This window comes from Streptomyces sp. NBC_00358 (assembly GCF_036099295.1).
GTDB lineage: Bacteria > Actinomycetota > Actinomycetes > Streptomycetales > Streptomycetaceae > Streptomyces.
The window spans coordinates 8,848,112-9,299,130 of the sequence record NZ_CP107976.1; the positions used below are offsets into that span (position 1 = coordinate 8,848,112).

A 451,019-nucleotide genomic window follows, 5' to 3' on the forward strand; every position below is an offset into this window, starting at 1 on the left:
CCCCGAGGCCACCCTCGTCGCCATCGGCACCGACCCGGCCGACGAGACCCCGCTCGACCTCTTCGCCCTCGCCGACGAGACCCGCGCCCGGGGTTTCTTCCTCCAGCCCCAGCTCAGCCTCGACGGCCTCCCGGCCAACCTGCATCTGACCCTCACCGGAGTCAGCGAACACGGCGTCGAGGAACTGCTCACCGTCCTGCGCGACTGCGTCGGCATCGTCCGTCCGCTCGGGCCCCCGACACCCCCGGCGGACATCGTCGACCTGCTCCAGCAGGTGGATCTGACCGAACTCGACAACGCGTCCTTCGCGGCGCTGCTCCCCGCCGCCGGTGTCGACCTGACCGGCGAGAACGCGGCCCGGATGGCCCCGGTCAACCGCCTCCTGGACGCCCTCCCGGCGGCGACCCGCGAGGTCATCGTCACCCGCTTCCTGTCCGCGCTCTACAGCCCGTACCTGGGCGGCTGAGGAGGGCCGAAGGCGGCGAGGGGCGGGCGTCCCGCCGGGTCGCGAGGGCAGGTTCGGATCGTGTGCCGTCCGGCATCCGGGCCTGCCGGGCTCACCGGGCGACGCGCTGTTTCCGGCCGCCGCGGCGGAAGCGCACTCCGGCGTAGGCGAGGTCGGCGACCAGGACGAGGCAGCCGATGATCAGCAGGTAGAACAGCCCATGGGCGGCGAATCCGATGATGCCCAGGACGAGGGCCACAAGGATCAGGAACAGGAACAGGCTCATGGGCTCTCCCGGCGGCGTTCGGCGATCAGCGACGGGCGAGACGGCGCTCGCCCTTGACGCCCGGTGTGTACTCGATTTCGTAGTGCGCGAAGACCTCCGGCTCGTCCGTCGCGGGCAGCACGCCGTCCGTGTCGATGGACGGGGCCTTCTTCACCAGGTTCTTGTCGTGAGCGACCTTCAGATAGCCCGGTCCGACGGTCGCGTGGTCCAGGGGTACGAACACCAGGCGACGGCGCGTGGGCAGGCCCACGGTCACGGTGGCGAAGGAAGGGCTGTCGGTGGCCGTGTCGACGTAGACGGATTCCAGGGTGCCGATCTTGTGCCCACCGGGGTCCAGCACGTCATGACCACGCCATTCACGGATGTCGCCTGCCTCGAACATCATGTACCTCCACAGGGGGAGGTACCCCCGATCGCGGGTCTGATGCCCTGGTGGTTCCGGTGTTGTGCCCAGGACGGGCGAGCGGCACACGTGTTCGTCACGCCGTGCCTGGCGCCGTGGCTGGTACGAGCCGCTGGGCCCCGCGGAACACGGACGAGCCGTCACACCGCGCCGCGTACTCCCCTGAGGTCGCGGCCGGTGACCATATCGGAGTCGATCCGCACGAAAACCGCGTTCCGCGAGGGTATCCAAGAGCTCGGACCGACCTGCGACAGCCGTTCGTGCTCGGCGGGATCGGTCATGACCCCGGCGCGTCCGGTCACGACCACACTCCAGCCGGACCGGGTCTCCGCGTCGAACTCGTCCGCCTCGAAGGCGACCACGACTCCGTCGATCGCGCGGACGAGGTCCGAGTCCGAGGAGGTGCAGAGAAGGACGGAGTTGTCCGTGTCCAGGCAGAAATTGACGGGAAGGACCGCGGGCAGTGCCTGCCGGGTGTACACCACGCGGCCGACCGGGACCTTGGCCAGGAGGCGCAGGCACTCCCGCCGGTCGAGTTCGTGAAGGGCGTCGTCCTGGGACATCCATCCATCGTCCCCGCGCGGGCCAGGGCCGTGTAGGGCCGGTCGGCCCTACACGAGGGCCGACCGGCCGGGACCCACCGGCGTGACGGCGCGAGGAACGGGGCCCGTTTCGCCCGCCCGTTCCGCCCGCTCCACCGGAAGCCGTTCCGGCGCCCGTCAGCCGGGCCCACGGACCATGAAGACATCCACCGGGTCCTCGGTCTCGACCGTGAACCCGTGCCGCTCGTAGAGCCGTCGGGCAGGGCTCCCCCGCAGTACGTTCAACCGGACCGGGACGCCGAGACGGTCACACCGCTCCAACAGTTCGCCCAGCACGCCCGAGCCGATCCCGCACCCCTGCAGACGGGGCGCCAGGTAGAAGTGCTCGAACCAGCGCACGTCGTTCTCCGGGCGCAGGGCCACGCAGCCCGCGAACGCGCCACCGACCTCGATCACCCAGGTGTGGGCCGGGTCGAATCCGTCCCGCAGCCGCTGCCGTACGCGGTGCGCGTCGTACCGCCCGAGCCGTTCCAGATCCGCCCGCATCACCACGGCACGCAACTCGGCCACCTCTTCCACATCGCGAAGCGACGCCGGCCGAAGTTCCCAATCCACCATGATCATCACGCTACCGCGCACGCCTGAAGGGTCCGACGCGGGGGCAGGGGACCTGGACGGGACCTGCGGGTGTCCCTCGCCCCTGGCAACGTGGGGGCGATGCCCCCGAGCCCCGCTCGCACCCCCCTTGCCTCACGTCACCCCCGTCCCGCCTCACCCCCTGTCGCACTCCACCACCTGCCCCACGCCGGAGTCACCGCGTACGCGATCCGAAGGAGAGCCGGTCATGACCACATTCCCCACCTCGCGAGCAGTCCGGACAACCCCGGAGGGCCTTCTCTGGGAGCCAAGTGATCGCTGGGTACGCGGCCGCAAGGGCGAGGTCACCGTTGTGGACAGCCGACACCCCGTCCTCGTATGGGAGCCCGAGGTGCCGGTGCCGCTGTACGCCTTCCCGCGCGAGGAGGTCCGCGAGGACCTGCTCCGCCCCGCGAGGAATCCCCTGACCGGCACGCACACCGGATCGCGGATCTTCTACGATCTCGATCTCGACGGTGAGCTGCTGGAGAACGCGGCCTGGACGTTCGCCGCCGCCGACCTGGCCGGTCACATCGCCTTCGAGTGGTTCCGGCGCGCGGGACGAGGCCTGGAGCACTGGTACGAGGAGGAGGAAGAGATCTTCATCCACCCGCGCGACCCGCACAAACGGGTGGACGCCCTGCCGAGCAGCCGCCATGTCCGGGTCGAGATCGACGGCACACTCGTCGCCGACACCCGCCGTCCGGTCCTGCTCTTCGAAACAGGACTGCCGACACGGTTCTACGTCCCGCGCGAGGACGTCCGTCTGGAACTGTTCGTCCCGACCGACCACCACACCGGCTGCCCCTACAAGGGCACGGCCGAGTACTGGTCGTGGCGGGGCACGGCCGGCGTTCCGCGGAACATCGTCTGGAGCTACCCGCAGCCGTTGCCCGCGGTGGGCGCGATCAGGGATCTCCTGGCCTTCTACAACGAGGCGGTCGACATCACCGTGGACGGTGAGAGCCTGGCGCGTCCGGTCACGCCCTTCACCAGAACGCTGTCGCAGCAGCCGCCATCGAGCTGACGGCCCTGCTTCGGCCATGAGCAGGCCGATGCCGGTGACCACTGCGTGCCGCGATGGAGTACCTGCGCGGTGAGCCGGGCCGGGGGCGGGATAATCCGGGCGTGATCCTCACCGCGCGACAGCTCGCTCTGGCCACCCTGGACCGTCAGTTCCTGCTGGAGCGCCGACGTGTCGATGTGGCGGAGGCGGTTCGTCGGCTCTGCGCGCTGCAGGCGCAGGCGCCGGCCTCGCCGTACCTGGCTCTGTGGAACCGCGTCCAGGACTTCGTGCCCGGGGATCTCGACGCCGCGTTCACGGATCGCCGGATCGTGAAGGCGACCCTCATGAGGATCACGCTGCACGCCGTCCACGCCGAGGACCACGCACCCTTCTACGCCGCCATGGTGAGGAGCCTGCGGGCGTCCCGCCTGTACGACCGCCGCTACACCTCGACGGAGCTGACCGACGCCGACGCCGACGGGTTGCTTCCAGGACTCGCCGAGATCCTGGCGCGACCCCACACGGGCGCCGAGGTGGAAGCAGACCTCGCCGGGCGGCTCGGTGAGCACGCGCGCCGGCTGTGGTGGGCGCTGCGGACCTACGCGCCGGTCCAGCACGTGCCGGCCGGAGGCCCTTGGTCGTTCACCCAGCCGAACACCTACATCGCCTCCCCGGCCACCTCCGGATCCGCGCCACAGGACGCGGAGGCGGCCGGGGTGCGGCGCCTGCTGCTCAGCTACCTGAGGGCGTTCGGACCCGCGTCGGCCCAGGATTTCGCCCGGTTCACCCTGCTGGGGCGCGCGGTCGTCACCCAGGCGCTGCGGGAGCTCGGAGACCAGGTGGTCCGGGTACAAGGTCCGGACCGCGCCGCCCTGTTCGACCTGGAGGGCGCCACCGTACCCGGCGAGGACGCCCACGCGCCCCCGAGGCTGCTCCCGATGTGGGACAGCACCTTGCTCGCCCACGCGCTCCCCGGCCGGGTCATGCCGAGGGAATACCGGCCGCTGGTCGTGCGGCGCAACGGCGACATCCTGCCCACCCTGCTGGTCGACGGACAGGTCGCCGGAGTGTGGCGCGCGGTCGAGGGCGGCCTTGAACTGACCGCCTTCCACGAACTCGGAAAGACAGCGTGGCAAGGCCTGACCGCCGAGGCGGAGAAACTGACGGCACTGCTCGCCGACCGGGATCCACTCGTCTACCGGCGCTACTGGCACTGGTGGGACAAGGGGATTCCCGGTGCCGAGAGCAGAATGGTCAGGGACTGACAGCCAGGCGGGGCCGCCGAGTCGACCTGGTGACAAGGAGGGGTGCGGACAGTCCTCCGCCGGACGCCCCGGCGCGAGGGGCGACCGATACCGGGTGCCGTTGATCCCGACGGACTGTGGTCGCGGGGCCCCTCGCCGGTACGGTGGGAATCCCCCTGAGGGAGGTTCAGGTTCGTGTCTCCTGACAGCATGTGGAGCATCGGCGAGCTCGCCGAGCGTGCTGGTGTCACCGTCAAGACGGTCCGGTTCTATTCGGATCGCGGTCTGCTGCCCGAAGGCGTCCGAAGCACCGGCGGCCACCGCCGGTACGGCCCCGAGGCACTTGACCGGCTCCACCTGATCCGCTCCCTGCGTACCCTCGACCTGCCGGTTCCCGAAGTCGGCCGTGTCCTCGACGAGGAGGACACGCTGGAGGACGTCGTCGCGCGGCAGTTGCGGCAGGTCGGCTCACGCCTGGCCGCCCTGCGCTGGCAGGAGGCGGCCCTCCGACTACTGCGGGACTGTCCCCCCGAGGAACGCGCGGAGCGGCTGCGGCTGATCGGGGCCGTGTCCGTCCCGCCCAGCACGGCGGCGCTCGCGCGCTTCTGGCGGCGCTGGCTGCCGCCACGCCTTCCGGCCCGGCTTGTCTCCTCCATCGTCGAACACGCGGTTCCGCAACTCCCCGAAGGCCCGACGCCGGTCCAGGTACTTGCCTTCACCCGGTTGCACGCCTTCGTCACCGCCCCCTGCCCCGGCCCCGACAACGGCCGGCCCGCGGCACACCGGCCGGACGGAGGCCGCCCGGCCGTGCTCTACGACGGTCTCACCGAGGCGTACGCGCTTGCCTCGCCGCTGCTGCGGGCGGAGCGGCCACCGCACGGCGGTGAGGCACTCGACTGCTTCGTCTCCGCCTACGCCCGCTCGCGCGGCGCACGTGACACACCCGCCTTCCGCCGTGCGCTCAGCGGGGTGCTGGCCGCGGACCCGCGCATCGACCACTACTGGAAACTCACCGGGGAGATCATCGGCCCGTCGGAACCCACCCCCGGGACCATCCACGACTGGCTCTGCGCGGCACTGGACGATCAACTCGCCCGCCAGGCGGGCTGATTCGGTTCTGCCTCCCACCGCGTACCCCGGTGGGAGGCAGACCCTTCTCAATGCTTCGTGTCAGGACCGGGCGAGGACGCAGAACTCGTGGCCCTCGGGGTCGGCCAGACACGTCCACGGGACGTCGCCCTGGCCGACGTCGAGGTCGGTCGCGCCGAGGGCCCGCAGCCGGGCCACCTCCGCCGCCTTGTCGTCACCGGGGTCCGGGACCAGGTCGAGATGGACGCGGTCCGGCACGGTCTTCACGCCGGGCGTGCGGAGGAACTCGAGATACGGGCCGACCCCCTTGGCGGAGCGCCACACCGCGTGATCGTCGGTCACCTCGTGCAGGGTCCAGCCGATCGCCTCACCCCAGAACCGTGCCATGGCCCGCGGATCCACGCAGTCGACCACCACCGCGGCGATCGGCCCCGTGTCCCGGTAGACGTCCCGGGGCTCCAGCACACAGAACTCGTTGCCCTCCGGGTCGGCGAGGACCGTCCACGGCACATCTCCCTGGCCCACATGGGCGGGCGTCGCGCCGAGAGCCGTCAGGCGCGCGACCAACTCCGCCTGATGCGCAGCGGAGGTGGTGGCGAGATCGAGGTGCACACGGTTCTTCGTCGTCGACTTGGGTTCCGGGACGGCGATGACATCGACGCAGAGTCCGACCGGGTCCAGCCAGTCGAAGCCGGCGGGTTTGACGGCGGTCGCGCCCGCTTCCTCGCCGGCGAGATGCCAGCCGAGCGCGCCCGCCCAGAACCGGCCGACCGCCGCGTCGTCAAGGGCCTTCATGTTCACCAGAACGGGTCGCAGTGTCATGCCGACGACCCTACGCACGCCGCGACGGCCGCGACGACACCCGCGGGTGTCGTCGCCGAGCAGAGATCGACTCGAACGGTCCGCGAGGCTGTGGACCTGTCCGGGGCGGACATCGGACCCGCACGCCGCGCCCCGGTCACACCCACAGCCTCGTGCGGGCCTCTCCGTTCACCGTTCAGAACGCCCACCGCGTATGGGAGTAGACCCCGTCGTCGCGACCGAAGCCGTACGCCGTCGCCGGGGCCACCGCGAACACCATCACGTCTCCCTTGCGGAAGGCGTCCCCGATCCCGTGGAAGGTGCCTTCCGGGGAGGTGATGTGCGGACCGTATTTCGTTTCGTACGCCGCGATCACCGCTTCCAGGACCGCAGGATCGGCAACCGGCTCCGCCTTGCCCTCGATCACCAGGTCGAGCCCCTCGGTGAGCGAGTTCCCGCCGGTGGTCAGCGCGCAGTGTGCGTCCTGGGCGAGGTTCTTCGCCTTCTGCTCGCCCCTGCCGGTGGAGAAGTACAGCACTCCGTCGTGCCAGGCGGCGATCACAGGGGTGACGTGCAGCCGGCCGTCGGGCCGGACCGTCGACACCCAGAAGATCTCTGCGGCCTCCATCTGCCGCTGGGCCTCGGCCCACTCGGTGGCCGTGACCTCCGCGGCACCCGGGCGGGGCTGGAACGCGGAGCTGTATCGGGCATCCAGCTCGGTGACGGGCTGCCTTGCGGGTTCCTGCGCGGGCATGACGAACTCCCTTCCTCCACCTGACAACGACCTGTCGCTGTTCCAGGATGTCCGTCCGGTCAGGAAGCCACGGTGGCGTTCAGCCCGTAGTCCAGCTCCGAGCCGTCGACCAGAACGGCCTCGACCGTGCGCGTACGGGGGTCGATGTCGGCCACGATCCCGTCCCCGGCGTAGCGGGGATAACCGGTCTCACCCGTCTCGCCGGTCGCCTCCACGACCGCCGATCGCACGGCTGAGTCCTGCACGGACGCGGCGTCCCTGTTCTCAAGGTATTCGGGGACCAGCAAGACGGTGAAACGCTGGGACTCGGTAGTCATGCTCCGGTATTTAAGTGCCTCTCCGGCCGCCCGTCGCGCAGGCGCACGGTGGGTCTCGCGCACCGGGTCCGTCGGCCGGAAGCCCGAGGAGCGTCCCGAGGGAATCGCCGACGAACCCGGGGCACCGTCCGGTTTCCTTGCCGCGGCTGCGCGGCCGCGCAGTCCTTGTGGCGCCGCCCGGCGCCGAGGCCCCGGAGCAGTACGCCGAGCGGTACATCGAGCCGTCGGCCGAGCGGGCGACGGCGGTGGGACGTGCCGTGCCGAGGGGGAAGGCATCGATCGTGCCGCCGATCCGGGCGGTGCCGCAGGGCACGACGGCGTCCCGCCTCCGGACGGGCGCCCGACACACCCGCGGTACCGCTCCAGGCCTGAGTGACGGCAACCGTATCCGCAGGACGGTTCGGCGACCTGCCGACCGACCAGAACAGATGGGCCGACCGTGAAGTGCAGGAAGACGGAATCACGAACGAGCAAGGCTTCACCCGCTGGTGGCCGCGCCGGCGGCCACGCAGGGGGTTGGGCCGGGCGGCTGGCCGCGGTCATGGGGGTCCTCGTGCTCTGCGCACTGCCCGCCGGTCCGGCGGGCGCGGCACAAGGGAACGGTGACTCACTCACCGGAGCGCCGCTGTTCGTGTCCGACTACGGCAACGACCGGGTGCTGAGACTGCCGGCGGACGGGGGCGGTCAGACGACGGTCCCCCTGGTCGGTGTGGTGCGCCCGACCGGTATGGCGTGGGACGCCGCCCGCGATCTGTACCTCTCCGACACGGGAAACAACAGGGTGGTGAGGCTGCAGGCGAAGGGTGGGGAGCAGTCGACCGTTCCCACCGTGGGCCTGTCGCGCCCGCTGGGCCTCGCCGTCGGCACCGGAGGCAGCCTCTACATCGCCGACAGTTTCAACGACCGTGTCGTGAAGATCCCCTCCGACGGCAGCGACCAGACGACCGTCCCCACCACCGGGCTGCTCCATCCCTGGGGCCTGGCGCTGGGCAGGGGCGGGGACCTGTACATCTCCGACTTCGTCAACGACAGGGTGGTGAGGATCGCCGCGAAGGGCGGCGCTCAGAGCACCGTCCCCACCGTCGGCCTGTCCCAGCCGACCGGGCTGGCGCTGAACGCCGCAGGGGACCTGTACATCTCGGACAGCGGTAACAACCGCGTGGTGAAGGTGTCCGCGGGCAGTGGCAGGCAGAGCACAGTGCCCACCACCGGTCTGAGCGATCCGCTGGGCCTCGCCCTGGACGGCCGCGGCAGCCTCTATGTGGCCGATGGGTTCAACAACCGGGTGGTACGAGTCCGGGAGGCCGGCGGAGGGCAGACCACGCTTCCCGTCTCCGGCCTCAACACCCCGACCGGTCTCGCGTTCCCGCCGGTCGACAAGCGGCCCAGGTGACACCGGACATCACGCTCGGGACGAGGGAGCGGCGCCCTTCCGCGTCGCGCGGTCCGGGCGCGCCGCGTGGGCGGAGGGACTGGCGGGGGGCCGGGCGGCGCGTGGCCGCCCGGTTCACGGTCCCTTCGGCAGGGGGCCGCCCGCAGGCTGGAGTGCCGTGGTGTCGGCGTAGGGCTCGGGGACGGATCCGCCGCGCAGTTCCGGTGTCCTCGCGCCGACGCAGACGACCGCGAACAGGCAGAGAAGCCCGCCGCTGACCAGCGCGGTCACCCCCGAGGTCCAGCCGGCGACGAGGCCGCCGCGCAGGTTGCCGAGGTTGGGGCCGGCGTGGCCGACGATCTGCTCGGCCGCCGTCACCCGGCCCAGCAGGGCGTCCGGCGTGTGGGTCTGCACGATCGTGCTGCGCGAGATCACCGAGACGGCGTCGGCGGCCCCGGCGAGGACCAGGAGCCCGAACCCGGTCCACGGGTCGCGCGCCAGGCCGAAGGCCGCGAGTGCCAGCCCCCAGATGCCCGCACCGCAGAGCATCAACGGCCCGGGGCGCCCGAGCCTTGTGACCGGGCCGGACAGCGCCGACGCGGTGATGCCACCGACGGCGAGCGCGGACAGGAAGAGGCCGAGGGTGCGCGGACTGCCGCCGAATCGCTCGGCGTTGACCAGCGGGAAGAGACTGATCGGCATCGAGAGCACGGTGGCGGCGAGGTCGGTGATCAGGGCTCCGCGGACCGTCCGGTGTCCGGCCAGGAAGCGGACGCCGTCCAGCACCCCGTGCAGCCCGGCCCGGGACGGTTCCCCCTCGGGCGGCAGAGCGGGCAGGCCGAACGCTCCGTAGAAGGAGAGCCCGAAGGACAGCGCGTCGACGAGGTAGCAGGGGCCTATGCCGACCCAGCCGAGCAGGATGCCGCCGAGCGCCGGACCCACGAGCATCATCGCCTGGCCGGTGGCCTGCTGGAGCGCCAGCCCGGCCGCCACCTGGTCCTTCGGCAGCAGCCTCGGCACGAACACGCCCGCCGCCGGACCGCCGACCGCCGAGCAGCAGGACTGCGCGGCGACCAGGCCGAGTACACCCAGCACCGGAACGTGCCCCGTGAACCCCTGGACCGCGAGCAGCAGGGAGACGACCGCCTGGCCGACGGTGGCGAGCAGGTAGATCCGCCGACGGTCGCCGCGGTCCGCCCATGAACCGGCGAACAGCCCGAACACGGTCATCGGCAATGCCTGCGCCAGGCCCACGGCGCCCGTCCAGACAGTGCTGTGTGTCATGTCCCAGACCTGGTACATGACGGTGACCATGGTCATGAAGCTGCCGAGCGTCGACACGGTCCGGCCGAACAGCAGCCGACGGAAGGCGGGGGACGTACGAAGGGGCCGGACATCGATCAGAGTTCGGGCGAGACTCATGAGGGTCGGCGGGAGGCGCGGGGATCGTTCACGTCGCGCAGGGTAACCGGTGCGCTCTGGCCAGGGCGAATCGTTTTGGGCCCACCGTTGCCGCCCCCGTCGCGCGCGTGGCACGATCGGTGTCGGTGCCGGTGCAGAGGGCCTCCCACGAACGACGGACTCGACGTCATCCGCGCGAGCGGAATCCGGTCGAAGTCCGCCCCGGCAGGCGCACGTACGACGATCAACGCATCCGCCGGCGGGCCTGCCTCACCTCGCGGTCGACGGCCCAGACGTCGGCGACCGGCCCGAGGTGCCCGAGCTTGTCGGGGTTGATCACCGAGCGGATCGCCCGGATCCGCCCGTCGAGCACGTCCAGGGCCAGGGTGTGCAGGATCCTGCCGTCCGGGGCACGGAAGACCGCGCCGGGCTGGCCGTTGACCTCGTGCTGCTCGAACGTCACCTCGACGCGGGCCATGGCCGGGAAGACGGAGGCGAGGAGCCGGGCCACGTTGTCCGCGCCGACGACGTCCCGGGCCAGTCGCGGGGCCTTGCCGCCGCCGTCGCCGACCAGTTGCACGTCGGCGGCCAGCAGATTCCGCAGCGCGCCCACATCACCGTCCCGCAACGCGTCGAAGAACCGTGCCGCCAGCTCCTGCCGCTCCTGACGGTCAGCTTCGAACCGCGGTCGTCCGGCCTCCATGTGCCGCCGTGCCCGTACCAGCAACTGCCGGCACGCCGCCTCCGAGCGCCCCACCGCAGTGGCGATGTCGTCGAACCCGAACGCGAACACCTCCCGCAGCACGAACACCGACCGCTCCAGCGGGCTGAGCCGTTCCAGCAGGAGCAGAGCCGCCATCGACACCGAGTCGGCCAGCTCCGCCGAGCGCTCCGGATCCTCGTAGGGATCACTCAGCAACGGCTCGGGCAGCCACGGGCCCACGTATTCCTCCCGTCGTACGCGAGCGGAGCGCAGCACGTCGATCGAGACCCGCGTCACCGTGGCGGACAGGAAGGCCTTGGCCGAGGTGGGCGGGGTCGTCGAGCGGTCGAGGCGCAGCCAGGTCTCCTGGACGGCGTCCTCGGCCTCGCTCACGCTGCCCAGGATCCGGTAGGCGATCGAGAACAGCAGCGGTCGCAGCTCCTCGAACTCCTCGACCTTGGTCACGGTGAATCCTCATCTCTTCCCTCGACCCGTTTCCCGTACTGACCCGTGTCCTGCACCGAGCGTCGACGCCCCACACCCACGCCCCACGCCCCACACCCACGCCCCACACCCACGCCCCACGGCCGGGGCCCGTGTCCTGGGCCCGCGGCCGGACCCGGCATCAGTCGCCCACGCCGTTCAGTGGAACTGTCCGGGCTCGTAGGCGCCGGCCGGCTGCCGGGTGATGATGTTCAGCCGGTTCACCGAGTTCATGAAGGAAACCAGGAACACCAGAGCGGTGAGCTGCCCCTCGTCGTAGTGCTTGACGGCGGACGCCCACACCTCGTCGCTGACGCCCTTGCCCGCGTCCGCGACCCGGGTCCCCTCCTCCGCCAGTTCCAGCGCTGCGCGCTCCGCCTCGGTGAAGACCGTGGCCTCCCGCCAGGCCGCGACCAGGTTCAGCCGCACGGAGCTCTCGCCCGCGGCGGCGGCTTCCTTGGTGTGCATGTCGATGCAGGCGGCGCATCCGTTGATCTGGCTCACGCGCAGCGCCACCAGTTCCTGGGTCGCGGCCGGCAGGGGTGAGTCCTTGAGCGTCCTGCCCGCCGACATGAAGTACTTGAGGGCTTTGCCGGCGGTCGGGTCGGCGAAGTAGTCCAGTCGCGAAACCATCGGGGGCTCCCTGTTCTCGTCAGTGGTCACACCCCTTGAGACGAGACAGCCCGGCGTCCTGTGACATGGACGGGATCCGCGATCCGCGTCCGCCCGTCGTCGCCCCGCCTCACCCGACCGGGCGCATGCCGTTCACGGACCTTCGAGGCCGGCCACGGCCGCGCCGGTATCCGGGTGATGCCCGGCGACACCGCCTTGGCCGGAAGCGAGGCAAGTCCCGATCAAGCAGGGGCAGTTGTCTCACCGCCGACGGCGACGGCGTTGTCAGTGCCCGGTCACATAATGACGCCCATGCGGATGACGGAGGAATCACTCAGGCGCGCCTGGCACCAGTTGGCCGCGGGCACCTACCTGCTCGACGACGCCACGTTTCCACCGACCGGCACATCGCGTGAGCAGTACACGCGGCGCCTGGGGGATCCCGGGGAGCTGTTCCTCGTTCTGGACGAGGACGGCACCGTACGCGGCTACGACAGCCCCCACCGGGAGATCTTCGCCACCCGGGATCTCGACCAGGTGCTGTACTACGCGGCCGAGGCAGCGGTCCGGAGCCTGGCCGAGCACATCGCCGCGCATTCCCCCGGCCAAGGACCGGTCGCCAACCTCGTCACCGGACAGGCCGAGATGCTCGACCGCATCGACCCCGCGTGGGGACGTCGGTTCCGCAGCGGCGGCGTGGACGGTGACCGGTCGGCCCAGCCGTGCGGACGCGACCCGTTGGAAGGCCTCGCCTGGATCGCCGGTACCTGGCAGGACCAGGACCCTTACACCGAGCTCAACTTCTTCCGAGGTGAGGGGATCGACGCCGAACGGATAGCCCTGCTCCATGGAGCCGACCCCGGACACCTCGCCGCCGGGACACGGTTGCGTGACCTTCGCGGCATGGACAACCCGGGCCAGGACGACTGGGAGAGCGTCTGCTTCGGGCGAACGGGCGACTGGGCGTTCTTGATGTACCACGAGACACCACCTGGCATCCGCGCCGACAGCGCGGCTCTCGCCCGGCTCGGGGTCACGGAGACGGTACGACTGAGCGCCTGTGCCGCGAAGGCCATCTACACCCTCGACTACACGCGCGACGGCCGCCGTGTCGACGACGACTGGGGGATACTGGAACTGATCTGGTACGACCGTGGTCGCGCCCCCTACTACCGGGGCGGGGAGCTCGACTTCCTCAACCGGGCCATACGCCGCGCCGAGCTGGAACACCCCGATGTGACCAGCGAGTTCGCGCTGTACTTCCACGCACTGGACGACGCACTCGGCCTTCGGCTGCCCCAACGGGACATCCTGGAGGGAACGGTGCGGGCCGCGCAGTGGGCCGGCAGCGGACCAGGCCGGGGCTGAGGCGAGGTCGGGCGTCGAACGAGGGCGCCGGCACTCCCCGCACCCCCGCGCTCCCGGTCCACCCGCGTCGAGTCCGTGCCCGGGTGGCCGCTCGGGCCGTGCGACCGGCGACGGCCGGATGGTGCCCGGCGGTCGGTGCCGCTGGATACCCTGCCCGGATGTCACCGCTGTCCCTCGCCCCGCTCCGTTTCTCCCCGGAAGAGATCGCCGGGGTCGTGGGCCTGTACGCGAGCAACCCGGAGTACTGCCGTGCCGCGGGTGAGTACGGTCCCGAGCGCATTCCGGCCGACCGGGTCGAGGCCGATCTGCGGGAGGAGGCGGAGACGGCGGGATGCGAGGTACTGCTGGCCCGCGACGCGCTGGACCGGATCGTCGGCCTGCTGTGCCTGCTCGCCCCTCATCCGGTCGACGGATACCCGTGGATCGGACTGCTGCTGGTGCACGGGAGTCTCCACGGGCAGGGGAACGGCAGACTGCTCGCCGAGCAGGCGGAGGCACGGTTCCGTCGTGAGGGAAGGGACGGCATCCGGCTGGCCGTCCTGGAGAACAACCCCGCCGCCTTGGCGTTCTGGAGTTCCCTGGGCTGGCGGGAGATCGACCGCCGCACCGACCGCCAGTACGGCCGCCCGTGCGTCGTCATGCACAAACAACTGACCTGAGGGCCGTCCCCTGTCCGTACTCGTCGACCTCAAGGACGCCGCCCTCCGGAGCCCCGCGGGGTCCGACGAGACGCGGGCAGGGACGCGACGACCGCCGCGAAGGCCGGCCTCGGCCTCGTCCTGGACGGCATCGTCCTGCATTCGGGCGGCGAGAGCTGCCGCAACCCCCGAGCCGCCGACTCCCTTACGCGGAGGGCCAGTTGTCCGCGTCTCCCGTCAGGGGCGCAGGCCTGCCTGCCTGAGCGTCAGCCTGGAGAGGTCGGCGATGACCTCCTGGTCTCCGCGGCGCCAGGCATCGGCCAGGCCACCCGGCGGGACGGTGATCGTGGCGAGACGGCGCTGCGGCCCGGTCAGAGCACGCAGGGCGAGCAGATCGTTCCCGCCCGGAGCGTCGAGGAGACGCCGGGTGGTGGAGCTGCGCCGGATCCAGAGCAGGCGCGGCGGAAGCCACAACAGGAGCACGAAGGACACGGACAGGACGATCAGGGCGACAGCGGCCAGTGCGGCCAGGTGGCCCACCATGCCCTCCAGCGACTTGCCCGCGTCGGAGAGACCGGTGGCGGCATCGGCGGCGGACAGGAGCGGCTTCTTCAGGGAGCCCCCGACGAACGGCACCTTCGAAGCCGCGTCACCGGCGTCACCGAGGCCGCCGGCGAGACTGTCGCCCGCGCTCTGGGCCTTCCGCCCCGGCTCGGCCAGCAGCATGATCGCATCGTGGACGGCCAGGGCGAACTTCACCGCGGCCGCGATCAGGACCACCGCGATCAGGTCGGCGAGCATCTGACGGCTCCGACGCGCTGGGGTCTGGGCGTAAAGGCGCATGAGCGGGCTCCTGTTCCGGCGATGCCGTAGACCGGACCGGACCGGCCACGTGAGGTGCGGCGCTCGTAGTGCCGAGGCTCGGCCGGTCGCGTACGTACGTGGGAGTCGAGAAAGGGGGCTCGGACTGCGGAGGTCCACGGCCCGTGAGATCAGTCGAAGTGGTCGGGCGGTGTCGTGCCGGATACCGGTCGATTGTCACGGGCGGGGTCGGAACGCTCTCCGGGTCATGGTGACATTCCGTCAGAGCGACTACCCGCCTTTCGCGAAGTTGTGCATGCCGTGGGTCGCGGGGGAGTGCCCCCGGCCGTGGCGGGGCGCCCTCCGGTCCGGGCGGCCCGCATTCGGCGTACGACCTGATCGCCCAGACCTCGGAACGCGAGGAGATGCTCGCCGAACTCCGGGCGGCCGGTGGGGAGAAGCCGGCGGAACTCGACGCGGGCGATCCCAGGCTGGTGCCCTGGGGATACGCCGAAGGCGGGGGACACCACCTCTACTGGCTGGTCCGGCCCGGTGTCGAGCCCGAGGAGTGGACCGTCGTCCTCAACGAGGGACGCGGCCCTCTCAGGGAACGGCCAACTCGCCTGACCGGCCAGGTTGTTCGCCGCGACGGGCGCCTCGCACGGCCGGTGCCCCACGAGTGACCGGGCCGGTCAGAGACAGCTGAACAAGTCGTCGAGCGGGGCGGGCACATGGTCGGGTGCCAGGGCCTCGACCAGGACACGCCCGTACTGGATCTTGCGCCCCGACTTCGTCCCGAGGAAGCGCCGCAACTGCTGCTGCGCCGTACGGCCCCGCTGCGCGGGCTGCCGCAGGAAGGTCCGCAGGGCACGCAGGTCGCCCTCCGCCCGGACGAGCTCCTCCACCCGGGTCACGCCCAGCGCGCGGATGAGCTCGTCCTCCAGGTCCGCCGCGCAGACGAAGAACTCCCGCCCGGCGGCACCGGCCCGCTCCAGGCCGCGTGCGTAGTAGCCTCGCTCGGCCTCGTCGCACAGTCCCGTGAGGCGCAGCCCCAGTCCCGGTGGCCCGAGGAGAGACGCGAACCGCGCGACACTCATCGCACCGCCCATCGCCAGGACACACACCCCTTCGGCCTCCAGATCCCGGCCGCGGCTGTCGGCCAGCGCGTTGACCGCCGCCACATCGCTCGGCCCTTCGAGCAGGACCGCCACCCGGACGGACAGCCGCGCGGCCAGTTCACGCGCCCGGTCGGCGGAACCACCGGCCGCCCACGCGGTGACCGCCACCCGGAATGCCCCCATGTCCGCCACGGGACGAGTCTGAGCCTCCGCGGGCCGACGGGCTAGCCAATTTCCTCCTCAGCACCGACCGCGGCCTCGTCCGGCCCGGTTCGCCGTGCTGCCGGCCCCTTGTCGGGGAACCGGTTCGGTCTGGGCGCGCGGCCCGCGCGGTCCCGGTCGCTGCGATCACTGATGAGGGCTGCCGGGCGACGGCGGCCCGAGCAAGGAAGTCCACTTCGCCTGCTCAGCGAGCTTGAGTATGCTCGCGGAGTTATCCGTCAGGGAGCGGCGGAATGGTAGCGGGTGTGGGGGGTTCATTCAATGATGACGTCGCAGCCCGGGGCTGCCGGCGTGGCTTCGCCCGAGCTGGACCGCGCGGCGGCCTGGGGGACGGAACAGCCGTCGGTGCTCCTGGTCGAGGACGACCCGGGCGACGCGCTCCTCGTCGAGGAGATGGTCGCCGACAGCGCGCTCGGTATGCGCCTGCGCTGGGTGCGGTCGATGGCGGAGGCGTGCGACGTGCTCGCGTCCGAGGCCCCGGACTGCGTGCTGCTCGACCTGCATCTCCCGGACGCGCAGGGCCTGGAGGCGGTGTCGCGGGTGCGCGAGCACGCCGAACACGTCGCCGTGGTGGTGCTCACCGGTCTCGCGGAGGAGGGGACCGGTCTGGCGGCCGTGGCGGCGGGCGCGCAGGACTACCTGGTCAAGGGCCGGGTCGAACCGGAGCTGTTCGGACGGGCGGTGCGCTACGCGATCCAGCGCAAGCAGGCCGAGCGGGACGCGGTGGCACTCCAGGCGAGTCAGATGCTGGCGCAGGAGAACGCCCGCCTGGAACGGGGGCTGCTGCCGCGCCCGCTGCTGCGCGGGGACGGCGTGGAGGTCGTGACCCGCTACCGCCCCGGTCGCGCGCACGCGCTGCTGGGCGGCGACTTCTACGACATCGTCCAGAGCGCCGACGGCACCGTGCACGCGATGATCGGTGATGTCTCCGGGCACGGTCCGGACGAAGCCGCTCTCGGGGTCGCACTGCGCATAGCCTGGCGCACCCTGGTCCTCAGCGGTGTCACCGGTGCCGACCAGGTGGGCCGGCTCGAGGAGATCCTCATGGTCGAGCGGGCCACGGTGGGCGTCTTCGCCACCCTGGTCATCCTCACCGTCAGCCCCGGTCAACGCAGTGTTCGGATGGTGCGGGCAGGTCACCACGGTGTGCTGCTGCGTGAGAGCGACGGGGTCGAGTGGGTGGAGGTCAGAGGCGGCCCGGCGTTGGGGATCATTCCCGGAGGGGCGGACTGGCCCGTGGAGGAACTGGCGTTCCCGGAGGGTGCGGCGATGGTGCTGTTCACCGACGGCCTCTTCGAGGGGCGCGTCGGGCGCGGCACGGAGCGCCTCGGCGAGGAGGGCCTGCTCGCCGTGGCCCGCGAACTGGCCGATCTGGCACCGGCCGCGTTCGTCGACGGACTGATCCATCGGGCCGAGACGCTGGCCGAGGGGCAGGGCGGCCTGCCCGACGATGTCGCCGTGCTCTACCTGCGCTGGAGCTGATGGGTGTGAAGAGCGTGCGTGACGACAACGATTTCGAGGACGGGACAGGGAACATGACCGGCGAGCGGTGGGCCGGACGCCGGCTGACGGTGCAGGGCTGGATCAGGCTGGTGGTGGCGCTCATGGCGCTGCTGGTGGTGGTGGGCTCCGTGATCGGCGCGGGGCTGCTCCAGCGGACGGCCTCGGTCACCGACCATCTGCTCATGGACGTCGAACCCGCGCAGACGGAGGCGTACCGGCTGCAGGCGGCCCTGGTGAACCAGGAGACGGGAATCCGCGGCTACGCCATCGCCGCCGACCGGCAGTTCCTGGACCCCTACGCGCAGGGCAAGCAGGACGAGGCGCATGCCGCGGCCCGGATGCGCGCTCTCATCGGCGACCGTCCCGGACTCCTCGCAAACCTGGAGACGGTGGAGAAGCGGGCGGCCGAGTGGCGGCGCACCTACGCCGAACCCCTCGTGGCCGGTGTGACACCGGGCAAGCCGCGCACCATCGACCAGGCGACCGCCGAACGCGGCAAGAAGGCCTTCGACCGGATCCGCGGTGCCGCGGCCGCACAGACCGCCGGACTGGCGGCCGCCGTCAAGGACGGTCAGGACCAGCTGGCCTCGTCGCGCAAGGTCCGCGACGCGGTGCTCGTCGCCATGGTCGTGGTGTTCCTGCTGACCGGCGTGGTCCTGACGATCCTGATCCGGGTGCTGGTGGCACGTCCGCTGGAGGAACTGCGGATCGCCACCCGCCGGGTCGCCCAGGGCGACTTCGACCATGTCATCCTCGGCGGCGGACCCGCCGACGTCACCGCGGTGGCCACGGACGTGGAGAACATGCGGCAGCGGATAGTCGCGGAGCTGGCCTCCTCCCGGGAACAGCAGGCGGTCCTGACCCGACAGGCCGCCGACCTGGACGCGCAGGCCGTGGAGTTGCGCCGCTCCAACGCCGAACTCGAACAGTTCGCCTACGTGGCCTCCCACGATCTGCAGGAACCGCTGCGCAAGGTGGCCTCGTTCTGCCAGCTCCTGGAGAAGCGCTACGGCGACCAGTTGGACGACCGCGCGCGGCAGTACATCGACTTCGCCGTCGACGGCGCCAAGCGCATGCAGATCCTCATCAACGACCTGCTCACCTTCTCCCGGGTGGGCCGCGTCAACGACTCCCGCCTTCCGGTCGACATGGCCCAGGCGCTCGACAAGGCGCTGGCCAACCTGGACAGCGCTGTCACCGACAGCGGCGCCCGCGTCGACCGGCCCGACGAGCTGCCCCGGATCGTCGGGGACCCCACGCTCATGACGATGCTCTGGCAGAACCTGGTCGGCAACGCCGTCAAGTTCCGCCACCCCGACCGCCCACCGCACATCCGGATCACGTGCGAGCGGGACCCGAAGAACCCCGACGCGTGGCGCCTGTGCGTCACGGACAACGGCATCGGTATCCCGGCCGAGTTCGAGGACAAGGTCTTCGTCATCTTCCAGAGGCTGCACAGCCGCGATGCCTACGGTGGTACCGGCATCGGCCTCGCTCTCTGCAAGAAGATCGTCGAGTACCACGGTGGCCACATCTGGATCGACACGTCCTACACCGACGGCACACGCTTCTGCTTCACTCTCCCGTCCATCGACGAGGCGGACACCCGTCACGCCGCCTCCGAAGACAAGGCTCTGACATGACAGCTCCTGCCGGCACTCCGATCAATGTCCTCCTCGTCGAGGACGACCCGGGCGACGAGCTGATGACCCGGGAGGCGTTCGAGGACAACAAGATCGGCAACACCCTGCACGTGGTCCGGGACGGTGAGGAGGCGCTCGACTTCCTCTACCGGCGCGGTGCCCACACCGACGCGCCGCAGCCCGATCTGATCCTCCTCGACCTCAACCTGCCCAAGTACGACGGCCGGCAGGTCCTGGAGAAGATCAAGTCGGACCCCGCCCTGTCGCACATCCCGGTCGTCGTGCTGACCACCTCCGCGGCGGAGGAGGACATCCTGCGCAGCTACAAACTGCACGCCAACGCCTATGTCACCAAGCCGGTCGATCTGGACCAGTTCATCGCGGCCGTCCGCCAGATCGACGACTTCTTCGTCCAGGTGGTGCGCCTGCCCCGGCAGAACAGCTGACCCCCTGGAACACCTCGCAGCCCGAGGCGCGGTCGTCGGGGCCCCTGCCTTCCGACGGTCCCGCCCGGAACGCGCGGAGGCGCCGGACGGGGAGCCGCTCGTCCGGTGTGTCCGTCATTCGTTGGGCGCCGCGGCGCTGATGGCGGACAGGACGGAGCCGGGTTCGTTCTCGACGGCGATGTCGCCGAGGGCCACGATGCCGACCGGGCATGTCCCTTCGAGACCGCGCGCCCTGCCGCCTTCGGCATCTCCGGTCCCCGTTCCGCGGGTTCACCGGGCGGCGGGCGCTTCAGAGGGCGCATGCCCGCAGCGGGCGGTGGCAGTCGGCCCAGCGGGCTCCCGGCTTCCGTGGTCATCCCGATGGGCGACGCGGCCGAACCCCGGGCGCGTCCGGCAGGAGGGCCCCGGAGCGGACGATCAGGAACTGGCGGTCTCCGGCTGCCAGGTGGCCTGCACCAATGCCCGCTCGACGCCCGTCAGATAGACGGCCGCCGCGAGCCACGACCGCGCGTACCGGTCCGGGTCCGCCTCGACGGTGCGGCCGAAGACATCGCGGGTGCGCCGGTCCGCCTCCGCGGTGAGGCCGGCCGTCAAGTCCGCGGCGGTAGGGAATCCGCCGCGGCGCAGGGCCGCCCCACCCCCGCTCCGGTCGCCGTCGCGGGCGGGTTCGGCGACGGCTCTGCGGCCCCCCGACACGGCGACCTCGATCAACCGCCTCAGCCGCCACAGCGGAGCCTCCGAAAGTGGGTCCGGGGGCACGTCGCTCAGGCCGTCCGGGGTGGACACAGCGGGGAGGGCGTCCGGCGCCGGGAGGTGAGCGCCCTCCAGACGGTCGTAACCCAGGTCGGCGCGGCCCCGCCAGTGCGCGGGCAGGCGCAGCGTCGCCTCGGTGTCCGGCAGCGGGGCGACGGCGAGGGGGCGGAGCGTGGCGGCGCGGTCGGGATCCAGACGCCCGATCACGCGGAGCCGCAGCCCCGGACGGGACGCGAGCCGACGGAGGTTGGCGGTGTGGGCGAGCCCGGGATGGCCGTCGGCCGGGGCCAGCCGGATCAACAGGCCGTCCCCGTCCGGCTGTCCGGGCGACAGCTCGCGGGCGATCAGGTGATCGCCGACCGCTGCGACGACCATCAGATCGCAGCCCACGAGCTCGCGCGCCACCTGCTCGGCCCGCTCCGGATCGGCGCCCGGTGGGACGGCGAACCGTTCGGCGACAGCCTCGGCCAGCGGGCGGGCGAACAGCGCGGCGAGCGCGCCCGATGTCCACGATTCGCCGGGGAGCGGGGTCGCCCGTACCCCCTTGCCGGAACCGAGACGACCGTCGGAGGAAACCGTCGCGCCGGAGATCAGCAGCCCGCCTCGGGCGAGTTGGGCGTGATCGAGGCTTCCCGAGCCGAGCGCGACGGTGGCCGTGCCGGCGCCCTGGGCGCGGGCCGGGCCGCCGGGCTTGACGTCGGCGACCGAGAACCAGCGTCCGTCGTCGGAGACGAGATGGGTGACGACACCGCCGTAGCCGGTGGCCGCGATCACCGGTTCCCGGCACACCCCGTGGACGCGCAGGCTCCCGCCCGGCCGGTACGAGCGGCGGGCGGTGCCGATCAGGGCCGGCTCCGGATCCGCGGCGGCCAACAGGGCCGCGGTGAGCAGGAGTTCCCGTAGCTGCGCGATGAGGTCGGCCAGCCGGTGGCCGTCGTGCCGGGCCCGCGCGCCACGCAGCCCGCGTACGACCCGCAGCGCGGCGGCCTCGGCGCGGTGCAGCCCGGCGAGCCGGGCCGTGTGCGCGGCCCTCAGCAACTCGGCCTGGGGGACGGCGCCCGCGGCGGGGACCCCGGCGGCGAGCACGGCCGCCGCGGCCACCCACAACTCGGCCGCGGCGGCCAGTTGGGCACCGGTGAGTGCAACGGCCTTCTCGGGCTCCGCGACGGGGTCGTCGGCGAGTCGGGCATCGTGCCTGGAGCTGGAGCTGGAGCTGGAGCTGGAGCTGGAGCTGGAGCTGGAGCTGGAGCTGGAGCTGGAGCTGGAGCTGGAGCCGGTGTCCGTGTCGGAGCCCGGGCCCGGGCCGGAAGCAGTGCCCAGGTCCCCGGACGTCACGGCGTCGGAGGACTCCCGCGGCGCGCTCCCGCCCGAGGAACCCGCTGCGGAGTCGGTGTCCGCCTCGGTGTCCGTGTCCCCGTCGGCGAGCGGGCAGGCGCCGAGGACGGCGGCCCGGTGCAGACAGCGGGGCGCGAGCAGACAACTGCACACCACTTGGCCCGCGTCCGTCACGGAGCCGGAGGGGCCAGGTGTGAGAGCGACCTCGGCATCCTCACCGCACCGCACGTGCCGGACGGTGCCGTCGGCGACGACCGGGACGGCCGCGTACGACTCGATCGCGGCGTCCAGCTTCCTGCGCAGCCGGGCGGTCAGGCCCTCCACCGCGGCGGCGAGCACCTCGGGCGCCACCGGGGGCAGTTCGGCGTTCATCGGCTCTCTCCGCGGAGACGGTCGCCCACCCAGCGGGCGAGGGCGAGGGGACTGAGGGCGGCGACGGGCATGCCGGCCGCGACGAGTTGCCGGGCGACGGGCACCGAGTAGCGCGGGGTGCCGGTGTCGTCCAGGGCGGCGCATCCCATCAGGTGCACCCCGGAACCCGCCAGGGCCCGTACCTCGCCGAGGAGACCGCCCAGCGGGTAGCCCTCCTCGAAGTCGCTCACCACCACCACGAGGGTCCTGCTGGGCACGGTGACCAGGGAACGGGCGTGGGCGAGCCCGGCCGCGATGTGCGTACCGCCGCCCACCCGTACTTCCAGCAGCAGCGAGAGCGGGTCCGCGACCCGGTCCGTCAGGTCGATCACGTCCGTCGAGAACGCGAGGAAGTGCGTGGACAGGGTGGGGACGCCGCCCAGGACGGCCGCTGTCAGGGCCGACCAGATGACGGAGGCCTCCATCGACCCGGACACGTCGACCACCAGGATGAGCCGCCAGTCCGCCTCCTTGCGCGAGCGCGTGCTGAACACCGGCCGTTCCGGCACGACCACGGTTCGCCCGTCGGCCGTGCGGCGCGCGTGGGCGAGGTTGGCCCGCAGAGTGCGCGGCAGGTCGAGTCGGCCGCCGGGCCGCCTGGTGGGGCGCGGCGTCGCGAGACCGGTGAGGGCCGGCCGCATCCGGGTGGCGAGTTCCTTCGCCAGTTCGTCGACCAGACGGCGTACGAGGGGGCGCAGTGCGGCCAGTTGCCGCTCGGGCATCCCGCCGGCGAGGGACAGCACGGAGGCCAGCAGATCGACCGAAGGGCGGACCGCGGCGGGGTCGAGTTCGGCCAGTACGTCCACGCGCCCCTGGTCGGCGGCGCGGGCCAGGACCTCCTCACGGACCTCCGCGCCGAACAGCGATTCCAGTTCCGCGGCCCATTCGCGGGCCGTCGGGAAGGACGCCTCCCGGCCACCGCCCCGGCCGTGGGCGCCGCCTTCCCTGCCGAGATCGAAAGAACCCTCACCACGGCCGGTGCCGTACAACTCGTCGAGCGCGTGCGCGTAGCGGCGGGCGCCGCGCGGGAGCTTCTCCGTCTCCCGGCCGAGGAGCAGCCGCCATCGGTCGGTGGGGGTGATCCGGAGAGCGGCCGAAGAGGCCGAGGCGCGCGGTGCCTCGACGGATCGCGCGCCGGATCGCGGTGCGGCGGCGGGCACGGACCCGGAGTGCTCGGGACGGCCGTGGCCCGTGCTGATCCCGGAGTCCCCGGGCGTCGGAACGCTGGTCCCGCCCGGCAGCCGCAGCGCGCGGAGGGCCGCGAGCCCCGCGGCGTCCGCGGCCGTCCACAGCGCGAGAAGACGCGGCGAGGCGTCGAGCGACAGGTCGAGGCGGTCGCCGAGCCGCTCGGTCACGGTGTGCAGGAGCCGGTCGCGGCCGGCCGGGCTGAGCGTGTCGAAACCCCCGCGCAGCGCGGGCAGTCGGTCGAGGAAGCCCTGGTCGGTGAGCGTGTCGACGCGGTCGAGGAGCGGGTCGAGCGCCGTCGGCGCGGACTGGAGCAACGCGGCGGCGCCGCCGAGCAGCCCGCCGAGCCGTCGACCCAGCGCATGCCGTGCCTCCGGGTCGGTGGCCGTGTCGATCCAGCCCGCCGTACGGGCACCGAGGGTGTCGGCGTCGTCGAGGTCGAGCAGCACCCGGGCGGCCAGCGCGGCCCCCTGCACGAGCGGGGAGCCGGTGCGGGCGAGGGTGTCCAGGGCGTCGTCCAACCGCAGCCCGAGGCGGTGTTCACCGGCCCGCGAGGCCAGTTCGATGAGTGCGGCGGTGTCCTCGGGGCGATCGCTGCCCGCCAGCCCGGGCAGCGCCCGGACCGCCGACTCCAGCACCTCGGTGGCCAGTTCGGCGGCCGTCTGCCGGCTGTCCGCCGTGGTGCCGGGCAGGTGGCCGCGGCACAGCGTCTCCAACAGGTCCAGTGCGGCGAGGAGTTCGGGAAGCGTGGCTGCGGCGGGGAGCACGGTGGCGGCGTCGGCCAGGCGCTCGGTCACCAGCGCCGGCAGACCGCAGCGCGCCGCCGCACCGAGCGCCGTGAGGACCTGGCCGCAGGTGGGCCCGCCGTCCGCCGACTCCCGGCGGAAGGTCTCCCGCAGGGTGCCCTCGGCGGCCAGGGCCGCGGTGACACCCCGTATCCCGGCCAGGTCCAGGCGTACGGGGACGGCCGGCGTCCACGCCACTCGCCAGCGGGTGGTCAGGGCGGCCGCGTCGCCCGTACCGGCCACCGCCCCGGCCTCGCCGTAGCCCGCACCGCACACGGCGAGGCGCTGCAGCAGGATTTCGCGGCGTCCGTCGAGAGCGGAACGGAGCGGGTCGAGGCGTACCTCGCGCGCCGTGGGGTCGTCCGGGCCGGGCAGCCGCAGTGCCGCGACCTCCGCCTCCACGCACGGGCCGAGCCCTGAGCGGGGTGTGCCCGGGGCGATCCGGCCCCGTTCGGTGCCGACCAGGACCACTTCGAGCGCCCGCGCGAGGGCCCGGCCGCGGCCGAGCGGTTCGCCCTGGCCCATGACGGTCGTCAGCGCCTCGATGACCTCGCCGCGGCCCGGCGCCGCGAGCCCCCGCACCCGAGCGAGGTCGCACGCCATCCGCAGGGTCTCGGCCGCCTCGCCCGTTCCGGCCGTGTGCCCGGCCGAGCGGAGCTCCCGGCACACGTCGGTCACCGTTCGGGCGGCCGCCGCCCGTACCCGCTCGGGATCGCCTCCGGCCTGGAACACCGCCTGTTGCCAGCGCGGGTCCCGGATACCCGCCGGATAGCCGGAACGGGAGTCCAGCAGATCGAATGCGTACGGGACGAGGGAGGTGACGAGACCCGGGTGCTCCCGGGCGGCGCCGTGACCGGCGGTCGGCGGCACCGCTTCGGCGGCACCTGGACCCGGATCCGCGTCGAGCGACCGCGCCGTCGCCGTCACGGCGGCCGCGGTCAGTGCCGGGGCGTGGAACGCGCCGACCACGGCCGCGACCCGGCGCCCGCCGGCCGAGGCGCGGGCGATCGTCTCGCGCATACGGGCCTCACGCGCGAGGTCCACCGCCGGTGCCCCGCCCGCGGCCTCGGCGTCGCTGCGCAGTGCCCAGCCGACACCGAGGGCGGCGCGGCGGATCGCGTCGGGGGCCGATCCGGGGGCGAGGACCTCCACGCAGCGGTCCCACAGATCGTCGTCGTCGCGTCCGGTCCCGGAGGCGGCGAGCGCGTTCCCGAAGGTGACCGACGCGGCCGGGGGCGCGACGTCGGCGACCGTGGTCCGTGCGTCCGCCGTCGGCAGGGGCCCGTCCGCGGTCCACCGCGGATCGGACATCGGCAGATCGCAGCACACGACCTCCGCTCCCCGGTCCCGTGCCCAGCGGACGGCGGCCAGTTCCGGGGAGAAGTCGGCGAACGGGTAGAAGCCGAGCCGCCCGTTCTCACCGGCCCCGGCGAGGGCCACCGGCGCGACGGTCCCCGGCGCGGCCAGATGGGTCAGCCAGGGCTGGAAGTCGGCGGGCAGCTCGACGCAGACGACCTCCGCTCCGTACGCGTCGAGCAGGGCGGGCACCGCGGCGGCGAGCGCGGGGCTGTGGTGCCGTACGCCCAGCAGGTACGGCGCGGACGAGTCGGCGAGGGCGGTGACGGCCGCCCGTGGATCCTGGGTGTGCGTCACCGGAGGTTCTCCCGCAGGTCCCAGAGCCGGCGCCACAGCGCCGACCCGTCCTCGGCGCGGCGGCGCACCGGACCGTCCCAGTAGCCGAGGAGACGGGCGTGATCGGCGGGGTCGTCCTTGCGGACGACGCCCAGTAGGTGACCGGGGACCAGGTCGAGCGAGTCGGTACCCGGAAGGTAGGCGGCGGCCACTCCGAGGGAGACGGCGACCTGCACCGCCTCGGCCGTCGACATCACGGTGCCGGGCCGTTCCACGTCCCAGCCCTCTGCGGACCGCCCGGCCCGCAGATCACGGAAGACGGTGACCAGCACATCCAGCACCGCGTCGTCGACGCCGAAGCCGGCGCCCGCCCGCTCGACGGCCGCGACGGCCTGCCGCCGTACGAGCGCGGTCTCGGCGTCGACGTCCGCGATCGGGTGCACGGTCTCGAAGTTGAAGCGGCGTTTGAGCGCGGCGGACATCTCCGAGACACCGCGGTCGCGCAGGTTGGCGGTGGCGATGACGGTGAATCCGGGGGCGGCCGCGACCTGGGCGTCGTCCGTGCCGGCCAGTTCGGGCACGCTCATCCGCCGGTCGGACAGGATCGACACCAGGGCGTCCTGCACTTCGGGCAGACAGCGGGTGATCTCCTCGACGCGGGCCACCCGCCCGGCGCGCATGGCGGCGAGGACGGGCGAGTCGACCAGTGCCTTCGGCGTGGGGCCCTGGGCGAGCAGCAGGGCGTAGTTCCACCCGTAGCGCATGGCGTCCTCGGTGGTGCCCGCGGTGCCCTGCACGGTCAGCGCGCTGGTGCCGCACACCGCGGCGGACAGCAGCTCCGAGAGCATCGACTTGGCCGTGCCCGGCTCACCGACCAGCAGCAGCCCGCGCTCTCCGGCGAGGGTGACCACGCACCGCTCCACCAGGGCGCGTTCGCCGACGAACTTGGGGGCGATCACCAGCCGGTCCGGCAGTGTGCCGTGCCGCTCGGGGAGTTTGAGCGGCACGCCGTCGCTGCCGCAGACGAAGGTGATCGCGGAGCGGGGCGTCAGGTGCCAGCCGGGCGGGCGGGGGCCGTTGTCGTGGGCGGCGAGGAAGGCGAGTTCGGTGGCGTGGCGCTCTTCGGCGGGCAGCGTCTGCCGGGCGGGAAGTGCCGTCGCCGTGTCGGTCGCGGGCATGCGTGTCCTAGTTCGGTAGGTCGGTGTGCCGTCGTGGCAGGGGATGCCGGGGCGCCGACCGGTAGGGGCCGGCGCCCGGGAGGTGGGACGGTGCTGGGAGGCCGGCCGGTGGCCGCGCTCCGGAGGTACGTCAGCGGCGGCGTCCCCGCCGCACCTTGAGCTCCTCGAACCGGGGCCCGCCGCCCTCCTGGACCTGCTGCCAGGCCCGGCGGTACAGGTCCGCGGCCGGCTCGGTCGGCACGATCACGGCCAGCAGCGCCTCCTCGCCGCTCAGCAGACCGTCGAACAGCAGCCGTTTCCACTGCTCCAGCGGGACGCGCGGAGCTCTCGGCTCCACCCAGCCACCGGGCAGGAACAACGAACGCCCGGCCCTGGTGCGGTTGGCCTCCACCACCAGCTCCGTGGCGGCCAGTTCGGCACGGGCCGCCTTGAGGCGGGCCGGCTTCCACCCCGTCCAACGGGCCGTCATCCGGTCGGTCGGATCGGGCATGGCGAGCAGCATCAGATAGAGCGTCGCCGCGTCCTCGCCGATGCCGTACTCCTTGGCGGCCTCGGTCACCAGCTCCGGTACCGAGCGGCCCGGGTCCTGCGGCCACCAGGTGCCGTCCGTGCCCCGCTCGCCCGCACGAGGATCGCCCGGGTCGCCGAGCAGGGCCGCGAAGCGGGCGGAGCGGGCCAGCCGCAGTGCCACCTCGACCTGGTAGGGGCGTTGCCCGTCGACACGCAGTGCGGGCAGGTACGGGTCCTGGCCCGCCTCGTCGAGCAGGGCGACGCGGATGGCGGGGGAGGGCTGGTCGTCGTGCGTGGCGAGGACCACGGCACCGTAGCGCTCGAAGCCCTTGCCGACCTCGGTCGGTGCGCCCGCGGTCTTCCGGAAGGCGGGGAGGCCGATGTACTGCCCGAGGTCGAGCATCAGCCCGGGGTGGGCCAGCCGGTCCCGCACGGCGCCGAGCGCGTCCGGCAGCGCGGCGCGGACCGGATCTCCGGCGGGCAGCCGATGGGCGAGCCAGGCGGCGAGGCCGATGGCGCCGACCAGCGTCGGTCCGTCGAATCCGGCCGACTCCCTGTCGAGGGGCTTGACCCGGTCGCCGTCGACCGCCCACTCCAGGTCACGGGTGAGCCTGGGCTCACCGGCCGGGTCCAGCAGCGCGGGCAGCGCCTCGCGTACGTTCCACCGGCCGTGCTTGAACGCGCGTACGGCGTCGCTGAGCAGCTCCTCGGGAACGGCCGCACGCCGTCCCATCCTGCGGTTCCAGACCCCGGCCGCGGCGGCCCAGTCCGGTCCCTCGGTCCACAGACGGGCGGGCTCGGAGGGCAGCAGCGCGGCGACGACCTCGGCACGGATCGCCGGATCGACGTCGCCCAGCTCGTCCTTGGCGACCGCGGCCGGGGCGGCCTTCACCCCGATGGCATCCCGTGCCTGCGGGGTCAGGAACGTCCGCTCATAGGCGTCGACGCGCGGCAGGCCGGCCACGATCAGCCGGGCCATGGTCTCGGTGACCCCCGTCAGACGTGCGAACTCCTCGGCGGCGCGCGGGAACCAGGGTGCCGGTCCGCGCGCGGCCAGCTCGGTGAGGAACGCGCCGAGGCGGCCCGCGTGCCCGTCCTCACCCAGCGGGGCCGAAGCCCGGAGCGTGTAGGGCCGCGGCGTCTCGAAACGCCCGGCCGGATCGTGGAAGTACCCGGTGAACACACAGCCGTCGTCATCCTGCGAGGTACGCCCCAGAAGCGCCACGAAGGAACCACCGCCCAGAGGCAGCAATCCGTTCCACGCGCCCTCGCGCCACGCGCCCGACGGGGTGCGCAGCGGCCCGGCCTCCACGTGCAGGTCCACCTTGCGCCAGTGCGCGGACTCGGCGCCCGGCACCAGGCCCAGGGCGTCGAACTCGGCGAGCAGTGCGTGCAGCGCCTCACGGTGGTCCTCGGAGGTGGTGCCGGCGGCCGCCCGGAAGGCCAGGGCGGTGACGCGGTCGAGCAGGGTCTCCAGGCCGGGCTGTCCGACGGGAAGCCGGCGTCCGTCGAGATGGAGGCGCGCGGCCGGTCCCGCCGGCACGGTGGGGTCGGCGGGTCGGGCCGCCCGCTTCATCTCGCGCAGGTTACGGAACACGGTGTCGGTCTCCGTGTCGCGGTTCCACCAGGAGCGGGTGGTACCGCCGAGGCCGTTCACCGCGTCGAGGAGCACGGTGTCCGGTGGCCCGGCCGGGCCCTCGTCCCGCAGATCCCCGTCGAGGGCCTGGGTGAGCCTGGCGGCCGCCGCGTCCAGGACGGTCTGCTGACCGGCCGCGTGGCGTACGACTCCGGCGATCCCCGCGACCAGCGCGGCGTGCGTGACCGGGAGCAGGGAACGGATGGCGCCGGGCAGCACCTCCTTGTCCTCGTGGGCCGCGGCGACCAGCAGGGCGGCCGTCGTGTCGCGGTCGATGTGCCGCAGCGACTCGGAGCCCCTCGGATCGCGGGCCGTCAGGCACTCCCAGTACTGCACCGGCGGCAGCAGCAGCGAGCCCTCGCCGAAGGCACCGGGCGCACGGTCGGTCTTGGCCACCGAGGTGACGACGCCGTCCGTGTCCACGATGGCGAGCTGCCAGCTTGTGCGGACGACGGCCCGCGCCTCGTCGGCTCCGGGGAAGACGACGAGCGTGGCGGGACGGCCCGCGTCCGCGGGCACGGTGACGGTGTGTCCGGACACATCCTGGGCGCGCTGGGAGCCGTCGGGCAGCCGCACCACGCGCAGACCGACCCGCCCGTCCACGGGCGCGCAGGCCGGCGCGGCCCCGGTGCTCGGCGAGGGATGCAGTCGGCCCTCCTCGAAACGGCTGCCCGCAGGGGCGTCACGCAGCGCGTCCGCGAGGAAGGCGGGCCTGCTCATACGCCCCCGCTCACCCGTCACCGGGTCGAACTCGTACCAGCCGTGCGCCTGATGGTCCTCGCCCTCCGCATGCCACACCCAGTACGAGACTCCGTCGCACAGCAGGTGCCGCTCCGGGGGCACGGTGGTGTCCCCGGCATGCAGGACACCGCCGCCGGTGGTCCGGCCGCCGCCCGGCAGGGACAGCGTGACCGGCATGTCGCCCCGGTACCAGTCCATCTTGGTGCCCCGGGTCCTCCGGGCGCCTTCCATGGACCGGGTGCTGTCGGCGCGGGTGTGCCAGTAGCCGCGCAGGCCCTCGGTACGGTCGTTCCAGTAGACGAGGAGCTCTCCGTCCACATGGTGGAAGCCGGGGTCGCCCCAACTGCTGTTCGCCGGGATCCGCAGGTCGTGGGTGAGGAGCGTGCCCTCGGCGTTGATCACCCGGACCTGGGCGGCGCCGGCGACGATGAGGTCGGGCCAGGCGTCGGCGACGATCACATCCTCGATGTCGGCCTTGGGAACCAAGGTGGCCACCGCGTCCTCCCAGGCGGGCCAGCCGAGTTCGTCGAACAGCCCGGCCCGCAGCGTGCGCGCCAGTACCGGCGCGAGGTCGGTTCCAGCGGCCTCACGCACCGCGTCCTCGGCCAGCGCGAGCGCCTCGGCGGGCAGCCACTTCAGCCGGGAGAGCGCTTCGGGCAGTTGGGGCAGACCGACCGCGGTGAACCGCCGTACGACGGTACGCACCCAGTCCGCCAACAGCGGGCTGCCGCCCGGCGAAGCCGCCAGGAGCCGGATCGCCCGCAGCGAGTGGTCGTCGTTGCCGAACCGGTCCGCGCCCCGCTGGAAGGCCGCGTGGAAGCGGGTGTCGGCGGCCAGCGACAGCAGGTCACGGTGCCCCTCGCCGGGGGACCACTGGGTCAGCGGCAGAGCCTTGTTCTGCTGCGGGGTGGCCACCGGAACATCCAGGGACAGCAGCAGGTCGATCAGGTCGACGTCGTAAATGACATTCAACTCACCACCGGAATGGCCGAGTTCGGCACGCAGCCGGTCCGCCGTCCGTTCCACCAACGGGTACAGCTCGGCCATGCGAGTGCCGGCGTGCACCGAGCGGGCCCGCTCCCGGTAGGCCAGGAAGCGCGCCAGCCAGCCCGCCGCACCGTCATGCGGCCGCTGCTCCTCGGGCAGCGAGGCATCCCACAGTCCGGCCGTCGCACCCGAGGCCTCCAGCAGCCCCAGCCACATCGCCGGCATCTCGGAGTCGTGGCCCGCGGGGATCAGATCGAGCAGGCTGCCCCGCACGCGCGGCTCGCGCTCGGCCAGCGCCACCAGCGCCATACGGTGGCCCTTCCACCAGCCCGCCGCCGCGCGCAGAGTCGCCGGCAGGCCGAGCAGCTCGGCCAGGTACTCCTGCTCGACGAGGTTCGCGTCCCGGCCGGCGGCCCGGGCCAGCTTCCGCAGGTCGTTCGCCATCTGCGCCGACGGCGGCAGCCCACCCGCCGTGCGGCGCAGGCACAACCGGGTGAACCGCCGCAGTGCCTCCTCGGCAGGCACGCGCGCCGCGAGTTCCCTGGCGTAGGCCGACAGCACCTTCACCGGCAGCGCCCCCGCCAGCGCGAACTCCAGGAACACGGCGTCCAGCCGCTCCTCCTGGACCGCCAGCCCGTGCTCCGCCTCGGCCCTGCGGGCGCGGGTGAACAACTGGGCCGCGTACGTGGCGTTCTCCTCCGCCAGGAACACGCGCCCGGCCTGCTCGTAGAACGTCGGCAGGAAGTGCGGCACCGAGGCCGCCAGCCGCTCGCCGAGTTCCACGAAGGCGTCCATGGCCGCCTTCGGACGGGACTTGGCCTGCCGGGCCGCCCGCTCCAGGTCCGGCACGACGCCCAGCGCGTGATGTCCGTCCTTCGGGTGGTGCACCAGCACCCACTCCGGAAAGCCCAGCGACTGACGCAGTCCGATCCCGACCACGGCGGGCTCGGTGTCCTGCTCCAGGCCGAGGAATCCGGCGGCCAGGTCCTCCGCAGCCCCCAGCTCGCCTGCGACCAGCCGCACCACCACCCGGTCTTCCAGGCCCGGGTGACGGTACGTCCGTGCCGTCAGCGGCACCCCGCGCTCCCCGGCGTCCTCCGTGTCGGGCGGCAGCACCGCGCCCGCCGTCAGCAGTTCCCCGTACGACACCTGCGTCCCCCCGCTCATGCGTTCTTGCCCTCCTCGATGACGCGGCCGGCATACAGTGCCGCGGCCATCCGCATCCCCTCCGACCAGGCGACCGGACCCACCTCGCGCAGCGGCAGGGCACGGCCGTCCTGGTCCTGCCAGGTGAGAGCGCCCGTCTCGACCCCGCCCTCCCAGTACGGCTCGCCGATCCACACGCAGGCCTCGACGGTCCGTCCGCCGTCCCGCACCCGGGCGGTGGCGTAACCACCGGACACGCGGTAGCCGAGCGAACTCGCGCGTGCGGCGAGCGCGAAGCGGGAGCGGAAGGAGCCCCCGCTGAACTCCCGTATCTCGGTCGACTTGGCGTCGAGGGCCTCCGGCCGGCGCCACAGCGCCCGGTGGATCTGCTCGACGCGCTGGACCATGCCCAGTTCAGCCGCGAACTCCCGCAGGTCGTCGAGGTCCGGCAGCAGGACGGGGTGCGGCAGCGTGACCGTACGCGGGGCCATCCGGACGGTCTCGCCGTCCAGGTTCACCAGCCGCAGCTCACCGGCGTCGGTGGCGCCGCGCAGGAAACCCACCTCGTCAGGGTCGTCGCCGACCACGGCCAGATCGCGCAGCGCGGACTGCCAGGCCTCGTCGGGCCAGACCCGGGCCAGCAGTCCGGTGGGCACGGGCAGCGACGACACCATCCACGCGTCGACCTGCGCGACACAGGCCGCGGCGTGCCGGTCCAGCCACTCGGCGAACCGTCGCAGCCGGTCCACCTCCGGGTGGTCCCTGAGCCCACGGGGGAGCGACTTCAACTGCCGTCCCGCCGCCCGGCCCGAGGTGGCACGCGCCGCCACCCGCCCCTCCACAAGGGCGACTTCATACCCGTCACCCGCCGACAGCCACCCCACGAGCCACAGCCTTCCGCGTCGAGAACACAGCATTGAGAGCACAGTTCAGCCAGGTCAGTACGTCCCGGGCCGAGTGCGACTATGCGTTGAACGCTAGCGGCGGCCACTGACAATCGGTCCCGGCGCCCCCACAGGCCCCGAACCGGGCACCGGAGCCTCGGCCATCAGCGGGGGAGCACGCCCGCCGCGCGGGTGCCGGTCAGCGGCCCGGTTCGACCGGGCTGCCGTCCCTTGACGCAGCCGAGGCCGACGGGCCGAGTCCGCCGATATCCTGCGTGACGTGATCAACTCCTTTGCGAGTCCTGACGATGCCGAGGTCGCCATAGCCGCCGCGTGCGCGGGCGCGGACGTGGTGCGCGGCCTGTACGGCCAACGGCTCACCCGCGTCGACAAGGGCGGCGGCGACTTCGCCACCGCCGCCGACGTGGAGGCCGAGAACGCGATCCTCGGGGTGCTGCGGGCCGCCCGGCCCGATGACGCCGTGCTCGGCGAGGAGAGCGGGCCGCAGGGCGTCGTCGGTGCCGCGCGGCAGTGGTTGGTCGATCCGTTGTGCGGCACGCTGAACTACGCCGCAGGCACCATGCTGGTGGCGGTCAACGTGGCGCTGCGCGGTGGTGCCGCGGCGGTGGCCGACCCCTTCACCGGCGAGGTCTTCTTCACCGAGGGCGAGAACGCCTGGCTCCGGCACGACGGCGCCGACGCCCGGCTGGAACCCACGTCCGCCACCCGGCTCGTGGACGTCAATCTGGACCCCCCGTTCCCCGGCGCGCCCGGCTTCCGCGCTGTCGGCCTGCTGGCCCGGCCCGACTTCGTGGAACGGTTCCGGCCCCGGGTCGTGTCCACGACGCTGGCCCTGGCCTGGGTCGCCTCCGGCAGGCGTGCCGCGTACGTGACGGACGGCGGCGACCTGTCCGGGAGTGTGCACTTCGCCGCCGGGATCGCCTTGTGCGAGGCCGCCGGCTGCGTGGTCACAGGGATCGACGGCGCCCCGGTCGGGCAGACGGCTCGCGGACTCGTGGCCGCCGCCGACGCCGAGACCCACGCGCTGCTGATGTCGATGATCAGAAGCGGAAACGGGCACCACTGACACCGACGGCGGTGACAAGCAGCGGGCGACGGCTTCGACGACTTGGGGTGACCGGGATGCTGACGGGGATCGTGATCGACGCGCTGGATGTCACGCGCATGGAGCGCTTCTGGTCCGAGGCGACCCGGGGCCTGACGGGCGGCCTGCGGTTGCGGTTCGTGCCTACCGCGAAGCCGAAGGCCGCCCTCAAGAACCGGCTCCATCTCGACCTGGCGGGGGGACAGGACTGGGAGACCGAGGTGGCGCGCCTGCTCGCACTCGGCGCGACGCCTGCCGACATCGGCCAGGGTGACGTTCCTTGGGACGTGCTGGCCGATCCGGAGGGCAACGAATTCTGCGTGCTGCGCCCCGGACACCCCGGCGTGCTCGCCGACTCCGGCCTGGTCGCGATCTGTCTCGACGTAGCCGAGGAGGACCGCCGTGAACAACTGGCCCTCTGGCAGTCCGAGGCCGACTGGCACCTGGTCGAGTCCCACGACTGGGGCGTCCGGCTGCGCCACGGGCCCACCAGCACGGTCTCGCTCGTGATGGGCCCGCCCGCTGCGTCGAAGCCGGCACGGAACAGACTGCGGCTGGAAGTCACCCGTCTTGCCGGGGAACCGGGCGAGTTCCTCGACGCGGGCGGCAACGAGTTCCACGTCACTCGCTGACCCCCGCTTCCACGGCCTGATCCGCCGCCGGCGGGCGTGACACCGGACGGCGTACGCCACCCACGACCAGCCCGGTCGCGCTCGTTGCGCGGCTGTGGGCCGTGGGCTGTGGGCTGTCGGCTGCGCGGCCGACGCCCTTGAAGGCGAAGCTGAGCACCGACGCCCGTTACGTCCCGGCCGGCGTCAGATGCCGCGAGCGTCCGCGAGGATGCAGGCCTGCTCCATCATGCGAGTGGGTTCGCGGCCGGTGCCCCAGGCGTCGTTGAAGGAGGGCACCGACTCCACGTGGGGGCCGAACCGTCTGCGGATCGCCTCCAGCAGCACCTCCAGGGCCTGGGACTCCAGATGCCGATCGCCGCTGGATTCCATGCGGATGGCGCCTTGGGAACAGAGGCTCCCGTCCTCGTCGACGAGCGCTCCCGCGCACCACCCGTCCTCCCGCAGCCGCAGGTGGGCACGGTGCAGGAGTGAGGCCACGGGCGTGGAGTACGGGCTGGGGGCCGGCGGCGGCGCGGTGGGCGTCAGGGGGGCTGCGATGTCGGACCAGTCGACGGGGGTGGTCCCGATGTGCGCGGTGTTGACCTCGTAGGCGACCGCCGCCAGCGCGAGCCGGGCGTCCATGTCCTCCTTGACGGCGGCCATACGGGCCTCCAGATCCGGTGCGGGACGCCCCACCGGCCTCGTACCGACGGGTGGGACGCCGCCGGGGGACGCGACGGGAGCTTGTCCGACGGCGGTGCGCGTGGAGGGCTGCATGGTTGATGGATTCCTCGCGCACGGGTGTGCCCAGCGCCGCCAAACGGGCGGTACTGGAAGGATTGCCTGGACGGTTCGCCCGGCACCGACACGGACACCGGCAGTGACACCGGCACCAGCACCGGGATGAGCTGTCGGGCCCCGGAACTCGGCTCTGGCGCGCCCGCTACCGCGCGAGGATGCTTCCGTGTGCGAGGGCGTGGACGCGCCGAACGGTCCCGCGCAAGAGAGCGGGCCTACGGTGACCGCGTTCGCGCCGCTGTGGCCGGCGACTGGTGAGGGGACGTCACATGAGGATCATCGTCACGGGTGCGTCAGGGTTCCTCGGACGCCTGCTCGTCGGGCGCCTGTTGCGGACACGGACGTTCGGCGGTGCGCCGATCACCCGACTGGTGCTCGCCGACCGGGTCCTGGACCCCGCACTCCAGTTCGCGGGCGACCCGCTCGTGGAGGTGGTCCACGGCGATCTGACCGACCGCCTCGCTGACCTGTTCGACCGGCCGGTCGATGCGGTGTTCCATCTCGCGGCCGCGGTGTCGGCCGCGTGCGAGGCGGACTTCGATCTCGGGATGAGCGCCAATGTGGACACCACGCGTGCGTTGCTGGAGGCGGCTCGGGCCCGTTCACGGGCCGGCGGACCGGTGCCGCGGGTGCTGTTCGCCAGCAGCCTGGCCGTGTACGGCTCCGACCCGGCGCTGCCCCCGCCGCCCGTCATCAGCGAGACGACGGTGCCTCTGCCCCAGTCGAGTTACGGAACGCAGAAGCTCGTCTGTGAGCAACTGATCGCGGACTACACCCGCCGCGGCTTCGTCGACGGACGCGTCGCCCGCCTGATGACCGTCGTGGTGCGGCCCGGCGCACCGAACGCGGCCGCCTCGGGATTCCTTTCCGGCATCATCCGCGAACCGCTCGCCCGACTCCCCGCAGCCTGCCCCGTGGACCCCCGACTGCAGGTGGCCGTGGCCTCGCCGCGACGCACCATCGAGGGGATCCTGCGGGTCGCCCAGGCCGAGCGCGGTACCGGACCGGGACGCCTGGAGGGCCGACTGCCCGTCAACCTGCCGGCGCTCACGGTCCGCGTCGCCGAGATGCTCGCCACGCTGCGGCAGGTGGCGGGCGCGGCCACCGCCGCTCTGGTGACCCTCGCACCCGACCCCGCGATCGAGGCCGTCGTCGGCTCGTGGCCGGCAGTCTTCGACAATCGCCGCGCCGCCGCGCTCGGTCTGGAGCCTGATGGGAGTTTTCTGTCCGTGGTCCAGGACTACCTCACCGATCACCCTGCCGCGGTGACCGTCGATCTGCCTCGCGGCGCAGGGTGACACCGCCCTGGTGACTGCGTGGGCGCATGCTGTGGTGCGCGTGGACTCTGGACACCCGGACATGGCCGTGCTGTCATGTCCGCGGCACCATTTCCAACGTTGTAGAAGGCCGCAGGACGTCCCGCGCCCGGGGCGGAGGCCGCACAACGGTATGTGGATGAGCCGGCGTTGCCCGACAGCGGGAGACAACGTTGTCGGGCGGCACGTCGACCCCTTTCGGAAGGCAGGTCACCTGCGATGTCATTGAGCAGACGGAGAGTCCTCGGGATCGGCTCCAGCGCGCTGGGGGCCGTGGCGCTCGGAGCATCCCTCGCGGGAACGGCGGCCGCGGCGGCCCGCTCGCGAGCCGAGACGCAGTCGCCCGACAGCTTTCAGAAGCTGCCGCCCGGAAGCGTGGTCGCCCGTGGCTGGCTCGCCGGCCAACTCCGGTTGCAGCTCAACGGTTTGTGCGGCACGTACGAAGGCGTCTCGCACTTCCTCGACTTCTCCACCACCGGCTGGGTGCATCCCGAGCGCGACGCCTGGGAGGAGGTGCCGTACTGGCTGCGCGGCTACATACCGCTGGCGATCGCCACGGGGGACGCGCACGCCCTGACGCGAGCGCGCGAGTGGGTGGACGGGGTGCTCGCCACCCAGCAGAGCGACGGGTTCTTCGGGCCGCGCGCCTTACGCACGGCGCTCAACGGCGGACCCGACTTCTGGCCGTTCCTGCCTCTCCTCCAGGCTCTGCGAACACATGAGGAGTACACCCACGATCAGCGGGTCGTGCCGTTCCTGATCCGTTTCCTCACCTACATGAACGCCCAGGGGCCGGGCGCCTTCAACAGCAGCTGGGTTTCCTACCGTTGGGGCGACGGTCTCGACATCGTCGTGTGGCTCTACCGTCGTACGGGCGAGGCGTTCCTGCTCGATCTCGCCACCAAGATGCACACCTACGGCGCCGACTGGACGGGCGCCACCCCGAGCCGGCACAACGTGAACATCGCCCAGGGCTTCCGGGAGCCGGCCCAGTACGCCCAACTCACCGGCTCGGCCGACCTCACCCAGGCCACGTACCGCGCCTATGACTCCGTGATGAACACCTACGGGCGGTTCCCCGGCGGCGGGTTGGCGGGCGACGAGAACTACCGGCCCGGTTTCGGAGACCCGCGGCAGGGCTTCGAGACCTGCGGCATCGTCGAATTCATGGCCAGCCACGAGCTGTTGACGCGGATCACCGGGGACCCGGTCTGGGCCGACCGCTGCGAGGACCTGGCCTTCAACATGCTCCCGGCCTCCCTGGACCCGGACGGCAGGTCCGTTCACTACATCACCAGCGCCAACAGCATCGACCTCGACAACCGTCCCAAGACGCAAGGGCAGTTCCAGAACGGCTTCGCCATGCAGGCCTTCCAGGCCGGCATCGACCAGTACCGGTGCTGTCCCCACAACTACGGTATGGGCTGGCCGTACTTCACCGAGGAACTCTGGCTCACCGGCGCCGACGGCGGTCTCGTCGCAGCCCTCTACGCTCCGAGCACGGTCCGGGCCACGGTGGCGGGCGGAACGACGGTCACCGTGACCGAGGAGACGGGCTATCCCTTCGAGGACACGGTCACCCTCACCGTCTCGACGCCGCAGCCCGTGCGCTTCCCCCTGCAACTGCGTGTGCCCGGCTGGTGCCAGGGTCCCCGACTGCAGGTCGACGGCAGCGCGGTCGCCGTCTCGGACGGTCCGTCCTGGGCGCGGGTGGACCGCACCTGGCGCGACGGCGATGTCGTGCGTCTGCAGTTGCCTCAGCAGGCCCGGCTGCGGCCCTGGCCCGGCCAGCGCGGCGCGGTCAGCGTCGAACGCGGCCCACTCGCCTACTCGTTGAAGATCGGTGAACGGTACGACCGTTTCGCGGGAGACGGGATCTTCCCCGCCTACGAGGTTCACGCGACCACCGGTTGGAACTACGGCCTGGTCCCGGAGACCCCGCTGACCCCTGCACGGGCCGGTACCGTCGTCCCGGACCAGCCCTTCACGCCCGGCACCACGCCGCTGTACATCTCGGCACAGGCCCGGAAGATCCAGGAGTGGATCGCGGACGACGAACACGTCGTCGCACCGTTGCAGGACAGCCCCGCCCGCAGCGACGCACCGGTGGAGACGGTCACCCTCATCCCGATGGGTGCCGCGCGACTGCGCGTCACGTCGTTCCCCACGGCGGCACCGGACGGCCGGTCCTGGACGCCGGAGCCGCCCTTCCGCAGACTCGCCAACAAGAACAGCGGCAAGGTCCTCGCCGTCGACGGGATGTCGACCGAGAACAGCGCGCGCGTCGTGCAGTACGACAACACCGGGACGGGCGACCACGCCTGGCAGCTCGTCGACAAGGGCAACGGCTGGAATCTGATCCGCAACGGAAACAGCGGCAAGGTGCTTGGGGTCGACCACATGTCCATGGACAACAGCGCGATCGTCGTGCAGTTCGAGGACAACGGTACGGACGATCACTTGTGGACCCTCGTCGACAACGGCGACGGCTGGTACCGCGTCCGCAACAAGAACAGCGGAAAAGTCCTCGGCGTGGACCGCATGTCCACCCAGAACAGCGCGCAGGTCGTGCAGTTCGACGACAACGGTACGGCCGACCACCTGTGGCGGTTCCTGTGAGTGCCTGAGGTTCAGTCGAAGAGGGCCACGAGCCCGTTCACCCAGATCGCGAGGAACGCGACGACCGCCACGACGCGTCCAGCCCCGGCCAGGAATCCCGCGAAGGCACCTCTCTTGCCTTCCGGTTCCCGGCCGGTCGGCGCCGAGTCCCAGTCGACGGGATGTCCCAGGGCATCGGAGCAGGCTGCTCGTACGGCTGCGAGTTGTTCTCCGGCGAAGGCCGTCCCGGCGAGCGACTCAGGACCACGCCAGGCAAGCGCGCGCATGCGCTGATGCGCGGTGCGGAACCGCGACTCGAAGGCCGCGGTCTCCGCCGCGTCCCGGTCCGCTTCGAGGTACATCCAGCGGCCCGCCTCCGCGGGCTCTCCGTACAGCCGGTACGTCTCGGCCAGGCGGCGCCGAAGGTTCAGGTCGTTCGGGAAGGACGACACCAGCCCGCGCAGGCGCTGGCGCGCGACGGGGACCCGGCCTGCGGCCAGGTCCGCGTCGATTCGGGCAAGGGTGTCTCTGAGCGGCATAGGCGCATGATCGGTCATGGAGGGGACCGCCGTCGACCCGGTTTCGGTGCTCGGGCTCGCTCGCTTGCTCGCTCCGGTGAACCTGGTGAAGTCCCGGTGGACTGCCGGGAGTCTGCCATGATCGTGACCGTGGGGACAGACATAGCACCTGCCGACGTGACCGACTTCCATCAGGTCCTGACGGACCACAGCCGCTACTGGGGCGAACGAGACCTTCGCTCTCTGCATCTTCTGGCGCTGGTCCGGGAGTTCGGCTCCACCTGCCTCGTGGCCCGCGCCGAGGACGGAATCCGCGGGTACGTCTTCGGGTTCGTCACGCCGGACAGCACCGGCTACGTGCATCTGATCGCCACGCGGGACGACACCCGTGGCACCGGTCTCGGGCGCCGCCTGTACACGGCGTTCGCCGAGGCGGCGGAACGCCATGGTGCACGGCGGCTGAAGGCCATCACGTCCATCGCGAACACCGGCTCGATCGCCTTCCACCGCAGCCTCGGCTTCGACGTGAGGATCGTCGACGACTACGACGGCCCTGGCCGCGCCATGGCCGTCTTCCATCGGGATCTGCCCCTGGGGCGCTCGTCGCGCTGACCGACCGGCGCGACCGAACGCCGTCGACCCTCGGGAGGGTGGACGGCGTACGGCCACGAGCGGCATGGCCGATTCCTAGCGCCCCGTCCGCCGAGCGCTCCCGTCGTGCGGGTCCGCGCGGCGGGAGCGCAGGCGGGAGATGAGCGGTCCGCCGTAGGCGGCGGCCAGCGGAGCGAGGAACCACAGGACGTAGGCGTAGGAGAACACCCAGGCGAGACCGAGGCTCAGGACGAACCAGAGGCCCACCGCCCACGACGCGTTGGCATGTCTACGGGCTTCCGCGACGTCGCCGATGACGAGGCCGGAGTCGGCCGAGACCTCTTTGAGAGCGACCTCGCAGAAGACGATTCCCGCCATCGTGCCGGCGAAGAGGGTCTGCGCCATCGGATTGGTGATCGCGGAGCCGATGACGGCTGTCGGGAACGGCAGGAACGCGACCAGCAGCAGGAAGGGCGCATGCCAGAACACGAAGGTCTTCGACAGTACGCGGATGCGGTCCAACAGCTGATGGTGACGGCGCCACACCGACCAGAGGAGGACGAACGCCAACGCGAACGCCAGATAGGAGGTCCGTTGGTCCACCAGGAAGCGGCCCAGCGAGCCCGCCGACTCCAGCTCCTCCTTGTCCGGGCGCTCCAGTTCCACGGCCAGCAGTGTCATCGCGATCGCGAAGATCGCGTCCGTGAAGAACGCCAGTCTCTCGGGCGAGAGCCCGGGTTCCGGCCGCACGTCCTCGCTCATCCGAACTCCCAAACGCCAAGATCGTGGACCCGATCCTAAGGAGTGCCGACCCGCGAATTCCCGAGCACGCCGGAGGCTGCCCGAATGGCAGGGTGGGACCTCCCGTGCCGTGGACGACGCATACGCCGATCGGGTCTCCGTCGAGCCGGAGAAGAGCTTGCGTTCAGTAGTACGATTTCGTAATATACGAAATCGTGAAGCCGGAATTCGTAGCACCCGAACGGTCGGCACTGCTCACCTTGCAGCGTGCGACCCATACCACGTTGCACCTGATCGCCACCGAACTCGTCGACCTGGACCTCACCGCGTCCGAGATCAACGCCCTGGCCAACCTGGCCGACGGCGAGGGGCGCACCGTGTCCCGGCTGGGCGCGGCCGTCGGCGCGCGTCCCACGACGCTGACGAGCGTGCTGGATCGCCTGGAGCGGCGCGGGCACATCACCCGCGGCACGCTCGCCGGTGACCGCCGCTCGGTCCTCGTCGAACTCACCGAATCCGGGCAGGCGACGGCGGCGCTGATCAAGCAGACACTCGACGGCCTCGAAAGGCGCGCGCTGGAAGGCCTGCCCGGGGAGGCACTCGCCGGCTTCTACGCCGTCCTGGACGCGCTGACAGGGGAGGGGCGATGACGTCGCCCGACAACGGCCCGAACCGGGAACCCTCCGTGTTCACGGAGTTGATGGGAGAGGTGATGGCGGGCGCCGAGCGTTTCGGACACCGCCGGCACATCCACCTCACCTGGCTGGCCGTCCGGCGCTACGGAACGGCCGCCGCGGTCGACCTGGTGAGCGACGGCATCCAGCGCACCGCCCGCTACGCGGGTGCTCCGCAGAAGTACAACACCACGGTCAGCCGCGCCTGGGTCGAGTTGGTGGGCCACCATGCGCGGGAGTCGGACACGGTTGACTTCGACTCCTTCGCGAACGAGCATCCCGTCCTCCTGGACAAGAGGCTGCTGACGCGTTTCTACCGGCCCGCGACCCTGGCGGGCGCGGCGGCCAGGACCGGTTGGGTCGAACCCGATCTCGCGCCCTTCCCCTGGCGGCAGGACGCTGTCAAAGGTTGACGAAGCCGCTCTGAATCTCGAATTGCCCATACTGCGAGAGGAATTGAGAATGTCCGGCACCATGTCCGAAGAGGTGTTCGGCGGCCGCGTGCTGGAGTGGCGCAGGGAGGAGGGCTGGGGAGTTCTCGCCTGCGACGCCCTGCCGGACAGGGTGTGGGCACACTTCTCGGCCATCCAAGCCGAGGGCTTCCGCGAGTTGCGCGGCGGTGAGTCCGTCACCTTCACGGCAGAACAGGCCGAACAGGACGGGTTCCATTGGCGTGCGGTGTCCGTCTGGTTCGAGGGCGGAGCACGGTAACCGCGGAACAGGGACGACCGGCGGGAATCCACCCACCGGTCGTAGCCTCAACTCTCCTTGCAGGCCCTGGCTTTGAACTCCGCCATGGAGACGGTGACGGTGGATTCGTCACCGTTGTTCCGCACACGCGTATAGCGGACGGTTCCCGGGGTGAGCCGGTCCCGGTCGGCCAGGGTGAAGGAGACGCTGCTCGACGACCAGGAGTTGTCCTTGGTCCAGCCGTAGAGACTGTAGGAGGTCTCGGCGGTGAGAGGCTTGAGGGCTCGCTTCGCGGTCCAGCCGGTGGAGGGGCGATCGATGGTCCACGTGGCGAGACCGGCCGTGACAGGTCGGTCGGCGGTCCATGACCCGACCGTCACTGTCTTGTCGGAGTCGGCGCTGTCCACGTAGAGAGTCGCGCCGTCGATCCGATGCCCGCAGACCATCATGACTCCGAGCGGATGGCCGTCGTTGGTCACGGAAATCCCGGCGACGGCATCGACGGGGACCGTGCACCCCGTGGTCGCTGCCAGAGCAGCACCGACCGCGGCGATGCCGACGAATCGCCGGAGTACCGGCCCTGAAACGGTCGACCGCACAGCACACCCCCTGCCAGGGGGATCGTTCCTCCTACCCCTGGTACGTAGAACAGTAGGGGCGACCACTTCGGGCTGGGACAGCGGCGCCCGAACTGTTGCGCCGCCGTTGTGGTCCTGTAGCCGCTTGGGCCGGCCCGGCCCGACGGACCGCATCACCCAGGCACGGACGCAAGGCGATCACCACTCCACGGGATCTGGCGCACGGGCGCCACCCGCCCATGCCACCGGCGTGCACCAGGCGGACGCGGACCGGGCGGCACTAAGGTCGGGCCTCAACGGGGTTGGCGTTCGTGGAGGCGGACAGCCATGCTCACCGTCACGTCGTCTCCGGCCGAGAGGCCGGCCGGTCCGCGCACGGCGGCCTTGAGCGGCAGCAGGTAGCTGCCGTCCTTGGGGAACACCGACGTCAGGAAGACCGTTTCGCCGATCCGGGCCTCGACCGGGATCACCCCCCAGCCGTAGGTGGCCATCGCGGCCACCTCGCGGATGTCGGCGCACTCCTCGTCCGGCACAGGCACGAAGTAGTACGGAGCCGGTCCGCGCCATTCGATCACCCGGCCGGTGAACGCGAACTCCATCAGGTCGGCTTCCTTCCCACAGGACGGCCAAGATACGCGACCGACCCGGCGTCGGTCTCAGGCCTTTTCATCGCTCCACGATGCAGCCAGCCGTACGGTGCCACCGGTGCGGTCCCTGACACCGCGTGTGTTCGTCGTCCTCACCGGCTTCGAGGGCACGGTAGCCGAGGCGCACCGTGCTCATGCATGATCAGATTGATGGAGTCGGAGATGGCGCGGGAGGTCGGGTGAGCGTCACCGGTCTGTGGGTCGTCGGGACGCTGCCTGACGAGAAGCTACGGGACCTGCTGCGCGCCGCGGTTCGGAACTCGCCACCAGCGGCGGTTTCGGTTCACGGAGGCGTGGCGGCGGAGCTGGTCTGGTGGCGGGGCAAGGCGCACGAGTCCATGTTCACGGCGTCGACGGCCTCTCCTGGCAGTTGGATTGCTGGTGACGACGCGGCCCGGCTGAGCGCGTTCTTCGATGCCTGCCGTGACGAATCCGCGCAGGTGGAGTCTCTGCACGACGCCGTCATGGACCAGTTTCCGCCCGAGGGCGACGGCTTGTTCGCGGCCGTGGCCCGCAAGGCCAGTCCCTTCGCGGCCTTGGCCTATGCGCTCGGGCCCGACGCGGTGCTCCAACTGCCGGGCTGGTTCGGGGACTTCCTGCTGGATGCAGAACAACTCCGATCCCGGCTGCCCGAGGCCGAGGAAGCGCTTGCCCTGACCGGAACCCGGCGGCGGGACGCGGTCGAACGGATCCACGCATGGATGACCGGCTTGGGCGACGACCCGAACCATGACGCCGACGAACTCCTCGACGGCCCGCTGCGTGTTTTGCGCCACGCCGCCCGCACAGGCCAGGGCGCGGCCGGCCACGTCCGCTGGTACTGACCCTCGGAACATCGGCCGGTGCTCCGACGCGTGAGCGGTGTGTCTGCTGATGACGCGCAGGTACGGCGAGCGCCGCAGGCGCCCGACGCCTACGATCATTCCGCACGGCGCCCCCGCTCACCGGGTTGGCATGCCCCCGTGCGGGCTGTCGACCACCAGGGGCAGTGAGCCTTCTGCGAGGTAGAAGTGGTCGGGGTAGTAGTCGATGTGGAGGTGACCGCCGTCCTCTGCGGCTGCCATGTCCCGCAGATTCGCCGCGAGTTGTGCTCGGTCGGCAGAGTCCCCGCTGATCACGAGGATCTGCCGCTCCGCGTCCCGGCGGATGAGGACGCCGGGGCCGGAAGTCTCCTTGACCTCGATACCGGCCAGGGTGTGGCCGTCCGGGGACGAGAGGGAGTCGAGCAGCCCCTCCCCTCGGGCCACCGCATCTGCCAACGACGTCAGTTCTTCCGCCGATGCGGAGAGAATCACTTCGCTGTACCGGGCGTCGGACTCAAGTCTCATGGGAGTCACGCCTCCAACGTCGGACTTCGGCGATGATCGCAGATGAGGATCATCGGTCATGGCTTCGGGTCGGCGAAGACGGTCCGTCGAAGCCGGAAACGCCTCCATGACCGGGTTCGTCGGGGGCGATCCAGGCGAGGGCGGATTCCAGGAGGTCGTGGAGTTCTTGCCCGGTGTGGAGATCTCGGTGTTCCGGGCGGGTGTCACCGGAGTCGAGCTCCGCGTAGTCGAGTTCGGCCTCCCCGCCGCTCCAGACAGTGATCAGCACGACCCGGGTTCCGGCCTCGACGGTGAGCCAGGCGCTGTTCTTCGTGCGGCCGTCCTCCGGGGAGTGCCCCAGTTCGGCGGTGATCCCACGGGACCGGAGATCCGCCTCGTGCGTGGAGAGCCAACTGGTCAGCGTGGCCGGGAGGTTCGCCGGCCGCGGGTCGGCCCTGGCCGTGGGGTGCGACATCTGGAAGGCGAGGCGTTCGTCGGCCTGGTCTCCGATGCGAGTGAGAACGCTGTCCAGGTCGAGGAACTCCTCCCAGACCGGCCTCCCGCTCGTCACCGCCAGTCCGGAGACGACCAGATCCTCCAATTCGGGGACCCGCTTGTTCTTCCAGACCTTGTCGGCCAGGCTGACCAGAAGGTCTTCCATCTTGGCCTCCCCGGTGGCCCAGGCAGCGTGTGTCGCCGCGAAGCGTGCCCTCGCGGGATCGACGCCTCGGCTCATGAGCAGCTCACGGCCTGCTTCCTCGTGCTGTGCGCCGGGAGCGGACAACTCGGCCGGGTGCAGGGCCTTTCCGATGTCGTGCGTGGCGGCTCCGAAGAGAACGGCCTCCGGGTCGATTCCCAGCCCGAGGCCGCGTCCAGCGATCCATTCGAGGAGTTGCCCCGCGACGTCGTGAACTGCCCTTAGATGGGCGACCAACCGGGGTGGAGCGTCGACCTCGTGAAGCAGTTCCGCGGCTTCGATCGGCAATGGACGAAGCGGGGGCCGCCCGGTGTCCTGGAGGGCGATGGACAGTACGCGCGAGGTCCTCACCGCGACAGGGTAGCCCTGGTCCGCCGGGCTGGTCCCTTGGGCCGGTCTTTGGTTGGGTGGTTGTGTGGGTGAGACCGTCGTATGGGCCGACCGGGGTGTCGTGGATGGCGGTGCGGTCGTGCGAGGGTTTCATCTGCGCCGGGCGACCGGCACGGTGCCGGGGGTGCTCTGGCTGCCGCGTTCTCCCGTTGCCTCACCTCCTCCTCTCGTTCTGCTGGGGCATGGAGGCAGCGGGCACAAGAGAAGCGAACGGATCAGCCGTCTGGGCCGCTGGTTCGCCTCCCGAGCCGGTGTCGCCGCGCTCGCGATCGACGGGCCCCACCACGGAGAACGAGTCCCCGGCCCGTTGTCGGCCCCGGAGTACCAGGCCCGTATGGCCGAGGACGGGATCGATGTGGTCCTCGACCGGATGGCGGACGACTGGCGGGCGGCCGTGGACACCCTCGGCGTCCTGGGCCTGGTGGACCCGGGCAGCCTCGCCCATCTCGGGATGTCCATGGGCGCTCGCTTCGGCATCCCGTCGGCGGCCACCCTGGGCGACCGGCTGCGCTGTGTGGTGCTCGGCAAGTTCGGCCTCCGGCAGGCACCGGCTCTGCACCCGGGCCTGCAGGCGCCGGAACGCATGGCGGCGGACGCCCGACGGATCACGGCCCCCGCCCTGTTCCACGTCCAGTGGCACGACGAGCTCTTCCCGAGGGACGGCCAACTGGCCCTCTTCGATGTCCTGGGCTCACAGGACAAGCAACTGATGGGCCACTCCGGCCCGCACGCCGAAACGAACCCTGGTGCCGTGGTCCTCTGGCGGGACTTCGTGGTCCGACATCTGGGAGCGCGGGGCGGTGGGTGAGCGCCGGCGGTCAGCGCGGGGGTGCTGCCGACCGGTGTCAGGGGTGTGCGGGTGTCATGCGGAGGCTTCCCAGACGAAGCCGTCCGGGTCGGTGAACGCCGTGGTGGAGCCCGTGACGGCGAGCCGGTGCGATCCACTGCCGTCGTTCGGGACGCCGAGGTCCTTGGCCAGGCCGGGGCGCTTGTAGAGCGCGAGTTTGACCTGGTTCGGCTCGGCCGCGGCGAACTCCGCGTACTTGCCGCCGAAGCTCTTGGCGACGGTCAGGCCCTGCTCGACGTAGAACCGCTTGCTCGCCTTCACGTCCTCGACGCCGATCAGGAGCACCGTTTCGTCGATGGTCCCGGTGGCCGGGCCGGTGTCCTTCTTCGCCGAGGTGGCGACCTTCCAGATCGTTCCGTCCGGGGCCTGTACGACGCCGCCGTAGCCCCACAGGGACTTCGACACGGGCTTCAGTGACGTGGCGCCGGCCGCGAGGGCGGTCTCGATGAGGCTGTTCACATCGGCGGGCTGGGACACGGTGAGCGCCACGGTGAAGCCGCGGAAGCCTGTCGTGGGCGCCTCGGAGGCGCGCAGGCGCACCTGGGAGACGAGCTTGAAAGCGGCGTCGTAGAAGTTCTGGGCGGCTGCGGGGTCGTCCACCTCAAGGGTGACGGATGCGATGGAAGTCATGCGGATCACGCTAGCCGCCGCCCGGTGACGTTGGCTTCTTAGATCCTGCTCGATCCAGCTCGGTCCTGCTCGATCCGGTTGCCGGGGGAGAGCCGACCGGCCGGTGGAGCGGCGGTCGCTCCGCCCGGTCCGGGCTCAGCGGCCGGTGATCGCCTGGCTGGCGATGAGCTGTCGGTACGGGGTACAGCGTGCGAGCAGCGTGGGGTGGTTGCCGGTGTCGGCGATGGTGCCCTGGCTGAGCATGATCACGTGCTGGGCGTGCTGGACGGTGGTGAGGCGGTGCGCGACGACGATGACGGCGCGGGTTCTCGCGAGGTTCTCGATGATGGTGCGGAAGCGTTGTTCGTTGAGGCCGTCGAGCTGGCTGGTGGGTTCGTCGAGGAGCACGATGTCGGCGTCCGAGAGCAGGGCGCGGGCGAGTGCCATACGTTGCCGCTGTCCGCCGGAGAGGTCCGTTTCGCGGCCCAGACGGGTGTCGAGGCCCTGGGGCAGGCGGGTGATGTCCTCGGTGAGTCCTACGGCGTCGAGGGCGGTGGCGAGCTCGGTGTCGGAGGCGGGGGTGGTGCGGCCGAGCTGGAGGTTTTCGCGGGCGGTCGCCTCCAGGAGGGTGAAGGCCTGGTCGACGTAGGTGATGCGGGCGCGCAGGGCGTTCAGGGGCCAGTGCCGGGTGTCGTGACCCAGGACCGTGATGGTGCCGGAGGAGGGCCGGATGAACCGGTCGATGAGCGCGAGGGTGGTGGTCTTGCCCGCGCCCGAGGGACCCACCACGGCGGTGAGCCCGGTGCGGGCGGTGGTGAAGGAGATCCCGTGCAGGGCGGGGTGGCCGGCTCCGGCGTGTGTGTAGGAGACGGAGTCGAAGGTGACGGCCGGTGCGTCGGGCAGCGGGGTGGGGGTGGCCCGGTCGGCGTCGGCCGGGTCGTTCTCGGGCGGGAGGCGCAGCAGGTCGTTGCAGCGGTCGCGGGCGGCGAGTCCGGACTGCAGCCGGCCGAGGCCGGTGGCCAGCGTGTTGACGGAGGGGATGGCCTGGAGGAGATAGAGGAGGAACGCGGCGAACGCCGCCGCTCTGATGTCGCCCGCGGCGAGGCGGGCGCCCCCGGTGAGGATCACGGCGATCATCGCGAGTTGGTTGCCGAGGGTGAGCGCGGCGGGGATCAGGGTGCCCAGGCGGGCGCCTTCGAGGGAGATGGAGCGCAGCCGCTCGGCGTCCGCGGCCAGGGCACGGGTGGCGAGCGGCTCTGCCCGGTTGGCCTTGATCGTGGTGAGGGCCTCCAGGCTCGCGGTGAAGCGCTGCGCGATGTGTCCGACGGCGTCCTGCTGGCCGGTCACGTTGGCCCGCATACGGCGCAGGACCAGCATCACCATGAGGGTCAGGCCGGTCAGGGACAGCAGCGTGACCAGCGTGAGGACCCAGTCGATCCACACCATCACCGCCAGCGTCGCCGCGATGGTCACGACGGCGAGGGGCAACTGGGTTGCCACGTCCACGACTTGCCGTAGCAGCAGGGCGTCGGAGGTGATGCGGGCGGCGAGTTCCCCGGTGCCCTGGCTCCGGACGACGGGCAGCGGCAGCCGCAGGGCGTGTTCCATCAAGGTGATGCGCAGCCTGTAGGCCATGCGTTCGCCGATACGCGCGAGCAGGAAACCGGAGTAGGCCTGGGCGAGGGCGCCGGCTGTGGCGGCCGCGCACATCAGGGTGATGTGGACGGCGAGTGGATGGTGGTCGGAGAAGTCGGTGATGACGTCCCGTAGAAGGAGGGGAAGGGCGAGGACGGCGGCGGTGGCGGCCAGGGCGAGCAGCAGAGCGATGGAGAGCGGGCCGGGTTCGGTCGTCAGTTCACGGCGCAGCCGCAGTGGGCTGGTCGTACGAGGGACGGAGGGAGGAGGCTCGTCGGCCACGGGGGAACCTCTCTGGATCGGCGGGCGAGGCGGCGTTCGCATGAGGGCGCCCGCCTGGGGGGTGAGGCGGCCGTTGAGGGCCTGGGGGTACAGGGCAGGCACAGGGCAGCCGCAGGGCGAAGTCACAGGCGCGGAGACGGACTTGGCGCGAGTGCGCTGCGGACGGGGGGAGTCCACTGTTGGCGCCGCGATCGCTGTGGGCACTTCGGACACCGCGATATCGCGGGACTGCGGGGCTGTGTGACGGCCGGACGGGCGGCCGGGGCCATCGGCGACCGGCCGGACCGCTGGTGTCGGTCCGGCCGGCGCTGCTGCGTGCCCCTACGGGGCCGTGCTGGTTAGACGCAGAGGACCGTGCTCACCGTGCTGGTGCCGCAGTTGAGCACGCTCAGCGAGCTGGTGCTGGCGAGGGTGTCGTCGATCGGGGTGGCCTCGGTCTCGGGCAGGTCCATCGTCTGCAGGTCGAGGATCATCATGGCTGTTCTCCTTTGTCACTGACGGGTGGATCACCCGGCCGGCGGCCGGGGGTCTGGGGTGCGCAACCTGCCTGAAGCTGTTGCGACTTGGGGTGACGTGTTCAGCGGAGGCCGGTCGTGTCGGGCGTTGCCCGGCGATGGCCGACCGTGTGTTCAGCGGTGGTCGGCGGGGTGGGGTCCGGTGGGGTCGGGCCGGTTCCGCTGGTCCCGGGGAGGAAGGGGGTGCCCGCCAGGGCGGTGCCCAGGGCCAGGAGCACGCCGGCCGACCCCGTGGCCAGGTCTGCGGACAGGCGCAGGAGTTGGTCTCCGGGGAAGGCCAGGTGGCCCCGGTAGGAGATCTGGTGGAGGGCGAGAAGCCTGCGGTGGCGGTCGATCGCGGTCTGGCGCCGGTCCGCCGCGTCGACATCGGACACGCCGGCCGGGCCGTCCGGGCCGTCCGGAGGGAGTGACCGGTGGGCGAGGGCGAGATAACCGAGCAGCCCGGCGCGGCCGTTGAACAGGCCCGGCTGGATGATGAATTCGGGTTCGGCCGCCCGGCGGATCGGTGTCCGGTACCGGGCTGTCGGGCTGTCCGGGTGGTGGGCGAGCAGGGCGTTCAGGGCCAGTCCGATGCCCGTGCTGCCGGTCTCGATGTAGGGGAGTACCCGGTATTCGTCGAGGACTTGGACGGTGCCGTCCGCGGCGGTCACGCACCGTTCGAGGTCCAGTTCGAGCAGGGTCTGGGCCCGGTCGAGGAGGGTGTGGTCTCCGGTGTGTTCGTAGAGGCGGACCAGGACGAGGGCAGCGCCCGACGCACCGGCCATCAGTCCGGCCTTCCGGCGCCCGCTCGCCGGACCCTCCTTTTCCAGTTCGTCGGCCGCGGCCAGTACGTGGGCGAGCGAGGTGTCCAGCAGTCGGGGATCACCGGTGACGGTGGCGAAGTGCAGCAGGGTCAGGGCAGTACCGGCGCGGCCGGACGAAAGGCCTGGGCCCGGTGGGCTGTCCGGGGTGGCGTGGGTGAGCCGTCGCAGCAGGTCGAGTGCCGCGTCCCGCTCGCCGAGCAGGTCGAGGGTGTAGGCGACCCCGTGTCCGCCGGTGTAGAGACCGGGCTGGGCCCGGCGGGTACGGGCGGCCTCGACCAGCCATTGGACATGCTCGGCCTCGACGGCGGCACCCGTGGTGTGGAGGGCGTACAGGACGCCGGCCGCTCCATGGGCGAGCCCCAGGCTCCCCTGGGTGAACTGGGCGATGTCGCCGGGAAACAGCCGGTCGGCGCGTTGCGGTGTGGCCATCGCCCGGATACCGGCCGCGAGTGAGTCGCGGATGGCCGGCCAGTCGGCCCGCGGCCCGCTCAGCAGGGCCTGGGTCTGGGTCCTGCGCAGGCCCAGTTCGGGCCGGGGCGTGCGGCCGTCCGAGGCGGAGGGGGCCAGCAGACGGCGGATCTCGTCGGTGTATCCGGGTGGCACGGGGAAGCGGCTCTCGATGACGTCGGCGAGTTCGGTTCCCTTGCCCGCGTCCAGGGTGGGCAGTTGCGCCAGCGGCAGGAACAGCCACAGGCGGATCGCGGCCAGGCCGTACCGGTCGATCTCGAACCCGGTGTATCCCTTCGGCGCGGTGAAGCCGGCCGCGCCCAGCGCCGGCCGTACGAACGCGTCCACGGGGCTGGCGAGTTCGAAGTCGATGAAACAGATGTCGCCGTCGGGACGGATGATCAGGTTGCGGGGGTGGAGGTCTCCGAAGACGACCCCGCGAGCGTGCATCGCCCTGAGGACGTGTTCGATCCGGTCCACGACGGCGATCGCCTCGCGGGTGTACTCGGCGACCACGATTTCGTCGGCGTCGGGATGGATCAGCGGGTACTTCGCCGTCAGCCACTGACTCAGGGACTGTCCTTCGACGAACTCCTGCACCAGGAAGCGGTGTTCCCACACGGTCAGCAGTTCGTGCAGGACGGGGACACCCGGCAGTCCGGCCAGGCGGACCATCATGTCGTGTTCCTGCTGGAGCCGCGTGACGGCGTCGACCCCGCGTTGGTCCAGCCCCGCGTGAGGGCGGGCCTCCTTCAGCACCACCTGCGGACCGTCGGCCTCCTTGCGGGCAAGGTAGACACCGCCCGCGTTGGAGAAGTGCAGGACCCGCTCCACGGTGTAGGGCAGTAAGGACCCTTGTCCCGTGGTGCGTTCGGCGATGGCCGAGGCGACGAAGGCGGGCACCGGAGCCCAGTCGGGCACCGAGAAGCCGGCGCCGCGGACGTCGGGGACCAGTCGGCCGTCCGGGTCTTCGAGGGCCAGCACCCGGTCGCCGGCGTCGTTGCGGCAGTGGCGCTCCGCGAATCCCCCGTACCGCAGGTACAACGGGCCCCGCTCCCAGCGCAGATCACTGAGAATGTACGGTCCTCGCCGTCCGGCCAGGAGTGTGCCGAGACCCTCCAGACACCGGCGCAGCTCGTCGTCCCCGACGGGGTAGAGCGTGCAGAACTTCCCGCTCGACCCGCGTGGCGAGTACTTGGAGTTCTGCATCTGCAGGATCGGCAGCCCGCGCAGGAACTTGAACGTGATGTGCTCCCGCAGGCAGTAGGCGTAGACCTGCTCCAGCACCGCCTCGGCGTCCTCGGTGCACGAGGAGACGTGGATCTTCCAGCCCTGCGAGGGGAGTCGCACGTCCTGGGGGCGTACCACGGACCAGATCTCCAGGTCGCCGCGCTCCCAGCCCGCGGGGAGCGGCCGGCTGACGGCGGCGAACTCCTCCTGTGCGCCCCAGCGTCGTGGCGAGTCGTAGAAGATCGGATCTGCGTAGGCGTAGGCCTCGTACCGGTTGTCCATCGGACTTCTCCTCAGGGCAGGGACGTGTGCGGGGGCACAGCGAGGGGAGCGGGGAGCCGCCGCTGCCCGGGGGAGGCGGGGAGCGGGTTGAGCGTCATCCGTGGCGGCCGGAATCCCTGGCAGGGCTGCGACAACTCGAAGTATCGGGAAAGCGATAGTTCGGCCACAACGGCGCCAAAGAACGCTTTTCAGAAGATATGCACCCCGGCGTGATGGTGAAGCCTTGCAATTGCAACAGCGCCAAGGCGTGCACCGGATCATCTGATCGGCCTGACGCGCCGGGCATATGCCGACTCGGTCAAGCCCGTAGCTCTCCGGTCGAGGCTGTGACCGGGAGGTTTCGCAGGAAGGGGGATACGTCGAGAGGCTCCGACGGCCTGGGTCCTGGGGGGGCGCGGAAATGACGCATATGCCGAGTGCGGAACGGTGAGGGGTATGACCCGGGCCCGGGTCGACTCTCGACCGCTTCACTTGTCGTACCGGCGGCGCGTGTCGGTCGACGAGTCGAAGTGTGGATCCGTGAGCGGGTCAGCATGGAGAAACGGCGCGCAGGGGACGGGCTCAGGCCGCCATGAAACGGCCCAGCTCGCGTGACTTGTGCTGAAGGGCGGCTGCCCAAGCCCCCTCGGGGGAGACCGGGGTCGTCGGCACCTGGACATCGTTGAGGCCGCCGTCGTCGGCGAAGCGTGCCGGCTGCCAGTTCACCTCGATGCCCGCCCTGTCCGCCAGGACCAGCACCGTGGCGACGAAGCCCTCGGACAGGGCGGCCATGACTGCGTGACTCGTTCCGCGGTGCCATGCGAGCAGGGCGTCGACGAACGCCTTGAACTCGTGGGGGTCGATCCGGCACTCGTCGGCCCGCATGGGGCCGATGCCGGACGGCAGCCCCAGTTCGGCCTGGTAGACGCTCACCTGGCTCATGAACAGCCGGGAGGCCCCGTTGGACGGGTTCCACAGGGTCTCGTCGCCCATGGCGTAGTACTGGCTCAATGCGGTCCCTCCCCGCCGGTCATCCCGGCCGGCGTCGCAAACACATGACATTACGGTCAGCCGGCCATCCGCCCAAAGCCGAACTGAGCCAGAACCGGGGAACCGACAGCACCCGTAGGCGAGTTCGGACAGCGCGGGCCCCTGCCGAGTCGGCAGGGGCCCGCGCCGCAGAGAGCGGAGGACAGTCGGGACCTGTCCTCGACGGCGGCATCATGGCCGATGCCGCTCACCGTCTGCTGTCGGCCTGACGACCCCGTCTCACTTCAGGTGCCGGGCGAAGAAACGGGCCCCGTCCTCCATCTCGGACCGCGGGACGCCGGTGTGCCCGCCGAGGTTGGCGTGCAGTGACTTCTCCTTGGAGCCGAAGGCGTCGAACAGGTCGAGGGCCGCCTGCCGGTCGTTCCCCTCGTCGTCCCACTGCAGCAGGACCCGCAGCGGAATGGTGACCTGGCGGGCCTCCTCGACGATGGCGGCGGGAACGAGACTCCCGGCGAAGAAGCCGGCTACCGCGATGCGCGGCTCGACCAGCGCGAGGCGGATGCCGATGGAGATCACTCCGCCCTCGAACGCGACCGGGCCGCCGATCTCCGGCAGCGAAAGGAGCGCGTCCAGGGCGGTCTGCCATTCCGGGACCGCCTTGTCGACCAGCGGGAGGACGAGGGCGTCGACGATCTCGTCGCTGACCGGCTTGCCGGCCTGCAGCGCCCCGCGCAGGTCGGCGCGGGCCTGCTCGACGGCGGGCCAGCGGGGCCGGTCACCGCTCCCGGGGAGTTCGATGGTGGCCGCGGCCCAGCCGTACTCCGCCGCGTAGTGCCGGGCGCGCCCCGCCAGCCGGGGGTACATCCTGCGCAGTCCGAGGGGAGGGTGGCCGATCAGGATCAGTGGCACCGGTGCGGATACGGAGGCGGGTGTCCACAGGATGCCTGGGATCTCGCCGAGGGTGAATTCGCGTTCGAGGACGCCGTCGTCGAGGCGCTGCTCAGAAGTGAAGTGCATGGTCGTGCCTTTCGGGAGTGCTCATGAACGGCGCTCCCGGACGACCTATCGCCCGACCGTGACCCCGGAGGAGAGCACCCATGTCGATACTGTGTTCACGGGTACCACCTCCTCGTTCTCTCGCACGGCCTCCGGAAACTTAGCAGTGGTCGCCGTCGTCCGCCAAACGCTTTCCTGCAGGTTTCCGGGGTCGGGCAGCGGCAGCCTATGCATCGTGCGCGCGCGTTCGACGAAGCCTGATAGCGGCCTGATGACGAGTAGGGAGACCCGGCGTGGGTGACAGTGTGGTCCAGAGGATCGTTCGGCCCGAGCGCGTGACCGCGGGCCCATGGCTGGAGGTGATCGCGTCGAACCTGGAGTACCACCGCGCGACCTTCCTGTGGAAATGCGAGGGGCTCTCGGACACAGAGCTGCGGCAACGGCCTTTGCGGTCGTCGGCGTTGACCCTGCTGGGGCTCATGCGCCATCTGCAGGGAGTCGAACGGGCCTGGTTCCAGCGGACGCTGGCAGGCACGACGCCTCGGTTCTTCCCGTACCGGACCTACGTCACCGTCGGCGGCGAGCAGTGGTACGACGAGTCGGACCCCACGTCGGCCGTCGACGTCTACGAGGACTACCTGAAGGCGTGCGAGGAGTCGCGGCGGGTCTTCGCGCGGGTGACCGGCGACCTCGCGCGGATCGTGCCCAACCCGGAGTTCGGCGACACCGATGTGCGGTTCGTACTGGAGCACGTGATCGAGGAATACGCCCGTCATGTCGGCCACGCGGATCTCCTGCGCGAGGCCATCGACGGCGCCACCGGCGAGTGACCCGCCCTCTCCGCGATGCCGTCGGCCGGAGCCTCCATGTCGTCGCGGATACCGCTTTGTTCGGCACCCGCGACGGAAACGTCCGCGTTCGGATTCTTGTACAGTCGGACGCCCTGGCCGGCCGGCGGGGAGGGGAGTCGGCGTGACCGACAGCAGCCGTGGATACGTCAGAGACCGGCGTGGATGCCGCCATTGGGGCCCGCACGGCGCGGCGGGACTGCTCGTGCGACAGGGCAGCCGGTTTCTGCTCCAGCGCCGCTCCTGGCGGGTCCACCACGGTCGGAGCTGGAGCATTCCGGGGGGCGCGTTGAACGCCGGGGAGAGCCCGTGGGAAGGGGCCCGCCGGGAGTTCGCGGAGGAACTCGGCGGTGTTCCGGTCCTCCGACACGTGCGGACCTTCGTGGACGACCACGGTGGATGGGCGTACCACACCGTCGTCGCGGATGTCAGCGAGCCGTTCTCCCCGACCGGCGGCGACGGCGAGGCTGCCGCCCATCGGTGGTGCACCCCCGCCGAGATCGCCTCGCTCCCGCTCCACCCCGGATTCGCCGCCACCTGGCCGCAGTTGCTGACGGACCTGGACACCTGAAGGCCCGGAGCCCTGAGCCCGGAGCCGCGAGCCGCAGCCCGCAGCCCGGAGCCGCGAGCCGCAGCCCGCAGCCCGGAGCCGCGAGCAGCGAGTCCGAATCCGGGAGCCGAAGGGATACCCCTCGGCCCCGGTGGCACCGCGGTGTTGGGCCACCGGTGGGTGTTTCGGCGCAGCCGTCTCGTTCCTCTGGCCCGCCCCGCCCCGCCCGCCGCCGCCCGCTACACGGCGGGGTCGGTGCGGCCGGTGCCCGAGGCCGTCCGCTGGGCGTCGCCGGTTCCGGGGAGGACACCGGGGAGCTGCTTGACGGCCAGGGACGAGAAGCTGGGCCAGGCGGCACCGGCGCGGTTGACGCCGACGCGCAGTCCGATGCCCCCGGTGATGTCGGCGGCCTTGTGCCGTGAGGTCCAGCGCGCGGTGACGGAGCCGTCGACCCGCACGGTGGTGGTCGGGCCGCTGACGGTGACCCGGATCCGGTGCTCGACGGCAGGGGCGAGCGCGCGTTCGGCTACCGGCCTGCCGTCGGCGGAGAGGATCAGGGTGCCCCGGCTCACGCTGACGGCGACCGGCTCCAAGCTGTCGTTGCGGACCTGTACGGCGCCCTGGTTCGTACCGTTGCCGAGCCCGGTGACGGTGGCGTCCACCTGGTACGAGGACCAGTCGACGCTGCTCATGTTCCGGTAGTCGGCGGCGGCGTAGCGGGCGTGGCCGGAGGGCGCGGACCCCTGCCCGGTCAGCACGCCGATGCCCTGCTGGGCCAGTCCGTCGTTGCGTGTCCACAGCGCCGGACGTGACAGCGGAGCGGTGTCCGACGGGGCCACCTGGGTCCACTGCGCGATCTGGTTCATCAGGTGGGCCGGCGTGGTCGTGTGCACCACTTCGAGTCGCTGTACGACCCTTGCCGCGGCGGCTCGCCTGCCGGCCGTGAGCGGGCGCGAGGAGTGGTTGGTCACCGTGGCGGTGAAGTACCGGTCGAGCAGGTCCTGGAGTGTGGGACCGGGCTTGGGCAGGTTCGCCTTCTCGGTCGCCTCGGAGAAGGGGAAGGCGAAGACCCGGGGCTTCGGGAGGCCGTGGTGGGCGAAGTCCGCGAACGACCGCTTGATGTCGTCGGTGACCCGGCGCTCGTACTCGGCGGTGGTCTCCAGGCGGTTGCGGTCCTTGAGCCACATCCGGTTGGCCAGAACGGAGGCCTGGCGCCCGGAGGCGTCCACCGCCGCGCGCCGGTGAAGGTCGCGGGTGTGGTCCTGGAAGTCCCATCGGCCGGAGTCGGCCATGCGGTCGATCTCTCGCCAGGACAGGTAGTAGGGGCGCCGGTCGACCTGTCCGGTGATCAGGAACACGGAGCCGTGCATGTGGTGGCGGGCGAGGATGCGGTCGCCGTACACCCACAGGCCGTCGGGGCCGTCGTCGAAGGTGATGTACACCGAACGGGGCGGGGTGGGCCCGCCGTTGAGGTACTGGACGAACTCGTCCGTCGTGAGGCTGCGGTAGCCGGCCTTCTGGAGCGCGGCCAGTTGGGCGTCGAAGGCCCGGGGGGTGACGACATAGGGGCTGTGGGAGTAGCCGATGTCGTGGTAGGCGAGCACCACGGGCGCCGAGGTGGCGGGCAGGTTCCGGACGGCCGTGGCCCAGGAAGCTGTGTCGGCGGAGGTCAGGCGCACCGCGGTGGTGTCCGCCTGGGTGCTCATGTACTTCTGGTACTGGTAGTACTCGGCCGCGGCGTAGAAGGGCAGCGCGAGTACGGCCAGGGCGAGGAACACCAGGCCGGCCCGGGCGGCGAAGTGCCCCGGTCCGCGGCGGGGCCGGCGGCGCGTCGCGGTCGGCGCCCCGGGGGACTCCATGTGGGTCACGGCAGAAGGCTTCCTCTTGTGAGTACGATCAGGTAGATACCGCACACCACGGCGGCGGAGAGCAGCGCCGCGAGCAGTCGCAGGGCCAGACGCGTCCTTGTCATCAGTTCGCCCCCCGGGCCCAGACCCCACGCCGGATGGTGGCGAAGGAATAGGGCAGCAGCCAGGCCAGGACGAGCGCGGAGAGCAGGCTCATCAGCGGCCGGTAGCGCCAGCGGTCGTCCCCCGGGTTGTCGATCTTGAAGGCGAGCCCCCAGACACAGCCCTTGAGGGTCACTCCGCACAGGTACAGCAGGGTCAGGAAGGCCGCGCCGTGCAGCGGCGCCCACAGCAGGTGGCGGACGGCCATGAAGGGTGCCGAGACGACCCACAGGGCGTGCCCGTAGTAGAGGGCGGCCGGGCCGGGGCCGCGGCGCCACATGAAGGACCCGGTGAAGAACAGGTTGCGGATGAAGCTCTTCTTCCAGCGGATCTGCTGCTTCATGAAGGGCTTGAAGCGGGCGGGCACGTTGGTCCACACCTTGGCGGACTGCACGTAGCCGATCCGCCAGGCCCGCTCGGGGTAGTCCCGCTCGGCGACGAACGGGGAGTCGGCGTGACGCTCCTTCAGCGCCCTGCCGCGCCAGCGCTGTCCGAGGACGTAGCCGGTGAGCTGGCGGTCCGTGGCGAATCGGAAGGGTGCGCCGAGGAAGCGGTCGCCGGCCCAGGCGGGGAGGTAGTTGTAGATGGCGTCGCGGCGGAAGACGGCCAGCGGTCCGGAGACACACGTCACCGAGCCGAAGGTGGCCTCGGCCGCCTTCGCCACCCTGAACTGGCCCTCGTACCAGACGTCCTGGGCCTTGGTGAAGAACGTGTCGTCCGCGTTCAGCGCCCGGGTGTGACCGCTGACCGCGCCCAGCTCGGGGTGGGTGACCAGGGCGTGGACGCAGCGGGCCAGCGCGTCCGGGGCGAGGATGCAGTCGGAGTCGGTGAAGGCGATGACGTCGCCGTCGGCGACCTCGCAGGCCCTTACCAGAGCGTGCTTCTTGCCGACGTTCTTCTCCAGGTAGATGACCGTGATGCCGAGTTCGCGCTCCAGGCGGCGCAGCACGTCCCGGGTTCCGTCCTCGGAGAGGTCGTCGGCCACGACGATCTGCAGGTCCGGGTAGTCGCTGTCGGCCATGGAGCGCACGCAGGCCTCGATGCACTCCTCCTCGTCCTTGACGGCCAGCAGGAAGGAGACCCGGGGGACCGTGGGCAGGGCGGGGAAGGAGGCGAGTTCACCGGCGCGGGGCCGGCGCCGCAGCTGACGCTCGGAGGGATCGTCGTAGCGGCTGTAGGCGATGTACAGCATGGCGATGGTGCCGACCAGGACGGTGAAGCCGTAGCCGAGGACCACCGGGTTCTGGGCCAGTCGCGGTGCCTCACGGGCGAGGAGCAGCAGCAGGGGCAGCAGGCAGAGCAGGGTCAGGACGCGGCGGGCCGCGTGCCGGATCGCCGTGTCCTGCCGGTCCAGCCAGCGGCGGACGACACCGGGCCGGTGGGGGCGGGCCGAGCGCAGCCGGGACAGTTCGACGGGCGCCGCGCCGGGCCGGCGGGGTTCGGCAGGCGCCGTGCGGGGGTGGGGGAGTTCGACGGGCACGGTCCGAGGAAGGACGGGCGCGGGTGCGGCCACGAGGTCCACCGAGCCCGTCTCCCGCGTCGGTGTACGACCGCCGGAGAGCTGTTCCCCGAACACCTGGCCCGCGTGGACGAGGTCGTCGCCGAGGTGCAGCGTGTCGATGTACCGCGCCTCGTCGGCCGTCGGGCCGGCGGGGGCGAGGCGGGGCAGGGGCGCTTCCCTGTACGAGCCCTCGTCACCCCGGGAGGGGTGCGATCGGCTGCTCACACGACCGCCTTGCCGGGCACGGAGTCGAGCCGGTAGGTGGCGTCCAGCACGACCGGCTGCTCGGTCAGCCAGCCGAGGTCGGCACCGGGGTGGACGGTGTGCACGAGCACGAGGTCCCAGTCCCCGGTCGCGGGCGTCGGCTCACTGGTGTGCACGGCGGTACCGAGCCGCACGGAGGTCACCAGCGGGTCGTGGAAGGCGAGCTTCGCGCCGTCGGCCGCCAGCTCCTCCATGATCTCCAGCGCCGGGGACTCCCGTACGTCGGCCACACCGGGCTTGTAGGCCACGCCGACGACCAGCACGCGGGCGCCGCAGATCGACCTGCCGTGCTCGGCGAGGAGGTCCCGCACGCGCTGCGCGACGCGCCGCGGCCGGCCCGCGATGGCGGTCATGGCGGCGTCGATGAGGGGCGAGGACACCCGGCGGGCGCGCAACTGCCACAGCAGGTAGTGCGGGTCGCAGGGTATGCAGTGCCCGCCGACGCCGGGGCCGGGGTAGAAGGGCATGAAGCCGTACGGCTTGGTGGCGGCGGCCTCGATGATCGACAGCGGTTCCAGGCCGAGCTCCCGGCAGTCCTCGGCGAACTCGTTGGCCAGCGCGATGTTGACCGCGCGGAAGGTGTTCTCCCACAGCTTGGTCATCTCGGCCTGCTCGGCGGAGGGGAGCAGATGCACGGCCGGTGCGGTGCGCTGCAGGACCGCCTCGGCCAGGCGGTTGGTCAGCTCGTTGGTGCCGCCGGCGACGCGGGGCGTCCGGTCCTGGGCGTGGTGGGCGTTGCCCGGGTCGATGCGCTCGGGGGAGAAGGCCACGTAGACGTCGGTGCCGACGTCGAATCCGCGCGCGGTCAGCGGCTCCACGAGCAGCTCACGGGTGGTGCCGACGTAGGTGGTGGAGGTCAGCATGATGAGCTGGCCGGGTGTGGCGTGGGCCACCACGGAGGCGCAGGCGGCGGTCAGCGCGCGCAGGTCGGGCACCAGGTGCGCGTCGACGGGCGTGGGAACGCAGATGAGCACGGTCCGTGCGTGCCGGATCGCCCGGGGGTCGGAGGTCAGCGTGAAGCTCGGGTCGTCCGCGTGGGTGGCGAGACGGGCATGGTCGCTGGGCAGCAGGTCGACCTCGCGGCCGCGGATGTCGTCCAGCCTGGCCTCGCTGACGTCGACGCCGACGACCTCGTTGCCCGCGGCGAGCAGGGCTAGGGCGGTGGGGAGTCCGACGTAGCCCAGGCCGACGACGGCCACGGTCCCCGCGGCGTACTCGACGGAGGCCGCGAGGTGCGCGACGGAGGCCGCGGTGTGCTCGTCCGGCGCCGGCTCACGGGTGGCGGACGTGGCAGGGGCAGGCCTGGCGGCCAACAGCAGTTCCATGAATCTCCGTCGTCAGAGTCGTCAGAAGTGGGACAGGTGCACAGCCGGCCCCTGGGGGCTGCCTTGTACGCGAGGAGGGCGTACGGCCGGGCGGCGTGCCGCATCGGCGCTGCGGTACCCGCAGCAGCCCGGTGGATCGGGGTGCCCTGTCCCACGGCGGACCAGCGCTGAACGACGATGTTCGAGGAGGAGTCCGCGGGGAAACGTTCTGCAAAGAAACTACGTTAAATCCTTTATCGAATCAAATGGTGAAAAGATGCCGACTTGCCCGATTTCTCAAGGTAATGGCGCGGGCTGGGGGAATTCTGTGACGCACGACATAACGTTTTCGGCAGCAAATCGCCACTATGTCGCGAACGTCACCTGAAGGTCCATGAGGGGGCGCGGAGTCGCCCCCGGGGTGCCGCGGTCCGCGCCCGGCAGTGCCGGGCGCGGCGGGTACGGCCCCTACCCGGGGTCCTAGACTGGGCGGGCGCATGAGTGAGGGCTGTGAAGCGGGCGGGAGTGGGCTGTGACGGGAAGCGTCGGTGCTTTCGAGGATCCGTCCGCCGAAGTTCTCGCCGAGGCGGCCGCCGCCTTCGGACTGCTCGCCTCTTCCGCCCGGCTGCACCTGATGTGGGCCCTGTCACAGGGTGAAAGCGACGTCACACACCTCGCCGACCGGGTCGGCGGCGCCCTGCCGGCGGTCAGCCAGCATCTGGCCAAGCTGAAGCTCGCCGGACTCGTCCGTTCCCGCCGTGAGGGCCGACGGCAGGTCTACTACGTCGACGACCCCGACATCGTCACCGTGGTGCAGGTGATGGTCGGGCAGCTGACCGCGCGATCCCAGCCCGCCCTCGCGCCCGTGCGCGAACTGCACGGCGCCGGTGGCTGAGGCCACCGCGGCCTGGGAGCAGCAGGGCACCGGGACACCCGCTCCACCGGCCGCACGCGCACGCCTCGGCGAGGTCCCGCCCGGACACACCGCGCCCACGGTGCTGGAGGTGCTGCGCACCCTGGACAGCGGCCCGCGCGGCCTGACCGAGGCGCAGGCCGAGGAGCGGACGGCCCGGCTGGGCGAGAACACCGGCCCGGCCCGGCGCGAAGCCTCCTGGGCGCACCTGTTCGTACGCAGCCTTCGGGACCCGTTCACCGCGGTCCTTGGATGCCTCGGGCTCGTCTCGGCGGCCGTCTTCGCCTGGGGCACCGCTTCGGTGATCCTGCTGCTCGTCGTGGTGAGCTGCGCGCTGCGCGCCTGCGGGGAGCACCGGGCCGACCGGTCCACGGCCGCGCTGCGTGAGCTGGTCGCCACCACCGCCACCGTCGTCCGGCGGCCCGACGAGGAGGCCGCCCCGGCGACCCGCGAGGTACCCGTGGCCGAGCTGGTGCCCGGTGACGTGATCCGGCTGGCCCCCGGCGACCTCGTGCCCGCGGATGTACGGCTGCTGCGGGCCGGCGGCCTGACCGTGCACCAGGCCGCGCTGACCGGAGAATCCGAACCCGTCGCCAAAACCGCCGACGATCCGCCGTCCCCGGCCGGCGCAGGCGTGTTCGAGCAGCCGCAGCTGTGCTTCCAGGGCAGCAGCGTGGCCTCCGGCAGCGCGACCGCGGTCGTCCACGCGACCGGCGCGCACACCCGCTTCGCCGCCGCCCACGACCGCACGGCGGGACGACCGGCGGCGAGCGCCTTCGACCGCTCCGTCAACGGCATCTCCTGGATCCTCATCCGGTTCATGCTGCTGACCCCGCCGCTGGTCCTGATGGCGAACGCGGCACTGCGCGGCCGCGGCCTGGAGACGCTGCCCTTCGCGGTGGCCGTCGCGGTCGGGCTGACCCCGGAGATGCTGCCCGTCCTCGTCACCCTCTGCCTGGCCCGCGGCGCCTCGCTGCTGGCCCGCACGCACGGCGTGATCGTCAAGCGGCTGCCCGCCCTGCACGATGTCGGCGCCGTCGACGTGCTGTGCCTGGACAAGACCGGCACCCTCACCGAGGACAGACCGGTCGCCGACCGCGCCCTCGGCCCGGACGGCCAGGACGACCCCGAAGTCCTGCACTGGGCCGCCGTGAACGCGTGGTGGACCCTGCAACTCGGCGACCTGCCCCAGCCCGACGCCCTCGACGAGGCGATCCTGGACGCGGTCGACGAGGACGAGCTCACGGCCTACGACGGTGTCGCGGCCGTGCCCTTCGCGCCGGACCGCCGCCTCGCCACCGCGGTGGTCCGAAGCCCCGGCCGGCTCGGCGCACACACCCTGGTCGTCAAGGGAGACGTCCAGGCGGTCCTGGAACGCTGCGTCCTCGCGGACGACGAGCGGGAACGGCTGGCCGGCCTCGCCGCCCGGCACGCCGACGGCGGTACGCGAGTCCTCGCGGTCGCCACCGCGCAGCGTCCGGCCCGCGGACGCGACTACACGCCGGCCGACGAACGCGGCCTCACGTTCCGGGGCCTGATCACTCTGCGGGACGCGCTCGCGCCCACCGCCACCGCCGCGCTGGAGGTCCTCGCCCACCGAGGTGTCTCCGTCAAGGTCCTCACCGGCGACCATCCCGGGACGGCCGTCCGCGCGTGCCTCGATCTGGGCATCCCCGTCGATCGGGGCGCCGTGCTCACCGCCGACGGCATCGACGCCCTCACCGACACCGAACTGGCCGAAGCCGCCCTGCGTACGGACCTCTTCGCGCGCTGCACCCCGTCGCACAAGGCCCGGATCACCCGGGCCCTGCGCAGCGCCGGGCACACCGTGGGCTTCCTCGGCGACGGCGTCAACGACGTGCCCGCCCTGCGCGCCGCCGACGTCGGCATCGCCCCGCGCGACGCCTCCGACGTCGTCCGGGAGGTCGCGGACGTGGTGCTCGCCGAGAAGGACCTCACCGCGATCGCCCATGCCGTGGCGGCGGGCCGGCACGCGGGCGGCAACATCGCCACGTACCTGCGCGTCACCTTGTCGTCCAACCTCGGCAACGTCCTCGCGATGCTCTGCGCCGGCCTGCTGCTGCCCTTCCTGCCGATGCTTCCGGCACAGGTCCTGATGCAGAACCTGTGCTTCGACGCGGCCCAGCTCACCTTCGCCCACGACCGCCCCCACCCCTCGGTGCTGGACCGGCCGACCGTGCTCGACCCACGGAGGCTCCTGCGCTTCATCACCGGCTTCGGAGCGCTCAACGCCGTCGCCGACCTGGCCACCTTCGGCGTTCTCGCGCTCGCCCTGCACGGCCCCGGGACCGGGGACGACGAGGCGGTGTTCCACTCCGGCTGGTTCACCGAGAACCTGCTCACCCAGGCCCTGGTGATGGTGCTGCTGCGCGCGGGCCGCACCGCCGCGGGATCCCGCGGACCGAGCCCGGTCGCCTGGGCCGCGATCACACTGGCGGCCGCCGGCCTGGCGCTGCCGGCCTCACCGCTGGGACCGATCCTCGGCCTGACCGCCCTGCCGGCCCTGTACTACGTGCTGCTCGCCGCGGTCCTGTTCCTTTACGCCGTGGGTCTGCTGGCCGCCAGGACACGTTACGAGCGGCGTCGCGGGAGCGCTCCCGCCCGGGCTCCGGCCGGCGGAACCGGCGCCGGCCGAGATGCCGGCGACGGGAACCCGAAAGCCAAAGATGCGGGTGGACGCAATTCGGTTCATCAGGGTTCCCATGAGATGCCTCACCTGTGAATAGCGGGGGGAGCCCTGCTGTTCGGTCTGTCGATTTGTTAGATTGCGCAACTACGCAACCGAGGTGGACACCGGCTTCGTCCGCCCGTACACCGCTGCTCACGCCCGGCCGTACTCCTGACGGCCCGGGCCTGACGGGCCCGACTGTTCATGGGAGTGGGAGATGAGCGACCCGTGGGACGGCTCGGGTGGCCAGGCCACACGCAGCCCATCGTCCCGGGTGCCCGGACAGCGGGCGGTGGAGTCCGACGGAGCACGTCCTCCCGGCGGCCGGGCCGCGTCCAGGGCGGCCTCGCACTCGCGTCACAACAAGCGATCACGTCGGGCCCGTCCGGCAGGGCGCGGCAGGCGGGTGCTGAGGATCGCGGGCATCTGCCTGGCACTTGTCGTACTGGGCACGGCGGGTGTCGGCTGGTGGTTCTACGAGCACCTGAACGGCAACATCCAGAGCGTCCCACTGGACGGCAAGGGCGGCACGGAGAAGGCGGACGCGTTCGGCCGCACCCCGATCAACATCCTGGTGATGGGCTCCGACGGCCGCACGAGCAAGACGGACTGCAAACTCGGCGGCGGCTGTTCCCGGACCGGCGTGCAGACCGGCAGCAACGCCGACGTGCAGATGGTGGTGCACATATCGGCCGACCGCTCCAACGCCACCGTGATGAGCATCCCCCGCGACACCATGACCCAGGTCCCCGCCTGCAAGGACAAGGAGACCGGCCAGTCCACGGCCGGCTACTACGGCCAGATCAACGGGGCGCTGGAGTACGGGCCGGCCTGCCAGGTGCAGACCGTCCACCAGCTCACCGGCATCCCCATCGACCACTTCGTGAAACTCGACTTCTCCGGCGTGGTCAAGATGTCCGACGCGGTCGGCGGTGTCTCCGTATGCGTCAACAAGGACGTGTACGACACCTACTCGCACCTGAAGCTGTCCAGTGGCAGCCACACCCTCAAGGGCGTGGCTGCGCTGGAGTTCGTCCGCTCCCGGCACGGGTTCGGCGACGGCAGCGACCTGGGCAGGACCGTCTCCCAGCACATCTTCCTCAGCGCGATGATCCGTAAGTTCAAGAGCGCGGGCACGCTCACCGATCCCAGGGCGGTCTACGACCTCGCGGACGCCGCCACCAAGGCGCTGACCGTGGACGACGGCCTGGGCACCGTGAAGAAGCTGATCGGCCTCGCGTCCGACCTGAACAAGGTCCCGACGAAGCGGATGACCTTCACGACGATGCAGACGGCCCCCGACGCGACGGACAAGAACCGTGTGGTGGTGGGCACGGGCGCCAAGAGCCTGTTCGCGACGATCGCCAACGACCAGTCACTGACCACCGGTTCGGGCAAGAAGTCCGCGGCGGCGGCCGCGACCACGAAGCCCTCGGCGACCGCCGTACCCGCTTCCCAGGTCGCCGTGACGGTGGAGAACGGCACGGGGATCACGGGCCGCGCCTCCGCCGTCGCGAGCGCGCTCATCGACCAGGGCTTCAACTCCGGGACGGCCACGGCGAACGCCCCCAGCGCCGCGACGACCACGACCCTCACCTACGGCGACGGTCACAAGGGCGAGGCCCGGACGGCCGCCAAGGCGCTTGGCCTGTCCGCCTCCCATCTGAAGCAGGGCACGACCGGCGCCCTGATCCTGGTGATCGGCAGCGACTGGCCCAGCGGCACCGTCTACCCCGGCGGCTCGTCGTCGTCCGCCCCGGCGGACACGAAGACCGCGGTCTCCAACGCCAACGCGTCCACGGCCGACCAGGCCAAGACCTGCGCCAAGGTCAGCCCCTACCGGACGGTCAGCCTCAACGGGGTCCCCATGACACCGACCCAGGCGTACGCTGCGGCGCGGAGCAAGCCCGACTCGGACGAGTGACCCGGTCGATCGGCGGACTCCCCAGGGGCTACCTCCGTGCTCCGCAGCCCGGACAGAAGGCCGCGCCGTCCGGCACGACGCCGGAGCAGGAGGCGCACTGCGTCGTCTGGGCGAGGTGATGACCGCAGCCGGAGCAGTAGGCCGCTCCGTGCGTCTCGGTACGACACCTGGGGCAGACCAACTGCCGGGGATCGGTGGGGTCGTAGCTCTGCCCGGCCTGCTGCCCCGCCATGTACGCCCGCTGCGCCGCCATGTCGTTCAGCCCACGCTGCTGGGCCGCCGTGGCCTCCGCCGCGGTGTCGGGGGCGCAGCGGAGACACAGGCCCTGCGCCGCGTTCCAGCAGCGTCCACAGACGTAGTCCGTGCAGCGTGCGCAACGATTGAAATGGCCCTGCGCGTTGCCGATCGCCCGCTCGAAGGCCTGGTCGCGGGCTCGTCCCCAGCCGGCCCCGGCGAGTCCGTCGGCCGCGGACGTGACCCCGCGACCCGTGTTGCCCAGCAGGCTCCAGGCCACGTCCGTCCCTTTCCTGAGCCAGGTGGCGGCCCGTTCACCGCTGTACGGCTCGAAAGGCGAGCGCCAGGTGTCGTAGCACCGCGAGCACGAGAACTCGAACTGGAAGCCGGCTCCTGTGCCGTTGCGCTCGCACAAGTCGCGGTAGTTGTTGCTGAAGTAGATCTCGCCGTCCATGTGGTCCCCCCACAGTTCAAGCCGTCGGCACACTGCACTACGACGTCTGCGGGGCGTTCCCGGTTCTGGTGGCGGCCCGGACGGTCGCGCCGGGGAGGGCCGGGCGGCACATCTCCCGGACAACCGTGCGAGGGGAGACGGACGCGGGGCTCCCGGTGCCGTCCCGGTCACCGCCCCAGCCCATGGTTGTACAGTTGCGCAACATAGCAATGGAGGCAGATGGTGCACCGCTCCTGGTCCGTGCCACTGTCCGGTGAAGAGGAGGGGTGGGCGAGATGCTCCGCAACGGACTGGAACCCTGGCACCTGCTGATCGTGGCGATCGTCATCATCCTGATGTTCGGGTCGAAGAAGCTGCCCGAGGCCGCCCGGGGGCTCGGCAAGTCGATGCGCATCCTCAAGAGCGAGGCCAAGGCCATGAAGGACGAGGGTGCCACCGGGCCCTCCGCCGACGCGGCGCGGGACACGGCGGCCGAGCCGGCGCCGAAGGCCTTTCAGACCGCGACCGGGGCCTCCGGGACGGCCCGGCCGGCAACGGCGAACCACGCGGCACACTGACGCCACGAGCCGGGAGGCGGAGGCCCTCGTGTCGCGCACAGGACGACGGGAGGGTGCCCCTCACCCGGGCGCCGTTCGCCCGCATGCGCGGCAACCCGGCCGGTGGTGGGGCGATCGGCTCAGCGACACCACCCAGGCGGGCGATGGAGCGGCACGCGTCGTTGAGCGGTTCCTACAGTCACGGTCGAACCCCACGGGATGCATGTGAAGGGACGACCTGTGATCCGTACCGTTGCCAAGGCCGCCGTGTTGCTCGGCGCCGCTCTCCTCGCCGTACCCGGCACCGCCGCTGCCGCCGACAGGGACGGTGACGGCCCGCTGGTCGTCATCACCAACGTGCACCAGTACGCGGGCGGTGACATCTTCAACGTCGGCCATGACAACGTCGTGGGCTCCGGCAACGGGAACGGCGTCCAGCCGTCCGGAGTCGGCGCCCCGGGCGCGAGCTCGGCGGTGGTGCGCATCATCACGGGCAACAGGCTGCCCATCGACGGCGTCCAGCTCGTGTCCAAGGAAGGTAGCGGAGACTACCCTCGCGTCCTCTTCCCGAACTACAGCGTGCTGGTTCCGATCGTCGGCCCGTCCACGGCCGTGTACCAGTCCGCGGGCGGGGCCGGACAGGTCCGCGTCACGGCGACAGTGGCGGCGGACGGCACGGCGGCCCCGAACTGTGCGTCCGAGGGCAACCTGGAGTGCCGTATCGACTACGACGCACAGGGCCAGTTCCTGAGGATCGACGGCCGCTGACACAAGGCGGACGGTGGCGGGGCGTCTCGGATTCGAGGCTGCCCCGCCACAGCACTGTCGACAACGGTTCCTCGGATGCTCCGCGCCCGGCGAGAATCGCCCGTCTCGGACCGCCCGTCTCGGACCGCCTATCTCGGACCGCCGCCCTCGGATCGCGCCCGGCCGCCGGTCCCCGCCCCGCTGGATGGGTGCGCGGGCCACGTGGAGCGAAGCGCTTGACACTCACGTGGCGTCAGACCGCATAGTCGGTGGCGTGGAGGAGTACCTGACCGTGGGACGGGTGGCGGAGCTGGCCGGTGTCAGCGTCCGCACACTGCATCACTACGACGAGATCGGCCTCGTACGGTCGTCCGCGCGGACGGCGGCCGGATACCGCGCCTACTCGGCGGGCGACGTGGAGAGGCTGCGGGAGGTGCTCGCCTACCGGCGGCTGGGCTTCGGACTGCGCGAGATCGCGGATCTGGTCGACGACCCGGCCACCGACGCGGTCGCGCGTCTTCGCCGGCTGCGCCGCCTGTTGCTGGAACAGCGCGACCGCGCGGCTGCCACGGTGGCGGCCATCGACAGGGAGCTGGAGGCACGCGCGATGGGGATCAGGACGACGCCGGAAGAACAACTGAAGGTGTTCGGGGCGCAGTTGTACGACGCCATCGGGTCCGCCTACCCGGCGACGCGGCGCACAGAGCCACGGATCGCAGCGAGGCTCTGGGAAGCGCTCGGGGACGCACGGACCGTACTGAACGTCGGGGCCGGAACCGGCTCGTACGAGCCCTCCGACCGACAAGTCACCGCCGTGGAACCGTCGGCCGTCATGCGGGCCCAGCGTCCCGCGGGTGCGGCGCCGTGCGTGGCCGCCGCCGCGGAGAACCTCCCGTTCGCGGACCAGTCCTTCGACGCCGCGATGGCCTTCAGCACCGTTCACCACTGGCGGGACCCGATCGCGGGTCTGCGGGAGATGCGGCGTGTGGCCCGCCGCGTGGTGGTGTTCACGTACGACGCCAGTGATACCGGCCGACGACAGCGGTTCTGGCTCACCCGCGACTACCTGCCCGAGTTCGCGGACCTTCTCGTCGGCCGGCCTTCGCTCGCCGACCTGACCCGTGCGATCGGGGGCCGCGCGGAGCCGGTGCTCATCCCGTGGGACTGCGCCGACGGCTTCTTCGAGGCCTACTGGCGCCGACCGGAGGCGTACCTGGAGGAACCCGTGCGCCGCGCGGTGTCGGTATGGACCAGAGTCGGCCCCGAGGCCGAGCAGCGGGCGGTGAACAGTCTCCGCGACGACCTCGCCTCGGGCCGGTGGACCGAACGCAACCGAGACCTCGTCGCCCTCGACACCGCAGAACTCGGCCTCCGCCTGCTCATCGCCTGAAGGAGGTGCGCGAGCAGACCGCCGCCGATACCTGCTTCACCGCCGCGGCCGCCACATGCCGCGCCAGACCCCGGCGAACGCGTTGCCCGGACACGGCCGGCTCCGTCAAGGTCCGGTGGTGCTCGGGGCGCTGAGGGGCCAGGACTCGATGTCGCGGTAGTGGATCGGGCCGTTTCCGCGGGCGAAGTTGCTGCCGACCAGGTGCAGACGTCCGGCGGGCCACGGGTGGCCGGTGAAATCAGCGAGTGCTCGGGCGACTTCCTCCGCCGAGGACCGGTCCCCTCTGCGGGCCCGTGCCAGGGTCAGGTGGGGGCGGAGCGGTCGTTCCTCGAAGGTGACCCCGCAGTTCCTGACGGCGGTCCGTACATCGGCGGCGAGCTCGTGCAGTTCATCGAGGTCTCCGTCGATTCCGCTCCACAGCACACGGTCGTCGAAGTGGCCGCTGCCGCGCAGTGCCAGAGAGGGGGGCCGGTGATCCGCCGCGAGCTCGGCGAGCGGCGGTCGCAGGCGTGGAACGGTCTCCACCGGGAGTTCCCCGAGGAACGCCAGGGTGATGTGCCAGTCCTCGATGCGGTTCCACCGTAGGTTCGGGTGTGTGTCGTACGCGGGGCGCAGCTCCTGGGCCAGTTCCTCTTTCGCGTGGTCGGGTGGGGCGAGGGCGATGAACACGCGAACGGTCGCGGGCCGGATCTGATCGTTCACACCGGACTTCATACCGCACCTGCCACCGAGCCTCCGTCCGGCGGCAGGACTTGAGCGGTACGAGCGGACAGGAGCCAGTTGGGGAACTCGTGGAGAAGCCGGTCGTAGAGCAGTTCGTCGGGCACCGAGCGCGGATCGCGGCCGGCGTGGAAGAAGCCTGCGTTGTCGACGACGCGATGCCTGGGCACGGCCAGATCGTCGAGTCTGCGGAGGAAGGCGAACTCGTTGTCGTCGGGGTCGCCGAAACCGATGAACTGCCAGAACATCGGCAGCCGGGCGGCTTTGCACAGGTAGCGCTCGGCGGCGAGCTTGCTGGTGGGCCCACCATCGGTCTGGAAGATCACCAGGGCGGGGGAGTCGCAGCCGGATGCCACGTAGTGGTCGATGACCTCGTCCATGGCCCAGTGGTAGTTCGTACGTCCCATGTGACCGAGGTTCTCGTGCAGTTTGTCGATGTGGCCCCGGTGACCTCCGAGCTTGAGGTCGGTGAGTCCGTCGACGTCGGTGGAGAAGAACACGACGGGCACCGTGCCGTTGTCATCGAGGTGGGCGGACAGAGACAGCACCTGTTCGCCGAGATGCTGCATCGTGCCGTCCTTGTAATAGGGCCGCATGGACCCGGAGCGGTCCAGCACGAGGTAGACCGCGGCACGTACTCCCTCCAGGCCGTGGGCGCGCACACTGGACCCGGCCGACTCGTAGAGGCTGACCAGGTCGGGGGCCTGTGACTGCATCTTGGACAGACTGATTGCCGGAGCGCCGGGCTGGGCGTTGACCACGTTCACCACTCCATTGTCGGGGTGCGGTCCTCATCCTGGTGGCGGTGACCGTCGCAGTGTGGTGTCCGCGTGCCCGATCGCCGTCCTGGCAGGATGGCGGCATGGAACGTGTGCTGGGGATCGGTGGATATTTCCTGCGGGCCGCGGACCCGGGGGCCCTGGGCGCCTGGTACCGCGATTGCCTGGGCCTGGACGCCGATGAGCACGGCCTCTGGCGACAGGAAGCCGGGCCGACGGTGTTCGCGACGTTCGAGTCCGGGACCGACTACTTCGGTTCCCGCGGCCAGCAGACCATGCTCAACTTCCGCGTCCGCGACCTGGACGCGATGCTCGCGCAACTGCGGGCCAAGGGAGCCGAGGTGGCGGAGGAGACGCAGGACATGGAGGGTGTCGGCCGGTTCGGCTGGGTCACCGATCCCGAGGGCAACCGGATCGAGCTGTGGCAGGCCGTCTGACCGCAGGGTGAAGCGCGTTCGGTCACCTGCTGATGGACCCCTGGGTTGTGGGAGTGCGGCGAGGGCCGTTCACCGATGGTGCCGGCGTACACGCTGCTGCTCGCGGCGCGTACGGATGAATGCGCTGCAGAAGGGCCGCGTGTCGTCGCCGGGGCGACGGGGGCCCGGGTCGACGCTTCGGCTGAGCGGTCGTCGGCTGGACGACCGGCATCAGGAGGCTGAGGCGCATGCTTGTTCTGGGCCGCTCGCAGGTCGAGGCCCTGCTCGACATGGACGCGCTGATCGACGCCCTGGCACCGGCGATGGCGGACCTCAGCGCGGGCCGCGCCTCGGTACCGGACCGCGTCGCCGCCCTGGTGCCCGAACACGACGGGTTCCTGGCGGCCATGCCGGGCTTCCTGCCGTCGGCCGGGGTGCTGATGACCAAACTCGTCTCACTCTTCCCGCACAACGACGGGGTGGGACTGCCTACGCATCAGGCGCTGATCGTGGCGTTCGATCCGGAGACCGGCGAGCCCGTCGCACTGCTGGACGGTACGGCCATCACCGCGGCACGCACCGGCGCCGCCTCCGCGCTCTCGGCACGGCTGCTGGCCCGCGAGGACGCGTCGGTGCTGGCCGTACTGGGCACGGGCGTTCAGGCCCGTTCCCACGCCCGCGCCATCTGCCGGGTCCGCCCGATCCGGCAGATCCGCGTGGCCGGCCGTGACCCGGCGAAGGCCGCCGCGCTGGCCGAGGAACTCTCGGCCGTGCTGGAGGCCGACGTCCGGGCAGTGTCCGGCTACGCCGAGGCGCTCGACGGCGCGGACATCGCCGCCGCGACGACGCACGCCGCCGAGCCCGTGATCCGCCGCCCCTGGCTGACACCCGGGGTGCACATCACGTCCGTGGGGTTCAACCCGGCCGGCCGCGAGATCGACGACGCCACCATCGCCGAGGCGCTGGTGTGCGTCGAATCGCGCCAGGCCGCGCTCGCCCCGCTCCCCGCGGGCAGCAACGACCTGCTCATGCCGATCCGCGACGGCGTCATCACCGCCGAACACGTACACGCCGAGCTGGGCGAACTCGTCGCGGGCAGCAGACCGGGGCGCACCGCGCCGGACCAGATCACCCTCTACAAATCCGTCGGTGTGGCAGCGCAGGACGCCGCGGCCGCGGCCCTGGTCGTCGCGTCCGCCCGCGAGCGGTCGATCGGCGAGGAGATCACGCTGCGGTGATACCGCTGCCGGCACGTGTCCGTCCTTCGTTCGCGGCGGCAGTCGGCGGCACTCGGCGACGGGCGGCACGCCGGCTCCGAACGGAAGTCACCGAGCCGGCTGTTCAGCGGCTCGGTCCGGGAGTGCCCGAGCGGTGTCCGCGCGGCTCGGGTGCCGAGTTCTCAGGCCTGACGCCTTCGGGCCGCCCGTGGCCGCGGCCCGGGGACGGCCCCGCCGCCGAGGGTTCCAGGGTGTCCGATCGTTCCGAGACACAGCAGGACGTAGCGCTCGGCGACCTCCTCGGCGGTCAGGGACCCGCTCTCGCGGTACCAGTTGGCGACGCCCTGGCACATGGCGAGGACCGCCCGGACGGCGTCGGCCGGGATCGGCGTGGTGAACGTGCCCTGGCGGACGCCCGCCCGCACGGTGTCCAGCAGCATGTGCTCCAGATAGTCCCGCAGTGCCACGTAACGGGCGCGGTTCGCGGGCTCCAGGCTGCGGATCTCGGTGTCCAGGAACGCGAGCCCCTTGCGGTGGGCCATGTAGAGAACGATCGACTCCACCATGCCGCGGAAACGGGGCAGCGGGTCCTCACCGGCTTCCTCGGCGGCTGCCCGGCAGCGGTCCAGGACGTCCTTCATGGACGTCTCCAGCAACGTGGAGAGAAGGGCCTGTTTGTTCTCGTAGTGGTAATAGAGCGCGGGCACGGTGACACCGACCCGGCCGGCGATCTCCCGGACCGAAGTGCCGTGGTAGCCGTGCTCGTTGAACGCCTCCATGGCGTGCAGAAGGATGGGGTGCAGTGCGAGCGGTCCGTACGAGCGCCAGCGCTGCTCGGGAGCGGCGGTGGCCTGACTCGGCTCGGTGCTCAACGGCTCTCCTCGGACGGGTCGGTGACGCGGGACATCGTACGTCCAGGAAGGACGATGTCCCCCGCCTTTCTGCTTATCGGCCGCTCAGTATGTGTGAGTGGATTTGGTGACGTTCGCTCGCCGTCCTCGCCGCCCTCGCCGCGAAGTGGAGCACTGCAAGCGGGAGTTCACCGATGGGTTGCGGTGACGGCGGTCGAGAACTCGGTGCGTCCCAGGCGTTGACCGTCCTCCCTGTCGCTCCTACCTTTTTAGCGAACGCTCAGTCAGTTCCCGGTTCAGCTACCGCTGAACCATTTTCGAGAGGGGAACCGATGAGCCCGACCGCGACTGGGGGTCCCTGAACTCGCCGCCCGAGCGGCCGCCTCGACCGCTGTCACGAAGGACACCGACTGATGGAACTCTCCATGCCCCTGCCGTACGCGGGCAGTCCGCGCGCCGCCGCGGACGAGGCCGCCGGACTGGAGTCCGCCGGTCTCGACGCCGTCTGGGTGGCGGAGGCCTACGGCTTCGACTCCCCGACGGTCATGGGCTATCTCGCCGCCAGGACGGAGCGCATGCGGATCGGTTCGGCCATCCTCAACGTCTACTCCCGCACCCCCGCCCTGATCGCCCAGACCGCGGCCGGACTCGACGCCCTCACCGGTGGACGAGCCCTCCTCGGGATCGGAGCCTCGGGCCCCCAGGTCGTCGAGGGCTGGCACGGCCGCCACTACGACCGGCCGCTCGGCCGCACCCGCGAGACGATCGAACTGGCCCGGCGCATCTGGCGCCGCGAGGTGATCGAGCACCACGGCATCACCGACCTGCCCCTGCCCCCGGAGAAGGGCGGCAGCCTCGGCAGACCGCTCAAGCTCCTCACGCACCCGGTTCGCGACTCCGTCCCCGTGTACGTCGCCGCGCTCGGCCCGGCCAACGTACGTATGACCGCACAACTGGCCGACGGCTGGCTGCCGTTCCTCTACGTTCCCGAACACGCCGCCAAGGTGTGGGGCGGTCCCCTCGCCGAGGGCGCCGCGTCCCGCGACCCGGCGCTCGGACCGCTGTCCGTGGTGGCCGGCGGACTGCTCGCCATCGGCGAGGGCGCGGAGGCCGCACGCGACCTGATGCGTCCCACCATCGCGCTCTACGTCGGCGGCATGGGCGCTCCGGGCCGCAACTTCTACCACGACCTGGTGTGTTCCTACGGCTACGAGGCCGAGGCCGCCGCCGTGCAGGAGCACTACCTGGCCGGCCGGAGGAAGGAGGCGGAGGCCGCGGTCCCGGCCGAACTGTGCGAGCTGGTCAGCCTCGCGGGCCCCGAGGGCTATGTACGGGACCGGGTCGAGGCCTTTCGGGACGCGGGGGTGACCATGCTCAACGTCACGCCCGTCGGCCCCGACCCCGCCGGACTCGTCGAGAAGGTCAAGGGCTGGCTGTGAACTCCGGCCGCCCTCGACCGCCGCACCGCCGCCCTCTCACGACCCCGAACACCCGACCGTCAGGAGGCGGACTCAAGTGACGACAGCCCCGCGCATCACTGGGGAACCACCAGCGGAACCGGCCGGACAGACCGTGCCGCTGCTGCTGGAGCGCAACGCCCGCCGGTACGCCGGTCTGCCGGCCCTGTCCTGGCGGCGGGCGGACGGCGCCGGAACCGCCGAGAACGGCTGGACCACGCTCACCTGGGCCGAGGTCCGGGAACACACCACCCGGCTGGCGGCCGGGTACGCGGCGCTCGGCGTGGGCCGCGGCGACCACGTACTGCTGATGATGGCCAACCGGCCCGAACACTGGCTGTCCGACCTGGCGCTGGTCCGCCTCGGCGCGGTGCCCGTCAGCATCTACGGCACTTCGGCCGCCGGACAGGTCACCCACATCGCCCGCAACTGCCGGGCCAGGATCGCCGTCGTCGGGGGACGGGCGCAGGTGGCCCTGTGGGCGCCGCTGCTCGACGACGCCGACACCCCCCTCGACCGGCTCGTCGTCGTGGAACCAGGGGAGGAGGACGGCCACTTCCCCTATGCGGCCCTCGCCCGGGAACCGGTGCCGGAGCAGTTCACGAAGTCCCTGGACACGGCCCGGCCCGAGGACCCGCTGACCGTCGTCTACACCTCCGGGACCACCGGAGAGCCCAAGGGAGTGGTGCTCGACCACAGCCACGTACTGGCCAACGCCCGCGCGCTGGACGAGGTCGTGGAACTGCCGCCGCATGTCGAGCACATCTGCTACCTGCCGTTCGCGCACATCGCGGAGCGCATGCTCGGCCTCTACCTGCCCTGCCACCGCGCGTCGCACGTCTACCTGTGTCCCGATCCGGCGGGCCTCGCCGAGGCGGTGCGTACCGTGCGCCCGGCCCAGTTCTTCGGAGTGCCGCGCGTGTGGGAGAAGCTCGCCGCCACCCTCCGGTCCGTGCTGTCGCTGCTGCCCGCGGAGCAGCGGGCGGTCATCGAGGAGGCCGCACGGGTGGCGCGCGACCATGTCGCCCACCGAGAGCGGGGCGAGGAGCCGCCCGCCGCACTGCAGGCCGCCTACCTCCGGCACCGGGAGCAGGTCCTGCTGCCGCTGCTGGCCGCGGGCGGTCTGGACCGGGTCACCTGGGCGGCCAGCGCGTCGGCGCCGATGCCCATCGACGTGGTGCGGTTCTGGGCCGGGTTCGGGATCGTGATCATGGATGCCTGGGGGCTGACGGAGACCACGGGAGTCGCGACGACCAACAGCCCCCGCACCGGATTCCGGCTCGGCTCGGTCGGTCGGCCCGTCTCCCCGGTCGAGGTCAGGATCGCCGTGGACGGCGAGATCGAGGTGCGCGGCGCGACCGTGTTCGCGGGCTACCTGAGGGAGGACGGCACGGTGCGGCGGGCGGTGGAGACGGACGGCTGGCTGCGCACCGGTGACATCGGGCGTCTGGACGAGGACGGCTACCTCTGGCTCACCGACCGCAAGAAGGAGATGATCATCACCTCGACGGGCAAGAACGTCTCCCCGGCCCTGGTGGAGAACGCCCTCAAGGAGCACCCGCTGATCGGGCAGGCACTCGTCCACGGCGACAACCGCTCCTACCTCGTGGCGCTGCTGGTGCTCGACCCGGAGGCGGCACCCGCCTGGGCGGCGGCCCATGGCATCGACACCGGCGGTGGCCTCCCGGCCCTGGCCGCCCATCCCGCCGTACGGGAGGAGCTGGACCGGGCGGTGGCCGCGGCCAATTCCCGGCTGAACCGTACCGAGCAGGTCAAGAGGTACACGCTGCTGGCCGAGGAGTGGAGCCCGGCGACCGGTGAACTGACACCGTCGCTGAAGATGCGGCGGCGGGTCATCCGCGAGAAGTACGGGGCCGCGCTGACGGAGCTGTACGAGGGCTGACCACGGGTCCTGAACACACGGCGGGCGCTCCGTCCCGGTGACGGAGCGCCCGCCGCCGCGTCACGGCCGCCCCAACCCGTGGCTCGACGAAGTCGTTCTGCCCGGAGGTGAGTTCGCGGGGCCACGCTCCTCCGGTTCCGGGTGAATGATCGGGTGAGTTACAAAGGCATATTGGATGTCTCATAGTCTCTTTGGTGTGCATGGTGGCGGTATCGTGAGGAACACCATGAAGACATCTGCGAACGACTCCCTGCTCGCGCGGGCCATCGCCCGGCCCGAGACGGAGGAAAAGGTGGCGCGGCGCATCCTGGACGCCGCCCTGGAGCAGTTCACGATCTTCGGCCTGCGCCGCTCCTCGGTGGACGACGTCGCCAAACGGGCCGGGGTCTCGCGGGTCACGGTCTACCGCCGCTTCCAGACCAAGGACGGACTGGTCGAGGCCTGCCTGCTGCGCGAGGGCAGCAGGTTCTTCCAGGAACTGGACTCCGCCGTGGCGCCCCTGCCGACCATGGCGGAACGGGTCGTCGAGGGCTTCGTGGTGGCCCTGAGACACACCAGGGCCCATCCGCTCTTCGGCGGTCTGCTCCGCCTCGAACCCGAGGTGGTCCTGCCCTACTTGACCGTTCAGGGCGGCCCCGCGCTCGCCGCCACCTGCGACTACCTGACGGCGCACCTGCGCCGGGCCCAGCAGGCCGAAGGCCACCCCGAATCCGACCCCCGACCGGTCGCCGAGCTCATGATCCGGGTCGCGGTCTCCTTCCTGCTGAACCCGTCCAGCTGCATCGAGATGGAGGACGAGGACCAGGCCCGCGCGTTCGCCCGCCGCTACCTGGCCCCGCTCCTCGACGCCTGACGGTCCGTCCCGCGTCCCACCTCAACGCCGTTGATGCAGCCACCGGGCGAACGAGACCGCGCGGGCCCTGGCGGCCGCCGGAGCGGTGAAGGAGGTCAGGTTCACCGGCGGGGCGAAGCGCTGGACCGTGACGGACTGGGGCGCGGTGAACGCCCGCAGCCCGTCCGCGCCGTGGATACGTCCGAAGCCGGAATCCCCCGAGCCGCCGAACGGCAGCGCGGGTACGGCGGCGAAGCCGAGCACGGAGTTGACGGAGACCGACCCGGCCCGCAGCCGGGCGGCGATGGCAGCGCCGGCGCGCCGGTCGCCGCTGAACACCGAGGCGCCCAGCGCGTAGGGAGAGGCATTGGCGCGCTCCACCGCCTCGTCCGCGTCGGCCACCGCGTTGATCACCACCGTCGGCCCGAAGGTCTCCTCCCTCATCGCGGCCGAGTCCTCCGGTACGTCGGCCAGAACGACCGGTGTCACGTACGTCGTGGACACGGACGCCGGTCCGCCCAGCAGCGCGCGTCCACCGGCCGCCAGCGCCGCGTCCACATGCCGCTGGACCACGGCAGCCTGACCCGGCATCGTCATCGGACCGTACGCGGAGTCAGGACCCGGGCCGACTCTCAGCGCACCGGCCCGCTCCGCCACCTTGCGACACAGCGCCGCGTGCACCTCCCGTACGGCGTAGACGCGTTCGACGCCCGCGCAGGTCTGGCCGGCGTTGCTCAACGCGCCCCAGACGACGGCGTCGGCGGCCGCGTCGAGGTCGGCGTCGGCGGTGACGACGGTCGCGTCCTTGCCGCCGCATTCGGCGAGGAACGGCGTCAGCGACTGAGCGCACACCGCCATGACCTTGCGCGCCGTTCCCGGTGAGCCGGTGAACGCCACCTTGTCGACCCCGGACCGGGCCAGCGCCTCGCCCGTCGGTCCCGCTCCGGTGACCACGCCGAGCAGTCCGGCGTGTTCGGGGACGGCCTCGTCGAACAGCCGGGCCGCCAGGACACCCGTGCCCGGCGTGTACTCGGAAGGCTTGAACACCACGGCGTTGCCGGCCGCCAGGGCGTATCCGATCGAACCCATCGGAGTGTAGAGAGGGTAGTTCCACGGTCCGATCACCCCGATCACGCCGAGCGGCCGGTGAACCAGCGTGGCGCGCTGGTTGGCGGCCAGTAGCCCGGTGCGCACGCCCCGCCGCCGCAGCACCCGGCCGGCGTTGCGGGCCGCCCAGGTGAGGTGCTCCAGCGTCAGGACCGCCTCCAGCAGCGCGTCGCCGCGGGGCTTTCCCGTCTCCGCCGTGATCATGTCCGCCAGGTCGTCGAGCGCGTACGCGAGCTTCCGCTTCCAGCGCAGCAGATGGTCGCGGCGCCGTGCCGCGGGCAGCGCCGCCCAGTCGGCCGCGGCAGTCCGGGCCCGGTGCACGGCGCGGGCCACCTCCGCGGGTCCGTCGACCGGGTGGGTGGCCAGCGCCTCGCCCGTCGCCGGGGCGTGCACGGTGAAGGTCGCGGGGCGTGCCGCGGCTTCCCGGTCGGTCTCGGTCATCGCTGCTCCTGAGGTGTGTGGCGGCCCGTCGGTGGGGCGGGAGGTGTCACGGCTGCGGGCGGTTCGCCTGCCGGAGGGGTGGCGGCGGCAGGGGCCCCCGGTGGTTCGTCCTCCGGAGCGGGAACGGCGGCCGCGGGCTGCTCGTCCACCGCTCGTTCGGATGCGGGCCGCGGGTCCACCGGCGGACGCGGTGCCGTGTCCGTGTCCGCGGGGTCCTTGTCCGGGAGCGGCCGGAGCGGCCTGTCATGGGCCCGGTGCGGGCCGAGGTCGTCCAGGGTCCAGCCGAAGGGATAGCTGCGGGGCCTGTTCCGGTACGGCCACCGGTCGGGGCGCGGCGGCAGGTGGCGCAGCAGTGCGGCCCGGGTGCGCAGGGCGCGGTGGACGGTGTTGCGGACCCGGCGAGGCTGCGGACGAAACCCCAGCGCGGTGAGCAGCGGTTCGTCGAGCACCGCGAGCGAGGCACGGGCCGCCAGGGGACGCAGCAGGTTGGGGTACCACTGGGTGACGACTCTCATCGTCGCCGCGGCGACCCGCCGGTTGGCCGGGTCGTACGCGAACATCTCCTCCTCGTAGGAGTCGTGGAGGTGGGCGAAGCCCGCGTAGTCGGCGGGTATGCCGGTGATGCCCATGAGCTCGCCCATGCGGCGTCCCACGAGCGCGAGGCTCTCGGTCTCCTGCTCGGACAGGGCCCGCCAGCCGTACCGGTCGATCCACCGTTTGGGCCCCACCACGGTGGTGGCCAGGACGTACAGGTAGTCCTCGTTGGGTATGCGGTAGCGGCCGTGGATGCGGTTGAGGTGGCGGGCGGCGGCCCTCGCCTGCTCGGATTCCATCCCGTCGCGGACCATCTCGTGCGCGATCAGCACCGTGTCGTCGTAGCGCTTCTGTCCGGCGCGCTCGAACTCCTGGGTGCGGTCCAAGAGCCGGGAGATCCGGGGTACGCCGTAGTCCCGGAGGAAGGCGACCGAGACGCCCTGGAGGTAGTCCCAGGGGAATTCGTACTGGGTGACCCAGCGGAAGATCTCCTCGTAGTCCTGCTGCGGGTCCATCTGCCGGATGCGGTGGAGCCGGCTGTAGCGGCCCATGGGGGCGTTCTCCTATCGGTTCGGTGTCTGCGGTGCGGGACGGGTCGGCCGTCGGCGTCCGCTGTGTACGGACAGGCCGGTGAAGTCGACGGCCTCGGCGTCGACCAGCACCTGACCCGCCTCGGCGGCGGTCACCGACAGCTTCGGCAGCCGTACGGCGATCGGGAGGTTCGCCGGGACGACGTCGGCCCCGACGCAGACGCGCGGGGTGCCGACACCCAGGACGGGGATGGTGATCGAGCCGGTGAGCTGCGTGACGTAGATGTCGACCTGCGGGATGTCGAGGTCCACGTCGATCGTCTGCACCTGGCCCGCGCTCTCCAGGCGGAAGGAGTAGTCGTCCGCGACCAGCCGGTCGGCGTGCACCCACAGCACCTTCATCCGACCGCCGACGGCGGTCGGAAGGTAGGTCGCGCCGTGGATGACGGCGCCGTAGGCGGTCAGCGTGTCGGCGCCGACCTCGGGAAAGGCGGGGCTGACCGGATGGGTGTACCGGGGGCGGCCCAGCTGGACGACCCAGACCGCCGCCCAGAACGGACGCCCGCGCCGCCAGCCGCGCAAGGAGCGGTGCAGCCGGGGCGCGGGCAGGATCCGGTCGAACCAGTCGCCGGTCTCGCGCGCCAGTTCCGACAGGAAGCCGAAGACGAAGCTGAACATGACCGAGTCCGTCCCTCGTCGCCGTCAGAAGCACTGCTTGCCGGCGCGGCTGAACTCGATCTCCAGCTTCTCCAGCGTGAGGGTGCCCCCGTTGGCGGCGTACGCGGTGCTCTCGACGTCATGGGCCACGGCGGTGCCGGCCTGGACGCCGAAGGTGCCCTTGGGCCCGGTGACTCCGGGCGCACCGGTCAACGTGGAGGCGTCCCGGCCGGCCTGGACTCCGGTGACCTTGCCGCCGCCTCCGGTGAGGGCGTCCGCGTTCACCACGAGGTTGCTGCCTTGGAGCGGCTTGTCCGCCCCCGAGTGCACCAGCATGGTGATGTCCCCGACCAGCGGCAGCCTCTGTTTGAGGGAGACGCACACGTCGGAGACCGTGCCGCTCTCGACGGCGGCCAGCAGCACGGGCTTCGCGTCGGTCGCCGAGGCCCCGATGGTGGAGGGGAACGACGACACCCCATTCGCGGTGATCTCCGAGGCGGAGACCTCGAAGGCGGCGCCGGAGACGGCGAAGGACGCGGCGAGCGCGCCCTGGGCGAGGGCGATACCGAGTGCTCCCACGGCCAGGGTGCAGGGGACGAAGATGACCGCACTTCGTTTCCAGTGCGTACGACCCGCACCCGGGGTACTTGTCCAGGTGTGGGCGTATCTGTCACTCATGGGGAGTCCCTTTCGCAGGGCCGGGGTGATGGCGGCGAGCTCTCGGGGGCCATCGATGAGTCGAAGATACAAAAACTATTGACTTGTTTCACCGGGCACGTCAATACTCCGGACACGACGGAGGGACGGAGGCGACATGGCTGCTCTGCCGCACCTGCCGACAAATCCAACGCCCGTACATTCCAAGGAAGTTGAGGCGGTCGCTGCAGTGAGAGCGCCGCGCCGGGGCGGAGTGGTCTGGCGTCACTTCGGGGACGCCCGCGCCACCCTCATGGCACCCCAGCTGCTCCTGCTCCAGGTCGCCCACCCCGTGGTCGGCGCCGGCGTCGAGGACCACAGCAATTTCCGCGCCGAACCCTGGCCCCGCCTGATCCGCACCCTGCTCTCGCTGAGCACCGTCATCTACGGGGGGCAGCGAGCGGCCACCGACGAGGCGCGGCGCCTGATCCATCTGCACGCGGAGATGAAGGGCACCGATTCCACGGGACGCCGCTACCACGCGCTCAACCCGGAGGCCTATCACTGGGTGCACGCGACGCTCGTCAAGGGGCCGGTCGACGCGCAGAGCCTGTTCGGCAAGGGCATGACCGACGAGGAGACGGAGGCGTACTACCGCGAGATGCGGGACGTCGGACGGGTCTGGGGCCTCAAGGACCACCATCTGCCCCCGGACTGGGCGGCGTTCACCGCGTACTACGACGACATGGTCGACAACCGGCTGGAGTGCAACGAGTCCGTGCGGAACGTGCTCGACGAACTCTCCCACCCCGCCAAGCCGTTCCGCCTGCTCCCCGGACCGCTCTGGCGCCCCTTCGCCCGGATCGCCGCCCACTACGCGCTGCTGGTCACCGTCGGCGCACTGCCGCCGCGTCTGCGCGACCGGTTCGGCCTCACCTGGAGCCGGCGCCAGGAGCGGGCCCTGCGGCGCTTCGCCCTCGGCGTGAGGCTTCTGATGACGCTCGTGCCACCCCCGCTCCGCATCACCGGCTCGCTCGCCATCGCCTACTGGGCCACCCACCGTCCGGGCACCGATCCCGCCGCGCGACGCCCGCTGGGGGCGAGTTGACTTGAGGTCCGGCACCGAGCGCCCGACCCGCTCGCTCCGGACACGACCCTGTGGAAGATCGCGGGGGACGAACGCAGGCTGTGCCGAGGAGCCGTCCGGCCGCTCCCCGGCGCGTGGCCCGCGTCGGCTCTCAGTTCTCCTCGCGCAGGCCCCACGGTGAGCCGTACTCGGTGAGGAGGTCCAGGAACGGGCGGGGCGGCAGGGCCTCCGGGCCGAGGACGCCGTTGCCCGACCACGCTCCACCCGCGACGAGTTCGAGGGCGATGACCGGGTTCACGGCGGTCTGCCACACCACCGCCTGGGATCCGTACTCGCGCATCGACCACTCGTTGTCGACCACGTGGTAGAGGTAGACCGCGCGAGCGGAGCCGTCCTTGGTGCCCTTGACCCAGGTGCCCGCACAGGTCTTGCCGGTCATGCGGTCGCCCAGCGTGGCGGGGTCGGGCAGGCAGGCGGCGACCACGTCGCGCGGGGAGACCGCGACGGGCCCGTTCTCCGAGGGGACGGTGACCTTCTCGGTGGCGTCCAGACCCAGCTCATGGAGGGTCTTGAGCTTGGCGATGAAGTCGTCGCCGAGGCCGTACTTGAACGTCACCCGGCGGGCGTCGACCCAACGGGGGATGAGCAGGACCTCCTCGTGCTCGACGTTGACACACTCCACCGGGCCGATGCCCTCGGGGAAGTCGAAGACCTCGGGCTCGCTGAAGGGAGCGGTGGTGAACCAGCCTCGGCCCTTCTCGTAGACCACCGGGGGATTGAGGCACTCCTCGATGGTCGTCCAGATGCTGAACGAGGGCGCGAAGTCGTAGCCCTCCACCGTCAGGTTGGCGCCGTCGCGGACGCCGATCTCCTCGATCTCGTCGAAGAGTTCGTCGGCCGCGTACCGGGCGAAGACGTCCGACAGACCCGGCTCCACACCCATACCGACCAGGGCCAGCCGTCCTGACTGCTCCCACGCTCCGGCCTGTTCGAACTGCGCGTCGCCGAGCTTCACGCCGCATCGCTCGTACGGGTGCGTGGCATGCGGCGCGGACAGCGACATCGCCATGTCGAGATAGTGCGTGCCCGCCGCCCGGGCCGCGTTGAACAGCGGCATCACGAACCGCGGATCGGTCGCGTTGAGCAGGGCGTCACACCGCTCCTCGACGAGCACCCGGCGCACCGCGTCCTCGTCGGAGGCGTCCAGACGCCTGGCACTGAACCGGTCGCCGTGCCCCTCGATCGCCGCGACGGCCGCCTCCGCGCGGGAGAGGTCGTAGTCCGCGACGACCATGTGGGTCAGGAAGTCGCGACGGGCCGCGATCCGCGTCACGGCCGTACCCACGCCACCGGCGCCCACGAGAAGTACTCGCATGTCTCACACCCTTCGTTGCCGGAGACGCATGCCTCCGGGGCTGGACAGATGCAACGGGATGTCCTCGGTTAAGGTCAACCATGTTGGCATAAGAGTCGTCGACACGCGGTGATCAGGGAGGGCTGGCATGGCGAAACAGGTGGTGCCGGAGGGGGAGCGGCGCAGACGCCGACCGACGAAGCAGGGCACCGTCCTGTCCGAGAAACTGATCGTGCGGACGGCGTTGCGGATGCTGCGCGAGCACGGCAGCACCGGACTGACCGCACGCAGGCTGGGCGCGGTTCTCGGTGCCGACCCCAGCACCCTCTACCGGTACTTCGCCGGACTGGACGACCTGACCAGGGCCATCGGCGAGGAGCTGATGGGGCGGGCGCTGGACACCTGGACCGCCACCGGGGAGTGGCGCTCCGACCTGCGGGCCCTCGGCCAGGCCATCCACGCCTCCTACCTCGCGCACCCCCAGGCCGCCGTGCTGACGGCCAGCCGAGTCACCGGCCGGCCGCGGGAGATCGCGGTGGACGAGACGATCCTCGGCATCCTGCGTGTCGCGGGCTTCCCGGACGCCGACGCCGTCGTCGTCTACCACGCGTTCATCGACCTCACGCTGGCCTTCGCGGCCCTGGACGCCGGTTCGCTGGCGCTGACGGACGAGGCGCGCGCGGCGGACGAGGAGATGTGGCAGTCCACCTACACCGAACTGCCCGCCGACACCCACCCCCACATCGCGGCCACCGCACGGCTCCTGGCCGGGCGGATGACGCACAGTGCCTACCCCGTCGTCCTCGACACACTGCTGAACAGCGCGGCGGAGCAGCTCGTCTGGGCACGCGCGCGGCGACATCCGGGCGCCCCGGGTACACGGAAGCCCTGATTCCGAGGCTTACGCCAACGGTGTTCACCCGCTGCCCGTCGCGGCGCGGCCAGTGACCAAGGCCGCACCGACCGGTGATCAGTAACCAGGGGCAGTACCAGTGACCAGTGAGCGGGTCCAGGCAGGGCCGCCGCACTCGTGATTAGTGGCCCGGCTTGGGGACACAAGGGTGTGGTGCTGATGAAACGACTGGTCGTACCGCTCGGACTGCTGGCAGTGGGCGCACTGCTGGCCGCCGCCCTCGTCTCCCCCTGGTACTGGGCTGCGGCCGTCCCGCTGCTCCTGGCGGCGGTGGTGGCCGTACACGACCTCGTTCAACGACGGCACTCGGTGCTGCGGAACTATCCGCTGCTCGGACACCTCCGCTTCGCGCTGGAGGCCCTTCGGCCGGAGCTCCAGCAGTACTTCATCGAGCGGAACTTCGACGGCCGTCCCTTCGACCGCGACACCCGCAACATCGTCTACGAGCGGGCCAAGGGAACCGCCGCCGAGGAGCCGTTCGGCACGGAACTCGACCTCTACCGGGCAGGCAGCGAATACCTGACCCTGTCCATGGCCCCCAGAGCGGTGCCCGACGAGCCACCCCGGGTCCGGATCGGCGGCCCCGACTGCGAGCAGCCCTACGACATGGCCCTGCTCAACGTCTCGGCGATGAGCTTCGGCTCCCTGTCGGCCAACGCGGTGCTCGCTCTGAACACCGGAGCCCGGCTCGGCGGCTTCGCCCACGACACCGGCGAGGGCGGCCTCTCCGAGTACCACCTGCGGCCGGGCGGCGATCTCGTCTGGGAGATCGGCACCGGCTACTTCGGCTGCCGGACGGACGACGGGGGCTTCGACGAGCGGCAGTTCGCCGAGAAGGCGGCACATGAGCAGGTCAAATGCGTGTCCTTGAAGATCAGCCAGGGAGCGAAGCCGGGCATCGGCGGGGTACTGCCGGCGGCCAAGGTGAACGCGGAGATCGCCCAGGTCCGCGGTGTGCCGCAAGGCGAGACCGTCATCTCGCCGCCCTTCCATCGCGTGTACTCCACACCACGCGAACTGGTGCGATTCCTGGGCCGGATGCGGGAGTTGGCCGGCGGCAAACCCGTCGGGTTCAAGCTGTGCGTCGGCTCGCGCCGTGAATTCCTCGCCGTGTGCAAGGCCATGCTGGCCGAGGGCACAGCGCCGGACTTCATCATCGTCGACGGCGCCGAGGGCGGAACGGGCGCGGCTCCCCTGGAGTTCGCCGACAACGTCGGACTGCCGCTCGGCGAAGGACTGATGACCGTGCACAACGCCCTCGTCGGCGTCGGGCTGCGGGACCGGATCCGTATCGGCGCCGGCGGCAAGGTCGCCACCGGAAGCGACCTCGTGAAGCGTCTGCTCCAGGGCGCCGACTACACCAACGCCGCCCGCGCCATGATGTTCGCGGTCGGATGCATCCAGGCGCAGCGCTGCCACACCAACACCTGCCCGGTCGGGGTCGCCACCCAGGACGAACGCCGCGGCCGCGCCGTCGACGTCGAGGACAAGTCCCGGCGCGTTCACCGTTTTCAGCAGGCGACGGTGAAGAGCGCACTCCAGATCATGGCGTCGATGGGCGTCGACCATCCGAGCGGCCTGCGCCCCCACATGCTGCTTCAGCGGGTGGACCCGCACACCGTCCGTTCCTACGCCGAACTCCATGAATGGCTCACCCCCGGCCAACTGCTCGCATCGGTCCCGGACACCTGGGCAGCCGACTGGCAGGCGGCCGACCCGGACCGCTTCACCCACTGACCCAGCGCCCCCGGTTCAGGGGGCCGCACCGGACCGAAGGACATTCCCGTGGCACGCACTGTCGCCCAAGTGATCGTCGACGGACTCAAGGAGCTGGGCGTCAGGCACGTCTTCGGCGTCGTCGGAGACGCCCTGAACCCGCTGACCGACGCCATCCGCACCACGGAGGAGCTGCGCTGGGTGGGCTGTCGGCACGAAGAGGCCGCGGCCTTCGCCGCGGGAGCACAGTCGCAGCTCTCGGGAACCCTCGGGGTCTGCATGGGAACCGTCGGACCGGGCTCGGTACACCTGCTCAACGGACTCTACGACGCGGCCAAGAGCCGGACGCCGGTCCTGGCGATCTGCGGTCAGGTGCCCCTCGCCGAGATCGGCAGCGAGTACTTCCAGGAAGTGGACAACGACCTGCTCTTCCGCGACGTGGCCGTGTACCGCGCCACCGTCACCTCTCCGGACCAGATGCCGCGCATGCTCGAATCGGCCGTACGCGCGGCCGTCAGCCAGGGCGGAGTGGCCGTCCTCACTGTTCCGGGTGACCTCGGCGACCAGGAACTGAACGAGAACCGGCCGGCACGTTTCGCGCTGGACCGTGCCGTGACCCGGCCCGACGACCCCGCGCTCGTCGAGGCCGCCGAACTCCTGAACAGCGCCTCCCGCGTGACCCTGCTCGTCGGCCGCGGAGCGCGCGACGCCCGCGACGAAGTGCTCCGCACCGCCGAGCTGCTCGCCGCGCCCATGGTGCTCACCCTCAAGGCGAAGGAGGGCTTCGAGGACGACAACGCCTTCCAGGTCGGCCAGACCGGCCTCATCGGGAATCCCGCCGCCGGCCACGCGCTCGACAAGGGCGACGTACTCCTGATGCTGGGCACCGACTTCCCGTACCGCGACTGGTATCCGAAGGACTGCAAAGTCGTCCAGGTCGATGCCCGCGAAGAGCATCTGGGCCGCAGGGTCCCGGTGACCGTGGGGCTCGCCGGTGACGTCGGAGCCACGCTGCGCGGCCTGCTTCCACTGCTGGAGGCGGCGTCCGACCGCACCCACCTGGACGACGCCCGCGAACGGTTCGCCCACTGGCAGGAAGGACAGCGGCGCCTGGCACGCCCCGACCACGAACACCGCTGGACCGGGAAGCTGCGCGCGGTGCTCGACAACCGCGACCACCAGATCCGCCCCGAAGCACTCGCGGCGGCGGTCGACACCTTCGCCGACCAGGACGCCGTCTTCACCTCCGACACCGGCATGGCCACGGTCTGGCTCTCCCGCTTCGTCACCATGACCGGCACCCGGCGGCTGATCGGGTCCTACAACCTCGGCTCCATGGCCAACGCCATGCCGCAGGCCCTCGGGGCCCAACTCTGGGCGCCGGACCGCCAGATCGTCGCGTTCTGCGGCGACGGCGGGATCAGCATGCTCCTGGGAGACCTCATGACCATCAAGACGTACGAGCTTCCGGTGAAGCTCGTGGTCTTCGACAACCGCCGGCTCGGGATGGTCAAGCTGGAACAGGAACAGGCGGGCCTGCCCGAGTTCGGCACGGAACTCGACAACCCCGACTTCGCCGCGGTCGCCACCGCTCTCGGGATCACCGGAATCCGGGTGACCGACCCCGCCGAGCTCCACGACAGCGTGCGCCGGGCGTTCGACACACCGGGACCGGTTCTGCTCGACGTGCTGACCAACCCGGAGGAGGTGGCCGTGCCCGGCAAGCCGACCGTGTCACAGGGCTGGGGTTTCGCCATCGCGAAGGTCAAGGAAGTCCTGTCGAGCCGCGAAAACTGACCGACGACGGTGGGGCCGGGCCGGCTTCGAATTCGGGGACGAGTCCCTGTGGGCCCGCCCCGCCGAATTGCTCCGCCCCTACCCGGGGTCCCAGGCGGTGGGCCGGACGCGCAGGGGGGCCCGCGGCCCGCCGGTGTGCCGAGACGCGCTCAGTCGGTGGTGAGCATGCCGGTCCGCAGTTTGGTGAGGGTCCGCGAGAGCAGGCGGGAGACGTGCATCTGGGAGACGCCGAGGTGTTCGCCGATCTGGGCCTGGGTGAGTTCGTCGACGAAGCGCAGGTGGATGATGCGCCGTTCGCGGTCGTCGAGTTCGCAGAGCAGCGGGGCCAGGGCGTTGTAGTCCTCGACGAGTTCGAGCGCGTTGTCATCCGTGCCGATGAAGTCGGCCAGCGCGGCTTCGCCCTCGTTGCCGGAGTTGATGGTGGCGTCGAGCGAGGAGGAGGCGTAGCCGTTGGAGGCGAGGCGAGCTTCGTTGACTTCGTCCTCGGTGAGGACCATCAGCTGGGCGAGTTCCTTGACGGTGGGGGTGCGGCCGAGTCGGCCGCGGAGCTCGTCGGTGGCTTTGGCGAGCTGGATGCGGGCTTCCTGGAGGCGGCGGGGGACGTGGACGGCCCACGAGGTGTCGCGGAAGAACCGCTTGATCTCACCGACGATGTAGGGGATGGCGAAGGAGGTGAACTCGACTTCGCGGGTGAGTTCGAACCGGTCGATGGCCTTGATCAGCCCGATCGTGCCGACCTGGACGACGTCCTCCATCTCACCCTGACCGCGGCTGCGGAAGCGCGCGGCCGCGAAGCGGACGAGGGTGAGATTCATTTCGATGAGGGTGTTGCGCGCGTACTGGTACTCGGGCGTGCCCTCTTCCAGAATGGCGAGCCGGTCGAAGAACAGCCTGGACAGTTTGCGGGCGTCCTTGGGGGCGACCCGGGACGGGTCCACGATCTCCGGCAGGTCCGCCGTCCGCACTGCTGTCGCCTCGGTCACGGTCATGTCGGGCCCCTCCCACATGGTCCAGCCCCCGTGCAGTCGACTGCTGGAGCCGACAACAGAGCGCCTACCCGCGGCTGGCGACGCCACTCCAGGCAATACCGGGAGCGCGTCCGGCCACCGCGGTGGTGGATGGTGGCGTGAAGGGCTGCCCCGCTGTCGCGCGTGAAGCGGGCGGGTGAGCGGAGAAGGTCCGCTCACCCGCCCGCTTCCGGGGGTGACGCAGTGGTCAGGCGCGGCCGTTCTGGTAGTAGCCGCCGACCTGCTCGTGGTAGCCGGCGTCACCGACGTGCTTGTCCTTGTCGAACTCGGGGGAGTCCTTGATCTGGTCCTTGGTGAGAGCGACGTAGATCTTCCGCTCGGTCTCGTCGACCCGCTGGACGGTTCCGGCCGGCAGCAGCACGTGCTTGCCGAAGATCCACACGCCGGTGTCGACGACGAGGTACGCGGAGTTGACGTCGTCCGAGTGCTTGTCGACCTTCCCGATATGGCCGTCGGTCGCCTCGACCTTGTACCCGGTCAGATCGGTGCCCGCGATGTGGCCGGTGGTCGGCTGGTAGCCCCAGATGCTGTCACTCATAGAACGGCTCCCTCATTGAGAATTCTTTACCGGCCGCCGCGGAAACGCGGGGCCGGAACAGTCGCCGCGAAATTCCGCGACGATTCCTCGGAGCGTCGAGTGCCCTTCCTTCCCGACCTCACACATCTGCGCGCCGACTGGAATATTCCAGGGAACAAAAGCGGGTGGGGCCCGGCACCATGGTGCCGGGCCCCACCCGCGTACCGCGTTTTCGCAGTCCGCCTACCAGCGGTACCAGCGACCCCGCTTGCCGCCACTGGCCGCAGGGCGGATCACGAATCCGAGAACCCACACCACCAGCACGATGACCGCGATCCACCACAATGCCTTGAGTGCGAAACCGGCACCGAAGAGGATCAGGGCGAGCAGAAGAACAAGAAGAACAGGAACCATTGTTATCAACCTCCGCTGAGTCGTGTGCCCCGCGGAACGATCTCCACTCCTATGGATCTCGCCATTCCTTCGACACTCGGGGTTCTGTTCGGCGCTCTGAAGATTTCTGGTTTGGGTTCGGCATCCGGGGTGACACCGGAGATGGGAAATGACTTCGAGCAGGACAGGATGTGAGTGGTTGTGGCTGCGGACGAGAAGGGCCAGGCCAAGGCCGAGCAGGCCAAGGGCAAGGTCAAGAAGGTCGCCGGGGGCGCGGTGGGCAACGAGTCCCTGAAGGCCGAGGGGCACGCCGAGGAGTCCAAGGGCGACCTGCGCGCGGCCAAGGAGAAGGCCAAGGACGCGATCAAGCCCAAGTAGGAGCATCACCACGGATCCCGGCAGTCGCCTTCCCGTTGGCTGCCGGGATCAGTGCTGCCCGGGACCGGCGGCGCCCTTCCGAGTTCAGCCCCGACGTGGTCCCTGCCGCGCAGCCGTCCGTTGTGGCGGGAAGGCCAGAGAGGTCACAGCCGTGCGGCGGTGCGGACCAGCCCGGCGAGGGCGAGGGAACGGCTGTGCGGGGGCCAGGCGATGTGGGTGACGACGAGGGGAGCGTCGGTCAACGGGACGGCGGCGTGCTCGGCCCACAGCCAGGTGCGGGCGGAGTCGGGGAGAACGGCCGCGGTGCGCCCGAGGGCGATGAGCTGGGCGAGCTGCGTCTGGTCGCGGACCTCGGGCCCCGGACCCGGTGGGTACGTGCCGTGCCGGGGCCAGCGGGCGAGCGGAAGACCGGGGATGTCGCTGACGTCGGCCAGAGACAGAGTCCTGCGCGTGGCAAGGGGGTGCCCGGCGGGCACGACGGCGATCTGCCCCTCGGCCAGCAGTTCCTCGCTGTCGAACCCGGTGAGGGAGTTGAACGGCGTGTGCATGAGCGCGACATCGGCGCGGCCGTCGCGCAACAGCCCTTCCTGCTCACAGAGGCCGCACGGCAGCACCTCGATCTCGGCGGCGTCGGGCTCGGCCGCGTAGGCGTCGAGAAGCTTCCGCAGCAACTCATGGGTCCCCGCGGCCTTCACCGCGAGTACCAGGCGGTTGCGGGGGCGACCCTGACTGTCGGCGCCACCGGCACGACGGGTGCGGCGAGCGGCGGCGGCGGTCGCGTCGAGGGCCGCGCGGCCCTCGTGCAGCAGTACCTCTCCGGCATCGGTCAGGGAGACCCCGCGGCGGTTGCGTTCCAGCAAGGAGACGCCCAGGCGCCGTTCAAGCTGCTGGATCGCCCGGGACAGCGGTGGCTGGGCCATGCCGAGGCGTTCGGCGGCCCGGCCGAAGTGCAGCTCCTCGGCGACGGCCATGAAGTACCTCAACTCGCGGGTCTCCAAGGTGTCCACGCGCACAGCGTACGCCCGGTGATACCTACCGGGTATGACACGGCACCGTATCGGTGTTGGATGCGGCCCCGGGCCGCGAGCGAACATCAACCGCATGAACGAAACGAGGACCGCGCTGGTGACCGGCGCGAACAAGGGGATCGGATACGCGATCGCGAGCGGGCTGGGCGCCCTCGGGTACCGCGTGGGCGTCGGAGCCCGCGACGAGTCCCGGCGCGACACCGCCGTCGAGAAGCTGCGCGCCGCCGGAGCCGACGCCTTCGGGGTGCCGCTGGACGTGACCAGCGACCGGAGCGTCACCGGTGCCGCGGAACTGATCGAACGGCGGGCCGGACGCCTGGACGTCCTGGTGAACAACGCCGGCATCTCGGGAGAGATGGATCCGGGGTGGTTGCAGGACCCGACCACGCTCGACCCCGAACTGGTCCGCACGGTCGTGGAGACCAACGTCATCGGTGTCGTCCGCGTGACCAACGCGATGCTGCCGCTCCTCAAACGCTCGGCGTCGCCACGCATCGTCAACGTCTCCAGTGCCGTCGCCTCCCTGACCCGGCAGGCCGACCCCCGCATCGAGATCGGCCCCGTCATGGCGGCGTACGCCCCGTCGAAGACGTTCCTCAACGCCGTGACCGTGCAGTACGCCCGGCAGTTCGCCGGGACGGACATCCTGATCAACGCCGCCTGCCCGGGCCTGGTCGCGACCGACTTCACCGGCTTCCACGGGCCCCGTACCCCTGAGCAGGGCGCGGCCACCGCGATCCGGCTCGCCACGCTGCCCGACGGCGGACCGACGGGTTCCTTCTTCGAGGACGACGGCGTCATCCCCTGGTGAGACCGGACCCTCGCCGTGATCGCGCGGCGAGTGTTCCGACGTGCAGATCACCGCCCGGTGTCGATACGTGCTCAGGACGCCGTGCCTTTGGCGGCGCGGCCGACGATGGCCGTCTCGACCCGGGTGATGCCGAGGCCGACCAGGTCGCGGGAGAGGAAGTCGTAGAGGGCCGTCAGGTCGCAGAAGTACGCGGCGGCGTGAAGGTTCGAGGGTCCGGTGGTCGCGAAGGCCCCGTGCACCGAAGGATGGTCGGCCAGCGACTTCCCGGCGGCGTCCAGATGGTCGGGCGCCACGTGCAGCAGCAGTTTGGCCTCGATGGGCAGCCCGAGACGGCGCGTGTCCACCAGGACCTGGGTGACCAGACGGCCCTGGGCGGCCAGTTGGGCGATGCGCCGGCGAACCGTGGTCTCCGGATGTCCGGTGCGCACGGCCACCTCCGCGGCGGAAAGGCGTGCGTCAGGGGTGAGCGCGTCGATGAGGGACTGTTCCAGGGGATCCGTGTCGACGCCGTACGGGCCCGGCGACCCGGACGGTGTCCGTCCCGGGACCGGCTCCGCCGGGCTCAGGGCCGCGCGTTCAGGAGCCGTGAGGACCTGGTGACGCCACTCGGACGTGAGCCGGAAGACATGCAGGACCGTGGCGCTCTCCAACGACGTGACCGCCTGGGTGGAGGGCAGTTGACGGAAGACCAAGGGGTCGCGGGAACCCGGCTCGGTACGGGCGACCGCGAAGATCTCCTCCCCCGAGGTGCTCACGTCGATGAACGGGATGTCGTCGCGTGCGGCGAGCGCGGCCACGATCGTGGCCAGCCTTCCGCGCAGGACCCGGATGCGCAGGAACAGTGCCCCGGCCGAGCCTCCGTCGCGCGGCCGGGCGACCGGTGAGATCACCACACGCACGGTGCCGTCCGCGCTCAGCGCGTGCAGTCGGCGGCGCACGGTCGCGGGGCTGACACCCAGCACCTGCGCCGCCCGTTCCGCGGTGACACGGCCGTCGTACTGCAGCGCGGCCACCAGCCGCTGGTCCGTGAGGCTCAGGACGGAATCCGCCGATACACGCGCCATGGAGACAAGTTTCGCTCACTTTGGCCTCGTGTGGACCCTTGTTCCGGCAACCACGTCCGACGATGGACGGGATCCGCGCCGCTCCCGTCCCCGGCCCGTGTCGGCGGACCCGAGCGACGAGCGCCCTCAGGAGAACCACGGATTCGACCACGGAGGTCTCTGTGCCCGCCTTCAAGGAACGCGAGAAACTTCGCTTCGCCAGCGGTGACACCACCTGCGCCGCCTGGCACTACCCGGGAACCAACGGCGGCTGCGTGATCATGGCCGGAGGGACCGCGGTGACGAAGGAGCCGGCCTCGGACCGCTTCGCCCAGCGGTTCAACGACGCCGGCTTCGCCGTCCTGGCCTTCGACCACCGGCACTTCGGGGAGAGCGGCGGCACGCCGCGCCAGGTCGTCCGCTTCGCGGAGCAACGCGCCGACTGGCAGGCCGCCATCGACTGCGCGGCGGGCCTGCCCGACGTGGATCCCGACAGGATCTCGCTCTGGGGATTCTCGCTCGCCGGCGGCCACATCCTCCGTGTCGCGGCCGACAACCCTCAACTGGCCGCCGCCATCGCCCAGTCACCGGTGGTCGACGGCCGCGCACTCGTTCCGCACGCGCTGCGCTCCATGACCCCTCTCGCGTTCCTGCGGCTCTTCGGCCGGGGTGTCGCGGACGCACTCGGCAGCCTCCTGGGGCGGGAGCCCCTGCTCGTCCCCACCGCCGGAGTGCGCGGTGCCGTCGCCTCGCTCACCACACCGGACGCCATGGACGGGGACCGCGCCCTGGATCCCGACCGCCGCTACCCGGACTGGGAGCAGACAGTCGCCGCACGCATCGCGCTGCAACTGGGCGGGTACCGCCCCGGCCGCCACGCCCCCCGCATCCGGTGCCCCCTGCTGGTGGTCGTGTGCGACCAGGACCGGAGCGCGCTTCCGGGCCCCACCATCCGGGTGGCGCACAACGCACCGCGGTCCGAGGTTCTTCACCTCCCGGGCCGTCACTACGCCCCGTTCCTCGACGCACACGAACAGGCCGTCGAGGCGGAGATCGCGTTCCTGGAGAAGCACCTGCGCTGACGCGACTCCGGACCACGGCAGTGGCGCGGCAGGAACTCCCCAGTCAGGTCGGGCATATGGACACCGCGAGAGCCGACATGCTCTGATTCCAGGAGCCGATCTCCACGGGCGGGCCCCGAGCACCGGTTCCATTCTGCACAGCGCCACACCCGGAGAACGCCGCAGCGCGAACACCGCCCGCCCGCGGGAAGCCGACTCCGGGTCTCAACCGGCACGGGGAGACGAGTCTCCCCACGGACACCGGAACGGATGTCGCGCATGACGACTGCTTCAACGAGGCGAAGGCTGAGATCCGCACGGCGGCAGGTGAGCGTCGCCGCCGCCCTCGCCGTGGCCGCCACCATGGCTCTCACGGGTGCCGGTCCGGCGCCGGCCGTCGGTCCGCACGGGAAGCGCATCCCGACCCTCGTGGCCGGGGACGCCCGCTTCGAGGTCCTCTCGCCCACGCTGATCCGGACCGAATACGCGGGCGACGGGAAGTTCACCGACGATCCGACGTTCAACGCGATCGGCCGCGACGGCTTCACACCGGCCCCGTACAGCGCCAGGACGACCGACGGCTGGCTCACCATCACGACGAGCGCGATGAGCCTGCGCTACCAGGTCGGCTCCGGGCCGTTCGACGCACACAACCTCTCGGTGCGGTCGACGGCCGGAACGACCCCCGTGACCGCCGCCCCCTGGCAGCGTCTGACCTGCGCACTCGGCGCACTGTGCGAGGCCGAGAACCTGCGTCTCGACGGGCTGTCCGTCGCCGCCGACCACTCCGGCCACACCGGGGCCGGATTCGCGGCGGGATTCGCGGGCACCGGCAGCTCGGCGTCCGCTGACATCGATGTCACAGACGACGGGACGTATCAACTCGACCTGCGCTACGCGAACTCCCGCGGCGGCGACGGCCAGACCCGGACCCGCACCCTGACGCTGTCCGCGGACGGCGGCGCTCAGCAGACGGTGTCCTTACCGGCCACGGCGAACTGGGACACCTGGAACCTCGCCACGGCAAGCGTCCACCTCGGCGCGGGCCACCACACGCTCGCCCTGACACGGACGGCCTCGGACTCCGGCAACGTCAACATCGACAGCCTCGCACTCGTGCGACCCGGCGAGGCCTACCCGCCCGTCTCCAGCACCGCGATCACGGACTGCGCGTACGGCACGAGCTGCGAGGCGGAAGCCGGCCGCATCGGCGGCACGGCGGTCGACGCCACCGACCACAAGGGATACGCCGGCAGCGGCTTCGTCGGCGACCTCCACCAGGGAACGAGCCTGACCGCCCACGTGGTCGGCGTGCCCGCCCACGGCGTGTACACCCTGCGGATGCGCTACGCGAACGGCACCGGCGGCGACGGCCTCCACCAGCGGCGCACCGCCACCGTGTCCGCCGCCGGCACCGACAGCACCCTGTCGTTCCCCGCGACCGACGGCTGGGACGACTGGCAGACGGCCTCGCTGCCCGTCACCCTCGAAGCGGGCGCGGACGACATCACCCTCGGCTGCCCCGACACGGCCAGCTGCCACATCAACGCGGACACCCTCTCGGTGACCGCCCCCGACGCGCCCGCGCCCCCGCCGCACATCGCGCTCGGCGGATACCGCCGAGGCCTCGACGGTGTGACCGGCAACGAGAACTCCGTCCCCACCACCCCCGGCCTCCTCAACCAGGACGGCTGGTACCTGCTCGACGACACGCCCTCGGCGCTGTACGACACCACGACGGGGAAGGCGGTTCCGCGCCCCGGCCACGGCGGCGCGCCCTACCAGGACGGGTACGTGTTCGGCTACGGGCACGACTACAAGCAGGGGCTCGGCGATCTGGCGGCGCTGACCGGACCGCCGGCACTGCTGCCCCAATGGGCCTACGGGGTCTGGTACTCGGAGTACATCGACCGCACCGCGGCGGACTACGAGAACACGATCCTCCCCGCGTTCCGTTCCGAAGGCACCCCGCTGGACGTCCTGGTGACCGACACGGACTTCAAGGCCGTGAACAATTGGAGCGGTTGGGAGATGGACCCGGCCAAGTACCCCGATCCCAAGGGCTTCTTCGACTGGTCGGCCTCCCAAGGGCTGCACAACACCCTCAACGTGCACCCCAGCATCCTCGCGTCCGACCCCCAGTTCGCCCAGGCGCAGGCCACGGCCAAGGGCAAGCTCACGAAGGGCGGTTGCGCCTCGGGCGCCGACGTCGGGAACAACTGCTACACCTTCGACTTCGGTGACCCGGACCAGCTCAAGGCCTACATGGACCTGCACCGGACCATGGACCAGCAGGGCAACGACTTCTGGTGGCTCGACTGGTGCTGCGACGCGTCGCAGTCGTCGTCGCCGGGAGTGACCCCCGACGCCTGGATCAACCAGCAGTACGCCACCGCCGCCGCCAAGACCCTCGGCCGCGGATTCGTCCTCTCCCGCGCGTACGGATCGCTGCAGGCGGCCGGCTACAGCGGCCAGCAGGGACTGCCGACCGGGCCGTGGGCGGACAAGCGCTCCACCGTCCACTTCACCGGCGACACCTCATCGACCTGGGGCACGCTGAAGCTGGAGGTCGGCTACACCCCGGGAGAGTCCGCCGCGACCGGGATGGCGGCCATCACCCACGACATCGGCGGCCACAACGACACGACAGGGCTGACCGGTTCGGAGACGTACAGCGACGGCGGGCAGAGCCGCACCACGCACAAACTGCCCGACGACCTGTACGCCCGCTGGGTCCAGTTCGGAGCCTTCCAGCCCGTCGACCGCCTGCACAGCAACCACAGCGACCGACTGCCCTGGCAGTACGGCAGCGTGGCGCGTCGATCCGCCGACACGTTCCTCAACCTCCGCGAGAACCTGGTGCCCTACACCTACACGCTCGCCGAGGAGGCGAACCGCACCGGCCTGCCCATCGTCCGCCCCACCTACCTGGAGTACCCCGACGAGCCCCAGGCGTACGCGGCCGCCGACAGTGAGTACTTCTACGGCTCCGACCTACTGGTCGCCCCCGTGACCACACCGGGCACCTCCGCCACCACCTCGGTATGGCTCCCGCCCGGCCAGTGGACCGACTACTTCACCGGCGAGACCTACACCGGCGGCGGAACCCGGGAAGTGACCACCGACCTGAACTCGATGCCGGTGTTCATCAAGGCGGGCGGCATCCTGCCCACCCGTACCCACGACGTGTCCGGCAACGACCACAACCCCCTGACCGACGTCACCCTCACCGTCGCCGCCGGTTCGTCGGGCTCCTTCCGCCTCTACGAGGACGACGGCACCACCGGACACAAGAACCGGAGCGCGACGACGGCCATCCGCTACCGGCAGAACGGTCCGCGCCACACGCACACGGTGACGATCCGTCCCGTGCGGGGCTCCTTCCCCGGCCAGGTGAAGACCCGCCGGTGGACGATCTCGCTCCTCGGGGTCCAGGCACCCACCAAGGTCTCGGCGACCGGCACACGGTTGTCACCGCACGCCTACCGCTGGGACAGCGCCTCGAAGGTTCTGACCATCACACTCCCACGCCACAGCGTGCACACCCCGATCACCGTCACCTTCCAGTAGGGGGCACACGTAAGGTCCGCGGCTGCGGCAGGGTCCGCCGGAACCTGCCGCAGCCGACGGATGCCGTTCGAGGGCCGTCCGCGCGTGCGGACACTCCTCCGGCCGGCCAATCCACTCGACACCGCCCGAGATCGTGGCACGATGTCCCGCATGACTACGAACCGAAAGGCCCATGCCGCGTAGCCGGCCAGGGCGTGCCAGGACCGGAGTTCGCCGCCACCGAACCCCGGACGCGGGTCCGGAGATCGACGGCTTGTCGCTGAGCGCGTCGTCCGAGGTCATCTGCCTCGAACGAAGCCGCAACTATCTCCGGCCGGGAGACGTCAGCGCTGCCGTACGCCTCTGGCGGGACCACGTCCACCGCCCCGAGCGTCAGTTGTGGAACGACTACGAGTCCGGCGACGTGCACTGGGACTGCTGCGGAAACCCGCTCGAAGCCCGAGCTCTCCTCGACACCGTCATCCAGGCCATGTCACCTCGGAACGCCCGCGAACTCCGACGGATCGTGAGCCGTTTCGACGCCGTCCGGGACCGACCGTCAAGGCCGTCGCCCCGGCTCGATCGGCCCTGCTCGACATGACGTCCCACGGCCGAGGCGAGGCAGGGGAGCAGAGCCCCCGAGGGCGGCACTCAAGAGCGTCCCGTGACACCTGTCATGCGAAATGGCGTACCCCAGGCACTGGGGAAACGGGACGAGCCGCCCCTACCTTCTTCACATGACGAAGTCAGATGGAACCGATCCGCAGAAGACCGATGTCAAGGTGAGCCTGATCGGCGGTCACCGCCTCAAGGGGGAGACGCTGCACGAGCGCACCCTCACCGCGTCCCTCATCGGAGGGGCCGACGTCGACCTCACCGACATCGACATCCCTGACGGCGCCGAACTGCGCATCACCAAACTGAGCCTGATCGGTGGCGTCAGCCTGAAGGTCCGCCCTGACGTCGTCGTGGAGGTGCACGGCATCCGCCTGGGCGGGGTGAAGGACGACGGCCCGACCCGGTCGGGCGGTCCCACGGTCCGCATCGACGCCTGGGGACTCCTCGGCGGAGTCACCGTCACGCGCGCGTGAGGTCGTCCCGATCCCGTGCGGACGGGATCAGCCGCGGTGGTGAGCGCCGGCCGGCCCGGACGGCCGACCGGTGCCGGTCCGTCCGCCGCTGACCCGGCCCCGGGCCAGTGGCCGATTCGAGGAGTCCAGGCCGTGAGTGGCTCCCAGGGAAACGGGTCGTCCGAAGGGCGGGACAGGAAAGGCCTGGCCGTGCAACCATTCGGGCCCCGTACAGGTCTCATATAGCGAAATCGCCTGTCCCCTTCACCAGGAGCATCTGGGGGCCTCATGCAACACCACCCATCCCGTGCAGCCATTGTCGCGGGCGTCCTTCTCACCGCCGTCGGCGCCACGGTCCCCGCATCCGCGGCCGTGCAGTCGCAGGCATCCGCCAAGGTCACGCCGCCCGCGCGCATCGTCAACGCCCGCTGGGGCGGGCACTGTACCTACGACCGGGTCGTCATCGACGTCCGGGGCACCGCCCCGTCCGTCAGCGTCAAGCCGGTCACGACACTTCGCTACGAGGCTTCCGGGAAGAAGGTCCCACTCGCGGGGAAGTACTTCCTGGACATGAGGCTCTCTCACGCTGTCGCCCACGACAACGCGGGCAACTCGGTCTACCTGGGTCCGCGACTGGTGAAGATCCAGTTGCCCAAGCTGAAGGGTCTCGCCTTCACCGGAGACTTCGAAGGGGTGGTCTCCTTCGGAACCGCCTTCCAGACCAAGCCCACGTACAAGGTCTACAAGCTGCACAGCCCCGAGCGCGTGGTCCTGGACATCAACCACGCCAACTCGTGCGGGTGAGTGCCGGACGCCACCGAAGCGTGTCAGCCGCCCTGCGGGGCGGCTGAACCGTCTGAGCGTCCAACCGTCCGGACCGGACGTCGAACCACGGTCTGGCCGACCGGCCGCCGCGACCGGTCCCGCGAAAGCCGTCCTGCGAACGGTACGACCACTCCGGATGCGCGTGCCGGGCAGCGCCCGCAGGCTGAGCACATGGCCAGTCATCAGCCCATGGTCGTCGTCTACCCGCCTGCCGCGGACGGCGGCCGCAGAGTCCGTGTCGCTGCCGGGTTCATCGGCATGGCCTACACCCTGGTCGACATCGCCGAATTCCTGCGCCGAGCCGGGATGGACGACATCGAGGCATCCGACATCAAGGCCGCGGACTGGATCGAATGGCGTGGCGGCGGCCCCGGTATGTGGGACCACTGACCGCTGCCGATCCCCGAGGCGTCGAGGCGGTGCCGTACGGTCCCACACATGATCCTTCCGAAGGTCCGTGATCCTCGCTTCGTGACGATCCGTCGCGGCGGGACGCTCACTGATGCGGATCACCATCTCCTGGCCCTCTGGGCGGCACTGTGCGCGGAGCACGTCCTTCCCCTGTTCGAATCGGCCCGGCCCGAGGACGGACGGCCGCGTCAAGCGATCGAGCACGCCCGCGCCTGGGTGCGGGGCGAGGTCAGGATGACCGACGCTCGGGCGGCGGGCGGCCACGCGATGGGTGCGGCCAGAGATCTGCGCGGTGCGGCACGGCATGCCGCGTACGCCGCCGGTCAGGCCGGGGCGGTCGCACACGTCGCCGCGCACGAGCTCGGTGCCGCCGCCTATGCGATCAAGGCCGTACGTGCCGCCGCGCCGGAGGGCGAGGGTGAGGCCGCAGGGCGATCGGAGTGTCAGTGGCAGCGTGCCCGGCTCCCCGAGGCGATCCGCGAGCTCGTACTCGACGACCAGCGATTGCGGAACGACATCTGCTGGTCGGTGTTCGACTGCTGAGCCGAGCGCCGACGCGCGTTTCATCACAGCAGAGAGGTCCTGCCGACGGCCTGCCAAAAGGCCACCGGATGGTGGCAGTTGCGCGCCGTGTTCGTGCAGGATCGCTCCTACGAGCGTGGCGCAACTGTCGCGGCACGAATGGAAGCACAGGCACCGCCGGTGAGTGAGACCGCTGACCGGTCACGATCACCAGCCAGGAGGCCGTGGTGAATGTAGTGCTGCGAGACGTGAGAGACGCCGACCTGCCCGTGTTCTTCGGTCAGATGAACGACCCCGAAGCGCTCCGGATGGCGGCGTTCACGGCCAAGGACCCGTCGGACAAGGCGCAGTTCCAAGCCCACTGGGAAAGGATCCGCCAAGACCCAACGATCGTCGCACGCACCGTCGTCGGCGACGGCGACGAGGTCATCGGGAATGTCGGCGTGTTCGGACCGCCCGAGGAACGCGAGATCACGTACTGGATCGGGCGGCGGTACTGGGGGAGAGGAGCGGCCACCGCCGCGCTGCGGGCGATCCTCGGTATCGCGACGGAGCGTCCGTTGCACGCCCGCGCGGCCGCGGACAACCTCGCTTCGATCCAGGTCCTCAAGAAATGCGGGTTCGCGGTCCACGGCGACGATCGGGGCTACGCCAACGCACGAGGCGAGGAAGTCGACGAAGTGCTCCTGATTCTGGTCGACTGACTCATGTCCATCTGATCAATTCGCTTGCCGCGCGCGGAGCTTGCCGCGGGACACATGCGAAGGGGCCGGCCGGAGCATCTCCGGTCGGCCCCTTTGTCGTACGACGCTGTGATCAGGCGCGGTCGGGGTGACCCGGTAGCCGGAACGGCTCTCCGCGGGGCAGGGCTGTGAGTGGTCCGGTCGATCGTCGGCATCCCGCCGGTGTTCGAACCGGCGTCGGGTAGGTGACAGCGTGCCGGGCACGAACGCTCGACTGGTCCACTCAAGGTGCGCCGCACCGGATTCTCACCAGACTTGGATCCATGGCAGAAGAGCGTCGGCCGCGCGCCAGGAAATCCTCGACGACAAGTGCTCGCCGCGCACCGTCCCTGCGTGGAGCGGGAGATGCCGCGCGTGCTGCCTGCCGGAGTCTGGAAGGTCTGATCGGTCATCCCACGGAGGGCGTATCGGCGGTGGGGCGTGAGGAAGACGGCTGGTGTGTCGTCGTGGACGTTCTTGAGCTGCCGCGGATTCCGGACACGACGAGCCTGCTCGCCTCGTACGAGGTGCGGCTCGACCAGGACGGCGAACTCATGGAGTACCGCCGGGTCCGCCGCTATCGGCGGGGGTCCGCCGACGAGTGACGAGTGACTCGGGTCTGCCCGACAACCGGAAGGATTCCCCATGCCTGCGACCACCTACTCCGACGAGGTAGTGGCGTGCCCACCGCGCGCCGGCACGTTGTACGACGTGCTCGAACTCATTCTTGACCGGGGCATGGTGATCGACGTGTTCGTCCGGGTGTCCCTGGTCGGCATCGAGATCCTCAAGATCGACGCACGCATCGTGGTGGCGAGTGTCGACACGTACCTGCGATTCGCGGAAGCGTGCAACCGGCTTGACCTGGAGCGTGACTCCGGCAGCACCACCGTTCCTGAGCTGATCGGCGGCGGTGCCGCCAAGTCCATAGGCAAACGCAAGGTTCGCAAGGCCGCGGAAACCGTGGGGGACACCGTTCGCAAGGCGGTCGGGGGCGGCCGTGACGACGACTCCGACGAGCACGACGAGGACGAGGAAGAGCAGCAGGAACGGCCGAGGAAGCGGCGTGCTCCGGCCCGGGGCGGTAGCAGCCGACGACGATCCGTGGAGGAGTGAGCCGTGACCGGCGATGGTGTGTACGTCTACGCGATTGTCCGCGCGGGAAGCCCGCTGCCGGTGGACGCAACGGGTGTGGGCAGCCCGGCCGCCCCGCTGCGGGCGATCCGTCAGGGACGGATCGCCGCGGTTGTCAGTGAGGCTCCACCCAACCTCCGCGCCAGACGCCGAGATCTGCTCGCTCACCAGGATCTGCTCTTGAGCCTGTCGGAGCAGGGGTCTGTGCTGCCGATGCGATTCGGCATGGTCGCGTCCGACGAGGAAGCGGTGCGCGGCCAGTTGAAGGTCCGAGAGGCGGACCACGTGGCCGCACTGGAACACCTCACCGGCGGGGTCGAGGTCAACGTCAAGGCCCTCCCGGCCAAGGACGCGCTGGCAAGCCTCATGGCGGAGGACAAGACCGTCCGCCGACTGCGGGACGAAGTGCGTCGACGGCCCGGATACGAAGCCAGCCTGCGACTGGGCGAAGCCGTCTCGGCCGCGCTGGAGAGCAGGGCCGCCGAAGCAGGCCGGCGAGTTCTGCGCGAGCTCACGCCCAGGGCCCGCGCGGTGGCCCCGGGTCCCGAAGTCCAAGGATGCGTGCTCAACGCGTCGTTCCTCGTCGATCGCGACGGCAGCGATGCCTTCCGAACCACGGCGGAGCGTTTCGGCCGTACGCATCGTGACCGTGTGGAGCTGCGGCTCACGGGTCCGCTGCCCTGTTACAGCTTCGTCTCCGGCGAAGGAACTCCCACCCGCGCCATTGGAGTCTGAGATGGGACTCATCACCGGCCTGCTCACCCTCCCCATCGCGCCGGTCCGCGGCGTCGTGTGGGTGGCGGAGAAACTCAATGACGCCGCCGAGCGCGAGCTGCACGACCCGGGAGTGCTCCGTGCCCAACTGGCCTTGCTGAATCGGGAACTTGACGACGGAGACATCAGCTTGGAGGAGTTCGAACGAGAAGAGGAACGGCTGCTCGACAGGTTGCATGCCGCACAGACCCGCTCCACGCCGAAACATTGAAGGTGACGAGATCATGAAGGACACGGAAAAGGTGGCTCTCGCCGCCGCGGTAGTGGGCGGCTATGTGCTGGGCCGTACCAAGAAGGGCCGGATGGCCTTGTCCATCGCGACCTACCTGGCGGGCCGGCGATTCGGTCTCGAACCCCGTCAGCTCGCCGCGGAAGGGATGCGAAGGCTGGGGGAGATCCCGCAAGTCGCCGAGTTGCAGGATCAATTGCGGGGCGAAGTGCTCGAAGCGGGGCAGAAGGCGATGACCGCCGCCGCCGACCGGGCCTTGAGCACGCTCGCCGGCACCCTCAGCGACCGCACGGCGCGCCTCCTGGAGAAGGGGGAGGAGTACGAGGAGGAGGACGCCCCGGAGGACGAGGACGAGGACGGGGAGTACGAGGACGAGTACGAGGAGGAAGAGGAAGAGGAGCCGGAGGCCGAGTACGACGAGGACCAGGCCGAGGAGGAGGACGAAGAGGAAGAGCCGGAAGGCGAATACGAGGAGGAGGAAGAAGAGGAGGAGGAAGAGGAAGAACCGGAAGAAGAGGAGCCTGAAGAGGAACCGGAACCGGAACCGGAAGCGAAGCCGCGGAGGCGCCGCGGTCCCCGATCGGATCGGTCCGGCAGGGCACCCGCACGATCGGCGGCCAAGAAGGCTGCGCCGGCGAAGAAGACCACCTCCAGCAAGACGGCTGCGAAGAAGACGGCGCCCGGCAAGAAGACCGCGGCAGGCAAGGAGGCGGCGGCCGGCAAGACGGCGAAGAAGACCGCTCCGGCGAAGAAGACCGCGGCGAAGAAGGCGGCTCCGAGTAAGAAGACCGCGGCGAAGAAGACCGCTCCGGCGAAGAAGACCGCGGCGAAGAAGGCGGCTCCGAGCAAGAAGACCGCGGCGAAGAAGACCGCTCCGGCCAAGAAGACCGCGGCGAAGAAGACGTCGTCTTCCAAGCGTGCGGCATCCAAGCGCGCCGATCGTCGGAGGTAGGCAGCGATGACCAAGACGGAAAAGGACGACTCGGCCGAGGAAACGTCGGGCGTGGACCGGCTTCGCGAAGAGCTGTCCAAGTTCGTGTCCGCGCAGGTGGAGAATCTTGCCGAGAAAGCCGGCGACAAACTGACGGACGTGGCCGGACAGCTCACTGACGCGGCCCAGAACGGTGGCTCGCTTCCCGCGATCGGGTCCCGCATCCTCCAAGGCGACTCACCGCTGAAGGCGTTCGTGTCGGAGAAGGCCAAGGGCGTCAAGGACAACGTCGTTGAAAAGGCGAAGAGCGCTTTCGGAGGCGGGAAGGGGAAGCGGAAGGCCAGCGGCGGCAAGGTCATGAACATCATCGAGGTTCTCGATGTCGGAGTGCCGCTCCGGGACACCTACGACTACTGGACGCAGTACGACAAGTTCAGCAGCTTCGCGAAGGGTGTACGAGACGTCTCGAAGGGCGATGAGACAGGGAGCGACTGGAAGGTCAAAGTCGGCCCTTCATCGCGAAGCTTCAAAGCGACCGTCCAGGAACAGATTCCCGACGACCGCATCGTGTGGACCTCGGAGGGAGCCAAGGGGACCACTCGCGGCGCGGTGAGTTTCCACGAGCTGGGGCCCACCCTGACGCGCATCGTCCTGGTGGTGGAGTACTACCCCTCGGGGTTCTTCGAGAAGACGGGCAACCTCTGGCGGGCACAAGGGCGCCGTATGCGGCTCGACTTCAAGAACTTCCAGCGCTACGTGACCCTCACCAACGAAGAGCCCGAGGGCTGGCGCGGTGAGATCCGTGACGGAGAGGTCGTCGTCTCCCACGACGACGCCGTGGAGGAGGAAGAGGCCGAGCAGGAGCAGCCGGAGGGCGAAGAGTCCGACGGCGATGCCGACGAAGGGGCCGACTCCGCAGGCGAGGACGAGGGCGAAGAAGGCGCGGAGGGCGCATACGAGGACGAGGACCAGGACGACGAATACGAGGACGAGGAGGACGAGGGCGCAGAGGGGGCGGAGGACGTATACGAGGACGAGGACGAGGACGAAGAGGGGGCGGAGGACCAGGACGAGGACGAGACGGAAGACGAGGAAGAAGCTCCCAAGAAGAGGCGGGGACAGAGGCGCCGACGTGAGTGACGTCGACTTCCGGCAGGGGTCGTACCCCGTCTCCGGTCCTCAGACCACCAACCTCGCCGACATCCTCGAACGCGTTCTGGACAAAGGGATCGTGATCGCCGGCGACATCAAGATCGATCTCCTCGACATCGAACTGCTGACCATTCGGCTCCGCTTGTTCGTGGCATCCGTGGATACCGCGAAGAAGGCCGGGATCGACTGGTGGGAGAACGATCCGGCACTCAGCTCACGGGCTTCACGCAGCGCTCTGCAGGACGAGAACCGTGAGTTGCGTGAGCGGCTGAAGGCGCTCGAATCCGAGGCACCGGAGAAGGCGCTCGAATCCGAGACGGCGGAGAAATAGCCGTCCGTGACGAACCACGTCCCGAGTCGGCGAGGAACAGGGAGGACCGAGTACATGACGGAGCGCTGCCCGGAGCTGTCGGATGCCCAGGCCATCTACGTGTTCGCCGTCTGCCGGAAACCGGACCTCTCGGCCGTCGCCGGGCTGCGGGGAGTCACCGACGAGGCGCCGGTGAGCTCCTTGTCGCTGGGTGCCCTGACGGCGATCGTCCAGACGGTCCGGGCGGCCGACTTCACTGACGAAGTCTGGCAGGCGCGCCTGTCCGACCAGCGGGAACTCGAACGGTACGCCCGCGCCCACCACGATGTCGTAGCAGCGGTCGCGGCTCGCTGCCCGACGGTCCCCCTGCCGATGGCCACGCTCTACCACGGTGCGCAGAGCGCGCGAGAGGCACTGGCCAAGGAGGGGGATCGGTTCCGTGCCGCGCTCAAGCGCATCGCTCACCACGCGGAATGGGGTGTGAAGGTCTACGCGCCGCCCTGCCGGCGAGACGAAGATGTGCGGACGCCGGTCCGGCAGGCCGTGCCGGCCGAGCGCTCTCGCCCAGGGCCTGGAGCCGGCCTCGCCTACCTGAACCGCAAGCGGGGCGCGCAGGAGCGCCGCGAGCAGATCCAGGACGAGGCCCTGCGGACCGCGGAGGCGGTCGACACGGAAGTCCGGAGCCTTGCCACCGCGTCCCGCAGGCTGCGGCCGCACGCCCAGCCTCCTTCCGGGGAGCGCCGGGTCCAGGTTCTCAACGCGACGTATCTGGTGGCCGAACACCGCGCTGAGGAACTGGCGCTGCTGACACGGGCGTTGGGTGAGCGCACCGGGGCGCGGATCGAGCTGTCCGGGCCGTGGGTGCCCTACTCATTCGTCGGCGAGGTGTGAACCCGTGACGCACGACGTGGTGCCCTGGGACACCCCCGGGCCCCTGAACGGTCCCATCGGGGTACCACTCGTCGATCTGCTGGACCGTGTTCTGGCAACCGGCGTGGTGATCAGCGGGGATCTGGTCATCGCGATCGCCGACGTTCCGCTGGTCCGGCTGTCCCTTCACGCGCTGCTGTCGTCCGTCAACGAGCGGGTGCCGGCTCCCTGGGCGGACGGCGGCCCGCTATGAGCGGATCCAGAGTGGACCTGGACTCCGAACAGATGGGGCGCGACCTCGTCGCCCTGGTGCTCACCGTGGTCGAACTCCTCAGACAGCTGATGGAGCGCCAGGCGATTCGCCGTGTTGAGCAGGGTGATCTCAGCGATGACCAGGTTGACGAGATCGGGACCACGCTGATGTTGCTCGACCAGCGGATGACGGAACTCTGCGAGCAGCACGGAGTGCGTCCGGAAGATCTCAATCTCGACCTCGGCCCGCTCGGAAGCCTTCTGCCCAGAAGCTGAAGGTGTTCACGCGGCCTGTCATCAGTCATCGACCGGAGGGTCGTGGGTCCGGTCACCGGCTCGGGTCGGCCTGCCGGGCGGCTCTGCGGGCATCAGCCCCGCCCGGGCCCCGGGGCGTCGGCGAGGGCGATGTGCGCGATGACGCGTTTGCCGGACGGTTCCACCTGGACCTGGAATTTCCGGGTGACGGCCATGACGATTTCCAGGCCGTGCCGACCTATTCGCTGGGGATCGACCGGACAGGCGACCGGCCGGGTGCGCCGGCTGTCTCGTACGGTCACCTCCACCGCGGCCCCCGCGATGCGCAATTCCAGGAGTATGGGCCCGGGGGCGTATTTGCGCGCGTTGGTGACCAGTTCACTGACCACCAACTGGGTCAGGTACATCACGCGGGCGGAGATGACGACGTTCTGATCTGCCTGGACACGGGTGAGGAAGTCCGCCGCGAGGTGGCGTGCTTCGGCGATGCAGGAGTTGCCGCCGGTCAAGGGGACAGCGGTGGCTATGGGGCGAGTGGTCAGCGGCCCCGCGCGATCCCTGCCGGACGACTCCATATTTGGTCACCTTCGTTCCTCTTGTCCACACATGTACCCAGGGTGGTGGAGAAGATGCGGCTTCCTTCGCACGGGGGCTTCGGCGTCGGCCCGCGTCTATTCGGGAGCGGACCGTCGCCGAGTCCACGCCGCCGCGGCCGCCTGCGAGGTGGGCTGGATGGAGAAGACCTGTTCCAGACCGACCATGCGGAAGGTCCGGCTGACGCTGTCCGGCACCGCGACCAGAACGACGGACGCGTCGGCTGCGAGCGCGTGGTTGCGGGCGGCGAGGAGAACGGTGATGCCGGACGAATCGCAGAAAGTGAGCCGGGCCAGGTCCAGGACGAGTTGCTGGCCGGAGGAGAGGGGGAGACGAGGGAGCAGTGTTCGGACGTCTGGCGTGCTGTGATGGTCCAAGGCACCGATCAGCTCGATCACCGGTCCGGCCGGGGTGGTGCGGGTGTGGACGGTCAGTCGGGTGGTCACATCTGCTCTTCACTGCTGTGTCGGGGCACGTTGAAGGCCAGGACTGCGGTGTCGTCGTCCACGCCGGTGCCGAAGGTGTCGAGGAGGTCCCGGATCGCGGCAACGGCGTCGCGGGCGGTGGTCGGTGCCAGCTCCTGGGCGAACTCCAGCAGGGCCTCGTCGCCGTAGCGGCCCTCGGCGCCGACGGAGTGGGCTTCGGTGAGCCCGTCCGTGTGCAGGAACAGGGTGTCACCGGGGTCGAGGCGGACGCTGGTGGTGGCGATGTCGGCGTCGGGCAGGACGCCGATGAGCTGGCCGCCGGGGGTCGGCAGGAAGTCGGCATGGCCGTCGGAACGCATCAGCAGGGCCGGGGGGTGGCCGCCGCTGGCCAGGGTGACCTGGAAGCCACCCTGGTCTCCGTCCGGGGTGAGCAGGCCGAAGATGACGGTGCAGAACCGCGGGTCCTGGCCGTTGTACTCGTGATTCAGGACGGTGTTGAGGTTGGCGAGCACCGCCGCGGGCTCGGGGTCGTACACGGCGGCGGCGCGCAGTGTGTAGCGCGCGAGGGAGGTGACGGCCGCGGCGGGAGCGCCCTTGCCGCAGACGTCGCCCAGGAAGAATCCCCAGGTGCCGGAGGCGAGGGGGAACAAGTCGTAGAAGTCGCCGCCGACCTCGTCGACGGAAGCGACGTGGTAGTAGGCGGCGACGTCCAGTCCGGGCACGTCCACCAGGGTGGGGGGCAGCAGTGTTTTCTGGAGTGTCGCGTTCAGTCGCTTCAGGCGTTCACGTTCGCGGTCCGATTCCTGACGGGCGCGCAGGAGCTCGGTCTCGTACGTACGCCGGTCCCGGGCGTCGAAGACGGTGGTGCGGATCAGCAGCGGCTGTCCGTCACTGCCCGTGCGAATGACCGAGGTCACCAGAACCGGCAGTCGGCCTCCATCGGCCGTCTTGAGTTCCAGGGCGATGCCGCTGACCTCGCCCTGCAGGCGCAGCAGCGGGCCGAAGTGGGTCTCGTGGTAGAGCCGGCCGCCGACGGTCAGCAGATCGGAGAAGTCCCGGCGGCCCACCAGATCGCTGCTCTCGTAGCCGAGCCACTGCAGCAGAGTGTGGTTGATCTTCGCGATGCGGCCGTCCAGCGTCGTGGAGAGGTAGCCGCACGGCGCGTGTTCGTACAGGTCCTCCGCGCTGTCCTCCAGCAGTGCGGAGAACATGGCCTGGTCGTCACCCGGCCGGCACCCCGGGGGAGAACGGTCGCTCTTCCCGTGGCCGTCGGTTCTGCCCATCAACGGCCTGCCGCGGCGAAGGCCGCGATCGCGGCAGCGGTCTCCTCGGGGGCGGCGAGCTGCGGGCAGTGCCCGGTGGCATTCAGCGTGATCAGCCTGCTGTCGGGAATCTGCGTCTGCACGAAGGCCCCCACTTCCGGCGGTGCGATCGCGTCCTTGGAGCACTGCGCCACCAGGGTCGGAACCCGTACATGGACAAGTGCTTCGCGGTTGTCGGACAAGAACGTCACCCGGGCGAAGACCCGGGCGATGTCCGGGTCGGTCCGGCAGAAGCTGTTGGTCAGTTCCTCACCCAGTTCCGGACGATCGGGATTGCCCGTGATGACCGGCGCCATGGCACGTGACCAGCCCAGATAGTTCGCGTCCAGCGACTCCAGGAGCTCTTCTATGTCCTCGGCGCTGAAACCGCCCCGGTAACCGGTCGCCGGGTCGTCGATGAAACAGGGAGACGGCGCCAGTAGCAGTAGACCACTGAACGCGCCGGGATCCTGTGCCGCGGCCACCACACCCATCATCGCGCTCACCGAGTGTCCTACGAACGTCACGGGCCCCAGCTCGAGCTCGTGGCAGATCTCCAGCACGTCCTCGGCATAGCCGTCGATCGCGGAGTAGCGCTGCTCGCTCCACGACGCCAGGTCCGAGCGTCCTGCTCCGACGTGGTCGAAGGCCACCACCGTGAAATCGCGCTCCAGCAGGGGCACCACCAGCCGCCACATGTTCTGGTCGCACCCGAATCCGTGCGCGAGCATCACGACGGGGCCACCCGTTCGGCCGGTCACCGTCACATGGTTCCTGCTCCGCACGTCCATGCCGACCATCCTCGCAGACCGCCCCGGGGCGCCGGCCGAAAGTCCGACTTGACCCGTGCATCACGTGAATCACGCGCAGGGGTGTCACCGACGTGTGGATCACCACGTCAGGGGCACTCGGGTCCGGCGGGACACGGGACCCGAGTGCGGGCAGGGACAGGACGCGCCGGGGCGGACGGCAGTCGTGCGTTGTCGGCCTTCGCTCCGCGGGTTGTCGGGCAGGCCGCTCCAAGGGTTGAAGGCGCTTGAAATTCAATGGCCCGCCCGGGTTCGGACTGCTTGGATGCGGACATGAACAGGGTTCTTCCGGCCGGCTACGAAATCTCCACCGACCCCGAGCGTCTCGATCCCGCGCTGATCCATCAGTGGTTGTCGAAGGACGCGTACTGGGCCCTTGGCCGCTCCCGGGAGAAGCAGGACCTAGCCATCGCCGGCTCTCTCAACTTCGGTGTCTACGACCGTGCCTCCGGTTCTCAGTTCGGCTACGCCCGAGTGATCACCGACCGGGCCACCTTCGCTTGGCTCTGCGACGTGTACATCGCTCCCGCCGTACGCGGCGAAGGCCTGGGCACCGCTCTGACGGCCGCCGTCAGGGACCACCTCGCCCCGTATGGACTGCGGCGCATTCTTCTTGCCACGGCGGATGCCCACTCTGTCTACGCCGAGGTGGGTTTCGCACCGCTCGAAAAGCCGGAGAAGTGGATGGCGCTCGGCGAGCAGTGAGTCGTCGCCAGGCACTCCGTCGCGGCGGCGCGTTGGTGCCGGTCGGCCCCGATGCGAAGAACCGGCGCGCTCGGTACGGCGCCGCGTCGATGCCGGACCATCCTGTTGCGCATCCACGCCACGGAATACGGCTTTCGCAAAGTGCGGCACGACAGAATTTCTCATTTGTCACGCGTCAGAATCGCTTGAATTCCTGGCGTCATGCTATTCCGTAATCGGTTTACCGGGCCAATTTGTGGGAAAATCCATAGTAGTGCTTCGGACAGGAGGCGCGTCCGTGGGAGCGTTCGCTCCGTAAGGCGGGTGTGTCACCGGCAGCCGTGAATTCGTCCCCATGGTGTTCTGCTCATTCAGCAACCCCTTGAGGGAGTTGTCATCACCATGCGCACCGAGACCGCCCCGAAGCGACATATCCGCCATGACACCCCCGACAGTGCCGCGGCATTCGTCCACCTGGCCGGTCTTGCCGACGGGCCCGAGCGGCAGGCCCTGCGTGACGAGGTCGTCCGGGCGTGGCTGCCCATGGCGAAGCGCATCGCCGGCAAGTACCGCGGCAGGGGCGAGAGCATCGAGGATCTGACCCAGGTCGCCGCGCTGGGACTGGTGAAGTCTGTCGACCGTTACGACCCGGACCGGGGCGACGCCTTCGAGAGCTATGCGGTCCCGACCATCGTCGGAGAGATCAAGCGGCACTTCCGTGACCACATGTGGGCTCTTCATGTGCCGCGCCGGGTTCAGGAGGGACGCAACAGGGTGCGTGTCGCCATGAAGGAACTGGCGCCGACGCTCTCGGGCCGCCGGCCCACGATCGCCGAGATGGCCGAACAGGCACACCTGACCGAAGACGAGGTCCGCAGTGGCCTGGAGGCACTGGACAGCTTCGCGGCCCTCTCTCTGGACGCCGAACTGCCCGGCGGCGACGGCGGCCGGACTCTCGCCGACACGCTGGGCGCGCCCGACGCCGGCTTCGACAGGGTCGTCGACCGCGAAGCCGTCAGGCCCGCGCTGCGCAGGCTTCCCGAGCGGGAGCAGACCATCCTCTACCTACGGTTCTTCTGCGACATGACACAGAGTTGCATCGCGGAGCGGCTCTCCATCTCGCAGATGCACGTCTCGCGCCTGCTCAGCAGCTGTTGCGCGTCGCTGCGTGAGGAAGTACTCGCGGACGCCTCGTAGGGCTGTGGCAGAACGCGATCGGCCGGCCCGCCGCGGGCGGGTGGCCGATCGCGTTTCTGTGGCGGGCCGACTGCCGAACCCTCCCGTGAACGGACGGCCGGCCTGATCCGGCCGTCCGACTCCGAGTGCCTTGATGGCGGCGGGGAATGCGCGGAGGGGCACGGCAAGAACCGCGAGGTGCCGACAGGTTCGCGTACTGGTCACGAATCGGTGCCCTTGATGGTCAGGCATGTACCCGGACAGGGGAGGGCGTCACCAGTAGTGCCGTCGTCCTCCGACCTCACGTCCTACCGCTCCCAGAATCCACAGCACGACTCCGATCGCGACCAGGATGATTCCGATGGTCCAAAGGATTCCGATGCCCGCGACGAGACCGACGACGAGCAGAATGACTCCGAGGATGATCATGGTTTCCTCCGATGGCGGGACGTCGTCTGCGGGCGTCCCCCTCCGTCGCGACGGGTCCCCGTCCTGCCGAGAGGCAAACGCGGCTCAGGGGTCTTCTCCGAGTGCGGCGAATCATCGCGGTGGTCGTCACGGCCGCGCGGGTCCGCCTGGTCGCGGAGTTGCACAGGACCAGGCCGGATCGGCGAAGAGGCGTGGCCGGACAGCCCTTAGGCCACGGGATTCGCGCCTACGGCCTGCCGGTACGCCACGTGACCGCCCAGCGCTCCGCTCACCGCGACGGCTGCCAAACCGCCCAGCGACCACAGTCGGCCCTTCGCCGGGTGGCGGCGGAGCCGCGCCGTCAGGGAGGCGGCGTAGAACGCCACCGCGGCCGCGTTCGAGACCGCGTGGGCCAGTCCGACCCGCGCTTGCTCGGGCGGCAGGTCCGCCCAGTCGGCCCAGCCCGCGAGCGCCGCCGGGGCGACTCCGGCCAGACCGACGGCTGTGAGGGTGGTGGGCGCGTGTCCTGCTCCCGGCACGATGTCCAGTACGGCGGCCGACAGCCAGCAACCGATCGGTACCTGTACCAGAAAGGGATGGACGGGATGGCCCAGCGGCCGGCCGCGCAGCAGTTCGCGGACCTCACCCAAGGGGATCGAGCGGATTCCCCGTTGGAGGGCTCGGATCGCCGGATCCGCGACCGTCGACCGTTCCATGCGGTCCAGGGTCGTCAGCCACCATGTCGACGCCGAGTCCAGGGGGGATGTCTTCCTGGTCTGAGTGGGGGTGTCGAAGCCGAAGGCGTGTGTGTTCATGTACAACGGCTACCCGGCGGCACGCGGCCATCTCACCGTGGCCTCGACTGCACCCGAACGGTCTGCCTCCCAACGGTGGAGTCCGGCCGGGTGTGTTCGCAAGGTTCCACCGTCCTGTGGCACGTGACGAGCTCCAGCCGCCCCTGCCCGCTCTCAGGCGCGACCGCCGAACATGCCCGCTCTCAGGCGCTTCCGTCGGCCGGCACGCCGGAAGGAGCGTGCCGGCCGGGCGTCCCTTACTTACTGGAGGTCTGGCACGACTTCTGCCACCCCGTCCGATCCGCTCGCCGAGCTGTCCGCGGCCGGTGCTACTTCTGCCAGCCGACCGTCTCGGGGAGCGGGTTGTAGAAGATGGTCGCGCCGACGTTGGCGAGGCCCTTCTTCACACCGTAGGTCGAGGGGCCGCTGAACAGTGGGAGGAAGGCGTACTCCTGGAGCGCCTTCCGTTCGACCTTGTTGGCGGCCGCGGCCTGCTTGTCGAGGTCGGCGATCCCGGTGGTGGCGCGGATCTCCTTGTCGAGCGCGGGCGTACCCGCGCCGGTGATGTTGGAGTCACGGTCCGAGCAGTAGAAGTCGCACAGGTAGCGGGCGCCGAACGGGTCCATGGAGCGGTTTCCCGAGAGGAACAGATCGAACTTGCGCTCGCTGAGGATGTTGGAGAAGTCCGCTTCGTCGGCCTTCTTGATGACGAGGCGGATGCCGACCGGCTTCAGCATCGCGGCGAAGGCGCCGGCGGTGGCCTTGTCCAGCGGATCGTCGCCGAGGAGGGTGTAGCCGACTTCGAGCTCCTTGCCGTTCCTGACACGGATACCGTCACCCCCGGGCTTCCAGCCCGCGGCGTCGAGTGACTTCTTGGCCTCGTCCGGCGCGTACTTCAGCACGGCCGCGACATTGTCCTCGTAGCCCTTCTGGAAGCTGTACAGCACGGCCGACCCGGGCAGCGGCTCCTTGTAGTCGAGACCCTGGAACTCGATCTTCGCGATCTGCGCGCGGTCGATGCTCTCCTCGACGGCCTTGCGAACGTTCCTGTCGGCGAGGACGGGAGACTTCGTGTTGAAGTACAGCGAATACTCGAAGGGGCTTCCGCCGCTGCGGATCTCCGTGCCCTTGAGCCCCCTGACCTGCTTGAGGCTCTCGGCGTCGACGGCCGAGACGTAGTCGAGCTGACCGTTCCTGAAGGCGTTGACCGCCGCGGTCGATTCCAGGTTCACGTAGACACGCTTGTCGAGCTTGCCCTTCTTGCCCCACCACTTCGGGTTGCGGACGAAGGTGATGTCGCCCGAGTGGGTGTCCCACTTGCCGACCGTGTACGGTCCGGCGCCCCACTCCGGATGGGCCTTCTTGACGTACGCCTTGTTGAAGTTGTCGACCGTGGCGGCCTTGGGATGCAGGAACGTGGTGAACAGGCTCGACCAGGAGGCGTTGACGCCCTTGAAGGTGATGACCGCCTGTTTGGCGTTCGCGCCCTTCTCGACGGAGGTGATCTGGTCGTAGCCGTCGGTGGACGAGGCGGCGTAGGCCTTCTGGGAACCGTTGTCGGCCTTCCAGGTGGCCTTGATCGCGGTCCAGTCGATCGGTGTGCCGTCGTTGAATACGGCCTTGGGGTTGATCGTCAGCGTCACCTTCTGACGGCCGCCCGCGACGGACACCTTCACGTCGCTGTAGTAGTCCGGGTTGTACTGGACGTCGCCGGTGGGTGAGTAGGTGATGGCGTCGGCGTTGTACCAGGCCCATACGCGGGCGGCGGTCAGCGTGGCATTGACGTTGAACGGGTTGCCCTGGTCGTCGAAGGTTCCGACCGTGGTGTAGGTGCCGCCCTCCTTGATCTTGTCGTACGGCGTGGGGTTGTAGTCGGCGGCCGCCGACGCGGCGGAGGGGGCGTCCTTCGCGTCCGGGCCCGCGGCGTGCTTCCCGGACGAGGACTGGCACGCGGTGGCGGTGACGGAGACGGCGGCGAGGAGAGCGACGGGCAGGGCCAGTCTTGTGCGCATGGGGGGTGGTTCCTTCTGGGTCGGTGGAGGATGCGGACGGGAACCCGGTGGCCGACGGTGGGGCCGGGTCCGGGAATGCTGGTGGTCCTGTCTCGCCAGGGCGCGGGCGCTCAGACGCCGTGGCAGGCGTACTGATGGCCGGGCTGCCCGGATACGGCAGTCGGCGCCGGGCGTTCCTCTCGACAGCGGTGGCGCACACTGTCGTCGGAGAGGCGGTACAGCGGGCAGCGGTCGACGAAGACGCACCCCGCGGACAGTCGGGTGGCGTTCGGCTGCTCGCCCTCCAGCACGACGCGTTCGCGGGTGCGTTCCCGCAGCGGGTCGGGTACCGGGATCGCCGACAGCAGTGCCCGGGTGTAGGGGTGCTTCGGATCGGAGAAGATCGTCTCGGTCTCCCCGGTCTCGATGATGTGCCCCAGGTACATCACCGCGATGTGGTCGGAGATGTACCGGACCACGGCCAGGTCGTGGGCGACCACGAGGTAGGCGAGCCCGAGTTCACGCTTGAGCCGTGCCAGCAGGTTGATCACGCCTGCCTGTACCGACACGTCCAGGGCGGAGAGCGGCTCGTCGAGGGCGAGCAGTTTCGGCTCTGTCGCCAAGGCGCGGGCGATGCCGATCCGTTGGCGCTGACCGCCGGAGAGGGCGACCGGGAAGCGGTCGGTCACCGAGTCGTCCAGACCGACCAGGGCCAGCAGTTCGTGGACACGGGAGCGGATCGACGCGCGGTCCCGCCCGATGGCCCGCAGGGGTTCGGCGAGCAGTTGGAAGACGGGCAGCCGCGGGTCCAGGGCCCCCAGCGGGTCCTGCATGACCATCTGTACGTCCTGCCGCAACTCCCGTACGCGCGCGGCGGAACCGACCGTTCCCACATCGGTCCCGGCGATCTCGATCCGGCCGCCTTCGGGCCGCCTGAGCCGGAGGATCTCCATGAGTGTGGTGGTCTTGCCGCTGCCTGACTCGCCCACCAGGCCCAGGGTCTCCCCGGCGCGCAGCTCGAAGCTGACCCGGTTGACGGCGTGCAGGGTGCCGACCCGGCGCTTGAGGAGGGCACCCCTGGTGACCGGGAAGGTCTTGACGAGCTCTTCGACGCGGAGCACGATCCGGCCGGCCTCGGCACGGTCGGAAGCAGCCGGCTCATCGGCCTGTACGACGTCGCCCCGGGGGTCGAGGGATCCGTCGGCGATCTCTGTGGCGCGCAGGCACGCCACGTGCCCGTGCCCGGTGACGTGGCGCAGCTCCGGTTCGTCGGAACGGCACGCGTCGAGGGCGACGGCGCAGCGGCTCGCGAAGGGGCAGCCGTGGGGGAGGCCCACCAGGGCGGGCGGTTCCCCGCCGATCGGGACCAGGGGCTTGCGGGCCCCGCCGTCCACGGTCGGCACGGCGGCGAGCAGCCGCGCGGTGTACGGCATCGTCGGCCGGCGGAAGAGTTCCCCGACGCCCGCGTGTTCCACGAAGCGGCCCGCGTACATGACGGCGACGTCGTCCGCGTGGCCGGCGACGACCCCGAGGTCGTGAGTGATGAGGACGAGGCCGGCGCCGGTCTCCTCCTGGGCCAGTCGCAGCACGTCGAGGATCTGCGCCTGCACGGTGACGTCGAGGGCGGTGGTGGGCTCGTCGGCCACGAGCACGGACGGTCTGTTGGCGATCGCCATCGCGATCACCACGCGCTGGCGCATGCCGCCGGAGAACTCGTGGGGGAAGGACGTGGCCCGGTTGGGGGGGTCGGGGATGCCGACGAGATCGAGCAGTTCGACGGCCTGCTCCCAGGCGGCCCGCTTGGTCAGGTCCTGGTGGACCCGCAGGGCGTCGGAGAGCAGTCTGCCCACGGAGAAGATCGGCGTGAGCGCGGACAGCGGGTCCTGGAAGACCATGCCGATGGACTTGCCCCGCACCGCCGAGAGCGCTTGGTCACCGAGGCCGACCAGGTCTCGCCCGCCGAGCAGCACCTGGCCGCGCAGGGAAGCGGAGGGGGGCAGCAGGCCCATGATCCCCATCGCGGTGGCCGACTTGCCCGAGCCGGATTCGCCGACGATCCCGAGGGTCCGGCCGGGCAGCAGGTCGAAGCTCACGCCGCGTACCGCCTCGACGGTTCCGGCCTCGGAGGGGAAGGAGATCCGCAGGTCCCGCACGGAGAGCACGGGGGCGGCGCCGGTGGGGGGTACCGGGTCGAGCAGCGGGGACGCGAGCGTCATCGTCGGCCTCCCGCCGAGCCGGTCACCGACGTGGGGTCCAGGGCATCGCGCAGTCCGTCGCCGATGAAGGTCATCGACACGGTGAGCAGGACGACGAGTCCCGCGGGGAAGGCGAAGAGCCAGGGCGCGCTCGTGACCGTGCTCGCCCCGTCCGCGAGCATCGTGCCCAGGGAGACGTCCGGAGTCTGGACGCCGAACCCGAGGAACGAGAGGGCGGTCTCGCTGAGCACGGTCGCGACGACACCGAGCGTCAGATTGACGATGAGCAGGGAGCCGAGGTTGGGGATGATGTGACGGAGGATGATCCGCGACGGGCTGACACCCATGAACTCGGCCGCCGTCACGTAGTCCCGTTCGCGCAGTGAGGTCGACACGGACCAGATCACCCGCGCGGTCGACATCCAGCCGAACACGGTCAGCACCACGATGAGGACGCGCCAGTCGCCGGCCAGGCGGTGGGAGACCAGGGCGAGGATGAGGAACGAGGGGACGATCAGCAGGAAGTGGATGACGGCGAGGACCACTCTCTCGACCCGGCCTCCGAAGTACGCGGCGCCGGAGCCGACGATCGCGGCGACGACGACCGTCAGGACGGACACGCTCACGGCGATCGCCAGGGAGCGCCGGAGGCCGTGCACGGCACAGGCGTAGATGTCGTTGCCGCCCTGGTTGGTGCCGAACCAGTGGAGGGAGCTGGGTGGTTGGGTGAGCGCGGTGAAGTCGGCGTCGGTGTACGCGTAGGAGGTGAACAGACCGCCCAAGGCTCCGAACAGCACCAGCAGCACGAAGATCGCCACACCGGCGACGGCGAGCCGGTTGCGCAGGAAGCGCCGCAGATAGAGTCGGCCGAGGCCGAGGTCCGCCTGCCGGCGCGTGGTGCGAGCCGCTTCGGGAACCCGCTCCGCCGTACTACGGGACGCGGCGTCGGTCGTCGCATCGGTGGCCACGTCAGTTCACCCTCACTCGCGGGTCGAGGAACACCGTGGCGATGTCCGCGAGGATCGCGCCGACCGCGGTCAGGGCCGCGGCGAAGGCGGCCGTCGCGACGGTTCCGTGCACGTCGTTCTTGCTGATGGTCTGGATGAAGTAGCGGCCCATGCCGTTCCAGCCGAAGACGGTCTCGGTGATGACGGCGCCGGTGAAGATGGCCGGGACGCTGAACGCCACGGAGGCCGCCGTCGGGATGAGCGCGGCCCTCAGGGCGTGTCTGCGGATCGCCTGGCCGCGGGTGAGCCCGGTGGCCTGGGCGGTGCGCACGAAGTCGGCGTTGATCGTGTCGAGCAGAAGCGAACGCTGCGTCAGGTGGTAGCCCACGTAACCCATCAGCGTCAGCGTCAGGGTCGGCAGGATCAGGTGCAGGAGACGGTCGCCGATCGTCGGGAGCAGCCCCTCGACGTTGGGTGAGTTCTCCCCGGCCACGTACAGGAAGTGCAGTCCGGCGTGCTGGTTCAGCCAGATGGCGACGAAGACCACCGCGAGCGCGGCGACGGATGTCGGGACGTTGAACACCGCGATGGACACGGCCTGCGAGAACCGGTCGGCCCAGCCGTACTGCCGTGCGGCGGTGTAGACACCCAGCGCGACGCCGATCACGACGGACAGGACGGTCGCGATGACGACCAACTCCGCGCTGATGAGGGACCGGTAGCCCACTTCTCCGTTGACGGAGACGCCGGTGGGGGACTTCCCCCAGTCGAAGTGGACGGCCACCGAGGTGAACCAGTCCCACCATCGGCGCGCCAACGGTACCCGCGGGTCCAGGTTGTACGGCGCCAGGGCCCGGTCGATCTGGACCTCGCTGCGGACGGGCCGCAGCTCCTTGAAGTTCGACCGCGGGTCCAGAAACCAACTGGCCAGGAAGTACGTGGCGTTGGTCGCCACCACGATCATCAGAAGCCACCCGGCCGTCTTGCGCGTCACATAGCGCACCATGTGCGGCACCTCCTCAGCACACAGGAGAGGTGCGCCCGGGGAGCGCGGGAGAGACCAGACGAATGCATGCGCGGTGGAACTTTCTGCGGAGACGGAAGAAGCCACGAACGAAGGAGCGGGCGTCAGCTTGGTCCGCACTCCGTGGCGGGCACCAGGTTTTCGCCGGCCCCGCCATGAGGCCGACATGTTGCCGTAGCAGACAATCCGGAATACGGCGCAATTCGGATGATCTTGGCGCCGCCCGGTCGGTGCGTCACGGCTGCCGACTCAGGCGGCGCGTCGGGGCTCTTCCGCGCGCCTTGTCGCCTCGCAGGATCGGCATGGCGCGAACGCCTCCCCAGGGGTGCTCAGTTGAGACGCACCGCCGGGAGGGGCCGATCGTAATGGATCACACCCCCGCGGCCGTCACCGTGCCGTCGCGCTCCGGTGCGCGCCGGGACAGCGACGTCAACAGTCCTGGGTGCCGTCGGGGGAGGGCCGGTGGCTTCAGGCGCCGCCCCGCTCGCGGGGGATCTTCTGGCCGGCCTCGATCGCCACCGGCAGCCGGTTCTCGGCCGGTGGCAGTGGGCAGGTGGCCAGATCCGTGTAGGCGCACGGCAGGTTCGTCGCACGGTTGAAATCCAGCACGACCGTTCCGTCGGCGGCGGGCGCCTCGACGGTGAGCCCGCGATTGGCGGCGTAGGTGGTGACCCCGGAGGTCGTGTCCGTGAACAGCACCGTCAGAGCGCCCGGGGTGTGTCCGGGGAACGCGGTCAGGGACAGGGGGCGCCCGTCCAGTTGGAACTCGATCCGGCCCGGCGCGTCGTACACATGCTCCAGGCCCTCGACCGCCGCCCCCACCGTGGTCGGCCGCGGCTCGTCGAAGGCGACGTAGCGGCCCTTCAGGGCCCAGCGCGGGTGCGGCGCGTAGGCGGGCGTCCCGGTGAAGGCCGTGCGCAGCGGCGCGTCCGGGTGCCGGGGCCGCACGATGTCGTTCCCACCGCGCTTGGCCACCTCGATGACGGCGTTACCCCAGGCCGCGTTGACGCCGCCGCGTTCGGGGAGCACTCCGAAGCGGTGTTCCCCGCGCACCGGGGTTCCCTCCACGACCAGTTCCTCACCGTCATCGAGGAGTACGGCGACCCCATCGGCGTCGGTCCACCAGGCGCCCGGAGCGTCCGGGAAGCGCTGCGGCCGTTCGTCGAGCCAGTGCAGGCCGGTGATCGCGAGGAACCCGTGCGGGTCGGCGAGCCGTTCCTCCTGCGCCCGGTGCCAGTTCAGCCAGTCCTGGGTGAAGGCCTGGAGGTCGGTCGTCGTGGCCTGAGTGGTCATCGGTACTCCTTCGTCTCGTGAGGTTCTTCTCCGCAACGGTGTGCGGGTCCTGCGTCGAGGTCCGCCGCCGGTGTTCCCTCACCCGGCCAGTTCGCCGAGGAGCGCCCAGGTGCGGCGCCGGTCCGCCTCTCCGGCGATCTCCGTGCCCGAGAAGACCACTTCCGTCGCCCCGGCGTCCCGGTAGCGCCGTACCTCGGCCGCGACCGCCTTCTCGTCGCCGATCACGGCCACGTCGGACGCCCGTCGGCCGCCCGAGAGCTCGATGACCCGTGCGTAGGACGGGATCCGTTCGTAGAACGCGAGCTGTGCGGTCGCTTTCTCCCGTACGGAGGCGACGTCGTCCGTGACCACGCCGTGCACCAGGGCCACGATCCGGGGGGAGGGACGGCCCGCGGCGGTCGCCGCGGCGGTGAGGGCCGGAACGATGTGTTTCTCCAGGGCCCTCGGGCCCGCCAGATAGGGCAGGATCCCGTCCGCCAGTTCACCGCTGGCACGGAGGGCCTGCGGCCCCATCGCGGCGACCAGCAGCGGGACGCCGTTCTCCGCGCCCGGTACGCGTGCGGAGAGCGACGGGGTGGCGGTGAGCAGCTCACCGTGGAAGTCGGCCGTACCGGCCTCGGTCAACTGCCGCAGGGCGATGAGGAATTCACGCAGGCGGGCGATGGGCCGTTCGAAGGGGAGGCCGAAGCCGCCCTCGGTCAGGAGTTTGGTGCCCAGGGCCAGCCCGAGGTGGTAGCGGCCGTGCGTGGCCGCCTGGGCGGTCTGGGCCTGGCTGGACACGGTCAGAGGGTGCCGGCCGAAGACGGGGATCGCGGAGGTGCCCACATGGAGTCCGGGGACCTCACGTCCGACGATCGCCGCGAGCTGGGGTGAGTCCGCGCCGAAGGTCTGCCCGAACCAGGCCGACCGCAGGCCGGCCGCCGCGGCCTCGTGGGCCAGCCGCACGGAGGCGTCGACCTGGTTCAGCGCGCCGGATGCGTTGAGCGTCACTCCTACAGTCATGCCAGTGAGAACCAACGGCTCCCGACCCGTCATTCCGGTCGGCGTGTGACAGCTTCTTGTCATTCTTGTGTACCGGCATGCCATGGCGGTCGCATGGCCGCCGAGGTCGACGACGACCTCACCACCCGACTCGCCCGCCACGCGACCGACGTCCGCCTCAGCGAGACGGCCGGCTTCGCCTGCGAAGCGGTCCGCAAGCCGGCTCTCGCGTGACCGCCTCACCGCCCGAGGCGTGAGACAGGCCTCCGCACGCTCGCCCGCCGGGTGACGAGTCCGGTCAACGCGATTACGGCCGCCCTGCGTTGGCCGGCGTCCGGGTCCGCAATGTGAGACATCTGTCCGAAACTCATTGACCGAGGGTGCGGACGTCTGCTCAACTCACGTTCCATGACCCCGCGCGTGGATTTGACTCGGAGGCGCCACATCGACCTGGCGCACGTCTCCAGCGCGTTCTGTTGTCGTTGATCACCAAGGTGTGTCGCTGATCCACCGAGTGGTCCTCGCCGTCGGCCGGTGCGCCCCCAAGGCGTAACTCCCGCAGGCGGGAGTGAAACCGCCCCATCGGTTTCTCCCGAGGGACCGTGGTAACCGCCGCGTGACTGCCTTCTTCTCTCTGTCCTCTCTGCGTTCCCGCTCTCTGCCCGGGGAGAAGCGGGTGCCGCGCAGCGCGAGGGCGGCGAGGGGATGTGCCCTCGGCTGCGGGCCAGGGGCACCTCGTGCAAGTGGCGGGGGCCCGGCGGGACTTCAGCGAAACACCCCCGGCGGCGGGCGCCGACCGGTGCGGTGGCACGACCTCCACCACACCGTCCGGCCCTTGTCCGGTACCACCTCCTGCGCAGTCGTCGAGGCCCGGGCATCGCGACCGGACCAAGTACGGGCTGTGTAGCCGTTCATCGCCGCCGTCACCCGCTCCGACACCCAGCATCCGGCGACGCCCCAACTCCTCGAGAGGGACACCCTCATGCCTCCGTCCATCCGCAAACTCACGGGCCGCATCGGCGCGGTCGTCGAGGGCGTCGACCTCACGGCACCCCCCGACCCTTCGACGATCACGACCCTGCGGCAGGCCCTCGACGAGCACAAGGCGATCGTGTTCGACCAGGTTCGCCTCGACAACGCCGGTCAGGAACACGTGGCGGGGTGGTTCGGCGAACTCACCACCGCTCACCCGAACGTGCCCGCGACCGACGGCACCACGAACGTGCTCGCCGTCGACAGCGAGACGTCCAAGGCCAACGAGTGGCACACGGACGTCACCTTCGTGGTCAACCCGCCGCAGCTCACCACGCTCCGGTCCATCGTGACCCCGCCGTACGGCGGCGAGACGCTGATCGCCAACGCGGCCGCCGCCTACCGCGACCTGCCCGGACCGCTCCGCGCCCTCGCGGACTCACTGCGCGTCGTGCACACCAACCAGTACGACTACGCGCGCCCCTCGGGCGCGTCGGCGCTGCGCGAGGAGTACGACCGGGTCTTCGTCTCGACGCCGTACGAGACCGAGCACCCTCTCGTACGGGTGCATCCGCTGACGGGCGAACGCGGCCTGTTCATCGGCGGGTTCGCCAAGCGGATCGTCGGCCTGTCGGGAGTCGAGTCGGCCGATCTGCTGCGCATCCTCCAGTCGTACGTGACGCGCCCGGAGAACGTCCTGCGCTGGGCCTGGGCCCCCGACCAACTGCTGATCTTCGACAACAGGATCACCCAGCACTACGGGGTCGACAACTACGACGACCACCCGCGCCGCCTCAACCGTGTGACCGTCGCGGGAGACGTGCCCGTCGGTGTCGACGGCCGGCGCAGCGAGCAACTCGTCGGTGACGCCTCGCACTACAGCAAAGTGCTGGAGGTGGCGGCCCGATGACCGACATCAGCATCGAGAGGCCGGCCGTCGTGCCGGCGGCCCCCGGGACGACGAGCGCACCGCGACGCGAGGTCTTCCTGCCGCGCGACGCCCGCAGGCAGACCCCGCTCCGCGCACTGCGCGAGCGGCTGCGCTGGCCGCTGGGGATCTACACGACCCCCGTCGTGATCCTCGCCGCCTGGGAGATCCTCGCGAGGGCGGGCGGACTGAAGAAGACCTACGCTCCGGCACCGACGTCCATCGTCAAGTCCGCTGTCGAGCTGTGGCAACAGGGCGTCCTCGGACCGGACTTGGCCATCTCGCTGCAACGGGCCGGCATCGGACTCGCGATCGGCCTGACCGTGGGTGTCGTCGCCGGCGTGCTCGGCGGCCTGCTGCGCAGCGGCGAGTATCTGTTCAACGGTGTCGTGCAGGTGCTGAACACCATCCCGCTCCTGGCGGTACTCCCGCTGATGATCGTGTGGTTCGGCATCGACGAGCTCACGAAGGTGCTCCTGATCTCGTTCGGCGCGGGCGTCCCCATGTATCTCAACCTGTTCGCCGCGATCAGGGGTGTCGACCAGCGGCTGATCGAGATGGCGCGGACGACGGGCGCCGGCACCTGGCGGCTGGTGACCCGCGTCCTGGTTCCCGGAGCCCTGCCCGGATTCCTGGTCGGACTCCGGTTCTCACTCGCGTACAGCGTCCTGGGCCTCGTCGCCGCCGAGACGGTCAACGCCGACAAGGGCCTCGGCTTCCTCATCACACAAGGGCAGACCTACCTCCAGACCAACCAGGTCTTCGTGGGGCTGGTCATCTATTCACTCCTCGGTCTGCTCGCCGACCAGTTCGTCCGAGCTCTGGAGCGGGTGCTGCTGCGGTGGCGCCCCAGTTATGAGGCAGCATGAGCACCACGGTTTCTCCGCGCGGTACACGGCCCCGCAGTCAGGCGGGCGCCGTCGTCGAGAGCGTCGTCCGCCGGTTCGGGGACCGGGTCGTCCTGGACCAACTGGACCTCACCATCGCCGACGAGGAACTGGTCGTCCTGCTGGGCCCCTCCGGCTGCGGCAAGAGCACCCTCCTCAGGCTGCTGGCCGGACTCGACCGGCCGGACGGCGGACGGGTGGAGGTCCCGGCGAGGCGGGCGATCGTGTTCCAGGCCGACCGTCTGCTGCCGTGGCAGCGGGTGCTGCGCAACGTCACCCTCGGCCTGCACGGACCCGACGCCGACCGGCGGGCCCTCGACGTGCTCGCCGAGGTCGGACTCGCGGGCCGTGAGAAGGCATGGCCCAAGGAGCTCTCCGGCGGCGAGGCCCAGCGGGTGTCACTGGCGCGGGCACTGGTCTCCGAGCCCGAACTCGTGCTGCTCGACGAACCGTTCGCGGCGCTCGACGCGATCACTCGGCTGCGCATGCACGACCTCGTGCGGGCGCTGCGGAGCAAGCACCATGCGGCCATGCTGCTCGTCACCCACGACGTCGACGAGGCGATCGCGCTGGCCGACCGCGTGGTCGTCATGAGTGACGGACGCATCGGCACCTCGCATCGTGTCGAGCTGTCGGCCGCGGACCGTGAGGCGAGCTTCGCGCGAGAGGAGCTCCGCTCCGCGCTCCTCCAGGACCTCGGACTGGCCAACCAGCACTGAATCCTCCCGCCGCACCGGCACGCCGACCGATCTCCCGGGACGCGCCGACCGATCTCCCGGCCACACCGACCCACGTCCCCAGCCACACCCGACCCACGTCCCCAGCCACACCCGAAGGACTTCCCCGGCCGCACCCGACGACTTTCCCGGCCGCACCCACAGACTTCGCCCGCCCCAGCACAGAAAGCACGTGAGAACCCATGTCCCGAAGCACCTCGCGCATCGTCGCCTCCGTCGGCCTGCTCGCCCTGGCGAGCACCCTCGTCGCCTGCGCGTCGACGTCGGAAGCCGCCGCGCCCCTGAGCCGCTCCAGCGGATCGGGCGCCGGCAGCCACCCCGAGTGGAAGAAGTACACCTTCACGATCGGCGACAACGGAGGTGACGGCAGCCAGGAGCTGGCCAAGATCACCGGGGTGTTCGACAACGCGCCCTACAAGGTGAAGTTCGCCCGCTTCACCTACGGGCCGCCGCTCGTACAGGCGGCCGCGTCGGGTGACATCGACCTGGGCAGTGTCGGCGACGTGCCGCCGATAACGGGCGCCGCGAAGGAGTACGGCTTCAAGGTCGTCGCCGTCAACCGTTCCCTCAGGCCCACCCAGGCCAACGAGAACATCATCGTGCCGAAGGGCTCGACGCTGAAGACGCTCGCGGACCTCAAGGGCAAGAAGATCGCCGTGCCGCAGGGCAGTTCGGCCCACGGTCTGGCACTCAACGCCCTCAAGAGCGTGGGTCTCACCCCCAAGGACGTGAAGCTGGCCTTCCTCGATCCGGCGGCCGGTGCCACGGCGTTCAACACCGGCAAGGTGGACGCCTGGTCCATCTGGAACCCGCAGTCGGCGATCGCGGTCAAGAACGGCGCGCGCATCCTGGCGAAGGGTCTCCCGCCGATCGACCAGACGAGCAGCTACTACGTCGCGAGCGAGAGTTCGCTGAACGACAGGACGAAGCGGGCGGCTCTCACCGATGTCCTGCGGCGGCTCGCCCACGAGTTCGCGTGGGCGATCAAGCACGAGGACAAGTACGCGCAGGCGATCTCCAAGGAGGAGGGCATCCCCCTGGACGACGCCAAGGTGTCCCTGAAGGCCTTCGAGACCCGGGTGACCCCGGTGGCGAAGGCGGACATCGCGGCGGAGCAGAAGCTCGCCGACGCCTTCCTGGAGGCGGGACAGATCACCAAGAAGGTCGACGTCTCGTCGATCACCGACAACCTCCTGCCGACCGGATACGACAGCTCGAAGCTGTCGGTCGGCTGATCAAGCGCACCACGAACGGACTGGAGAACAGTTGTGAGCGACCAGAGAAGGCGCCGGCTGCACCTCAACGCCTTCCTCATGGAGGCAGGACACCACGAGGCGGCCTGGCGGCTCCCGCACAGCAACCCGCGAGCCGACTTCGACCTGCGGCACTGGATCGAACTGGCTCAACTGGCGGAGAGCGCCAAGTTCGACTCGCTGTTCCTCGCGGACGGCCCGGCGATCACCGGCACGGGCGAGTTCCGCCCGCCGGGCCAGCTCGAACCGCTCACCCTGCTGACCGCGCTGTCGCAGGCGACCAGCAGGATCGGACTCATCGCGACCGTGTCGTCGACGTACAACGAGCCGTACAACCTCGCCCGTCGCCTGGCGTCGGTCGACCACGTCAGCGGCGGCCGGGCCGGCTGGAACATCGTCACCTCCGCGGGCGCCGACGAGGCGGCCAACTTCGGCCTCGTCGACCGTCCCGGCCACGCCGAGCGGTACGCCCGGGCCGACGAGTTCCTGCACATCGCCAAGGCCCTGTGGGACAGTTGGGAGTCCGAGGCCGTCGTCGCCGACAGGGCCTCGGGGCGCTACGCCGACCCTGCCCGGCTCCACCGGCTCGACCACCGGGGCAAGTACTTCTCGGTGGCCGGCCCGCTCAACGTCGAGCGTCCGCCCCAGGGCCACCCCCTGCTCGTGCAGGCGGGCTCCTCCGAGGACGGCAAGGACTTCGCGGCACATCACGCCGAGGCGATCTTCACCGCCCACCGGACGTACGAGCGCGCGGCTGGCTTCTACGCCGACATCAAGGCCAGGACCAGGGCCGCGGGGCGTGACCCGGACGGCGTGATCGTGCTGCCGGGAATCGTCCCGTACATCGGGTCGACCGAGGGGGAGGCCCGAGCACTGGCGAAGCGGTTCGACGACCTGCGCGTCGCGGAGTACGGACTGCGTCAGCTCGCCGCGGTCTTCGAGACCGAGCCGTCGGCGTTCGAACTCGACGCGCCGCTGCCGGACTTCGTCCTCGCGAGACCGAAGCTGGAGGGCTCGCAGAGCCGCTCCGACCTGATCATCGAACTCGCCGTACGCGAGAAGCTGACAGTCCGTGAGGTCATCTCGCGGCTCGGCGGCGGACGAGGTCACTTCGAGTTCATCGGCACGCCCGAGCAGGTGGCGGACACGATCGTCACCTGGTTCGAGGGCGGTGCCGCGGACGGGTTCAACATCATGGCACCGGCCCTGCCGTCCGGTCTGGAAGCCTTCATCGAGCACGTCCTGCCGATCCTGCGCGACAAGGGCCTGTTCCGGGAGGAGTACGAAGGGAGCACCCTTCGCGAGCACTACGGGCTGCCGGTGCCGGTCAGTCGGCACCACTCGGAAGAGATCGCTCTCTGAGGCGGCCTGGCGACACGTGGTGTCAGGGGTTCGCCCAGGCGCCCGGGGTATCGGTCAACGCCGATACCCCGGGGGGCAGTTGAGCCGAAGCGACGTCGGCGAGCGAAACGCCCTCAAGGATCTCGCGCACGTTGGACCGCAGCGCGATCCACAGCGGCAGCAGGGACTGCGCCGGGCCGGTGTAGGAAAGATCCGGGGGACGGACCCCGCGCACCGAGACGAGGGGTCCGTCCACGGTGCGGATGACGTCGGCGATGCTGATGGACGCGGCGGGCCTGGCCAGCCGGTAGCCGCCGTTGCCGCCGCGCTGACTCAGCACGAGACCGCCCCGGCGCATGTCGTTCAGGATGCCTTCGAGGAATTTGTGCGGAATGTCCTGCGCGTCGGCGATCGCCTCGGCCTTCAAAGGCCCGTCGTCCCGTGACGCGGCGAGCTGTAGCGCGGCACGTACCGCGTAGTCCGCCCTGGCTGAGATCCGCATGTGCGCATTATCCCGTACGTCGTTCGGTCGGTCTTCCTCGCGGGCGGGCCCTCGGGCAGGAGGACGGGCCCCTGCCCGACGGCCCGGCAGTCCGCCATTCGGTCAGACGGGCAGCACGAACGCGGGGTGTGCGCCGTTGAGGAAGTAGTCCCCGACGTCGAGGAGCCGGTGGGACACGGGCTCGTACAGGGTGTGGGTCCGTGCGTTGCGCCAGAAGCGGTCGAAGCCCAGCCGCGAGGACAGGGCGCGGACGCCGATGATGTCGAGGGCACGTGTGGTCGACTCCTGTGCGGCCCTGGAGGCGGCGGCCTCGGCCATGGCCACGAGAACGGAGACCTCCGCGTACTCGTCGAAGGTGAGGTCCTCGCCGCGAGCCAGCGAGCCGTGCACGGCTCGCACCGCCTGCTCGGTGAGTGCGGAGGCGGACCGGGTGAGGACGGTCAGCTCTCCGTAGAGGGCCAGCATCCGCGGGTCCTGGGGAGAGCCGGCCGGCCAGGTGGGATGCCGGAGTGAGTGGCCTGCCCTGCTGTACTCGCGGACTTCGGCCAGCACTCCCTCGGCGATACCGAGAAGGAGCTGGACGGAGAGGAGGCGGCCCACCGGCGCTGTGAGCGCGGTCGGCGGCGACAGGACGCCCTCGTCCGCGGACAGGGAGCCGGCCACGTCGTCGGCGGCGACCGGTACGGCGTCGAACTCCACGCTGCCACCGGCCGCGAGCCGCTGGCCGAAGGGGTCGGTGTCGCGGTCGATCCGCACGCGGGGATGGGCGGGATCCACGACGACGGCGAACGGTTCGCCCGTGTCGGCCCGTTCGGCCCGTACGGCGAGGCGGTCCGCGACGAGGACCCCCGTGGCGTAGCTCTGCCGCCCGTCCAGCACATAGCCGCCGCCCTTCCTGGCCAGCCGCAGAGACGGCTCCTGGCGGGCGAAACCACCACCCCAGGCCAACTGCTCAGCCGTGGAAGGCCGTTCGACCTGATCGACGAGGGCGGGCCCGGAGAGGAACCGGGTGCTCCACGACAGGAAGTAGTGACAGCCCAGCAGTTGACCGATCGCCCCGTCCGCGGCGGCGATCTCCCGGACGACGGCGTAGGCCGTCGTCCAGTCCGCGCCACCGCCCCCGGCCCCGGCCGGCACGAGGAGCGTCAGCAGTCCCGCCTCGCGCAGCCGGGACACCTCGTCGAAGGGGGTCTTGCCCGCCTGCTCCCTGGCCACCGCGTCCGTGGCCAGATCGTCCGCCGTTTCCCGCGCCGCGCGCAGCCAGTGGGCGCGGTCGGGTCCGATGCGGCCGGATTCGGAGGTGGGTCCGGACGGCGCGATGGCAACGCCCATGGTGGTGGTCTCCTCAAGGTCGGCGCCGAGGCGCCGTGTTGGGCCGCTCCCGCGGCTCGCGCATGCGCTTGCAGCCCACGCGTCGGTAAGTGAAGATCCGGCGCCGGCAGCCTCTGCCCCGCGTGCGACAAGGGGGGCGCCGGATCACCCGGGGTGAGAGAGAAGAGTCGGCAGCACGCGCAGCGAGCGTGCCTCGTCACTTACCCGCGACAACAGGCGGCACTGACGACGTGGCCGAAGTCGACATGCCTACGACGAACGAGTCGTAGCTGCGTATGGGGCATGTACATCATCCTGCGCATCCGCTGGACTCGCGGTCAATGCTTTCCTAGTAAATCGATAGGAAATGCAGCCGGGTGCGGCGCCGGGGGCCGTTCTCACCGGCGTCCGTCGGCCACCGGGCGCCGGGTCTCGGACATCGGCATCCTGTCCGACCCGCGAGGAGGGCGACCGACCCTCGGTGGGCGCGCCGCCGAGCGAGCGGTGCGTGGCACGGAGGATCTCGCTGCGGTGCGTGGACGAAACCGGTGACGCGACCGCCGCCGGCCACCGCTGACCCGGTAGGTTCGTGCCGCCCGGGTTCGAGTGGCCGAGGATGTTCAGGCGTCGGGGGTGGCGAAGTGACCGAGACCGATCTGGAACTGAGCGACGGTCGCAGACTGCACGTCTACGACACAGGCGCGGATGACACGGATGATCGCCTCGCCGTCTTCTGGCACCACGGCACGCCGAACATCGGCGCACCGCCCGAGCCCCTCTTCCCGGCGGCGGCCCGGCTCGGCGTCCGCTGGGTGTCGTACGACCGCCCCGGCTACGGCGGATCGACCCCTCGCCCGGACCGGAACGTGGCGTCGGCGGCTGCCGACGTCGCCACCGTCGCCGATGCGCTGAACATCGATCGGTTCGCGGTCATGGGTCATTCCGGTGGCGGTCCGCACGCCTTGGCCTGCGGCGCGCTGCTGCCGGAACGGGTCCTCGGCGTGGTCGGCGTGGCCGGGCCGGCCCCGTTCGACGCCGAAGGACTCGACTGGTTCGCGGGTATGTCGGAGTCCGGCGTCGGCTCCCTGCGCGCGGCCGCGGCGGGGCGGGCGGCGAAGGAGGACTACCAGGCGGCCGCCACGTACGACCCGGAGATGTTCACCCCGGCCGATCACGCCGCACTCTCCGGCGAGTGGTCCTGGTTCGGCGATGTCGTCGGCCCAGCGGTGGAGGCCGGTCCGGGCGGGCTGATCGACGACGACCTGGCCTACGTCGCCCCCTGGGGATTCGACCCCGGGCAGGTCGTCGCGCCGGTCCTCCTCCTGCACGGCGGCCAGGACCGGGTGGTGCCCAGCTCGCACAGCCGGTGGCTCGCGAACCGCTGCTCCACGGCGGAACTGCGACTGAGCCCGGACGACGGACACATCTCCGTCCTCAACACGGGCGCGGCGGCCTTGGCCTGGCTCGCGGAACACTCCGGCCGGTGAAGAACGCGCGGTGTGGCGCCGGCAGGCGGCTGCGGAGAGGCGCGCCAGGTAGGCCTGTTCCCGTATGGCGGATCCTTTCAGGCAACCGTAACCTTGCCCTTGGTTGCTGTGGGTAGTCTTGTGGGCGCTGTTCGTTGTGGACGGACGGGGGCAATCCGGCCGTTGCCCAGCGGCAGTGCACAGCCGTCCACTAGATTTACCGTGCATCATCCGGGCGGATCGGGGGATCGGGAGGAACTGAGGTGGTGCATGGGGGGAAACCCTTGTGGCGCAGGAGCAGCAAGTGCGGCAACGAGAGCGAGTGCGTGGAGGTCGCGGTGGCACGTGACTGGGTCCGTGCACGGGACTCCAAAGCACTTGCCCAGCCCGCTTTGATGTTCACCGCTGGTGTCTGGTCCGTGTTCCTGGACGCCGTGAGGGCAGGGGAGTTACAGAACCCGTGACGTTCTTGACCAGCCAGCGGCAAGGGGGAGGGGAACGGATGGATGCTGGGGCGTCGGCCGTGCACCGTCTGGGCCGAAGGGCCCGTAGCCGGTCTGTGGCGGTAGGCGGAGCGATCACTTTCACGCTGGTCGTCGGGGTTCTGGCCACGCTGGCTGCGGCGGCGGCGACCATGCTGGTCGACAGCGTCTTCTTCAAAAGGGTTCTCTGGGTCTCCGTGGCCGTGATCGTGGCGGTCAGCGCGGGCCTGTGGCGCGCGGGAGTCTCTCCTACGGCGCCCCCACCGGATTCTGATCGTCTTCCGTACGGCTCTCAGGCGGGTTCTCCGCACTAGTGCGTGTCGCCCGCCGGCGTATCAGCGTCCGCCTCATCCACCAGGCCACCAGGGACGACAGTCCGGCGCCGGCAACGGTCAGGGCGCTCGTGCCGACCGGGGGCCAGGACAGCTTGAGGTCAGCGGCCTTGTCCATGACGAACACGGCCGCCGTCACGATGATCGCCAGGGCGGCCAGGCCCATCAACCCGATGAGAGCGGCCAGCCGCAGCTTCATCATCCCGCGGACGGTCTCCAGTTGCAGGGCGCTCGCGGCCCGGGCCTTCTCTATCGCGATCAGGTTCTCCGCCTGCGCGGGGTCCTGGATGGCCTGCGCCTTGAGAACCTCATCGGTCATGTCACCCGTCGGATCCGCATCGCCGGGCGTATTCGTCTGCACCCACTCCAGCAGGCGCTGCAATACCGGTCTGGAGACCACGCTTTGGCCCTCCCCTTGCCCCTCGCCACCGCTGACGGGGCCCGGCTGTCAACGGACGCCGAGGTCCTGCTGGACACGGCTGATCAGGTCGGCCGACTCCGACTCACCGAGCGCCATGTCCGTGATCGCCCGGAAGCACTCCTGGTAACGGGCCAGCAGGCGTAGGTCCTCACCACCGGTCATGCTGCCCGCGGCATGCTCCAGATAGAGAAGATCGTCGTCATCGGGGAAGCCCAGCAGGACGAAGCTGCCCAGCGTGCTGTAGTGCGCCCCGGCCGCGAACGGCAGCACCCTGACGGAGACCTCGGGGCGGCCTCCGAAATCGAGCAGGCGGTCCAGTTGTTCGTCGAGTACCTCCTTGCCTCCGACTTCGCGTCGTACGGCCGCCTCGTCCAGTACGAACACGCAGGCAGGCCTGCCCGAGCCGTCGAACATCCGCTGCTGCCGCTCCATACGCAGGTCCACGATCCTCTGGAACATCTCCGCTTCCAGATCGCGGGGAGCGAGAAGGGCTTCGGCGTAGCCGCGGGTCTGCAAGTGCCCCGGCACCACGATGGGGTGATAGTTGTGCAGGGAATCCGCCGCACCCTCGTACCCCAGGTACTGGGCGAACTGCGGGGTGATGACCTCGTGGTACCCGGACCACCAGCTCTGCCCCTTGCTGCCCCGCGCCGCCTGCTCCAGCCCCTCCACCTGTACGGGATCGGTGACCCCGTACAGGGCCAGCAGGGCCCGGAGATCACTGACCGACACGCCGACCGTGCCGGTTTCGACCCGGATCAGCTTCGACTGGGACCACTCGACCCGCTCGGCCGCCTCCCGTTGACTCAGATCCGCACTCTCACGCGCCCGACGCAGCGCAAGGCGTAGCTTGCGCCGGTTCAGGCTGGGGTCAATCTGGTGTGTCATCGCCGCTCCTTCTCCGCGCACGTACCCGGTTCCTCATCGGCCATGCACGGAAAGTTCCTAGCTCTTTGCCTAGCTCATTATGCTCCGAGCTTTCTGCATAGAGCCAAATGGCGAGAAGCGGAGCGTCACGCTGTGAGAAGGGGTCTGTGGCAACGCGCGCCGCAGGACCGCCTGCCTCACCTAACGTCACATCCTGTCCGTGAGCTCCCGAACAGCCCGTCTTTTTCGTACCGTTGGCGTGCACGGGAGCACGATGGGGCGCACGACAGAACGGCATGCACCTCGCCGCACTCCGGAGTGCGCCCAAGTGGCCGGGCCCGGCCGCCGAAGGTGCGGGGCGTGGCAGAATGACGGCATGTTCCTGATCCGAAAGGGCGATGCCGCGTAGGCGTCCGAAGGCCGTCCGCGCCGAGCGGTGGCGGCCGAGCAGGCATCTGCCGGTCCGTCGGATTCCCGGCGTCACGGCTCGAACTCGGGCAGCGGTACGACGTGTTGAGGCCGAACACCTCTGGCCGGACGCGGTCGCCCATGCTCTCAGCCGTTTCGAGTGGGCCCTCAGGCAGCCCGGGCGGTATCTGACCGGCCCCGGCGAGAGTCCCGGCATCGAGATCGAGGACGGCCGGGACGACCTGGAAGTCGCTCTGCGGCACCTGCCCGGAGGAGCCCGGGCGGATCTGGGCCGCTTGGTGGAGCGGATCGACGTGGAGTTCGAACGTCGTACTCTTCCGAACCCGGGCTGGGTGAGCGGGTGGACGGCGGGGCGCTGGTGGTGGTGGCGTATTCGGGAACGGTGACGCCGTGGACCGGCCCGGGACGGCCTGTCCGGGGACGGGCCCGGAACTCACGGGTGCCCGCGGTCTGGATGATCCGCCGCCCCGCCCCGCCCCGCCCCGCCCCGCCCCGCCCCGCCCCGCCCCGACCCGGCCCTGGCGGCGGGGGCGGCTCGGCAACTCCTGCGCGAGCAAGGACCGGAGAGCGGGGGACCGACTGCCGGTCCGCTCGCCAGGAACCACTTCGATCGTGAACAGGCCGTCGACCGAGCCGAGTTCGTGGACGACGCAGGATCTCCCCCATGGGTGATTCGTCGAAGTGGCCCTGGTTTCAGGTGGTCCTCCCTAGCATGGGATGCCCGGTGGGAGCCTGGGCGGGGGAGGGGCGTATGGGGGCTGGGGAGCGCCGCTGTCACGGGGCTGTCGTGTCTGCAGCGGGCGAGGGCGAGGGCGGGGGCGCGGACGGGGGAGTCGGGAGCGGGAGCGGGGGCGTTGCCGCAGGGCGCGTGGACAGCTCCGCCGCGTGCGTCGCCCGCGTCAGTTCGACCAGCTGCCGCGCGGTCAACCGTCCTTCGACGTGGCCGTGTTTGAGCAGCCAGCGCTGCTGGCGCTGGGCGGGTGCGAGCAGCCAGTGGGAGACGGCCGCCACGACCTCCCGGGCGAGGCCCGCCACCACCGTGAACAGGGCGGCGATCGCGAGCCCGCGCCAGCCGTGCCAGGCGCTCAGCAGCGCGAGCGGCGCCCCTGTGGACACCGCCAGCGCACGGGAAGCAGCACTCATCGGGACCACCCGCCGGCGACGACGGGACGATGGGGCGTGGAACGCCCTCCTGTACGGAACATGGGTGCCTCCTCGGGCTCGGGGCCGTACGGAGGGTCAGGCCGGGTCCGGCGGATTTTTCCCGCGTTCCGGGCAAGATTCTTTCAACAGGCTTTCTCCGACTGCCGTTTCCGCAGTTCACGGAGGCGTGGGATGAACGAGAGGGCTTCGTATCACGCGCTGGCCGACGAGCCGGACGAGGAACTGCTGCTGCTTCTGGCGCGGTATCCGGACCCTGCCGCCCGGGCCGACGTCTATACGGTGATCGCGGAGCGCCACGGCCCCGTCGTCCTGCGATTCGTCGCCGGGCGGGTGGACGCCGACGACGCGCCGGACATCGTGCAGGACACGTTCGTCGACGCCTTCCGCTACTTCGACCAGTACACGACGCTCGGACCGCCGTACCGACTTGAGGCCTGGCTGGTCGAGGTGGCCCGGCGCCGGGTGCTGAAGTACTGGTCGCGCGGCCGCAAGGAGCGCCCGGGGACGGCCGACGGGGCGGTCGAAGAGCTGAAGGAACGCGAACGTGTCGTCGAGGCGGGCCACGACCTCATCCGGCTCGAAGAGGTCCATCGGCTTCTGGGAACGGTGTTCGAGAGTCTCGACGACGAGCAGCGGGACCTCTATCGACTGCGGAACCTCGGAGGACTGACAGGCCGGGAGATCGCGGTCCGCAGGGGTGAGGACCCCAACGCCGTCAGCAAGACGTGCACCCGGCTCGACAAGCTGGTGGCCAAGCGGTTCCATGTCCTGCTGCTCGTCCGGGACGGAGGGTCCCGCTGCGCCGCGCTCGGTGAGCTGCTGGCGGAGCACGAGCGGCAGAACGGGCCCGGCTATACCGCGGCCCTGGCCGAGCGCGTGGTCGAGCACTACAGCACCTGCCGGACCTGCGGCAACTGTTCTGTCTGCCGCACCACGCAGCAGCGCCTCATCTGGCAGGCCGCCCCGGTCGCCATTCCGGTCGTCCTGGCCGCCGCGTTCCGTGAGCGCGTCGAGCTGGCCGTCCAGGAGGTCTCCAACTCCGGCGGCATACCCACCCATTCCCCTCTGCCACCGCCACCGTCCCCGCCGCCGGGGACTCAGGGCGGCGGGCCGCCGGGCAAGGGCAGGACGGCCCGGCGGCGGGCCGTCCGGACCGGAGCGGCCGTCGCCGTGACGACCGTCCTCGCCCTGCTCGCCGTCCGCGCGCTGAACGCGGGCGCGGCTCCGAAGACCTCCCCGGACCGGCGGGCCGCCGCGGCAGCCGCTGTCACCTCCGCGATGCTCAAGCAGCGGCTGGTCGCCTTCGGCATCAACGCCAGGCCCCCGGGCGATCCGAACTTCTTCGTCGGACAGGGCCGGCTGGACATGAGCCGAAAGCCGGTCAGAGCCGCGACACATGTGCTGTACGACTACGGTGAGGGCCACACCTGGACTCCGCCGGACATCGTGCTGGCCGGCGGGAGCGCGTACGTCACCCCGGACAACACACCGGTCACCAAGGGCGCGGGAGCCTACGGGACCACCAAAGTCGTCCCCGTCACCGGCACGGTGACCGACCTCTCCGTCCGCAACGCCCTGGAAGCGAACTGGCTCGCGCAACCCGCGGACCTGTCGGCGCTCGTCCTGAAGGCGTCGAAGTTCACGCAGAAGAAGACCAAGAACGGTGGATCAACTCTCAGCGGTACCGCCGCGTTGAGTGATCTGGCCGCCGACCCGACGGTGGGCGCCTTCTATCGTCCATACGTCAAGACCTCCACGTCCGGAACGGCGACCTTCACCCTGACCACCAACTCCCGCCACCTGCCGACGTCGTTGACGCTCAACATCCCCGTCACACGTACGGACGGCTACGCGAGTGAGAAGCCCGTCGACACCTTCGCCATCACCTACAGCGACTGGGCCGCCGGCAAACCCATCGCCGCCACCGACCCGAAGAAGCCCACCCCGCAATGGGGCGGTACGGCGTGACCTCGGCGACGGCCAGTCGACGTTGACGCCGTGGGCGCGGGCGAGGCCGTCGAGGCCGTCCGCCCAGCCCTGGCCGAGGGCGCGGAGCCTCCAGACGGGGCCGCCGTCGACGTTGTGCCGGTACAGCTCGGCGATGACCATGGCACGGATGGCCGGGTCCCCGGCCCGATCGAGGTCCGCACCCCGCGCGTCGAGACACGCGCGCTCAGCCCCGGAACACCGACACGGAACCCGAATCCACGGCCCACCCCTCGCACTCGGGGACACGGTGCGACACCGCCCTCCGGCAACGCGACCGGCCACCCACCTGCTCGGAGTCTGCGGGTTCGAGGCACGCGGCCGGGCCGCGCTCCTGGGCCGTCGGCCACCCCGGCGGTCCTGGCCGCTGTCGGCGTGGCAGAGTATGTGTGTGCCGACCACTGATTCCGCCCGTGCCGCCGACCTCGGCGATGTCTCCCGCGCCGTGAGCGCGACCGATGCCGCCCGCGAGGAGCCCGGACACCTCATCGATCTGCGGAGCGACACCGTCACCCGGCCCGGCGAGGCCATGCGCCGGGCGATGGCCGAGGCCGAGGTGGGTGACGACGTCTTCGGTGACGATCCCACGGTCAACGCGCTGCAGGAGCGGATCGCCGGGCTGCTCGGCTTCGAGTCGGCACTGTTCGTCTCCTCGGGGACGCAGAGCAATCTGTGCTCTCTGCTGACCCACTGCGGCCGCGGGGACGAGTACATCGCCGGCCAGATGGCCCACATGTACCGGTGGGAGGGCGGCGGCGCCGCCGTACTCGGCGGCATTCAGCCCCAGCCGCTGCCGCACCGGGCGGACGGGACGCTGGACCCGCAGGACATCGCGGCCGCCGTGAAACCGGACGACCCGCACTTCGCGCGCACGCGGTTGCTCTGCCTGGAGAACACCATCGGTGGCCGGGCCGTGCCGATGGAGTACCTGAAGACCGCCACCGAGCTCGCCCGCGACCACGGGCTCGCCACGCACCTCGACGGGGCGCGGCTGTTCAACGCGGCCGTGGCCGGTGGGGGCGACCCGTACGAGCAGGCCCGGCTGATCGCCGGCCACTTCGACAGTGTCTCCGTCTGTTTCAGCAAGGGTCTGGGCGCGCCCGTCGGGTCTGCGCTCGTGGGATCACGTGAGTTCGTGGCCGGCGCGCGGCGCTGGCGCAAGGTCCTGGGCGGCGGGATGCGGCAGGCCGGCGTGCTCGCGGCCGCGGCACTCCACGCGCTCGACCACCAGGTGACGCGGCTCGCGGACGACCATGCGCACGCCGCTCTGTTCGCCGAGGGCCTGAAGGACGTGGAAGGCCTGACCATGGAGCCCAGCGGGACCAACATGGTCTTCGCGCGGTCCGCTCCCGGTGTCGAGGCCGACGAGGTGCGCGACCGGCTGGCGCGTCGTGGCCTGCTGTGCGCGGGATACCCGGGCCAACTGCGCTTCGTGTTCCACCTGGACGTGACACGCGCGGACGCGGAACGAGCGGTACGGATCGTGCGCGAGACCATGGCCGAATCAGCAACACGCTGATCCTGTACGGCCGTTGGCCCGCGTACGCACGTATCTCCCGGTGCCCGGCACTCAGACCCCAACGGGAGAACGCACTCGGAGCCCGAATACGCCCGGCCGTTGAGCGGGTGCACGCGGCCGCAGAGGTACAGGCCCTCGAACTGGGGGCGCGGGCCGGGCCGAACGGCGTACGGCGGGCCTCCGTCAGTCCACCGGCCACGTGTGGACCGGCGCGTTGAGGTGCATGTAGTCGATGTACTGCCGAGTCATGCGCCGCAGGGCCTCGTGACGGCCGCAACGGTCCGACGCCTCGAAGCGGTGCAGCATCTCCTTCTGCCAGACCGCGCCGTTGCGGGCGGTGACGCATCGCTGCTCGATGATGCCGAGGAGCGGTTCCCGCCAGGCCGCGTCCATGCCCGAGCGCTCCAGGCCCTGGTGAGCGAGCGGCAGCAGCCGCCGCAGCACGAGTTCGGGCACCGGCACCTCGCCCGTTCCGGGCCAGTACAGGCGGGCGTCGATGCCGTGCCGGGCCGCGGCGTGCAGGTTGTCCTCGGCGGCCGAGAAGGACATCCGTGACCACACGGGCCGGTCCTCGTCCACCAGGGCGCGGGTGAGACCGTAGTAGAAGGCACCGTTGGCGAGGGTGTCGGCGACCGTCGGGCCCGCGGGCAGCACGCGGTTCTCCACTCTCAGGTGCGGCATGCCCTGGGCGACGGCGTAGACGGGGCGGTTCCACCGGTAGATGGTGCCGTTGTGCAGGGTGAGTTCGGACAGTTCCGGTGTGTCGCCGCGCTCCAGTGTCTGCGTGGGGTCCTGGTCCTCGCACAGGGGCAGCAGCGCCGGGAAGTAACGCAGGTTCTCCTCGAAGAGATCGAAGACGCTCGTGATCCACCGCTCCCCGAACCACACCCGGGGCCGTACTCCCTGCGCCTTGATCTCCTGCGGGCGGGTGTCCGTGGCCTGCTCGAAGAGCGGGATGCGGGTCTCGTGCGCCAGCTCCTTGCCGAACAGGAAGGGCGAGTTGGCCGCCAGCGCGACCTGGACCCCCGCGATCGCCTGCGCCGCGTTCCAGTAGTCGGCGAACTCCTCCGGTGACACCTGGAGATGGAACTGCGTGCTCGTGCACGCGGCCTCCGGCGTGATGGTGTCCGCGTAGGTCCGCAGTCTGTCGACACCGTCCACCTCGATGAGCAGATCCTCGCCGCGCGCCGCGAAGACCTGCTCGTTGATGAGCTGGTAGCGGGCGTTCTCCGACAGCGCCTTCGGCCCGACGTCCGACTCCCGCAGGGTGGGCAGGATTCCGATCATGATCAGGTGGACGCCGATCGTTCTGGCGCGCTCGTCCGCGTGGTTCAGCGCTGCCCGGATCTCCTCCTCCCAGGCGTCGGGGCCACCCGCGATCAGCCGCCTCGGCGGAATGTTGATCTCCAGGTTGAACCGGCCGAGCTCCGTGTCCCAGGCGGGGTCCGCGATGGCGTCGAGCACCTCGCCGCTCCGCATGGTCGGCTCGGCCTCGGTGTCGGTCAGGTTCAGCTCGATCTCCAGGCCCACCTGAGGGCGGTCCGCGTCGAACCGTGAATCGCGCAGCATCTGCGCGAAGGCGTCGAGACATTCCTGCATCTTGATCCGGTAGCGGCGACGGTCCTCGCGGGTGAAGACCAGCGCCGGAACGTCACGTCCCATCGGCCCTCCCGGGTGGCCCCGCGGATACCTCTTCCCTCCAGCGTCGCACCACCGGGCGGGTCTGACCATGCGGAGCGGGGCTGTGCGTCCGTGGCCGGGACCGGCGAGCGCGGTCGGCCTCGGCTGTCCCCGGCTCGGCCCGGCCCGCTCCGCGAGGGGGTCCGGCCGGAGGTCCGCCCCGGCGCCATGGGGAGTCGGGGGGCCGGGCCGCCCGTCACCGACTGGCTCAGGCCGCGACCTCGTCGAGGGGAATGCCGAGCCGGCCGGCCACGGTGCCGAGGGCCGCGCCCAGGGGAAGCGCTACCCGGGCGAGGGCGTGCCGGTCGCCCCGGGTCGGGTCCCGGTTGACGATCAGCACCGGTTTTCCGGCGTCGGATGCCTGGCGGACGAACCGTAGTCCGGACATCACCGTGAGAGAGGAACCCAGGACCAGCAGAGAGGTCGCCTCACGGACCAGCCGGCGGCAGTGCTCGACCCGGGACGGTGGAACGGACTCGCCGAAGAACACCACGTCCGGTTTGAGGATGCCGCCGCAGACCGTGCAGGGAACCACGTGAAAGTCCCCGACCTGTGCATCGGTGAGGTCCGCGTCACCGTCCGGGTTGACCGCGGAGGCCGTCGGGTCGAAGCCCGGATTGGCCTCCTCCAACCGCCGGGCGAGTTCGCGGCGCGCGATGCGGGCGCCGCAGGAGAGGCAGACGACCCGGTCCAGGCCTCCGTGGAGTTCCACGACGTCCTCGCTGCCGACGGCCTGGTGCAGACCGTCGACGTTCTGAGTGATCACCCCTGAAAGCAGGCCGTGCCGCCCGAACGCGGCCACGGCCCGGTGCCCGTCGTTGGGGCGGGCGCGGCCGAAGGTCCGCCAGCCGAGATGGCTGCGCGCCCAGTACCGCCGACGGGCCTGGGGGCTCGCGGTGAAGTCCTGGTAGGTCATCGGGGTGTGCCGGCTCAGGCTTCCGCCCTCGCCCCGATAGTCGGGGATGCCGGACTCCGTGGAGATGCCGGCCCCGCTGAGCACCAGCACACCGCCGGTACGCAGTGCGTCGGCGACCGGCTCCAGATCCGTGGTGCCCGGCGGGAGATCCGCGGTGGGGGTCCAGCTCAGAGTGGGGCGCATGCGCATGCTGCCAGCGTACGGGCACGACGACACGGTCCGCGGGCGGTCCGACGGCGTCACGAGCGTTGCCCGGGTCGGCCTCACGGTGCCTGGGAGAACGGGGCCACCACGTCAGAACGAGGAGTTGGCGAACCAGTGGGTCAGCAGGTGCTCGTCGCCTTCGTACGTGAGGGCCTGTGCGGTGTAGGGCAGGCGGCCGTACACGAGCAGCAGCAGGTCGGCCGCGGTTCCGTGGACGGTCGCGTCGGCGGTGTCCGCGGTGGGCCGGGCCGTGTCGAGCCCGAAGCCGTCGGGCCGCAGGCGGACGAGCCACGCGTCGTCCCCGTCCGTCGTCCGGAAGGCGATGCTCTTGTCGGCGCCGCGCAGGTCGGCCACCTGGGGAGCGAAGAAGGCGGCCGAGGGAAGGTTGACGAGGAACTCGTCGATGCCGTCTGCGGCGAGCGCCCGGTCGATCGCGGGCCGACGACCCAGGGCGAGTTCGGCGTCGGCCCGGTGCAGCAGCGTCTCGAAGAGCATCCTGCGCGCCCAGAAGCGGGCGTGCTGGTCGACACCCCACGCCCACATCGGCAGGTCCGGGTCGGTGGCCGCGAACGCCTCCGCGGCCACGGTCGCGCTCTCGCCCAGCCACTGGACGTATCCGCTCTCGGAGTCCGGGAGCCGCAGGTCCACGTCGCGCGTGCGCGGGGGTTCCTGGATGCGCGCCCGCAGGAGGACCGAGAACCAGCGCTGGACGCTGCCGGCGTGCTTGACCAGTTCGGCCAGCGTCCAGCCGGGGCAACTGGGCACCGAAGCGGCGAGGTCGGCGTCCTTCACCGCGGCGACGAACCGCGCGGTCTCCGCCGCGACCGCCGAACGGTGGTCGACGGGGGCGTGAAAGCGGACGTGGCCGGTGTGGTCCGAGGTGGTCATGGGTCAATGGCCTTTCTGAGTGCGGTCGTGCGGTTCGCGTGCACCGTTGAGACGCGGACGCGGGTGCGGACGGAGACGGGGAGCCGCAGCGCGGCACGGCGCCTCAGATCGTTCGTCCCGGGCCGCGCCGACGGCGGAGGGCGCTACCGGGCAGGTGTCAGCCGGCACGGGGGATGTCCGGCTGTGTGTGATCCAGGCGGGTACGCAGCGTGCCGGCGAATTCCTCGGCGCGGGCCAACTGCATCCGCAGATCCTCGATCTTCTGGGCGGCGGCCTGCTCGTACGCCTTCAGACGGCCCCTGAGCGCAGCGCGCTCGTCGGCGGACAGCTCTCCGTCGGAGTCGAGGCGGTCGGTGACGTCCAGCAGGTCGCGCATCTCGTCCAGGGTGAAGCCGAGTGGCTTCATCCGGCGGATGACCATGAGGCGGGCCACGTCCGCCTCGGTGTAGAGGCGGAAGCCGCCCTGGGAGCGGGCGGAGGGAGCCACCAGACCGGTCTCCTCATAGTGCCGGATGGTGCGCAGCGACAGCTCGGTGCGCATGGCAACTTCGCCGATCTGCATGTGCTCACCGCTCACGCGGACACCTCCCTCTCCTCTCGCCGAGGCCATCGACCCCAGGCGCCGATCTCTACTCTAACGTTAGGGTAGAGTGAGTGATCGTCGGGGTCGGCTCCGGACCGTCCCCCCTCGTACGGTGCGGAATCACGGAACCTGCGTCCGTCAGCCGTACCGGGGCCGCCGATGTCCCCGACGAGGACCGATGTCCGCGCACGAGGCGTGTCCGTACGCCGATGCCGCGCGCCGCCGTCGGCCCGTCGCGATCCGCGCGCGTCCGGGCCCCGCCCGGACGCGCGTCTGCCGCCGACCGCTTCGCCTCGCTACGCGCGGCCGCCCAACCCCTTACTGCGTACGGCCGCCCAACCCCCTCCGAACCCTTCCCGCATGCCGCCACGGCGGTCCGGCGTGCCCGAGTACGACAGGTAGTCGCCCTTGTCCACGTCCGCACCCTCTCCGGCCGCTCGACTGCGCGGCCTGCGCCCCGACTGGCTGTCCGACCCGAGGGTCTGGCGCACGGAGGTTCTGGCCGGTCTGGTCGTCGCGCTCGCGCTGATCCCCGAGGCGATCTCGTTCTCGATCATCGCCGGAGTGGACCCGGCCATCGGCCTGTTCGCCTCGTTCACGATGGCCGTGACGATCTCGGTCGTCGGCGGCCGACGCGCGATGATCTCCGCCGCGACCGGCGCCGTCGCCCTCGTCATCGCCCCGCTCAACCGCGAGCACGGCTTCGGCTACCTGATCGCCGCCGTCATCCTGGCCGGTGTCTTCCAGATCGTGCTCGGTGTCCTCGGCGTCGCGAAACTGATGCGGTTCGTGCCGCGCAGCGTGATGGTCGGCTTCGTGAACGCCCTGGCCATCCTGATCTTCATGGCACAGGTCCCCGAGATGCACGGCGTCCCCTGGCCCGTCTACCCGCTGATCATCGCCGGACTGGCCCTCCTGGTGCTCTTCCCGAAGGTCACCAAGGTGATCCCGGCGCCCCTCGTGTCCATCGTGACCCTCACCTTGATCACGGTCGCCGCCGGGATCGCCGTCCCGACCGTGGGCGACAAGGGCGACCTGCCGTCCTCCCTGCCCCACCCCGGTCTGCCCGACGTGCCGTTCACGACGGACACCCTGACCACCGTCGCTCCCTACGCGTTCGCCATGGCCCTGGTCGGCCTCATGGAGTCGCTGATGACGGCCAAGCTCGTCGACGACATCACCGACACGCGCTCCAACAAGACCCGCGAGTCGATCGGCCAGGGCATCGCCAACATCGTCACCGGCTTCCTCGGCGGTATGGGCGGCTGCGCCATGATCGGCCAGACGATGATCAACGTACGGGTCTCCGGCGCTCGTACCCGCCTGTCGACCTTCCTGGCCGGCTCGTTCCTCATGGTGTTGTGCATCGTCTTCGGACCGGTCGTCTCCCACATCCCCATGGCTGCCCTGGTCGCGGTGATGGTGATGGTCTGCTTCGCCACGTTCGACTGGCACTCCATCGCGCCCAGGACGCTGCGGCGGATGCCGGCGGGGGAGATCACCGTCATGGTGCTCACCGTGGCGGTCGTGGTCGCCACCCACAACCTCGCCATCGGCGTCGTCGCCGGCACGATCACCGCCATGGTCATCTTCGCCAACCGTGTCGCCCGCCTCGCCGACGTCACAGCGGTCACCGACCCCGACGGAGCCACCGTCGTCTACGCGGTGAGCGGCGAACTGTTCTTCGCCTCCTCCAACGATCTCGTCGGCCGCTTCGACTACGCCGCCGACCCGGACAAGGTCGTCATCGACCTCACCGATGCCCACGTCTGGGACGCCTCCTCCGTCGCGGCCCTGGACGCGATCGAGGCCAAGTACGCGCAGCGCGGCAAGTCCGTCGAGATCATCGGCCTGAACAAACCGAGTGCCCGGATCCACGAGAGCCTCAGCGGCGAACTCACCGCCGGCCACTGACCCGTCCGCGCCACCCGCACGGGCCGTCCCCGACCCTGTGGTCCCGGACGGCCCGACACCGGACCGCAGCCACCCGGAGGTGGTCTGCCCGCTGGGTCTTGTCGCCCTGATCGCTGACGTGCCACCGCGGTGCGCCCGTGCGCCCCGTCGCCCTGGCCGGACGACCTTCCCGAACGGGTGCCGGGGGAGCAAGACTTACGGCGTGACCGCCAATCGCCCGACCACCTCGTCCCTGCCCTGTGCCGCCGTGTTGTGCGACGTCGACGGCGTACTGCGGCATTGGCCCGCCGACACCGAGATCGAGCAGACGCACGGGCTGCCTTCCGGCTCCCTCGCCGCCGCGGCCTTCGCGCCCGCTCGCGTCCTCCCCGCCATCACCGGTGAGATCACCGACGAGCAGTGGCGGTCCAACGTGGTCGCGGACCTCGCCGAGACCTGCGGCTCCCTGAAGCGGGCCCGCGCCGCCGTGACCGCCTGGGCCGACCGGACCCCGGTCGTGAACCTCGAACTGGTGGCCCTGCTCACGCGAGTCCGCGACCTCGTCCCCGTGGCCCTGGTCTCCAACGGAACCACGCGACTGGAACAGGACCTCGCCCGCCAGGGACTGGACACCCTCGCGCACACGGTGGTGAACACCGCCCGCGTCGGCGTCGTGAAACCCGACCCCGAGATCTACCGCATCGCCGCCGCACGCGTCCGGACGACCGTGGAACGCTGCTTGTTCATCGACGACATCGCGGAGAACGTCACGGCGGCTCGCGAGGTGGGCATGACCGGTCTCCACTACCGCCACCTCGACGATGTACGCACAGCACTCGCCCCCCTGCTGCGCCGCGTCGCGGGATGACGCGTACTGAGACGCCAATTCCCTTGTGCCAAGCGACATTTCATGACCTGTCCCCGAGGTCGGTACGGTCGGATTCATGGACTGGAACCTTCGGACTGCCGAGGAACTCGCCGCTGCCCTACGCGCCGGTGAGGTGACCTCGGCGGAACTGACCGACGAGGCGATCACCCGCATCGAGCGGGACGACAAGGAGATCAACGCGATCTGCGTGCCGGACTTCGACCGTGCACGGGCCGCCGCGCGCGGGGCCGACCAGGCGCGCGCCCGAGGTGAGGACAGGCCGTTGCTCGGCATTCCGGTGACGGTCAAGGAGTCCTACAACATCGCCGGGCTGCCCACCACCTGGGGCATGCCGCAACACCGCGACTACGTGCCGGCCGAGGACGCGGTACAGGTGTCGCGGCTCAAGGCCGCCGGGGCGGTGGTGCTCGGCAAGACCAATGTGCCGTTGGGGCTGCGAGATGTGCAGAGCTTCAACGAACTCCACGGCACCACCAACAACCCGTGGGATCACGGTCGCACCTCGGGCGGATCCTCCGGTGGATCGGCGGCCGCCCTGGCGTCCGGGTTCGGCGCGCTGTCCATCGGCTCCGACATCGGCGGTTCGCTGCGCACCCCCGCGCATTTCTGCGGTGTCTACGCCCACAAGCCGACACTCGGGCTGGCCGCGAGCCGCGGTATGGTCCCGCCGTCCGAGCCCGCGTTGCCGGTCGACCTCGACCTAGCCGTCGTCGGTCCGATGGCACGCTCCGCCCGCGACCTCACGCTGCTGCTCGACGTCATGGCCGGACCGGACCCACTGACGTTCGGCGTGGCGCACCGCATGACCCTGCCTCCCGCGCGCCACGATCGGCTGCGCGACTTCCGGGTCCTGGTCCTCGACGAGCATCCGCTCATTCCGACCGGATCCGCGGTGCGGGCGGGCGTGAACCGGGTGGCCGACGCGCTGGTCGACGGCGGCGCCCGCGTCGAACGGCACAGCCCACTGCTGCCCGATCTGACCGAAGCCGCGACGCTCTACACGCAGTTGCTGTTTTCGAGCTCCGTCGCGCGTTTTCCCGTCGAGGCGTACGAGCAACTGCGGACCCGCGCCGCCGGGTTGAGCCCACACGATCGGAGTCTCGCCGCGGTGCGGCTGCGCGGCATGGTGTTCAGCCACCGCGACTGGATCGAGGCGAACAACCGTCGCGAGGCCCACCGCCACGGCTGGCGGCTGCTGTTCGCCGAGTTCGACGCCGTGGTGTGTCCGATCACGCCGACCCCGGCGTTCCCGCACGACCACAACCCCGATCTGTTGGAACGCCGGATCGACATCGACGGCGTCGAGTACCCGTACTTGGACCAGCTCGTCTGGGCCGGTCTGGCGACCATGCCCGGCCTGCCCGCCACCGCCGTCCCGGCCGGCCGGTCCTCCGAAGGGCTCCCGGTGGGAGTACAGCTCATCGGCCCGCTGTCCGAGGACCGCACGCCGTTGCGGCTGGCTGAACTGCTCGAAGAGAGGATCGGCGGCTTCCAGGCGCCGAAGTAGCGGCGACCTGAGGGGCGTTCGTCGTCACTCCGCCAGGACACCTTCGGCGCCGAGCGGGTCCGATCGACTCATACCTGGGCCGACGGCGGGCCCTGATCGAAGACTCCCGGCCCGTCGTGGTCCGTCAAGTAGCGGTCGTGGAGGCGGGCGAAGGCGGTGCGGCGCGGAAGGCGGGGAAGGAAATCCTTGATCCTTTCGGCGCATTCGCGCGGGCTCGCCGTGCTGGTGTCGCACTCCAGGTCGTAGTCGCCGTGACGGTGGACGAGGTCGTACTGGTGCGCGGCGAGACCCGACGGGCGGTCTCCGCGGGCCTGTTCACGACGGGTGAGTTCGTCCAGAGGACAGTGGACACCCACGAACAGGACGTCCTCGGGGCGCAGGACCGACAGGCAGTCGAGCAGGCGCCACGGTTCGCTGAGAACGTGGTCGACGACGACATCGTTGCCCACCTCGGCCATGGCCGCGATCGAGCGGTGGAAGCCCATCCGGGTCCGGCGCAGCGCCGTGTCGAGTTCCTCCGGGCGAAGGACCCGCTTGGTGCGCATGGCGTTGAAGTTGTCCACCGCCAGATGGAAGAAGACACCGTCGTCGAGAACGTCGAGCAGTTCGCGGGCGATGCTCGACTTCCCCGAACTGGACGTGCCGTTCAGGAAGATGATGCGGCCGGCTGTCATACGGGCATGATCACACGGCGGTTGTTCCGGGGTGCCGCCTGAGCATTCGCCGATTCCGCCGATTCCGCCGATTCCGCCGCCTCCGGCGCTGGAGAGCGATTCGTGCGGAACGAGTCGACAGGGGACCACGCAACATCCGTGCCTTCAGCAGGCATTGTAGAGGCACTCGGCATCACAGTGACCTGTGTCGTGCACTCTGCGAAGCCCGGATTCACGAAGTGCCTCACGAGCATGTGGTCCGTCGGGCCGAGTCTGGGGGAGTGTCAGGTCCATCATGCCTGTTCGGAGGCGGTTTCGGTAGGACGGAGCGCACGTCCGTTCGGCCTTGTCGCAGGTGGTGGTCCGCCCGCAGACTCGTCGTCATCCACTCTCCGGCGTTCGTGCCGGCATCCGTTCTCGGCTGCCGGCGCGTTCGCTGTGCTGTCCCGTCGTGGGACGGGCGCGGGTCAGGAGTGGGGGAACGAAGGGGGATCGGTGGATCGGGACATGGTCGTACTGGCGAGGGTCAAGCTGCTCAGCGCCAACAGGCGGGTGGTACGCGGTGTGGAGGGGCTGTGGATCTACCGCCTTCTGACGCAGGTCGAGCCTGAGGTGTACGGGTCGAAGCTGGCGTATGTGCTGGTTGAGGCCAGCGCGTCGCCCTTGGTGAGGGAGTTGCCCGAGCGACGGCTGGTCCTGCTCGACGAGGCGGTGACAGTGGCCACGGCCCTCGACGCCGGGAACCCCTACCGGGCGAAGGTGCTGGCTAGGGCATTGGCCGCCAGGCGGCGGGAGTTGGAGGGTGGCCGCCCGACCAAGTAGCGGGCCGACGGAGGCTCCGGGTGGCCAGGTCTTCAAGTCCCTTGGTCTCTGCGGCGGTTCAGTCACTGCGGCCGCGCCCGGAGTCTTCGCTTCTGGGGATTCACGAAGGGCAGGACCAGGTCGACGTACTCATCGAGGCCCGGCCTCGCGAGCGTCACGACCTCGACGTGATCACAGGCAGGCCGTACCGGGGGCCCGTGCCCCTGGTACGGCTGGCGCTGTTGGTCAAGGAGCCGCTGTCCGCACGTCGGCCGGGCGGATCTTCCGACTGTCGGAAGAGGGCGGGCGGCTCGCCGGGCCAGGGGAGGGTATCGCTCTGGTTTTGTTGCGGGGATGGCAGAAGGCGCTTCGCGGAGCGGGTGCCGGGCCTGACAACAGGACACCCTCTGACCGTCCCGTCCTGCCCCCCGCTCGCTGCGGCAGACGACACGCTGCCGAAACGATCCCTCATTTCCTGCCCCTGAGCTGCGGATTCACGGGAATGCGGAGGAGCAGGCCACGCCCAGGCCCGACATTGCGAGGATCACGGGAGGCGGGCCAAGCATGATCGTTTACAACGTGTATTCAGTCGGCTACTTTGCGTGATGAACGGTCGTGAGTGTCACGACCCCAGGCACGGAGCTGCCTCCCATGCGACGTATCACCACCCGGATCGGCACTCTCGCGGTCACCCTGCTCGCTCTGACCATGGGCCAGACCACCCAGGCCGGAGCCGCCGGCGACGCCGCGTACTTCAACATGCGGGACATCACCGGCCACAACTTCGTCATCGAGATCACCAGGCCGGAAGTCATCAAGGAAGCCCGCGAGATCGTCAAGAACGGCGAACAGAAGATCGTCATCGGCCGGATCATCAAGCGCGCGGCCCCCTACAACCCCCAGTGGGACTTCCACTTCAACCCCGACACCGTCAGCTTCGCCGACGGGGCCATCGAGGTCTGCGACTCCACCATCCCCTACGTGGAGGACCACCTCGACGAAGCCGGTGGCCCCTTCCTCCCCGGCCTCTACTGGTGCCCCTGGTCGGGTCGCCTGACGGCAGAAGTCACCCCCGCCTGACCGGGTTCGGGGCCCACGGGCTTCGAACGGTGAAGCCGTCCGGGACCGTCCGCCGACGTTCGACCATCAGTCGGCCGACTCGCCCACCCGGACGGACTTCCTGACGAACCGGCCGCCACGAAACTGACAGTGGTCGGCCATCGGGTGTCCCCTCCTGCGCGGCATCGGCCTACGGGCGGACGCCACAGGGGAGGGGCGCCTATCCGATCCAGTAAGCTGGGTGGCCGTGTGCCCGCTGCCCCTTCCTCGTCGGTGTCCGTTCTGCGTTCGCCGTCGGCTGGGTTCTCGCCACGATGGTCCCCGTTGGGATCGCACGCCCACTCAGCCGCCGCTGGCAGACGCCTGCGGGCCTGGATCGTGATCGGCTGCGCCGATACCGTCGTCGTATGCCTGAACTGATCGTGCCGACCGTCCGCCTGCATTCCGCCTGGCGCGAGGCGCATGAAGAGTGGGGGCCCGGCGTCCACGAGGACGGATTCGGGCTGTTGCCCTCTGACGAGGTCGACTCGGCGGCCGGGTTCGCGGCCTGGGTGACACGGCTGTCGGCCGAGTCGACTCCGGTTGGCCCCCACGAGGGCCGCCGGATGAATTGCGTGTATCGATGGATCGTGGAGGACGGCAGGGTGCTGGGCGGCATCGCGCTGCGACACGGGCTCGATGATGCCCTGCTGACGATGGGTCACATCGGTTACGGCATCCGGTTGTCCGCGCGCCGACGCGGACTCGCGACGTGGGCGCTGGGACGGATGCTCGACGAGGCTCGGTCGTTCCGGTTGGATCGGGTACTGCTGATCTGCGCGATCGACAACGTCGCCTCGGCGAGGACGATCGAGCGTCACGGCGGTGTCCTGGAAGACGTCCGGGACACCGGGTCCGGCGCCGCCCGGCGCTACTGGATCGAAATTCAGTAGCGTCACTTCCGAGCAGGCTTCACCGCGTCGGCCGAGGCAGGTGTCTCGTCCGATGCCGCGGTGGCCGACGACGGGGCAGGGTGTTGCGGCACCGACGGGCCGTCCGGAGGCGGGGACGAGCACGATGCCGTCCTTGCTGGGCGTGGCCGCAACTGAAGTGGTTCAGCGCGGGCGATGGCGTCGGAGAACCAGTAGCCGACGATCATCACGGCGATGACGGCGACCGTTTCGGTGCCGCCCACAGCCAGGTCGACACACTGACCTCCTTGGGCGGGCGTTTGGGGAGTTCGTCCAGCGCGACTGAGGAGTTCTTGGCCGTACGGGCCTGGAACGCCTCACCGGGCGCGCCGACCCCGAGCCGTCGAGAGGCGCGGTCGGTCAGGCGAGGATCGGGATGAGGCCGAGTGCGAAGAGCACGTAGAAGGCGGCTGTCAGGGTGAGGCGCGCGGGGGTGAGCCTCTGGGCTCGCATGGTGGCCAGGAGATAGACGATCGCGGCCATGGTGATCAGCCCGGACCACAGCAGGGCCGCGTCGAACTCCCAGCGGGTGAAGAGCAGACCGAGCCCGGAAGGCACTGTGGCCTGGATCATCATGGCGCCTGAGATGTTCGCCAGCGCGAGCTGTGTCTTGCCCTGGCGGACCCAGATCACCGCGTTCATGATTTCCGGCAGCTCCGTCGCGACAGGGGACAACAGCAGCGCGGTGACCGCGGCCGAAAGGCCCAGCATCGGGCCGATCGCGTCCAGTTGCTTCACGAAGAGCTGCGAGGCGAAGAAGATGACGACCAGGGTCAGGGCGGTCTGCGTGGCTACCGCCCAGGTGGCGGGGGACGCGGCCTTGGGCTGGAACTTCAGTGGTTCCAGCTCCGGGCCCTCGTCGTCCTGGTCGTCGCCGCCGCGGATCTCCCGCCAGAAGTAGACGGCGTAGGCGCCGAAGAAGAGCAGGCCGAGGACGGGCTTGAACGCGAACGCGACCAGCCCGAGCGTCACCTTCACGGCGAAGATCGGCAGGAACCACTTCTGATCCTTCGCCAGCCGCTTCATGTCCTCGGCGCTGCCCACGGCTGCCGCGCCCGGTGGACCGGCGGGAGCCGTGCCCCCTTCGGCGACGGCGGCGATGCTGTCCCGGCGGCGTTTGAGCAGCAGCATCGCCCCGGTCACGCCGTAGGCGATCGTGGACAGGGCCAGTGGCCCACCCATCGCCGCCCCCACGCCGATGTCCTTGGCCTCGTCGGTGGCGCCGGTGGTCACGGCGACCAGCGTCACCACGGACTCGGGCAGAGCGGTCCCGAAGGCGGCGAGGACCGTGCCGACCGCCATCCTCCCGACGTTGAGGCGTTCGCCCAGCCACTCCACGGCATTGACGAACCACTCGCAGGAGAGGTAGATCGCCACCGCGCAGACGATCAGCAGTACGAAATGGATCACGAGTCCCGCTCAGCCTTCCCGTTCCGGCGGAGCGTCGCCAACAACCGCGAAGAGGGGTGTCGGCGGCTTCGACCCAGCCGACACGCGTGCACGTCGCCGGCGAAGGGTCGAAGGTCTCGCCACCCGTATCTTCGCCCGACGCGAGCCGGGTCTCCGGGAACCCGAAATCTCCAGTGTGTCGGCGACCGGTCCTCCGGGCGACGGTCCAGGATCGGTCGGCGGCCGGGGGGACTGTGGTGCTTTCGGTTCGTCGACGGCTGGCTACGATGTCCAGGTGGCTGGGGGTGGGACCTTGTACGCGGTGACGTCCCGAACGAAGCGGCGGTTCGTGGGCGCGGCCGGTGTCCTGTTGCTCGGCATCGCGGTGTTCGCCGGTGTGGAGGCGGTCCGCGCACTCTCCTTGGAGGCGGACTTCGCCCGAGCCCATGTGTGCCCGACGTCGGCACCCGACTCCCCGGACTGCGCACGAGTGACCGTCGCGACCGTCGCGCGGACCGTCGACATCGGCGGCCGGACCCCGGCCCACGCCCTGACCTTCGCGCCGGGTGCAGGCACCGCACGGGTGGAACTCGGCAAGGACAGCAGGCTTCTGGAGGAAGCCCATCAAGGGGAGACGGTCGACCTGGTGTGGTGGCGCGGATCGGTGGTCGAGATCGAGGCCGCCGGTCTCGGCGCGCCGACGGAGAACACCCCGGCCATGGACTCCGCCCAGAATCTCGGCTTCGCGCTCGGTGCCCTCGCCGGTGCGGTGTGGTGCCTCATGGGTGCCTTCCTCGGCGCTGATCAGCGCTTGTCACCGCGCGGCAGCGTGGCACGACTCGGTGCCTCACTCGGTGGGGGAGTGCTGCTTGTCTCCAGTTACGTCCTGCTCAACGCCCCGGTGTCATCGGCCGCTGTCATGGAAGGGGCCGGAGCTGTTCTCGCGTTGGTGGGCCTGCTGTGCGTCCGGGCGGCGAGATCGACGGAGCGGCGCGTTCGCCGTCAGTCCTGACTGCGAGGTCGCTCGGGAATCCCGAGAGGCGGTCCGACGAGATCCGGCGGTACGATGTCAACCACCCTTGTTTCACGGTTAGTTGAGGATGTGTGTCATGCGGCTCCTTCTCACGTCCGCCGGCATCAGCAACCCGACCATCCAGGATGCGCTGGTCGACCTTCTGGGAAGACCGATCGCCGAGTCCAACGCCCTCTGCATCCCCACCGCGGGTTACGGCAGCTCCTACGGACCGGTCGGGCCGTGGCGTTTCATCCGATGGGCCGATCTGGGGTGGAAGTCCGTGGGCGTGCTGGAGCTCACCGCGCTGCCCAGCATCGACCAGGAACGGTGGGTCCAGTGGGTCCGTGAAGCCGACGTCCTGCTCGTGAATGGCGGCGACGCCCTGTACCTGGGGCACTGGATGCGGGAGTCCGGGCTGGCCGACCTCCTGCCCTCCCTGCCCGAGATGGTCTACGTGGGATTCAGCGCGGGGAGCATGGTGTTGACCCCCCGCATCGGGCAGGACTTCGTCGACTGGACGTCACCCACCGGCGACGACCGTACGCTCGGGATGGTCGGGTTCTCGGTCTTCCCGCACCTGGATCACCCGGACCTGCCGGAGAACACCATGGCCGCCGCGGAGCGCTGGGCGGCCGAGATCGCCGGGCCGGCGTACGCGATCGACGACGACACCGCCATCAAGGTGACCGACGGCACCGTGGAAGTCGTCTCCGAGGGGCACTGGAAGCTGTTCACCCCTGCCTGACCGGCGGATGGTCAGCCCTCGTACAGGCCGCGGCCCTCGCCTGCCGCGGCGCGCACCAGGACGTCGGCCAGCTCCACCGGGGCGGAGAGCATCGGGTAGTGGCCGGTGGCCAGTTCGAAGAAGGTGACTCCGGGTTCGGCGAGCTTGGCGAACCGCGGCAGGCCGGTACCGTGCAGTGTGCGGGCGAACTCCAGGCTGAGGCCGTTCGCGCGACAGAACACCCCGGTGGTCGGGAGCTTGAGCCACGCACCGGTCAGCTCGACCGGCTCGGTGACGGTCCGGACCGGTTGCGGGGTGGCCAGCCGGTGGTAGCGCTCCAGCTCGGCCGACGGGACCGCGTGCACCGCCGGGATCTCCTCGGGCACCGGGATGACACCGCCGACGGCGCGCTCCAGCAGGCCGAGTTGCGGCATCTGCGCCACGAGGGACTCACCCGCCTCCGGGAAGCCGGTGTCCACGAACACCACCCGGGAGACCTGTCCGGGACGCCGGTCCGCCGCCGCGAGGGCGGGGAAGACGGCGTAACTGTGCGCCACCAGCACAATCCCCGGGCCTGCCGTGTCGAGCAGTTCCGACACGGCGTCGGTGTGCTCGCCCAGTCCGATGCCCGCCGGGTCCTCCCCGCTCCGTTCGGCCATGCCGGGCAAGGTGACCGGAAGCGCCCGGTGCCCTTGCGCGGTCAGCTCGGCGGCCACCGCCTCCCAGGCCCAGCCGCCCATGAAGAGCCCCGGGAGCAGCAGAAACGTCGTCATGACAGACCTCTTTCGAAGTATCGCCCGTGCGGTCGTTCAGGACGGTACGACCTCCCCCTGGGGGAGATTCCAGCCGCTCGTGGGCCGCGGGCCCGGCGTGCGGGCTCGGCACGATCCGCCGGACACCGGGTGGTTCGGTGGGACCCAAATTCCTTTGCGTGGCGCCACTCCGGCACCCAGACTGTGGCGGTGCTGATCCGACGCGAAACGCCCGCCGACATCGCAGCTGTACGCTCCGTCACCACGGCCGCGTTCGGCAAGCAGGGGACCCCGATCCCCGCCGAGGCCGTCCTCGTGGACGAACTGCGCGACTGCGAGGGCTGGTTGCCGGAGTTGTCGCTCGTGGCGGTGAACGAGCGGGGTGAGGTCGTCGGGCATGTGGTCTGTACCCGGGGGCACATCGACGCCGCCCCGGCCCTGGGGCTCGGCCCGCTCAGCGTGCGCCCCGACCATCAGCGTCGCGGCGCCGGGCTGGCACTCGTCCACACCGTGCTCGGCGCGGCGGACGCGCTCGGGGAGCCGCTCGTCGCGCTGCTCGGCAGCCCCGCGTACTACGGCCGTTTCGGCTTCCACCCCAGCACGCGGTACGGCATCACGCCGCCGGACCCCAGCTACGGCGAGTACTTCCAGGTGCGGACCCTCTCGGCGTACGTCCCGACACTGCGCGGCACTTTCGCGTACGCCGCACCGTTCGACGGTCTCTAGCTGTTCTGCGCCGAAAGTTCCGAGGTAGTTCCGGCTGAGTCGCGGACGGCCAATGCTGCCTGGTCGGCGACGGGAATCCGACCGCCAAGACGAGATCTACCCACGAATTTCAGGCACAGGACACTAGAGTCGAGGCGACATTCAGCGACGGAACCACGGGGGACTGATGACCGGTCAGTGGGAAACACTCGGTGAAACGGGCGGCGTCGAGGCGTATGTGCACCGGCCGGCGGGTGACGTGCGGGGCGCCGTGGTGGTCTGCTCGGAGCTCTACGGAGTGAACGCCTACGTCCGCGACACCTGCGCCGAGTTGGCGGCCTCCGGCTATGTCGCGCTGGCGCCCGACTACTACTGGCGCAGCGCCCGTCGCACCGGACTCGGGTACTCCGCCGAGGAGCGCGACGACGGCCTCGTGCTGATGCGCGCCCTGGACCGGGACGAGTTGGTGGCCGACGCCTCCGCGGCGCTGGCCGCGGCACGCACGGAGACCGGGGAGCGGGGCGTGGCCTTCCTCGGACTGAGCATGGGCGGGCACATCGCGGTCCGGGCGGCGACCGAGCTGAGCTTCGAGCTGGCGGTCCTCTTCTACCCGGGCTGGCTGCTGAACAGCGGCTTCCCGCTGGTCGGTCCGGTGCCCCCGCTGGAGACCAGCGAGCGGATCGCCGCGGGCGGCGCGTTCCTGCTGGGCTTTCGCGGCGAGCTGGACCACATCATCCCGGCCGAGGAGTGGGAGCAGGCCGAGCGGCAGCTCACCGAGGCGAAGGTGCCGCACGAGCTGGTGACCTACCCGGGCGCCCGGCACGGCTTCGCCTGTGCGGACCGCCCGGACGACCACGACCCACAGGCCGGCGCGGACGCCTGGCGCAAGGTCTACGCCGCCCTGGAGTCGCACCTCTAGTGTCCTGTGCCGGAAGTTCCGAGGTAGTTCCGGCTGAGTCCCGGACGGCCAATGCCGCCTGGTCGGCGACGGGAATCCGACCGCCAAGACGAGACGGATCTACCCCCGGATTTCAGGCACAGGACACTACTGCTCCGACCGCGAAGGTTCGCCGGGTTGAGTGACGCGCTGATCCGGCTGGGCAGGTGGACGTGGGCCGGCGCTGGTGACGGTGCCGGCCCACCCATCCCGTTGATCGGATTCGCGCCAGAGCACCTCCAGGCGCCTGTGCGTAAACTCTTCGGCCTTCTGGTGGCAGGCGGCCTGTGCGGTACCGGGCCCGGACGAGGACGGGGGATCGTCGAGAGCGCCGTCGGCGACTCCCGACGGTTCGGTGAAGTAGATCGCGTACTGCCATCTGTCGACGGTTCGGTAGAGCACGAGAGCCGTCGGAGTGCCGATGGTGCGCCAGTACGGCTGCCGCTTGCCTGTCATGTCCGCACGGTACCGGCCGGTGCTCGCGGGCCCGGCGATCGCCCGCACCACGCCGGCGGACCACTCCCGCTCCAACGTCGTCAACCGGCTGACGTTCCTCACCAACGCCCCGGAGCGCGGAGAGATGTCACTGCTCTACGCCGCGCCCCAGGATGTCCCCGGCAACTCCTGCATCGGGCCGGTCGCCCGATGAACCACCCGGCGAACGCCTGGACCCGCGGGAGTCGGTCATCCCGAGACCACGCGCCCCCTCAAGCAGGCTGCCGTCAGCGCAGGGTGGAGTCCAGTTCGGCGCTGGTGAGTGGGGCCGTCGGCTGGAACGGCAGCTTCCTGCCGAAGAGCATCGGCCAGAGCATGTCCAGGGAGAACAGCCGGGTCGGGCGCTTTTCGAGGCTCATGACGTCCAGAAGAGCGTGCAGGGCGCGGGGGTTGCGGGCACCCGTTCTCACACAGAGGTCGACGTAGCGGGCCAGGAGACGTTCGACGGCGTTGAGCTCGGTATCGGAGGCTCCTGGATACCTGGCGTCCTGCCCGATCGCCAGGTCCCACGCGTCGCCGACGGGCTGCGCCACCGCACGCTGCAGGCGCCGGGCGATGCCGGGCGTGCGGACACCGGCGGACTTCAGGACGGCGATGATCTCCCGCGCGCATTTCGCCGCGACGGCCATCCCGTGGCCGTAGACGGGGTTGAAACTCCCGACGGCGTCACCGACGACGACAAGCCCCTCCGGCCAGTCGGGCAGTTTCTCGAAGTAGCGTCGCCGGTTGGCCGTGCTGTGCGAGATGCGGACCGGTCCCAGCGGCTCGGCGCCCTTCAGCAGGTCTCCGATGACCGGGTCACCGAGGCGGTGCGCGAACTCCAGGAAGTCGTCGGGATCGGACGTGGGCTCTCCGCCGCGGGTCCCGCTCAGGGTGACCAGCCATCGACCGCCCTCGACCGGAACGATGATCCCGCCGCGCCCGGGCGGACGCTCCGGATTGGCCTGCACGTTGACCAGGGGGAAGCCGGTCTCCGCACTGGTGCCAAGCGCCCTGTAGTAGCGGGACGCGTAGGTCACACCGGCGTCGACCACGCGCTCCTCGACACCCGGCAGGCCCAGACGCGCCAGCCACGTCGTCACCCGGGTGCCTCGGCCGGAGGCGTCGACCACCAGATCGGCGTCCAGGCTCTCCTCCGTTCCGTCGGTGTCGAGCACAACACCCGTGACAGCGGCGGCGGTTCCCTTCAGGCTCTTGACGGTGACACCCTCCCGCAGCGTTATGGCGCCGGCGCGCAGCACGTGGGTGCGCAGGACGTGGTGCAGCAGCGGGAGGGAGCAGACAAGAACGCGGTGCGGTGTCCTGAACCGGCGGAACCACACCGCGTTCGGGGCCATGCTGACCATGTCACCCATGACGCCGACCAGGCGCGCGCCCTGCTCGACGGCCTCGTCCAACAGGCCGGGCAACAACTCCTCGCAGGCCAACACCCCGCCACCCCACAGCAGATGGGCGTGATGTGCCTGCGGGACACCCTTGCGTGCTTCGGGCCCGGCAGGGAGGGTGTCGCGCTCGACGACGGTGACGTCGGCGGCCGGGGCGAACGCCGCGGCGGCGAACAGACCGGCGGCGCTCGCGCCTATGACAATGACCCTCGGTCGGCGGGCCGGTGTGCTCTCATGCATGGGTCGGGGCGCTCTCTGCTGGAGATATCTGCTGGCGGATGCTGTCGAGGACGTGGGGGCGGGACAGCGCTCGCGCGATGGCGTCGAGGTGGTCGCTCACGCCGGCGCCGATCTGGGCAGGCTGATCGCGGGCGTCATGGAGTGCCTTGTCGCCGTAGGCGTCGACGGCGGCCTGGAGGGCGAGGGCTCCGGCGACTCCGTGGGCCCGCTCCGCGCCGAGTTCGGCCAGCGCCGTGGTGTAGGCCCGCTGGTGCAGACCGTGGTCGAAGTAGGGACCAAGGACGCGAAGCGCGTCGTGGATGCGCTGCTGACATTGCATGAGGCGTAGTTCGAGGGGAGTCCACAGGCCGAAGGACGCGGTCGCGGCGGAAGCTCTGGTGTCGCGCAGGATCCGCCAGAGGGGGCGCAGTCTCCGGTAGGCGGCCTTGTTGCGGGCCCACCCTTGCACGAACGGTCCCGCCTGAGGGGCGATGAACCCGAGAGCCACCAGGACGGCCTCGACGAACGCGAACTGGGGCGCGACCTGCGTGCTGAGGAAGTCGAGGTCGTGGCCCGTCCAGCGAGCGACGATGGCGATCAGTTTGGTCGTGTCGAACAGGAGGCCCAGGGCGAAGCCGGCCTGGAGGACGACGACACCCGTCTTCAGCCACCGGTCGGTGACCTGGGGGAACCAGATCCACAGCAAGTACGCGGCCACCACCACCGATACCGCATGGTTGATCAGGTACAGGAGGATGTGTTCCTGCATCCAGGGCGTGGTCGCGTAGTAGGTGTCGAGGTCGTAGATGCGCGGTACGGGAACGTCGGCCATCAGGAACGTGGTCCAGAGGGCGGCGACGATCCCCGCGTGGATCCAGGAGACGGTGAACATGCGCCGCCGCCGTCGGCCGGAGGGCGGTTCCCGCCACCGCATGATCATCGTCAGCTGGATGGCGCAGAACAGCGTCAGCAGGCTGTACGCGATGGGAGCGGCGATGTTCGCCACGCCGCTGACGTTGTTGAGCCACAGGATCGTGTCCGGCGTGACGACGACGAAGACAGCTGTTCCGCAGGCCAGGAGCACGACAGTGGCCCGTACGTCCGGGTCGCGGGAGGCCCGCAGGAAAGTGGGTGCTTTGAGGGCGAGGGCTGTCGCGAGGAGGACGGTAGGGACGATGTAGGGAAGGCGAAGGCTCATTGCAGCAGCCCGCTCCTGTTCCCGAGCGACAGTTTCAGTCGGCCTTCGACGGTGGCTGCCGTGGTGGGGCTCTGGGCGTACGGCAGCCCCTCGACCCAGGTGCGAACCGCGACGCCGAAGAGTAACCCGAAGGATTCGGCGCTGGTCTCGTGGGCGTCTGCGGACAGACGCGCCGACACGGCCCGTACAGCGTCGAGGGGAACGTTCTTGGACGCGAGGATCAGCTCGGCGGCACGTTGGATCGCGGATTCGTCCGGCGCGTCGGTGAGTGCGCGAGCTGCCGCCGGGATGCCGGCGGTGGCGTGGTGGCAGTCCCCTTTGGCCTCGTGATACAGCTCGTGGCCCAGAATGACGAGCTTCGACTCGACGGTCGTGTTCTCCTCGACGACGATCATCGAGCGGTCGCCCAGGTCCAACCGCAGTCCCGAGACGTGCAGTTCAGGCGGGAAAGCCCGAAAGAGCATGTCGATCGGTCTGCCGGTGCGCTTCTCCAGGGCGTCGCAAAAGGCCCGCATCACCGCCTCCGCCGGTGCGGGGCGGCTCCTGATCACGTTCGCCGCGTCCTTGCCCAACTCGGTCAGGAGCTCTTTCATTTCGCGCACTTCGTGCTTTCTCATCAGCCCTGATCCCCCTCGGGCCGCAGCGACGGAAAGACGCCGGCCAGGACGGCGCCGCGCCCGGCAGCCGTGAAGAAAGCTTCCCCTGTCGACGCTTCCGCTCGGAACGGCTTGGCGAGTCGGCGCGGGAGCGATCCGTCGGGCATCTGCTCGCCCTCGCTCACCGGGCACGCCCAGGGCTCGGAGACCCCCAGAACCCTGACCACCGGCGCATCGGGATCGAGGAGTTGCGATCTGTTCGGCTCCAGCTCTTCGATAAGCGCGTTCAGGCTTCGAAGAGTCCCGGGGAGAGGCTCCACCGATGTGCTCCCGAGGGTTTGACGGGTCGTTGTGTAACCGAACCCTACGCGGGCGACATTCGAATGGAAACAGGTGTTTCCTGGCTGGAAACGATCGTTGGCGTGATCGTGTGCGCCGTGCCGCGGAGCCGGTGCCGACGGGCGAAGAGTCTCCGCCGTCGACGACGCTCGCCCCAGGTCACGGGGGGTGAAGCGAAGGGTTGCCGGATACACGTACTTGAGGATATGAAGATCACTGCACTGGTTGATCACGGCGCCTTCACATGCGGAGGCGCTGTCGGCCGGTGCGCTCCGCGGGTCGCCCGGGAGACCCCTGCGAGGAAGCCGCGGTCCGCCGGGAACTCGCCGCGAACCGTGGAACTGCACCGACTCAGAAGGCCATACGGCACGACCCGACGGGGAACGGCCGACAGGACGGGAGCCTCATGCCGGACATACCCAAGCCGTACCGCGACCACCTGCGGGGGTCGAGCGGGACCCGACCCACCACCTGGGCGATCCACCTGGTGTGGCCCCTCACGGTGGCGTTCGTGTGCTTCCTGGTCGTGGGCGACGGAGTGGACCAGGCCACCCGGATACTTCTGACGCTCGGTTACGCGGGCGCGTCGTTCGTCTGGTGGCGGCTCTCCCGAATCGTCAGCGGGAAGCTTCCCGCCTCCCTCAAGCCGGTCGCCCGAGACCTTCTGGCGATACTCCTCATGGCGCCGGTCTTCTGGGCCACCGGCCAGTTGATCTCGATGGCGATTCTCCTCGCGATCGTCGCCGTCCCGGTGTGCGTCTGGTTCTTCGTCCGTTCCGGCCGCAGGAAGAACCAGGCTCCCTACGCGAACGCCCGGGCAGGCGAGGTCTGGTGGGCGGAAGTCGCCTACGAGGAGGACGCCGAGATGCGCAAGGACCGGCCGATCATCATCGAGTCCGTCCGCCCCGACGCCGTCCTCGCGTTCTACGTCACCAGCAAGGACAAGGACGGCCGCCCGGGCTTCACTCGGCTGGCCTGCCCGTCCACCTGGGACAGCGAGGGAAGGCAGAGCTGGGCCGAGTACGGGAAGACCCGCACCGTCCCGGTCTCCGACCTGCGTCGTTACGGTGCCACGCTGCCGAGCGGCGAGTTCCAGCGCCTGTGCGGCGAACATGCCAACGCCGTCTCCACCCGGCAGAACTGGGCGTGAGTTCCGGCAGGCCCGGACCCGTTCCACGGTGCCCCGCACGCGTACCTGACGGCCCGGCAGACGGGACGACTGCCTTTGCCGCTAGGGGAGTTGGGCCGCGCGGTCCGGGGCGATTCCGTGTGGGGAGCGGTTCCACGCCAACTGACCGATCACCTCGGAGGCCGCGGAGGTGATCGGCGCCAGGGGCCGCGCGCACGGTGCTCCCCGTGCTCTCCAGACGGGTTCCCAGGCCCACGACGCCGGTGCCCGTGCGGGCGGGCGGGGCCACGAGGACGACGCTGCCGTCGTCGAGGGTGAACCGGATGGCGTCCGGCATGGAGGCTCCTGGAACGATCAGGGGTGGTTCGGGGGACTGCAGAGTGGTCCGGGTGGTGGCGGGGATCCTGGATGGGTGTATCCGAGTTCCCTCTGAACCCTGGTGAGGGCCACCAGGAGTGGGGTGAGGTCTTTGCCGTCCGTGTAGTTCAGGACCGCCCGGTAGAAGGCGGCGGACACGTCGGGATCCATCGCGTCGGCGGCGCTGAAGCAAAGGGTGTAGCGGGAGGAGCGGAGCATCGCGGCGATCCGTCCCTGAGTGGCGTTGTCGTACGCCGTCACCCTGTTGTCGGCGGACAGCGCGAAGCCGGGTTCGTTGACCCAGGTCCGCTGGGCCCGCGGGCTCGCCAGGTACTTGATGAACTCGTCGGCGCTCCTGTTCCCGGTGAACTTTCCGACGAAGTCCGCCGAGACCTGAAGCGCTCCACGGGAGGACGGTACGTACGTGTAGCCGTCCGTCTTCACCTGGGCCGAGTCGAAAGCCATCGCGGACAGGGCGCCGTGGCTCAGGGAACACCCCGCCTTGGCCATCTTCTCCGTGGCGGCGCGGAAGTTGAACGTGGCCGCGCCCTTGCGAGCACCTGCCACGAGGTCCCCCCACTCGGTCCACGCGGCCTTGACCGGCCCCTTGTCCCAGCGCCCTTCGCCCGAGGCCCAGGCGGTGTACGGGCCCACGCCCTCGTCGGCGAGCAGGATGTCCGCTATCCAGTCGGCGCCGGGCCAGCCGGACGTGGGGCCGGACTCCAGTCCCAGGCACCAGTGGTCGGACCGGTCCCGCAGAGCGCTCCAGCTTCCGGGAGGCCGCGCGGTCAGCCTGGCGTCGTACCAGACGAGACTCTTGATGTCGGCCTTGACCGGGACGGCGTAGACGTCCTTTCCGTTCATGCCGAGACCTCGGAGGGGCTGCACATAGGCGTGCGTGTCGACGTCGAGTTTCGAAAGGGCGCCTGCCTGACGGTACTTGGCGATGGCTCCGACACTGGGCAGCACCGCCAGGTCGGGCTCCGCGTCCGCGGCCACCGCGGCGTCGAGCTGCTGGGTCAGGGCCCGGGTGACCTGCGGTTCGATGTCGATGTCGTGGTCGCGCTCGAAGTCCTTGACGACCGCGTAGAACGCCTTGAACTCAGTGCCGGACCAGGGGACCATGATCGTCACCTTGTCCTTCTCCGGTTCGGCGCACCCGACCGGCGTCAGCAGTAGACCGAGGACCAGAGCGCAGCGCGGGAGTGGTGCGGTGAGTCTTCTCATGAGTGAGGGAACCTGTACTCGGCGAGACGGGGGCGATAGGCCAGGTACGCGAGCACGCCGGCGGTGGCGAGCACGGGCAGCGCGATCGCCGGGGTGAGCGGGTCCGTCGTGCACATGGCCACTCCGATCGACGCCGTGGCCGGCGGGACCCCGATCAGTGCCGGGCCGGGGTACCGCCTGAAGTGGCGGGCGACCATGTGTCCAGTCGTACCGATCAGCAGCAGTACGACCGCCGCCGGTCCCATGAACAGGGGCCAGAGGAGACGGGGGTCGCGCCACCCCGACCTGAGCTGGTCATGGCGGGCCTGGACCTCCAACTCCTGCAGATCCCTGAGCGATTGTCTGAGGCCGCCGGTGAAGGGGACCGGGTCCCTGCCGTCGTACTCGGGCGCGTCGTCCAGTGCGGCGCGCGCCATCGCCAATGCGGGTTCCCCGTCGAGCACCGCTGGGTTGGCCATGCGCACGCACATGGCCAACTGGCCCTGAACGAACTGGAGATGGCTCAGTCCCCGCTCTCCGGCCGCGTTGCCCTCGGTCGCCGAGGTGAGGTGGGAGGTCACGCGGGCGGCGGCGTCGGCGAAGTCATCGCCGGTGCCGGTCAGGTCGATCGCCCCGGTCCGGGAGACGGCTCGGAGCGCGTCGTCCGCCTTCCCCGCTTCGTCGTAGGCCGCGCCGATGTGCTGGATGGCCGTCGTCGTGCGGTGAGCGGCGGCGATCTCCTCTCCGGCCCGGTTCGCCACCACCAGACACAGCAGCGCCATCACCGCCACCATGCCCAGCACACCCGTCCTGAGCCACCGCAGCACCACGATCGGATGGGGTACGCGCCGCCGCACGCCGGTCACGAGGCGTCCCATGGCCCACCGGCCGCACCCGCGTCGTCGAACCGACGCCCGCACTCCTCGCAGAACTTGGCCGTGGCCGACGTCGACGTCGTACCGCACCCTGGACACACGCGCGGCAACCCGGGTTCGCGGGACGGCGGGTGGCGCGGGTCGACCGGTCCTCCGGTGGTCCTGGTCGAGGTCACGCCGATTCTCTGGATCTGGCCTCGGGACACGTTCCGCCGCACGCGGAGCCGACCGTCGGGGCCCTCGACCGCGACCTCGCGCAGCAACTCAAGGCGCTCGGCGTCAGGGATGGACTCCGCGAGGCCGATCGCCAGGCGCAGTTCGCGGTCCGCGCGGTCGAGATCTCCGCGCAGTTGGGCGTCCGCGCAGGCGCGCATGGCCATGCCGAGTTCGCGTTCGTTCTCGACGCGGGTGAGGTCCAGCGAGCGGGCGACGGCGAAGCCCGGTGTCGAGCGGCGGCACACGACCATGGCCGCGCTCTCGGAGCAGGGCCGACGGGCTCCGTCGGGGAACTCGGCGTGCAGGGTGACACGGACGGCGCGCAGCGTCTCGTCGACGGTCAGGGTGTCGGGCTCGAAGCGGAGGGAGATCTGGTACTGACGGCTGTCCGGCGGCCAGGAGCCCAGTGGGATGTGCGTCTCGGTGTCACGCTGCTGGCGTGCCGCCAGCTCGGCCTCGACGGGACGGGTCTGCCGTACGAAGGCGAGCTGGAAACGGTTGTTGAGGCGCAGGCCCAGATACACCCGGGGTACGACGATCTGCTGCGCCTCGCGCATCAGGCGGGTGAAGTCCTCCGTGAGGTCGGAGATGGTCACGACGGCCTCGGCGGTGCCGTGCAGGGCCTCGGTGACGCGGAGAAGCTCGGCGTAATGCCAGTCTTCACCCAAGCCCCTGGCGTGGCAGACGAACCGGTCGGTGCACGTCGTGAGGATCTCCCCGAGTTGTTCGGGTGTCTCGTGCTCGTTCTTGCCGTCCGTGTAGAGCACCGCGTGGTGCACCGCGCCGGGGGATTCCACCGCCGCGAAGAGGTCACGGGCGCAGGCCAGCCACTGGCCGATCGCCGTGCCGCCCTCCGAGAGCTGGCGGGCGACCCGGCGCTTGGCGTCCTCCCGGGTCCGGGCGTCGACGCGGGCCAGCCCACCCGTCGCGGGGAAGACGACGTCGGCCCGGTGGTTGCCGGCGACGACCCCGAGCAGAGTGCCGTCCCGCAGGGTGTCGATGGCCGCGCACATCGCGCGTTTGGCCTCGTCCAGTTTGTAGCCGGACATGGACAACGAGCGGTCCATGATGAGGATTTCGGCGTTGGCGCGCTGCTCGGCCGCGGCCTCGGCGGACTGCGCCGTGACGGTGATCAGGGCGTCCGCGCGTCGCCCGTCGTAGGGCAGATCCGAGGATGCGTCCACTTCCAGGGTGAAGCCGAGCCCTAACGGAGACCTGTCCCCCACCGGTATCACCCGTCCGTGTCGCTGCGTCTTCTCTCCTACGGAGCGTGCTCGCTTCCTCGACGGAACGTGTCAGGAGCCTAGCCTGCCGCGTGTCCCTCCGAAACGGGTACGACCTGTTCTGCCGCGCTTTCGCGGCCATCCCCAACTCAGCTCCGGGCGCAGCCGGTTCGCCAGGTCCACCAGTGCGACGTACTCGCGCTCGGTCAGCGCGTGCGGGCCGAGGGCGCGGACCGCGTCGGACAGCTTCAGCCGGTCGTGGGTGTGCAGGAACTCCGCGTACTGGATCTCGGCACGCAGCGCGGCGGTCGCCGCCTCGTCCACGTCGAGGCCGGGCAGGGCCGCTCTCGCACGGGAGACGTCGTCCTCGGTCGGCGCCGGGTGGCCGGGCTCGGAGAGGACCATGACAAGCAGGCGCACGGCCGCCACGCGCGCCTCGCGTTCGTAGCGGAACTCCTTGGCCAGTTGTTCGGCGACGTCCACCGCCTTCGCGCGTTCGCCGGCCAGCAGCAGGACGCGGGCCAGGCCGAAACCGGCCGCGCCGAGCGCGGGGGTGGTGTCGAAGACCGTTCCGTACTGGGACCGCGCGACCACGCGGTCCCCGCGCATTTCGGCGCACAGGCCGAGGGCGAGTTGCGGTATCAGCTCACCAGGAAGGGCCCCGCGTACCTCGGTGAGCACGACGGCTGCGCGCTCCGGACGCCCTTCGGCCAGTGCGATCAGGCCGCGGTACCAGTCGGGCAGCCAGTGCCGTTCGGGCAGGCCGGCCGCCGCGAGCCGTCGTGCCGCCGACACGGCGTCCCTTCTGCGCAGGGCGAGCCGGCTCTCGGCCAGCGCGCCGCCGGACGAGCCCGTGACGCCCGGGTCGTCGGGATCGGACAGGGGCGCCGGAAGGGCGGCCGCGACGTCGCCGGGGTCCGGCGTGGAGAACGGCGCGGTCAGCTTCAGCGGCCCGTTCTCCTGTGCCTGCGCCTCGACCCAGTGGGCAAGGGGCCGGGCCGCGCCGAGCCCGCCGTGCAGCGGTTCGGGCACCGAGCCGAACAGGGCCGAGGGACGGGCCACCTGGCGACGCGTCGGCGGGGCCGCCACGACCTGCCGGATGACTCCGCTGAGCTGCTCCGCGAACTGCCGGGCCGACACGAATCGGCACCACGGCCGCTCGGGGTCCGTGGCACGGTCCAGCAGCAGATGGAGCGAGTCGACGCCCGGTGCGGAACGGTCCGTCCAACGGGCTCGGCACACCTCACGCAGGGTCATGCCCAGTCCGTAGAGGTCGAAGCCGGGGGTGGGGTGCAGATGCTCCGGATCGGTCTTCGGGGGCGCGTACGCCTTCGTGTACGCCACGACCGGCCCGGTGTCCGTCGTGTGGCTGCGCACCGCGCCGAAGTCGATGAGCCGCACCCGGTCGAGCGCGCCCGCCGGGCCCTCTTCCCGGAAGCGGATGATGTTCAGAGGCTTGACGTCGCAGTGCAGCAGACCCCGGGCATGCAGATAGTCGAGCGCCTGGAGGACGCGGACGCCGTGCGCGAGGAGGGTTTCGAGACGATCGTCGTCGCGGGCCGAGAGCGGCTCGCCCGGCACGTATTCGAGGACGAGGTGGGGCCCTTCGGGCTCGTAGCCGAGGATGCGGACGATGCTCTCGTGCCGGAGCTCGACCAGGACGTCCCGTTCGTGCAGGGCGGTCCTGGCGACGGACTTGTGCAGGGCCTTGAGGACGACGTCGGTCGCGAGATTGCGGTCGTGGGCCAGGTAGGCGGCGCCGAACGCCCCCGAGCCGAGGACGCGCACGACGTCGTAGCGATCGGCGATGGTGAGACCGTCGGGCTGGGCGAAGTCGAAACGGGTGCCGCAGTGCGGGCAGAAGCCGGCGGTCCGGCCCGGATCGGTGTCGTGGCCGCGGCCGACCGGCTGCCTGCAAGAGGGGTTGGGACAGAAGCGGTGCGCCTCGGCGACCGGGTCCGACGAGCCCAGCGGAGTGTCCGGGGCCCGCGGGGCCTGATCGGCGTCGACCAGGCCGAGGCCGTACCAGGGGTCCGGGCGTACCTGCGCCACGCCGATGCTCGCGCCGCCCCGCGCCGGCCGTTCGGCTTCCGGGGCGCGGGGCACCGACACCGTGGCGTCCCGCGGAAGCGGCTGCCGGTCGCACACGTCGCAGAAGCCCTGTTCGTCGATCGTGCCGCGCCCGCAGTCGGAGCGGTTGCACATCGGACGGTTCGTGCCCATCGGTCACCTCACCTCTCCTCGAACCGTCGGTTGACCTCGTCGATGTAGCGCTTGACCCGGGTACGGGCGATGTGGAGGTCGATCGGCTCGATCCGCAGCGCGCGGACGGCGGGGCCGTATCGCTCGGCGAGCTGCCGGTCCTCGGCGCCGAAGTGACGGGCGGCCCGGACCCGGTGCAGTTCCAGCGCGGCGGTGAGGTCCTCGTGAGCTGTGATCATCCGGCGCAGATCATGGTCGAAGAGGACCAGGGCCGCGCGGGCCTCGTCGGCCCGGTCGTGGATCGCGGTGAGCTCGTGGCCGGGTTCCGTTGCCCGGGCGACGGCCAGCCGGACCCGTAGCCGGGGCGCGGCGCGGGGCGGTAGCCGGGGCGCGGCGAAGAACCGTACGCCCCACTCCTGTTGCAACGCGGACGAGGTGTCCTCCTGTGCCGTGAGGCGGCCCACGACCGTGTCGACCTCGGCTGCGGTCACGACCCGGACGGCGTCGCCGCGCAGCGGTTCGGGGTCGAGGGAGACGTCGTAGGCGAGGCCTGCCGGTGGCACGCCCTCGAAGCCGAGGACGAGGCGGACGCCGCGCGACCGGGCGCGGGCGGCCAACTGCCCCAGCAGTTCCCGCAAGAGGGCCTCCGGGTCCTGGGCCCGGTCGACGCCGCCCACCACCAGACAGGCGGCCGGCTCGCGGCGCAGGAGCTGTCGGCGTACGTCCTGGGGGTCCCCGCCGGACAGCCCGAAACGGTCCGTGAGGTAGCCGCTGACGTCGGCGACCGACTTGCCGTGCGCGTCGTAGGCGGCGTCGAAGGTACCGAGCCCGAGGACGGTGTCCCCGGGGGCACCGGTGAGTTCGGCGTCGCTGACGCCGGCCCGGGCCGCCGGATCGGCCGTTCGCACCAGACGGACGAGCCAGGAGTCGCCCACGGCGGTCGTACCGCCGGTGCCGACGACGACGGTGCCGGACCAGTCGCTGTCGAGCAGCCGGGTGAGCTCCTGCGTGAGCGCGAGGCGGAGCGGGTCGCCCAGCACGTTGCCGGGCAACTCGCCGTGCAATGGGCCCAGTTCGTTGTTGCGGCTACCACCGGTGAACTCCTCGATCCCGGGCAGATACGTCAGTATCGTCTCGGTCGGCAGCATCCAGGCCGCCTTCGCGTCGCCGTTGACGTAGTCGGCCACCACGATGCCGATGACGTGACCGTCGAACTCGCCGCCCACCGCCATCGCCCCGGCACCCGAGTAGCCCGGCTCGATCCACGGGTCGCCCTCGCGCAACCGCTTCAGAAGGCCCCACTCGCCGCGGCGGTGCCCCGATCCCGCCAGCCGCGCGTCCGCCCCCATGCCGAACGGCTCGTCGTGGGGAAAGCCGTAGACCTGGACCGTGCCGCCGGAGATGGGAGCCTTCCACAGCCTGGTCCGGGTGCCGCAGTCGGTCGGTTCGTCGAGTTCGAGCAGTGCCACGTCGCCGCGCTGGGTGCTGTGGTCGTGCACCCACGTGCTCATGGCGACGTGCGCGGTGCGGGTCCACTCCGGGCGGCACGCCACACTGGTGATCCGCACCTGAGACGTGGTGCCCCCGGGCGCGGCTCCGGCGAACCGGACCACGTGCGCGCAGGTGAGGACATGCCGGTCGTCGAGCAGTACTCCGGCGCCACAGGGCGAACCATGCTCGTCGTCCACCCTCACGCGCCACGGACGGTCACTGTGGTGATGCAGCGCCATACGCCCAAGGTATGGCAACGAGCGCCGCGTGGAACCCGGTTGGCGAGTCCGGTTCGATCTCGGCCGTCACATCCGCACAGTGTTGGGGGCGGCGGACGCGTTCACCCGGTATCTCACCGATCTGCGGGCGGAGTTGAAGCGCCGACGCAAACCGATGACCGTTCTCGACGGGCACGGGCGGTGAATCGGTTCCTGCCGGACTTCATCTGACCGGAGCCGCGTTCACGTGCGCGGTGTCGTCACGCGCCGATTATCCGCTCGAAGTAGCCGGGCCCGGTGCGGGGGAGGACATGGAGGGCGCTCGTGTAGCGGTCGGTCCGGGTCTGCCAGGCGTGATAGCCGCTCATCCACGCGCCCATGATCTCGACGTACGTCTCCACGGCCGCCGCCGCTCGACCGCTCAGCTGCAACTGAGCGCACAGTAAGGGGAGTTGGAGGGCGAGTTCCTGAAACCGCTCGACGCGTCGTCGGACTTCCCGGCGGGCGTCGGCGACGGCCTCGGCGCGCGTGCAGCGCCGGCTGTGTTCGATGACCAGGACGAGGTTGTCCATGTCGCCGCGCGCTTCCTCCTTCTCCAACGAGTAGACGTCGTTGCACATGAAGGTGACGTCGATGGCCGTCTGCCTCATGATCCGCAACTGCGGGCTGTGGAACGCGGACGCGGGGACGGTGATGCCGGCCGCCCTCTCGCCGAGGGAGAGTGGCAGGTCGGTACCGGCGATGCCGCGTCGGACCTGGAGGTACGTCTCCATGTCCGCGGGGGTCCCGCGGAGTCGGCCTATCGCCTCGTGGGCCTGGGACGCGAAGTAGTACTCCCATTCGTGTGCGGTCCGTGTGATCCAGCCCGGATGCGCTCCGTCGGTGCTGCGCGCCCAGACGTCGGCGAACGCCCGTGAGCAGGGGTCCGCGTTGGGGCCGGGGAGGGCGCCGTGGACGATGTCGATCAGCTGCTGGCAGACGGCCGCGGCCCGGGCGGGGGCCTGGCCCAGCGAGCCGTCGAACTGGTCGTCGAAGACGAAGAACAACGCCATCGCGTCCGCGCACAGTTCCAGGGCAGCCCCTCGCGCGTAGGGGAATCCCAGCGCGGCCAGCCGCGGCATGTCCCAGGAGGTGTACCAGGCCAGCGACGGGCCGTCGCCGACAAGACCCAGGCCGTCGACCCAGTCGAGGTTGCGTCGGCGTGCGCCGTCGAGGTCGGGGCTGATCCCAGTGGGGGCGGGGAGGTCGAAGTCGATGTCCTGTGGCACGGGTTCCCTTGGCATCGGAGGAGGGTGGGCCTGTTGCGTGATCCCTGATTCGGTGTCCGAGAGGCGAGGTCGCGGGACCTGAGGTGAACGGTGGGAGGGAGTGCGCCTTGCGGTGATCGCCGTCCCGCCTCAGGCCTGCGCAGTCGGTGTGGTCAGGTCGAGGGCCAGCGGGGCCGTGTCGCCGGTGCCCAGCCGGCCGAGCGAGAAGGCCATGGACGCACTGACGGTCTCCGGCGTACGGAAGGACTCGGCATTGCCGACCTGGAGAAAGTGCTCGCTGATCGCTTCCGGAGTCGGGTCCTCCTTGAAAAGGATGCCGTCCGTGGCTCCCAGGAAGATCCGCCCGATCCGGCGGCCGGCCGCGTGGAGCAGTTCCCCGGTGCAGGGCACGCTCTCGTGGGCCAAGAACGCCACCACGGAAGCGACATGCCGGGCGGGGAACAAGGACGTGAGGAGGCCGGTCATCAAGTCGTCGCCCTGGACCGCCTCCAGGGACATCCGGGTGCCGGCGATGGGGACCACCGCGTTGACCTTGATCCCGTGCCCGGCGCCCTCGGCCGCCAGCGACTTCGTCAGCCCCAGGACGGCGCCCTTGCCCGCGGCGTAGACACTGAGTCCGGTGTCGCCGAACAGCGCGTCCGAGCAGGTGTTCACGATGCGTCCGTAACCTGCGGCGACCATGTGCGGCCAGGCAGCTCGCAGCATGTTCAACGTCCCGCCCACGTGCGTGTCCAGCACCCGGCGGCACTCGTCATCGCTGAGGTCCGTGAGCGGACGCAGGATCGAGATCCCCGCGTTGTTGACCACGATGTCCAGCCGACCCCACCGCTGGACGGCGGTGGCCACGACTGCCTGCGCACCGGCCGTGGTGGAGACGTCGTGAAGGTCCGCGACGGCCTCCCCGCCCATCGCCTGGATCTCCTCGGCCACCGCATGCGCGGGCGACGCGGACGAACCACGACCGTCGATCCCGGTACCCACGTCATTGACCACTACGTTCGCGCCCCGCGTCGCCAGGAGCATCGCGTACTCCCGGCCCAGCCCGCGCCCGGCACCGGTGACCACCGCCACGCGACGGTCGAAGGTGAGCGGATCCATTGCGTCCATCGGCCCTCCCCGAGAAGTGCCCTACCGGGTTCGCCCGGAGAGGAGCACCACGTCCAAATCGGCCTGCACGTCCGGCATCCGCCCCTCGGCGCGATCCGCCCGGGGACACGTGGGCTCCCGGCCGGAGCGGGCTGCCCGCGCTCATCGTCGAGGGGCGCCGACCCGCACCACAAGGTCCCGGCGGGGGCGTGGCGACCGTACGGAAGCACACGGCCGCATCACGCCCGCACCCAACGCTCCAGCGTGCGTCGGGTGCGCGAGCGCACGTCAATTGACCTCAAGGAGCGGACCGGCGCAGAGACCGCGTCCAACGAGTTCTTCTCCGGTCACACAAGGACGTTCACCGTCCGTCGGCTCCGCGCGACCGTCGCCGACCGGCCGACCTCAGCGGCGCCGTCATCCGGACCGGCGCCGAGTCCTGCCGCTTGGCCCGTGCCCAAGCACAGGCTGAGCCCGCCGTCGTCGGCTGCGCCGGGCGGGCCGACGGGTTCTCATTCCACCGGCCCCGGTGCGCCGGCCAGGGCCCGCGGCTCGACGCGAGGCCCTGATGGGCTCGAAACCCGGCGCTTGCGCGATTCGTTGACATGCCCCTGCCTTGTAGCTAGCTTCACGAAGAGTTCTCGTCTGTGCCCCCAGGCGCTCGCGGCCCCGGGGTCCCTTCAATACGTCGCATCGCCCGGTACCCCGATCCGGCGATACGACAACGTTGTCAATCTCGACCGGCCGACAGCAGGTGAGCAAGTCTCGCGCTCTCGAACGAGGACAACGTTGTCAATCTCCGCCTCCCGCCCCCGAGTAGAGGAGAAACCCCGTGATGACACGACTGCCGAGACCCCCCGGAACGGCCGCCATCGGCTTACTCGCGGCTGCGGCACTGGCAGCGGCCGGACTGTGGTCACCGGCGTGGGCAGCGGACAAGGCCGCGCTGGTCTCGTCGCCGGCCACGGTGGTCAACCCGTTCATCGGGACGTCGAACCAGGCTGACGACTTCCCCGGGGCCGACGTGCCGTTCGGCATGGTGCAGTGGAGCCCGGACACGCCGTCGCGGCCCGACGGCGGAGGCTACGAGTACAACGACTCCTCCATCACCGGCTTCAGCCTCACGCACATCGCCGGACCCGGCTGCGGTGCGGCCGGCGACATACCGGTGCTGCCCACGGTCGGCACGGTGAACACCGGTGCCACGGACGCGTTCTCGCACGCCAACGAATCCGCGACCGCCGGCTCGTACAAGGTCGCCCTCAACAACCAGGTGACCACCGAGCTGACCACCACGACCCGCAGCGGTATGGCGCGGTTCACCTTTCCGTCGAGCAGCCAGGCCAACCTGATCTTCAAACTCACCGGAAGCCAGAACGGCGCCACCTCGACGCAGTTCACCAAAGTCTCGAACACCGAGGTGAGCGGCCAGGTCACCAGCGGCCGCTTCTGCGGTGCGGGGAACACGTACAGCGTGTACTTCGACATGGTCTTCGACCAGCCGTTCACCTCGCAGGGCGCCTCGATCGCGAAGACTTCGGCCGTCACCCCCTCGAAGCCCGGCACCGCGTCCAAGAATGCCGCCGAGAAGCCCAACAAGCCGGTCCTCCACGGCAAGACCCCCACCGCGGCCGCCCCGAAGGCGGCCAAGGGGAGTGCCTCCCCGGACGCCGCCGCCTCGAACGGCTACGTCACCTTCAACACCACCGCCAACCCGGTGGTGCAGGCCAAGGTCGGCATCTCCTACGTCTCGATCGCCAACGCGACGGCCAACCGGGCCGGGGAGAACACCGGCTGGGACTTCGACGCGACCCGCACCGCCGCGCAGAACGCCTGGAACAGCGCACTGGGCAAAATACAGATCGCCGGCGGGACGGCCGCACAGCAACAGAGCTTCTACACCGCGCTCTACCACTCGCTGCTGCACCCGAACGTGATCAGCGACACCAACGGCCAGTACTACGGTTTCGACGGTAAGACGCACACCGTGGACACCGGTCACAAGGCGGTGTACGCCAACTACTCCGGCTGGGACATCTACCGCTCGCAGGCCCAACTCGAAGGCCTGATCGCACCCCAGGCGGCCTCGGACACCGCCCAGTCGATGGTCGACGACTACACCCAGACCGGAATCTTCCCCAAGTGGTCTGAGAACAACGGCGAGTCCTACGTCATGGTGGGCGACCCGGCCGACGCCATCCTCGCCGACTACTACGCCTTCGGCGCCAGGGACTTCGACACCACGACGGCCCTGGCCGACATGATCAAACAGGCGAGCACCACCAACAACGACCGGCCGGGCGTCAACTACCTGAACTCGCCCGGGTACATGCCGCACGACGGCAGCTACGGCTGCTGCAACTTCTACGGACCGGTCGCCACCACGCTGGAGTACAACACGGCCGACTTCGCAATCTCCGCCATGGCCGGGGCACTTGGCGACACCGGCAACCAGAAGACGTACGCCAACCGCGCCCAGGGCTGGCGCAACGTACTCAACCCCGCCTCCGGCTTCGTCGAACCGCGTAACGCCAGTGGCTCCTGGACGGGCGGCTTCGACCCGACCAGCGGCACCGACATGGTCGAAGCCGACTCCTGGATCTACACCGGGATGATCCCGTTCGACATCGGCGGTCTGGCACACGCCAAGGGCGGCAACACGGCCATGAATCACTACCTGGACACCGTGCTGCGCAGCTACACCGGCGACAAGGGCTACGCGTGGGTCGGCAACGAGCCCAGCATCGAACTGCCTTGGGAGTACGACTACACCGGGCAGCCCTACAAGACCCAGGGCACCGTCCGGGCGATCCAGGACCAGATCTGGGCCAACACCCCCGGCGGCCTGGCCGACGGCAACGACGATCTCGGCGCGATGAGCGCCTGGTACGTGTGGTCCGCGCTCGGCATGTACCCCGAAACCCCGGGTACCGCCGACCTCGCCCTGGGCTCACCCCTGTTCACGCAGGCAGTGGTGACACTCCCGTCGGGCGGGACACTGACGATCAACGGCAACGGCGCCGCCGACAACGCCCCGTACGTGCAGTCCGCCACCTGGAACGGGGCCACCTGGAACAACGCCTACGCCCCGACCACCGCTGTCACGGCGGGCGGCACACTGAGCTACACCCTCGGCACCGCCGCCAACACCTCCTGGGCGACGGCGGCGTCCGCGGCCCCGCCCTCCTACGCCGGTGACACCACGGCCCCGGCTTCCCCGCGCATCGGGACCATCACCTCGGCGGTGGCCTCGAACCTGTGCGTGGACGACGCGAGTTCCGCCACCGGAGACGGCACCCACGTCCAGATCTGGGGCTGCAACTCCACCTACGCCCAGGACTGGATCGTCGCCGGCGACGGAACGATCCGGTCCCTCGGCAAGTGCCTGGACGCCGACCACAGCGGAACCACCAACGGCACATTGATCCAGCTCTGGACGTGCAACGGGAGCGGCGCCCAGCAGTGGACCGCGGGCGCCAACGGATCGCTCGTCAACCCCCAGTCCAAGCTGTGCCTGGACGACCCCAACGCCACGACCACGAACGGCACTCAGCTCCAGCTCTACACCTGCAACGGATCAGCCGCCCAGAACTGGAAACTGCCGGCTTGAGCCACCGGCACGGGTAGCCCGGGACACCGCCGAGCGAAGGCATCGAGCGCGCGCCTCGCCCACCCGTGGACTGAACCGGCTGTGTTGAGCCGGCCGTTCGCGGATCCGGCCCGGTCCTGCCAGAGCGTCGGCAGGCCGGGCTCGGAGGAGGCCGTACCCTGCCGTACCCTGCCGTCACCGGCCTGCTGGTCGGCACGGTCGGCGCGCGGTCGAGGGTCCGGTCGGGCCGTCCGACGCGGCACCGCTTTTAGGTGGTCCAACTCCCGCAGCCGACGGCCTGGAAAATGGGGTGCGGTCGGCTGAGCTGGGATGATAGGTAAGCGATGTGACAGAGAGTCTTGAGTTTTCCGCCCTGCTGCAACTGATCGACGAGCGGTCGGCCGCGTTCCGGAGTGCGGTTGCCGCCGCGCCCAGCCTTGACGTGCCGGTGCCGTCCTGCCCCGGGTGGACGTTGTTCGATCTGGTGCAGCACCTGGGTACGGGCCAGCGCTGGTGGGCCGCGATCGTCGCCGCGGGCCCGGCCGAGGGTCCGCCGGCCAAGGATGCCGCGGAGGCGCCACGCGAGCTCGAGGCGCTGCTGGCCTGGTACGCCGAGTCGAACGAGCTGCTGCTGAGTGCGCTGCGCGAGGCCGGCCCGGAGCAAGCGTGCTGGGTGTGGTGGGCCGCCGGCGTGTCGCCGGCGAATGCCTGGGGCGTTGCCCGGCGCCGGGTGCACGAGGTGCTGGTGCACACCTACGACGCCCAGCTCGCCGCAGGCGCCGTACAGCCGATGCCCGCGGACGTCGCGATCGACGGCGTGGCCGAGTTCCTGGACACCTGCAACTCCACCCCGGCGGCCTGGCCGCACGAGGCCGCCACCATCCACTACCACGCCACCGAGGGCCGCTCCTGGCTCCTCGCGTTGGACGGCACCGGCGCCTGGCCCGCACCCCTCACGGACGACGCCGCGCCCGCCTCCGCTTCGGCCACGGGCACGGCCGAGCAACTGCTCCTCTTCGTCTGGGGCCGCCTCACGCTGAGCGACCTGAAGATCGATGGCGACCAGCAGGTGTTCGAGCATCTGATCGCCTGGGAGCCCGAGGAGTAGCCAGTCGACACCGCCGGCGGACGGCCTTGATGACGTCCGCCTCGGTGAACGTCGCGAACAGCTCCGCGTCCGCCCGGCGTACGGCCAGTACGGCCTCGTACAGCTCGGGTCCGGGCGCCACCCGCAGCACTGCCGACTCCGCCAGGACGGGGATATGGCTACGACCAGGTTTTCTGGTAGGCGCTCTGAAGGCTGTCCCGTAATCCAACAGCGGCCTTCGCCCCAGGCTCTTCCCGTGGCGTGCAGTCGGTCGGGTTGCCCGGCCGGCCCACGTCGGTGCTGGGGAGACCGCTTCCGTGGGCGCTCTCCCCAGCTGTGTTTCACACGGTGAGGTGCTGCTTCGCATCGGAGCCGGTGGCGGGCTCGGTGGCGATGCCGTGCTGCTCGTCGTCGGGGCGGCCCTTCTTGGGCAGCAGGAAGGTGATCGCGAGGAACGCCGTCAGCAGACACGCCTGGACGATCAGCGCGCGGTGGAAGCCGCCGGTGAAGTCACCGGTCCTGGCCTGGGCGAAGAAGACCGAGCCGAGGACCGCGACGCCGATGGAACCGCCGACCGCCTGGACCGCCGACAGGACACCGGAGGCGGATCCGATCTCGTCGTCGTCGACCGCGGCCAGGATGAAGCTGAACAGGGCGGCGATCACCATGCCGCCGCCGATGCCCGCCACCGCCACGCCGGGAACGATGTCCCAGATCGCGAACGAGGCGGCATCGAGGCCGTCGAGCTCGAACCACAGCACGGCCGCGCCGGCAAGCTGGACCAGCGGTCCGATCTGGAGCACCTTGCGGCCGATCTTGTCGGCGAGGAACGCGCCGCTGACCGCGCCGCCGATCGCGGTTCCCACGGCGAGGGGCAGGTTGCCCAGCCCCGCCTCACCGGCCGTGAAGTGCCGGCCGATCTGGAGGAACAGGGTCAGGACGAGCTGGGTGCCGATCAGTCCGCCGAAGAACAGAGCGATGCCGCCGAGGCCGACGGTGAAGGCCGGCTTGCGCAGCAGGCCCGGGGTCACCAACGGCTCGCGGCCCGCGGCGGCCATGCGGCGCTGCTGAAGGGCGAAGAGAGCGAACCCGATCACCGAGGCGGCCGTCGACAGCCACGTCCACAGTGGCCAGCCCTCCTCCTGCCCCTGGTTGAGCGGCAGCACCAGCAGGGCACAGGACACCACGACCAGGGCGGCGCCGGTCATGTCGACCCGTACCGTACGATCGCCCGCTTTCTTGGGCACGAACTTCGCGGCGACGATCAATGCCGCGATCCCGATGGGCAGGTTGATCAGGAACACCGACCGCCAGCCCAGGCCGAAGAAGTCGCCCTCGATGAGGAAGCCGCCCAGGACCGGGCCGATGATGCCGCCCAGGCCCAGGACGGGTCCGAAGATCGCGAAGACCTTGGTGAGCTCGGGGCCGGAGAAGTTCTCCCGCAGCAGGCCCAGGCCCTGGGGCAGCAGCATCGCGCCGGCGGTGCCTTGCAGCAGGCGGAAGACGATCAGCGACTCGATGTTCGGCGCCCGGGAACAGCTCGATCCACGGCCGCTCGCCGCCCTCGACGGGACGCAGGAAGGTGGTGACGAGGCCGCCGCCGTCAGCGCCGGGCCGCGCGGCGACGGACCAGCAGTACCGTGCCCGCTCCCGCGGCGAGGGTCGCGGCGGCCGCGCCCGCCAGGGGCAAGGCGGAGCCCGAACCGGTGCTCGCCAGGTCTCCGCCGGTCGCCGAAGAGCCTGCGGAGCCGGACGAACCGGACGCCGCCGAGCCGCCGCTGCCGGAACCGCCCGTGGCACCCGAGCCGCCGGTGGAAGCGGAGCCGGAACCGCCGGTGGAGGACGTAGAGCCCGAACCGCCTGTCGAACCACCGCCTGTGGAGCTACCGCCCGTGGAGCCGGCCCCTTCGACGTCGAGCAGGATCGCGGCCGTGTCGTTCTTCTTGTTCTTGTCGAACGGGCGCGCCTTCGCTTCGAGCGCCACCGAACCCCTGGCCCCGGGTACCGCCTTGTCGATATGAAGACTGAACGTGAAGGTCGAGACGCTGCCCTCGTCGATCCAGGAGTTGCCGAAGCCGCAGCTGTAGCTGCCGGGACTCACCTTGTTGCAGTAGCCGCTCGCCTTGGTGACGGTCGTGCCGGCGGGCATCTTGACCAGGACCTGGGTCACCGGCGTGCCCATCTCCGACTTCACCCAGGCCGGCCCGGCGTTGGTGAACTTCGCGTTGAGCGTGACCGTGTTCCGGACGCGGCCGGTCAGCCGTGCGCCCGTGACCTGGAAATCGGCCGTGTTCACCGCGGTCACCGGCACGGTGGCCCCGTCCCAGTCCGGGTGCGCCGGATCGCCGCCGCCGACCGGCGTGGTCGACGGCAACTCGGTCAGCTTCACCGCGGGTCCGGTCCCGGGCTCGGTCTCCTTGACGCCGTCGGAGGGGGCGGGGTCATAACTGGCGACCGACACGCGAAGGGTGTCGTACAGCGCGTGGCCGAGGACGTTCACAGACAGCGCCTTCTCGGGCGCGTAGACGGCGCCGGCCTTCACCGTCTGGTCGAACTCGCAGACCGCGTCCGAGGAGCTCGGCGCCTCGTCGAACGCGACGACCTCGTAGCGGACGCAGTTCGAGGGCAGTTCCTGGTGGGCGAGCCCACGGGTGACGGAGTAGGCAAGGTAGACCTTGTCGAGCACCGTCGTGCCCTTGTTCGCGAAGGTGCCGGGCACCTCGAAGCTGCTGCCGGGCTTCACTCCGTCGACCGGCGGCTGCGGTCCCAGGACCAGGCCGGGCCGAGGGCCGTCGGCGGAGGCGGGCGCCGCGGCCAGGGCCATCAGGCCGACGGCGCCGATCACGGCGGCGGTCGTGCGCAGCGGGCGGCGGTCGAGAACGGTCCGGAGCATGGGGGGAGTCCCTTGGGAGTGAATCGATGAACAAGCGCGAACGAACAGTGGGAGAACGGCTGTTCCCTCGCGTCAGACCCGTGTCGCCGTCCGATGGTTGTACGGCAATCGAACGAGCGCAGCAGACATGCCCTGACGGATGACGAAGCCCTCGCGAAGACCAGCCACTACCGCGTGGTGTTCGGCGGCGACCTGAACGTCAACCCCCCGGCCCGCGGCCAGTCCGGCTACGACGTTCTCAACCCCACGTACGACGCGTATCGCGAGTGCGCGCAGCTGCAGGACCCGAACAGCTCGCGGGACGGCCAGAACACCACCGACACCTCGAAGATCGACTACATCTTCGGGGCCGGTCACGCGTCCTGCGCGGTCTCCGCCAACACCTGGGGTTCCGACCACCACGCCCTGCGTTCGACGACGCTCCTTCCCGCGGCGTCGGCTTCCTGACCCCGTTGCCTCGCCGGCTCACCGAAGCCGGCGAGGCTCCAGGGCCGACGGCACCCCGACGCGGCGGCGCATCGGGTACGGGCGGCGCGCACAGCGGCGCCCCGACGCACCGGTGCGCCCCCCGCGGCAGCCTTAACCTTGGACGACTTGAACTTCCTGGCCAGGCGCAACGTACTAGTCACTGTGCGTGGACCAGTGCCGCCCGGAGTGCGACCAGGTGACGCCGAGGCCGGAGCGTGTGAGCCCACCTCGGGTCGTGTCATGCGTGGACCGTGTACCGCGAGCGCGGCACCCAAGGAAAGGGACGAACGATCTCAGCGAAAATGAGCCCCCCGGTTGACGGCGATCTCCGGGTGCCCGGCCCCACGCCGCAAGGGAAAGAGACGAACGAGGCGTCAGGCCGCAACCATGTGCTCGGCCTCGACGGGCTCCGCGGTCTGGCCGCACTGTACGTAGTCCTGTTTCACTGCTGGCTGCTGACGTTTCCGGGATTCCCGCGCAACTCGGGTCCCTCCTGGCTGGGTCCGCTGATGTACGGGCGTCTCGCTGTCGTCTTCTTTCTGGTGCTCTCGGGTTTCTCCCTGGCTCTCTCCGCGGCCCGCAACGGCTGGAGGTTGGGTGGCGTCGCGGGGTTCCTTCGGCGACGCGCGTGGCGAATCCTGCCTCCCTATTGGGCGGCGCTCGCGTTGAGCCTGGCGGTTGCCTGGCTTGTGGTGCCCGCCTCGCATTTCGGACCGCCGAACGGTTCGACGATCCTGGTGTACGGCTTCGTGGTCCAGGACATGTTCACGGCGCCGACGCCGAACGGCGCATTCTGGTCGATCGGCGTGGAGGCGGAGCTCTATCTCGTGTTTCCGCTGATCCTGCTGATCCGGCGGAGGCTGGGGCCCGTCACTCTGATCGCGGGGGTCACACTCCTGGTCGTCGCCCGCGGTCTGATGGCGAAGAACGCCAATCCGGTTGAAGGCATGAACTGGCTCGCCCCGAATCTGGCCCCGGTATTCGTTGCCGGTCTGATCGGTGCCGGAGTCATGGTCGCGCCCGAGAAGATCCGGCGCCTGCCGTGGCACTGGCTTGCCGCCCTGACGGCCTTGCCGGTCCTGTCACTTGTCCTTTTCGAGGGATCGGTCTGGACGGTGGCTCACTATTTCTGGGTCGACCTTGCCGTCGTTCCCGCCATGACGATGCTCCTCGCGGCAGTGGCCACCGGGAGGCCCGCCTTCCTCATGCGGCTTCTGGCCACGCGCCCCATCCGTAGCCTCGGCAACTTCTCGTACAGCCTCTACTTGGTTCACTTGCCGATCGTCATGGTGGTCGTACGGAAGATCGCCCCGCGGTTCGTATCCGCCGGGCTGCCCACGTTCTGGTTCACCCTCATCCTGGCCCTGCCAGCTTCGGTACTGGGGGCATGGCTGTTCGCCGAACTCTTCGAAATGCCCTTCAAGCGGAACCGGTCCTGGAAGTCCCTCGTCTCGGCGGGGCGTTCACGCTGGAACAGCGCCCTTCCGCGTTCCGGTCAGCCGCTTCGCAGCGAGCAACTGGAGGAGATTCGATGAGGGCTTCGCGGGCGGTGCGTACGGTCTCGGCGACCGGTCCGTTCCGGGCCGTGGCGGAGCCATACCGCGTCACGACACGGCTGAAGGTCAAGACTGCGTCATGTGACATCAGCGGCTGAGAGGGCGGGAGTTGCCCGACGTACTAAGGGCGCAAGTGGATGGTGATCGAGAAAGAAGGGCAACTCCGTGATCCGGCAACGCGCAGTCCTCGCCTTGGCGGCAGGGCTCGCCTCCACGCTCCTCATGGCGGCGTGCGACTCTGCGAACGATGTCTCCAGCACGAGCCCCGGCAGCACCGCCCCGGTGGCCCCGGCCTCGTCGGAGCCCGCGGCCCCGTCGCCGGCCACCTCCGCGACCACCGGTGGCGGCACCTCCGGGAGCGGAGACCCGGCCGTGGCCACCATGCTGACGGCCAGGGCGATGAAGGGTCTGGGCAGCGTCGTCACCGATGACAAGGGAATGACTCTCTACCGCTACGACAAGGACGAGTCGAATCCGTCCAAGTGGACATGCTCCGGTGCGTGTACGAAGACATGGATCCCGGTCATCGTGCAGGACGTCGTACGGACCAGCGGTGTCGAGAAGAGCCTACTCGGCACGGTCCACCGCGACGGCAGGCCGCAACTCACGCTTGGCGGCTGGCCGTTGTACCGCTACGTGGGCGACACCGAGGCCGGGCAGATCAACGGCCAGGGCAAGGACGCGCAGTGGTACGCCGTCACTCCGTCCGGCCAGAAGGCCACGCCGTCCGGCTGAGTCACGTCGGCTGCCGAGGCGACCGGCCGCCGCTGTAGCCAATCCATGGACCCCATGGACCGGGCAATGCGATGTTCCTGACGGAGCGACGGCCGGACATGAGCTCGCCCTGGCAGAACTCGGTGAGTCTGCCAGGGCGAGTCGTGTGTGCGCGCTCCCGCGCGGCCGTCGGGCAGTGTGCGTCTGCCCGACGGCCGTCCGTTCTCTGTACCCGAGCTGGGGGAGAGGGTGACGCGGGAGTGCCGTAGCCGGCGGTGGCAGGTCAGCGGGTGACGGTGACCCGGTGCTCCTTGAGAGCCGCGCAGTTGGAGCCGGTCACCTGCGTGTACACGTTGCCGATGTTGCCGCCCCAGTCGACGCAGTGGCCCTTGCCGTACACGTAGGCCGGTCCCGCGTACGAGGTGTACTGCCCGTAGTCCTGGGAGCCCTGGTCGGTGTCGGACACGTAGATCCAGGTGGACATGTCCACTGCGGTGCCCGGGTTCTTGCGGATGGTCGCGACGCAGTTCTGGCCGTTCGCGGAGTTGTACGTGAGGTAGATGGTGCCCAGGGAGCCCACGGGAGCGGAGTTCACGGTCTTGTAGGCGCTTCCGCAGACCTTCTGGGGCGTGGTGTTGGGCGCGGCCGAGGCGGGCACCGCCAGAGCGGTCGTGGCCCCTAACGCCAGGGTGGCGAAGGCGGCAGCGGTCAGAACGGAACGGTTCAATCGCATATTTCCCCCTTGTGATCTTTGGAGACTTTTGCTCCTGCCTGGTGTGACCCGCGGGGCACCGGAACGGTTGTGCATCATCCGCAAAATATGTGGGGCCTGGTCGCCGTGCCGTTCGCCGCCGCTCGGCGGGATCCTTCTCCGAAGATCGTCCCGATCGCACCCGCGTCGGCCGTCCCGGTCCCGGACGGTCCCGTTCACATTGACGCGAACTCACCTTATTATTGGTGTTCTTGCGTTGATGGGGGGATTGATGGCATCAAATCGTATGATGAAGTGTCACACTTGTGGCGTCGTCACCCAGCACGGCAAGGCCAGCAGGCAGGAGGTCGGAGAACTCAAGAATCGCTTCGAGGCGTTCATGGGGAGGGGTGACGACATCCTGGACGCGGCCTCGGACAGAGTGTTCGAATTCTTCGCCCGCGGTCAGGACAGGGGCGGGATCAACGGCGTCTTCGATGGAGGGGTCTTCATCTGCGTCGACTGCTCTCACTACCGTTCCGGCTACAACAAGTGCATCAAGATCCGGGGAAAGTGCAATAGAAAGCGCTAGGCGCACCATTGATCGCCGACGAGGCGCTCCGCTCGGATCGGCGGACCTCGGCCGCCGACTCCTGGCGCTCCGCCTTTCCGTGGGTGCCGTGTCCGCGGGGCGTCTTCACGGTTCAGCGCGTGATCGTGCATCACCCGCCACCACGCGGTGGGCCGGGACCGGCGGTCATGGTGCGACCGCCTGCGCCCCGACCCTCTTCGCCGTCGCCCGATGGGCGGGCGTGATCGTGCTGGACCTGTCCGGGACCTCAATCCCGGTGTCGTGAACGATTCCTTTCGCCGGCTCGACGGTGTCGAGCCGGCACGGCTCCCGGGGTCCCGAGCGCGGCTACCAGCCGACGGCGACCAGCAGCCACTGCGGGCTGCCGTGTGAGATGAAGGAGGACTGACCCGCGACGTCGTCGTAGGGGAAGCCGTAGGCCAGTTGGTTGATGGCGTTGTCGTGCCAGAACTTGGCGTAGTAGTTCGCGGGCGCCGCCTTGTAGTACTGGGCCGGGTCGCCCTGTTGGGAGGCCGGCAGGGTGGCCACATGGCGGTTGAGGGCCGCGCACATGTCGGGGTTGCCCGCGAGGGCCGCCGCGCAGCCGAAGATGTCGGACGTGGCCGCGTTGACGCCCACGGACTGGGCGTAGGCGGTGAAGTAGTTCGCGTTGGCTCCGCCCGCGCGGAAGCTGGGGTCGCTGCCGGGCGCGATGATCCGGTACGGGGCCTGGCTCTGGGCCAGCACCTTGAACTGGTCGGGAACGGCGGCGGTGAACCGCTGGACGGTGGTCGCGCGGTCCTCGGCGAAGGTCTGCCGGTTCTCACCGACCTCGGTGTCGTACCCGTCCTTGGCGTGCAGGCGCATGGCCAGTTTGAGACCGAAGGCGTCGACCCTGGTGGTGTTGCCGTTGAAGACGTTGTTGCCGACGGTGAACTCGATGAAGTCGTAGTAGGGACCGTTGGGTGATCCGAGGTAGAAGTACATGCGGCCCGCGGAGTTCGCCGGCATGTCGAGATACGGCTGCTCGGCTATGGAGTGGACCTGCCCGTTGAAGCTCCAGTACACCTGGCTGTCGGGGTACTTGCCGTTGGTGCGGTTGAGGATCTTCACCTCGACGGCGTTGTTCGCGGCGGGTATGTCACTGGTCGTGCCCCAGAACGCGTCCGGCGGGGTGGTGCCTCCGGGCCCGTACACCTGGAACTCCCACAGGGAGTAGCCGTAGGGGGTGGCTCGCGTCGTCCCTAGGATCCGCACGTATCTGGCGCTGCCGGAGACGCCGATGTTCTGGGTGCCGCCGGTGCCGGTCGTCGTGGAGTACGCCGTGGCCCAGGTGTTCGCGTCGGTGGAGGTCTGGATCTGGAAGGCCGTGGCGTAGGCGGCTTCCCAGTTCAGGGTGACGCGGGTGAGCTGCTGGACGGAACCGAGGTCGACACTCAGCCATTGCGGGTCGGAGAAGGCCGAGGACCACCGGGTCCCGGTATTGCCGTCGACCGCGGCCCCCGCGGGGAAGGAACCGTTCTCGACCGACGACGCCGTGGCGGGCCGTCCCTGGGAGAGCAACTGGTCGGCGGCCTGCGCCGGTGACGGGGTCAGGACGGCGACACAGGCGGCGAGCAGGACGACGACCAGACCGAGAGCCGTACGGGCCCGTGCGGTCATGCCCGACGGCCGATGGGGTGGGGCGCTGGCTAAGGACTGCATGCGGGGTCTCCTCGTGCCGGGTCGGCGTGTGTGGGGGCGGAGCAACAGCAGACGGAGAGCGCTCTCTCCGGGTTGTATCCCCGCACGTTCCAGACGTCAACAACTGAAGCCGAAATCAAGGGGGTTCGGGTTGTTGGCATCATCGAGCACCACCTTGCGGCTCCTGCGGCGCGCCCGATCGGCCGACGCCTTCGGGCTCCGACGGCTCGACCGGTCCGTGCCGTGCCCTCGCATTCAAGACTTGGCTTCTCCGGCCGACGCGAGCCCGACCCCGGCCCTCCGCCCGATCCGCGGTGCTTTCCTGCCACCGTCTCCGGGCGCTGACTGGTCTACACCCTTGACTGGTACAGACCAAAGCGATTGAGTGTGGCCCACACCCCCCACCGCGGCCGCCCGGACTCTGCTGCGCCGGCCCTTCGCCGGCGTACGCGCACGGCTCTGCCTGCCTCCGGCGCTGCCTTGCACCGCAAAGGACTGATCCTGTGTCACAACGCCGCGCCGCCTCCCTCCTGGCCGCGATTCTGATCGGAACCTCCGCGCCGGCGCTGCTGCCGGCCGCGAGCGCGTCCGCCGCATCCTGTTCGAGCTACCCGAACTGGGTGGCGGGACAGTCGTACGTCACCGGCAACATCGTCCGGTACACAGACGGCAAGGCCTACATCGCCGAGCACGACAACCCGGGCTACGACCCCGTCATCAGCACGTGGTTCTGGGAGCCCTACGCCTGCGACGGCGGCGGCTCGACGAACCCCTCCGACGGATTCGCCGTGAGCGAGGCGCAGTTCAACCAGATGTTCCCGAACAGGAACTCCTTCTACACCTACAGCGGCCTCAAGGCGGCCCTCAGCGCCTTTCCCGCTTTCGCCGCGACCGGCAGTGACACGGTCAGGAAGCAGGAGGCCGCGGCGTTCCTCGCCAACGTCAGTCATGAGACCGGCGGGCTCGTGTACGTGGTGGAGCAGAACACCGCCAACTATCCGACGTACTGCGACTGGAGCCAGTCCTACGGCTGTCCGGCCGGGCAGGCGGCGTACTACGGGCGGGGTCCGATCCAGCTCAGCTGGAACTTCAACTACAAGGCGGCGGGCGACGCGCTCGGCATCGACCTGCTGGGCAACCCCTGGCTGGTGCAGAACGACGCGGCCGTGGCCTGGAAGACGGGTCTTTGGTACTGGAACACCCAGTCGGGCCCCGGCACGATGACCCCGCACAACGCGATGGTCAACAGCGCCGGCTTCGGCCAGACCATCCGCAGCATCAACGGCTCGCTGGAGTGCGACGGCAGGAACCCCGCGCAGGTGCAGAGCCGCGTGGACGCCTACCAGCGCTTCACGTCGATCCTCGGCGTCGCGCAGGGAGCCAACCTGTACTGCTGAGCGGACCGGCGACACGGCAAGGGGCGCCCCTCGGTCATGAGAGGCGCCTCCCCGGACAGGTGCCTGTTGCCCACCGCAACAGGTCCTGCCGAGGCTTGCCGTATTCCGGTACGGAGAGCGTCGCGCTGGTCAGCCGGATGCTGGAGGCGCCGTCCCCGTTCGCCTTCGGGGCCGCCCCGGCCTCACTCGCCGAACAGAGCGGGGATCTCGCCGAGGGCCGGATCGTTCTCGTTCAGCGGGCGCCGTGCGGTGAGTTCGGCCGCGGCGTCCACCGGTGTGCCTGCCGAGGTGAGGACCGTCCGTGCCTGTTCGGCGGGAAGCGAGTTGAACCACCGGAGAGCGAGCGAGCGGCGCGCCGCGGCGTCGACCGAACCGACCACGCGCAGGCGGGAGATTCCTCCGTCGGGGAACACGTCGAGGCGGACGTGGGTGACTTCCTCGGTGGTGTCGACGTCGAAGTAGTGCCTGGTGTCGGGCTGGAGCCTGGTGTCGGGCAGCAGGGGGAACCAGGCGGACGAGTCAGGCTCCGGCGTGGTGGCCGAATTGGCGCCGTACAAGGCGCAGTTGTTCGATGCGTTGTACTTGTAGTAGGAGGTGTCGACCTCGACCTGGCGCAGGCGTCCGGGGGCGGCGAGACGGACGACAGCCCAGTCGTGTCCCGGCCCGCGTCGGCGCTGGGTCTCCCAGCCGTCGCCCATGTGCCGGGCGAGACCGGGCTGGTTGAGGACCTCTGCCGACGAGTAGAAGGTGTCGCTGCTCGCCTCCACCACACCGCCCAGTTCGCGGCCGGCGAGGTCGGGAGTGAGGCCCTCGAAGCGACGAGGGTCGGGAACGGCCTGTCCGTGGACGCGAAGCCGGGCCACGCCGCCGTCGGGGTAGACGGACAGCCTGAGGTGGGTGTAGCGGGTCCGCTCCGTCACAATGAACTCGTTGTGGGAGTCGCCCTTGAGCGGGGAGCGCGGGACTATCTCCTCCCAGGCGATATCGGGTGCCTGGAGCTCTTCCGGCGACGGGTAGCCCTCCACGCCACAGGCTTCGATACGGCACTCCGGGGGGTAGTTCCCGGTGAAGAAGCTGGTGTCGACGTCGATGGAGTCGATCACTCCGGGCGTTCCGAGGCGGACCAGGGCCCAGTCGTGTCCGGGAGTGCGCCTGCGGCGGGTCTCCCATCCGTCGACGATCTCACCCTTGTGTCCGTAGGAGCCGGGTGTGAAGTCGGCGGCGCCCGGTACGAGCAGGTTCTCCTTCTCGCCGAAGGACTCGTCGCTCGCGGCGATGACGCTGCCGCCGACGAGGCGCGAGGCCAGGTCCGTCGAGGCGGGGTGATCGGTGGACATGGGGACAACCTCCACAGTGGGAACAGGCGCGGGGGAATCAGCCCGGCTGACGGGGATGAGCTGACGGGGATGAACAGAAGGCGCGAGTCGGTCGCTCAGCCCGCCGGCCAGACCGGCGAGGGAGATCGGCGCCTTACAGTGCCAGGCGCTCGGACAGCGGCCAGCCGATGATCGTCTTGGCCTCGGGAGCCGCGTAGGTGCTGACCTTGCTGGTACTCAGGCGCAGGCCCACGAGGGCCTCGGCGAGGCGGATTCCGGCGGCGACCGGGTCGACCACCGGTACGCCGAGGGCCTCGGTGATCGCTGTGTCGAGTCTGGCCATGCCGCCGCAGCCCAGACAGATGACCTCGGCCCGGTCGTCCTCGACGGCTCGCCGTGCCTCCTCGACGATGGCGGCCATCCCGGCCTCGGGGTTCTGGTCGAACTCCAGGGTGCCCATGCCGACGGAGCGGACCGAGGCGCAGCGGTCGGCGAGTCCGGCGGTCAGAAGGCGGTCCTCGATCGCTCCGATCGAGCGGGCGAGGGTGGTGACCACGGAGTAGCGGCGGCCGAGCATCAGGGCGACGTGGGCCGACGCCTCGGCGATGTCGATGACGGGGACGTCGGTGAGCTCCTGGAGGCCTTCGCGCCCGTGCTCGCCGAATCCGGCCATGACCACGGCGTCGTACGGCTCGTCATAGGTGGTGACGCGGTCCATGACCGCGACGGCGGAGAGCAGGCTCTCGAAGTTGCAGTCGATGCCGTCGGCCCCGTAGAGCGGGGTGAGCGGGACGATCTCGGTTCCGGGCGAAGCGTGCTCCCGGGCGCTCTTGGCGATCGACTCGGTCATGGCTTCGGTGGTGTTCGGGTTGACGACCAGAATGCGCATCAGGCGCTCCTTCACGATCGGTGATCCGGCGGGTGGACAGCGGTCAGCGGGCGACGTCGGACGAGGTCAGCAGTCGCCCTCGCGGGCGGGAGAAATCGATGGGCCGACCCCGCAGCCAGGTCTGCCGGACCGCGCCGTACAGTTCCCGTCCGGCGTAGGGGGTGATGGGCTGGCGGTGATACAGGGCCGTCGGCTCGACGGTGAACTTCTCGTCGGGTGCCAGGAAGCACAGGTCGGCGTCGTACCCCGGGGCGATCGCCCCCTTGCGTTCGAGCCCGACGAGCTCGGCCGGCTGCCGGGCCATCCAGTGGGCGACGTCCGCGAGCGAGTGGCCGCGGCGCCGCGCCTCGGTCCACACGGCGGGCAGAGCGATCTGGAGGGAGGAGATGCCGCCGAACGCCTCGGCGAAGTCGCCCTTGTCCAGCGCCTTGTGCTCGATGGCACAGGGCGAGTGGTCCGAGACGATCATCGAGAGGGAGCCGGCGCTCAGGGCAGCCCACAGCCGGTCGGCGTTGGCCGCGTCCCGGATCGGCGGACAGACCTTGAACGAGGTGTCGCCGTCCGGCACCTCCACCGAGGTGAGGGTGAGGTAGTGCGGGCACGTCTCGGCGGAGATCTCCAGCCCGTCGGCCCGCGCCGACTGGATGAGACCGGCGGCCCGAGCGCTGGAGATGTGAACGATGTGGCTGCGCCCGCCGGTGGCGCGCGTCGCCTCGATCACCGCGCTCACCGCCAGGTCCTCGATGTGCGGCGGGTGCACCGCCAGGAAATCCTGGTACGAGCGGCCGGGAACCATCTCGATCGCGGCCATTTCGGCGGCGTCCTCGGCGTGGACCGCGAGGAAGCCGCCGAACTTCTTGAGCTCGGTCAGGGCCGCCTTCATCTCGTCGACGGAGACGGGCGGGAACTCGGGAAGGCCGGTGTTGGCGAGGAAGCACTTGAATCCGAGTACTCCCGCGCGGTGAAGCTCTCCCAGACGAGGGATGTTGGAAGGGGTGACGCCGGCCCAGAAGCCCAGGTCGACATGGGTCCGGCCGCTCGCGGCCTTCCGCTTGACCTCCAGGGCCGGCACATCGACGGTCACGGGGAGACTGTCGAGCGGCATGTCGACCACCGTGGTGATGCCGCCCGCGGCCGCCGCCCGGGTGCCGGAGTCGAAGCCCTCCCAGGCGGACTGCCCCGGGTCCTGGAGGTGCACGTGGGTGTCGACCAGTCCCGGGAGTACCACCACGTCGGCGTCGACGCGGATCTCCTCCCGGGCCGGAAGGGCGGCTTCGATGTCCTCGATGAACCGGATCCGCCCGTTCACGATGCCGATGCTGGCGGCTCGTTCCCCTTCGGATGTCATCACGCGGTCGGCGCGAATGACCGTGTCCACTGCTTCCATGCCGGTTCCTCGTCCCTCGTCCGTACGTGTGTGTCTTGCTGAACCGGCTCAGGAGAGCTCGGGCACCGGAACCGGCGCGACCTCGTCGCCGTCGACCGGCGCCTCGGCGGTCTCCGGCTCGAACCGCGGGAAGCCGAGCAGTTCCGTGGCGTTCGCCCGCTTGTGGACCAGGGCCACCCCGATGAAGTAGACGACCGCGCCGGTGAGCCACGCCTGCAGGGCCGGGAAGCCGATGTAGGTGTGCTGGAATCCGGACGTTCCCGGGATCAGGCCACCGGTGGCCGTGCCGACGACCGTGCCGGCGACCACCGCGACCACGCCCGGCCAGTTGGCCCGTGCGGTGTGCTTCCAGTGCGCGACGCGGTCCATGGGGCGGCGCAGCCCGAACACACGCGGCAGGACGAAGACGTCCATCGCCATGACGGTGCTCGCGGTCGGTACCGTCACGGCACCGATGCCGGTGACGATGTTGAACGTCTGCTGGAGGCTCGGCAGGATCAGGGTCAGGCCGGCCGCGATGGCGCCGAGCAGCAGGACGGTGTACTTACGCCGCCACCGGGGCAGCTCGGACGTCAGGTTCTGCACGCCGTTGACCGCGATGTAGAGGTTGCCGTCGTTGACCGCGGCCTGGTTCACGATGAAGAAGATGAACCCGAGGGCCACCATGCCGAACAGGGAGAAGTTCACGAAGTACTTGATGCTCGGGCCGAAGTCCGCCTGGTTGGCCAGCACCGCCACCACGTATCCCATGATCGGGAACATGAACGAGCCGACCGCGTAGGAGACGATGATCGTCGGCAGGTTCCACTGCGGGCGGGTCTTGGCGTAGCGGAAGACGTCGGCCTCGTTGCCCCAGGTCGACAGTCCCACCATCGCGCCGGTCACGAAGAGGATCGAGGAGGGCGAAGCGACGTGGAGCTGTGAGTGCAGCTGGCTCCCCGAGACGGTCACCAGCCCGCGGATCGTCGCGTACAAGCCCCAGATCATCACGATCGGCACGGCGACGTACTGGGCGAACCTCTGGACGCCGTCGAAACCGAAGTACGTGTTGGTGATCATGACGAAGGCGATGCCCACCGTCACCGCCTGGACCGCGGGTACCGTGAACAGTCCGCCGAGCAGCGACATCACGAACAGCACGGTGAAGATGTAGAAGCCCATCCCGTTGATCAGCAGCAGCACGGAGACCAGTCGGCTGCCCAGCCGTCCGAAGACGCTGCGTGTCATGAGCGAGGTGGTCTGCCCGACCGCGGCGCCGGCGTTCGCCGAGCCGATGCAGTACAGGGACATCGCCACCGTGGCTATCGCCATCGCGATGATCAGCTGGGTGAAGCTCAGTCCCTCGAAACGCGCCGTGTAGCCGACGTATGCGGCCCCGAAGGTCGCCTGCATGGAGAGGAACGTCAGGAACATACGGAAGTTGGAGCGGCGCTCGGAGGCCGGCACCACGCTGTCGGTGTAGTCCTGCGCCGCTTCGGTGACCGCCGCGCCCTGATCGGGGGCCGCGGAAGCGTCGGAGGATTGGGCAAACCCGGTGTTACCGGTCATGGCAACTCCCTAGGACTGTGTGCGGTCATGGCTGACCGGAGAGTGCGCCTCATGGCGGTTGGTGTGTCGCGGCCCGGGAGGAACTGCAGACGAGTCCTTCGGGGCGCTGGAAAGCTGATCGGCCGGGTGGGGGACCTGCCTGGAGAACGCTGCGAAACATGATCGGTGCGGTACCGGTTCGGGCACTGCGCTGTCGACGCATGTCGATGGCGCGTGGTGCTCTTCGATACGGGGGGAGGGGCGACAAAATCCCTCGCGTTCACGCCCGTGATCGGCGCTGTCGCGGCCGGCTGACGCTGACGAGCCCTTCGGGGGGCCGGTGCGCACCCGGCCTGCCGATGCCTCGCCGGCTGCCGCGGGCCCTGCGGGCTCGGAGCGTGATGCCGGCGGGGAGTGCGAGGCGGGTGCCGCGCGTCCTGCCGTTCAGTGGAGTTGGCGTAACTGGATCACTTTGATTCTCTTCCCGGCAAGGAGCCACCTGGCGCGAGCGATTCCGCTTCATGGAATCTCTGTTCCGTTGTGCGGTAGCTAACAACCTGCTCGCCGGGCCGTCAAGCATCTACTGCACAGTGCTTAACGCTCTTTCGCAAGGTCGGCGAAGAATCATGGCCAGAGTGTTAAGTGGCGCGCTAGGGTGCCCGACATGACGGACCGATCGTTTCCGACCCCCGAGAGTCCGGTCACCGACCTGGGGCGCAACATCCGCGCAGCACGCCAGGCACAGGACCTGTCCCTGCGGGAGCTCGCCCGGCGTGTGGGTATCAGCGCGAGCGCCCTCTCCCAGATCGAGACCGGCAAGACCCGCGCGAGCGCCAAGACCGCCTACGAGATCGCCCAGAACCTGGGCGTCACCCTCGCCGAACTCTCCACGGATCTGAACAAGCCGCTCCACGGAACAGGATCATCCTCACCGGTCCCGAACCAGCCGGGCCCCGTGCCGGACGGCCTGGCCATCCACCTGCGCCACGCCGTCGAGTTCATCCCCCACAGCGCCCAACGGACCGTCAACCTGCACGGCGGTGAGTCGTTCAGAGTGCTCAGCGGGCCGTCCCTGCCCGGTGCGAACTGCCTGCTCCTCACCTACGAACCCGGCGCCTCGTCGCCGCCCAACGACGAGTTCGTGCGCCATGCCGGCCACGAGTTCAACTACCTCGTCTCCGGCCGCCTCGTCATCGAGGTCGGACCCGAGCGCCATGAGCTTTCCCCCGGTGACACCTTGACGTTCCCCGCGACGACGCCTCATCGGCTGACCAACCCGTGGCACGAGAAGGCGGAACTCGTATCGCTGTTCCTGCAGACCGCGCCCCACGAGCATTCCTGAGAGCTGGGCGGCCACGGCCGGGTGCGACGCACCCGGCGCTGCGCTCTCCAGGGCCCCTTCCTGAAGCGCCGCGGAGAAAGTTGCGGAACGCTGTCGATCCGGGCACGTCCCGTTCGACGTCATGATGTGTGGCGCCTCGCCACACGATGACGCGACAGGACCTGACGAGGAGACACGTGGACCAACTGCTGAGAGTCATGAACTTCAACGTCTCGAGCGACGGAATCGGTGCCGGTGAGCACCAGAGTCTCGAGAGTCCGTTCGGCCACGACCAGCCCGAGAGGCTGTTCGCCTGGGCCGGGGCCACGGCGAGCTGGCCCATGCGTACGGATCCTGGCGGGAGCCGGGGCCTCGACGACTACTTCACGCGGGACTTCGCGCGCAACATCGGTGCCGAGATCATGGGCCGCAACAAGTTCGGGCCCCAGCGCGGGCCCTGGCAGGACCATGACTGGCGCGGCTGGTGGGGGGACGAGCCCCCGTTCCGCACGCCGGTGATCGTCATGACCCACCACAGGCGTCCGTCGTTCACGCTCTCCGACACCACGTTCCACTTCGTCGACGGCGACCCGGCGACGGTCCTCGAACAGGCGCGGGAAGCGGCACAGGGCAAGGACGTCCGGCTCGGCGGCGGGGTCACCACGATCCGGCAGTTCCTCGACGCCGGCCTCGTCGACACCCTGCACGTGGCGGTCTCGCCGGTGAAACTCGGGTCCGGACTACGACTGTGGAAGTCCCCCGATGAGCTGCTCGACCGGTTCCACCTGGAGGTCGTGCCCAGCCCGAGCGGCGTGACACACCACCTGTTCTGGCGAAGGTGACGCGAGGACCCGATCGGGTTCAGGATGCGATGGCACCCGGACGGCGGTGTGGCGGCCTGCGGTTGGAGCGACTCCGGATGGTGTCTGGCACCTACGAGATCGGCCTGACACTCCGGCAACGGTGCCGCGCTCGTGTGTGAGCGCGGCACCGTTGCCGGTCAAGTGCAGTGCAGTCCAGCGGGGGGAGCAGTGCGGTCCCGAGACGGTCGATCAGACGGCCTCCCCACGTGGGGACCGGACGGCGAAGGCTTCCACGTCTCTGCCGCGTAGCTGGCTGCTCTACAGGGCGTGGTGCAGCCAGCGTTGGAGGACGTCGTTGACATCGGCTGGCAGAGCGCTGATCTGGTCGATGGCGGCACGGTCCTCGGGCATCGGCGGGATGCCGGCTGCGGTGAGTGCCGCATGCAGTGCGAGGCGTCGTTGGTCGTGCGGATCGAGGGCGTGGCGGGTGCGGCGGGCGTACTGGGGCGACGTCAGGAGGGAGCCGATGTCATCGCGGGACTGTGCCGGAACCGGCCAGACGGAGTCCTGGGGCTGTGCCGAACAGGGGTCTCCGAACGCGCAGGAACCAAGGCTCTCGTTGCTCCAGTGGGCCATCTCTGTCTCCTCACCGAGTTCATTGCGGATCACTGGTCCAGAGCCCTGCGAGGGCCGGTTCGGTTGCGGGTGCGGCCGTACGTCACGCTGTTGGCGCCATCGGAGGCTGATCGCCTTGTGTGACCAGCGGACGGCAGTCGATGGCTCAGCCCGGGACGAGCCGCTCGGTCCCATGGCGGGGAACGAGTCGCGGTGGTCGAGGTCCGGGGAGGCAGGACCGGCTCCGCGGTTCGCCTTCCGGCACCGGCTGCGGTCGGCGATGAGCGGGCACGTCGGGCGTGACGCGAGGACGGTCCGCGCCCACGCCGAGAGTCGGGTGCGCCGGGCGTGGACGCGGGAGGCGGTGTGATCCGAACCGCCGTCGGACCATGAGGCGCCCGGGAGCGTTTCCGGTGCCCAAAATCATAGTGCCGACAACTGTCCTTCGAACTAATGTCCCTCGGGTGATCTCCCAAGACGACGCCCTCGGCGAGCCGGCGGAAGTGACCGTTCGTTGCCAGGACGACCGAGCCGTTCATGTGCGTCTCTGCGACCTCTTCGTTCAAGACGAGGACTGCGTGCACTACGCCATCGAGGTCGGCGCGCCCGGTTTGAACGCTCGCCTCGACGGGGTGGCGGCCTGGAACTGGAACGGGGACCTGGTTCCCTTTCTGGAGGGGCTCGCCAGGGACTTCCGAGGTTGGCAGGGCGAGCGTGTCTGGCAGACCAACGATCGTGACCTGACGCTCAGAGCGGTCTTCCGCTCGGGCGGCCATGTCGGCTTGACCTGGACTCTTCGTCCGTGGAGGACGCCCGTCGACAGTTGGGATGCCTCGGTCACCACCTGGCTGGAAGCCGGCGAGCAGATGTCGGCCCTCGCGGCCGACGTCCGGCAGTTGCTCGGGCAGGACACCGGCCGTCATGGCTGAACCGCGCCTCGCCCGGACTCTCGGCGGACACGGGTGGGCCGAACGCACGGTCCGGCCCTCCGCCGGGCGACTCACGGACTGATCAGGACGTCGGCGGAGCCGGTGGCGCGGCCGGTGAGCCGGGCGCTGCGGGGTGTCCCGGGGTGGGGAGCGCCCACAACGGGATGGCTCCAGGATGGGGCAGGGGGACCCAGTCGGTGCCGCGGTGAGTCTGCCACCACTGGCCGATCACGTGGAACTTCTCCTCGAAGCGGCGGTCCCGTTGGAGGAATCCGGTGATCGGTGCACGGAGTTGGGTGCGGCGGCCGTCGGCCTCGTAGAGCACGATGACCCGGCCGCCCATGACCGGCTCGACGCACACGTTCTGTACGGACGCCCACGGGATGATGCGACGCCGGAGATTACGCACCCGGGCGGTCGACGGGGTCAGCGTGATCCCGAAGGGTGAAACCGTCACCGACAGCACCACGAGCACGACCCACACGGCAGTGAACCACGCGTCGAACGCGGGCTGCCGGTCATCGGTGACCGACCGCAGGACGGCGTCGAACCCCATGCAGGCCGCGATGAGGATCCCGGGTGGCATGCGCTGACGGATGCCGAGCCTGAAGCGAATCTCTTCCGGGGCCGGGCCCCCCGCCCACCTGGGACTCCGTCATGTCCGTCCCGCCTCTCCCGGCCGTACGGGCCGGTCCGCGCATGATTGCCCGCGCAGCATGACAGACGCTCGCGGCACGGCCGGAAGCGCCCCGGCGGACGCCGTCCTCCCTCAACACCCCGGGATGGTCCGGAAGGTACTTGCCGCTGGCGAACGGACCGACGGAAGCCCGGCCGCACGACGGGTCGGATCGTGCCGGTGTCGGACATCGCGTGTATCCGCGGTCTTTCACTCGGAGCGCCGGACAACAGGACCTGCCGCGCCGAACAGCAACGGACAAGGTGTCTCCCTCCGTGAGCGTTTAGCGGCACTAATGAGCATCAACACCCAAGGCATGCCATGGGGCATTTAATATGCTCATTGACTGAATCATCCGGTCTGATGATGGAGGTGTGTATGCGCAAGTGGGCGAAGATCGCTCTTGTGGCAGCCATGGCCTTGGGGGGCATTTCGGGACCGAGCGCAGGAGTCGGTTCCGCCGCGACGAGCTGCTACGGGGGTGCTCGGTCGGCGACCATCAGGTTGTCGAACGGCTTCAACGCGGTGGGGCCCTACTACACGACCAACCGCTGCGCGGACATCAACGTGCGGCTTACGTACGTCCGGTACCAGACGGACGCCCGCTCCTGCCTGGAGCGTGCCAACGGTTCGACGATCAGCTGTAGCCGTTGGAAGCTGCTGCCGTATCCGGGATGGACGACGTTGTCCACCAACGTGCGGGACAACACCCGCTTCCGCCTGGAGTTCAAGACACAGCCCGGTGAGTACATCAGGTATCTCGAAGCCGCGTAAGCCGCGTAGGGCGCGTACGCGGGTGGCCGGGTTGGTGGCGCCGGGCGTAACGTCCGGCCGCCACCTACCTGGTCGAGGCGAAGCGGGAGTATCACCGGCCTGCGGCGGGCGGTCGTTGGAGGGCCCCCGACCGCTGGGTGCGGTCGGGGCCCTCGGGGCTGCGAGGGAGGATCAGCGTGAGTGGCCCGCGGCCTGTTCCTGCAGCAGGCCGGCGATACGGGCCAGGTCGTCGCCGATGTCGATGACGCCCTGGATGTCCGGGGTGGACGCGCCGTTCACCGCGAGGTAGAAGGTGTGCAGGCGTCCGTGGCCGGCGTCGAGGTAGCCGCCGATGCTTTCCGCGCCGACCGCCAGTCGCTCGTTGAGGGCGTCGAGGCCGGCGACCGTACCGGTCTTCGCCCACACCTTGCCCTTGCCGGGGCAGGTGGGTTCGCCGTCGCAGACGAAGGCCAGGAGGCCGTCGACGCCGAGGATCGGCTGGGCCTCGCGGAAACGGTCCGCGTCGGGAGTTCCCTGCCAGTAGTGCAGCAGTTCGTTCTCCGCCCGCGGGGTCACCCGGTCGACGGGATTGCCGCCGCGGCCGTCGAGGAGCTGCACCTGCGTCGGGTCGACCCCGGCCTTGCGCAGGAAGCGGTTCAGGACGGGGAAGCCGTCGATGCACTGGTGGCTGCCGGCGGTGACGGCCATCAGGCAGATCGCGAGGTTGGCACCGAGGTTGTGGCTGACTTTGAAGATGAGCTTGGCGTACTGGGCGTAGACCGGCGAGACGTACGCGGCGACGCGCCGCGTACCCGCGTAGGACCGCGGTACGAGGTCGGCCGGGTTGGGGCCGGTCGGTCGAGCGGCCACCCTGACGCCTGCCCGGGCGAGCGCCTCGATCAGCGCGGTGCGCCCGAAGGCCGCCGGATCCTGGACGTTCGAGATGTGCAGCACCGGCTTCGCGTCGGCGGCGATCGTGCCCGACAGCTTGATCCGCGTGCCGTCGGGGGAGGCGGACACCTGGATGTCCGTGGCCCCGCCCGCGGCGACCGTCCGCACGGTCGAGGTCACCCGGTAGGGCGCGACCTGGGGACGCCAGCTCAGTTGCGCGGGCCGGCCGGGAGAGGTCGGGGTGGACAGCAGGTCGATGACGTTGTCGTTGATGATCAACGGGGCGGCGTCGGATCGAGCTCCGCGTAGGAGGTGAACAGCCGGGTGTCGACGGCCAGGTTCCCCCGCACTTCGGTGATGCCGGAACGGCGTACCTGACGGGCGATGCGGTTGAGCCCGGCGAGTGGGTTCTCCGGGGTGAGGATCGCCCCGGGGACGTCGTTGGCGTAGGTGTGGTCGATCGTGGTGTACGACACCGCACCGTCGGGCGCGGTTCGGCCGCCCATGGTCAGATCACCCTTCCCGACCAGAACGAGATTGCCGTTCAGTACCGAGCCGTTGCGGCGGCCGACCGCCTGGACGGGGGTGGTGAACCGGTGGTCACCGCCCAGGGCGTTCCAGGCGCCGGAGACGCTGACCAGCTTGGCCGTCGACCCGGGGATGAAGAACTGGTCCGGATGCTGTGAGTGGATGACCCGGCCGGTCCTGTTGTCGATCTCCAGCAGCCCCCACTGGGCGTGCTTGTAGGCCGGCTTGTGCATGATGGCGGTGATGTCAGGGCTGAGGCCGTCGCCGTGCGGGCCCATCGGGCCCATGCCCATGGTCAGGGCGCCGGTGACCACGGCCGCGACGGCGCCGACCCACCCGCGCCGAAATCCACGGCCGGGCCGGGCCAACCCGGCCTGCTGATTCTGCTGTTGTTTGTGAAGCACGGCCGCACACATACCGCACCGGTCTTCCGCCATACCCCTCGTACACGCGCCCGTTCACTCACCTGGCGGTCTCCCCGCACGCGTGCGGTCCAGGCGCTTTGTGAGGTCGCGATCAACTGCTGGGTCGGAGGAGTCCGAGAGCCGCAACTTCGGCCCTCCGCACGGGAGGACCGCGATCGTCCTGGCGACCTCGCCGAGCGGCACGGAACTCGCCGCGTTCCGCCGGGTCATCGACGCGGACGACTTCCCTGTCCGCGAAGACGCTGGTGTCCAGGCGGTCGAGGAGGCCGGCGGGGTCTTGGTACACCGCGTGGGCGCCCGCCGCCTCCACCCGGACAGTCCGGTTCGGGGCACCGGCTACCTCGTCCTCGTCAGTGGCGGCGACAGGTCCTGTCCCGGGCAAGTCACCTTGCCCGGGACAGGGGCGAATTTACGTTCAGCCAAGCCCGACTTGGCTTGAACCGGTCCCGCGATCAGACGGCCGCACGGCCCAACTCGTGCACCAGGGCCTGCCAGAACGCCTTCAGGTCGTCCGGTTCGCGGCCGGTGATCAGGGTGTTCGGGCCGCTGTCGCAGACCTTGACCTGTTCGTCCACCCAATTCCCGGCCGCGTTGCGGATGTCGGTGCGCAGGCTCGGCCACGAAGTGAGGTTGCGCCCGTGCAGCACATCGGCCTCGACGAGAATCCACGGGGCGTGGCAAATGGCCGCCACCGGCCTGCCCGTTGGCTCGACGGCGTTCGATCCACCGAGCGGCTGCCTGTCCCGAACGGCCTACCGCTCGGCGCTGGGAACGGCGTGGGGCTCGCTCGGAGCCGTCGTCTTGGCCGATTCCATCTGCTCCCCCAGTTCGGAGAGCCGGTTGCGGCCCATGGTCTTGCGTACGTCGGGAAAACCCTCCTGCTCCTCCTCCTCGACGTGGTGGCGGACGTTCTCCATCAGGACGGTCATCTTGGCGTCGAACCGTTCGTCCGCCGCTCCGCGGCTGAGGCGCTGACCAGAGCCGCGGGAACCTTACGAGGTGGCCGTGCTGTCGTCGTGAGTGAGCACATCGGAACGATCGGATGGGGACTGCGCCGTTCGTTGTCCCGGCGGGGTATCGGGAGAGCTCTCGTGCTGGTCGAGAGCCGCCAGGAGACCGGCCACCGTCAGGCCCGAGTCGGCCGGGTGCCGAAGGATGGTCCCGGGTTGGATGTGGTACAGGTTCGTGCGCCCGCGCCGGGTGTGGTCCAGGTAGCCGTCCTGCTCCAGATCCGAAATGATCTTCTGGACTGCCCGTTCGGTGAGCCGACACCGTGCGGCGATGTCGCGGATGCGCGTGCCTTGCGCACCGGAGGCGATCGCGGCGAGGACTCGTGCGTGGTTGGTCACAAAGGTCCAGCCGCTGTGTCCCTCGGGTACCTCAGTCATCCCCCCAGAGTAGGCCCTTTAGTTCACGCATTCAAAAGGGCGAAAGAAAGTTCATGTATCTCTTGACGTGTAACAAGGTCGAGGGTGAACCTGTATGCCATGCGAGAACATCCGCTCTCTCCCCCCGAGGGAAGCGGTGACGAAGCCGCCCACGCTGTACTGGCCTGCGGTGCCAGGCCGGGAGGCGCGTCGCCCTTCCTCGACACCGCCGTGCATCCCGCCGGCCCACGGACGCTGGTCGTCGTTGCCGGTGAGATCGACATCGATACCGCGCAGCCCCTGCAGCACAGCCTGTCCGCTGCTCTGACCCAGGCGCGCCAGGGCCTGGACCTGGACCTCGTGCGGGTCGGTTTCTGTGACTGTTCCGGCCTCCGGGTCCTGTTGCGCCTCCGGAATCTTGCCCGTGCCCAGGGCAAGACGGTCCATATCGGCGCTGCTGGACATGCGGTCGAGCGGCTGCTCATGCTCACCGGCACAGCACCTTTGTTCGCACCCACGAACGGTGCTGGTCCTCAACCGGACGGGACGTACGAGAAGGACCTGCGGGCCGAGGTGGTCGACCTGAAGCGGGCGATGGGGAGCCGGTCGGTCATAGACCTGGCGCGCGGAGTCCTGATGGCCTCGTTCCGCTTGAGTGGCGAAGACGCCTGGAGCGTCCTCGTCGAGGTGTCCCAGCGAGGCAACACCAAACTTCGCCTCATCGCCGAGGAACTGGTCGCGGCAGTCACCGGCGATCCGCTGCCCGACCATCTGAAGCGGCAGATCTCCGCGGCGGTCGCCAAGATCTCAGGCGACCCGCAATCACTTAGTCGACACCGGCGCCGCGACTGGGTCCCGCCCGCGGCCAGAGCCGCGTCCCTGGAGGACCGCAGACCGTCCGCATGACCGCTTCCCGGGCGGGGGCCGTGGGGGAGGGCGGATGAGATCGAGCAGCCGGGCCTGTCGTCTTGAGACGTTGGTGACCCGCCATCCGCGCGGCGCCGACTCGCGGCACGCATCGCGGCCGTCGCCGGGGAGCGCGAGTTGACGGGATGTCATCAGTCGGCGGGCGACGGTCTCAGCGCTCCCGAGATTTCGTGGCCCGCCCAGGGCAAGCCGCCCTGGGCGTGTGGACCTGCGGTACGGCATGGGAGGGACACGTGTTTGCGGTCATGACGGAGGGGCACACGAAAACTCGCGCTTCGGACCGAAGGCGCACGCCCCGCGGGGATGTGTTCTCCCTGCCTGCTGCGGCCTTTCCTTGCTGTGGTGTACCTGCGCCAGGCCACTGCGCTCGGGCCGGTCAAGGCCGTCGACCGCTTCGGCCTCGGCGGCGGGGCTTTCGAGAGTTGCGCCGTACCGACCATCACCGGCGAGGTGGAACGACATTTCCGGGACCGCACGTGGACCCTGCGGGTCCCCTGTTGTGGGAAGGCGCATGCCCCACCCGCTCCAGCAGCGGCGGCGGCGTGACGCAGGGCTCTGTTCCCCGAGAGCCGGGCGGTCGCCTACTCAGGCCACGTACACGCTGACATGACAATCAGGCAAGGCCAGACAGCCTCAGTCCCAAGGAGCTGCACCGATGTTGATGCCCCTCCCCGCCACTCTGCGCCGGCTCGTCGCGGAATACGAGTCGCTCCGCGCCGAGGAATCGCCCGATGGCGCGGCGCCCGCAGACCAGCGCCTGCGGGACCTCGCCTACACCCTGTGCGTGACCACCGGAACACGTGAGATCACAGACGCTCTCGACACCGCCCGCTCCTGGCTGGCCAGGGCAGCCGCCGCCCCCGGCACGACGTCCACGGCCTCCACGAGGCCCAGACCAGAACGCCGACCGGCCGCCGCATCTCCCAAGCCCGCAGCCGTCGCACCGGCCAGCGCGGCCATTTTCCATGGCGACACCGGCGAACCGTCCGCGAGTCGCCGTAACGGCATCCTGTGCGCCGGGCGCCGGTCCGCGGCGCCGCACACCGCGGGCGTGGGCAGAGGCAACGGAGAGTGAGGCGCTGGACATGGGTGAGCGCGCCGTGATCGCTTGTGGTTCGGTTCCGGCGGAGCCGCCCGCTCGACGGCTCGCGGCGTCGGCTCGACCGGCCGCGCTGACCGGACGACGCGTCCGGCCTCCTGCGTGCCGGTCATTCGGCGTCCGGGCCGAGCGGAATCCGCAGCGCGCTGCGTCGCTGCCTCCACGCGGTCAACAGATGGGCCGCCAGCCGGTCTTCGAGGAAGCCGGTGACCCGGACGCCGAAGGCGACATCGGGTTCGAGTTCGGGTTCGCTCGCCAGGAGACCGCCGATGACGTCCCGGCGGACCACTTGCTCGTGGACGGCGTCGGCCTGGACGTGCTCGTCGTAGAAGCGCTGCGCGGGCTTGCCCGCTCCGACTCTGCGCAGGGCGGCGGCCAGACGCCTGGACCCTGGTGAGGAGGTGACTTCCACCGCGGCGAAGTGCCCGACCAGAGCGCCCCGAAGGGCTCGATGCAGGCCCAGCAGGGACATGAGATTGACCGTGGTGACCGCCTCCGTGGGGGCCGCGTCGACGTAGTGGCCGTAGTCCGTGCGCAGGCCGAGGTCGGCCATGAGATCCGCGAAGAGGCGGGCGTGGACGTCCTCCTCGCGGCCGGCTCCGAACTCGTCGAACTCGATCGCCACCATGGCCGCCTTGGCCCGGCCGTACAGGCGTGGAATGACCCAGGCGTGCGGATCGGCCTCCTTGAGGTGGTACAGCGAGCGCAGGGCGGCGTACTCCTGGAGTTGCCACAGTTCGCCGTCGCGTTCGAGGAAGTGACTGACGCCGGCCTCGTCGTAGCCGACCGGTTCGATAAGCAGGTCTCCGAGGGCGTTGCCGACGTCAGGGTCGGCTGTCACATCGTCGCGCAGGGCCTTGAGGAAGCGCAGTTCCAGGGACCGGCGCAGGGCCAGTAGCCCGGGGTCCCACTCTCGTTCGTCGCTCACCTCGGTGAAGCCGCGGTAGTGGAGTTCGTACAGTGTGTAGAGCGCGAGCTGTACATCGTCACCGTACGGATCGGCGTCCTCCAGGCCATGGGGGAGTGCGGGCAGCGGGGTGCCATAGCGCAGTGTGGAGACGAGAGAGCTCGATATCTCGCCCCGCGGCGCCGGCAGGAGGGGGCCTCTCACGGTGTTTCCCGCCTGGCCCGGCGTCGGTGACTGGTGTCGCACCAGGGATAGGTCCGGCTGCGTCGGCAGGTGCAGATCGCCGCCCGGAAACGGCGGGAAGTCAGGACCGTGCCGTCCTCCAGCACCACCTCGACCGGACCCTCGACGAGCAGCGGACCGTCGCGGTCCACGGTTATGCGACGCGGTCGCTCAGGCATGCCAGGCACGGATGACCACCAGCTCTTCACGGTTGTCGTTCTCGTCGGTGAGCAGGCCCTGGTGCCGCAGCCATGTCCGGCGTGAGTTCAGCACAGGTCCAAAGGGGACGAAAGCGCGGTCGGTGACCGCGGCGTCGAATCCCGCGCGAACGAGTCGCCGCAGCGTCGGCCGGGTCCCGCACAGAGCGGAGTGGACGAGCAGCAGCACGCCTCCCGCGCGCAGTGCGGCGGGCGCCTCGTCACAGACGCGGTTCACGAAGACCCGGCCGTCCGGCCCGGCGTCCCAAGCGCGCTCCGGGGACCGGGCCGGCAGTCGGAGCTTGGGCGACGGAACGTAGGGCGGATTGCTCACCACCAGGTCGTAGGTCCGTCCGTGTACGGCCGCGGTGAGATCGCCATGACGGACGGTGACGCGACGTCTGGCGAGGAGCGCGTTGAGGCGCGTGGTGAGTACGGCGCGCCAGTCGATGTCGACGGCCGTCACCCGCGCTCCCATTCTCGCGGCCCGCAGGGCAAGGGCCCCGCTGCCGGTTCCCAGGTCGAGCACGTCGGTGTCGGGGCCCACGCGCTCCCGAAGCAATGCGTGGATCAGGAGCTCGGTGTCCTGTTGGGGCGCGTAGACGCCGGGTGGCGTGAGGAGCGGGACTTCTCCAGGCATCCCCATGAGGCACCTCCACATCATTGCTCGCCCGATTGGTGCCGGTATGTGCAACTCTGTCCTCTGGGTTCCCCTCGAACGGAGGCCCACACGCGATCTTCGTGGTCGTCTTCGCGGGCAACCGGGCTCGTGCCCTGCTTCAGGAGCACAGCGACCGCATGGTTCCGTGCGGCCAGGTCGCCGAACCGCGGGTGGTCTACTCGGCGCTCGGCGCTCGATGCGCACATCCAGCATCTGCGAGTGGACCCGTTCCCTGCGACGCGGTCGCCCATATCCACGAGAGTCTCGCCGGCGCGGCACTCCAGATCATGAAGCGGAACATGGATGCCGAAAGCCCGCCGCGCGCAATATCGGATTCTGGCCGGCCCGGGTGGGAATCCTGTGCGGCGTCCAGGGTGGGCGCCGCACAGGTGATGCCGATATCGGGGTGAAAGTCGGCATCGTCCATTCTATCGACCGCCCTATGGGGAAGTGGGGTTCGGACCTCGCGCCGCAGCCGTCGGAGCTCACCGGAGCACGGCTGAGACGGGAAAACGGACAGAAGTCCGAGGCCGACGGCCATGGCTGCAAGCGGGTGAAGCCGGACTGTCCCCGCTCCATGCGCCCGGGAAGAGGCGCCGGTCAGTTCGCCGGGTGGCCCGGGGTGATGTCATGGGTGTCGCCCAGCGTCAGCAGAGTGGCGTGGCCGCCCGCGAGATGTCGTGCCGCCTCCGGGGCGAGCAGGAAACCGACGTGGTCGCCGCCGTCGATCCGGTTCTCCACGCGGCCGACGAACCAGGCGGGGGCCTCGTCGAGGATCGGTGATCCGCCCGGTCCCGGGTGCCAGGAGACGTCCGTGAACTTGTCCGTACGGTCGCCGGTATCGCCTCCGAAGAGCCGGGCCAGCCGGTGCTGGTCGCGGCGGAGCAGATGGACCGCGAGCCGTTCGGCGTGCTCGGCCACCCGGTACGTGCGGTTGGCCCTGGACAGCCAGACCATGAACCGGGCGGGCCTGATCGAGCACTGCGAGGCGAATCCGACCAGGCAGCCGGCTCTCTCCCCGCCCGCCTGCGCGGTCACGACGTACATCGGGTAGTCGAGCAGGCCGGTGAAGGGATCGAGATCGGTCACGGTGTACGGCTCCCGCCTCAAGAGATCGGATGTCGGCCAAGCGTTCACCACGCGTGTGTCCTGGTCGCCCCACGACGCGCTGGGCGGGGCACGGACGCGGTACGAGCGCAGTCCGTGGGTACCAGGATCTGTGCCGCAACTCGTCTCGGACGAACCGCTCGTGGGCGACGGCACAGGGCGAGAGGTGTTCAGGAGTGTCCCGAATGGCACGCGCCACGCCCGTCGAGGCAGTCGAGGAGAGGCGTCACGATGTCTGTGCAGTCCGGGCCCGAGCCCGAGTCCGTTCGGCAGGAGCACCGTGCGGTGGAAGGGACGGGCGTACACGACTCCGGTCCCGGCCCGGCGGACGTCGTGGAGACGTTGGAGAAGGCGCCTCAGGAGCCGCCGCCTCGACATCCACGCGACGGGCGCGGGAGGTCGTGGGTGACGGTGGGGTTCGGTCTGGGCCTGGGAGCGAGTCTGGCGTGGCTCGCCGTTCAGACCGTTCTGCGAGTGAGCTCGATGCTCACCTTGCTGCTGCTGGCCGTGTTCATCGCCATCAGTCTGGAACCGCTCGTCGGGTGGTTCACGCGCCGGGGCCTGCGGCGCGGCTGGGCCGTCGCGATCGTGCTGACGGGGTTCATCGTGGTGCTCGGCGGGTTCCTGGCTCTGGTCATTCCGCCGGTGGCCAAGGAGATGTCCGCACTGGTCGACGCGGTGCCCGGCTGGTTGCAGCAGGTCCATGACCACCAGTCGGCGATCGGTCGCCTGGAGGACCGCTACCACCTGGTCGAGAAGGCCAAGCAGCAGATCGGCTCGGGGAACGGAGCGAGTGGGCTGGCCGGGGGAGTCCTGGGCGCGGGCCAGATGGTCCTGAGTACCCTCACGTCCACGGCGATCGTGATCACGGTGACCCTCTACTGCATGGCGGCCCTGCCCGCCATCAAACAGTTCTGCTACCGCTTCGTGGCCGCGAGCCGGCGCGAACGCGTCGAGGGTGTGGCCGAAGAGATCATGAACCGGATCGGGAAGTTCATGCTCGGCAACCTTGTCACCTCGGGGATCGCCGGCTTGGCGACCTTCGCCTGGTGCGTCGCCACCGGCGTCCCCTACGCCGCCGCCCTGGGCATCTTCACCGCCCTGATGGACCTGATCCCGATCGTCGGCTCCACTCTGGCCGGTGTCGTCGTCAGTCTCGTCGCGCTGTCCGTGTCCCTGCCCATCGCGATCGCGACCGCGGTCTTCTACGTCGTCTTCAGGATCGCCGAGGACTACCTCATCGTGCCGAGGGCCATGAAGTTCGCGGTCGACGTCCACCCGTTGGTCACCGTCCTGGCGGTGCTGGTCGGTGGAGCGCTCCTCGGCATCATCGGCGCCCTCGTCGCCATTCCGGCGGCCGTCGCCGTCGGCCTTGTCCTCGACGAGTACGTGTTTCCCACGAAGGAGCGGAAGTGAAGGAGCGTCGGCTTCCGGGGCACCCGTCGGACCCAAGGAGGAGGGGCGTCCACCCCCCGGGTCCGACGGGTGCCAGGATTCGCCCTGACCACGAAGGGCGCCTCGTCGTCGGGTCCGGTCGGGTCCGGTCGGGTCGATCAGGTCGGCTCGGATGAGGCCCTCACCGCCTACGAGCACTTCGACGCTCGTGACGAGGGATGGACCAAGGTGGTCCTGCACCCGAACGGACACGGGAACGGCCACGAGCGATAGAGACTCCGACGGCCGCCGTCCCGCCCGCCTGCTGGCTCGGGCGTTGGCTCGGGATGGGGTGGCCTTGACACATCCCGAGCCAAAGGGTCAGTCGGCGGCCTCGTCGGACAGGGTCAGGTTGGCCCCGGAGGCCGGGTCGAAGACGTGCATCTTGGCGGTGTCCACCCAGAGTTCGGCTCGGCTGCCCTCGCGGACCCGCGTGGAGGCGTCGAGGCGGGTGACGATCTGGTGCCCGCCCGCGCCGGTGTCCGTCGACCCCGAGTCGGCCGCGAGCTCGGCGAGTTCGGAGGTGGCGGTGGGCTGCCACTCGTCCTCGGTGAAGTAGGCGTAGACATCGGATCCCAGCGATTCGACCACGTCGATGTCCACGCTGAAGGTCGTACCCGATCCGCTCCTGCTCGGATCCACCAGGGCGGCGTCCTCGAAGGCCTCCGGGCGCAGCCCCACAATCAGGTCCCGGGGGGCGTTGTGCCGTTCGAGGATGCGGCGCAGCCGGTCGCTGAGGTCGAGGTCGCCCACCGAGGTGCGCAGGCGGTTTTCCTCCGTGGTGGCGTGCAGGAAGTTCATCGCGGGGGAACCGATGAACCCGGCGACGAAGAGGTTCTTCGGCTGCTCGTAGAGGCGCTGGGGGGTCCCGATCTGCTGCACGACTCCGCCGCGCATCACCACCACCCGGTCGCCCAGTGTCATGGCCTCGGTCTGGTCGTGGGTGACGTAGACCGTGGTGCTGCCCAGGCGTTGCTGGAGACGGGAGATCTGGGTGCGCATCTGGACGCGGAGCTTCGCGTCCAGGTTGGAGAGCGGCTCGTCCATCAAGAACGCCTTCGGGTCGCGCACGATGGCCCGCCCCATCGCGACCCGTTGGCGCTGGCCGCCGGAGAGGTTGGCGGGCTTGCGGTCCAGATGCTCCGTCAGGTCGAGGATGCGGGCGGCCTCTTCGACCTTCTCGCGGATGGTCGCCTTGTCCACCTTGGCCAGCCGGAGCGCGAAACCCATGTTGTCGCGCACGCTCATGTGCGGGTACAGGGCGTAGCTCTGGAAGACCATGGCGATGTCGCGGTCCTTCGGAGTCCTGTCGTTGACGACCTGCCCGTCGATCAGGAGGGTGCCCTCGGTGATGTCCTCCAGCCCGGCGATCATGTTGAGGGTGGTGGACTTGCCGCAGCCGGAGGGCCCGACGAGGATGACGAACTCGCCGTCCCCGACACTGAGGTTGACGTCCTTCACCGCCACCGCACCATCGGGGTAGCGCTTGGTGATGCCTTCGAGAACGATCTCTGCCACGGTCGGTCCTTCTTGTCCTGACGAACGGCTGCCGCCGGTCAGCCCTTGACGGCTCCGGAGGTGAGCCCGGCCACGATGCGCCGCTGGAACAGCAGCACGAAGACGATGATGGGGATGGTGATCACCACGGCGGCGGCGGCGATCGAACCGGTGGGCTGGGCGAACTGACTGCTCCCGGTGAAGAAGGCGATGGCCGCCGGCACGGTCCGGGCCGCCGAGGTCGAGGTCAGTGAGATCGCGAAGAGGAAGTCGTTCCAGCAGAAGATGAACACCAGGATCGCCGTGGTGAACACGCCCGGCGCCGCGAGCGGAGCGATCACCAGCCGGAACGCCTGCGCCGGGGTGGCCCCGTCCACCTTGGCCGCCTTCTCCAGATCCCAGGGGATCTCCCGGAAGAACGCCGACAGCGTGTAGATGGCGAGCGGCAGGGAGAAGGTCATGTACGGGATGATCAGACCGGTCCAGGTGTCGAAGATGCCGATGATCCGCTCGATGTTGAACAGCGGCGAGACCAGCGAGATGGGCGGGAACATGGCGATCAGCAGCGACATGCCGATCAGCAGGCTCTTGCCGGGGAACCGGAGCCGGGCCACGGCATAGGCCGCCATGGTGCCCAGCACCACCGCGATCACCGTGGAGATCAGGGCGATGCCGATGGAATTGATCAGCGACCGGGTGAACTCGGAGGTCTGGAAGATCCCGTGGTAGTTCTGCCACGTCCACTTCGTCGGGATGAAGCTGCCGTCGGTGAGGGTGCTGGGGTCCTTGAAGGACAGAGAGATGATCCAGCAGACCGGGAACAGGGCATAGACGATCACGATGATGTTGACCAGGGCCCACCCCGCCATCCGTCGTCGTCCGGTGGCGGACATCAGCGTCCCCCTTCCTGGGAGCCGGGGGCGGCCGCCCCGAACAGTTTGATGAAGGCGAAGGCGATCACTGCCACGCACAGGAAGATGAGTACGGAGATGGCTGAGCCGATGCCGAGGTTGAGCGCGGTGAAGAGGTTGTCGTAGCCCAGGATCGACACCGAGCCGGTGTTGTGCGCGCCGGACGTGAGGATGTAGATGTTGTCGAAGATCCGGAAGGCGTCCAGGGTCCGGAACAGCAGAGCGACCAGGATGGCCGGCTTCATCAGGGGGACCGTCACCAGGAAGAAGCGCTGCCAGGCTCCGGCGCCGTCCACCTGCGCCGCGCGCAGCGTCTCCTCCGGCACCAGGGCGAGGCCGGCGAGCAGCAGCAGAGCCATGAACGGAGTGGTCTTCCACACCTCGGCCAGGATGATCAGACCGATGGCCGGCCACTGTTCGGTGAGGGGAGCGGAACCGGAGGGCAGGAGATCCGCCAGGTAGCCGGTTTCCGGGGTCCAGGCGTACTGCCAGGAGTAGGCGGCGACCACGGTGACGATGCCGTACGGGATCAGGATGGCGGTGCGAACCATTCCGCGGCCGAAGATGGTGCGGTGCATCACCAGCGCCAGGGCGAATCCGAGGACGAGTTCCACGATCACGGAGACCACGGTGATGAACACCGTCACCCACAGAGCCTGCCACCAGAACTCCGAGGACAGGACGGCGCCGTAGTTGCTGAAGCCGACGAAGTGCGCCTGCTGCGGGAAACGCAGGTCATAGCGCTGCAGTGAGAGGTAGATCGCGTAGACGATGGGGTACGCGGTGACGGCGAGCATGACGATCACGGCCGGCGCGCACAGCATCCAGCCCAACCGGCGCTCCTGTCGTGCCCCTTCGGACAGGGCGCGGTCGTCTTTGGGCGGCGGTGCGTCCTGAGCGGCGGGCGGAGCCGACTGGGTCACGGGATCAGCCCCTTCGAGCTGAGGGCGTCCTTGATCTGGCCGCTGATCTTCTGGACGTCCGGTCTCGGTTCGATCCCGTTCGGCGGCGACAGGGTGTGCGAGATCGCGATGGACACGTTCTGGTAGGCGGGGGTCTTGGGCCGGATGCTGGCGTTTTCCAGGGCGTCCAGAACGGTGGAGGCGAAGGGGTAGTTCTTGATCAGAGAGGGGTCCGAGTAGAGCGTACGGAGCGTGGGCGGGAGCCCGCCCTTGAGCGCCGCGGTCAACTGGTTCTGCCGGTTCCGCAGGCACAGCGCCGCCTCGAAGGCGAACGCCGAGTGTCGGGTGTAGGCGCCGACGGCCAGGTCGATGCCGCCGATGGTGGGCTTGGCCGGCCGCCCCTTCTCGACCCCCGGGTAGGGCGCCCATCGGAACTGCTTGAAGAGCGTGGGGTTGTTCGCCTTCATCGAGGGATACACGAAGGGGTAGTTGATCTCGAAGGCCGCGCTGCCGGACTCCATGGCCAGCCGGTTCTGGTCCTCCATCTGATTGGACAAGGACGGGTCGGCTGCCGCCGAGGTGGCCAGCGTCTTCATGATGGAGGCCGCGCGCACGGCGGGCGGGCCCAACTTGGGAGCCGTGGCCGTCGCGTTCAGGATGGAGCCGCCGGCGCTTTCCACCAACGTGTTGAACCAGACCGTGAGTCCCTCGTACTGCGCGCCCTGGATCTCCACGTAGTGCGGCTTGCCCTGCTTCGCCAGAACGCCGGCCATCCGGATCATCTCGGCCCAGGTCGTGGGCGGCGTGGGGACCAAGTCCTTGCGATACCAGAGCAGTTGGGTGTTCGTGTTGTACGGGACGGCGTACAGCCGACCCTTCCACGTGGCTGTCCGCAGCGGGACCTCCAGGGTGTCCCGGGTCGCCGCGCTGCGGTTGGCCCCGGTCCACGGCAGGATCCACTTGGCTTCCGCGAACTCGGCGGGCCAGGTGACGTCCAGCCCGATGATGTCGACCGTGTCGTCCTTGGCGGCCAGCCGGCGCACCAGTTGCTGGCGCTGCCCGTCGGCGGTACGAGGCAGTTTGTTGTAACTGATCCGGTAGCGCCCACCGGACTGCTGGGAGCAGGTGCTTGCCGCAGTGGCCAACGCACCCGAATCATCGGGAAAGTTGTACCAGTTGAGCGTCACCGGTCCGCCACCTCCGCTCCCGCAGCCGGCGAGCAGACCCGCCGACAGGCACAGAGCGAGCTGTACCCGCAGGAGGCCACGGATGCCGGACATAAGCGCCACCCCCACACTCCTTCCGGACCAGTACGAGAATTCCGGACAAAGCGTAGGGAAGCCCGGACCCGCGACAGGCTAGGCCCGCACCCGGCCTCACCCCGTACCGCCTCACCAGGCAGTCATCCGATCGGCCGCACAGCACACGGCACACGCCGCAACCCGCCAACGCCCACATCGTGGCCGCCAAAACCGTCCTGCCCTGCCCCGGCTTCGACATCTCCAACGCCTGCGACAGCGCCCTGAACGCCCTCGAAGTCGCTGACGCCCTCATCGGCAGCGGTCGCTACCAGCGGGTCTTCGTAGCCTGCGGCGAGACACTGAGCCGGCTGAGCCGGTTGTGCCGCTGGTCAGGTCAGTGCGCAGCTCGACTCGCCCCATCGACTTCACCGACCGCGTGGGCACGCATGTGCCAGGAGACCTTCAGACGGTTTTCTCGCCCGTCGACCACACCTCGGCGGGCGCTGTCGCGGCGGCCTGCTCCAGCCTGCGAACGAGCTGCCGGACAACGACGATCGACAGCGCAGCCGCGCAGATGTACAGACCGTCGCCCATCATGATCTGCCGCAGGGCTTGGCGAGCCTCGGTCGCACTGTCGGCCGCCTTCAGATCCTTGGAGGCATCGTTGAAAGCATATGAATTCGCGGCGATCAGGACAGACAGCCACCACGCCGTGAGGAGCGGATGTCCGCGTCGGCGCTGCGACTCCGGCTGACTGGCGGCCCACAGGTCGTTGACGAACATCTTGGGCACGAAGAGCTGCGCAACCGGTATCACCCAGCCAAAGGCCAGCCACGCTCGGCGTCGGCGCTGCCCCTGACGCCAGAGCACATCCGCGACATCGCGCATGTTGGCGAGCCAGATGCTGAACTGGAGCAGGGCCACGAGGAGCAGCCCCGTTCGCCAGCCCATCAGGTTCCTGAAGTACGTGTCGACCTCGACCAGCGGGTTGTCGAGGTACGGCCCCGGCGTCGTCGGACCGGCCAGCAGTTGGTATTTGTGCCATGCCGTCAGCCCGGCCGCGACAGTCACCAGCGTGAACGCGCTGAGCGTGGCGCAGGCAAACTGGGTCTGCCCGCGCGGCAATCTCACTGCCCCGGCCACTTCATACCTCCTGGAAACCGCCCGTTCGGACTTCCGGCAGGCCGGCAGGGGATCTTAACCCGAGGAAGCGGATATCGCGCCGTGTGGCAGTTCGAGACCGCCGCGGGGGACCGACATCAGCGGCCGACGTCAACGAGCGCGAACTTCGGCGGGCATCGGCGGACATCAGGGTTCCGCACCTTTCGAACGGCCGCGTCTTGCGGTCGGTACAGCTCATCGCGCTGGCGGAGGGGTGTCGCAGGTGCACGCGTTCCGATAGGAGGACTCGTAAATGCGTTCACCGGCGGCCTTCGCGCCCGTCAGGATCCCGCAGAGGACGAGGAACATCACGAGTTGGGTGAAGGCGACCGGGTATACCCGACGGACTCCGGCCACGACGGCGGCAACCAGGGCGGCTGCCGGCACGAACAAGGCCTTGTGCAGGTAGGGGCCCGGTGGCGCGCCGTAGTCCTGCGGGTCGAACGACCAGTAGGTCCCGGCCCAGGACAGCCAGACCAGGGCAAGGGCCATCAGCTCGACAACAACCAGGCCCACGGCAACGGCCACGGCCCGACCAGTACGTTCGGGATCTGCGTTCACCGGGCCACACTGACTCCGGCAGGCACGCGGTGTCATGAGTACCCGTACCCAACAATGAGGGTCGCCGTCCCGTATTGCTGCCCCTGCGGCGTTCGCCACGCGCATCGCGGTCTGCGACGGCAGGCCGAAGACGCCCGCTACTGCTGCTCCCACTGCTCCTTCGTGATCTCGTACCGAACGCCCCCGTGCTCGGAGCCCTCGACCATCTGCATGCCGGGGGGAGTGGGGATGGTGTCCGCGAGCGTCATTTCGAGCTTCTCCATGACGTTGCGCGAACCGTGGTTCACCACCATCGTCTCGGCCCAGACCATGCGCACACCGAGCTCCGTGAACGCCTTGACCAGCAAAGCCCGTGAGACCTCGGTGGCATAGCCCTTGCCCCAAGCCGCCTGCCGCAGCCGGTAGCCGAGTTCGACCTCGTCCAGCGGGCCCTCCGGCTCGGGGCGCAGGCAGAACCAGCCGATGAACGCGCCGCTGTCCTTCTCCTGCGCGGCGAACAGGCCGAGATCACCGCGCCACTTCCCGTAGCCGGCGATGATGTTCGGCAGTTGGCGCTCGCGGACGATCTCCGGCGCGGTCGGATTGCCGCCGGTCAGGTAGCGCGTCACCGCCGGGTCGCTGTCCAGCTCGATCAGCAAGTCCGCGTCGCCGGTGGTGAACTGACGCAAAGTCAGGCGCTCGGTCTCCAGGTACGTGTCCACGGAGTGGATCATGCCCGAAGCGGGGCGGGCAGCTCAACGAATTTACTCGAACAGCGCCGGAGGAGAGTGTCTGCTGAGCCGATTCCACCGGGTCTCGTGCGGCCGCAGCGCGCACGCGGACACACCGACCGGTGTCCGGCGCGTCGTTCGGCCGTGGGGTGAAAGCCGGACCGAACGTCGAAGCGGGGCTTGCCCGTTGGATGGTCCGAAGTGCTGGCCAGCGGGTTCCCCCGCGAGGGAGGATGGTTGCCATGACGAGCGAAGGCACCTCGATCGACGCGACCAGGCCCAGCATTGCACGTGTTTACGACTACCTGCTGGGCGGCAAGGACAACTACGCCGTGGACCGGGAGATCGGCGACGTGTTCAAACGCGACCTTCCCGGCTCGGTGGCGATCGCCTTCGCCAACCGCGCGGCGCTGACCCGGGCGGTCGCGGAGATCGCCACGACCACCGACGTCTCCCAGTTCATCGACCTGGGCAGTGGTCTGCCGACCGCCGACAACGTTCACCAGGTCGCGCAGCGGCACGCCCCGGAGTCCCGCGTGGTCTACGTCGACATAGACCCCCAGGTGCTCGTCCATGGACGTGCCCTGCTGGAGGAGAACGACCGGACCCGAGTCGTCGAGGCCGATGTCCGCGACCCCGAGGCCGTCTACAACCACCCGGAGACCCGGGAAATGATCGACTTCGAACGTCCGGTGGCCGTCGTTTTCAGTGCCGTCCTTCATCACGTCAACGACGAGGAGGACCCCGCCGGGATCGTCCGTTACTGGCGCGACCGCGTACCGTCCGGAAGCTATTTCTTCGTCAGTCATTTCCGTTCCGGCGACAACCCGGAGACGGCCGAGGCGGAGAAGGTCCTCCAGCAGACGTTCGGCCGTGGCCGCTGGCGTACCGACGAGCAGATCGCGCACCTGCTGGACGGCCTGGAGATCCTCGACCCGGGAGTCGTTCCCGCCTCTCTGTGGCGCCCTGAACCGGTCGGCAAGCTGTGGAACGACGGCGTCGAGAAGGAACTGACCGTCTGGGAACACCTCATCGCCGCGGGGCTGGCTCGCAAGGCTTGACGGCAGGCCCCGCGCGGCTGTGCAGCGCCGGCCCGACACTCGCGGTCGGGGCGGACCGCACCTTCACCGTCCGGAACCCCAAGGCTTCGGACGGGTACTGCCAGAAGGCGCTGTGGACGGCCGAGTCAGGCGTAAAGGTAGTTATGGGTCCAGTAACTGCTGGCCGTGAATTCCCGTCCGCACCGTTGGCACGGCGCGGTGCGCCCTTCGTCGGCGAACTCGAACACGTTGTACACGCCGATCACGGTGTCGCGCAGGAGCTGCTCCTCGTGCACCTTGTGACCGACGGCGTGGGCGACGATGTCCAGCGCGGTCGGCGTTCGACCGCATGGACAACTTGACCGGCCGGAGGCGGGGATGACCGAGAAGGCCGAGACGGAATCAAGCGGAAGCCTCAACAGGCCCTCGATGTAGCGGAGTTCAACACCGGGAGTCGCGACCACAGGGCCCTCGTCCGGGAGGAGCGAGATGGCCTGGCGCATCTCGATGTCGTCGAGCCTGATGCCCGTCCGGGCACCGCTCTTGCGGTACTGGGCCTTCAACTGGGCGAGGGCCGTGGTGTCCGTCATTCATTCGTCCCTTCGGTTCTGCACCCGCCGGGCGCCCGTGCTGGTGGCTCTCGCCGGTGATCACCGATTCGTGGTCCACGCGCTCCAGCCAAGGTGTTCATCAGCCCGCCGTAGGCCGGTGCCGCTGGTGGCCGAGAGCCGCTGGTCACCGTCTCGCCTTGGCCCGTGTGAAGGCCGCCGATCTCCAAGCCGACCTGCCCGCTGCTGCCTCGGGGCCTGACAGGAGTGGATGGTGGGTTTCCTTCTCACGGTTGCCGTACAGCATCGTGACGTTGATGCGGAGGTGCTCGTAGCCGGGCTGGAAGTGGACGGCGTCCGAGGCGTGGAACAGGTCGGAATTGAAGATCACCGCCCGGTTCTGCCGGTAGGGGATGGTCATGCGGCGGGCCCGTCGGCGCTGCAGGAACGGCCGGATCAGGTCCTGGCGGCCGTTGTAGGTGTCGAAGCCCCAGGACAAGGGGGCGTCGACGTCGTGCACCACCAGGCCGCCCGAGCGCTCGTCGGCGTTCGAACTGTCCGGAGTGACCCAGAAGTTGACGTTGACGGCGGCGAAGTCCGCGTGGGTGGTGACGTCGGCGGGTACTCGGGGGCCGCATTTGAAGCCCCACATCTGGCGCAGCGGGTATCGGGTGCCGATGAGCCGAGGCAGGGCGTCTCGCAGTTCCTCGGCGATCTGCATGAGCAGGGGGGAGCTGAACCCGTCCTGCATGAGCGCGCCCAGCCGGCCGTGGGCGTAGCGGTTGCCGAACCACACCGTCGACTCCAGGCAGAACCGGTGCAGCTCGCCCAGGGCCTCATCGGTGAGGAAGTCGTCCACGTACACCACGCCGGGTGCGTTCCCCAGGTATTGCTCCTCGACGGTCACGGGATCCCAGCGTCGCGAAAGGGCACGTGCCACGCGCGGTGAATCGCGTACATGCAGCAGGCGGTTGTAGGTGTCGGCGATGCACCGATTGGCATCGGAGTCCAGGGGCTCCCGGGTGTCGGGGCCTTTGGCCGCCAGTCGGTTGTGCACGGCCTCGTAGGCGCCGATGACGCGGCTGTACTCCGTGCCCAGCAAGCCCAGTTGCTGGAGGTAACGCATCTGGTCGATGTCGTGCCGCAGCTTGGGAACACTCAGCGGGACGGCCGAGCGCGCTGCCGGGTCGGAGGAAGTGCCCCAGCGTAGTTGGGCGAAGAGTGAGGCCCACCGCTCGGCGAGCGAGAAGTCGCTGTGTTCCAAGGCCGAGTCGAGCACGTCGGGCGCCCACGCCAAAGCGTCGGCGCCCGTGCGCAGTTCGTCCCGCAACAACGGCAGCACCTCGTCCCAGCGCTCCGAGGCGGCCAGCAGGAGAGCCAACTCGCGCCGGGGCGCTCGGTCTTGGGGGTCGGCCCGGAGGGCATTGCTGAGAACGTGCGCCTCCTGTTCCGTACGCCCGGCACGGACAGCCGCTCTCGTGCGGGCGAACACCGCTCCGGCCTCCCACGGTGTGTCCACGCGGATCACCCGAGGCGGAAGGCGCCGCGGGCCTTCAGCTCCACTGCGTAGCGGGCCAGGCCGTTGAGGGTCACCGCGGCGTACGGAGGCACGAACTGTGCGCTGAACGCCTGATCACCCTCCCCCTGGACGTGGACGTAGGTGGTCCAGGTGATCGACGTGACGAACGGGGTGGTGCCCCGGGCCTGGATGCCGACGTCCTCCTGGGCCGCCACCGCCTCTCCGTCCCCCTTGCCGTCCCGCTCGGCGCAGATCGTCTGCGAGACATGGAGGTTGACGAAGTAGTGCAGCAGGTCATCGGTCAGCCCGTAGATTCCGGTCTCTGCCACAGAACCCTCCAGCAGAGTGGCCACGACGTCCTGGCCATCCTGGCTGACGATCGCCTCGCAGAAGTCGGCGAGGAACTGGCCCCCGGTGGGCACCTCGTCCGTGTGCCGGTGCACGTACTCCTGGAACCACTGCAGCAGTTTCGGGTTGGCGAACACCGAGTAGATGAGCCGGTCGGTGAGGGCCGCCTGCTCCTGCGGAACGGATGGGATGGCGAGGTAGTCCATCAGGATCTGGGAGGGACCGGTGATGAACTGCTCTCGCAGGAGGAAGTCGGTCTCCATGGCCTGGAACAGCGCGTCGATACGACGCACGGTCGCGGCACGGGACATCACAGCGGATCGTTGCGTGCCCAACGTCTTCTCCTCCGGTCGCGTCGATCAGACCGGCCAGCGAGTGCTGAGCCGCGAGACGGCTCCTAGCTAAGAGGCAAGGCGCTACGGGATGCCGTACGGCACGCCGCAGCTCAGGGGGTGCACCTCAGGTTCACACGTATGGCTCGTGGCGGCGCCCCACGCCCTCCGAGGCCCCGGGCGGGCGCGTACGGATCGGTCATGTCGCCGTTACCGGCCCACGCTTCCTTAGCATCCAGTCATGGCACCAGATATCACTCCCCAGGACCGGACCCGGCAGAGCGCCCCCGCCCCCGAGGCCGAGGCAGTGGCCGGATCGGTCTTCGATGCCGTCGTCGACCGCAGGAACAGCAACTCCATGAAGTGGGCCAGGGCACATGAGTTCCTGACGGCCGACGAGGCTGCCGCCGACCCGCTGCCGATGTGGGTCGCGGACACCGACTTCAAGGCCCCGCAGGCCGTGCTCGACGCGCTCCACCAGGCAGTGGACCACGGCGTCTTCGGGTATCCCGGTGGCGCGACCGACAGCTACCTCGACGCCGTGACCGGCTGGCAGGCCAAGCGATTCGGCTGGGAGGTCCCCCGGGAGTGGGTGATGCAGACCTCAGGCATCATCACCACGCTCAAGACGGTTGTGCAGGCGTTCTCCGCGCCCGGCGACTCGGTGCTCGTCCAGCCCCCGGTCTACGTCCACTTCCACGAGGACGTCCTCCTGAACGGCCGCCACCTGGCGTTCGCGCCGCTGCGGCGGACCGAGGACGGCTACCGCTTCGACGCCTCGACGTTCGAGGCCGCGATCCGTCCCGACACCAGGCTCTTCATCCTCAGCCACCCTCACAACCCCACCGGGAACGTGTGGACGGAGGACGAACTGCGGACCATGGGCGAGATCTGTGCCCGGCACGATGTCCTGGTCGTCGCCGATGAGATTCACCAGGACCTCATCATCAATCCGGACCGCACGCACATCCCCTTCGCCTCGCTCGGCGAGGAGTTCGCGCGGAACAGCATCACCTGCACGGCCCCCAGCAAGACGTTCAACCTCCCCGGTCTGCAGAGCGCGAACGTCTTCGTCCCTGATCCTCGACTGAGGGCGGAACTGGCCCGCCAGTACGAGCGGAACGTGTTCCCGCTGGTCAACGTCCTGGGCATGGTCGCGGCCGAGGCGGCCTACGTGCACGGTGAGCCCTGGCTGGGGGAGTTGCTCACGTACTTGCGTGGCAATCACGCGCACTTCGCGCAGGCGGTCAACTCCGCCACCTCCAAGGTGCGGGTCCTGCCGGCCGACTCCCTGTATCTGGCGTGGATGGACTGCCGGGGGCTGGGGATGGACGCCGAGTCGCTGGACAGGTTCATGCTCACCAGGGCGCGGCTGTGGCTCGACAAGGGACAGAAGTTCGGGACCGAGGGCCACGGCTACATGCGGGTGAACCTGGGCTGTCCCCGCTCCACGGTGGACGAGGCGGTGGCCCGTCTGCTCGCGGCCGTCGAGAGCCTGTGAGCGCCGCGACCCGGCCGCCTGCCCTCTTCGTCGTCGGCCTCGCGAACGGCACGCTGCTGCACGGCCCAGTCACAGCTGAGGCATTCCTGGCCGCGTACGAGGAGTCTGCCGGCCAGGCAGTGCCCGCCCTGGCGCTGTGGGACTTGTTCGCCCTGACCAACTCGCACCACTCTGTGGAGAGTTGGCTCCCGAACTACCACGATCTCGGCCGCACCGACCTGACGGCGGCCGAGCTGCGCAGGCGCCACGCCGCGTGGACCGACGTTCGCCTCGCGGACTACCGCGCTCTCCCGTCCTCCAAGGGGATCTGAGAGCGGGGTTCTTGACCCGAACGACCAGTCGCCGCCCCACGCTCAACTTTTGTGGTGCGTACTCTCTGAGAGCTCGCAACACGATCTTGTTGAACTGTCCTGGTCAGGCGTGACTGTTGTGACGGTCTGATGGCTCGGGTGGGTGTGACGACTGGGCCGTTGATCGTGGACGACGACTTGTGGGCGCTGATCGAGCCGTTGCTGCGTTCCGGCCTATCGCGGCCCCGACGGTTCGGCCGTTCCATTCGGCAGAGCCTTGGCATTCTTGGCGGCGACTGCCGCGACGGTTGCCAGGTCTTCGCCCGAGAAGCCGGCGCGGCTCAGTACCGCGAGAGATTTGTTCGTCGCCAGCGTGCACAGCGCCAGCTCTGCCGCCTCCTGCTCACCGGCCCCCGCCGCCAGCAACGCCTGCTCCAGCACCGCCCGCAAACCGTCGATCATGGCGCGGACCATCGCCCGGCCCTCCACGTCGAGGGCCGGGAACTGCGTTGCCGACACCGTGAGCAGGCAGCCATCCGGGACCGTCGGGTCGGCGATACGGTTCAGGGCGACCTGCAGGAAGGCGGCCACAACGGCGCTCGGGCTCGCGTGGGGGCCGGACAGTGCCTGCTCGTACAGCGGTTGGTAGGTCTGCGCGTACCGTTGGAGGCTTTTCCGGAAGAGGGCGCTCTTGTCGCCGAAGGTGCCGTAGAGCGAGCCCCGGCCCAGGCCCGTGCCCTCGGTCAGGCGATCGATCGAGGCCTCCGAATATCCCCAGCGCCAGAAGACGTGCATCGCACGTCGTAGCGCCTCGTCCACGTCAAATTGCTTGCGGCCTGCCATGGTCCGTCAGTCTACACATCCTGTACCGATCGTTCAAAGATGTGTATGGTCGTCGCCATGACAACCTTGAGTTCGCTGCGGCTGCCTGACGGATTCCTTGACGTCTTCACCAGCCGGCTCGTGGAGGTGAACGGACTGCGGCTGCACGCGGTCACCGGCGGGGACGGCCCGCCGCTGCTGCTGATCGGCGGGTGGCCCCAGACCTGGTACGCCTGGCGGGAGGTGATGCCCGCGCTCGCCCGCCGGCACACCGTCGTCGCCGTCGACTCGCGCGGGGCCGGGCTCTCCGACAAGCCCGACGACGGGTACGACGCCGGCACACTGGCCGCCGATCTGGTCGCGCTGATGGCCGCGCTCGGGCACGACCGGTTCGACGTGGTCGGCCACGACATCGGTACGTGGACCGGTTACGCCCTCGCCGCCGATCACCCCGAGCGGGTGGGCCGGCTCGCCATCGTCGAAGCAGTGATCCCCGGTCTCACTCCGTCCCCGCCGTTCTTCGGCCCGGCCGCGGTCAACCTGAAGCTCTGGCAGTTCGGCTTCAACCGGCTCACCGACCTCAACGAGGAACTGGTCCGGGGACGGGAGGGGCTCTTCTTCGGCTGGCAGTTCGCCACCAAGGCCGCCACGCGGACCGCGATCCCCGCGTACGCCGTCGACGTCTACGTCGACGCGATCACCGCGGATCCTCGCGCGCTGCGGGCGAGCTTCGAGTACTACCGGGCGCTGGACGAGACGATCGCGCAGAACGAGCAGCGCAGCAAGACCCGGCTGACGCTGCCGGTGCTCGGCCTCGGCGGCGCGCTGTGGAGCGGAGCGAGTGTCGCCCAGGGGATGACACTGGCGGCCGACGACGTCACGGGGATCGTCCTCGACGACTGCGGCCATTACCCGGCCGAGGAGCAGCCGGCGCGGTTCGTCGAGATCCTGGAGGACTTCCTCGTGGCCAAGCGGTAGCAGGCACGCCACACGGCTGAACTTCGCGAACGAGCAGGCGGAGCCTCACAAACTCCGCTACGTCGTCGAGCAGGCCTTCGCCCTCCTCCACACGGCGGGTCGTCGGAACAGCCGCCCGCCCAGTGTTCGGTGATCCGCCGAGCATGGAGTTCGCGGGTTGCCACATCGTCCGCGTTTTCCAGACAACCGAAGTCGTGGCCCCACCCCGTCAGAGCTTCCAGGACCCAGCCAGCCCAGTAGTGCCGTGCGGGTGGGGTAGCGGCGTAATGGTCAATTTTTGTGGGCGGCGACGTGGTGACTACCCCTCGGTGATGAGGGCGGGCAATGCGCGCATGTCGTGGAAGACGACGGTTTCGTGGCCTTCGAGCCGTGCCGCCGGGGTGAGTCCGCCGGCGTAGCCGAAGGCTCGCATGCCGGCGGCGCGGGCGGCATGGACGCCGGGCTGGCTGTCCTCGACCACCACACAGGCCGCGGGATCGACGCCCATCTGCCGGGCAGCGTGCAGGAACAGGTCAGGTGCGGGCTTGCCACGGGAGACCTCGGTGGCGCTGTAGATGCGGCCTGCGAAGTGTTCGTAGAGGCCGGTGCGGCCCAGGGTGTGCCGCATCTTGTCGTGGGAGCCGCTGGAGGCCACGCACATCGGCAGGGTGAGCGCGTCGAGTGCTTCCGGCAGGCCCTCGACGGGGGCGAGCCCGGCATCCACGGCCTCACCGTGGAGTTGCTCGAACCGGTCCGACCAGATCGCGGCCGTCGAGTCCGGAACGTACGCCGTTGACCCCGAGCACCGGTGGGCCGACGGCCCCGAGGGCACGGTCCTGCTCGCGCCCGGAGACCTGCGCGGCACCGCACGCTCCCCTGAGCCAGGGCACGTTGGGCGCGACGGTGTACTACCAGGACAAGCGCTGCCTGCTGACCAACTGTCACGTCATCGGTGACTGGGACTTGTGGCCGGGGCGTCGTGTGTACCAGCCGGAATTCAACCCGGACCCGACGTCGAAGGACGGGGACCTCATCGGCGTCTGCGACGGCACCTTCGAGGTCTTCTCCTACGGCGCACCGAATCCGGACGACCTGCTCATCAACGTGTTCGGCCGGCCGGTACACGTACTGGGAAAACCTCATCGAGACCACCCCGGCGACGACGCCGTCCTGCGTAGCGGGGATTCGGGTGCCGTCCTCATCGCCGACGCGGACAACGGAGTCCCCGGCCTCATGGCCATGAGTACGGATTACACGAACGGCCCGCAGCAGCGGCTGGTGGCCACTCGCATTCCGGAGGACGATCCCGTCCAGTGCAGGCACGGTCAGAGGATGTTCCCGCGGCCTTCGAGCCCCTCGGTGTGGCGTCCAGGCGAACGGAGCTGCCCGTGCCCGAGCCCGGACGGCAGGCCCACGGCATGCGTGACGGACGAGGTGGCTGCCGTGCCGCGGCGGTCGCTCAAAGGTGACCGTCCAGGATGTCCCGTAGCCCGGCGACGGTCATGGGCCCCGTCCCGTGCGCCACCGCCTCTCCTTCCTTCAGCAGCACGCAGGAAGGGGCGCCGGTGATCCCGTATCGCTCGGTTGCGGTCGGACACCGCGTGATGTCGGTGCGGACGACCGTCAGGCGGCCCGTGTACTCGTCGGCGATGGCACCTACGACGAGGTCCATCGCCCGGCAGGGCTCGACTGCCTTGGGCCAGGTCCCGATGAAGTAGGCGAGGACCGGGACTCCGCTCATCCTGAGGATGAAATCGAACTCCGCGTCCTCACGGGGTTGGTGAACCCGCATCGCCATGGAAGCTCCTGACCTCGTGTTCCGTCATTCCAGCCCCATCATCCCCCGCGCGGCGCGGCGCGCCGGGCCGCCCCGGTCGGATTTCCGGCCGATGTGCCGGAGGTGAGAGACGAGGCCGGCCGCGTGCGGTGGCCTCCCGCCCACAGTCCGGGAGGCTGATCGCGCGGGTACGGTTGGATGATGTGACGGGGGACGCCGACGACCGATGTGAGGCACTCGGTGCAAGCCAGGGGATGGGGGACGGATGGGGGACTGGGTGGACGACGAGCGACGTCGGCCTGATGCAGCGGACGTCGGTTTGGCTAGTTGCGGGTTGCTCCTGATCGTTGCCGTTGTCGCCATGCCCGGACTCCTCTTGAACGACGGACCGTTGACGGCCTACTTGGTCGTTGTCGGCGGCGTGATCGGGTCCCTGTGGGCGCACAAGCGGTTGCGCCGCTGACCGGTTCTTCCCACGTCCGGACGATGTACTGAAGAAGGACCGGCCGAGGAGGAATCACCTTCTGAGCCGGCCCTTCCGCGCGTAGGTCCGATGCCCGGTCTTGCGGCGAGTGGATGGCTCGGCCGGAGACCGGGCCGGCCCTCGACGGCTCGGCGGCCTTGGCACGTGCCCTCGATGTGGCGCCCGGCGATTACCTCCGGGGTAATCGCACGCCCAACCCGGCTCGGCTACGTTCTGTTCGTCGCTCACATCCCCGGAACGAAAGGAGTCCCGTGGTGCCCGCTTACGGCTTCGCCCATCTCCGCAGCCGCCGGAACCATTCCGACATCATCGAGTACCTGGAGCGCATCCAGGCAACCCTCGACCCCTTCGACGGCCGCTTCGTCATCCACGGTCCGCCGGCCGAAGTCGTGGAGGGGACGTGGCCCGGCAGCATGGTGCTGATCGAGTTCCCCGGACTGGCCGAAGCCCGTGACTGGTACGAGTCTCCCGCCTACCAGGCCATCGTGAGTCTGCGTACCGACCACGTGGAGGGCGACCTGGTGCTGATCGAGGGCGTCGGTCCGGACTACGACCCGGCCGAGCGAGCCCGCACGTTGCGGACGGAAGCGGGCTGAGCCCGCCAGTCGACCACGTGGTCCGGCAGCCGCCTCACGGAGCACCGGGATACGTTGCGATCGCTTGTCCTTCAGGGGTCTGAACAGGGCCTTTGAGTGCCTGCATATGCCTGGGGCTAAGGCGTGTCTCCTTGATCACTGAGTCGTTGTTCTGTGCACGGGCCGTCGGCCCGCCCCGTTCTGCCTTCCAGTACGACGCCGGGAGCCGGCGTTGCGGAGGTCTCACCGCAGTGTCGAGCCGGCGCTGCGGGGCGGCAGAGGGACTCAGCTGCCGGAGAGGATGTCATGAGTGACAAGCGCGATCAGTTCGCGGATTTGACGACGGTGAGAATGTGCTTCCGCGACGAGGGGGACCCGGACGGGGAGCCGCTGCTGCTGATCATGGGACTCAGCTCGCAGCTGATCCATTGGCCGCAGGAGATCGTCGACGCGCTCGGCGAGCGGGGCTACCGGGTGATTCGTCCCGACAACCGCGACAGCGGCCTGACGGAGTGGAAGACCACACCGAGCCAGTACTACCTGAGGGCGATCGCACGTGACACGGTCGAGCTGCTCGACCATCTCGGCATCGAGCAGGCGCACGTCGTCGGCGCTTCGATGGGCGGGATGGTCGCCCAACTGCTCGCGATCGAGTACGCGCCGCGCGTGCTCAGCCTGTGCTCGATCATGAGTACGCCGCACATCGCCATCGGCATGGCCGACGGCAACGTACTGGAGGAGCTGACCAAACCCCTGCCCCCCGGTCCCGAGGACGCGATCAAGCAGATCGCCGGCCTGTACGCGACCATCGGCTCGAAGACCTATGCCGACAGCGAGAGCGAGCGCCGATTCGCGCTGGCGACGCAGGCCTACAACCGCGCACAGCACCCCGAGGGCGGAACACGCCAGGTGACCGCGGCCTTGATCGCGCCCGACCGCACCGAAAAACTCCGGCAGTTGAGACTCCCGGCGCTCGTGATCCACGGAGGCGAGGATCCGCTGATCAAGATCGCCGGCGGCGAGGCCACCCACGCCGCGCTCGCCGACTCCACCTACCTGCCACTCGACGCGATGGGCCATGACCTGCCCGTGCCGCTCCACGACCAGATCGTCGCGAGCATCGCCAAGAACGCTGGACGGGTGACGAGCCGCACCTGATTCTCAAGCCTCGGCAGGACGCAGCCCCACGGGGCTTGTTCCTCGCCGCCCAGCCGGCCCGAGTAGCCGATCCGATCGGCAGCTCGGGCCGGACCGTACCTTGTCAGGCGGCTCAAGGACCCCGTCGAAGTCCCGCTGCCCGATATCCCGGGTCCTCGCACTCGGCCGCGGCCCGCGCGATATCCGCCGCGACCCGCCGGACGCTTCATGCCAGGCGCCTACGGTCCGCGCGCAGCTTCCCTCTGACGTGAACGTGACCGGGTGTGGTGCCGAATGCCCCCGTGTCATGTCCGGAGCGCCCTTTGTGTCCGGTTCCGCCCCGAAGGTCGTGGTCGAGGTCGCAGGGGTGGCGCGTCGGGACTGTCGACACGGCGACGCCCCTCAAGCGGCAGTGGTGCGTTCGCGCGTGTTCACGGTGTTTCCCGGTCCGTCGGCGCGAAGGCATGCTTTCGCGTGAGTGTGATCACGGCAAGGCTGAGAAATCCGAGTCCAGCCGCGGCGACGGCGTTGGCGGTGACGTCGACACGCTGCAGGAGCAGGCCGCCGATGATGCCGCCGAGTGCCATGGCCGTGTTCCACAAGGTCACAAGGATGGCTTGCGCGGTGTCGGCAACGGCTGGACCGCTCCGCAACCCGGCATGACCGGCCGCGGTCTGAAGGAGTGTGGGGGCGGCGCCCCATCCCAGCCCCCACGCGAGTGCTGCGACCCAGACGGCGGCCTGTGCCGTGGTGACGGCGAAGGTGGCCGTGGCGACGGTGAACAGTGACGCGGCGGTCAGCGCGAGCCCGCGCAGGTGTCTGTCGATGTGACGGCCGGTGTACCAGATACTGACCAGGCATGCGATGCCGAAGGCCAGCAGGATCGCGTCCGTCGCGGTGCCGAGGCCGGCCTGCCGCAGGTACGGCCCGATGTACGCGTAGACGACTGTGTGGCCGAGGACGAAGGTCACGACGACGACCATGGTGGCGGTGACCCCGGGGACCCTGAGTGTCTGCCGGGCGGTGGGCTTCGGCTGTCGAACTGGTGTCGTCGGCCTGCTGACGGGGGGAACGCCGAACGTGATCCACCCGAGGACGGCGAGAGTGATCACCGAGACAGCGGCGAAGGACACTCGCCACCCGATCTGCTGCCCGATCAGCGTCCCGGCGGGCACACCCAGCGACAATGCCAGAGGGATCCCCGTCATCGCGATCGCGATGGCACGTCCTTCCTGACCGGGAGGCGCGAGACGCCGCGCGTATCCGGCAAGGATGGCCCACGCCAGTCCGGCGGCGACGCCGGCGAGGAACCGTGAGACGAGCAGGACCGCATAGCCGGACGCCGTCGCGGTGAGCGTGTTCGCGACCAGGAAGACGGTCATGGCGCCCAGCAGCAACGGCTTGCGACGAACTCCCGCCGTGGCAGCGGCCAACGGTATGACGGTGAGGGCCGTTCCGGTGGCGTACAGCGTCACGCTCTGGCCCGCCGCACCGGAGCTGACGCCGACAGCGGAGGACATCTGCGGGAGGACGCCCGCCGGGAGGGTCTCGGTCAGGCTGGTGATGAACACCGCGGTGCCCAGGGCCAGCAGCGCGGACCAGGGCAGGACATCACGTCTTGTCGGAGAGGCTGTAGTGATCGTCATGCACCGATCGTGCGACCCTCACATCGATGTGAGGGTCAAGTCCGGTCTGCGCGGCTACTGTTGAGCGTGTGCGGATCGGTGAACTGTGCCGCCTGACGGACGTGTCCCGGCGTCTGCTGCGGTACTACGAGGAGCAGGGTCTGATCGTGCCCGATCGGACGGCGAACGGATATCGCGACTACGACGAGCGCTACGTGGACCGCGTGAAGCAGATACGAGGTCTGCTGGCGGCCGGATTGCCGACCCGGGTCATCAAGCAGATCCTGCCGTGCCTGGACAAGCCCAGGTCCATTCACTTTCCGGACGCGACCCCGGAGATGCTGGCGTTGCTGACCTCGGAGCGCGACAAGCTCACCGATCGGATCGAAGTGCTCACCCGAAACCGGAACGCGATGTCGGAGTACTTGGCCGAGGTGGAGCGGCATCGCGCCCCGGTGGCGCCAGGTCGACCGGGCAACGCCTGATCAACTACGTTCCGGCTGAGGCAAGTTCCTCACCGGACAAGCTCCCGGACAATCCTGACGCCGTCCTCCGAAAGCACGGCCGGGCGCAGCCGAACCCCGCTCAGGCCGAACTGCTGATGCCAGTGGGCGAGTTCTCGGGTGAGGCGTTCCGCGGTTCCGACGAACAACTGCGTGTCCGGTGCCCAGACGAAGCCGGCGGCATCGTTCAGCCGGGCCAGCCTGTCCTGTGCGTGCTCGTCGGAGTCGCCCAGGACCACCGCCACATCCGCGTACACCTCGGTCCCGACGGCGTCCGGCGTCAGCCTCGCGATTTCGCGAAACGCCGTCAGGAGCGCGGGAATCGGATGCTCCTGCGACGGTGTCACGAAGACCCGGTCCGCGACGGCGGCGGCGAGTCGATACGGCTCCAGGGCGTGATGCGCGAGCACCGCGACCTTCGGGGTGTCGCGCACCGGGACGGTCAGCGGGCCGGCCGCCCGGTACCGCTCCTTCCCGGTGAGCCGCAACGGGGCGACCATGTCCCGGTGCAGGAACGTGTCCCCGGAGCTCAGGCTCTCGGCGGGAAACGTCCTCCACAACTCGCGCACTGTTCGCACGTAGTCCTCGGCATCACGAAAGAGGTCTTGGAGCCGGCGCGCGATGCGGGTCGGGACGTACACGTCCTCGGGCCGCAACCGAGGCGTCTCCGCTCCACCGACCACTGTGGCATCGCGGGCGTCGGCGGAAACCTGCGGTCGCCACGTCACCCGGCCCGGCCCGATCGCCGCCAAGGACGCCAACTGGGCGGCGACATGGAACGGGTTGGTGTGCGTCACGTTGCGGGAGACCACCACCTCGCCGATGTCCGTCGTCGCCAGCAGGAGTGCCGCTGTGACCACAGGATCGAGCCTGCCGCGCACCCGGTCACGGGCCTGGTCGGCGGTACCGAACCGGTCGGTCTGCAGGCTCAGGCCGTCCTCGAGCGTGACGAAGTCGACGCCGCCCGACGCGGCCGCGCGCCCCCAACTCGTCCAATAACTGGCCCTGAAGACCTCTTCGGCATCCTTCACCGACGACAACAGCCACGAGGCGGGGTGCCAGCCCGTGCCTTCCAGTGCCAGGCCGAGCCGAAACGAGCCGGGGTCCATCGAGTCCTTGTCCATGACCCGATTGCACAACCATCACACCGATGTGAGGGTCAACCCTCCCACAACGCCGACGTACTGCTGTCGTCGACCTCGGCCCGTGCGTGTTCGGGATCTTCTCGCGAGACTGGAGACGTCCCGGGAGGCCTGCCGGACACCCCGTGACCTCGATCCCCGTCCCGCGGAAGGAGGTTACTCGTGTTTGACGAGGCGTCAGCGGACCTGGTCGAGCATGTCGGTGACGTCCGCGAAGACCCTCTCTCCCGCCGCCGCGGCGGCGGGAGAGAGGGTGTCGAGGGTGAGGAAGCCGTGGACCATCCCGGCCTCGCAGCGGTGTCTGACCGGCACGTTCGCGGAGGCCAGCCGGGCGGCATAGGCATCGCCCTCGTCCCGAAGCGGATCGTGCTCCGCAGTGACGACGACCGTGGGCGGCAGCCCGCTCAGGTCAGCGGCGTACAAGGGGCTGACCTCGGGGTCGGCGTGCCGGGACGGGTCCGGGACCCATTGCCCTGCTCCCCACGCGACGTCGTCGGTCGTCAGGCCCCAGCCCGTGGCCTTCGACCGCGTGCTGGGGCAGGAGAGCGCGAGATCGGTGTTGGGGTACACCAGGATCTGGGCGGCAGGCAGCGGCCCGCCTTCATCGCGCAGGCGCAGGCAGGCGAGCGCGGCGAGGTTGCCGCCGGAACTGTCCCCCATGACGACGGTCGGACCTGCGGTCTCGGCGCCGGGAACTCCGCCGGCGGCTGCCCACCGGACGGCATCCACGCAGTCATCGACAGCAGCCGGCCACGGGTACTCCGGAGCCCGGCGGAAGTCGACGCTCAGCACGGCCGTATCGGTGGTGAGTGCCAAGCGGCGGCATGCCCGATCGTGCGACTCCAGGTCGCCGATCGTCCACATCCCTCCATGAAGGAACACAACCAGCGGTCCGTATGCCGCCGAGGGCCGATAGAGGCGGGCCCCCACGCCAGTCGAGCCGACCGTCAGATCCACTACGTGGGCGATCTCGGGGCCCGGTGGCCGGGCTTCGGCGCGCAGTCGCTGCGCACGCCGCAACTCCGCCGCGCCCATGGCACGGGCGGGAGGTCCGGGGTCCTGTCGAACAGCCTTGATGAAGGCGGTCAGTTCGGCATCTGCGAGCGAGAGATCGATCGGTTCGGCCATGCAGGCCAGGATGCCATCCTGACCGAACGATCCGAACGATCCGAACGATCCGAACGATCCGAACGATCCGAACGATCCGAACGATCCGAACGATCCGAACGATCCGAACGATCCGAACGATCCGAAAGCCTGCATCGGCGCTTCGGGGAAGGTGGGCGCGTTCGCCGAGTGCCGGCCGCCGAGCCGAGGGGCCTCCGGCATCTCATCGGACAGGTCGTTCGGGGATTCGCGAGAGAACCTTCCGGGCGACGTCGAGGAGAACGCTGTCGCTCGGGAGGGCTCCGGATTCGCTCCACACGGTGATGTCGCATGAGCCGCCCCGGTCATGACGATCCAGGGCTACGGACAGCGTCCTGGCCAAGGGGCCTTGCTCGACCGGTCCGCCGGATCCGCCACTCCCGAGATTGAGCTCGATCTTCATCGTGTGATCCGAGTAGAGGACCGCGGGCCGACCGAGAAACTTGAGCGTCTTGATGTCCTGCTCGTCCCCGAACTTCATCAGCTTCACGTACTGGTCCGTCGTCAGCTCGTTGTAAGTGGCCGAGACGTTCACGGTGTACGTGTCGAACGCGACCTCGGCCTCCGGCCGGGCGACCTTCCCAGCGGTCAGAGGAGCGGTGTTGTTGGTGCCTGAAGCAGTGGTCGCGGTCTCTCCAGGCGTCCCGAGGAGCTTGGCCAGGTCCGGTCGGTTGAGCGCCTTGCACAGCTCCTGACCGGTCACGGGCCGCGGCGTGTCCTTGTAGACCTTCGGAAGCTTCTCGTGTGCCTCGCTCGAACAGGAGGCGGGCTGCGGGGTGTTGTCGTCGGACGGCGCGAAGCGTGGGCCCAGCCACAGCATGGCCCCGAGTGTCCCGAACACGGCCACCGCCGCGACGGCCTGGCCCCATGCGTTGTGCTCCTTCTCCGGAGCGCCCCGGCCGGTACGCGGTCCGGCTCCGGCCTGGGTCTGGGCCGGGGGCGGGGTCGGGGTCGGGGTCGGGGTCTGGGTCTGGGTCTGGAAGGCAGCGTCGACTGCTGCCTCCCTGCCTGCGGAGGGTGCCGGACCAGGGTTCCGGCGGGCGCGCAGGGCCCGGATCACCGAGTGGACGCGTATCGCGGTGAACACGAGGAACACCACGCCGATACCGGCCGCGACCCGATCGTGATCGCGGACGGAGAGATACATGAGCCGTACGCCGAGAACGGAGCCGACCGCGATGAGCAGGGGCTCGCGGACCCAGAACGGCAGGAGACGGAGGAGGAAACCGAGCATCCCGCGATCTCATCAGGACAAGATCATATTTGCCATGATGGAGGCCACAATTCCGGGCACACGCAGGGCCTGCCGAGGCAGGACACGCCAAGTCGACGATCCCGATGCGGCACCGTGCCAAAATTCGGCACATGACAATTCGATACCCGCGCCCCCTGCGCCCCGGTGACCGTGTCGGCATCACCTCTCCGTCGAGCGGAGTCGCCGAGAAGCACCTTGAGCGGCTCCAAGTGGCCATCCGTGACGTGCAGGCGCGGGGATTTGAGGTCGTTCTTGGCCAGTGCATGGACGGTTCGGGACACGTCAGTGCTCCTGCAGCCGAGCGCGCCGGCGAGTTGATGTCGATGCTGACGGATCCCGGCATCAGGGCCGTGGTGCCTCCGTGGGGCGGGGAGACCGCGATCGACCTGTTGCCGCTGCTCGACTGGGACCGGCTGCGCGCCGCCGAGCCGACCTGGCTCGTCGGGTTCTCCGACCTGGCGACCATCATCACCCCGCTCACCCTCCTCACCGGGACGGCGACCATCCACGGCAACAACCTCATGGACACCCCCTACCGGGTGCCCGAAGGACTGCTGTCCTGGCTCGACATCGTCGCGGCGCCGCAGGGGCACCAGTTCACGCAGACCCCGCCCGGCCACCACAGGTCCGTGGGCCGGGACGACTTCGTCGCTGTGCCCGAAGTGCGCGATTACACGCTCGACGCCCCCGGTTCATGGACCAGGTTGGACGGAAACGGCGACGTCGAGGTCGAGGGGCGACTGATCGGAGGGTGCATCGAGACGCTGTGCAACCTGGCCGGGACGGTCTATGGCGACGTGGCCGCCTTCGCGCGGGCCGAGGCCGCGAACGGGCTGCTGGTGTACGTGGAGGCAGCCGGCGACGACGCCTTCACCATCTGCAGGAACCTGCACGGGATGCGGCTGGCCGGCTTCTTCGACGAGGCAAATGCGGTGGTTGTGGGACGTACCTCGGCTCCGGGCGCCCCTTCGCTGTCCCAGCATGAGGCGGTACTGGACGCGCTCAGCTCGTTGAACGTGCCGATCATCGCCGACGTGGAGTGCGGACACGTCCCGCCGTACATGCCCATCGTGAACGGGGCACGCGGGCGGCTCGTCCACACAGCGACCCGAAGTGAGCTCACCCAGATCTTGGGTTGACGCCACAGGCCAGGGCTCCCTCCGCGAGTCTCGCTGCGCGAGATCGTCCTTCAAAGCGGTGGCGGTGTCGTTGGTGGCAGCGTTCAGGAGGCGGGCGGTGGCTTGTGTCGGGACCCGCCGCAGTGTGGTCAGCTCCGCGTGGTCGAGAACGGTCTGGCGTCGGCCCATTCCCAGAAGGCGCCGGCCTCGTCGACTTCCCGTTGCAGCAGGGCGAACAACGGGCTCATGCCAGTGTTGGGAGGGACGTCGATGGCGACGAAGCGCTCCCCGTGCCATTCGCTGAGCAGCCCGGATTCCTTGATCGAGTCCTTGATGAGGCTGATGCTGCGGCCAAGTCGTTCGGCGTCCGTGCTCGGCATGAGCAGTGTGCGCAGGACGCGGTGTCCGCTCGCCCGGGCAACTTCGACCACGCGAGCCGCCGGTGACAGACGGACCCGGTCTCCGAGAGCGAGGCCGTAGGTCATGAAGGGGATGCAGGCCACCGCGTACGTGCCGCCCTCTTCGGGCAGGAGACACAGTTGCTCGATCTGCCCGTCGAGGCCGAAGGGCGCCAGATCGGCCTGGGCGATGTAGTTGCTCTCGGCCCGACCGACCGGGTCCTCGTGCACGATGTACTTCATCTCCGCCCCCTCTGCCCGCTCATCTCGGCGAAGATCATCCCATGCACTCGGCTCGCGAAGTTGATCGGTCGCACGAACCCCACCGCACGTATCGTGAGACCGTCCAGGATCACTGACACCGCGCGTCGAGAACGGTCACCTCGTCGAACGTCCCGAGGAACCGGCCGCAGTGTGTCGCACCTCAACCGGCCTGCGAATCCTGACAGTTGCCCATGGAACCCGGCTCCGGTGGAGCTACGCTGCTGTGTCGTGCAGGAGACGCGTCTCGACATTGCCCGGATCCGGGCGGCTCGCCGGATGATCGAATCGGTCTTTCTCGACACTCCGTTGTACCGCTGCGAGGCGCTGGAGCCCGGCCTCGGGTGCACGGTGAGCATCAAGCTCGAAACCGCGAACCCGGTCCGCAGCTTCAAGGGCCGCGGCACCGAGGTGGTCGCGAGTCTGCTCGCCGACAACGCCTCGCGAGCCGCGGTGTGCGCGAGCGCGGGCAACCTCGGCCAGGCCCTCGCGTGGTCCGGTCGCGGTCGGGGGCTCGACGTCACGGTCGTGGCGTCCCGCCTTGCGACTCGGGCCAAGCTTGATCGAATCCGCGCATTGGGTGCCGGACTGGAGCTGGTCGACGGTGACCACGAGCTGGCCCGCGAGCGGGCGGCGGCCATCGCACGGCACGACGGCATCCGGCTGGTCGAAGACAGCCTGGACATCGAGACCTGCGAGGGCGCGGCGACCATCGGCCTGGAACTGGTGGGAGCCGAGCCGACGTTCGACACCGTCCTGATCGCTCTCGGCGGCGGGGCGCTGGCCACCGGCGTGGGATATGTGGTGAAGGCCTTGGCACCCGAAGTCGAGGTGATCTGCGTCCAGCCGCTGGGCGCACCCGCGATGACACACTCGTGGCACAGTCGACGCGTCATCACCACCGATTCGACCGACACCATCGCCGACGGCGTCGCCGGCCGGCGTCCCATCCGGGCCGTCCTGGACGACCTCCTCCTGGTCGCCGACGACGCCGTCCTGGTCCAGGAGACGTCGATCATCGTCGGTATGAGGATGCTCCTCGACCACGCCGGTCTCGTCGTCGAACCGTCGGCCGCGCTCGGTGTCGCGGCGATCCTCGAAGACCGTGACCGCTTCGCCGGCCGACACGTCGTCACCATCGTGTGCGGCAGCAACGTCGACGTGGACGCCTACCACCGCTGGGTCGGCGCGGCTCCCGTCCACAGATCCTGACTTCGATCGACGTGTTCGCCCGTACGGTCCCGGCTGTTGCAGCATTGGAACTGCACGCACAGCGAACCCATGCACTCCTGGAACATCAAGGCCCTCCGCCTTGGGTGCCTCGACCGGCCCATGCCACTCATCAACGCGCTCCAGGTCTTCTTTCGCCTACGCGGCGGACGAGATCGACGAGACGCGACGCCGGTCCGGCCGACGTGGCCGGCCGATCCCCCTGAACATGATGAGCCGCGGAGGTCCGCAAGAGACCGTGCACCGCGCGTGACCACATCGACCTTGGGGCTGGTCCGTCTCACCGCACAAGACGCGCCCAGGGAGCCCTCGTTGCTGCCGCTGCTGCTGGAAGGGGCTCGCTCAACTCATGACTCGGGGACACGGTCCTGTTGACCCGTCGCGGTGACGAGGGTGGAGGAGATGTGGGCCAGAGCGGGGTCCGCAGCGATGAAGAACGTTTCGACTCCGGCCAGTTCGTGGTTCATGCGGGCCATCGGCATTTCGTAGTCCAGGTCGTGAGCGTTGCGGACTCCGCGGATGACGACGTCGATTCCGCCTCGGCGGCAGTAGTCGACCAGCAGGCCGCCGGTGTGGGAGTCGACCGTGACGTTGCTCAGGTCGGTCGCCGCAGCGCGGAGCCGGTCCAGCCGTTCGGCGATGGGGAAGCGGCCGGTCTTGTTCGAATTGAACATCACGCAGACGACGACCTCGTCGAAGAGGAGGGCGGCGCGCCGGAGTACGTCCTGGTGCCCTTGAGTGACCGGGTCGAAGGATCCTGGGAAGAGGGCTCGCATGATCGGAGAGAGTAACAAGCGGCGGCTCCCGGTGGTGAAGCGTCAGGGCAGCCAAACCGTCAAGATCAAGCGTGACAAGGGGCACGTCTACTGAGCTTGAATGCGTGATGTCGGCCAGTCGTCCATGATCAGCCCGGTTGCCGTCATCCCGCCTGGGATCGAGCCGGTGCGGTCCGTAGACGGGTGACCTGGGCGCCGTTGCGGGCCCGGATAGCCCGGCGCTCCCCGGCTTCGGCGAGCACCGCGGCTCTGGCCTTCTCTCCGGCGTCGAACGCCGCCGGAGAGAAGCGGTTGCTGGCTCTGACGTGCCGTTCCCAGTCGTCCTGCCAGAACTCCACCGCCCAGCCTATCTGTCGGGCGCACATTCGACGAACAGAAGGCCCGCGCGTTGCGGGACGCCGGAATTCCCGAAGGCGCCGTACCCGTCGAAGTCGACAACTTCGTCCCAGCCACGACGCCGGAATGGCAGGGCGCCAAGCAGTTGATGGGCGAGGACCACCAGCCCGTCTACTACACGGAGGAGGTCTATGAGCATCCGAACGGGGAGGACCTTATAGTTTTCCAGGACCACTGGTTCGGCCATCAGAAACCAGGAGAACCCGGCTACCAGCCCTCGCATGTCCATGTGAGGCCGTTCGAGGACACGCGCAACGGGCAGGTCCCGGGCTGCGAGGAGCACTATTACTATGACCGTTGAGAGATTTCTGGTTGAGCCGGAGCCGCTGCGGTCACTTTATGGCCGCGTCCCGGACCTGATCGGCATTCGGATCCGATCGGTCAACCTGAACCGGCGGGGTCCAGCGGTGACACTACGGGTCGACCTGCCATCCTTTCCCGAAATGGCCCCTCAGGAATGGATCGACGCGGGCCTGGACACGGTGCAGTGCCAATTCCAGTTCACGGCGGTGGAGAGAATTTCCCTCATCGATTGGGCACCACCGGTCTTCGGTACTATCGAGACGCGTCCGTTGGGGACAGAACGACGTATGCGCGTGACTGCCGGGGGCGGAGGACTGTCGCTGAACTTCACCTGCAGCGATTCCGTGCGCGTCGCCCACGTGAGCGCGTTCAGGATCACGGAGAGCGGATCCGATGACGGCGTCCATCTGTTCAAGAGCAAGCTCGACGCCCGACGGCACAGCTCTCTTCCTGGTACCGAGGACAGGACGTTCTATGAGCGCTGACTGGTCGCATCTCCTCGCATCCCCCGAATACTTGGGGGGCCTGTACGACGGCACCCCGCCTCCGGCCGGCTCATGCGATCCCTTCTACGTGCACATCGACGAACGCGGGACCTCGGTGACCTTGGGGTTCGACACGCGGATCCTGCCGGTGAACATCCCCGCGGAGTGGCACGAGCAGGGGTTCAACGCCTTCGAGTTCCACCTCGTCTTTGAAGGAGTGGAAAAGCTCCGGGTCACTGGCTGGGATGCCGCTGCCGCCGGAAACATCGGTATGACCGCCCGTGAGGGGGTCTTCGAGGTCGTCCTCGGATCGGCCGAGTCGGGGATCGCCTTCCGTGCTTCCACGGCTCGATTGGCCAGGGCCCGCGCGTACCTCGCCTCGGGCAGCATCTGACCTGAGCGCACTCGGCCACGGCGGGGCCCGACGCAAAGTCGATGGGAGCAGACCTGCGGCTCTGGCGGCGGCCGGGACCGGGGCCAAGGGGATTCCTGTCGCATGAGCCTCCAGCAGAGCCCTCAGGCCGTCAAACGCCCAAGTTGGTCCAAGGTCAGCGGGTACCGGCGAGGCCGAGCTGGAGCGAGCGGTACGGCAAGGGCCGCAGACACAGGTCCCGCTCGGGGTCCCACTGCATGTGCGCGGGCGCCCGCCACAACTCCCTCTTCGTGGTGGCTTGGTTCTCGTGCGGCGAGCGCAAGTAGTGCGACAGGCACGCGTTCCGCAACGCCCACTCGAAGTCGGCACGGCTGATCTCGACGGCCAGAACGGTCTCCTGGCCCTCCTTCGTGCCCCAGCCGCAGCGATACGTCATCCACAGAAAGCTCGGCTTGATCCATGTCAAGCCGCGCTCACAGACCTTTCGTGGGTCGGCACCCCACGGCTTGGGCCTCACTCGGCACCGCGAGAGGAAACGGCGGATTTCTTCCGGCCACGCTGCCTCGCCTCCTCGACGCCGACCCGACGATTCAGATCAGGGCCATCAGCGAACTGGAGCCGGTAAGCCATCAGAACAGCTTCTACGACTTGGCCCGCACGGGCGACTGCCTGCCGCCCGCGGCCGGCGTGCTCCGTCGCGTTGCGCAACGGTCGAAAATCGGTGGTCAACGGAGTCGGCCGAGCCCACGCTGTACGCCATGGAAGAACCACTCCGCGGGATCCGCGCGCTCCACACGGCGTCCACGATCACCGTCTACCAGGCGTACCGCCCTGAGATCGGACTGCCCGCCGTCCGAGACGGCCGTTTCCCCGACGCGTGGAAGCCTGGCCGCATGACGTGGATCAAACCCAGTTTCATGTGGATGATGTACCGCTCCGGCTGGGGCACGAAGGAGGGTCAGGAGACCGTCCTCGCCGTCGAGATCACTCGCGACGGCTTCGACTGGGCGCTGCGCCGTGCCTGCCTGTCGAGTTATGTTCGCGGACTGCATCCCGATCGCGGCACCTGGCAGCGTGACCTCAAGCGCGCACCGGCCCGTGTTCAGTGGGATCCCGAACGCGATCTGCACCTGCGTCCCCTGCCGCACCGCTCGCTGCAACTGGGGCTCTCGGGTGAGGCATCGTCGCGTTACGCGGACGAGTGGATCGTGGCCATCAGCGACGTGACCCCGCTCGCCAACGAGATCCACGCACTCGTCAGGGACGGTGAACTGGACTCAGCTGCCCGACTGCTCCCCCAGGAACAGGAGTACCCGGCCAATGCAGAACTCCTGGCCCACCTGTGTCCCTGACCGGCAATCCGGGCACAGCCGCTGATATCACCCACGGGGTCCGTGGCGGCAAGGGTCTGTGAACGCTGCTTGATGATCCACTCGGACCGTCCCCGCTTCCACAACGTCCAGGTAACACCCAGACACGACAGCCGCCCCAGGTCGAACACCAGGACGCGGTGATCGCGGGCCACCGCACGCATGATGCCGAATCCGGCGGCAGTTCGTACGGTGGCGGCCCCGGACGGGTGCGCCCTGGCGGGACCTACCACTCAGGGACGTTGAGTGGGAAACCGTGCGGACAAGGCTCACGGGTCCCGGGCCAACCGCGCCCGTCTGCGCGGACGCGGCATACGCTGCACCATCCCCGAGAAGGCCGATCAGACCGTAACAGCAGGAAACGCGGCATCCGGGGCGGCCGACCGCTCAAGTTCGACAAGGCCGACCACCGCGAACGCCAGGCAGTGGAGTGCGGGATCGATCGCCTCAAGAGGCGCCGGGCCGTCGCGACTCGATACGAGAAACCTGCCGTCCGCTACGAGGCCACCGTGACGGTCACAGCCATCAACGAATGGTTGTGACCAGGACGTTCAAAGCACGGTCTATCCGTCACGCCCCTGCCAGGTGGTCACGCAGGCCTCGTTGCCCTCGATGTCAGCCAGTACCCAGAACGCTGGTGCTCGGACGGCGGACACCAGTCGGCCGCCGGCGGCCAGCGCGGCACCGATCCGCCGGGGTGCCTCGTCGTGGGGGACGCAGATGTCGAGGTGGATGCGATTGCGTTCCGAGCGCGCCTGGTCCATCTTCTGGAACCAGATCGCCGGGCCCTGTCCGACCGGGTCGATGAGCGGATCCGTAGGACCGTCGGCTCCCGCCTCGTCGGCGTAACCCAGCACTGCCTTCCAGAACGGCCGGATCGCCGCAGCATCGAGTGAGTCGATCGCGATCTCCAGGAGTTGGACCGACCGTGGTGCTTCCGCACTGATCTCAGGCTCCGTACGCGACCCGGCCTCGTGCACAACACCGGAGATCCGATGCGCGAGAGCAATATCGCGAGTGGTCACCGCGGCATGCTCCAGCGACTGAAGCGTGAGTACCACCCGCCCAGGGCGGACATCGACGCGCAGGTGCTGATCGGCGGAGTCACCGCACGCCGCCACCGCGCTCGCCGCCATCTCGACTCCCTCGGCCAGTGATCCGACCGGGACCGACGTTCGTATCGTGCCGAGCAGGAAGCGCCATCCCACGTCGCTGACCGCGTCCGAGGCTTCCCGCCGACTCAGCGTCTGCTCCATGACGGCATCCTCGCAGCCCGACCGTCCGCGCAGTGTCAGTCGAACATTTGAAGCAGGCCCTGGAAGGTCGAGTGGCCGCGCCGGGAACAGCCGACCCGGCCGGCACGGTTGCATCGACCGGGGGACCGGCGCCACACGGGCGGGGAACACGGAGACCACGAGGTCGTCCGCCCCACCAGGATCCGGACCCCGGGATCGCGGTACGCCCGCCGCGCGCTCGGACCAAGACGTTCTTCTGCAGGAGGATTTGTTCCATGACTGACCGGCCCTTGACGCTTATGGCAGTACACGCCCACCCCGACGACGAGGCCACCGGAACCGGAGGGGTCCTCGCGCAGTACGCGGCGGAGGGCATTCGCACGGTTCTCGTTACCTGTACGGACGGCGGTTGCGGTGACGGACCGGGGGGCGTCAAGCCGGGCGATCCCGGGCACGATCCGGCGGCGGTCGCCTTGATGCGCCGCCAGGAACTCGAGGCGAGTTGTGAGGTCCTGAAGATCAGCGATCTGGAGATGCTGGACTACGCCGACTCCGGGATGGCGGGCTGGCCGAGCAACGACGCCCCCGGATCCTTCTGGGGGACCCCTGTGCGGGAAGGCGCGGCCCGACTCGCCGAACTCATGCGGCACTACCGACCTGATGTGGTCGTCACCTACGACGAGAACGGCTTCTACGGCCATCCCGACCACATCCAGGCCCACCGCATCACGATGGCGGCGCTGGAGATGACCGGGCTGGCGCCGAAGGTGTACTGGACCACGATGCCCCGCTCGATGATGCAGCGGTTCGGCGAGATCATGCGCGAGTTCCACGAGGACATGCCGGAGCCGGATCCTGCCGAGGCCGCAGCGCTGGCCGAGATCGGTCTCCCCGACGATGAGATCACCACGTGGGTGGACGCCACCGCGTTCAGCGGTCAGAAGTTCGACGCGTTGGCCGCGCACGCCAGTCAGGGCGAGAACATCTTCTTCCTCAAGATGGGCAAGGAGAGGTTCGGCGAGTTGATGGGCATGGAGACCTTCGTACGGGTCCAGGACACCACCGGCGCGCCCGTACCCGAGAACGACCTCTTCGCCGGACTGCGCTGATCCGTCCGCCCGGGCACCAGACAGGCCGGGAAGGCCCCTCGACCGCACGACGCGGTCGAGGGGGTCACGCGCTCGGCGCCTTGTCCACGCGAGTTCCGCTCCGGCGGCTCGCGCCCAGGGACTCGCCCACGGCGCCGACGCGTGCCCGCGCTGCCGAGACCCGGCACCGTGCTCGTCGCCGAACCACCTGGCGGATCGCGCCGCGGCTGAACTACGGCTTGATGTATTCCGATATAGGAATATGATGGCTGCCATGGCACGAGCAGCGACGACGTCGGACGCGTTCAACGCGATAGCCGAGCCGCAGCGCCGGGACATCCTGGCGCTGCTGCGGACGGGTGAGCGGCCGGTGACCGAGCTGGCCCAGGAGCTGGGGATGAGCCAGCCGGGGGCGTCCAAGCACCTGCGGGTGCTCCGCGAGGTGGGGCTGGTGCGGGTCCGCGGGGCGGGCAAGCAGCGCCTCTACGCCCTGGACGCCCGCGGACTGCGGCCGGTCCACGAGTGGGTCGGCGGATTCGAGCAGTTCTGGAACGAGACCTTCGACCGGCTGGACACCTACGTGCAGGACCTCAAGCAGTCACGGCAGGAGGAATGACCGATGGCAGGGGCAAGGCAGGAAACGCGGGCGGAACCGGCGGCGGCCGACAGGGAGATCGTGATCTCCCGGGTCGTCGACGCCCCGCGGGAGCTGGTGTTCGAGGCGTTCACCGAGGTCCGGCATCTGTCGCGGTGGTGGGGTCCGGAGGGGTTCACCACCACCACGCGGTCCTTCGAGTTCCGCGAGGGCGGGGAATGGGACTTCGTGCTGCACGGGCCGGACGGGACCGACTACTCCGAGTGGATTCGCTGGCTGCGGATCGTTCCGCCGGAGCGGATCGAGCTGCTGCACGGTGAGCGCCGCGACGACCCGAACGCCTTCGCGTCGGTCCTGACCTTCGCGCCGGACGGCGCGGCGACCCGGATCGTGATGCACACGGTGTTCCCCACCAAGGAACTGCGCGACGAGGCGGTCGAGAAGTACCACGCGATCGAGGGCGGCCGGCAGACCCTGAGCAGCCTGGCGGACTACGTCACCGACCTCGCGCGGAAGGGGGCGGAGGGCTGATGGCCGGGAAGGTGTTCTTCAGCGTGTCGATGTCGCTGGACGGCTTCATCGCGCCCGAGCCCGTCGACGGCGAGCTCTTCGCGCCCGGCAGGCAGGACGACCCGGACGTCCGGCGCTGGATGGCGCAGTGGACGGAGCTCCAGCAGTGGGTGTTCCCGCTGCGGTTCTTCCGGGAGAACCTGAAGCTGGGCGAGGGCGGCGAGGAGGGCCGCGACAACGACGTCGCGCGGGAGACGTTCGAGCGCACCGGCGCGAGCGTCATGGGCAAGCGGATGTTCGACCTCGGCGAGCAGTCATGGCCGGAGGAGGCGCCCTTCCACACCCCGGTCTTCGTCGTGACGCACACCAGGCGTGACCCGTGGGAGCGGTCCGGCGGCACCACGTTCCACTTCGTGGACGACGGCATCGAGCACGCCCTCGACCAGGCCCGCAAGGCCGCCGGCGACCGGGACGTCCGCATCGCCGGCGGCGGCGCGACGATCCTGGAGTACCTGAACGCCGGGCTGGTCGACGAGTTCTCGATCACGCTGTCACCGGTGCTCTTCGGCGCCGGTACCCGCCTGTTCGACGGCGTGGACGCGTCCAGGGTCGCGCTGGAGCCGGTCCGTTCGGAGCCGTCGTCGCGGGTGACGCACCTGACCTACGCCGTGCACCCGCGGTAGCCGCGCCACCACTCGACCCCGGCGCCCCGGGCATCCGTGGCCCACGCGCTTGAATCAACGGAGCGCGAGGGGGCCGGTGGCATGGATGCTCTTGAAGTGCGCTGCCCGCGACGATTCGTACCGCTCCGGCTCACAGCGATGACGTGGGAGCAGCGGCTGCCGCACCCACGTCGACGTCGACAGGGCGGGGGACCGGAGCGTACCCGCCCCGGTCCCACGATCGTTCGCCCGCTCTACGGCTCGGTGCCCCAGACGAGGGAGCCCGCCACGTACACGGTCACCTTCACCGAATCGGCGTACGAGGTGTTGGTGCCGCGGCTGTAGTCGTCGGACTCGTCGAAGTTCGACCAGTCCGACTTGGCCATGCGCAACTGGAGGTCACCGCTGGAGGCTCCGGGAGCCAGGGAACCCGCGCTGAAGCCCACCTCCAGGTAGTGGTCCGCGCCTGGGCGGGCCTGGGGGAGGGAGCTCGTCGAGGTCTTCACCGTCGAGCAGCCGAGCTGTGCCCAGTCGCAGAAGGTCTGGTATCCGGCGGAGGAGGACTCCCCGGTGAACCAGTAGCGGATGGTCACCTTGGTCAGGTCCACGGCGGCGGAACCGCTGTTGACCAGTTGGAGGCCGGGCTTGACCTGGTTGTCACCGGTCGAAGAGTCGTTGTTCTTGTACTGCGCCTTCAGACCGGACGTGCCGCCTCCGCCGGATGCCTTGGTGGTGGCGGACACGGCCGTGGACGGCGCCGAGGCGTTGCCGGCCGCGTCCTTGGCGCTGACGGTGTACTTGTAGGTCGTGGAGGCGGAGAGCCCCTTGTCCGTGTACGACGTCGAGGTGGCGCCGGCGACCTTGGTGCCGTCGCGGTAGACGTCGTACCCGGTGACCGCGGTGTCGTCGGTGGACGCGTTCCAGGTCAGGGCGACGCTGTCACTCGCCGTGGAAGAGACCGTGAGGCCGCTGGGAACGGTGGGTGCCTGTGTGTCGCTGCCGCCTCCACCGCCGCCCGATCCGCTCAACGGCGGGTTGGCGTTGGCGAGCAACTGGCGGAACTGGGCGGAGAACCAGTGGCCGGCGAGAGGTGAATTGGCCAGAGCGCCGGTGGGGTTGTTGCCGTTCCGGGCGTTACCCGTGTACGTGGGATCACACATCCGGTCGAAACCCTTGCCCTCGTCGTTGTCGACGAGCTGACTCGCTCCGTCCGACTCGCCCGGGGGTTTGGCCCACACGTAGGCGTCGATGCCGGTGTCGGGCGCGGTGGCCGGGCGCTCACCGAGACCGGCGCCGCTCTGGTTGCACCAGTTGCCTGCGTGGATGCGCCGGTCGATGCGGCCACCGTCCACGTACGCGTCGACGCTCGTGGTCGGTCCGGGACCGGTCGGCCGTGCGGAACCGCCCCAGCCGTTGCGCGAGGTGTCGATGAGCATGCCGATGCCGGCGTCGAAGCCCTGCCCGACAAGGGCGGTACGCAGCCCCTGCGCGTACGACGTCTCGTCGTCGTACTGGTTCCAGTCGATCCATTTGGACTGGCGCACCGTCTGGCCATTCACGGTGTCCGTCACCTTGACGTACGGCTCCTTGGTGGCCGAGTAGTTGGCGGTGTTGACGATGAAGCCGGTCACGTCGTTGACCGTGGCGCCGTTGCTGGTCGCGGCCTTCTTGAACTCCTGGGCCGACGGGGTGAGGTTGCTGTCCCAGCCGAGCCAGCCGTGGTGGCCCGCGTCGATGTAGTTGTAGGTGTTGGCCAGACTGCCGAGCTTGTGCAGGGCGTATCCCACGCCCTGTTCGTAGTTGCCGTTCGCCTTCATCGTGGCGCACTGCGTGGTGGAGCCGGCGGTGCCTCCGGCGTTGGTGACGAGGTTGGGAAGCGAGTCGGGCTCGACGAGGTTGACGATCCGCAGGCTCGCGTACGCCGGGTCGGCGAGGATCGCGGCAATCGGGTCGATGTAGTCGCTCTCGTACTTGGCCAGGTCGTCCGGGCCCAGTTCGCCGTTGGAGGCGAGTGCCGCGCAGTCCCGGCCCGGAAGGTCGTAGATGACGAGCTGGACGAGGTTCGCACCCTGGGCCTTGGCCGCGTCGAGGTGTGCCTTCAGACCACGCGCGTCGGAGGTGCCCTGGATCGCGGCGATGCGGTCGAGCCAGACGAAGGTCGGCTGGTCCGAGATGGCCGAACCACCGGGCTCGGCCGCGGCCTTGGCCGACCAGTCGGGGTTCACGTAAGCCTTGGCGCCGACGTAGGGGTTGTCGAGTTTGGCGGCGGCTGTCGCGGTCGACGGAACGGTTGCGAGGGACAGGGCTCCGATGAGGGCGCCGACGGTCAGAACGGCGGTCCGCTTCGCGCCGGTTCGACGCGAGGAGGGGCCGGGTTCACGGGAAGGCATCGGTTATCTCCTGGGTGCAGTGGGCAATTGCGGTCGGCCCGGCGGTTCACCGGCGTGCGGACGTCGTCCCGCGTCCCGGACGCGCCGGACATGCGGAACTTGCCGGGCGTGCCGGTCGGGAAGCCATGGGACGGGCGGTGCATGCGGGCATGGCGAAGGTGCGATCGCGATGTCGTGCGGGGGCTGAGCGGATGGACTGCCGGGCATCACTACGCGACGACCCGTCCGGGCGTGAGCCCGGCGATGGGGTCGTAGCGCACCGGCGGTGCCCGATCGTGGAGAGCACGGAGAGCACGGAGAGCACGGAGAGCACGGAGAGCACGGAGAGCACGGAGAGCGGCGGTGGGGGCGGTGGGGGGACAGGGACCTGTGAAGAACGTGGGAGCGCTCCCAAAGGTGCGACGCGGAACCCTGTATGTCAACACCCGTGCAGATAATGCATTTCTGACGGACCGTCATGTCATCCGGCCTTGGCGCAGGTCGCCACCGGCGTGCGCGGGTTCGTGCCATGTCGGGCCGCGTCCGCTCGCGTCAGGAGCCCTCGTGGCACGAGCGGCATTCGAAGGTCATTCGGAAGTCGCGGGACGCGCCTCGACGCCTCGATCGCGAGTGGTATGGCCGAAACGGTGCACCCGCCATGGCCGGGAACACCTCGAACGGATCCTGGTGCTGCGCGGGGTATTGACGTGGACACGCATAGTAGCTTCCATGTGCGCAGTCCGGCCTCGATGAGCCGGGCCCTCGGGAGCGGGACCTCCCGGCGGCCCGTGGGAGCCGTCCTGCCGGATGCCCGTCCGCCTGGTCGATGGGAGCCGTGCGCCCAAAAATGGGAGCGCTCCCACCACTGAAAGGACCTCCCCATGCGTCACCCACCCGCACGGCGCCTGAGGCGTGCCCTGGTCGCGCTCCTCACCGCGGCCGTCGCCACTCTGGTGCAGTTCACCGTGGCAGCGCCCGTGCAGGCGGCCGCCGTCACCGGGTCCCCGTCGGTCGCGGCAGCGGCCTCGGGCGCCGGGTACTGGCACACCGCCGGCCGCCAGATCCTGGACGCGCAGAACCAGCCCGTACGCATGGCCGGGATCAACTGGTTCGGATTCGAGACCGCCAACTACGTCACGCACGGGCTCTGGTCACGCGACTACAAGTCGATGATCGACCAGATGAAGACCCTGGGCTACAACACCATCCGCCTGCCCTACAGCGACGACATCTTCAAGGGCACCCAGCCCAACGGCATCACGTACGCCAACGGCCTGAACGCCGATCTGCAGGGCCTCGACTCGTTGCACGTGATGGACAAGATCGTCGACTATGCGGGATCGATCGGTCTCAAGGTCGTACTCGACCGTCATCGCCCCGACAGCTCGGCCCAGTCGGCGCTCTGGTACACGTCGGCGGTCCCGGAGACGACCTGGATCTCCGACCTGAAGGCGCTGGTGGCGCGCTACAACGGCAACACCGCGGTGATCGGTATCGATCTGCACAACGAGCCGCACGACCCGGCCTGTTGGGGATGCGGCGACACGAGCATCGACTGGCGGCTCGCGGCCGAGCGGGGCGGGAACGCGGTCCTGTCCGTCAACCCCAGCCTGCTGATCTTCGTGGAAGGCGTGCAGACGGTGAACGGCCAGAGCGACTGGTGGGGAGGCAACCTCGCCGGGGTCGCCACCGCCCCGGTGCGTCTGAGTGTCGCCAACCGGGTCGTCTACTCGGCTCACGACTATGCCACCAGTGTCGCGCAGCAACCGTGGTTCAGCGATCCTTCGTTCCCGTCCAACATGCCGGCCATCTGGGACAAGAACTGGGGCTACATCTTCAAACAGAACATCGCTCCGGTGTGGCTCGGTGAATTCGGCACCACGTTGCAGTCGACGGTCGACCAGAAGTGGCTCGCGGCCCTCGTCGACTACCTGCGCCCCACGGCGACATACGGGGGTGACAGCTTCAACTGGACCTTCTGGTCGTGGAATCCGAACTCCGGTGACACCGGTGGCATCCTCAAGGACGACTGGCAGACCGTGGACACGGTCAAGGACGGCTACCTCGCCACCATCAAGGCACCGGGTTTCTCCGGAGGCGGGGGTGGGGGAGGAGGTGACACCACGGCACCCTCGACACCGACCGGGCTGGCGGTGACCGGCACGACCTCCTCCAGTGTCTCGCTGTCGTGGAGCGCCTCCACCGACGACAGCGGGGTCGCCGGTTACGACGTCTACCGCGGTACGGCCAAGACCGGGCAGGTCACCGGCACGACGTTCACCGACACCGGTCTCACCGCGGGCACCCGCTACGACTACACCGTGCGGGCCCGCGACACGGCCGGCAACACCTCTGCCGCCTCCGCGTCGGTCAGCGCGACGACGGCAGGTTCCGGGGGCGGTTCCACCGGGTGCACGGCCACCTACAAGGTGAGCAGCGACTGGGGCAGCGGCTTCAACGCCGACATCACGGTCACCAACACCGGTTCCGCGACCACCAAGTCGTGGCAGGTCACGTGGGACTGGCCGGGCAGTCAGACCGTCAGCAGCATGTGGAACGCCTCCTACAGCCAGACCGGCAAGACGGTGACCGCGCGCAACGCCGACCACAACGGCGCCATCGCGCCTGGCGCTTCGGCCGGCTTCGGCTTCGGCGCGGCACCTGGCGGCGCAGGTGTACCGGTCCTGAACTGCAGCGCGGGCTAACGACGTTCCACGGATCGCCGAGTCTGTCCGAGAAGTACCGGAACACCATTCCTGTCGGAGCGGGCAACAGCCCTGCTCGGCACCGGATGCGACGCCGCGGGTGGCGTGCTCGCGCCCGCCAGGCAGGAAGGGTGCTCCGGACCCGGCGGGGCGACGGACACGCATTCCGCCGACGGCGCCGATGGTCTGACTTCCCTTCAGGTCTCCCGGGACCGGTGCGGAGTGGAGAGAACCGCCGCCGAAGGGGGCCGATGAGTGGAAGGTTCTCACCTCTTCTCGCTCCGGAGTCGCACCTAGGGTGACGTGCGGCACGTACCCGAGGCCGGGTCGAGAAGACACATGAACCTGTTCCCCGGTGCGGACCCGCTGACCGAAAGGGAAGACCCATGTCTGATCAGTCCCGCGTCGCGATCGTCACCGGAGCCGCTGGGGTCGACCGGCCAGATTCTGCCCGCCCCGACGAGCTCCCGGAGCCGGTGACGGCCGGGGCCGTCGACGTCCTGGACGGGCTGATGCAGCCACGGCCGCTCACCATCGCACACATCCTGGAGCGCGCCGAGAGACTTCATGCGCACAAGCACGTCACGACTGCCGGTGCCGGGCGGCTCACCTATGCCGAAGTGGCCGACCACACCAGGCGCCTGGCCACAGCCCTGGACTCCCTCGGCGTCCCGACCGGCGCCCGTGTCGCGACGTTCGCCGGCAACAACCGACGCCACCTCGAACTCTCTCTAGCGGTGCCGGCCACCAAGCGGGTGCTGCACACGATCAACGTCCGGCTCTCCTCGGAGCACCTCGAATACATCGTCAACCACGCCGAGGACGACGTGGTGTTCGTCGATCGCGGGCTGCTCCCTCGGATCTGGCCGAGCGCCGACCGGATGCCACGCGTGCGGCACTGGGTGGTGATGCCCGACGGCAGCGACGCGGCGATCCCGGCGGACCCCCGCCTTCTGGACCACGACGAGGTGATCTCCAGGGCCGATCCGTTCACGGGCTCGTTCGAGGACACGTTCGCACCCGCGGATGAGAACCTGGCCTCGGGACTGTGCTACACCTCCGGGACGACCGGACCGCCCAAGGGCGTGCTCTACAGCCACCGGTCGACGGTTCTGCACTGCCTGGGGACGCTCGCGGCCGGCCTCATCGGCCTCAGCGAGAGCGACGTCGTCATGCCGATCGTTCCCCTGTTCCACGCCAACGCCTGGGGTCTTCCCTACGGCGCGATGATGGCGGGCGCCTCCTTGGTTCTCCCCGGCAACTCGAACGATCCGGCCCATCTGCTGCAGTTGATGGAGACCGAGCGGGTGACGGTCGCCGGTGCCGTCCCCACGGTGTGGAAGAGCCTGGCACCCGAGTTGCGGGCTCACGATCTGAGCGCCACGCGGCTACTGCTCGGTGGCGGCTCGGCCGTTTCCCCGGCGTTGTCCGAGTCCTACCGCGCCGCGATCGGCGTACCCATCACCCATTCCTGGGGGATGACGGAGGTCAGCCCCGTCGGAGCCGTCGGCGGCACGCGCACCCGGCACCGGACAGCGACCACGGAGCAGCAGGTGGCCGTGCGGGCCGCCCAGGGCCAGCCCATGCCGCTGGTGAACCTGCGGATCGTCGATGTCGAGACGGGCCGGGAGCTGCCGCGCGACGGCAACGCCGTCGGTGAGCTGCAGGTGGCGGGCCCCTGGGTGGCGGGTGGCTACTTCCGTGCGGACGGGAAGGACAGCTTCACCGACGACGGCTGGCTGCGCACCGGCGACCTGGCCACCGTCGACGCCGACGGCTATCTGCGGCTCGTGGACCGGATCAAGGACCTGATCAAGTCCGGGGGTGAGTGGATCTCCTCGATCGAGCTGGAGGCCGTCATCGCCTCACACCCCGACGTCGTCGAAGTCGCCGTGATCGCCCGCCCGGATCCGCGGTGGGCGGAGCGCCCCGTCGCGTACGTCGTCCTGTGCGACGACAGCGTCACCACGGCCGAAGGGCTCCTGCGGCACATCACGCCGATGGTCGCCAAGTGGTGGCTGCCCGACGAATTCATCTTCATGACCGCACTGCCCAGGACGGGTACCGGCAAGCTGTCGAAGAGCGCCCTGCGGAACTCGGTGCGTACGACCTGAGGCACGCTCCGTCACATGCGACGCTCCCGCCCCGTGACCGGGGCCACGCGGAGCACGGTCCGATCGGTGAAGCGCCCCACATGACCCCCGTCACCTACTAAGAAGGCCAGTAGCGGCGAAGGGGGCATATCCGGGCGCACTCACCACCTCTGACCTGGGGTTTGAGAGCCGCATCACATGACGGACTTTCTCCCCGGATGCGACCACCACTAGTAAATGGGGTCATTGCGGACGGGCTCCGATCCTGTTTGTCTGGAGCAGTCGCCAGGCGCCACGAGCCCTCACGGGCCGCGGCGCCGACGTACGCCGCTCCTTCCACACACCACGTGGTCACGGCGCACGAGCGACTCCATGTCCCCGAAGAAACAGGTTCTCCGTGTCCGTCTCCGTCATCCGCCGCATCGTCTCCTCCCCGAAGAAGGCCCTCGCCACTACCGCCGTGGCCGCCGCCACCGCCGGTATGGTCCTGGTCGCGGCGCCCGCCCAGGCCGCCACGCCCACCGCCGCCTCCTCCGCGAAGTCGATCGCCCACGCGATGATCCCGGACGCCTCGCAGTTCAACGCCTTCAGCAAGATCGTCGATCACGAGAGCGGCTGGAACATCAGCGCCACGAACTCCTCGTCCGGCGCGTACGGCCTGGTCCAGGCCCTGCCCGGTTCGAAGATGGCCTCCGCCGGCTCCGACTGGAAGACCAACCCCAAGACCCAGATCAAGTGGGGCCTGGACTACATGAACTCCCGCTACGGCAGCCCGGCCGGCGCCTGGAACTTCTGGCAGGCCAACGGCTGGTACTGATCAGCCCGAGCCCCACAGCACACACAAGGCGGCACCCCGTACCCCGGGGCTGCCGCCTTCGTCGTACCCGGACACGAGCACGAACGCCGGTCGTGGACAGCGCACGAGAAGCCGGACACGCACCTCGCGGTGGCTCATGACGGGGTGGTCGCGATCGTCCTGAGCTGGTGCAGCCGGAGGCCGAGCTGCAGTTGCAGGTCGTTCTCCTGGCGCCAGTCGAGGCCGAGCACGAGGTCGGCACGGTCCAGTCGCTTGAGCAGCGTGTTGACGTGTATGTACAACGCCCTGGCGGTCGCCGCCACGTTGGCGCGGTGGACGTAGTAGGCGCCGAGGGTGTCCACGAGGTCGGTGCCACGCCGCTCGTCGTAGTCGAGGAGCGGGCCGATGGAGTCGACGATGAAACGGTCGAGCTCACGGACCCGTTCGGTGTCGAAGATCAGGGCGTAGAGGGCGTAGCGGCCCGTGGTGGCGCCGAGGTCGCTGTGCCCGATCGCCCGCATGACGGCGCCGCAGCGGCTGGCCAGGGAGAAGGCGCGTGACCAGTCGCGATGGGCCACCCGTTCTCCGATGACGGCGACGGGACCGCCCAGCGTGCGACGCAGCCGACGGTGGACCTCCTCGACGGTGCGGTCGTCGTCGGCGCTCGGGACGATCATCGTGGCCCTGCCCAGATGTTCGCCGGCCAGTCCGCGGCACTCCCGGGCGATGTCGTGCAGGTGGCGCGAGACGTCGGTCGACGACAACGTGGGGGACTCCGCCACGAGGACGAGGTCCAGCCGATCGGCGTCGATGCCGCGCGCCCGGGTGCGGGCGCGCTGGGCGGCACTGATCCCGGGGCTGCCGACCATGAGCTCGGTCAGGAGCTCTCCGCTCGATCGCTCACCCGCCTCGGCGACGGCCCGCTCCTTGAGGATGAGCAGTCCCAGGATGTGTGTGGCCCGTTCGAGGGTCCGCACGTCCGTGTCGTTCGGGGCTCCGCTCCCGGCGGCTGCCTCCCGGCTCCACGCCAGTGCGCCGAGACAGCTGTCACCTGCCCGGATCGAGGCGACGCTGCGGGCGACTCCGAGGTCGTCGACCGAGGTCGAGCATCGGCCCGAGCGGTGTGCGTTCTCGACGGCATCGGTCAGTCCGGTGTCGGTCGGGGTCCGGCACGGGCTCGACACCGAGTCCCGGCGAACGACAGCGGCGCCGGACCTGTCGAGGAGGGTGACGCTTCCGCCCAGTTGATCCGCGAGGAGCTGCGTGACGTCGTCCGGTGTCCCGCCCTCCAGCACAACTCCGGTCAGGGCCTCGTGGATCGCTTGCGCTCGCTCCACGACGGCCATGTGTTCCTCGATCTTCCGGTACGCGATCCGCAGTTCGTGCAGGGCGGTGCGGCTCGCCTCGTAGAGGCGGGCGTTGTCGAGGGCGACCGCTGCGTGGTCGGCGAATGCGCGCAGCAGCGCGATCTCGTCGCTCTGGAAGGCTCGTTCGGAACGGTCCGCGGCGAACAGGGCGCCCACCGCTTCACCGCGGATGACCAGTGGCACGCCGAGAAGTGCGACGAGTCCTTCGGCGGTGACCAGGCGGTCGAAATCCGGATCGTGGTCGATGACGGTCGTGGCGGCGTAGTCGTGCACCCAGTGCGGGCTCCGGGAGGCCAGGACCTTGCCACCGAGCCCCACGTCGGCCGGTATGCACGCCGCGAGGAAAGGGGCGGAGATCGTTCCCTCCGACGCCCTGACCGACAGCTTGAAGTCCGCGTCGACCAGCGAGAGATACGTGAAGTCCGTGCGGATCAGATCGTGGGCGTGATGGACGATCGACTGCAACACCTCGTCGAGCTCGCCCAGCGCGGTCAGCGACTTGGCGGTCGTATACAACGACGCCAGTTCGCGCTGTCGGCGCGCGAGCGAGCGCAACCGCGCCCCGCCTCCGAGGTCGCTGACCACAGTGCCATTCCTCCTCGGCATCAGGTGGGGAAAAGCCCCACCGAATCGACGCGAGGTGTGGGTGATGCACACCTCAACCACACAGCAACGGCGCCTTAATGTAACCGCCATCACCCCCCTGCGCTATGGACGAAGGCGGCATCTATGGCAACTCCGCTCGCCCAACCCGAAGGACGGTCCGGCAGTCACCCGGGCGCCGACCCCTCCACGACCCGGAGCCGATCCTCGCGCAAGCTGATGGCCGCGGGACTCGTCGCGAGTGCGCTCGAGTGGTACGACTTCTTCCTCTACGGCACCGCGGCCGCGCTGGTCTTCCCCCATGTGTTCTTTCCGCACTCCTCGGCTCTGATGGGGACCCTCCTCGCCTTCAGCACGTTCTGGGCAGGCTTCGTGGCCCGTCCCATCGGCGGGGTACTCGCCGGACACCTCGGCGACACCTACGGACGCAAGCCGGTCGTCGTCACCTGCCTGGCGGTCATGGGGGCTGCGACCTTCCTGATCGGCTGCCTTCCCAGCGCGGGGACCGTCGGTGTGCTGGCTCCGACGCTGCTGGTCGTTCTGCGCTTCGTACAGGGGCTCGCGGCCGGCGGCCAGTGGGGCGGCATCATGCTCCTGCTCACCGAGTCCGCCGGCCCCAAACGGCGAGGTTTCGCCGGAACATTCGGCCAGACCAGCGTCCCCGTCGCGGTGATCGTCTCGAACCTGATCTTCGTGGCCGCCAGCGGCCTGATGCCGGACGACGCCTTCCTCAGCTGGGGCTGGCGCATCCCCTTCCTGGTCAGCGTCGTGATGTTCGTGGTGGTCCTCTACATCCAGGCCAAGATCGAGGACACCCCGGAGTTCCGCGCGCTGCAGCGCGAGGTGTCGCGGCCGGAGAGCGCGGTCGTCCCGGCTCCGCTGGCCCACGTCGTACGCAACAAGTGGCGAACCATCCTTCTCGGCTGCGGACTCCTCTCGGCGACCAACAGCCTCTTCTACGTCAGCATCTCCGGGCTCCTCAGCTACGGCACCCACACGCTGGGACTCGAACGCAACCCCCTGCTCGCGGTCGTGCTGGTCAGTTCCGTGGCGATGCTCTTCGTCCTGCCCTGGTCCGGCCACCTGTCGGACAAGGTGGGCCGTCGGCCGCTGATCCTGGTCGGTGGTCTGGGTGTCGCCGTCTGGGCCTTCCCGTACTTCCGGCTCGTCGGCACCGCTTCACTGCCGCTGATCTTCCTCGCGGTGACGGTGGGCTTCGTCTTCCAGTGCCTCACCTACGGCCCCATAGCGAGCTTCCTCGGCGAGCTCTTCGCACCCGGCGTCCGCTACTCGGGCGCGTCCCTTGCCTACCAGCTCTCCGCGATCATCGTCAGCGGCGGCACGCCGTTCCTCATGACAGCACTGATCGCCAAGACCGGGAGCACCATGCCGGTCGCCGCCTACATCACGGTCATGGGGCTGATCACCACCGCCAGCGCGTGGTTCCTGCCCGAGACGAACCCCGCCGAGGTCCGTGACGATCCGCACGCCATCCCGGGCACGCACCTCTACCGCTGAGATGTCCGGCGCCGAGCGGGTCCCCGGCCGGCCCGGCTGCGAGCCGGAGACCGGGCCGTCCGCACCGCGCAGCCCCCGGGACCGCTCCAGAGCCGGCACGAGTTCGAGGCGGCCGGGGAAAATGCGGTCCTCCATGCCTTCGAGATCCGGGAAAGAGGCCAACGTGAGCAGAACATCGGCAAGGGGCACAAGGATTCGTCGGCTCACCGTGCCGACGGCCATGGTTCTGCTCGCAGGCGTCGTCCGACTCCTCGGGGCCGAACCCACGGCCGCGCCGACCTCGACCGACGTCCGCGCCTCGGTCGAGGCCGGCTACGCGACGACGGTGCCGCAGTGCGCCGGGCTGGACCGGATGCCGATCCCGGCATCGGTGATGAGCCTGCCGACAACCGGCGGTCGCGTGGAGGCGGTCTCGGTCATGACCGGTCGCGTGAGTGGCGAAACGGTCAAGTACTGCCAGGTCGACGCCGACATCTTTCCCGTCGATCCGTCCGCGCCGCCCATCAAGATGCGTGTCGACCTGCCGTACGACTGGAATCGTAAGGCGATGATGTTCGGTGGCGGCGGCTACAACGGAACCATTCCCGACCTCGCGCAGAACGTGCCGTTCGGCCCGACGGACCAGCCGGTGCCCCTGGCCCGGCGCTATGCGACCTTCGCCGGCGACTCCGGCCACCAGCAGAACCCGGTCGCCCCGCCGTCACTCGACGGGTCGTTCGGCGTCAACGACGAGGCCCTCGACAACTTCGCCGCCGGTGACGCACTCAAGAAGACCCGCGACGCGAGCCTGTTCCTCATCCGGCACGCCTACGGGACGCGCCCCGCCGAGGTCTACTTCTCGGGAGGCTCGACAGGCGGTCGTGAAGCCCTCGTCGTCGCCCAGCGGTGGCCGACGGCGTTCGACGGCGTGATCTCGGCCTTTCCCGCCTGGAACAATCTCAGCGAGGGCCTGGACCTGGGGTACCTGGCGCAGGTGTTGTCCCGCCCCGGCGCCTTCCCCGGACCGGCGAAGCAGACACTCCTCTACGACGGGGTCATCGCCGCGTGTGACGCTCTGGACGGTGTCGAGGACCATGTCATCTCGAACCCGGACGGCTGCCACTTCGACCCTCATGTGCTGCGCTGCCAGGGTGGCGCCGACACCGGTCCGACCTGTCTGTCGGATCCCCAGATCAGGGCCGTGGTCGCCATGTCCTCCCCGTTCAGGTGGCCTTACCGGATCGCCAGCGGCGAGACCGCGTACCCGGGCTTCCCGTTCCTCTCCGGGGCCGACATGAGAACCCCGTTCCTCGGATTCGGCACAACCGCGCCGGCCGATCCCATGCCGGTGACGAGCGGCTACGGGTTGCAGTACTGGGAGCAGTGGGTCAAGTACTTCCTGACACGGGACCCGCACCACAACTCCTTGGACGTGGACCCCCGGCATCCCGGAAAGTGGCTCGACCGGATCAGCCACCTGTCCACGATCCAGGATCGCAACGACGCGGATCTGCGCCCGTTCGCCAACGCGGGCGGCAAGCTGATCCTGCTCCACGGTGCCGCGGACGAGCTGGTCTCCTCCAGGTCGACGAGCGACTACTACGGACGGGTCCGCGACCTGCTGGGCTCGCGGGCGACCCGCGGATTCATGCGGTACTACGTCGTGCCCGGGGCGAACCACGCGAACTTCGGCACGCCGACGTTCGCCGCCGGCTGGGACTCGCTCTCCGCGCTCGAACGCTGGGCCGAGAACGGACACGCGCCCACGAATCCGATCGTGGCCGACGTCCTCCACAACCGCACTCGACCCCTGTGCGAATATCCGGACTGGCCGGACTACCGATCGGGCGATCCGGACAGCGCGTCGAGCTTCGCCTGCGTACGCTGACGGGGCCGGCCGCCGGATCGCGGGCTGGCGCCGCCAGGGTGGGGCGGCCCGCCTCGACCGGGCCGACGAACCCCCCGGTGGAGCCGACCGCGTAAGTGCCGTAGCGCCGTAGTGCCGTAGTCAAAAGCGGTCCCGTGTGCGGCAGTTGGCCTGGGGGACCGGTGGTCATGGCCGCATAAAGTCTCATCTCCCGTGCAACCGATCGTCCGTGCCGAGGCACTGATCAGGTGGGTCAACAGACTCCACGATCACGCGGGCCCCTGTGATGACGAGCCGTCAGACGACCGCCGGGGCCCCTTTCCCGACTTGGGGAGCGCATGCGGATACGTACCACCGCGGCCGCCGTCTCCGGCGCCCTGGCCCTCTCCGCTCTCGCCGTGCCGGGCGTCGATGCCGTGGGCTCCGCCGACCACCGCACGGACGTCGCCAAGGTGCAGGAGACCGCTCGCGCGGCCTTGGGCAAGACCCGTGGGAGCCGTGGGACAGCTCCCGTCGGGTCACCCGTTCTGCTGGGAGGGTGCCGGCTCGGCGGTGTGGGGGGCGGTCATGTCGAGCAGGAGCATGGCGTCGTGGTCGGGGGTGCCGGGTTCGGCGGTGTAGACGCCGAGGCGGTGGCCGGGGGTGCCCTCAAGTGCCATGCCCTGGAAGGCGAGGGTGATCCTGCCGACCTGGGGGTGCTGGAAGGTCTTCGAGGTGACCTTGCGGCCCGTGACTTCGTAGCGCTCCCACAGCCCGGCGAAGGACGGACTCTTCAGGAGCAGCTCGCCGACGAGCTGGGTGAGGTCGGGGGCGTCCGGATCCGTTCCGGCAAGGGCACGCAGACGGGCGACACAGTGCCGGATCTGGTTGTCCCAGTCGGGGAAGACCTCGCGGGCGGCGGGATGGAGGAAGAGGTAGCGGCCGAGGTTGCGCTGAGTGGCCGGCCATTCCTCGATACCCGCGTACAGGGCGAGGCCGCCGGGGTTGTGGGCGAGGACGTCCATGCTGCGGCTGACGACGTAGGCCGGGCTCGGCCGCATGGTTTCCAGCGACAGCCTCACGTGAGGGCGCACGGCGCGGCTCGGCGCAGGGGTGGCCCGGGGTGCGTAGCGTGCGGCGCGGACGACCAGGTCACGCAGGTGCTGGTGCTCGGCGTCGTCGAGTTGCAGGGCCCGGGCGAGAGCGTCGATCACCGCCGGGCTGGGGCGGGTCTCCTTCCCGCGTTCCATGCGGGTGTAGTAGTCGATGCTGACCCCGGCGAGCGTGGCCAGTTCCTCGCGGCGCAGCCCCGGGGTGCGACGCACGCCGGGGCCGGGGGTCAGCCCGGCTGCCTGGGGGCTGGTCTGGGTGCGGCGGGCGCGCAGGAAGCGTGCCAGCTCGTCGCCGCTGCTGTGCTGCTCGGGTGCCATGCAGCCAGTGTCTCTCGGCCGCCGCTGGGACATACGTGCCGAGAGGGGCCCTGTCACACCCCCGCTGGTCACCCCCTGGAACATCCCGGCCGGCCTGCGGCGGCCGCGAAAGGGCAGGGTTGATGGTGTCGCAGCGTGTCCGAGCGCCCGCCGCCCCGTAATCCCGGATGGCCTGGCCCCGCTCCGACGGCGTGCCCCGGTGACCGGCCACCGCCGGTGGAAGCGAAGGAGATCGTGTACCGGGCCGTGCCGTACGTGGGGATGGCCTGGGTCTTCGACTTCCCGCACGCCACACACGCGGTCGTCACCGACCGGGGCATCGAACTGACCCTGGAAGTTCGGTCCGCCACCGGCCCGGACACCCGCGTCGAGCGGGGACGCGCGGCGTAGAAGCGGATCGTCGGGCCTGCTGCCGTTGGTATCGCCCTGATCGGCACCCGCGACGGAACCGTCAACGAGGCCCACCCCGGAGAGACGGTCAGCTGCCCGCCCGGTCAGGAGCACTGGCACGGCGCCACCGGGGACCGGTTCATGCAGCACCTCGCCCTGTGGGACGGCACTGCCCCCGACGACGACCGTCCCGAGACCGCCTGGCTGGAGCACATCACCGACGAGCAGTACAAGAACGGGCGCACCCGCGCCCACTGACACCGACACGCGAAGGGAGACCGGCTCAAGCCCGAGAGGGTGACCGCACAGTTCGGCGGTACCGGCCCGGACTGGGTTACCCGCCAGGTCCTCGTGCCTCAGCAGAAGGGATGGACGTACCGCCGGCCCCGCTGAGAGCCCAGCCCGCAGACCCCCGTGACCCGCTGACGCGGAAGCCCCAGCTCCGCTGGAGGCCGCGGTCGGCGCGGCACTCCATCGTTCGGGGGACCTCTGGCTCGGTCGGCTTCCTCGCGGGTATGTCTTCGCCTATCGCATTCCGGGCGCTCGTCCACGAGCCGGGCCAACGGAAGGGCGGGGCCATGAGCGCCCTTCCGCTGGCCCCCAGGGGACCCGTCGGTCTTACGAATGATCAGTTCCGACCCGCAACAAGGAGGCAGGGCCATCGTGACTGACCGGACAGAGACCGAGATCGTGAAGGATCACGTCGTCGCTGGTGGCCTGCGCACCTACTACGAGGCCCAGGGCGCCGGTGATCCGCTGGTCATGTTGCACGGCGGGTTCGCGACCGTCGACGTCTTCGGCGGTGGGCTCACCCCGCTGATCGCCGAGCGGTTCCGCGTCTACAGCCCAGAGCGGCGTGGACACGGGCGGATGCCGGACGTCGAGGGACCGATCACCTACGAGATCATGGCCGACGACACCATTGCCTTCATCGAGGCGCTGGGCATCGGACCGGCGCACGTGGTGGGCTGGAGCGATGGCGCCAACGTCGGCCTGATTGCCGCCATGCGCCGCCCGGACCTGGTCCGGAAACTGGTGCTGATCGGCACCGCGGCGAACATCAGTGGCGGCCGCCCCTGGGCGCAGGCCATGATGGACAACCTCTCGGTCGATCACCTGCCACCCATGCTCGTCGAGGCGTACGCGGCCCTGTCGCCGGACGGTCGGGACCACTTCCCGGTCGTCTTCGACAAGATCGCTCCCGCGCTGCTCGTGACCGAGGTGAAGCTCAGCGACCTCGCGGCGATCAGCGCGCCGACGCTGATCATGGCCGGGGATGACGACCTCGTGACGGTCGAGCACCTTGAGGCGATGCGCACGACGGTGCCGGACGGACAGCTCGCGATTGTGCCGGGCGCCTCGCACGGCCTCCCGCTGGAGAAACCCGAGCTGGTCAGCCGTCTGATCTTCGATTTTCTGTCGACGGAGCAGGTGGAGAAGTTGATGCCCGGACCGACGTGACCGGCGAGTCGCCTCGCGCCCCGACCGCCTGAGCACTCGGTTGATGATCAGGGTCCGCAGATCTGCGCACGAGGTCAGTGTGCCGGGTCGGCCGCGCAAGCCCGGTGCGGACCGACCGGACGGGTCGTCGGTGTGTCGATGCGTCGATGCCGGAAGGCCTACGGGCACCCGCAGCCATACGGCAGCGATCACCACGCGACCCCGGCAGCGCCGAACCGCAGCACGTCCACGATTTCAGACAAAACGTCACATACCGTGTCGGCGAGGAACAGTGGTGACGCAGGCACGGGACGCCTTCGGCGGAGCGTGCACGCCTCCACGGTCCTCGTCCATGTCGTCTCCGCTCGCGGCCACGGTGCCCGATCTGGCTCGACCAGAGACGCAGGCCTCCAGCGAGACGTCGATCCCGGTCCCTTGTGGAGGCAGAAACATCGTGCAGAAGATCACTCGTCTCGGCGTGGCCGTCGCGACCGCGCTCGCCACAGCAGCCGTATGCACTCCGTCCGTGTCCGCCGCGGCGCGCGGCGGCGACGGGCATGAACGCGGCGGCCACCATGCGGTCTTCGTCCAGACCGACAACCCGGAGGGCAACCAGATCATCGCCTACCGGCGCGCGGAGAACGGGCGGCTGACCCAGGCCGGGACCTACGACACGGACGGTCTCGGAGGCGTGCTGGAGGGATCGGTCGCCGACCACCTCGCTTCACAGGGCTCCCTGACCTACGACCCGCGGCACGCCCTGCTGTACGCCGTCAACGCCGGCAGCGACACCGTCTCCGTGTTCTCGGTGCACGGCGACCACCTGAAGCTGCGGCAGGTCGTCGACTCCGGCGGCCGTTTCCCGGTGAGCGTCGCCGTCCATGACGACGACGTGTACGTACTCAACGCACTGGACGGCGGCTCGATCCAGGGCTACACGATCCGCCACGGACGCCTGGACGAACAGGCCGGACGGAACCGCGCCCTGGGACTCGACCCGAACGCGACGCCCCAGTTCACCAACACCCCGGGCCAGGTGGGCTTCACCGGTGACGGTTCCCAGCTCGTCGTCACCACCAAGGCGAACGGCAGCAACCTTCTGGTCTTCAACCTGAAGCGCTCCGGCGCGCCGGCCCATTCCCCTGTCACCACGAACCTGCCGGGTGCCGTGCCCTTCGCCTTCGTCCCCAACGGCCGCCACGGTCTGTTCCTGGCCGAGGCCGGGACGAACGCCGTCGCGACGTTCACCATCCACCGCGACGGCACCGCATCGCAGGAGGCGTTCGCGGCCACGGGCCAGTCGGCCACCTGCTGGATCGTCGCCGCCCGCAGCCTGCTCTACGCCTCCAACGCGGGCAGCTCGACCCTCAGCGGCTTCCGCGCCTCCGACCACGGCCGTCGGCTGACCCCCCTGGGTAACACGCCCACGAACCCCGGCACCGTCGACGCCGCAACCACTCCGGACGGGCGCTACCTCTACGCCCAGACGGGAGTCAACGGCATCGTCGACGAGTTCGCGGTCAACCACAACGGCTCACTCACCCGCCTCGGCTCCCGGACCGTACCGGGCGGCGTCGGCGGCGAAGGCATCGTCGCCCCCTGACCAGCGACGCGCACGTAAAAGGCTGCGGCCCGCCCGTCGGGCGGGCCGCAGCCGTGCCTCATTCCACACTCCAAAGCCGAGGGCACGGCCACGCTCTACGGACTCCAGGCGGGCCCCGGACTCTCCTGGCGGGAGCTCAGACAAATCTCCAACTCGCCCGCCCCGCACACACTTGGCATCCACGCACCGTATGCCCGCTTGCTGCTCCCGCTGCCCGCACTCGGTGACACCGGACTGCCAACTGCATAGAGGTCGCGTCGGAGTTGCGGCAGTTCACCCTGTCCGACTCGAACCGTCGTCCCCATCAGAACGCCCGCCACCGCGACGTCCTTGCCACCCGACAACGTGAACGAGTCCGCATCCGAGGTGAGGAGGCGGCCGCTGCCGGGGGTGTGCCGCTCACCACGATGACGATCTGAGCGGGAAGGCCAAAATCAGTGCTCGTCCTCAGGCAGGTGGAAATAGACGGTCCCCGATCGCCAGGGGCCGTGCTCGGTCATCTCCGACTCGATCACCACGTCCTGGATCTCGGCGGGGCCCAACTCCTCGATGGCATCCGCCAGCCGCCGAAGGAGGGCCGGAACACTGTCGCAGCCAGGGCCGGCGGGGTTGGCCTGCGAGAAGTGGCGCACGGTCCAATACGTCGGGGTATCCATCACGGACCGATCGTAAGACGTGCCATCGCCTGATCGGCACGCGACAGCAGAGCCAGGTGACCCCGCCGGAACAGGTGAGACGGTGATCGACCGGACAAGTCCTATCCGAGCTTTCGCAGCACCTCGGTGATGCTGGCCCTGTACGTCCGCAGTGCCTGCAGTCCGGCGGCGTAGCGCTCGTGGTGCCGTCTGATGTCCGCGGCCTGCTTCTGCGCCCGTACGCTGTGCCACAGTTCGGCCGTATGGTGGCGGCGCTTGCAGGTGACGTCCGCGACGGCGGTGGACCGCTCCCGCTGCGTATGCCGGGTGTTGCCGTCACTGCCCCGCTGCCAGGCGGTGTCCGTGAACGCCGCGACGGGGTCGGGATAGCGCGTGAATCCTTGTCCGGCCACGCAGCGCGACCATGTGTCCCAAGCCGCGCGCAGGCGCCGGTCGTGCTTGACCGCCTTGTCGACCTCGATCGCCCGTGAGTTTGCGTAGAGCCAGTCCCGCTTGAGGTCGATGCCGCGCATCAGCCGCCGGTCCGCAGCGGCGTTGCAGGCGGGGAAGTCCGCATACTCGGTGTTGGTCATCCGGCGGCCCTTCGGCCGGGCGGCCACGGATTTCGCCGGGTCCCAGCCGTAGCCCCAGCGGCGTGCGGTGACGAGATCCAGGGCGCCGTAGTCGGTGCCGACTGCGGTGGCGACGACGGGGTCGCTGGGGTAGCGGGGGTCGAGCGGGAAGTCAGGGTGGCCACGCTCCGCCATGCACTGCCGGACCAGCAACGCCGATGCCCGCTGCCATCGTTGGTAGTCCTGGGGCGTGTAGTCGTAGCGGTCGCCAGGCAGGGGGCCGACGTCCGACGACGTACGGATGACCTCCGGCTGTCCCGCACCGGAGAAGCAGATCACCACCAGCACTGCCACGGCACCCAGCCGCCACCCCCGCCTCTTCATGACCAGAGATGCTAGCGAGCGGCGTGCGGAGGCCGACAGTGGCCCCCGGCAACTCGGCCACGCACGCCCGGACTTCACGTGACGGAACGCTGCAGGACTTCCAGGTCCATGCTGCCCGCCGACTCCTGAGGGGGCGTCACGCCCTGCCGGTTTGGCGCAGCATTTAGCTAACCGCTATCTATATGGGGGTCGGACGGGAGAGCGGTCCGTGCAGGACGTGTTGCTGGCGTTGCTGACGAAGGAACCGTCGCACGGGTACGACCTGCGCCGACGGTTGGTGGCGGCGCTCGGGCCGTTGGGGCAGACGCTGAACGCGGGGCAGATCTATGTGACGCTCACCCGGCTCGAGAAGGCGGGTCTGGTGGTCCTGGAGCGTGAGGACGCGCCGGTGCGTGGCCCGCGGCGCAAGGTGTATGCGCTGACCGCGGCCGGCCAGGAGCGGGTTGTCGCGTGGATGGCCGAGAGCGTCGGGCCCAGAGCGGATGTGCCGGAGTTCCATCTGAAGCTGGTGGCTGCCGCCGAGTCGGGGCTGGCCGATCCGTTCGCACTCGTGGACGCCCGGCGGCGGGAGCTGATGCACAGCCTGGGCGAGGCCCAGCGCGCCGCCCCTACTCATGACACGGACTCGGAGGCCTGGCTGCTGCTGGAGGGGATCGCCCTCCGTCTTCAGGCCGATCTGCGCTGGCTGGAGGTGTGCGGGCGGCGCTGGTCTCCCCGCACGGCACGTGGGAAAGGCAAGGGAAACGAATGACGAGAGACGGTCAGCGCAGAGGTACGGGCGACAGCCCGGTCGAGGGACGGGCCGGCCGCCCACCCGGTGCGGCAGCCGTGCCGGTGCCCTCTGATACGGCGCGATCACGCACCTGAGCTTCGGAAGGTCGGCCACGGACCGAGAACCGGGGATTCGTACTCGACGACAACGGCCGCATCAAGACCGATTACATGTTCCCGGGTTCCGGACCGGCGGCAGCGCGAGCCATTGCCCCGGCGGCTGCGGAGAGAGCCTCGGCCGTCGCCGGGTCGGCCGGGAGGAACGCCTCCAGCTTCAGCTCGGCAAGTGTCACGTCAACGGCGGTGGCGAAGGTCGTCACGGTCGTCATCAGGCGCAACTCACCGTACGAGGACCGCAGGCGGAGCGGCACCGCGAAACCGAGTTGCCCGGCGGACGGCTCCAGCTCGGGAACGTACCCGGTGAGCTCGGCGCGCAACTCCTCCAGATGGCCAAGGCGCGCCAAGATGTGGCGCGCCCACTCGGCGAGGTTGAGGATACGGGGAGCCAGGCCGTCGGGATGCAGTGCCAGGCGGTAAATATTGGCGCCCGGACCCACCAGCTCGGCAGCGGCGCCCTCGGTGATCAGGTCGAATGCGGTGTTCGCGGCGATCAGGTCACCGCCCCGGTCCACAACCAGCGCCGGATACGGCAGATGCCCGCGGAGGATATGGTCGATCGCAGTGCGCACCGGGGCCAGCACCGGATCGTCCAGTGAGCTCTCCGGGTAGGCGGGCGCGTATCCGGCGGCCAGCAGCAACTCGTTGCGCTCCCGCAGCGGCAGCTCCAGCGACTCGGCCAGGCGCACGACCATGTTCCGGCCCGGGACAGACCTGCCAGATTCAATGAAGCTGAGGTGGCGCTGGGTGGTGCCCGCTCGCAGCGCCAGGTCGAGCCGGCTGACATGACGGCGGGTACGACGTTCACGAAGCGTACGAGGAAAGTCCACGGGCCTGTTGTAACGGCGTCGGAGGGTCCCAGGCCATTCCCCGCAGGGAATTGTCGCCACTCGCACCGGTCGTGACCATTGCCGACATGGACATCGGTGTACTCCTTCCGACCGGAACCGCCCAGTGGGGCGCTGCCGACGACCCCCGCGAGCTGATTGCCTTCGGCCGGTACGCCGAACGCTCGGGCTTCTCCTCGCTCTTCGCCAACGATTCCCTGATCAGCCCGCGCATCGAGGCGCTCACGATGCTGGCCGCACTCGCCCCGGTGACCGAGACCGTGACGCTGGGCACAGCCGCACTGATGCCGTTCCTCCGTCGGCCGATCCAGGCCGCGCAGTCACTTGCGTCGATCGACCTGCTGTCCGGTGGCCGACTCACCGTGACCGTCGGCGCCGGCTTCCCCGGCCGATTCGGGCGGCCCCTCTACACGCTGTCCGAGCTGCCGTGGGAAAGGCGCTTCGCCCGCCTGGACGAGACTGTCGCGCTGTGGCGGGCCCTGTGGGACGGCGCCGACGCCTTCCACGGCGAGATCCTCCGGTTCGATGGCATCCCGCCCACGACCAGGCCGTCCCGAGCAGGCGGTCCACCCATCTGGCTCGGCGGCGCGACACCCGCAGCGCTGGCCCGCACTGGCCGACTGTACGACGGATGGCTGCCCTACCCGTCTGACCCCGCCGACTACGCATCCGGCCTCCGCAATGTCCACAAAGCGGCGGCCGACGCCGGACGTGCGACCGAGGACATCACCCCCGCGCTATTCGTCTCGGTACGGATCGACAACGACATCGAGAGCGGCCGTCGGGCACTGGACGACTACGCGCGGGCCACATACGGAATGCCACTGGAGGAGCTGGAAAAGATCCAGGCAGTTGTCACCGGCTCCGCGGAACAGGTGATTGAAAGCCTGGGACGGTACGTCGCCGCCGGTGCTCGGCACATCGTCGCCCGCCTCGGTGCCCTGGACCTGCACTCCCAGCGCGACCAGCTCGAACGGATCGCAGACCTGATCCCCGCCGTCCAGAGGGTGGCTGATCGCGCCTCCACCTCGGAAAGCTCCTGAGTCCGGCCCAGCCGGCACGAAGCGACGATTACGGGACAGCTGTGAGGTTGGGCGTTCGGGCTGATCGCGAAGGATCCAGTTGCGAGAGGTGCAGCGCTCGTCCATCTGGCCGAGGCCCGGCGGAAGGTCACGGACGGGGCGGGCGCGCGACCCCAGTCCCGCGCCGGGTCCGGTCGGCGAGGCCTTGGATCGTGTCGGGTCCGGGGGCGGAGGTGGGATGATCCTGTCCTCTTCGGTCCGCCTGGCGACGCCACGCGGACCGGATCGCCGGTGACCGACGAGGAAGACGAAGGATCGATGACACTGAACGTGGGCCAACGGGTGCGGCTGGCGGCCGATCTCCGGTTGGCCGGGTCGGTGACCCCGGCCGGGGAGCCTTCGGAGGAGACGGGCGCCTTCGCCGGCTCTTTGGCCCTGGCAGCAGGCGTCGAGGGCACTGTCGAGCATGTCGACGAGCATCACCGGCAGCAGAGCCACGAGGTCCGTGAGTACCTGCGCCTCAAGTCGCTTCGCGACGACTTCGGCCACCAGATGCCGTCGGCGAGCAGGAAGCAACTGGACGAGCAGGTGGAGGCCCTGGAAGAGCAGTGGGTCGCCTATCAGCAACGAATGCTCCGCGTGACGGTCCGCGTCCGGCTCGACAACGGATTCGTCCTCGACGGTGTCCCCGAGGAGGCTTTCGCCTCCGCCTGATCGGGGAGGCTGCTGGTTCGTTACTTCTGGTGCAGTGAGCGGAGCCAGCGGTCGTCCTGGAATTCGGCGGGCACCTCGTCCTCCCAAGGATCGATCCCGCGCCGCTCCAGTTCGTCGAACCATCGGTCGCGCTGCGACTCGGGGAGGCGTCGTCCGCACCAGGGGCAGAAGTCGATCGTGATGCTCGACGTGCCGCCGTCATGGACGATCAGTCCGTACTCCTGGAACTTGGCACTGAAGTCAACGAGTGCGTCCGGGCAGGCGAAAGGGTCGTCGTGCTGGTCGCAGTGCACGTTCACGCGGCTGGTCATCGCCTCGCAGCAGTGATCGGTCATGGCCCCGGCTTCTCGTTGATCGGCAGCGTGACCAGAAGTAGATCACGGTCTGTAATGATCGCTGGCGGGCACGACGACGGGCGCGCCATCCGCGGTACAGGAGGGGCTGTTGCCGAAGGGTAGGAACCCCGGCCCCCGGCCACATCCGGCGCGGAGCGTTCCCTCCGGCCCGCCCGGGGTACGGACGGGCCGGAGGGGGTTCCGAGGGCCGGTGTCTGACAGTGCGCTGGTGGGGTCCGAAAAGCCCTGTCAGCGAGGGTAGTTGAACGTCATTGGTGGGCTGGCGTTGCGGGCGAGGGTGTGGGCGAAGTCCGGCCACCAGGCGCCGGCGGGCGGGTCCTCCACGCCGCCGTACTCGGGGTCGCCCGGCCCGGCCGTGCCGCGGTGGCAGGTGCCGTCGGACTCGCCGATGGTCTTCACATAGAGGTAGGCGTCGGCCAAGGGGGCGCCGGTGTCGGTCGTGGGGCGGTCGCCGACTCCGCGGCCGGGGGCGTTGCACCAGTGCTCGTCGTCGGTGTACTTGCCGGGCGGCGCCGTCCACGCGCCGAGTCCGTTGCGGCTGGTGTCGAGGACGTAGTGGGTGAGCCGGTCGGTGGGGGGTGTGCCCACGTTGTTGTCGTACCAGGCGTCTGTCCAGTGCCAGGTCGAGGGATCGGCGAACTCGACCGCGTCGCCCGGGAGTCCGTCGTTGGGTGCGGCGGAGGAGTAGTACTGGCTGGCGCATCGGCTGGCCGGTCCGGCCGCGTCGGCTGAACTCGTGGCGAACCAGACGCACTTGGACACCCACGTGGCGTACCGGTTGAGCTGGTCGGTGGGCTGGTAGTTCGAGACGTTGAGGGCGAAGCCCTGGGCCTGTCGCAGGCCGGCGTCGAGGAGCCGGCCGGTGATCTCGCCGACGGGCTGCCAGTTGCTGGTGCCGGCGTCCAGGTAGACGGAGGTGGCGGGGTCGGCCCCCAGGGTGCCTACCGCCGATCTCACCTCGGCGATCCGGGCGGTGGTGAGCGAGCCCGTCGGGTCGGTGGTGGGTCCGCAGTCCTTGGGGAGCAGCGCGAGCGAGTCCGGTTCGACGATGACGACGGCCTTGCTCGTGCCGATGGCGCCGGCTACCGCCTTCACCCACGCGTCGTAGGCGGCCGAGTCCGCCGCGCCGCCGGTCGAGTACGAACCGCAGTCGCGACCGGGGATGTTGTACAGGACCAGCAGCGGGACGGAGCGGGTCGCCCTCGCGTCCCGGACCAAGTCCTTGACCCGTGCGCCGACTTGCCGGGGTGTTCCGTCGGTCAGCCAGATCGCTTCCGGCCAGGTGGCGAGTTCGGCCATGTTCCGCGCGTCGGTGATGTGCCCGGCCCGCAGGTCGGTGAGGGCCTGGTGGGCGGCCTCGCTGTGCGGATCGACGTAGAAGCGGGTGGAGCTGTCCAGTGTGCGGCTCGGTGTCGCCCTGGGGGTGGCCTGGGCGGCGGGGGACAGGCCCGTCACCATGACAGCCGCCGCACAGGCCAGGAGGGCCAGTCGGCGGAGCGGTCTGCCCTTGATCATGGGGCGGAGTCTCCTTGTCGTGAGTGGGGGGTGTGCCGGGCGGCTGCGCGGACGGCGGCAACCGGGGCTCGCGGATCGCGTGACGAACTGTCAGCGGAGCGCGGGTCGGGGGTGATTGACTTTTGGGAGCGCTTCCAGTTTTCAGTGATGATTGAGCGCCCAGGGGACGGTGTCAAGGCTCACGACGCCGATGTGTACAAACGGCTGACGGGGAGTCGTGTCCGCCGAGCGGTCGGTGGCCGACCGGTCGAGGGAGGCCGTACGGCGCCCCTTTGCCTTCAGGTGTCGAACTCGCTGGGCATCTCCCATCTCGCTTGATGCGGCGGGAACTTCATTCGAGCTCGTCCGGTGAAGTGATCGACCTCCATCAGTTCAACAGTTGAAGTCGAACCCATTGACAGCGTGTTACGGCGCTGCCATGTTCACCGTCAAAGGCGTGGCTCCGTGTCGGTCCGGCACCGGCGCGCATGCCGCGCCTGTCGGAGGGAGGCGCCTCCTCGGCATTGGAAGCGCTTCCAAAAATCCCCCACGACCCCGAGCAATGGAGCTCACCATGCCACTTACTCTCTTCAAGTCGGTCCGGAGCGCGGTCACGCTGTTGGCGGCGTGCCTGCTGCTTCCGCTCGCGGCTCATTCGGCACACGCCAGCTCCTGGGGAAGCCCCCAGACCGTCAACTCGTGGAACACCATCAACGGGAGGTGGACCCCCAACAACGAGCTGGAGACGTACACGCCGAACTGCGTCTGGTACGACGGCGGCACACTGATGATCAAGACCTACAAGGCCGCCGACGGCACGTACTACTCGGGCCGCGTGGAGTCGAAGGCGCTCTACGGCTACGGCACCTACAGCTTCACCGCGAACATGCCAAGCGGGCAGGGGCTGCTCCCGGCGGTGTGGGCGGCCTACCTGAACCCGTGGCTGCCGGAGTTCGACGCCGCCGAGATCGTCGGGCAGAACCCGAACACCGTGTTCCAGACGCTCCACGACCAGAACAACGCGCAGACCCAGTACTCGAAGAACAACTCCTCGGGCTGGACCAACGCGTTCCACACGTACTCGTTCACGTGGTGGCCCGATCACGTCGACTTCGCCGTGGACGGCACCATCACGGGCTCGAAGCCCTACACCACCCCGGCCGGCACCGGGATGCACTTCATCGTCGACACGGCGGTGGGAGGCGACTGGCCGGGCAATCCGAACGCCTCGACCTGGGCGACAACGGACGGCGCCCGTTACCTGAAGGTCTCCTCGATCACGTACACGCCGTACTACCCGTGACCTGACCCGACCAGGCGGCCGTCCTCCTGGGTGGCCGCCACCTTGCTGTGGCCCCCACCTCGTGCGGGGCGCCGTGAAGGCGGGCCGTCCGGGTCAGGCGCTGGCGCGCACCACCAGATGCGAGGGAAGCAGCAGCGGACTCGGATCGCCGCCCTCGATGACACCGACCAGCATGCGGGCCATCTCCCGTCCCAGGTCCCGGATCGGCTGGTGCACCGTCGTCAGCGCGGGGTCGGTGATCCGCGCCACCGGCAGATCGTCGAAGCCTACGACGGCGACGTCGTGCGGAACGGAGCGGCCGGCCTCGCGCAGCGCCCGCAGCGCCCCCACGGCCATGTTGTCGTTGGCCGCGAACACGCCGTCCACGTCCTGGTGCTGCGCCAGCAGCCTGGCCATGGCGGCAGCCCCGCTGGGCTCGTTGAAGTCGCCGATCTCGAAAGCGTGCGGTGTCCGCCCGGCGAGAAGCAGCGCTTCCCGGTAACCCTGGTGGCGGGCGCGCCCCACCTCCGTGTCCAACGGGCCGCAGATGGTGACGATGTTCTTCCGTCCGCTCGCGAGGAGATGTTCGGTCGCGCGGCGCGCGCCCGCGGCATTGTCGATGTCGACGTACCAGCGCGGGTCCGAGCCTCCTGGCCGTCCGCCGAAGACGACCGGCAGAGTCGTCTCCGTCGCCATCTGCGCCAAAGGGTCGTCGCCGTGGAGCGCCATCATCATCACGCCATCCACGCCGCGGGACCGCAGCAGGTCGCCCACCCGCTTGCGAGCACGGTCGGAGGCGGCCAGGCACAGCATGAGATGCAGGTCGGCCTCCTCCAAGGCGCTGGAGACCCCGGCGATGACCTGCCCGAAGAAGGGGTCGGCGAGCACCGAGGGGTCGTGCTGCGAGATGACGAGGGCCGCCGCCCCCGCCTGCCGGGTGGCCAGCGCCCGGGCCTTCGGGTTCGGCACGTATCCCAGGTCCCGTACCGCCCGCTCGACCGCTTCGCGTTTGGCGCGGCTGACATGAGGGGCGTTGTTCAGCACCCGGGACGCGACGGAGCGGGAGACCCCGGCGAGCACGGCCACCTCGTCGAGCGTCGGCCGTCCCGGCGGCGAGACCTCTCTCATCATCTGCCCCTTCTTGTCACCGCTGTTGTCACCGCATCCTTGAAGCGATTGGAAGCCCTTCCATTCTCGTCTGTTCCGACCCGGGCCGTCTGCTTTCCCGGTCCGCGGCAGCACACGCCGACGATGGTTCCGGGACCGCCGACCGCGAGGCCCGTTCATCCCACCGCGCCCCGCTCGCAGCACACCGCCTCAACCCCGTACACCGTCCGCGTCGTTGGAGCCCGCAGTGCAAGGACGGGGCGACTCCGGCGACGGCCGCAGGCACCCGAGCCGTCTGACTGAGGCCGCATGACCGCCGGCGCTCCGGGCAGAACTCGGGTCCCCGGACGAATACTTCCAGCCGCCATCTATTGCTGTGGCTGGTTTTAGGTGCAAGGTGTGCGTGAGCCCATCCTGTGTCCTCCTCAGGCTGGGATCACCCCTCGGGTCCCGCCTGAGCTGTGCTCTTGGCGCGGGGGCCCGCCGCTCCTCCCGGCTCCCCACGGGAGGCTCTGCGGCTGCCCTCAGCCCGGGTCGCGGTTGCCAGGGCCCCGGACGGGCCGTCATCAGTTCAGCCAGGGCACCTTCAGTGAACGGCAGGTGCCACTGCGGGTGTTGGATGATGCTGCAAAGCCCCACGCGCTGCCCGCAGTCTCCAGCCTCAGCTCGCCGGCCCCAACCCCTCCGGGAGGGCGGCCACCACGAAAGCGACGGCTTCCTCCGGCGTCTCGGTGCGCGCAACCAGCATGCCTCCGTTCCGCACCCCGTACAGCCCCTCGTCGTACGGGCAGATGATGTACCCGACCCGCGTCTTCCAGAACTCCTCGACACTGGTGGAGAACCAGAGGCTGAAGTGACTGTTGACCGGCATCAGCTGGCGGAGCACCGGCTGGGCGTACGCCGCCGCCAGCACCGAGTGGGGGCGCGGGTGCCGGTCGTACGGCGGCATGTGGATGCGGTCGAGTTTGGCGCACCACGTCAACTCGACCACACCGAACGGCTCCCGCTCGTGGACGAGGGCCCAGGGCCTGAAGCGGATGAACGGGGCGCGTGCTCTGGTCTCCTCGAGGCCCGCGCCGCCCGTCCACGCCGCTGTCGCTCTGACCGCTTCGGCCAGGTCTGCGGTCCACCCGCAGGCCAGATGTGTGCCGTTGTCCTGGAGGTTCACCTGGAGATTCCGACGCCCTTCTCCGGGCGGATACACCATCACGCGCCGACCGTTCCTCGCGTCGACGTACTCTGCGAGGCGACCCCATTTCCCGTCCGACTCGGGCAGGTCAAGCCCGAGCCCCTCGGCCGTACGTCCTAGCGCAGCCCGGAGGGCTCCGTCATCGTCCCAGCCACCTTCGCCAAGCCCCGCCCCGAAGTTCATCGCACCAGTGTGGCCGAATCACCCGGGCCGGATGACCGCCACTTTCCGATCATCGGATCGTTGGTCCGGTCGTGCCGTTGACTGACGCGCAGTGGGCGCGCATAGAGCCGTTGTTGCCGGATCGGACGCCGAAGCGGGGCGGGCGGTGGCGTGATCACCGCCGGGTGATCGACGCGATCGCTTGGGCGTTCCAGACCGGTTCGCAGTGGATACACCTGCCCAGCGAGTACGGATCGTGGAAGGGCGTCTACATCCGGCTGCGGAACCGGGCGATCGACGGCACCTGGGAGCGCGTCTTCACTGCCCTGCTCGCCCAGGCCGACGCCGAAGGCGACCTGGATTGGGTCGTCTCGGTCGACTCCACTATCGTGCGCGCCCATCAGAACGCAGCCGGGGCCCGAAAGAAGGGGCCCCGGCCGACGAACCAGACCACCACGCCATCGGACGCTCCCGCGGCGGGCTGACCACCAAGATCCACCTCGCGGTGGACAGCCGCTTGCCGCCCGCTGTGCTTTGTCCTCACCCCGGGTCAGGCCAACGACACACCCGTTTTCCAGCAGGTCATGTCCGCCCTGGAGAAACGTGGACTGGCCGGTGGCCCACGCTGCTGCGATCGCCTGGCACGCGGTGAAGGCGGGAGAGCCGATCACGGTCCTGTCGCTGGAACCCGAGCTGTACGCGGGTACCGGCATTACTCCGCTGAACCCCACCTGACCCTGATGAGGCTTTCGGAATCTCCGCACCTGGTACTCATGGGCAGGACGGACTTGCTCGCTGCAGCTCCGCACGGGGGAGTCCGTCGGCGCGGACGCTAGCGACCTTCGCAGGCGCCGTAGCCGAGGGCATCGGGGGCGCGGGAGGGAAAGTCCGACTCCCCGTAGAATCCGGTCTCCTCACGGCTCACGGACACGCCGCCCCTGTCCTGTCGGCCGATGCGGCGGGAGACGGCGCCGTCCCCGGTCGACTGGAAGACCTCCAGCTCGGCGCGGCCGTCGTGGTTGGTGTCGACGGCCCGTGCTTCGTACACGAACGACGATGACCCGATACGGATGGTGCCCGTCCGGTCGCTGCTCAGGTCGCGGGCGAGAGGCCCGTAATGCACCTCATGCACCACCATGTTGTGCTGCGGTGAGTCGCCATTGTCGCGCTGGCTGTAGAAGACGGCCAGGTCGAGGTAACCGTCGCCGTCGAAGTCGCCGAAGGCTCCCCGCGTCCTCATGTCCTTCCTCCATGCGCCTCGCAGCTTCTGCCAGGATCCGCGGGCAGCGTCGACTTTGACAATGGTCCGGTGATCGTCTTTCTGGAAGACCACTGAACTGGTGACCTCGTTGATCTCGTCCAGGTGTCCGTCAGCGTCCAGGTCGGCCCGCAGAGTCAGAGTGAAGCCGTCGATGGAGCATATGGCCATGGGGGCGTGGTCGCCGGGTCGGGGTCCGGTGCCCAGCAGAAGCCACGTACCACCGGCGATCACGGCGAGACTGCAGCCGAGAGCCGTGGTGAGCCGCTGGCGACGTGTACGCGGTCGCGGCAGCGACGAGAGCACGCCCCGAGGCGTGGCTTGCTTCGGGGGAGTGGAAGACGGCATGCCAGGACCCTACTTGGACTGCGCTGGGCCCGCGGCAGAACTCCCGTCTCAGGTGCCAGCGGCAACCGCCTGAGGAGTGAAGAGCAGCACTGGCCCTTTTTTCGGAGATCATCATCAACCCGCGCCGCCTCGGGCGCTGGGGGCCGTTTCCTGCGGGAAACGGCCCCCTTCTTTCGTCAGCGCCCGGTGTGCAGGTGCACCTGCCGGGCGCTGACCAGGCCACGCCAGCGGCTGCGGGTGTGCTGTTCAGGGTCGAGCCACCGGACTGCGGAAGTCTGATCGACAGGCAGGTCGGCCATGAACTGGGCGATGTCGACGAAGCAGGAGTGATCTTCGTCCGATGTCTGTTCTCGTAGCCGGGCGTCAAGACCCGACAGAGTTTCTCAGTTTGAATCCCGGATGCCTATGACCCGGGCTGGCAGCCTGAACCGCCCCGGCGGGTCGACACCGTGGTTTCCCCGGGCGTGGACGACTTCGGCACGTCCGGTGACGAGTCGCGCAGACCGCCGAGCGTCAGGACCGTCATCACCACCGCGGCCCCCGCTGCCACACCGAACCCGCCGTGCGCACCGCCCGCGTCCACCACCCGCCCCGTGACCGCAGCGGCCCCCGCCGTTCCTGCCGCGCTCGCGGAGTTGCCCCAGGTGAACGCCTGGGTGAGGACGGCGCGCGGGACCGACGCCTCTGTGAGGACGGAGGCGAGGATCAGCAGCACCGGCACGGCAAGTCCGGTCACGGCAAGGGTGACGCCGACCGCGAGGGGCGCGTCGAGGAAGGTCAGAGGGAGGCTCGCGAGGGCGAGGCAGGCGGCGGCCGCGGCCTGGCGGCGCCGGGGTGAACCGCCGTCGCGCCATGCTCCGTAGACCCAGCCACCCGCCAGATTCGTGCAGTTCGAGGCGAAGTACAGCAGCGCCGCCGCGTCCGGCGTACCGCGTCCGACGGCATACGCGGCGACGGACACCTGCATCGCGCCGAAGAACACCCCGAGCCCAAGGCCGAGCGCGACCTGCCGCAGGAATGCGGAGTGGAACAGGGCCCGTCCGGCGCGCCGGCTTTCCGCGCGGTCGGTGAAGGGCGGCATGGTGCGGCGCTGGGCGGCGAGGGCGAGTCCGCCGCCGACGACGAATACGGCGGCCAGCAGCACCCCGGCACCCGGGCGCCCCGCCGAACCGATGACGCTCACCAGGGCCGGGCCTGCCAGGTAGGCCACGCCGTTGGCGAGGGCCTCCAGTGCGAAGGCGGTGGGCAGCGAGGCCGCCCGTTCCCCGGACAGCAGGGTGGACCAGCGAGCGGCGGACAGGGCACCGAGTTGGGGCAGAGTCGCCCCGACGAACACTCCGGCGACGAGGTCCGGAACGGCACCGACGAGCAGCGACGCCACCGCCCCGGCATGCGCGACCAGCACGCAGGGAAGCACCCGCGCTTGCCCGAACCGGTCGACAAGGCGCCCGAGTTGAGGTCCGGCGACGGCGTCCGCGACAGCGAATCCACCGGTGACGAGACCCGCGGCGGCGTACGACCCGGTGCGCGCGTGCACCAGCCAGACGATGCCGATCCCCGTCATGGCGATACCCAGACGCCCGACAGCGGCAGGAAGGAAGAAGGCGGCGGCGCCCGAAGTGCGCAGCAATTTACGGTAGTTCGCCGAAGCCGAAGGCACGGCGCATCCCTTTCGCTGCCCGGCGGGACGCGCCACACGGGGTCGTCGGCGTCCGGATGCGCCGACCCGTGGCTGCGCCTGAAGCCGTCCAGTGGTGGCGTGGAGCGGGGACGCGCACCCCACGCCGACTCCGTCACCGGGCAGATGTCATGCGGTAGTTGATGTCATCCCAAGGATAGAGGAAGGGGGCGCAGGTCGAACTGCCTGACGGAGCGCGACACCTTGCGAGTGGGACACCTTCTCCGCATCCCCGACGGCCGGGACCGGCATTGTTGGTGCCGGCGCCGGCAATGCCGGCGCTCGTCAGCCTTGCCGCCGACGCCGCCGCAGAACACCGAAGGTGCCGCTGAGGGCGACGAACAGGGAGCCGCCCACCAGCCAAGGCAGGTTCGAGGTGACAGATGCCGCGGGGTGCTGCTCGAAGAGCATCCGGGACACTGCTTCCCCGAGCAGCCCGCCGGTCAGCGTGAGCCCCCAGAACATCAGAAGGATCGTCCAACCGTTCCGGGCGCGCATCCAGTCATTCACGTGGTCATCTTGCTCCCAGCGTCCCCTCGGTCACAAGACACACTGAAAGGCGATGACCGCCGGTACCAAGACCGACGGCAAGGTCGCGCACAAGGACTGCGGGGGATGGCATGGATCACGACCAGTGAGTGCTGATCGAGCCGCTCCCGTCGAACGGGCCGTGGGCAAGTTCCATGCCGAACCCGGCGTTGACCTGATAGAAACGCGTCGAAGGTGGAGGGACATGGGTGGCTTCAAGTGTGGATGCGGCAACATCTTCAGCGGGTCTCACAACCCGGGGCAGCAGTTCCGGCTCGTCCCGGATGAGCTCTTCGACCAGATGGCCTGGCCTGCTTCCGTCGATCTCGGCACCCCTGAACGGCAGCGTGCCGTTGAAGCGTCCTTCTCGTCGCTGTACGTCTGTGGCAACTGCGGACGGCTTCACCGGGATGGCGAGAGCGGAACGATCATCTCGTACGTCGCCGATGCCTCCCTACCTCGGATCTGGGCCGACTTCACGCTGCGGGATGCGATGGGTCGAGTCCTCCTCTGCCAGGACAGGAGCCTTGCTGACATCCGCCGCCAGAAGCTCCTCCTCAACCAGCCTTTGTCCGTAGTCCTCTACGGCGAAGCGGGTACTGAGGTGCTGGGGGAGGCCGAGTTCGGCCTGGACGCCGCCGGCAGCTACGACGAATCGCTCTGGGCGGTCAGGCTGGATGACCGCCCCGCTTAGTCTCCCCGGAAACAGCCCGGCCGAATTGCGAGAAGTCAGTGATCCGAGACCTGTACAACGTCCGGGTACATCCCGAGGAGGGCGGATCCACGCCCCTGACGGCGGAGGAAGAGCAGCGCGCTCGGGCGGTGTTGTTCAGCGATCTCGGCAACATCATCGCCGAACGAGGCTGGGTACGGTTCCCCGCATACTCGCCGGAGGAACGCCGCCGACTGGTCGATGTCGCGCACCGTCTCAGTGCTCATTGGGGGCAACAGGTGTTCATCGAGGCCGAAGACCAGTGCGCCATGAAGCTCTATCTCGGCGGGCACGGATCGCAGCCGGCGAATGCGCTGCTGCCGTGAGCGGGAGATCCCCATCTGCGCGATCTCGGTCAGTGGATCATGGTTGGGTGATCTGACGCGATGAACTGGTCATACCGCGCTGTGGGCGCACGACACGGTGCCCACGCTGGCGGAGCGGCCGGTGGACCGGTTGGTCGCACTGGCACTAGTACTCCAGCAGGATTTCGCTGTCTGACCTGGTCTTTCGCCGGGTGGCGGGAGTGTAGCGGGACTTCGGTCGTGCGGGGGCGGTCTCACGGAGACCGCCCCTCGATCATGTGACAACGCTGCAGGTAGTGACAGCGGCGGGGCAGCCTCCGAGGGTGATCACCGAGTATGCCGCCGCGCAGTGGGACCTCGAACTGGACGATCTCTTCCTGACTATCGGGCACCGCTTCGGCCGAGTCGAGCTTCGTCGCCGCATGCGCGACTACGTACGTGGGCTGCTCGCCCCGGTGGCCCGCAAGAACAGCTGGCAGTTGGCCGAGCAGGCTGGCCACCGCACGCCCGACGGCCTGCAGCACCTCCTCGCCGGAGCGAAGTGGGAGCCCGATGACATTCGCGACGACCTGCAGGAATACGTCGCCGACAAGCTCGGCGAGAACGACGGCGTGCTGATCATCGACGACACCGGGTTCATCAAGAAGGGCAGTACCTCCGCCGGGGTCCAGCGCCAGTACTCCGGAACCGCCGGCCGCACCGAGAACTGTCAGATCGGCGTCTTCGGCGCCTACGCCTCGGCCCGTGGCCGGGCTCTGGTCGACCGTGAGCTCTACCTCCCGAAGTCGTGGACCGAGGACCGGGAACGCTGCCGCACCGCAAGGGTCCCCGACGAGCGGGAGTTCGCCACCAAGGGCGAACTGGCCCGGCATATGGTGCTGCGGGCCCTCGCCTCACCGCTGCCCATCGCGTGGGTCACCGCGGATTCCGCCTACGGTCAGGACAACCGATTCCGTCGGCTGCTGGAACAGTCGGGTGTCGGCTACGTGCTGGCTGTGCCCAAGTCGCAGTTCAGCGTGGGCTGTTCACGGATCGAGGGTCTGTTCGCGCAGGCCCCGGACGAGGCGTGGGAGAAGATCTCATGCGGCAACGGCGCGAAGGGGCCCCGCGTCTACCACTGGGCAGCAGTACGGCTGCCGGCCGTCGCCGAGTTCGACTATCAGGGCGAGGTCCCCCATCGAATGCGATGGGCACTGGCCCGGCGCAGCATCAGCAAGCCCGACGAGATCGCCTACTACCTCGCCTACGCACCGCTTCAGGTCACCGTCCAGGAGCTGGTGCGGGTCGCCGGCACACGCTGGGCGATCGAGGAGTGCTTCCAGGCCGCGAAGAACGAATGTGGCCTGGACCAGTACGAAGTCCGCCGCTACGTGGGCTGGTATCGGCACATCACTTTGGCCATGCTGGCGCACGCCTTCCTGTCCGCCACGGCATACCAGCCCTGGGAAAAGGGGGCGGAACAGGTGAGACAACCGGGGCCGTCGGGCTCACAGTGGCGGAGGTTCGGCGACTCCTGGCAGCTTGTCGTGCCCGACCCCCGCACCTGAGCGGACACCGCGGACGACACCACGCGCTGAGCTGGTCGAACTGGCGCCGCCGACGCCAAGCAGTCGCCCGCCGCTGTCACTACCTGCGGCGTTGTCGCACGATCGAGGGGCGGTCTCCGTGAGACCGCCCCCGCACGACCGAAGTCCCGCTACACTCCCGCCACCCGGCGAAAGACCAGGTCAGACAGCGAAATCCTGCTGGAGTACTAGGCGGAAGGCTGGCGGTGAGCGCCGCCGAGGGTGTGACGAGGCCCGCCGCCGTGCCTTCGACGCTACGTCTGCGATGGGACGATCCCCAGTTGGCGCAGGATGCCGAGTTCGTCGGGTCGGCCCCACCGCTCGACGATGCGTCCGCCCCGGATCCTGAAGATGTTGGTTCCGTGCAGGGTCAGGGAACGGCCTTCGGCCGGGGCCGGCACTCCGAGCAGTTCACCGCGTTGCGTCCCGCCGGCGGTGAAGTGCTCGACGACCAGGTCGCCCTCGGCAATCATCAGGTGCGGATCGCTGCGCCAGTCGGGACATGCCTCCCGGAACAACGCGGCGGCGGAGCGGAAGCCTTCACGGTCGGCGGGCCCGTTGAACGGAGGGTCGTGATCGACGAAGTCCTCGGCGAGGTACTCGTCGACCGCGCCGAGGTCGCCCTTGGTGAACAGCGCGTCGATGAACGCGCGCACAAGGTCCTTGTTCTCGGCGAGGGTGGTTTCCGAGGTGGTCATGGCCTCAGTCTCGCCGTACACAACCTGGCACAAACCGGGAATTCCTCCTGTTCACCCCACTGCATCGCGATGGCCCGCCGCCCGGTCTGGTGAAGCCTCCGCCGCCGTCACCTGCGGCAGCGGATCACCGCCCGCCTCCAGGCGTGCTGCCCTGTGAGCGGGGCCCCCGCGAGGACGTTGCCGATGCGCGTTCCTCCGGCAGAGGTCGTGGTCGGTGTCCCACGAGCGGGGAACGTGGAGTTCCCGGTCCACCACCGCAGGTCCCCGCTCTCCTGCGCAGACCGGGTAGGCGGCGACCTGGGCGTCACCCGCGGCCACGGCGAGATCGTTGGTCTGCACAAACCGATGATCAGCGGTGGCCAGTCCCGTGCCCGTCGCCAGTCTCCACCGGTGAGATGGGGGTGCCGGCCACCATGAAGTCCTGGACCACCATGAGTCCTGGACTCTACGAGTTGAACCAGCGAAACCAGATGGGCCTGGCTACGCCCGCGTGCCAGCTCTCGGAAGCGGTACGACGCTGTTCGGGTGTCGTCAGCGACTCCTCGTGGCCGAGCCAGTCCAGGTACCACTCCGCGAATGTCGCCGCTTGCCGGTCATCGTTGAGCAGTGGGTTCAGGCAGTCGCACGTGGCACGCCCATCGAACCACATGGTTCCTCGTATGGGCCCGCCCGCTGACCACGAGAAGCGTTTGACATCCTCCCGGCCCTAAAGGGCCAGGATTCCTACTACGGTCGGCTGACCGTCTCGGCGGGTTGCTGCTTCATCGCGCGGTGCCGGGACGGATCCCGGGCTTACCTGCGCTCCACTGCCGTTTACGGTCTCCACCTGTCCGGCGGCGACCTTGCGTCCTTCGGTCCTGATGTTGACCGCGGCGTTCACGTCGCGGTCGTGGACCGTCCCGCAGCCCTGACACGTCCACTCGGGGACGTTCAGCGGCTTGGGGCCGTCCTTGAAGCCGCAGGCGGAGCAGAGCCGGGAGGACGGGAAGAACCGGTCCACGCGGGCGAACACCCGCCCGTACCGTGCCGTCTTGTACTCCAGCATGCTCACGAACGCCGACCATCCGGCGTCGTGCACCGACTTGGCCAGGCGCGTGCGGGCGAGACTCTTCACCGCGAGGTCCTCGACGTACACCGCTTGGTTCTCGCGGACGATCGTCGTGGACAGCCTGTGGTGGAAGTCCCTGCGTGCGTTCGCCGCGTGCGCGTGAGCGCGGGCGACCTTGACGACGGCTTTCCTGCGGTTGTTCGAGCCCTTCGTTTTGCGGGCGAGGTTCCGCTGCGCCTTCCTCAGCTTGCGCTCGGCGCGGCGGAAGAACTTCGGCGCGCTCACCTTGCGGCCGTCGCAGAGGACCGCGAAGTAGGTGAGGCCGAGGTCGATGCCCACCTCGTCGGCGGTCGCCGGCATGCGGTCCAGGTCGGCGGCCGGGTCGGTCTCCACGACAAAGCTCGCGAAGTACCGGCCCGCCGCGTCCTTGGCCACGGTCACCGTGGACGGCGTGGAGGGCAGAGACCGGGACCATTTCACCGGGATGTCGCCGATCTTGGGCAGGCGCAGACGGCCACCTGGTGTGATCTTCCAGCCGGCGTTGGCGGTGAAGCGGATCGTCTGCCGGTTGTCGCGCCTGGACTTGAAGCGGGGTGCGCCGATGCGAGGGCGCTTGCCCTTGAGACCGTCGAAGAAGTTCTTGTACGCGGTATCCAGGTCCCGGAGGGACTGCTGGAGGACCACCGACGACACCTCGCCGAGCCAGGCCCGGGGCTCGGTCTTCTTCGACGCGGTGAGCCGCTTGGACGGCAGCCCGGCCTCGCGGGCATCCTCGCGGATTCGCAGGGCGTCGTTGTACACCACCCGCACACAGCCGAACGCCCGGGCCAGCGCGGTGCACTGCCCCGGCGTCGGGCTGATGCGGAAGTTGTACCGGAGCTGCATGACCGCACCCTACCGATGGTCCATGTCAGTCACTGCCTGCATGTGCGGCAAGACAGCCGGTCACCGGACACGGCGTCGGCTTGGCCCCGGCGCCACCGCAGGAGCCCGGCTACGAAGATCACGCGCTACGGCTGGAATACGAGACGATCCGGAGAACCGCCGGCTCAAGGGGGAAGTTCGCCAGGGTGAGCCTCGGCTCGGCACCTGTGGATCAGGGTTGTCCGTTGGGGTCGAGTTACGTCTTGCCGTAGGGGGAGAGGATCGACGCCCAACCAGTTCCCAGAGCGTTCACACTGCGTTGGAGCGGCCCCTCATCCTCTGAGTCGTCGGCGTACCGATGCTCGCCACCGGCTGCGGAGGTGACTGCCTTGGCGAGCCGTTTGATCTCCCGTAGATAGTCGAGTTGGGAGGGCTCTGGCCTGGTGATAGGGGCAGTGTCGCATCGCTGCCCTTGACCTGCGCGGCCGCTTTTTCATGTCACGCGAGCAGATCCTGGCGCTCAACCAGGCCGCCGTTCTCGAACCGGGCCCCGGTGCGGACAAGGGGTGCCGAGTGCCCGGCGGGAGTTGCAGGTGTTTACGGCAGCAGTGTTCCAAAGGAGTGGGCCGGCCGCTGATCTCGGTCGCGGACGATGAGATCGGCGAGGCGTTGGCCCGGCTACGGGAGCGGAGTGAGTCGGGTGAAGAGGCGCTTGGCGTTGCGTGTGGTCAGGTCACGCCAGGTGTCGCCGTGGGGCTGGAGTGCGTGGTCGATGGAGGCGATCTGTGCGGTGGTGCCTGCGGCAGGGGTGCAGCAGTAGTCGCTTCCGTAGAGGAGCCGAGTTCACCCGCCCATGACCTGACATCAGCAAGGTCCCCACCCATGACCGCATCAACGACTGAGCTGGCCACCCGTCGCGGCGAGCACCGTTGCAGTACCAACCTCATGATTTCTGGCGCATCACATCAGAAATCGTCCAACGTGCCGCCAGGGCCAGGGGATTCACGTCGATCCCGACGATCCATGAAGATCGATCCTTCCATGCCGAGGTCCGTTGCGGAGCCTTGACGGCATTGGTCCGGTCCAATAGCGTCGCCCCCGCACAGAACTCCACACGGCTCAACACCCGCCAGCCGTCACCTGCGTTGACAGTGCGTCCGCTCGACAAGGAGACGGAAGCCCGACCGCCCATTGCGGGGCCTGACTGTCCATGGCAACTCAGGCGCCGGTCTCCGCCCTGCTCGTCGTCATCCACATCCCCAAGCGCGCGTTCGCTGCTCACCGTTGGCGGTGAGCAGCAGGGCACGTAGCGGACAAGCACGATCACGCCTTCTCCCCGGAGGTCCGACCCATGCAATTATCCTCTGCAAGACCGCGGCGCCGCGGATGGAAGAGCGCGCTGACGCTGATTCCCGTCGCCGTCATGACGCTGGCGGCCACCGTCACCGGGACGCTGAACGCCGAGGCGGCAGTGCCTCCGACGCCGTCCGGCTTCACGCTCACCTGGAGCGACGACTTCAACGGCGCGTCCGGCACCGGCATCGACCAGAGCCTGTGGAAGTACGACACGGGGCCTGGCAGCAATTTCGGTACCGGTGAGATCGAAACCATGACCAACAGCACCTCGAACGTCTACTACGACGGCCAGGGGCATCTGGTGCTCCAAGCGCAGCACTCCGGTTCCGACCCGCGGGGCGGATGGACCTCCGGACGCGTGGAGACCCAGTCGGCGGCCTTCGGCGCCCCGGCCGGGGGAGTCGTACGCATCGAGTCCGTCCTCCAGCAGCCCAACGTCACCACCGCCAACGGCGCGGGCTACTGGCCGGCGTTCTGGATGCTCGGCGCGCCGCTGCGCGACGGTGTGACCTGGCCGAAGTCCGGCGAGATCGACATCATGGAGGACATCAACGGCCGCAGCTCCGATTTCAGCACCCTCCACTGCGGTGTGAACCCGGGCGGACCGTGCAACGAGTCCACCGGCATCGGCTCGGGCGAACGCGCCTGCGCCGGCTGCCAAACCGGCTTCCACGACTACGCGGCGGAGATCGACCGCTCGGTGTCGCCGGAGCAGATCAGGTTCTACCTCGACGGGAACAACTTCTTCACCGTCAACGCCAACCAGGTGGACGCGACGACCTGGGCCGACGCGGTCGACCACCCCTTCTTCATCATCTACGACCTGGCGATCGGCGGCGGCTTCCCGGACGCCTTCGGCGGGGGCCCGAACGCGTCGACGGTCTCCGGCGGCAAGCTCGTCGTCGACTCGGTGGCCGTGTACAACAAGGGCGCCGGCTCCGGCGGCGGAGGCGGCGGCGGTTCGACGACCGGACAGACGATCACCGGACCCGGCGGCAAGTGCGTCGATGTGGCGGGTGACGACACCGGCGGTGACGGCACCGCAGTACAGCTGTGGGACTGTCAGTCGGCGGCGAAGGACCAGCACTGGACCTGGAGCGGCCAGACCCTCCAGACCCTCGGCAAGTGCCTGGACATAGCCGGCGGCAACAGCGCCGGGGGTACGAAGCTGCAGCTCGCCACCTGCAACAGCGGCGGCTATCAGGCATGGGTGCGACAGAGCGACGGCTCGCTGCGGAACCCGGCCAGCGGCCGGTGCATCGACTCACCCTCGGGCGCCACCGCGAACGGCACACGGCTGCAGATCTGGGACTGCAACAGCTCCGGCGCTCAGAACTTCGCCATCGGCACCCCGATCTACGGACCGGGCGGCAAGTGCGTGGACGTGGCGGGTGACGACACCGGTGGTGACGGCACCGCGGTCCAGCTCTGGGACTGCCAGCAGGCGACCTCGCTCGACCAGAAGTGGACCTGGAACGGCCAGACCCTGCGCACGCTGGGCAAGTGCCTGGACATCGCAGGCGGCGCCAACGCCAACGGCACCCAGCTCCAACTCGCCACCTGCAACGGCGGCGGCTACCAGAACTGGGTCGCCAACGCCGACGGCTCGATGTCCAACCCGACCACCGGCCGGTGCATCGACTCACCGTCGGGCGCCACCGCGAACGGCACACGGCTGCAGATCTGGGACTGCAACAGCTCCGCCGCCCAGAAGTTCGCACTGGCATGAGAGAGGACCACGACCACCGGCGGAATCCGTCTCCTGTCTGACGGGTGCAGGTCGCGCTACCCGCTTGCAGGATCGGCCACACCGCAATGCCCGGCATGAGCGAATATCTGGCATTGCGCGCACGAATTGTTCCGGGCTCGGCGTGAACTGAGGCCGGGTACATCGAAGAGCCGCACCTGAGCCGCTGCGGCTCTTCGATGTATCACTCCGAACTCAGCCGCTGCTCAATGTCGTTGACTCAGCCTTGAGCCCCGTGCGCTCTCCTGGATCACAAAGACGTCGCTTCTTATGGCTCGGGTGAGGGCTGGGCGGCCTGGGGAAAGCCCAACTCGTCCAGCAGCGCGCGGAAGAGGTCCTCAGCGAAGATCTCCCGCGAGCGCAGTAGTTCTTCGATGCGGGGCTGCTGCGCTGTGGCTGGGATGCCAGCCGATGCAGCCCAAACGAGGGCGCCTTCAGCGTCGGCAGGAACATTCACGTCGAGCTCCGCGCGCTTGTGCCTCACCGCCTCGTTGAACGCGGGTGTACCCACCCACAGGCTCACGTCGTCCAGATCCTCCGGTTGCTCCGTGAGGAGTGCCGCAGCGATATCCAGGTTGAGCCACGCCTGCCAACGCTGCCCATTGGTTCCCAGCCCGGTCACGAGGGCGATGTCACTGTCGGAGACGTCTGCGACGCAGGCCGGTGCACCGGTCCATCCGACCAGGGGAGACAGGCAGTCGTCCTCCCATAGTCCGTGATCGAACTGGAGGGTCTGCCAACCGCCCGGTCGGGGCGACCATGAATGCACAGTGTCCTTCAGCTCCTGATGGATACTGTCGAACACGGGTGCTTCCAGCAGCGGACGCTTGCTACGGGCAAAGACCAGGTGACCCGAAAATCCCACGGGACCTCCTCCTTGGAGACGTTGCGCGCACCTTATGCGTTGCCACCGACACAGCAAGCTTGAGCTGGCTCAGCTGTTGAGCGGTGATAGTCCCCGGCCCGTCGCCGGTCACCACCCTGCGGGCGTTTCACCTCCGTCGGCGGCATCACCCGCCGGAACAGCACCCACAACTCGTCCGGCACCAACCGCTCAACCAGGTCCGTCGTGCATGGTTCAACGAACCATCACACCGCAAGAAGCAGCGTCTTGAGCGCGTACGCGGATGATCTGGCCGTACGGCGACCGTGGCCGCCCCTGTTGGCTGGTGAGGAGTCGGGCAACGCGGGGCATTGCCTTGGTTCGTGCGCGGTCGAGTACGCGGCCGCGTGACTGAAGCGTTGCTCCTGCGCATCGCAGGTCCGGCTTCAACTGTGAGCGGCCGGTTCGGCCGTCAGGTCGGCGAAGTCCCCGAGCATGTGTGAGGTGTGCGCCTGTCGGCCCGTGACGAGTTGGAAGTTACGCGCTGCCGCATGGACCAGCATGCTCCCGCCCTGCAGCACCGGGCACCCCAGGGCCCGTGCCGCCGGCGCGAGCGATCCGGGGCCAGGGTGGTGGTCAAGGTCGCAGATCCACAGGTCGCTGCGCAGCGACTCGGTGAGCACCTGGGCCAACCGGTCGGATTCCTCCGTGAGTGGGAGGGCGTTGACGAGTCCGTCGGCCTGCTTGAGGTGATGGTCGAGAACCTCGGCCGGATGGGCTGTGGCGGGACGGTGCGCCGTATGCCGGTTCACGGCCTCGGCCAGGGCTGAGGCCAGGGCCGGGTCGGTGTCGATCAGGGTCAGATGTTCCACGCCGCGCTCGGCGAGTGCGTGGGCGACCGACACGCCGGCACCTGTCGCGCCGACCTGCACGACCCGGGAGAGAGCAGCGCCAGGCAGGCTCCGCGCGAGGGCGGCGGTGAAGGCTTCCATGCCGGTGTCGTGGCCGGTGGCCCGGCCGTCCGCGCCGTAGACGACCGCGGTGACCGTGCCCGTTCTGGCGGCTGCCCGGGACAGTCCGTCCAGGGCCTCCACCGGGTGATCGATGGAGGCGGCCACGCCGAGTCCCGAGAACCCGAAGACCCTGCAGTCGTCCAGCAGCGTGCCGAAGTCCCGCTGGCAGTCCAGGTGCCGGCACAGGTAGCGCAGGTGGTGGCGTTCGGCTTCGCGGCGGTGGAGTTCGGAGCTGACCGAGAACTCGGCCTCCGGCGCAATCAACCCGACCAGGTACGAGTGCTGGTTCATCCGGACTCCACACGAGTAATGTACGAACTGGTTCGTTATCCATATCAGGGATCGGCGCGCTGCGGGAAGTGGCAAGGATGCTCCGACCGCGCCCAGGACACGTCGCGCCTCCGGGGCGGGCGAGGGGGTCACACGGGCACGGCCGTCTCGCCGGACCGGTTACTTCATCCACCGGTTCCTGTCCCCGGTGACCGTTCGATGACCGTGAGCACCGGGGTCCGCAGGTCCGTCGGATGCCGTAAGTACCTCGCGCCGCGTGCGGTCCGCGTCCCGGGGGAGAGCGCCGCCGGTGACCTGGCACGGCACCGGAGACGGAGCGACCGGCTGGTGTCCGCTGACGGCCGGGTGGGTGGTGCGCCCTCCGTGGTTGAGTGCCATGCAGATGAGAGTGCCGTGGAGGTGGACGGCGTGGGCCAGGGCCCTCAGCCCGGGCACGTGGCGGTCGTCGGCCAGGGCGAGTTGGCGGTGTGTCGGTCTTGGCGGTATTCAAAGCCCCAGGTACACCTCCCGCACCCGCGGGTCGTGGCTGAGCTGTGCGGAGGTGCCGCGCATGGCGACCCGACCGTTCTCCATCACGATGCAGTGACTGGTCACCCCGAAGGTGAGCTTGGCGTTCTGCTCCACCAGGAGCAGGCTCAGTCCTTCCTCGCGCAGCCGCAACAGCACGTCGAGGATGTTGCCGACGAGCTTCGGCGACAGGCCCATGGACGGTTCGTCCAGCACCAGCAGGCGCGGCCGGGTCATCAGGGCGCGGCCGATGGCGAGCATCTGCTGCTGGCCGCCGGACAGCGCCCCTGCCATCCGCTCGCGCATCTCCTTCAGCACGGGGAAGAGGGCGTAGATCTCCTCGAGTTGCTGGTGGGTGTCCTTGTCCCAGGCGCGGGAGTAGGCGCCCAGGAGGAGATTCTTCTCGACGGGCAGCCCCGGGAAGACGTGCCGGCCCTCGGGGACGTAGCCGATGCCGTGGCGGACCATGTCGCGGGCCTTGACCCGGGTGAGGTCCTTGTCGCCGAGACGGATGCTGCCGCTGCTGCGCGGCACCAGGCCCATGAGCGCCTTGAGGGTGGAGGTCTTGCCGGCGCCGTTGGCGCCGATGATGCCGACGGACTGGCCGGGCTCCACGGTGAAGTCGATGGAGCTGACGGCTTGGACCCCGCTGTAGTGCACGCTCAGTTCCTGCACACTCAGGCACTCTGCGGTGGTGCCGGGGATGACCTTCACGAGGTCGCCTCCTTCGCACGGTCGGCCTGGTCGGCCTCGGGAGTGTCCATGCCGAGCTCGGCCAGGTCGGACTCGCCGAGGTAGGCCTCGATGACCTCCGGTGCGGTCACGACCTGCTGAGGAGTGCCCTCCGCGATGACGTTCCCGCTGGACAGGACGGTGACCACCTCGCACAGCGACATCACCAGTCCCATGTTGTGCTCGATGAGGATCACGGTGGTGCCGCTGTCCCTGATCGAGCGGACGATGCGGATGAGCTGCTGCACCTCCTCGCCGTTGAGACCGGCGGCCGGTTCGTCGAGCAGCAGCAGCCGGGGCCGGGCCGCCATGGCGCGGGCGATCTCGATGCGGCGCTGGATGCCGTACGGCAGTGCCGTGGGGTCGGCGTCCGCGAAGTCCGCGAGACCGAAGCGGTCGAGGACTTCGGCAGCCTGTGCCCGCAACCGACGTTCGTGCGCCCACACTCCGGGCTGCCACACGGCGTACTGCCAGATCGATCGGGTGCGGCTGCGGTCGAGCGCGACGAGGATGTTCTCGCGGACGGTCAGCTGCCCGAACAGGCGCAGGTTCTGGAAGGTACGGGACAGCCCGGCCAGCGACAGGACGTAGGGCCGGGTGGTGGTGGTGTCGCCGCCGGCAAAGCGGACCGTGCCCGCGGTCGCCCGGTAGAAGCCGCTGATCACGTTGAACAGGGTCGTCTTTCCGGAGCCGTTGGGACCGACGATCCCTCGGATCTCGCCGTCGTTCACGGCAAAGGACACCTCATCGAGCGCTCGCAGTCCGCGGAACTGCTTGGTGACGCCTTCCACTGCCAGCAGCACGCCCGCGGTGTCGGAACGCTCGATGGGGGAGTAGGGGGTGAAGGGCCGCAGTTCGGCGCGGACGGACTCCCGGCCGCGCCGACGCTCGTACACGCCGCGCAGCCGCGCCGGGATGCCGGCGAGACCGGTCGGCGCGAACACGACCATGAGGACGACCACGATGCCGTAGCCGAGTTGGGCGTAGGTGGAGAAGTCCGACAGCCATTCCCGGACCAGGGTCAGTCCGATGGCTCCGACCACACAGCCCACCAGGGACCGGCGGCCGCCGATGATGACCATCGCCAGCAGGATGAACATGTTCCCGATGGAGAACGTCTCCGGTGCGACGTAGCGGATGAGGCCCGAATAGAGGACTCCGGCGAGGCCGCCGTAGAAACTGGCCAGGAGGAAGGCTGTCATCCGCAGCAATGGGATCTCCGCACCCATCGCCCCGGCCGCCAGGGAGTCGTCGCGCATGGCGCGCAGACGACGGCCTAGCGAGGTTCGGACGACGAAGAGGCCGAAGACGAGCGCGAGGCCGAAGACCACGGCTTCCAGGTAGTAGTAGAGGTACTCACTGGACAGATCGATGCCCGGCAGCGTGGGGCCGGGTACACCGGAGATGCCGTCGGCGCCGCCGGAGATGTGGGCGTTGGTGATCCAGTTGATGAATCCCAGGGCGAGACCGAGGGTCACGATCCCCAGATAGTGCGACTGCATCCGCAGGGCTGGGATGCCGACGAACAGACCGGTGACGACGGTGGCCAGGACGGCGAGCAGGGCCGCGGCCCAGAAGCCGTACCCGTAGTGGGTGGTGAGGATGGCCACCGTGTAGGCGCCGACGCCGAAGAACGCGACCTGGGCGAGGTTGATCTGGCCGGAGATGCCCATCGCCAGGCCCATCCCGATCGCCAGCAGGGCGTAGAGGAGGGCGATGTCCACGACGTGGATGGTGTAGCTCCCCAGACCGTAGGGGAGTACCCAGGCGGCGACGATGATCGCGCCTGTCGTGCCGATGCGGGTCTTCATGCGCGGCTGACCGTCCTCTCGCCGAAGATCCCCGTGGGCCGGATCATGATCGCCACGGTGAAGACCAGGAACGTGACCAGGACCGAGTAGCCCTGGAAGTGGCCGGCCGCGTAGGAGTCGAGGACGCCGATCGCGATGCCGCCCACCACTGCCCCTTGGATCGAGCCGAAACCGCCGAGCATCGCCGCGGCGAAGCCCTTGATGCCCAGCGCCCCGCCGAGGGATGCGTCGACGTAGAGCATGGGGCCGACCAGGCCGCCCGCGAGGGCGGCCAGTCCGGCTCCGATGGCGAAGGCCAGGGCGTTGCTGCGGCCCACGTCGATTCCTACGGCGGTGGCCGCCTCGTGGTCCATCGCGACCGCCTGCATGGCCGCGCCGCGCTTGGTGCGTGACAGGAAGAGGGCCAGGGCGACGACGGCAATCGCGGCGACGGCCATGACCAGCAGGTCGTAGGTGCGTACTCGGATGCCGAGGATGTTCAGGGGTGCGGAGTGGAGGGGTGAGGGGACGGCGCGGCCGGTGGTGCCCCAGATGAGGACGGCGACCGCCTGGAGCACGATGCCGAAGCCGATCGTGCCGATCAGCATCAGGTCGAAGTCCTTGTTCTCCAGCGGGCGCAGAACCCGCTCGATGACCAGGCCGATGGCTCCGGTGACCACGATGGCGGTCACCATGGCCACGGCGAAGGGGAGTTTCGACGTCAGGTAGAACGTGGACGCGGCGTATGCGCCGATCATGGCGATGTCCGCGTGCGCGAAGTTGACCAGGCCCATCGTGCGGTAGACGAGGGAGAAGCCCATCGCGACCAGGGCGTACACGGCCCCGAGACTCAGACCGCTGACGAGCGTTTGCAGGGTGTCTTGCACGTTGTCCCTCAGTTCTGCGCGACGAGCGCGCCGGACTTGATGACTCCGATGCTGGTCCTGGTGATGCCGACGCCGTCGGCGCCGTACTGGAACTGCCCGAGCAGGCCGTCGTACCGGGTCGCGCGGATCGCGTCGGCGAGCTTCTTGCCGGTCGCCACCTTGCTGTTCTTCAGCGCGGTGAGCAGGATGCTGGTGCCGTCGTAGGCCTTGGCTCCGTGCAGTTCGGCGTCCTCGCCGTAGGCGGCCTTGTAGGCGGCGGCGAACTTCTGTGCCGCCGGGCTGACGTCGTTGCCGAGGTAGGGAGAGCTGACGATGGTGCCCTCCGCCGCCTCCTTGCCGGCGGTCTCCGTGAAGACCGGGGTGCCCTGCGGGGCGGCGCCCGCGAACGGCACGGTGATGCCCAGGTCGCGGGCCTGCTTGACGATGAGGCCGGCCTCGACCTCTTCCGAGCCGATGAACACCACCTGCGGCTTCTTCGCGCGGATCTTGGTGAGGGCGGCGCTGAATTCCTTCTGGTCGGTGGTGACGACCTGATCGGTGACCGGGGTGACGCCGAGGTCCTTGACGGCCTTGGTGAAGGCGTCGTGCTCACCGGTGCCGTAGGAGCCGTTGTTCGTGATCATCGCGATCTTCTTGTAGCCCTTGTCCTGGATCAGGTGCTTCGTGAGCGTGCTGTCGTAGGTGGTGCTGGTCGGACCGTTGAGGAACAGGAACTCGCTCTTCAGGGCCACGAGTCCGTCGGACTGGCCGGAGGTGATGTTGGGTATCCCCGCCTGCTTCAGGACGGGCGCCATCGCGATGGTGACGGCGCTCTCGGCGGTGCCGATCATCGCGATGTAGTGCTCGCTGGAGATCTTGCGGGCCAGGTTGGTGCCCGTGGTCGGGTCTCCCTGGTCGTCGAACGACTTCAGCTCGATCTTGCGGCCGTTGATGCCGCCCTTCTTGTTCCACTCGTCGACGGCGAGCTTGGCGCCCTTGTACTCCCAGCCGCCCAGAGAGGAGAGCTGGCCGCTGCGGGCGTCGACGACGGCGATCTTTATGGGGCCCGAGTCGGAGCTGCCGCTCTTGTCGGAGTCGCCGGGTGCGCTGCAGGCGGTGAGGGTCGCGGCCACGGCGATGGCGGCGGCGAACAGGGTGCGTGGGGCCGAAGGCTGGGAGATGCGGGACATGATGGTCACCTCGTCGGTGTCGGTGGGTCGGGAGGCAGGGGTGGGGGAGGCGACGCGAACCCCGCCGACCCGTGATGCCGGGGCCGGCGGGCGTTGCACAGAGGGGGATCAGAGGGTGTCGGCAGGGAAGCGGCCGGCGTAGATGTCCTTGATGTTCCAGTGACCCGGGGTGGGCACCGGTTCGTTGACCATGGGGACATCGAGGACTGCCGGGCGGCGGCGGGCGATGGCGTCGTCGAGCGCCTTGCGCAGGGCGCCGGGTGAGGTGACGGTGTAGCCGTCGGCGCCGCAGGACTCGCCGTACTGCGCGAAGTCCGGGCTGTAGGGCCGGCCTTCGGCGTCGGTGAACTCGCAGCCGTAGGAACGTCCGAAGGACGAGGACTGCAGGTCGGCGATGGTGCCGTGGGCGCGGTTGTTCATGACCACGAAGATGACGGGCGCGCCTTGCTCGACCGCCATGGGTACCGCGGGCAGTTGGGCGCTCATGCCGCCGTCACCGATGAGGGCGACCACGACGCGCTCGGGCTGGGCGATCTGCACGCCGACGGCCGCGGCTGGCCCGAAGCCCATGGTGGAGGCGCCTCCCGGAGTGATGAAGCGGCCTTCCTCGGGCAGTTCGTAGCACTGCGCGACGCCGTTCTTGTTCCAGCCGACGTCGGTGACCAGGATCGCGTCGTTCGGCAGGGCCTCGCGCAGGTCGGTCAGGATGCGCTGGGGCCGCAGCGGGAAGTTGTCGCTGCGTCCGGCCTCGCGTGCCGCGTCGAACACACCGGTTCGCGCGGCAGCGATGCTCTCGCGCAGGCCCGGACGGGAGACGGGCGTGCTCCGGCGGGCCCGGACCGCCGCACCGATCTTCTCCAGGGCGAGTTCCACATCCGCCACGGCACCGATGTGCACGGGGTAGTTGCGGCCGATCTCGGCGGGGTCGATGTCGATCTGCAGCAGCCGGCTCGGCGGGAAGTTCCAGGTGTACGTCGCGTCCCAGGAACTGGAGTCGGTCTCGGCGAAGCGGGTGGCCAGCGCCAGGACGACGTCGGCGCCCTTGGTGCGTTCGTGGGTGCTCTCCAGTCCCCAGAAGCCGGGCATGCCCAGCAGCAGGGGGTGACGGTCGGAGACACTGCCCTTGCCCATCAGGGAGTGGGCGAGCGGGATGTCGAGGTGCTCGGCGAGGGCCAGCAGTTCGGCGCGGGCCCGGGGGCCTCGCAGGCCGCCGCCGAAGTAGATCAGAGGCCGCTGGGCCTGCAGCAGTTCCTGGGCGATCCGGTCGGCGGTCGCCTCGTCCAGGCCGGGTCGGCCGAGGTGCCCGGGCAGCGGGTGGCCGTCGTCGTAGGGCGCGACCGGCCGGTTGAACAGGTCCATCGGAACATTGATCAGAACAGTCCCGGGTCGGCCGCTGACGGCGGTGAAGAAGGCTCGCTCGGTGACGCGCGGGATGTCCTGGACCCGCTGGACCTCCCAGGTGCGCTTGCAGAAGGGCCGGTAGATCGCGGTCTGGTCGGCGTCGGCATGGAGGTTGACCTCCTGATGCGGGTGCCGACCGTAGTAGTAGGAGGGGATGTCGCCGGTGATGACGACCAGTGGCACGGAGTCCAGGGCGGCCGTGGCGACGCCGGTGACGGCGTTCATCATGCCCGGCCCCACATGGGTGAGCAGCACTCCGGGGCGGCCGGTGGCCCGGGCGTAGCCGTCGGCCGCGTGGGCCGCGGCCTGTTCGTGCCGGGCGATCACGAACTCGATCGAGCTCGGGCCGAGTGCGTCGAGCAGGGCGATGTTGGTGTGCCCGCAGGTGCCGAAGACGTACTCCACGCCGTAGGACTCGAGCTGTGCGACGAGGGATTCGGCGGCGGTCACGGTGGTCACGAGTTCTCCTTGGGCAGCTCACGGCTGTCGCCCCAGATGGACAGTCCGCGCAGTACGAGGGTCTTGACGACGGTGTAGTCCTCGATGAGCCACCGAGGGGCCTCGCGGCCGAAGCCGGAGTCCTTCACACCGCCGAACGGAACATGGTCGAGACGGAAGTTGGAGGTCCCGTTCACGATCAGCCCGCCGACCTCCAGGCGTCGCCAGGCCGTGAGGATGCGGGTGATGTCGTGGGTGAACAGGCCGGCCTGCAGTCCGTACCGGCTGGCGTTGCACTGATCGAGAACGGTGTCGAAGTCGTCGAAGGGCAGGACGGCGACCAGCGCGCCGAACACCTCGTGCACGACCACGGAGGCATGGACGGGCGGGTCGGCGATGATGGTCGGGGCGGCCGTGGCGCCGTCACGGGTGCCGCCGCGGATCACACTCGCGCCCAGCCGGCGTGCCTCGCTCGACCAGGCCACCACACGTTCGGCCGCGTTCTCGTCGACCATGGAGCCGACATCGGTGCGGTCGTCGAGGGGATCACCGACGACCAGCGCGTCGACCGCCGCGGTGAAGGCGTCGAGGAACTCGGCGTAGCGGGACCGGTGGACGTAGACACGCTGGACGGAGATGCAGCTCTGGCCGGAGTTGCTGTATCCGGTGCGGGCACTGATCTTGGCGGCCGCCGCGGCGTCGGCGTCCTCGCACACGATCGTGGCGGCGTTGCCGCCCAACTCCAGGGCGAGCCGCTTTCGGCCCGCGGCGCGGGCCACGGCGGCACCCGTGTCGGCGCTGCCGGTGAAGCTGACCACGCTGACCGGATCGGCGGCGCACAGAGCGGCCCCGACATCACCGCTGCCGTGCAGCAGCTGGACCGCCTGGTGGGGCATGCCGCTGTCCAGGAGGAGGGCGACGACGGCGGCCGAGATGGCCGGCGCCTGTGGCGGGGCCTTGACCAAGGTGGTGTTGCCCGCCGCGAAGGAGGCGCCGAGCTTGTGGGCGAGGAGGTTGGCCGGTGCGTTGAACGGCGTGATGGCCAGTGCCACTCCGGCGGGCGCCCGGTAGGTGAAGGCGGTGTTGCCGATGCCGGTGTTCCAGCCGGCCACGGGCAGGGTCTCGCCGTCGATGCGGCGGGCCTCGGCCGCGCAGACCGCGAACGTGGAGGCCACCCGTTCGATCTCGGTGCGGCTGTCCTTGACGGGTTTGCCCAGTTCAAGGGCGAGAAGGCGGGCGAGCCGGTCGCGGTGGGCGAGCGCGTTGCGTGAGGCGGCTTCCAGGATGTCGGCCCGGGCGGCGGGCGCGAGGTCGGCCATCTGCCGCGCGTAACCGCCGGCCTGCGTGACCGCTGTGTCGATCTCTCCCTCGGTCGCGGCAGGGGCGCGGCTGACGGTGCGCCTCAGATAGGGGCCGGTGCGATCCGCGGGAGGGCCTTCGCCGCCCCAGGATCCGGCGATGTAGGGGAGGGCCTCGACCACGTCGTTCTGGTCGGCGGCCTTGAGGAGGTCTTGCAGCATCACGTCTCCAGAAAAAACCATCTGATGGTTTCCGTGGACTGCTCTGTGGACTGGCGTGTAACGTACGGGCGCCGGGAGGCCGTGGCAATAGGTCGGCATCAGGAAATTGAAACCAGCGGTTTTCGAATGGACCTTGGCTGGTGGAAGCTGTCCCCTCGAGCGTCGCGCCCGACAACGGGCCGCGCGGCCGACCACTGACGAAGGAGAGCGCATGGACACGGAGCAAGGACAAGGCGGCGTACGCAGCGTGCGCCGGGCTCTGGACATCCTGTCGCTGCTGACCGAAGATCAGCCCACCGTTCCTCTCAAGGACATGGTCGACGCGACCGGCCTGCCCAAGACAACCGTGGTGCGCCTCGTCCAGACGCTGGAGCAGTACGGACTGTTGTGGGCGACGCCCGGCGGCTACACGGCCGGGCCCGGCCTGTGGCGCTGGGCCCATCTGGCCCACACCAGCTGGGAGTTGCCGCCGGACACGCAGAAGCTGTTGCGTGAACTGGTCGACCGGCGCGGCGAGACGGCGAATCTGATGATCCGCCGCGACATCCACCGTGTCTGCGTCGCCCAGCAGGAAAGCCCTCAGCCTCTACGGCATGTGGTGCGCGTGGGCGACGAACTGCCGCTGTGGGCCGGCGCTTCGTCGAAGGTATTGCTCATCGGGGCCACCGATGGGCTGCTGCAACGGGTCGCCGCAGCCTCACCGCACGGCGTGGCCCATGTGCAGCAACTGCGGCTGTGGGCCGACGAGGCCGCCGGCCACGGGTGCGCCACCAGCCACGGCGAACGCGACATCGGCCTCACGGCCGTTGCCGTGCCCATCCGCACCCAGTCGGGTGTCACGGTCGCCTCCCTTTCGCTGAGCGGCCCCAGCGCGCGCATCACGGAGCAGGACATCGAGGTGTTCGCGGACGACCTGCGCGAAACGGCCGCACGCATCGCCTCTCAGGGCTTCCACCACCCCCTGGGGCCGCGCACCTAACCACGCCGGCAGCGGCACCGCAGCAGGCGCCGCTGGAAGGAGACGTCATATGCACGTTCGCCCACTTGATGGAATACGCGTTCTCGATCTCACGAACGTGCTGGCAGGCCCCTACTGCAGCTACCAGCTCATGCTGATGGGCGCCGAGGTGGTCAAGATCGAGCGTCCGGGCCAGGGTGATCTGGCCCGGATCCTGGGCCCCGATCCTTCTCTCAACCGGGACGGTGTCGGGGCGTCGTTCCTCGCCCAGAACGCGGGCAAGAGCTCACTGGAGCTCGATCTCAAGGACACCGCCGACCGGGTCCTTTTCGAACGGCTCCTGTCCGGGGCGGACGTTCTGCTGGAGAACTTCCGGGCCGGTGTCCTGGACAGGATGGGCTACGGTGCGGAACGCCTCGCCCAGCTCAACGGACGTCTCGTCTACTGCTCCATCTCCGGCTTCGGACAGGACGGCCCGATGAGCGACGCGCCGGCCTACGACCAGATCGTCCAGGGCCTCACCGGCATGATGAGTATCACCGGCACCCCCGAGACCGCGCCCCAGCGCGTGGGCTTCCCCGTCTGCGACACCACCGGTGGGCTGATGGCCGCGTTCGCCATCAGCGCCGCCCTGCTCCACCGCGAACGCACCGGGCACGGCAGCCGTCTCGACGTCTCCATGCTGGAGGCGTCGCTGTCCGCCATGGGCTGGGCCGTCTCCAACTACCTGGTCAGCGGGATCCCACCCGAACCGCTCAGCGACCAGAACCCCACCGCGGCCCCCTCCGGCACCTTCCACGCCCTGGACGGGCCGCTCAACATCGCGGCGAACCAGCAGCGCCAGTTCGAGGCGCTGTGCCGGCTGGCCGGTGCGCCGGAACTGATCACCGATGACCGTTTCGGCGAACGGGAACAGCGCAAGATCCATCGCGACGAACTCAACACCGCCCTGAACGAGGCACTGTCGAGCCGTCCGGCCGCCGACTGGGAGCGCGAGCTGAACGCCGCCGGTGTGCCCGCCGCCCGGGTGCTCACGGTGCCCCAGGCCCTGGAACAGCCACAACTGGCGCATCGGAACTTCATCACCAGCGTCAGCCATCCAGGACGTCCCGGACGGCCACTGAATGTCGTGGGCAACGGCGTTCTCGTCGACGGGGAAGCCGTCAGCCCGCCCTCTCCGCCGCCGCTGCTGGGCGAACACAACGCCCTCCGTGAGGAGATCGCGAGCCGCTGGCTCGACGCGGCCGCCCGGACAGCCGGAGAGGCCGCCGCGTCATGACCAGCGCCGACGACGACGCCAGTGAGGCCGCACAGTGGTGGGCCACCGCGGTCAGCCACATCGAACCCGGCAGCATCGAACTGCGCGACCACCCGGTGCAGGACCTCATCGGCACGGCAAGCCTGGTCGACATCATCTGGCTGATGCTGCGCGCGACCACACCCGCGCCACGTGAATCGTCCCTGCTGGAGGCCGCATTGGTCGCCGGTGTCGACCACGGGCCCCAGGCCCCTTCCATCGCTGCCGCCCGAATGGCGGCCACCTGCGGAGTCGGCCTCAACAACGCCGTCGCCACCGGTGTGAACATGCTGGGTGACGCCCACGGCGGGGCAGGCCAGCAGTGCGTGGAGATGCTCACCGACATCCGCGACCTCCACGCCCTGGGCGGCAGTTGGCAGGAGGCGGCCCAGGAGGTCATGGCCGACTGGCAGAGCCGCTCGCGCTACCTTCCGGGCTTCGGCCACCGCTTCCATCCCATAGACCCGCGGCGCGACCCGCTGATCCAGCTCGTCCAGCAGGCGGTCTCCGACAACGTCGTCGGCGGCGACTTCCTCGACGCGGCCCTCGCGGTCGAGGACATCCTCACAAGACGCCGGGCCGGCGCACGGCCCGTTCCGATGAACATCGACGGAGCCACCGCCGTCATCTACGCCGAGCTGGGCTTCTCCGCCCCGCTCGCCCGCGGCCTGTTCGTCCTCAGCCGCTCGGTGGGCATCCTGGCGCACGCGTGGGAGGAGAGCGGGCAGGGTCGCCGCAACAAGGGCCCGATCCCGCGCGACGTCCTCCCGGCCCGCCTGCCCCAGCCGAAAGACGCGTGAACAATCCGCGTCACATCCCTTGCCACACCCCCGGCGCATCCCTAGCGTAGCTTTCCGCCAATCGGCAACCACCGTACGGACCATCCGAACCGTACAACGGACCATGATCCGCCCAGCAGCTTCCCTCCCCCCACCTGAGACTCCTCAGCCCCGCCACTGACGGGTATTCCAGGACTCGTCATGAAAGAGGGACCATGGACAGACGCAGCTTCCTCACCTCGACCGCGGCCGGAACGGCCACCACCGTCGCCCTGCTCAACGGCACACCCGCCCAGGCCGACACGGCCGACAACCTGGCGCGGCCGGTGCCCGACCAGGCCCACACCGCCACCGCCGCGAACTACCCCAAGGCCGGCGGCAACCTCGGCAACCACAGTTACTCCTCGCTCAAGAAGATCACCGCGGGCAACGTCCGCAAGCTCGGCGGCGCCTGGCACGTCAACCTGGAGAACGGCTCCACCTCCTCCGCCCAGCAGTGCGCCGTCATCGCCCAGGACGGCGTGCTCTACCTGGCCACCACCCAGCAGAACGTGTTCGCCGTCGACGGCCGCACCGGCCAGGTGAAGTGGAAGACGAGCGTCGGCACCGACACCACCAACATGCGCGGCCTCGCCCTCGGCGAAGGACTCGCGTTCACCATCTCCGGCGACAACAAGGTCTACGCCCTCGACCAGAAGACCGGCGCCGTCGTGTGGAGCCGCGAGCTGATGGTCGAGGACCAGGGCGACCCGGACTGCGACCCGGCCTCCGGCCAGTGCGGCGGCAGCAAGGGCGGCCTCGCCGGAGCCGCCGTGTACTGGGACGGGCTCGTCTACATCGGCACCCAGGGCAGCACCGCCGGCGCCCGCGGCCGCGCCTACGCCCTCGACGCCCGCACCGGTGAGGTCGCCTGGGTCTTCTGGGGCACCCCGGGCCCGGGGGAGTACGGCAACGGCACCTGGGAGGGCGACACCTGGAAGACCGGCGGCGCCGTCTGCTGGATCCACCCCGCCGTCGACCCCGAACTGGGCATCGTCTACTGGACGTTCGGCAACCCCTATCCCCGCACGGACGGCTCCACCCGCGGCGGCGACAACCTCTTCGCCAACTGCCTGGTCGCCATGGACGCCAAGACCGGACAGCGGCGCTGGCACTTCCAGTCCGTGCACCACGACATCTGGGACTACGACGGCGTCATGTCCCCCGTGCTCGCCGACATCCTGATCAAGGGCAAGAAGCGCAAGATCGTCGTCTACGGCAGCAAGACGGGCATGTACTACATGCTCGACCGCGCCACCGGCAAGCCGATCCACGGCATGGAAGAGCGCCCGGTGCCGCAGCACGTGGCCCAGAAGACCGCCCCCACCCAGCCGTTCCCCGGCGGCGAGCCCTTCGTCGAGACCGAGCCGCGTATCGACAAGGCCACCCGGCCGGTGCCCTTCTACCCGACCGGCGGCCTCTTCGAGGCCCACTGGGACCGCGCGACGATCATCTTCCCCGGCGCGGGCGGCGGCGCCGACTGGTCCTCCCCGTCCTTCAGCCACCGAACCGGCCTGGTCTACGTCGGCTACGGCCTCATCAACTCCGCCTACTCCAACACCCATGGCGGCCGCGTCAACACCGCTCGGCCCCTCGGCGAGTACTTCGCCGGCGGTCTCGCCGCCGTCGACCCGCGCACCAACACCGTGGCCTGGCGCCAGGAGGGCGAGTGGTCCCTCGCCCACGGCAACGGTGTCCTCAGCACCGCCGGCGGCGTGCTCTTCCAGGGCCGTCCCGACGGCGTGCTCACCGCCCTCGACGACCGTGACGGCAGCGAACTGTGGACCTGGCAGTGCGGCGCCGGCGTCAACACCAACCCGCTGACCTACGAGATCGACGGCGAGCAGTACATCGCCGTGCTCGCCGGCGGAAACGGCCTGCCCTACCCGGACATCCCCAGGGGCGACCACCTGTGGGCGTTCAGACTCGGCGGCACCGTGAAGCCGGCCGCGGCCCCCATCCCACCGTCCAAACGCAACCAGATCCGGACCGCCGCCGTGACCGGCGACACCGCCAAGAACACCATCACTTTGGGCCGGACCTGGGACAACGCGAAGAATGCGCCCGGCGCCACCGAGAACCTCGTGGCCCAGAGCGCCATGGCACCGCAGCACCTGAGCATCGCCAAGGGCACCACGGTCACCTTCGTGAACCCCGCGGACAACAAGTCGGCGCACGGCGCCGTCTCCTTCTTCGAGGCCGAGTTCGACACCGGCCTCCTCATGCCGGGCCAGTCCTACTCGTACACCTTCGACACCCCCGGCGAGTACTTCTACAACGACCCGATCGCCCCGCAGAACACCGGCAAGATCGTCGTCCAGTAGCAGCCCGCCCACTGCACCGCGCTCTTCCAGCCGCTTCGCGGCAGCCCTGCACGCCAGTGTCCGCTCCTGGCCCAGACCGTTTCCGCGAGGCCGCCCCACCGCGCTCTTTCGAACGACGTAAGGACGCCCCATGAGAACCAGACTCCGCATGCGCCCGCTGCATGCAGCACTCACCGGCGCCGCCACGACGGTCGGCATCACCGTCGCCCTGGTGGCCACCGGCACCCTCAGCATGGCGCAGGGCCGCATCGGCCAGGGCGCCCAGGAACTCGGCGACCCCGACTACGGCGTATGCCGCGGCGTCGACGCCCACTGCTACCACGACTGGGGCAACTTCGACACCACCAAGGGCTTCAAGGTCCTGCTCTACACTCACACCGCAGGCCCCCGCCACGCCAACCTCGGCCCGGTGCTCGCCACAGGCATGAACCCGCCCCTCACGGATGCCAACGTCGTCCAGAAGGCCGTGCTCAAGCTGGGCGCGGACAACGGCTTCCAGGTCGACTACACCGAGGACGTCTCCCAACTCGCATCACCCGCAACCCTGTTCAAGTACAACGCCGTCATCTTCTACTCCACCAGCCGCGACGCCCTCGACGACGCGGCTCAGACCTCACTGCGGCAGTACGTCCGCGGCGGCGGCGGATTCGTCGGCGTCCACAACGCGTTCGGCACCGAGTACAACTGGCCCTGGTACGAGGGTCTGCTCGGCAACGCCAACTTCTACGACCACGGTCCCGAGCAGCCCGGCACGGTCGAGACCGTCGACCGCAGGGACGTCTCCACGAAGTCGCTGCCCTCCAAGTGGAACTTCTCCGACGAGTGGTACAACCTCGTCCCCGCACCGACACGGGTGCGTGTCCTGGCCGACGTCGACGAGAGCACCCTCGCCAAGGGCGTGACCGGCAACTACAACCATCCCGGGCACGGCGAGAACCACCCCGTCGCCTGGTGCCAGTACTACGACGGCGGCCGCGCCTGGCTGACCACACTCGGCCACGATGCCAAGGACTTCTCCACCGACGGCTCCTTCGCGGGCGCCGCCGAGTTCCAGAGGCTCCTCCTCGGCGGCATCGAATCCGCCATGGGCGAGACGCCGTTCTGCAAGTGACGTCCGGCCGCAACCGGCCGGCCGGCTCCCGGCGCCCACCACGGCGCCATCACCCCTCCCGACAGGAAGGCAAGATCACCATGCACGACGAGACCCGTACCCAGCACCCGGCCGAGCCGGCAGCCCGAACTCCCGAGGGCTGGCAGAGCCCCGACTTCACGGTGGTCGACACCGCCCTGGAAGTCACCGCCTACTCGCTGCGCACGAAGTAGGGAGACTCCGCCGTGCTGCTGCGCATCCTCGGCACAGCAGCCGGTGGTGGCATCCCGCAGTGGAACTGCGCGTGCCCCGGCTGCACCGGGGCACGCCACCACCCCTCACGCCGACGCCTGCACGACGGATTGGCCCTCCAACCGGCGGACTCAGGGGCCTGGTTCCTCGCCAATGCCACACCGGACATCGCCGAGCAGCTCGAAAGCCACCCCGGCCTCAGGCCCGACGCCGGACAGGAACGCACACCCGTCGTACGCATCGTTCTCACCGACGCCGAACTCGACCACACCCTTGGCCTCCTGCGGCTCAGGGAAGCCTCCCGCATCGACATCTGGTGCACCGAACCCGTCCGCAAAGCCCTGACCACGCGCCTGGCCCTCAACGAGGTCCTTGCCCCTTACACCACGCTGAACTGGTACGACCTTCCCCTTACCGGAGCCGAACACCCCGCAGACATGGGCGGACTTGACGTGAGCGCCATCCCGCTGTCCGCCAAACGCCCCCGCTACGCAGCCGACGAACCAGCGCACCCGGCCTGGAGCACCGCTCTCAAAATCAGCGACCGCGCCACCGGGAAGACCGCACTGTACGCGCCGGCCCTCGCGACCTGGAACGACCGCCTCGACGACGAAATCGCCGACGCGGACTGCGTCCTGATCGACGGCACCTTCCTCACCGACGACGAGCCCTACCGCACGGGCTTCTCGCAGCGCACCGCCTCCGCCATGGGACACCTGCCCATCGAAGGCCCGCACGGCACCGCCCTCCGCCTCCAAGGAAGCGGCGGACAGATCCTCTACACCCACCTCAACAACAGCAATCCACTGGTGGACCCGGACGATCCCGCACACGAACGGCTCGCCGGCCTGGGCCTGGGCGTTGCCGCAGACAGGATGGTGGTGTCTCTATGACCACGACCGCACCCGACACCGCGCTCGTCACCCACCACCGCGCCACCCAGGACGGCCCGGCACCCTGGACCGCGGACGAGCTGGAACACCGACTGCGAGAACTGGCGGTCAGCCGCTACCACGACCGCCACCCCTTCAACCAGCGCATGCACGAAGGCCGACTGACACCGGCCGAACTGCGGACCTGGGTCGCCAACCGCTTCTACTACCAGTGCAACATCCCCATCAAAGACGCACTCATCCTGAGCAAGCTCCACCTTCCCGCGCAACGCCGTTCCTGGCTACGACGCATCCAGGACCACGACGGACACACCGACCAGGACGGCGGCATCGAGAGATGGCTCCAGCTCGGCGAAGCCGTCGGCCTGCGCCGTGACGAGCTGCTCGACCATCGACACCTCCTGCCCGGCGTCCGCCTGGCCGTGGACGGCTACGTCAACTTCTGCCGCAACGCCGGCGTGCTGGAAGCCGTGGCCTCGTCCCTGACGGAACTCTGCGCTCCGTCGATCATGCTGACGCGCCTGGAAACCTTTCCCCTGTACTACCCCTGGATCAACTCCGCCGGCCTTTCGTACTTCCGGGGCCGCGTCCCCCAGGGCCGGCGAGACGGAAGCGAAGCCCTGGGCTGGGTACGCACGTGGGCCACCACAAGCGAGCAGCAGCACCAGGCGATGGCCGCGCTGTCCTTCAAGTGCGACGTCCTGTGGAGCCTGCTCGACAGCGTTCAGCAAGCCGCCGACCAGGACCGCCACCGTGTCTGACCCCTCCACCTGGCGTCCCCGCCTCCCGCCCGCAGCGCGCCTGCGTCACGACCAGGTCCGCCACACCGACGTCCTGCTCCTGCCCGAACGGGTCATCGTCCTGCACGGCTCCGGCCGGGCCGTCCTCGACCTGGTGGACGGCACCCGCACCGTCAACGAGATCATCGCCGCCCTGGCGCCGGAACCCGTCCCCGACAGGATCCGCGACGACGTCACCTCGTTCCTGAACAAGCTCCACACGGAAGGCGGCCTGCGATGACGGCTCCCACCCCGCCCTGGGCCCTGCTGGCCGAACTCACCCACGCCTGCCCCCTGCACTGCGCCTACTGCTCCAACCCCCTGGAACTGACCCGCCGTTCGCAGGAACTCACCGCCGGCCAGTGGGCCGACATCTTCCACCAGGCAGCGGAACTCGGCGTCCTGCACACACACCTCTCCGGCGGCGAGCCCCTGCTGCGCAAGGATCTCGAGCAGATCACCCGCTCCGCGGTGGACGCAGGCCTCTACACCCAGCTCGTCACCAGCGGCGTCGGACTGACGGCCGAACGACTCGACGACCTGGTGGATGCCGGGCTGCACAGTGTCCAACTGTCCATCCAGCACGCCGACTCGCGCCGGTCCGACGACCTCGCCGGCCACCCTGCCTTCACCGCCAAACAGCAGGCTGCCGCGCTCGTCAGGGAACGCGACCTGCCCCTGGGCATCAACGTCGTCCTGCACCGGCACAATCTCGAGGCCCTGGACGCACTGATGGAACTCGCCGTGGCCTGGGACGCAGAACGGATCGAGCTGGCCAACACACAGTTCTACGGCTGGGGCCTGCTCAACCGAGCCGCGCTCATGCCGAGCCGCGAACAGTTGGCCGCCGCCGGAGCGCAGGTGAAGGCCTGGAAAGAACGACTCGACGGCACTGTCGAGGTCACCTGGGTGGTGCCCGACTACTTCTCCGGAACCCCCAAGCCCTGCATGGGAGGTTGGGGCGCCGTCTCGCTGACCGTCACGCCGGACGGGACGACTCTTCCCTGCCCGGCAGCGGCAACGCTGCCCGGGCTCGATGCGCCCAACGCCACCGAGCGGCCCCTGCGTTGGATCTGGGAGGAGTCACCCGCCTTCAACGCCTACCGCGGTACCGACTGGATGCCGGATCCCTGCCGCAGTTGCGAACGGCGGACCGAGGACTTCGGGGGGTGCCGCTGCCAGGCATTCGCCCTCACCGGAGACGCGTCCCGTACCGACCCGGCCTGTTCACTGTCGCCGGACCACGCGACTCTGATCGATCTCACGCGCCCCGGTACTCCGCCTGCCCTCATACCCCGCCGTCCTGCGGCAACAGGCCGACACCAGGGGCGCACTGGGGGGCAACTGCCTTGAGACGCTGCGGGGAGCGGCGAAAGGGCGAGCACGTCGTCTCTGCCGCAACGGAGGGTCCGCCGACCGGCGTCGACGGACGCCGAAGGCCCGCAAGGCCACCCGATCCTGCCTTGCGGGCCGGCGCCACAAGGGAACAGCGAAGGTGGCGGAACGCCGACGAACAGCTCCCCCGGGGCGGCTGGATGATCCAGACGGCCGCCTACACGGCTACCGTCACTGGCTGGACAGCTTCCTGCGCCACCCGTTCGCCGAGGCGCTCGGTGGGAACCGTGTGGGTCTCGCGGGCCGAGACGGCCGCCACCACCGGCGGGATGCACAGCGCCGCGGTGAACAGGGCCACAGCAGTCCAGTCCGTACCGTCCGGGCCCGCGATCTCTGCCGCGAAGGTGACCGCGAACCCGGCCACCGCGAACCCGATCTGGGTGCCGATCGCCATGCCGGACAGGCGTATTCGGGTGGAGAACATCTCGCCGTAGAAAGAGGGCCATACGCCGTTGGCGGCGCTGTAGACGATGCCGAAGGCGACGATCCCGAGGAGCAGGGTGAGCGCGTAGGAGCCGGTGGAGATCGCCCACAGATAGCCGGTCATCGCCCCAGCGCTGCCGATCGCACCGATCAGATAGACCGGGCGGCGGCCGATGCGGTCGGACAGGGTGGCCCACAGCGGGATCGCGGCGAGCGCGACGACATTGGCGAGCGCGCCCACCCACAGCATGGGCGTGCGGCCCATGCCGACCGCGTCGCTGGTCGCGTACGCCAGCGCCCACACGGTGAAGATGGTGGAGACGGAGGCGATGAGCGCCCCGGCGATCACCCGCAGCAGGTCGGCCCAGTGCTCGCGCAGCAGCACGACCAGCGGCAGCCGTTCGACGCCCTCGCCGGCGGCCTGCCGGGCGAAGGCGGGCGTTTCCTCGAGCCTGCGGCGGATGAGGTAGCCGACCACGGCGACGACGGCGCTCGCCCAGAACGGTATCCGCCAGCCCCAGGTGAGGAGTTGGTGCTCCGGCAGCGAGGCGACCGGGATGAACACCAGGGTGGCGATGAGCTGTCCGCCCTGGGTGCCGCTGAGGGTGAAGCTGGTGAAGAAGCCGCGCCGGTCCTCCGGGGCGTGTTCCAGGGTCATCGAGCTGGCGCTGGCCTGTTCACCCGCGGCGGAGATGCCCTGCAGGACGCGGCAGGCCACCAGGAGGGCCGGGGCGAGAGCGCCGACCTCGGCACGGGTGGGCAGACAGCCGATCAAGAACGTCGACAGACCCATCAGGATCAGCGTGAACACCATGATCGAGCGGCGGCCCAGGCGGTCGCCGAAGTGCCCGAGGAACAGTGCGCCGATCGGGCGGGCGGCGTAGGCGACGCCGAACGTGGCGAGTGACAGCATGGTGGCGTTCGCCGGGTCGGAGGAGTCGAAGAAGACCTTCGGAAAGATCAGTGCCGCTGCGCTGCCGTAGATGAAGAAGTCGTAGTACTCCAGGGCGCTGCCGATCCAGGCGGCCGCCGCAGCCTTCTTCGGCCGGCCGGGCGGTGCGGTTGCGCCGGGGGAGTGGGAGACAGGCACGGCGTGCTCCTTCGGAAGGGGGACTCCACCGCGGCGGAGTGAGCAGCTGAGCGGAGCGGGCGCACGAGCAGGGTGAACGGAGAGGGAAGATGCCGGGCCTCAAGTGATCACTCTGCTAATTAACCCACTGGGTAGTTAGTCGCAGTGGGTAGGGATGTTGCGCCGGTGTCTCCCCTCTGTCAAGAGGCGGGCCCGCTCCGTGGCTCAGTCCGTCGCGCCGCCTGCTGTCAGGTAGGCGATCACCATGTCGCCGAGCATGGACCGGTAGTGCTCGCGCCGGCCCGGGTCCACCAGGTCGCGGCCGAACAGCGCCCCAAAGGTGTGTCTGTTGGCGACCCGGAAGAAGCAGAAGGAGCTGATCATGGCGTGCAGGTCTACGGCGTCCACGTCGGCCGTGAAGAGTCCGGACCACCGCCCGGAATCGAGGATGCGACGGATGACGTCGAGCGCGGGAGAACCCATCCGGCCGAGCTTCTCGGAGGCGGCGATGTGCTCGGCCTCGTGAATGTTCTCAATGCTCACCAGGCGGATGAAGTCCGGGTGCTGCTCGTGATGGTCGAAGGTGAGCTCCGCCAGCCGGCGGATGGCCGCCACCGGGTCCAGATGCTCGACATCCAGCTCCTGCTCGGCCTGGCGGATCACCGCATACGCCCGCTCGAGCACGGCCGTGAACAGCTGCTCCTTGCCGCCGAAGTAGTAATAGATCATCCGCTTCGTGGTGCGGGTGCGGGCGGCGATCTCGTCGACACGGGCCCCGTCGTACCCGGCGCGCGCGAATTCCTGCGTGGCGACGTCGAGAATCTCGGCCCGGGTGCGGGCCGCGTCACGGATCCGCCCGCTGGGTCGTGCCGCTTCGTCGACGCTGGTCATCGGCTTCCTCCGCGTGTAAGGGCAGTGCCGGTGATTGTAGAAGCCGGGCCCGGCATGGTTCCGGCCCGCCGGCCGAGGGCTTCCGGTGCGGCCATCGCACTGATATAGCTAACGTACTAGTTCGTACATTGTTGGTCCTGTCAGGAGGTCTCGGTGGCCAAGGACGCGTATCTCGTCGGGCTGATCGGTTCCGGTATCGGCCCGTCGCTCAGTCCAGCGCTGCACGAGCGGGAGGCCGACCGACAGGTCCTGCGGTACGTATACCGCATCATCGACATCGACGCCCTCGGCGTACCACCCGAGGCGGTCGGCGAGCTGCTGCGCTCCGCCCGCGACCTCGGCTTCGACGGCCTCAACATCACCCACCCGTGCAAGCAGCTCGTGCTTCCCCACCTCGACACGCTCAGCCCGCAGGCACAGGCGCTGGGCGCGGTGAACAGCGTCGTCTTCGACAACGACGGCCGTGCCACCGGACACAACACCGACATCACCGGCTTCGCCGCGGCCTTCGCCCGTGGCCTGCCCGACGCACCGCTCAAGCACGTGGTGCAACTGGGCGCAGGCGGCGCCGGCGCAGCCGTCGCCCACGCCCTGCTCACCCTCGGCGCGGAGCGGATCACCGTCGTCGACGCTCTGCCCGAGCGGGCCGCCGCCCTCGTGGCCGCCCTCAACCGCCGCTTCGGCTCGGACCGCGCGGCCGCGGCAAGCCCCGAACGCCTGCCCGCCCTCCTGGCCGCAACCGACGGTGCCCACGGCCTGGTGCACGCCACCCCCACCGGCATGGCCGCCCACCCCGGCCTGCCACTGCCCGCCGAACTGCTCCACCCCGGCCTATGGGTCGCCGACGTCGTCTACCGCCCGCTCGAAACCGAGCTGCTGAGCACCGCCCGTGCCGCAGGCTGCGCCACCCTCGACGGCGGCGGCATGGCCGTCTTCCAGGCCGCCGATGCCTTCCGGCTGTTCACCGGCCGGGAGCCGGACAGCACCCGGATGCTCGCGGACTTCCGGCAGTTGACGGGCGCCGTGCCCACCGCGCAGTAGCACCCGCCCACGGCGGCAACCGACCAAGCGGAAAAGAGGAATGCAGTGCGTACGTCCATCGCCACCGTCTGTCTCAGCGGATCCCTCACCGAGAAGCTGACCGCCGCCTCGCGGGCCGGCTTCGACGGGGTGGAGATCTTCGAGAACGACCTCCTCGCCAGCCCCCTCACCCCCGAGGAGATCCGCACCCGCTGCGCCGACCTCGGTCTGAGCATCGACCTCTACCAGCCGATGCGAGACACCGAGGCGGTGCCCGCCGACGAGTTCGCCCGCAATCTGCGCCGCGCCCGCCACAAGTTCGACCTCATGCGACGCCTCGGCGCGGACACCGTCCTCGTCTGCTCCAGCGTCTCCCCGCTCGCCCTCGACGACGACGATCTCGCCGCCGAGCAACTGAGCCGACTCGCCGCCCTGGCCCAGGAGTTCGGCATCCGCGTCGCCTACGAGGCGCTTGCCTGGGGCCGCCACATCAGTACCTACGACCACGCCTGGCACGTTGTCGAGTCCGCAGGCCATCCCGCCCTCGGCACCTGCCTGGACAGCTTCCACATCCTCTCCCGCGGCAGCAACCCCAAAGGCATCGAGGACATCCCCGGCGAGAAGATCTTCTTCCTCCAACTGGCCGACGCCCCGCTGCTCGCGATGGACGTACTGCAGTGGAGCCGCCACTACCGCTGCTTCCCCGGCCAAGGCGGCTTCGACATCGCCGGCCTGCTGCGACACGTGCTGCGCACCGGCTACGACGGCCCCCTCTCCCTCGAGGTCTTCAACGACGTCTTCCGACAGGCGGAGGCGGCACCGACGGCCGTCGACGCCCACCGCTCCCTGCTGGTCCTCCAGGAAGCCGCCGGGATCACCCAACTACCGCCGCCGGACATCCCGTCGGGCATCGCCTTCGCCGAACTGGCCACTCCCGACGCCCAGCCGGTCACCCAGGTGCTCGGCGCACTCGGCTTCACCCGCACCGCACGGCACCGCAGCAAGCCGGTCGACCTCTGGCAGCAGGGCGAGGCCCGCATCCTGGTCAACACCGGCACCGCCGCGCGCCGCGAGAGCACCGCGCTCGCCGCGATCGGCCTGGAGTCACCCGACCCGCCCGCCGCCGCCCGCCGCGCCGAAGCCCTCCTCGCCCCGGTGCTGCCCCGCCGCCGCACCCCCCAGGACATCCCGCTCGACGCGGTGGCCGCCCCCGACGGCACCGAACTCTTCTTCTGCGCCACCGGCCGCCCCGAACTGCCCGACTGGCAGACCGACTTCATCCCCGTCGACGACCACCCCGCCGCAGCCACCGCGGCCGCTGCGACGGACCCGGCCGGCATCGGCCGCATCGACCACCTGGCACTCACGCAGCCCTGGCACCACTTCGACGAAGCCACCCTCTTCCACCGCGGCGTCCTCGGCCTGCGCCCCCAGGAGAGCGTCGACGTCGCCGACCCCTACGGACTGCTGCGCAGCCGCGCCGTCAGCACCGCCGACGGCGCCGTGCGCATCGTCCTCACCGTCGGCGCCGCACCGACCGACGGCGACGCACCGGCCCAGCACATCGCGCTGGCCACCGACGACGTGATCGCCGCCGCCCGCCGCTTCAGCGCCGCCGGCGGCCGCCTGCTAAAGATCCCCGCCAACTACTACGACGACCTCGCCGCCCGCTTCGACCTCACGGACGACGAGCTGGAGATCTATCAGGAACTCGGCATCCTCTACGACCGCGACGCGGGCGGCGCCTTCCGCCACTGCTACACCCGCACCGTCGGCTGCCTCTTCTTCGAACTTCTCCAGCGCGATGCGGGTTACCAGGGCTACGGCGCCCAGAACGCTCCCGTTCGCCTCGCCGCGCAGCACACGGCATAGCCCCGGCAGTGGCGTTGACGGTTCAGGACGCCGAACGGGCGACGAACCTGTCGTGTCAGCGGCGCCGCCGCTCTGCTCGCAGTTCGAAGTCGCCCTGGCTGTTGTCGGCAGGGTTGACCGTGAGACTTCCGAGTTCGCCGGCGAGCTCCGCGCTGCGCAGCAGGAGCGAGGTGCGTCGTGCGGGAGCGGCGGTCAGGTCGGATCCGCGTTCGAGGGCGGTGACGGCGATGGTGACGGCGCCGCAGGGTCGGGCTCTTGAGGCGAATGCCTCCAGGTCGGAGACGACATGCTCGTCGGTTCCCAGGGTGGCGGCGGCCCAGTGCCGAGGAGCCCAGCAGGTACGCCACTCAGCACCCTCGACCTCGCTTGGCGCATCCATGGCATGCAGGTTTCCAGCGTCATCCCCGCTTCGGCCGTACCTATCGCTTCTGCGCCCTGTAGCGCTTCATCAGAGCAGTGATCCGTGCAGGGTCCGCCTGGCCGTTCAGCTCGGCCACGAGATCGTCAGGACACAACTCGTAGAGGTCTCCCCACCATCGACGCCCTCGGTTGTCCCAGATCCGATATACCTGGCACACCCCGAGCTACGTACCGTCTCCTGCTCACGATCCCCCAGTTCCGTCGTGCTTCCATATGTGCTCGCCGGCACGACGGCCGGCCTCGTGGCTGATCCGGAGCGCATCACGGCAGAGATCATGACGTACTACCGAGCACTCGACGAGGGAGCCACCTTGCGGCACTACTTGCGCCATGCCGATGAGGAAGGCGGCCCCTGGTCCATCGAAGCCGTATCCGACCGCGGTGGGTTGATCGCAGTCAAGGGGCAGAGCTGACCTCGGCCGGGCGACCGTGTCTGGCTGCGCAAACCGCCCGACGGCCGATTCACCACCCGCCCGTGACCAGGCATGCCACCGCCCCTTGTACGGGCCGCCGGGTAAGTGCGTGAAATCCGGACCCCCATGACCCGCATCCTGACGCGCACGGACCTGTTGGACCTGCTGAACCCCTCAGACTGCATCCAGGTACTGCGAGACGGTTCGCCGCGGCTGTGCAGAGTTCTCTGCCAGGGCAGCGGGTGCGCACCGACCTTCCCTTCCCGGGCACTGCGACAGCCTTGCTGCCCGGACTGCTTCCCGGGACGAACGCGTACACGGTCAAGGTCAACGCGAAGTTTCCTGGCGCGGCCCCGTCCCTGCGCGGGGTGATCTGCCTCCACAGCGGCACGGACGGTGAATTGCCGGCCTTGATCGACTCCGCCACCATCACCGCCTGGCGCACCGGCCTCGCCGCGGCCCTGGCCACCGAGCTGATCGCCCGGCCGGCCGGCGACGGCGCCCGCACGGTCGGCGTCATCGGAGCCGGAGCCCAGGCAGAACTCACCATCCGCGGACTTCGCACCCTGAGATCCTGGGACCGTCTGCTCGTCCACGACACCGACGCGCAACGGGCGGCCGCCTTCGCGCAGCGGCACGGCGGCACCGTGACATCCACGCCGGCGGGGGTCGCGGCCACGGCAGACGTGGTGGTACTGGCCACCTGGTCGCGTGAACCCCTGCTGTATCTGACGGACTTGAGGCCGGGACAGCACCTGACCGCGCTCGGTGCCGACGAACCAGGAAAGCAGGAACTTGCCCCCGAAGTCCTCATCTCCGCCCGGCTGATCGTCGACGATGCCGCACTGGTGGCAACGCATGGCGCCCTCGCCAACGCCGGATTGCCCTCCTACACGGCTGCCGCCTCCCTCGGAGAGGTCATCCGCGGTGAGGCCCCCGCCCGCGCCCACAGCCGGGAAATCACCGCCTACACCCCGGTCGGCCTGCCCTGGCAAGACTTGGCCCTGAGCTGGCTGGCCTTCCAGCGGGCCGAGGGAGCGGGAGTGGGAGCAACCTTGGATCTCCTGTCATGACCCGTTGCCGGGGCCACCGAACGGGAGAGTGAGATGATCAACTGCGCCCGGATGCATAAGGCCACGCCGTCCGGAGCGGTGCGTGCGGGCGTAACCACCGCTTCCCCGGCCGCCGTTGGTGACCTGTCGCTCGATCGCGATCGTGCGTCAGATCCAACGCCGGCTGATGCGGCGCTACCGCCAGCAGTAGCTGTGGTAGAAGCCGAGCGCGGCCATGGCATCCGGATCAAGCTCCGGATGCCGCACGCTCACGGTCACTTCCGCCGCTCGCGTTCCAGCCACCAAGTCCTCGCCCTGCAGCGGCAGCTCCATCATCTCCGTCACCAACGCCTCAAGCCTCGGCCGCAGCCCTGCGGCGGCATCCCCGAATTCCTCTTCGAGACCGCCGGGATCCGGACGCGGGAAGCCGTGAGGCTCGCGCGTGACGAACACCCGCACGGCCCGGCTGAGCAAGTCGTCGACGGACACGAGCGCGAGCCTAGCTCACCTCTTCACGAAGGCAGGTCCGCAGTTGGCCGCGACGGCGCCCTGAGGATGGTTGTCCTGAGCCTCGATTACCGGGGCTCCTTCAGCCGGGGGAGGCATGGATCGTAGATTGTGCCCATGATCGAGGAGACGTCGCCCGAGCGGTTAGAGCGGTCCACAAGACGGAGACACGCTGCCCCGGAGAAGCCGAGAGACGGGGGCGGACTGCTGCGTTCGTCTGCGCTGATGGCGGCGGGAACGGTGGTCTCGCGCGCCACCGGCCTGATACGCCAAGTGCTCCAGGCCGCCGCGCTGGGTACGGGGCTGCTGGCCACCACGTACAACCAGGCCAACACGGTGCCGACCAGCCTGTACTTCCTGCTGATCGGCGGCGCGCTCAATTCCGTCCTGGTTCCCCAACTGGTTCGGGCTCGCGCGGAAGATCCCGACGGCGGCGCCGCCTTTGAACAGCGCCTGGTCACCCTGGTGTTGTGCGTCCTCGGTGCGGGGACCGCGGTCGCCACGTGGGCCGCCCCTGCGATCATCAGCGTCTATCAACGCGATACACCCGCCACGCACGACGCGTTCGAGCTGACCGTGGTCTTCGCCCGCTTCCTGCTCCCGCAGATCTTCTTCTACGGTGTGTTCAGCATCTTCGGCCAAGTCCTCAACGCCCGGAACCGGTTCGGCGCGATGATGTGGACCCCGGTCCTCAACAACCTCGTCCTGATCTCCATGTTCGGCCTCTACCTCGGCCTGATGACCGCTCCGGAGCAGGTCTCGGACATCACGGACGCCCAAATCAGGCTGCTCGGTGTCGGGACCACAATCGCTCTGGCCCTGCAGGCACTCGCCTTGATCCCCTACACCCTCGCGGCCGGATTCCGGTTCCGGCCGCGCTTCGACTGGCGAGGAACCGGTCTGCGCAAGAGTGTGAACGCGGCCCGCTGGACCCTGCTGTTCGTGCTGGCCAACCTCGTGGCCGGCACAGTGGTCACGAGGTTGGCCTCCGCCGCCGACGCCACCCTGCCGCGGGCCGGCGTCGGCTACACCGCCTACAGCTACGCCCAGCAGATCTGGATGCTGCCCCAGGCGATCGTCACCGTCTCCCTCGTGACCGCCCTGCTCCCGCGCATGAGCCGGGCAGTGACCGAGGACCGTCTCGACGACCTGCGCGCCGACCTGTCCCGCGCCCTGAGGATCAGCGGCGTCATCATCGTCCCGGCTGCCTTCTTCTTCCTCGCCTTCGGCTCTCAGATCGCTCGGCTGCTGTTCGCCCACGGCACCGTCGACGCCGCCGGCACCGTCCCCCTGGGCCACATGCTCCAAGCCTTCGGCCTGGGACTGATCCCGTTCTCCGCCCAGTACCTCCTGCTGCGCGCCTTCTACGCCTTCGAGGACACCCGCACGCCGTTCCGGATGGCGCTGTGGATCAGCAGCATCAACATCGCTCTCGCCATCGGATGCCACCTCCTGTTGCCCCCGCGCTGGGCGGTCACGGGGATGGCCGCCGCCTACTCGCTGTCCTACGCGATCGGCCTGCTGCTGACAGCCTTGCGCCTGCGGCGACGCACGCAGGGGCTGCTGGACGGTCGGCGTATCTGTCGCACCTACGCAAAGCTGACGGCGGCCGCCACCGCGGCCGCGGGTACCGGGTGGTTCATCGCCCGCTCCTGCGGTCAGGGCTTGGCATCAGCGTCTTGGACGCCGGCGCTTTCGCTGACCGCGGGCGGCATCGCCTTGGTCCTGGTGTTCCTGCTCTTTGCCCGGATCCTACGGATCGGGGAACTGCGCAGCCTGCCGGGGCTGAGCTGAGCCAGTCACCACTGCGTGACACGACGGGCTCCACGCCTCGCCACCGACGGGTCAACGAAGTCGCTTGTCGCCATCTCGCCATCTTGATATGCGCCTTCCCTCACGGGCTGCTGGGCCCCCGGGCGCACAGTGCGTGGTCGATCAGAGCGCTGGCCGCGTTCTCTTGCTCCAGGATGTGCTCCAAGGTGTCGCCGCGTGCCTCGGACATGGAGACCACGGCGCTTCGCCTGCCGTCGTCGGTGACGCCGTTGAGGGTGATGTAGCCGCCGTCCCCGCCCTCGTGGCTCCAGTAGGTTCCTCCACAGCTCAGGGGTCGTTCGGCCAGGCCGAGGCCGTACCGGCCGCCGGGCCACAGCTGTTGGACCTCCGCGCTCACGGGGACGGTCTGCTTCATCTCGGCCAGCTGCCGTGTCGGTAGCAGGCGGCCCGCGAGCAGCGAGCGTAGGAAGCCGTTCTCGTCCCGTGTGGTCGTGGCGAACGAAAGGTTCTCGTAGTCCACCGGTATCTGGTCGGTGACGTCCACCACGGAATCGGGGCCGAAGAGCTGGTAGGCCTTGGCATGAGGCCGGGGAAGGGCGGGCGAGGTGCCCATCCATCGGGTCTGGTCGAGGCCGAGCGGGCGCAGGATGCGGTCTTCGATCTCCTGGTGGGCGGGCTGGCCGGTGGCCTTCTGGATGATCATGTCGAGCAGGACGTAGCCGGTGTTGGAGTACTCCCAGCCTTCGCCGGGTGGGAAGTCCGGCGCGTGGGCCATGGCGCGGGCGACCAACTGCTCGGGGGTGTGGACGTCGTAGCGCTGCTGGTAGTACTCGTCCTGCGTGGTGTATCCGGGCAGGTCGTCGTGGATGCCGCTGGTGTGCTGGAGCAGTTGGCGGATGGTGATCCGCCGGCCGTCATTGCCATTGCCGTGCACCGCTCCTGGCAGCCAGCGGTCGACCGTGTCGTTCAGGGACAGCCTGCGCTCGGCCTCCAGTTGGAGGACCACGGTGGCGACCAGCGTCTTGGACGTGCTGGCCATCCGGAAGTAGCCGTCGGAAGCGACCGGTCGGCCGGTGTTCAGGTCGGCGGTGCCGCTGGTGGCGATCCAGTGCCGACCGTCGGGCGTGATCACGCGGGCCTGCACGCCGCTGATACCGAGGGCGTGGATCGCCTCGGTGTCCTCGCGTAACTGCTCCGCAGGAGAGGGGCCCGTGGGCTGGGCGACGGCGGTGCCCACCTCGGCGGCGAGCAGCATGGCGGTGGCCAGGGCCACGGCGAGGCGCCTGCGCGAAGTCGAAGTCATGGCCAAACGCTAGGTCCGCCCTGGGGCGCAGGCGATCCGGTGCACCCCAGGATCGGTATGGGGGATATCCCCAGCACGGGCTCGATGGCGTTCTACGGTTACTCGCTGATCCAGCCCGACAATGCCGCCTGCGTGTCCGCGACGTCGGAGGCTTCTCGCCTGCTTCGTAGCCCTGTTCAACGACGCGGTCTCTCGGGACTCACGCCGGCCTGGTTCTGTCCGTGAGTCGTGGGACCAGGCACAAAATCCCGTGAGGACGATCAATAGGGTTCGGGCGCAGTGACGCAACGTCATGTGGGACTGCGGTAGCCGAAGTTCAGAACGGGGCAGCGTGGCTTGTCGTCGCTGTCCGAGCCGTGCGCTCTTCGGCACAGTCCGACCAACTGGACCCAGGAGCCCAGGCGTGCGCCGGGATCACCCCTTTTCACCCGCCCACTCTCGTACTGCGGGTGCCCGCCTCATGCGGGCCGCGATGTCCGTCTTCGCCGTTGCGTCCAGTGTCTCCGGCAGTCCCTGGAAGGTGGCAGGCAGGACGTCGAGCAGGCTCAATACCTCCTCGCCGGTCCGGACCGTGAGCAACAGCTCGCACCGCCACTGCGGGGACACTTCCGGTCGATGGCTGAACCGATGCTCCATTGTCGGGAACAGATAGTGCACCGCCCCGCCTCGGGCGTGCTCCCGCAGCCAATCGGCCGCGAGCCGCTGGCTGAAGCCCGTACGCGCCGCTTCCATTTCCAGTAGCAGGAGCCGATCGGTGTCGACGGCGCGGATCGTCCGCGGCGGCACTGCAGTCATGCCGAGATCATGCCACCAGCCGCTGGGGCCAACTCACGCCGACAGCCGAGCTGCTTTAATCCGGCACACCCCCGCTTACCCCCAACACGCCTTTGGATGAGCCCACTTCAGTCCGTGCAGGTGGACGGCCAGCGACTGACCGTTGTGCCCGTCGCCTACGATTGGGCGGCCGTACCGAGCGGACTCAGACGGCCGCCCACCGTCCACGACAGTGCCGGCTTGGTGCGCCTCCTCGTCGGCGCCCGCTGTGGCGCCGAGTTCGGGACGGAGGCCGATTCCGCCGGCGGGCCTGTCGGAACCGCGGTCGGCGGCGTCGCGAGGTGGTGCCGGCTGGCGTGGTCGGCAGCAGCATCAGCGCGGAGCGTATAGACGGAAGGAGGAGCAGCTCTGGATGAAGACCTGGCTGGAGGGACTGTTCAGAAAAGGATGGCACCGCATCGTGGCTGAGACACCGCCGGAGAAGCACGAGAGAGCGGCCGCTGCGCATGAGTCTGTGCGCCGACGCGCCCGAGAAAGATCGCGCAACGCGGTTGCGCACGACGTGACCGAGTCCAGCCGACGAGGCCTCCCACCCCGCGAAGCCGCCCGCACCCTTCCCCTGCGCAGGACTTCGGACTCATTGCGCATCCACCTCCGCAGTGAGTGCCTCACCGATGCGTAATCACGCAGCCTCCGCCGACGTGGAGGCGCAGGGCCAAAAGGGCTGGTGTGGTGGGCTCTCGGAGCGCTCACCTTGGTCGAGGGCGGCAAGCTGTGGGGAGAACAGTCCGTCAACCGGGCTTCCGACCTCGAAGGGTTGGCGCTCTGGTCGAACGGGTTTGGAGGATGCGATCATGGGCGAGTCATGTTCGTTCGCCCGTGAGGTGATCTTTTTGAGGAAGGTGGCACTGCGTCCTCACGCACTGTTGCCTCGGCAGTACGACCACCAGAAGGTTCTGGCGACCACTGTGGACGCCTGGGGCCGGACTCTCTGGTTGATCTGCCCCGACGCGGAACTCCGCCCAAGTCCGTACGCCAGGCCCTCCCCTCAGCCCCGTATGTATCCGTATGACGCGCTTCTGGTCATCGACAACGAGGGCGCAGTCCGCGAACAGTCGCTGCGCAATATGAGTCTGCGGGTGACCCATCTCGACGCGCTGCCCAATGGCCGGTTCGTTGTGCAGGGGTACGGCGCAGCAGGGGACCAGAACGCGCAGATCTACGGGACGGACGGGCGCCGCCGTCGCAGCTTCGCGATGGGGTCCGCGGTCGAGTACCTGATGGCAGACCGACGGCACCATGTATGGAGTGCCTACTTCGACGAGGGCGTCTACAGCGACCCGATCAGCGCCGCCGGCCTGGTGCGCTGGGACAGTGGCGGTAACCGTCAATGGGGGTACACGCCTGCGAAGGGCGTCGAATACATCGATACGGTCTATGCCCTGAACGTCGACGACGGTGTCGCGTGGGCCAACTACTACCCGACCTTTCCCCTGCTGGAGCTCCGGGCCAACGGTGTCATTCGACTACGCAGGACCCCTGTGGTCGCTCCCGAGGGTATGGCCGTAGAGGGAGAACACATCACGATGCTGGGGGGCGACCGCCAACGAGACCGCCTGCACCGCTGCCGCCTGACAGAGAGCGAGGCCCTGCTGGTCGAGGAAGCGTGTCTCACCCTCCCCAACGGGGCACCGCTCACGCGGTACGCACGCCCCGTAGGACGAGGCCGACATCTGTACTTGCGGGGCGCGTCGCCGAGACAGTGGTACGTGATGGGTGTCTAGTGGTGCATGGCCAGGTTGGCTGGAGTGGTGCGTGACCTGGGGATTGGTGTGGCGTTGATGGTGCGCGACTCCGGACGAGATTGCTGTGGCGCGTAGTGAGTTGGAGTCGTTTGCGGCGGAGGTGTTCGAGCCGGGTCCAGTCTTTCGACCCGGCACGCATGCCGGCCGCCCAGGACACGAAGCCGTTGTCTTGCCGCAGGTGATCGCTGAACTCCCGATGGCCAGGCATGAGTTCGTCGTCTCGCTGGGATGGTTCGGGGCGGTGAATTCGTTCTCGGCGAAGCCAAGTTGCGGGTTGACGTCGGTGATGGGGATGGGGGAGGGCCGGGAGACGCTGCCCGGGCACGGGCAGAGGAACTTCGCCCGGATGCCGAACGGGGTCCAGGCCGAACTCGCCGATGTACAACGGGTGTTGGGGTGTCGGATGATTGCCCGTGAGGACCCGCCGAGACCCTGACCGCACCGGCCGCGACCGGGGTTCACGTACGCAGTCGACTCATGGGTCAGAGAATCGGCTGGCGGGATCGGGCCGCCTCGATGTCCGGGACATGCTCTTCGGCCCAGAGTCGTACGGCGCGGAGCGGGACGAGCAGAGAGCGGCCCAGTGGTGTCAGGGCGTACTCGACGCGGGGCGGGTTCTCGTCGTACTCGTGGCGGCTGACCAGACCGTCGACTTCCAGGGAGCGCAGGGTCTCGGTGAGGCTCTTCGGGGTGATACCCCGGATGTGCCCCTTCAGTTCGGTGAAGCGGCGAGGCCCGTCATCCAGGGCGTTGACGACGAACACGGTCCAGCGGGCGCCGATACGGTGCAGCACCGTGCGGCTCGGGCAGGTTGCTGCCATCACGTTGTACGCCTTGCCCATCGCTGCTCCCAGTTTCGTTGAAGATACCGGTATCAAAACCATACCGTGGCATCCGATCCTACGAAAGGGAGTCGATACACATGGAACGGATCCTGGTCATCGGCGGCGCGCGGGCGCTGGGCGCGGCCGTCGCGAGGCGTGCGGCGAAAGACGGGTACGACGTTGTTGTCGGTGCCCGCGATCTGGCTGCGGCCGGCGCTCTGGCGAGCGAGATCGGTGCCACAGCGGTGCGGGTCGATCTGCAGGACGAGTCGACGCTCGCGGCCGCGGCAGAACGGCTGAAGGACGGAATCGACCACATCGTGACGACCGGATCGGCGCCGCACGACGTTCGCGCGACCGAGCTGGATCGCGACAAACTGCTGGCCGCGTTCACGGCGAAGGTGGTCGGCCCGATGCTGGTGGCCAAGCACTTCGCACCGGTCCTGCGGCCGACCGGGTCGATGGTGCTGTTCTCCGGTGTGGTCGGCTGGCGCCCTGGGCCGGGATCACTCGTCAAGGGCGTCACCAACGGCGCGGTCGAGTACGCCGCGCGTCACCTGGCGGCGGATCTGGCGCCCGTACGGGTCAATGCCGTCTCGCCCGGTGTCGTGGACTCCGGCGCATGGGATCGCCTCGGTGACAAGAAGACCGCCTTGCTGAGCAAGAGCGCGGACGGGACCTTCGTCGGACGCCACGGCGCGGCCGACGACGTCGTCGACACGGTGATGTGGCTCCTGCGTGCGGGTTTCGTCTCCGGCGAGACGATCCACATCGAGGGCGGCGCCCGCCACAAGTCCGCCTGATCGGCGCCGGCGTCCGCAAGCCGTGCGAGGCAGTGCTCGTGGGCTGGTGCCGCATTGGACAACGTTCGCCCTATGGCGCCGCTGGCAACTCGTCGAGTTGTAGGCCTTGTCGGCGATGTCCTGGTCTGGCCGGCAGCGTGGCTGGCCAGACCAGGTGCGTGGGGCCCGAACCCATTCCGTTCCAGGGGGCCTGTGCGCAGATGCTGCCGTGGCGTTGGCCAGGTGCCAGCAGGATGGCAAGGGGCACCCGAGGCCGTCACAGGCGAGGTGGATCTTGGTGGCCAGTCGGCCTCGGGATGGGGCGAGGGCGTGATCGTCTGGTTCGTACGGCTGGTGGTTCCTCCTTGTCGGCCCGTGGCAGTAGCGTGCTGGTGGGAGTCGGAGAGGAGGCAGCCGTTCTGTTCCTCGGCGATGCCGATGGAGGGGTTGCCGACCGGGGGTCAGGGATCCGCGACGTCATGGTTGGGCAGTATCGGGATCGCGCCTGTTCGAGGTTCCAGTGGACATCGGAGGCCAGCCAGACGGGTTGCGCGCCAACTGATCCGCATTGGTCTCCATGAGGTCATGGAACGAACGGCGCTCACCGACTCCACGGGGTCACGCGAGGTCACCCCGGTTGGTTTCAGCCCCAGCGCACGGAGCCGTCTCTCCTGGTTTCCGCAGCGACCGTCCCGTCTCAAAAGATCTGGTTCGGCCCCAGGGTGGTGAGCTGCGGCGACCGGATCGATTGAGACGCCCTACCGATCGGTCCCCTTCAGCTGAGACAGAGACCGCCGAGGGGCAGCGGTCGCGGCGCACCGGCCCAGGTACCGCGCGGGCGTGACCTGCCGCAGGGAAGGCCGAGTGTTTCTCACCGAAGACGGAGCGGAGGATCTTGCGAGGCAGCGCCTCCGGCCGTTGTCAGTGCTTGCAGGCAGGATCACGGGTATGACGCCGTTGCTTCTTTCCGACATCGAACAAGCCGTTCGCAGCAGTTGGAGTGCCGAGACGTGCACGCCTGAGTTCCGATCGCGCTGGACCGCGGACAACCCGGCTCGGGACCAGTGCGGGGTGACCGCCATGGTGCTCAAGGACCTGCTGGGAGGCGAGCTGATCCGCGGGGAGGTCCACGTCGACGGAGAGCGTGTGGACTACCACTGGTGGAACCGCCTGGGCATGGGCATTGAGGTCGATCTCACCCGCGAGCAGTTCGGGCCGGAGGAGACCGTCACTGGCGGCATCGTCATTCCCCGGCCGCCCGTGACCGAGTGGCGCAGGCTCCGTGAGGAGTACGAGCTTCTGCGTGACCGAGTCTTGGAGAAGCTCAATCGGCGGCAGGTATCCGCCTCTGTGGTCGCACCTCGGCAGCCACTCGTGGAGCGCGAGGATGAGATGGTCGAGCGGGTCGACGAGCATGACCAGGTCGTGGCGGTGGTCGGCCGGGGCGAGGCCGTTCGCCATGGTTGGTTGCATCGGATCGCCGTGACGGTGTCCCGGGACCGGGAAGGCCGGATCCTCGTGCAACGCCGTTCCGAGCACCTCGGTCGGTTCCCCGGGCACTACGAGGTAGCGTCCGGCGGTGCCGTTGCCGCGGGTGAGTCCTACGAGGAAGCCGCATCGCGTGAACTGGCCGAGGAACTGGGCGTTCGAGCGCCGGTCCGCTTCATCGTGAAGTTCCTGAACCGCAGCGGGCTCAGTCCCCATTGGCTTGCCGTGCACGAGGCCGTCGTGTCGGACGATCTGAATCCCGACCCGGACGAGGTGGTGTGGCACGGCTGGCTGTCGGAGCCCGAGCTCCGCCGGTCGATGCGGGAGAACCTGTTCACTCCGGATAGCCATGACATTTTGAGCCACTACTTTGCCGCCGTGGACCGGGGATCCGTCCGACCGCGTTGATCGTCTTCGTTATGGCACCACGGACCTTCGACGGGGTCGGGATCTTGGAGTCGCGCGTTCTTGCGGAGCTCGGAGAGCTTGTCGCGGGAAGAGTTTGAGCACGTCCGGCGTATCTGTTTGCTGCGGCCCGGTTGGAGGGAGCCGGCGCAGGCTGTCGGGTGCTGCGGGAGCAGCGGGGGTGCCAGGGCTGCTCGGGCGAGGAAGTCATCGACATCCTCCGTGAGTTGCCAGTCAGGGGGCATGGTTCATGATCCCTGATGTACTCAACTCGGCGAAGCGGTTTGGTCAGAGGTGCATCGTCACCACGGCTGGTGCAACGCCTTTCAGCCAAGTGATCTAGCTGCCCCTGATCAGCCAAGAGTTTCCTCGTCTACCGGCTGTTCCGCGGGCTTGTTCGGGTCAGGCGTCGGGTCATCATGGTGATGAGCGCCCAGGTCAGGTTGGCTTCGGAGTGCTGGGGGCAGTACGGGGCCTCCCGTGAGGGGTGGACACGCTGATACAGGATCTACTTGATCCTCAGGACGTGAGAAGGCCGCCAGCGAGGATGAAGGACCACTCGGTTGAGTTCAACTGGCGGCAACCGGGCTCGAACCAGCGCGAGAAGCTGTCCTGGGACCTCGTGATCACACCCCGTTGGCGTATGTTCCGCAGATGCTCGGGCGCTCGTCTAGGCTGCCGGGGTGGGGTTTGAGCTGCGGGAGCGGTGGGGCGCGAATCCGTTGTGGGCGAGATGGGTTCTCGCGGTGTACTTGGTCGGTCTGACTGAGGGCACGGGTTCCCACGTTGCAGATCTGGTGCGTGGCGGCATCCACGCCTATGCGGCGTTTCCACAACTTCCTCTGCAGGCGTTCTTCGTGAGCTTGGTGCTCCTCGATCCACTGGCTGCCGTGCTGGTGGGACTTGTGCGGCGGGAAGGCATCTGGCTGGCAAACGCTGTGATGGTGACGGACGGCAGCGCGAACTGGTGGGGCAACCGGCACTGGCTGCGGGATGATCCCGCACAGCTCCTATGCCTGTTGCCCATCACCTTCTTCGGCCTGTTCGTCGCCGCGTTCGCGGTTCCCCTGCATCGCACGGTTGCCGGGGCAGAGAGCAGGCCGAAGGCGGCCCTGCCGTCTGCCTGACGGCTCACGATGCCTAACGGCCGTTGCCGGCCCCAGGGGCGCCGGCGACTGCATTCGCTGTTCACCACCCGTCGTCGAGTGAGTGGACAGTTTCCTGCCCACCGGGCTGCCCGTCGGCTCACCTGAAGACGCCTTGGACTGTGCGTGCGGCTTCTACCTCGGCGACCCGACGCCCTGATCAGCACTCCTCCACCAACTTGCGCGGAGCAGGACTAGCCTGACAGGCCGAAGGTGATCATGGACGAGGGCGGGGTCAGTGATGCAGCAGCGAGTCGCAGTGGTGTCAGGTGGCGGGACGGGCATCGGGAAGGCGATCGCACGCGAGCTCGCCGCAGCCGGGAGCCGGGTGGTCATTCTCGGTAGGCGCATCGACGTACTGGAACGAGCCCGAGCCGAGATCGACCGCGCTGTGGGAACTCCCCGTGTGGTGCCGATCGCGGCCGACCTGACCGTCCCATCCCAGGTGAACGATGCTGCACACGCGATCGCGGACATCGGCCCGGTTGACGCCCTGGTCAATAACGCGGGAGCGGTGATCACCCAGCCCGCCGACGGGAGCCTCGACGCGCTGGCCAACGCCTGGCGACGGGACCTGGACACCAACCTGCTGACCGCTGTCCTACTCACCACCGCACTGCTCGACCACCTGCGCCGCCCAGGCGGACGGCTGGTCGTGATCAGCTCGGCCGCCGCCCAACGCGGCGGCGCCGGGCCGCACTCGGCCGGCTCCTACGCAGCCGCCAAGGCCGCGCTGCACGGCTGGGCGTTCGGCTTGGCGCGGCAGCTGGGGCCGGACGGCATCACCGTCAATGTGCTGGCACCCGGCTACGTGTCGGACACCGAGATCTTCGGCGCGGACTGGACCCCGGAGTTCCACGCCAGCAAGATCGCCGACACCTTGGTCGGCCGTGCTGGCACCCCCGAGGACGTCGCCACCGCCGTCAGCTACCTGACCTCCCCTGCGGCCGGCTACCTCACAGGACAGGTGATCGGCCTCAACGGCGGCGCGGTACTGGGCCGCTAGCAGACCTACGGGCCCCCGGTGAGAGTCGCGATAGAGGCCACTGTCACCAGCCCCAGCACCCGGAAGCGACCTGGTCGCACCGCACGATCGCCGACCGCGCCAGACGACACCCCGGCCGTCCAGCCACCTCCGGCAGGCCGCCTGATCACCACCCCTCCACGAACTTGCGCGGAGCAGCACCAGGTAGACGCGAGGATCGGGACACGATGCGACGGACAGGTGGGATGGGCCCGCATCCGCTTGGATGTCACCGCCGACTTCGCGACGCGAAGCCATCAAACGAAGGGACGCAACCGCAGTGGACCTGCTGAAAGACGTACTGGCCGACAACGACTACCCCGGCCGCGGCGTGCTGTGGTGCATCACCGGCGACGGCACCACGTTCGGCGCCTACTTCCTCACCGGGCGCAGCCCCGCCTCCCAGGCCCGCACCCTGCACCACACGACGGCCGGCGAACTGATCGTCACGCCCTCCGACGCACGCGAACACGACCACCTCCGGCACTACGTCGCTGCCTGCCAGAGTCCTGATTGGCTGGTCTTCGGCAACGGAGAGCAGGTCTCCACCGTGGCCGACCGACTCGCCTGTGGACAGGCTCCGCTCCAGGCCCTGGACGGTCTGGACTACGAACCCGATCCGCCGATCTTCACCCCCCGCCTGACCGTGATCGCGGACAACGAAGGCGTCCGGGCCTGGTTCGGCGCCGCCCGGCACAGCGCAGGAGACCGCACTGCCACCAACTGGCTCACCCTGCACATCAGCGACCTGCCTCCCAACCAGGGAGTGCTCATGACGACGTACCACTCGAACGGACAGGAGGTCGCCACCGGCGCCCCGTTCACGGAGATTCGCACCACCGCCGAGACCAGCAGCGACCTCCTCGACGAGCTGTGGTCGGCGCTGCCACCTCAACTCCGCATTGCCGCGGCTGTCTTCAGGCCCGGGGACCTGGCGGGCTCCAGCATCCGACAAACCTCTCGCACACCCGTCTGACGTTCCTCCTGCCGAGCCCGAAGGCTCAACACGGGAGAATTCCGCTTACCAAGACATCTACGGAGCGCAGGGCGCAGGGCAGGGGCTGGGACTTACGTGGCCACAGTCCGAGGGGAATTACGGGCTCTGGCGAAGATCTTGTGACGGCCAGATACTCGAAAAAGGGGTGGACGCCCCCGGGATACTGGTTGCCGTGGCCGTCACCCAGCAGCTTGCCCGAGTCACTGCGGAGTATCTCGCCCTCTGCCGGACGCGCGCAGAGGAGTCCTCCGATGGGGATCACCAGTGGGATCCGTCGGAGGCTGACTGCCTCGACCTGGACTGGGCCCCAGTCATGCTTGAACGTGCGTGCCGGTTTGCAGGAGTCAGCGAAGTGCACCTCGCCGCGCTCAGGCAGGCCACCGACGGCGGTGTAGCAATGGATGTTGACTTCCTCAACGCTCATCCTCATGCCATCGGGCCCTTCGGACCTGCACCGGCCGCCCTTGAACCGTTGGCAGTCTGGCGAGTCTGCGGCCTGCTCGGGGAGATGGACCTCCAGGCCGTTCTGGAGGTGCTGCCGCTCGACATTCATGAGGCAGGAGCGTTGATCGGCCACGGAGCCGAAGGCCTCGGCGACGGCGCCAGAACGTATCTGATGGACCATTTCGAGGCTCTGCGAGAGTTCTATGCAGGAGCCTCGGAGCGGGGCCTTGCTGTCGTCTCATGGTGGGACTGACGTCCCGAGGTGGGCTGTTGGCCGTCTTGCCTGCCTGTCTGTCCGACGGGCACGGGCAGGAGCAGTCCGCGACGAGTATGCGACGGCGGAGCAGGTCGAGGTTGGCGCGACCGTAGTCCTTCCGCTTGATCATTTTGGGCCTGTCCGACGGATCACGTGACTTCGCGACTCCTGCTCGTTGGCATGCCCGTGATGCGGGAAGATCTCGCAAGCGACGACCGGGCCGGGTGGAAGCTGCATCTTCCGAAGTCCGGTAAGCGGGGCCGCCGTTGGGAAAGCCACCGCAGGATCGTCCACGGGATCCCTGTGCAAGATCCACTTCGCGGGAGAGGTGGACGTCGCCCGCTGGCGCGGCTGATAGCACCGGGCCAGCGGGCCGATGCCCCGCAACTCGTCCCTGTCGTGGACCTCATCCATGTAGGCCGGCTCGGCGGCGGGCGGGTTCGGCACGCCCTGATCGCCTCGGGGGCGACAACGCGTACTCGTCCCGCTGCATCCGCGGCTACCTGCGTCGAGGACAGATCAGGCACACCATCCCCGAACCGAAGATCAGCGGGCCGACCGTCGCAACCGGGGCAGGAAAGGCGGACGCCCCACAGGCTTCGACACCACCATCTACAAAGGAGAACGAAGCAGAGCGAACGATCAACGCCCTCAAGGGCTCCGGTGCCGTGGCCAAGAGATACGACAACTGGGCCTACGGCATGCACACCGCCCTCATCTCGGCCGCCGTTCGGCTCTGGCTCTGGTCGTGACTACTGGGGCGAAGGGCACGATGGCAGTCCCTGCGAAGCCGTCGCCCAGTCGGTGCGCCTGTCGCCGCTGTACTCCCCACACAACAAAATCGGCCGGATCGTGACTAGGCTTCCCCCATGCTGACCAGCGAAGACGAGGCTGTCAGGCGCCTGGTCGCCGGGATTGCTCCGGACCAGGTGCTCGATGTGACGGACCCGGAGTCCTGGATCGGCCTGGACATCCGTGTGCGCGAACTGGCCTGGCAATGCCCGGAGCTCTTCCATTCGAAGGCGTCGCCGTCCGGGCGACGGCTGAGGTGGAGCCCGGATGCGTCACCTCCCACGGTTACTTGGGCCCGGAAGCCCGTTGACACCGAACTCGCCCTTGCCCTTTGCCACCCCGACGGCCGGATCCGGGAGGCCGCGCTGGGCCACGCCAAGGAGCGGCCCGCGCTGCTTGCGCTGGTCGTCATCCGCTGCGCGGACTGGGCGGGGCCGGTACGAGATCGAGCCCGCGCGATTCTGGCCGAGGCGCCCCCGTACCGGCTGGCCGCGCACGCCGCGCTGATCCTGCGGGTCGGCGGCCGCTCACGGGGCGGCTTCACCCAGAACCTGCTGACCGGGGCGCTGCGCTCGGGCCCGGCCGTGCAAGTCGAGGCGTTGCTCGACAGCAGCGACCGGGCCACGGCCCGCCTCGCGCACCGCGTCGCCGTCGAGCGGCGGTTGCTCTCCATGGCGCGGCTCGCTCGGATTGCGGGCCGCCACCACGACGTCGTGGTGCAGGACCTGTGCGCCGAAGCGGCCGTGGCCGCTCTCGGCGAGGGCACCTTCGAGGAGTTCGCCGATGTTGTGGTGCCGCTGCTCGGGTCCCGGCAGCCCCGGGTCAGGTCGGCGGGGGTGACCGCCCTGCGCCGGTCCGGGCGGCACGATGATGCGGAGCCGTTCCTCACCGACCGGTCCGCCGTGGTTCGGGCGTGCGCCCGGTGGGTGCTGCGGCAGGGCGGCACGGACCCGGCGCCTCTGTACCGTGCGCTGTGCGCCGACCCCGCGGGCCGGCCCGCCGCCGCGGTGGGCCTCGGCGAGTGCGGGACGCCCGAGGACGCGGACCGGATTCGGGCTCTCCTCACGCACCCGGTCCCCGGCGTACGTGCCTGCTCGGTGGCCGGGCTGAGGGCCCTGGATGCGGTGCGCGTCGATGACGTACGACCGCTCTTGGACGACCCGTCGGCGGCGGTGGTCCGGCAGGCGACCGCAGCCCTGTTGCCGTGGGCCGACCGCGTACCGCAGGAACTGCTGTGCGAGCTGCCGACCGAGGATCGTCCGCGTCACCAGCGGGTTGCGGCGATACGGCTGCTGCGGGCCGTCGGGGTGCATGTCCAACTGTGACGCGCGACCTGGACGGGATCCGCCGGTCAGGTCGTGAAGTTCGGATACGGGAGTCGATGCAGATCGGTCGACGTCGCGGGGTGGGACGATGCCGCGGCGATGCCGCTCCTGGGACCCTGATGCGCCAAGTCGGCGGGGATCCTGTTGTGGAGAGCGGGAACTCGCCTTTTTAGTGTTTCGCCGCGCTGGTTCTGGCGCCGAGTGCGGTGTAGAGGTCTGTCCAGCGCCGGTCGGTGCCGGTTGATGGTTTGCCGTCGCAGAAGGCTTTGGCTCCGTTGGCCGTGTAGTAGCGCAGCATCTGCAGGAGGGCCGCGGTGTCGGCCTTGGCGCCCGCGGTGTATCTGCTGCCGGGCGGCTGTTTCTGGTGGACTCGGCACACGGGGGTGGGGTCGTTGGCCTGTGTGTCCAGTGCGCCGTCGGCCGAGGCGCCGCATCCGCTGAGTGCGAGGGCGCTGAGCAGGGCGGCGACGGGGGCGATCGGTCGGCGTGCCATGGGATCTCCCGGGTGCTACAGGACGGTTTGCAGGCTGCGGGCCATCATGCCGAGGCCGACGAGGAGAACGAGAGCGGCGGTGAGCAGCGCGGTGTAGGGGGCGATGCGGCGTACCCGGGCGAGCAGCGGGCGGTTGGCGAGGTGTCCGGCCCGGTCGCCGAGGCGGACCAGGAGCAGTCCGACGGCGGTGAGGGTGGCCGCCATGCCGAGGCCGTAGGCCAGCACGAGGGCGGCTCCGAAGACGGTCCGGCTCAGCGCGATCGCGCCGAGGAGGACGACCAGTGCGGAGGGGCTGGGGACGAGGCCTCCGGCGACGCCGAGACCGATCAGGCCGCGGGTGGAGAAGGGTGGCGCTTCGCCGTCGCCCGTCGGGTGGGAGTGGTGGTGCCCGAGCAGTCCGTGGCGGTGCGACTCGCTGTGAGTGTGGTCTTGGGTGTGGACGCGATGATCCGCGTGGCCGTGGTGGTGATCGTGTGGCTGGTGGTCGGCATGGCCGTGGGTGTGTCCGTGCTCAGACGCGGTCCGGCTCGCAGCGGCGTCCGGCTCGTTGTTTGCAGGAGTGGGGCTTGGGGCGCCGACCAGGGCCGGGGCCATCTGCAAGCTGGGGCTGTCGGCTGTGGCGGACGGGGGCCGTCGGCGTGAGCGTCGTACGGTGTCGGCCAGAAGGACCCCTCCGACCACGGCCACCAGTGCGCCGCTGACGACGCCGAGCCAGTTCAGTACCGCGTCGCCGGCCAGCGAGGAGAACGTGGTGAGGCACAGGCCGATCACGAGGACGCCTGCCGTGTGCGTGATGGTCACGGTGGCGCCGACCGTCACCGCGTCGCGGGTTCTGCCGCGCCGGCCTGCCAGGTAGGCGGCCATGACGGTCTTGCCGTGGCCCGGCAGCAGCGCGTGGCCGGCGCCCAGCACGATCGAGAGCAGCACGGCCAGCAAGCCGACGGGAACGGTGAGGTGTTTGGCGCCGGTCAGTGAAGTCAGTTGGCGGGACAGTGCCTCGACCCGGCCGGTGAGGCCGCCGGAACCCGGGCCGGCCGTCGGGTCGGCGGCGCTGGACGTGCCTTCGCCCGCGGCCGCCGTGAAGTGGGCCCGGGTGTCCCCGCGCGGGGTGGACAGCAGGTCACGGGGGTAGTTGCGCAGTTCGTCGGTGACCGAGGCGGTCGGCACGGTGGACTGCCGCAGGTGGGTGCGGTCGCCCTTGGCGGTGATCTCGTTCCAGCCGACCCTGGTCGCGTCCACGCCGGTGGCCACCTCCAGCGTCACCGGTCCGTCCGCCAGGTCGAGCGGCGCGTGGAGGCGGCACTCCAGGCGACTGGTGCGCAGTCCTGCCTGGCCCGGCCGGTAGGCGAAGGCGGCGGAATCCGTCGTCCAGGCCAGGCGCCGCGGCGTGGTGACGGTCAGTCGGCCGGTCGTTTCGGCGCAGCGTGCCGCGGCCCATGCGGCGCGTTCGGACGCGCTCTGGATTCCGTCCTGGTCGGTATCGACGGCGGTAGCCGCTTGCAGGGTCGGGATCTCGGCGGTGTCGGTCACGGCGAGGACATCCACCCGGCCGGGGCGGACCGTGAAGCCGGTGTAGTGGTTGATGGAGAAGTTGCCGAGCGGATGGGCCTGCGCGGGGGGCGCCGCCGTGCCGAACAGCCACAGCGCGATGCCGGCCACCGCTGCCACACGTCGGCCGAGGTGGCCATGTCTCATGGGACGCCTCCGCGCCGGTGCCGTAGGAGGGACGCCGAACGGCATCCGAAGGCGTCGCCCGCCCTGGTGACCGCAGTGATACCCGTCTGCGCTCCGCGAGGGTCCACCGGCTTGCCTTCTCACCCGTGCGGCTCACCACGGCCACCGAAACGGCCTACCGGCAGAGTTTCAGGCCCGGAGGCCAGCGCGGCGTCCCCCGCATCCGGGCGAGCACGGCGCGAGGGTGGCAGCGCGCCCGAGTGCCCCTCGAATGCACCTCTCGCACCTGACTATTGGTCCCAACTGCTCATACATTGCAATAAGGGGCTCAATGAGGTGCAGATGCTCGTGCCCCGCTGCACGAAAGGCGAGTACCTATGGCAGCGAGCACCCCCAGCACCGCGGCATCCGCACCCCCCGCTTCACCTGTGGGCCGGGCGCTGCGGATGTTCACCTGGCCTGAGCGGCGGCGTCTCGCCGGTATGGCGGCGTTCATCGCGGCACTGCACATCGTCGGCTGGTTCACTCTGGTGGTTGTCGTGGTGCCCGGCCACTACAGCGCCAACGGGCAGTCCTTCGGGATGGGGATCGGCGTCACCGCCTATGCCCTGGGGATGCGTCACGCCTTCGACGCCGACCACATCGCGGCCATCGACAACACCACCCGCAAGCTCATGAGCCAGGGCCGGCGTCCGCTGTCGGTGGGGTTCTGGTTCTCCCTGGGACACTCCAGCGTCGTCTTCGGCCTCACCTTCCTCCTCTCTCTCGGCCTGAAGTCCCTAGCCGGGTCCCTCAAGGACGACAGGTCCCAGCTCCACCGGATGACGAGCCTGATCGGCACGGCGGTGTCCGGGACCTTCCTGTACGCCATCGCCGCGGTCAACCTCGTCGTGCTGGCCGGGATCTGGAAGGTCTGGAGGCGGATGCGCGCCGGGGTCCTGGACGAGCAGGCTCTGGAGGAGCAGCTCGACAAGCGGGGCCTGATGAACCGCCTGCTGGGCCGGGTGATGAACTCGATCGACAAGCCCTGGCAGATGTATCCGGTCGGCCTGCTCTTCGGGCTCGGTTTCGACACCGCCACCGAGGTCGCCCTGCTCGTCATGGCCGCCTCGGGCGCCGCCACCGGTCTGCCCTGGTACGCGGTGCTGTGCCTGCCGGTGCTGTTCGCCGCGGGCATGAGCCTGCTGGACACCATCGACGGTTCCTTCATGAGCGTCGCCTACGGCTGGGCCTTCTCGCATCCCGTCCGCAAGATCTACTACAACCTCACCGTCACGGGCCTGTCGGTGGCCGTCGCCCTGATCATCGGCACGGTCGAACTCCTCGCCTTGCTCGCCGACCAACTCGCCCTGACAGGCGGATTCTGGCGCTGGGTCGCCGCACTGGACCTCAACACCGTCGGCTTCGTCGTGGTGGGGCTGTTCGCCGCGGCCTGGGCCTGCGCCCTGCTGGTGTGGAAGTACGGCCGCATCGAGCAGCGGTGGACCACCCCCAGTCCGGAGGCCGAAGCGGGGGCCGAATGAGCGGCGCCGCCGTGCGTCCGCCGCTGAATGGCGGGGTGAGGCGCCTTGGGACGCCCGTTCGGCGTTCCAGCGTTGCAGCCCTGACACGCCCGTGGTGACTTATTCGTAACTTAAGTCGCATTGCGGACGCAATTGCAGTGAGGCCTGCGCCCGTGACGGGCCGGGTCAGGACGTTCCGTTTGGGGCTTCGAGTGTCCACCGTCGTCAGCCTGCCCTCCCGTCCCCGGAGCGGCAGCTCCCACCCGAAATGGATGGCCCATGGATTGCTCCCGCTCGCGCCGGAGGTTCCCGGCCCGCCCGGCCGAACGTGCGCTCGCCACTACCGGCGTTCTCGCCCTGGTGTCCGCCGCGGCCCTCGCCGGGCTGGCGCCAGGTGTCAGTTCGGCCTCCAGCCACCGTGAGGCGCCGCTGATCGCGGGCGACCCGAAGGCGGACAACACCGACGTCTACGCGTTCACCAGCCCGGACAAGCCGGACACGGTGACGATGGTGGCGAACTGGATCCCGTTCGAGGAGCCGAACGGCGGTCCGAACTTCTACCCGTTCGCCAACGACGCCCACTACAACATCAAGATCGACAGCAACGGCGACGGCAAGGCCGACACCACCTACACCTGGTCGTTCACCGACCACATCCGTGACGCTGCCCACCAGTTCCTGTACAACACCGGCGTCGTCAACAAACTGGACGACCCGACCCTGAACTTCCGCCAGACCTACGACCTGACGGTGACCGACGCCCGCGGCACCAGGACCCTGCTCAAGGACGCCCCCGCCGCGCCCTCCAATGTCGGCAAGGCCTCGACGCCGAACTACGCGTCGCTGCGCAAGCAGGCCACCCTGCAACTCCCGGACGGCGGACAGACCTACGCCGGACAGGCGTCCGACCCGTTCTTCGCGGACCTGCGGGTCTTCGACCTCCTCTACGGAGGGAACCTCTCGGAGACCGGCCACAACACGCTTGCCGGCTACAACGTCAACACCATCACCATCCAGGTGCCCAAGAAGGACCTCGCACTGGGCGGCAACCCGACCCGCAATCCGGTGATCGGCGTATGGTCCACCACCGACCGTCAGGGCGCGGAGGTCAGCTCGTCAGGGAGCAAGGGCGCGCAAGGCACCTCCTCGAACCGCAACACGGACGCTGCAAACGACGGGAAGGCGCCGGGCAGGGACGGGTCGGGGGCCGGATCCGGATGGCACCAGGTCTCCCGCCTCGGCAACCCGCTCGTCAACGAGGTGGTCGTCCCGCTGAAGTACAAGGACGCCTTCAACACGATCAGCCCCGACCAGGACCACACGGTCACCCCGGTCGTCGACGCGGTCAAGGACCCGATCCTGCCCAAGGTCGTCCAGAGCATCTACGGCGTGCCGGCCCCCGCGACCCCCCGCAACGACCTGGTGGAGATCTTCCTCTCCGGGATCTGCAAAGCCTGCGGACCGATCAAGGCGGACCTCAACTCCCAGCTCCTCAACGGCGACGTCGACAAGAACGCGTTCACCCCGAGCGAGGAGCTGCGGCTGAACATGTCCGTGGCGCCCGCCGCCAAGCCCAACCGCCTCGGCGTCCTCGGCCAGGACCTGGCCGGCTTCCCCAACGGGCGCCGGCTCACCGACGACGTCCTCGACATCGAGCTCCAGGCCCTGGAAGGCGCCGCGCAGACCGGCAAGATCGTGCCCGCCCTCGCGGCCGGCGACGGCGTCAACGCCCCGTACAGCCCGACTGGCGCATCGTTCCCCTACGTAGCGCTGCCCAGCACCGCCGCGGTCAACCAGGCCGGTTCCCTCAGCCCCGACGGCGGCGTCGGAGCGGGCTTCGGCGGCACTGCCTTCGGCGGCAACTTCCCTGTCGTCGCGGCGACCGCTGCCGGCGGCGGCGTCCTGCTGGCCGGGGCCGGAGTCCTCGTCCTGCGCCGTCGGCGGACCGACCGGGCGTGAGCGCCCCCGTCGCACCGGGTCGCCCGCCCTCCGCAACGGAGGGCGGGCGACCGCGCCGTGTCCGCGGACTCTCCGCGGCCGCCGTCGTCGCCGGGTTGAGCTTGGCCGCGGCCGGCGCCACCGCGCTGGTCACCGACCACACGCGCACCCCGGCCCACCTAGACATAGGGGCTCTGCCGCCCCTGCCCGAAGCTCCCGGCACCCGGCACACCGCCGGCCCGGCCGCGCCCGCCGCCCGACCCGTGCGGATACGCATACCCGGCATCAGCGTGGACCGCCCCCTGATCGACCTGCGGGTCCAGTCGGACGGCCACCTCGCCGCCCCGCAAGACCCCGGCCAGGTCGGGTGGTGGAGCGACGGTCCACGCCCCGGTGATCCGGGCGCCGCGATCGTGGTCGGTCACGTCGACTCCCTGACCGGTCCGGCCGCCTTCTACGGCTTATCCGCACTGCGTCCAGGCGACTCCATATCCATCGACCGGGCCGACCACACCCACGCCGACTTCACCGTCCGAGCGCTGCGGGAGTACGCGAAGGACGACTTCCCCGACAACGAGGTCTACGCGACCACCGGTCCCCCCGAACTGCGGTTGATCACCTGCGGCGGCGCCTACGACCCGGCAGCCGGCGGCTACCTCGACAACGTGGTCGTCTACGCCGAACTCGCCCACCCCAGCCCACCGCACCCGTCCGCATCGCCCCCACGCACCCCACCCCGGAGCGGGAATTGACCATGGCTCTCCGCCGACGCCCACCGCGCCGACGTATTCTGCTGTCCGCCACCGTCGCCGGTGTCCTCGGCGTGGGGCTGTTCCTCGCCGGAGGGCTGGGCCTGGCCCCCTGGCCCGCGGCACCCACCGGCACCACCCCGCCCGTCAAAGCGGGCAGCCCGCCAGCCGGAGCCGACCCGCTCGCCGCGGACATCACCCGGCTCCAGGCCAAGCTCAAGGAGACGCCACGGGACGAGGTCGCACTGGCCACCCTCGGACTCGACTATGTCCAGCAGGCCAAGAGCACCGCCGACCCGGCGTACTACCCCAAGGCCGAAGCGGTCCTCAAACGCTCACTGGCCCTTCGCACCAGCGACAACTTCACCGCGATGGGCGGCATGGCCGCCCTCCAAGCCGGCCGCCACCAGTTCACCCAGGCGCTGGACTGGGCCCGCAAGGCCGTCGCCGTCAACCCGTACAACTCCTCCCTGTACGGAACCCTTGCCGACGCCTACACCCAGCTCGGCCGCTACTCCGAGGCGGCCGACGCCGTCCAGCGGATGGTCGACCTGCGCCCCGGAGCACCGTCCCTGTCCCGGGCCTCCTACGTCGCGGAACTCAGCGGCGACATCACCACCGCACGCACCGACATGCGCCGAGCCCTCAACGACGCCGCCGGCCCCGCCGACGCCGCCTTCGCGCACTACTACCTCGGTCAACTCGCCTACAACAACGGCGACCCCGCCACTGAACTCACCGAAGCCGAAACGGGCCTGACCACCGCCCCCGGCTACACCCCCCTGCTCCAGGCCAAGGCACAGGCCGAAGCCGCCCTCGGACACACCGACGCGGCACTCACCGACCTCACCCGGGCCGTGCAACGGGTTCCCCAGCCCGAATACGTCCTCCAACTCGGCGAGCTCTACCAGTCCCTCGGCCGCAACCAGGAAGCCGCCCAGCAGTACCAGGTCTTCCGCGCCGAGCAGAAGCTCTTCACCAGCAACGGAGTCGCCCTCGACTCCGACGCGGCCCTGTTCGAAGCCGACCACGGCGACCCCGGACGCGCCCTGGCCATCGCCCGGCAGGGCCTGGAGACCCGGCCGTTCATGGACACCCACGACGCCCTGGCCTGGGCCCTTCACGCCAACGGCCAGGACCGCGAAGCCCTCACCGAATCCGGTCAAGCCCTCGCCCAGGGCACCCGCAACGCCCTCTTCCACTACCACCGGGCAGCCATCGAACAAGCCCTCGGCGACCAGAACGCCGCACGCGACGATCTCACCAAGGCCCTTTCCATCAACCCCCACTTCAGCCCCCTCCTCACCCCCAAGGCCCACACCGCTCTGACCGCCCTGAAAGGGACCGCATAAGGCGAGCAGGTGGAACCGTTGATGAGCGGCCTCTCTCACACAACCGGCATACCGCGACAATCACACATCGTCAGCTCCGGCGACATCAAGCCTCGAAGGTCAGTATTCGCGCGCCCCGACAACTCTCTCACCTCCTCCGTTGCTGTCTGCGCCCTTGGATATGTCTGCTGGTGGGTGGGGCGCAGCACAAGGAAGCGCAGTGGGTTCGGAAAGAGGTTCCGGGCCGGTCCTGGCGGCGGTCGCGCGTTGGGCGACAGCCCACCATGCTCGCGCCGGACACAGCCGACGACCGATGGGAAGGTGGGAGGCAGCGGTGCCGAGTGCCGGAAACCGTGAATCGCTGCGCAAGGGAGCTGCTCCTGATGGAAAAACAGCGGAGCGTGGCCGTCGACGACGCCTCGTGACGAGAACGACAAGATGGGCGGGCGGCCCGGACCTCTGAGGTGGGTTGAGACCAGGCCGCCGCTCCGCCACCCTCCCCTCCCGCCATGGCGACCGCCACGCCAGCGGGCCACGCGGGTGAGTCCTGCCCCACGGCTGCTACGTACCGGCGAGTCGGGCAGGCGTCGCTTCCGGCGGAAGGTGATGATCAGGCGTCACGTCACCTCTCGCTTTGGCGAAGGCGACTGCCTGCCGTGGTGGTCAGCTACGGCAGACTCGGGCGGTCGCGTCACTGCCGAGGCGACCGCCCGCTTCGTCGGGGACGGGCGGTTAGCTCGTTCAGAGGTCCAGGCGACGTTCGGACGTCGACGGATCGGCTGCTGATCCGTAGCGCAGAATCACGTGCGCTGGGCGGAAGGGGAGCTCGTGCAGGACGGGTGCCATCACGCCGTAGAGGGCATCGGCGTCAGGGCCGTAGGCATAGAGGGCGACCTGGCCGCCTCCGAACTCGTTGCCGTCGAACTCACCGACCGCTGCCTGGTTGATGGCCTTGGTCAAGCGCTCTTGGGCCTGGCGGACAGTGGTCCGCTGGTGCGGCTCGCCGAAGCCGCCATCGGCCAGTTGGTAACGTGCGATGACGCCCTGCTCGGCATCGGATACCGCGTCATCGGTGTCAGTCATGAGGGAACGATCTCATCCCGGACTGACATCATCGGCGGCAGCCCGATCCAGGGCGTATGTCGAAAGTAGATCTTGAGGTGAGATGATCTTGCTTTGTGGCGCGTGGTGATCTGACCGATGCGCAGTGGGCCCGCCTGGAGTCGCTGTTGCCGGCGGGCAAGAAGCCGGGGCGCCCGCCGGTGTGGACCCGGCGCAGCTGATCGACGGCATACGGTGGCGGACCCGAACCGGGACGCCGTGGCGGGATGTGCCGGAGCGGTACGGCCCCTGAGGGCGGGTGTACGACTTGTTCCGGCGCTGGCAGCGGATCTCCGCTGACCTGCAGGCCCAGGCCGACGCGAAGCGACTGATCACCCGGGAGATCAACGTCGACTCCACCGTCTGCTGGGCCCACCAGCACGCCGCCGGAGCCAGGAAAAGGGGAATCTTCAGAAGGAGCCGCCCCGCGGCCTCACGTCCGAGCTTGAGGACCGCGGGCTCGGAGGCTCGCGCCGTGGCCTGACCACCAAGCTGCACCTGGCCGTTGAACAGGGCCAGAAACCATGTCCATCGTAATCACGGCCGGGCAGCGCGGGGACTCTCCTCAGTTCGAGCCCGTACTGAAGAAGATCCGGGCGCATCGGCTGGGGCCCGGTAGGCCCCGCACCCGGCCGGACCGGGTGCGGGCCGACAAAGCGTATGCCTCCCGCAAGAACCCTGCCTACCTGCGGCGTCGGGGTATCCGCTGCACCATCCCGGACAAGGCTGACCATGTCCGCAACCGCAAGAACCTCGGCTCCCGCGGCGGCCGTCCGCCGAAGTTCGACAAGACCGACTATCGCGAGCGCCACGCGGTGGAGCGCGGGATCAACCGCCTCAAGAGGCACCGCGCGGTGGCCACCCGGTACGAGAAACTCGCCTTCCACTACGAAGCGACCGTCCTCGTCGCGGCCGTCAACGAGTGGCTTGTGACCAGCTTTCGCAACCGGCTGCGCGGCCAGTGCGAGAAAACGGCTCGCGAGGCTCATGGGACGGATGGCAGGGTGCGTTGCATGGCGCCCCCATATCAGATTCGTGCCGACTATGACGCTCGCACAATCGTGGTCTACCAGGCGTACGCGCCTGCCATCGCCGACGCGGCACTGCGGGCAGGCCGCTTCGTCACGCCGTTCTCATTCCGCAGGATGACGTGGATCAAGCCGTCGTTCATGTGGCTGATGCACCGCAGCAACTGGACCCGCAAACCTGGTCAGGAGCGCGTTCTCGCGGTGCGGATAACGCGGGAGGGCTGGGAGGAAGCCCTGTCCCAGGCCGTGCTCACGACCGCAGACCCAGCGGCCGTCGCTGAGGCGGCCGTGCATGTCCAGTGGGACCCGGAGCGCTCGCCGCGCGGGGCGGCGCTTAACCACTACAGCATCCAGGTCGGCATTGGCCGCCATCTGATTCGTACATTCACCGACGACTGGATTGTGAGTCTTACCGACCTCACCCCGCAGGTCCGCAAGGCTGCTTCCCTGATACAGACTGGGCATGCCGCAAAAGCCCAGCGGCTGTTCCCCGCAGAGCGCGCCTACCCGCTGCCTCGGCACTGGAAAATCGCCTTTCCTCAGGTGGGTGACTGCCGACCGCCACGGAGCCGGGGTGCACCGCACCGATTGACACCAGACGCCGATGAATCGGTAGGGACCCGGCGGCGACGGGGTTCGGGAAGAGCGGATAGCAGTACCTGGGCGCCCGGTTGCTGGTGATGATCAGGGATCGGCCCTGCCGCTCGCTGACCAGCTCGTAGAGGTCGTCGACCTGTGCGGCTCCGAGTTGGCGCATGGCGAAGTCGTCGAGGATGTGCACGTATGAGCACGTCGGGGCGGACCACTTCACGGATCCGCTTGTCCCAGGTGCGGTCCGCGTGGCCGCCGGTGAGCTCGACCAGGATCCGACTGGTCTTGGCGAAGAGGGACCTGGGCGCCCTGGCGGACCGCGAGATGGCCGAGCGCTTGCGCGATGTGTGTTTTTCCGACCCCGACCGGTCCGAACAGAGTTACGGACTCGCCCGCGTGCAGCCAGCGCGTGGCCGGCAGGGTCGCGGATCCGGGTCGCGGGGAGCTTGGAGGAGGCGGTGAAGTCAAACTCTTCCAGGGTGACCTGCTGCTCGAACCTCGCTCGTTGCAGCCGCCGCTGGAAGGCGACGGTCTCGCGGCGGGTCATAAACCGCTGGTCAGCGAGCTGAGGGCCGTGGAATACGAGACGAGGGTCACGGGAGAATTGGCATGGGTCCCTCGCTGCGCACACTTTTCATCGAGGTCGGCGGAACGGCTTTGACTGGGCGCTGTTTTGGGGCGGGTGATCATGCCCGCCATGGGTGGATCACGTGCTGCCGAACGGTGAGATGTGGGTCACATTGCGGGGTGCCGGCGTCACACTCCGGGGGCTCGCCGCCGTCTCAGGGTGCAACCGTTGCGACCGCGGCAGGAGGCACTCGTGGGCTCTGACTGACACCCGGCTCGGCGCACTGCGGAAGTCCCGGCCGGGAGGCATGGAGGGGGACGCGTTCGCTGGTGCCCTGGTGGACGGCGGTCTCGCTCCGGCGCGGTGTTTCGGGATTGTCCGCTGTGGCTGCAGGGGGCTGCCAGACAGAGCGCGGTGGGAAGGCTCGATGCCCGCCATGACCTCGACCGGCTCCGCTCGGCGCGACGGCACACCGCGGAGGACCCATAGGCGGCCCGATGGGCCGACGAGAAGGGAAAGATCTTGACCAGGTATCAGAAGACGCGGCGCGCACTGACCGCCGGCGCGGCCCTGCTCGGCGCACTGGCGCTTTCGGGGCCGGCGCACGCCGCCGACCGCACTTCCATCGTCGCCGACCGCACTTCCATCGTCGCCTACGGCGCCCACACCCGCGCGCAGGCCGTGTCGTACGGCGCGAACGGCGCCGTCAGGGTCTGCGACGTCTATCCGGACGGCTACGGAGTCGCAGTCCGCTACTACCGCAGGGTCGGAGACCGCCAGACGCTGTACGACTCCAAGGGCAACGGCCAGTGCACCGAAACCACCGATATCCAGAGCAATCCGATCGTCCTTTTCACGGCCTGCGTAGTCATTGACAGCATCGACTACTGCAACACCCAGTACGCAGACACCGGCAGGTAGTCCGCGCCCTGCTCTGGGGTGCCACACATGCGGGATCACTGGGACAACGGCTGTGCACTCAGGCGGGCGCCGGGCTTCGTCCGGCGCCCGCCGTCGTGGCAAGGGCGCCCCCCATCATGGGACGGGCACCCGCCGGTCGGTTGTCGGTATCCCGGTGGAGCGCAGCCCCGCCGTCCACGCTGCCGGGTGGCTGCGGTGGCTGCGCCCCGTGCCGAGGTGGGTCACCGACGCCATGCGGTTGGTCGGGTGACGAAATGCCGGTTACGGGTCACCAGTCTGGATGGTCGGCTCCTGTCCGCTGTCATCCGATCGGAGCCTTTGACAGCGGACCCGGTCCGTCGCTGCTGGCAGGCAGACCGGGTCGACCTGGCGGACCTGGCGGTGCGGCGTAAACATGTTGGGGGCACCGTCCGAGAGTCTGGTCCGTATCGCGTGGCAGCGCTCCCTGTTGATGCTGGAGCAGGCATGGTCAACTAGCAGGGTGAGCCAGGTACTTACGACTTTCATCGCGGTGGCGGGAACGCTCATCGGTTCCCTTCTGGGGTATCAGTTCCAGAAGCGTGTGGCAGACCGGAGCGAACGCCGCAGCGCCGTTCTCGCCTTCACCGCAGCGACCAACGAATTCATACGGAGCCAGCACGACTGGTGGCACCGTCAGCACGAGGAACGTGACGGTCCGGCGCACGTGGCGGCCAGAACGGAAGCTTTCCGGATCCGCGGTCAGGCCTTCCAGGCTGTTCACCGACTGCGCCTGCTCGTACCTGATGACGACCTGCATGCACAGGCGGAGCAGACCATCGGGATGATCGGCGCTCTTCACCGCGCAACAGAGCGCGAAGAACTGCGGACGAGGTCGGCCGAGGCGCGGACGTTCCTCAACTCCTTCGTCGCGCACGCCTCGGCCCGGATCAGGTAGACGGCCGACGGCTCTCGCACCAGTGACATCCAACGTGGTCGCTGCAGGTCGGCGACGCGAGGGCGGCCGACTTCCCTGTCAAGGGACAGCTCCCGTTCGGCTGGGTTCGCGCCGAAGTGGGTTACCGGTTCGGGAAACGCGGAACCTGCGGGGACTCCGGTCGCTCCTGGTAGGTGAATTCCGTGTCCAACGTGATGGCGCGGCGGGGTTTTCTACCTTTGCCAAGTCGGTCCGGTGCCGTCTCCTGCCTGCTCCGTCGTGTGCCCGTTCCGCCTTGGCTGCAAGAGGGGGCCGATAACGCACCGTTCTTCAACGCTCGGGCCGGTGTCGGCCTCAACCCCCTCCAGGCTGCGTCTTGTCCGGGTTCAGGCAGCCGCGGCCAGCGAGGGCCGGCCTGAGCCGGCGTGACGACCACCGACCACCGATTGCCGGGCAGTTGCTCCCGCTCGTCCTGTTCTCCACATGAGAAGGCTCACCAGTGATCCATGAGAAAACGCCCGTGTTGGTCGACGAGCCAGGGGAGGGGGTGAATGGCCGGCCGGTCTCCTGGGAGCGGCGGCTGCGGGACTTCGGGCACGTCGGGCGTTCGCCTGTGTCTGTGCGCGAGCGTCTGGTCGTGCCGTTTCCCGAACCCGGGTCATGGCTTTGGCGCACGCTCGGGTTCTCCCCGGCAGCGGCGTGCCGGCTGGCGCGCTGGTCGCAGTGGGGCGGGCCGCTGCTGGTGACGCTTCTGGCCGGGGTGCCGCGTTTTTGGCGCCTGGGCAGCCCGCGGGCGGTCGTGTTCGACGAGACGTACTACGCCAAGGACGCCTGGTCGATGCTGCGGTTCGGCTACGAGGGCACCTGGCCCAGCAGCAAGATCTCCGACCCGCAGATCCTCGCCGGTCCGCAAGTGATCCCGCTCTCCGACACCGGGTCCTTCGTCGCGCACCCGCCGACGGGCAAATGGGTCATCGCCCTCGGCGAGTGGATGTTCGGCCTCACCCCCTTCGGCTGGCGTTTCATGACGGCGCTCCTTGGCACGCTGTCGGTGCTGATGTTGTGCCGAATAGGACGCCGCCTGTTCCGTTCGACCCTGCTGGGCTGCCTGGCCGGAGCACTGATGGCCGTGGACGGTCTGCACTACGTGATGAGCCGCACCGCGCTGCTCGACCTCGTCGTCATGTTCTTCGTCCTGGCGGCGTTCGGCTGCCTGCTCATCGACCGCGACAGCGCGCGGGCCCGGCTCGCGGCAGCTCTGCCGGTCGACGAGGACGGCCGGGTGCGCCCGGACGGACACACCGGCGACCGTGCCGGGACGGGAGCGCGACCCTGGCGGCTCGCCGCCGGCCTCTTCCTGGGACTGGCGGCCTCGACCAAATGGAACGGCCTGTACTTCCTCGTCTTCTTCGTGATCCTCACCCTGCTGTGGGACGTCGGCGCTCGCCGCGTGGCAGGAGCGCACCGCCCCTACCGCGCGGTGCTGCGCAAGGACCTCGGCTGCTCGGTGCTGTCCCTCGCCCCGGTCGCTGTCCTGACGTACTCGACGGCATGGACCGGCTGGTTCCTGTCCGACAACGGCTACGGACGCCACTGGGCGGACGCCCGGGGCGGCACATGGTCGTGGATCCCGGCCCCGCTGCGCAGCCTGTGGCACTACGAGCACGCCGTCTACCAGTTCAATGTGGGACTGAGCACTCCCCACAAGTACCAGTCGAACCCATGGAGTTGGCCGGTCCTCGGGCGCCCTGTGCTGTTCCACTACCAGTCGCCGGCACCCGGGCAGGACGGCTGTCACGCGGTGGGCGGCTGCGCACAAGCGATCCTCGCCCTGGGAACACCGCTTCTGTGGTGGTCGGCGTGCTGCGCGCTCGTGTACCTGCTCTACCGATGGGCGCTGCGCCGCGACTGGCGCTCCGGCGCGATCCTCTGTGCGGTAGGTGCCGGCTATCTGCCCTGGTTCCTCTACCAGGACCGCACGATCTTCTCCTTCTACGCGGTCGTCTTCGTGCCCTACCTGTGCCTGGCCGTGACGATGATGCTGGGAGCCCTGCTGGGTCCGGCGGGAGCGACTCAGGGGCGCCGCATACGAGGTGCCGTGGCCGCGGGCGTACTGGTCCTGCTCATCGCCTGGAACTTCATCTACTTCTTCCCGGTCTACACCGGACAGACGATCCCGTACGCCGACTGGCACGCCAGAATGTGGCTCGACACCTGGATCTGAGCCCGCCCACCCAGAACGCGGCGCTGCGCGCGCCCTCGACCCGACGGGAGCCGATCCGGCGTCCCTCACCGGGGCTGCGAACGATGCGAACGCTCACGCCATTCCGCACTGCCGGGGGACCGGGCGGCGGCCCCCGGGCAGTCCGTTCGCGCCCAGAGGACGTGCACCGTGGATATGGCCTCGGGAGGCGCCGTCGAACCACCTTACGGGTGGGCATCGTGGAGCGATTGCTCCAGCACTGGTCGGCCGAGCCTGGCAAGACTTGCCCGCTGTGCTCCACGCCGCGTCAGCCGGGTGACGCGGCTGAGTGTGCTGATCGCGCTCCCGGACCCGTGCCCGTGCAAGCCCCGAGTGGTCGGGTGGACAACTTTGCCATCCGGCACGGACGCAGATATGGAACGGTGCTGGTCGCAGTCGAGTCGCACGACGTCCTCAACCTGCTGCCCGGACGGGAGAAGTAACCAGTTGTCGCCTGGCTGGCCAGCCCCGGGGATGGAGGTGATCTGCCAGGACCGGACCGGAGGCACTCCGAAGCAGCCGCGTGCGACAGTCGTAGCTGGGTGGCCAACGACCTGCGCGGCTACTTCGGTCGTTCGCTGCGCGGCAGCGGAGACGACTGGAATCGGCTGCAAAAGGGGCTCGGGTCGTTTGGTGGTCTTCGACCGGTGCCGTGATGGCGTAAGGTGAGCAATACCGACGCGGGGTGGAGCAGCTCGGTAGCTCGCTGGGCTCATAACCCAGAGGTCGCAGGTTCAAATCCTGTCCCCGCTACTGCTGGCAAGGGCTCGGATCCATACGATCCGGGCCCTCTGGCTTTCCCGGACGACGGCCGGTCTGTCTCCTGTGTCTCCTGCCTGCTACGAGGCCGGGCGGCCGGGCGGTGTGCTCGTACGGCGGGACGGCGAGTGCGGCGCCGGCGGCCTGGGCTGCGATCTGGACGTCGCAGGCCGCTTCTCCAGGAAGGTACGTCCGCAGGAACGCGGCGTGTCCGTGGCGATGTGACGCTTACGGCCTTTGTGTCTGTCGTTGGAGCTGCCATGGCGAATCAATACCGGTGGACATGGTTCGGCCTCTGCCGTGGGCTCTTGGCCTGTCCCGGCCCTTGCCGCGCAGGGGTCCGAGCGGCAGAGTGGCGTCGTGATCATTCCGTTCTTATGCGACGACATGCAGGGTGCAATAGCGGTGACGCTGGAGCGTGTTGATGATCCTGCTGTGATCGGCAAGCACCCCTCAGCCGACGGTTTCCCGTGTTGCACCGCTGAGGTGGACTATCCGGGCAAGGGTTATCGGGCATTGTTCGGCTGGGTTCAGCTGGTGCGGTCGACGGACAACTCCTCCGCCGGGGCTGCCTTCGACATGGACCCGTTCTGCCTGTTCGAGGATGCGCCGTCGCCGTACGCTTTCTTCGGCATCAATCCCACCCTGTTTGACGCACCGTCACGAGCCAAGCGAGACCCTTTGGCCTGGACGGCCCACAGCTATCTTGCACGGACACCAATAGATGACACCGAACGGCGCGTGCTGCCGCTGGCCGGCTTCTCCTGGGGGTTCAACATCGACTCGGACGGTCGCATCACGTTGCAACAGGTCCAGTCACTGACGGCTGTGGACTGGGACGCGCACCTGCCGTACCTCGGCGCTTCCCATCCAGGCTGGGTATTCGATGAATGGCAGCCCGGCAGTGAGCCCTGACGGTCTTCGTGGCCTGTGGAGGACGCCGAGGCTGCGCTCGATACCGGGAAACGGAAGACGACGTGGGGGCGAGCCCAGCGCTCCATCGGCTGGGGTAAGGGCTCCGAAGCGTGTCGGTGCCGTCATCTCGGAGGCTTTTCGTGCGTTACGGCTTCCTCGTCGCGCGGCGGGCGGGGACTTGGTGGCTGAAGCCGTGCCGGTGCAGTCTCTGCGCGATCGCCGAGAACGGCATGCTTTGTGGAACCGGCGCCTGAGCAGTGTCTCGATCTGAGCCAACCTCCAGGCCTGGCTGGCCAGCCGGAGAGTGTCAGCGGGCTCCACAGGAGTTCGGCCCCTGTTTGACCGTCCCCAACCGCTTCCGCCAATGGCGGGACGCCGGCGTGTTCGAAGCTCTGGGCTTGATCGCCAAGGGGCCTCGGGTCGAGGCCCGACCCGCACATCAATTTTTAGCCGGACGATTTTGGCGCGCGTCAGGGTGGAGTGATGGGGTTCCAGGCATCCCCACACCCTGTCACCCGGACTCGCTTGTCGCACTGGTAGACGACTGGGGAGAGCCTTGACGGCCTCTCGCTCGAACCCTGCACTCCCAAGGCTCAGCATGGTGCTCGGCTCAGTCGCGACCGAGTCCTCGGCTGTCGAGATAGTCGATCAGCGCAGCCTCCTTGTGCAGCAACCGTTCGCGGTCATCGGCCGATAGCGACGCAAGGGCGTCGACCAAGACCCGCTCGTGGTGAACGGAGACCATGTCGCCGGAGTAGATCCGGCACCCCGAGCACCAGCCGAACCCGATACACCGCTCGAAGCTGGAGGACTCAGGCGGATGCACGCGGTACTGGTAGGAACGGACTGGCTCCCGGCACACCGTGCAGACCGACCGTTCATCGTCACGAACGCACCAGCCGGTTGTGCCCCTGCGCCAGGACTTGCGTCCGGCCGGTGCTCTTCAAGTCGTCATGGCGATCATTCCGCCTCGTAGTGGTCTCAGGAGAAGCTCGATCGCTTCTGGCTGTCTCGGTGACCGCTTGCATGAGGTGCCCGTCCCATCTCAGGGTGATCAGTGTTGACGCCTCTCGCGCTCGTCAGCAACGGCGTCGCCGAACGGTGTGAAGCCAATGCTCGCTCCAAGCATGTCGTCACCACTCCGGAAGGCGAGCAGGCGTGCCGATGGCGCGTCTCCCGCCTCGGCGAAGTGGAAAACAGTGAGCGGAGCGGTTGAATCGCCAGAGGCGTAGCCAAGGGTCTTCGCCGAATGCGGATCTTGGTCGCCGAAGATCGCGGACGGCCGACCATAGACCTGCAGAACATCGTCGAGCGTACGGTCGGTCTCCGCCCAGCCTTCGGCTGTCTCGACGAGGTTCGTGTAGTCGTGCGTCCGCAAGACTCGATCGAGACGGAGCCAGCCGCGGTTGTGGGCTGCGGCGCCGTACTCCGCAGCCACCACGTGAATGTCCGGCTCGGGAAAGCAATAGCGCAGCAATGCCGCCATGTCCAAACGCGCGTTGTCGTCCACGATCCACCGCGCGCCGTCGGGCCCGGCCTCGTCCTGGGCGAGGGCATCAAGGAGGACCGGCAAGCATGCGAGCCCGCCGTGAGCGTCGGGGCACCGCACTGCGGCGTTGAACTCGTCGAGCACGCGGACGCCTTCCGCCTTGGTGAGTAGGTTCCGGCGGCGAGCCGTGCGGGGAAGGCTCCGAAGGGACAGCATGCCGACCACCTTGAGCCGTCGCCGTCCGGCTGTCCACCCCGTTCTTCAATCCGCCAAGGCTCTGGTCGATTCAGCAGTGATCGCCAGGGGCGGGTTCGGGAACCTGGCCCACCACCTGCCACCCGCCGTGTACCCCCACGGCGCCCTGCGCGGTACGAAGGCGAGGGCGCCGTGAGAGTGCGGGGTCGGTCAGTGGGTGGTGCGGGAGGAGCCTGAGCCGCCCGGGGTCCGGGGTGCCCAGGTGGGCTTGGCCGTGGCCTCCTTCATGGACGGTTCGTCCATGAGGACGTGCCAGCCGTTCTCACCGGCGTCTCCGTCGAGGCGCACACTGATCTCCTTCGTCTGCCCGGTGTTCTGGAAATACAGGACGACGGTCTGCCGCTCGGAGCCTTCGTCGTAGAAGTCGGCCGCCACCTTCCCGCCCGCTCCCTTTCCGAACGCCTTGATCCAGTTCTCGGCCGTGCTGCGTGCGACGTCCTCGCCGCTGTCATCGGTGGCGAGTTCGGCGAGTTGGCCGGGGGAGTCGTCCGCGATCCGCCAGACGAGTTGCTGTGTGACGGCGAGCGAGCCGGTCGAGGGGTAGCCGAGTACATGCAGGGGCTCATGGCCCGCGTAGTCCTGGGCGTAGCGGGAGTCGGCCGTGTCGCCCGTGGACGAGCACCCGGTCAGCGTCGCGAGCAGCACACCGGCCGCCAGCGCCGCGGTCATCGGGACGCGCGATGTGGTCCCTTCCATCACTTGGCACTCCTGGGTCGGATGATCAGAACGCGTTGGATCGGATTGCTGGTGCCGCGGTAGCGCGCCAGCACGTCGTCGAGCGTGGTGTGGTTCTTGATGCCGTGCTGGGACAGTCCCAGATGCCCCTGCACCTTGGAGGTGACCACCGCGGCGTGGTTGTAGCGCGGTTCCTTCTTCCACTTGAAGAAGACGATGTCGCCGAGCTGCGCGTTGTACGTCTTGGTGACGCGGGAGGAGGGACGGTGGCCGGAGAAGTGACGGCGCAGGTTGTCGGCACCCGACCAGGTGTAGCTCTTGTTCTTGATCGAGCCGAAGAGGTAGTACTGCTGCCACCACGCGCCGTCGGTCTTGCGGCCGCCCCATCGGAACTTCATGCCGCCACCGTGGTAGAGGGCCTTGGAGACGAAGTTGGTGCAGTCCTGGGAGTACTCCCAGCCGATGTCGGTGTGGTTGTAGGCCCAGTTGGCGGTGCCGTGGCCGCTGACCGACCTGGCGCTGAGGGTCTTGGCCGTGGTCTTGGCATCGGGTGTGGGCGTCGGCGGCGTCTCGTCGGGGAAGCCGTTCTCGCCCAGTTCGATCGATCCGGGGTCGTCCGAGGTGTCGTCCGGGGCCTGCGAGTCCGTCGCGGAAGTGGTCTCCACCTGGGACTGCGCGGCCGCCGTCGGGGACAGTGTCTGCCCGGCGTCGAAGTCGTCGGCTTCGCCGTCCATGACCGCGGTGCCTCCGGTCAGGTCGAAGGTGTACCGCTTGAGGGCGCTTCCCGTCGTCGGTTCGTCGCCGCCGTCGCCGTGCAGGGTCATCGACTCCGTGACGTTGGCCCGAACGACGACCTGGTCCGCCGTGGCCCCCTTGCTGACCAGGACGTCCGTCATCTGCGCCGACGCGCCCGCGTAGCTCTGGCCGTTGTCGGCGAGTGCCTGCCTGCTGTCGACGAGGTTCGGCTCCTGCGCGCCGAGCAGTGCGGAGAAGACAGTGCCGTGCGGAGCGTCGGCGGCCGCGTCGGCCGCGGAGAGACTGCCGCTGGTGAGGATCTTGCCCCGGGCGGCCAGGTATTCCTGGACAACGTCACGGTAGAGGGAGGTGCCGTCCGGGACCGCCGCGCCCTGTGCCGGCGCCGAGCGTGACAGGGGCCCGTCGCCGACGGTGTTCTTCGCACGCACCGAGACGCGGTACGGGACGGTGTTGTCGAGCTTGGTGAAGACGACGCGCGGCGTGGTGGTCTCCTGCTCGGCCACGACGGCGCCGTCGGTCTTCTCGACCTGAGCCGTGTAGCGGAGCTCGCCGGCCGTGCCCGGGTCGAGCGGCGGGTTCCATGTGGCCAGCAGGCCCGAGTCGCCGGGGACCGTCACGACGTCGGTGACCGTTGAGGGTGCGGTGGGCGGCAGGTACCGGATCGTCAGCCGCGGGCGCGTGGTCGTGTCGGCCGCGGTGAGCGAGTGGTAGGCCGCCCCGTGGGCGTCGGCCGGGACGGTCAGGGCGAAGCCCTGGTTCTCTCCCCGTTCGGTCCAGGACTGCACCAGCGGGCCGAGGTCCAGATCCGGCAGTGGTGTGCCGGACGCGTAGTCGTCGGTTCCGGCCGCGTCGAGGAGCGCCCCGCCGCTCTCGGAGGATGTCCAGGCGGACGACAGCTCGTACACGCCTGGCTGTTGTGCGGTGCAGTCGGCCGCGCAGTTGGAGCGGGTCAGCGACAGCGTGGCCGAGGTGATCCGGGCACCCTTGGGCAGGCCGGAGAGGTCCGCCGTGAAACGGGTCGCCCACTGGCGTCCGCCGGCCGGTCCGATCAGGAGTTCTCCGTCGGGCGCGGTGGGGCAGGGGGTGGTGGTGCAGTCGGTCGCGGTGGACACCTGGTCGAGGGTGTCGTCGGCGAGGGTGAGCGTCTTGCTGTCGGGTGCCGCCGGCAGCGGCTTCTCGCGCACGTTCATGGTCTGCTGTGCCGACCACGGCGAGCAGCCCACGCTGGTGCAGGCACGGACGGTCCAGCGGTAGGCGGCGCCGTCGGTGAGGACCCGTTCGGGAAGCCGGAGGGCGGCTCGCCGGCCGCTGTCCGTCCACACCGGCGAGACGTTCAGTCCGGGTACGGCACTGCCGGCCGAGTCCTTCACCGCGAACTCGGCGCTGACCCGGCCCTGCGCCGGATCCGTGACGACGGCGGAGATGATCGGCGTCAGGGTCTGCTCGGCCCCGGACTGAAGGTCCTGCGGTGTGTCCGGCAGCGCAGCGACACTGAAGGTGGCCCAGGCCGACCATTCCGTGGTGTAGTGCGTGCCGTCGTAGGGCGAGGTGCGGAAACGGTACGTCCTGCCGTGCCGCAGCACGCCGTCGGGTACGGCGACCTCGGCTGGGGTGCCGCTGGCCGTGAATTTGGACATCAGTACGTCACCGACCTGGGTGTTGGTCGCGGCGTCGAAGATCTGGAAGGCGCCGTCGACCTGGTCGCCGTCCGGATCGCTGAACGTGTCGCGCAGTGTCGGTGTGGTCGTGTCGACGCGCCAGGTTCCCGTCTTGTCCTGGGTGAACGGGGGACCGGCCTGCTGCTTGGTGCCGGTGCGCGGCCGGTAGTTGTAGTTCACGGTGAGTCTGGGCGGATTGGCCGCGGCGTTGGCGGAGTTGACCCGCTTCCACTGGGCGACGACGTTCTCGTCGGCGGCACGCAGCCCCATCGTGCCGCGTGTGGCGTTGGCGGAGGCCCAGCTCTGCACCAACGAGGTCGCGTCGGCGTCGATCCATCCGTCGGATGCGGAGGTGCAGGCGGAGTTGCCGCGCGTCTGTGTGGAGGTGGACGTCCGGGAGTTCCAGGCCGGCTGGGACGTCCAGCGCGTGCCGGTCGAGGCGGCTCCGGCGGACCACACCTCCCACGGGGCCGCCTTGCAGTCCGTGTTGCCCGAGTGGAAGTTCCAGAGGCTGAGGCGCGCGCTGCTCACCAGGGCGTTCGCGATCGGCGCGGTGTTCCAGGTGATGAACGAACGTGCGGTACGCGCGGTGCCGTCGGAGTTCTTCGTCCCCGGGTTGCCCAGGTCCAGTTCGGTGTCGGTGGACAGGTCCCCGGTTTCGCCCTGCTGGACGTACGTGTCCATCACGTTCGACAGCGCGGACGTGGAAGGGTCCACCGTCACCGGGTACTTGGTCTTCGGGTCGGCGAGGAACCCGGCGTCCGGCGTCACCACGAGGCTGACGGACGACCCGTCGTGGACGACCTTCAGGGCCGCCGGCACGGTGCGAGTGTGCTCACCGGAGACCGCGTCGACTGTGGCGTCCCACATCACCGGCGCCGGCATGACCGCCGTCTTCTCGCTCCGCCGGTCGGTCAGCAGCACGCTGCCGTCGGGTCGTTGGGCCACCGTGAGACCGCGCGCCTTCAACGGCAGCGTGTAGCTGGAGGAGTCTCCCGCCGGTCTCTGCTTGAGCTCCACGAACTGCTCGAAGCCGGTGCGGGTGGCCTCGACGACCACATCGGCGCCCGGCAGCGCGTTCTCGTACTCGGCCCGGTTGCCCTTGAGCGTGGGAGCAGGCAACGCGCCCTTCCACTGCAGGGTGATCTGCCCGTCCCCTTCGCCGAGCGTCACCAGGTCGGACGCGCCGGCCGAGTTGGCCCGTGCAGCCCGCGAGCCCGTCAGGGACGCCCGCCGAACGGCGTCGCCCGTGCTGCGTCCGGCCAGTCTCAGCCCCTGCGGGTGAGCCTTGGACTCGACCGCCCCGTCGGCATCCCGGGTCAGGTTCACGTCCACCGAGCGCCAGGTCCTGGCGTCCTGGTCGTAGAAACGGACAGGGCCCGCCGCCACCTCGGTGGTCAGCGAGCCGTCCTCGTTCACCCAGGTCGTCGAGGTCTCGGTGCGCTCGGAGAGCGCCTCGACCCGCTGCCCCGACGTCCGCGCGGCAGCGCGCGCGGACGCGATGTCCACGGCCTGCGTCACGTCGGCAGCCGCGACCCCGTTGGCCGATACGGGCGTTGCCACGACCACATCGGCACTCTGCAGCACCGTGACGGACAGGGCCACAACGGCCCCTCCGGCTATCCAGCGCGCGGGTCCCCCGGACCCCCGCCATCCGCGCCGCGGCACGGACTCACGCCTTGTCATGCTTCCTCGAACTCTGTCGAACACCGTGCGAACGCGGTGTGAGCTGTGAATTTCCGCCCTTGAGGATGTTTGGCATGGCCGCGACGTTCCGGAAATCCGGGGCAGAGGCGCCTATTTGGAGGTGTGCCTGATCACATCGGTCCGATCGTGCGATTCACGTCGGGTGAGCCGGAGTCTTCGGGGCATGGAGGCAGGGCGCGGGCCGTACGTCGGTTGGCCACCGCTAGCGGGCGACTCGTCGTCCGACGCGCACCGCCACGTCCCGCCGCTGCACCGTCACCCCGGAGCCGGAAGGAAGCCGCCCGGCTCGCCGACGCGACCGGAGACAACCAAGCGGTTCGCACGTACCTCGGACTGCCAGAGCCGGACGCTGGAATGCCGTCCATTCCGGCGGTGCCGCTCGATGCGGATCACTGATAAGTAGGGTCAGGGTATGACCCATATAACCCCCGCTCCCCAGGCTCCTATTGATCCCGCAGGACTCGCCCGCGATCCGTACGCCGTCTATGCACAGCTCCGTCAAGCAGGGCCCGTTCACCGGATCACCGGGACAGACGGGCTGCCTGCCTGGCTGGTGACCCGCTACGACGACGTGCGCCAGGCACTCGCCGACCCGCGGCTCTCTTTGGACAAGCACAACGCGGCCCCGGGCGGCTACCGAGGCATGGCCTTACCGCCGGCGCTGGACGCGAACCTGCTCAACATGGACCCTCCGGACCACACCCGCATCAGGCGCCTGGTGAGCCGGGCGTTCACCCCGCGCCAGATCGAGCAGCTACGCGAGCCGATCCAGCGCACCGCCGACGAGTTGCTGGACGCTCTTGCCGCGACTGAATGCGCGGACCTGATTGCCTCGTACGCCGCACCGCTGCCGATCACCGTGATCTGCGACTTGCTCGGCGTAGCCCCGGCCAACAGGCGCGACTTCCGGTCATGGACCGACGCTCTCGTCGCTCCCGACCCGACGCGGCCGTCCCTCGCCAAGCAGGCGATCGGCAACTTGCTGTCGTTCCTCACCCAGCTCATCGCCGACAAGAGAACCGCCCCGGCCGATGACCTGCTCTCCGCGCTGATCGCCGTCCGCGATGAGGAAGACCGGCTGAGCGAGGACGAGTTGATGTCCTTGGCCTTCCTCATTCTGTTCGCCGGGTATGAGAACACCGTTCACCTCATCGGAAACGCGGTCCTGACTCTGCTTCGCCACCCCGAACAGCAGGCCGAGCTGCGGGCCAATCCCACGCGCCTCGGGGCGGTGGTGGGGGAGTTGGCCCGATACGACGGCCCGGTACCTCTGGCCATGCGCCGGTTTCCGACCGAGGACGTCACCATCAGCGGCGTAACCATCCCCGCGGGCGAAACGGTCCTGCTGTCCCTTGCCGCTGCCCACAGGGACCCGCATCGTTTCACCGACCCCGACCGCTTCGACATAGACCGCGACACCACCGGCCACCTCGCCCTGGGCCACGGCATCCACTACTGCCTCGGCGCTCCGCTGGCCCGCATGGAAACCGAGATCGCGCTATCTGCGCTCTTCGACCGCTTCCCCGACATGGCCTTGGACGTGCCGCAAGGCGAATTGCGGTGGCGCCCCTCGATGCGCTCCCGCGGTCTCCTTAGCCTTCCGGTCCGCACCGGCACCACCAATGAAGCCACTACGGGTTGATGACAGGGTGGGTGGCCTCGTCCCGAGGTGGCTCGCGAGCGTGCGGGCGTCCGAGCAGCCTCCCGTCGTGCGATGTTCTGGTTCTGCAGTCCGAGACGGGTAGACACAGGACTGGGCTTGCGCAAGGGCACGGGGAGCGCTGCGTCGCCATCGACGTCCCTCCCGGCACCGACATGAGCCCGTTGTTCGCCGTACTGCAACGGGAAGTCGACGAGGCCGGCGCCTTCGGGGAATGGGCAGACGCCATACCGTTCTCAACCGCGCGGAGCTGACCACACTGCGGCGGTCCCGGCGCAAGCCAATTCCCGGGGCCACTTCAGGACGTCGGCAAGCTACACAACTTTCACCAACTGGGGCCACTCGAAGCCAACATGCCGGGGTCGCTGAACGACGTCACAGCCACAGCGGTGCTCGGCCCCGCAGCGGATGAAACACGTTGGTCGGTCCACCGAGGAGCTGCGACGATGCTCTTCGCTTCTTCGGCGGAGGATATTTGTTCATTTTCGTGTGTGCTGGGTGCGGCGCCAGGCTGACGATCCCGCTGTCCCAGGTCGCTTTGCCGGCCCACGCCCATCAGAAGTACGGGAACGGGATTCAGCTCCCGGTGCTCATGGAGGCGGGCACGTTCGCCGTGGACCCGAATCGCTTGGGGCCGCCATGGGGGAGGTGGGACGGGATTGATCCGGAGGAGGCGGCGGCCCGCGGCATCGACGCCTCGGTCCACGCCGCGTCCGACGGCATGTCTGGCACGGTCGTCATCGCACCCGGAGATACCCGCGGCACCGTGCTCATCCCGGAGAAGGCCGACGGCTACTGCTGCGGCCTCGACTGGGGTGACGGCCCCAACATGGCCTGTGAGGCGTGCGGCCTGCTCGTGGCGAACCGGATTGACGACTGCTCACTCTGGCAGGCGGTCTGGCTCGCGCCGGATGCCGTGCGCCGCCTCCCTGTCGACAACACCCCCACCACACCGCTCTCTTGGGCGGAACTGCTGGCGGAGGGGGAAAGCACACCCCCGTTCGAGCCGATCACCACATGGCGCTCGATGCTCGGGATGGGCCACTGGTGGGCATGGAGCCCGCAGTGGGAGGCGGCAGCCGGTCGGGCGCTCGCCCACCTGCTGGCAGCATCGGACGGCCGGCCGGTGACCGTCCCGCACGGCCTGATCGCGGAAGTGTTCCAGCGCGCCCTCGATGCCCTGCTGCCTTCGGGCACCCCAGCGCGGCGCGCCGTCCTGGCCGGACCGGGACTGTCCGGCCCTGACGCGGACGCCGACATACTCCTCCTGCCGATCCATCCGCAGACAGGGGAGATCTGGAGCCCGGCCGGCCGGGCCACATCGGCCTACCCGGTGCCGTTGCCATTCGGGGTGTGGATGTGGCTGGCCTTTCCCGAGCCGCACCTATCCCTCCCCGTGCCGGGCACCATGCCCGACGGCGTTCTCCGCGACGACCCACTCGCACCGCACCCCCGTCACCCGTTCCAGGCCGACCCCGGAACCTTCCGGCACACCCTGGTCCGGCTGCCAGCCGTACGCAGCCCGTGGCTGCGCGAGATCCTCGAGAACCTCACGCAACACATGCGCTCCGGCATCTTTTAACCGACTGACAGGGGCGCCGGTACTCGCTCTCCGAAGGGGCGCAATCGAACAGTGCCGGACAGCGGTGCCCCCCGAAGTGGTGCCAGGGTGCGGATGCCGGTCAGGTGCGCTTTCCCCATGATCTGCCGACGGGGGGCAAGCTCGTCGTGGTGTCGTTGCGGGTGCGGCGGTTCATCTGCAGGGAGGACTCCTGCGAGCGCAAGACCGTCGCCGAGCAAGTACCCGGCCTCACCCGCAGATTCGGGCGACGGACCGAGCGGCTGCGGTCGACGCTGGTGTCGGTCGCTCTTGCACTCGCGGGACCGGCCGACGCCCGGATGACGGACGACTTCAAGATTCCGATCAGCCGGAACACCCTGCCGAGGCTGGTCGCTTCGCTTCCGGATCCCTCCGTCACCCACGCCCCAGGGGGCCGGCGTGGACGAATACGCCCAGCGTAAGGGCCGTGTCTACCTCTGATCTTGCGAGTGTGCCCTGGCTTTAGGTCGGGGGTGAATCGCATCTCTGGACTGCTCTGGCCTTGACCGTGGGCACGGGTCTGCGCTGTCTGCCCACGCCCACGGCTGCCCGCGCTCAGTCTGGGTGCTTCTGCTGTGCGATGTAGTCCTTGACCACTTGGAGCGGCGCGCCGCCGCACGAGCCGGCGAAGTAGGAGGGCGACCAGAACCGGTCGTGCATGATGGCCCGGTTGACCCGGCCTGTGAACTCCGCGCGCAGGCGGCGGGAGGAGACGACCTTGAGGCTGTTGACCAGGCCGGCGAGTGCGACCTTGGGCGGGTAGTGCACGAGCGGGTGGACGTGGTCCGTTTGGCCGTTGAATACCTTCAGCTCCGCGTCGAAGACCTCGCACACCTTGCGCATGACCTCTTCGCAGCGCGTCAGCATCTCGTCGTTCATGACGCCGCGCCGGTACTTGGTGACGAAGACCAAATGCGCATGCAGGTCTTGCCTACGACTGTTCTGCCCTTGCGGATATCGGGGTTTGGTTCCCGCCGTGGCGACATGGGCCAGCGCTAATGCAGCTCCGCGGAAGTTCGTTGAGGGGTGTTGATCAGGCGGCCTTGAGTGGGGCGCCTTCGTAGATCCAGCGGTAGGGCTTCGCGGTCTCGTTGTACCCGATCGCGTACGCCGCCGCGGAGCAGCGCTAGCGGGCCGGTAGTGGCCCTGACCTCTCGGTATGCCTCTGCGCAGGCGGCCGTCGTCCGGGTGGGGCTTCCGGTCAGGCGCCCCCGGCGCCTCCCGTAGGCTCCTGACATGTCTTACGGGGTGGATGCGCGGGAACTGTACGAGGCCCTGGCCTGGTACGAGGGGATGGAGCCGTACCAGACGATCGTCGTGCCGTGGCTTGATCGGGCCGAGGACGGCTACCGCGCCTGGCTGGCCACGGTGGCCGAAGACGGCTCATGGTGGGCCGAGAAGGAAACGGAGCCCGACGGCCAGGAACTCGTGTGGGAGCTCTACGCTCTGCACCGGGTCAGCGACCGGCTGCTGCTCACTTTCCAGCCTTCCTCCGACGAGCCCGGCTCCCCGGACCCGCGGCCCTTGCTCTCGGAGCGCGAGTACCTCGACGTGTTCACCTCGCTCGGCATGACGCTGTTCGAGGACGGCGACGCCTTCGACCCGTTTCTCCACGAGATTGTCGAGGTCGAACAGGCCGATGACCCGCATGCGCCGATCGAGCTCACCGAGGTCCTCTGGCCAGGGCTGATGCTGGGCCAGCTGCTGTTCAACCGGGCCGGCGTGCGGATCCGCGCCGGCGTCGAGCACGCGCAGCGCGGCGTCGCGGACCGCTCGCCGCTGTACTGGACCTTCCGGCGCCGCCACCGGCCAACGATCGACCTGTCCCAGGGCTGGGGCAGTAATTCCCAGTGGCGCACCGACTTCCGCCTCGACTACCGGACCCCGGCCGGCGATCGGCTCAACGTGGCGGGGGACCGCCCGATCGACGGCAGTGCCGACCTGCACCCCGACCACCTGAAGAATCTCAGCCCCGAGGAGAGGCTCCTGACGCCCGGCGACCGGCGCGAGCTGTTGCGCCACCGCTGCCTCCTGCGCGCGCCCGAGGCCGCCGAAGTACTGGCCGGATCGCCCGGCTGGGAGCGGGACCTGATGCCCTTCGATTGGCGGCTTCCGGACTCCGAGGCCTGACCCGCGGCGGCCGGAAGTCGGGGGACGGGGACGGCCGGACCGGCCTGCGCCGCCCGTCCAATGGCACAGGGGAGACCGCCTGCGGAATTCTAGCTCCGCAGGAGTTCGTTGAGGGGCGTTGGTCAGATGGCCAGTGCCGTGAGGTATAGGTCGCCCGCGCAGTCGAGGGCTTCCTCTGGAGAGCCAACGGGTAGTCCGCTGGGCAGGATGTTGTCCTTGTAGCTGTCGTTGCTGGCCAGGTAGAGCACAAAGCCCCAGGTGTGCAACAGCACGCCGGTGAAGCGCAGGCGACACAGCGGGAGGCTGTGCCCGCTGGGCAATTCGGCTGCGACGTGAGCGAATCCGGCACGGAAGCGGACCGACATGGCATCCACCTGCGGCCACCGCTCGCGGGCGTGGCGGCTCAGGCGCTGGCGCAGATGCTGCTGCCGCGGGGGCCATCCTGCCGGGTGCTGGACCGGCCCGCCATGATCGTTTGGCCGTGACGGGCGGGCAGCGGGCGGGGACGGCGGTGGCGGTGATGCTGGAGGCGAAGGCCCGCGAACGGCTGGTGCGGACGGTGGCGTCCGCGAAGTCCGAGGTGCGGGCGGTGTTTCGGCCCGGATCGTGCTCGCGGCGACGGACGGGCTCGCCAACAGAGCCATCGCCCGGGAGCTGGAGGTCAGCGTGAACACGGTGCGCAAGTGGCGTGGGCGGTTCGCGGCCCGCGGCGGCATGGACGGGCTGCGCGATGCCGCGCGGTCGGGACGGCCGAGGTCGTACGGGAGGATTGGAACCTGCGACACCCGCTTTGGGAGCGTGGTTGCGCAGCTGCTGGGATGAGCTGCGGAGACGTGCACTGGGGCAAGTACACGCTCGTGCTCCCGTTGCTGTCGCCGAGTCCCCGTCAGTCCCCGCCCGTTCTGGCACGTTCGTGGCACGACGGGCTCGCTGGTCGTAGGCCGCCATGGATCCATCTGACGTGCAGGCTGACCCGGTAGGCTCGCGGAATGCCGGACACTGCACTGCTCATCATCGACATGCAGAGCGCCCTGTTGAGCGACGCCTATGACGTCGAGGCTTGCCTGGGCAGGGTCGCCAACCTTGCCGAGCGGGCTCGCTCCTCTGGCGTGCCGGTCATCTACCTGCGACAACGGCTCGATGCCGTGCCTGCTGGCCTGATCGATGTCCATCAGGCGGTGGCGCCCAGGCCGGGCGATGTCGTGCTGGACAAGGACAGCGCGGATTCCTTCCTTGACCCCACGCTCGGCGACCTCCTGAACGAGTGGGCAGTGCGCCGTTTGATCGTCACCGGCTTCGCCACCGAGTACTGCGTTGACTCCACCTGCCGCGGCTCGCTCTCCCGTGGCTACGACCTGACGCTGGTTTCAGACGGACACACCACGCCGGAACGTTCGTGCGGTGCCGTGCCGACGGCCGCTCAAGTCATCGCACACCACAACGCAACCTTCTCAACCATCCAATACGCCGGGCGCTCGATCACGGTGGCATCGGCTGCACAGATCAACTTCGATGCCGCGCTGGCGAGTACCTCGTGAGGTTGGCTCCGAGACTTTGGACGGGAGCTGCCATGGGGCGAGTGATCATGGCCCCGTAAGCTCATGGCGAGTCGGGCCGCTGGCCCAGTAAGCGCGACAGCGCGAGGAATCAGATCTGCGTTTCGGCAAGGGCCCCGACCGACAGGCGATGCCATTCGTGGCTGCAACCGTCGGAGCAGTAGCGCTCCCGTCGACGTCCGTCTGCGACGGCCAGTACCGCGATCAGTAGCCGGAATGACTTGAGGCGCTCGTCGTGGGGAGTGAGGCTGACGATCTTCCCGAGTTGCTGGTCGATTCGCCCTCGTGCGATCAGAACCGCCGGTGTGTGCGTGGCGCGAAGTCCGGCACGACGGATGCTTTCCGCGCCGTCCTCGGTGGTGGCGCGGGCCTGAATGCAGAAGTGTGACAGGAGCCGCAGGGTAGTGGACTGTTCCTCAGTGGAGAGGCTCTCGAACCACTCGATGCCCTGTGACATCGGCCGAAGGCCCTGGGCGAGCTCGTTGAGTGTGATGTACGGATCAGCCATTCGCACGCCCCCGTTGCGCTCGGATCGCCGTTGTCCATGGTGTTGCGATGTGGAAAGCCCCGAACCCGCCCTCACCGCTTCGGATCTGCACGTGGTGATGTGCTGTGCGATGTGCACCTTTACCTGTACGCCGTGCTGAGCTGCGCTGTTGATGGGGAGTCGAACCCCGCGTTGCTCTTCACGCGCCAGGAGTGGGCTGGAAAACCGCCGGCCCTCGGTGGGTGCACGCCTCCGAAGCTGCTACCTGCTCCACATCGTCCCCGCCTGCTGGAGTATTCAGTCCAGCAGGTCCACCTCCCAGTTCGTGCGCTGGATCCGCACATCGACCTCGCGGATCTCCCGCGCGAGAACATCCGCCTGACCGCGCAGTTCCGCGACCGGAAGCGCGGAAAGCATCATCAGCTCGGACCTGAGTTGCCGGCCGTATCCCCGCTCGCCGCTACCCGCCGCCGCATCCGCCGCCGCAGTGACCACAGAGTGACGCAACCGCAGGACATCCCGGCGTGCGAGGGCATCGGTGAGCGTGCCGTCGGGACCCATCTCCACGGTGGCATTGGTCCGGTTGATCCGCCGGATCAACGTTTCCAGAGCGCTCAGCACCTCACCGGCCTCAGCCAGCAACTGGGCGGCATCCTCGGCGGGCGTCTCCCCCTCCTGGTACCGCGCACTGCTGACGACGCGCGCTCGCAACTGTTCTACACGGCGCGTCGCTTCCGCACGTTCTGCCAGTGCCTCAGCAAGCTTCACTGTCTCCACCTCCCCCTCCATGAGCTCGCACGAGTATACGAGTGCGAACCAGCTCGTACGCACTTGGTTTTTGATCCACAGGAGCTCTGACCAGCCACTGGAGCGAGAGCGGACAGCCGCTCAGAACGCCACGAGAGAGAATCCGACAGCACGAACGAGAGCGAGTGGGAATCCGCCGGTTTCAGCGAGGCAGGACAACAGGCCGGCCAGTTTTCGCCGGGACTGCGCCAAGTCGTTCGCCAGAAGCGCTGGGGCTCGCCACAGCTACTGAGACGGTGTCCTACGTGGTGAGTCTGAGGAGTCGCATGTAGCAGCAGAGGGCTGCGGCGAATCCGAGAAACGCCAGGTAGCTGCGGAGATGACGTTCATAACGGGGGTTGAGTCTGCGGTAGCCAGACAGCCACGAGATCGTGCGCTCGATTGCCCACAGACGTCGGCCCAATCGTTCGCCGGACTCGATGCCCTTGCGGGAGATGCGGACGCCAATGTGCTTGCCCCGCAACCTTTTTCGCAGGTGGGGGATGTCGTAGGCCTTGTCCGCGTGGAGTCGTTTGGGCTTGAAGCAGCGGCCCGGGTGAAGGTCGTGTGTCGTTTGGAGACCGCTGATCACGGGCTTCAGTCCCTGGCTGTCATCAACGCTCGCCAGGCACATCCGCTCACCAGCCCATAGATGATCGCCGCGAACAACGTCTCATCGGGCGTGTTCGCAGTTCCACCGCCCTGCGGCCGCACCCGGTCCTCTGGAAATCAGCGGCCTGGCGATCTCCCCAAGGCCATCCGGAACGATCCAACTGCACGTCCCCCGCCACATACACAGCCCGACGTGCGATCACCACATAGGACACCGTCTAGTACTCCAGCAGGATTTCGCTGTCTGACCTGGTCTTTCGCCGGGTGGCGGGAGTGTAGCGGGACTTCGGTCGTGCGGGGGCGGTCTCACGGAGACCGCCCCTCGATCGTGCGACAACGCCGCAGGTAGTGACAGCGGCGGGCGACTGCTTGGCGTCGGCGGCGCCAGTTCGACCAGCTCAGCGCGTGGTGTCGTCCGCGGTGTCCGCTCAGGTGCGGGGGTCGGGCACGACAAGCTGCCAGGAGTCGCCGAACCTCCGCCACTGTGAGCCCGACGGCCCCGGTTGTCTCACCTGTTCCGCCCCCTTTTCCCAGGGCTGGTATGCCGTGGCGGACAGGAAGGCGTGCGCCAGCATGGCCAAAGTGATGTGCCGATACCAGCCCACGTAGCGGCGGACTTCGTACTGGTCCAGGCCACATTCGTTCTTCGCGGCCTGGAAGCACTCCTCGATCGCCCAGCGTGTGCCGGCGACCCGCACCAGCTCCTGGACGGTGACCTGAAGCGGTGCGTAGGCGAGGTAGTAGGCGATCTCGTCGGGCTTGCTGATGCTGCGCCGGGCCAGTGCCCATCGCATTCGATGGGGGACCTCGCCCTGATAGTCGAACTCGGCGACGGCCGGCAGCCGTACTGCTGCCCAGTGGTAGACGCGGGGCCCCTTCGCGCCGTTGCCGCATGAGATCTTCTCCCACGCCTCGTCCGGGGCCTGCGCGAACAGACCCTCGATCCGTGAACAGCCCACGCTGAACTGCGACTTGGGCACAGCCAGCACGTAGCCGACACCCGACTGTTCCAGCAGCCGACGGAATCGGTTGTCCTGACCGTAGGCGGAATCCGCGGTGACCCACGCGATGGGCAGCGGTGAGGCGAGGGCCCGCAGCACCATATGCCGGGCCAGTTCGCCCTTGGTGGCGAACTCCCGCTCGTCGGGGACCCTTGCGGTGCGGCAGCGTTCCCGGTCCTCGGTCCACGACTTCGGGAGGTAGAGCTCACGGTCGACCAGAGCCCGGCCACGGGCCGAGGCGTAGGCGCCGAAGACGCCGATCTGACAGTTCTCGGTGCGGCCGGCGGTTCCGGAGTACTGGCGCTGGACCCCGGCGGAGGTACTGCCCTTCTTGATGAACCCGGTGTCGTCGATGATCAGCACGCCGTCGTTCTCGCCGAGCTTGTCGGCGACGTATTCCTGCAGGTCGTCGCGAATGTCATCGGGCTCCCACTTCGCTCCGGCGAGGAGGTGCTGCAGGCCGTCGGGCGTGCGGTGGCCAGCCTGCTCGGCCAACTGCCAGCTGTTCTTGCGGGCCACCGGGGCGAGCAGCCCACGTACGTAGTCGCGCATGCGGCGACGAAGCTCGACTCGGCCGAAGCGGTGCCCGATAGTCAGGAAGAGATCGTCCAGTTCGAGGTCCCACTGCGCGGCGGCATACTCGGTGATCACCCTCGGAGGCTGCCCCGCCGCTGTCACTACCTGCAGCGTTGTCACATGATCGAGGGGCGGTCTCCGTGAGACCGCCCCCGCACGACCGAAGTCCCGCTACACTCCCGCCACCCGGCGAAAGACCAGGTCAGACAGCGAAATCCTGCTGGAGTACTAGGACTTGTCCGGGCGATCAAGTTCGTAGCCAGATGACGAGGGCTGCCGCTGTGGTGGTGCCGAGGTAGACGTATCGGCGCTTGTCGTAGCGGGTGGCGACGGCCCGGGACTGCTTGAGGCGGTTGATGGCCCGTTCGATGGTGTTGCGTTTCTTGTACCGCTCTTTGTCAAAGCCGGGTGGCCGTCCGCCTCGTGAGCCCTTTCGCAGGCGGGCGGCCTGGCTGTCTGTCTTCTCCGGGATCGTGTGCGGGATGCCCCGGCGCCGCAGGTAGTCGCGGCACGGTCCGTTGCTGTAGGCCTTGTCCGCGGCGAGGCTGTCAGGTCTTTTGCGGGGTCTGCCCGACCCGGTCCGCGGGACGCGAATCTTCTCCAGCACCGTTGTGAACTGGGTGCAGTCCGCCCGCTGCCCTGGAGTGACGAGCAGGGACAGCGGGCGGCAGCGGCCGTCCGCGCTCAGGTGGAGCTTGGTGGTGAACCCGCCGCGCGACCGGCCCAGGCCCTCACCTCCAGCACCACCTCCACCAGGCGCGCGGCGAGACTCTGCCACGGAGTCTCGCCCTGGTGTTCTGCCTGCCCGGCCCCCTTTGAAGCGGGCACCGGCGGCGGGTCGGTCCGAGCGCCGGCCGCATGCTGATGCGCGCGAACGACGGTGGAGTCGACGGAGATCTCCCAGTCGATCTCACCGGCCGCGTCCGCCGCGGCCTGGACCTGCTGGAGCAGACGCTCCCAAGTGCCGTCGGCGGACCACAGCCTGTGCCGTTCGTAAACGGTCTTCCACGGCCCGAACCGGTCCGGCAGGTCACGCCACTGCACGCCGGTCCGCACCCGGTGCAGAATCCCGTCGATCACCTGCCGGTGATCCCTCCACCTGCCACAACGCCTGTTGCTGACCGGCAGGAACGGCCGCAGCCGTTCCCACTCGGCATCACTCAGATCTCCCCGCCCCATGCCCACATCAACGACCCGGTCGTGGAGTAGTCACATGATCGGCCGGACAGGTCCTAAAAGCTAGCTGGCCTGCGGCTACTTCAGGAGCCGGAAGGCGGGCTGCCGAGCCCACGCTCTCAGGGATTCCGCTGAACCGTAGGCGGCAGGCCATGGGTCCGTCATCGTCCCCGCGATGCCTGGAAGGCCGGTCACGATCGGGACTTGATCCTCAAGGAGTTCGGCATTGGCGACGCCACCAATCACGTCCATGACAGCAGCGGTCAGCAGGGCCGCGACGACGTGGTCAACCGGCCTGTTGCAGAACGCTATGACGTCGACGGCGTGGGTCGGGGTGAAGCCGATGAGGGGTTCCTGGTCGACTTCGTCGGCGTGCTCGGCCTCAAAGACGTCCTCGTCGCCGAAGCCGGGCCCGCTGAGAGAGACCATGACAGGCCGGCGTCCGTCGATGCCCCCAGTGTCGGCGATGCCGAGGCTCGCGGCGTGAATGTTCAGGTCGTACTCGCCGACACGCTTCTCCTCAAAGTGAGATGAGGAACGGACAAGGAGTTCCCGGAGCCGCTGGATGGATTTGGGTGGGACGGGCTCCGCCAACTCAATTACCAACACCGGACCGCTCATGACGAGAGCCTAACCAGCCTGGGCTCCCATCCCAACCGGATACTCAGCGTGCTCTCGCCTCAGCTTGTGCTCTAAGGTCGGACCGGGCCAGTAGCGACATGCGGCACCGCGTTGCCAACCGCCCCGAACAAATCCGTTGGCACCGAGACCTTCAGGTGACAAGACTGCACTGGTGACCGCCCTGCCGCCATTGCCCGGCCCGCTCCCTCTGCCGGTACAGGACCCGCGTACCCGCGACGTCGTCCTCGACTATGCGGGCATGCACGCTCTGGTGGCCGACCTCGTTCTGCCCAACGGCGCGTCGATGTACGTCATGAGCGCGCTGGAAACGTCTCGCGAGCTCATCCGGCACTCTTACTACCGCTACGAGTTCGCCACCGTCGCCGTCACGCATTCCCTGTTCGCCCTGGAGAACGTCCTCGCCGAGCTTCTGGCCATCGACAAGCCACTCGGGCACCTCATTGAGCGGGCCGCCGATGCGGGGCTCATCACGGCCGACCTTGCGACGGAACTCGACCGCAGCCGGCTGCTGCGAGACCAGCTCACACAGGGCTCCGTGACAAGTGCGGCTCTCCTACAGACCCAAGCCGTCGCAATGGTGCGTGCCGTCTTCGATGCCATCTCCCTGCTCGTTCGCCCACCGTCCGCGGCAGAGACGCCAACCGTCCGCATGAGCGGAGCACAGCCTGAAGACCGGCTCGCCCGGCTGTCGGAGGAACATCGGCACACCCTGTTCCCCGACGGCTTCCGCGGCGTGGACATTGCGGGGGTGGAGCTGATCCTCTTGGACGCCAACGTCGCCGGCCTTATCCAGAGGGAGCTGAACGGCGGGCTCGACGACAACGGCATCGCCAACCTCTGGTCGTACATCGCCGACCTCGACAAGATCGTTCCCCTGATCAACTCAACTTATTGCGCGTCCTACTTCGCGAAACTTCGGACGATTGCCAAGCTCGCAGTAACGCGCTACATCCCCACCGCGACCTGACCCGTGGAGTCGAAATTGGAATCTCGCACCACCCTTGTCAGGATCTGACCCGGTCACGTTCCCTGATGGTCTCGGGCCGTCTGGCTGTTTTGCCGACGTCGTAGCGGGTGGCGGGGTGTCGGCTTTTCGAGCCGGGCGGTCTGCCGGGGCCGGGCCCGTTGGGTTGGGGCGCACTGGTCGGGCAGGGCGGGTTCGGGCGGAGGTTTCTGAACCCCCGGCGGACCCGGGCGGGGGTGCGTCGGCCGGGCTCGGCCAGCTTCTCCCAGCGGCCGGGCGAGGCGGAGTTGGGTGTGGGCTGCGACGACCAGCCAGGTCCACCGGTCCGCTGCCTCGGGCGTGCGGAGTTTCGGGCGGTCCAGCCCAGCGTCTGCTTGATCATCCGGAAGGTGCGTTCCAGGTCGAACCGGCGAAGGAAAGCCTGCCAGCGCAGGTCGACGTCCTCGCCCGAAAGGCCGGTGGCCGACGTCCACAGCCAGACGGGGAGTGGATCGTGACCGCTGGGCAGGCCCTCGATCTGAAGGCGGATCAACGTGCTCTCGATGAGCGGGAGTTCGCCAGTGTGGTCGTTCCAGTCGGAGCGGGTGGTCAGACGGGGATGGATGCGGTCCCAGGCCATCGCGCGAGCGGTGCCGTAGCGGTCGGTGACCTGCGCCGTCGCGGCATCGGGCTTGCCCCAGGTGTCGGGCTTGGCGAAGCGCAGCTCCTTGCCTTGCTTGGGCGGCCGTCCACACTGTGGGGGTGAGATCCAGGGGACCGGGACGGGCTTGCGCAGCACGCGGTCGGTGCGCATCCGCCCATGGACCTCCACTGGCAGTCCTTCCAGGAGGTGGGCCACGCGCGGGGCGTCGTAGACGGCGTCGAAGACGATCAGGATGTCGCGGTCGCCCGCCTTCCAGCGGCCCGTGTGCGACCAGCGGTTACGGGACAAGTCTTGGCAATGAACGGAACAGTTCAGCCGAGGCTCGGGCGGGCAGGCCCTTGGTGTCGACCTCGCAGAGATTCCAGGATCGCTCCCAGGGCAAACGACTGGATCAAAGCACTGATGATGACCCCAGTGACCAGATACCAGACGGGCGCATCCATACCCCAAACCGCCCCGACGACCCCGGCTGTCAGCAAGGAGGTGGGGGCGGCGAGAAGGAAGGGCCATATCCCAACGATTCCGGGATCCGAGACAAGCGCAGCAGTCACTTCGAACACGACGGACGCACCGACGAGCCCTAGATAGACAGCGGAAGCAACATTGGCAAAGGTCAGACGTACCAGGGTACGAGCGTTCATCGAGTGGCCCCAGGGATGTGATGTGGTGTTCCATGCTCCTGACGGGACAGGGACTCCAGCATGAGTATCCGTACTCACTTCGGTGCGCTTCGGCTCCAGTAGGCACTCAGAGCGAGGGGCGATCGCGTCGGCTCGTCAAGACCGCGTACGGCCACTGATCTCAGCGAAACCGGCCCTCGATCCGCACCAGCTCCTGAACGGCCGTACGGCAGCGAAGTACAGCAACTCCAGTAACTGCCCCAGCCCGGCAACATCCTCGAAAGCCTTACGCATCCCGCGCCGCGGTGCGGGCCGTCCCCGCAGCCGACCGGGCCGGGTGCGCGGGAGTAATTGTCAAATGTTGTGGAACCCGGGCGAGGCTGTCACCGGCCTCGCCTGCAGTGCTCTCCGGGGGCTCCCAGGTGTCACTCGGCGGGTGTCGGAGCCCGGTTGAAGAGCCGTCCGGCCAGGTCCGCCCCGGTGATGGCGCCGTCGGCGTCGCGGGTGAGGAAACCGCGCTGGCCGATCAAGCCGCCGCCGGTGACGATGTACTCGTCGCCGCTTCCGGGGAGCAGGCCGAGCCCGGCCGGCGGCATGTCCGGTGGCAGTTCCCTCTCGGACGCCGTGCGGATCTCCGGCTTGATCCGGCATTCAACCGTCATCGTGTCACCGTCGGTGTCGATGATCAGCGTCATGAATTCGTTCTCGTAGTGCCCGATGATCTCCTGTGCGCGGTGCGGGTCGTACGGGAGCGGCTCGAGGTCGCGCTCGACCACGCCGAGGTAGTGCTCGATTGCCCAGCGGAGCACGGCCTGATTGAACTCCAGCCCGCTGTCGGGCCCGGCGTTGGACACCGCCACGACGGCGAAGTCCCGCTCCGGAACCAGCAGCAGGTTGGCGAACTGGCCGTTGGTCGATCCGCCGTGCCCGACGGTACGCACACCGTCCACGTCGCGCAGGAACCAGCCGAGGCCGATGGCGTCACCGAGCGTGGAGCCGTGCAGCTCCACCGTCGGCTCCTGCATTCGCCGCGCCAGGTCACAGCCGCCGAGGTGGAACCGGGCCCAGCGCAGTTGGTCGGAGACCGAGGACACCAGGCCGCCGCCCGGGTTGTTGCCGCGCGTGTCCTTCCATGTCCGGGCGACCTTGAGCGCCCCTTCGCTGAGGTTGTGGCCCACGGCGAACCGGCGGGTGATGGCCTGTCCGGCGGTGAACACACTGTTGGCCAGGCCGACCCGCTCCAGGACGAGTGCGGTGACAGCGGGCTCGTAGGCCTGGCCGGTGACGTTCTCGATGACCCGGCCGAGTAGGTTGTAGCCGAGCTGGCTGTAGGAGGCACGACCGCCGACCGGACCGATCAGTGCCACTTCGGCCATCTCGGCCACCTCACCGGCCAGCGCGTCGTCTCCGTCTCCGCTGTCGAAGACCATCCGGGTGTCCAGCCCGGCGGTGTGGTTGAGCAGGTTCAGGATGGTGATCTGCGCGGTCGCGTCCTTGTCGGGGAGCCGGAGTTCGGGAACGTAGCGGCGGACCGGCGCCTCCAACTCGACCTTCCCCGTCTCGACCAGGCGCATGATCGCGGTCGCCGTGTAGGTCTTGGTGACCGAGCCCAGCACGAAGAGCGTGTCCGGGTCGACGGGCAGCGGGTTGTCGATGCTCGTCACTCCGTGACAGGCGGTCAGCTCCCGTCCCTCCCCCCAGACCCCCACCGCGGCACCCGGGATGTCGAGCTCCTTGGCCTTCGCCTCGACGAACTCCGCCAGCGCATCGCGTGACATCTCGATCCTCTCTCGGCCAGTGTGGTTCGCGCACGACCCCGAGGTGCCCCAGACGGTGCAGCGACTTGCACTTTGTTCAAGTGAAGGCTAGCGAACGACTTGAACGCAGTGCAAGATGTTTCTTGAACGCCGTGCAAGTCGACGGCTATCGTGAATCCATGCCCCGCAACACGCTGACCCGCGAACAGATCCTCACCGCCGCCATTGCCCTACTGGACACCGAAGGGCTGGAGGGCCTGAACATGCGGGCCCTGGGTCAGCGGTTGGGCTCGGCGGCTACCGCGGTCTACTGGCACGTGGGCAGCAAGGACAACCTCATCGCCCTCGCCAGCGACCAGCTGTGGCACGAGATCACGCTGCCCGACCCTGACCTGGTCGACTGGCGCACGGCAGCCACCACCATGGCCACCGACCTGCATACGATGCTCACCCGCCACCCGTGGCTGCTGCAGGCCTTCGGCTCCTTCCTCATGTTCGGCCCCGGCAAGGCCCGCCACGACGACCACCTCCTCGCCATCTACGAGGCTGCGGGATTCGCCGGCGCCGCAGCCGACCAGGCCGCGGCCGCCGTTTTCACCTTCGTCCTCGGCAGCGTCCTCGGCCCAGCCGCGGCAGCCTCACTTACCCGCAAACTGCGGCGCGAAGGCAGCAGCAACGCCGAACAGGTCATCAGCAACGCCAAGGCCGAAGCCCGCGCGATTGCTGCACAGTTCCCCCGGCTGCGCGCCCGCTTGGACATCCACAGCGCCCACTACGGCGCGGCACCCGAAAACACTTTCCAGTTCGGCCTCCAAGCCATGCTCGACGGGCTGGAAGGGCTGCAACACGGGCCTACTCGGTGATCAGCATGCGATCATCCGAGAAGGTACGCCCGACCCACGGTTCGAAGGCGGGGCAGGGGCGGAGGGCGGTGGCTCGGTGGCCCGGCGGTCCCGGTGCCGCAGCACAGCGGACTGGACCATGGTCTGGTCTGGATCGGTGAGGGCCTTCTTGGCCAGAGCAGTCAGGCGGCGTGGTCGTCCTGCCACTGCCTGGTCAGCCGGGTCACCGTCGCCGGCGACAGGCCGGCTGCTCCGCCGAGGAATTGCTCCAGCGCTGGCACGAAGTCCCCGAGCGGCCGTCCGCTGAGGACTTGCCCGTATTCCTTTGGTCCGTCGCCCTCCGGCTGGCCCGGTCATGCGTCGACTTCGCTGCCCGCCACCGGAGTCGGCCCTCTTCGTCGTGCCAGTACTGCTGGACCCTGACCTGCCGCAGGACCTGCACCGAGCTCAACTCGCGCAAGCCAGGCGGGGCATCGTCACGATAAACGGCGCGCAGGATGGGCAGCCCGTCCTCACCCACCTGCAGCACCCAGGCGACCAGCGCGTCTCCGCCGCGGGGAAGCCGCTCATAGCGCACCGGCCGGCCATAGCGGTCTGCCCAGTCAGGAGTCACGAGAGCGGCCAGCCACCCCTCGCCGCGCAGCGTGAGTTCTTCCAGAGCACGGCGCAGCGTCTCAGTGACCAGTTCACCCCGGTTCAGACGGCGGACCGCCGCCAGCACGTGGGTGGAATCCGTTCGGATCCGTCTCCGGCTCTTGGCCAGCCCGGCTTCCGCAAGCCGGTCCAGGACCAGCGCCAAGAGCCGGTCCGCGCGGTCGCCTTCGGCCACCCGGCCGCGGAATTCGCTCAGGACCGTGAAGTCGAACCCCGGATCGTCCAGCTCAAGGCCCAGACAGTACTTCCAGTCCAGGCGGCAGCGGACTGCGTCCGCCGCCTGCCGGTCGGTGAGGTTCTCCGCGTACTGCAGCACCGACACGAGAGCCGGCTGAGCCGGCGACAACCCAGGCCGTCCGTCAGCCGGATACCAGTCGGCGAAGTCGGCATCCGTGAACAAGCCTTCCAGCCGATCACGCACCCACATCGCGGTCGTGCCCCGTGGACTGCTCGCCCGGGCCATCCGCACCGTCAACGGCGGAATCACCCGCCCCGAAACCGAACCCATTGCCACTGCGGTCACCCCTCCGACCGCCGAACCGCCCCGCTCCCACCAGCGCAGCATCACAAGGACATGAACACAGCCACGGCCAGCAGAAGTCACCCCACCGAGTGAAGATCACCAACAGCATCAATCTTGTGACGCGGTCGGTGTCCGTGGACATCGCCGCCGCGGTCACCGTCCCTCTGTGGCTGCGGCTGCGGCTGTACTGGCTCAAGCGCCGCGAACCTGATGGAGCCCCACGTGGCCGACTTCGAGCGGTCCGGGGTGGTCCCTCCCGGGTGCGCCCACTTCTCCCTCCTGACGCCGCGCGTCCCCCCGGACGACCGAAGGCGCCTTCGGTCTGCACCGCGTGGTATGCGGGGGCCCAAGGCGCCTTGTCGTACGGTCGTCGGGAGCGCGGCGTCAGCCGAGCTGTCCGGTCGGCCGCATGGTGATGTGGTTGATGTCCACGCCCGCGGGCTGGTTGACGGCGAACACGATCGTGTCCGCGATCTGCTCGGCGGTCATCGCCGACGTCGCCTCGGGGGTGCCGCCGCGCTCGTCCCAGAACGGGGTATCCACCACCCCGGGGGCGATGACAGTCACGCCGACTCCGTCCTTGGCGACCAGCAGCCGGGTGTTCTCGGCCAGCGCGTGCGCGGCCCACTTGGTGACCGAGTACAGGTTGCCAGGCGTGTTGCGCACCCCGGCGACCGAACCGATGATCACGATCCGGCCCTTGGACTCCCTGAGGTGCGGCAGGGTCTCCCGCACCAGCAGGGCCGGGCCCAGGACGTTGGTGAGGACCATGGCACGCATGTCCTCGGGGGCGTGGCTCTCCAGGTTGCCGGGCAGTGAGAAACCGGCGTTGGCGATGACGTTGTCCAGTCGGCCCCACGCGTCCACCACGCGGCGCACGGCGGAGGCTACGTCGTGCGCGTCGCTGGTGTCGCCGGTGATCGTCAGCAGCCGCTCGCCCGCTCCGGCCGACGTGGCGAAGGCGGCCAGCTTGTCTGCGTCACGTCCGGTGACGGCCACGCGGTGGCCCTGCTTGAGCAGGGCGCGGGCGGTGGCGGCGCCGATTCCGGTCGAGCCACCGGTGATCAGCGTGACGGGTTCCATGGGAAGGCCTCCTCAGCGATATGGGTCACCGGGGCTCCGCCAGGTCCCGGATGCCGATGAACGCGAGGTGGCGCGTGAGGTCGGTCGACTCCGGGCCGCCGGTTCCCCGAAACGCCTGCACTATACCCAGCGATCTTCCCGGCGAGCCGGTACGCCATCGTTGACCGGCCACGATGCCCTACGAAGTGGCCGAACCCGCGCTGCCGGCCCCCATGTTGGGCCCCGCGCGGTGGCGCGCAGGGCCCGGGCAGCGCTCACGCTCCTGATCCGGCAAGCATGACGGAGAAGAATACGCGAGGAACCAGCGGTTGGCTCTGATCATGTCTCGCGTGTTCTTCGCGGAGTTTCGAGGTGTTGTTCCCTCATCTGGCTGGTGTCGTGGTGGAGTTGGTCGAGCAGGTTGAGGCCGGATCGGTCACGATGCATGCGTGGGCCCGCTCGGCGGGTGCGGAGTGTCCGCATTGCGGTAGTGCGTCGGACCGGGTGCACGGCCGGTATCTGCGGCGCCTCACGGATGTCGCGGTCGGTGGCGCCAGCGTGGTGATCGAGTTGCTCGTGCGGCGGTTCAAGTGCCGGAACCCGGGGTGCCGGGCGGTGACTTTCGCCGAGCAGATCGCGGGGCTGACGAGCCCGCACGCCCGCTACACACCACTGGTGCATGGGCAGTTGACCTCGATCGCTCTCGCGCTGGCCGGCCGCGCGAGTGCCCGTCTGGCAGGGGTGCTGGGCCTGCGTGTTGCCAAGGACACCCTGTTACGTCTGGTCCGCACCACGCCGGAAGAACCCGTCGGAGAGATTCGCGTGCTCGGAGCAGACCGGGCCGATTGGCCCGGCGGGTGTGGACGCGGCGGGTTCGTCCGCCGCGGCAGCACTCCTGGGTCGGCCCCGGGCGGCAGGTCCGGCAGGTCCATGCGCCGTCCGTCCCGCGGTGGCAGGGCGGACTTGCCCGCAGGTGGAGCAGCAGATGTTGGTGGGCCCGTTGCAGCAGTCCTCGCAGATGTCCGGCCGCGAGCCGGTGGCCCGACGAGCCATGCGTCGTACTTGTCCGCAGCGGCCGCATCGCCTGACCGGCTGTCTTTGCTGAAGGTGACAGGACGCGAAGAGCGGGCCGTCGGGGGCCCATGGCGAAGTCACCGAGCTGGACACGCGGCCGCCCGTCGGCAGCAACAGCGAGTTCGGGGCGGGCTGGATCGGCGGTGCTCCACGCGCGGTCGGCCTGTCGCGGCCCGCGGTATGAGTGGAGCGAGCAACTCCTATTCCTGATCGGTTAGTTCATGGCGAGGCATCACCTCACCATGATCCACCAATCTGATGATCTTTGAGACGGACCCTAATAGGACACCGTCCGTCGCGGAGGAAGGCCCGCAGGACCCAAGTCTGGCAGCCGGTCAGCAGGGTGAGAGGGCTGGGCGGTTTTGGTGAGGTCCAACGCCCGTTTCAGGCAGGGAAAGTTGCTGGTGAGCCGATCTCGGCAGCGGTTGACGCTGCGGGTTCGGTCGGCGACCAGGTTCATGCGACGGCCCGTGAGGATCTTGAGATCTGCGACGGTCTCGTCGCCTGTGCGTAAAGGGCGCAGGTCACGGCGAATGTGGACCTGGTCGGCCGTCGCCCGCGTGGTGGATCGGGTGTCACGGGACCCACCTGGAACCGGAGCGGCAGGCTGCGCCGAGCCCCCACTTTTCGCGGACAGGTGCTCTTGGCAACAGTTCTGACGGCGCCTAAGATTTTGAGCGGTTGCTCAAACCGGTCGATCAGCAGGGGGTGGCTTCGTGGCCAAAGCCGGTGGGAAGCGGTCTGTCGACCCGTCAGGGAACTCCAGTTCGGCGGAGACACGGGCGTCGCTGATCGAAGGCGCGGTAGCCGCCTTGCGCGAGAAGGGATTCGCCGGGGCCAGCGCGCGTGAGATCGCTCGGCGCACGGGCTGCAATCAGGCGCTGATCTTCTATCACTTCGGTTCGGTCGCCAAGCTGCACCTGGCCGCCCTGGACGCGGTCAGCGCTGCGCGCAACGCGCGCTATCAGGCGATGGTCGACGATTCCAAGAACCTCGGGGACTTGGTTCAGGCCGCCAGGTCGGTCTTCGACGAGGACCTGAACGAGGGGCACGTGACCGTGCTCGTCGAGATGATCGCGGCTGCCCAGTTCACCCCGGAACTCCGCCCGGAAGTCGCGGCCCGGATCGGCCCGTGGCGCACGTTCGCCGCGAACAGCATCCGCGACGAACTCGCGGGCTCGCCGGCCGCTCGACTGCTGCCGCCCGACGAACTCGCCCACGCGATCGTAGCCCTGTACCTGGGCCTGGAGATGCTCGCGAATCTCGAAGGGGAACGCGAGCCCGCCCTGGCCCTGTTCGACCGTGCCAGGAAAGTCGCCTCCGTCCTCGACATCTTCAAGCGAAAGAAGAAGACATGACCAGCAACAGGCGTGACTGGTTGCTCTTCACCGGATGGCTCCTGACCGGGGCCTGCTACCTGCTCGTCCTCCTGACCGCGCTGTCCATCGGGATCTTCATCCTGCCTCTGCCCGTCGCGGGCACCCTGCTGCTGGCTACACGCCGAGGCACCCATCGGGGCCTGCACGGTCTGGTTTCCAGCGCGAGCCTGCCGATGTTCCTTCTCGCCTACCTCAATCGGCATGGCCCCGGCACCTACTGCGAGCACTCGGCCGGCGGCGAGAGCTGCACCGACGGCCTGCTCAACCCCTGGCTCCTCCTTCTCGGGGGGCTACTCGCCCTCGCGGCGGGAGTCGCCCTCTTCCTCAAGGTCCATCGACGCCCCGTGCCCAACTCCCCCGCGCGGGAGCCCTGGTAGGGCCAATGTTTCTTGCTGGTTTTCGATGGCTGGTGGCGTGACCTTGGTGAGGTAGTCGGCGAGGGGGTTGAGGATCTCGTCGGCGGTCTTGGTCCAGACCTGAGCGCGACAGGTCGACGACTGTGATCATCCGTGTCCGGCCTCCTGGACCACGTCACATCGTGCCCGGCAGCGCGCATACCTGAGCCCGGCTGGACGCAACCATTTCCGCACCTCGCGGGTCACACCTGTGAAGCACGGCGGGCCGGGACCCTCCCGGCGCACGGGGAAGGTTTCGGTCGGATGGCACGACGATCACGGATACGCGCGGTCGCGACGGCGGCGGCGGGCGCGGTGGCGCTGGTGGCGGGGGTGTTCGGCACGGGTCCGGCCCGCGCCGACACGGCGGACGCCGCACGAGGGATGACGGTCCAGTTCGCCGAGCACGAGCTCTTCATCGGGACGGAGCCGGCTAGCGTGGACCTGTCCTACCGGTGGAAGGTGGCCGGCGGGGGCACGGCACACCACGTCCACCTGACCGTCGACCTGTCCGGAGTGGCCGACTTCGCCGAGCCGGCACCGTCGGAGCACTGCGAGGGCAACCTCTGCACGCTGGACCTGGAGTCCGCCACCTCGGACTTCCACGCCATCACGCTGGTGCCGAAGCCCGGTGCGGCCGTCGGCAGCAGCGGCACCGTGACCGTCTCCGGCACGGCGTCGGACGCCACCGTCACCGGCGACCACCTCACCCTGACCAACGGCAAGACGCAGCTGAAGGTGAGCGCGTCCGCCGATGAGTCGGACCACGTGCCGGGCGACATGCTGACCTTTCCGCTCGACGTGTGGAACAACGGCCAGCTCCCGGCGGCCAAGGGGGTGGAGCTGCGGATCCGCACCACCGCCGGACTGCACCTCCAGGGCTCCTGGGCCAACTGCCGCGACGTGCCCCCGAGCGGCCTCAGGCACATCGTGCGCGAGACCCTGTGCGACTTCCCGACCCCGGTGGAGCCCGGCCGGCAGTACGCGTTGTCGTCGCCCCTGCGCGTCAAGGTCGGCGACGAGGCCTGGCGCGACGAGATCCGCTACGAATTCACCCCGTTGACCGGCGCCGCCCCGGCGAACGGCCCCGGGACCCCGCTGACCCTGGTCCCCGACGGCGCGATGCCGTCCGACGGGAACCCCGACCCGTACTTCACCACCTACGTCAACAGCATCAACCACGTCGACTTCGCCGTCACCGGGGACACCGTCACCGGGCGGCGCGGCGGTCACGCCACGCTGCACGCCACGGTGATCGACCGGGGGCCGGCGGTGGTGGAGGACCTCCTCGACGACGACATCGCCCTCTCGGTCCGCGTCAAGCTGCCGCCGGGCACGAAGGCCACGAAGATCCCGAGGAACTGCCAGCCGACGCCCACGGACGACGGGTCGGACCCCGGCCCCCGGATGGGCCGGTCCTCCTACGAGTGCTACTTCGGCGACCCCGCCCCGGGGGACAAGCACGTCCTGTCGTTCACCGTCGCCATCGGCCCCCGTACCCCGGCCGTCTCCACGGGCCAGGTCCGCACGGTGGAGTTCTTCGAGGGGTTCGACCCCGACACCTCCAACGACAGCGCGGCGCTGACCCTGCGGCTGGCGCAGGACGGCTCCGCGGGCGGCTCCGCGGGCGGTGGCACGGCCGGCGGGTCCGGCTCCGGCGGCACGACCGGAGCGTCCGGCTCCGTCTCGGGCGGCACCTCGGCAGGGTCCGGACCGCTGGCCGACACCGGATTCGGCGGCGGCTGGATCGCCTGGGCGGCCGGCGCGCTGGCGCTGGCCGGCGGTGCGGCCGTAGCGCTCTCCCGACGGTCCCGCGGCGGGAACTGACACGTCGTCCGGGGGTCCGGAGGGACCCCCGGACGGGTCGGGGACGGAAGCCGTCGGTGACGGTCGCAGCAGCAGCGCCCGCGACGGCATGCTCCACCTCTCGTAGGCGAGAGTGCCCGGCCTTCAGGCCGGGGTGAATCGCCCCACGGCGGCGGGTCGGTCAGTCCGGCGCGTCGGGACCGGGCAGCGGCACGATCCGCAGGAGGTTCTTCCCGGCTTCGGCTCACAGCCCCATCGGTCGTTCCGCGCTCCGCTCGAAGACAACGTCGCCGTCCGGGCCTTCGCTGGTACGGACCCGGGCCGGCGTGCCGACGCCTTCCTCGGGCTGGTTGAACCCTGAACGCCAGGACGGACCTGTGTCCAAGCCCCTCGGTCACGCCGAAGACGCGGCCGCGCCCGGCAGCGAGGGCCGCGCCCAACGCGTTGAGCCCCTGGCCGTTGTCGTCGTTGCGTGGACGGAGCGGCCACGAGGCCGGAACGCCGTCGGTCTCGGCCAGGCAGGAGGCGATCAGGATGCCGTTGCCGGACTGGCGGACGTCCAGGTGCTGCATTTCGGCGGTGGAGTGGAACGCGGTGCCGAACCACTCCGTGATCGGCCGGGCGCCCTCGCCCCGTGGGCTGCGCGGCTTCCTCGCCGACTCCCCGCCAGTTGATGGTCATGGAGAAGGCCGCCGGGGACCCGTGCCTGGCGGCCGGGCGGCCAGGCCGCGTTCAACCCGGGGGACACCGGGGGAGGTGTGGCTGGATGGTCCGGTACTCGTAGCCGGGTTTGGGCGTGACATCACCGGCGCCGACCGGGGTTCGGAAGGATCATGTGTGGGACCGTACGGCATCGCCTCAACGCCTCGGGGATCGGCAGCGGTCAGGTGCTGAGGGTGTCGGGGCTGCGTGTCGCGGGGGTCACGGGCGCAGTGGACCGCTGGTGAACCGTTTCGCGGATGGGCGGGGGCGCTTGGTGGCCCCGCTCTGTGCCACAGCAGCCGAAGGTGCTGCACCACTGACCGGCACAGCGTGAACACCGGTGTGTCTGGGCCCAGTTGTCTTGTTACCGAATGCGGACAGACCCGGGTGAACGATGCTTGTCCCGGCGTCATCTCACGGGGCGTAGCGAAACAGCCGATGAGGCCGGCCGCCCTGCGAAAGCAAGGGAAGGCGCCGTGTCCTGACCGACCATGGGGGAGCTTTCATCATGACCACGTACCGTGCCCGCCGTACCGCCCGTACCGCCGCTCTGGCCACCGTCACCGCCGCGCTGGCGCTGGGCCTGACCGCCTGTGGCAGCGCCGACGGCGGCTCGAAGGCGGCGGGCAGCGACCACGGCGCGCGGACCGCCCAGAGCCGGTCCGCATCCACCGGGGACGCCAAGGGCAGCGCGGCGCAGGCCAACAACAGCGGTGACACCAAGGAAGAGGCGACCGCCGCGGGCGGGGCGCAGGAGATCACGAGCAAGAGCACAACGGCCGGCGCCCAGCAGTGCCGCGGAGACGAGATGCTGGTCACCGCGGTGCACCGGTTCGCCGGCCAGCAGGGTGACCACCTGCTGCTCACCGCGGTGAACGAGGGCTCCAAGCCCTGCTGGGTCACCTCCTACCCGGCCGTGGTACTCGACTGGAACACCAACAACGTCGCGCTGTCGCACTCCAAGAAGGACGCCCCGGGCGGCGACAAGCACATCACGCTCCAGCCCGGGGGCAAGGTGTACAGCGCGGTGAACCTCTTCGACTACGGCTCCAAGAACCACACGGCGCAGTCGCTCGCCTTCGCGCTGCGCGGCGAGGACGGTCGCCCCGGCCCCTTCTACTCCGTCGTCAGCAAGGGGCAGAACCAGAAGTTCACCTGGACCGCGGCCGACGTGCTGAACTGGAACGTCAAGAAGCCGTACGACTTCTGACGGTCCGTTGGCCGGTGACGCGTCACCGCCTTCCCGCACGTCCACGGCCGGCAACTCGCAAGGCCCCCGGGCGGCCGGCGGACCCGTGACTCGGCGAGATCACCGGAGGCCGCCCTGCGGACCCACACGCTCAACCGGCCAATTGCAACGCTCAGTTCACAGGTCCTGTGGTCGGGTAGCCCGATCACAGGTCCGGGCTCGCTCGCGTATCCACCACGCGATGCCCTATTCGACGACATCACGGCCTGCCGGTCACCGTGCCTCGGTGCTGGCGGTCGGGGACGGCGGGGGTTCCTGCGCAGCCAAGACGGTGCTGACGAAGGCGCGCACGAGCGTGGCCCTGTGGCTGAGCGCAGCAGTTGGCCGGTCTGGCCGACCAGATACTCGGCCACGAGTCAGTGGAACCAGACGACAAGGCGTACGTTCTCGGCTCCGTGGACTTCGCTGAGGATGCGCATGACGTTCCAGACCCGGCCCCAGTCGGTGTCGCTCCCTGCGGCTGACGCGCGCGTTCGCGTGCCTGAGGCGTCGGTCTCCTGCCAGTTCGTGGTGTTCAGCTCGGCCCAGGTCAGCCATGTGGTCCCGTGAACATCGCGGGGGCCGCCCCAGCCTGCGAACTTACCTCGCAGCCCATCCGAAGCGTCATCCGGAAAGCCACGGCCTTCCGCCAGGGGACGGAAGCCGAAGGAGTTTCGGACTCCGAAGAGGCAAGCCAGGCCGTCGTAGGCGTTGCCCCTGTTGAGGAGGAAGAGATCGATGCAGACCTCCCACACGGAGTCCTCGTCGTCGGGGCCCCATAGACGGGCCCCCGGCCGGCATTCGATCATTCCGCTGACATCGGTCGACATGGAGCGATCCTGCCTTCGCGGGCCAGGGATGGCATCTCCATTTCCCGCCCTCGCGCGGGGTCCCGGCGGGCCTCCCGCTCAGGTATGTGATCAAGGTGTCAGTGGACAGTCGACAGGCGGGACGGGGAAGCAATTCATCAGTCGCGGCCGGGACCCACTCCGATGGGCGATGATGTTGCAGTGAGTCCGGACTTGAGCAACTACGAACTCCTCTGGCCCACAACGCTGTTCGTGTCCGAGGGTGAGCGCATCCTGCGATCCAAGAGCCCCCTGGCAGGAACGGGCGACATGGCTCATGACGGAGTCCCTGGCTGGTACTACCGCCGCAGTCGCAGTCGCCGACTTTGAGGACCTGCCCGATCACACCACCTCAACAGCCGATCCCTGGGCAACCACGGCCACAGGCTGGGGAGAGTAGCGTGTGACGCACCAGTACGACTGGTCCACAGAGCTCATCAACTGGGCCCCCGAGCTCAGGCACGCGGCCGCGCCACGGCCGTACTGGCCGCACCGCCGCGGCAACGGCCTCGCCCACGACGGCAGTACCGCGCGGGACACCCGGTGTGACTTCGCGCGGCTCATCGGTGCGTTCGCCGACAGGGGCTACCTCTCGTAGGAGAGAGTGCCCCGGCCTTCAGGCCGGGGGCGAATCGCCCCACGGCGGCCGGTCGGTCAGTCCGGTTGCTTCTGCTGCGGGATGTAGTCCTTGACCACTTGCGGCGGGGCTCCACCGCGACACCTGACCGTCGCCCTCCCGCCGCAGTACGGCGCCCGCCTTGCGGGCTCTCCTCGGCGGGCTGGCGATGTGATTTCGAAATGGGGGACGGAAACGTGGGCGAGACGGAATTCGACAGTCGGCTGAGGTCGGCGGTTCAGGCGGGGGACGCTGAGGCGGTGCGGGATCTGTTGGACAGGGGTGCGGATCCGGACGCGGTGGACGCGGGCGGGTTGCCGGTGCTGTGCGGGGCCGTGGCGGCTTGCGACGCGCCGGTGGCCGAGGCGTTGGTGGAGGGCGGTGCGGATGCTGACCAGGTGTTGCCGGACGGGACCACGCCGCTGTGGCGCGCCGTCGACGGTGGCTCTCCGGCGGTTTTCTCGGCGGTGCTGGGCAAGGAGCCCAGGCTGCGGCTTCCGGAAGCCGCCCGGGAACGGCTGCTCGCCTTGGCCCGCGACTGGTACGAGACGGGCGCGGTCGAGGAACTGCGGCGCAGGACGGGCGCGTCGGGTCCGGCCGTGACGGTCCGCGTTCAGGACGACGAGTACGACTGGGTCGATCTGGTCTCACTCGGCGGCCTGATCGTACGAGCTGGCCACGGGGCCATCCTGACGTCGCTGGAGTGGGCCTTCCGCATCCTGACCCCCGTCGACGAACTGATCGCCCGTGCTGTCGGCCGGTATGACGAGGACCATGTGAACTGGTCGACGGTCTGCTGGATCCTCACCCAGCGCCGCAGCCTTGAGACCTGGTCGGCCGTGGTGGCCCATCGCCACGACCGTGACCCGGCGCATCGCCGGTTCGTGGTGGATTACCTGCGGATGCGGGGGTTCCTCGATACCAGCCCGTACTACGAGAAGAAGGAGAGCAACCTCCTGGCTGCCTGGGCGGCCGAGGAAACGGACGGCGAGATGCTCGCGAGGGTGCTCGACGCCTTCACCGGCCGCGACCATCCGGGCCAGGAAGCCATCGGCCTGCGCTACTGCGACCATCCCGACCCGCGCGTACGCCGCGAGGTGCCCTACGCCCTCTGCGTAGACGACGTTCCCCGCAGCCCGGCTGCCAGGGCCGCCCTGCTCACCCTCATGCGCGACCCGGACGCCGAGGTGCGGCTCAGGGCGTGTACGGCGAGCATGCGAGACGACGCCCTTGTCTCGGAGATCACCCGAGCGCTGCTCCTGTTGACCGAGGACCTGGATGCCGACTCACGGGGTGCGGCCGTGGCGGCACTGGCCGGCTCCCGGGACCGTACGTCCGCAGTCGCCGACGCCCTTGCAGGCCTGCTCGACGAGGACAACCAACTCGTGCGTCTGGAAGCCGCCTACGGTCTCGCCCTGCGCGACGATCCGCGCACAGCCGAGGCGATCGAGCGGGTGGGGCCTCTCGGCCACGGCTTCGAGGACGACCACCGGGCCGACGAGCTCTGGCGATGGAGGTGGCGGAAGGAGAACTCGGCCGCCGAGTGACTGACAGCCGGTCAGCGCGAGCACCGGCCTTGACCGGTAGAGCTATTGGCGGCGAGCCGGATTTTGCAGGTCGGGCCGCCCCGGAAGCGTCCGAGTCCTTCGTCGGAACGGTGCTGCCTGCTGACCTTCAAAGCGTGGTGTCGGCAGGGGCTGACGGCTCGTGACCTTGCGGTATGTCGAGGGCAGCCGTGGCCGGATGCTTACGCCACGCCACGCCACGTCACGCCACGACACGACACGACACGACACGACACGCCCCGCCTCGACGCGAGCGGACGGCGTGCGGCACGGAGATCCGCGGATCACTCGACGGACGACACGCCGCAAGGCGGCGGGCACACACGTGCCCGCCGCCTTGCGGGGCCCTGTCAGGCCTGCACGAGTACGGTGCACCAGACCTCGTTGTTGTCGCCGATACCGCAGTCGCCGATCTCTCCGGTCCGGACCTTCGTCCAGACCCCCTTCGCCCGCCAGTGCCAGGTACCGACCCGCGAGAACCGCTCGTGGTAGCCGTGGCCGACGAACGTGAAGGCGTCGACGTCGTTACCGGTCCCGTTGCCGCCCCGCGTTCCGTTGCCGAACGACTCCTGCTTGCACTTGGCGTGCTTGAACTCGCTGTCGGTGCCGCCGCCCCAGTTCCACACGTCGCAGTAGTGGGGGCCCTCGCCGAGACTCATCGTGTAGTGCATCGTCTCGCCGGTCCTGTTCTTCACCGCGCCGCACAGGGAGCCCCTGCAGCCTTCCGCGGAGGCGGTCGTCGCCCCCGCGACAACTACTGCGGACGCCATGAAGGCGGCGGCAACGACAGTGACAGCCGTCCGGTTTGCTCGGGAAATCATCTTGCGCATAAATGGTCCGTTCTCTTGTTGCGCCGGTTCGGCCGCGCCTCGCCGGACCTTTGGCAGGACGGGTGCCAGGTTGTCCCTGGGAGCCCTGCGTGAGCCGGTGTTGGCGTTCCCCGCGGCCGCGGCGCTTGCCGTGATCCGCCCGAAGGCATGTAGGTTGAGGATCAACGGTGAACCTTGCGAAAACCTTGTGACGGCTGTCCTGCGACCGCCCCGGAACCAATGACGGAGGGCCGCTTGGAATCCCGGCTCCCGCTCGAGGTGGACCAAGTCCCCGCCGCGGGACGGCCATTCCATCGCCCATCCCACCTGAGGCACGATGAACCTGCGCCTGCTCGGACCTGTGGAACTGCACGTCGCGGGGCACGTGGTCGACGTCGGGCAGCCACGTCGTCGAGCGGTCCTCGCAGCGCTGGCGGCCGACTCCGGCCGGCCGGTCGCCGTGAGCACGTTGGTGGAACGGGTCTGGGGCACAGCCGCGCCCGACGGCGCGCGGTCGGTCCTCTATTCGCACATCAGCCGTCTGCGGCGGCTCTTTGACGGTGCGTCACCCGCGACGGGCGACGGCGAGGCACAGGCGCCCCGGACAGCGCCTTGCATCCGGCGATCCTCCGGTGGATACATTCTGGAGGTGGACGAGCACACCGTCGACCTGCTCCGTTTCCGCTCGCTCGTCCTGCAGGGCCGCGAGCCGCGCCTGTCCGACGCCCGCCGTGCACACCTCCTGGAGGAGGCACTGCGCCTGTGGCGCGGCGCGCCGTTGGCAGGGCTGGCAGGAGAGTGGGCGGAGCGCACACGGACCGCCTGGACACAGGAACGCCTGCAGGCGGCGCTCGCCTGGGCCCACGCCCTGCCGCGACAGGAAAGGCACAAGGAAGTACCCGCTGTCCTGCAGCCCTTACTGGCGGAGCACCCGCTGTGCGAGCCGCTCGCCGTGGCGCTGATCCAGAGCCTGGCCACCGCCGGAAGAACCGCCGAAGCAGTGGACACCTACACCGGGATCCGCCGGCAGCTCTCCGATGAACTCGGCGTGGCCCCGGGCCGTGAACTGCAGGCGGCCTACGAGGAGATGCTGCGCCGCACCGGACAACAGGAGCCGCCGGGCGCGGGATCCGGCCCGGCCGCTGTCCGTACGGCCGCCCCGGTCCCCGCCCCGATCCCCGCGCAACTCCCGATGAACGTAAGCCACTTCAACGGGAGGGAGGAGCAACTGGCAGAGCTCACACGGTGCCTGATCGCCGCGGACGGCACGGACGAGGAGCAGTGCGCGGCGGCAGCGGTGGTCTCCGCGGTCTCCGGCATCGCAGGCGTCGGCAAGACCGCACTGGCTGTGCGCTGGGCACACCACGTGCGGGAGGAATTCCCCGACGGACAGCTCTACGTCGATCTCCGCGGCTACGATCCGGACGAACCGGTCTCCGCCGCACAGGCCCTCGCCGGGTTCCTCACCGCCCTGGGAGTACCCGCCCAGGAGATACCGCCGCGGCTCAACGACCGGGCGGCGCGCTACCGCACAGCGGTCGACGGACTCCGGTTGCTCATCCTCCTCGACAACGCCGCCTCCGCCGCGCACGTACGCCCGCTGCTGCCCGGAAGCCAGACATGCAAAGTCGTGGTCACCAGTCGGGACTCGCTGTCCTCCCTGGTGTCGCTGCACGGCGCGCACCGAGTGCTCCTCGACGTCCTCTCCCCGCACGAGGCGCACACCCTGCTGCGTGACCTGATCGGGGCACGCGTCGACACCGACCACGCCTCTGCCACCGCCCTGGCCGAACAGTGCGGGCGCCTGCCGCTGGCCCTGCGGGTGGCAGCCGAACTGGCCCTGTCTCGTCCCCAGGACCCCCTGGCCCACCTGACGGAGGAACTGCGCGATCACCGGCGGCGCCTGGACCTGCTCGACTCCGGCGACGGAGATCCCCGGGCCGCCGTCCGGGCCGTCTTCTCCTGGTCCTACGACCGCCTCCCCGAGCATGAGGCGCGCCTGTTCAGGCTCCTTGGCCTGCACCCGGGACCCGATACGGACGTGCACGCGGCCGCCGCCCTGGCCGGCGACACTGTGGAACGCACGCGACGGTCCCTGGACGCCCTGTCCCGCGCACACCTGGTGCAGCGGATCGGACCCGACCGCCATGGCATGCACGACCTGCTCCGCGCCTACGCCGCGGAACTCGCGAGCCGGCACGACGGGCCGGCGGAGCGCGACGCCGCACTGAACCGCCTGCTGGACCACTGCCTGGCGGCGTCGGCAGCGGCCATGAACGTGCTGTATCCCGCCGAACGGCATCTGCGTCCCGCCGTCGAAATCCCCGACACCGGTCTGCCGCCCCTGCGTACGGCCGACGAGTGCCGCGCGTGGCTGGGCACCGCGCAGCCCACACTCGTGGCACTGTGCTCCCGGACCAAGGAGCCTGGGCCGTCCCGGCACACCGTACGGATCGCCACCACACTCCACCGCCACTACGAGCGTTCGGGGCACTTCACCGACGCGCTGACCCTTCACACGCACGCCCTGCGGGCGGCCCGCGAGATGGGGTACACCCGTGGTGAGGTCGACGTCCTCGCCTGTGTCGGCGCGGTCCACCGACGGCTCGGAGACTACGAGAGCGCCCACCAGCACCACATGGACGCGCTGGCACTGTGCCGCAGCGCCGGGTATCCGGCGGGAGAGGCGCGGCACCTCACCAACGTGGGCGTACTGCACGAGCTGCAGGGCCGGTACCGCGAGGCCGCCGAGCACCACGAGAGAGCGGTCGTCCTGTTCCGCACGGCCGGCGACGCCCACGGCGAAGCCGACGTCCTGAACAACCTCGGCATCGTCCAGGAGCTGCTCGAGGACTACCCAGCCTCGGTCGAGCGATACCGGCAGGCGCTGGCGCTGTACCGGCGGACGGACCACGCGTTCGGAGAGGCCAGCACCCTCGGGAACATGGGGATCGTCCTGGCGCGACTGGGCGACCACTCGGCCGCAGCCGAGCGCTTCGAGCGGGCCCTCGCCCTCTTCCGGCGGCTCGGACACACCGGCGGAGAAGCCCACGCGCTGTCCAACCTGGGGGACGCGCGCTGCCATCAGGGCCGGTACAAGGAAGCCGCCGAGCACCAGCACCAGGCCCTGGCCCACTTCCGCCGGACGAAAGAACCCTACGGAGAGGCGGGCGCTCTCAACGGCCTGGGCGAGGCGCTGCACGGCACCGGACAGCACACCGAAGCTCTCGAAGCCCACGCGGCAGCGCTGGAAGTGGCCCGTGGAATCGGAGAACAGGAAGAACAGGCCCGCGCCCACATCGGTACGGCCCTCATCCGACGCGCCACCGGAGGCCGGAAGCAGGCCATCGACCACCTTGACCAGGCGCTGTCCCTGTACACCGCGCTGGGCTCTTCCCGCGCGGAGGAGACGCGCAAGACCCTCCTCGCCACGCGCCGAGAGAACGCTCAGGGCGCGTCGTCTCACACGGGCGAGGCTCGACCTGGGCTTGATCCCCTGTGACGGACATCCGAGATCAGGGGTTCCGCCCCGGAAGGAAGTCGGCCGGGCGGGTCTGGGCGGTGCGGGGCGGAAGGTCGGCTGCCGAACAACGCCACCACCTCGTAACGGTGGGCCGCCGCCGAGAACTTCCGCCGGCACACGATCCGCTACCGCGAGGCCCAGGTCCTGTCCGAATTCAGGCGATCGGTCGAGAGGTGACCTGACCGATGTGCTGACAGGTCACGAGCGGAGCCACAGGCGAAGCGAGGCAATAGCCACCGTTCCGTGAACGACGTAGACACGCTTGTCGAACCGGCTGGCCACGGCCCGGAAGCACTTGAGTGCGGTGAACGTTCGCTCTCCTTTGTTCCGGCGTTTATGGATCGACTTGTCGAAGCCAGTAGGTCGACCGCCCACCTTGCCCCGGCGCTGATGATTGGCCTGCTGGTCCATGCGCTCGGGAATGGTGTGCTGGGTCTGCCGCCGCCGCAGAGAGTGGCGGTTCTGGCGTGATGAGTACGCCTAATGGGAAGTGAAGGTCGGCGGAAGTTGACCTTCGGGGCGCGAGCCGAGCCTTTGAGTATGCCCGGGCCTGAGAGCCCCGTTGACAAGACGAGGCGGGCTCGCGCCCTGCCCCGTATGCGGGAAAGCGGTGTGCCGTCCGTTGCCGGAGGACGTCACGTTCGACGCGCGGAAACCGGTCGTCACCCGTTGGAGCGCGCGATGCGGAACCCTACGTCGTCGACGTGGAATGTCGGGTGGCTGCGGCGCCGCGCGGAGGCCCGGCAACTCCAGTGCTCGTCGAACCAGCCACCGCCGCGGAGCACTCGGTAGGTGCCGTAGACCTCGGCGTCGTAGACATCCCAGCACCAGTCCCAGACGTTGCCGAGCATGTCGTAAAGACCCCACGGGTTGGGGTGTTTGCCGCCCACGGCGTGGATGCGCTCCTGCGAGTTGCCGCGGTACCAGGCGATCTCGTCGAGCGGCCCGTACTGCGGCCCGGTCGTACCGGCACGGCAGGCGTGCTCCCACTCGGCTTCGGTCGGCAGCCGGTACCCGTCCGCGGATGCGTCCCAGTCGATGCCTTCGCTGTCGGCAGGAAGGTGGTAGGCGGGCGTGAACCCGTCGCGCAGGGACAGGGCGTTGCAGAACCGTGCCGCGTCCCACCAGGAAACGCACTCGACGGGCAGCTGATCCCCGTGGGCGGTGCTCGGCCGCTGGCCGGTGATGTGTGCATACAACGCCTGGGTGACCGGGAATGCCGCGAGCTGGTAGGGCGCAAGCTCGACCGACCAAACGCGCTGGGTCCGCCGGTCCGACAGCGTCACCTGCCCCGGCGGGATGGCGACCATCTCGTTTCCCGCGATCACGTCCATGATCAAGAGATCCTACCGAGATGTGTGCTCCAGGGAGGGTTGGTCGGCGTAGAGCATGCCGGCTGCCGCCAGAACCACGTAGTTCCCCACGGGCGGCGTCAACTTCCCCACCCGCACGTTCGAACGCCACGTCTCAGGTCTCGGGGACCCATTCCACGGGAGGGGGCATGCGACGGTAGTGGGTCCCCTGGTGCTGTACTGGGCGAGGGGCAGGATTTCGCCGCCGACCGCGAGCTCTGCGGGCGGAGGGTTGGGAACGGAGATCTGCGGGTGACGCCGGCCGTCGGTGGCGACGCCCTCCCGGAGTTGGTTCCGGCCGCCGGCCCAGCTCTTGGGCCCGCTCGCGAGTCCACGGGTTCTGCAGGGTCCGCGGAGCGGCCGGGTCGTGCTCGAAGCCGTTGAGGCTGCGGACGAGACTTCCGTGGTAGACGCCCTTGATCCGGAAGTTCTCCAGGTCGTCCGTGCGTACGACCATGTTGAAGTATTGGTGGCCGTGGCCTTGGCGCTGTCCGACCGCATGCCAGCGACCTCAGCCAGGGTCCCAGCGTGTGGGCGGGATCCACAGCAGGGCGCCGGCCGGCAAGGCCTCGGAACCCAGGGCTTCCGCGTAGCTGTCCCGGCGTCGGCGGTCACTCCCTGAAGGTGGGGTGCACCGGCGTCTCCCACCCGGGAGGCCGCCGGTCCGAGCGTCCCAGGTGGGTGCACAACAGGCAGCAACCCAGGGTGACTTACGACGGTGGGTTAGGGTCGGCCGAGAAAGATCCGCGCGGTGCGTCCGAGCTGCACCAAGAGGTCGATACGGCGGCCGCCCGTGAGGGGAGCTGGATGCTTCAGGCATTGGGATTGGGACCGGCCGAAGAGGCTGTCTACACCGCGCTGCTCGCTCGCCCGACAGCCTCCGCGCACGACCTCGCCCGGCAGACCGGATTCGACGAGCCCGAGACCACCCGCATCCTGCTCGACCTTTCGACACGTGGCTTGGTGGTGATCGCCGCCGAGGCAGGGAGCGGGGCACCGAACGTGGCCGACCGCGGGGCCGGCCCTCCGTCCGCCCGCTACCGGATCACCCCGCCCTCGGTGGCCCTGGCCCCGTTCCTCGTCGAGCAGCGCAACGCGCTTCAGCGGGCCGAGACCGCGTTCGCGATGCTGACCGAGCAGTACCGCAGCACCGCAGCGCATCCTGCGGGCAGCGTCATGGAGGTGGTCGTCGGCGTGGAGCAAGTCGCGCACCGGTTCCATCAACTGCAGCGTGGTGCTCAGCGGGAGTTGCTCGTCTTCCTCGTCGGGGAGCCCATCGCGGTACCGCGCGAGGACACCGACATGTCGGAGAGTTCCGCGTTGGACCGCGGAGTCGCCTTCCGGGTCGTGGCGGCCAAGGACTATCTCGACGGTCCCGACGTGGGCAGGGATGTGAGGGAGGCCGTCGCGGCGGGTCTCGAGCTTCGTCTGGTCGACTCGCTGCCGCTGAAGATGGTCGTGTCGGACCGGGAGCGTGCCATGGTCCCGCTGGACATGGCGGACTCCGGTGGTGAGCCGAGCGCCATCGTGGTGCACCGCAGTGGCCTGCTGACGGCCCTGGTTCATCTTTTCGAGAAGGAATGGGCCCAGGCCCGTCCGCTGTACACCACCGCCACGGGTGTGCGTGCGAAGCCGACAGCCGATCAGCAGCCGACCGAGGGGGAACTGGAGGTCCTTGCCCTGTTGCTGGCGGGGGTCTCCGACCGGCGGGCGGCCTCCCAACTCGGTCTCTCGATACGCACCGTGGAGCGACGGACACGCCGTCTGATGGACCTTGCCGGGGCTGATTCGCGTCTGCAGCTCGGGTGGCACGCCGCACGTGCGGGCTGGTTCTGACCCGTCAGGCCGATGCTCGCCCGGATGATCGGGGCGTAGGACGTGCGGGTGTACCTGCACCTGCCGGGCCCCGAGCCCCACCGAGCCGACGGATGTGCCGCGTGACGGGAAACCGACATGCGGGAAACCCGTCACGCGCGGCGTCCCTCACAGGTCCGTATGCATGTCAGGCTCCGGCTACAGCCTGACATGTTCACGGTATCCAGTGGGGAGATCCATGCGCTCCATAACGCATACAGTCTTGGGCGCGGCGACCGTTGCCGTCCTGACTGTCACCGCGATCCTGCCTTCCGGGGCGGCGGCGGACACGCCGTCCGACGGTGCCTCGGGGAAGAGGCCCATCGTCGGCGGTGCGACCACGGCCGCGGCCGGCAAGCAGGTGTCGGTCACGCTCGTCACCGGCGACAGGGTCCTGGTGACCACGGACCTGTCGGGTCACAGCTCCGCGGCCGTCCTGCCCCGCGATGACGGCACACAGCCGATCGTGCAGACCTTTCAGATGGGCAAGGACCTCTACGTCTATCCGGAGGGCGCCTCCAGGGCGATCGCCGAGGGCAAGGTCGACGAGCAGTTGTTCAACGTCACCGGGCTCATCCGGCAGGGATACGACGACGCACATAGCGACACGCTGCCGCTCATCGCCACATATCAGAACAGTGTGAACCTCGCCAGCAGCGCGCCTGCGGCCCCCCGCGGGGCCGAGCGGGGCCTGAGCCTCCCGACTGTGGACGGCGTCGCGCTCACGGCCGACAAGGACACGGCCGCCACCTTCTGGCAGGACATCACCAACGCCCGCTCACGTTCCGCCTCCACGCTGAAGAAGCTGTGGCTGGACGGCAAGGTCAAGGCCACGCTGGAGCAGTCCACCGCGCAGGTGCACGCGCCGGAGGCCTGGGCGGCCGGCTATGACGGCAAGGGCACCAAGGTCGCCGTGCTGGACACGGGCGTGGACGCCGAGCACCCGGACCTGGTGGGCCGGGTCGCCGCGTCCGAGAACTTCACGGACTCCAAGACCACCGACGACCAGGTGGGCCACGGCACTCACACCGCTTCCACGGTCGGCGGGTCCGGAGCGGCCAGTGACGGCCGCGAGAAGGGCGTCGCCCCCGGTACCTCCCTGCTCATCGGCAAGGTCCTCAACGACCAGGGCTACGGCCAGGATTCCTGGATCATCGCGGGTATGCAGTGGGCCGTCGACCAGCAGGCGGATGTCGTCTCCATGAGCCTGGGCAATCCCGCGATCGGCGACTGCACCGACCCGGTGGCCCAGGCCGCGCAGCAGCTCTCGCAGAACACCCACACCCTGTTCGTCATCGCCGCCGGCAACGCCGGTTCGGGCACTGAGACCGTTTCCTCGCCCGGTTGCGTGCCCGGCGTGCTGACCGTCGGTGCCGTGGACCGCGACGACACCACGGCGCAGTTCTCCAGCCGCGGTCCCGTCGCCGTCACTCACACCCTCAAGCCCGAGATCGCCGCCCCCGGCGTCGACATCTCGGCGGCCAACGCGGGCGGACGGGGCGTCTACGCCTACCGGACGATGTCCGGTACCTCCATGGCCACCCCGCATGTCGCGGGTGCCGCGGCCGTCGTCCGTCAGGCCCACCCGGACTGGACTGCGCAGCAGATCAAGGCCGCCCTGGTCGCCTCCGCCCGCACCGGCGGCAAGGTCGGCGGCGCCGACCAGACCGGCGCCGGTGTCCTCGACGTGTTCGCCGCGGTGAACCAGAAGGTGCTCTCCGTGCCCGCCGTCCAGGCCGGCAGCTACAACTGGCCGCAGGACGCCTCGGACCGCACCACCGTGCGGGTGCCGTTCACCAACACCACCGGCCGCGATCTGACCCTGAGACTGAGGGTCAGCGGTGTGCACGGCAACGACGGCAGCGACGTCGACTCCCGCATCGTCCAACTGGATGACGACAAGGTGAGGGTTCCCGCGGGGGCCACCGCCCAGGTGCCGCTGCGGATCGACCCCACCGCCCGCCTGAACGACGCCCAGTACGGTGCGGTCACCGGCCGGATCCTGGCCACCGGCGAAGGTGTGCACGTCTCCGTGCCCGTCACGCTCTACGTCCAGCCGGAGACGGTCACGCTGCGGGTCAAGGTCATCGACCGCAACGGCAAGCCCGCGGCCGGCTCTTCCTCCCTGGACCTCGTCAAGCTCGACATCGACAAGGGCGAGCGCCGTACCAACGCGGGTGCGACCGACCAGACGTACAGCGTGCGCCCGGGTGACTACGCTCTCAGCAGTTTCGTGATGTCGTACGACGCGAACAACGCCGCCGAGTCGGTCAGTTACCTCGCGCGGCCGCAACTGCGGATCACCCGTGACACCACCGTCGTCCTCGACGCCCGCAAGGCCCACCAACTGAGCCTGCACACCGACCGGCCTTCGACGGTGGACAGCACCACCTTCAGCTACAGCCGCATTTGGGACGACACCTGGCTGATGGCCGGCTCGGTCGTGATCGGCAAGACCGTCCAGAAGGTCTACGCGGACATCGACGGACGCGCCAGGAACGGCACCTTCGAGTTCCGGCCCACCTGGCGGGCGATCGGCTCCGAGGACGGGGCGTCCTACGTCTACAACCTGTCGTACCCGACCCGGGGTCCGCTGTACTCCGATCAGGTCTACAAGCCCAAGGACTCCAGGCTCGCCCAGGTCGCCGAGACGTGGAAGGCCATGGGAAAGGAAAGCGACTACCTCGAGTCGCTGTACGTCCGCCCCTCCGGGGGTGACAGCGACTACATCGCCGTCAGCCCGTTCGGCGGGGTCCATGTGCCCGGTACCCGCACCGCCTATTACACGACCGGCGACGACGCCTGGTACCACGGCGCGATGACCAGCTTCCCGTTCGCCGCGTTCATGGGCGACCAGGAACGCACCTACCGGGCCGGACAGCGCAGCGCGGAGGAGTGGTACGGCGGCCCCCTGCGGCCTGCCGCGCCGCGCGACGCCGACGGCAAGCTGATGCTGTCCGCCGAGCGGCAGGGCGACCAGATCGGATTCCAGAACGCACTCTGGGTCGACGGTTCCGGCGACCACTGGTCCTACGGCGGATCGTTCGGCGACCTCGGCAACCTGGCGCTGAAGCGCAACGGCGAGCAGATCGGCACCAGTTACGACCCGTACGGCGTGTTCCAGGTGCCGGACGAGGACTCCGCGTACGAACTCACCCAGAACCTGGAGAAGATCCCCTCCTCGGACCGGAACTGGCTGCGCTCCACCGCCGTCACCACCACATGGAGCTTCCGCTCCCACCGGGAGCCGGACGTCTACTCCCGCGGCCTGCCGATCCTCGCCCCGGCGTACGACCTGCCGGTGGACGGCATGAACACCCTGCCGGCACAGAGCGGCATCAGGGTCGGCCTGTCGGTCGAGGGCCACGCCGGGTACACCCCGGGCGCGATCACGGAGGCCTCGCTGTCCTACTCCTACGACGGCGGCACCACCTGGATCCAGGCGCCGACCCAGCGGCGGGGCGGCCGGTGGACGGCCGTCCTCGACCACACCGGCGCCGCCGGCAAGCAGGTCATGACGAAGGCCACCTTCACCGACGCCAACGGCAACGCGGTCACCCAGACCATCACCCGCGCCTACGACGTCCGGTGACCACCCCGTCCGGCCGGGCTGCCCAATGGAACGGGCAGCCCGGCCGGACGCCATTGCCACCTGTGATCACCAGGCCAACGAGCAGGTCGCCGCTCCCGGCGGTCACTACCGGCGGCCCTCTTCCCGACAGCCGGGACCTGGCGCCACTGATTGCGCGGCATCGCGCCGATCCGCGCCCACCAGGGGCACCCGCACTGGTCACGGTTACGACGCGGGCCACCGGCCGACGTCGCCTTCATCGACGACGCGGAGCATCGCCAACCGACGGCAACGCCGCGATGCGCGTGCCCTGCCCCACGTCCCGCCACATGATCCAAACGACAGGCCCTGGCTTCGCCCGGATCCCAGCGACGACTGCCGCACAGGTGCCGGACTCACGCTCGCCCACAGGCCAAAGGCAATCCGAAGAGATCAGTAGTCCGCCGTGCCCAGTCGCAGGGGCACTTCGCGATCACGGACGGGCGGCAGGCAGCCGGCGGTCTCGCTGCACGCCCCGTACGTGACGAACACCCTTGCGCTGTCGGTGCCTTCGACCCGTCGGACGGGGAGTTCGAGGGTGACCACTCCGTCCTCGTAGACCGGCAGTCCGACGTCGAGGCCAGCCGGGCGCAGCACCCGCGTCTTCGCGTGGGTGGTCGCCGGACCGGTGGCCCTCAGGCCGCCTTCGGCGCGGATACGGGTCGGTATGCCGATCCCGTCGACGCCGCCGTTCGGAAGGGTGAGACTCTAGAGGTGAAATTCCCTCTGCTTCGGCCGTAGTTCCGCGAGGATCAGCAAGCTGCCGCCGTGGGATTCCGCCCGCACCGTGACGGCCACGCCGCCGGCTGTGAAGGGGGCGGCAGTCGCCGTGGTCCTGCTCTCTCCCTGACCTGCGCACCCGGTGAGTGCGGCAGGGCTGCTAGGAGCGCGCAGCCGACCCTCGTCCGGCGGGTCCGGAGCCGAACGGCTACTGCCATCGCTTGAGGGTTGTATTCGACGCCGCCCTTAGGTGCCGAGGGGGCAGATGAAGTCCCGTCCGGTGATGCCGACTTCGCGGTGGACGCCCCCGAGACACCCTCAGTCGTCCGGTGGGAGGTGATGGCGTCGCTGTCACAGCCGCTGAGTGCCGGCAGGGTGAGTGCGGCCAGTGCCGGTGCGGTGGGAAGCAGGGGACGTCTCACGTGACTCCTTGTCGTTCTCTTCTCGGAACCGCCCGGCGAACTGGCGCACACGCCTGGTCAGGTCCTGCCAGCCGGGCGGGGCGGGGTCATGGACGGGGCCGGGGAACCTCGCCCAGCCCGTCGGGGAACCTCGTCCAGGCCGTCCAGGAACACCGCGACACGTCCGCTGGACAGCGACTCCTCTGCACGGGCGAGAGAGGGAGCGTCTGAGGCTCGCCCGACGCCTTCGTCGCGTGGCCCCGTGCTCAGCCGCGCACGGGCATGATGCCGTGCGTCCGGCGGGGTTTGGGGGCATCCAGCATGGTGACGCCGTTGTAGCTGCGGCCTCTGAGGAAAAGCACCGGAGCGGCGACGAAGGCGACGAAGACGGACACGATGCTGACAGGGAACAGGGTGGGGAGCGACTGGCCCTCGGGCAGGGTGCGGCCGCCCTCGTGGACGGCGTAACCGAAGGCCACGAAAAAGACGATGACGCTCAGGGCGGCCAGGGCCAGCAGGACGACGCTGGTTCGGCGGGTGCGTTCCTCCGTGCGGACTTCGGCCAGCAGGGAGGCGTCACACACAGGGCAGGTCAGTTCGACGCTCTGCTTGCCGGACGCCGGTCGGCGTATCTGGTACAGGCTGTCCCGCCAGGTGATCCTGCGAGTCCTGGTGAGAAAGCCGGTCGTCCGGTCACTGAGGATGTGGCGCACCGACACGTCTACGGTGCCTGGTATCGGTCTGTTCATGTCCCCGTGGTCCCCTCCCCGGCACGCGCCCGAGTAGACGCGAGGGAACACAGTGTCGGGTGCGCGACGACGAGGATCAACCGCTCGCGAAAGGCTTTACCTGACCATACCGATCAGCTGGACGATCGTTCCCTGCCTGGGAGTTGCTGCATTCCTGCTCGAAGTCCCGGCGGGACGGGCCCGGCCCGGCTTGTTTTCGGTGAGCTCGAGTGGGCGTGAATGTCTCGTCCGGACCCCCTTGCCTTCCGGGTGTGCGACGGTCGGGGAGATGACGGCTACGTCTTCCTCGGCACGTGCGTGCTGACGCCGTTGCCTGGGTCGGCGTCCAAAGGAAGAGATCAAGACCAGCCCGAACAACCACCACCACGGCTCAACTGCACGGGATCAACCAGGCCCCGCTGCAGTACTGGACGGCGGCACTGGACGGCGGCCCGTTGCCTGGAGGCAACGCCTCGGGAGCCTCCACTGGTCCACGGCCCGTGTGCGCTGGCTGTTCCGCGAAGGGCGTCCGTCACGAGGGGTGTACCGCGGGCGGGCGACGCGCGACGTCGGACCAAACCCGGCGGACACCCCGAGAAGTGGTCCCGGCGGGAGATCGTCGACGGCATCCGCTACATCGTCGACAACGGCGCGAAATGGCGGGCCCTGCCTGCGGATTCCCCCCCGTTGGGGAGGGCTTGCGGGTTCTTCCGGAGGTGGAACCGGGCCGGGGTGGTCACCTCCATCCGTGACCAGCTCCGCCACCGGATCCGTACCGGCAAGGGCAGTTGCCCACCTCCGGTGACGCGGAAGGTGGACTCCCAGTCGTTCAAGGAAACCTCCACCGTCGGCAAGGACAGCCGCGGCTGAGACACCGCGAAGAAAATCAACGGCCGCAAGCGACACATCACCGTGGACACGCTCGGCTTGCCGGGTGATGATCACGGTGAAGCCCGCAGGACATCCAGGACCGCGCCGCTGCCCACGACATGGTCTGGCGCCTGCGCCTCACCCAGCCGCAGATCACCCACGTCTGGGCCGAACGCGGCTACGCCGGCGAACTCGTGGACTGGCTCCGCGAACGCCGCCGGCTCACCTGCATCGTCTCCCGGCCCAAAGGCATCAAGGGCTGTGTCGTCCTGCCCCGACGCCGGAAAGCCGGGCGCACCATCGCCTGGTGCATGAGCACCCCCCGCAACGCACGCGACTACGAACATCTTCCCCAGCACTCCGAAGGACGCCTGAACTGGGCGCTCATCACCATGACGACCCGGCGCCTGACCCGCGAAGGGCCCCGCAGCGACAACTGGTCGGCTGCTCCAGGGTGATTCATGTAAGCGTATGGCGCCTGAACAGCCGTCATCGCAGCCCCGCCAAGGCCGACGACCGATCGGAGGCCTCGGGGATCCGCGCTGTCGAGCACGAGCTCAACCGGACGGCAGGGCCGAGGACCACACGCCGAACCACTGCTCAGCGCCGTACTCATCGAACCGCTCCACCTCGGTGAACCCCAGCTTGGCCGCAAGGCGCATCGAGCGGTCGTTGGCGGTCTGGGTGCAGAGCACCACCGGTTCACTGGGGAGGGCGTCGGCGAACCAGTCGAGTGCCGCTGCGCAGGCCTCGGCGGCGTACCCGCATCCCCACGTTTCCGGCAGAAGAACATGTAGCCGAGTTCGGCCTCTCCGGCATCCGGGCGGACGTGACCCGGACGCTCCGCGTCGCGTCGATCGAGCGTGATCATGCCGATCATCGCTCCGTCGAGATCGATCACGAAGAAGCCAGGGCGCCGCCCCGGCACCTCAGGTGCCGTGCGCTCGAGCTCATCACGCGGTCGAGGGCCACCGATGTAGGTGCCCACCTCTGGCGAGGCGAACAGCTCGATGAGGGCCACACGGTCGCGGGCCTCGGACTCGCGGAACACGAGCCGCTCGTCCGTAACGGGGCAGGTGGCCGACACGCTATATTCGGCCCTCGCGCGGTGCTGGAACAGCACTTCGGCAATCTTCTTTCTGGGGCGGGGCACGATGTGGCAAGCACTGTTCCGCCGGGCTGCCGGACCGCTTCATCCGCCGGTGCACGGTAGGTGCGGTGCGGGCAGGCACGTGTTGCGCAGCGAGCGGCTGCTGCTCTACACGCCGCTCATTGCCCTGGACGTAATGGCTCCGGCAGCAGCTGGTTCCGACGCTGAGGCGCAGCGCTGGCTGGGGTCCAGGACTGACGAGCTTGTGCGGCACGAAGACACGCGAGAGTTGTTGTTGTCCATGCGCGCGGATAACGACCTGTCCGGGTTCGCGCCTCGCGATCGCTTCAAGATGATGAGGAAGCTCGAGAAACGCTCAGATGGCTTCGTCGGGCTGACCGCGGTGCATGTGGCCGACGGCAGATATGCGGGCGCGACGAGCGTGGACCTGGACTCCGGCGAGATCGGTGGCTGGTTGGCTCCGGGCTACCGTCGGCAGGGACTGGGTGTCGAGCTGTTCCGCGCGGCCGTCCAACTCGGTCACCGGCATCTCGGCCTCAGGGTCGTACGAGCGGGCGCCGAGCCGGCGAACAGTGCCTCTCGGGGTGCGCTGAGGGCAGCGGGTTTTACCCCCGCGCCAGGACTGGCACGGTTCACGCTGGGCGACGGACGTGAGATCGACGCATGCTGGTACCAGCATCGGCAGGAGGCAACTACGCGCTGTCGTGGCGGGAGCTGAGTCGCCCGCGAGGCAGGTCACTGCTGCCGCTTGCGGACGAGCCGTTCGCCACCGGGATCACACTCACTCTGCGCGTCGAGCGCTACGGCATGATCACCGAGGTTGAGGGCGGCCTGATGGACGACGGCGAGCTCGGATACCGTCGTCGCCCTGTCGGGTGACCGCCTTGTTGCCGCCCACTACGGCTCTACCCCAGCGTCTTCGGCGTGGGTGACACGCTCGGCAGCCTCATCACCGGGGTGCTGTGGGACTTTCGGCACACCGGCCGGCCCCGCAGTGACCGGGGCCGGCCGGACGGACACTCCGGCGCGCCCCGGATCCGGTGCCCACGAACACGATCCGGGCCGTCGGGCCGCGATCGGCCCGTCACGCATGTCAGGGCACCAGTACCGGCTCTATCCGGTGGGCTAGGTCGTGCAGCCATCACTACCGGGACGGCATTGCGCCACACACGGATTGGTGACCCGGTGCCCGTCTGAGCGCCGTACGGGCCGCTACCGGCCCGCTGTCGGATCGAGGATCTTGCGCTGCTGGGCGGGCTCCGCCTCCGTCGTGTTGATCACAGGCTCGACACGTCAACCACGACAGGAGAATTCATGCCCACCAAGACCTACAGATGCCCACCGCGGACGGACAGGCCGACGCGTTCGCCGCCTTCCCCGACGGAGGCGGGCGGCACCCAGGGGTGCTGATGTACACGGAGGGCTTCGGGATCCGGCCCGTGCTGCTGGAGATGGCCCGCGAACCGGCCGGGCACGGGTACTCCGTGGTCGTCCCCAACCTCTTCATCCGGCACGGCCCGGCACCGGTGAGCGAACTTCCCGGGTGCATCGGAGAAGAGGTCCGGCCCGCGCCGTCTTCGCCCAGCTGATGCCCATGATCGAGGTGCACACCACAGAACGTGTCCTGAGCGACGCCAACGCCTATCTCAGTTCGTCACCGCTCAGCCCGAGTCAGCGCCGGACCGGTCGCGGTGACCGGCTACTGCTCAGGTGGCCTGCTGGCGACGCGCACCGCCGCGGCCCACCCCGGCCAGGTAGCGGCCCTCGCCGCGTTCCACGGTCCGGCGAGAGTCGACGGACCCGACAGCCTCTCCAAGCTCACGCCGAGGTCCACTTCGGCCACGCCGAGAGCGAGTTGACCCCCCAGGCCCTCGGCGAGCTCAACCTGGCCTTGGACGCGGCGGGTGTCGGCTACACCTCCCAGATCTACCTCGGCACCGTCCATGGCCTCACCATGTCCGACACTGATGCCTTCACCCCGCCGCGCTGCAGCTTCACTGGGACCGCCTGCTGTCCCTTCTCGGCCGCACCCTGACCAAGTGCTGAGGCTCCGGCCCGGAAATCAAGCCCGAAGTACACGTCTCCGGAGTCCCAGTAATGAGTCGGAGCCGGGGGAGGGCGGGCGCGCCCGCCCTCCCCCGAGGGGCCCTTGAGGCAGAGCTTGCCCGTCCGGCGGGCGAGCTGTGGTGGGCAGGGCTGATGATCAGCCGACTCCCTCTCGACCAGCAACTTGAGTCCCTTCGCATGGTGCTGTCCTGTAACGACATGTTGACGGAGGTCCTGTCGCGGGCGGCGACGCTGGACCTGCCCGGGTGGTATGTGACGGCCGGCTGCCTGTTCCAGACCGTGTGGAACGTCGTCACCGGCAGGCCGCCGACGAACGGCATCAAGGACTACGACCTCTTCTACTTCGACAGCGACGACCTGTCCTGGGAGGCCGAAGACACGGTGATCAAGACCGGACGCAATGTCTTCGCCGGCCTGCCCGCGGAGGTAGAGATCCGCAACGAAGCGCGAGTTCACCTGTGGTATCAGGACAAGTTCGGTGTCCCGTGTCCGCCGTATGACTCCACTGAGGCGGCGATCGACAGTTTCGCCGTGACGACCTGCTGCCTCGGAGTACGTGTGGAGGCGAACGGCCAGTGGCGCGTGTATGCGCCGCACGGCCTGTCGGACGTGTTCAACCTGGTGGTTCGGCCGAACCCGGTGCTCGCTCCACCGGCGGTCTATGAGGCCAAGGCAGCACGGTGGCGAGAGCAATGGCCCGAGCTGACTGTTCTGGACTGGCCCTCCATCCCTTGTTCTTCGCAGGGGATCCCGGCCTTCAGGCCGGGCGGGAACCCGATCCTTGGCCTGGAGGCGCGCAGCGCCGGAGATCACTACGCTTGTGGGGTGACGGTCATCCCGGGCGCTTCTGGTTCTCGATGTAGTCCTTGACGATGCTCAGCGGTGCGCCGCCGCAGGACCCCACGAAGTAGGACGGGGACCAGAACACCGAGCCGGTCCCGATCCGGTTGATCCGGCCGGTGTACTCCGCGCGCAGGTAGCGGGAGCTGACGCCTTTGAGGCTGTTGACGAGTTTGGACAGGGCGATCTTCGGCGGGTAGTGCACGAGCAGGTGGACGTGATCGCCTTCGCCGTTGAACTCCCGCAGTTGCGCGCCGAAGCTCTCGCACACATCGCGCATGATCTCCTCGCAGCGCGTCAGCATCTCGCCGTCGAAGATCTCCCGCCGGTACTTCGTGACGAACACCAAATGTGCGTGGAGGTTGAAAACGACATGATTTCCTCGTCGGACATCGGGATCCGGTTCCCACCGCGGTGACATACGCCAAGTGTAGAATCGACTGTACTCGACCGGAGGGGGGTGGGCTGGATGATCCGTGCGTACAAATTCCTGCTGCGGCCCACCGTCCGCCAAGGTCAGGCGCTCGCCGAGATGCTGCGCGACCACTGCTCCCTCTACAACGCGGCGTTGCAGGAACGCCGTGACGCCTGGCGGCACGTCTCGAGGAGCACCGTCAGGTACGGGATGCAGTCCGCGCAACTGAAGGAGATCCGGGCGTTCGACCCGGAGCGTCAGGGCCGCTGGTCGTTCTCCTCGCAGCAGGCCACCTTGCGCCGCCTGGACAAGGCGATGCAGGCGTTCTTCCGCCGCGTCAAGGCTGGACAGACGCCCGGTTACCCGCGCTTTCGCGGGGTGAGCTGGTTCGACACGGTGGACTTCCCCAGGGACGGGGACGGCTGCCGCTGGGACCCCACTCCGCATGACCCGGTCACCCGGGTCCGCCTCCAGGGCGTCGGGCAGGTGAAGGTCCACCAGCACCGCCCGGTGGCCGGCAGGGTCAAAACCGTCTCCGTCAAGCGTGAGGGCCGTAAGTGGTTCGTCGTCCTGACTGTCGAGCAGGAACAGCCAAGGCCACTGCCCGCGACCGGCAGCGTGGTCGGGATCGACCTGGGCATCGCGAACTTCCTCGCCGACTCGGGCGGCGTCTTCGTACCCAACCCGCGCCACGGCCGCCGCGCGGCCGCCAAGCTCCAAGCCGCACAGCAGGCCCTGTCCCGGTTCCCCCGCCGCAAGGCCAAAGACCGCACCGCCAACCACCGGCGCGCCGTGGAGAAAGTTGCCCAGCTCCACGGCAAGGTCCGCCGCCAACGGCTGGACCACGCGCACAAGACCGCCCTCCACCTGGTCCGCACACACGACGTCATCGCGCACGAAGACCTCAAGATCCGCAACATGAGCAGGGCCCCCGCACCGAAACCCGACCCCGACCAGACAGGCGCGTTCCTGCCCAACGGGGCAGCCGCCAAGGCCGGACTCAACAAGTCGATCAACGATGCCGGTTGGGGGGTGTTCCTGACGATCCTGCACGCCAAGGCTGAAAGCGCCGGACGAGAAGTGATCGCCGTCGACCCCCGCAACACCTCCCGCACCTGCCCCCACTGCGGGCACACCGCCAAAGAGAACCGGCCCACACAGGAAACGTTCCACTGCATCGCCTGCGGACACATTGCGCACGCCGACACAGTGGCAGCACTCAACGTTCTACGGGCCGGGCTGGTCCGTCGCAACGCCAACCTGGCATAGCGAGAAGCCCCCGGCTTCAGCCGGGGGAGGAGTCACGAGTGTCATGTCGGCCTCGTCCCGTCCCCTCGTCCGTCGACTGACGTCGGCAGCGCAGGCGGCCCAGGCCAGGCCCCGCCCAGGCCGAGACCGAACCCGCATCTGCGTCAGGGCCAGCTGGTTCCCGGGAAACCGTCGGCGGCGGTGACGTCCTTGCACGAGTGGCGGCTCGCGCGCACCTACTTGCGGACACCAGGCCGCTGCCCTCGGTGACCCCCTATGACCAATTGCTCCGCCCCCGCCGAACCAGCGTGGGGGAGCAGCACAGTGACCCTGCCCCGCCGGCGAGGCTTGACCGAACAGGCCGCCGACGCAGCCATCGACACCGCTTGTCGAATGCTGCGGCTGCCCTCGATCCGCAACGAGTTCTCCGACATCGCCGACCGGGCGGATGCTGCCGAGTGCGGCCCGTGCCGCCCCGTTAACGACTCCCACTGAGCGCATAGGTGTGCCGGGCCCACCGGGACCCGGCACACACTTGAGTGAGATCCGTACGAACGAGTCCGCCGCCGTGCCGCGCCCGCCAGGATGGAGCGGTTGGCAATGTCACCCTTTCGCTGCCCGAGCGCCGTCGGCTGCGACCGACTGCGTGGCGGCTCCTCGGGCGGCTGCTGACTCCCGTGCCCGGCTTCGATACTCGCGAGCCGGGCACGGCAGGCAGGGGGCGGTGCTGCCGGGGCTCAGGCGTCGATGATGACGGGGATGATGAGGGGCCTGCGGCGGTAGGTGCGAAACGCCCAGTTCGCCACGGCGCGGGCGATGAGCTGTTCGAGTTGGATCGCGTCCCCGATGCCTTCGTCGGCGGCGGTGGCCAGGGTCTTCTCGATGACGGGGATGACCGGCTCGAAGGTGGTGTCGTCATGGGCGAAGCCGCGGGCCAGGAAGTCGGGGGCTTCGGCGAGGGCGCCGGTGTCGGCCGGCTCGGGGTGTTGCCTGAAAACGAGCGGTGGCCTGTGTGGGGTGGCTGACAGTTCGGGGCCGTGGATGAACTCGTGCTCCAGGTGAAGGAGCTGCTCCTGCCGTCCGTCGACGACGTCGTGGTGCTGTCGGTGGACGTGAACATCGCGATAGTGCACGTTGACGTGTGCTGCACTGCGGCGGGTGCCGTGTGCCCGGGGTGCGGGACGTGGTCGAGCCGTGTTCACGGCTCCTACCTGCGGTTTCCTGCTGATGTACCCAGTGCCGGGCGAAGTGTCTTACTGCGGTTAAGAGTCCGCCGGTTCAACTGCCAGGACGCCGTATGGCGCAGGGACAGCAAGAACTCGGCGCCGTTGTTCGGGCAGGCGAGCAGCACCACCCGGCGGATCCTGCTCAGTTCGCGGCCCCTGCCCTCGGTGAGCATCCACGTCAGGTAGCGCTGGACGACGAGGCCGCCTTGGCTGTGGGCGAGCAGCATCAGCCGCCCGTATCCCTCCGCTTCGGTGGCCAGGTACTCCTTCAGGTCGTCGGCCACGATGTTGAGGTCGGGGAATGCGTGCGTCGGGTTCACCCGGATGAGGCCGGTGTCGTAACCGAACTTCAGGGAATCGACGAAGTCGAGATCGGTGTCGCCGTCCAGGAGATCCTGCAGCGGATCCCACACCCCAACCGGTCCCGGGCCGGACGCAGCCGGTCTCCGGGGTGGGTCGTCCGGACAGGGTGCACAGCCACGGCCGGGACCAGATCCAGCGCGTGGGGCGGTAGGGAGCACTGGTGGGTGGCTGCGAGGCGAAGTAGCCCCACTCTGGATGGGTTGGGGTGAGGGGGTCGCCGCTCACTCCGTTGAGTGGCCGTCGCGAGGGTGGAGGAATACTTCATCAACGTAGCACCAGGCCCATGGCTCGCCGCTTGGGTCCATGGAACGCGCGAGGGGGTGGCCACTCGATGCGTAGTGGGCGGTGGCATGGGCGCCTGGCGCACTGTCGCTGCACCCGATGTGTCCGCAGGTCAGGCAGAGCCGCAGACGTGTCTCCTCGTGTCCCTGGACGAAGCACTCGGGACAAACGCGCCTTCGGGGCGCTGGTGCCGGGCTTGGAGCGGCGGCATGGGGACAGTCGCGGCCCTCCGGGCGGCCCCCGTCTGGTTGCACCACCCACTCGGTCATGGTGTTGCCTCTCGATTGCTGGTGGAGTCACCAGTACTTCGCGAACGTAAGGACAGGCGGATGCACAGCCGACGGCGGTCGTGACGGCCTCGGCGACGCTGCGCAGCAGCAGATGAGCGATGTCGAGGCGGTCGAGCGGCCAGAGGCGGAGTGTGGGACAGGGCAGTCCAGGCCAACCCGACCCGCTTCGACGGGCCGGTGGGGTTTGTCGTGGGCCTCGATTTCCGGGGCTCCTTCATGTGGGCCAGGTCATCGAGTACGCCGAGGACCTGGCCGACGCCGGTCTCCTGCACACCCACCCGGTCCGTGTCCTGGGCGTCGACGACTTCGCTCTGCGTAAGGGCGATACGTACGCCACCCTCCTGGTGGTCGATCTGGAGGCCCGCCGACCACTCGACGTACTTGCGGGCCGGGACCCGCCGAGCCGCTGGCCGCATCGCTGCGCGGCGAAGATCGCCCGGGCTGGCACCTACGCCGAGGGCGCAGCGTGGTCCGCGAGTACGCGGCCATCAGCAGCACCCGTTCCTTGAACAGGCTCCAGGGTCGGCCCCTGCGCACCGGTTGGCGACCTCACGTCGCAACGATGTGATCAGCCTTCCGGAATGACGCATCCAGCAGGGAGTTTGCTTGCTCAGCGAGACGCGGATGCTGGTCCAGTCCGGGGCGCCGATGTCCTGGGTTCCTTCGTAGTCCCCTAGGCAGTTTCGTTTGGATCAGGTGGTCGTTGGTCTGGGTGTGTCGTTAACAGATGCGCAGTGGGCGCGGATCGAGCCGTTGCTCCCGGACCGGACGCCGCAGCGGGGTGGTCGCTGGCGGGATCACCGAGAGGTGATCGACGCGATCGCGTTCAAGTTCCAGACCGGAACGCAGTGGGTCCACTTGCCGGACAGGTACGACAACTGGCGGGGTGTCTACAACCGGTTGCGGATGTGGGCTGTGGATGGCACCTGGGAACGCGTGTTCACCGCGCTGATCGCCCAGGCCGATGCGGACGACGACCTGGCCTGGGCCGTGTCGGTGGACTCCACGATCGTGCGGGCTCACCAGCACGCTGCTGGGCCCGCAAAAAAAGGGGCCCCGGCCGGCAAACCCGCCGACCACGCCATCGGCAGGTCCCGCGGCGGGCTGCCCACCAAGATCCACCTCGCGGCCGATGCCCGCTGTCGGCCCCTGGCGTTCGTCCTCACCGCCGGACAGGCCGGTGATGCACCCGCCTTCACCGCCGTCATGGCCCGCCTGCGCGTTCCTCGGCGACGAGGCCGTCCGCGCACCAGACCGGACGTGGTCCTGGCGGACAGGGCCTACTCGTCCCGCGCGATCCGCGACCATCTGCGCAAGCGCGGCATCCGGACGGTGATTCCGGTCCCGGCGGACCAGCGCGGCCACCGCCTCCGACGGGGCAGTCGGGGCGGCAGACCGCCGGCCTTCGACCGCGAGATCTACAAGCAGCGCAACACCGTCGAACGGTGTATCAACCGCCTGAAGCAGTGGCGAGGCATCGCGACCCGCTACGAGAAGACCGCGACCGTCTACCTGGCCGGACTCCACATCGCAGGCATCTTCCTATGGTCCGCCCGGTGATCCAGACGAAGGTCCCTAGCGCGGCCGCGTTCTCCTTGGGGGGCGGGGCCGCTTTTGTCCGGCCGGGGTCAGGCGTCGGGACGGCAGTCGTATGCGGCGAGCGTCGCTTTGTTCGTCGACGCGTCCTGGAAGACGAGCTCCCAAGCGCCGGTGTTGACGTCGAACTCTTTACCGAAACCGACCCACTTGCCCGTCATACGACGGCCCGTCGGCTCAACAAGCACCTGGACCGCCCCGTGGTACCGGGCGCCCCGGTGATGCCCCTCGGTCGCCGTCTGCTCGGTCCACGTCCCGGTGGCGACGTGACCGTCCAGCTCCAGGTCCCACGCGCCGAGGATGAGGACCCGCTCGTCGTAAAGCGCTGGGACTACGAGCCCAAGGGCTGGGAGCGCCTGCTGAAGGAGCACGGCTCCACGGACGTGCGGGCCTCGGTGCTCGATACGCCGCCCGGCAAGCGCGAGGTCGGCACGCTCGTCGTCCAGGCCCGCGCGTAACCCTCTGAGCGGGGACCAGGCTCCGGCTGAAGCTTCGTCCCCGTCATCCGTCAGGCTGATCAGGGCGAGTTCGGATGTGCGGCCTTCGCGCTTGGGCCGCCTTCGCGCCGTCGCGGTCCCGACGAAGCAGGGCTGCGCCGAGCGGAGTGACGGTATGGAGGACCGCCGGGCCGATCCGTCGACTGGTTGTCAGTCCAGCCTCCTGGAGTACGGAGGCGTGCCGGCTCGCGGTGGAAGGCGAAACCCCCAGGGCGTGGGCGAGCTCTCCTGTGGTCAGACCGTCCGCGGCACACCTGAGGACACGTGCTCGTGTGACTCCAAGAAGTGCCCCGAGGGGCGCTCCCTCATCGAGGCGGGGGTCCTGCGGCACGGGCGCATGGTTCAACGGATACGAGAGAACTGGCGGCAGCTCGGCGTTCGCCAGTGCGACCGGGGTGCCCCACAGGAAGTACGTCGGAACGATCCGGAGCCCCCGTCCCCGTAGGTGAAGGTCGCGTTCCGTTCTGTAGTCCACTTCGAGTATCGGTTCGCGCCACCGAATGCGTGGCCCCAGGCTCGACAGCACCCCCTCGATCCCGCTGGTCAGCAGAGTACGTGCGAGAAGGCTCCGGTGCGCGATGAGGCCACTGTCCATGTGTTCCGTGAAGGGCGCGACCGCGACCGCGTGGTAGCGACGGATCAGGTCGGTGAGCCCTCGCCGCTCGACCGGCCGGCCCAGCCGCAGAGCCCAGGACGGCACGCCGCGCACACGGTCGAGGAGAGCTATCTCATGGAGCACGTCCTGCCGGGGCGGACGAAGGATGCCGTCAATTCCCGACTCAAGACCACCCTCCGACTCCGGGGGCGTCAGGAAGTCGGGCAGGTACGGCCCGAGCGGATACAGGGAGAGCAGCACCTCCCGTACGGGACGGGCGAGTCCGGCAGTACCCAGGTCGACACGGACCGTCCGGTGCCAAGCGGCGAACTGACTGCGGCCCGTGCGGGACTGAAGACGGTGAAGCGTTGCGAGCACCTCCCACATCGGGTCAGGCTGCGCGGCAACACGGATGCGAGCGAGATCGACCTCGGTGAAGTGAATACGGAGCACGCGACTCCCCTCGAAAGCCTCCTTGTTTGCACTCAGCCGCAAGAGTGTGTCCCCGCCGACGCGTGCGTGCCAAGGTTCCGCAAGGCCAACTGGCCCCAGTGACCCGAATCCGACGGTCCACCGTCACCTGAACCAGGAGGAACTCCCGTGAACTCGAAGTCATCCAGGCTTGCTGCCTGCACAATCGGTGCCCTGACCGCCACCGTCCTCGCGGTGAGTGCCACCCCGGCGTCCGCGAGCGGTAGCTACAGCGGCCTGGCCTATGTCTACGGCGGCGGAGTCTTCGCCGACGACTGGGACAACGAAGGCATTGTGGACACCACTCACAACAAGCAGTCCAACGCCACCTGCCTGTGGCAGAAGGTCCTCTGGGCCGACGGCGAACTCGCCGCTTCCGGTATCGACGGCGACTTCGGGAGCAACACGGCCGCCGCGACAGCGCGGTGGCAGACCAAGTTCCAAGTACCCAGCGACGGCTCCGCCGGCGAGAAGACGTGGACCGCGGCGGGCAATTGGCTGCGCAACTCCGACTACCTGCCGAGCGGCAACACCGTGGCCTACTACATCGGCACCAGCTACACCATCAGTCTCTCGCGCGACAGCGACGGCTACTACCACTTCACCGACGGAGACGGCAGCGGGCGCATCGCAGGCTACAACTACCGCACCTGCAGCTAAGGGCCGCACGATCGCTGCGAGGCCCGGGCCTGCAGCACGTACCCACGTCACGTTGTCGCTCGTGACGTCTAGTACTCCAGCAGGATTTCGCTGTCTGACCTGGTCTTTCGCCGGGTGGCGGGAGTGTAGCGGGACTTCGGTCGTGCGGGGGCGGTCTCACGGAGACCGCCCCTCGATCATGTGACAACGCTGCAGGTAGTGACAGCGGCGGGGCAGCCTCCGAGGGTGATCACCGAGTATGCCGCCGCGCAGTGGGACCTCGAACTGGACGATCTCTTCCTGACTATCGGGCACCGCTTCGGCCGAGTCGAGCTTCGTCGCCGCATGCGCGACTACGTACGTGGGCTGCTCGCCCCGGTGGCCCGCAAGAACAGCTGGCAGTTGGCCGAGCAGGCTGGCCACCGCACGCCCGACGGCCTGCAGCACCTCCTCGCCGGAGCGAAGTGGGAGCCCGATGACATTCGCGACGACCTGCAGGAATACGTCGCCGACAAGCTCGGCGAGAACGACGGCGTGCTGATCATCGACGACACCGGGTTCATCAAGAAGGGCAGTACCTCCGCCGGGGTCCAGCGCCAGTACTCCGGAACCGCCGGCCGCACCGAGAACTGTCAGATCGGCGTCTTCGGCGCCTACGCCTCGGCCCGTGGCCGGGCTCTGGTCGACCGTGAGCTCTACCTCCCGAAGTCGTGGACCGAGGACCGGGAACGCTGCCGCACCGCAAGGGTCCCCGACGAGCGGGAGTTCGCCACCAAGGGCGAACTGGCCCGGCATATGGTGCTGCGGGCCCTCGCCTCACCGCTGCCCATCGCGTGGGTCACCGCGGATTCCGCCTACGGTCAGGACAACCGATTCCGTCGGCTGCTGGAACAGTCGGGTGTCGGCTACGTGCTGGCTGTGCCCAAGTCGCAGTTCAGCGTGGGCTGTTCACGGATCGAGGGTCTGTTCGCGCAGGCCCCGGACGAGGCGTGGGAGAAGATCTCATGCGGCAACGGCGCGAAGGGGCCCCGCGTCTACCACTGGGCAGCAGTACGGCTGCCGGCCGTCGCCGAGTTCGACTATCAGGGCGAGGTCCCCCATCGAATGCGATGGGCACTGGCCCGGCGCAGCATCAGCAAGCCCGACGAGATCGCCTACTACCTCGCCTACGCACCGCTTCAGGTCACCGTCCAGGAGCTGGTGCGGGTCGCCGGCACACGCTGGGCGATCGAGGAGTGCTTCCAGGCCGCGAAGAACGAATGTGGCCTGGACCAGTACGAAGTCCGCCGCTACGTGGGCTGGTATCGGCACATCACTTTGGCCATGCTGGCGCACGCCTTCCTGTCCGCCACGGCATACCAGCCCTGGGAAAAGGGGGCGGAACAGGTGAGACAACCGGGGCCGTCGGGCTCACAGTGGCGGAGGTTCGGCGACTCCTGGCAGCTTGTCGTGCCCGACCCCCGCACCTGAGCGGACACCGCGGACGACACCACGCGCTGAGCTGGTCGAACTGGCGCCGCCGACGCCAAGCAGTCGCCCGCCGCTGTCACTACCTGCGGCGTTGTCGCACGATCGAGGGGCGGTCTCCGTGAGACCGCCCCCGCACGACCGAAGTCCCGCTACACTCCCGCCACCCGGCGAAAGACCAGGTCAGACAGCGAAATCCTGCTGGAGTACTAGGACCTGTCCGGCCGATCATGTGACTACTCCACGACCGGGTCGTTGATGTGGGCATGGGGCGGGGAGATCTGAGTGATGCCGAGTGGGAACGGCTGCGGCCGTTCCTGCCGGTCAGCAACAGGCGTTGTGGCAGGTGGAGGGATCACCGGCAGGTGATCGACGGGATTCTGCACCGGGTGCGGACCGGCGTGCAGTGGCGTGACCTGCCGGACCGGTTCGGGCCGTGGAAGACCGTTTACGAACGGCACAGGCTGTGGTCCGCCGACGGCACTTGGGAGCGTCTGCTCCAGCAGGTCCAGGCCGCGGCGGACGCGGCCGGTGAGATCGACTGGGAGATCTCCGTCGACTCCACCGTCGTTCGCGCGCATCAGCATGCGGCCGGCGCTCGGACCGACCCGCCGCCGGTGCCCGCTTCAAAGGGGGCCGGGCAGGCAGAACACCAGGGCGAGACTCCGTGGCAGAGTCTCGCCGCGCGCCTGGTGGAGGTGGTGCTGGAGGTGAGGGCCTGGGCCGCTCGCGCGGCGGGTTCACCACCAAGCTCCACCTGAGCGCGGACGGCCGCTGCCGCCCGCTGTCCCTGATCGTCACTCCAGGGCAGCGGGCGGACTGCACCCAGTTCAAAACGGTGCTGGAGAAGATTCGCGTCCCGCGGACCGGGTCGGGCAGACCCCGCAAAAGACCTGACAGCCTCGCCGCGGACAAGGCCTACAGCAACGGACCGTGCCGCGACTACCTGCGGCGCCGGGGCATCCCGCACACGATCCCGGAGAAGACAGACAGCCAGGCCGCCCGCCTGCGAAAGGGCTCACGAGGCGGGCGGCCACCCGGCTTTGACAAAGAGCGGTACAAGAAACGCAACACCATCGAACGGGCCATCAACCGCCTCAAGCAGTCCCGGGCCGTCGCCACCCGCTACGACAAGCGCCGATACGTCTACCTCGGCACCACCACAGCGGCAGCCCTCGTCATCTGGCTACGAACTTGATCGCCCGGACAAGTCCTAGTACTCCAGCAGGATTTCGCTGTCTGACCTGGTCTTTCGCCGGGTGGCGGGAGTGTAGCGGGACTTCGGTCGTGCGGGGGCGGTCTCACGGAGACCGCCCCTCGATCGTGCGACAACGCCGCAGGTAGTGACAGCGGCGGGCGACTGCTTGGCGTCGGCGGCGCCAGTTCGACCAGCTCAGCGCGTGGTGTCGTCCGCGGTGTCCGCTCAGGTGCGGGGGTCGGGCACGACAAGCTGCCAGGAGTCGCCGAACCTCCGCCACTGTGAGCCCGACGGCCCCGGTTGTCTCACCTGTTCCGCCCCCTTTTCCCAGGGCTGGTATGCCGTGGCGGACAGGAAGGCGTGCGCCAGCATGGCCAAAGTGATGTGCCGATACCAGCCCACGTAGCGGCGGACTTCGTACTGGTCCAGGCCACATTCGTTCTTCGCGGCCTGGAAGCACTCCTCGATCGCCCAGCGTGTGCCGGCGACCCGCACCAGCTCCTGGACGGTGACCTGAAGCGGTGCGTAGGCGAGGTAGTAGGCGATCTCGTCGGGCTTGCTGATGCTGCGCCGGGCCAGTGCCCATCGCATTCGATGGGGGACCTCGCCCTGATAGTCGAACTCGGCGACGGCCGGCAGCCGTACTGCTGCCCAGTGGTAGACGCGGGGCCCCTTCGCGCCGTTGCCGCATGAGATCTTCTCCCACGCCTCGTCCGGGGCCTGCGCGAACAGACCCTCGATCCGTGAACAGCCCACGCTGAACTGCGACTTGGGCACAGCCAGCACGTAGCCGACACCCGACTGTTCCAGCAGCCGACGGAATCGGTTGTCCTGACCGTAGGCGGAATCCGCGGTGACCCACGCGATGGGCAGCGGTGAGGCGAGGGCCCGCAGCACCATATGCCGGGCCAGTTCGCCCTTGGTGGCGAACTCCCGCTCGTCGGGGACCCTTGCGGTGCGGCAGCGTTCCCGGTCCTCGGTCCACGACTTCGGGAGGTAGAGCTCACGGTCGACCAGAGCCCGGCCACGGGCCGAGGCGTAGGCGCCGAAGACGCCGATCTGACAGTTCTCGGTGCGGCCGGCGGTTCCGGAGTACTGGCGCTGGACCCCGGCGGAGGTACTGCCCTTCTTGATGAACCCGGTGTCGTCGATGATCAGCACGCCGTCGTTCTCGCCGAGCTTGTCGGCGACGTATTCCTGCAGGTCGTCGCGAATGTCATCGGGCTCCCACTTCGCTCCGGCGAGGAGGTGCTGCAGGCCGTCGGGCGTGCGGTGGCCAGCCTGCTCGGCCAACTGCCAGCTGTTCTTGCGGGCCACCGGGGCGAGCAGCCCACGTACGTAGTCGCGCATGCGGCGACGAAGCTCGACTCGGCCGAAGCGGTGCCCGATAGTCAGGAAGAGATCGTCCAGTTCGAGGTCCCACTGCGCGGCGGCATACTCGGTGATCACCCTCGGAGGCTGCCCCGCCGCTGTCACTACCTGCAGCGTTGTCACATGATCGAGGGGCGGTCTCCGTGAGACCGCCCCCGCACGACCGAAGTCCCGCTACACTCCCGCCACCCGGCGAAAGACCAGGTCAGACAGCGAAATCCTGCTGGAGTACTAGGCCCAATGCCGTTGCGTTACGGGCTTGCGGGTTGGGGTCTTGTGATGAGGACGGCTTGAGGTTCGGTGCGGGTCGGCTGTGGCCAGGCACGGTGTTCAGGTCGTTTGAGGTGGTAGTTGGACATGTTGCGTTTCACGACGCGGGCTGGCTGCGCAGGCGTCTGACGGGCAGGAGCCGTTCCAGGAGGTCCTGCTCCAGCATCACCAGTGCCCTGACCAGGAGGTCAGGGGGAAAAACTGCCCGGCGTGACGGTCACGCTGCGCCGGGCGGAGCGCAGGGTTTCGGTGAAGGAGACCCGGTCGGGGGTCCAGGCCGCGGGTGGCGGCCGTTCTCAGCATGAGTTCCCGCAGCGCGCGGTGGACCAGCAGGTGTGCCCAGATCTGCTGGCGGACGCCGTCGGGTGTTTTGCTGCTGAGCACGACGCGTGGACCGCGCTGATGGGTTTTGATCTCGGCGAAGACGGACTCGATCTCCCAGCGTTCGCGGTAGAGCGTGGCCAGTTGCCGGGCCGGATACCGGCGGGCGTCCAGCAGGGTGGTGACCAGGCGATAGCCGTCGCTCTCACCCTGACCGGACCGGTCCTTGAGCCGGTAGGCCAGGACACGGACCACGACCGGCTCCTTGCGGGCCGGACCGCTGCTTGCTCTGATGTGTGAGAGCCAGGACCCGTCGTGGAACTTTTTGATCACGGACAGGACGCGGTTGGCGGGCACCCGCCACAGCAGATCGGCGCCGGTGGCGGTGAACGCCCGCCACAACGGGACGCCGAGGAACTCGCGTTCGGCCAGGACGAGTTGGCCCGGGCCAGTCGAACGCGGCAGACGAGCCACCAGGGTGACTTCCCCGGTGCGGCAGCCGGCCAGTTCCGCGTCCAGCACCGCATGACTGCCGATCTCCACCAACGCCGCCATCCGCACCTGCGGAAATGCGCTCCTGCCCGACCCGCGGCCACTGCCCGGCCGCCCGAACGCGGTCGCGTTGGCTTCGCTGTCCGCGACGTCCCAGCAGGTGCCGTCGACGGCCAGCAGCCGCAGGCCACGACAGAACGCGCCGGGCGTGGCCTCGGTCGCCATCGGCTTCGCGGTCGTGGCGAACAGCACCCGCAAGGGTTCGGAGCCCAGCCGTTGCCGGGCCCTGAACAGGGAGGACTTCGCCGGAACACGCCAGTTGCCCAGCAGCCCCAACCCCCGCAAGCCCTCGACGAGGTGGCGCATCACTTCCAGATACGGGGCAGGCGAGAAGAGGGCCAACGCCAGCACGAAATACACCACCAACCGCGCGGGAAGCAGCCGCTGACGTTGCTCGGCACGACCGAATGCCGCCACCACCCGATCCACCAAGCCTGGCGGATACACCCAGGTCAACAGGCCAAGACCCGATAAGTCAGACACGCTCGCAGACCGCGGCGCAGTCCGCGACCTCATCGACGTCCACGCCGCCTCCCAGCACCGCACCACTGCCGACCTCGAAACGCTCGGCCGCCGCCACGCACGCTTCGAATTCAGCCTCCAGGACCTGCGCGACCGCCTTAACGGTGCCGAATGGTGGGACGACAAGGACTTCACCGACTATGGTCTCAATCCCGGCCAACTGGCCGACCTGCGCGCCTGGGCCCTCGCCTGGGCGGCCGAGCTTGATGCCCGCCTGTACGCCGAGGAGAACCCGGACGAGGTTTGAGAGTCGTACGGCGGTCCCGACGATCACCGCGCGTACGCGCCGCCGACCGCGCATGGCGCGCCTGCTGCCGGTCATGCTGCGAGAGCCGGCCGACCACAAGCGCGCCAGACCGACTTGCCGGCGACGTCCATGCGGTCTTCGAAGAACTGCGCCGCATGGCCGTGTACGGGGCCGAGGCGCGCGCCCTGGTTGTGAAGGCCATCAAAGCTCTGCGCTGACCCAGACATACCAATGTGCTTGCCCCTCCGCGTGGAGAGACGGGCCAACGTGCCCGCTGACAGGCTCTTCAGACGCCCGCTATTCGACGTTTACGCCGTGGGCTCGGGCGAGTCCGTCGAGTCCGTCCGCCCAGCCCTGGCCGATGGCGCGGAGTTTCCACACGGGCTCGCCGTTGACGTTGTGCCGGTACAGCTCGGCGATGACCATGGCGCGGATGTCCGGGTCTGCGGGTGGGCTGAAGGTCCAGCCGGTGCCGGTCACGCATTCCATGGACAGGGCCGCGTGGGTGAGTGATCCGCAGGTCAGGCCGGTGTCGACGTCCATGTTGATGGCGACGGCGACACGCTGCACCCGGTCGGGCAGGGCGGACAGATGGATGACGGCGCGTTCGGTGGTGTGCGGGCCTTGCGCGTGCTTGCCCAGGAGCCGTGCGGCACCGTTGGCGGTGGAGGGCTGGTTGTAGAAGACGAAGTCCTCGTCACCGGCCACCGTGCCATCGTTGCCGGTGAGGAAGAGGGTGAGGTCCGCGTCCGCGCCGGCGAAGGTGAAGGCGATGCTCAGCCCCTGCCAGGCATCTTCAGGCAGAGCGAGGGTCTGCCCGGCCACGAGGGGAGACACCGTGGCGGGCGGCAGCGGGGGAGCGGGCGGCGGCTCGGCCAGGTGGCTGTGCTTCCATTCGGCAAACGGCCTGATCCGGTACGGGTCGGCGGTTACGGCCCGGTCGTCGGGTGGGGTGTTGCCGCTCAGAGTACTGTCAAGGCCGGCGAGAGAGGGCTCACCGGATTCCGGTTCGTCTTGCGCGTGATCCAGGAGTTCTCGCAGGCCCGGGATACGGGCGGTATCCAGCGGCTTGAGCGTGCTGGAGAGGTTGCCGGAGGCGGTGGTGGTGACCGAGCAGGCGACGTCCTCCCCGATGTCCAGGAAGCGCAGCGCGTCCTCGGGTTCGCGCCATGGGGTGGTCTCGATCGCCTGGCGGGTCCAGCGGCCGTAGGCGACGAATCCGAGCCGCTGGGTGTCGGGCAGGCGGGTCAGCACGGCCAGGTCGATGGCGGTGATACCGGGTGCGGTGGCGAAGCCCTCCTTGAGGGTGGCGACCACGTTGGAGCCCATGGCGGTCAGCCACCACAGGAGCCGGTCGCGTTTCGTCAAATTCTTCAGGGCCGGGCGGCCACTCGAGGTAAGCCCGGGTGTCTGAGTCGGCATCGAGTCGAAGTCCTGATGACGCATCAGAACGGACAGGACCGAACCATCCACTCCGAGCGCGCAACCGGCCGCAGGGTTGTCCGAGAATGCGGCATTCACCGCTTCGCAAACGGTGTCCTCGTCGTGGGCGAGCAGCGCCTGCCACCAGTGCCCGGCTTCGTCTGTCAGCTGTTCACGCACCGCACTCAGGCGTGCTGACTCGGCCGCCAGATACGCGGGAGCATCGAGCTCCGCTCGCTGTTTGGCGCCGGCCCGCTCCGCACGGGCCAGCCACCCCACACCCTGCAAGTGAAACGTCTGGGCCTCAGCCAGTGCCCAGGGCAGACCCAGCTGCGGAGCATCCCCGATCACCGGAGGATGCGCGCTGGGAAAGGACTGCAGATGGACGCTGGTCATCTGCCGCCTCAATTCCCGCAACTGCGCGATGGCCGCATCCCGATCAGCCTCCTGCTGAGCCCTCTCTGCTTGCCGGCGAGCGCGCTCCATCTGCGCGGCGGAAGGGGCGACCGACCTGGACTGCGTGGTCCGGCGGGTGCTGGTCGTGGTCCGCCGGCTGCCTCGGAGGGAACTCGAGGCGTAGAAGGGGCCGAGTCCCGTCGACATCCGGGCACCTCCGCTGCCCACACTGATCCTCGCCGCCCTCGGCCCGACGGAAGTCCTCACCCCACGCGTTGAGACACGCACGCTCATGCCCGGAACACCAACACGAAACCCGAATCCCACGGCCCACCCCTCTCACTTGGGGACACAGTGTGGCACCGGCCCCGGCAGCGAGTGGCCGTGCCCTCTCATCGCGGCCTCTGCAGGAACTCCTGCCCGTCCTTCTTGCAGGTCCTTACCGCTCGCATAGGACAAGGCGTGCCTGGCGGCCGACCCGAGCGTGCCTGACGAGCTTGTGTGAGGGCCCCAGTCGACCCGAATGGATCGGCAGATCGGAGTCGAAGATGTTGACGGTCAGCTCCGTGATATGCGGAGCGACCGCGTTGAGCAGCTCTTGCGGGTCGCGGGTGCGGGTCGTGGCGGAACGCTCTAACGCGACGGTCACGTCTTGCTCCTGTTGCGCTTGTTTGCCTCTGGTGAGAGGCGGTTGAACCCGCCCGCCCTCCTGGGGTGCAGAGGGCGGGCGTTCATCCGGCGACCCGCCCTGTACGCCGTCGTGAGGGCGGGCCGCCGTTCTCGCTGCCGGACGGGGGAGCCGACAGCGAGAGCTCAGGAGTTCGCGGCGCGGTACGCCTCCCACAACGCCTCGGCGGTCGTGCACCGCGTGGCGTCCACCGCGCACGTGGCGCAGTCGCGGCCGTGGTCTATGTATGCGCGGTACGCCCGCTGCACCCGGTTGAAGACGCCTGCACTCGCGACGCGCTGCAGGTGGCCGTAGCCGGTGCCCGTGTCCACGAACTGGAAGCGGCTACTCACGACCGCCGCCGTCCGCGGTGGGGGTGGTGGCGGATCTCGCCGTTGCAGTCGGACGCCTTCGAGTAGTCCCCAGAGGCCGCAGCCTCCGCGCTCTGCCGCACGAGCGCCGCGCACACCCCGCAGTGCGGGGCGGGCTTGGGCCGGTCCATCGGCAGGGGCAGGTCAACGGGCGCGTCGTCCATGGTGGTCTGCTGTGTCATCCGAAAGCCTCCGCTGGGAGTCGAGGGCCGCCGCCCGGGCCGAGCGCGGCGCCGAGGAAGGTGGGATCGGTGAGTCGCCCGCTGCCGTCCGGTCGCTCTACCCACACGCGGCCGCGCACCGGGTACAGCACGGGCGGGCACCTCAGGGGCCAGCCGTGGGGGTGGACGGTGAGGAGGCGAATGTCGTCCAGCTCGTCGTCGAGACAGGGCGGGAGCAGCCACCACGCGCGCTCCGAGGTGACGTCCGCGAGGACCGGGCCGAGGCGGTCGGGCCCGATGCGCTTGATCGCGTCCATCGACTGCCTGAGGGGCGCCTCGGCTGCCATCCAGTGTGGGCCGGTCTCGATGGGCGCGAGTTCCTCCGCGTCCCACGCGCGCTGTATGTCGGCGGGGCAGATCACGCAGGACAGGAGCCAGGCCTGCGCTGCCTGACGCAGTGATTGCGCGGACTCCGTGGCCTTGCTCATGCCCCTGGCTCCGCTCGCTGAAGTGCTTGCGCAAGCTGCATGATCACGTCCGCCCGCGCACGCCCAAGGTCCACGAGGCTGGGAGTCGGCGAGCCCGGGTCGACTGCGAGCGACGGCAGCACGATGCCGGCCTGATCCAGTGCTGCCCTCAGCGACTCCACGGCCGTGAACGGGTCAACGTCTTGCGACTCAAGTGCTGAGAGCATGAACAAGACGGTAGGCGCGCGAAGTTGCTCGCCGCGTCGCTGGTTTCTCGAAGTTTCTTGACAGCCCTACGAAGTTGCGCGATGTTTCCCACGGAGGCCGACTGAGCCGCGTGTCCGGGGCGTTGTCCTCGGGGAGGCTGGGTCCACACCAAGGCTCCGAGCGGAGGAGACGGCCATGCGACGGCTTCGTTTCAACGGCACAGGCTCAGGGGGAGGAGGCTGCCCCGGCGTCCACGAGGACCTCGACAGCGGGGACGTCATCGTGCACGGACCGCCGCTCACCGACCCCGCCGACCTGGCGCAGCTTCAGCACCGCGACGAAGGCGAGGTGGCCATCGTCGTACCGCGCAACACTCTCGTCGACTTCGGTCCGCGCGACGAGACCCCGCGGCTCATCAACGCCGACGACGAGTTCGAGCGCCTCTTCGAGACCTTCGCCCACACCGCATGGCGGCTGGAGACCCGACGCCGGTACGCAAGCGACGAACAGACCGACGAGTGGGCCCAGTTCGCCGCAGGCCAGCGCATCGACTGGGATTACGACGACGACTGGTGCCGCAACGTCCGAGTGCAGGCAGCGCAGGGCAAGCGGTTCGAGCGCGTGCGGCTGGTTGATACCCCCGCCACGCCAGGGCAGTTGTACCTGCGCAGCAACGCAGCACGGAACTGCGCCGTGGGCGAGGACATTCGCAACCTGTCCCGCACGGAGGCCGAGCGGCTGCGCCTGCCCGACGAAGACTTCTGGCTCTTCGACTCACGCCTAGTAGCACGGCTCATCTTCGACGAGGACGACAACCTGACGGGCGCCGAGCTCATCACCGAGCCGGCCGCGGTCAACCGCTACTGCCGGGTGCGAGACGCAGCCTGGCACTATGCCGTTGCGTACGCAGAGTTCGAGGTCGACCAGAAATGACGAGGTCCGGTGAGCACCGACTATCAGCAGGCACGCGAGGCCCTGGGGCTACGACTTCGGGAACTGAGGATCACGTGCCCTGATGGTCGGCTCACCGGCGAGCAGCTCGCCGAACGCCTTGGCGCCGGGTGGACAAAGTCCAAGGTGAGCAAACTGGAGAACGGCAGGCAGACCGCCGACGCCGAGGAACTCAGGGCGTGGGCCAAGGCCACCGGACACCCGGAGGCGTACGACGGTCTGCTCGCCCAACTGCGCGGCTTCGAGTCCCACATCCGCTCGTGGCGCCGGCAGCTGGCCTCGGGCCATCGTCCCGTGCAGGACGCCATCACCGCCGAGCACGACCGCACCCGGGTGCTGAGCATCTGGGAAAACAACCTCGTGCCCGGCATGCTGCAGACGGCCGACTACGCCCGCCATGTCCTCACCAGGCACGCCAACCTTATGCAGTCGCCGCGGGACACCGAGGACGCTGTGCGCGCCCGGATCCGCCGTCAAGAGGGGCTGTACTCGCAGGGCAGGAAGTACCGGATCATGGTGTGGGAGGGGGCGCTCTATGCCCTGGTGTGCCCGCCCTCCGTACTGGCCGCGCAGCTGGATCGTCTCGCGAGCGTCATCGGGCTGGACACCGTGGAATTTGGAATCGTCCCGTTTGCCGCTTCACTGAAGATCTACCCGGGCAACGGGTTCTGGATCTACGACGAGCGCCGCGTCGTCGTCGAGGACTGGCACGCGGAGCTGTGGCTTGACGATGCGGACAGCGTCGCGACCTACCTGCGGGTCTGGGACACGCTGCGGGAGTCCGCGGTCTATGGGGTCGACGCCCACAACGTCATCAACCGGGCCCGGCGGGCTGTTAATCCGCGCTGATCTGAACTCCCTGCGGCGACACGAATCACCAGGCCGGTTGATGCCGCCGTCGGGGTCAGGGGCGTAAAAGCCGGAACCGGAAGAGGACGGCGGCATGACGGGATCCCCTCGCGTGCCAACGGTCTGGACGACGAACTGCCCCGCACGCTCCACGAAGCACAGACTGCCGACCACCGTAGCGAGGCAGCCATCCGCCAGCGGCTGGATCAGACAACCTCAACGCCTTCGTGTGCGCCAGCGGCTGGACATGGGCGGCCTGTCCTGGATCGAGGGCCACCCAGAGGGCAGACCCGTCAGCTGATCCCTGTCAGCCGACAGCGCCTCTCGGAGCATGAATCCAGGCGACGCCCCGACGGTGCGGGGACGTCGCCCGGCTTTCTACCGGTACCAGTACTTCACGCCACGGTGGTGGGAGCAGGTGCCCCGGAAGTGGGCGCTGTAGGAGTAGGTGCCGTCCTTGCACTTCGCCATTGCCCCGCGCGGGTGGGGCGAGTTCGCCTTGCAGACGCCCGTCGTGTGCCGGGCGCACGACGCGGCCGCAGCATCGGTGGCCGTGGCCACCGGCGCCAGCAGAGCGCCGGCCATGACGACGGTAGCTACAGCGCCCCGGAATTTGGTGAGCGTGAAGTCTCCATTCAGACTCGGAGACGCGATCATGCACCGTCAGGCGGCTCCCTCGGGGGCCTGTCCGCCCCCGATCGCAGGGTCGTGACACGGTAGGCGGAAGACGTCAGAGCGGAGTCTGTTGTATTTGGCTAATTTCCACTCCTATCGACGCCGCGTCCTTTTCCCAGGGGACAGACACAGTTCCGGTGTAAGTCCTTTGAGCACCTACGGTCCGGGTGACCCATTTCGGGTTCGCTGCGCCCGAACCGTCGCCGTCGAATTTGAACGCAATCTTGTATTCGACCGGTGAACGGTCGAGGTTGCGGATCGTGTACTGAGCGGCGAAGACGAGGTGACCGTGGCTCATTTCGGTTCCGTACTGGGTCACTTCGACCGGCTTGGCGGGAGTGGGAGTGGGGGAGTGGCCGGTGCAGGCGGCGAGGGTGGCGAGGAGGGCTGCAACGGAGGCAGCGGTTCGTGTGCGCATGACGCCGGAAGGCTAGAGGCGTTATTACTGGCGGGCAAGGATTTTCATCAACTTGCCCGGATGATGACACTTCTCTGTAGTGAGCTGCCGACTGCAGGTCGGGAGCGAGATGCAGATTTTCGCCATTCCTGACCCGCTCGCCAGAAGTTCCATACATTCCGTATTTCTGGGAAACACACAGGCAGAGGCACGCGGGGGCGGGTTCCACTTGGGTCGCCGGATTCTCGTCATGCGAATGAATCGTTCTTGCGACTCCTGGTGTACGTGTGCATACAGTGCCCTGCCTGCGGCGAATGGACCAGACCAGTCCGCCCGCACGCAGGTGGAGCAGGCAAACGGGGACACATCCGACCACGTGCTCTCCCCTGGCCTGCCCGCACAGCTATTACGGGGAGGAAAACCTTGCGTCTCACACGAGCCGCCGTCACTACCGCCATGGCAGCAGTCGCTGTGGCGGCCACCGTTACGGTGGCGCCACCGGCATCGGCTGCTTCCTACGTTCACAACGACTGCACGGCGAGCGACACCAGCCACCCGACCCACTGTTTCCGTATCCACTTCAACTCGCGTTCCGAGACTACGGAGATGTCCCAGAGCGCCTGCCTTGCCACCCGCCATTCCCGGTCCAACGAAGACGGCTATTCGCCCAACGGCGCGACGTTCATCAACTTCGTGTTCGGCGGCTTTCCCTCCGAGGTTTACGGCGGCATGCAGACGCCCTGTGACCCCACGGGATCCGGAGGAGCCGTGTACCACAACGCCGCTTCCGCGTGGAACCAGGACTCATACGCCGGGTACACCATCTATGCCAATACCGGCTACAGCGGCACGAGCAAGTACTACCCGAAGGCTGACGGCTATGCCCGCAATCTGGGCAGTGGCTTGAAGAACCACAACGGCTCGCACAAGAGGAGTTGATCGGCGATGTCGACACCCAGAGTCCGGGCCGCTGCGTTCGTCTTCGCCGCTGTCACGGCCGCCACTGTGTCCGTCTCTTCATGCGGCGCTCCGCATCACGTTTCAGGCAGCGGGAAGGGCCGGCACGTGGTTGCGCAGGCCATGCCGCTGCCGGATGCTGAAGTTCGCGCAACCTGGCCGAAGCGGCAGGTGGAACGGGGCCTGGCCAAAGGAATGAGGCTCCCGCTCCAGGACTACATGCTCGGCTATGCCGACGTTGTGGATGGGGAGAACGCCAGGGACCTGGTGAAGCAGGAATGCATGCGGCGCCTCAGTTTCCAGTTCGCGCCCGAACCGTCAGGCCTGCACCCGGGTCCCGCGTACGACGCGATGAACATGAAGCGCCGCTACGGCATCACCGACCGCACCGAGGCCACCATCTACGGCTTCGCCCCGGCCCAGGCGGGCACCGATGACGACAGCACCTCTGCGGAGGATGCCGAACTCGCCAGGGAGGACAGCGAGTCCTCGGTTCCGGGCTGGGACAAGGCGATGAACGACACGTGCATCCCCGAGGCGAACGCGAAGGTCGGCGTCCTGTTCGAGACCGACCTGGCGGGAGACCTCGCCTCACAGTCCTACGGCGCCACCATCAAACAGACACCCGTCAGGAACGCCATCGCCACGTGGTCCTCGTGCATGGCCGGCAACGGTCACCGGGTGAAGACCCTGGACGACGCCGAGGGCCGGTTCGCCACACCGAAGCTGCCCGGCCTGAAGCCGGGCAAAGCGGAGGTGTCGATGGCAACCGACGATGTCGATTGCAAGCAGACCAGCAACCTCGTCGGCACCTGGTACAGGGCGGAAACCGCCTACCAACACAAGCAGATCGCCTCCCACAGGGGTGAACTGGAGGCGGAGAGGGCCCGCAACAGAAGGTTGATCGAGCGGACACGGGCTGTTCTGAGCGCCCGAAAGTAGATCGCTTGCCCTTTTCTCCAGCCGGCCGCCGCACCCCGCAGTTCGTCTCAACGTATGAAGACGCCCCCGTGGTGCGGCGGCTTGCCCTGTCATGCACGAAAAGCATGCATAAGAAGGGGCAAAGCCTTGAAGGCACTCAGATCGGCTCATCAGGCACATGTCGCTTTTGCCGGCTTGGCAGCCATGGCGATCCTCGCCGGACTCGTACAGACGGCCACACCGGCCTCGCCGCCGAGGCGAAACCGAAACCGGCAACCGCACCACCTACCAAGCCGGCACCCGGACCGCCTGCCCAGGTCACCAATCCCGGCAGCAAGCTCGGCAAGAACTGGAACACCTCCAAGGACCGAGCTGTCACCGGCGCTGCGGGGCGGTGCCGCGCCTAATCAGCCCCACTCTCGACAGGGAATCGATATATTTTATGAAATACAGCAAAAAGGCCCGAATATCTCTGACTGCATTAACGGCCGGGGGACTCCTGGTCGGACTTCTCCAGTCCAGCGCGTCGGGCCTCGAGCGGCAATCCGCAGACGCCCCTGGGGCAAGCTCACACCCGGCGCGTGATTCTGGCATCAAACCCCCCGCCAGAATCACCAAACCGGCCGAAACGCTCGGTTCGGACTGGAAGACGTCTTCCGACCGGGCCGTCACCGCGGCTGCGGACAGCGACGGCCTCCATCTGCTGGTCGCCGACAGCTCGGCTGCGTACGCCTGGAAGACCGCAGCCGTCCTCAGCGAACCGGGTATGCCCGGTGACACCTGGATCGGCAACGCGTGCGTCATCGATCACGACTACGCGGCCGTCGTCTACGCCCCACGCACGTTCACCAACCACCCCGACATGATGCTCGGCGGAGCCTTCACAGCGATCGTCGATCTCGACAAGGGAGTGGTGAAAAAGCTTCCGTTCACCGCATCCCTCGCCTACTTCGACCCCACCTGCAACCCGGACACCCACACGGCAGCGTTCACCGCGCAGCGGGACAACGAGTCACGACTGGTGACCGTGGACACGCACGGCCGTACCGTGGCCGACACCGTCGCGCAGGGGCAGGTCACCACTCCGGTCCCCGTGAGCGACGGTGTGATCGCGGCGCTCGGCAACCGGCTCGTGCACATCGACCGCAAGGGCAAGGCGAAGACTCTCGCCAGGACCAGCCGGGTCCCGTACGACATCCACTCGCTTCCGGGCGGGAAGATCGCTTTCCTCGACCGCTCGGGCGACATCACGGCGCACGCCAAGACGTACACGGCCGGCAAGGTCGCCACGGTGGCCACCGGCAAGCTGGATCAGCTCGCCCTGAAGCAGGCCGGCGCCGATCGGGTGTTCCTCACCGGCGAGCCGTCCGGCAGGACACACCTTTCCGGCAGTGGGGTGAGCCGGCTGGACGCACCGGCGGAGGCCGACGTGTCCAGCCTGGGCAGACTCGCCGTCAACCCTGTTCTCTCCGATGCCGTCCAGAGGGGTCTGGACAACATCAAAAACGCGGGCAAGGGCTTCACCAAGGGGGGTGAGCCCGCTCCCGGCGAGATCGGCCATGCCCTCACCGTCACGGGTGTCGCGACGGCGACCGGGAAACCCACCATGCAGATCGCCGCAGAGCCCGGCACGGCGACAGGAGGCGCCAAACTGTCCCCGGCACTGGCTGGCACCCCCAGCGCCAAGACGCCGAGGGCATCTCTCGGCATCGAGAACAACCCGGTGGACACCGACCGCTGGTGCTCGGTCCCGCGCAACGACGTCAGTCAGCTGGCCCTGCAGCCCACCCCCAACCAGGTGGAATGGGCTGTGGACATGGCGGTCAAGGGCAATCTGCGCTCCAACTACCTCACTCAGGGCGGATGGCGCTCCCAGACCGGCATCGGCACGATCGACCCGCAGGGCCTGTTCCCCATCCCGACCCTGACCGGCGGCAACGGCAGCGGCCGCATCCCCGCCCAGGTCGAACTCGGCATCCTGGCTCAGGAGTCCAACCTGTGGCAGGCGGAACAAGGCTCCATCCCCGGGCAGATGGGCAACCCGCTCGCCGCGGTGGACGGCTTCTACGGCCATGACGGCAAAGCAACCACGTCGGCCGGCCACTGGAGAATCAACTGGAACAAGTCCGACTGCGGCTACGGAGTCGGCCAGGTCACCGACGGCATGCGCCTGGCGGGCTACGAGAAGGTCGACGACAACGGGCACAAAGAAACCGCTCTGTCTCCAACCCTGCAGAAGGCCGTGGCGCTCGACTACGCCACCAACATCGCCGCCTCACTGAAGATCCTCGCCGACAAATGGAACGAGGTCCACACCAGCGGCCAGCTGGTCACCGCCAACAACGACGACCCCTCCAAGCCGGAGAACTGGTTCACCGCCGTGTGGAACTACAACCTCGGCTTCAACAAACCCGGAGCGGACACCAACTGGGGCCTGGGCTGGTTCAACAACCCCGCCAACCCCAACTACCCGCCCACCCGCAAAGTCTTCATGAACACCGACCTCGACGCCGCGGCCGTCAAGGACGCCGCGCATCCCCAGGACTGGCCGTACGAGGAGAAGGTGCTGGGCTGGGCCTCCTGGTCCATCGACACCGGCCACTCCTACGCCACCTCCGGCCGCCAGGACTGGCCGGGCGAGTCCGGCTTCGCCTCCGCCGGCTTCCGCCCCGCCTACTGGAACGGCACCAACCAGACGGTCGTCGATCAGGGCAGCGCGAAATACAACCGGGCACACGCCAACCCGCCGCTCGACACGTTCTGCAACACCAAGAACAACTGCAGCGTGTTCAGCCCGCCCAACTGCCCCGACGTGAACTGCTACAAGCAGTACTGGTGGCATCAGTCCAATACAACCTGGAAGTCCGACTGCTCCACCACCTGCGGCTTCGAGAACATCAAGTACGCGACCCTGGTCAGTGAGCCCGGCCGCGGCACCCGCCTGCAGTACGGAACCCCGCTCTGCTCGGGTGCGACCAACGACAACCGGCCCAACGGCTCCTGGATGGTCGACTCCGTACCCGACGCCACTGACACCTGGAGCAGCTGCGGGAAGTCCTACTCAAGCGGAACCTTCAGGTTCGCCTTCAACGCGGACCCGGTCGCGACCGGTCCGGGCCTCGGCCCGTTCGAGGCCAAGGCCGACCTCCACCAGGTCGGCGGCGGCTACCAAGGCCACTACTGGTACACGCACACCCGCAACACGGACCATCTCGGCGGCGATAGCGGTGCCATGACCATCAAGGGCACCTGGACGCTCAACCAGAACCTCAACTGGGCCCGCGTCCTGGTGTACCTGCCCGACACCGGTGCCAAGACCCGCCAAGCCACCTACAGCGTCGGAGGCTCGGACAGCACCAGCCCGGATCGGGTCGTACTGCAGCGCGCCGGCGGCTGGGTGAGCATCGGGGCGTTCCACTTCACCGGGACGCCGACCGTGTCCCTGTCGAATTCGACCGTGGACGGAACGGGGGACGAGGACATCGCGTGGGACGCGGTGGCCTTCCAGCCCCTCACCAGCAAGCCCGCGAACTCTATCGTGGCCATGGGCGACTCCTACTCTTCGGGCGAGGGCGCAAGCGGGTCCGGCGGCACGGACTTCTTCCCGGAGACCGACCACATGGACAATGCGGACAGTGAGCTGATCGACAAGTGCCACCGATCCAAGCTCGCCTGGTCACGGCAGGCGACGCTACCCGGCGCCAGCATGTCCATCGGAGCCATGGCCGACAGCCTCGACACCCAGACGGACTACCACTTCATCGCCTGCTCAGGTGCCCGCACCTACAACATCCTCACCAGCGGGCAGTCCCACGAAGTGCCCCAGCTCTACGCTGGCTATCTCGACCAGAACACCACCCTGGTCACCCTGTCGGTCGGCGGCAACGACGCCAGGTTCTCGGACGTGTTCGCCCAATGCGCGCTTGGCGCCGGTACGGACCAGTGCCCGGACACAGCGATAGGAAACAAGGACCCGATCACCGGCGAGGATGTTGCCGGAGACACCGGACCTCTGAAGACCTGGGCTCCCACGTGGCTGCACGACAAGGTCCGGCCACGCATCGAGGCGGTGCTGATGCGGATTCATGATGTGGCACCGAACGCGAAGATCGTTCTCATGGGCTACCCGAGGCTGCTGTCGGGGGCCAAGGACTGCGTGGCGGGAATCGGCAAGGAGGAGGAGGCTCCCTGGCTGAACTCGGTCGCGGACATGCTGGACCAGGAGATGAACGGCGCCGCTTCGGACGCCAAGTCCCAGGACGGGATCAACGTCGTGTTCGCCGACCCGCGCGACAAGTTCGACACCAAAGCGGTATGCGGTGATCCGGAGTATGTGAACGGCATCGTAGAAAACGGACGCTCCCAGGTGGACACCTCATCACCCAAGCCCGCCATGGCGTCGTTCCACCCGAAGATCGCCGGAGTCCGCCTGTACGCCGACTTGCTGCAGCAGTATCTGCCGTAAAGAAGCCGAGTTACAGGCCCGTCTCCAGGTCGGGGCCTGAGTACGCGTGCTCAGGCCCCGACCGTCACGACCGGAGAGAAGATTTTTTCACGGACGCTGGCTCTGGCGCGTCGACGTCATGAGCTGGATGTGAGTACAGGTACTCATGACACTGCGCACCTGCCGGGGTGACTATGGTCGAGTGAGTACAGATCCCGAACGTACTGGTCGAGCCGTGGCCGTGTCTGCGGCCTTGGCTGCCTTCGAGCTGTTAGCCCTTGCCCTGATCTGGCTGTCCTGGATCTTGACCTACTGGTTGGCGATCAATCCGCAGACCCCCGGGGCGCCGCCGGGTCCCTACGTGCAGAAGGCTATGTTCGTGGCGGCAGCCGCCCTGATTGCAGCCGTTGTGGCCGGAGTCCGTCGGGTACGTGTGGTTGCCATTACCCAGCTCGTGATGGTTCTCGTCATTTGCGCGGCCCTGGCCAGCGCGAAGGTCGCTGGTGAACGCATTTACGAGTCCTCCACTCGGGGTGCCTGTCTCTCGGGCCCGGCCTGTGACGCCCCTTCGCCCGTGCGCTGAGCTGTTCCGGAGGGCCTCGGCGTCCACGAAACGATCAGACTTTGCCGCGCGCGGCCCGTCGGGCAGTACGGTTTCGACCGTCTCCCGCGGACCGGGAAGGCACGGCAGCACGCGGACCCGAGCGAGAGGACGGCGATCCCGGCGCCGAACGCTGCCGGACGCCAGACGACGGCGTAGCCGCCCGGAACCGGCGGCACGACGAAAGGCACGCGTCGGCGCCCGGACTCGGGACGGGTCAGGCCGAGACCTGTGCCCCCGGCCGCGCGCCCGAGTTGCTGACGGAGGAGCAGGTCCGGTCCCGGCCAGCACCGCCGCCCGCACGGTTCGGCAACAGCTGTGCTGGTCGCCGTGAGCGTAAGGGAGGGTCAGGGGAAGGCACATGACCGGAACGCGCGAATAGCTGCTTCCATGGCCGTTGACAGGCGAGCCAAGTACGCGCCTCCGTGGGCGGGGAAGTCGGTGCTCAACAGCGCGACGAGATCGTTCTCGTCGCGCGCTACGACGACAGAGGCATCGCGCAGGGATCCATCGCTCATGCCAGCTCTCCAAGGCGGGGCAGCGGTCGGCGACCGCGGGCGGGCATGACACGCACATCGGGCAGTAGGCCGTGAGCGAGGCAGGCCGACGAGAAGGGGGTGCAGCCCGGCCCTGCCAGAGCGCGGACACGGGCCGGGCCACGGCTGAGAACCCTAGACCGGGCAGCGGCATCCAGAGCCTTTAACGTTCGCGCATCAGGTCCACTCCCACGTACGCGACCTCTGGTCCAACGATCTGCGAGCTGCCCGGACACGGCGCTCTACGCGGTGAAGATCGCCTGGGGAGAGCGGCTGCTAGGGCGTGTTTCGAAAGTCCCGTCTGGCTCGCGACGCCTGGCACGGCACTCCCCCAAGCTCTTCGAGCAGGGGGGACCCCCACGCCGCGTTGTCGGGATCGCCCGAGTACGCCCAGTACGCGGACGACCCTCCGCCTTGCGATGCACCGCACCAGACGCCGCGAGCCCCGCCCTCCGGGCGGACGACGCTACTTTCGAAACACGCCCTAGAAGAAGGCGGCGGTGCAGCCCGCCTCTCAGCGTCGTGTACCGGCTCGACGTTTCTGGCATACCAGCACAGGCTCAACCACAACTCACGTGCAGGTCACGTGCATCCCGCCCTCGGTCAGGACTTCGAGTACCAGGGCGACCAGGTCGTACTGCTCGCCCTCCGGCGTCAGGAGGCGGGACAGGTGCTCGCGGGCGGTCGCGGCGTCCCGCCAGAGCAGGGTTGCGGGGGCGGTGTAGGCGAAGTTGCCGCGCAGGCAGTCCACGAGGGCGTCCAGGCAGCCGCCGAAGTAGCCGCCCGGCCCGTTGACGGCCTCGCCGAGTGCCAGGTAGAGGCTCGGTTCGTCGGTGATGTGGCGGCCGTCCAGCTCGTACGTGTATCTGGCGGGCCGGTCCTGGTGCTTGATCCGGCAGCCCCGCTCCCGGACGAGATCGAGCCAGGCCCCGCGCTGCCGGGTCTCGAGCTCGGCCCAGGCGCCAGGGGCCTCCGGCGGGCCGGCGAACCAGCGTTCCCAGACGGGCCGGGCGTGTCCCGGTACGGGTGCGAGCTCTGTGCCGAGTTCCAGATCGATGAGGTCCGTCCCGCAGGAGGACGGGCGCCACGTGCGGACCTTGGGCCGCAGCAACCGGTCGGTGAGCGGCTCGCCGCTGTCGTCCCGTATCTCCAGCCACGCCTCCTCCAGATCCAGCGCGCGACGGGTGCCCGTCGCCAGTGCCCGCCGTAGCCGATCCCCCGGGGCGAGCCCCCGCAGGACGAGCGGGGGCGATGCGTCCTCGGGCGCCAGGAGGCGGGCGAACTCCCGGCAGGAGCCCAGCCACCGGTACCCGTCGTGCAGCCGGACAGGAGCCCGGTGCCCCTCGGGCGGCCCCAGGCAGTCGTCCACACCCGTGAGCACGAGACCGTCCGTCCCCGGGGACCGTCCAAGGCTCTCCGCATCCTCCAGCAGCCAGGCATCGAGCGTCCTGTCCTCCGGCACCGGCCACACCCGGCTGCCGACCCAGCCGCGCACCTCGGCCTCGTCCGGCACCCAGCCGAACAGTTCGTACGTCCCGCGCCGGGGTTCCCTGAACAGTCCCTCCACCTCGGCGCAGACGCCCCAGACCCGGCCGCTTTCCGTGTCCGTCAGCGTGTACCGTCCCTGCCCGCGATGTTCCCCGTCCACATGCACGGTGGGAATCATGCCCAGACCAGATGTAGCCCGTGAAGCCCTTTTCGTGGCTGGTCGGGTTGCCTCGAGGCTGAGCGCTCCGTCTGGCGAACGACGCCAACTGGGGCGTGTGTCGGAAGTGCTTAGGTTGGCTGCCGTGAGGAGCAGGGGCGGAGGCGCAGGGTGCGCCCCGCCGGACGGTGTCCGGGCCCGCGCCCCCCGGACACGGGAGTGTAAATCTAACGGCCCTGTCTCGCTTTCGGTGGTGACGGGGCGTGCTGCTATCCGAGGAGGATGCGGTGCCGAAGCAGGGTGAAGCCTGCTCGTCCGTGCATCTGGCGTGCGATCCGTTTGGTCTTGGTGTTGACGCCCTCGGTGGGGCCGTTGCTGTACGGAAGCGTGAGCCCGGCGATCACGGCGTCGACATCCCGGTCCAGGCCCCGGGTGAAGGAATGTAGATGGGGCAGGTCGGCTGCTCGGACTTGGGCGATCCAGCGCGTGAGCGCGTCGGCGTTGCCGGCGCGCGGCGTAAGGAGTGGGGCGAAGTCCCTGATATCCGTAGCCAGTTGAGTCATCTCGGGGCAGGCGGTGGTGAGCTTGGCCAGGAGCTCGTGCTGCTCGGCCTTGAGATTGTCGGGCCTGGTCAGCAGCATCCGGGCGAGCCTGCGCGGGGAGATATGGCTGCGGTCGGCGTCCGCGCGGCCCTGGTTGATGTACTTGTGCAGGAGGTTCAGGCAGCCCGTGAAGCCGAGGGCTTTGATCTCTTCGAAGAGGTGCTTGACGGGGGCACCGGGGTCATCGGCTCGGCGTTTGCGCAGGTGCTCGCGGTAGGGATCGACGAGGCTGGCGCGGTACTTGGGGACGCGGAGCAGGCGCTCGGGCCGATCAGTGCGGGCGTAGCGTTTGACGGTGTTCAGGGCCAGTTGGAGACGGCGGGCGCATTCGAGCAAGCCGACGCCTTGGGCGAGCAGCCCGTGGACCTGGTGCCAGCGTTCCAGGGTGGTCTGGGCGCGGGGCCCGTCGTAGATCGGCGCGTCCAGCACGGTGGCCCAGCAGGCGCTGTGCGCCTTGACCTCGCTCAGAGCGGCTTCGCACAGGTTGTGCCACACATGCCACCGGTCCGCGACCTGCACTGCGTCAGGCAGGGCGCGCCGGATCGCCTCAGCGTAGGTCGCCGAGCCGTCACGGCACACGATCTCGATGCCTGGATGCTCGCGCAGCCACGCCTCCAGGGTGTCGGCCGTGCGGCCGGGCAGCACGTCGATCCGCTCGTGAGTCTCGGCATCGATGATCACGGTGGCGTAGCGGTGCCTCCGACCCAGTGCGAAGTCGTCGACGCCGATCACGCGGGGCACCCGCCCGGTGGGCAACGGGATCCGCAGCAGGGCGCGCAGGGCCGTGTGACGCGACAGGCTCACCGCCAATATCGCCAGCAGACGTGCCCCGGCCCGGCCCGCTAACTCCTTGACCACGGCCTTTACTTGCCTGGTCAGGCGGGTCGTACGCCGCTGGTACCGGTCCAGGACGCCGGGCACCTGTTCGCGGAAGGTGTGGCGGCAGCCGCGCGTGGGACACACCAGACGCCGCACCCGCACACGGACCATCACCCGTCGTTCATCGACCGGCACGTCCGCGACTGTCCGCCAGTGATAGCCGTGCACGCGTTCCGACGGGGCCTCGCACACCGGGCAGACCGCAGTGTCCCGCGGAGTCCGTGCCCGCACCACGATCCGCTGACCTTCGTCGACCACATCCTCGATGACCAGCGGGGAAAGACCCGAAAACACCGTCTGCACAAGCTCGTTGACATCCTTCACGTGAATGCCAACGACCCTCACGACTCTCCGTCACCACCGAAAGCGAGACAGGGCCGTTAAATTGACACACCCCCGCCCTCGGTGAAAAAGCGGATGAGTGCCGCGGCCGCAGGCTGGTTCGCATCGCAGATTTTGCACAGCTCCAGATGGATCGGCTGACCGAACGTGTCCTTCTTGATGTCGAGAACGTCCCTCAGTACGACCGTGTCGTCACCCCTGACCATCGACTGCTTCCGCTCCCCTTGGTGTCCCTCGCAACTCCTCCTCATCCTGCCAGGTCGCGCACGGGGGGCGGAGAGGACGGCGGATCCGGACGGGCGGCGAGCGGCTCGCCGGGTCCGCGTCGGCCGGACTCCTCGCTCGACACCGAGGGGCTGTCCGAAGCCAGGACCCGGCTTCGGACAGCCCCTCGGCCGTGTCGAACCGGTTCGTCAGTCGCGGCGGATCAGCTCCGGATCGATCCGGCGGCCGGCCAGCGGCAGTGAGCCCGCTGCCGCGGCCGCCACCACTCCCGCCACCGCCAAGGACAGCAGGGGGATGCCGGCGACATCCCAGCGGATCGCTCCGCCACCGGTGATCAGGTAGCTGGACTCGGCGAGCTTCCCGGTGACGACCGCCAGGGCGAGACCGAGACTGAGCGGCAGCACCACCTGGAGGCACTGCACGGCCCGCATGGTCCGTGCCCGGGCACCGATCAGGGTGACGGCGGTGACCTGCGCACGGCGCTCGACCGCGCGGTCGGTCACGGACACCAGGAACGCAGCCACACCGATGACCAACCCCATGATCATGCCTAGGGCCAGCAGGGTTTCGACGACCGATATCTGTTCGAGTCCCTGGACGTTCAGTCCGACCAGCTCCACCTCGGCGACCGGGGCGATCGCACCGATGCCGTCGAGGACCTTGCGGACCTGGCCGGGCTCCGAGCTGCTGGTCAGTACGAGCTCGGCGTCACGGGGCCGGGCGTGTGGGGGCAGTGCCGTCGGCGGGACGAGGAGCACGGCGTTGCCCACGGCGGACGCGGAGTACCCGCTGTAGACGATCCCGTCGGCGGGAAAGCCGATGTCCAGGTGCCCGGTCCCGCTCCCCGAGAGGCGGAACCGGAAGGGCGTGCCCGGCTTCACGTCGGATCCGACGCTGGAGTTGGGGTCGACGAGCCTCATCACCTTGCCGTCCACGCAGCCCTGGGAACGCTGGACCATGCGGTCCAGCTGCGCGCAGGTGGCGATCAGGGCGGTGGCCGACGACGCGAACGCGTCCTCGGGGCTCTTCCTCTCGAGATCGACCCAGGAGTTCATCGTGACGGCGTGGGCGCGCACACCGGCGAGGCCGCCGAGTTCCCTCTGCCGGTCCGGGGTCAGAGCGGAAAGGGAGAGGGAGTAGTCCTGCACGGGTCCGGACGGCCGACTGACCTGTTCCAGCTGGATGAGAACACCCTGGGCGAGCGAGGCGGCGTAGACGAGGAGCACGAGACCGGTGACGACCCTCATCGTGCTTCCGGGCTCGGCCTCATTGCGTCGCATCGCCAGGTTGAGCGTGAGGGACTGGGTGGAGGCCGCCACCCGTCGGGCGAGAACGTACGAGATCAACGGGAGCGTGAGCACGAGCCCGACTCCGGTCAGTACGACGCCGCCGACCACGAGCAGCGCGTTCACGCCCACACTCGACGCCGGGTGTCCGAGCACACCGCTGACGCAGAAGCCGGACACGATGCCCATACCGGCGACAAGGAGGAGAGCGCCCCACTTGGACGGCGGTCGCGGGAGCGCGGTGCGGCGTACCGCCAGTGGGTTGGCGGCGGCTTCCCGCGCACTCTTGCGGCCGACGAACCAGGCCAGCGCCGGGCAGCCGATCAGACACACGGCGACCGTGGTCGCGGACAGGGCACCGTCGTCCGGATACCACCGCAGCGCGGGCAGTCCCGTCCTGGACATCACCTGGTTGAGGACCCAGTACTCCCCGAGGCCGAGCACCGCGCCGAGCAGTGCGGCCATCACGGTCTCCGCCGCGTTCACCCGCTGGGTGCCCTTGACGCTGAGGCCCAGCAGGCGCAGCGCCGCCAGGCGCCGCATACGGCTGGCGGCGGAGAGACGCGCGCAGACGGTGAGGAAGATTCCCAGGGGCAGCAGAACCAAGGTGGCCAGAGCGAAGCGCACGTCCGTCAACGTGGACGGTTCCACGGCGGGGGACGGGGCGTAGTCGTACCCGAACCCCTTCAGGGTCCGGCCCTCGTGGGCGATACGGCCGCGCGTGGTGCCGATGTACGCGTACAGCTCGTCCGGGTGCGCGAGCCCCGCCCCGGCGATGGTTCCCTGCTCCCGTCCCGGCAGCAGCCCCTTGACGGCGGGTGCCTCGCGCAGGAGGTCGTGGACCCGCGGCGAGACGAACACCTCACCGGGGCCGGGGAGCCGGGGCAGACCGGGTGGGGCCGACCGCGTTCCCTCGGTGCCCCGGGCGATGAACACGCGGGTGAACGGCCTGGATCCGTACGCGTCGGAGCGCTCGACGACGAGCGTGCCGTCCGCAGGCCCTTTGGAGGAGGTGACGGGCTGCCGTGCCGCGGCCCGGCCGTCGTGGGCGTGCAGGATCGCCGGAACGGTGAGGACGAGGGCGAGGCAGCAGACACCGATGGAGCCGCCGGCCGCCATCAGGAAGAAACGTGTGCGGTTGCCGCGGCCTGCGCCGAGGAGCAGCCGCAGGCCGAGCAGGAATTCGGTCACGCCGCACCTCGCGGCGTGAGTATTCCGTCCGCCATCGTGTAACGGGTGTCGGCCTGTGCGGCCACCCCGTGGTCGTGCGTCACCAGAATGACGGCGGTTCCCTGGGAGCGGGCCAGCCCGAGGAACTCCTTCAGCACGGCGGAGGCGTTGGCGCTGTCCAGGGAGCCCGTCGGCTCGTCCGCGAACACGACCGCGGGCCGGTGGACCAGGGCGCGCGCCACCGCGACGCGCTGGCTCTGTCCGCCCGAGACCTGTGAGGGCCGACGGTGACGCAGCTCGCCGAGGCCGAGCCGCCCCAGCACTTCACCCGCTCTGGCGAGGGCGGGCTGCTTGCGCTGTCCGGTCAGGCGCAGTGGCAGCGCGGTGTTCTCCTCGATGGTCAGTTCCGGCAGCAGTTCGCCGTACTGGAAGACGAACCCGAAACGTTCCCGGCGCAGGGCGCTGATCTCTTCGTCGGAGAGGTCACCGAGCGAGCGCCCCTCGAAGCGCACCTGGCCGCGGGTGGTGGGCAGCACCCCGGCCAGGCAGTAGAGAAGTGAGGACTTGCCGGAGCCGCTCTGCCCCGTGATGGCCACGACCTCACCCGGGGTGACCGAGAGGTGGGCGTCGCGGACGGCCTGTTGGCTGCCGTAGGAGAGGTCGACTCCGACGGCCGAGATGATGTCTGACGTGCTGATGGCTTCCCCCAAAGAAGCGTGCGGGCCCAGGGGGATGTGCCCCTGGGCCCGCGGCCGTGCCGAAGTGCCGACTACCTCTGGTAGTGCTTCGTCGACGAGCAGTTGTCAGGGTTGAGCGAGCCCTTGTCACGGCAGACGCGGATGTAGGCGTCGTCGGTGTGCAGAGCGGCGCCGTCCCAGTTCAGCTTGTCGAGCGGGACGCTGTGCTTCTGCGTGCCGTTGTAGCGGCTCCAGTCGTAGCCCTCGACACGGACCTGAATGTAGACGTTGTGACCGTCACCGTTGTCGGTGTCGTTCAGGTTGCCCGCCCACTCGAAGGCGCCGTGGTTCTGGTTCGAGGGCCAGAAGGTGTACTGGCCGCTGGTGAACGAACCGCCACCGGTGGACAGCGTCGGAATGGTGTGCCACGAGACGGCGGCCGCCGTCCCCGCGCTGACGGCGAACAGGCCTGCGGCTATTGCGCCGACTGCCAACTTGCGCATGTTTTCCTCCCGTTGTTCATGCATGACTCCGGATGGTCAGGTCCGGAGCCGTCGTGAACCTAGCAGCCATGAAGGGGAGTGAATGGCATGATCAATTCAACTCTGTCCACTTTCGATCACGTTTCCGGGTAGGGGACTTTGCTTTCCCGTGGGCTTTGTCTGGCTTGGCCTTGACCGTCAACTGAGCTTTTCCTGAGGATTGGTGACGAATCATCAGAGATGAATGGGCAGGAACTCGACATCGCCGCGCCGCTGGTCACGATCGCTCAGACGGTCTTGCCGGGGGCGCCGGGGCGCGGGGTCGTGCCCCACTTCTCGGCCAGCGAGGCGACGAGGACGATTCCACGGCCGCCGTCCTCGCAGTCACCCGCTTCGCGCGCCACGGGAAGCCGGTCGCCGCGCGTGTCACTCACCTCCACCCGCACCTGCCCGGCCTCCAGGCTCAGCCGCAGCTCGGCGTCCCGGCCGGGCATCGGCCGTGGGTGACGGCGTTCGCGGCCAGCTCGGCGACGATCAGCTCCACGGTGTCGTGCACCGAACTGCCATAGCCCCAGCCCCAGAGGTCCATCTGGTGGGAGGCGAGGCGGCGGGCGCCGCGCGGGGTGGCGCTGAAGCGGAGGGGGAAGGGGGTCATGGCCCGAAGGTCCCGTTTCGGGATGGCTCTGGCCAGGGATGACGGGCTTACAAACGGCTTCTGTAGGGGTGGCGTCGGGGCTTGTGGGGGCGCTGGGTGTGCGCCCTGCCGCTGCCAGGGCGCACAACGGGTATCGGCAGTTCGGCACGACGCACGTCCACGCCCTTTGGGCGTACCGCGATCTCGCTCATGGCTGCTGGACTCGGCACTGTAAGCGGGGGAGTTGGCTTCGGGCTGGCAGCTGGTTGTGGAGCTATTGCAGGTGCCGCTGGATCTGCAGTCGCGGCCGGCGTCGAGGAGGCGATGAAGCAGGTCGAGGAGCTGAACCGGCTGCTGGCACCGGACGGATGGGGCCTGCGTTCCTACGACTTCCTCTCCGGCCGCCCCATCTACACGCCGGTCCGGGTTCCGCCCACGGGTCCATTGATCGCGCTGCCGCTGAACGACGACGACACGGGCAAGCTCGAGCTGGTCCTCGGGCAAGCCTACAGCCTCCTGGACTGCGCCGGCGAGGAGACCGCACGCGACCTGCTGCGCACAGCGGTCCTGACCCTGCGCCACGACGGCGGCATCTACCACCCCACCCCGGGTGACCGTTGGACGGAGGCCACCTACGAGGCGGTCCTGACGGTGGAACGCGAACTCCTGCCCACCTGCACCCCGGGGGCGAAGGAGGCGCTCTGGCGAACCTTGCAGTCCGTGCTCACCCAGCTCGGGCGCATCGACGTCCAGGACCTCGTGGTCGAAGGCGACTCCCGTCCGCTGCCCAGCATCCCACCGGACTGGCGCACCCAAGCCGCCACGCCCGCGACCCCCATAGTCCGAGGCTTGCGACTGCCCTTCTCCGGCACCGAGTTCGACGTCACCGCCAGGGACTTCACCGACCTGGAGATCCGTGGTTCACAGGACGGCAGCGGGTTCCACTACCTCTACGACACCCGCGCACGCCGGATGATCACCGACTTCGTCCTCGACGACCGGCCGCAGGTAGCGACCTTGTGCAGCGTCACCGTCATCAAGAAGGGCGACACCTTCACGCCGAGGATCAAGCTCTGGAAGAAGGACAAGAGGAAAGCCGAGGAAGTCTCCGCGACGCAGACAGTGCCCGATAGCGGGACCACCCGGGCCGTCAAGGCGCTCGTCGACACCGGGGACGTCCACGAGAACTTCTGGAAAGTCATCAACTTCCTCCAGGGCTGCACCGGCCTGAGCACACCCGGCGACTCCCTCCAGCTCATGGTCGGCGACGAGGCCCACCTGGCTCAGCTGCTGACCGGCCAGGACCGGACGACGGTGCTCGGCGCGGTCAGGACAGCCATCGGCGGCGGACTCACCGAGGAGGACATCCGGCTGATCAGCAACCGCAAGGAACAGCTCCGCAGGTTCGAACGGCTGCTGACCGACCACGACTACTTCCGGAAGGAAGAGAGCCTGGCAACGACACGCGGGGTAGAGGCCGTCTGGCAGGCCTTCTTCGAGACGAACCAGTGGATCTTCGGCTACGGGCTCAACCTCATCGCCTGCGAATCCATCGACGACGGCAAACTGGAACGCATCACCACCGGCGCCAACATCTTCAGCGGAGCCGGGAAACGCATCGACGCCATCATGCGTTCCAAAGGCCTGATCAGCAGCATGCTCTTCTGCGAAATCAAGACCCACGACACGGAGCTGCTCGCCAAGACCCCATACCGCGCGGGCGTCTACCAGGCATCGAAAGAACTGGGCGGCGGCGTGGCGCAGGTGCAGAAGACCGTCAGCAAGGCCCAGCAGCTCATCTCCCACGAGTTCCTCACCCGCATCCACGACGACGACGGCACCCCGACCGGCATCGAACTGTCCACCACCCGGCCCCGGCAGGTCGTGGTGATCGGGAGCCTGCGCGAGTTCACCCATAACGGCGCCGTGAACCCGGAGAAGATCAACTCCTTCGAGCTGTACCGGACATCGATCCAGGACGTCGAGATCATCACCTTCGACGAGCGACCAACAGCTCGGGCGTGAGCCAGCTCTTCGGTTCGCAGAACTTCCAGTCCGCCAGCTCGTGTGCGGAGGCCTCGCCGCCTTCCGGGAAGCTGGTCGCCACCCAGCCGGTGCGCAGCTTCTCCTCGAACTCCACGACGGTGACCAAGCCCCAGCAGTCGATGAGCCCGTCAGCGTAGATGAAGAGGTCGGTGAGGAAATAGTGGCCGCCGTTGCGGATGAAGACGTGCCGCCAGGTGCCGGGTATGCGGACGCCGTCCGCCGTGCGATAGGTGATCCGGTTGCCGATCATCCTGGGATTGTGCCGGAGCGGCCGCTGGTCAGGCCGTGAATCTGCTCCGGACGCTTCCAAAACCTCACTGCCCAGGACCACCCGCATTGAACTGCGGACAGACTTCGGTGAGACAGACGTCGACTGGTCAAGCTTCGGCGAGACAGGACACCCGTCCTTAGCTTCACGGGTTGCCCTTCGGACGCTCTTCGTACGCAACTCGTACGACGTATGTACGCACTTTGTACGGTTGTCGAGGGTAGGGTGGTGGTCTGGAGGTGCTGCATGTCTGAGTTGTTCGATGCGGTGGATGCGCTGGTGGCGTCCCGCTCGTCGTTGCCGCCTGCGGTGGAGCGTAAGCGGCTGCGTACCGCGCATGGCCTGACGTTGGATGAGGTTGCTGCGGCCTTGCAGGTGCGTCGGGCCACGGTGTCCGGCTGGGAGTCGCTGACGAAGCCTACCGAGCCGCGTGGTCCGGAGCGTGAGGCGTATGCGCGGATGCTGCGGCAGCTCGCGGAGCTCTACCCCACCCCGGAAGAGCCGGCCGCCCCGGCACCCACCCCCGTCACTGCTGCGCGCGCCCCGGCGACTTCGGCGCAGGCGCGTCCTGTGTCCACCAGTCCGGCACCCGAAGCTGCGGCCAGGACCGCAACTAAAGACCCCCAGGCCCCTGTTGCCCCCGTCACTGCTGCCCCCGCTGCTCCGGAGGCCGTGCCGCGTCCGTCGCCCACTGCCAGTCCGTCGTCGACGCCGCGTCGTCCGCCCGCACGGAAGGCAGCCCCGGCCGGCACCCCGGCCGCGGACACCGACCCTCGGTTTGTGAACGGGCCGCTGGCGGTCGTCGACGTCGAGGACGGTCAGGTGGTGGCGTACTGCACCGGCGGCCTGGTCCTGGACGTGCCCGCCAAGTCTCTGCCGTCCCTGGTGGACTGGACGCTGAAGGAGGCGAAGCTCGGCCAGCCGAGGCTGTCCGGCCCCGGCAAGGACGGCGATCCGCTGCTCGTCCTCACTGAGGCCGCCCTGGAGCGCTACGGTCTGCCCGTCGCCCTCGGCGACGAGGAGCGTCTCGCCGGGCGGATCCCGGAGAGTCACAAGGTCGTCAGGCAGCTCGTACGTGCGGAGTGGAAGCTGACCAAGCGCGGGTTGGGGCCGTGGGCGAGGATCTACCGCCCTGCGCAGGGTTCGGACCGTCAGTGCGTGCAGCTGTGTATTCCGTCGTGGCATGCGCTGGGCACCCGGCATTGGGGCGAGGTGGGGCAGCTGGCGCCGGCGGAACTTGCCCGCGTCCTGGGCGTGTTCGCCTCTCAGGTGATGACGCCCCGCGGATCGACGGCGGTGACCGGCCTGGAGCTGATGACCGCGCTGCACCCGCCGACTCGGGCCTCCGATCCGGATGTCGACGGCAAGCGGCACTCCGAGCACAATCCCGGCAGTCTGGGCCGGGACCCGGTCGACCCGGCGCCGTGCGAGGCCCCCGACGGCCACCCCCTCCTCAAGGACCTGCCGCGCTTCCACGTCCGCGGCCCCGGGGAGAAGCTGTTCGAGGAGGCCTACGACTGGGCGCGGCCGATGACGGATGCCGAGTGCACCCTGCGACATCTGGTCGGCATCGACGTCAACATGGCCTTCGCCGCCGGCGCCAACGGCCTGACCGTCGGCCTCGGCGTGCCCACGCACGTACAGGCGCCCGTGTTCGACGCGAAGCTGCCCGGCTCCTGGCTGGTCGACCTCTCCCACGTGGACCTGTCGAGGGTGAAGGTCGGCAAGGACAAGTGGGCAGACCTGGACGCGAGTCTGCTGCCCAGCCCGTTCACGCCGAAGGGCGACCGGCCCGAAGGGCCGGCCTGGTACGCAACACCCACCATCGCCTACGCGCAGGAGCTCGGCTACGACGTCACGCCGGTCGAGGCCTGGGTGCGGCATGAGAATGGCCGTTATCTGGACGGCTGGTACAACCGGCTGCGTGACGCGTACCTCGCCACGATGGCCGACCTCGGCGTCTACGCCGACCTGTCGCCGGAGGATTTCCTGGCGGCGATGGACGGCTACAAGCAGCGTGACCCGGAGTTGGCGATCGTCGTCTCGGCCATCAAGGCGACGGTGAAGGGCGGCCTGGGCAAGCTGCGCGAGCGTCCGCGTGGGGAGGGCTGGCGGCCGGGCGAGCCGTGGCGGGCCCTGTCCCGTCCGACGTGGAGGCCGGACATCCGCGCGGCGGTCATCTCCCGCACCCGGATCAACCTGCACCGCAAGATCGTCAAGCACGCGGCGTTCACCGGCCAGTACCCGGTGGCGGTCCTGTCCGACTGCGTCGTCTACGCGGCAGGCGGGCCCTCCCCGCTGGACTTCCTGCCCTACCGGGATGGAAAGCCGCTCCCGGGCGGCTTCAAGCTCGGCATCAACCCGGGCCTGGTCAAGCACGAGGGCACCCAGAGCGTGCTGTGGGGTGAGGAGGTCCGCGAGCGGTTCAACGCACCGGAACTTAATCTCGCCCGGTACATCAAGGACGGCACCGTCACCGACGCCGACAATGGCGAATAGGGGAGTGGGCAGGCGATGAGCATGTTCGGGGACGGCCTGGACGCCGCGGTGCAAAAGGCGTTCACCCGCCCCGCACCCAAGTCCGCGGGCCCGCAGATGCGGTACATGGTCAAGCAGCTCGGCGGCACGAAAGCGGTCGCCGAACTGCTCGGCGTGTCCCAGCGGCAGGTGGAGCGGTACGTAGCGGGCACAGCCAAGAAGCCGCGCCCCGACCTCGCCGCCCGCCTGGAGCGCGAGGTAATCAAGCGCTGGCAGCCGCAGATCCGGGCTAAGGCCCGCAAGAAGGCCACGACGACCGGCGGCATCATCATCGACGCCCGCGCCCGCATGGGCTACACCGCGCCGATCGGCTCGACCGACCAGGACCGCATCCGGCACCTGACCGTCGCCCTGCCGCCCCGCTACGCTGCCCGCCTCTTCGACGCCCAAGCGGCTGGCGCAAGCGACACCGAACTCCAGGAGATCGCGGCCGAAGCCCTCAAGGAGGTCTACTTCCAGGACGGCGGCCGCCGCGCCGGCAGCCTGGAAGAGGTCCGGTTCACCGACGTCGAACACCTCGAGTTCGACCTGTAGCAGCCCGCCCCGAACAGGCCGCGAGCCCGGCCCAGTTGGTCCGGGCTCGCTTGCGTATCCGTGGGGGCTCGGATGTTCATGCACACGTGCCGTGTCCAACGACCGCGGCCTCCACCAGCCACCGCCCGAGGTGAGTACCTAATCCTGATCTATGCATGACAAATGCCTTCCAGGGGCGCGTGTAGAGATCGGGGATGCAGGTTGCACACGAACGTCCCGAGCGTCGTCGCCGACAAGTGCCTGCGGGACTACGGACAGTTGATCAGCCCATAATCGGATTCAGTGCCGAGCGACCCGGCACATCGCACCCGCCCCGGGTGCGCTCACCGCGATCGGAGAGCATCGTGAAGAACAGCGCGTTGTGGCGAGTGGTTGACAACGAGAGTGGTAGCCAGTCCATCGTCAGCACGCCCTCCGAGGCGGTCGTGTTCGTCAACAGCCGGTTCGACACCGATGACGACGAGCCGTTCAGCATCACCGAGGTCGGTCCTCTCCTTCCGAAGCCGCTCGGGGTCATCACTGCATGGGCCGCCGAGAAGGACGGCGAGCGAACCGACGGACGTACTGCGCCGATCACCATCAGGCCGGTTGTGACGGACAACGCCAGCGAGTGCGAAGACGTCGTGCTCTGGGGCGACGTATATGTCTCCTGGGACCACGACATGTACACCGTCGAGGAGCCGGAGAGCTCCGAGTACAGCGAGGCTTACAGCGCAGCCGAGTTGAGCGCGATCCTCGACGAGTACGCCGACGACTACGAGTACGCGCCTGAAGGGCCTGAAGGGCCTGACAGCCACAGGTGGCCGAAACCGGAAGAGTTGATCACCTACGGCGCCCAGGAGTGTGCCAAGCGGTTCGGGCACCTCGACGACGACGCCCTGCTGTGGCTGGCCGCCACCCGCATCACGCTCGCGGTGTGGCGCAACACACCCGTCGAGAACTGGCATGCCGGGAAGAGTCCGCTGCACGACGGCACAATGATGCGGATCAACACGGCAACCACCCGACTCGTGCGCTCGATGCTGTCGTTCGACCATGTCGACTGGATCGCTGTCGGTCTCGCGATCGTCAACCCGTCTCGGGTTCTACCGACCGCGCAGTCTGTGCTCGAGCTTGGGCTGTCCTGCCACAACCCTGACGACCCGGCGCACGAGGTTGATCCGCGAGAAGAACTCGCGGAGATGGCACAGGTCGCGATCTCATGGGGGCGAAGGTACTGCCTTTACGAGAAGGAGTTCGGCCTGCGAACCCTGATCGAATCCTTCTGCGCGTCCGACAACGGCTGGTTCGGAGCTCCGAGTTGGGGGCGCATCGTCGATCGGTTCCTTACGGCTGTCGACGACCGGAAGAATGCGCACTGGCGCATGCACCGGGACAAGCCTTGGTTCGACGATTGGTTCACCAACCGCCCGGCCGACATTGCGGACACCACGGAATTTCGTCGGCTGCTCCATGCCGGGCCCGACCTGCTGTCCGAGGAGGCCGCCGAATGGTGCGTGGACGGTGCCATCGGCTACGTCTGCCCGGACGACCACGCAAACGGCTGCCCGCGGTGCGGTATCCCGCTGGCAACGGAGTCCTCAAACGAGTGACGGCAGTGGCCAGCGATTCTCAATCCCGTGCCAGTTCGGCCAGTCACATGACACCGCGACTGAGAAAATGACACGGGATCTGAGAACATGAGAGCTTTTACCCGTCCCGCGCCGAAATCCGCAACAGCCCAGATGAAATTCCTCCTCACGCGGGCGCAGGGCTCGACCACCGATCTCGCCCACCTCCGTGCAGCAGATCCTGGACCTCCAGGAGGCCGGAGCGACGGAGGAAGACCTGCATCCCCTCGTCGTGGAGGCCATCACCGAGTCGTATTTCACTGAGTGGGGCACTCGCGCCCATGGTCTGCGTGCGGATTTTTACGCACGTTCAAGCTGTGGATTTCCTGTTCTGACGCAGTCGAATCCCAGCCTGCTATAAAGAAATCCGGCGGGTAGCCTCAGAAGCGTTCTGGCGGCGGTCCGCTCTGATTTCTCACCACGAATGCGAGGTCGAAGACGACCAGGATATGGCTGCCCGACGGCGGTACCCGCAGACCGCTCACCCTGCCCCGCCGTCACCGGGTCATGGACGCCGGCGCTGTTGCGGCGGCCCTCGAGGAAGCGCGGCTCGATGCCCGGCAGGCGTCCCGGCACGAGGACCCGGCCGACGACGTCCGGGGCCCGGCGGAGCTCGCGGACTGGGAGTTGTGTCCACCAGCTGCTCGCCGACGCCGTCCCGGGCACCGTCTACGACTCGACGACGTGTTCGGCGCGGCCCGCGCCCACTCATCGCCCAGTCTGCTCAGGCGTTGCCCCAGGCTTCGAGGAAGCGTGTGCGGTCGTCCGTCCGCCGGCTGGCGAGTAGAACGTGCCAGGCACTGGTCTCAGCGTCGCGCAGCCACAGCCGCCCCAGGTACCGACTTCCGCCGGTGAACGTGTCACGCGCCAATGCGTCACCGAGCACGTCGGCTACAGCGTCGCGCTGTTGGTCGGAGAGTTCTCCCAGAAAGCTGAGTACGCGGTCTGCGATGCCTCCCTCGTTGCTTTCAAGAATGCGCTCGAAGAACGGACCACCCGCGTTGCCGGGATCGATGTAGAGAGCGGCGTCACCTCCCGCCTGCCCCAAGGAACGCCAGAACTCAGCACCATCGGGCGTGCCTGGCAAGGGAAGCGCGGCAAAGAGGTCGGCCAGATGTCCGTTGGCCGCTTGATCGTAAGAGACGTCGCAGGCCGCGGCAGACGCGATCCTCGCAACGTGCCCAGTACTCAGTCCCTCTTCCGGCCAGTCCAGTGGGGTGTTGAGTTCCTGAACAAGGTGCTGGGCCAGTTCGTCGTCCTTGCCCAGGAAGTGCCTGACGATCACGTGTTCCCCCCAGTTCCAGCTGGCGTGCACCGGCTCACCAGTCTGCCCAACAGGGCGGTGATCCGCCGGGGCCTGCAGACAACGTCCGGAAAATGCTTGCACCACAGCTATCACGACCACCGACAGCGTTGCCCAGGCCGAGCTCGCCGCCGAAGCCGCGGCCGCCGCAGACCGCCGTACGCGAGGCGTAGCGGATCGTCCGCGCGCCGACGAAGGCTCGGCGCCCTGAAACAGACCGGCCCCACGATGGGGACGAAGCCATCCGTGAGGAGCTCACCCCCGCCCAAGACAGCGCCCGTGCCTGCCGCATGAATGGGCGATGACCGGCCGTATCCAGACCACTGACGGCCTGAGCACCAAGAGACCGCATCGCGGGCGATGCCTGGTACCCGTCGAGCAGGCCGGGCCTGGACCTCAAAAGTTGGCGAGGCGTATGTCGTAGCATTCATCGCACATGTCCGATTCCGGGACTATGGCTGGACTCAACCGGTCGTTCCCACACCACTCGCAGATCCCTTCCCAGTCGCTGCCGCACCCGAAGCAGATGTACGAGTCTGCGGCGGGATAGCCCAGGGTGCGCACCGGAACAATGGCCGAGGCGGCGCAGGCCGGGCAGGTGGCCAGGTCGTTGCCACCCTGCTTGATGGTGATGTGCCGGTTCTCGCCGGTGAACTCCCAGGCTGCTTCATCTCCGGTGCCGTACGCCTTGTCGCAGAAGAAGCACTTCAGGTCGCGGGCGCCGCCGTCGAGGACCACGGCGTACTGCCCGCAGGAGCGGCAGGCGGTGGTGGAGTGTTCATGGCCGGCGAGCTGGCCGGATATGGACTTCTGTCGCTGGGTGACGAAGTCGGTGAGGTGTTTCAACTGGCCGCGGACTTCGTCCATCTGCCGTGCTGCCTCCCAGTCTGCGGTGTACGGCAGGACGTCGTGGTTCACGAAGTCGAAGAGCAGGGTCAGGACGGGGAGGGTACGGGTCTTCACGGCTACGGTGGTGTCGCGCCAGCCGAAGTGCATGAGCCGGTTCCGGAGATCGCCGAGCTCCTTCAAGTCGCGGCTGGCGGGGTCGAGGGTGGTGCTGAGCGTGATGGTTCCGTCCTGGGCGAGAGCGTTGAGACGCTTGATCGCCTCTTTGATGCCGCAGCTGTTGAAATCGCCGCTCTGGTGCTTGCCCTCGTCGTACTCCGTGGGCTTGGTCCACACGAGGTCAGGCTTGTACATCTCGAGGCGCGCCTTGAACAGGGTCTCGGCTGCGCACTGGAGATGAAGGGTGGCGTACTTCAGCTCGCGGGGGACGGGGCTGCCTTCAGCCGCGAGGAAGGTGACAGCACTGACGAGGAAGTCGAGCCCGTTGGTAAGGGGCGGGAAGTGAAAGTCCTTGCCGTCGTCGCGCACTGGGGGGCCTCCGTCGTCCTGGCTACTTCTGTGAGGATCTGCGTCGAGCCGCAGGGCGGTCAACCGGATTCACCGACGTACCCCGGCTGCGACTTCGTTTGCGCCAGAGCCCCGACGACCTGGCGCAGACGCAAGCCGCTTGGAACGCCACCTACCAAGCACTGGCCGCACCCCGCCCCCGCGACACCACCGCCCTGCGCCGCCGCCTGCTGCTCCTGTCCGTACGGCGGTGGTGGCACCCCTACTGGGAGACCGCCCTCAGTGCCGGCGGCCCGGTCCGAGCTGCGCCACCTCGCCCGCGCCCACGGAGCCGCCCGGGCCGCATGACCGGCCGCCCCGGTCGACCAGGAGCACGAGGTTGCGCTGGAGATTGCGCCTATTCGTTGCGCTGAAGGTTGCGCCAAGGGTTGCGCTAGGTGTTGCGCGGCCCCCAGGACCATCTCCGTGTCCGCGCAGGTCACCACGTCGTTTTGCCGTGGTCGGATGGCTGACATCCCCGTTGTGGCTGCTCTGCCCATGTCCCTTGGCTGGAGTGAAGGAGGAAGGGGCGGGCGGGATGGGCGGCGCGGCCGCGGTCGGGGATCGGTTGCGCGCTCAGCCGGTTGCGCGTCGGCCGAGGCCGCCGCGCCTCGCCGCCGTCAACGCGGCTACGACTGCGGATTGTGCTGGATCACTTACGCAGGAGTGATGATTCGTGCTACTCGTCTACGGGGCGATGGAAGCGAGATCGGCGGGGGCGTATGACATCGGACGGCGTGGAGGTACGCACACGGAGGGCGAGCCGCGTTCAGGATGCTGTGCGCATCCTCTTCCTGTTGGATCACTGTCCGCACCCGGATAGCGGGTGCCCGGCCCATCCGGACGCAGTGGCGGTGCTACGCGGGCAGAAGAAGCTCCAGGCGCTCGACTTCTGGCTCCGCAACCCCGATTACCTTGCCGATGAACTGTTGAACGCCGCGGAGGTCGGCCGGAGCGTTCCGGGAGTCAGCCCGGTCGACAGGGCGGCTGCATTGCTGGAAGGCGATGAGCCGGATCTCGAGTCCTATCCCATGATCCGCTGGCGCTATGGCGCCTACGAGTCCCTCGATGACGCTCTGGCCTTGCTGGTCGCGCATGGACTGATCGGTATCGACGCCATCGGGACAGCGCCCGACATCGACCGCTGGGATTACTGCTTGCTGCCGGCGGGCCGACGGGACGCACAGGAGATGCGCTCGCAGGAGCCGGATCTGTCTTGGTACGACGAACGCGCCGCACTGGTGCTGGTACTGGCCGGGGACCGCAGCGGCAGTGCCTTGAAGGAGCTCCAGTACGCGCAGGGTGAGTACGAACGAACCCACATGGGCGCTGACATCGCTGGCATCCTCCCGCACGTCCGGGCCCGTTTGGCAGCGCTGCAGAGCAAGGTGAGCGAGGGGATCGCATGAGTAACTTCACCGAGGCCGTTGCCCGCCGTGCCGGTGTGGACGTCGCGGAGGCCGTAGCAGTGCTCCAGCATCACCGGGTACGGGAGAGCGGCGTGCTGCCGCGACCGCACCGCCTTGCATTGACCTCGATCGAGTTCTCAGGAACCAAGGCAGGCAAGTTCACTGACGACTTCCGCTTCAGTTGGCGGCTTAGCGACGGGTTGTGGTGCCTGGCCGGCGACAACCTCAAAGGCAAAAGCACAGTCCTGGAAGTGATCTGGTGGTGCCTGCGAGGCAAGAACAAACGGCTGCAGGACACCGCACGCAGATGGATCTCCCACGTTCGGCTCGAAGGCCACATCGACGGTGAGCCCTTCAGCGTGGAGTTCCAGCACAAGGACGGCGTACCGACCGGACGCCTGGAGACCGGAAAGACCACCCCCAGTATCGGCTTCGCCGGCGAAGCCGAGTTCGCCTCCGTGATGAGCCAGTTCATGATGGACCGTCTCAACCTGGAGATCCTCCGAGGGTGGCACTCCGACGTCAAAGGCGAAGAAGATGGCAAGGCCACCGTCACCGACTGGGCGCTGTTCAGCCACGCACTGATCTGCCGCAACCGCAACGCTGAAGTCCTACTCGGAGAGACCAGCGAGAACGGATCCGTCGTCAGCCTGCTGCAGATGTTCATCGGCCTTCCCTGGACCAGCACACGCCGGGACGCTGAGACCGCCCTGAAAACTGTCCGGCAGCAGCAGCGGGGCGAGAAGCGTCGGGCCACCGAAGACACCCAGGCCCGTGCGAGCTCCCTGCAACAGCTCAAGGATGAGATCACTGTTGCCGAGGCGGCCCTCGCCAACACTGGCGCCGCTCCCGCCCTGGAAGACCAAGCCTTGGCCATCGAGCAAGCCGCGGCCCACGTTGCATCCTGCGCGGGACGCCATGCCACTGCTGTACAGGTGCAGCTAACCGTCCAGCAGAACTACACCGAGCTGCACCAGACACTCGTGGAAGACCGGAAGCGGCTACGCGACATGAAGGAGAACATGGCAGCCAAGCGCCACTTCGGGGCTCTCGCCCCGACGTGTTGCCCGCGTTGCACCACCCCCGTCGCTGACCTTGCTCAGGCGCGCGGCGACCAGGCTGCGGACCACTGCTCCGTCTGCGGCAGCACACCTCCTGAGGATGCTCCGGAGGACACCACAGCTATCGACCAGCTGAGTGAGAACATCGCCTCTCTGGCCGCTGCGGACGCCCGGATGCGCACAGTGCTGCGGCGCGCGGAGAAGGAACGGAAAGAGGCCGAAGCTCAGCTCGACGCGGCCCGCCGTGCGATGGCCGCTGCCCAAGCAGCACTACCGGATGCCTCTGTTCTGCGACGCCAGCTTGACCTGGAACGTCTGCGCGGCGCCCTGAAAGAACGCGAAGCCACCCACGCTCGCGCGGGAGGAACAACGCCGCCGGCCCCAGAGGAGAAGATCCTGGAGGCTGCGTACAAAGAAGCCGACGTGCGCGCCGGAAAGGCGAGTAAGCCCATCATGGACCGGGTCAGCAGCGAAATCTTCGACCTCGCCGTCCGACTGGGATACGACAACCTTCAGGGCATAAAGCTGCAGGCAAACGGTCCCATGAAGCTCCAGTTGGACGATGGACCGTCCTGGTTCCAGAAGGTGACCGAGGGCGAACAGCTGCGTCTGCGCATGGCCACGCTGGTGGCCCTCCTCCGCGTCGGCCAGCAGCACGGCGGCCGTCATCCCGGCCTCTTCCTCATCGACTCGGCCGGCGCCCAGGAAATGATCCCGACCGACCTTGCCGAGACACTGCAGCAACTTCGGGCGATCTGCGAAGAGACCGACGGGCTGCAGATCATTGCCGCTACGGCCAACCGTGAACTCGCCCGTACGGTCATCCCTGCCGACCGCGCGAAGATCGCTGAAGCAGGGGTCTTCATGTGGTGACCATTACTCCGTCGACGCGTTAACGCGTCATTCCTCGCAGGCCGCCGCACGATAAGGAGGGCCCCCCCCGTGACGCCGCTCGAGACACTCCTAGCTTGCCGCGGAGACGCCCCCACACTCGAAGACTTCGGCGGCGAAGACCGATTCTTTGCCCAGGCAGATGAACTTTCCACCTCTCGACTGTGGTTCCGCGCCGCCGAGACTCTCCTTGCTGCCTGGGACTGCCTCAACAGCCCAGACCGCGCCGCAGCCTTCATCGCCGAAACACTCACGGCGGAGAACCGGCCGGGCGTCGTCGGAGACCTCCTTGACCGACTGTGCGACCACCCCGGGTACCTGAGGGACCACTCCACCGCGCTGAATCGAATCGCCCTACGCCGGACCGAGCCCCACGCCACGGCCCTCGAAGCCGAGACCGCAGGCCTCTTCCTTGAAGCCGCACTCCGCCTGGCACTCGCCGGAGGAGCCATCAAGCGCTACGGAGTCCTTGACGTCCTCACTGACCCACAAGCCCCCTCCGCACCCATCGGGTACGCACGCCAAGTCGTACGGGCGCTCGGAGCCGGCTATGAACAATGGCGCGACGCAGACCTGACTAACGCACTCCGCGCATTCCTTGACATACCGGTTCTACGGTCCGACGCTGCCTTCGAGCTGGCTATGTGCCACCTCTCCGACGCATTCAACGCCGCAGACCGCTCAAGCCTCCTCACCCAGCTCACCACCAGCCGCACCCACTTCACCGAAGCCATCAACTCCGACGAGGATCGCCCGGACGCCACCGCATACCGGGCCGCAATCAACGCCGTCCTAGCGTTCGAAGCCAACGACAACGAAGCCCTCAGCACCGAGGCAGCGCAACTACGCCGCTCCACCTCTGAACACGCGCTCTGGCTCACCGGTCTCCGAACAGGCTGGCGAGATGGCCGCTACGACACCGAAGCAGCGTGGTACACCCTCAGCGCCGATCTCGAGCACGCCGCCGCCCACCTCGATTCACCCCTCCCCACCTGGCCAAGCCAGACGATCCAGCACATCCTCGCTGCCTACACCGCTCACCGCTCCGTACGCCTCACCCCAACCGGCGACGCCCCTGCGCTGCAACTCCTCGTAGCTCCCCGCATCGAAGATGCCTTTGCCGCCCGCGAAGGACTCCTACTGCACGTGCACGCGCTGCTCGCCGACGCTCCACCCAACTGGGACAGGCAGGCTGCCGAGGAACTCCGGTCAGCAGTCGAGTCCCGGCTCGGGCTTCCGCCTGAAGAACCTGAGGACGGCCCGGGAAAAGACGGAGCGGCCGACGACTTGGCCGCCGAACTCGGTAGACAGGTTCTAGCGGCCCTGCCTCCCGACACGCTCAACGGCCTACGTGAGCAGCTCACCGACGCATACAGCAGTCACATCAAGACCCTGCCCAAAGCAGAGCAAGACCTCTTCAACGAGGTCATCAGAGGACTGCAACCTTGCCCGGACTTTCAGTCCTTTTCGGTGCGGGAGCACTTCATCCGCCTCGTCACCGCGACAATCCGATTCCTGGCGAACAGGACGAACCGCGGCCGTGACAAGCACACGAAGAAGACTGCCTACCTCTTCGCGCCCAAGCCTGGAGAGAAGCTCCCGCTGGAGATCGAGCTACAGGAAGATCTGCACGACTACCTCGACAGCGCCTGCTTCGAAGTACAGATGGAAACCATCGACCGCAGCGGAGGCCGCGCCGACATCCTGGTGATCTTCCCGGGATTCAGCATCGTGATCGAGTGCAAGCGCGAACTCAGGAAGGCGGAACCTGCAGACCTCAAGCGCTATTTGGGGCAAACGGTGGCCTACCAAGCCTCAGGAGTCACACTCGGCATGCTTGCCGTTCTAGACCTCACACCGAAGCCCCAGTGGCTTCCCAACCTGCGGGACAACATGTGGATCGAACACATCCCCGCCCCCGATTCCAGACAGCTGGATCGATGGGCGGTTGTCATGAGGGTCCCAGGAAACCGCACTCTTCCCCACGAAATGTCATAACGAAAACAGCACGGAGCCCCAGACGTTTCTCGCCCAGGGCCCCGTGCGGTCGGGCTCAACGGCCGGACGGAAGCGGCGTCATGCCCACTCCACGCCCAGCTCCCGCAGGGCGGCCAGCTGGTCCTGGGCGAGCTTGTCCCGCCTCGATTTGGTGTTCGAGACCCATACACCCAGCTTCACGATCACCGGCTCCGTCTCGCCGACGACCGTGATTTCCTCGCTGTGGCCGCGGGGGACCGCCCGGTCTGCGCCTTCCCGCTCTACCCACTGCGCGAGGGCCTCCAGGCCCCGCTGGAACGACTGTTCCGCCTTGCTCGAACCCTTCGCCGTACGCTTCGCTGACGGGGCGGGAGACGGCGCCTCAAGCGGCTGTACGCCCAACTGGGACAGCCGCTCCTGCTGTTCGGCGGACAGCTGCGCCCAGGTGCTCGCCTCGCGTTGCCGCGCGAGCCATTTGCCAAGGTCATCTCCCTCGAACAGCACCCCGGGTTCGATGGCTGGCAGGATGCCGTCGGCGTCGACGAGGTCGGCGAGGACGCGGTAGTGCCGCTGCCAGTCGAGCGGCCAGGGGCAGTTCCAGTCTGGGTCGATCTCGGTGAGCTGCGCCGCGCGCATGGCGGCCCGCTGCGGGTCCTTGCCCAGGCCGCCCTTGCGGCGCAGGTTGGCCATGTGCTGCCCGATAGGCACCATCGCCTCGCCTTCGCCCCATACCGCGTCCTGCCGGGGTGCGAGGTGCCCGGTCGCTCGCCGGAACGACCGCAGGGCGGCGAGCTTGGCCTCCCACGCTTCCTCGCCCGGCTCCCAGAGCATCCCGGCCTCCGGGGCGTCCAGCAGTGTCTTGCGCCGTTCTTCCAGTTCCCCGGCCCGCAGCGCCTTGCGTTGCTGGTGCACCCACTGCCCGAGGGGGAAGTCCTTGGTGACGCCGACCTCGACCTCGACGTCGTAGGGGACGGCGTAGACGCCAGTGATCTCGTTCTCCGCCCGCCAGCGCAGCAGGGCTTGGTAGCCCTCCAGCCACACCAGCGACTCCGGCCGGTAGACCCGGGTCCGCAGGAACGCCGCGATGGTCGCCGCGTCCCGGGGAGAGGAGAAGTGGAGCAGCGCCGACTCAGCAGCGGCGTCGGTGTCGTCCTGCTCCTGGTCCTCGCCGTCGCCCTCGCCGCCGGCCCCGACGATCCGCCCGTCCTCGTCACGCCGGACGTGCACCTTGCGCGTGCCGCTGGTGAGGGCGCGGGAGGCGAGCTGCTCGACCAGGCGCTCATCGTGGCTGCGCAGGCCCTGGAGCACGGCCACGAGCGGCTTGAAGCTGGCCGAGGCGACCATGTCGGTCGGGTCCTCGCCCGGCTCCAGGAACACCGGCACGATGATTCTGGCGACTTTGGTGGAGCCGTCTTTGTTGAGGCGGAGTGCGCGGCCGATGTTCTGGACGATCTCGACCTGGGAGCCGCGGGTGTCGGCGAAGCAGACGGCTTCCACGCCCCGCTCGCCGGTGATGTCCACGCCTTCCCCGAGTACCCGCACGGATGCGAGGAAGGCGCGGTGGACCCGGCGGCCGGCCGCGTCGATGCCGTTGGCGAACTGCCTGAGCGCCTCTCGGCGTTCGGTGACGAGGTGGTCGCCGCACAGCCATGCCGACCACACTCGGTCCGGGGGTACGTGGCGGCCGGCCTCGAGTTCGTAGAAGGCCGCGTCGATGGAGGACTGCGGCAGCTTGTCCGCGACCGCCAGGTCCTCATCCGAGGCGTCGTTGGCGTACAGCTCGGCAGCGGTCTCCGGCAGCTTTTCCGCGAACGCGGCGGCCTCTTCCACCTTCTGGTGGAACGTCATGACCGTACGCAGGTTGTACGCCGCCGCGTGCTCCAAAAGTGCGGTCTGCAGGAGCGCCAAGCGCCGGCCGCGCCGCGCCTCCTCGGACTCCCCGAGGACGGGGGAGGGGTCGCGGATCTCCAGGACGTCGATCTCGAATCCGGCGAGGATCTCGCGCTCGATCGCCTCGCTCAGACCGAGTTCGGCGAGCCACGCGCCGTAGGTGCCGTTCGGGTCGTCGGCCATGGTCGCGATCTCCGCCTCTTGGCCGTCCGTGCCCTTTTGCGGGCGGGCCGCGGCGAGGATGCGCGGGGTCGCGGTGAGGTAGAGCCGGAAGTCGGCGGGGATCCGCTGGTTGTCGTGGATTGCCGCCCACGGCCGCCCGAGATCACCGGCGGTGCCGTGGGCTTCGTCCACGATCGCGAGGTCGAAGCCGCTCATCTGCTGTCCGTAGAGCCGGTCTCCGCCCGTCAGGGCGGCCTCCAGTGGACCGCGTACCTTGCGCTGGCCCTCGGGTGCGTCGATGTCCTCACGGTCCACCAGGGAGGCGTACGTGGCGAGCACGATGACTGGTCCTGCCCCGGCCCACAGTGCGAGCTGGATCGGGTTGGTAGTGGTGCGCACTCCCAGTGAGTTGAGGACCGCGTCGTTCTCCAGCGAGCACACCGCGACCATCGGGGCTCGGTGGCCCACCAGGCGCCATGCCTGGGCGGTTTGTGCGAGCAGGTCCAGGGTGGGCACGGTCACGAGGATCCGGCCGCTGGGGAAGCAGTCCAGCGTGCACGCGGCGGCCGTGATCGTCTTGCCCGAGCCGGTCGCGGAGACGATCGTGCCCCGGGCCCCCTGCGGGGGAATCGGTGATCTTGCAGGGAATCCCACCCACTTTCGGAAACTCGACTTTTGGTCTACTTGATGTTCTCGGAGCTGGATCAATGGAATGCTCCCGGTTCGGGAAGGACCTGATCGACGGAAATGATCCGGTAGCCGCGGTCCTGGTAGATGCTGGCGGGTCGGCTGAACATGGCCTGGGCGTGTTCGACGGCCGCACCCCCCGAGGGGGCGAAGACATGGCGGATCAGCGGCTGCTCTCTCGCGGAGGCGGCGGGTTGGGCCGTGATCCGGTAGACGCGGTACCGCAGCACCTCGGTCGGTAGCCCGTCTCCGGAAGGCTCGTCCAGGGCAGCCTCTGCAGCCATACGCTGTACTCGCAGTTCTTCTCGGCGAGCCACTCTCCGGTCCTCGTCCGGGAGGTATACAGCCATCCGCTGCTCCTCCATGACCCGCACGATCCGAGCCCATTCGAGGCGCTGGCACGAGGCGATGTCCAGCTCGGCTTTCGCGGCTCCGCAGGGGCATGACGTGCGCGCCCTTCACGGTCTTGGGCAGCCCGCCAGTACTCCCTCACCCGGCTCAGCGCGAGCCCACGGGCTCGCCTGACCACCTGCGCCAATTCATCCGGATGGTATTCATAGACAGGCATCTAGCACATCCGCTCCCGGGCCTGAACCATGTAACCTACTTTTGCCAACAGTACATGCTGCATCAAAAAACATCAGGCGTTTCCAGCCACTGACAGTAGGTAGGATTCGATCATGACCGACCAGTGGTACGTCCTCATTGAAGAGGACACCAGAGAGACCGAACGCGCCGACGGCGTGGAACTGAAACTGCACCGATGGATGCTGGTAGGCACCCACCACATCAACGGCGACCAGGAACAAGCCACCGCGGCAGCCAAGGATGCAGCCCTGCACTACCTGCCGGGAGTCCTCGCCCGGCACACCCAGCCCGGAGACGAGCCGGCCCGGCACGCCTTCCTCACCCCGGACGGGGCCTGGGTGGTGCTCCTCAAGCAGCGGAACCGTGAGTGCCATATACGGGTGTCAGTAGGCCGGTTGATGCACTCTCAGGAGGAGAAGCAGGCCCCACCGAAAACGCTGAAAGGGATGCTCCGCAGTGCTGTGCAGGCCCCCGCGCCCTCCCCGAAGCCGTGGATGCCCGCCGGGAAACCCTCAGAGTGAAAGAGCAGGACACCCCCCGCCACCAAGGCCTCAGAAGCTGACGACCGATCACCCCGGACCACCCCCTTGCCGCCAGCCAAGCCGCGCGGAGCGCGGCTCACCGCCTCACGCGCAGCGTGAGGCCCCCGGTCCGGAGCGCAGCGGAGGACCGCACAGCCCGGACGCAGTCCGGGCTGTGCTGCGCAGCAGCCCCACCCCCGAAGCGCAGCGAAGGGGGTGCCAACCAGAGTGCGCAGCACTCGGGTTGAGCGGAGAGCGCAGCGCTCCGCCGGCGCTCCCGCGGAGCGGGAGCGCAACCCCCGCGCGCAGCGCGGGGGTTCGCTTGCACATCGCGCAGCGATGTG

At 69.2% G+C, this 451,019-nt stretch carries 402 protein-coding genes, 1 tRNA gene and 31 pseudogenes (1 of these 434 cut by a window edge); 220 read left to right on the plus strand and 214 right to left on the minus strand.

Annotation, left to right across the window (positions count from 1 at the left end; all coding sequences use genetic code 11):
* A protein-coding gene (locus OHT01_RS37890) for a pyridoxal phosphate-dependent decarboxylase family protein (protein ID WP_328557640.1) crosses the window boundary here: on the plus strand, positions 1-466 show its final stretch. 1,037 nt of this gene lie to the left of the window's left edge; only the last 466 of its 1,503 coding nucleotides appear in the window; its start codon lies beyond the left edge, outside the window; its stop codon occupies positions 464-466.
* 91 nt (positions 467-557) lie between these two features.
* On the opposite strand, the gene OHT01_RS37895 is transcribed toward OHT01_RS37890, so the two are convergent.
* From OHT01_RS37895 to OHT01_RS37910, 4 genes are all read right to left on the minus strand, one after another.
* On the minus strand, positions 558-731 hold the full coding sequence (locus tag OHT01_RS37895) for a hypothetical protein (protein WP_328557641.1): 174 nt from the start codon (positions 729-731) through the stop codon (positions 558-560).
* A gap of 25 nt (positions 732-756) precedes the next feature.
* Entirely contained in the window at positions 757-1,113 is a 357-nt protein-coding gene (locus OHT01_RS37900; protein ID WP_328558405.1) for a PRC-barrel domain-containing protein, read from the minus strand.
* A 161-nt stretch (positions 1,114-1,274) separates the two neighbouring features.
* A complete protein-coding gene (locus OHT01_RS37905) occupies positions 1,275-1,697 on the minus strand; it encodes a pyridoxamine 5'-phosphate oxidase family protein (RefSeq protein ID WP_328557642.1) in 423 nt (140 codons plus the stop codon).
* Positions 1,698-1,853: 156 nt separating this feature from the next.
* Positions 1,854-2,294 (minus strand): GNAT family N-acetyltransferase, encoded by a 441-nt coding sequence (locus tag OHT01_RS37910; protein ID WP_328557643.1) that lies wholly within the window; start codon positions 2,292-2,294, stop codon positions 1,854-1,856.
* Between the two features lie 226 nt (positions 2,295-2,520).
* Between OHT01_RS37910 and OHT01_RS37915 the strand changes: the two genes are divergently transcribed.
* The 3 genes from OHT01_RS37915 (at position 2,521) to OHT01_RS37925 (ending at position 5,672) form a co-directional block, all read left to right on the plus strand.
* Entirely contained in the window at positions 2,521-3,339 is an 819-nt protein-coding gene (locus tag OHT01_RS37915) for a DUF427 domain-containing protein (protein ID WP_328557644.1), read from the plus strand.
* A gap of 101 nt (positions 3,340-3,440) precedes the next feature.
* Positions 3,441-4,583 carry a winged helix DNA-binding domain-containing protein gene (locus OHT01_RS37920; RefSeq protein WP_328557645.1) on the plus strand — a complete coding sequence of 381 codons (1,143 nt, stop codon included), beginning with the start codon at positions 3,441-3,443 and terminating at the stop codon, positions 4,581-4,583.
* A 174-nt stretch (positions 4,584-4,757) separates the two neighbouring features.
* Positions 4,758-5,672 carry a helix-turn-helix domain-containing protein gene (locus tag OHT01_RS37925; protein WP_443043494.1) on the plus strand — a complete coding sequence of 305 codons (915 nt, stop codon included), beginning with the start codon at positions 4,758-4,760 and terminating at the stop codon, positions 5,670-5,672.
* Positions 5,673-5,732: 60 nt separating this feature from the next.
* On the opposite strand, the gene OHT01_RS37930 is transcribed toward OHT01_RS37925, so the two are convergent.
* The 3 genes from OHT01_RS37930 to OHT01_RS37940 form a co-directional block, all read right to left on the minus strand.
* Positions 5,733-6,473, minus strand: a complete 741-nt coding sequence (locus tag OHT01_RS37930; RefSeq protein ID WP_328557646.1) for a VOC family protein — start codon at positions 6,471-6,473, stop codon at positions 5,733-5,735.
* Between the two features lie 175 nt (positions 6,474-6,648).
* Complete coding sequence (locus tag OHT01_RS37935) at positions 6,649-7,206, minus strand: pyridoxamine 5'-phosphate oxidase family protein (protein ID WP_328557647.1); 558 nt, start codon at positions 7,204-7,206, stop codon at positions 6,649-6,651.
* A 59-nt stretch (positions 7,207-7,265) separates the two neighbouring features.
* Positions 7,266-7,523, minus strand: coding sequence for a hypothetical protein (locus OHT01_RS37940; RefSeq protein ID WP_328557648.1), 258 nt, complete (start codon positions 7,521-7,523; stop codon positions 7,266-7,268).
* A 553-nt stretch (positions 7,524-8,076) separates the two neighbouring features.
* Between OHT01_RS37940 and OHT01_RS37945 the strand changes: the two genes are divergently transcribed.
* Positions 8,077-8,916: a virginiamycin B lyase family protein gene (locus OHT01_RS37945; protein ID WP_328557649.1), complete on the plus strand. Its 840-nt coding sequence runs from the start codon at positions 8,077-8,079 to the stop codon at positions 8,914-8,916.
* Positions 8,917-9,030: 114 nt separating this feature from the next.
* On the opposite strand, the gene OHT01_RS37950 is transcribed toward OHT01_RS37945, so the two are convergent.
* From OHT01_RS37950 to OHT01_RS37960, 3 genes are all read right to left on the minus strand, one after another.
* The gene (locus tag OHT01_RS37950) at positions 9,031-10,317 is read right to left on the minus strand and encodes an MFS transporter (RefSeq protein WP_328557650.1); all 1,287 of its coding nucleotides are present in this window, start codon (positions 10,315-10,317) and stop codon (positions 9,031-9,033) included.
* 223 nt (positions 10,318-10,540) lie between these two features.
* The gene (locus OHT01_RS37955; protein ID WP_328557651.1) at positions 10,541-11,464 is read right to left on the minus strand and encodes an RNA polymerase sigma-70 factor; all 924 of its coding nucleotides are present in this window, start codon (positions 11,462-11,464) and stop codon (positions 10,541-10,543) included.
* Between the two features lie 177 nt (positions 11,465-11,641).
* A complete protein-coding gene (locus OHT01_RS37960; protein WP_328557652.1) occupies positions 11,642-12,115 on the minus strand; it encodes a carboxymuconolactone decarboxylase family protein in 474 nt (157 codons plus the stop codon).
* Positions 12,116-12,406: 291 nt separating this feature from the next.
* Between OHT01_RS37960 and OHT01_RS37965 the strand changes: the two genes are divergently transcribed.
* Together OHT01_RS37965 and OHT01_RS37970 are read left to right on the plus strand one after the other, a co-directional pair.
* Entirely contained in the window at positions 12,407-13,462 is a 1,056-nt protein-coding gene (locus OHT01_RS37965; protein WP_328557653.1) for a hypothetical protein, read from the plus strand.
* Positions 13,463-13,620: 158 nt separating this feature from the next.
* Positions 13,621-14,121 carry a GNAT family N-acetyltransferase gene (locus tag OHT01_RS37970; RefSeq protein WP_328557654.1) on the plus strand — a complete coding sequence of 167 codons (501 nt, stop codon included), beginning with the start codon at positions 13,621-13,623 and terminating at the stop codon, positions 14,119-14,121.
* A 216-nt stretch (positions 14,122-14,337) separates the two neighbouring features.
* Here the strand turns inward: OHT01_RS37970 and OHT01_RS37975 are convergent, their stop codons facing one another.
* Positions 14,338-14,943 (minus strand): hypothetical protein, encoded by a 606-nt coding sequence (locus OHT01_RS37975; protein ID WP_328557655.1) that lies wholly within the window; start codon positions 14,941-14,943, stop codon positions 14,338-14,340.
* A gap of 383 nt (positions 14,944-15,326) precedes the next feature.
* Between OHT01_RS37975 and OHT01_RS37980 the strand changes: the two genes are divergently transcribed.
* The gene (locus OHT01_RS37980; protein ID WP_328557656.1) at positions 15,327-15,584 is read left to right on the plus strand and encodes a hypothetical protein; all 258 of its coding nucleotides are present in this window, start codon (positions 15,327-15,329) and stop codon (positions 15,582-15,584) included.
* Positions 15,585-15,593: 9 nt separating this feature from the next.
* Here the strand turns inward: OHT01_RS37980 and OHT01_RS37985 are convergent, their stop codons facing one another.
* Entirely contained in the window at positions 15,594-16,211 is a 618-nt protein-coding gene (locus OHT01_RS37985) for a TOPRIM nucleotidyl transferase/hydrolase domain-containing protein (protein ID WP_328557657.1), read from the minus strand.
* Between the two features lie 294 nt (positions 16,212-16,505).
* Between OHT01_RS37985 and OHT01_RS37990 the strand changes: the two genes are divergently transcribed.
* From OHT01_RS37990 to OHT01_RS38000, 3 genes are read left to right on the plus strand one after another with little or no spacing between them, the layout of a single operon-like run.
* Complete coding sequence (locus OHT01_RS37990) at positions 16,506-17,723, plus strand: PP2C family protein-serine/threonine phosphatase (protein ID WP_443043567.1); 1,218 nt, start codon at positions 16,506-16,508, stop codon at positions 17,721-17,723.
* Positions 17,724-17,776: 53 nt separating this feature from the next.
* A complete protein-coding gene (locus OHT01_RS37995) occupies positions 17,777-19,387 on the plus strand; it encodes a sensor histidine kinase (RefSeq protein ID WP_328558407.1) in 1,611 nt (536 codons plus the stop codon).
* The gene (locus OHT01_RS38000; protein WP_328557659.1) at positions 19,384-19,833 is read left to right on the plus strand and encodes a response regulator; all 450 of its coding nucleotides are present in this window, start codon (positions 19,384-19,386) and stop codon (positions 19,831-19,833) included. The genes OHT01_RS37995 and OHT01_RS38000 overlap by 4 nt, the downstream gene beginning before the upstream one ends.
* Before the next feature lie 417 nt (positions 19,834-20,250).
* On the opposite strand, the gene OHT01_RS38005 is transcribed toward OHT01_RS38000, so the two are convergent.
* The 5 genes from OHT01_RS38005 to OHT01_RS38025 all read right to left on the minus strand — a co-directional run bounded on the left by OHT01_RS38005 (position 20,251) and on the right by OHT01_RS38025 (position 33,016).
* Positions 20,251-22,293 carry a hypothetical protein gene (locus OHT01_RS38005; protein ID WP_328557660.1) on the minus strand — a complete coding sequence of 681 codons (2,043 nt, stop codon included), beginning with the start codon at positions 22,291-22,293 and terminating at the stop codon, positions 20,251-20,253.
* Positions 22,290-25,955, minus strand: coding sequence for a vWA domain-containing protein (locus tag OHT01_RS38010; RefSeq protein WP_328557661.1), 3,666 nt, complete (start codon positions 25,953-25,955; stop codon positions 22,290-22,292). The genes OHT01_RS38005 and OHT01_RS38010 overlap by 4 nt, the downstream gene beginning before the upstream one ends.
* On the minus strand, positions 25,952-27,112 hold the full coding sequence (locus OHT01_RS38015) for an ATP-binding protein (RefSeq protein WP_328557662.1): 1,161 nt from the start codon (positions 27,110-27,112) through the stop codon (positions 25,952-25,954). The genes OHT01_RS38010 and OHT01_RS38015 overlap by 4 nt, the downstream gene beginning before the upstream one ends.
* A 130-nt stretch (positions 27,113-27,242) precedes the next feature.
* The gene (locus tag OHT01_RS38020) at positions 27,243-32,153 is read right to left on the minus strand and encodes a DNA-binding protein (protein WP_328557663.1); all 4,911 of its coding nucleotides are present in this window, start codon (positions 32,151-32,153) and stop codon (positions 27,243-27,245) included.
* Positions 32,150-33,016 (minus strand): DUF4132 domain-containing protein, encoded by an 867-nt coding sequence (locus tag OHT01_RS38025; protein ID WP_328557664.1) that lies wholly within the window; start codon positions 33,014-33,016, stop codon positions 32,150-32,152. Before OHT01_RS38025 ends, OHT01_RS38020 begins: the two co-directional genes overlap by 4 nt.
* A gap of 280 nt (positions 33,017-33,296) precedes the next feature.
* On the opposite strand from OHT01_RS38025, the gene OHT01_RS38030 reads away from it, so the two are divergent.
* Positions 33,297-34,103 carry an inositol monophosphatase family protein gene (locus tag OHT01_RS38030; protein ID WP_328557665.1) on the plus strand — a complete coding sequence of 269 codons (807 nt, stop codon included), beginning with the start codon at positions 33,297-33,299 and terminating at the stop codon, positions 34,101-34,103.
* Between the two features lie 56 nt (positions 34,104-34,159).
* Positions 34,160-34,753: a VOC family protein gene (locus OHT01_RS38035; protein WP_328557666.1), complete on the plus strand. Its 594-nt coding sequence runs from the start codon at positions 34,160-34,162 to the stop codon at positions 34,751-34,753.
* Between the two features lie 183 nt (positions 34,754-34,936).
* Here the strand turns inward: OHT01_RS38035 and OHT01_RS38040 are convergent, their stop codons facing one another.
* The gene (locus OHT01_RS38040) at positions 34,937-35,509 is read right to left on the minus strand and encodes a DUF6197 family protein (RefSeq protein WP_328557667.1); all 573 of its coding nucleotides are present in this window, start codon (positions 35,507-35,509) and stop codon (positions 34,937-34,939) included.
* 290 nt (positions 35,510-35,799) lie between these two features.
* On the opposite strand from OHT01_RS38040, the gene denD reads away from it, so the two are divergent.
* A complete protein-coding gene (denD, locus tag OHT01_RS38045; RefSeq protein ID WP_328557668.1) occupies positions 35,800-36,828 on the plus strand; it encodes a D-erythronate dehydrogenase in 1,029 nt (342 codons plus the stop codon).
* Positions 36,829-37,065: 237 nt separating this feature from the next.
* Positions 37,066-39,465 carry a beta-L-arabinofuranosidase domain-containing protein gene (locus OHT01_RS38050; RefSeq protein WP_328557669.1) on the plus strand — a complete coding sequence of 800 codons (2,400 nt, stop codon included), beginning with the start codon at positions 37,066-37,068 and terminating at the stop codon, positions 39,463-39,465.
* Between the two features lie 11 nt (positions 39,466-39,476).
* Here OHT01_RS38050 and OHT01_RS38055 read toward each other — a convergent pair whose 3' ends face one another.
* Positions 39,477-39,983 (minus strand): DUF6584 family protein, encoded by a 507-nt coding sequence (locus OHT01_RS38055; RefSeq protein ID WP_328557670.1) that lies wholly within the window; start codon positions 39,981-39,983, stop codon positions 39,477-39,479.
* A gap of 117 nt (positions 39,984-40,100) precedes the next feature.
* Here OHT01_RS38055 and OHT01_RS38060 point away from each other — a divergent pair, with 117 nt between their 5' ends.
* Positions 40,101-40,574 (plus strand): GNAT family N-acetyltransferase, encoded by a 474-nt coding sequence (locus tag OHT01_RS38060; RefSeq protein ID WP_328557671.1) that lies wholly within the window; start codon positions 40,101-40,103, stop codon positions 40,572-40,574.
* A 75-nt stretch (positions 40,575-40,649) separates the two neighbouring features.
* On the opposite strand, the gene OHT01_RS38065 is transcribed toward OHT01_RS38060, so the two are convergent.
* Complete coding sequence (locus OHT01_RS38065) at positions 40,650-41,315, minus strand: TMEM175 family protein (protein WP_328557672.1); 666 nt, start codon at positions 41,313-41,315, stop codon at positions 40,650-40,652.
* A gap of 194 nt (positions 41,316-41,509) precedes the next feature.
* Here OHT01_RS38065 and OHT01_RS38070 point away from each other — a divergent pair, with 194 nt between their 5' ends.
* The 3 genes from OHT01_RS38070 to OHT01_RS38080 are packed head-to-tail and all read left to right on the plus strand — an operon-like array spanning position 41,510 to position 42,679.
* Positions 41,510-41,944, plus strand: coding sequence for a MarR family winged helix-turn-helix transcriptional regulator (locus OHT01_RS38070; RefSeq protein ID WP_328557673.1), 435 nt, complete (start codon positions 41,510-41,512; stop codon positions 41,942-41,944).
* A complete protein-coding gene (locus tag OHT01_RS38075; protein WP_328557674.1) occupies positions 41,941-42,381 on the plus strand; it encodes a hypothetical protein in 441 nt (146 codons plus the stop codon). The genes OHT01_RS38070 and OHT01_RS38075 overlap by 4 nt, the downstream gene beginning before the upstream one ends.
* Before the next feature lie 49 nt (positions 42,382-42,430).
* Positions 42,431-42,679, plus strand: coding sequence for a cold-shock protein (locus OHT01_RS38080; protein WP_328557675.1), 249 nt, complete (start codon positions 42,431-42,433; stop codon positions 42,677-42,679).
* 47 nt (positions 42,680-42,726) lie between these two features.
* Here the strand turns inward: OHT01_RS38080 and OHT01_RS38085 are convergent, their stop codons facing one another.
* The gene (locus OHT01_RS38085) at positions 42,727-43,137 is read right to left on the minus strand and encodes a hypothetical protein (RefSeq protein WP_328557676.1); all 411 of its coding nucleotides are present in this window, start codon (positions 43,135-43,137) and stop codon (positions 42,727-42,729) included.
* A gap of 392 nt (positions 43,138-43,529) precedes the next feature.
* Positions 43,530-43,835, minus strand: a complete 306-nt coding sequence (locus OHT01_RS38090) for a DUF1905 domain-containing protein (RefSeq protein ID WP_328557677.1) — start codon at positions 43,833-43,835, stop codon at positions 43,530-43,532.
* A 227-nt stretch (positions 43,836-44,062) separates the two neighbouring features.
* On the opposite strand from OHT01_RS38090, the gene OHT01_RS38095 reads away from it, so the two are divergent.
* Positions 44,063-44,707, plus strand: a complete 645-nt coding sequence (locus OHT01_RS38095) for a hypothetical protein (RefSeq protein WP_328557678.1) — start codon at positions 44,063-44,065, stop codon at positions 44,705-44,707.
* Between the two features lie 117 nt (positions 44,708-44,824).
* Here the strand turns inward: OHT01_RS38095 and OHT01_RS38100 are convergent, their stop codons facing one another.
* Positions 44,825-45,211 (minus strand): Imm32 family immunity protein, encoded by a 387-nt coding sequence (locus OHT01_RS38100; RefSeq protein WP_328557679.1) that lies wholly within the window; start codon positions 45,209-45,211, stop codon positions 44,825-44,827.
* Positions 45,212-45,653: 442 nt separating this feature from the next.
* Positions 45,654-46,220: pseudogene (locus tag OHT01_RS38105) on the minus strand (HDIG domain-containing metalloprotein); the annotation flags it as partial.
* Positions 46,221-46,302: 82 nt separating this feature from the next.
* On the opposite strand from OHT01_RS38105, the gene OHT01_RS38110 reads away from it, so the two are divergent.
* On the plus strand, positions 46,303-47,085 hold the full coding sequence (locus OHT01_RS38110) for a dienelactone hydrolase family protein (RefSeq protein ID WP_328557680.1): 783 nt from the start codon (positions 46,303-46,305) through the stop codon (positions 47,083-47,085).
* Between the two features lie 54 nt (positions 47,086-47,139).
* Here the strand turns inward: OHT01_RS38110 and OHT01_RS38115 are convergent, their stop codons facing one another.
* The 6 genes from OHT01_RS38115 to OHT01_RS38140 form a co-directional block, all read right to left on the minus strand.
* Positions 47,140-47,754, minus strand: a complete 615-nt coding sequence (locus tag OHT01_RS38115) for a glyoxalase (RefSeq protein WP_328557681.1) — start codon at positions 47,752-47,754, stop codon at positions 47,140-47,142.
* A 135-nt stretch (positions 47,755-47,889) separates the two neighbouring features.
* Entirely contained in the window at positions 47,890-49,650 is a 1,761-nt protein-coding gene (locus tag OHT01_RS38120) for an ABC transporter ATP-binding protein (protein ID WP_328557682.1), read from the minus strand.
* A 338-nt stretch (positions 49,651-49,988) separates the two neighbouring features.
* A complete protein-coding gene (locus tag OHT01_RS38125; RefSeq protein WP_328557683.1) occupies positions 49,989-50,126 on the minus strand; it encodes a SapB/AmfS family lanthipeptide in 138 nt (45 codons plus the stop codon).
* Positions 50,127-50,227: 101 nt separating this feature from the next.
* Positions 50,228-52,927, minus strand: coding sequence for a class III lanthionine synthetase LanKC (lanKC, locus tag OHT01_RS38130; protein ID WP_328557684.1), 2,700 nt, complete (start codon positions 52,925-52,927; stop codon positions 50,228-50,230).
* A 561-nt stretch (positions 52,928-53,488) separates the two neighbouring features.
* A complete protein-coding gene (locus tag OHT01_RS38135; RefSeq protein WP_328557685.1) occupies positions 53,489-53,917 on the minus strand; it encodes a DUF6086 family protein in 429 nt (142 codons plus the stop codon).
* A 258-nt stretch (positions 53,918-54,175) separates the two neighbouring features.
* Positions 54,176-54,913 carry an alpha/beta hydrolase gene (locus tag OHT01_RS38140; RefSeq protein WP_328557686.1) on the minus strand — a complete coding sequence of 246 codons (738 nt, stop codon included), beginning with the start codon at positions 54,911-54,913 and terminating at the stop codon, positions 54,176-54,178.
* A 272-nt stretch (positions 54,914-55,185) separates the two neighbouring features.
* Here OHT01_RS38140 and OHT01_RS38145 point away from each other — a divergent pair, with 272 nt between their 5' ends.
* A complete protein-coding gene (locus tag OHT01_RS38145; RefSeq protein ID WP_328557687.1) occupies positions 55,186-55,722 on the plus strand; it encodes a DinB family protein in 537 nt (178 codons plus the stop codon).
* Positions 55,723-55,864: 142 nt separating this feature from the next.
* Positions 55,865-56,311, plus strand: a complete 447-nt coding sequence (locus OHT01_RS38150) for an NUDIX hydrolase (protein ID WP_328557688.1) — start codon at positions 55,865-55,867, stop codon at positions 56,309-56,311.
* Positions 56,312-56,529: 218 nt separating this feature from the next.
* Here OHT01_RS38150 and OHT01_RS38155 read toward each other — a convergent pair whose 3' ends face one another.
* From OHT01_RS38155 to OHT01_RS38165, 3 genes are all read right to left on the minus strand, one after another.
* A complete protein-coding gene (locus tag OHT01_RS38155; protein WP_328558408.1) occupies positions 56,530-58,149 on the minus strand; it encodes a polysaccharide deacetylase family protein in 1,620 nt (539 codons plus the stop codon).
* A 112-nt stretch (positions 58,150-58,261) separates the two neighbouring features.
* On the minus strand, positions 58,262-60,025 hold the full coding sequence (locus OHT01_RS38160; protein ID WP_443043495.1) for a glycosyltransferase family 2 protein: 1,764 nt from the start codon (positions 60,023-60,025) through the stop codon (positions 58,262-58,264).
* Positions 60,022-61,389 (minus strand): nucleotide sugar dehydrogenase, encoded by a 1,368-nt coding sequence (locus OHT01_RS38165; RefSeq protein ID WP_328557689.1) that lies wholly within the window; start codon positions 61,387-61,389, stop codon positions 60,022-60,024. The genes OHT01_RS38160 and OHT01_RS38165 overlap by 4 nt, the downstream gene beginning before the upstream one ends.
* 511 nt (positions 61,390-61,900) lie before the next feature.
* Here OHT01_RS38165 and OHT01_RS38170 point away from each other — a divergent pair.
* The 3 genes from OHT01_RS38170 (at position 61,901) to OHT01_RS38180 (ending at position 66,894) form a co-directional block, all read left to right on the plus strand.
* Complete coding sequence (locus tag OHT01_RS38170) at positions 61,901-62,263, plus strand: ArsR/SmtB family transcription factor (RefSeq protein ID WP_328557690.1); 363 nt, start codon at positions 61,901-61,903, stop codon at positions 62,261-62,263.
* Positions 62,256-65,024, plus strand: a complete 2,769-nt coding sequence (gene mgtA / locus OHT01_RS38175; RefSeq protein WP_328557691.1) for a magnesium-translocating P-type ATPase — start codon at positions 62,256-62,258, stop codon at positions 65,022-65,024. Before OHT01_RS38170 ends, mgtA begins: the two co-directional genes overlap by 8 nt.
* Positions 65,025-65,376: 352 nt before the next feature.
* Positions 65,377-66,894 (plus strand): LCP family protein, encoded by a 1,518-nt coding sequence (locus tag OHT01_RS38180; protein ID WP_328557692.1) that lies wholly within the window; start codon positions 65,377-65,379, stop codon positions 66,892-66,894.
* Between the two features lie 28 nt (positions 66,895-66,922).
* On the opposite strand, the gene OHT01_RS38185 is transcribed toward OHT01_RS38180, so the two are convergent.
* Positions 66,923-67,582, minus strand: coding sequence for a zinc ribbon domain-containing protein (locus OHT01_RS38185; RefSeq protein WP_328557693.1), 660 nt, complete (start codon positions 67,580-67,582; stop codon positions 66,923-66,925).
* A 275-nt stretch (positions 67,583-67,857) separates the two neighbouring features.
* On the opposite strand from OHT01_RS38185, the gene tatA reads away from it, so the two are divergent.
* From tatA to OHT01_RS38200, 3 genes are all read left to right on the plus strand, one after another.
* Complete coding sequence (gene tatA, locus OHT01_RS38190; protein ID WP_328557694.1) at positions 67,858-68,139, plus strand: Sec-independent protein translocase subunit TatA; 282 nt, start codon at positions 67,858-67,860, stop codon at positions 68,137-68,139.
* Between the two features lie 219 nt (positions 68,140-68,358).
* Entirely contained in the window at positions 68,359-68,886 is a 528-nt protein-coding gene (locus OHT01_RS38195; protein ID WP_328557695.1) for a hypothetical protein, read from the plus strand.
* 280 nt (positions 68,887-69,166) lie between these two features.
* The gene (locus OHT01_RS38200; RefSeq protein ID WP_328558410.1) at positions 69,167-70,255 is read left to right on the plus strand and encodes a MerR family transcriptional regulator; all 1,089 of its coding nucleotides are present in this window, start codon (positions 69,167-69,169) and stop codon (positions 70,253-70,255) included.
* A 105-nt stretch (positions 70,256-70,360) separates the two neighbouring features.
* On the opposite strand, the gene thpR is transcribed toward OHT01_RS38200, so the two are convergent.
* A complete protein-coding gene (gene thpR, locus OHT01_RS38205; RefSeq protein WP_443043496.1) occupies positions 70,361-70,969 on the minus strand; it encodes an RNA 2',3'-cyclic phosphodiesterase in 609 nt (202 codons plus the stop codon).
* A complete protein-coding gene (locus OHT01_RS38210) occupies positions 70,966-71,691 on the minus strand; it encodes a vWA domain-containing protein (RefSeq protein WP_328558411.1) in 726 nt (241 codons plus the stop codon). The genes thpR and OHT01_RS38210 overlap by 4 nt, the downstream gene beginning before the upstream one ends.
* Before the next feature lie 146 nt (positions 71,692-71,837).
* Between OHT01_RS38210 and OHT01_RS38215 the strand changes: the two genes are divergently transcribed.
* Both OHT01_RS38215 and OHT01_RS38220 read left to right on the plus strand, forming a co-directional pair.
* Positions 71,838-72,191 (plus strand): VOC family protein, encoded by a 354-nt coding sequence (locus OHT01_RS38215; protein ID WP_328557697.1) that lies wholly within the window; start codon positions 71,838-71,840, stop codon positions 72,189-72,191.
* 227 nt (positions 72,192-72,418) lie between these two features.
* Positions 72,419-73,408 carry an ornithine cyclodeaminase family protein gene (locus OHT01_RS38220; protein WP_328557698.1) on the plus strand — a complete coding sequence of 330 codons (990 nt, stop codon included), beginning with the start codon at positions 72,419-72,421 and terminating at the stop codon, positions 73,406-73,408.
* 161 nt (positions 73,409-73,569) lie between these two features.
* Here OHT01_RS38220 and OHT01_RS38225 read toward each other — a convergent pair whose 3' ends face one another.
* On the minus strand, positions 73,570-74,259 hold the full coding sequence (locus tag OHT01_RS38225; protein ID WP_328557699.1) for a TetR/AcrR family transcriptional regulator: 690 nt from the start codon (positions 74,257-74,259) through the stop codon (positions 73,570-73,572).
* 392 nt (positions 74,260-74,651) lie between these two features.
* On the opposite strand from OHT01_RS38225, the gene OHT01_RS38230 reads away from it, so the two are divergent.
* From OHT01_RS38230 to OHT01_RS38240, 3 genes are all read left to right on the plus strand, one after another.
* Complete coding sequence (locus OHT01_RS38230; protein ID WP_328557700.1) at positions 74,652-75,677, plus strand: LLM class F420-dependent oxidoreductase; 1,026 nt, start codon at positions 74,652-74,654, stop codon at positions 75,675-75,677.
* Between the two features lie 76 nt (positions 75,678-75,753).
* Entirely contained in the window at positions 75,754-77,598 is a 1,845-nt protein-coding gene (locus OHT01_RS38235) for an AMP-dependent synthetase/ligase (RefSeq protein WP_328557701.1), read from the plus strand.
* A gap of 226 nt (positions 77,599-77,824) precedes the next feature.
* On the plus strand, positions 77,825-78,451 hold the full coding sequence (locus OHT01_RS38240) for a TetR/AcrR family transcriptional regulator (protein WP_328557702.1): 627 nt from the start codon (positions 77,825-77,827) through the stop codon (positions 78,449-78,451).
* A 21-nt stretch (positions 78,452-78,472) separates the two neighbouring features.
* On the opposite strand, the gene OHT01_RS38245 is transcribed toward OHT01_RS38240, so the two are convergent.
* The 4 genes and pseudogenes from OHT01_RS38245 to OHT01_RS38260 all read right to left on the minus strand — a co-directional run bounded on the left by OHT01_RS38245 (position 78,473) and on the right by OHT01_RS38260 (position 82,377).
* Positions 78,473-79,978 (minus strand): aldehyde dehydrogenase family protein, encoded by a 1,506-nt coding sequence (locus OHT01_RS38245; RefSeq protein ID WP_328557703.1) that lies wholly within the window; start codon positions 79,976-79,978, stop codon positions 78,473-78,475.
* 215 nt (positions 79,979-80,193) lie between these two features.
* Positions 80,194-81,063 (minus strand): annotated as a pseudogene (locus OHT01_RS38250) (oxygenase MpaB family protein); the annotation flags it as partial.
* A 12-nt stretch (positions 81,064-81,075) separates the two neighbouring features.
* Positions 81,076-81,720 (minus strand): hypothetical protein, encoded by a 645-nt coding sequence (locus tag OHT01_RS38255; protein WP_328557704.1) that lies wholly within the window; start codon positions 81,718-81,720, stop codon positions 81,076-81,078.
* 24 nt (positions 81,721-81,744) lie between these two features.
* On the minus strand, positions 81,745-82,377 hold the full coding sequence (locus OHT01_RS38260; protein ID WP_328557705.1) for a DUF6230 family protein: 633 nt from the start codon (positions 82,375-82,377) through the stop codon (positions 81,745-81,747).
* A 208-nt stretch (positions 82,378-82,585) separates the two neighbouring features.
* Here OHT01_RS38260 and OHT01_RS38265 point away from each other — a divergent pair, with 208 nt between their 5' ends.
* On the plus strand, positions 82,586-83,443 hold the full coding sequence (locus OHT01_RS38265; protein WP_328557706.1) for an oxygenase MpaB family protein: 858 nt from the start codon (positions 82,586-82,588) through the stop codon (positions 83,441-83,443).
* Between the two features lie 130 nt (positions 83,444-83,573).
* Here OHT01_RS38265 and OHT01_RS38270 read toward each other — a convergent pair whose 3' ends face one another.
* Positions 83,574-84,797, minus strand: a complete 1,224-nt coding sequence (locus OHT01_RS38270; RefSeq protein ID WP_328557707.1) for a saccharopine dehydrogenase family protein — start codon at positions 84,795-84,797, stop codon at positions 83,574-83,576.
* A 127-nt stretch (positions 84,798-84,924) separates the two neighbouring features.
* Here OHT01_RS38270 and OHT01_RS38275 point away from each other — a divergent pair, with 127 nt between their 5' ends.
* The 3 genes from OHT01_RS38275 (at position 84,925) to OHT01_RS38285 (ending at position 89,202) form a co-directional block, all read left to right on the plus strand.
* Positions 84,925-85,668 carry a TetR/AcrR family transcriptional regulator gene (locus OHT01_RS38275; RefSeq protein ID WP_328557708.1) on the plus strand — a complete coding sequence of 248 codons (744 nt, stop codon included), beginning with the start codon at positions 84,925-84,927 and terminating at the stop codon, positions 85,666-85,668.
* Positions 85,669-85,848: 180 nt separating this feature from the next.
* Positions 85,849-87,426, plus strand: a complete 1,578-nt coding sequence (locus OHT01_RS38280) for an FMN-binding glutamate synthase family protein (protein WP_328557709.1) — start codon at positions 85,849-85,851, stop codon at positions 87,424-87,426.
* A gap of 48 nt (positions 87,427-87,474) precedes the next feature.
* Positions 87,475-89,202: a thiamine pyrophosphate-dependent enzyme gene (locus OHT01_RS38285; protein WP_328557710.1), complete on the plus strand. Its 1,728-nt coding sequence runs from the start codon at positions 87,475-87,477 to the stop codon at positions 89,200-89,202.
* 149 nt (positions 89,203-89,351) lie between these two features.
* Here OHT01_RS38285 and OHT01_RS38290 read toward each other — a convergent pair whose 3' ends face one another.
* The 3 genes from OHT01_RS38290 to OHT01_RS38300 all read right to left on the minus strand — a co-directional run bounded on the left by OHT01_RS38290 (position 89,352) and on the right by OHT01_RS38300 (position 91,161).
* Positions 89,352-90,191, minus strand: coding sequence for an RNA polymerase sigma factor SigF (locus OHT01_RS38290; RefSeq protein WP_328557711.1), 840 nt, complete (start codon positions 90,189-90,191; stop codon positions 89,352-89,354).
* A 226-nt stretch (positions 90,192-90,417) separates the two neighbouring features.
* Positions 90,418-90,768 (minus strand): PRC-barrel domain-containing protein, encoded by a 351-nt coding sequence (locus OHT01_RS38295; RefSeq protein WP_328557712.1) that lies wholly within the window; start codon positions 90,766-90,768, stop codon positions 90,418-90,420.
* 222 nt (positions 90,769-90,990) lie between these two features.
* The gene (locus OHT01_RS38300) at positions 90,991-91,161 is read right to left on the minus strand and encodes a hydrophobic protein (RefSeq protein ID WP_328557713.1); all 171 of its coding nucleotides are present in this window, start codon (positions 91,159-91,161) and stop codon (positions 90,991-90,993) included.
* Between the two features lie 180 nt (positions 91,162-91,341).
* Between OHT01_RS38300 and OHT01_RS38305 the strand changes: the two genes are divergently transcribed.
* Positions 91,342-91,518 carry a CsbD family protein gene (locus OHT01_RS38305; RefSeq protein WP_328557714.1) on the plus strand — a complete coding sequence of 59 codons (177 nt, stop codon included), beginning with the start codon at positions 91,342-91,344 and terminating at the stop codon, positions 91,516-91,518.
* A 143-nt stretch (positions 91,519-91,661) separates the two neighbouring features.
* On the opposite strand, the gene OHT01_RS38310 is transcribed toward OHT01_RS38305, so the two are convergent.
* A complete protein-coding gene (locus tag OHT01_RS38310; RefSeq protein WP_328557715.1) occupies positions 91,662-92,525 on the minus strand; it encodes a LysR family transcriptional regulator in 864 nt (287 codons plus the stop codon).
* A gap of 94 nt (positions 92,526-92,619) precedes the next feature.
* Between OHT01_RS38310 and OHT01_RS38315 the strand changes: the two genes are divergently transcribed.
* Positions 92,620-93,357 carry an SDR family oxidoreductase gene (locus tag OHT01_RS38315; RefSeq protein WP_328557716.1) on the plus strand — a complete coding sequence of 246 codons (738 nt, stop codon included), beginning with the start codon at positions 92,620-92,622 and terminating at the stop codon, positions 93,355-93,357.
* A 71-nt stretch (positions 93,358-93,428) separates the two neighbouring features.
* Here the strand turns inward: OHT01_RS38315 and OHT01_RS38320 are convergent, their stop codons facing one another.
* On the minus strand, positions 93,429-94,421 hold the full coding sequence (locus tag OHT01_RS38320; protein WP_328557717.1) for an Lrp/AsnC family transcriptional regulator: 993 nt from the start codon (positions 94,419-94,421) through the stop codon (positions 93,429-93,431).
* 161 nt (positions 94,422-94,582) lie between these two features.
* On the opposite strand from OHT01_RS38320, the gene OHT01_RS38325 reads away from it, so the two are divergent.
* The 18 genes from OHT01_RS38325 (at position 94,583) to OHT01_RS38410 (ending at position 108,488) form a co-directional block, all read left to right on the plus strand.
* The gene (locus OHT01_RS38325; protein ID WP_328557718.1) at positions 94,583-95,482 is read left to right on the plus strand and encodes an alpha/beta hydrolase; all 900 of its coding nucleotides are present in this window, start codon (positions 94,583-94,585) and stop codon (positions 95,480-95,482) included.
* A 342-nt stretch (positions 95,483-95,824) separates the two neighbouring features.
* Complete coding sequence (locus OHT01_RS38330) at positions 95,825-99,031, plus strand: TIM-barrel domain-containing protein (protein ID WP_328558412.1); 3,207 nt, start codon at positions 95,825-95,827, stop codon at positions 99,029-99,031.
* Between the two features lie 253 nt (positions 99,032-99,284).
* Positions 99,285-99,611 carry a hypothetical protein gene (locus OHT01_RS38335; protein WP_328557719.1) on the plus strand — a complete coding sequence of 109 codons (327 nt, stop codon included), beginning with the start codon at positions 99,285-99,287 and terminating at the stop codon, positions 99,609-99,611.
* Positions 99,612-99,747: 136 nt separating this feature from the next.
* The gene (locus tag OHT01_RS38340; protein ID WP_328557720.1) at positions 99,748-100,101 is read left to right on the plus strand and encodes a hypothetical protein; all 354 of its coding nucleotides are present in this window, start codon (positions 99,748-99,750) and stop codon (positions 100,099-100,101) included.
* Positions 100,102-100,368: 267 nt separating this feature from the next.
* The gene (locus tag OHT01_RS38345; protein WP_328557721.1) at positions 100,369-100,884 is read left to right on the plus strand and encodes an AMIN-like domain-containing (lipo)protein; all 516 of its coding nucleotides are present in this window, start codon (positions 100,369-100,371) and stop codon (positions 100,882-100,884) included.
* A gap of 192 nt (positions 100,885-101,076) precedes the next feature.
* Positions 101,077-101,295 carry a hypothetical protein gene (locus OHT01_RS38350; RefSeq protein WP_328557722.1) on the plus strand — a complete coding sequence of 73 codons (219 nt, stop codon included), beginning with the start codon at positions 101,077-101,079 and terminating at the stop codon, positions 101,293-101,295.
* A 48-nt stretch (positions 101,296-101,343) separates the two neighbouring features.
* Positions 101,344-101,859, plus strand: a complete 516-nt coding sequence (locus OHT01_RS38355; protein WP_328557723.1) for a putative immunity protein — start codon at positions 101,344-101,346, stop codon at positions 101,857-101,859.
* 206 nt (positions 101,860-102,065) lie between these two features.
* A complete protein-coding gene (locus OHT01_RS38360) occupies positions 102,066-102,542 on the plus strand; it encodes a GNAT family N-acetyltransferase (protein WP_328557724.1) in 477 nt (158 codons plus the stop codon).
* 302 nt (positions 102,543-102,844) lie between these two features.
* On the plus strand, positions 102,845-103,165 hold the full coding sequence (gene gvpO / locus OHT01_RS38365; RefSeq protein ID WP_328557725.1) for a gas vesicle protein GvpO: 321 nt from the start codon (positions 102,845-102,847) through the stop codon (positions 103,163-103,165).
* 40 nt (positions 103,166-103,205) lie between these two features.
* Positions 103,206-103,676 carry a gas vesicle protein GvpJ gene (gene gvpJ, locus OHT01_RS38370; protein ID WP_328557726.1) on the plus strand — a complete coding sequence of 157 codons (471 nt, stop codon included), beginning with the start codon at positions 103,206-103,208 and terminating at the stop codon, positions 103,674-103,676.
* A 3-nt stretch (positions 103,677-103,679) separates the two neighbouring features.
* Positions 103,680-104,429, plus strand: coding sequence for a GvpL/GvpF family gas vesicle protein (locus tag OHT01_RS38375; RefSeq protein ID WP_328557727.1), 750 nt, complete (start codon positions 103,680-103,682; stop codon positions 104,427-104,429).
* Position 104,430: 1 nt separating this feature from the next.
* Entirely contained in the window at positions 104,431-104,679 is a 249-nt protein-coding gene (locus tag OHT01_RS38380; protein ID WP_328557728.1) for a gas vesicle protein GvpG, read from the plus strand.
* A 13-nt stretch (positions 104,680-104,692) separates the two neighbouring features.
* A complete protein-coding gene (locus OHT01_RS38385; RefSeq protein WP_328558413.1) occupies positions 104,693-105,649 on the plus strand; it encodes a histone protein in 957 nt (318 codons plus the stop codon).
* Between the two features lie 6 nt (positions 105,650-105,655).
* Positions 105,656-106,768 (plus strand): SRPBCC family protein, encoded by a 1,113-nt coding sequence (locus tag OHT01_RS38390; RefSeq protein WP_328557729.1) that lies wholly within the window; start codon positions 105,656-105,658, stop codon positions 106,766-106,768.
* Complete coding sequence (locus OHT01_RS38395) at positions 106,761-107,111, plus strand: gas vesicle protein (protein WP_328557730.1); 351 nt, start codon at positions 106,761-106,763, stop codon at positions 107,109-107,111. The genes OHT01_RS38390 and OHT01_RS38395 overlap by 8 nt, the downstream gene beginning before the upstream one ends.
* Before the next feature lie 54 nt (positions 107,112-107,165).
* The gene (locus tag OHT01_RS38400; RefSeq protein WP_328557731.1) at positions 107,166-107,981 is read left to right on the plus strand and encodes a GvpL/GvpF family gas vesicle protein; all 816 of its coding nucleotides are present in this window, start codon (positions 107,166-107,168) and stop codon (positions 107,979-107,981) included.
* A 4-nt stretch (positions 107,982-107,985) separates the two neighbouring features.
* Positions 107,986-108,213 carry a gas vesicle protein gene (locus OHT01_RS38405; RefSeq protein WP_328557732.1) on the plus strand — a complete coding sequence of 76 codons (228 nt, stop codon included), beginning with the start codon at positions 107,986-107,988 and terminating at the stop codon, positions 108,211-108,213.
* Positions 108,210-108,488: a gas vesicle protein K gene (locus tag OHT01_RS38410; RefSeq protein WP_328557733.1), complete on the plus strand. Its 279-nt coding sequence runs from the start codon at positions 108,210-108,212 to the stop codon at positions 108,486-108,488. Before OHT01_RS38405 ends, OHT01_RS38410 begins: the two co-directional genes overlap by 4 nt.
* A 92-nt stretch (positions 108,489-108,580) precedes the next feature.
* Here the strand turns inward: OHT01_RS38410 and OHT01_RS38415 are convergent, their stop codons facing one another.
* From OHT01_RS38415 to OHT01_RS38430, 4 genes are all read right to left on the minus strand, one after another.
* Complete coding sequence (locus OHT01_RS38415; RefSeq protein ID WP_328557734.1) at positions 108,581-109,042, minus strand: ATP-binding protein; 462 nt, start codon at positions 109,040-109,042, stop codon at positions 108,581-108,583.
* A gap of 96 nt (positions 109,043-109,138) precedes the next feature.
* Positions 109,139-109,507, minus strand: a complete 369-nt coding sequence (locus tag OHT01_RS38420; RefSeq protein ID WP_328557735.1) for an STAS domain-containing protein — start codon at positions 109,505-109,507, stop codon at positions 109,139-109,141.
* Positions 109,504-110,769, minus strand: coding sequence for a PP2C family protein-serine/threonine phosphatase (locus OHT01_RS38425; protein WP_405918168.1), 1,266 nt, complete (start codon positions 110,767-110,769; stop codon positions 109,504-109,506). Before OHT01_RS38425 ends, OHT01_RS38420 begins: the two co-directional genes overlap by 4 nt.
* On the minus strand, positions 110,769-111,578 hold the full coding sequence (locus tag OHT01_RS38430; protein ID WP_328557737.1) for an alpha/beta fold hydrolase: 810 nt from the start codon (positions 111,576-111,578) through the stop codon (positions 110,769-110,771). The genes OHT01_RS38425 and OHT01_RS38430 overlap by 1 nt, the downstream gene beginning before the upstream one ends.
* 291 nt (positions 111,579-111,869) lie before the next feature.
* On the opposite strand from OHT01_RS38430, the gene OHT01_RS38435 reads away from it, so the two are divergent.
* Positions 111,870-112,301: a GNAT family N-acetyltransferase gene (locus OHT01_RS38435; RefSeq protein ID WP_328557738.1), complete on the plus strand. Its 432-nt coding sequence runs from the start codon at positions 111,870-111,872 to the stop codon at positions 112,299-112,301.
* A gap of 381 nt (positions 112,302-112,682) precedes the next feature.
* On the plus strand, positions 112,683-113,477 hold the full coding sequence (locus tag OHT01_RS38440; protein WP_328557739.1) for a SigB/SigF/SigG family RNA polymerase sigma factor: 795 nt from the start codon (positions 112,683-112,685) through the stop codon (positions 113,475-113,477).
* A gap of 252 nt (positions 113,478-113,729) precedes the next feature.
* On the opposite strand, the gene OHT01_RS38445 is transcribed toward OHT01_RS38440, so the two are convergent.
* The 8 genes from OHT01_RS38445 to OHT01_RS38480 form a co-directional block, all read right to left on the minus strand.
* Positions 113,730-113,885, minus strand: a complete 156-nt coding sequence (locus tag OHT01_RS38445; protein ID WP_328557740.1) for a hypothetical protein — start codon at positions 113,883-113,885, stop codon at positions 113,730-113,732.
* Between the two features lie 206 nt (positions 113,886-114,091).
* Complete coding sequence (locus OHT01_RS38450; protein ID WP_328557741.1) at positions 114,092-114,679, minus strand: DUF2231 domain-containing protein; 588 nt, start codon at positions 114,677-114,679, stop codon at positions 114,092-114,094.
* A 308-nt stretch (positions 114,680-114,987) separates the two neighbouring features.
* Positions 114,988-116,670, minus strand: a complete 1,683-nt coding sequence (locus OHT01_RS38455; protein WP_328557742.1) for an ABC transporter family substrate-binding protein — start codon at positions 116,668-116,670, stop codon at positions 114,988-114,990.
* A gap of 110 nt (positions 116,671-116,780) precedes the next feature.
* Positions 116,781-118,865 carry an ABC transporter ATP-binding protein gene (locus OHT01_RS38460; RefSeq protein ID WP_328557743.1) on the minus strand — a complete coding sequence of 695 codons (2,085 nt, stop codon included), beginning with the start codon at positions 118,863-118,865 and terminating at the stop codon, positions 116,781-116,783.
* Entirely contained in the window at positions 118,862-119,812 is a 951-nt protein-coding gene (locus tag OHT01_RS38465) for an ABC transporter permease (protein WP_328557744.1), read from the minus strand. Before OHT01_RS38465 ends, OHT01_RS38460 begins: the two co-directional genes overlap by 4 nt.
* Before the next feature lies 1 nt (position 119,813).
* Positions 119,814-120,797 carry an ABC transporter permease gene (locus tag OHT01_RS38470; RefSeq protein WP_328557745.1) on the minus strand — a complete coding sequence of 328 codons (984 nt, stop codon included), beginning with the start codon at positions 120,795-120,797 and terminating at the stop codon, positions 119,814-119,816.
* 486 nt (positions 120,798-121,283) lie between these two features.
* Entirely contained in the window at positions 121,284-122,108 is an 825-nt protein-coding gene (locus tag OHT01_RS38475) for a DUF1684 domain-containing protein (protein WP_328557746.1), read from the minus strand.
* 78 nt (positions 122,109-122,186) lie between these two features.
* Positions 122,187-123,110: an LLM class F420-dependent oxidoreductase gene (locus OHT01_RS38480; RefSeq protein WP_328557747.1), complete on the minus strand. Its 924-nt coding sequence runs from the start codon at positions 123,108-123,110 to the stop codon at positions 122,187-122,189.
* 961 nt (positions 123,111-124,071) lie between these two features.
* On the opposite strand from OHT01_RS38480, the gene OHT01_RS38485 reads away from it, so the two are divergent.
* The 5 genes from OHT01_RS38485 to OHT01_RS38505 all read left to right on the plus strand — a co-directional run bounded on the left by OHT01_RS38485 (position 124,072) and on the right by OHT01_RS38505 (position 129,228).
* Entirely contained in the window at positions 124,072-124,971 is a 900-nt protein-coding gene (locus OHT01_RS38485) for a TauD/TfdA dioxygenase family protein (RefSeq protein WP_328557748.1), read from the plus strand.
* Complete coding sequence (locus tag OHT01_RS38490; protein ID WP_328557749.1) at positions 124,968-125,858, plus strand: ABC transporter permease; 891 nt, start codon at positions 124,968-124,970, stop codon at positions 125,856-125,858. Before OHT01_RS38485 ends, OHT01_RS38490 begins: the two co-directional genes overlap by 4 nt.
* Positions 125,855-126,595, plus strand: a complete 741-nt coding sequence (locus OHT01_RS38495) for an ABC transporter ATP-binding protein (protein ID WP_328557750.1) — start codon at positions 125,855-125,857, stop codon at positions 126,593-126,595. Before OHT01_RS38490 ends, OHT01_RS38495 begins: the two co-directional genes overlap by 4 nt.
* Before the next feature lie 200 nt (positions 126,596-126,795).
* Positions 126,796-127,848, plus strand: a complete 1,053-nt coding sequence (locus tag OHT01_RS38500) for an aliphatic sulfonate ABC transporter substrate-binding protein (RefSeq protein ID WP_328557751.1) — start codon at positions 126,796-126,798, stop codon at positions 127,846-127,848.
* 33 nt (positions 127,849-127,881) lie between these two features.
* On the plus strand, positions 127,882-129,228 hold the full coding sequence (locus tag OHT01_RS38505) for an LLM class flavin-dependent oxidoreductase (protein ID WP_328557752.1): 1,347 nt from the start codon (positions 127,882-127,884) through the stop codon (positions 129,226-129,228).
* Positions 129,229-129,250: 22 nt separating this feature from the next.
* On the opposite strand, the gene OHT01_RS38510 is transcribed toward OHT01_RS38505, so the two are convergent.
* On the minus strand, positions 129,251-129,709 hold the full coding sequence (locus OHT01_RS38510) for an RrF2 family transcriptional regulator (protein ID WP_328557753.1): 459 nt from the start codon (positions 129,707-129,709) through the stop codon (positions 129,251-129,253).
* A gap of 102 nt (positions 129,710-129,811) precedes the next feature.
* Positions 129,812-131,041 (minus strand): acyl-CoA dehydrogenase family protein, encoded by a 1,230-nt coding sequence (locus OHT01_RS38515; protein WP_328557754.1) that lies wholly within the window; start codon positions 131,039-131,041, stop codon positions 129,812-129,814.
* Positions 131,042-131,661: 620 nt separating this feature from the next.
* Here OHT01_RS38515 and OHT01_RS38520 point away from each other — a divergent pair.
* Positions 131,662-132,507, plus strand: coding sequence for an alpha/beta fold hydrolase (locus OHT01_RS38520; RefSeq protein ID WP_328557755.1), 846 nt, complete (start codon positions 131,662-131,664; stop codon positions 132,505-132,507).
* Between the two features lie 317 nt (positions 132,508-132,824).
* On the plus strand, positions 132,825-132,950 hold the full coding sequence (locus OHT01_RS38525; RefSeq protein ID WP_328558414.1) for a DUF397 domain-containing protein: 126 nt from the start codon (positions 132,825-132,827) through the stop codon (positions 132,948-132,950).
* A gap of 267 nt (positions 132,951-133,217) precedes the next feature.
* Here the strand turns inward: OHT01_RS38525 and OHT01_RS38530 are convergent, their stop codons facing one another.
* Positions 133,218-133,700, minus strand: a complete 483-nt coding sequence (locus OHT01_RS38530) for a hypothetical protein (RefSeq protein WP_328557756.1) — start codon at positions 133,698-133,700, stop codon at positions 133,218-133,220.
* Positions 133,701-133,748: 48 nt separating this feature from the next.
* A complete protein-coding gene (locus OHT01_RS38535; RefSeq protein ID WP_328557757.1) occupies positions 133,749-134,609 on the minus strand; it encodes a helix-turn-helix domain-containing protein in 861 nt (286 codons plus the stop codon).
* Positions 134,610-134,986: 377 nt separating this feature from the next.
* Between OHT01_RS38535 and OHT01_RS38540 the strand changes: the two genes are divergently transcribed.
* Positions 134,987-135,403 carry a hypothetical protein gene (locus tag OHT01_RS38540; protein WP_328557758.1) on the plus strand — a complete coding sequence of 139 codons (417 nt, stop codon included), beginning with the start codon at positions 134,987-134,989 and terminating at the stop codon, positions 135,401-135,403.
* Between the two features lie 388 nt (positions 135,404-135,791).
* Here the strand turns inward: OHT01_RS38540 and OHT01_RS38545 are convergent, their stop codons facing one another.
* A complete protein-coding gene (locus OHT01_RS38545) occupies positions 135,792-136,160 on the minus strand; it encodes a hypothetical protein (RefSeq protein WP_328557759.1) in 369 nt (122 codons plus the stop codon).
* A gap of 192 nt (positions 136,161-136,352) precedes the next feature.
* On the opposite strand from OHT01_RS38545, the gene OHT01_RS38550 reads away from it, so the two are divergent.
* Entirely contained in the window at positions 136,353-138,149 is a 1,797-nt protein-coding gene (locus OHT01_RS38550; RefSeq protein ID WP_328557760.1) for an RNA polymerase sigma factor, read from the plus strand.
* Positions 138,150-138,194: 45 nt separating this feature from the next.
* Here OHT01_RS38550 and OHT01_RS38555 read toward each other — a convergent pair.
* A pseudogene (locus tag OHT01_RS38555) lies at positions 138,195-138,656 on the minus strand (hypothetical protein); the annotation flags it as partial.
* On the opposite strand from OHT01_RS38555, the gene ltaE reads away from it, so the two are divergent.
* Entirely contained in the window at positions 138,559-139,686 is a 1,128-nt protein-coding gene (ltaE, locus tag OHT01_RS38560; protein ID WP_328557761.1) for a low-specificity L-threonine aldolase, read from the plus strand. The pseudogene OHT01_RS38555 and the gene ltaE overlap by 98 nt on opposite strands.
* 183 nt (positions 139,687-139,869) lie before the next feature.
* Here the strand turns inward: ltaE and OHT01_RS38565 are convergent, their stop codons facing one another.
* The 4 genes from OHT01_RS38565 to OHT01_RS38580 all read right to left on the minus strand — a co-directional run bounded on the left by OHT01_RS38565 (position 139,870) and on the right by OHT01_RS38580 (position 143,951).
* Positions 139,870-141,348, minus strand: coding sequence for a glutamate--cysteine ligase (locus OHT01_RS38565; RefSeq protein ID WP_328557762.1), 1,479 nt, complete (start codon positions 141,346-141,348; stop codon positions 139,870-139,872).
* A 226-nt stretch (positions 141,349-141,574) separates the two neighbouring features.
* A complete protein-coding gene (locus OHT01_RS38570) occupies positions 141,575-142,471 on the minus strand; it encodes an NAD-dependent protein deacetylase (RefSeq protein ID WP_328557763.1) in 897 nt (298 codons plus the stop codon).
* Between the two features lie 105 nt (positions 142,472-142,576).
* Positions 142,577-143,374 carry a maleylpyruvate isomerase family mycothiol-dependent enzyme gene (locus OHT01_RS38575; RefSeq protein WP_328557764.1) on the minus strand — a complete coding sequence of 266 codons (798 nt, stop codon included), beginning with the start codon at positions 143,372-143,374 and terminating at the stop codon, positions 142,577-142,579.
* 157 nt (positions 143,375-143,531) lie between these two features.
* A complete protein-coding gene (locus OHT01_RS38580) occupies positions 143,532-143,951 on the minus strand; it encodes a MerR family transcriptional regulator (protein WP_328557765.1) in 420 nt (139 codons plus the stop codon).
* A gap of 414 nt (positions 143,952-144,365) precedes the next feature.
* Here OHT01_RS38580 and OHT01_RS38585 point away from each other — a divergent pair, with 414 nt between their 5' ends.
* The 3 genes from OHT01_RS38585 (at position 144,366) to OHT01_RS38595 (ending at position 148,246) form a co-directional block, all read left to right on the plus strand.
* Positions 144,366-145,871 carry a SulP family inorganic anion transporter gene (locus OHT01_RS38585; RefSeq protein ID WP_328557766.1) on the plus strand — a complete coding sequence of 502 codons (1,506 nt, stop codon included), beginning with the start codon at positions 144,366-144,368 and terminating at the stop codon, positions 145,869-145,871.
* A gap of 202 nt (positions 145,872-146,073) precedes the next feature.
* Positions 146,074-146,718, plus strand: a complete 645-nt coding sequence (locus tag OHT01_RS38590) for an HAD-IA family hydrolase (protein WP_328557767.1) — start codon at positions 146,074-146,076, stop codon at positions 146,716-146,718.
* 76 nt (positions 146,719-146,794) lie between these two features.
* Positions 146,795-148,246 carry an amidase gene (locus tag OHT01_RS38595; protein ID WP_328557768.1) on the plus strand — a complete coding sequence of 484 codons (1,452 nt, stop codon included), beginning with the start codon at positions 146,795-146,797 and terminating at the stop codon, positions 148,244-148,246.
* Between the two features lie 68 nt (positions 148,247-148,314).
* Here OHT01_RS38595 and OHT01_RS38600 read toward each other — a convergent pair whose 3' ends face one another.
* On the minus strand, positions 148,315-148,920 hold the full coding sequence (locus OHT01_RS38600) for a chloramphenicol phosphotransferase CPT family protein (RefSeq protein ID WP_328557769.1): 606 nt from the start codon (positions 148,918-148,920) through the stop codon (positions 148,315-148,317).
* Between the two features lie 486 nt (positions 148,921-149,406).
* On the opposite strand from OHT01_RS38600, the gene OHT01_RS38605 reads away from it, so the two are divergent.
* From OHT01_RS38605 to OHT01_RS38615, 3 genes are all read left to right on the plus strand, one after another.
* On the plus strand, positions 149,407-149,721 hold the full coding sequence (locus OHT01_RS38605; RefSeq protein WP_328557770.1) for a hypothetical protein: 315 nt from the start codon (positions 149,407-149,409) through the stop codon (positions 149,719-149,721).
* A 630-nt stretch (positions 149,722-150,351) separates the two neighbouring features.
* Complete coding sequence (locus tag OHT01_RS38610; protein ID WP_328557771.1) at positions 150,352-150,780, plus strand: BP74-related protein; 429 nt, start codon at positions 150,352-150,354, stop codon at positions 150,778-150,780.
* Positions 150,781-151,166: 386 nt separating this feature from the next.
* Complete coding sequence (locus OHT01_RS38615; RefSeq protein ID WP_328557772.1) at positions 151,167-151,691, plus strand: GNAT family N-acetyltransferase; 525 nt, start codon at positions 151,167-151,169, stop codon at positions 151,689-151,691.
* 378 nt (positions 151,692-152,069) lie between these two features.
* Here the strand turns inward: OHT01_RS38615 and OHT01_RS38620 are convergent, their stop codons facing one another.
* Positions 152,070-153,119, minus strand: a complete 1,050-nt coding sequence (locus tag OHT01_RS38620) for a sodium:calcium antiporter (RefSeq protein ID WP_328557773.1) — start codon at positions 153,117-153,119, stop codon at positions 152,070-152,072.
* Positions 153,120-153,420: 301 nt separating this feature from the next.
* Between OHT01_RS38620 and OHT01_RS38625 the strand changes: the two genes are divergently transcribed.
* The gene (locus OHT01_RS38625) at positions 153,421-154,110 is read left to right on the plus strand and encodes a hypothetical protein (protein ID WP_328557774.1); all 690 of its coding nucleotides are present in this window, start codon (positions 153,421-153,423) and stop codon (positions 154,108-154,110) included.
* Between the two features lie 97 nt (positions 154,111-154,207).
* Positions 154,208-154,858 (plus strand): Type 1 glutamine amidotransferase-like domain-containing protein, encoded by a 651-nt coding sequence (locus tag OHT01_RS38630; RefSeq protein ID WP_328557775.1) that lies wholly within the window; start codon positions 154,208-154,210, stop codon positions 154,856-154,858.
* Positions 154,859-154,869: 11 nt separating this feature from the next.
* Here OHT01_RS38630 and OHT01_RS38635 read toward each other — a convergent pair whose 3' ends face one another.
* Positions 154,870-155,610, minus strand: a complete 741-nt coding sequence (locus OHT01_RS38635) for an alpha/beta fold hydrolase (protein WP_328557776.1) — start codon at positions 155,608-155,610, stop codon at positions 154,870-154,872.
* A 189-nt stretch (positions 155,611-155,799) separates the two neighbouring features.
* Here OHT01_RS38635 and OHT01_RS38640 point away from each other — a divergent pair, with 189 nt between their 5' ends.
* The gene (locus OHT01_RS38640) at positions 155,800-156,315 is read left to right on the plus strand and encodes a GNAT family N-acetyltransferase (RefSeq protein WP_328557777.1); all 516 of its coding nucleotides are present in this window, start codon (positions 155,800-155,802) and stop codon (positions 156,313-156,315) included.
* 166 nt (positions 156,316-156,481) lie between these two features.
* Complete coding sequence (locus OHT01_RS38645; RefSeq protein WP_328557778.1) at positions 156,482-157,213, plus strand: dienelactone hydrolase family protein; 732 nt, start codon at positions 156,482-156,484, stop codon at positions 157,211-157,213.
* A gap of 126 nt (positions 157,214-157,339) precedes the next feature.
* Here the strand turns inward: OHT01_RS38645 and OHT01_RS38650 are convergent, their stop codons facing one another.
* Positions 157,340-157,687 (minus strand): hypothetical protein, encoded by a 348-nt coding sequence (locus OHT01_RS38650; RefSeq protein WP_328557779.1) that lies wholly within the window; start codon positions 157,685-157,687, stop codon positions 157,340-157,342.
* Here OHT01_RS38650 and OHT01_RS38655 point away from each other — a divergent pair.
* Positions 157,686-157,880, plus strand: coding sequence for a hypothetical protein (locus OHT01_RS38655; protein ID WP_328557780.1), 195 nt, complete (start codon positions 157,686-157,688; stop codon positions 157,878-157,880). The genes OHT01_RS38650 and OHT01_RS38655 overlap by 2 nt on opposite strands.
* Before the next feature lie 73 nt (positions 157,881-157,953).
* Here the strand turns inward: OHT01_RS38655 and OHT01_RS38660 are convergent, their stop codons facing one another.
* The 4 genes from OHT01_RS38660 to OHT01_RS38675 are packed head-to-tail and all read right to left on the minus strand — an operon-like array spanning position 157,954 to position 161,696.
* Positions 157,954-159,351: an NAD(P)/FAD-dependent oxidoreductase gene (locus OHT01_RS38660; RefSeq protein WP_328557781.1), complete on the minus strand. Its 1,398-nt coding sequence runs from the start codon at positions 159,349-159,351 to the stop codon at positions 157,954-157,956.
* Positions 159,344-160,528 carry an MAB_1171c family putative transporter gene (locus OHT01_RS38665; protein ID WP_328557782.1) on the minus strand — a complete coding sequence of 395 codons (1,185 nt, stop codon included), beginning with the start codon at positions 160,526-160,528 and terminating at the stop codon, positions 159,344-159,346. The genes OHT01_RS38660 and OHT01_RS38665 overlap by 8 nt, the downstream gene beginning before the upstream one ends.
* On the minus strand, positions 160,525-161,145 hold the full coding sequence (locus OHT01_RS38670; RefSeq protein ID WP_328557783.1) for a toxin: 621 nt from the start codon (positions 161,143-161,145) through the stop codon (positions 160,525-160,527). The genes OHT01_RS38665 and OHT01_RS38670 overlap by 4 nt, the downstream gene beginning before the upstream one ends.
* Positions 161,145-161,696 carry a hypothetical protein gene (locus OHT01_RS38675; protein WP_328557784.1) on the minus strand — a complete coding sequence of 184 codons (552 nt, stop codon included), beginning with the start codon at positions 161,694-161,696 and terminating at the stop codon, positions 161,145-161,147. Before OHT01_RS38675 ends, OHT01_RS38670 begins: the two co-directional genes overlap by 1 nt.
* Positions 161,697-161,869: 173 nt before the next feature.
* Here OHT01_RS38675 and OHT01_RS38680 point away from each other — a divergent pair, with 173 nt between their 5' ends.
* Positions 161,870-162,613 carry a type II toxin-antitoxin system PemK/MazF family toxin gene (locus OHT01_RS38680; protein ID WP_328557785.1) on the plus strand — a complete coding sequence of 248 codons (744 nt, stop codon included), beginning with the start codon at positions 161,870-161,872 and terminating at the stop codon, positions 162,611-162,613.
* Positions 162,614-162,946: 333 nt separating this feature from the next.
* Here OHT01_RS38680 and OHT01_RS38685 read toward each other — a convergent pair whose 3' ends face one another.
* From OHT01_RS38685 to OHT01_RS38715, 7 genes are all read right to left on the minus strand, one after another.
* Complete coding sequence (locus OHT01_RS38685) at positions 162,947-164,176, minus strand: ABC transporter substrate-binding protein (RefSeq protein ID WP_328557786.1); 1,230 nt, start codon at positions 164,174-164,176, stop codon at positions 162,947-162,949.
* Positions 164,173-165,033 (minus strand): hypothetical protein, encoded by an 861-nt coding sequence (locus tag OHT01_RS38690; RefSeq protein ID WP_328557787.1) that lies wholly within the window; start codon positions 165,031-165,033, stop codon positions 164,173-164,175. The genes OHT01_RS38685 and OHT01_RS38690 overlap by 4 nt, the downstream gene beginning before the upstream one ends.
* Positions 165,018-166,430, minus strand: coding sequence for a vWA domain-containing protein (locus tag OHT01_RS38695; protein ID WP_328557788.1), 1,413 nt, complete (start codon positions 166,428-166,430; stop codon positions 165,018-165,020). The genes OHT01_RS38690 and OHT01_RS38695 overlap by 16 nt, the downstream gene beginning before the upstream one ends.
* 111 nt (positions 166,431-166,541) lie before the next feature.
* Positions 166,542-168,692, minus strand: a complete 2,151-nt coding sequence (locus tag OHT01_RS38700) for a tetratricopeptide repeat protein (RefSeq protein WP_328557789.1) — start codon at positions 168,690-168,692, stop codon at positions 166,542-166,544.
* Positions 168,693-168,700: 8 nt separating this feature from the next.
* Positions 168,701-170,401, minus strand: a complete 1,701-nt coding sequence (locus tag OHT01_RS38705; RefSeq protein WP_328557790.1) for a trypsin-like peptidase domain-containing protein — start codon at positions 170,399-170,401, stop codon at positions 168,701-168,703.
* A 239-nt stretch (positions 170,402-170,640) separates the two neighbouring features.
* On the minus strand, positions 170,641-171,663 hold the full coding sequence (locus OHT01_RS38710; RefSeq protein ID WP_328557791.1) for a terpene synthase family protein: 1,023 nt from the start codon (positions 171,661-171,663) through the stop codon (positions 170,641-170,643).
* A gap of 114 nt (positions 171,664-171,777) precedes the next feature.
* Positions 171,778-172,755 (minus strand): SDR family NAD(P)-dependent oxidoreductase, encoded by a 978-nt coding sequence (locus tag OHT01_RS38715; protein ID WP_328557792.1) that lies wholly within the window; start codon positions 172,753-172,755, stop codon positions 171,778-171,780.
* 814 nt (positions 172,756-173,569) lie between these two features.
* Here OHT01_RS38715 and OHT01_RS38720 point away from each other — a divergent pair.
* Positions 173,570-176,344, plus strand: coding sequence for a lectin (locus OHT01_RS38720; protein WP_328557793.1), 2,775 nt, complete (start codon positions 173,570-173,572; stop codon positions 176,342-176,344).
* 325 nt (positions 176,345-176,669) lie between these two features.
* Positions 176,670-177,431 (plus strand): maleylpyruvate isomerase family mycothiol-dependent enzyme, encoded by a 762-nt coding sequence (locus OHT01_RS38725; protein ID WP_328557794.1) that lies wholly within the window; start codon positions 176,670-176,672, stop codon positions 177,429-177,431.
* Between the two features lie 320 nt (positions 177,432-177,751).
* On the opposite strand, the pseudogene OHT01_RS38730 reads toward OHT01_RS38725, so the two are convergent.
* Positions 177,752-178,948, minus strand: a pseudogene (locus OHT01_RS38730) (MFS transporter); the annotation flags it as partial.
* Between the two features lie 65 nt (positions 178,949-179,013).
* Positions 179,014-180,303 carry a hypothetical protein gene (locus OHT01_RS38735; protein WP_328557795.1) on the minus strand — a complete coding sequence of 430 codons (1,290 nt, stop codon included), beginning with the start codon at positions 180,301-180,303 and terminating at the stop codon, positions 179,014-179,016.
* A 93-nt stretch (positions 180,304-180,396) separates the two neighbouring features.
* Between OHT01_RS38735 and OHT01_RS38740 the strand changes: the two genes are divergently transcribed.
* The 3 genes from OHT01_RS38740 (at position 180,397) to OHT01_RS38750 (ending at position 183,062) form a co-directional block, all read left to right on the plus strand.
* Positions 180,397-180,750: a hypothetical protein gene (locus tag OHT01_RS38740; RefSeq protein WP_328557796.1), complete on the plus strand. Its 354-nt coding sequence runs from the start codon at positions 180,397-180,399 to the stop codon at positions 180,748-180,750.
* A 323-nt stretch (positions 180,751-181,073) separates the two neighbouring features.
* Positions 181,074-182,306, plus strand: a complete 1,233-nt coding sequence (locus OHT01_RS38745) for an acyltransferase family protein (protein ID WP_328557797.1) — start codon at positions 181,074-181,076, stop codon at positions 182,304-182,306.
* A 186-nt stretch (positions 182,307-182,492) separates the two neighbouring features.
* Positions 182,493-183,062, plus strand: a complete 570-nt coding sequence (locus OHT01_RS38750) for a hypothetical protein (protein WP_328557798.1) — start codon at positions 182,493-182,495, stop codon at positions 183,060-183,062.
* A gap of 262 nt (positions 183,063-183,324) precedes the next feature.
* Here the strand turns inward: OHT01_RS38750 and OHT01_RS38755 are convergent, their stop codons facing one another.
* On the minus strand, positions 183,325-183,774 hold the full coding sequence (locus OHT01_RS38755) for a spore-associated protein (protein WP_328557799.1): 450 nt from the start codon (positions 183,772-183,774) through the stop codon (positions 183,325-183,327).
* 250 nt (positions 183,775-184,024) lie between these two features.
* On the opposite strand from OHT01_RS38755, the gene OHT01_RS38760 reads away from it, so the two are divergent.
* A complete protein-coding gene (locus OHT01_RS38760) occupies positions 184,025-184,324 on the plus strand; it encodes a hypothetical protein (RefSeq protein ID WP_328557800.1) in 300 nt (99 codons plus the stop codon).
* A gap of 327 nt (positions 184,325-184,651) precedes the next feature.
* On the opposite strand, the gene OHT01_RS38765 is transcribed toward OHT01_RS38760, so the two are convergent.
* Positions 184,652-186,007 (minus strand): beta-1,3-glucanase family protein, encoded by a 1,356-nt coding sequence (locus OHT01_RS38765; protein ID WP_328557801.1) that lies wholly within the window; start codon positions 186,005-186,007, stop codon positions 184,652-184,654.
* 482 nt (positions 186,008-186,489) lie between these two features.
* On the opposite strand from OHT01_RS38765, the gene OHT01_RS38770 reads away from it, so the two are divergent.
* Positions 186,490-187,383: a glycoside hydrolase family 19 protein gene (locus tag OHT01_RS38770; RefSeq protein WP_328557802.1), complete on the plus strand. Its 894-nt coding sequence runs from the start codon at positions 186,490-186,492 to the stop codon at positions 187,381-187,383.
* A 182-nt stretch (positions 187,384-187,565) separates the two neighbouring features.
* Here OHT01_RS38770 and alc read toward each other — a convergent pair whose 3' ends face one another.
* The 4 genes from alc to OHT01_RS38790 form a co-directional block, all read right to left on the minus strand.
* Positions 187,566-188,720, minus strand: coding sequence for an allantoicase (gene alc / locus OHT01_RS38775; protein ID WP_328557803.1), 1,155 nt, complete (start codon positions 188,718-188,720; stop codon positions 187,566-187,568).
* Between the two features lie 133 nt (positions 188,721-188,853).
* Positions 188,854-189,588, minus strand: a complete 735-nt coding sequence (locus OHT01_RS38780; RefSeq protein WP_328557804.1) for an aspartate/glutamate racemase family protein — start codon at positions 189,586-189,588, stop codon at positions 188,854-188,856.
* 43 nt (positions 189,589-189,631) lie between these two features.
* Positions 189,632-190,975: an allantoinase AllB gene (gene allB, locus OHT01_RS38785; RefSeq protein ID WP_328557805.1), complete on the minus strand. Its 1,344-nt coding sequence runs from the start codon at positions 190,973-190,975 to the stop codon at positions 189,632-189,634.
* Positions 190,976-191,023: 48 nt separating this feature from the next.
* Positions 191,024-192,523, minus strand: coding sequence for a cytosine permease (locus OHT01_RS38790; protein ID WP_328557806.1), 1,500 nt, complete (start codon positions 192,521-192,523; stop codon positions 191,024-191,026).
* A gap of 643 nt (positions 192,524-193,166) precedes the next feature.
* Between OHT01_RS38790 and OHT01_RS38795 the strand changes: the two genes are divergently transcribed.
* Together OHT01_RS38795 and OHT01_RS38800 are read left to right on the plus strand one after the other, a co-directional pair.
* The gene (locus tag OHT01_RS38795) at positions 193,167-193,844 is read left to right on the plus strand and encodes a helix-turn-helix domain-containing protein (protein WP_328557807.1); all 678 of its coding nucleotides are present in this window, start codon (positions 193,167-193,169) and stop codon (positions 193,842-193,844) included.
* Between the two features lie 176 nt (positions 193,845-194,020).
* Entirely contained in the window at positions 194,021-194,665 is a 645-nt protein-coding gene (locus tag OHT01_RS38800) for a dihydrofolate reductase family protein (protein ID WP_328557808.1), read from the plus strand.
* Between the two features lie 279 nt (positions 194,666-194,944).
* On the opposite strand, the gene OHT01_RS38805 is transcribed toward OHT01_RS38800, so the two are convergent.
* The gene (locus tag OHT01_RS38805) at positions 194,945-195,262 is read right to left on the minus strand and encodes a hypothetical protein (protein ID WP_328557809.1); all 318 of its coding nucleotides are present in this window, start codon (positions 195,260-195,262) and stop codon (positions 194,945-194,947) included.
* A gap of 443 nt (positions 195,263-195,705) precedes the next feature.
* On the opposite strand from OHT01_RS38805, the gene OHT01_RS38810 reads away from it, so the two are divergent.
* Entirely contained in the window at positions 195,706-196,170 is a 465-nt protein-coding gene (locus tag OHT01_RS38810) for a DUF6228 family protein (protein ID WP_328557810.1), read from the plus strand.
* Positions 196,171-196,252: 82 nt separating this feature from the next.
* Here OHT01_RS38810 and OHT01_RS38815 read toward each other — a convergent pair whose 3' ends face one another.
* Positions 196,253-196,756, minus strand: coding sequence for a hypothetical protein (locus OHT01_RS38815; protein ID WP_328557811.1), 504 nt, complete (start codon positions 196,754-196,756; stop codon positions 196,253-196,255).
* Positions 196,757-197,224: 468 nt separating this feature from the next.
* On the opposite strand from OHT01_RS38815, the gene OHT01_RS38820 reads away from it, so the two are divergent.
* A complete protein-coding gene (locus OHT01_RS38820; protein ID WP_328557812.1) occupies positions 197,225-197,620 on the plus strand; it encodes a hypothetical protein in 396 nt (131 codons plus the stop codon).
* 171 nt (positions 197,621-197,791) lie between these two features.
* Here OHT01_RS38820 and OHT01_RS38825 read toward each other — a convergent pair whose 3' ends face one another.
* The 5 genes and pseudogenes from OHT01_RS38825 to OHT01_RS38845 all read right to left on the minus strand — a co-directional run bounded on the left by OHT01_RS38825 (position 197,792) and on the right by OHT01_RS38845 (position 200,831).
* Complete coding sequence (locus OHT01_RS38825; RefSeq protein ID WP_328557813.1) at positions 197,792-198,769, minus strand: D-alanyl-D-alanine carboxypeptidase; 978 nt, start codon at positions 198,767-198,769, stop codon at positions 197,792-197,794.
* Positions 198,766-199,422, minus strand: a complete 657-nt coding sequence (locus OHT01_RS38830; protein WP_328557814.1) for a D-alanyl-D-alanine carboxypeptidase — start codon at positions 199,420-199,422, stop codon at positions 198,766-198,768. Before OHT01_RS38830 ends, OHT01_RS38825 begins: the two co-directional genes overlap by 4 nt.
* A 473-nt stretch (positions 199,423-199,895) precedes the next feature.
* Positions 199,896-200,144 (minus strand): annotated as a pseudogene (locus tag OHT01_RS38835) (DJ-1/PfpI family protein); the annotation flags it as partial.
* A 51-nt stretch (positions 200,145-200,195) separates the two neighbouring features.
* The gene (locus OHT01_RS38840) at positions 200,196-200,372 is read right to left on the minus strand and encodes a hypothetical protein (RefSeq protein WP_328557815.1); all 177 of its coding nucleotides are present in this window, start codon (positions 200,370-200,372) and stop codon (positions 200,196-200,198) included.
* A gap of 63 nt (positions 200,373-200,435) precedes the next feature.
* Complete coding sequence (locus OHT01_RS38845) at positions 200,436-200,831, minus strand: helix-turn-helix transcriptional regulator (RefSeq protein WP_328557816.1); 396 nt, start codon at positions 200,829-200,831, stop codon at positions 200,436-200,438.
* Positions 200,832-200,930: 99 nt separating this feature from the next.
* Between OHT01_RS38845 and OHT01_RS38850 the strand changes: the two genes are divergently transcribed.
* The 3 genes and pseudogenes from OHT01_RS38850 (at position 200,931) to OHT01_RS38860 (ending at position 202,812) form a co-directional block, all read left to right on the plus strand.
* Positions 200,931-201,716: an ANTAR domain-containing protein gene (locus OHT01_RS38850; protein WP_328557817.1), complete on the plus strand. Its 786-nt coding sequence runs from the start codon at positions 200,931-200,933 to the stop codon at positions 201,714-201,716.
* Positions 201,717-202,085: 369 nt separating this feature from the next.
* Positions 202,086-202,232 (plus strand): annotated as a pseudogene (locus OHT01_RS38855) (B/F/G family RNA polymerase sigma-70 factor); the annotation flags it as partial.
* A gap of 160 nt (positions 202,233-202,392) precedes the next feature.
* Entirely contained in the window at positions 202,393-202,812 is a 420-nt protein-coding gene (locus tag OHT01_RS38860) for a DUF5133 domain-containing protein (RefSeq protein ID WP_328557818.1), read from the plus strand.
* A 133-nt stretch (positions 202,813-202,945) separates the two neighbouring features.
* Here the strand turns inward: OHT01_RS38860 and OHT01_RS38865 are convergent, their stop codons facing one another.
* The 4 genes from OHT01_RS38865 to OHT01_RS38880 form a co-directional block, all read right to left on the minus strand.
* Positions 202,946-203,947: an iron-containing redox enzyme family protein gene (locus OHT01_RS38865; RefSeq protein ID WP_328557819.1), complete on the minus strand. Its 1,002-nt coding sequence runs from the start codon at positions 203,945-203,947 to the stop codon at positions 202,946-202,948.
* A complete protein-coding gene (locus tag OHT01_RS38870) occupies positions 203,944-204,153 on the minus strand; it encodes a CDGSH iron-sulfur domain-containing protein (protein WP_328557820.1) in 210 nt (69 codons plus the stop codon). The genes OHT01_RS38865 and OHT01_RS38870 overlap by 4 nt, the downstream gene beginning before the upstream one ends.
* Positions 204,137-204,808, minus strand: coding sequence for a HemK2/MTQ2 family protein methyltransferase (locus OHT01_RS38875; RefSeq protein WP_328557821.1), 672 nt, complete (start codon positions 204,806-204,808; stop codon positions 204,137-204,139). Before OHT01_RS38875 ends, OHT01_RS38870 begins: the two co-directional genes overlap by 17 nt.
* Positions 204,809-205,423: 615 nt before the next feature.
* Positions 205,424-205,912, minus strand: coding sequence for a flavin reductase family protein (locus OHT01_RS38880; RefSeq protein WP_328557822.1), 489 nt, complete (start codon positions 205,910-205,912; stop codon positions 205,424-205,426).
* A gap of 423 nt (positions 205,913-206,335) precedes the next feature.
* Between OHT01_RS38880 and OHT01_RS38885 the strand changes: the two genes are divergently transcribed.
* Both OHT01_RS38885 and OHT01_RS38890 read left to right on the plus strand, forming a co-directional pair.
* A complete protein-coding gene (locus OHT01_RS38885) occupies positions 206,336-207,346 on the plus strand; it encodes an AI-2E family transporter (RefSeq protein ID WP_328557823.1) in 1,011 nt (336 codons plus the stop codon).
* A gap of 69 nt (positions 207,347-207,415) precedes the next feature.
* Positions 207,416-207,598 (plus strand): hypothetical protein, encoded by a 183-nt coding sequence (locus OHT01_RS38890; protein WP_328558438.1) that lies wholly within the window; start codon positions 207,416-207,418, stop codon positions 207,596-207,598.
* A gap of 87 nt (positions 207,599-207,685) precedes the next feature.
* Here OHT01_RS38890 and OHT01_RS38895 read toward each other — a convergent pair whose 3' ends face one another.
* The 4 genes from OHT01_RS38895 to OHT01_RS38910 form a co-directional block, all read right to left on the minus strand.
* Positions 207,686-208,882 carry an ABC transporter ATP-binding protein gene (locus OHT01_RS38895; RefSeq protein ID WP_328557824.1) on the minus strand — a complete coding sequence of 399 codons (1,197 nt, stop codon included), beginning with the start codon at positions 208,880-208,882 and terminating at the stop codon, positions 207,686-207,688.
* Between the two features lie 38 nt (positions 208,883-208,920).
* Positions 208,921-209,754: a carbohydrate ABC transporter permease gene (locus OHT01_RS38900; protein WP_328557825.1), complete on the minus strand. Its 834-nt coding sequence runs from the start codon at positions 209,752-209,754 to the stop codon at positions 208,921-208,923.
* Positions 209,754-210,596 (minus strand): carbohydrate ABC transporter permease, encoded by an 843-nt coding sequence (locus tag OHT01_RS38905; protein ID WP_328558415.1) that lies wholly within the window; start codon positions 210,594-210,596, stop codon positions 209,754-209,756. The genes OHT01_RS38900 and OHT01_RS38905 overlap by 1 nt, the downstream gene beginning before the upstream one ends.
* Positions 210,597-210,691: 95 nt before the next feature.
* Entirely contained in the window at positions 210,692-211,954 is a 1,263-nt protein-coding gene (locus tag OHT01_RS38910) for an ABC transporter substrate-binding protein (protein ID WP_328558416.1), read from the minus strand.
* A gap of 179 nt (positions 211,955-212,133) precedes the next feature.
* Here OHT01_RS38910 and OHT01_RS38915 point away from each other — a divergent pair.
* Positions 212,134-212,274, plus strand: a pseudogene (locus OHT01_RS38915) (ketoacyl-ACP synthase III); the annotation flags it as partial.
* A gap of 103 nt (positions 212,275-212,377) precedes the next feature.
* Here OHT01_RS38915 and OHT01_RS38920 read toward each other — a convergent pair.
* The 3 genes from OHT01_RS38920 to OHT01_RS38930 all read right to left on the minus strand — a co-directional run bounded on the left by OHT01_RS38920 (position 212,378) and on the right by OHT01_RS38930 (position 214,338).
* Positions 212,378-213,058, minus strand: coding sequence for a DUF4328 domain-containing protein (locus OHT01_RS38920; RefSeq protein WP_328557826.1), 681 nt, complete (start codon positions 213,056-213,058; stop codon positions 212,378-212,380).
* 213 nt (positions 213,059-213,271) lie between these two features.
* Positions 213,272-213,742: a DUF6234 family protein gene (locus OHT01_RS38925; RefSeq protein ID WP_328558417.1), complete on the minus strand. Its 471-nt coding sequence runs from the start codon at positions 213,740-213,742 to the stop codon at positions 213,272-213,274.
* Between the two features lie 32 nt (positions 213,743-213,774).
* A complete protein-coding gene (locus OHT01_RS38930; protein ID WP_328557827.1) occupies positions 213,775-214,338 on the minus strand; it encodes a GNAT family N-acetyltransferase in 564 nt (187 codons plus the stop codon).
* A 242-nt stretch (positions 214,339-214,580) separates the two neighbouring features.
* On the opposite strand from OHT01_RS38930, the gene OHT01_RS38935 reads away from it, so the two are divergent.
* The gene (locus OHT01_RS38935) at positions 214,581-215,408 is read left to right on the plus strand and encodes an SAM-dependent methyltransferase (RefSeq protein ID WP_328557828.1); all 828 of its coding nucleotides are present in this window, start codon (positions 214,581-214,583) and stop codon (positions 215,406-215,408) included.
* 125 nt (positions 215,409-215,533) lie between these two features.
* Here the strand turns inward: OHT01_RS38935 and OHT01_RS38940 are convergent, their stop codons facing one another.
* The 3 genes from OHT01_RS38940 to OHT01_RS38950 form a co-directional block, all read right to left on the minus strand.
* Positions 215,534-215,977 (minus strand): hypothetical protein, encoded by a 444-nt coding sequence (locus OHT01_RS38940; protein WP_328557829.1) that lies wholly within the window; start codon positions 215,975-215,977, stop codon positions 215,534-215,536.
* A gap of 145 nt (positions 215,978-216,122) precedes the next feature.
* Positions 216,123-217,454: a hypothetical protein gene (locus OHT01_RS38945; protein ID WP_328557830.1), complete on the minus strand. Its 1,332-nt coding sequence runs from the start codon at positions 217,452-217,454 to the stop codon at positions 216,123-216,125.
* A 5-nt stretch (positions 217,455-217,459) separates the two neighbouring features.
* Positions 217,460-218,113 carry a hypothetical protein gene (locus OHT01_RS38950; RefSeq protein ID WP_328557831.1) on the minus strand — a complete coding sequence of 218 codons (654 nt, stop codon included), beginning with the start codon at positions 218,111-218,113 and terminating at the stop codon, positions 217,460-217,462.
* Positions 218,114-218,375: 262 nt separating this feature from the next.
* Between OHT01_RS38950 and OHT01_RS38955 the strand changes: the two genes are divergently transcribed.
* Positions 218,376-219,635 (plus strand): MalY/PatB family protein, encoded by a 1,260-nt coding sequence (locus tag OHT01_RS38955; protein ID WP_328557832.1) that lies wholly within the window; start codon positions 218,376-218,378, stop codon positions 219,633-219,635.
* Entirely contained in the window at positions 219,632-219,946 is a 315-nt protein-coding gene (locus tag OHT01_RS38960) for a hypothetical protein (RefSeq protein WP_328557833.1), read from the plus strand. The genes OHT01_RS38955 and OHT01_RS38960 overlap by 4 nt, the downstream gene beginning before the upstream one ends.
* A 213-nt stretch (positions 219,947-220,159) precedes the next feature.
* On the opposite strand, the gene OHT01_RS38965 is transcribed toward OHT01_RS38960, so the two are convergent.
* The gene (locus tag OHT01_RS38965) at positions 220,160-220,768 is read right to left on the minus strand and encodes a TetR/AcrR family transcriptional regulator (RefSeq protein ID WP_328557834.1); all 609 of its coding nucleotides are present in this window, start codon (positions 220,766-220,768) and stop codon (positions 220,160-220,162) included.
* A gap of 57 nt (positions 220,769-220,825) precedes the next feature.
* On the opposite strand from OHT01_RS38965, the gene OHT01_RS38970 reads away from it, so the two are divergent.
* Complete coding sequence (locus tag OHT01_RS38970) at positions 220,826-221,725, plus strand: alpha/beta fold hydrolase (RefSeq protein WP_328557835.1); 900 nt, start codon at positions 220,826-220,828, stop codon at positions 221,723-221,725.
* Positions 221,726-222,023: 298 nt separating this feature from the next.
* On the opposite strand, the gene OHT01_RS38975 is transcribed toward OHT01_RS38970, so the two are convergent.
* The gene (locus tag OHT01_RS38975; RefSeq protein WP_443043568.1) at positions 222,024-222,536 is read right to left on the minus strand and encodes an HAD family hydrolase; all 513 of its coding nucleotides are present in this window, start codon (positions 222,534-222,536) and stop codon (positions 222,024-222,026) included.
* 627 nt (positions 222,537-223,163) lie between these two features.
* Positions 223,164-223,502: a thioredoxin family protein gene (locus OHT01_RS38980; protein WP_328557837.1), complete on the minus strand. Its 339-nt coding sequence runs from the start codon at positions 223,500-223,502 to the stop codon at positions 223,164-223,166.
* Positions 223,503-224,219: 717 nt separating this feature from the next.
* Between OHT01_RS38980 and OHT01_RS38985 the strand changes: the two genes are divergently transcribed.
* On the plus strand, positions 224,220-224,561 hold the full coding sequence (locus OHT01_RS38985) for a DUF1330 domain-containing protein (RefSeq protein WP_328557838.1): 342 nt from the start codon (positions 224,220-224,222) through the stop codon (positions 224,559-224,561).
* A 285-nt stretch (positions 224,562-224,846) separates the two neighbouring features.
* Entirely contained in the window at positions 224,847-225,698 is an 852-nt protein-coding gene (locus OHT01_RS38990) for an alpha/beta fold hydrolase (RefSeq protein ID WP_328557839.1), read from the plus strand.
* A 410-nt stretch (positions 225,699-226,108) separates the two neighbouring features.
* Here OHT01_RS38990 and OHT01_RS38995 read toward each other — a convergent pair whose 3' ends face one another.
* Entirely contained in the window at positions 226,109-227,323 is a 1,215-nt protein-coding gene (locus OHT01_RS38995; protein WP_328557840.1) for an MFS transporter, read from the minus strand.
* 68 nt (positions 227,324-227,391) lie between these two features.
* Between OHT01_RS38995 and OHT01_RS39000 the strand changes: the two genes are divergently transcribed.
* Positions 227,392-227,787, plus strand: coding sequence for a MerR family transcriptional regulator (locus tag OHT01_RS39000; RefSeq protein WP_328557841.1), 396 nt, complete (start codon positions 227,392-227,394; stop codon positions 227,785-227,787).
* 29 nt (positions 227,788-227,816) lie between these two features.
* On the opposite strand, the gene OHT01_RS39005 is transcribed toward OHT01_RS39000, so the two are convergent.
* The 3 genes from OHT01_RS39005 to OHT01_RS39015 all read right to left on the minus strand — a co-directional run bounded on the left by OHT01_RS39005 (position 227,817) and on the right by OHT01_RS39015 (position 231,327).
* The gene (locus tag OHT01_RS39005; protein WP_328557842.1) at positions 227,817-228,929 is read right to left on the minus strand and encodes an LLM class flavin-dependent oxidoreductase; all 1,113 of its coding nucleotides are present in this window, start codon (positions 228,927-228,929) and stop codon (positions 227,817-227,819) included.
* 195 nt (positions 228,930-229,124) lie between these two features.
* Positions 229,125-230,276, minus strand: a complete 1,152-nt coding sequence (locus OHT01_RS39010; protein ID WP_328558418.1) for an alpha/beta hydrolase — start codon at positions 230,274-230,276, stop codon at positions 229,125-229,127.
* Between the two features lies 1 nt (position 230,277).
* Entirely contained in the window at positions 230,278-231,327 is a 1,050-nt protein-coding gene (locus tag OHT01_RS39015) for a DUF6215 domain-containing protein (RefSeq protein ID WP_328557843.1), read from the minus strand.
* A 131-nt stretch (positions 231,328-231,458) separates the two neighbouring features.
* Between OHT01_RS39015 and OHT01_RS39020 the strand changes: the two genes are divergently transcribed.
* Entirely contained in the window at positions 231,459-232,487 is a 1,029-nt protein-coding gene (locus tag OHT01_RS39020) for a S66 family peptidase (RefSeq protein WP_328557844.1), read from the plus strand.
* A gap of 128 nt (positions 232,488-232,615) precedes the next feature.
* On the opposite strand, the gene OHT01_RS39025 is transcribed toward OHT01_RS39020, so the two are convergent.
* Positions 232,616-233,107 carry a DUF4265 domain-containing protein gene (locus tag OHT01_RS39025; RefSeq protein WP_328557845.1) on the minus strand — a complete coding sequence of 164 codons (492 nt, stop codon included), beginning with the start codon at positions 233,105-233,107 and terminating at the stop codon, positions 232,616-232,618.
* Between the two features lie 249 nt (positions 233,108-233,356).
* Between OHT01_RS39025 and OHT01_RS39030 the strand changes: the two genes are divergently transcribed.
* Positions 233,357-234,337 (plus strand): threonine ammonia-lyase, encoded by a 981-nt coding sequence (locus OHT01_RS39030; RefSeq protein ID WP_328557846.1) that lies wholly within the window; start codon positions 233,357-233,359, stop codon positions 234,335-234,337.
* Positions 234,338-234,702: 365 nt separating this feature from the next.
* Here OHT01_RS39030 and coaD read toward each other — a convergent pair whose 3' ends face one another.
* Together coaD and OHT01_RS39040 are read right to left on the minus strand one after the other, a co-directional pair.
* Entirely contained in the window at positions 234,703-235,131 is a 429-nt protein-coding gene (gene coaD, locus OHT01_RS39035) for a pantetheine-phosphate adenylyltransferase (protein WP_328557847.1), read from the minus strand.
* A gap of 143 nt (positions 235,132-235,274) precedes the next feature.
* Positions 235,275-235,496 (minus strand): hypothetical protein, encoded by a 222-nt coding sequence (locus OHT01_RS39040; RefSeq protein ID WP_328557848.1) that lies wholly within the window; start codon positions 235,494-235,496, stop codon positions 235,275-235,277.
* 23 nt (positions 235,497-235,519) lie between these two features.
* Here OHT01_RS39040 and OHT01_RS39045 point away from each other — a divergent pair, with 23 nt between their 5' ends.
* The 3 genes from OHT01_RS39045 to OHT01_RS39055 are packed head-to-tail and all read left to right on the plus strand — an operon-like array spanning position 235,520 to position 236,709.
* The gene (locus OHT01_RS39045) at positions 235,520-235,828 is read left to right on the plus strand and encodes an HNH/endonuclease VII fold putative polymorphic toxin (protein ID WP_328557849.1); all 309 of its coding nucleotides are present in this window, start codon (positions 235,520-235,522) and stop codon (positions 235,826-235,828) included.
* Positions 235,818-236,315 carry an Imm50 family immunity protein gene (locus OHT01_RS39050; RefSeq protein ID WP_328557850.1) on the plus strand — a complete coding sequence of 166 codons (498 nt, stop codon included), beginning with the start codon at positions 235,818-235,820 and terminating at the stop codon, positions 236,313-236,315. Before OHT01_RS39045 ends, OHT01_RS39050 begins: the two co-directional genes overlap by 11 nt.
* The gene (locus tag OHT01_RS39055; protein WP_328557851.1) at positions 236,305-236,709 is read left to right on the plus strand and encodes an Imm50 family immunity protein; all 405 of its coding nucleotides are present in this window, start codon (positions 236,305-236,307) and stop codon (positions 236,707-236,709) included. The genes OHT01_RS39050 and OHT01_RS39055 overlap by 11 nt, the downstream gene beginning before the upstream one ends.
* A 163-nt stretch (positions 236,710-236,872) precedes the next feature.
* Here OHT01_RS39055 and OHT01_RS39060 read toward each other — a convergent pair.
* Positions 236,873-237,205, minus strand: a pseudogene (locus tag OHT01_RS39060) (DUF4291 family protein); the annotation flags it as partial.
* Positions 237,206-237,446: 241 nt separating this feature from the next.
* Here OHT01_RS39060 and OHT01_RS39065 point away from each other — a divergent pair.
* Positions 237,447-238,040, plus strand: a complete 594-nt coding sequence (locus OHT01_RS39065; RefSeq protein ID WP_328557852.1) for a DUF4291 domain-containing protein — start codon at positions 237,447-237,449, stop codon at positions 238,038-238,040.
* A gap of 581 nt (positions 238,041-238,621) precedes the next feature.
* Here the strand turns inward: OHT01_RS39065 and OHT01_RS39070 are convergent.
* Positions 238,622-239,314, minus strand: a complete 693-nt coding sequence (locus tag OHT01_RS39070; RefSeq protein ID WP_328557853.1) for a VOC family protein — start codon at positions 239,312-239,314, stop codon at positions 238,622-238,624.
* Positions 239,315-239,568: 254 nt separating this feature from the next.
* Here OHT01_RS39070 and OHT01_RS39075 point away from each other — a divergent pair, with 254 nt between their 5' ends.
* From OHT01_RS39075 to OHT01_RS39090, 4 genes are all read left to right on the plus strand, one after another.
* On the plus strand, positions 239,569-240,402 hold the full coding sequence (locus tag OHT01_RS39075) for a PIG-L family deacetylase (RefSeq protein ID WP_328557854.1): 834 nt from the start codon (positions 239,569-239,571) through the stop codon (positions 240,400-240,402).
* Positions 240,403-240,655: 253 nt separating this feature from the next.
* Positions 240,656-240,997 carry an ArsR/SmtB family transcription factor gene (locus OHT01_RS39080; RefSeq protein ID WP_328557855.1) on the plus strand — a complete coding sequence of 114 codons (342 nt, stop codon included), beginning with the start codon at positions 240,656-240,658 and terminating at the stop codon, positions 240,995-240,997.
* Positions 240,998-241,000: 3 nt separating this feature from the next.
* On the plus strand, positions 241,001-241,507 hold the full coding sequence (locus OHT01_RS39085) for an SRPBCC family protein (protein ID WP_328557856.1): 507 nt from the start codon (positions 241,001-241,003) through the stop codon (positions 241,505-241,507).
* Positions 241,507-242,169: a dihydrofolate reductase family protein gene (locus tag OHT01_RS39090; RefSeq protein ID WP_328557857.1), complete on the plus strand. Its 663-nt coding sequence runs from the start codon at positions 241,507-241,509 to the stop codon at positions 242,167-242,169. Before OHT01_RS39085 ends, OHT01_RS39090 begins: the two co-directional genes overlap by 1 nt.
* A gap of 233 nt (positions 242,170-242,402) precedes the next feature.
* Here the strand turns inward: OHT01_RS39090 and OHT01_RS39095 are convergent, their stop codons facing one another.
* On the minus strand, positions 242,403-244,538 hold the full coding sequence (locus OHT01_RS39095) for a glycoside hydrolase family 6 protein (RefSeq protein ID WP_328557858.1): 2,136 nt from the start codon (positions 244,536-244,538) through the stop codon (positions 242,403-242,405).
* 860 nt (positions 244,539-245,398) lie between these two features.
* Between OHT01_RS39095 and OHT01_RS39100 the strand changes: the two genes are divergently transcribed.
* The 3 genes from OHT01_RS39100 to OHT01_RS39110 all read left to right on the plus strand — a co-directional run bounded on the left by OHT01_RS39100 (position 245,399) and on the right by OHT01_RS39110 (position 250,132).
* Positions 245,399-247,222, plus strand: coding sequence for a cellulase family glycosylhydrolase (locus OHT01_RS39100; protein WP_328557859.1), 1,824 nt, complete (start codon positions 245,399-245,401; stop codon positions 247,220-247,222).
* 386 nt (positions 247,223-247,608) lie between these two features.
* Positions 247,609-249,336: a long-chain fatty acid--CoA ligase gene (locus tag OHT01_RS39105; protein WP_328557860.1), complete on the plus strand. Its 1,728-nt coding sequence runs from the start codon at positions 247,609-247,611 to the stop codon at positions 249,334-249,336.
* A 376-nt stretch (positions 249,337-249,712) separates the two neighbouring features.
* Positions 249,713-250,132 (plus strand): transglycosylase SLT domain-containing protein, encoded by a 420-nt coding sequence (locus OHT01_RS39110; RefSeq protein WP_328555801.1) that lies wholly within the window; start codon positions 249,713-249,715, stop codon positions 250,130-250,132.
* Positions 250,133-250,266: 134 nt separating this feature from the next.
* Here OHT01_RS39110 and OHT01_RS39115 read toward each other — a convergent pair whose 3' ends face one another.
* Complete coding sequence (locus OHT01_RS39115; protein ID WP_328557861.1) at positions 250,267-252,063, minus strand: helix-turn-helix domain-containing protein; 1,797 nt, start codon at positions 252,061-252,063, stop codon at positions 250,267-250,269.
* A 144-nt stretch (positions 252,064-252,207) separates the two neighbouring features.
* Between OHT01_RS39115 and OHT01_RS39120 the strand changes: the two genes are divergently transcribed.
* Both OHT01_RS39120 and OHT01_RS39125 read left to right on the plus strand, forming a co-directional pair.
* On the plus strand, positions 252,208-253,599 hold the full coding sequence (locus tag OHT01_RS39120) for an MFS transporter (protein WP_328557862.1): 1,392 nt from the start codon (positions 252,208-252,210) through the stop codon (positions 253,597-253,599).
* A gap of 220 nt (positions 253,600-253,819) precedes the next feature.
* Complete coding sequence (locus OHT01_RS39125; protein WP_328557863.1) at positions 253,820-255,466, plus strand: tannase/feruloyl esterase family alpha/beta hydrolase; 1,647 nt, start codon at positions 253,820-253,822, stop codon at positions 255,464-255,466.
* A gap of 497 nt (positions 255,467-255,963) precedes the next feature.
* On the opposite strand, the gene OHT01_RS39130 is transcribed toward OHT01_RS39125, so the two are convergent.
* On the minus strand, positions 255,964-256,854 hold the full coding sequence (locus OHT01_RS39130) for a helix-turn-helix transcriptional regulator (RefSeq protein ID WP_328557864.1): 891 nt from the start codon (positions 256,852-256,854) through the stop codon (positions 255,964-255,966).
* A 216-nt stretch (positions 256,855-257,070) separates the two neighbouring features.
* Here OHT01_RS39130 and OHT01_RS39135 point away from each other — a divergent pair, with 216 nt between their 5' ends.
* The 4 genes and pseudogenes from OHT01_RS39135 (at position 257,071) to OHT01_RS39150 (ending at position 260,287) form a co-directional block, all read left to right on the plus strand.
* Positions 257,071-257,244, plus strand: coding sequence for a hypothetical protein (locus OHT01_RS39135; protein WP_328557865.1), 174 nt, complete (start codon positions 257,071-257,073; stop codon positions 257,242-257,244).
* Between the two features lie 27 nt (positions 257,245-257,271).
* Positions 257,272-257,502: pseudogene (locus OHT01_RS39140) on the plus strand (cupin domain-containing protein); the annotation flags it as partial.
* Between the two features lie 366 nt (positions 257,503-257,868).
* Complete coding sequence (locus tag OHT01_RS39145; protein WP_328557866.1) at positions 257,869-258,705, plus strand: alpha/beta fold hydrolase; 837 nt, start codon at positions 257,869-257,871, stop codon at positions 258,703-258,705.
* Between the two features lie 433 nt (positions 258,706-259,138).
* Entirely contained in the window at positions 259,139-260,287 is a 1,149-nt protein-coding gene (locus OHT01_RS39150) for a lactonase family protein (protein WP_328557867.1), read from the plus strand.
* 434 nt (positions 260,288-260,721) lie between these two features.
* Here the strand turns inward: OHT01_RS39150 and OHT01_RS39155 are convergent, their stop codons facing one another.
* Together OHT01_RS39155 and OHT01_RS39160 are read right to left on the minus strand one after the other, a co-directional pair.
* A complete protein-coding gene (locus OHT01_RS39155; RefSeq protein WP_328558419.1) occupies positions 260,722-260,943 on the minus strand; it encodes a hypothetical protein in 222 nt (73 codons plus the stop codon).
* 101 nt (positions 260,944-261,044) lie between these two features.
* Positions 261,045-261,878, minus strand: a complete 834-nt coding sequence (locus tag OHT01_RS39160) for a hypothetical protein (RefSeq protein WP_328557868.1) — start codon at positions 261,876-261,878, stop codon at positions 261,045-261,047.
* A gap of 208 nt (positions 261,879-262,086) precedes the next feature.
* Between OHT01_RS39160 and OHT01_RS39165 the strand changes: the two genes are divergently transcribed.
* Positions 262,087-262,629, plus strand: a complete 543-nt coding sequence (locus tag OHT01_RS39165; protein WP_328557869.1) for a PadR family transcriptional regulator — start codon at positions 262,087-262,089, stop codon at positions 262,627-262,629.
* Positions 262,630-262,816: 187 nt separating this feature from the next.
* On the opposite strand, the gene OHT01_RS39170 is transcribed toward OHT01_RS39165, so the two are convergent.
* On the minus strand, positions 262,817-263,596 hold the full coding sequence (locus OHT01_RS39170; protein ID WP_328557870.1) for a helix-turn-helix domain-containing protein: 780 nt from the start codon (positions 263,594-263,596) through the stop codon (positions 262,817-262,819).
* A gap of 86 nt (positions 263,597-263,682) precedes the next feature.
* On the opposite strand from OHT01_RS39170, the gene OHT01_RS39175 reads away from it, so the two are divergent.
* Positions 263,683-264,657, plus strand: a complete 975-nt coding sequence (locus tag OHT01_RS39175; RefSeq protein ID WP_328557871.1) for an LLM class flavin-dependent oxidoreductase — start codon at positions 263,683-263,685, stop codon at positions 264,655-264,657.
* Between the two features lie 297 nt (positions 264,658-264,954).
* On the plus strand, positions 264,955-265,350 hold the full coding sequence (locus tag OHT01_RS39180) for a hypothetical protein (RefSeq protein ID WP_328557872.1): 396 nt from the start codon (positions 264,955-264,957) through the stop codon (positions 265,348-265,350).
* A gap of 20 nt (positions 265,351-265,370) precedes the next feature.
* Here the strand turns inward: OHT01_RS39180 and OHT01_RS39185 are convergent, their stop codons facing one another.
* Both OHT01_RS39185 and OHT01_RS39190 read right to left on the minus strand, forming a co-directional pair.
* Positions 265,371-265,685 carry a DUF6980 family protein gene (locus OHT01_RS39185; protein WP_328557873.1) on the minus strand — a complete coding sequence of 105 codons (315 nt, stop codon included), beginning with the start codon at positions 265,683-265,685 and terminating at the stop codon, positions 265,371-265,373.
* A gap of 249 nt (positions 265,686-265,934) precedes the next feature.
* Positions 265,935-267,221: a glycoside hydrolase family 6 protein gene (locus tag OHT01_RS39190; RefSeq protein WP_328557874.1), complete on the minus strand. Its 1,287-nt coding sequence runs from the start codon at positions 267,219-267,221 to the stop codon at positions 265,935-265,937.
* Positions 267,222-267,774: 553 nt separating this feature from the next.
* Here OHT01_RS39190 and OHT01_RS39195 point away from each other — a divergent pair.
* Positions 267,775-268,503 (plus strand): glycoside hydrolase family 16 protein, encoded by a 729-nt coding sequence (locus tag OHT01_RS39195; protein WP_328557875.1) that lies wholly within the window; start codon positions 267,775-267,777, stop codon positions 268,501-268,503.
* Between the two features lie 93 nt (positions 268,504-268,596).
* Here the strand turns inward: OHT01_RS39195 and OHT01_RS39200 are convergent, their stop codons facing one another.
* Both OHT01_RS39200 and OHT01_RS39205 read right to left on the minus strand, forming a co-directional pair.
* Positions 268,597-269,610, minus strand: coding sequence for a LacI family DNA-binding transcriptional regulator (locus OHT01_RS39200; protein ID WP_328558420.1), 1,014 nt, complete (start codon positions 269,608-269,610; stop codon positions 268,597-268,599).
* A 640-nt stretch (positions 269,611-270,250) separates the two neighbouring features.
* A complete protein-coding gene (locus tag OHT01_RS39205; RefSeq protein ID WP_328557876.1) occupies positions 270,251-270,757 on the minus strand; it encodes a DUF6193 family natural product biosynthesis protein in 507 nt (168 codons plus the stop codon).
* Positions 270,758-271,032: 275 nt separating this feature from the next.
* Here OHT01_RS39205 and OHT01_RS39210 point away from each other — a divergent pair, with 275 nt between their 5' ends.
* Complete coding sequence (locus OHT01_RS39210) at positions 271,033-271,425, plus strand: IS5 family transposase (protein ID WP_328557877.1); 393 nt, start codon at positions 271,033-271,035, stop codon at positions 271,423-271,425.
* Between the two features lie 347 nt (positions 271,426-271,772).
* On the opposite strand, the gene OHT01_RS39215 is transcribed toward OHT01_RS39210, so the two are convergent.
* The 3 genes from OHT01_RS39215 to OHT01_RS39225 all read right to left on the minus strand — a co-directional run bounded on the left by OHT01_RS39215 (position 271,773) and on the right by OHT01_RS39225 (position 274,734).
* Positions 271,773-272,180, minus strand: coding sequence for an FG-GAP repeat protein (locus OHT01_RS39215; RefSeq protein ID WP_328557878.1), 408 nt, complete (start codon positions 272,178-272,180; stop codon positions 271,773-271,775).
* 769 nt (positions 272,181-272,949) lie between these two features.
* Entirely contained in the window at positions 272,950-274,176 is a 1,227-nt protein-coding gene (locus OHT01_RS39220; protein ID WP_328557879.1) for an MFS transporter, read from the minus strand.
* Between the two features lie 333 nt (positions 274,177-274,509).
* Entirely contained in the window at positions 274,510-274,734 is a 225-nt protein-coding gene (locus OHT01_RS39225; RefSeq protein ID WP_328557880.1) for a hypothetical protein, read from the minus strand.
* 223 nt (positions 274,735-274,957) lie between these two features.
* Between OHT01_RS39225 and OHT01_RS39230 the strand changes: the two genes are divergently transcribed.
* The 3 genes from OHT01_RS39230 (at position 274,958) to OHT01_RS39240 (ending at position 277,316) form a co-directional block, all read left to right on the plus strand.
* The gene (locus OHT01_RS39230; RefSeq protein WP_328557881.1) at positions 274,958-275,446 is read left to right on the plus strand and encodes a hypothetical protein; all 489 of its coding nucleotides are present in this window, start codon (positions 274,958-274,960) and stop codon (positions 275,444-275,446) included.
* 38 nt (positions 275,447-275,484) lie between these two features.
* On the plus strand, positions 275,485-275,790 hold the full coding sequence (locus OHT01_RS39235; RefSeq protein ID WP_328557882.1) for a hypothetical protein: 306 nt from the start codon (positions 275,485-275,487) through the stop codon (positions 275,788-275,790).
* A 302-nt stretch (positions 275,791-276,092) separates the two neighbouring features.
* Entirely contained in the window at positions 276,093-277,316 is a 1,224-nt protein-coding gene (locus tag OHT01_RS39240; RefSeq protein ID WP_443043340.1) for an IS701 family transposase, read from the plus strand.
* 272 nt (positions 277,317-277,588) lie between these two features.
* Here OHT01_RS39240 and OHT01_RS39245 read toward each other — a convergent pair whose 3' ends face one another.
* The 3 genes from OHT01_RS39245 to OHT01_RS39255 form a co-directional block, all read right to left on the minus strand.
* Entirely contained in the window at positions 277,589-278,032 is a 444-nt protein-coding gene (locus OHT01_RS39245; protein WP_328557883.1) for an ester cyclase, read from the minus strand.
* Between the two features lie 706 nt (positions 278,033-278,738).
* Positions 278,739-279,965, minus strand: a complete 1,227-nt coding sequence (locus tag OHT01_RS39250; RefSeq protein WP_328557884.1) for an RNA-guided endonuclease InsQ/TnpB family protein — start codon at positions 279,963-279,965, stop codon at positions 278,739-278,741.
* Positions 279,966-280,887: 922 nt separating this feature from the next.
* Positions 280,888-281,271, minus strand: a complete 384-nt coding sequence (locus OHT01_RS39255) for a hypothetical protein (RefSeq protein ID WP_328557885.1) — start codon at positions 281,269-281,271, stop codon at positions 280,888-280,890.
* Between the two features lie 96 nt (positions 281,272-281,367).
* Here OHT01_RS39255 and OHT01_RS39260 point away from each other — a divergent pair, with 96 nt between their 5' ends.
* On the plus strand, positions 281,368-283,029 hold the full coding sequence (locus tag OHT01_RS39260) for a ricin-type beta-trefoil lectin domain protein (RefSeq protein ID WP_328557886.1): 1,662 nt from the start codon (positions 281,368-281,370) through the stop codon (positions 283,027-283,029).
* 286 nt (positions 283,030-283,315) lie between these two features.
* On the opposite strand, the gene OHT01_RS39265 is transcribed toward OHT01_RS39260, so the two are convergent.
* The 8 genes from OHT01_RS39265 to OHT01_RS39305 form a co-directional block, all read right to left on the minus strand.
* A complete protein-coding gene (locus tag OHT01_RS39265; RefSeq protein WP_328557887.1) occupies positions 283,316-283,912 on the minus strand; it encodes a hypothetical protein in 597 nt (198 codons plus the stop codon).
* Between the two features lie 404 nt (positions 283,913-284,316).
* Entirely contained in the window at positions 284,317-285,174 is an 858-nt protein-coding gene (locus OHT01_RS39275) for a shikimate dehydrogenase (protein WP_328557888.1), read from the minus strand.
* A gap of 486 nt (positions 285,175-285,660) precedes the next feature.
* Positions 285,661-286,395, minus strand: coding sequence for an ABC transporter ATP-binding protein (locus OHT01_RS39280; protein ID WP_328557889.1), 735 nt, complete (start codon positions 286,393-286,395; stop codon positions 285,661-285,663).
* A complete protein-coding gene (locus OHT01_RS39285) occupies positions 286,392-288,224 on the minus strand; it encodes a branched-chain amino acid ABC transporter ATP-binding protein/permease (protein ID WP_328557890.1) in 1,833 nt (610 codons plus the stop codon). Before OHT01_RS39285 ends, OHT01_RS39280 begins: the two co-directional genes overlap by 4 nt.
* Entirely contained in the window at positions 288,221-289,090 is an 870-nt protein-coding gene (locus tag OHT01_RS39290) for a branched-chain amino acid ABC transporter permease (protein WP_328557891.1), read from the minus strand. The genes OHT01_RS39285 and OHT01_RS39290 overlap by 4 nt, the downstream gene beginning before the upstream one ends.
* 8 nt (positions 289,091-289,098) lie before the next feature.
* Complete coding sequence (locus tag OHT01_RS39295) at positions 289,099-290,259, minus strand: ABC transporter substrate-binding protein (RefSeq protein WP_328557892.1); 1,161 nt, start codon at positions 290,257-290,259, stop codon at positions 289,099-289,101.
* Positions 290,260-290,367: 108 nt separating this feature from the next.
* Positions 290,368-292,119, minus strand: a complete 1,752-nt coding sequence (locus OHT01_RS39300) for a thiamine pyrophosphate-binding protein (RefSeq protein ID WP_328557893.1) — start codon at positions 292,117-292,119, stop codon at positions 290,368-290,370.
* Positions 292,116-293,618: an aldehyde dehydrogenase family protein gene (locus tag OHT01_RS39305; RefSeq protein ID WP_328557894.1), complete on the minus strand. Its 1,503-nt coding sequence runs from the start codon at positions 293,616-293,618 to the stop codon at positions 292,116-292,118. Before OHT01_RS39305 ends, OHT01_RS39300 begins: the two co-directional genes overlap by 4 nt.
* A 211-nt stretch (positions 293,619-293,829) precedes the next feature.
* On the opposite strand from OHT01_RS39305, the gene OHT01_RS39310 reads away from it, so the two are divergent.
* From OHT01_RS39310 to pqqE, 10 genes are all read left to right on the plus strand, one after another.
* Positions 293,830-294,597 carry an IclR family transcriptional regulator gene (locus OHT01_RS39310; RefSeq protein WP_328557895.1) on the plus strand — a complete coding sequence of 256 codons (768 nt, stop codon included), beginning with the start codon at positions 293,830-293,832 and terminating at the stop codon, positions 294,595-294,597.
* A gap of 49 nt (positions 294,598-294,646) precedes the next feature.
* Positions 294,647-295,855, plus strand: coding sequence for a CaiB/BaiF CoA transferase family protein (locus tag OHT01_RS39315; RefSeq protein ID WP_328557896.1), 1,209 nt, complete (start codon positions 294,647-294,649; stop codon positions 295,853-295,855).
* The gene (locus OHT01_RS39320) at positions 295,852-296,673 is read left to right on the plus strand and encodes a citryl-CoA lyase (RefSeq protein ID WP_328557897.1); all 822 of its coding nucleotides are present in this window, start codon (positions 295,852-295,854) and stop codon (positions 296,671-296,673) included. Before OHT01_RS39315 ends, OHT01_RS39320 begins: the two co-directional genes overlap by 4 nt.
* A 194-nt stretch (positions 296,674-296,867) precedes the next feature.
* Complete coding sequence (locus OHT01_RS39325; protein ID WP_328557898.1) at positions 296,868-299,015, plus strand: outer membrane protein assembly factor BamB family protein; 2,148 nt, start codon at positions 296,868-296,870, stop codon at positions 299,013-299,015.
* 130 nt (positions 299,016-299,145) lie between these two features.
* Entirely contained in the window at positions 299,146-300,126 is a 981-nt protein-coding gene (locus OHT01_RS39330; protein ID WP_328557899.1) for a ThuA domain-containing protein, read from the plus strand.
* A gap of 80 nt (positions 300,127-300,206) precedes the next feature.
* Positions 300,207-300,338, plus strand: a complete 132-nt coding sequence (gene pqqA, locus OHT01_RS39335; RefSeq protein ID WP_328557900.1) for a pyrroloquinoline quinone precursor peptide PqqA — start codon at positions 300,207-300,209, stop codon at positions 300,336-300,338.
* A gap of 12 nt (positions 300,339-300,350) precedes the next feature.
* Positions 300,351-301,250 carry a pyrroloquinoline quinone biosynthesis protein PqqB gene (pqqB, locus tag OHT01_RS39340; protein ID WP_328557901.1) on the plus strand — a complete coding sequence of 300 codons (900 nt, stop codon included), beginning with the start codon at positions 300,351-300,353 and terminating at the stop codon, positions 301,248-301,250.
* Positions 301,247-302,011, plus strand: a complete 765-nt coding sequence (pqqC, locus tag OHT01_RS39345; RefSeq protein WP_328557902.1) for a pyrroloquinoline-quinone synthase PqqC — start codon at positions 301,247-301,249, stop codon at positions 302,009-302,011. Before pqqB ends, pqqC begins: the two co-directional genes overlap by 4 nt.
* A complete protein-coding gene (gene pqqD / locus OHT01_RS39350) occupies positions 302,004-302,270 on the plus strand; it encodes a pyrroloquinoline quinone biosynthesis peptide chaperone PqqD (RefSeq protein ID WP_328557903.1) in 267 nt (88 codons plus the stop codon). Before pqqC ends, pqqD begins: the two co-directional genes overlap by 8 nt.
* Positions 302,267-303,382, plus strand: coding sequence for a pyrroloquinoline quinone biosynthesis protein PqqE (gene pqqE, locus OHT01_RS39355; protein ID WP_328557904.1), 1,116 nt, complete (start codon positions 302,267-302,269; stop codon positions 303,380-303,382). Before pqqD ends, pqqE begins: the two co-directional genes overlap by 4 nt.
* A gap of 199 nt (positions 303,383-303,581) precedes the next feature.
* Here the strand turns inward: pqqE and OHT01_RS39360 are convergent, their stop codons facing one another.
* On the minus strand, positions 303,582-304,937 hold the full coding sequence (locus OHT01_RS39360) for an MFS transporter (RefSeq protein ID WP_328557905.1): 1,356 nt from the start codon (positions 304,935-304,937) through the stop codon (positions 303,582-303,584).
* A gap of 204 nt (positions 304,938-305,141) precedes the next feature.
* Positions 305,142-305,807 (minus strand): TetR/AcrR family transcriptional regulator, encoded by a 666-nt coding sequence (locus tag OHT01_RS39365; protein WP_328557906.1) that lies wholly within the window; start codon positions 305,805-305,807, stop codon positions 305,142-305,144.
* A gap of 153 nt (positions 305,808-305,960) precedes the next feature.
* Between OHT01_RS39365 and OHT01_RS39370 the strand changes: the two genes are divergently transcribed.
* Both OHT01_RS39370 and OHT01_RS39375 read left to right on the plus strand, forming a co-directional pair.
* The gene (locus tag OHT01_RS39370) at positions 305,961-306,848 is read left to right on the plus strand and encodes a shikimate dehydrogenase (RefSeq protein WP_328557907.1); all 888 of its coding nucleotides are present in this window, start codon (positions 305,961-305,963) and stop codon (positions 306,846-306,848) included.
* Between the two features lie 45 nt (positions 306,849-306,893).
* A complete protein-coding gene (locus OHT01_RS39375) occupies positions 306,894-308,699 on the plus strand; it encodes a bifunctional sugar phosphate isomerase/epimerase/4-hydroxyphenylpyruvate dioxygenase family protein (RefSeq protein ID WP_328557908.1) in 1,806 nt (601 codons plus the stop codon).
* Positions 308,700-308,754: 55 nt separating this feature from the next.
* Here OHT01_RS39375 and OHT01_RS39380 read toward each other — a convergent pair whose 3' ends face one another.
* The gene (locus OHT01_RS39380; RefSeq protein WP_328557909.1) at positions 308,755-309,078 is read right to left on the minus strand and encodes a hypothetical protein; all 324 of its coding nucleotides are present in this window, start codon (positions 309,076-309,078) and stop codon (positions 308,755-308,757) included.
* 40 nt (positions 309,079-309,118) lie between these two features.
* Positions 309,119-309,305: pseudogene (locus tag OHT01_RS39385) on the minus strand (hypothetical protein).
* Positions 309,306-309,334: 29 nt separating this feature from the next.
* On the opposite strand from OHT01_RS39385, the gene OHT01_RS39390 reads away from it, so the two are divergent.
* The gene (locus tag OHT01_RS39390; RefSeq protein ID WP_328557910.1) at positions 309,335-309,532 is read left to right on the plus strand and encodes a hypothetical protein; all 198 of its coding nucleotides are present in this window, start codon (positions 309,335-309,337) and stop codon (positions 309,530-309,532) included.
* Positions 309,533-309,658: 126 nt separating this feature from the next.
* A pseudogene (locus OHT01_RS39395) lies at positions 309,659-310,605 on the plus strand (ornithine cyclodeaminase family protein).
* A gap of 174 nt (positions 310,606-310,779) precedes the next feature.
* Here OHT01_RS39395 and OHT01_RS39400 read toward each other — a convergent pair.
* Positions 310,780-311,073, minus strand: coding sequence for a hypothetical protein (locus OHT01_RS39400; RefSeq protein WP_328557911.1), 294 nt, complete (start codon positions 311,071-311,073; stop codon positions 310,780-310,782).
* A gap of 243 nt (positions 311,074-311,316) precedes the next feature.
* On the opposite strand from OHT01_RS39400, the gene murJ reads away from it, so the two are divergent.
* On the plus strand, positions 311,317-312,885 hold the full coding sequence (gene murJ / locus OHT01_RS39405) for a murein biosynthesis integral membrane protein MurJ (protein WP_443043498.1): 1,569 nt from the start codon (positions 311,317-311,319) through the stop codon (positions 312,883-312,885).
* Positions 312,886-312,985: 100 nt separating this feature from the next.
* On the opposite strand, the gene OHT01_RS39410 is transcribed toward murJ, so the two are convergent.
* Both OHT01_RS39410 and OHT01_RS39415 read right to left on the minus strand, forming a co-directional pair.
* A complete protein-coding gene (locus OHT01_RS39410; RefSeq protein WP_328557913.1) occupies positions 312,986-314,167 on the minus strand; it encodes a serine hydrolase domain-containing protein in 1,182 nt (393 codons plus the stop codon).
* Positions 314,168-314,581: 414 nt separating this feature from the next.
* A complete protein-coding gene (locus tag OHT01_RS39415) occupies positions 314,582-314,962 on the minus strand; it encodes a hypothetical protein (RefSeq protein ID WP_328557914.1) in 381 nt (126 codons plus the stop codon).
* A 1,037-nt stretch (positions 314,963-315,999) separates the two neighbouring features.
* On the opposite strand from OHT01_RS39415, the gene OHT01_RS39420 reads away from it, so the two are divergent.
* Entirely contained in the window at positions 316,000-316,725 is a 726-nt protein-coding gene (locus OHT01_RS39420) for a hypothetical protein (protein ID WP_328557915.1), read from the plus strand.
* 503 nt (positions 316,726-317,228) lie between these two features.
* Here OHT01_RS39420 and OHT01_RS39425 read toward each other — a convergent pair.
* Entirely contained in the window at positions 317,229-317,588 is a 360-nt protein-coding gene (locus OHT01_RS39425; protein ID WP_328557916.1) for a winged helix-turn-helix transcriptional regulator, read from the minus strand.
* Positions 317,589-317,668: 80 nt separating this feature from the next.
* On the opposite strand from OHT01_RS39425, the gene OHT01_RS39430 reads away from it, so the two are divergent.
* From OHT01_RS39430 to OHT01_RS39470, 9 genes and pseudogenes are all read left to right on the plus strand, one after another.
* Entirely contained in the window at positions 317,669-318,373 is a 705-nt protein-coding gene (locus tag OHT01_RS39430) for an SDR family NAD(P)-dependent oxidoreductase (RefSeq protein WP_328557917.1), read from the plus strand.
* 927 nt (positions 318,374-319,300) lie between these two features.
* Positions 319,301-319,684, plus strand: a pseudogene (locus OHT01_RS39435) (YunG family protein); the annotation flags it as partial.
* A gap of 60 nt (positions 319,685-319,744) precedes the next feature.
* A complete protein-coding gene (locus OHT01_RS39440; RefSeq protein ID WP_328558421.1) occupies positions 319,745-320,248 on the plus strand; it encodes an NUDIX hydrolase in 504 nt (167 codons plus the stop codon).
* 680 nt (positions 320,249-320,928) lie between these two features.
* Positions 320,929-321,372, plus strand: coding sequence for a hypothetical protein (locus OHT01_RS39445; protein ID WP_328557918.1), 444 nt, complete (start codon positions 320,929-320,931; stop codon positions 321,370-321,372).
* Positions 321,373-321,631: 259 nt separating this feature from the next.
* A complete protein-coding gene (locus tag OHT01_RS39450; RefSeq protein WP_328557919.1) occupies positions 321,632-322,396 on the plus strand; it encodes an SDR family NAD(P)-dependent oxidoreductase in 765 nt (254 codons plus the stop codon).
* 298 nt (positions 322,397-322,694) lie between these two features.
* A complete protein-coding gene (locus tag OHT01_RS39455; protein ID WP_328557920.1) occupies positions 322,695-323,390 on the plus strand; it encodes an IMP cyclohydrolase in 696 nt (231 codons plus the stop codon).
* Positions 323,391-323,583: 193 nt separating this feature from the next.
* Positions 323,584-324,108 (plus strand): DUF1877 domain-containing protein, encoded by a 525-nt coding sequence (locus OHT01_RS39460; protein ID WP_328557921.1) that lies wholly within the window; start codon positions 323,584-323,586, stop codon positions 324,106-324,108.
* 286 nt (positions 324,109-324,394) lie between these two features.
* Positions 324,395-324,863: pseudogene (locus OHT01_RS39465) on the plus strand (IS5/IS1182 family transposase); the annotation flags it as partial.
* 117 nt (positions 324,864-324,980) lie between these two features.
* Entirely contained in the window at positions 324,981-326,228 is a 1,248-nt protein-coding gene (locus OHT01_RS39470; protein WP_328557922.1) for a HEAT repeat domain-containing protein, read from the plus strand.
* A 169-nt stretch (positions 326,229-326,397) separates the two neighbouring features.
* On the opposite strand, the gene OHT01_RS39475 is transcribed toward OHT01_RS39470, so the two are convergent.
* Both OHT01_RS39475 and OHT01_RS39480 read right to left on the minus strand, forming a co-directional pair.
* Positions 326,398-326,721, minus strand: a complete 324-nt coding sequence (locus tag OHT01_RS39475) for a hypothetical protein (RefSeq protein WP_328557923.1) — start codon at positions 326,719-326,721, stop codon at positions 326,398-326,400.
* Positions 326,722-326,736: 15 nt separating this feature from the next.
* Entirely contained in the window at positions 326,737-328,416 is a 1,680-nt protein-coding gene (locus OHT01_RS39480) for a nickel/cobalt transporter (protein ID WP_328557924.1), read from the minus strand.
* Between the two features lie 425 nt (positions 328,417-328,841).
* Here OHT01_RS39480 and OHT01_RS39485 point away from each other — a divergent pair, with 425 nt between their 5' ends.
* From OHT01_RS39485 to OHT01_RS39500, 4 genes are all read left to right on the plus strand, one after another.
* Positions 328,842-329,918: a HoxN/HupN/NixA family nickel/cobalt transporter gene (locus OHT01_RS39485; RefSeq protein WP_328558422.1), complete on the plus strand. Its 1,077-nt coding sequence runs from the start codon at positions 328,842-328,844 to the stop codon at positions 329,916-329,918.
* A 258-nt stretch (positions 329,919-330,176) separates the two neighbouring features.
* Positions 330,177-331,856, plus strand: a complete 1,680-nt coding sequence (locus tag OHT01_RS39490; protein WP_328557925.1) for a DUF4331 domain-containing protein — start codon at positions 330,177-330,179, stop codon at positions 331,854-331,856.
* A gap of 95 nt (positions 331,857-331,951) precedes the next feature.
* Complete coding sequence (locus tag OHT01_RS39495; protein WP_328557926.1) at positions 331,952-332,587, plus strand: class F sortase; 636 nt, start codon at positions 331,952-331,954, stop codon at positions 332,585-332,587.
* Positions 332,588-332,589: 2 nt separating this feature from the next.
* Complete coding sequence (locus tag OHT01_RS39500; RefSeq protein WP_328557927.1) at positions 332,590-333,936, plus strand: tetratricopeptide repeat protein; 1,347 nt, start codon at positions 332,590-332,592, stop codon at positions 333,934-333,936.
* Positions 333,937-334,656: 720 nt separating this feature from the next.
* Here the strand turns inward: OHT01_RS39500 and OHT01_RS39505 are convergent.
* The gene (locus tag OHT01_RS39505) at positions 334,657-334,998 is read right to left on the minus strand and encodes a hypothetical protein (RefSeq protein ID WP_328557928.1); all 342 of its coding nucleotides are present in this window, start codon (positions 334,996-334,998) and stop codon (positions 334,657-334,659) included.
* Between the two features lie 95 nt (positions 334,999-335,093).
* Here OHT01_RS39505 and OHT01_RS39510 point away from each other — a divergent pair.
* Together OHT01_RS39510 and OHT01_RS39515 are read left to right on the plus strand one after the other, a co-directional pair.
* Positions 335,094-335,945: pseudogene (locus OHT01_RS39510) on the plus strand (IS5 family transposase); the annotation flags it as partial.
* 84 nt (positions 335,946-336,029) lie between these two features.
* Positions 336,030-336,595 (plus strand): annotated as a pseudogene (locus OHT01_RS39515) (DUF4291 domain-containing protein).
* Positions 336,596-336,657: 62 nt separating this feature from the next.
* On the opposite strand, the pseudogene OHT01_RS40300 reads toward OHT01_RS39515, so the two are convergent.
* A pseudogene (locus OHT01_RS40300) lies at positions 336,658-337,185 on the minus strand (ATP-binding protein); the annotation flags it as partial.
* Between the two features lie 540 nt (positions 337,186-337,725).
* Here OHT01_RS40300 and OHT01_RS39525 point away from each other — a divergent pair.
* From OHT01_RS39525 to OHT01_RS39550, 6 genes are all read left to right on the plus strand, one after another.
* Positions 337,726-338,124 carry a hypothetical protein gene (locus OHT01_RS39525; protein ID WP_328557930.1) on the plus strand — a complete coding sequence of 133 codons (399 nt, stop codon included), beginning with the start codon at positions 337,726-337,728 and terminating at the stop codon, positions 338,122-338,124.
* A gap of 481 nt (positions 338,125-338,605) precedes the next feature.
* The gene (locus OHT01_RS39530; RefSeq protein WP_328557931.1) at positions 338,606-339,040 is read left to right on the plus strand and encodes a hypothetical protein; all 435 of its coding nucleotides are present in this window, start codon (positions 338,606-338,608) and stop codon (positions 339,038-339,040) included.
* Positions 339,041-339,539: 499 nt separating this feature from the next.
* A complete protein-coding gene (locus tag OHT01_RS39535) occupies positions 339,540-341,243 on the plus strand; it encodes a dolichyl-phosphate-mannose--protein mannosyltransferase (protein ID WP_443043499.1) in 1,704 nt (567 codons plus the stop codon).
* Between the two features lie 697 nt (positions 341,244-341,940).
* A tRNA-Met gene (locus tag OHT01_RS39540) sits at positions 341,941-342,014 on the plus strand.
* Positions 342,015-342,086: 72 nt separating this feature from the next.
* Entirely contained in the window at positions 342,087-342,245 is a 159-nt protein-coding gene (locus OHT01_RS39545; protein WP_328557933.1) for a hypothetical protein, read from the plus strand.
* 135 nt (positions 342,246-342,380) lie between these two features.
* Positions 342,381-342,935, plus strand: a complete 555-nt coding sequence (locus OHT01_RS39550; RefSeq protein WP_328557934.1) for a hypothetical protein — start codon at positions 342,381-342,383, stop codon at positions 342,933-342,935.
* 610 nt (positions 342,936-343,545) lie between these two features.
* Here OHT01_RS39550 and OHT01_RS39555 read toward each other — a convergent pair.
* The 5 genes and pseudogenes from OHT01_RS39555 to OHT01_RS39575 all read right to left on the minus strand — a co-directional run.
* On the minus strand, positions 343,546-343,761 hold the full coding sequence (locus OHT01_RS39555; RefSeq protein WP_328557935.1) for a hypothetical protein: 216 nt from the start codon (positions 343,759-343,761) through the stop codon (positions 343,546-343,548).
* Positions 343,762-343,989: 228 nt separating this feature from the next.
* Positions 343,990-344,568, minus strand: a complete 579-nt coding sequence (locus OHT01_RS39560; protein ID WP_328557936.1) for a hypothetical protein — start codon at positions 344,566-344,568, stop codon at positions 343,990-343,992.
* A gap of 261 nt (positions 344,569-344,829) precedes the next feature.
* Entirely contained in the window at positions 344,830-345,375 is a 546-nt protein-coding gene (locus OHT01_RS39565; RefSeq protein ID WP_328557937.1) for a hypothetical protein, read from the minus strand.
* Positions 345,375-347,300: an amidase domain-containing protein gene (locus tag OHT01_RS39570; protein WP_328558423.1), complete on the minus strand. Its 1,926-nt coding sequence runs from the start codon at positions 347,298-347,300 to the stop codon at positions 345,375-345,377. Before OHT01_RS39570 ends, OHT01_RS39565 begins: the two co-directional genes overlap by 1 nt.
* 261 nt (positions 347,301-347,561) lie before the next feature.
* Positions 347,562-349,367, minus strand: a pseudogene (locus OHT01_RS39575) (DNRLRE domain-containing protein); the annotation flags it as partial.
* A 520-nt stretch (positions 349,368-349,887) separates the two neighbouring features.
* Here OHT01_RS39575 and OHT01_RS39580 point away from each other — a divergent pair.
* Both OHT01_RS39580 and OHT01_RS39585 read left to right on the plus strand, forming a co-directional pair.
* Complete coding sequence (locus tag OHT01_RS39580) at positions 349,888-351,117, plus strand: cytochrome P450 family protein (protein WP_328557938.1); 1,230 nt, start codon at positions 349,888-349,890, stop codon at positions 351,115-351,117.
* A 493-nt stretch (positions 351,118-351,610) separates the two neighbouring features.
* Positions 351,611-352,717: a hypothetical protein gene (locus OHT01_RS39585; protein ID WP_328557939.1), complete on the plus strand. Its 1,107-nt coding sequence runs from the start codon at positions 351,611-351,613 to the stop codon at positions 352,715-352,717.
* Positions 352,718-353,290: 573 nt separating this feature from the next.
* Here OHT01_RS39585 and tnpA (OHT01_RS39590) read toward each other — a convergent pair.
* A pseudogene (gene tnpA / locus OHT01_RS39590) lies at positions 353,291-353,721 on the minus strand (IS200/IS605 family transposase).
* A gap of 250 nt (positions 353,722-353,971) precedes the next feature.
* On the opposite strand from tnpA (OHT01_RS39590), the gene OHT01_RS39595 reads away from it, so the two are divergent.
* Entirely contained in the window at positions 353,972-354,865 is an 894-nt protein-coding gene (locus OHT01_RS39595) for a hypothetical protein (protein ID WP_328557940.1), read from the plus strand.
* 122 nt (positions 354,866-354,987) lie between these two features.
* Here OHT01_RS39595 and OHT01_RS39600 read toward each other — a convergent pair whose 3' ends face one another.
* Positions 354,988-355,230, minus strand: a complete 243-nt coding sequence (locus tag OHT01_RS39600) for a hypothetical protein (protein WP_328557941.1) — start codon at positions 355,228-355,230, stop codon at positions 354,988-354,990.
* Between the two features lie 241 nt (positions 355,231-355,471).
* Between OHT01_RS39600 and OHT01_RS39605 the strand changes: the two genes are divergently transcribed.
* Both OHT01_RS39605 and OHT01_RS39610 read left to right on the plus strand, forming a co-directional pair.
* Positions 355,472-355,687: a helix-turn-helix domain-containing protein gene (locus OHT01_RS39605; protein ID WP_328557942.1), complete on the plus strand. Its 216-nt coding sequence runs from the start codon at positions 355,472-355,474 to the stop codon at positions 355,685-355,687.
* A 167-nt stretch (positions 355,688-355,854) separates the two neighbouring features.
* Positions 355,855-356,403, plus strand: a complete 549-nt coding sequence (locus OHT01_RS39610; RefSeq protein WP_328557943.1) for an isochorismatase family protein — start codon at positions 355,855-355,857, stop codon at positions 356,401-356,403.
* Between the two features lie 109 nt (positions 356,404-356,512).
* Here the strand turns inward: OHT01_RS39610 and OHT01_RS39615 are convergent, their stop codons facing one another.
* The 6 genes and pseudogenes from OHT01_RS39615 to OHT01_RS39640 all read right to left on the minus strand — a co-directional run bounded on the left by OHT01_RS39615 (position 356,513) and on the right by OHT01_RS39640 (position 361,680).
* On the minus strand, positions 356,513-356,929 hold the full coding sequence (locus OHT01_RS39615) for a DUF5958 family protein (RefSeq protein ID WP_328557944.1): 417 nt from the start codon (positions 356,927-356,929) through the stop codon (positions 356,513-356,515).
* Between the two features lie 276 nt (positions 356,930-357,205).
* On the minus strand, positions 357,206-357,676 hold the full coding sequence (locus OHT01_RS39620) for a DIP1984 family protein (protein WP_164195707.1): 471 nt from the start codon (positions 357,674-357,676) through the stop codon (positions 357,206-357,208).
* Between the two features lie 280 nt (positions 357,677-357,956).
* A pseudogene (locus tag OHT01_RS39625) lies at positions 357,957-358,487 on the minus strand (transposase).
* 247 nt (positions 358,488-358,734) lie between these two features.
* Positions 358,735-359,958, minus strand: coding sequence for an IS701 family transposase (locus OHT01_RS39630; RefSeq protein ID WP_443043340.1), 1,224 nt, complete (start codon positions 359,956-359,958; stop codon positions 358,735-358,737).
* 172 nt (positions 359,959-360,130) lie between these two features.
* Positions 360,131-361,062 (minus strand): annotated as a pseudogene (locus OHT01_RS39635) (IS5 family transposase).
* A gap of 75 nt (positions 361,063-361,137) precedes the next feature.
* Complete coding sequence (locus OHT01_RS39640; protein ID WP_328557945.1) at positions 361,138-361,680, minus strand: DUF6368 family protein; 543 nt, start codon at positions 361,678-361,680, stop codon at positions 361,138-361,140.
* 172 nt (positions 361,681-361,852) lie between these two features.
* Between OHT01_RS39640 and OHT01_RS39645 the strand changes: the two genes are divergently transcribed.
* The gene (locus tag OHT01_RS39645) at positions 361,853-362,668 is read left to right on the plus strand and encodes a hypothetical protein (RefSeq protein ID WP_328557946.1); all 816 of its coding nucleotides are present in this window, start codon (positions 361,853-361,855) and stop codon (positions 362,666-362,668) included.
* 37 nt (positions 362,669-362,705) lie between these two features.
* On the opposite strand, the pseudogene OHT01_RS39650 reads toward OHT01_RS39645, so the two are convergent.
* From OHT01_RS39650 to OHT01_RS39655, 3 genes and pseudogenes are all read right to left on the minus strand, one after another.
* Positions 362,706-363,569, minus strand: a pseudogene (locus OHT01_RS39650) (transposase); the annotation flags it as partial.
* A 50-nt stretch (positions 363,570-363,619) separates the two neighbouring features.
* Positions 363,620-363,949, minus strand: coding sequence for an SCO4225 family membrane protein (locus OHT01_RS40305; RefSeq protein WP_443043500.1), 330 nt, complete (start codon positions 363,947-363,949; stop codon positions 363,620-363,622).
* A gap of 404 nt (positions 363,950-364,353) precedes the next feature.
* The gene (locus OHT01_RS39655; RefSeq protein WP_328557947.1) at positions 364,354-365,706 is read right to left on the minus strand and encodes a serine hydrolase domain-containing protein; all 1,353 of its coding nucleotides are present in this window, start codon (positions 365,704-365,706) and stop codon (positions 364,354-364,356) included.
* Positions 365,707-365,864: 158 nt separating this feature from the next.
* Between OHT01_RS39655 and OHT01_RS39660 the strand changes: the two genes are divergently transcribed.
* A complete protein-coding gene (locus OHT01_RS39660; protein ID WP_328557948.1) occupies positions 365,865-366,548 on the plus strand; it encodes a TetR/AcrR family transcriptional regulator in 684 nt (227 codons plus the stop codon).
* 784 nt (positions 366,549-367,332) lie between these two features.
* Here OHT01_RS39660 and OHT01_RS39665 read toward each other — a convergent pair.
* Positions 367,333-367,746, minus strand: a pseudogene (locus tag OHT01_RS39665) (transposase); the annotation flags it as partial.
* Between the two features lie 342 nt (positions 367,747-368,088).
* A complete protein-coding gene (locus tag OHT01_RS39670) occupies positions 368,089-368,787 on the minus strand; it encodes an SDR family oxidoreductase (RefSeq protein WP_328557949.1) in 699 nt (232 codons plus the stop codon).
* Between the two features lie 420 nt (positions 368,788-369,207).
* On the opposite strand from OHT01_RS39670, the gene OHT01_RS40310 reads away from it, so the two are divergent.
* Positions 369,208-370,050, plus strand: coding sequence for a transposase family protein (locus OHT01_RS40310; RefSeq protein WP_443043570.1), 843 nt, complete (start codon positions 369,208-369,210; stop codon positions 370,048-370,050).
* Positions 370,051-370,117: 67 nt separating this feature from the next.
* Here the strand turns inward: OHT01_RS40310 and OHT01_RS39675 are convergent, their stop codons facing one another.
* Positions 370,118-370,477, minus strand: coding sequence for an IS110 family transposase (locus tag OHT01_RS39675; protein WP_328558424.1), 360 nt, complete (start codon positions 370,475-370,477; stop codon positions 370,118-370,120).
* Between the two features lie 79 nt (positions 370,478-370,556).
* Between OHT01_RS39675 and OHT01_RS39680 the strand changes: the two genes are divergently transcribed.
* The 4 genes from OHT01_RS39680 to OHT01_RS39695 all read left to right on the plus strand — a co-directional run bounded on the left by OHT01_RS39680 (position 370,557) and on the right by OHT01_RS39695 (position 375,332).
* Positions 370,557-371,198 carry a TetR/AcrR family transcriptional regulator gene (locus OHT01_RS39680; protein WP_328557950.1) on the plus strand — a complete coding sequence of 214 codons (642 nt, stop codon included), beginning with the start codon at positions 370,557-370,559 and terminating at the stop codon, positions 371,196-371,198.
* Positions 371,195-371,596, plus strand: a complete 402-nt coding sequence (locus OHT01_RS39685) for a hypothetical protein (RefSeq protein ID WP_328557951.1) — start codon at positions 371,195-371,197, stop codon at positions 371,594-371,596. The genes OHT01_RS39680 and OHT01_RS39685 overlap by 4 nt, the downstream gene beginning before the upstream one ends.
* A 282-nt stretch (positions 371,597-371,878) precedes the next feature.
* Complete coding sequence (locus OHT01_RS39690; protein WP_328557952.1) at positions 371,879-373,441, plus strand: hypothetical protein; 1,563 nt, start codon at positions 371,879-371,881, stop codon at positions 373,439-373,441.
* A 1,189-nt stretch (positions 373,442-374,630) separates the two neighbouring features.
* The gene (locus tag OHT01_RS39695; protein WP_328557953.1) at positions 374,631-375,332 is read left to right on the plus strand and encodes a DUF4232 domain-containing protein; all 702 of its coding nucleotides are present in this window, start codon (positions 374,631-374,633) and stop codon (positions 375,330-375,332) included.
* A 395-nt stretch (positions 375,333-375,727) separates the two neighbouring features.
* Here the strand turns inward: OHT01_RS39695 and OHT01_RS39700 are convergent, their stop codons facing one another.
* Positions 375,728-376,180 carry a hypothetical protein gene (locus OHT01_RS39700; RefSeq protein ID WP_328557954.1) on the minus strand — a complete coding sequence of 151 codons (453 nt, stop codon included), beginning with the start codon at positions 376,178-376,180 and terminating at the stop codon, positions 375,728-375,730.
* A 421-nt stretch (positions 376,181-376,601) separates the two neighbouring features.
* Here OHT01_RS39700 and OHT01_RS39705 point away from each other — a divergent pair, with 421 nt between their 5' ends.
* Positions 376,602-376,796 carry a hypothetical protein gene (locus tag OHT01_RS39705; protein ID WP_328557955.1) on the plus strand — a complete coding sequence of 65 codons (195 nt, stop codon included), beginning with the start codon at positions 376,602-376,604 and terminating at the stop codon, positions 376,794-376,796.
* A gap of 200 nt (positions 376,797-376,996) precedes the next feature.
* Positions 376,997-378,361 (plus strand): ankyrin repeat domain-containing protein, encoded by a 1,365-nt coding sequence (locus OHT01_RS39710; protein ID WP_328557956.1) that lies wholly within the window; start codon positions 376,997-376,999, stop codon positions 378,359-378,361.
* A 368-nt stretch (positions 378,362-378,729) separates the two neighbouring features.
* Here OHT01_RS39710 and OHT01_RS39715 read toward each other — a convergent pair whose 3' ends face one another.
* The gene (locus tag OHT01_RS39715; RefSeq protein ID WP_328557957.1) at positions 378,730-379,149 is read right to left on the minus strand and encodes a hypothetical protein; all 420 of its coding nucleotides are present in this window, start codon (positions 379,147-379,149) and stop codon (positions 378,730-378,732) included.
* Positions 379,150-379,525: 376 nt separating this feature from the next.
* Between OHT01_RS39715 and OHT01_RS40315 the strand changes: the two are divergent.
* The 3 genes and pseudogenes from OHT01_RS40315 to OHT01_RS40320 all read left to right on the plus strand — a co-directional run.
* A pseudogene (locus tag OHT01_RS40315) lies at positions 379,526-379,738 on the plus strand (AfsR/SARP family transcriptional regulator); the annotation flags it as partial.
* 99 nt (positions 379,739-379,837) lie between these two features.
* The gene (locus tag OHT01_RS39720) at positions 379,838-382,690 is read left to right on the plus strand and encodes an ATP-binding protein (RefSeq protein ID WP_328557958.1); all 2,853 of its coding nucleotides are present in this window, start codon (positions 379,838-379,840) and stop codon (positions 382,688-382,690) included.
* Between the two features lie 264 nt (positions 382,691-382,954).
* A complete protein-coding gene (locus OHT01_RS40320; protein ID WP_405918310.1) occupies positions 382,955-383,182 on the plus strand; it encodes a hypothetical protein in 228 nt (75 codons plus the stop codon).
* A 191-nt stretch (positions 383,183-383,373) separates the two neighbouring features.
* Here the strand turns inward: OHT01_RS40320 and OHT01_RS39730 are convergent, their stop codons facing one another.
* Complete coding sequence (locus OHT01_RS39730; protein ID WP_328557959.1) at positions 383,374-384,045, minus strand: formylglycine-generating enzyme family protein; 672 nt, start codon at positions 384,043-384,045, stop codon at positions 383,374-383,376.
* An 837-nt stretch (positions 384,046-384,882) separates the two neighbouring features.
* Between OHT01_RS39730 and OHT01_RS39735 the strand changes: the two genes are divergently transcribed.
* Together OHT01_RS39735 and OHT01_RS39740 are read left to right on the plus strand one after the other, a co-directional pair.
* On the plus strand, positions 384,883-385,899 hold the full coding sequence (locus OHT01_RS39735; RefSeq protein WP_328557960.1) for a helix-turn-helix domain-containing protein: 1,017 nt from the start codon (positions 384,883-384,885) through the stop codon (positions 385,897-385,899).
* A 217-nt stretch (positions 385,900-386,116) separates the two neighbouring features.
* Positions 386,117-389,509 (plus strand): S8 family peptidase, encoded by a 3,393-nt coding sequence (locus OHT01_RS39740; RefSeq protein ID WP_328557961.1) that lies wholly within the window; start codon positions 386,117-386,119, stop codon positions 389,507-389,509.
* Positions 389,510-389,920: 411 nt separating this feature from the next.
* Here OHT01_RS39740 and OHT01_RS39745 read toward each other — a convergent pair whose 3' ends face one another.
* Together OHT01_RS39745 and OHT01_RS39750 are read right to left on the minus strand one after the other, a co-directional pair.
* Positions 389,921-390,124 (minus strand): hypothetical protein, encoded by a 204-nt coding sequence (locus OHT01_RS39745; RefSeq protein WP_328557962.1) that lies wholly within the window; start codon positions 390,122-390,124, stop codon positions 389,921-389,923.
* 790 nt (positions 390,125-390,914) lie between these two features.
* Positions 390,915-391,397, minus strand: coding sequence for a hypothetical protein (locus tag OHT01_RS39750; RefSeq protein ID WP_328557963.1), 483 nt, complete (start codon positions 391,395-391,397; stop codon positions 390,915-390,917).
* 219 nt (positions 391,398-391,616) lie between these two features.
* Between OHT01_RS39750 and OHT01_RS40325 the strand changes: the two genes are divergently transcribed.
* A complete protein-coding gene (locus OHT01_RS40325; protein WP_443043501.1) occupies positions 391,617-392,246 on the plus strand; it encodes a transposase in 630 nt (209 codons plus the stop codon).
* A gap of 119 nt (positions 392,247-392,365) precedes the next feature.
* A complete protein-coding gene (locus OHT01_RS39755) occupies positions 392,366-392,704 on the plus strand; it encodes a hypothetical protein (protein WP_328557964.1) in 339 nt (112 codons plus the stop codon).
* Positions 392,705-392,803: 99 nt separating this feature from the next.
* Here OHT01_RS39755 and OHT01_RS39760 read toward each other — a convergent pair.
* Positions 392,804-393,338: pseudogene (locus OHT01_RS39760) on the minus strand (GNAT family N-acetyltransferase).
* A 140-nt stretch (positions 393,339-393,478) separates the two neighbouring features.
* Between OHT01_RS39760 and OHT01_RS39765 the strand changes: the two are divergent.
* The 4 genes and pseudogenes from OHT01_RS39765 to OHT01_RS39780 form a co-directional block, all read left to right on the plus strand.
* Positions 393,479-394,075 carry a GNAT family N-acetyltransferase gene (locus tag OHT01_RS39765; protein ID WP_328557965.1) on the plus strand — a complete coding sequence of 199 codons (597 nt, stop codon included), beginning with the start codon at positions 393,479-393,481 and terminating at the stop codon, positions 394,073-394,075.
* Between the two features lie 691 nt (positions 394,076-394,766).
* Positions 394,767-395,216 (plus strand): annotated as a pseudogene (locus OHT01_RS39770) (dienelactone hydrolase family protein).
* Positions 395,213-395,392 (plus strand): hypothetical protein, encoded by a 180-nt coding sequence (locus tag OHT01_RS39775; RefSeq protein ID WP_328557966.1) that lies wholly within the window; start codon positions 395,213-395,215, stop codon positions 395,390-395,392. Before OHT01_RS39770 ends, OHT01_RS39775 begins: the two are co-directional and overlap by 4 nt.
* A 164-nt stretch (positions 395,393-395,556) precedes the next feature.
* Positions 395,557-396,150: pseudogene (locus OHT01_RS39780) on the plus strand (nucleotidyltransferase family protein); the annotation flags it as partial.
* 106 nt (positions 396,151-396,256) lie between these two features.
* Here the strand turns inward: OHT01_RS39780 and tnpA (OHT01_RS39785) are convergent.
* Positions 396,257-396,685: an IS200/IS605 family transposase gene (gene tnpA, locus OHT01_RS39785; protein ID WP_328551116.1), complete on the minus strand. Its 429-nt coding sequence runs from the start codon at positions 396,683-396,685 to the stop codon at positions 396,257-396,259.
* Between the two features lie 48 nt (positions 396,686-396,733).
* Between tnpA (OHT01_RS39785) and OHT01_RS39790 the strand changes: the two genes are divergently transcribed.
* Together OHT01_RS39790 and OHT01_RS39795 are read left to right on the plus strand one after the other, a co-directional pair.
* Positions 396,734-397,948 carry an RNA-guided endonuclease InsQ/TnpB family protein gene (locus OHT01_RS39790; protein ID WP_328557967.1) on the plus strand — a complete coding sequence of 405 codons (1,215 nt, stop codon included), beginning with the start codon at positions 396,734-396,736 and terminating at the stop codon, positions 397,946-397,948.
* Between the two features lie 303 nt (positions 397,949-398,251).
* Positions 398,252-398,374, plus strand: a pseudogene (locus OHT01_RS39795) (IS21-like element helper ATPase IstB); the annotation flags it as partial.
* Positions 398,375-398,664: 290 nt separating this feature from the next.
* Here OHT01_RS39795 and OHT01_RS39800 read toward each other — a convergent pair.
* Positions 398,665-398,901 (minus strand): annotated as a pseudogene (locus OHT01_RS39800) (RNase J family beta-CASP ribonuclease); the annotation flags it as partial.
* A gap of 189 nt (positions 398,902-399,090) precedes the next feature.
* Here OHT01_RS39800 and OHT01_RS39805 point away from each other — a divergent pair.
* Positions 399,091-399,339 carry a transposase family protein gene (locus OHT01_RS39805; protein ID WP_328558425.1) on the plus strand — a complete coding sequence of 83 codons (249 nt, stop codon included), beginning with the start codon at positions 399,091-399,093 and terminating at the stop codon, positions 399,337-399,339.
* A 398-nt stretch (positions 399,340-399,737) separates the two neighbouring features.
* Here the strand turns inward: OHT01_RS39805 and OHT01_RS39810 are convergent, their stop codons facing one another.
* Positions 399,738-400,067 carry a UBP-type zinc finger domain-containing protein gene (locus OHT01_RS39810; protein ID WP_328557968.1) on the minus strand — a complete coding sequence of 110 codons (330 nt, stop codon included), beginning with the start codon at positions 400,065-400,067 and terminating at the stop codon, positions 399,738-399,740.
* Positions 400,068-400,306: 239 nt separating this feature from the next.
* Between OHT01_RS39810 and OHT01_RS39815 the strand changes: the two genes are divergently transcribed.
* Both OHT01_RS39815 and OHT01_RS39825 read left to right on the plus strand, forming a co-directional pair.
* Positions 400,307-400,597, plus strand: a complete 291-nt coding sequence (locus tag OHT01_RS39815; RefSeq protein ID WP_328558439.1) for a hypothetical protein — start codon at positions 400,307-400,309, stop codon at positions 400,595-400,597.
* 187 nt (positions 400,598-400,784) lie between these two features.
* Positions 400,785-401,648 (plus strand): IS5 family transposase, encoded by an 864-nt coding sequence (locus OHT01_RS39825; protein WP_328558426.1) that lies wholly within the window; start codon positions 400,785-400,787, stop codon positions 401,646-401,648.
* A gap of 68 nt (positions 401,649-401,716) precedes the next feature.
* Here OHT01_RS39825 and OHT01_RS40330 read toward each other — a convergent pair whose 3' ends face one another.
* On the minus strand, positions 401,717-401,845 hold the full coding sequence (locus OHT01_RS40330) for a DNA-binding protein (RefSeq protein ID WP_442814030.1): 129 nt from the start codon (positions 401,843-401,845) through the stop codon (positions 401,717-401,719).
* A 105-nt stretch (positions 401,846-401,950) separates the two neighbouring features.
* Here OHT01_RS40330 and OHT01_RS39835 point away from each other — a divergent pair, with 105 nt between their 5' ends.
* Positions 401,951-402,142 carry a hypothetical protein gene (locus tag OHT01_RS39835; protein WP_328558440.1) on the plus strand — a complete coding sequence of 64 codons (192 nt, stop codon included), beginning with the start codon at positions 401,951-401,953 and terminating at the stop codon, positions 402,140-402,142.
* A 43-nt stretch (positions 402,143-402,185) separates the two neighbouring features.
* Here the strand turns inward: OHT01_RS39835 and OHT01_RS39840 are convergent, their stop codons facing one another.
* Positions 402,186-402,776, minus strand: coding sequence for an ArsR/SmtB family transcription factor (locus OHT01_RS39840; protein WP_328558427.1), 591 nt, complete (start codon positions 402,774-402,776; stop codon positions 402,186-402,188).
* Between OHT01_RS39840 and OHT01_RS39845 the strand changes: the two genes are divergently transcribed.
* The 4 genes and pseudogenes from OHT01_RS39845 to OHT01_RS39860 all read left to right on the plus strand — a co-directional run bounded on the left by OHT01_RS39845 (position 402,753) and on the right by OHT01_RS39860 (position 406,551).
* Positions 402,753-403,331, plus strand: coding sequence for a hypothetical protein (locus tag OHT01_RS39845; RefSeq protein ID WP_328558441.1), 579 nt, complete (start codon positions 402,753-402,755; stop codon positions 403,329-403,331). The genes OHT01_RS39840 and OHT01_RS39845 overlap by 24 nt on opposite strands.
* 45 nt (positions 403,332-403,376) lie before the next feature.
* Positions 403,377-403,907, plus strand: coding sequence for a peptidoglycan-binding domain-containing protein (locus OHT01_RS39850; protein WP_328557969.1), 531 nt, complete (start codon positions 403,377-403,379; stop codon positions 403,905-403,907).
* 225 nt (positions 403,908-404,132) lie between these two features.
* Complete coding sequence (locus OHT01_RS39855) at positions 404,133-405,356, plus strand: IS701 family transposase (protein ID WP_443043340.1); 1,224 nt, start codon at positions 404,133-404,135, stop codon at positions 405,354-405,356.
* A 263-nt stretch (positions 405,357-405,619) separates the two neighbouring features.
* Positions 405,620-406,551, plus strand: a pseudogene (locus OHT01_RS39860) (IS5 family transposase).
* A gap of 225 nt (positions 406,552-406,776) precedes the next feature.
* Here OHT01_RS39860 and OHT01_RS39865 read toward each other — a convergent pair.
* The 8 genes from OHT01_RS39865 to OHT01_RS39900 form a co-directional block, all read right to left on the minus strand.
* Positions 406,777-408,000 carry an IS701 family transposase gene (locus tag OHT01_RS39865; RefSeq protein ID WP_443043340.1) on the minus strand — a complete coding sequence of 408 codons (1,224 nt, stop codon included), beginning with the start codon at positions 407,998-408,000 and terminating at the stop codon, positions 406,777-406,779.
* Positions 408,001-408,357: 357 nt separating this feature from the next.
* Positions 408,358-409,482 (minus strand): IS4 family transposase, encoded by a 1,125-nt coding sequence (locus OHT01_RS39870; RefSeq protein ID WP_328551029.1) that lies wholly within the window; start codon positions 409,480-409,482, stop codon positions 408,358-408,360.
* A gap of 58 nt (positions 409,483-409,540) precedes the next feature.
* Positions 409,541-409,909 (minus strand): hypothetical protein, encoded by a 369-nt coding sequence (locus OHT01_RS40335; protein WP_443043571.1) that lies wholly within the window; start codon positions 409,907-409,909, stop codon positions 409,541-409,543.
* 222 nt (positions 409,910-410,131) lie between these two features.
* Positions 410,132-411,859: a TerD family protein gene (locus OHT01_RS39880; RefSeq protein WP_328551028.1), complete on the minus strand. Its 1,728-nt coding sequence runs from the start codon at positions 411,857-411,859 to the stop codon at positions 410,132-410,134.
* 606 nt (positions 411,860-412,465) lie between these two features.
* On the minus strand, positions 412,466-412,672 hold the full coding sequence (locus tag OHT01_RS39885; protein ID WP_328551027.1) for a hypothetical protein: 207 nt from the start codon (positions 412,670-412,672) through the stop codon (positions 412,466-412,468).
* Positions 412,669-412,872 (minus strand): hypothetical protein, encoded by a 204-nt coding sequence (locus tag OHT01_RS39890; protein WP_328551026.1) that lies wholly within the window; start codon positions 412,870-412,872, stop codon positions 412,669-412,671. Before OHT01_RS39890 ends, OHT01_RS39885 begins: the two co-directional genes overlap by 4 nt.
* Entirely contained in the window at positions 412,869-413,339 is a 471-nt protein-coding gene (locus OHT01_RS39895) for a hypothetical protein (RefSeq protein ID WP_328551025.1), read from the minus strand. Before OHT01_RS39895 ends, OHT01_RS39890 begins: the two co-directional genes overlap by 4 nt.
* Entirely contained in the window at positions 413,336-413,545 is a 210-nt protein-coding gene (locus tag OHT01_RS39900) for a hypothetical protein (RefSeq protein WP_328551024.1), read from the minus strand. The genes OHT01_RS39895 and OHT01_RS39900 overlap by 4 nt, the downstream gene beginning before the upstream one ends.
* Positions 413,546-413,720: 175 nt before the next feature.
* On the opposite strand from OHT01_RS39900, the gene OHT01_RS39905 reads away from it, so the two are divergent.
* The gene (locus tag OHT01_RS39905; RefSeq protein WP_328551023.1) at positions 413,721-414,458 is read left to right on the plus strand and encodes a DUF6879 family protein; all 738 of its coding nucleotides are present in this window, start codon (positions 413,721-413,723) and stop codon (positions 414,456-414,458) included.
* Positions 414,459-414,467: 9 nt separating this feature from the next.
* On the plus strand, positions 414,468-415,325 hold the full coding sequence (locus OHT01_RS39910) for a helix-turn-helix domain-containing protein (RefSeq protein ID WP_328551022.1): 858 nt from the start codon (positions 414,468-414,470) through the stop codon (positions 415,323-415,325).
* A gap of 378 nt (positions 415,326-415,703) precedes the next feature.
* Here the strand turns inward: OHT01_RS39910 and OHT01_RS39915 are convergent, their stop codons facing one another.
* Entirely contained in the window at positions 415,704-415,982 is a 279-nt protein-coding gene (locus OHT01_RS39915) for a DUF3761 domain-containing protein (RefSeq protein WP_328551021.1), read from the minus strand.
* A gap of 73 nt (positions 415,983-416,055) precedes the next feature.
* Positions 416,056-416,418, minus strand: coding sequence for a hypothetical protein (locus tag OHT01_RS39920; RefSeq protein ID WP_328551020.1), 363 nt, complete (start codon positions 416,416-416,418; stop codon positions 416,056-416,058).
* 435 nt (positions 416,419-416,853) lie between these two features.
* Here OHT01_RS39920 and OHT01_RS39925 point away from each other — a divergent pair, with 435 nt between their 5' ends.
* The 4 genes from OHT01_RS39925 (at position 416,854) to OHT01_RS39940 (ending at position 423,302) form a co-directional block, all read left to right on the plus strand.
* Entirely contained in the window at positions 416,854-417,336 is a 483-nt protein-coding gene (locus OHT01_RS39925; protein WP_328551019.1) for a hypothetical protein, read from the plus strand.
* 6 nt (positions 417,337-417,342) lie between these two features.
* Positions 417,343-418,296 carry a hypothetical protein gene (locus tag OHT01_RS39930; protein ID WP_328551018.1) on the plus strand — a complete coding sequence of 318 codons (954 nt, stop codon included), beginning with the start codon at positions 417,343-417,345 and terminating at the stop codon, positions 418,294-418,296.
* Positions 418,297-419,041: 745 nt separating this feature from the next.
* The gene (locus tag OHT01_RS39935) at positions 419,042-422,740 is read left to right on the plus strand and encodes an SGNH/GDSL hydrolase family protein (protein ID WP_328551017.1); all 3,699 of its coding nucleotides are present in this window, start codon (positions 419,042-419,044) and stop codon (positions 422,738-422,740) included.
* A gap of 181 nt (positions 422,741-422,921) precedes the next feature.
* Positions 422,922-423,302 (plus strand): DUF6234 family protein, encoded by a 381-nt coding sequence (locus OHT01_RS39940; RefSeq protein ID WP_328551016.1) that lies wholly within the window; start codon positions 422,922-422,924, stop codon positions 423,300-423,302.
* A 365-nt stretch (positions 423,303-423,667) separates the two neighbouring features.
* On the opposite strand, the gene OHT01_RS39945 is transcribed toward OHT01_RS39940, so the two are convergent.
* The 8 genes and pseudogenes from OHT01_RS39945 to OHT01_RS40345 all read right to left on the minus strand — a co-directional run bounded on the left by OHT01_RS39945 (position 423,668) and on the right by OHT01_RS40345 (position 431,819).
* Positions 423,668-423,838: a hypothetical protein gene (locus tag OHT01_RS39945; protein WP_328551015.1), complete on the minus strand. Its 171-nt coding sequence runs from the start codon at positions 423,836-423,838 to the stop codon at positions 423,668-423,670.
* A 589-nt stretch (positions 423,839-424,427) separates the two neighbouring features.
* The gene (locus OHT01_RS39950; RefSeq protein ID WP_328551014.1) at positions 424,428-425,522 is read right to left on the minus strand and encodes a barstar family protein; all 1,095 of its coding nucleotides are present in this window, start codon (positions 425,520-425,522) and stop codon (positions 424,428-424,430) included.
* A 248-nt stretch (positions 425,523-425,770) separates the two neighbouring features.
* The gene (locus OHT01_RS39955; RefSeq protein ID WP_443043339.1) at positions 425,771-427,306 is read right to left on the minus strand and encodes an ISL3 family transposase; all 1,536 of its coding nucleotides are present in this window, start codon (positions 427,304-427,306) and stop codon (positions 425,771-425,773) included.
* 56 nt (positions 427,307-427,362) lie between these two features.
* Positions 427,363-427,575 (minus strand): DUF6300 family protein, encoded by a 213-nt coding sequence (locus OHT01_RS40340; RefSeq protein WP_405918330.1) that lies wholly within the window; start codon positions 427,573-427,575, stop codon positions 427,363-427,365.
* Between the two features lie 162 nt (positions 427,576-427,737).
* Positions 427,738-430,026 carry an FtsX-like permease family protein gene (locus tag OHT01_RS39960; RefSeq protein ID WP_328551013.1) on the minus strand — a complete coding sequence of 763 codons (2,289 nt, stop codon included), beginning with the start codon at positions 430,024-430,026 and terminating at the stop codon, positions 427,738-427,740.
* On the minus strand, positions 430,023-430,715 hold the full coding sequence (locus tag OHT01_RS39965) for an ABC transporter ATP-binding protein (RefSeq protein WP_328557970.1): 693 nt from the start codon (positions 430,713-430,715) through the stop codon (positions 430,023-430,025). Before OHT01_RS39965 ends, OHT01_RS39960 begins: the two co-directional genes overlap by 4 nt.
* Before the next feature lie 59 nt (positions 430,716-430,774).
* Positions 430,775-431,185, minus strand: a complete 411-nt coding sequence (locus OHT01_RS39970; protein WP_328551012.1) for a hypothetical protein — start codon at positions 431,183-431,185, stop codon at positions 430,775-430,777.
* A gap of 266 nt (positions 431,186-431,451) precedes the next feature.
* Positions 431,452-431,819 (minus strand): annotated as a pseudogene (locus OHT01_RS40345) (ATP-binding protein).
* 1,236 nt (positions 431,820-433,055) lie between these two features.
* On the opposite strand from OHT01_RS40345, the gene OHT01_RS39990 reads away from it, so the two are divergent.
* Positions 433,056-433,823 carry a Shedu immune nuclease family protein gene (locus tag OHT01_RS39990; protein WP_328558428.1) on the plus strand — a complete coding sequence of 256 codons (768 nt, stop codon included), beginning with the start codon at positions 433,056-433,058 and terminating at the stop codon, positions 433,821-433,823.
* Here the strand turns inward: OHT01_RS39990 and OHT01_RS39995 are convergent.
* A pseudogene (locus OHT01_RS39995) lies at positions 433,792-434,094 on the minus strand (DUF7638 domain-containing protein); the annotation flags it as partial. The gene OHT01_RS39990 and the pseudogene OHT01_RS39995 overlap by 32 nt on opposite strands.
* Before the next feature lie 264 nt (positions 434,095-434,358).
* Here OHT01_RS39995 and tap point away from each other — a divergent pair.
* From tap to OHT01_RS40010, 3 genes are all read left to right on the plus strand, one after another.
* Entirely contained in the window at positions 434,359-436,611 is a 2,253-nt protein-coding gene (gene tap, locus OHT01_RS40000; protein WP_328551008.1) for a telomere-associated protein Tap, read from the plus strand.
* Between the two features lie 15 nt (positions 436,612-436,626).
* Positions 436,627-437,184, plus strand: a complete 558-nt coding sequence (gene tpg, locus OHT01_RS40005) for a telomere-protecting terminal protein Tpg (protein WP_328551007.1) — start codon at positions 436,627-436,629, stop codon at positions 437,182-437,184.
* Between the two features lie 344 nt (positions 437,185-437,528).
* A complete protein-coding gene (locus OHT01_RS40010; protein ID WP_328551006.1) occupies positions 437,529-438,776 on the plus strand; it encodes a hypothetical protein in 1,248 nt (415 codons plus the stop codon).
* A 742-nt stretch (positions 438,777-439,518) separates the two neighbouring features.
* Here the strand turns inward: OHT01_RS40010 and OHT01_RS40015 are convergent.
* Together OHT01_RS40015 and OHT01_RS40020 are read right to left on the minus strand one after the other, a co-directional pair.
* The gene (locus OHT01_RS40015; protein WP_328551005.1) at positions 439,519-440,079 is read right to left on the minus strand and encodes a hypothetical protein; all 561 of its coding nucleotides are present in this window, start codon (positions 440,077-440,079) and stop codon (positions 439,519-439,521) included.
* Positions 440,080-440,493: 414 nt separating this feature from the next.
* Positions 440,494-441,471: a hypothetical protein gene (locus tag OHT01_RS40020; RefSeq protein WP_328551004.1), complete on the minus strand. Its 978-nt coding sequence runs from the start codon at positions 441,469-441,471 to the stop codon at positions 440,494-440,496.
* 797 nt (positions 441,472-442,268) lie between these two features.
* Between OHT01_RS40020 and OHT01_RS40030 the strand changes: the two genes are divergently transcribed.
* From OHT01_RS40030 to OHT01_RS40040, 3 genes are all read left to right on the plus strand, one after another.
* A complete protein-coding gene (locus OHT01_RS40030) occupies positions 442,269-442,898 on the plus strand; it encodes a hypothetical protein (RefSeq protein ID WP_328551003.1) in 630 nt (209 codons plus the stop codon).
* The gene (locus OHT01_RS40035; protein WP_328557971.1) at positions 442,895-444,832 is read left to right on the plus strand and encodes an AAA family ATPase; all 1,938 of its coding nucleotides are present in this window, start codon (positions 442,895-442,897) and stop codon (positions 444,830-444,832) included. The genes OHT01_RS40030 and OHT01_RS40035 overlap by 4 nt, the downstream gene beginning before the upstream one ends.
* Positions 444,833-444,901: 69 nt before the next feature.
* Positions 444,902-446,848, plus strand: a complete 1,947-nt coding sequence (locus OHT01_RS40040) for a hypothetical protein (protein ID WP_328557972.1) — start codon at positions 444,902-444,904, stop codon at positions 446,846-446,848.
* A 78-nt stretch (positions 446,849-446,926) separates the two neighbouring features.
* Here OHT01_RS40040 and OHT01_RS40045 read toward each other — a convergent pair whose 3' ends face one another.
* Positions 446,927-449,587: a DEAD/DEAH box helicase gene (locus OHT01_RS40045; protein WP_328557973.1), complete on the minus strand. Its 2,661-nt coding sequence runs from the start codon at positions 449,585-449,587 to the stop codon at positions 446,927-446,929.
* Complete coding sequence (locus OHT01_RS40050; RefSeq protein WP_328557974.1) at positions 449,584-449,850, minus strand: hypothetical protein; 267 nt, start codon at positions 449,848-449,850, stop codon at positions 449,584-449,586. The genes OHT01_RS40045 and OHT01_RS40050 overlap by 4 nt, the downstream gene beginning before the upstream one ends.
* Positions 449,851-450,246: 396 nt before the next feature.
* Between OHT01_RS40050 and OHT01_RS40055 the strand changes: the two genes are divergently transcribed.
* Complete coding sequence (locus OHT01_RS40055; protein ID WP_328557975.1) at positions 450,247-450,675, plus strand: hypothetical protein; 429 nt, start codon at positions 450,247-450,249, stop codon at positions 450,673-450,675.
* Positions 450,676-451,019 lie beyond the last annotated feature (344 nt).

Bases quoted from the DNA above. Each gene is read 5' to 3' on its own strand.
- OHT01_RS38455 (WP_328557742.1), bottom strand. From the start codon at position 116,670: ATGCGCACAAGACTGGCCCTGCCCGTCGCTCTCCTCGCCGCCGTCTCC.
- OHT01_RS38665 (WP_328557782.1), bottom strand. From the start codon at position 160,528: ATGAGCCTTCGCCTTCCCTACATCGTCCCTACCGTCCTCCTCGCGACA.
- OHT01_RS39895 (WP_328551025.1), bottom strand. From the start codon at position 413,339: ATGAGCAAGGCCACGGAGTCCGCGCAATCACTGCGTCAGGCAGCGCAG.
- OHT01_RS38510 (WP_328557753.1), bottom strand. From the start codon at position 129,709: ATGCGGATCTCAGCCAGGGCGGACTACGCGGTACGTGCCGCGCTACAG.
- OHT01_RS38795 (WP_328557807.1), top strand. From the start codon at position 193,167: ATGACGGACCGATCGTTTCCGACCCCCGAGAGTCCGGTCACCGACCTG.
- OHT01_RS39175 (WP_328557871.1), top strand. From the start codon at position 263,683: ATGGACATCGGTGTACTCCTTCCGACCGGAACCGCCCAGTGGGGCGCT.
- OHT01_RS38470 (WP_328557745.1), bottom strand. From the start codon at position 120,797: ATGGTGCGCTATGTGACGCGCAAGACGGCCGGGTGGCTTCTGATGATC.
- OHT01_RS39025 (WP_328557845.1), bottom strand. From the start codon at position 233,107: ATGAAGTACATCGTGCACGAGGACCCGGTCGGTCGGGCCGAGAGCAAC.
- OHT01_RS38035 (WP_328557666.1), top strand. From the start codon at position 34,160: ATGCTGACGGGGATCGTGATCGACGCGCTGGATGTCACGCGCATGGAG.
- OHT01_RS38260 (WP_328557705.1), bottom strand. From the start codon at position 82,377: ATGAGTGACAGATACGCCCACACCTGGACAAGTACCCCGGGTGCGGGT.
- OHT01_RS39990 (WP_328558428.1), top strand. From the start codon at position 433,056: ATGGTCGGCGACGAGGCCCACCTGGCTCAGCTGCTGACCGGCCAGGAC.
- OHT01_RS37905 (WP_328557642.1), bottom strand. From the start codon at position 1,697: ATGTCCCAGGACGACGCCCTTCACGAACTCGACCGGCGGGAGTGCCTG.
- OHT01_RS39155 (WP_328558419.1), bottom strand. From the start codon at position 260,943: ATGGATACCCCGACGTATTGGACCGTGCGCCACTTCTCGCAGGCCAAC.
- OHT01_RS39740 (WP_328557961.1), top strand. From the start codon at position 386,117: ATGCGCTCCATAACGCATACAGTCTTGGGCGCGGCGACCGTTGCCGTC.
- OHT01_RS38545 (WP_328557759.1), bottom strand. From the start codon at position 136,160: ATGAGTGCTGCTTCCCGTGCGCTGGCGGTGTCCACAGGGGCGCCGCTC.
- OHT01_RS38240 (WP_328557702.1), top strand. From the start codon at position 77,825: ATGAAGACATCTGCGAACGACTCCCTGCTCGCGCGGGCCATCGCCCGG.
- OHT01_RS38905 (WP_328558415.1), bottom strand. From the start codon at position 210,596: ATGCTGTGCGCGCCGGCCGTGATCGTCATGCTCGCCGTCACCGCGTAC.
- coaD (WP_328557847.1), bottom strand. From the start codon at position 235,131: ATGCGAGCCCTCTTCCCAGGATCCTTCGACCCGGTCACTCAAGGGCAC.
- OHT01_RS38350 (WP_328557722.1), top strand. From the start codon at position 101,077: ATGGCCAGTCATCAGCCCATGGTCGTCGTCTACCCGCCTGCCGCGGAC.
- OHT01_RS38645 (WP_328557778.1), top strand. From the start codon at position 156,482: ATGACCGGTCAGTGGGAAACACTCGGTGAAACGGGCGGCGTCGAGGCG.
- OHT01_RS37970 (WP_328557654.1), top strand. From the start codon at position 13,621: ATGTCACCGCTGTCCCTCGCCCCGCTCCGTTTCTCCCCGGAAGAGATC.
- OHT01_RS39970 (WP_328551012.1), bottom strand. From the start codon at position 431,185: ATGCGCAAGTTGGCAGTCGGCGCAATAGCCGCAGGCCTGTTCGCCGTC.
- OHT01_RS39640 (WP_328557945.1), bottom strand. From the start codon at position 361,680: ATGAGCGGTCCGGTGTTGGTAATTGAGTTGGCGGAGCCCGTCCCACCC.
- OHT01_RS39095 (WP_328557858.1), bottom strand. From the start codon at position 244,538: ATGCCTTCCCGTGAACCCGGCCCCTCCTCGCGTCGAACCGGCGCGAAG.
- OHT01_RS38950 (WP_328557831.1), bottom strand. From the start codon at position 218,113: ATGTCCCGTGCCGCGACCGTGCGTCGTATCGACGCGCTGTTCCAGGCC.
- pqqE (WP_328557904.1), top strand. From the start codon at position 302,267: ATGACGGCTCCCACCCCGCCCTGGGCCCTGCTGGCCGAACTCACCCAC.
- OHT01_RS38705 (WP_328557790.1), bottom strand. From the start codon at position 170,401: ATGGCGCTGCATCACCACAGTGACCGTCCGTGGCGCGTGAGGGTGGAC.
- OHT01_RS39750 (WP_328557963.1), bottom strand. From the start codon at position 391,397: ATGAACAGACCGATACCAGGCACCGTAGACGTGTCGGTGCGCCACATC.
- OHT01_RS40035 (WP_328557971.1), top strand. From the start codon at position 442,895: ATGAGTAACTTCACCGAGGCCGTTGCCCGCCGTGCCGGTGTGGACGTC.
- OHT01_RS39075 (WP_328557854.1), top strand. From the start codon at position 239,569: ATGACTGACCGGCCCTTGACGCTTATGGCAGTACACGCCCACCCCGAC.
- OHT01_RS39925 (WP_328551019.1), top strand. From the start codon at position 416,854: ATGGCAGCAGTCGCTGTGGCGGCCACCGTTACGGTGGCGCCACCGGCA.
- OHT01_RS38245 (WP_328557703.1), bottom strand. From the start codon at position 79,978: ATGACCGAGACCGACCGGGAAGCCGCGGCACGCCCCGCGACCTTCACC.
- OHT01_RS38650 (WP_328557779.1), bottom strand. From the start codon at position 157,687: ATGACAGGCAAGCGGCAGCCGTACTGGCGCACCATCGGCACTCCGACG.
- OHT01_RS38980 (WP_328557837.1), bottom strand. From the start codon at position 223,502: ATGGCGATGCGGGTTCACCAACCCCGTGAGGACGCGGAGTTCGATTTC.
- OHT01_RS39380 (WP_328557909.1), bottom strand. From the start codon at position 309,078: ATGGATGCGCCAAGCGAGGTCGAGGGTGCTGAGTGGCGTACCTGCTGG.
- OHT01_RS38630 (WP_328557775.1), top strand. From the start codon at position 154,208: ATGCGGCTCCTTCTCACGTCCGCCGGCATCAGCAACCCGACCATCCAG.
- OHT01_RS39125 (WP_328557863.1), top strand. From the start codon at position 253,820: ATGGTTCTGCTCGCAGGCGTCGTCCGACTCCTCGGGGCCGAACCCACG.
- OHT01_RS38490 (WP_328557749.1), top strand. From the start codon at position 124,968: ATGACCGACATCAGCATCGAGAGGCCGGCCGTCGTGCCGGCGGCCCCC.
- OHT01_RS38210 (WP_328558411.1), bottom strand. From the start codon at position 71,691: ATGCAGTCACAGGCCCCCGACCTGGTCAGCCTCTACGAGTCGGCCGGG.
- OHT01_RS38055 (WP_328557670.1), bottom strand. From the start codon at position 39,983: ATGCCGCTCAGAGACACCCTTGCCCGAATCGACGCGGACCTGGCCGCA.
- OHT01_RS39920 (WP_328551020.1), bottom strand. From the start codon at position 416,418: ATGCGCACACGAACCGCTGCCTCCGTTGCAGCCCTCCTCGCCACCCTC.
- OHT01_RS39055 (WP_328557851.1), top strand. From the start codon at position 236,305: ATGAGCGCTGACTGGTCGCATCTCCTCGCATCCCCCGAATACTTGGGG.
- OHT01_RS38485 (WP_328557748.1), top strand. From the start codon at position 124,072: ATGCCTCCGTCCATCCGCAAACTCACGGGCCGCATCGGCGCGGTCGTC.
- OHT01_RS38165 (WP_328557689.1), bottom strand. From the start codon at position 61,389: ATGGAACTGCTGTTGGCCGCCAGGCCTGCCCCTGCCACGTCCGCCACC.
- OHT01_RS39040 (WP_328557848.1), bottom strand. From the start codon at position 235,496: ATGTGCGCCCGACAGATAGGCTGGGCGGTGGAGTTCTGGCAGGACGAC.
- OHT01_RS38435 (WP_328557738.1), top strand. From the start codon at position 111,870: ATGAACAGGGTTCTTCCGGCCGGCTACGAAATCTCCACCGACCCCGAG.
- OHT01_RS39595 (WP_328557940.1), top strand. From the start codon at position 353,972: ATGTCTTACGGGGTGGATGCGCGGGAACTGTACGAGGCCCTGGCCTGG.
- OHT01_RS38700 (WP_328557789.1), bottom strand. From the start codon at position 168,692: ATGGGCACGAACCGTCCGATGTGCAACCGCTCCGACTGCGGGCGCGGC.
- OHT01_RS39470 (WP_328557922.1), top strand. From the start codon at position 324,981: ATGCTGACCAGCGAAGACGAGGCTGTCAGGCGCCTGGTCGCCGGGATT.
- OHT01_RS39715 (WP_328557957.1), bottom strand. From the start codon at position 379,149: ATGGCGTCCGCAGTAGTTGTCGCGGGGGCGACGACCGCCTCCGCGGAA.
- OHT01_RS38065 (WP_328557672.1), bottom strand. From the start codon at position 41,315: ATGAGCGAGGACGTGCGGCCGGAACCCGGGCTCTCGCCCGAGAGACTG.
- OHT01_RS38760 (WP_328557800.1), top strand. From the start codon at position 184,025: ATGGCATCAAATCGTATGATGAAGTGTCACACTTGTGGCGTCGTCACC.
- OHT01_RS39900 (WP_328551024.1), bottom strand. From the start codon at position 413,545: ATGCTCTCAGCACTTGAGTCGCAAGACGTTGACCCGTTCACGGCCGTG.
- OHT01_RS38315 (WP_328557716.1), top strand. From the start codon at position 92,620: ATGAACGAAACGAGGACCGCGCTGGTGACCGGCGCGAACAAGGGGATC.
- OHT01_RS38330 (WP_328558412.1), top strand. From the start codon at position 95,825: ATGGCTCTCACGGGTGCCGGTCCGGCGCCGGCCGTCGGTCCGCACGGG.
- OHT01_RS38090 (WP_328557677.1), bottom strand. From the start codon at position 43,835: ATGGAGTTCGCGTTCACCGGCCGGGTGATCGAATGGCGCGGACCGGCT.
- OHT01_RS38080 (WP_328557675.1), top strand. From the start codon at position 42,431: ATGTCCGGCACCATGTCCGAAGAGGTGTTCGGCGGCCGCGTGCTGGAG.
- OHT01_RS38955 (WP_328557832.1), top strand. From the start codon at position 218,376: ATGGCACCAGATATCACTCCCCAGGACCGGACCCGGCAGAGCGCCCCC.
- OHT01_RS38845 (WP_328557816.1), bottom strand. From the start codon at position 200,831: ATGACTGAGGTACCCGAGGGACACAGCGGCTGGACCTTTGTGACCAAC.
- OHT01_RS39005 (WP_328557842.1), bottom strand. From the start codon at position 228,929: ATGGACAAGGACTCGATGGACCCCGGCTCGTTTCGGCTCGGCCTGGCA.
- denD (WP_328557668.1), top strand. From the start codon at position 35,800: ATGAGGATCATCGTCACGGGTGCGTCAGGGTTCCTCGGACGCCTGCTC.
- OHT01_RS38500 (WP_328557751.1), top strand. From the start codon at position 126,796: ATGTCCCGAAGCACCTCGCGCATCGTCGCCTCCGTCGGCCTGCTCGCC.
- OHT01_RS39670 (WP_328557949.1), bottom strand. From the start codon at position 368,787: ATGGAACCCGTCACGCTGATCACCGGTGGCTCGACCGGAATCGGCGCC.
- OHT01_RS39570 (WP_328558423.1), bottom strand. From the start codon at position 347,300: ATGAACGTGCGCGAGAAGCCGCTGCCGGCGGCACCCGACAGCAAGACG.
- OHT01_RS39475 (WP_328557923.1), bottom strand. From the start codon at position 326,721: ATGGCACGCCGACCGATCGCCCCCGTCGCCGCCCTGCTCAGCGCCCTC.
- OHT01_RS38230 (WP_328557700.1), top strand. From the start codon at position 74,652: ATGGAACTCTCCATGCCCCTGCCGTACGCGGGCAGTCCGCGCGCCGCC.
- OHT01_RS38940 (WP_328557829.1), bottom strand. From the start codon at position 215,977: ATGACGGACACCACGGCCCTCGCCCAGTTGAAGGCCCAGTACCGCAAG.
- gvpO (WP_328557725.1), top strand. From the start codon at position 102,845: ATGGCAGAAGAGCGTCGGCCGCGCGCCAGGAAATCCTCGACGACAAGT.
- OHT01_RS40325 (WP_443043501.1), top strand. From the start codon at position 391,617: ATGTCTCGTCCGGACCCCCTTGCCTTCCGGGTGTGCGACGGTCGGGGA.
- OHT01_RS38735 (WP_328557795.1), bottom strand. From the start codon at position 180,303: ATGCTCCGGACCGTTCTCGACCGCCGCCCGCTGCGCACGACCGCCGCC.
- OHT01_RS38860 (WP_328557818.1), top strand. From the start codon at position 202,393: ATGTTGATGCCCCTCCCCGCCACTCTGCGCCGGCTCGTCGCGGAATAC.
- OHT01_RS39915 (WP_328551021.1), bottom strand. From the start codon at position 415,982: ATGATCGCGTCTCCGAGTCTGAATGGAGACTTCACGCTCACCAAATTC.
- OHT01_RS38220 (WP_328557698.1), top strand. From the start codon at position 72,419: ATGCTTGTTCTGGGCCGCTCGCAGGTCGAGGCCCTGCTCGACATGGAC.
- lanKC (WP_328557684.1), bottom strand. From the start codon at position 52,927: ATGGACAACCGGTACGAGGCCTACGCCTACGCAGATCCGATCTTCTAC.
- OHT01_RS39015 (WP_328557843.1), bottom strand. From the start codon at position 231,327: ATGCTCGGTTTCCTCCTCCGTCTCCTGCCGTTCTGGGTCCGCGAGCCC.
- OHT01_RS38425 (WP_405918168.1), bottom strand. From the start codon at position 110,769: ATGGGCAGAACCGACGGCCACGGGAAGAGCGACCGTTCTCCCCCGGGG.
- OHT01_RS39485 (WP_328558422.1), top strand. From the start codon at position 328,842: ATGTTCACCTGGCCTGAGCGGCGGCGTCTCGCCGGTATGGCGGCGTTC.
- OHT01_RS39930 (WP_328551018.1), top strand. From the start codon at position 417,343: ATGTCGACACCCAGAGTCCGGGCCGCTGCGTTCGTCTTCGCCGCTGTC.
- OHT01_RS39080 (WP_328557855.1), top strand. From the start codon at position 240,656: ATGGCACGAGCAGCGACGACGTCGGACGCGTTCAACGCGATAGCCGAG.
- tpg (WP_328551007.1), top strand. From the start codon at position 436,627: ATGAGCATGTTCGGGGACGGCCTGGACGCCGCGGTGCAAAAGGCGTTC.
- OHT01_RS38255 (WP_328557704.1), bottom strand. From the start codon at position 81,720: ATGTTCAGCTTCGTCTTCGGCTTCCTGTCGGAACTGGCGCGCGAGACC.
- OHT01_RS39695 (WP_328557953.1), top strand. From the start codon at position 374,631: ATGACCACGTACCGTGCCCGCCGTACCGCCCGTACCGCCGCTCTGGCC.
- OHT01_RS38385 (WP_328558413.1), top strand. From the start codon at position 104,693: ATGAAGGACACGGAAAAGGTGGCTCTCGCCGCCGCGGTAGTGGGCGGC.
- OHT01_RS38965 (WP_328557834.1), bottom strand. From the start codon at position 220,768: ATGGCAGGCCGCAAGCAATTTGACGTGGACGAGGCGCTACGACGTGCG.
- OHT01_RS38390 (WP_328557729.1), top strand. From the start codon at position 105,656: ATGACCAAGACGGAAAAGGACGACTCGGCCGAGGAAACGTCGGGCGTG.
- OHT01_RS39690 (WP_328557952.1), top strand. From the start codon at position 371,879: ATGGCACGACGATCACGGATACGCGCGGTCGCGACGGCGGCGGCGGGC.
- OHT01_RS39810 (WP_328557968.1), bottom strand. From the start codon at position 400,067: ATGACCGAGTGGGTGGTGCAACCAGACGGGGGCCGCCCGGAGGGCCGC.
- OHT01_RS39700 (WP_328557954.1), bottom strand. From the start codon at position 376,180: ATGTCGACCGATGTCAGCGGAATGATCGAATGCCGGCCGGGGGCCCGT.
- OHT01_RS38050 (WP_328557669.1), top strand. From the start codon at position 37,066: ATGTCATTGAGCAGACGGAGAGTCCTCGGGATCGGCTCCAGCGCGCTG.
- OHT01_RS38655 (WP_328557780.1), top strand. From the start codon at position 157,686: ATGTCCGCACGGTACCGGCCGGTGCTCGCGGGCCCGGCGATCGCCCGC.
- OHT01_RS38935 (WP_328557828.1), top strand. From the start codon at position 214,581: ATGGTTGCCATGACGAGCGAAGGCACCTCGATCGACGCGACCAGGCCC.
- OHT01_RS38875 (WP_328557821.1), bottom strand. From the start codon at position 204,808: ATGGGGATGCCTGGAGAAGTCCCGCTCCTCACGCCACCCGGCGTCTAC.
- OHT01_RS39840 (WP_328558427.1), bottom strand. From the start codon at position 402,776: ATGGACAGTGGCCTCATCGCGCACCGGAGCCTTCTCGCACGTACTCTG.
- OHT01_RS39710 (WP_328557956.1), top strand. From the start codon at position 376,997: ATGGGGGACGGAAACGTGGGCGAGACGGAATTCGACAGTCGGCTGAGG.
- OHT01_RS39945 (WP_328551015.1), bottom strand. From the start codon at position 423,838: ATGAGCGATGGATCCCTGCGCGATGCCTCTGTCGTCGTAGCGCGCGAC.
- OHT01_RS38415 (WP_328557734.1), bottom strand. From the start codon at position 109,042: ATGGAGTCGTCCGGCAGGGATCGCGCGGGGCCGCTGACCACTCGCCCC.
- OHT01_RS39480 (WP_328557924.1), bottom strand. From the start codon at position 328,416: ATGAGACATGGCCACCTCGGCCGACGTGTGGCAGCGGTGGCCGGCATC.
- OHT01_RS38595 (WP_328557768.1), top strand. From the start codon at position 146,795: ATGGACTGGAACCTTCGGACTGCCGAGGAACTCGCCGCTGCCCTACGC.
- OHT01_RS39245 (WP_328557883.1), bottom strand. From the start codon at position 278,032: ATGACCACCTCGGAAACCACCCTCGCCGAGAACAAGGACCTTGTGCGC.
- OHT01_RS38780 (WP_328557804.1), bottom strand. From the start codon at position 189,588: ATGCGCATTCTGGTCGTCAACCCGAACACCACCGAAGCCATGACCGAG.
- OHT01_RS38015 (WP_328557662.1), bottom strand. From the start codon at position 27,112: ATGCCCGCGACCGACACGGCGACGGCACTTCCCGCCCGGCAGACGCTG.
- OHT01_RS38820 (WP_328557812.1), top strand. From the start codon at position 197,225: ATGCGCAAGTGGGCGAAGATCGCTCTTGTGGCAGCCATGGCCTTGGGG.
- OHT01_RS39230 (WP_328557881.1), top strand. From the start codon at position 274,958: ATGGGTGGCTTCAAGTGTGGATGCGGCAACATCTTCAGCGGGTCTCAC.
- OHT01_RS38005 (WP_328557660.1), bottom strand. From the start codon at position 22,293: ATGAACGCCGAACTGCCCCCGGTGGCGCCCGAGGTGCTCGCCGCCGCG.
- OHT01_RS39610 (WP_328557943.1), top strand. From the start codon at position 355,855: ATGCCGGACACTGCACTGCTCATCATCGACATGCAGAGCGCCCTGTTG.
- OHT01_RS37960 (WP_328557652.1), bottom strand. From the start codon at position 12,115: ATGGTTTCGCGACTGGACTACTTCGCCGACCCGACCGCCGGCAAAGCC.
- OHT01_RS39660 (WP_328557948.1), top strand. From the start codon at position 365,865: ATGCCCCGCAACACGCTGACCCGCGAACAGATCCTCACCGCCGCCATT.
- OHT01_RS39365 (WP_328557906.1), bottom strand. From the start codon at position 305,807: ATGACCAGCGTCGACGAAGCGGCACGACCCAGCGGGCGGATCCGTGAC.
- OHT01_RS38690 (WP_328557787.1), bottom strand. From the start codon at position 165,033: ATGGGACGCCTCGTGACCGGCGTGCGGCGGCGCGTACCCCATCCGATC.
- OHT01_RS38040 (WP_328557667.1), bottom strand. From the start codon at position 35,509: ATGCAGCCCTCCACGCGCACCGCCGTCGGACAAGCTCCCGTCGCGTCC.
- OHT01_RS38355 (WP_328557723.1), top strand. From the start codon at position 101,344: ATGATCCTTCCGAAGGTCCGTGATCCTCGCTTCGTGACGATCCGTCGC.
- OHT01_RS38550 (WP_328557760.1), top strand. From the start codon at position 136,353: ATGAACGAGAGGGCTTCGTATCACGCGCTGGCCGACGAGCCGGACGAG.
- OHT01_RS38535 (WP_328557757.1), bottom strand. From the start codon at position 134,609: ATGACACACCAGATTGACCCCAGCCTGAACCGGCGCAAGCTACGCCTT.
- OHT01_RS37990 (WP_443043567.1), top strand. From the start codon at position 16,506: ATGACGTCGCAGCCCGGGGCTGCCGGCGTGGCTTCGCCCGAGCTGGAC.
- OHT01_RS38380 (WP_328557728.1), top strand. From the start codon at position 104,431: ATGGGACTCATCACCGGCCTGCTCACCCTCCCCATCGCGCCGGTCCGC.
- OHT01_RS38185 (WP_328557693.1), bottom strand. From the start codon at position 67,582: ATGGACGGCGAGATCTACTTCAGCAACAACTACCGCGACTTGTGCGAG.
- OHT01_RS39105 (WP_328557860.1), top strand. From the start codon at position 247,609: ATGTCTGATCAGTCCCGCGTCGCGATCGTCACCGGAGCCGCTGGGGTC.
- OHT01_RS38925 (WP_328558417.1), bottom strand. From the start codon at position 213,742: ATGCGCGTGGCGAACGCCGCAGGGGCAGCAATACGGGACGGCGACCCT.
- OHT01_RS38445 (WP_328557740.1), bottom strand. From the start codon at position 113,885: ATGATCATCCTCGGAGTCATTCTGCTCGTCGTCGGTCTCGTCGCGGGC.
- OHT01_RS38345 (WP_328557721.1), top strand. From the start codon at position 100,369: ATGCAACACCACCCATCCCGTGCAGCCATTGTCGCGGGCGTCCTTCTC.
- OHT01_RS38660 (WP_328557781.1), bottom strand. From the start codon at position 159,351: ATGCATGAGAGCACACCGGCCCGCCGACCGAGGGTCATTGTCATAGGC.
- OHT01_RS37935 (WP_328557647.1), bottom strand. From the start codon at position 7,206: ATGCCCGCGCAGGAACCCGCAAGGCAGCCCGTCACCGAGCTGGATGCC.
- OHT01_RS38850 (WP_328557817.1), top strand. From the start codon at position 200,931: ATGCGAGAACATCCGCTCTCTCCCCCCGAGGGAAGCGGTGACGAAGCC.
- OHT01_RS39120 (WP_328557862.1), top strand. From the start codon at position 252,208: ATGGCAACTCCGCTCGCCCAACCCGAAGGACGGTCCGGCAGTCACCCG.
- OHT01_RS39410 (WP_328557913.1), bottom strand. From the start codon at position 314,167: ATGACTTCGACTTCGCGCAGGCGCCTCGCCGTGGCCCTGGCCACCGCC.
- pqqA (WP_328557900.1), top strand. From the start codon at position 300,207: ATGCACGACGAGACCCGTACCCAGCACCCGGCCGAGCCGGCAGCCCGA.
- OHT01_RS40330 (WP_442814030.1), bottom strand. From the start codon at position 401,845: ATGACGGGCAAGTGGGTCGGTTTCGGTAAAGAGTTCGACGTCAACACC.
- OHT01_RS39185 (WP_328557873.1), bottom strand. From the start codon at position 265,685: ATGACCGATCACTGCTGCGAGGCGATGACCAGCCGCGTGAACGTGCAC.
- OHT01_RS38320 (WP_328557717.1), bottom strand. From the start codon at position 94,421: ATGGCGCGTGTATCGGCGGATTCCGTCCTGAGCCTCACGGACCAGCGG.
- OHT01_RS38680 (WP_328557785.1), top strand. From the start codon at position 161,870: ATGCCGGACATACCCAAGCCGTACCGCGACCACCTGCGGGGGTCGAGC.
- OHT01_RS38765 (WP_328557801.1), bottom strand. From the start codon at position 186,007: ATGCAGTCCTTAGCCAGCGCCCCACCCCATCGGCCGTCGGGCATGACC.
- OHT01_RS38900 (WP_328557825.1), bottom strand. From the start codon at position 209,754: ATGTCCGCCACCGGACGACGACGGATGGCGGGGTGGGCCCTGGTCAAC.
- OHT01_RS37930 (WP_328557646.1), bottom strand. From the start codon at position 6,473: ATGACACTGCGACCCGTTCTGGTGAACATGAAGGCCCTTGACGACGCG.
- OHT01_RS38540 (WP_328557758.1), top strand. From the start codon at position 134,987: ATGCCGCGTAGGCGTCCGAAGGCCGTCCGCGCCGAGCGGTGGCGGCCG.
- OHT01_RS39215 (WP_328557878.1), bottom strand. From the start codon at position 272,180: ATGAGGACGCGGGGAGCCTTCGGCGACTTCGACGGCGACGGTTACCTC.
- OHT01_RS38495 (WP_328557750.1), top strand. From the start codon at position 125,855: ATGAGCACCACGGTTTCTCCGCGCGGTACACGGCCCCGCAGTCAGGCG.
- tatA (WP_328557694.1), top strand. From the start codon at position 67,858: ATGCTCCGCAACGGACTGGAACCCTGGCACCTGCTGATCGTGGCGATC.
- OHT01_RS38140 (WP_328557686.1), bottom strand. From the start codon at position 54,913: ATGCACTTCACTTCTGAGCAGCGCCTCGACGACGGCGTCCTCGAACGC.
- allB (WP_328557805.1), bottom strand. From the start codon at position 190,975: ATGGAAGCAGTGGACACGGTCATTCGCGCCGACCGCGTGATGACATCC.
- OHT01_RS38740 (WP_328557796.1), top strand. From the start codon at position 180,397: ATGGTTGTACGGCAATCGAACGAGCGCAGCAGACATGCCCTGACGGAT.
- OHT01_RS38670 (WP_328557783.1), bottom strand. From the start codon at position 161,145: ATGAGAAAGCACGAAGTGCGCGAAATGAAAGAGCTCCTGACCGAGTTG.
- gvpJ (WP_328557726.1), top strand. From the start codon at position 103,206: ATGCCTGCGACCACCTACTCCGACGAGGTAGTGGCGTGCCCACCGCGC.
- OHT01_RS39145 (WP_328557866.1), top strand. From the start codon at position 257,869: ATGATCAGTTCCGACCCGCAACAAGGAGGCAGGGCCATCGTGACTGAC.
- OHT01_RS39790 (WP_328557967.1), top strand. From the start codon at position 396,734: ATGATCCGTGCGTACAAATTCCTGCTGCGGCCCACCGTCCGCCAAGGT.
- OHT01_RS38570 (WP_328557763.1), bottom strand. From the start codon at position 142,471: ATGCGCATGCGCCCCACTCTGAGCTGGACCCCCACCGCGGATCTCCCG.
- OHT01_RS38215 (WP_328557697.1), top strand. From the start codon at position 71,838: ATGGAACGTGTGCTGGGGATCGGTGGATATTTCCTGCGGGCCGCGGAC.
- OHT01_RS39275 (WP_328557888.1), bottom strand. From the start codon at position 285,174: ATGAACCAGCACTCGTACCTGGTCGGGTTGATTGCGCCGGAGGCCGAG.
- OHT01_RS37965 (WP_328557653.1), top strand. From the start codon at position 12,407: ATGCGGATGACGGAGGAATCACTCAGGCGCGCCTGGCACCAGTTGGCC.
- OHT01_RS38450 (WP_328557741.1), bottom strand. From the start codon at position 114,679: ATGAACACACACGCCTTCGGCTTCGACACCCCCACTCAGACCAGGAAG.
- tap (WP_328551008.1), top strand. From the start codon at position 434,359: ATGTCTGAGTTGTTCGATGCGGTGGATGCGCTGGTGGCGTCCCGCTCG.
- alc (WP_328557803.1), bottom strand. From the start codon at position 188,720: ATGTCCACCGATCACCCCGCCTCGACGGACCTGGCCTCGCGCCTCGTC.
- OHT01_RS37975 (WP_328557655.1), bottom strand. From the start codon at position 14,943: ATGCGCCTTTACGCCCAGACCCCAGCGCGTCGGAGCCGTCAGATGCTC.
- OHT01_RS38400 (WP_328557731.1), top strand. From the start codon at position 107,166: ATGACGGAGCGCTGCCCGGAGCTGTCGGATGCCCAGGCCATCTACGTG.
- OHT01_RS38475 (WP_328557746.1), bottom strand. From the start codon at position 122,108: ATGACCACTCAGGCCACGACGACCGACCTCCAGGCCTTCACCCAGGAC.
- OHT01_RS38275 (WP_328557708.1), top strand. From the start codon at position 84,925: ATGGCGAAACAGGTGGTGCCGGAGGGGGAGCGGCGCAGACGCCGACCG.
- OHT01_RS38440 (WP_328557739.1), top strand. From the start codon at position 112,683: ATGCGCACCGAGACCGCCCCGAAGCGACATATCCGCCATGACACCCCC.
- OHT01_RS38300 (WP_328557713.1), bottom strand. From the start codon at position 91,161: ATGGTTCCTGTTCTTCTTGTTCTTCTGCTCGCCCTGATCCTCTTCGGT.
- OHT01_RS39730 (WP_328557959.1), bottom strand. From the start codon at position 384,045: ATGGACGTGATCGCGGGAAACGAGATGGTCGCCATCCCGCCGGGGCAG.
- OHT01_RS39305 (WP_328557894.1), bottom strand. From the start codon at position 293,618: ATGCTGCAAGACCTCCTCAAGGCCGCCGACCAGAACGACGTGGTCGAG.
- OHT01_RS39440 (WP_328558421.1), top strand. From the start codon at position 319,745: ATGGTCGAGCGGGTCGACGAGCATGACCAGGTCGTGGCGGTGGTCGGC.
- OHT01_RS39415 (WP_328557914.1), bottom strand. From the start codon at position 314,962: ATGACTGCAGTGCCGCCGCGGACGATCCGCGCCGTCGACACCGATCGG.
- OHT01_RS38340 (WP_328557720.1), top strand. From the start codon at position 99,748: ATGACGAAGTCAGATGGAACCGATCCGCAGAAGACCGATGTCAAGGTG.
- OHT01_RS39325 (WP_328557898.1), top strand. From the start codon at position 296,868: ATGGACAGACGCAGCTTCCTCACCTCGACCGCGGCCGGAACGGCCACC.
- OHT01_RS38600 (WP_328557769.1), bottom strand. From the start codon at position 148,920: ATGACAGCCGGCCGCATCATCTTCCTGAACGGCACGTCCAGTTCGGGG.
- OHT01_RS38995 (WP_328557840.1), bottom strand. From the start codon at position 227,323: ATGACGATCACTACAGCCTCTCCGACAAGACGTGATGTCCTGCCCTGG.
- OHT01_RS39320 (WP_328557897.1), top strand. From the start codon at position 295,852: ATGACCAGCGCCGACGACGACGCCAGTGAGGCCGCACAGTGGTGGGCC.
- OHT01_RS38270 (WP_328557707.1), bottom strand. From the start codon at position 84,797: ATGCGAGTACTTCTCGTGGGCGCCGGTGGCGTGGGTACGGCCGTGACG.
- OHT01_RS38720 (WP_328557793.1), top strand. From the start codon at position 173,570: ATGACACGACTGCCGAGACCCCCCGGAACGGCCGCCATCGGCTTACTC.
- OHT01_RS39890 (WP_328551026.1), bottom strand. From the start codon at position 412,872: ATGACACAGCAGACCACCATGGACGACGCGCCCGTTGACCTGCCCCTG.
- OHT01_RS39420 (WP_328557915.1), top strand. From the start codon at position 316,000: ATGTATCCGTATGACGCGCTTCTGGTCATCGACAACGAGGGCGCAGTC.
- OHT01_RS38155 (WP_328558408.1), bottom strand. From the start codon at position 58,149: ATGGAGTCCCCCGGGGCGCCGACCGCGACGCGCCGCCGGCCCCGCCGC.
- OHT01_RS38020 (WP_328557663.1), bottom strand. From the start codon at position 32,153: ATGAGCGGGGGGACGCAGGTGTCGTACGGGGAACTGCTGACGGCGGGC.
- OHT01_RS38815 (WP_328557811.1), bottom strand. From the start codon at position 196,756: ATGCCACCCGGGATCCTCATCGCGGCCTGCATGGGGTTCGACGCCGTC.
- OHT01_RS38115 (WP_328557681.1), bottom strand. From the start codon at position 47,754: ATGACTTCCATCGCATCCGTCACCCTTGAGGTGGACGACCCCGCAGCC.
- OHT01_RS37895 (WP_328557641.1), bottom strand. From the start codon at position 731: ATGAGCCTGTTCCTGTTCCTGATCCTTGTGGCCCTCGTCCTGGGCATC.
- OHT01_RS38125 (WP_328557683.1), bottom strand. From the start codon at position 50,126: ATGATGATCCTCGACCTGCAGACGATGGACCTGCCCGAGACCGAGGCC.
- OHT01_RS40335 (WP_443043571.1), bottom strand. From the start codon at position 409,909: ATGACCGGCAGCAGGCGCGCCATGCGCGGTCGGCGGCGCGTACGCGCG.
- OHT01_RS38515 (WP_328557754.1), bottom strand. From the start codon at position 131,041: ATGGGCGTTGCCATCGCGCCGTCCGGACCCACCTCCGAATCCGGCCGC.
- OHT01_RS39330 (WP_328557899.1), top strand. From the start codon at position 299,146: ATGAGAACCAGACTCCGCATGCGCCCGCTGCATGCAGCACTCACCGGC.
- OHT01_RS39010 (WP_328558418.1), bottom strand. From the start codon at position 230,276: ATGCCGGAGGCCCCTCGGCTCGGCGGCCGGCACTCGGCGAACGCGCCC.
- OHT01_RS40340 (WP_405918330.1), bottom strand. From the start codon at position 427,575: ATGAGGAGGAGTTGCGAGGGACACCAAGGGGAGCGGAAGCAGTCGATG.
- OHT01_RS38910 (WP_328558416.1), bottom strand. From the start codon at position 211,954: ATGTCCGGCATCCGTGGCCTCCTGCGGGTACAGCTCGCTCTGTGCCTG.
- OHT01_RS39200 (WP_328558420.1), bottom strand. From the start codon at position 269,610: ATGAGAGAGGTCTCGCCGCCGGGACGGCCGACGCTCGACGAGGTGGCC.
- OHT01_RS39425 (WP_328557916.1), bottom strand. From the start codon at position 317,588: ATGGGCAAGGCGTACAACGTGATGGCAGCAACCTGCCCGAGCCGCACG.
- OHT01_RS39935 (WP_328551017.1), top strand. From the start codon at position 419,042: ATGCCCGGTGACACCTGGATCGGCAACGCGTGCGTCATCGATCACGAC.
- OHT01_RS39260 (WP_328557886.1), top strand. From the start codon at position 281,368: ATGACGCTGGCGGCCACCGTCACCGGGACGCTGAACGCCGAGGCGGCA.
- OHT01_RS39130 (WP_328557864.1), bottom strand. From the start codon at position 256,854: ATGGCACCCGAGCAGCACAGCAGCGGCGACGAGCTGGCACGCTTCCTG.
- OHT01_RS38060 (WP_328557671.1), top strand. From the start codon at position 40,101: ATGATCGTGACCGTGGGGACAGACATAGCACCTGCCGACGTGACCGAC.
- OHT01_RS39755 (WP_328557964.1), top strand. From the start codon at position 392,366: ATGGTCTGGCGCCTGCGCCTCACCCAGCCGCAGATCACCCACGTCTGG.
- OHT01_RS39655 (WP_328557947.1), bottom strand. From the start codon at position 365,706: ATGTCACGCGATGCGCTGGCGGAGTTCGTCGAGGCGAAGGCCAAGGAG.
- OHT01_RS39600 (WP_328557941.1), bottom strand. From the start codon at position 355,230: ATGTCGGTCCGCTTCCGTGCCGGATTCGCTCACGTCGCAGCCGAATTG.
- OHT01_RS39580 (WP_328557938.1), top strand. From the start codon at position 349,888: ATGACCCATATAACCCCCGCTCCCCAGGCTCCTATTGATCCCGCAGGA.
- OHT01_RS38790 (WP_328557806.1), bottom strand. From the start codon at position 192,523: ATGACCGGTAACACCGGGTTTGCCCAATCCTCCGACGCTTCCGCGGCC.
- OHT01_RS38280 (WP_328557709.1), top strand. From the start codon at position 85,849: ATGAAACGACTGGTCGTACCGCTCGGACTGCTGGCAGTGGGCGCACTG.
- OHT01_RS37980 (WP_328557656.1), top strand. From the start codon at position 15,327: ATGCTCGCCGAACTCCGGGCGGCCGGTGGGGAGAAGCCGGCGGAACTC.
- OHT01_RS39020 (WP_328557844.1), top strand. From the start codon at position 231,459: ATGACAATTCGATACCCGCGCCCCCTGCGCCCCGGTGACCGTGTCGGC.
- OHT01_RS38000 (WP_328557659.1), top strand. From the start codon at position 19,384: ATGACAGCTCCTGCCGGCACTCCGATCAATGTCCTCCTCGTCGAGGAC.
- OHT01_RS39065 (WP_328557852.1), top strand. From the start codon at position 237,447: ATGGAAGAACCACTCCGCGGGATCCGCGCGCTCCACACGGCGTCCACG.
- OHT01_RS38430 (WP_328557737.1), bottom strand. From the start codon at position 111,578: ATGGACGTGCGGAGCAGGAACCATGTGACGGTGACCGGCCGAACGGGT.
- OHT01_RS39615 (WP_328557944.1), bottom strand. From the start codon at position 356,929: ATGGCTGATCCGTACATCACACTCAACGAGCTCGCCCAGGGCCTTCGG.
- OHT01_RS38610 (WP_328557771.1), top strand. From the start codon at position 150,352: ATGCGACGTATCACCACCCGGATCGGCACTCTCGCGGTCACCCTGCTC.
- OHT01_RS37910 (WP_328557643.1), bottom strand. From the start codon at position 2,294: ATGGTGGATTGGGAACTTCGGCCGGCGTCGCTTCGCGATGTGGAAGAG.
- OHT01_RS38710 (WP_328557791.1), bottom strand. From the start codon at position 171,663: ATGCCAAGGGAACCCGTGCCACAGGACATCGACTTCGACCTCCCCGCC.
- OHT01_RS39070 (WP_328557853.1), bottom strand. From the start codon at position 239,314: ATGGAGCAGACGCTGAGTCGGCGGGAAGCCTCGGACGCGGTCAGCGAC.
- OHT01_RS38805 (WP_328557809.1), bottom strand. From the start codon at position 195,262: ATGGCCCACTGGAGCAACGAGAGCCTTGGTTCCTGCGCGTTCGGAGAC.
- OHT01_RS38685 (WP_328557786.1), bottom strand. From the start codon at position 164,176: ATGAGAAGACTCACCGCACCACTCCCGCGCTGCGCTCTGGTCCTCGGT.
- OHT01_RS38615 (WP_328557772.1), top strand. From the start codon at position 151,167: ATGCCTGAACTGATCGTGCCGACCGTCCGCCTGCATTCCGCCTGGCGC.
- OHT01_RS39190 (WP_328557874.1), bottom strand. From the start codon at position 267,221: ATGATCAAGGGCAGACCGCTCCGCCGACTGGCCCTCCTGGCCTGTGCG.
- OHT01_RS39905 (WP_328551023.1), top strand. From the start codon at position 413,721: ATGCGACGGCTTCGTTTCAACGGCACAGGCTCAGGGGGAGGAGGCTGC.
- OHT01_RS39090 (WP_328557857.1), top strand. From the start codon at position 241,507: ATGGCCGGGAAGGTGTTCTTCAGCGTGTCGATGTCGCTGGACGGCTTC.
- OHT01_RS38575 (WP_328557764.1), bottom strand. From the start codon at position 143,374: ATGACCACCTCGGACCACACCGGCCACGTCCGCTTTCACGCCCCCGTC.
- OHT01_RS39450 (WP_328557919.1), top strand. From the start codon at position 321,632: ATGCAGCAGCGAGTCGCAGTGGTGTCAGGTGGCGGGACGGGCATCGGG.
- thpR (WP_443043496.1), bottom strand. From the start codon at position 70,969: ATGAAGTCCGGTGTGAACGATCAGATCCGGCCCGCGACCGTTCGCGTG.
- OHT01_RS38970 (WP_328557835.1), top strand. From the start codon at position 220,826: ATGACAACCTTGAGTTCGCTGCGGCTGCCTGACGGATTCCTTGACGTC.
- OHT01_RS37915 (WP_328557644.1), top strand. From the start codon at position 2,521: ATGACCACATTCCCCACCTCGCGAGCAGTCCGGACAACCCCGGAGGGC.
- OHT01_RS39430 (WP_328557917.1), top strand. From the start codon at position 317,669: ATGGAACGGATCCTGGTCATCGGCGGCGCGCGGGCGCTGGGCGCGGCC.
- OHT01_RS39565 (WP_328557937.1), bottom strand. From the start codon at position 345,375: ATGGAAGGGACCACATCGCGCGTCCCGATGACCGCGGCGCTGGCGGCC.
- OHT01_RS37900 (WP_328558405.1), bottom strand. From the start codon at position 1,113: ATGTTCGAGGCAGGCGACATCCGTGAATGGCGTGGTCATGACGTGCTG.
- OHT01_RS39195 (WP_328557875.1), top strand. From the start codon at position 267,775: ATGCCACTTACTCTCTTCAAGTCGGTCCGGAGCGCGGTCACGCTGTTG.
- OHT01_RS38290 (WP_328557711.1), bottom strand. From the start codon at position 90,191: ATGACCGTGACCGAGGCGACAGCAGTGCGGACGGCGGACCTGCCGGAG.
- OHT01_RS39100 (WP_328557859.1), top strand. From the start codon at position 245,399: ATGCGTCACCCACCCGCACGGCGCCTGAGGCGTGCCCTGGTCGCGCTC.
- tnpA (WP_328551116.1), bottom strand. From the start codon at position 396,685: ATGTCACCGCGGTGGGAACCGGATCCCGATGTCCGACGAGGAAATCAT.
- OHT01_RS39950 (WP_328551014.1), bottom strand. From the start codon at position 425,522: ATGATTCCCACCGTGCATGTGGACGGGGAACATCGCGGGCAGGGACGG.
- OHT01_RS38840 (WP_328557815.1), bottom strand. From the start codon at position 200,372: ATGACCGTCCTGATGGAGAACGTCCGCCACCACGTCGAGGAGGAGGAG.
- OHT01_RS38635 (WP_328557776.1), bottom strand. From the start codon at position 155,610: ATGACGACGTTTCTGCTGCTCCCGGGGCTCTTCATGGGCGGCTGGGCC.
- OHT01_RS38075 (WP_328557674.1), top strand. From the start codon at position 41,941: ATGACGTCGCCCGACAACGGCCCGAACCGGGAACCCTCCGTGTTCACG.
- OHT01_RS40310 (WP_443043570.1), top strand. From the start codon at position 369,208: ATGCATGCGTGGGCCCGCTCGGCGGGTGCGGAGTGTCCGCATTGCGGT.
- OHT01_RS39050 (WP_328557850.1), top strand. From the start codon at position 235,818: ATGACCGTTGAGAGATTTCTGGTTGAGCCGGAGCCGCTGCGGTCACTT.
- murJ (WP_443043498.1), top strand. From the start codon at position 311,317: ATGGCGGCGGGAACGGTGGTCTCGCGCGCCACCGGCCTGATACGCCAA.
- OHT01_RS39310 (WP_328557895.1), top strand. From the start codon at position 293,830: ATGGACACGGAGCAAGGACAAGGCGGCGTACGCAGCGTGCGCCGGGCT.
- OHT01_RS39085 (WP_328557856.1), top strand. From the start codon at position 241,001: ATGGCAGGGGCAAGGCAGGAAACGCGGGCGGAACCGGCGGCGGCCGAC.
- OHT01_RS38990 (WP_328557839.1), top strand. From the start codon at position 224,847: ATGAGTGACAAGCGCGATCAGTTCGCGGATTTGACGACGGTGAGAATG.
- OHT01_RS38100 (WP_328557679.1), bottom strand. From the start codon at position 45,211: ATGAGACTTGAGTCCGACGCCCGGTACAGCGAAGTGATTCTCTCCGCA.
- OHT01_RS37940 (WP_328557648.1), bottom strand. From the start codon at position 7,523: ATGACTACCGAGTCCCAGCGTTTCACCGTCTTGCTGGTCCCCGAATAC.
- OHT01_RS37950 (WP_328557650.1), bottom strand. From the start codon at position 10,317: ATGAGTCTCGCCCGAACTCTGATCGATGTCCGGCCCCTTCGTACGTCC.
- OHT01_RS39880 (WP_328551028.1), bottom strand. From the start codon at position 411,859: ATGTCGACGGGACTCGGCCCCTTCTACGCCTCGAGTTCCCTCCGAGGC.
- OHT01_RS39505 (WP_328557928.1), bottom strand. From the start codon at position 334,998: ATGACTGACACCGATGACGCGGTATCCGATGCCGAGCAGGGCGTCATC.
- OHT01_RS38410 (WP_328557733.1), top strand. From the start codon at position 108,210: ATGAGCGGATCCAGAGTGGACCTGGACTCCGAACAGATGGGGCGCGAC.
- OHT01_RS39490 (WP_328557925.1), top strand. From the start codon at position 330,177: ATGGATTGCTCCCGCTCGCGCCGGAGGTTCCCGGCCCGCCCGGCCGAA.
- OHT01_RS38605 (WP_328557770.1), top strand. From the start codon at position 149,407: ATGGTCGTACTGGCGAGGGTCAAGCTGCTCAGCGCCAACAGGCGGGTG.
- OHT01_RS39685 (WP_328557951.1), top strand. From the start codon at position 371,195: ATGACCAGCAACAGGCGTGACTGGTTGCTCTTCACCGGATGGCTCCTG.
- OHT01_RS39315 (WP_328557896.1), top strand. From the start codon at position 294,647: ATGCACGTTCGCCCACTTGATGGAATACGCGTTCTCGATCTCACGAAC.
- OHT01_RS38715 (WP_328557792.1), bottom strand. From the start codon at position 172,755: ATGGACGCAATGGATCCGCTCACCTTCGACCGTCGCGTGGCGGTGGTC.
- OHT01_RS38480 (WP_328557747.1), bottom strand. From the start codon at position 123,110: ATGACTGTAGGAGTGACGCTCAACGCATCCGGCGCGCTGAACCAGGTC.
- OHT01_RS38295 (WP_328557712.1), bottom strand. From the start codon at position 90,768: ATGAGTGACAGCATCTGGGGCTACCAGCCGACCACCGGCCACATCGCG.
- OHT01_RS39500 (WP_328557927.1), top strand. From the start codon at position 332,590: ATGGCTCTCCGCCGACGCCCACCGCGCCGACGTATTCTGCTGTCCGCC.
- OHT01_RS40055 (WP_328557975.1), top strand. From the start codon at position 450,247: ATGACCGACCAGTGGTACGTCCTCATTGAAGAGGACACCAGAGAGACC.
- OHT01_RS37995 (WP_328558407.1), top strand. From the start codon at position 17,777: ATGACCGGCGAGCGGTGGGCCGGACGCCGGCTGACGGTGCAGGGCTGG.
- pqqC (WP_328557902.1), top strand. From the start codon at position 301,247: ATGACCACGACCGCACCCGACACCGCGCTCGTCACCCACCACCGCGCC.
- OHT01_RS38460 (WP_328557743.1), bottom strand. From the start codon at position 118,865: ATGACGCTCGCGTCCCCGCTGCTCGACCCGGTACCCCCCACCGGCGCC.
- OHT01_RS38755 (WP_328557799.1), bottom strand. From the start codon at position 183,774: ATGCGATTGAACCGTTCCGTTCTGACCGCTGCCGCCTTCGCCACCCTG.
- OHT01_RS39160 (WP_328557868.1), bottom strand. From the start codon at position 261,878: ATGAAGAGGCGGGGGTGGCGGCTGGGTGCCGTGGCAGTGCTGGTGGTG.
- OHT01_RS38745 (WP_328557797.1), top strand. From the start codon at position 181,074: ATGAGCCCCCCGGTTGACGGCGATCTCCGGGTGCCCGGCCCCACGCCG.
- OHT01_RS38565 (WP_328557762.1), bottom strand. From the start codon at position 141,348: ATGGGACGTGACGTTCCGGCGCTGGTCTTCACCCGCGAGGACCGTCGC.
- OHT01_RS39180 (WP_328557872.1), top strand. From the start codon at position 264,955: ATGACACTGAACGTGGGCCAACGGGTGCGGCTGGCGGCCGATCTCCGG.
- OHT01_RS39250 (WP_328557884.1), bottom strand. From the start codon at position 279,965: ATGCAGCTCCGGTACAACTTCCGCATCAGCCCGACGCCGGGGCAGTGC.
- OHT01_RS40050 (WP_328557974.1), bottom strand. From the start codon at position 449,850: ATGGCTGCAGAGGCTGCCCTGGACGAGCCTTCCGGAGACGGGCTACCG.
- OHT01_RS39295 (WP_328557892.1), bottom strand. From the start codon at position 290,259: ATGTCCCGCATCTCCCAGCCTTCGGCCCCACGCACCCTGTTCGCCGCC.
- OHT01_RS39285 (WP_328557890.1), bottom strand. From the start codon at position 288,224: ATGAAGACCCGCATCGGCACGACAGGCGCGATCATCGTCGCCGCCTGG.
- OHT01_RS40305 (WP_443043500.1), bottom strand. From the start codon at position 363,949: ATGAACGCTCGTACCCTGGTACGTCTGACCTTTGCCAATGTTGCTTCC.